This window comes from Enterobacter sp. BIDMC 30 (assembly GCF_000534355.1).
Classification (GTDB): Bacteria; Pseudomonadota; Gammaproteobacteria; order Enterobacterales; family Enterobacteriaceae; genus Enterobacter; species Enterobacter ludwigii.
In genome coordinates this window covers 2,117,436-2,578,808 of record NZ_KI973169.1, presented here as the reverse complement: position 1 = coordinate 2,578,808, position 461,373 = coordinate 2,117,436, and the positions used below count along the sequence as shown (strand labels likewise).

The 461,373-nt window shown below is 54.1% G+C and carries 441 protein-coding genes, 2 tRNA genes, 7 pseudogenes, 1 riboswitch and 1 other annotated feature (2 of these 452 running past the window's edge); of the genes and pseudogenes, 182 read left to right on the top strand and 268 right to left on the bottom strand.

Annotated elements, in window-relative coordinates:
• On the bottom strand, positions 1–12 hold the start of the coding sequence (locus L466_RS10115) for a diguanylate phosphodiesterase (protein WP_025204149.1). It extends 1,200 nt beyond the left edge of the window; the window shows 12 of its 1,212 coding nt (coding positions 1–12); the start codon lies at positions 10–12; its stop codon lies beyond the left edge, outside the window.
• 93 nt (positions 13–105) lie between these two features.
• Complete coding sequence (locus L466_RS10120; RefSeq protein ID WP_032680966.1) at positions 106–1,587, bottom strand: alpha/beta hydrolase; 1,482 nt, start codon at positions 1,585–1,587, stop codon at positions 106–108.
• A gap of 266 nt (positions 1,588–1,853) precedes the next feature.
• Between L466_RS10120 and L466_RS10125 the strand changes: the two genes are divergently transcribed.
• From L466_RS10125 to L466_RS10155, 7 genes are read left to right on the top strand one after another with little or no spacing between them, the layout of a single operon-like run.
• Complete coding sequence (locus L466_RS10125) at positions 1,854–2,708, top strand: MurR/RpiR family transcriptional regulator (RefSeq protein WP_025204147.1); 855 nt, start codon at positions 1,854–1,856, stop codon at positions 2,706–2,708.
• 12 nt (positions 2,709–2,720) lie between these two features.
• On the top strand, positions 2,721–3,296 hold the full coding sequence (gene ddpX / locus L466_RS10130; protein ID WP_014170160.1) for a D-alanyl-D-alanine dipeptidase: 576 nt from the start codon (positions 2,721–2,723) through the stop codon (positions 3,294–3,296).
• A 15-nt stretch (positions 3,297–3,311) separates the two neighbouring features.
• Positions 3,312–4,844: an ABC transporter substrate-binding protein gene (locus tag L466_RS10135; RefSeq protein ID WP_032680965.1), complete on the top strand. Its 1,533-nt coding sequence runs from the start codon at positions 3,312–3,314 to the stop codon at positions 4,842–4,844.
• A 23-nt stretch (positions 4,845–4,867) separates the two neighbouring features.
• Positions 4,868–5,890: an ABC transporter permease gene (locus tag L466_RS10140; protein WP_014170162.1), complete on the top strand. Its 1,023-nt coding sequence runs from the start codon at positions 4,868–4,870 to the stop codon at positions 5,888–5,890.
• Positions 5,887–6,783, top strand: a complete 897-nt coding sequence (ddpC, locus tag L466_RS10145) for a D,D-dipeptide ABC transporter permease (protein ID WP_020884090.1) — start codon at positions 5,887–5,889, stop codon at positions 6,781–6,783. The genes L466_RS10140 and ddpC overlap by 4 nt, the downstream gene beginning before the upstream one ends.
• Positions 6,780–7,766 carry an ABC transporter ATP-binding protein gene (locus tag L466_RS10150; protein ID WP_020884089.1) on the top strand — a complete coding sequence of 329 codons (987 nt, stop codon included), beginning with the start codon at positions 6,780–6,782 and terminating at the stop codon, positions 7,764–7,766. Before ddpC ends, L466_RS10150 begins: the two co-directional genes overlap by 4 nt.
• Positions 7,759–8,691, top strand: a complete 933-nt coding sequence (locus tag L466_RS10155; protein ID WP_032680964.1) for an oligopeptide/dipeptide ABC transporter ATP-binding protein — start codon at positions 7,759–7,761, stop codon at positions 8,689–8,691. The genes L466_RS10150 and L466_RS10155 overlap by 8 nt, the downstream gene beginning before the upstream one ends.
• Positions 8,692–8,717: 26 nt before the next feature.
• On the opposite strand, the gene L466_RS10160 is transcribed toward L466_RS10155, so the two are convergent.
• Entirely contained in the window at positions 8,718–9,467 is a 750-nt protein-coding gene (locus tag L466_RS10160) for an SDR family NAD(P)-dependent oxidoreductase (protein WP_020884087.1), read from the bottom strand.
• 153 nt (positions 9,468–9,620) lie between these two features.
• On the opposite strand from L466_RS10160, the gene L466_RS10165 reads away from it, so the two are divergent.
• The 3 genes from L466_RS10165 (at position 9,621) to L466_RS10175 (ending at position 11,463) form a co-directional block, all read left to right on the top strand.
• Positions 9,621–10,526, top strand: coding sequence for a LysR family transcriptional regulator (locus L466_RS10165; protein ID WP_032680963.1), 906 nt, complete (start codon positions 9,621–9,623; stop codon positions 10,524–10,526).
• Between the two features lie 147 nt (positions 10,527–10,673).
• Positions 10,674–11,066, top strand: coding sequence for a polymorphic toxin type 44 domain-containing protein (locus L466_RS10170; RefSeq protein WP_032680962.1), 393 nt, complete (start codon positions 10,674–10,676; stop codon positions 11,064–11,066).
• The gene (locus L466_RS10175; RefSeq protein WP_014170170.1) at positions 11,044–11,463 is read left to right on the top strand and encodes a hypothetical protein; all 420 of its coding nucleotides are present in this window, start codon (positions 11,044–11,046) and stop codon (positions 11,461–11,463) included. Before L466_RS10170 ends, L466_RS10175 begins: the two co-directional genes overlap by 23 nt.
• 78 nt (positions 11,464–11,541) lie before the next feature.
• On the opposite strand, the gene L466_RS10180 is transcribed toward L466_RS10175, so the two are convergent.
• Complete coding sequence (locus tag L466_RS10180; protein WP_014170171.1) at positions 11,542–11,970, bottom strand: OsmC family protein; 429 nt, start codon at positions 11,968–11,970, stop codon at positions 11,542–11,544.
• A gap of 127 nt (positions 11,971–12,097) precedes the next feature.
• On the opposite strand from L466_RS10180, the gene L466_RS10185 reads away from it, so the two are divergent.
• Positions 12,098–13,057, top strand: coding sequence for a hypothetical protein (locus L466_RS10185; RefSeq protein ID WP_032680961.1), 960 nt, complete (start codon positions 12,098–12,100; stop codon positions 13,055–13,057).
• 23 nt (positions 13,058–13,080) lie between these two features.
• Here L466_RS10185 and L466_RS10190 read toward each other — a convergent pair whose 3' ends face one another.
• On the bottom strand, positions 13,081–13,956 hold the full coding sequence (locus L466_RS10190) for a LysR family transcriptional regulator (RefSeq protein ID WP_071993105.1): 876 nt from the start codon (positions 13,954–13,956) through the stop codon (positions 13,081–13,083).
• A 111-nt stretch (positions 13,957–14,067) separates the two neighbouring features.
• Here L466_RS10190 and L466_RS10195 point away from each other — a divergent pair, with 111 nt between their 5' ends.
• The 6 genes from L466_RS10195 (at position 14,068) to adhP (ending at position 20,720) form a co-directional block, all read left to right on the top strand.
• Entirely contained in the window at positions 14,068–14,919 is an 852-nt protein-coding gene (locus tag L466_RS10195; RefSeq protein WP_025204138.1) for a Vmh family MBL fold metallo-hydrolase, read from the top strand.
• A gap of 231 nt (positions 14,920–15,150) precedes the next feature.
• On the top strand, positions 15,151–15,366 hold the full coding sequence (gene bdm / locus L466_RS10200) for a biofilm-dependent modulation protein (protein WP_020884080.1): 216 nt from the start codon (positions 15,151–15,153) through the stop codon (positions 15,364–15,366).
• Positions 15,367–15,461: 95 nt separating this feature from the next.
• Positions 15,462–15,599: a stationary-phase-induced ribosome-associated protein gene (gene sra, locus L466_RS10205; RefSeq protein WP_013096533.1), complete on the top strand. Its 138-nt coding sequence runs from the start codon at positions 15,462–15,464 to the stop codon at positions 15,597–15,599.
• Positions 15,600–15,775: 176 nt separating this feature from the next.
• Positions 15,776–17,473 (top strand): NAD-dependent malic enzyme, encoded by a 1,698-nt coding sequence (locus L466_RS10210; RefSeq protein WP_020884079.1) that lies wholly within the window; start codon positions 15,776–15,778, stop codon positions 17,471–17,473.
• 323 nt (positions 17,474–17,796) lie between these two features.
• On the top strand, positions 17,797–19,506 hold the full coding sequence (locus tag L466_RS10215; RefSeq protein WP_032680959.1) for an ABC-F family ATP-binding cassette domain-containing protein: 1,710 nt from the start codon (positions 17,797–17,799) through the stop codon (positions 19,504–19,506).
• A gap of 203 nt (positions 19,507–19,709) precedes the next feature.
• Positions 19,710–20,720, top strand: a complete 1,011-nt coding sequence (gene adhP / locus L466_RS10220) for an alcohol dehydrogenase AdhP (RefSeq protein ID WP_025204137.1) — start codon at positions 19,710–19,712, stop codon at positions 20,718–20,720.
• A 43-nt stretch (positions 20,721–20,763) separates the two neighbouring features.
• On the opposite strand, the gene L466_RS10225 is transcribed toward adhP, so the two are convergent.
• On the bottom strand, positions 20,764–21,270 hold the full coding sequence (locus L466_RS10225; RefSeq protein ID WP_032680958.1) for an RrF2 family transcriptional regulator: 507 nt from the start codon (positions 21,268–21,270) through the stop codon (positions 20,764–20,766).
• A gap of 199 nt (positions 21,271–21,469) precedes the next feature.
• Between L466_RS10225 and L466_RS10230 the strand changes: the two genes are divergently transcribed.
• Entirely contained in the window at positions 21,470–22,672 is a 1,203-nt protein-coding gene (locus L466_RS10230) for an NAD(P)/FAD-dependent oxidoreductase (protein ID WP_032680957.1), read from the top strand.
• A gap of 30 nt (positions 22,673–22,702) precedes the next feature.
• Here L466_RS10230 and araJ read toward each other — a convergent pair whose 3' ends face one another.
• Positions 22,703–23,881 carry an MFS transporter AraJ gene (gene araJ / locus L466_RS10235; RefSeq protein WP_032680956.1) on the bottom strand — a complete coding sequence of 393 codons (1,179 nt, stop codon included), beginning with the start codon at positions 23,879–23,881 and terminating at the stop codon, positions 22,703–22,705.
• Between the two features lie 166 nt (positions 23,882–24,047).
• On the opposite strand from araJ, the gene ppk2 reads away from it, so the two are divergent.
• The gene (gene ppk2, locus L466_RS10240; protein WP_025204134.1) at positions 24,048–24,866 is read left to right on the top strand and encodes a polyphosphate kinase 2; all 819 of its coding nucleotides are present in this window, start codon (positions 24,048–24,050) and stop codon (positions 24,864–24,866) included.
• Between the two features lie 43 nt (positions 24,867–24,909).
• On the opposite strand, the gene fdnI is transcribed toward ppk2, so the two are convergent.
• The 3 genes from fdnI to fdnG are packed head-to-tail and all read right to left on the bottom strand — an operon-like array spanning position 24,910 to position 29,499.
• Positions 24,910–25,563 (bottom strand): formate dehydrogenase-N subunit gamma, encoded by a 654-nt coding sequence (gene fdnI, locus L466_RS10245; protein ID WP_032680955.1) that lies wholly within the window; start codon positions 25,561–25,563, stop codon positions 24,910–24,912.
• The gene (fdxH, locus tag L466_RS10250) at positions 25,556–26,440 is read right to left on the bottom strand and encodes a formate dehydrogenase subunit beta (RefSeq protein ID WP_032680954.1); all 885 of its coding nucleotides are present in this window, start codon (positions 26,438–26,440) and stop codon (positions 25,556–25,558) included. Before fdxH ends, fdnI begins: the two co-directional genes overlap by 8 nt.
• Before the next feature lie 11 nt (positions 26,441–26,451).
• The gene (gene fdnG / locus L466_RS10255) at positions 26,452–29,499 is read right to left on the bottom strand and encodes a formate dehydrogenase-N subunit alpha (protein ID WP_150343157.1); all 3,048 of its coding nucleotides are present in this window, start codon (positions 29,497–29,499) and stop codon (positions 26,452–26,454) included.
• A 221-nt stretch (positions 29,500–29,720) separates the two neighbouring features.
• Here fdnG and yddG point away from each other — a divergent pair, with 221 nt between their 5' ends.
• The 3 genes from yddG (at position 29,721) to L466_RS10275 (ending at position 32,841) form a co-directional block, all read left to right on the top strand.
• Positions 29,721–30,599: an aromatic amino acid DMT transporter YddG gene (yddG, locus tag L466_RS10265; protein WP_032680952.1), complete on the top strand. Its 879-nt coding sequence runs from the start codon at positions 29,721–29,723 to the stop codon at positions 30,597–30,599.
• A gap of 630 nt (positions 30,600–31,229) precedes the next feature.
• Entirely contained in the window at positions 31,230–32,303 is a 1,074-nt protein-coding gene (gene ompC, locus L466_RS10270) for a porin OmpC (RefSeq protein ID WP_032678230.1), read from the top strand.
• A 79-nt stretch (positions 32,304–32,382) separates the two neighbouring features.
• Positions 32,383–32,841 carry a GFA family protein gene (locus L466_RS10275; protein ID WP_020884055.1) on the top strand — a complete coding sequence of 153 codons (459 nt, stop codon included), beginning with the start codon at positions 32,383–32,385 and terminating at the stop codon, positions 32,839–32,841.
• A gap of 38 nt (positions 32,842–32,879) precedes the next feature.
• On the opposite strand, the gene L466_RS10280 is transcribed toward L466_RS10275, so the two are convergent.
• Positions 32,880–34,367 (bottom strand): MFS transporter, encoded by a 1,488-nt coding sequence (locus L466_RS10280; protein ID WP_032680951.1) that lies wholly within the window; start codon positions 34,365–34,367, stop codon positions 32,880–32,882.
• Between the two features lie 116 nt (positions 34,368–34,483).
• Between L466_RS10280 and L466_RS10285 the strand changes: the two genes are divergently transcribed.
• The 6 genes from L466_RS10285 (at position 34,484) to narI (L466_RS10310) (ending at position 43,371) form a co-directional block, all read left to right on the top strand.
• Positions 34,484–35,059 carry a TetR family transcriptional regulator gene (locus L466_RS10285; protein ID WP_032680950.1) on the top strand — a complete coding sequence of 192 codons (576 nt, stop codon included), beginning with the start codon at positions 34,484–34,486 and terminating at the stop codon, positions 35,057–35,059.
• A gap of 206 nt (positions 35,060–35,265) precedes the next feature.
• On the top strand, positions 35,266–36,651 hold the full coding sequence (locus tag L466_RS10290) for a NarK family nitrate/nitrite MFS transporter (protein WP_032680949.1): 1,386 nt from the start codon (positions 35,266–35,268) through the stop codon (positions 36,649–36,651).
• A 66-nt stretch (positions 36,652–36,717) separates the two neighbouring features.
• Positions 36,718–40,458: a nitrate reductase subunit alpha gene (locus L466_RS10295; RefSeq protein WP_032680948.1), complete on the top strand. Its 3,741-nt coding sequence runs from the start codon at positions 36,718–36,720 to the stop codon at positions 40,456–40,458.
• The gene (gene narH, locus L466_RS10300) at positions 40,455–41,999 is read left to right on the top strand and encodes a nitrate reductase subunit beta (protein ID WP_032680947.1); all 1,545 of its coding nucleotides are present in this window, start codon (positions 40,455–40,457) and stop codon (positions 41,997–41,999) included. Before L466_RS10295 ends, narH (L466_RS10300) begins: the two co-directional genes overlap by 4 nt.
• Positions 41,999–42,694: a nitrate reductase molybdenum cofactor assembly chaperone gene (narW, locus tag L466_RS10305; RefSeq protein WP_020884049.1), complete on the top strand. Its 696-nt coding sequence runs from the start codon at positions 41,999–42,001 to the stop codon at positions 42,692–42,694. The genes narH (L466_RS10300) and narW overlap by 1 nt, the downstream gene beginning before the upstream one ends.
• The gene (gene narI / locus L466_RS10310) at positions 42,691–43,371 is read left to right on the top strand and encodes a respiratory nitrate reductase subunit gamma (protein ID WP_014170231.1); all 681 of its coding nucleotides are present in this window, start codon (positions 42,691–42,693) and stop codon (positions 43,369–43,371) included. The genes narW and narI (L466_RS10310) overlap by 4 nt, the downstream gene beginning before the upstream one ends.
• Positions 43,372–43,413: 42 nt before the next feature.
• Here narI (L466_RS10310) and nhoA read toward each other — a convergent pair whose 3' ends face one another.
• On the bottom strand, positions 43,414–44,259 hold the full coding sequence (nhoA, locus tag L466_RS10315; protein WP_020884048.1) for an N-hydroxyarylamine O-acetyltransferase: 846 nt from the start codon (positions 44,257–44,259) through the stop codon (positions 43,414–43,416).
• Positions 44,260–44,402: 143 nt separating this feature from the next.
• Between nhoA and L466_RS10320 the strand changes: the two genes are divergently transcribed.
• Positions 44,403–44,978 carry a flavin reductase family protein gene (locus L466_RS10320; protein WP_020884047.1) on the top strand — a complete coding sequence of 192 codons (576 nt, stop codon included), beginning with the start codon at positions 44,403–44,405 and terminating at the stop codon, positions 44,976–44,978.
• Positions 44,979–45,020: 42 nt separating this feature from the next.
• On the opposite strand, the gene fusA is transcribed toward L466_RS10320, so the two are convergent.
• Positions 45,021–47,120: an elongation factor G gene (gene fusA, locus L466_RS10325; RefSeq protein WP_032680946.1), complete on the bottom strand. Its 2,100-nt coding sequence runs from the start codon at positions 47,118–47,120 to the stop codon at positions 45,021–45,023.
• A gap of 160 nt (positions 47,121–47,280) precedes the next feature.
• Here fusA and L466_RS10330 point away from each other — a divergent pair, with 160 nt between their 5' ends.
• A complete protein-coding gene (locus tag L466_RS10330) occupies positions 47,281–47,580 on the top strand; it encodes an ArsR/SmtB family transcription factor (protein WP_014170235.1) in 300 nt (99 codons plus the stop codon).
• 43 nt (positions 47,581–47,623) lie between these two features.
• Here the strand turns inward: L466_RS10330 and pptA are convergent, their stop codons facing one another.
• The 10 genes and pseudogenes from pptA to L466_RS10385 all read right to left on the bottom strand — a co-directional run bounded on the left by pptA (position 47,624) and on the right by L466_RS10385 (position 56,708).
• Entirely contained in the window at positions 47,624–47,854 is a 231-nt protein-coding gene (pptA, locus tag L466_RS10335) for a tautomerase PptA (protein WP_020884045.1), read from the bottom strand.
• Positions 47,855–47,891: 37 nt separating this feature from the next.
• Positions 47,892–48,509: a glutathione S-transferase family protein gene (locus tag L466_RS10340; protein WP_014170237.1), complete on the bottom strand. Its 618-nt coding sequence runs from the start codon at positions 48,507–48,509 to the stop codon at positions 47,892–47,894.
• A 40-nt stretch (positions 48,510–48,549) separates the two neighbouring features.
• Positions 48,550–49,437 carry a transporter substrate-binding domain-containing protein gene (locus L466_RS10345; RefSeq protein ID WP_032680945.1) on the bottom strand — a complete coding sequence of 296 codons (888 nt, stop codon included), beginning with the start codon at positions 49,435–49,437 and terminating at the stop codon, positions 48,550–48,552.
• 9 nt (positions 49,438–49,446) lie between these two features.
• On the bottom strand, positions 49,447–50,220 hold the full coding sequence (locus L466_RS10350) for an amino acid ABC transporter ATP-binding protein (protein ID WP_014170239.1): 774 nt from the start codon (positions 50,218–50,220) through the stop codon (positions 49,447–49,449).
• Complete coding sequence (locus L466_RS10355) at positions 50,204–51,130, bottom strand: amino acid ABC transporter permease (RefSeq protein WP_020884042.1); 927 nt, start codon at positions 51,128–51,130, stop codon at positions 50,204–50,206. Before L466_RS10355 ends, L466_RS10350 begins: the two co-directional genes overlap by 17 nt.
• A 9-nt stretch (positions 51,131–51,139) precedes the next feature.
• Entirely contained in the window at positions 51,140–51,649 is a 510-nt protein-coding gene (locus L466_RS10360) for a GNAT family N-acetyltransferase (protein WP_014170241.1), read from the bottom strand.
• A gap of 9 nt (positions 51,650–51,658) precedes the next feature.
• Positions 51,659–53,922 (bottom strand): annotated as a pseudogene (locus L466_RS24010) (NtaA/DmoA family FMN-dependent monooxygenase).
• 16 nt (positions 53,923–53,938) lie between these two features.
• The gene (locus L466_RS10375; RefSeq protein ID WP_032680943.1) at positions 53,939–55,060 is read right to left on the bottom strand and encodes an amidohydrolase; all 1,122 of its coding nucleotides are present in this window, start codon (positions 55,058–55,060) and stop codon (positions 53,939–53,941) included.
• Positions 55,039–56,058, bottom strand: coding sequence for an LLM class flavin-dependent oxidoreductase (locus tag L466_RS10380; protein WP_032680942.1), 1,020 nt, complete (start codon positions 56,056–56,058; stop codon positions 55,039–55,041). Before L466_RS10380 ends, L466_RS10375 begins: the two co-directional genes overlap by 22 nt.
• A 110-nt stretch (positions 56,059–56,168) precedes the next feature.
• Positions 56,169–56,708 carry an AAA family ATPase gene (locus tag L466_RS10385; protein ID WP_025204120.1) on the bottom strand — a complete coding sequence of 180 codons (540 nt, stop codon included), beginning with the start codon at positions 56,706–56,708 and terminating at the stop codon, positions 56,169–56,171.
• Positions 56,709–57,050: 342 nt separating this feature from the next.
• Here L466_RS10385 and L466_RS10390 point away from each other — a divergent pair, with 342 nt between their 5' ends.
• Together L466_RS10390 and ansP are read left to right on the top strand one after the other, a co-directional pair.
• Complete coding sequence (locus L466_RS10390) at positions 57,051–58,586, top strand: methyl-accepting chemotaxis protein (protein WP_032680941.1); 1,536 nt, start codon at positions 57,051–57,053, stop codon at positions 58,584–58,586.
• 347 nt (positions 58,587–58,933) lie between these two features.
• Complete coding sequence (gene ansP / locus L466_RS10395; protein ID WP_020884034.1) at positions 58,934–60,430, top strand: L-asparagine permease; 1,497 nt, start codon at positions 58,934–58,936, stop codon at positions 60,428–60,430.
• 71 nt (positions 60,431–60,501) lie between these two features.
• Here ansP and L466_RS10400 read toward each other — a convergent pair whose 3' ends face one another.
• Positions 60,502–61,563 (bottom strand): 7-bladed beta-propeller protein YncE, encoded by a 1,062-nt coding sequence (locus L466_RS10400; protein WP_032680940.1) that lies wholly within the window; start codon positions 61,561–61,563, stop codon positions 60,502–60,504.
• Positions 61,564–61,804: 241 nt separating this feature from the next.
• Between L466_RS10400 and pqqU the strand changes: the two genes are divergently transcribed.
• Positions 61,805–63,919, top strand: coding sequence for a TonB-dependent receptor PqqU (pqqU, locus tag L466_RS10405; RefSeq protein WP_032680939.1), 2,115 nt, complete (start codon positions 61,805–61,807; stop codon positions 63,917–63,919).
• 133 nt (positions 63,920–64,052) lie between these two features.
• Here the strand turns inward: pqqU and L466_RS10410 are convergent, their stop codons facing one another.
• From L466_RS10410 to L466_RS10420, 3 genes are all read right to left on the bottom strand, one after another.
• Complete coding sequence (locus L466_RS10410) at positions 64,053–64,721, bottom strand: GntR family transcriptional regulator (protein WP_020884031.1); 669 nt, start codon at positions 64,719–64,721, stop codon at positions 64,053–64,055.
• A 253-nt stretch (positions 64,722–64,974) separates the two neighbouring features.
• A complete protein-coding gene (locus tag L466_RS10415; protein ID WP_032680938.1) occupies positions 64,975–66,015 on the bottom strand; it encodes an NADP-dependent oxidoreductase in 1,041 nt (346 codons plus the stop codon).
• Between the two features lie 65 nt (positions 66,016–66,080).
• Positions 66,081–66,656 carry a helix-turn-helix domain-containing protein gene (locus tag L466_RS10420; RefSeq protein WP_032680937.1) on the bottom strand — a complete coding sequence of 192 codons (576 nt, stop codon included), beginning with the start codon at positions 66,654–66,656 and terminating at the stop codon, positions 66,081–66,083.
• A gap of 150 nt (positions 66,657–66,806) precedes the next feature.
• On the opposite strand from L466_RS10420, the gene L466_RS10425 reads away from it, so the two are divergent.
• Together L466_RS10425 and L466_RS10430 are read left to right on the top strand one after the other, a co-directional pair.
• Positions 66,807–67,325 carry a GNAT family N-acetyltransferase gene (locus tag L466_RS10425; RefSeq protein WP_020884028.1) on the top strand — a complete coding sequence of 173 codons (519 nt, stop codon included), beginning with the start codon at positions 66,807–66,809 and terminating at the stop codon, positions 67,323–67,325.
• A complete protein-coding gene (locus L466_RS10430) occupies positions 67,322–67,771 on the top strand; it encodes a DMT family transporter (protein ID WP_014170257.1) in 450 nt (149 codons plus the stop codon). Before L466_RS10425 ends, L466_RS10430 begins: the two co-directional genes overlap by 4 nt.
• 14 nt (positions 67,772–67,785) lie before the next feature.
• On the opposite strand, the gene L466_RS10435 is transcribed toward L466_RS10430, so the two are convergent.
• A complete protein-coding gene (locus L466_RS10435; RefSeq protein ID WP_032680936.1) occupies positions 67,786–68,019 on the bottom strand; it encodes a YdcY family protein in 234 nt (77 codons plus the stop codon).
• A 51-nt stretch (positions 68,020–68,070) separates the two neighbouring features.
• Positions 68,071–69,669 carry an ABC transporter substrate-binding protein gene (locus L466_RS10440; RefSeq protein WP_032680935.1) on the bottom strand — a complete coding sequence of 533 codons (1,599 nt, stop codon included), beginning with the start codon at positions 69,667–69,669 and terminating at the stop codon, positions 68,071–68,073.
• 283 nt (positions 69,670–69,952) lie between these two features.
• On the opposite strand from L466_RS10440, the gene L466_RS10445 reads away from it, so the two are divergent.
• Genes L466_RS10445 through L466_RS10455 form a run of 3 tightly spaced genes read left to right on the top strand, consistent with a single transcriptional unit; the run spans position 69,953 to position 76,462 of the window.
• Positions 69,953–71,305: an SrfA family protein gene (locus tag L466_RS10445; RefSeq protein ID WP_032680933.1), complete on the top strand. Its 1,353-nt coding sequence runs from the start codon at positions 69,953–69,955 to the stop codon at positions 71,303–71,305.
• A 4-nt stretch (positions 71,306–71,309) separates the two neighbouring features.
• On the top strand, positions 71,310–74,291 hold the full coding sequence (locus L466_RS10450) for a virulence factor SrfB (protein ID WP_032680932.1): 2,982 nt from the start codon (positions 71,310–71,312) through the stop codon (positions 74,289–74,291).
• Positions 74,288–76,462: a virulence factor SrfC family protein gene (locus L466_RS10455; protein WP_032680930.1), complete on the top strand. Its 2,175-nt coding sequence runs from the start codon at positions 74,288–74,290 to the stop codon at positions 76,460–76,462. Before L466_RS10450 ends, L466_RS10455 begins: the two co-directional genes overlap by 4 nt.
• A gap of 33 nt (positions 76,463–76,495) precedes the next feature.
• Here the strand turns inward: L466_RS10455 and L466_RS10460 are convergent, their stop codons facing one another.
• The 9 genes from L466_RS10460 to L466_RS10495 form a co-directional block, all read right to left on the bottom strand.
• Positions 76,496–77,254, bottom strand: coding sequence for an alpha/beta fold hydrolase (locus L466_RS10460; protein ID WP_032680929.1), 759 nt, complete (start codon positions 77,252–77,254; stop codon positions 76,496–76,498).
• 86 nt (positions 77,255–77,340) lie between these two features.
• Positions 77,341–77,514: a GhoT/OrtT family toxin gene (locus L466_RS0122515; RefSeq protein WP_032670341.1), complete on the bottom strand. Its 174-nt coding sequence runs from the start codon at positions 77,512–77,514 to the stop codon at positions 77,341–77,343.
• A 155-nt stretch (positions 77,515–77,669) separates the two neighbouring features.
• The gene (patD, locus tag L466_RS10465; protein ID WP_032680928.1) at positions 77,670–79,094 is read right to left on the bottom strand and encodes an aminobutyraldehyde dehydrogenase; all 1,425 of its coding nucleotides are present in this window, start codon (positions 79,092–79,094) and stop codon (positions 77,670–77,672) included.
• Positions 79,095–79,118: 24 nt separating this feature from the next.
• Positions 79,119–79,925, bottom strand: a complete 807-nt coding sequence (locus tag L466_RS10470; protein ID WP_032680927.1) for an ABC transporter permease — start codon at positions 79,923–79,925, stop codon at positions 79,119–79,121.
• On the bottom strand, positions 79,915–80,817 hold the full coding sequence (locus tag L466_RS10475; RefSeq protein WP_175392646.1) for an ABC transporter permease: 903 nt from the start codon (positions 80,815–80,817) through the stop codon (positions 79,915–79,917). The genes L466_RS10470 and L466_RS10475 overlap by 11 nt, the downstream gene beginning before the upstream one ends.
• A gap of 43 nt (positions 80,818–80,860) precedes the next feature.
• On the bottom strand, positions 80,861–81,874 hold the full coding sequence (locus tag L466_RS10480; protein WP_020884017.1) for an ABC transporter ATP-binding protein: 1,014 nt from the start codon (positions 81,872–81,874) through the stop codon (positions 80,861–80,863).
• Between the two features lie 15 nt (positions 81,875–81,889).
• Positions 81,890–83,035: a putative ABC transporter substrate-binding protein YdcS gene (gene ydcS / locus L466_RS10485; protein ID WP_020884016.1), complete on the bottom strand. Its 1,146-nt coding sequence runs from the start codon at positions 83,033–83,035 to the stop codon at positions 81,890–81,892.
• A 273-nt stretch (positions 83,036–83,308) separates the two neighbouring features.
• Positions 83,309–84,718, bottom strand: coding sequence for an aminotransferase-like domain-containing protein (locus L466_RS10490; RefSeq protein WP_032680925.1), 1,410 nt, complete (start codon positions 84,716–84,718; stop codon positions 83,309–83,311).
• Positions 84,719–84,800: 82 nt separating this feature from the next.
• A complete protein-coding gene (locus L466_RS10495; RefSeq protein WP_020884014.1) occupies positions 84,801–84,989 on the bottom strand; it encodes a cold shock small protein YmcF in 189 nt (62 codons plus the stop codon).
• 394 nt (positions 84,990–85,383) lie between these two features.
• On the opposite strand from L466_RS10495, the gene L466_RS10500 reads away from it, so the two are divergent.
• From L466_RS10500 to hslJ, 4 genes are all read left to right on the top strand, one after another.
• A complete protein-coding gene (locus L466_RS10500) occupies positions 85,384–86,784 on the top strand; it encodes a cytochrome ubiquinol oxidase subunit I (protein WP_032680924.1) in 1,401 nt (466 codons plus the stop codon).
• The gene (gene cydB / locus L466_RS10505; protein WP_032680923.1) at positions 86,784–87,794 is read left to right on the top strand and encodes a cytochrome d ubiquinol oxidase subunit II; all 1,011 of its coding nucleotides are present in this window, start codon (positions 86,784–86,786) and stop codon (positions 87,792–87,794) included. Before L466_RS10500 ends, cydB begins: the two co-directional genes overlap by 1 nt.
• Positions 87,794–87,922, top strand: a complete 129-nt coding sequence (locus L466_RS10510) for a DUF2474 domain-containing protein (RefSeq protein WP_014170274.1) — start codon at positions 87,794–87,796, stop codon at positions 87,920–87,922. The genes cydB and L466_RS10510 overlap by 1 nt, the downstream gene beginning before the upstream one ends.
• Positions 87,923–88,048: 126 nt before the next feature.
• On the top strand, positions 88,049–88,486 hold the full coding sequence (hslJ, locus tag L466_RS10515; RefSeq protein ID WP_014170275.1) for a heat shock protein HslJ: 438 nt from the start codon (positions 88,049–88,051) through the stop codon (positions 88,484–88,486).
• On the opposite strand, the gene L466_RS10520 is transcribed toward hslJ, so the two are convergent.
• Positions 88,487–88,753 carry a putative hemolysin gene (locus tag L466_RS10520; protein ID WP_014170276.1) on the bottom strand — a complete coding sequence of 89 codons (267 nt, stop codon included), beginning with the start codon at positions 88,751–88,753 and terminating at the stop codon, positions 88,487–88,489.
• A gap of 275 nt (positions 88,754–89,028) precedes the next feature.
• Here L466_RS10520 and nifJ point away from each other — a divergent pair, with 275 nt between their 5' ends.
• The 3 genes from nifJ (at position 89,029) to L466_RS10535 (ending at position 94,405) form a co-directional block, all read left to right on the top strand.
• Positions 89,029–92,553: a pyruvate:ferredoxin (flavodoxin) oxidoreductase gene (nifJ, locus tag L466_RS10525; RefSeq protein WP_032680922.1), complete on the top strand. Its 3,525-nt coding sequence runs from the start codon at positions 89,029–89,031 to the stop codon at positions 92,551–92,553.
• Positions 92,554–92,945: 392 nt separating this feature from the next.
• Positions 92,946–94,055 carry a porin OmpC gene (ompC, locus tag L466_RS10530; RefSeq protein WP_032680921.1) on the top strand — a complete coding sequence of 370 codons (1,110 nt, stop codon included), beginning with the start codon at positions 92,946–92,948 and terminating at the stop codon, positions 94,053–94,055.
• 143 nt (positions 94,056–94,198) lie between these two features.
• On the top strand, positions 94,199–94,405 hold the full coding sequence (locus L466_RS10535) for a hypothetical protein (RefSeq protein ID WP_032680919.1): 207 nt from the start codon (positions 94,199–94,201) through the stop codon (positions 94,403–94,405).
• 58 nt (positions 94,406–94,463) lie between these two features.
• Here the strand turns inward: L466_RS10535 and L466_RS24005 are convergent, their stop codons facing one another.
• The 5 genes from L466_RS24005 to L466_RS10555 form a co-directional block, all read right to left on the bottom strand.
• A complete protein-coding gene (locus tag L466_RS24005) occupies positions 94,464–94,541 on the bottom strand; it encodes a hypothetical protein (protein WP_223862530.1) in 78 nt (25 codons plus the stop codon).
• Positions 94,542–94,610: 69 nt separating this feature from the next.
• Entirely contained in the window at positions 94,611–95,024 is a 414-nt protein-coding gene (locus tag L466_RS10540) for a GFA family protein (RefSeq protein ID WP_032680918.1), read from the bottom strand.
• A gap of 3 nt (positions 95,025–95,027) precedes the next feature.
• Complete coding sequence (locus L466_RS10545) at positions 95,028–95,225, bottom strand: hypothetical protein (protein ID WP_014170281.1); 198 nt, start codon at positions 95,223–95,225, stop codon at positions 95,028–95,030.
• 134 nt (positions 95,226–95,359) lie between these two features.
• Entirely contained in the window at positions 95,360–95,809 is a 450-nt protein-coding gene (locus L466_RS10550) for a hypothetical protein (RefSeq protein WP_032680917.1), read from the bottom strand.
• Positions 95,810–95,953: 144 nt separating this feature from the next.
• A complete protein-coding gene (locus L466_RS10555; RefSeq protein ID WP_032680915.1) occupies positions 95,954–96,298 on the bottom strand; it encodes a DUF1294 domain-containing protein in 345 nt (114 codons plus the stop codon).
• Between the two features lie 90 nt (positions 96,299–96,388).
• On the opposite strand from L466_RS10555, the pseudogene L466_RS23155 reads away from it, so the two are divergent.
• Positions 96,389–96,505 (top strand): annotated as a pseudogene (locus L466_RS23155) (site-specific integrase); the annotation flags it as partial.
• A 141-nt stretch (positions 96,506–96,646) separates the two neighbouring features.
• The gene (ttcA, locus tag L466_RS10560) at positions 96,647–97,582 is read left to right on the top strand and encodes a tRNA 2-thiocytidine(32) synthetase TtcA (protein WP_032678259.1); all 936 of its coding nucleotides are present in this window, start codon (positions 96,647–96,649) and stop codon (positions 97,580–97,582) included.
• A gap of 50 nt (positions 97,583–97,632) precedes the next feature.
• Here ttcA and dbpA read toward each other — a convergent pair whose 3' ends face one another.
• The 3 genes from dbpA to L466_RS10575 form a co-directional block, all read right to left on the bottom strand.
• Positions 97,633–99,006, bottom strand: a complete 1,374-nt coding sequence (gene dbpA, locus L466_RS10565; protein WP_032680914.1) for an ATP-dependent RNA helicase DbpA — start codon at positions 99,004–99,006, stop codon at positions 97,633–97,635.
• Positions 99,007–99,490: 484 nt separating this feature from the next.
• Positions 99,491–100,474, bottom strand: coding sequence for a zinc transporter ZntB (gene zntB, locus L466_RS10570; protein ID WP_032680913.1), 984 nt, complete (start codon positions 100,472–100,474; stop codon positions 99,491–99,493).
• Positions 100,475–100,673: 199 nt separating this feature from the next.
• Positions 100,674–101,825, bottom strand: a complete 1,152-nt coding sequence (locus L466_RS10575; RefSeq protein ID WP_071993104.1) for a methyl-accepting chemotaxis protein — start codon at positions 101,823–101,825, stop codon at positions 100,674–100,676.
• A gap of 457 nt (positions 101,826–102,282) precedes the next feature.
• Here L466_RS10575 and L466_RS10580 point away from each other — a divergent pair, with 457 nt between their 5' ends.
• The 4 genes from L466_RS10580 to L466_RS10590 all read left to right on the top strand — a co-directional run bounded on the left by L466_RS10580 (position 102,283) and on the right by L466_RS10590 (position 106,732).
• Entirely contained in the window at positions 102,283–104,412 is a 2,130-nt protein-coding gene (locus L466_RS10580; protein WP_032680911.1) for a putative bifunctional diguanylate cyclase/phosphodiesterase, read from the top strand.
• Between the two features lie 92 nt (positions 104,413–104,504).
• On the top strand, positions 104,505–105,737 hold the full coding sequence (locus L466_RS10585; RefSeq protein WP_032680910.1) for a sensor domain-containing diguanylate cyclase: 1,233 nt from the start codon (positions 104,505–104,507) through the stop codon (positions 105,735–105,737).
• Positions 105,661–105,951, top strand: coding sequence for an Ecr family regulatory small membrane protein (locus L466_RS24140; protein WP_369797154.1), 291 nt, complete (start codon positions 105,661–105,663; stop codon positions 105,949–105,951). The genes L466_RS10585 and L466_RS24140 overlap by 77 nt, the downstream gene beginning before the upstream one ends.
• A 217-nt stretch (positions 105,952–106,168) precedes the next feature.
• Positions 106,169–106,732 (top strand): DJ-1/PfpI family protein, encoded by a 564-nt coding sequence (locus tag L466_RS10590; protein WP_025204027.1) that lies wholly within the window; start codon positions 106,169–106,171, stop codon positions 106,730–106,732.
• A 69-nt stretch (positions 106,733–106,801) separates the two neighbouring features.
• Here L466_RS10590 and L466_RS10595 read toward each other — a convergent pair whose 3' ends face one another.
• Positions 106,802–107,560 (bottom strand): hypothetical protein, encoded by a 759-nt coding sequence (locus L466_RS10595; protein ID WP_032680909.1) that lies wholly within the window; start codon positions 107,558–107,560, stop codon positions 106,802–106,804.
• Between the two features lie 115 nt (positions 107,561–107,675).
• Entirely contained in the window at positions 107,676–109,292 is a 1,617-nt protein-coding gene (locus L466_RS10600; protein ID WP_032680908.1) for a peptide ABC transporter substrate-binding protein, read from the bottom strand.
• 185 nt (positions 109,293–109,477) lie between these two features.
• On the opposite strand from L466_RS10600, the gene mpaA reads away from it, so the two are divergent.
• A complete protein-coding gene (gene mpaA, locus L466_RS10605) occupies positions 109,478–110,191 on the top strand; it encodes a murein tripeptide amidase MpaA (protein WP_020882474.1) in 714 nt (237 codons plus the stop codon).
• Here the strand turns inward: mpaA and ycjG are convergent.
• Positions 110,182–111,147, bottom strand: a complete 966-nt coding sequence (gene ycjG / locus L466_RS10610) for an L-Ala-D/L-Glu epimerase (RefSeq protein ID WP_032678269.1) — start codon at positions 111,145–111,147, stop codon at positions 110,182–110,184. The genes mpaA and ycjG overlap by 10 nt on opposite strands.
• 107 nt (positions 111,148–111,254) lie before the next feature.
• Between ycjG and tpx the strand changes: the two genes are divergently transcribed.
• Both tpx and L466_RS10620 read left to right on the top strand, forming a co-directional pair.
• Positions 111,255–111,761, top strand: coding sequence for a thiol peroxidase (gene tpx, locus L466_RS10615; protein ID WP_020882472.1), 507 nt, complete (start codon positions 111,255–111,257; stop codon positions 111,759–111,761).
• A 332-nt stretch (positions 111,762–112,093) separates the two neighbouring features.
• On the top strand, positions 112,094–113,302 hold the full coding sequence (locus L466_RS10620; RefSeq protein WP_032680907.1) for an aldose 1-epimerase family protein: 1,209 nt from the start codon (positions 112,094–112,096) through the stop codon (positions 113,300–113,302).
• Between the two features lie 36 nt (positions 113,303–113,338).
• Here L466_RS10620 and tyrR read toward each other — a convergent pair whose 3' ends face one another.
• The 3 genes from tyrR to L466_RS10635 all read right to left on the bottom strand — a co-directional run bounded on the left by tyrR (position 113,339) and on the right by L466_RS10635 (position 117,440).
• Positions 113,339–114,880: a transcriptional regulator TyrR gene (tyrR, locus tag L466_RS10625; protein WP_014170325.1), complete on the bottom strand. Its 1,542-nt coding sequence runs from the start codon at positions 114,878–114,880 to the stop codon at positions 113,339–113,341.
• A gap of 113 nt (positions 114,881–114,993) precedes the next feature.
• Positions 114,994–116,046 carry a YcjF family protein gene (locus tag L466_RS10630; protein ID WP_020882470.1) on the bottom strand — a complete coding sequence of 351 codons (1,053 nt, stop codon included), beginning with the start codon at positions 116,044–116,046 and terminating at the stop codon, positions 114,994–114,996.
• A complete protein-coding gene (locus L466_RS10635; protein WP_032680906.1) occupies positions 116,043–117,440 on the bottom strand; it encodes a YcjX family GTP-binding protein in 1,398 nt (465 codons plus the stop codon). The genes L466_RS10630 and L466_RS10635 overlap by 4 nt, the downstream gene beginning before the upstream one ends.
• 155 nt (positions 117,441–117,595) lie before the next feature.
• Between L466_RS10635 and L466_RS10640 the strand changes: the two genes are divergently transcribed.
• Complete coding sequence (locus L466_RS10640) at positions 117,596–118,606, top strand: LacI family DNA-binding transcriptional regulator (RefSeq protein WP_032680905.1); 1,011 nt, start codon at positions 117,596–117,598, stop codon at positions 118,604–118,606.
• 34 nt (positions 118,607–118,640) lie between these two features.
• Here L466_RS10640 and L466_RS10645 read toward each other — a convergent pair whose 3' ends face one another.
• The 15 genes from L466_RS10645 to pspA form a co-directional block, all read right to left on the bottom strand.
• The gene (locus L466_RS10645) at positions 118,641–119,555 is read right to left on the bottom strand and encodes an OmpG family monomeric porin (RefSeq protein ID WP_032680904.1); all 915 of its coding nucleotides are present in this window, start codon (positions 119,553–119,555) and stop codon (positions 118,641–118,643) included.
• Positions 119,556–119,621: 66 nt separating this feature from the next.
• Positions 119,622–120,704, bottom strand: coding sequence for an ABC transporter ATP-binding protein (locus tag L466_RS10650; RefSeq protein WP_032680903.1), 1,083 nt, complete (start codon positions 120,702–120,704; stop codon positions 119,622–119,624).
• A 2-nt stretch (positions 120,705–120,706) separates the two neighbouring features.
• A complete protein-coding gene (pgmB, locus tag L466_RS10655) occupies positions 120,707–121,384 on the bottom strand; it encodes a beta-phosphoglucomutase (RefSeq protein WP_032680902.1) in 678 nt (225 codons plus the stop codon).
• Positions 121,374–123,653 carry a glycoside hydrolase family 65 protein gene (locus tag L466_RS10660; RefSeq protein WP_032680901.1) on the bottom strand — a complete coding sequence of 760 codons (2,280 nt, stop codon included), beginning with the start codon at positions 123,651–123,653 and terminating at the stop codon, positions 121,374–121,376. Before L466_RS10660 ends, pgmB begins: the two co-directional genes overlap by 11 nt.
• Positions 123,647–124,705 carry a Gfo/Idh/MocA family protein gene (locus L466_RS10665; protein WP_155962769.1) on the bottom strand — a complete coding sequence of 353 codons (1,059 nt, stop codon included), beginning with the start codon at positions 124,703–124,705 and terminating at the stop codon, positions 123,647–123,649. The genes L466_RS10660 and L466_RS10665 overlap by 7 nt, the downstream gene beginning before the upstream one ends.
• 11 nt (positions 124,706–124,716) lie before the next feature.
• A complete protein-coding gene (locus L466_RS10670) occupies positions 124,717–125,505 on the bottom strand; it encodes a sugar phosphate isomerase/epimerase family protein (RefSeq protein ID WP_032680900.1) in 789 nt (262 codons plus the stop codon).
• Between the two features lie 16 nt (positions 125,506–125,521).
• Entirely contained in the window at positions 125,522–126,574 is a 1,053-nt protein-coding gene (locus L466_RS10675) for a zinc-dependent alcohol dehydrogenase (RefSeq protein WP_032680899.1), read from the bottom strand.
• 28 nt (positions 126,575–126,602) lie between these two features.
• Positions 126,603–127,445, bottom strand: coding sequence for a carbohydrate ABC transporter permease (locus L466_RS10680; protein WP_025204015.1), 843 nt, complete (start codon positions 127,443–127,445; stop codon positions 126,603–126,605).
• Positions 127,432–128,313: a carbohydrate ABC transporter permease gene (locus L466_RS10685; protein WP_032680897.1), complete on the bottom strand. Its 882-nt coding sequence runs from the start codon at positions 128,311–128,313 to the stop codon at positions 127,432–127,434. The genes L466_RS10680 and L466_RS10685 overlap by 14 nt, the downstream gene beginning before the upstream one ends.
• 22 nt (positions 128,314–128,335) lie before the next feature.
• Positions 128,336–129,628, bottom strand: a complete 1,293-nt coding sequence (locus L466_RS10690) for an ABC transporter substrate-binding protein (RefSeq protein WP_032678282.1) — start codon at positions 129,626–129,628, stop codon at positions 128,336–128,338.
• A 15-nt stretch (positions 129,629–129,643) separates the two neighbouring features.
• Positions 129,644–131,341, bottom strand: a complete 1,698-nt coding sequence (locus L466_RS10695) for a sugar phosphorylase (RefSeq protein ID WP_032680896.1) — start codon at positions 131,339–131,341, stop codon at positions 129,644–129,646.
• 185 nt (positions 131,342–131,526) lie between these two features.
• On the bottom strand, positions 131,527–131,751 hold the full coding sequence (gene pspD / locus L466_RS10700; RefSeq protein ID WP_032680895.1) for a phage shock protein PspD: 225 nt from the start codon (positions 131,749–131,751) through the stop codon (positions 131,527–131,529).
• Positions 131,752–131,763: 12 nt separating this feature from the next.
• Positions 131,764–132,123, bottom strand: coding sequence for an envelope stress response membrane protein PspC (pspC, locus tag L466_RS10705; RefSeq protein ID WP_014170343.1), 360 nt, complete (start codon positions 132,121–132,123; stop codon positions 131,764–131,766).
• Complete coding sequence (gene pspB, locus L466_RS10710) at positions 132,123–132,347, bottom strand: envelope stress response membrane protein PspB (RefSeq protein ID WP_025204011.1); 225 nt, start codon at positions 132,345–132,347, stop codon at positions 132,123–132,125. Before pspB ends, pspC begins: the two co-directional genes overlap by 1 nt.
• Before the next feature lie 54 nt (positions 132,348–132,401).
• Positions 132,402–133,070: a phage shock protein PspA gene (gene pspA / locus L466_RS10715; RefSeq protein WP_014170345.1), complete on the bottom strand. Its 669-nt coding sequence runs from the start codon at positions 133,068–133,070 to the stop codon at positions 132,402–132,404.
• 166 nt (positions 133,071–133,236) lie between these two features.
• On the opposite strand from pspA, the gene pspF reads away from it, so the two are divergent.
• From pspF to sapF, 6 genes are all read left to right on the top strand, one after another.
• Positions 133,237–134,214, top strand: coding sequence for a phage shock protein operon transcriptional activator (gene pspF, locus L466_RS10720; RefSeq protein ID WP_032680894.1), 978 nt, complete (start codon positions 133,237–133,239; stop codon positions 134,212–134,214).
• A gap of 88 nt (positions 134,215–134,302) precedes the next feature.
• Positions 134,303–135,943, top strand: coding sequence for an ABC transporter substrate-binding protein SapA (gene sapA, locus L466_RS10725; RefSeq protein ID WP_020882454.1), 1,641 nt, complete (start codon positions 134,303–134,305; stop codon positions 135,941–135,943).
• A complete protein-coding gene (gene sapB / locus L466_RS10730) occupies positions 135,940–136,905 on the top strand; it encodes a putrescine export ABC transporter permease SapB (protein ID WP_014170348.1) in 966 nt (321 codons plus the stop codon). Before sapA ends, sapB begins: the two co-directional genes overlap by 4 nt.
• The gene (gene sapC / locus L466_RS10735; RefSeq protein ID WP_014170349.1) at positions 136,892–137,782 is read left to right on the top strand and encodes a putrescine export ABC transporter permease SapC; all 891 of its coding nucleotides are present in this window, start codon (positions 136,892–136,894) and stop codon (positions 137,780–137,782) included. Before sapB ends, sapC begins: the two co-directional genes overlap by 14 nt.
• Complete coding sequence (sapD, locus tag L466_RS10740) at positions 137,782–138,774, top strand: putrescine export ABC transporter ATP-binding protein SapD (RefSeq protein WP_014170350.1); 993 nt, start codon at positions 137,782–137,784, stop codon at positions 138,772–138,774. Before sapC ends, sapD begins: the two co-directional genes overlap by 1 nt.
• Position 138,775: 1 nt before the next feature.
• On the top strand, positions 138,776–139,582 hold the full coding sequence (sapF, locus tag L466_RS10745) for a putrescine export ABC transporter ATP-binding protein SapF (protein ID WP_014170351.1): 807 nt from the start codon (positions 138,776–138,778) through the stop codon (positions 139,580–139,582).
• A 147-nt stretch (positions 139,583–139,729) separates the two neighbouring features.
• Here sapF and L466_RS10750 read toward each other — a convergent pair whose 3' ends face one another.
• A complete protein-coding gene (locus L466_RS10750) occupies positions 139,730–140,320 on the bottom strand; it encodes a TetR/AcrR family transcriptional regulator (protein WP_032680893.1) in 591 nt (196 codons plus the stop codon).
• A 132-nt stretch (positions 140,321–140,452) separates the two neighbouring features.
• Between L466_RS10750 and L466_RS10755 the strand changes: the two genes are divergently transcribed.
• Together L466_RS10755 and L466_RS10760 are read left to right on the top strand one after the other, a co-directional pair.
• Positions 140,453–140,848 carry a RidA family protein gene (locus tag L466_RS10755; RefSeq protein ID WP_020882451.1) on the top strand — a complete coding sequence of 132 codons (396 nt, stop codon included), beginning with the start codon at positions 140,453–140,455 and terminating at the stop codon, positions 140,846–140,848.
• Between the two features lie 72 nt (positions 140,849–140,920).
• The gene (locus L466_RS10760) at positions 140,921–141,745 is read left to right on the top strand and encodes a helix-turn-helix domain-containing protein (protein WP_032680892.1); all 825 of its coding nucleotides are present in this window, start codon (positions 140,921–140,923) and stop codon (positions 141,743–141,745) included.
• A 52-nt stretch (positions 141,746–141,797) separates the two neighbouring features.
• Here L466_RS10760 and L466_RS10765 read toward each other — a convergent pair whose 3' ends face one another.
• The 4 genes from L466_RS10765 to L466_RS10775 form a co-directional block, all read right to left on the bottom strand.
• The gene (locus L466_RS10765) at positions 141,798–143,147 is read right to left on the bottom strand and encodes a sensor domain-containing diguanylate cyclase (protein WP_032679689.1); all 1,350 of its coding nucleotides are present in this window, start codon (positions 143,145–143,147) and stop codon (positions 141,798–141,800) included.
• 182 nt (positions 143,148–143,329) lie between these two features.
• The gene (locus L466_RS10770; protein WP_032678287.1) at positions 143,330–143,614 is read right to left on the bottom strand and encodes a hypothetical protein; all 285 of its coding nucleotides are present in this window, start codon (positions 143,612–143,614) and stop codon (positions 143,330–143,332) included.
• 190 nt (positions 143,615–143,804) lie between these two features.
• Positions 143,805–143,957: a hypothetical protein gene (locus L466_RS23875; protein WP_154816610.1), complete on the bottom strand. Its 153-nt coding sequence runs from the start codon at positions 143,955–143,957 to the stop codon at positions 143,805–143,807.
• A gap of 113 nt (positions 143,958–144,070) precedes the next feature.
• The gene (locus L466_RS10775) at positions 144,071–144,895 is read right to left on the bottom strand and encodes a helix-turn-helix transcriptional regulator (RefSeq protein ID WP_032680890.1); all 825 of its coding nucleotides are present in this window, start codon (positions 144,893–144,895) and stop codon (positions 144,071–144,073) included.
• Between the two features lie 317 nt (positions 144,896–145,212).
• Here L466_RS10775 and fabI point away from each other — a divergent pair, with 317 nt between their 5' ends.
• From fabI to pdeR, 4 genes are all read left to right on the top strand, one after another.
• Positions 145,213–146,001, top strand: coding sequence for an enoyl-ACP reductase FabI (fabI, locus tag L466_RS10780; protein ID WP_020882447.1), 789 nt, complete (start codon positions 145,213–145,215; stop codon positions 145,999–146,001).
• 156 nt (positions 146,002–146,157) lie between these two features.
• Positions 146,158–147,144, top strand: a complete 987-nt coding sequence (locus L466_RS10785; RefSeq protein WP_032680889.1) for a CMD domain-containing protein — start codon at positions 146,158–146,160, stop codon at positions 147,142–147,144.
• Between the two features lie 88 nt (positions 147,145–147,232).
• Entirely contained in the window at positions 147,233–149,167 is a 1,935-nt protein-coding gene (locus L466_RS10790) for an exoribonuclease II (protein ID WP_020882446.1), read from the top strand.
• Positions 149,168–149,491: 324 nt separating this feature from the next.
• Positions 149,492–151,483, top strand: coding sequence for a cyclic di-GMP phosphodiesterase (pdeR, locus tag L466_RS10795; RefSeq protein ID WP_032680888.1), 1,992 nt, complete (start codon positions 149,492–149,494; stop codon positions 151,481–151,483).
• Here the strand turns inward: pdeR and L466_RS10800 are convergent.
• Positions 151,480–152,346 (bottom strand): crotonase/enoyl-CoA hydratase family protein, encoded by an 867-nt coding sequence (locus L466_RS10800; RefSeq protein WP_014170362.1) that lies wholly within the window; start codon positions 152,344–152,346, stop codon positions 151,480–151,482. The two genes, pdeR and L466_RS10800, sit on opposite strands and share 4 nt — an antisense overlap.
• A 192-nt stretch (positions 152,347–152,538) precedes the next feature.
• Between L466_RS10800 and L466_RS0122505 the strand changes: the two genes are divergently transcribed.
• The 3 genes from L466_RS0122505 to osmB all read left to right on the top strand — a co-directional run bounded on the left by L466_RS0122505 (position 152,539) and on the right by osmB (position 153,999).
• Positions 152,539–152,721, top strand: a complete 183-nt coding sequence (locus tag L466_RS0122505; protein WP_025204000.1) for a YciZ family protein — start codon at positions 152,539–152,541, stop codon at positions 152,719–152,721.
• 43 nt (positions 152,722–152,764) lie between these two features.
• Positions 152,765–153,517 carry a DNA-binding transcriptional regulator YciT gene (locus tag L466_RS10805; RefSeq protein ID WP_032680886.1) on the top strand — a complete coding sequence of 251 codons (753 nt, stop codon included), beginning with the start codon at positions 152,765–152,767 and terminating at the stop codon, positions 153,515–153,517.
• A gap of 263 nt (positions 153,518–153,780) precedes the next feature.
• Complete coding sequence (gene osmB / locus L466_RS10810; protein ID WP_008501216.1) at positions 153,781–153,999, top strand: osmotically-inducible lipoprotein OsmB; 219 nt, start codon at positions 153,781–153,783, stop codon at positions 153,997–153,999.
• Positions 154,000–154,102: 103 nt separating this feature from the next.
• Here osmB and yciH read toward each other — a convergent pair whose 3' ends face one another.
• The 5 genes from yciH to pgpB all read right to left on the bottom strand — a co-directional run bounded on the left by yciH (position 154,103) and on the right by pgpB (position 157,752).
• Positions 154,103–154,429 (bottom strand): stress response translation initiation inhibitor YciH, encoded by a 327-nt coding sequence (gene yciH, locus L466_RS10815; RefSeq protein WP_014170365.1) that lies wholly within the window; start codon positions 154,427–154,429, stop codon positions 154,103–154,105.
• The gene (pyrF, locus tag L466_RS10820) at positions 154,429–155,166 is read right to left on the bottom strand and encodes an orotidine-5'-phosphate decarboxylase (RefSeq protein ID WP_032681993.1); all 738 of its coding nucleotides are present in this window, start codon (positions 155,164–155,166) and stop codon (positions 154,429–154,431) included. The genes yciH and pyrF overlap by 1 nt, the downstream gene beginning before the upstream one ends.
• A 185-nt stretch (positions 155,167–155,351) precedes the next feature.
• Entirely contained in the window at positions 155,352–156,521 is a 1,170-nt protein-coding gene (lapB, locus tag L466_RS10825) for a lipopolysaccharide assembly protein LapB (RefSeq protein ID WP_014170367.1), read from the bottom strand.
• A gap of 6 nt (positions 156,522–156,527) precedes the next feature.
• On the bottom strand, positions 156,528–156,836 hold the full coding sequence (locus tag L466_RS10830; protein ID WP_013096374.1) for a LapA family protein: 309 nt from the start codon (positions 156,834–156,836) through the stop codon (positions 156,528–156,530).
• A 148-nt stretch (positions 156,837–156,984) separates the two neighbouring features.
• The gene (gene pgpB, locus L466_RS10835; protein WP_020882442.1) at positions 156,985–157,752 is read right to left on the bottom strand and encodes a phosphatidylglycerophosphatase B; all 768 of its coding nucleotides are present in this window, start codon (positions 157,750–157,752) and stop codon (positions 156,985–156,987) included.
• Between the two features lie 197 nt (positions 157,753–157,949).
• Here pgpB and ribA point away from each other — a divergent pair, with 197 nt between their 5' ends.
• On the top strand, positions 157,950–158,540 hold the full coding sequence (gene ribA, locus L466_RS10840; protein ID WP_003856813.1) for a GTP cyclohydrolase II: 591 nt from the start codon (positions 157,950–157,952) through the stop codon (positions 158,538–158,540).
• A 43-nt stretch (positions 158,541–158,583) separates the two neighbouring features.
• On the opposite strand, the gene acnA is transcribed toward ribA, so the two are convergent.
• From acnA to topA, 6 genes are all read right to left on the bottom strand, one after another.
• Complete coding sequence (gene acnA, locus L466_RS10845; RefSeq protein WP_032678290.1) at positions 158,584–161,259, bottom strand: aconitate hydratase AcnA; 2,676 nt, start codon at positions 161,257–161,259, stop codon at positions 158,584–158,586.
• Positions 161,260–161,422: 163 nt separating this feature from the next.
• Positions 161,423–161,521, bottom strand: a complete 99-nt coding sequence (gene ymiC, locus L466_RS23995) for a small membrane protein YmiC (RefSeq protein ID WP_032669830.1) — start codon at positions 161,519–161,521, stop codon at positions 161,423–161,425.
• A 140-nt stretch (positions 161,522–161,661) separates the two neighbouring features.
• Complete coding sequence (locus tag L466_RS23820; RefSeq protein ID WP_032669764.1) at positions 161,662–161,832, bottom strand: hypothetical protein; 171 nt, start codon at positions 161,830–161,832, stop codon at positions 161,662–161,664.
• A gap of 2 nt (positions 161,833–161,834) precedes the next feature.
• Complete coding sequence (locus tag L466_RS10850; RefSeq protein ID WP_214579162.1) at positions 161,835–161,975, bottom strand: YmiA family putative membrane protein; 141 nt, start codon at positions 161,973–161,975, stop codon at positions 161,835–161,837.
• A 338-nt stretch (positions 161,976–162,313) separates the two neighbouring features.
• A complete protein-coding gene (gene cysB, locus L466_RS10855) occupies positions 162,314–163,288 on the bottom strand; it encodes an HTH-type transcriptional regulator CysB (protein ID WP_006175683.1) in 975 nt (324 codons plus the stop codon).
• Between the two features lie 187 nt (positions 163,289–163,475).
• The gene (topA, locus tag L466_RS10860; protein ID WP_020882439.1) at positions 163,476–166,073 is read right to left on the bottom strand and encodes a type I DNA topoisomerase; all 2,598 of its coding nucleotides are present in this window, start codon (positions 166,071–166,073) and stop codon (positions 163,476–163,478) included.
• A 399-nt stretch (positions 166,074–166,472) separates the two neighbouring features.
• Here topA and L466_RS10865 point away from each other — a divergent pair, with 399 nt between their 5' ends.
• Positions 166,473–166,724, top strand: a complete 252-nt coding sequence (locus L466_RS10865) for a YciN family protein (RefSeq protein ID WP_020882438.1) — start codon at positions 166,473–166,475, stop codon at positions 166,722–166,724.
• Positions 166,725–166,758: 34 nt separating this feature from the next.
• Here L466_RS10865 and sohB read toward each other — a convergent pair whose 3' ends face one another.
• A complete protein-coding gene (gene sohB / locus L466_RS10870; RefSeq protein ID WP_020882437.1) occupies positions 166,759–167,805 on the bottom strand; it encodes a protease SohB in 1,047 nt (348 codons plus the stop codon).
• Positions 167,806–168,055: 250 nt separating this feature from the next.
• On the opposite strand from sohB, the gene L466_RS10875 reads away from it, so the two are divergent.
• Entirely contained in the window at positions 168,056–168,817 is a 762-nt protein-coding gene (locus L466_RS10875; protein WP_020882436.1) for a YciK family oxidoreductase, read from the top strand.
• Complete coding sequence (gene cobO, locus L466_RS10880) at positions 168,814–169,404, top strand: cob(I)yrinic acid a,c-diamide adenosyltransferase (RefSeq protein ID WP_020882435.1); 591 nt, start codon at positions 168,814–168,816, stop codon at positions 169,402–169,404. Before L466_RS10875 ends, cobO begins: the two co-directional genes overlap by 4 nt.
• Before the next feature lie 35 nt (positions 169,405–169,439).
• Here the strand turns inward: cobO and rluB are convergent, their stop codons facing one another.
• The 3 genes from rluB to rnm all read right to left on the bottom strand — a co-directional run bounded on the left by rluB (position 169,440) and on the right by rnm (position 171,922).
• A complete protein-coding gene (rluB, locus tag L466_RS10885; RefSeq protein WP_008502809.1) occupies positions 169,440–170,315 on the bottom strand; it encodes a 23S rRNA pseudouridine(2605) synthase RluB in 876 nt (291 codons plus the stop codon).
• Between the two features lie 96 nt (positions 170,316–170,411).
• Positions 170,412–171,032 carry an L-threonylcarbamoyladenylate synthase gene (locus L466_RS10890; RefSeq protein WP_003856793.1) on the bottom strand — a complete coding sequence of 207 codons (621 nt, stop codon included), beginning with the start codon at positions 171,030–171,032 and terminating at the stop codon, positions 170,412–170,414.
• The gene (rnm, locus tag L466_RS10895; RefSeq protein WP_139108110.1) at positions 171,029–171,922 is read right to left on the bottom strand and encodes an RNase RNM; all 894 of its coding nucleotides are present in this window, start codon (positions 171,920–171,922) and stop codon (positions 171,029–171,031) included. The genes L466_RS10890 and rnm overlap by 4 nt, the downstream gene beginning before the upstream one ends.
• 127 nt (positions 171,923–172,049) lie before the next feature.
• Between rnm and trpL the strand changes: the two genes are divergently transcribed.
• The 6 genes from trpL (at position 172,050) to trpA (ending at position 178,723) form a co-directional block, all read left to right on the top strand.
• Positions 172,050–172,094, top strand: a complete 45-nt coding sequence (gene trpL / locus L466_RS24135; RefSeq protein WP_106993556.1) for a trp operon leader peptide — start codon at positions 172,050–172,052, stop codon at positions 172,092–172,094.
• Positions 172,071–172,165 (top strand) — a sequence feature (Trp leader region). Its footprint overlaps the gene before it by 24 nt.
• A 25-nt stretch (positions 172,166–172,190) precedes the next feature.
• Positions 172,191–173,753 carry an anthranilate synthase component 1 gene (locus L466_RS10900; RefSeq protein ID WP_025203978.1) on the top strand — a complete coding sequence of 521 codons (1,563 nt, stop codon included), beginning with the start codon at positions 172,191–172,193 and terminating at the stop codon, positions 173,751–173,753.
• Complete coding sequence (gene trpD / locus L466_RS10905) at positions 173,753–175,348, top strand: bifunctional anthranilate synthase glutamate amidotransferase component TrpG/anthranilate phosphoribosyltransferase TrpD (RefSeq protein ID WP_014170382.1); 1,596 nt, start codon at positions 173,753–173,755, stop codon at positions 175,346–175,348. The genes L466_RS10900 and trpD overlap by 1 nt, the downstream gene beginning before the upstream one ends.
• Before the next feature lie 3 nt (positions 175,349–175,351).
• Complete coding sequence (gene trpCF / locus L466_RS10910) at positions 175,352–176,710, top strand: bifunctional indole-3-glycerol-phosphate synthase TrpC/phosphoribosylanthranilate isomerase TrpF (RefSeq protein ID WP_032680884.1); 1,359 nt, start codon at positions 175,352–175,354, stop codon at positions 176,708–176,710.
• Positions 176,711–176,720: 10 nt separating this feature from the next.
• On the top strand, positions 176,721–177,914 hold the full coding sequence (gene trpB / locus L466_RS10915; protein WP_020882431.1) for a tryptophan synthase subunit beta: 1,194 nt from the start codon (positions 176,721–176,723) through the stop codon (positions 177,912–177,914).
• Complete coding sequence (gene trpA, locus L466_RS10920; protein WP_014170385.1) at positions 177,914–178,723, top strand: tryptophan synthase subunit alpha; 810 nt, start codon at positions 177,914–177,916, stop codon at positions 178,721–178,723. Before trpB ends, trpA begins: the two co-directional genes overlap by 1 nt.
• A gap of 43 nt (positions 178,724–178,766) precedes the next feature.
• On the opposite strand, the gene L466_RS10925 is transcribed toward trpA, so the two are convergent.
• Both L466_RS10925 and L466_RS10930 read right to left on the bottom strand, forming a co-directional pair.
• Positions 178,767–179,795 carry a zinc-binding dehydrogenase gene (locus L466_RS10925; protein ID WP_139108111.1) on the bottom strand — a complete coding sequence of 343 codons (1,029 nt, stop codon included), beginning with the start codon at positions 179,793–179,795 and terminating at the stop codon, positions 178,767–178,769.
• A gap of 25 nt (positions 179,796–179,820) precedes the next feature.
• On the bottom strand, positions 179,821–180,597 hold the full coding sequence (locus tag L466_RS10930) for an SDR family NAD(P)-dependent oxidoreductase (RefSeq protein WP_014170387.1): 777 nt from the start codon (positions 180,595–180,597) through the stop codon (positions 179,821–179,823).
• 176 nt (positions 180,598–180,773) lie between these two features.
• Here L466_RS10930 and L466_RS10935 point away from each other — a divergent pair, with 176 nt between their 5' ends.
• The 8 genes from L466_RS10935 (at position 180,774) to L466_RS10970 (ending at position 186,322) form a co-directional block, all read left to right on the top strand.
• Positions 180,774–181,688, top strand: a complete 915-nt coding sequence (locus L466_RS10935; protein WP_032680881.1) for a LysR substrate-binding domain-containing protein — start codon at positions 180,774–180,776, stop codon at positions 181,686–181,688.
• A gap of 215 nt (positions 181,689–181,903) precedes the next feature.
• A complete protein-coding gene (locus tag L466_RS10940) occupies positions 181,904–182,185 on the top strand; it encodes a hypothetical protein (protein WP_014170391.1) in 282 nt (93 codons plus the stop codon).
• Between the two features lie 38 nt (positions 182,186–182,223).
• Positions 182,224–182,568, top strand: coding sequence for a carboxymuconolactone decarboxylase family protein (locus tag L466_RS10945; RefSeq protein ID WP_014170390.1), 345 nt, complete (start codon positions 182,224–182,226; stop codon positions 182,566–182,568).
• Between the two features lie 43 nt (positions 182,569–182,611).
• Entirely contained in the window at positions 182,612–183,295 is a 684-nt protein-coding gene (locus tag L466_RS10950; protein ID WP_078774421.1) for a cupin domain-containing protein, read from the top strand.
• Entirely contained in the window at positions 183,292–184,395 is a 1,104-nt protein-coding gene (locus tag L466_RS10955; RefSeq protein ID WP_032680880.1) for a flavin monoamine oxidase family protein, read from the top strand. Before L466_RS10950 ends, L466_RS10955 begins: the two co-directional genes overlap by 4 nt.
• A 173-nt stretch (positions 184,396–184,568) precedes the next feature.
• Positions 184,569–184,925, top strand: a complete 357-nt coding sequence (locus L466_RS10960; RefSeq protein ID WP_032678298.1) for a cyclophilin-like fold protein — start codon at positions 184,569–184,571, stop codon at positions 184,923–184,925.
• Between the two features lie 108 nt (positions 184,926–185,033).
• Positions 185,034–185,531 (top strand): (R)-mandelonitrile lyase, encoded by a 498-nt coding sequence (locus L466_RS10965; RefSeq protein ID WP_240485692.1) that lies wholly within the window; start codon positions 185,034–185,036, stop codon positions 185,529–185,531.
• Positions 185,531–186,322 (top strand): carboxymuconolactone decarboxylase family protein, encoded by a 792-nt coding sequence (locus L466_RS10970; protein WP_081750646.1) that lies wholly within the window; start codon positions 185,531–185,533, stop codon positions 186,320–186,322. Before L466_RS10965 ends, L466_RS10970 begins: the two co-directional genes overlap by 1 nt.
• A 75-nt stretch (positions 186,323–186,397) precedes the next feature.
• Here the strand turns inward: L466_RS10970 and L466_RS10975 are convergent, their stop codons facing one another.
• The gene (locus L466_RS10975; protein WP_032680878.1) at positions 186,398–187,297 is read right to left on the bottom strand and encodes a LysR family transcriptional regulator; all 900 of its coding nucleotides are present in this window, start codon (positions 187,295–187,297) and stop codon (positions 186,398–186,400) included.
• A gap of 266 nt (positions 187,298–187,563) precedes the next feature.
• On the opposite strand from L466_RS10975, the gene L466_RS10980 reads away from it, so the two are divergent.
• From L466_RS10980 to L466_RS23985, 4 genes and pseudogenes are all read left to right on the top strand, one after another.
• On the top strand, positions 187,564–188,328 hold the full coding sequence (locus tag L466_RS10980; RefSeq protein WP_032680876.1) for an SDR family NAD(P)-dependent oxidoreductase: 765 nt from the start codon (positions 187,564–187,566) through the stop codon (positions 188,326–188,328).
• 143 nt (positions 188,329–188,471) lie between these two features.
• Positions 188,472–189,341 carry an aldo/keto reductase gene (locus tag L466_RS10985; RefSeq protein ID WP_032680875.1) on the top strand — a complete coding sequence of 290 codons (870 nt, stop codon included), beginning with the start codon at positions 188,472–188,474 and terminating at the stop codon, positions 189,339–189,341.
• A 314-nt stretch (positions 189,342–189,655) separates the two neighbouring features.
• Positions 189,656–190,076, top strand: a pseudogene (locus L466_RS23990) (hypothetical protein).
• Positions 189,998–190,912, top strand: coding sequence for a mechanosensitive ion channel family protein (locus tag L466_RS23985; RefSeq protein ID WP_226778040.1), 915 nt, complete (start codon positions 189,998–190,000; stop codon positions 190,910–190,912). The pseudogene L466_RS23990 and the gene L466_RS23985 overlap by 79 nt, the downstream one beginning before the upstream one ends.
• A 166-nt stretch (positions 190,913–191,078) precedes the next feature.
• Here the strand turns inward: L466_RS23985 and cspA are convergent, their stop codons facing one another.
• Entirely contained in the window at positions 191,079–191,291 is a 213-nt protein-coding gene (gene cspA / locus L466_RS10995) for a transcription antiterminator/RNA stability regulator CspE (RefSeq protein WP_014170400.1), read from the bottom strand.
• 589 nt (positions 191,292–191,880) lie between these two features.
• Between cspA and L466_RS11000 the strand changes: the two genes are divergently transcribed.
• A complete protein-coding gene (locus L466_RS11000; protein WP_032679692.1) occupies positions 191,881–192,486 on the top strand; it encodes a hypothetical protein in 606 nt (201 codons plus the stop codon).
• A gap of 77 nt (positions 192,487–192,563) precedes the next feature.
• Here the strand turns inward: L466_RS11000 and L466_RS11005 are convergent, their stop codons facing one another.
• Both L466_RS11005 and L466_RS11010 read right to left on the bottom strand, forming a co-directional pair.
• Positions 192,564–193,223, bottom strand: a complete 660-nt coding sequence (locus L466_RS11005; RefSeq protein WP_032680874.1) for a DsbA family protein — start codon at positions 193,221–193,223, stop codon at positions 192,564–192,566.
• 127 nt (positions 193,224–193,350) lie between these two features.
• Positions 193,351–193,830: a MarR family winged helix-turn-helix transcriptional regulator gene (locus L466_RS11010; RefSeq protein ID WP_025203961.1), complete on the bottom strand. Its 480-nt coding sequence runs from the start codon at positions 193,828–193,830 to the stop codon at positions 193,351–193,353.
• 140 nt (positions 193,831–193,970) lie between these two features.
• On the opposite strand from L466_RS11010, the gene L466_RS11015 reads away from it, so the two are divergent.
• Positions 193,971–194,792, top strand: a complete 822-nt coding sequence (locus L466_RS11015) for an alpha/beta fold hydrolase (RefSeq protein WP_014170403.1) — start codon at positions 193,971–193,973, stop codon at positions 194,790–194,792.
• A 75-nt stretch (positions 194,793–194,867) separates the two neighbouring features.
• Positions 194,868–195,635: an alpha/beta fold hydrolase gene (locus L466_RS11020; RefSeq protein ID WP_032680873.1), complete on the top strand. Its 768-nt coding sequence runs from the start codon at positions 194,868–194,870 to the stop codon at positions 195,633–195,635.
• Positions 195,636–195,741: 106 nt separating this feature from the next.
• On the opposite strand, the gene L466_RS11025 is transcribed toward L466_RS11020, so the two are convergent.
• Positions 195,742–196,683, bottom strand: coding sequence for an MBL fold metallo-hydrolase (locus L466_RS11025; protein WP_032680872.1), 942 nt, complete (start codon positions 196,681–196,683; stop codon positions 195,742–195,744).
• Positions 196,684–196,857: 174 nt separating this feature from the next.
• On the opposite strand from L466_RS11025, the gene L466_RS11030 reads away from it, so the two are divergent.
• A complete protein-coding gene (locus L466_RS11030) occupies positions 196,858–197,754 on the top strand; it encodes an AraC family transcriptional regulator (protein WP_032680871.1) in 897 nt (298 codons plus the stop codon).
• A gap of 39 nt (positions 197,755–197,793) precedes the next feature.
• Here the strand turns inward: L466_RS11030 and L466_RS11035 are convergent, their stop codons facing one another.
• From L466_RS11035 to L466_RS11045, 3 genes are all read right to left on the bottom strand, one after another.
• Entirely contained in the window at positions 197,794–198,999 is a 1,206-nt protein-coding gene (locus tag L466_RS11035) for an NAD(P)/FAD-dependent oxidoreductase (protein ID WP_032680870.1), read from the bottom strand.
• Positions 199,000–199,135: 136 nt separating this feature from the next.
• Positions 199,136–199,888, bottom strand: a complete 753-nt coding sequence (locus tag L466_RS11040; RefSeq protein ID WP_032680869.1) for an SDR family oxidoreductase — start codon at positions 199,886–199,888, stop codon at positions 199,136–199,138.
• Positions 199,889–199,925: 37 nt separating this feature from the next.
• Complete coding sequence (locus L466_RS11045) at positions 199,926–200,273, bottom strand: MerR family transcriptional regulator (RefSeq protein WP_020882407.1); 348 nt, start codon at positions 200,271–200,273, stop codon at positions 199,926–199,928.
• A 248-nt stretch (positions 200,274–200,521) separates the two neighbouring features.
• On the opposite strand from L466_RS11045, the gene L466_RS11050 reads away from it, so the two are divergent.
• Positions 200,522–201,412 carry a GNAT family protein gene (locus L466_RS11050; protein ID WP_032680868.1) on the top strand — a complete coding sequence of 297 codons (891 nt, stop codon included), beginning with the start codon at positions 200,522–200,524 and terminating at the stop codon, positions 201,410–201,412.
• 247 nt (positions 201,413–201,659) lie between these two features.
• Here the strand turns inward: L466_RS11050 and L466_RS11055 are convergent, their stop codons facing one another.
• Entirely contained in the window at positions 201,660–202,862 is a 1,203-nt protein-coding gene (locus tag L466_RS11055) for a sensor histidine kinase (RefSeq protein ID WP_050594873.1), read from the bottom strand.
• Positions 202,859–203,545 carry a response regulator gene (locus L466_RS11060; RefSeq protein WP_032680866.1) on the bottom strand — a complete coding sequence of 229 codons (687 nt, stop codon included), beginning with the start codon at positions 203,543–203,545 and terminating at the stop codon, positions 202,859–202,861. The genes L466_RS11055 and L466_RS11060 overlap by 4 nt, the downstream gene beginning before the upstream one ends.
• Before the next feature lie 105 nt (positions 203,546–203,650).
• Here L466_RS11060 and L466_RS11065 point away from each other — a divergent pair, with 105 nt between their 5' ends.
• Positions 203,651–204,427, top strand: a complete 777-nt coding sequence (locus tag L466_RS11065) for a MipA/OmpV family protein (protein ID WP_032680865.1) — start codon at positions 203,651–203,653, stop codon at positions 204,425–204,427.
• A 46-nt stretch (positions 204,428–204,473) separates the two neighbouring features.
• On the opposite strand, the gene L466_RS11070 is transcribed toward L466_RS11065, so the two are convergent.
• Positions 204,474–205,364, bottom strand: coding sequence for a LysR family transcriptional regulator (locus L466_RS11070; protein WP_032680864.1), 891 nt, complete (start codon positions 205,362–205,364; stop codon positions 204,474–204,476).
• Between the two features lie 75 nt (positions 205,365–205,439).
• On the opposite strand from L466_RS11070, the gene L466_RS11075 reads away from it, so the two are divergent.
• The 3 genes from L466_RS11075 to L466_RS11085 all read left to right on the top strand — a co-directional run bounded on the left by L466_RS11075 (position 205,440) and on the right by L466_RS11085 (position 207,854).
• The gene (locus L466_RS11075; RefSeq protein WP_071993103.1) at positions 205,440–206,105 is read left to right on the top strand and encodes an NADPH-dependent F420 reductase; all 666 of its coding nucleotides are present in this window, start codon (positions 205,440–205,442) and stop codon (positions 206,103–206,105) included.
• 18 nt (positions 206,106–206,123) lie between these two features.
• On the top strand, positions 206,124–207,005 hold the full coding sequence (locus L466_RS11080; RefSeq protein ID WP_032680862.1) for a helix-turn-helix domain-containing protein: 882 nt from the start codon (positions 206,124–206,126) through the stop codon (positions 207,003–207,005).
• Positions 207,006–207,107: 102 nt separating this feature from the next.
• Positions 207,108–207,854 (top strand): SDR family oxidoreductase, encoded by a 747-nt coding sequence (locus tag L466_RS11085; protein WP_020882399.1) that lies wholly within the window; start codon positions 207,108–207,110, stop codon positions 207,852–207,854.
• 142 nt (positions 207,855–207,996) lie between these two features.
• Here the strand turns inward: L466_RS11085 and L466_RS11090 are convergent, their stop codons facing one another.
• Positions 207,997–208,719 (bottom strand): SDR family oxidoreductase, encoded by a 723-nt coding sequence (locus L466_RS11090; protein WP_032680860.1) that lies wholly within the window; start codon positions 208,717–208,719, stop codon positions 207,997–207,999.
• Between the two features lie 98 nt (positions 208,720–208,817).
• Between L466_RS11090 and L466_RS11095 the strand changes: the two genes are divergently transcribed.
• On the top strand, positions 208,818–209,720 hold the full coding sequence (locus tag L466_RS11095) for a LysR family transcriptional regulator (RefSeq protein ID WP_032680859.1): 903 nt from the start codon (positions 208,818–208,820) through the stop codon (positions 209,718–209,720).
• Between the two features lie 160 nt (positions 209,721–209,880).
• Here the strand turns inward: L466_RS11095 and L466_RS11100 are convergent, their stop codons facing one another.
• A complete protein-coding gene (locus tag L466_RS11100) occupies positions 209,881–210,780 on the bottom strand; it encodes a LysR family transcriptional regulator (RefSeq protein WP_032680857.1) in 900 nt (299 codons plus the stop codon).
• Positions 210,781–210,941: 161 nt separating this feature from the next.
• Between L466_RS11100 and attM the strand changes: the two genes are divergently transcribed.
• Positions 210,942–211,733, top strand: a complete 792-nt coding sequence (attM, locus tag L466_RS11105; RefSeq protein ID WP_032680856.1) for an AttM family quorum-quenching N-acyl homoserine lactonase — start codon at positions 210,942–210,944, stop codon at positions 211,731–211,733.
• A gap of 87 nt (positions 211,734–211,820) precedes the next feature.
• Here the strand turns inward: attM and L466_RS11110 are convergent, their stop codons facing one another.
• From L466_RS11110 to L466_RS11125, 4 genes are all read right to left on the bottom strand, one after another.
• Positions 211,821–212,840 (bottom strand): NADP-dependent oxidoreductase, encoded by a 1,020-nt coding sequence (locus L466_RS11110; RefSeq protein ID WP_032680855.1) that lies wholly within the window; start codon positions 212,838–212,840, stop codon positions 211,821–211,823.
• On the bottom strand, positions 212,837–213,247 hold the full coding sequence (locus L466_RS11115) for a hypothetical protein (protein WP_032680854.1): 411 nt from the start codon (positions 213,245–213,247) through the stop codon (positions 212,837–212,839). The genes L466_RS11110 and L466_RS11115 overlap by 4 nt, the downstream gene beginning before the upstream one ends.
• Before the next feature lie 4 nt (positions 213,248–213,251).
• Entirely contained in the window at positions 213,252–214,070 is an 819-nt protein-coding gene (locus L466_RS11120) for an oxidoreductase (RefSeq protein WP_032680853.1), read from the bottom strand.
• A gap of 98 nt (positions 214,071–214,168) precedes the next feature.
• Positions 214,169–214,948, bottom strand: coding sequence for an SDR family NAD(P)-dependent oxidoreductase (locus L466_RS11125; protein WP_032680852.1), 780 nt, complete (start codon positions 214,946–214,948; stop codon positions 214,169–214,171).
• Positions 214,949–215,188: 240 nt separating this feature from the next.
• On the opposite strand from L466_RS11125, the gene L466_RS0122490 reads away from it, so the two are divergent.
• From L466_RS0122490 to uspF, 4 genes are all read left to right on the top strand, one after another.
• The gene (locus tag L466_RS0122490; RefSeq protein ID WP_032681991.1) at positions 215,189–215,737 is read left to right on the top strand and encodes a TetR/AcrR family transcriptional regulator; all 549 of its coding nucleotides are present in this window, start codon (positions 215,189–215,191) and stop codon (positions 215,735–215,737) included.
• A gap of 177 nt (positions 215,738–215,914) precedes the next feature.
• Positions 215,915–217,126: a selenium metabolism membrane protein YedE/FdhT gene (yedE, locus tag L466_RS11130; protein WP_032680851.1), complete on the top strand. Its 1,212-nt coding sequence runs from the start codon at positions 215,915–215,917 to the stop codon at positions 217,124–217,126.
• A complete protein-coding gene (gene yedF / locus L466_RS11135; protein ID WP_014170428.1) occupies positions 217,123–217,356 on the top strand; it encodes a sulfurtransferase-like selenium metabolism protein YedF in 234 nt (77 codons plus the stop codon). The genes yedE and yedF overlap by 4 nt, the downstream gene beginning before the upstream one ends.
• Positions 217,357–217,496: 140 nt before the next feature.
• Entirely contained in the window at positions 217,497–217,931 is a 435-nt protein-coding gene (gene uspF, locus L466_RS11140) for a universal stress protein UspF (RefSeq protein WP_014170429.1), read from the top strand.
• A gap of 29 nt (positions 217,932–217,960) precedes the next feature.
• Here uspF and L466_RS0122485 read toward each other — a convergent pair whose 3' ends face one another.
• The gene (locus tag L466_RS0122485; RefSeq protein WP_080471939.1) at positions 217,961–218,299 is read right to left on the bottom strand and encodes an energy transducer TonB; all 339 of its coding nucleotides are present in this window, start codon (positions 218,297–218,299) and stop codon (positions 217,961–217,963) included.
• 123 nt (positions 218,300–218,422) lie between these two features.
• On the opposite strand from L466_RS0122485, the gene L466_RS24130 reads away from it, so the two are divergent.
• Positions 218,423–218,629, top strand: coding sequence for a hypothetical protein (locus L466_RS24130; RefSeq protein ID WP_306461581.1), 207 nt, complete (start codon positions 218,423–218,425; stop codon positions 218,627–218,629).
• Between the two features lie 216 nt (positions 218,630–218,845).
• Here the strand turns inward: L466_RS24130 and ompW are convergent, their stop codons facing one another.
• Positions 218,846–219,478: an outer membrane protein OmpW gene (gene ompW / locus L466_RS11145; protein WP_014170432.1), complete on the bottom strand. Its 633-nt coding sequence runs from the start codon at positions 219,476–219,478 to the stop codon at positions 218,846–218,848.
• 282 nt (positions 219,479–219,760) lie between these two features.
• Between ompW and L466_RS0122475 the strand changes: the two genes are divergently transcribed.
• The 4 genes from L466_RS0122475 (at position 219,761) to yciA (ending at position 222,026) form a co-directional block, all read left to right on the top strand.
• On the top strand, positions 219,761–220,165 hold the full coding sequence (locus tag L466_RS0122475; RefSeq protein ID WP_032680849.1) for a YkgJ family cysteine cluster protein: 405 nt from the start codon (positions 219,761–219,763) through the stop codon (positions 220,163–220,165).
• 25 nt (positions 220,166–220,190) lie between these two features.
• Entirely contained in the window at positions 220,191–220,934 is a 744-nt protein-coding gene (locus tag L466_RS11150) for a YciC family protein (protein ID WP_020882388.1), read from the top strand.
• A 52-nt stretch (positions 220,935–220,986) separates the two neighbouring features.
• Positions 220,987–221,526, top strand: coding sequence for a septation protein A (locus L466_RS11155; protein WP_020882387.1), 540 nt, complete (start codon positions 220,987–220,989; stop codon positions 221,524–221,526).
• Between the two features lie 104 nt (positions 221,527–221,630).
• Entirely contained in the window at positions 221,631–222,026 is a 396-nt protein-coding gene (gene yciA / locus L466_RS11160; protein WP_014170435.1) for an acyl-CoA thioester hydrolase YciA, read from the top strand.
• Positions 222,027–222,063: 37 nt separating this feature from the next.
• On the opposite strand, the gene tonB is transcribed toward yciA, so the two are convergent.
• Positions 222,064–222,786 carry a TonB system transport protein TonB gene (gene tonB / locus L466_RS11165; RefSeq protein WP_025203933.1) on the bottom strand — a complete coding sequence of 241 codons (723 nt, stop codon included), beginning with the start codon at positions 222,784–222,786 and terminating at the stop codon, positions 222,064–222,066.
• A 221-nt stretch (positions 222,787–223,007) separates the two neighbouring features.
• Between tonB and L466_RS11170 the strand changes: the two genes are divergently transcribed.
• Positions 223,008–223,304, top strand: a complete 297-nt coding sequence (locus tag L466_RS11170; RefSeq protein ID WP_014170437.1) for a YciI family protein — start codon at positions 223,008–223,010, stop codon at positions 223,302–223,304.
• Positions 223,305–223,339: 35 nt separating this feature from the next.
• Here the strand turns inward: L466_RS11170 and leuE are convergent, their stop codons facing one another.
• From leuE to L466_RS23670, 4 genes are all read right to left on the bottom strand, one after another.
• Positions 223,340–223,975 (bottom strand): leucine efflux protein LeuE, encoded by a 636-nt coding sequence (gene leuE, locus L466_RS11175; protein ID WP_014170438.1) that lies wholly within the window; start codon positions 223,973–223,975, stop codon positions 223,340–223,342.
• 67 nt (positions 223,976–224,042) lie between these two features.
• On the bottom strand, positions 224,043–224,453 hold the full coding sequence (locus L466_RS11180; RefSeq protein ID WP_032680848.1) for an Exc2 family lipoprotein: 411 nt from the start codon (positions 224,451–224,453) through the stop codon (positions 224,043–224,045).
• A 12-nt stretch (positions 224,454–224,465) separates the two neighbouring features.
• Positions 224,466–224,594, bottom strand: a complete 129-nt coding sequence (locus L466_RS24125; protein WP_014170440.1) for a KPN_01571 family protein — start codon at positions 224,592–224,594, stop codon at positions 224,466–224,468.
• 116 nt (positions 224,595–224,710) lie between these two features.
• Entirely contained in the window at positions 224,711–224,884 is a 174-nt protein-coding gene (locus L466_RS23670) for a YciY family protein (RefSeq protein ID WP_086463573.1), read from the bottom strand.
• A 144-nt stretch (positions 224,885–225,028) separates the two neighbouring features.
• On the opposite strand from L466_RS23670, the gene cls reads away from it, so the two are divergent.
• Together cls and L466_RS11190 are read left to right on the top strand one after the other, a co-directional pair.
• Positions 225,029–226,489 carry a cardiolipin synthase gene (gene cls, locus L466_RS11185; protein WP_014170441.1) on the top strand — a complete coding sequence of 487 codons (1,461 nt, stop codon included), beginning with the start codon at positions 225,029–225,031 and terminating at the stop codon, positions 226,487–226,489.
• A 33-nt stretch (positions 226,490–226,522) separates the two neighbouring features.
• A complete protein-coding gene (locus L466_RS11190; protein ID WP_006810881.1) occupies positions 226,523–226,852 on the top strand; it encodes an HI1450 family dsDNA-mimic protein in 330 nt (109 codons plus the stop codon).
• A gap of 30 nt (positions 226,853–226,882) precedes the next feature.
• Here L466_RS11190 and L466_RS11195 read toward each other — a convergent pair whose 3' ends face one another.
• The 7 genes from L466_RS11195 to L466_RS11225 all read right to left on the bottom strand — a co-directional run bounded on the left by L466_RS11195 (position 226,883) and on the right by L466_RS11225 (position 234,771).
• Entirely contained in the window at positions 226,883–227,752 is an 870-nt protein-coding gene (locus tag L466_RS11195) for an ion transporter (protein ID WP_032680847.1), read from the bottom strand.
• 14 nt (positions 227,753–227,766) lie between these two features.
• Positions 227,767–228,771 (bottom strand): murein tripeptide/oligopeptide ABC transporter ATP-binding protein OppF, encoded by a 1,005-nt coding sequence (gene oppF, locus L466_RS11200; protein ID WP_014170444.1) that lies wholly within the window; start codon positions 228,769–228,771, stop codon positions 227,767–227,769.
• On the bottom strand, positions 228,768–229,781 hold the full coding sequence (locus L466_RS11205; protein WP_014170445.1) for an ABC transporter ATP-binding protein: 1,014 nt from the start codon (positions 229,779–229,781) through the stop codon (positions 228,768–228,770). The genes oppF and L466_RS11205 overlap by 4 nt, the downstream gene beginning before the upstream one ends.
• 11 nt (positions 229,782–229,792) lie before the next feature.
• The gene (gene oppC, locus L466_RS11210) at positions 229,793–230,701 is read right to left on the bottom strand and encodes an oligopeptide ABC transporter permease OppC (RefSeq protein ID WP_014170446.1); all 909 of its coding nucleotides are present in this window, start codon (positions 230,699–230,701) and stop codon (positions 229,793–229,795) included.
• A gap of 14 nt (positions 230,702–230,715) precedes the next feature.
• Positions 230,716–231,636 carry an oligopeptide ABC transporter permease OppB gene (gene oppB, locus L466_RS11215; RefSeq protein ID WP_014170447.1) on the bottom strand — a complete coding sequence of 307 codons (921 nt, stop codon included), beginning with the start codon at positions 231,634–231,636 and terminating at the stop codon, positions 230,716–230,718.
• 83 nt (positions 231,637–231,719) lie between these two features.
• Positions 231,720–233,351, bottom strand: a complete 1,632-nt coding sequence (oppA, locus tag L466_RS11220) for an oligopeptide ABC transporter substrate-binding protein OppA (RefSeq protein WP_020882381.1) — start codon at positions 233,349–233,351, stop codon at positions 231,720–231,722.
• A 772-nt stretch (positions 233,352–234,123) separates the two neighbouring features.
• Entirely contained in the window at positions 234,124–234,771 is a 648-nt protein-coding gene (locus L466_RS11225; RefSeq protein ID WP_014170449.1) for a YchE family NAAT transporter, read from the bottom strand.
• A 479-nt stretch (positions 234,772–235,250) separates the two neighbouring features.
• On the opposite strand from L466_RS11225, the gene adhE reads away from it, so the two are divergent.
• Positions 235,251–237,929, top strand: coding sequence for a bifunctional acetaldehyde-CoA/alcohol dehydrogenase (gene adhE, locus L466_RS11230; protein WP_020882380.1), 2,679 nt, complete (start codon positions 235,251–235,253; stop codon positions 237,927–237,929).
• A gap of 65 nt (positions 237,930–237,994) precedes the next feature.
• Here the strand turns inward: adhE and tdk are convergent, their stop codons facing one another.
• The gene (gene tdk, locus L466_RS11235) at positions 237,995–238,609 is read right to left on the bottom strand and encodes a thymidine kinase (protein WP_025203928.1); all 615 of its coding nucleotides are present in this window, start codon (positions 238,607–238,609) and stop codon (positions 237,995–237,997) included.
• Positions 238,610–239,158: 549 nt separating this feature from the next.
• Between tdk and hns the strand changes: the two genes are divergently transcribed.
• Complete coding sequence (gene hns, locus L466_RS11240) at positions 239,159–239,572, top strand: histone-like nucleoid-structuring protein H-NS (protein WP_008502781.1); 414 nt, start codon at positions 239,159–239,161, stop codon at positions 239,570–239,572.
• Between the two features lie 199 nt (positions 239,573–239,771).
• Here the strand turns inward: hns and galU are convergent, their stop codons facing one another.
• The 3 genes from galU to rssA form a co-directional block, all read right to left on the bottom strand.
• On the bottom strand, positions 239,772–240,680 hold the full coding sequence (gene galU, locus L466_RS11245; RefSeq protein WP_014170452.1) for a UTP--glucose-1-phosphate uridylyltransferase GalU: 909 nt from the start codon (positions 240,678–240,680) through the stop codon (positions 239,772–239,774).
• A gap of 200 nt (positions 240,681–240,880) precedes the next feature.
• The gene (gene rssB, locus L466_RS11250) at positions 240,881–241,894 is read right to left on the bottom strand and encodes a two-component system response regulator RssB (protein ID WP_014170453.1); all 1,014 of its coding nucleotides are present in this window, start codon (positions 241,892–241,894) and stop codon (positions 240,881–240,883) included.
• A 91-nt stretch (positions 241,895–241,985) separates the two neighbouring features.
• A complete protein-coding gene (rssA, locus tag L466_RS11255) occupies positions 241,986–242,888 on the bottom strand; it encodes a patatin-like phospholipase RssA (RefSeq protein ID WP_032669742.1) in 903 nt (300 codons plus the stop codon).
• Positions 242,889–243,002: 114 nt separating this feature from the next.
• On the opposite strand from rssA, the gene L466_RS11260 reads away from it, so the two are divergent.
• From L466_RS11260 to L466_RS11275, 4 genes are all read left to right on the top strand, one after another.
• Complete coding sequence (locus L466_RS11260; RefSeq protein ID WP_025203926.1) at positions 243,003–243,461, top strand: YchJ family protein; 459 nt, start codon at positions 243,003–243,005, stop codon at positions 243,459–243,461.
• Between the two features lie 48 nt (positions 243,462–243,509).
• Positions 243,510–244,352, top strand: coding sequence for a formyltetrahydrofolate deformylase (gene purU, locus L466_RS11265; RefSeq protein WP_014170456.1), 843 nt, complete (start codon positions 243,510–243,512; stop codon positions 244,350–244,352).
• A 157-nt stretch (positions 244,353–244,509) separates the two neighbouring features.
• A tRNA-Tyr gene (locus L466_RS11270) sits at positions 244,510–244,594 on the top strand.
• A gap of 35 nt (positions 244,595–244,629) precedes the next feature.
• A tRNA-Tyr gene (locus L466_RS11275) sits at positions 244,630–244,714 on the top strand.
• Between the two features lie 61 nt (positions 244,715–244,775).
• On the opposite strand, the gene L466_RS11280 is transcribed toward L466_RS11275, so the two are convergent.
• Positions 244,776–245,219: an Lrp/AsnC family transcriptional regulator gene (locus L466_RS11280; RefSeq protein WP_014170457.1), complete on the bottom strand. Its 444-nt coding sequence runs from the start codon at positions 245,217–245,219 to the stop codon at positions 244,776–244,778.
• 107 nt (positions 245,220–245,326) lie between these two features.
• Here L466_RS11280 and L466_RS11285 point away from each other — a divergent pair, with 107 nt between their 5' ends.
• Complete coding sequence (locus L466_RS11285; RefSeq protein ID WP_032680846.1) at positions 245,327–246,223, top strand: DMT family transporter; 897 nt, start codon at positions 245,327–245,329, stop codon at positions 246,221–246,223.
• A 17-nt stretch (positions 246,224–246,240) separates the two neighbouring features.
• Here the strand turns inward: L466_RS11285 and L466_RS11290 are convergent, their stop codons facing one another.
• The 16 genes from L466_RS11290 to L466_RS11360 form a co-directional block, all read right to left on the bottom strand.
• On the bottom strand, positions 246,241–247,431 hold the full coding sequence (locus L466_RS11290) for a nucleotide disphospho-sugar-binding domain-containing protein (RefSeq protein ID WP_032681989.1): 1,191 nt from the start codon (positions 247,429–247,431) through the stop codon (positions 246,241–246,243).
• 8 nt (positions 247,432–247,439) lie between these two features.
• Positions 247,440–248,000 carry a hypothetical protein gene (locus tag L466_RS23140; protein WP_104440056.1) on the bottom strand — a complete coding sequence of 187 codons (561 nt, stop codon included), beginning with the start codon at positions 247,998–248,000 and terminating at the stop codon, positions 247,440–247,442.
• Positions 247,997–249,121, bottom strand: coding sequence for a glycosyltransferase (locus L466_RS11295; protein WP_032680845.1), 1,125 nt, complete (start codon positions 249,119–249,121; stop codon positions 247,997–247,999). The genes L466_RS23140 and L466_RS11295 overlap by 4 nt, the downstream gene beginning before the upstream one ends.
• The gene (locus L466_RS11300; protein WP_032680844.1) at positions 249,115–250,089 is read right to left on the bottom strand and encodes an NAD-dependent epimerase/dehydratase family protein; all 975 of its coding nucleotides are present in this window, start codon (positions 250,087–250,089) and stop codon (positions 249,115–249,117) included. The genes L466_RS11295 and L466_RS11300 overlap by 7 nt, the downstream gene beginning before the upstream one ends.
• Positions 250,080–251,192, bottom strand: coding sequence for a fatty acid desaturase family protein (locus L466_RS11305; protein ID WP_032680842.1), 1,113 nt, complete (start codon positions 251,190–251,192; stop codon positions 250,080–250,082). The genes L466_RS11300 and L466_RS11305 overlap by 10 nt, the downstream gene beginning before the upstream one ends.
• Positions 251,179–252,306 (bottom strand): sterol desaturase family protein, encoded by a 1,128-nt coding sequence (locus L466_RS11310; protein WP_032680841.1) that lies wholly within the window; start codon positions 252,304–252,306, stop codon positions 251,179–251,181. Before L466_RS11310 ends, L466_RS11305 begins: the two co-directional genes overlap by 14 nt.
• Positions 252,299–252,916 carry a phosphatase PAP2 family protein gene (locus tag L466_RS11315; protein ID WP_032680839.1) on the bottom strand — a complete coding sequence of 206 codons (618 nt, stop codon included), beginning with the start codon at positions 252,914–252,916 and terminating at the stop codon, positions 252,299–252,301. The genes L466_RS11310 and L466_RS11315 overlap by 8 nt, the downstream gene beginning before the upstream one ends.
• On the bottom strand, positions 252,913–254,187 hold the full coding sequence (locus L466_RS11320; protein ID WP_032681988.1) for a F390 synthetase-related protein: 1,275 nt from the start codon (positions 254,185–254,187) through the stop codon (positions 252,913–252,915). Before L466_RS11320 ends, L466_RS11315 begins: the two co-directional genes overlap by 4 nt.
• 8 nt (positions 254,188–254,195) lie before the next feature.
• Positions 254,196–255,002: an MBL fold metallo-hydrolase gene (locus L466_RS11325; RefSeq protein ID WP_032680838.1), complete on the bottom strand. Its 807-nt coding sequence runs from the start codon at positions 255,000–255,002 to the stop codon at positions 254,196–254,198.
• On the bottom strand, positions 254,980–255,996 hold the full coding sequence (locus L466_RS11330; protein ID WP_032680837.1) for an NAD-dependent epimerase/dehydratase family protein: 1,017 nt from the start codon (positions 255,994–255,996) through the stop codon (positions 254,980–254,982). The genes L466_RS11325 and L466_RS11330 overlap by 23 nt, the downstream gene beginning before the upstream one ends.
• Positions 255,993–257,000, bottom strand: coding sequence for a 3-oxoacyl-[acyl-carrier-protein] synthase III C-terminal domain-containing protein (locus tag L466_RS11335; protein ID WP_050594872.1), 1,008 nt, complete (start codon positions 256,998–257,000; stop codon positions 255,993–255,995). Before L466_RS11335 ends, L466_RS11330 begins: the two co-directional genes overlap by 4 nt.
• Positions 257,001–257,110: 110 nt before the next feature.
• Entirely contained in the window at positions 257,111–257,788 is a 678-nt protein-coding gene (gene narI / locus L466_RS11340) for a respiratory nitrate reductase subunit gamma (RefSeq protein ID WP_014170469.1), read from the bottom strand.
• Complete coding sequence (narJ, locus tag L466_RS11345) at positions 257,788–258,498, bottom strand: nitrate reductase molybdenum cofactor assembly chaperone (RefSeq protein WP_032680836.1); 711 nt, start codon at positions 258,496–258,498, stop codon at positions 257,788–257,790. Before narJ ends, narI (L466_RS11340) begins: the two co-directional genes overlap by 1 nt.
• Positions 258,495–260,030 carry a nitrate reductase subunit beta gene (gene narH / locus L466_RS11350; RefSeq protein WP_032680835.1) on the bottom strand — a complete coding sequence of 512 codons (1,536 nt, stop codon included), beginning with the start codon at positions 260,028–260,030 and terminating at the stop codon, positions 258,495–258,497. Before narH (L466_RS11350) ends, narJ begins: the two co-directional genes overlap by 4 nt.
• Positions 260,027–263,770, bottom strand: a complete 3,744-nt coding sequence (locus L466_RS11355; protein WP_032680833.1) for a nitrate reductase subunit alpha — start codon at positions 263,768–263,770, stop codon at positions 260,027–260,029. Before L466_RS11355 ends, narH (L466_RS11350) begins: the two co-directional genes overlap by 4 nt.
• A 381-nt stretch (positions 263,771–264,151) precedes the next feature.
• A complete protein-coding gene (locus tag L466_RS11360) occupies positions 264,152–265,549 on the bottom strand; it encodes a NarK family nitrate/nitrite MFS transporter (RefSeq protein ID WP_020882361.1) in 1,398 nt (465 codons plus the stop codon).
• Between the two features lie 309 nt (positions 265,550–265,858).
• On the opposite strand from L466_RS11360, the gene narX reads away from it, so the two are divergent.
• On the top strand, positions 265,859–267,655 hold the full coding sequence (narX, locus tag L466_RS11365) for a nitrate/nitrite two-component system sensor histidine kinase NarX (RefSeq protein ID WP_025203922.1): 1,797 nt from the start codon (positions 265,859–265,861) through the stop codon (positions 267,653–267,655).
• A complete protein-coding gene (gene narL / locus L466_RS11370) occupies positions 267,648–268,298 on the top strand; it encodes a two-component system response regulator NarL (protein ID WP_003856701.1) in 651 nt (216 codons plus the stop codon). The genes narX and narL overlap by 8 nt, the downstream gene beginning before the upstream one ends.
• A gap of 3 nt (positions 268,299–268,301) precedes the next feature.
• Here the strand turns inward: narL and L466_RS11375 are convergent, their stop codons facing one another.
• The 7 genes from L466_RS11375 to nasR form a co-directional block, all read right to left on the bottom strand.
• The gene (locus L466_RS11375) at positions 268,302–269,708 is read right to left on the bottom strand and encodes a YchO/YchP family invasin (RefSeq protein WP_032669735.1); all 1,407 of its coding nucleotides are present in this window, start codon (positions 269,706–269,708) and stop codon (positions 268,302–268,304) included.
• Positions 269,709–269,783: 75 nt separating this feature from the next.
• Entirely contained in the window at positions 269,784–272,282 is a 2,499-nt protein-coding gene (locus L466_RS11380; protein WP_032680832.1) for a nitrate reductase, read from the bottom strand.
• The gene (gene nirB, locus L466_RS0122470; RefSeq protein WP_081750643.1) at positions 272,279–276,265 is read right to left on the bottom strand and encodes a nitrite reductase large subunit NirB; all 3,987 of its coding nucleotides are present in this window, start codon (positions 276,263–276,265) and stop codon (positions 272,279–272,281) included. Before nirB ends, L466_RS11380 begins: the two co-directional genes overlap by 4 nt.
• A gap of 11 nt (positions 276,266–276,276) precedes the next feature.
• Positions 276,277–277,065, bottom strand: a complete 789-nt coding sequence (locus L466_RS11385; RefSeq protein WP_032680831.1) for an ABC transporter ATP-binding protein — start codon at positions 277,063–277,065, stop codon at positions 276,277–276,279.
• A 9-nt stretch (positions 277,066–277,074) separates the two neighbouring features.
• Entirely contained in the window at positions 277,075–277,956 is an 882-nt protein-coding gene (ntrB, locus tag L466_RS11390) for a nitrate ABC transporter permease (RefSeq protein ID WP_014170482.1), read from the bottom strand.
• A gap of 2 nt (positions 277,957–277,958) precedes the next feature.
• Positions 277,959–279,206 (bottom strand): CmpA/NrtA family ABC transporter substrate-binding protein, encoded by a 1,248-nt coding sequence (locus L466_RS11395; protein WP_025203917.1) that lies wholly within the window; start codon positions 279,204–279,206, stop codon positions 277,959–277,961.
• A gap of 228 nt (positions 279,207–279,434) precedes the next feature.
• Complete coding sequence (gene nasR / locus L466_RS11400) at positions 279,435–280,619, bottom strand: nitrate regulatory protein NasR (protein WP_014170485.1); 1,185 nt, start codon at positions 280,617–280,619, stop codon at positions 279,435–279,437.
• Positions 280,620–280,691: 72 nt separating this feature from the next.
• Here nasR and L466_RS11405 point away from each other — a divergent pair, with 72 nt between their 5' ends.
• From L466_RS11405 to L466_RS11415, 3 genes are all read left to right on the top strand, one after another.
• Entirely contained in the window at positions 280,692–281,045 is a 354-nt protein-coding gene (locus tag L466_RS11405; RefSeq protein ID WP_020882353.1) for a DsrE/DsrF/TusD sulfur relay family protein, read from the top strand.
• A 106-nt stretch (positions 281,046–281,151) separates the two neighbouring features.
• Positions 281,152–282,936, top strand: a complete 1,785-nt coding sequence (locus L466_RS11410; RefSeq protein ID WP_032680830.1) for a methyl-accepting chemotaxis protein — start codon at positions 281,152–281,154, stop codon at positions 282,934–282,936.
• A gap of 211 nt (positions 282,937–283,147) precedes the next feature.
• Positions 283,148–283,387, top strand: a complete 240-nt coding sequence (locus L466_RS11415; RefSeq protein WP_014170489.1) for a DUF1883 domain-containing protein — start codon at positions 283,148–283,150, stop codon at positions 283,385–283,387.
• A gap of 40 nt (positions 283,388–283,427) precedes the next feature.
• On the opposite strand, the gene L466_RS11420 is transcribed toward L466_RS11415, so the two are convergent.
• Positions 283,428–284,123, bottom strand: a complete 696-nt coding sequence (locus L466_RS11420; protein WP_020882351.1) for a gamma-glutamylcyclotransferase — start codon at positions 284,121–284,123, stop codon at positions 283,428–283,430.
• Positions 284,124–284,300: 177 nt separating this feature from the next.
• Positions 284,301–284,531, bottom strand: coding sequence for a putative cation transport regulator ChaB (gene chaB, locus L466_RS11425; protein ID WP_032680829.1), 231 nt, complete (start codon positions 284,529–284,531; stop codon positions 284,301–284,303).
• 269 nt (positions 284,532–284,800) lie between these two features.
• Between chaB and chaA the strand changes: the two genes are divergently transcribed.
• Positions 284,801–285,895, top strand: a complete 1,095-nt coding sequence (gene chaA, locus L466_RS11430) for a sodium-potassium/proton antiporter ChaA (protein ID WP_020882349.1) — start codon at positions 284,801–284,803, stop codon at positions 285,893–285,895.
• A gap of 91 nt (positions 285,896–285,986) precedes the next feature.
• On the opposite strand, the gene kdsA is transcribed toward chaA, so the two are convergent.
• From kdsA to hemA, 6 genes are read right to left on the bottom strand one after another with little or no spacing between them, the layout of a single operon-like run.
• Positions 285,987–286,841, bottom strand: coding sequence for a 3-deoxy-8-phosphooctulonate synthase (kdsA, locus tag L466_RS11435; protein ID WP_014170494.1), 855 nt, complete (start codon positions 286,839–286,841; stop codon positions 285,987–285,989).
• Positions 286,842–286,877: 36 nt separating this feature from the next.
• On the bottom strand, positions 286,878–287,687 hold the full coding sequence (gene sirB1, locus L466_RS11440) for an invasion regulator SirB1 (RefSeq protein WP_014170496.1): 810 nt from the start codon (positions 287,685–287,687) through the stop codon (positions 286,878–286,880).
• Between the two features lie 3 nt (positions 287,688–287,690).
• Complete coding sequence (gene sirB2 / locus L466_RS11445) at positions 287,691–288,083, bottom strand: invasion regulator SirB2 (protein WP_020882348.1); 393 nt, start codon at positions 288,081–288,083, stop codon at positions 287,691–287,693.
• Positions 288,080–288,910 carry a peptide chain release factor N(5)-glutamine methyltransferase gene (prmC, locus tag L466_RS11450; RefSeq protein WP_032680827.1) on the bottom strand — a complete coding sequence of 277 codons (831 nt, stop codon included), beginning with the start codon at positions 288,908–288,910 and terminating at the stop codon, positions 288,080–288,082. Before prmC ends, sirB2 begins: the two co-directional genes overlap by 4 nt.
• Entirely contained in the window at positions 288,910–289,992 is a 1,083-nt protein-coding gene (gene prfA, locus L466_RS11455) for a peptide chain release factor 1 (protein WP_014170499.1), read from the bottom strand. The genes prmC and prfA overlap by 1 nt, the downstream gene beginning before the upstream one ends.
• A 41-nt stretch (positions 289,993–290,033) precedes the next feature.
• Positions 290,034–291,290 (bottom strand): glutamyl-tRNA reductase, encoded by a 1,257-nt coding sequence (gene hemA / locus L466_RS11460; protein WP_014170500.1) that lies wholly within the window; start codon positions 291,288–291,290, stop codon positions 290,034–290,036.
• A 201-nt stretch (positions 291,291–291,491) separates the two neighbouring features.
• On the opposite strand from hemA, the gene lolB reads away from it, so the two are divergent.
• The 4 genes from lolB to dauA all read left to right on the top strand — a co-directional run bounded on the left by lolB (position 291,492) and on the right by dauA (position 295,847).
• A complete protein-coding gene (lolB, locus tag L466_RS11465; protein WP_025203912.1) occupies positions 291,492–292,103 on the top strand; it encodes a lipoprotein insertase outer membrane protein LolB in 612 nt (203 codons plus the stop codon).
• A complete protein-coding gene (ispE, locus tag L466_RS11470; protein WP_032680826.1) occupies positions 292,100–292,969 on the top strand; it encodes a 4-(cytidine 5'-diphospho)-2-C-methyl-D-erythritol kinase in 870 nt (289 codons plus the stop codon). Before lolB ends, ispE begins: the two co-directional genes overlap by 4 nt.
• A gap of 126 nt (positions 292,970–293,095) precedes the next feature.
• Positions 293,096–294,043 (top strand): ribose-phosphate diphosphokinase, encoded by a 948-nt coding sequence (gene prs / locus L466_RS11475; RefSeq protein WP_003856663.1) that lies wholly within the window; start codon positions 293,096–293,098, stop codon positions 294,041–294,043.
• Between the two features lie 124 nt (positions 294,044–294,167).
• On the top strand, positions 294,168–295,847 hold the full coding sequence (gene dauA / locus L466_RS11480; RefSeq protein ID WP_014170504.1) for a C4-dicarboxylic acid transporter DauA: 1,680 nt from the start codon (positions 294,168–294,170) through the stop codon (positions 295,845–295,847).
• Here dauA and L466_RS11485 read toward each other — a convergent pair.
• Positions 295,833–296,891, bottom strand: coding sequence for a MerR family transcriptional regulator (locus tag L466_RS11485; RefSeq protein WP_032680824.1), 1,059 nt, complete (start codon positions 296,889–296,891; stop codon positions 295,833–295,835). The genes dauA and L466_RS11485 overlap by 15 nt on opposite strands.
• Positions 296,892–297,016: 125 nt before the next feature.
• Positions 297,017–297,292 (bottom strand): stress-induced protein YchH, encoded by a 276-nt coding sequence (gene ychH / locus L466_RS11490; RefSeq protein WP_014170506.1) that lies wholly within the window; start codon positions 297,290–297,292, stop codon positions 297,017–297,019.
• Between the two features lie 274 nt (positions 297,293–297,566).
• Between ychH and pth the strand changes: the two genes are divergently transcribed.
• Positions 297,567–298,151: an aminoacyl-tRNA hydrolase gene (pth, locus tag L466_RS11495; protein ID WP_006175913.1), complete on the top strand. Its 585-nt coding sequence runs from the start codon at positions 297,567–297,569 to the stop codon at positions 298,149–298,151.
• 126 nt (positions 298,152–298,277) lie between these two features.
• A complete protein-coding gene (gene ychF, locus L466_RS11500) occupies positions 298,278–299,372 on the top strand; it encodes a redox-regulated ATPase YchF (protein ID WP_006175915.1) in 1,095 nt (364 codons plus the stop codon).
• Between the two features lie 81 nt (positions 299,373–299,453).
• On the opposite strand, the gene L466_RS11505 is transcribed toward ychF, so the two are convergent.
• From L466_RS11505 to L466_RS23975, 3 genes are all read right to left on the bottom strand, one after another.
• Positions 299,454–299,810, bottom strand: coding sequence for a hypothetical protein (locus L466_RS11505; protein WP_032680822.1), 357 nt, complete (start codon positions 299,808–299,810; stop codon positions 299,454–299,456).
• Between the two features lie 65 nt (positions 299,811–299,875).
• Positions 299,876–299,947 carry a hypothetical protein gene (locus L466_RS23980; protein ID WP_071993120.1) on the bottom strand — a complete coding sequence of 24 codons (72 nt, stop codon included), beginning with the start codon at positions 299,945–299,947 and terminating at the stop codon, positions 299,876–299,878.
• Positions 299,940–300,107 carry a hypothetical protein gene (locus tag L466_RS23975; RefSeq protein WP_255344432.1) on the bottom strand — a complete coding sequence of 56 codons (168 nt, stop codon included), beginning with the start codon at positions 300,105–300,107 and terminating at the stop codon, positions 299,940–299,942. The genes L466_RS23980 and L466_RS23975 overlap by 8 nt, the downstream gene beginning before the upstream one ends.
• 638 nt (positions 300,108–300,745) lie before the next feature.
• Here L466_RS23975 and L466_RS24120 point away from each other — a divergent pair.
• Positions 300,746–300,845, top strand: a pseudogene (locus L466_RS24120) (DUF933 domain-containing protein); the annotation flags it as partial.
• Positions 300,846–300,899: 54 nt separating this feature from the next.
• Here the strand turns inward: L466_RS24120 and L466_RS11510 are convergent.
• The 5 genes from L466_RS11510 to L466_RS23655 form a co-directional block, all read right to left on the bottom strand.
• On the bottom strand, positions 300,900–301,193 hold the full coding sequence (locus L466_RS11510) for a YciI family protein (RefSeq protein WP_032680821.1): 294 nt from the start codon (positions 301,191–301,193) through the stop codon (positions 300,900–300,902).
• A 105-nt stretch (positions 301,194–301,298) separates the two neighbouring features.
• Positions 301,299–301,664, bottom strand: a complete 366-nt coding sequence (locus L466_RS23115) for a hypothetical protein (RefSeq protein ID WP_071993102.1) — start codon at positions 301,662–301,664, stop codon at positions 301,299–301,301.
• A gap of 16 nt (positions 301,665–301,680) precedes the next feature.
• Positions 301,681–302,061: a hypothetical protein gene (locus L466_RS0122460; protein ID WP_032629020.1), complete on the bottom strand. Its 381-nt coding sequence runs from the start codon at positions 302,059–302,061 to the stop codon at positions 301,681–301,683.
• A 101-nt stretch (positions 302,062–302,162) separates the two neighbouring features.
• Complete coding sequence (locus L466_RS11515; RefSeq protein ID WP_032680820.1) at positions 302,163–302,645, bottom strand: hypothetical protein; 483 nt, start codon at positions 302,643–302,645, stop codon at positions 302,163–302,165.
• A complete protein-coding gene (locus L466_RS23655; RefSeq protein WP_369797153.1) occupies positions 302,642–303,679 on the bottom strand; it encodes an RHS repeat domain-containing protein in 1,038 nt (345 codons plus the stop codon). Before L466_RS23655 ends, L466_RS11515 begins: the two co-directional genes overlap by 4 nt.
• 205 nt (positions 303,680–303,884) lie before the next feature.
• Here L466_RS23655 and L466_RS24115 point away from each other — a divergent pair.
• Positions 303,885–303,967, top strand: a pseudogene (locus L466_RS24115) (DUF933 domain-containing protein); the annotation flags it as partial.
• A gap of 213 nt (positions 303,968–304,180) precedes the next feature.
• Here the strand turns inward: L466_RS24115 and L466_RS23100 are convergent.
• From L466_RS23100 to L466_RS11690, 38 genes and pseudogenes are all read right to left on the bottom strand, one after another.
• Complete coding sequence (locus L466_RS23100; protein ID WP_071993101.1) at positions 304,181–304,546, bottom strand: hypothetical protein; 366 nt, start codon at positions 304,544–304,546, stop codon at positions 304,181–304,183.
• 842 nt (positions 304,547–305,388) lie between these two features.
• Positions 305,389–305,871, bottom strand: coding sequence for an SMI1/KNR4 family protein (locus L466_RS11525; RefSeq protein ID WP_081750641.1), 483 nt, complete (start codon positions 305,869–305,871; stop codon positions 305,389–305,391).
• A gap of 88 nt (positions 305,872–305,959) precedes the next feature.
• Positions 305,960–306,385, bottom strand: coding sequence for a hypothetical protein (locus L466_RS11530; protein WP_032680816.1), 426 nt, complete (start codon positions 306,383–306,385; stop codon positions 305,960–305,962).
• 126 nt (positions 306,386–306,511) lie between these two features.
• The gene (locus L466_RS11535; protein ID WP_255344413.1) at positions 306,512–307,078 is read right to left on the bottom strand and encodes a hypothetical protein; all 567 of its coding nucleotides are present in this window, start codon (positions 307,076–307,078) and stop codon (positions 306,512–306,514) included.
• Between the two features lie 307 nt (positions 307,079–307,385).
• Positions 307,386–307,718 carry an Imm43 family immunity protein gene (locus L466_RS23960; protein WP_255344431.1) on the bottom strand — a complete coding sequence of 111 codons (333 nt, stop codon included), beginning with the start codon at positions 307,716–307,718 and terminating at the stop codon, positions 307,386–307,388.
• A gap of 265 nt (positions 307,719–307,983) precedes the next feature.
• Entirely contained in the window at positions 307,984–308,325 is a 342-nt protein-coding gene (locus tag L466_RS0122445; RefSeq protein ID WP_155962764.1) for a hypothetical protein, read from the bottom strand.
• Positions 308,294–308,408 (bottom strand): annotated as a pseudogene (locus L466_RS24110) (RHS repeat-associated core domain-containing protein); the annotation flags it as partial. The gene L466_RS0122445 and the pseudogene L466_RS24110, both read right to left, overlap by 32 nt.
• Before the next feature lie 276 nt (positions 308,409–308,684).
• Positions 308,685–308,930, bottom strand: a complete 246-nt coding sequence (locus L466_RS11540) for a hypothetical protein (protein WP_032680813.1) — start codon at positions 308,928–308,930, stop codon at positions 308,685–308,687.
• Positions 308,930–313,405 carry an RHS repeat-associated core domain-containing protein gene (locus L466_RS11545; protein WP_032680812.1) on the bottom strand — a complete coding sequence of 1,492 codons (4,476 nt, stop codon included), beginning with the start codon at positions 313,403–313,405 and terminating at the stop codon, positions 308,930–308,932. Before L466_RS11545 ends, L466_RS11540 begins: the two co-directional genes overlap by 1 nt.
• A 3-nt stretch (positions 313,406–313,408) precedes the next feature.
• Entirely contained in the window at positions 313,409–313,849 is a 441-nt protein-coding gene (locus L466_RS11550) for a DcrB-related protein (RefSeq protein ID WP_032680811.1), read from the bottom strand.
• 75 nt (positions 313,850–313,924) lie between these two features.
• The gene (locus tag L466_RS11555) at positions 313,925–315,847 is read right to left on the bottom strand and encodes a type VI secretion system Vgr family protein (protein WP_032680810.1); all 1,923 of its coding nucleotides are present in this window, start codon (positions 315,845–315,847) and stop codon (positions 313,925–313,927) included.
• A gap of 505 nt (positions 315,848–316,352) precedes the next feature.
• Positions 316,353–316,799 carry a hypothetical protein gene (locus L466_RS11560; RefSeq protein ID WP_032680809.1) on the bottom strand — a complete coding sequence of 149 codons (447 nt, stop codon included), beginning with the start codon at positions 316,797–316,799 and terminating at the stop codon, positions 316,353–316,355.
• Positions 316,800–317,032: 233 nt separating this feature from the next.
• Entirely contained in the window at positions 317,033–317,482 is a 450-nt protein-coding gene (locus L466_RS11565; RefSeq protein WP_044857986.1) for a hypothetical protein, read from the bottom strand.
• Positions 317,483–317,812: 330 nt separating this feature from the next.
• Entirely contained in the window at positions 317,813–318,574 is a 762-nt protein-coding gene (locus tag L466_RS11570; protein ID WP_025203898.1) for an ankyrin repeat domain-containing protein, read from the bottom strand.
• Positions 318,571–320,037 (bottom strand): Tle-like phospholipase domain-containing protein, encoded by a 1,467-nt coding sequence (locus L466_RS11575; RefSeq protein WP_032680808.1) that lies wholly within the window; start codon positions 320,035–320,037, stop codon positions 318,571–318,573. Before L466_RS11575 ends, L466_RS11570 begins: the two co-directional genes overlap by 4 nt.
• Before the next feature lie 36 nt (positions 320,038–320,073).
• The gene (locus L466_RS11580) at positions 320,074–321,510 is read right to left on the bottom strand and encodes a serine/threonine protein kinase (RefSeq protein WP_032680807.1); all 1,437 of its coding nucleotides are present in this window, start codon (positions 321,508–321,510) and stop codon (positions 320,074–320,076) included.
• A 24-nt stretch (positions 321,511–321,534) separates the two neighbouring features.
• Complete coding sequence (tssH, locus tag L466_RS11585; protein ID WP_032680806.1) at positions 321,535–324,150, bottom strand: type VI secretion system ATPase TssH; 2,616 nt, start codon at positions 324,148–324,150, stop codon at positions 321,535–321,537.
• A gap of 34 nt (positions 324,151–324,184) precedes the next feature.
• Entirely contained in the window at positions 324,185–325,228 is a 1,044-nt protein-coding gene (gene tssG / locus L466_RS11590; protein ID WP_032680805.1) for a type VI secretion system baseplate subunit TssG, read from the bottom strand.
• Positions 325,225–327,096 carry a type VI secretion system baseplate subunit TssF gene (gene tssF, locus L466_RS11595; protein WP_020883467.1) on the bottom strand — a complete coding sequence of 624 codons (1,872 nt, stop codon included), beginning with the start codon at positions 327,094–327,096 and terminating at the stop codon, positions 325,225–325,227. Before tssF ends, tssG begins: the two co-directional genes overlap by 4 nt.
• 2 nt (positions 327,097–327,098) lie before the next feature.
• Positions 327,099–327,662, bottom strand: a complete 564-nt coding sequence (tssE, locus tag L466_RS11600; protein ID WP_010432861.1) for a type VI secretion system baseplate subunit TssE — start codon at positions 327,660–327,662, stop codon at positions 327,099–327,101.
• On the bottom strand, positions 327,655–328,467 hold the full coding sequence (locus L466_RS11605) for a type VI secretion system accessory protein TagJ (protein WP_032680804.1): 813 nt from the start codon (positions 328,465–328,467) through the stop codon (positions 327,655–327,657). Before L466_RS11605 ends, tssE begins: the two co-directional genes overlap by 8 nt.
• Before the next feature lie 9 nt (positions 328,468–328,476).
• Positions 328,477–329,463, bottom strand: coding sequence for a hypothetical protein (locus tag L466_RS11610; protein WP_020883465.1), 987 nt, complete (start codon positions 329,461–329,463; stop codon positions 328,477–328,479).
• Positions 329,464–329,479: 16 nt separating this feature from the next.
• Positions 329,480–330,277, bottom strand: coding sequence for a PP2C family protein-serine/threonine phosphatase (locus L466_RS11615; protein ID WP_014170545.1), 798 nt, complete (start codon positions 330,275–330,277; stop codon positions 329,480–329,482).
• Positions 330,274–332,058, bottom strand: a complete 1,785-nt coding sequence (tagH, locus tag L466_RS11620; protein WP_032680803.1) for a type VI secretion system-associated FHA domain protein TagH — start codon at positions 332,056–332,058, stop codon at positions 330,274–330,276. The genes L466_RS11615 and tagH overlap by 4 nt, the downstream gene beginning before the upstream one ends.
• An 89-nt stretch (positions 332,059–332,147) precedes the next feature.
• Entirely contained in the window at positions 332,148–332,564 is a 417-nt protein-coding gene (locus L466_RS11625; protein WP_032680802.1) for a hypothetical protein, read from the bottom strand.
• Positions 332,558–333,547, bottom strand: coding sequence for a hypothetical protein (locus L466_RS11630; RefSeq protein WP_032680801.1), 990 nt, complete (start codon positions 333,545–333,547; stop codon positions 332,558–332,560). The genes L466_RS11625 and L466_RS11630 overlap by 7 nt, the downstream gene beginning before the upstream one ends.
• A 71-nt stretch (positions 333,548–333,618) precedes the next feature.
• Positions 333,619–334,101 carry an Hcp family type VI secretion system effector gene (locus L466_RS11635; RefSeq protein ID WP_014884229.1) on the bottom strand — a complete coding sequence of 161 codons (483 nt, stop codon included), beginning with the start codon at positions 334,099–334,101 and terminating at the stop codon, positions 333,619–333,621.
• A gap of 180 nt (positions 334,102–334,281) precedes the next feature.
• Complete coding sequence (locus L466_RS11640; RefSeq protein ID WP_032678401.1) at positions 334,282–334,707, bottom strand: T6SS amidase immunity protein Tai4 family protein; 426 nt, start codon at positions 334,705–334,707, stop codon at positions 334,282–334,284.
• Positions 334,704–335,210 (bottom strand): type VI secretion system amidase effector protein Tae4, encoded by a 507-nt coding sequence (locus L466_RS11645; RefSeq protein WP_020883459.1) that lies wholly within the window; start codon positions 335,208–335,210, stop codon positions 334,704–334,706. Before L466_RS11645 ends, L466_RS11640 begins: the two co-directional genes overlap by 4 nt.
• A gap of 65 nt (positions 335,211–335,275) precedes the next feature.
• Entirely contained in the window at positions 335,276–336,775 is a 1,500-nt protein-coding gene (gene tssC / locus L466_RS11650) for a type VI secretion system contractile sheath large subunit (protein ID WP_014170549.1), read from the bottom strand.
• A 3-nt stretch (positions 336,776–336,778) separates the two neighbouring features.
• On the bottom strand, positions 336,779–337,303 hold the full coding sequence (tssB, locus tag L466_RS11655; RefSeq protein ID WP_008502644.1) for a type VI secretion system contractile sheath small subunit: 525 nt from the start codon (positions 337,301–337,303) through the stop codon (positions 336,779–336,781).
• Positions 337,304–337,378: 75 nt separating this feature from the next.
• Complete coding sequence (tssA, locus tag L466_RS11660) at positions 337,379–338,395, bottom strand: type VI secretion system protein TssA (protein ID WP_020883458.1); 1,017 nt, start codon at positions 338,393–338,395, stop codon at positions 337,379–337,381.
• Between the two features lie 11 nt (positions 338,396–338,406).
• Positions 338,407–339,123, bottom strand: coding sequence for a type VI secretion system-associated protein TagF (gene tagF, locus L466_RS11665; protein ID WP_020883457.1), 717 nt, complete (start codon positions 339,121–339,123; stop codon positions 338,407–338,409).
• A 16-nt stretch (positions 339,124–339,139) separates the two neighbouring features.
• Positions 339,140–342,760, bottom strand: coding sequence for a type VI secretion system membrane subunit TssM (gene tssM, locus L466_RS11670; RefSeq protein WP_032680800.1), 3,621 nt, complete (start codon positions 342,758–342,760; stop codon positions 339,140–339,142).
• A gap of 2 nt (positions 342,761–342,762) precedes the next feature.
• Entirely contained in the window at positions 342,763–344,001 is a 1,239-nt protein-coding gene (locus L466_RS11675; protein WP_020883455.1) for a DotU family type VI secretion system protein, read from the bottom strand.
• A 17-nt stretch (positions 344,002–344,018) separates the two neighbouring features.
• On the bottom strand, positions 344,019–345,362 hold the full coding sequence (tssK, locus tag L466_RS11680; RefSeq protein ID WP_020883454.1) for a type VI secretion system baseplate subunit TssK: 1,344 nt from the start codon (positions 345,360–345,362) through the stop codon (positions 344,019–344,021).
• A 28-nt stretch (positions 345,363–345,390) separates the two neighbouring features.
• On the bottom strand, positions 345,391–345,894 hold the full coding sequence (tssJ, locus tag L466_RS11685; RefSeq protein ID WP_014170556.1) for a type VI secretion system lipoprotein TssJ: 504 nt from the start codon (positions 345,892–345,894) through the stop codon (positions 345,391–345,393).
• A gap of 23 nt (positions 345,895–345,917) precedes the next feature.
• Positions 345,918–346,412, bottom strand: coding sequence for a hypothetical protein (locus tag L466_RS11690; protein ID WP_014170557.1), 495 nt, complete (start codon positions 346,410–346,412; stop codon positions 345,918–345,920).
• A 1,002-nt stretch (positions 346,413–347,414) separates the two neighbouring features.
• Here L466_RS11690 and L466_RS11695 point away from each other — a divergent pair.
• Together L466_RS11695 and L466_RS11700 are read left to right on the top strand one after the other, a co-directional pair.
• Positions 347,415–349,703, top strand: a complete 2,289-nt coding sequence (locus tag L466_RS11695) for an FdhF/YdeP family oxidoreductase (protein WP_032680799.1) — start codon at positions 347,415–347,417, stop codon at positions 349,701–349,703.
• A 23-nt stretch (positions 349,704–349,726) separates the two neighbouring features.
• Positions 349,727–350,629, top strand: a complete 903-nt coding sequence (locus tag L466_RS11700; protein ID WP_020883452.1) for a LysR family transcriptional regulator — start codon at positions 349,727–349,729, stop codon at positions 350,627–350,629.
• A gap of 17 nt (positions 350,630–350,646) precedes the next feature.
• Here the strand turns inward: L466_RS11700 and L466_RS11705 are convergent, their stop codons facing one another.
• Complete coding sequence (locus L466_RS11705; RefSeq protein WP_032680798.1) at positions 350,647–351,399, bottom strand: phosphate/phosphite/phosphonate ABC transporter substrate-binding protein; 753 nt, start codon at positions 351,397–351,399, stop codon at positions 350,647–350,649.
• Complete coding sequence (locus L466_RS11710) at positions 351,392–352,363, bottom strand: fatty acid desaturase (RefSeq protein WP_032680797.1); 972 nt, start codon at positions 352,361–352,363, stop codon at positions 351,392–351,394. Before L466_RS11710 ends, L466_RS11705 begins: the two co-directional genes overlap by 8 nt.
• Before the next feature lie 165 nt (positions 352,364–352,528).
• On the opposite strand from L466_RS11710, the gene L466_RS11715 reads away from it, so the two are divergent.
• Positions 352,529–353,509: a GlxA family transcriptional regulator gene (locus L466_RS11715; RefSeq protein ID WP_014170563.1), complete on the top strand. Its 981-nt coding sequence runs from the start codon at positions 352,529–352,531 to the stop codon at positions 353,507–353,509.
• Positions 353,510–353,587: 78 nt separating this feature from the next.
• Positions 353,588–354,598 carry a type I glyceraldehyde-3-phosphate dehydrogenase gene (gene gap / locus L466_RS11720; RefSeq protein ID WP_032680796.1) on the top strand — a complete coding sequence of 337 codons (1,011 nt, stop codon included), beginning with the start codon at positions 353,588–353,590 and terminating at the stop codon, positions 354,596–354,598.
• A 70-nt stretch (positions 354,599–354,668) separates the two neighbouring features.
• Here the strand turns inward: gap and L466_RS11725 are convergent, their stop codons facing one another.
• Positions 354,669–355,856 (bottom strand): MFS transporter, encoded by a 1,188-nt coding sequence (locus L466_RS11725; protein WP_032678410.1) that lies wholly within the window; start codon positions 355,854–355,856, stop codon positions 354,669–354,671.
• A gap of 115 nt (positions 355,857–355,971) precedes the next feature.
• Here L466_RS11725 and L466_RS11730 point away from each other — a divergent pair, with 115 nt between their 5' ends.
• Positions 355,972–356,928: an AraC family transcriptional regulator gene (locus L466_RS11730; RefSeq protein ID WP_032680795.1), complete on the top strand. Its 957-nt coding sequence runs from the start codon at positions 355,972–355,974 to the stop codon at positions 356,926–356,928.
• 362 nt (positions 356,929–357,290) lie between these two features.
• On the top strand, positions 357,291–358,976 hold the full coding sequence (locus L466_RS11735) for an alpha,alpha-trehalase (RefSeq protein ID WP_032680794.1): 1,686 nt from the start codon (positions 357,291–357,293) through the stop codon (positions 358,974–358,976).
• A gap of 72 nt (positions 358,977–359,048) precedes the next feature.
• Here L466_RS11735 and L466_RS11740 read toward each other — a convergent pair whose 3' ends face one another.
• The gene (locus L466_RS11740) at positions 359,049–361,151 is read right to left on the bottom strand and encodes a TonB-dependent siderophore receptor (RefSeq protein WP_032680792.1); all 2,103 of its coding nucleotides are present in this window, start codon (positions 361,149–361,151) and stop codon (positions 359,049–359,051) included.
• 111 nt (positions 361,152–361,262) lie between these two features.
• Positions 361,263–361,517: a GlsB/YeaQ/YmgE family stress response membrane protein gene (locus L466_RS11745; RefSeq protein ID WP_010432765.1), complete on the bottom strand. Its 255-nt coding sequence runs from the start codon at positions 361,515–361,517 to the stop codon at positions 361,263–361,265.
• A gap of 207 nt (positions 361,518–361,724) precedes the next feature.
• Between L466_RS11745 and L466_RS11750 the strand changes: the two genes are divergently transcribed.
• Positions 361,725–362,456, top strand: coding sequence for a flagellar brake protein YcgR (locus L466_RS11750; RefSeq protein ID WP_020883443.1), 732 nt, complete (start codon positions 361,725–361,727; stop codon positions 362,454–362,456).
• Positions 362,457–362,493: 37 nt separating this feature from the next.
• Here the strand turns inward: L466_RS11750 and emtA are convergent, their stop codons facing one another.
• Positions 362,494–363,105: a membrane-bound lytic murein transglycosylase EmtA gene (gene emtA, locus L466_RS11755; protein ID WP_014170571.1), complete on the bottom strand. Its 612-nt coding sequence runs from the start codon at positions 363,103–363,105 to the stop codon at positions 362,494–362,496.
• A gap of 107 nt (positions 363,106–363,212) precedes the next feature.
• Here emtA and ldcA point away from each other — a divergent pair, with 107 nt between their 5' ends.
• Together ldcA and L466_RS11765 are read left to right on the top strand one after the other, a co-directional pair.
• Positions 363,213–364,127: a muramoyltetrapeptide carboxypeptidase gene (ldcA, locus tag L466_RS11760; protein WP_014170572.1), complete on the top strand. Its 915-nt coding sequence runs from the start codon at positions 363,213–363,215 to the stop codon at positions 364,125–364,127.
• Positions 364,128–364,223: 96 nt separating this feature from the next.
• Positions 364,224–365,957, top strand: coding sequence for a potassium/proton antiporter (locus L466_RS11765; RefSeq protein ID WP_014170573.1), 1,734 nt, complete (start codon positions 364,224–364,226; stop codon positions 365,955–365,957).
• A gap of 60 nt (positions 365,958–366,017) precedes the next feature.
• On the opposite strand, the gene dadX is transcribed toward L466_RS11765, so the two are convergent.
• Positions 366,018–367,088: a catabolic alanine racemase DadX gene (gene dadX / locus L466_RS11770; RefSeq protein ID WP_025203876.1), complete on the bottom strand. Its 1,071-nt coding sequence runs from the start codon at positions 367,086–367,088 to the stop codon at positions 366,018–366,020.
• Positions 367,089–367,097: 9 nt separating this feature from the next.
• The gene (locus tag L466_RS11775) at positions 367,098–368,396 is read right to left on the bottom strand and encodes a D-amino acid dehydrogenase (RefSeq protein WP_020883441.1); all 1,299 of its coding nucleotides are present in this window, start codon (positions 368,394–368,396) and stop codon (positions 367,098–367,100) included.
• Positions 368,397–368,717: 321 nt separating this feature from the next.
• Between L466_RS11775 and L466_RS11780 the strand changes: the two genes are divergently transcribed.
• Positions 368,718–370,250 carry a SpoVR family protein gene (locus L466_RS11780; protein WP_020883440.1) on the top strand — a complete coding sequence of 511 codons (1,533 nt, stop codon included), beginning with the start codon at positions 368,718–368,720 and terminating at the stop codon, positions 370,248–370,250.
• 67 nt (positions 370,251–370,317) lie between these two features.
• Here the strand turns inward: L466_RS11780 and fadR are convergent, their stop codons facing one another.
• Positions 370,318–371,037, bottom strand: coding sequence for a fatty acid metabolism transcriptional regulator FadR (gene fadR, locus L466_RS11785; RefSeq protein WP_025203875.1), 720 nt, complete (start codon positions 371,035–371,037; stop codon positions 370,318–370,320).
• A gap of 201 nt (positions 371,038–371,238) precedes the next feature.
• Here fadR and nhaB point away from each other — a divergent pair, with 201 nt between their 5' ends.
• Positions 371,239–372,777, top strand: a complete 1,539-nt coding sequence (gene nhaB / locus L466_RS11790; RefSeq protein ID WP_032680791.1) for a Na(+)/H(+) antiporter NhaB — start codon at positions 371,239–371,241, stop codon at positions 372,775–372,777.
• Positions 372,778–372,920: 143 nt separating this feature from the next.
• Positions 372,921–373,451: a disulfide bond formation protein DsbB gene (dsbB, locus tag L466_RS11795; protein ID WP_020883437.1), complete on the top strand. Its 531-nt coding sequence runs from the start codon at positions 372,921–372,923 to the stop codon at positions 373,449–373,451.
• A gap of 27 nt (positions 373,452–373,478) precedes the next feature.
• Here the strand turns inward: dsbB and L466_RS11800 are convergent, their stop codons facing one another.
• From L466_RS11800 to L466_RS11810, 3 genes are all read right to left on the bottom strand, one after another.
• Positions 373,479–373,922, bottom strand: coding sequence for a YcgN family cysteine cluster protein (locus tag L466_RS11800; protein WP_020883436.1), 444 nt, complete (start codon positions 373,920–373,922; stop codon positions 373,479–373,481).
• A 93-nt stretch (positions 373,923–374,015) separates the two neighbouring features.
• A complete protein-coding gene (locus L466_RS11805; protein ID WP_020883435.1) occupies positions 374,016–374,675 on the bottom strand; it encodes a fumarylacetoacetate hydrolase family protein in 660 nt (219 codons plus the stop codon).
• A 47-nt stretch (positions 374,676–374,722) separates the two neighbouring features.
• Complete coding sequence (locus L466_RS11810) at positions 374,723–374,998, bottom strand: YcgL domain-containing protein (protein WP_020883434.1); 276 nt, start codon at positions 374,996–374,998, stop codon at positions 374,723–374,725.
• 124 nt (positions 374,999–375,122) lie between these two features.
• Between L466_RS11810 and minC the strand changes: the two genes are divergently transcribed.
• The 3 genes from minC to minE are packed head-to-tail and all read left to right on the top strand — an operon-like array spanning position 375,123 to position 376,939.
• The gene (gene minC / locus L466_RS11815; protein ID WP_020883433.1) at positions 375,123–375,830 is read left to right on the top strand and encodes a septum site-determining protein MinC; all 708 of its coding nucleotides are present in this window, start codon (positions 375,123–375,125) and stop codon (positions 375,828–375,830) included.
• 23 nt (positions 375,831–375,853) lie between these two features.
• A complete protein-coding gene (gene minD, locus L466_RS11820) occupies positions 375,854–376,666 on the top strand; it encodes a septum site-determining protein MinD (protein ID WP_014170584.1) in 813 nt (270 codons plus the stop codon).
• A 3-nt stretch (positions 376,667–376,669) separates the two neighbouring features.
• On the top strand, positions 376,670–376,939 hold the full coding sequence (gene minE / locus L466_RS11825) for a cell division topological specificity factor MinE (protein ID WP_008500504.1): 270 nt from the start codon (positions 376,670–376,672) through the stop codon (positions 376,937–376,939).
• A 78-nt stretch (positions 376,940–377,017) separates the two neighbouring features.
• On the opposite strand, the gene rnd is transcribed toward minE, so the two are convergent.
• The 5 genes from rnd to L466_RS11850 form a co-directional block, all read right to left on the bottom strand.
• A complete protein-coding gene (gene rnd, locus L466_RS11830) occupies positions 377,018–378,133 on the bottom strand; it encodes a ribonuclease D (RefSeq protein WP_123266851.1) in 1,116 nt (371 codons plus the stop codon).
• 83 nt (positions 378,134–378,216) lie between these two features.
• Positions 378,217–379,902, bottom strand: coding sequence for a long-chain-fatty-acid--CoA ligase FadD (gene fadD, locus L466_RS11835; protein WP_032669980.1), 1,686 nt, complete (start codon positions 379,900–379,902; stop codon positions 378,217–378,219).
• 202 nt (positions 379,903–380,104) lie between these two features.
• On the bottom strand, positions 380,105–380,686 hold the full coding sequence (locus L466_RS11840) for a Slp family lipoprotein (protein WP_020883430.1): 582 nt from the start codon (positions 380,684–380,686) through the stop codon (positions 380,105–380,107).
• 37 nt (positions 380,687–380,723) lie between these two features.
• Entirely contained in the window at positions 380,724–381,419 is a 696-nt protein-coding gene (tsaB, locus tag L466_RS11845) for a tRNA (adenosine(37)-N6)-threonylcarbamoyltransferase complex dimerization subunit type 1 TsaB (protein WP_014170589.1), read from the bottom strand.
• Between the two features lie 66 nt (positions 381,420–381,485).
• Entirely contained in the window at positions 381,486–383,396 is a 1,911-nt protein-coding gene (locus L466_RS11850; RefSeq protein WP_014170590.1) for an ATP-dependent DNA helicase, read from the bottom strand.
• 131 nt (positions 383,397–383,527) lie between these two features.
• Here L466_RS11850 and L466_RS11855 point away from each other — a divergent pair, with 131 nt between their 5' ends.
• Positions 383,528–383,872 (top strand): RidA family protein, encoded by a 345-nt coding sequence (locus tag L466_RS11855; protein WP_014170591.1) that lies wholly within the window; start codon positions 383,528–383,530, stop codon positions 383,870–383,872.
• Positions 383,873–383,878: 6 nt separating this feature from the next.
• Here the strand turns inward: L466_RS11855 and L466_RS11860 are convergent, their stop codons facing one another.
• On the bottom strand, positions 383,879–384,061 hold the full coding sequence (locus L466_RS11860; protein ID WP_020883426.1) for a YoaH family protein: 183 nt from the start codon (positions 384,059–384,061) through the stop codon (positions 383,879–383,881).
• Positions 384,062–384,122: 61 nt separating this feature from the next.
• Here L466_RS11860 and pabB point away from each other — a divergent pair, with 61 nt between their 5' ends.
• The 4 genes from pabB to L466_RS11880 all read left to right on the top strand — a co-directional run bounded on the left by pabB (position 384,123) and on the right by L466_RS11880 (position 389,343).
• Complete coding sequence (pabB, locus tag L466_RS11865) at positions 384,123–385,469, top strand: aminodeoxychorismate synthase component 1 (RefSeq protein WP_032680790.1); 1,347 nt, start codon at positions 384,123–384,125, stop codon at positions 385,467–385,469.
• A gap of 6 nt (positions 385,470–385,475) precedes the next feature.
• Complete coding sequence (locus L466_RS11870; protein ID WP_014170594.1) at positions 385,476–386,054, top strand: CoA pyrophosphatase; 579 nt, start codon at positions 385,476–385,478, stop codon at positions 386,052–386,054.
• A gap of 184 nt (positions 386,055–386,238) precedes the next feature.
• A complete protein-coding gene (gene sdaA / locus L466_RS11875; RefSeq protein ID WP_032680789.1) occupies positions 386,239–387,603 on the top strand; it encodes an L-serine ammonia-lyase in 1,365 nt (454 codons plus the stop codon).
• A 141-nt stretch (positions 387,604–387,744) separates the two neighbouring features.
• Positions 387,745–389,343, top strand: a complete 1,599-nt coding sequence (locus L466_RS11880; RefSeq protein ID WP_020883423.1) for an EAL domain-containing protein — start codon at positions 387,745–387,747, stop codon at positions 389,341–389,343.
• 6 nt (positions 389,344–389,349) lie between these two features.
• On the opposite strand, the gene yoaE is transcribed toward L466_RS11880, so the two are convergent.
• A complete protein-coding gene (gene yoaE / locus L466_RS11885) occupies positions 389,350–390,909 on the bottom strand; it encodes a CNNM family cation transport protein YoaE (protein WP_014170597.1) in 1,560 nt (519 codons plus the stop codon).
• Positions 390,910–391,371: 462 nt separating this feature from the next.
• On the opposite strand from yoaE, the gene manX reads away from it, so the two are divergent.
• The 5 genes from manX (at position 391,372) to mntP (ending at position 395,524) form a co-directional block, all read left to right on the top strand.
• Positions 391,372–392,334, top strand: a complete 963-nt coding sequence (gene manX, locus L466_RS11890) for a PTS mannose transporter subunit IIAB (RefSeq protein ID WP_014170598.1) — start codon at positions 391,372–391,374, stop codon at positions 392,332–392,334.
• Positions 392,335–392,381: 47 nt separating this feature from the next.
• On the top strand, positions 392,382–393,182 hold the full coding sequence (gene manY / locus L466_RS11895) for a PTS mannose transporter subunit IIC (protein ID WP_014170599.1): 801 nt from the start codon (positions 392,382–392,384) through the stop codon (positions 393,180–393,182).
• 12 nt (positions 393,183–393,194) lie between these two features.
• Complete coding sequence (locus L466_RS11900; RefSeq protein ID WP_006810994.1) at positions 393,195–394,046, top strand: PTS mannose transporter subunit IID; 852 nt, start codon at positions 393,195–393,197, stop codon at positions 394,044–394,046.
• Between the two features lie 54 nt (positions 394,047–394,100).
• On the top strand, positions 394,101–394,559 hold the full coding sequence (locus L466_RS11905; protein WP_014170600.1) for a DUF986 family protein: 459 nt from the start codon (positions 394,101–394,103) through the stop codon (positions 394,557–394,559).
• A 198-nt stretch (positions 394,560–394,757) separates the two neighbouring features.
• Positions 394,758–394,947: riboswitch (yybP-ykoY riboswitch) on the top strand.
• 10 nt (positions 394,948–394,957) lie between these two features.
• Positions 394,958–395,524: a manganese efflux pump MntP gene (mntP, locus tag L466_RS11910; protein ID WP_014170601.1), complete on the top strand. Its 567-nt coding sequence runs from the start codon at positions 394,958–394,960 to the stop codon at positions 395,522–395,524.
• Here the strand turns inward: mntP and rlmA are convergent.
• From rlmA to mgrB, 7 genes are all read right to left on the bottom strand, one after another.
• Entirely contained in the window at positions 395,521–396,336 is an 816-nt protein-coding gene (rlmA, locus tag L466_RS11915) for a 23S rRNA (guanine(745)-N(1))-methyltransferase (RefSeq protein WP_032680788.1), read from the bottom strand. The two genes, mntP and rlmA, sit on opposite strands and share 4 nt — an antisense overlap.
• 67 nt (positions 396,337–396,403) lie before the next feature.
• Entirely contained in the window at positions 396,404–398,110 is a 1,707-nt protein-coding gene (gene ftsI / locus L466_RS11920; protein WP_155962762.1) for a peptidoglycan glycosyltransferase FtsI, read from the bottom strand.
• Positions 398,111–398,341: 231 nt separating this feature from the next.
• The gene (cspE, locus tag L466_RS11925) at positions 398,342–398,551 is read right to left on the bottom strand and encodes a transcription antiterminator/RNA stability regulator CspE (protein WP_001062678.1); all 210 of its coding nucleotides are present in this window, start codon (positions 398,549–398,551) and stop codon (positions 398,342–398,344) included.
• Between the two features lie 39 nt (positions 398,552–398,590).
• Positions 398,591–398,707 carry a DUF2627 domain-containing protein gene (locus tag L466_RS0122435; RefSeq protein WP_032611517.1) on the bottom strand — a complete coding sequence of 39 codons (117 nt, stop codon included), beginning with the start codon at positions 398,705–398,707 and terminating at the stop codon, positions 398,591–398,593.
• 525 nt (positions 398,708–399,232) lie between these two features.
• Positions 399,233–400,222 carry an MBL fold metallo-hydrolase gene (locus L466_RS11930; protein WP_032680786.1) on the bottom strand — a complete coding sequence of 330 codons (990 nt, stop codon included), beginning with the start codon at positions 400,220–400,222 and terminating at the stop codon, positions 399,233–399,235.
• Positions 400,223–400,245: 23 nt separating this feature from the next.
• Positions 400,246–400,536, bottom strand: coding sequence for a YebO family protein (locus tag L466_RS11935; protein WP_032680785.1), 291 nt, complete (start codon positions 400,534–400,536; stop codon positions 400,246–400,248).
• A gap of 74 nt (positions 400,537–400,610) precedes the next feature.
• The gene (gene mgrB, locus L466_RS11940; RefSeq protein ID WP_014170606.1) at positions 400,611–400,754 is read right to left on the bottom strand and encodes a PhoP/PhoQ regulatory lipoprotein MgrB; all 144 of its coding nucleotides are present in this window, start codon (positions 400,752–400,754) and stop codon (positions 400,611–400,613) included.
• Between the two features lie 159 nt (positions 400,755–400,913).
• On the opposite strand from mgrB, the gene L466_RS11945 reads away from it, so the two are divergent.
• A complete protein-coding gene (locus tag L466_RS11945; protein WP_020883418.1) occupies positions 400,914–401,153 on the top strand; it encodes a YobH family protein in 240 nt (79 codons plus the stop codon).
• Positions 401,154–401,217: 64 nt separating this feature from the next.
• On the opposite strand, the gene kdgR is transcribed toward L466_RS11945, so the two are convergent.
• Positions 401,218–402,009: a DNA-binding transcriptional regulator KdgR gene (gene kdgR, locus L466_RS11950; protein WP_014170608.1), complete on the bottom strand. Its 792-nt coding sequence runs from the start codon at positions 402,007–402,009 to the stop codon at positions 401,218–401,220.
• A gap of 178 nt (positions 402,010–402,187) precedes the next feature.
• Here kdgR and L466_RS11955 point away from each other — a divergent pair, with 178 nt between their 5' ends.
• Positions 402,188–403,561, top strand: a complete 1,374-nt coding sequence (locus L466_RS11955) for an MFS transporter (RefSeq protein ID WP_020883417.1) — start codon at positions 402,188–402,190, stop codon at positions 403,559–403,561.
• Positions 403,562–403,609: 48 nt separating this feature from the next.
• Here the strand turns inward: L466_RS11955 and htpX are convergent, their stop codons facing one another.
• The 4 genes from htpX to L466_RS11975 form a co-directional block, all read right to left on the bottom strand.
• Positions 403,610–404,491, bottom strand: a complete 882-nt coding sequence (gene htpX / locus L466_RS11960) for a protease HtpX (protein WP_014170610.1) — start codon at positions 404,489–404,491, stop codon at positions 403,610–403,612.
• A gap of 193 nt (positions 404,492–404,684) precedes the next feature.
• On the bottom strand, positions 404,685–406,733 hold the full coding sequence (prc, locus tag L466_RS11965; RefSeq protein ID WP_020883416.1) for a carboxy terminal-processing peptidase: 2,049 nt from the start codon (positions 406,731–406,733) through the stop codon (positions 404,685–404,687).
• Between the two features lie 19 nt (positions 406,734–406,752).
• Positions 406,753–407,439, bottom strand: a complete 687-nt coding sequence (proQ, locus tag L466_RS11970; protein WP_032680784.1) for an RNA chaperone ProQ — start codon at positions 407,437–407,439, stop codon at positions 406,753–406,755.
• A gap of 96 nt (positions 407,440–407,535) precedes the next feature.
• Complete coding sequence (locus L466_RS11975) at positions 407,536–408,033, bottom strand: GAF domain-containing protein (RefSeq protein WP_032680783.1); 498 nt, start codon at positions 408,031–408,033, stop codon at positions 407,536–407,538.
• A 132-nt stretch (positions 408,034–408,165) separates the two neighbouring features.
• On the opposite strand from L466_RS11975, the gene yebS reads away from it, so the two are divergent.
• The 4 genes from yebS to L466_RS11995 all read left to right on the top strand — a co-directional run bounded on the left by yebS (position 408,166) and on the right by L466_RS11995 (position 413,915).
• Positions 408,166–409,449: a membrane integrity lipid transport subunit YebS gene (gene yebS, locus L466_RS11980; protein ID WP_020883415.1), complete on the top strand. Its 1,284-nt coding sequence runs from the start codon at positions 408,166–408,168 to the stop codon at positions 409,447–409,449.
• Positions 409,418–412,051 (top strand): PqiB family protein, encoded by a 2,634-nt coding sequence (locus L466_RS11985; protein ID WP_020883414.1) that lies wholly within the window; start codon positions 409,418–409,420, stop codon positions 412,049–412,051. The genes yebS and L466_RS11985 overlap by 32 nt, the downstream gene beginning before the upstream one ends.
• Positions 412,052–412,127: 76 nt before the next feature.
• Positions 412,128–413,570 (top strand): 16S rRNA (cytosine(1407)-C(5))-methyltransferase RsmF, encoded by a 1,443-nt coding sequence (rsmF, locus tag L466_RS11990; protein WP_032680782.1) that lies wholly within the window; start codon positions 412,128–412,130, stop codon positions 413,568–413,570.
• A gap of 105 nt (positions 413,571–413,675) precedes the next feature.
• Complete coding sequence (locus tag L466_RS11995) at positions 413,676–413,915, top strand: YebV family protein (protein WP_020883412.1); 240 nt, start codon at positions 413,676–413,678, stop codon at positions 413,913–413,915.
• Between the two features lie 34 nt (positions 413,916–413,949).
• Here L466_RS11995 and pphA read toward each other — a convergent pair whose 3' ends face one another.
• Complete coding sequence (pphA, locus tag L466_RS12000; RefSeq protein ID WP_032680781.1) at positions 413,950–414,594, bottom strand: protein-serine/threonine phosphatase; 645 nt, start codon at positions 414,592–414,594, stop codon at positions 413,950–413,952.
• Positions 414,595–414,761: 167 nt separating this feature from the next.
• Between pphA and L466_RS12005 the strand changes: the two genes are divergently transcribed.
• Positions 414,762–415,703, top strand: a complete 942-nt coding sequence (locus L466_RS12005) for a VirK/YbjX family protein (RefSeq protein ID WP_020883410.1) — start codon at positions 414,762–414,764, stop codon at positions 415,701–415,703.
• Positions 415,704–416,109: 406 nt separating this feature from the next.
• On the opposite strand, the gene L466_RS12010 is transcribed toward L466_RS12005, so the two are convergent.
• From L466_RS12010 to yobA, 3 genes are read right to left on the bottom strand one after another with little or no spacing between them, the layout of a single operon-like run.
• Entirely contained in the window at positions 416,110–416,448 is a 339-nt protein-coding gene (locus L466_RS12010; protein WP_014170622.1) for a YebY family protein, read from the bottom strand.
• A 16-nt stretch (positions 416,449–416,464) separates the two neighbouring features.
• Complete coding sequence (copD, locus tag L466_RS12015; RefSeq protein WP_032680780.1) at positions 416,465–417,334, bottom strand: copper homeostasis membrane protein CopD; 870 nt, start codon at positions 417,332–417,334, stop codon at positions 416,465–416,467.
• Between the two features lies 1 nt (position 417,335).
• Positions 417,336–417,707 (bottom strand): CopC domain-containing protein YobA, encoded by a 372-nt coding sequence (yobA, locus tag L466_RS12020; protein WP_020883407.1) that lies wholly within the window; start codon positions 417,705–417,707, stop codon positions 417,336–417,338.
• A 137-nt stretch (positions 417,708–417,844) separates the two neighbouring features.
• On the opposite strand from yobA, the gene L466_RS12025 reads away from it, so the two are divergent.
• From L466_RS12025 to exoX, 3 genes are all read left to right on the top strand, one after another.
• Positions 417,845–418,075 (top strand): DNA polymerase III subunit theta, encoded by a 231-nt coding sequence (locus L466_RS12025; RefSeq protein WP_013096102.1) that lies wholly within the window; start codon positions 417,845–417,847, stop codon positions 418,073–418,075.
• Positions 418,076–418,184: 109 nt separating this feature from the next.
• Complete coding sequence (locus tag L466_RS12030; RefSeq protein WP_032680779.1) at positions 418,185–418,835, top strand: carbon-nitrogen hydrolase family protein; 651 nt, start codon at positions 418,185–418,187, stop codon at positions 418,833–418,835.
• A 24-nt stretch (positions 418,836–418,859) separates the two neighbouring features.
• A complete protein-coding gene (gene exoX / locus L466_RS12035; protein WP_014170626.1) occupies positions 418,860–419,522 on the top strand; it encodes an exodeoxyribonuclease X in 663 nt (220 codons plus the stop codon).
• Here exoX and ptrB read toward each other — a convergent pair.
• Together ptrB and L466_RS12045 are read right to left on the bottom strand one after the other, a co-directional pair.
• Complete coding sequence (gene ptrB, locus L466_RS12040; protein WP_032678427.1) at positions 419,519–421,579, bottom strand: oligopeptidase B; 2,061 nt, start codon at positions 421,577–421,579, stop codon at positions 419,519–419,521. The genes exoX and ptrB overlap by 4 nt on opposite strands.
• Before the next feature lie 85 nt (positions 421,580–421,664).
• Entirely contained in the window at positions 421,665–422,315 is a 651-nt protein-coding gene (locus tag L466_RS12045; protein ID WP_014170628.1) for a tellurite resistance TerB family protein, read from the bottom strand.
• Positions 422,316–422,485: 170 nt separating this feature from the next.
• Between L466_RS12045 and purT the strand changes: the two genes are divergently transcribed.
• A complete protein-coding gene (gene purT, locus L466_RS12050) occupies positions 422,486–423,664 on the top strand; it encodes a formate-dependent phosphoribosylglycinamide formyltransferase (RefSeq protein WP_032680777.1) in 1,179 nt (392 codons plus the stop codon).
• 41 nt (positions 423,665–423,705) lie between these two features.
• On the opposite strand, the gene kdgA is transcribed toward purT, so the two are convergent.
• The 3 genes from kdgA to zwf all read right to left on the bottom strand — a co-directional run bounded on the left by kdgA (position 423,706) and on the right by zwf (position 427,908).
• Positions 423,706–424,347 carry a bifunctional 4-hydroxy-2-oxoglutarate aldolase/2-dehydro-3-deoxy-phosphogluconate aldolase gene (gene kdgA / locus L466_RS12055; protein WP_032680776.1) on the bottom strand — a complete coding sequence of 214 codons (642 nt, stop codon included), beginning with the start codon at positions 424,345–424,347 and terminating at the stop codon, positions 423,706–423,708.
• Positions 424,348–424,386: 39 nt separating this feature from the next.
• Positions 424,387–426,198, bottom strand: coding sequence for a phosphogluconate dehydratase (edd, locus tag L466_RS12060; protein WP_014170631.1), 1,812 nt, complete (start codon positions 426,196–426,198; stop codon positions 424,387–424,389).
• Positions 426,199–426,432: 234 nt separating this feature from the next.
• Entirely contained in the window at positions 426,433–427,908 is a 1,476-nt protein-coding gene (gene zwf, locus L466_RS12065; protein WP_020883401.1) for a glucose-6-phosphate dehydrogenase, read from the bottom strand.
• A gap of 357 nt (positions 427,909–428,265) precedes the next feature.
• Between zwf and L466_RS12070 the strand changes: the two genes are divergently transcribed.
• Both L466_RS12070 and pyk read left to right on the top strand, forming a co-directional pair.
• On the top strand, positions 428,266–429,135 hold the full coding sequence (locus tag L466_RS12070) for a MurR/RpiR family transcriptional regulator (protein WP_025203851.1): 870 nt from the start codon (positions 428,266–428,268) through the stop codon (positions 429,133–429,135).
• Between the two features lie 124 nt (positions 429,136–429,259).
• On the top strand, positions 429,260–430,702 hold the full coding sequence (gene pyk / locus L466_RS12075) for a pyruvate kinase (protein ID WP_020883399.1): 1,443 nt from the start codon (positions 429,260–429,262) through the stop codon (positions 430,700–430,702).
• Between the two features lie 51 nt (positions 430,703–430,753).
• On the opposite strand, the gene lpxM is transcribed toward pyk, so the two are convergent.
• From lpxM to znuA, 3 genes are all read right to left on the bottom strand, one after another.
• Positions 430,754–431,725: a lauroyl-Kdo(2)-lipid IV(A) myristoyltransferase gene (gene lpxM / locus L466_RS12080; protein ID WP_032678429.1), complete on the bottom strand. Its 972-nt coding sequence runs from the start codon at positions 431,723–431,725 to the stop codon at positions 430,754–430,756.
• A 119-nt stretch (positions 431,726–431,844) separates the two neighbouring features.
• Positions 431,845–433,164: a murein DD-endopeptidase MepM gene (gene mepM / locus L466_RS12085; RefSeq protein WP_014170636.1), complete on the bottom strand. Its 1,320-nt coding sequence runs from the start codon at positions 433,162–433,164 to the stop codon at positions 431,845–431,847.
• A 15-nt stretch (positions 433,165–433,179) separates the two neighbouring features.
• The gene (znuA, locus tag L466_RS0122430; RefSeq protein WP_025203849.1) at positions 433,180–434,124 is read right to left on the bottom strand and encodes a zinc ABC transporter substrate-binding protein ZnuA; all 945 of its coding nucleotides are present in this window, start codon (positions 434,122–434,124) and stop codon (positions 433,180–433,182) included.
• Positions 434,125–434,201: 77 nt separating this feature from the next.
• Between znuA and znuC the strand changes: the two genes are divergently transcribed.
• Positions 434,202–434,957: a zinc ABC transporter ATP-binding protein ZnuC gene (gene znuC / locus L466_RS12090; protein ID WP_014170638.1), complete on the top strand. Its 756-nt coding sequence runs from the start codon at positions 434,202–434,204 to the stop codon at positions 434,955–434,957.
• Positions 434,954–435,739 carry a zinc ABC transporter permease subunit ZnuB gene (znuB, locus tag L466_RS12095; protein WP_032680775.1) on the top strand — a complete coding sequence of 262 codons (786 nt, stop codon included), beginning with the start codon at positions 434,954–434,956 and terminating at the stop codon, positions 435,737–435,739. The genes znuC and znuB overlap by 4 nt, the downstream gene beginning before the upstream one ends.
• A 39-nt stretch (positions 435,740–435,778) precedes the next feature.
• Here znuB and ruvB read toward each other — a convergent pair whose 3' ends face one another.
• The 6 genes from ruvB to aspS all read right to left on the bottom strand — a co-directional run bounded on the left by ruvB (position 435,779) and on the right by aspS (position 441,046).
• Positions 435,779–436,789, bottom strand: a complete 1,011-nt coding sequence (gene ruvB / locus L466_RS12100) for a Holliday junction branch migration DNA helicase RuvB (RefSeq protein WP_014170640.1) — start codon at positions 436,787–436,789, stop codon at positions 435,779–435,781.
• Positions 436,790–436,797: 8 nt separating this feature from the next.
• On the bottom strand, positions 436,798–437,409 hold the full coding sequence (gene ruvA, locus L466_RS12105; protein ID WP_020883395.1) for a Holliday junction branch migration protein RuvA: 612 nt from the start codon (positions 437,407–437,409) through the stop codon (positions 436,798–436,800).
• Between the two features lie 80 nt (positions 437,410–437,489).
• Positions 437,490–438,011, bottom strand: a complete 522-nt coding sequence (ruvC, locus tag L466_RS12110; RefSeq protein WP_032680774.1) for a crossover junction endodeoxyribonuclease RuvC — start codon at positions 438,009–438,011, stop codon at positions 437,490–437,492.
• A 34-nt stretch (positions 438,012–438,045) separates the two neighbouring features.
• Complete coding sequence (locus L466_RS12115) at positions 438,046–438,786, bottom strand: YebC/PmpR family DNA-binding transcriptional regulator (RefSeq protein WP_014170643.1); 741 nt, start codon at positions 438,784–438,786, stop codon at positions 438,046–438,048.
• Between the two features lie 27 nt (positions 438,787–438,813).
• On the bottom strand, positions 438,814–439,257 hold the full coding sequence (nudB, locus tag L466_RS12120; protein ID WP_014170644.1) for a dihydroneopterin triphosphate diphosphatase: 444 nt from the start codon (positions 439,255–439,257) through the stop codon (positions 438,814–438,816).
• A gap of 1 nt (position 439,258) precedes the next feature.
• Positions 439,259–441,046, bottom strand: a complete 1,788-nt coding sequence (aspS, locus tag L466_RS12125) for an aspartate--tRNA ligase (protein ID WP_032678430.1) — start codon at positions 441,044–441,046, stop codon at positions 439,259–439,261.
• Between the two features lie 264 nt (positions 441,047–441,310).
• Here aspS and L466_RS12130 point away from each other — a divergent pair, with 264 nt between their 5' ends.
• From L466_RS12130 to cmoB, 5 genes are read left to right on the top strand one after another with little or no spacing between them, the layout of a single operon-like run.
• A complete protein-coding gene (locus tag L466_RS12130; protein WP_032678431.1) occupies positions 441,311–441,877 on the top strand; it encodes a hydrolase in 567 nt (188 codons plus the stop codon).
• Complete coding sequence (locus L466_RS12135; RefSeq protein ID WP_020883392.1) at positions 441,874–442,692, top strand: DUF72 domain-containing protein; 819 nt, start codon at positions 441,874–441,876, stop codon at positions 442,690–442,692. Before L466_RS12130 ends, L466_RS12135 begins: the two co-directional genes overlap by 4 nt.
• Positions 442,693–442,743: 51 nt before the next feature.
• Positions 442,744–443,139: an MAPEG family protein gene (locus L466_RS12140; RefSeq protein WP_020883391.1), complete on the top strand. Its 396-nt coding sequence runs from the start codon at positions 442,744–442,746 to the stop codon at positions 443,137–443,139.
• A gap of 40 nt (positions 443,140–443,179) precedes the next feature.
• The gene (gene cmoA, locus L466_RS12145) at positions 443,180–443,923 is read left to right on the top strand and encodes a carboxy-S-adenosyl-L-methionine synthase CmoA (protein WP_020883390.1); all 744 of its coding nucleotides are present in this window, start codon (positions 443,180–443,182) and stop codon (positions 443,921–443,923) included.
• On the top strand, positions 443,920–444,891 hold the full coding sequence (cmoB, locus tag L466_RS12150; protein WP_020883389.1) for a tRNA 5-methoxyuridine(34)/uridine 5-oxyacetic acid(34) synthase CmoB: 972 nt from the start codon (positions 443,920–443,922) through the stop codon (positions 444,889–444,891). The genes cmoA and cmoB overlap by 4 nt, the downstream gene beginning before the upstream one ends.
• Before the next feature lie 183 nt (positions 444,892–445,074).
• Here cmoB and cutC read toward each other — a convergent pair whose 3' ends face one another.
• Positions 445,075–445,818: a copper homeostasis protein CutC gene (cutC, locus tag L466_RS12155; RefSeq protein ID WP_032680773.1), complete on the bottom strand. Its 744-nt coding sequence runs from the start codon at positions 445,816–445,818 to the stop codon at positions 445,075–445,077.
• Between the two features lie 76 nt (positions 445,819–445,894).
• On the bottom strand, positions 445,895–446,455 hold the full coding sequence (locus L466_RS12160) for a VOC family protein (protein ID WP_014170652.1): 561 nt from the start codon (positions 446,453–446,455) through the stop codon (positions 445,895–445,897).
• A gap of 239 nt (positions 446,456–446,694) precedes the next feature.
• Between L466_RS12160 and argS the strand changes: the two genes are divergently transcribed.
• Positions 446,695–448,428, top strand: a complete 1,734-nt coding sequence (argS, locus tag L466_RS12165) for an arginine--tRNA ligase (RefSeq protein ID WP_014170653.1) — start codon at positions 446,695–446,697, stop codon at positions 448,426–448,428.
• Positions 448,429–448,462: 34 nt separating this feature from the next.
• Here argS and L466_RS12170 read toward each other — a convergent pair whose 3' ends face one another.
• The 11 genes and pseudogenes from L466_RS12170 to tar form a co-directional block, all read right to left on the bottom strand.
• On the bottom strand, positions 448,463–449,602 hold the full coding sequence (locus L466_RS12170; protein ID WP_032680772.1) for a beta-galactosidase BglB: 1,140 nt from the start codon (positions 449,600–449,602) through the stop codon (positions 448,463–448,465).
• A gap of 4 nt (positions 449,603–449,606) precedes the next feature.
• Positions 449,607–451,190 carry an MFS transporter gene (locus L466_RS12175; protein WP_025203842.1) on the bottom strand — a complete coding sequence of 528 codons (1,584 nt, stop codon included), beginning with the start codon at positions 451,188–451,190 and terminating at the stop codon, positions 449,607–449,609.
• Positions 451,191–451,454: 264 nt separating this feature from the next.
• Positions 451,455–451,847 (bottom strand): flagellar protein FlhE, encoded by a 393-nt coding sequence (locus L466_RS12180; RefSeq protein WP_032680771.1) that lies wholly within the window; start codon positions 451,845–451,847, stop codon positions 451,455–451,457.
• A pseudogene (gene flhA / locus L466_RS0122425) lies at positions 451,847–453,924 on the bottom strand (flagellar biosynthesis protein FlhA). Before flhA ends, L466_RS12180 begins: the two are co-directional and overlap by 1 nt.
• Positions 453,917–455,065, bottom strand: coding sequence for a flagellar biosynthesis protein FlhB (gene flhB / locus L466_RS12185; protein WP_014170659.1), 1,149 nt, complete (start codon positions 455,063–455,065; stop codon positions 453,917–453,919). Before flhB ends, flhA begins: the two are co-directional and overlap by 8 nt.
• 277 nt (positions 455,066–455,342) lie before the next feature.
• Positions 455,343–455,987: a protein phosphatase CheZ gene (gene cheZ / locus L466_RS12190; protein WP_013096065.1), complete on the bottom strand. Its 645-nt coding sequence runs from the start codon at positions 455,985–455,987 to the stop codon at positions 455,343–455,345.
• Positions 455,988–456,000: 13 nt separating this feature from the next.
• Positions 456,001–456,390 carry a chemotaxis response regulator CheY gene (cheY, locus tag L466_RS12195; protein WP_000763862.1) on the bottom strand — a complete coding sequence of 130 codons (390 nt, stop codon included), beginning with the start codon at positions 456,388–456,390 and terminating at the stop codon, positions 456,001–456,003.
• 17 nt (positions 456,391–456,407) lie between these two features.
• Entirely contained in the window at positions 456,408–457,457 is a 1,050-nt protein-coding gene (locus L466_RS12200; protein WP_014170663.1) for a protein-glutamate methylesterase/protein-glutamine glutaminase, read from the bottom strand.
• Positions 457,454–458,320 carry a protein-glutamate O-methyltransferase CheR gene (gene cheR / locus L466_RS12205; RefSeq protein ID WP_032680770.1) on the bottom strand — a complete coding sequence of 289 codons (867 nt, stop codon included), beginning with the start codon at positions 458,318–458,320 and terminating at the stop codon, positions 457,454–457,456. The genes L466_RS12200 and cheR overlap by 4 nt, the downstream gene beginning before the upstream one ends.
• Before the next feature lie 19 nt (positions 458,321–458,339).
• The gene (tap, locus tag L466_RS12210; protein WP_032680769.1) at positions 458,340–459,941 is read right to left on the bottom strand and encodes a methyl-accepting chemotaxis protein IV; all 1,602 of its coding nucleotides are present in this window, start codon (positions 459,939–459,941) and stop codon (positions 458,340–458,342) included.
• A gap of 44 nt (positions 459,942–459,985) precedes the next feature.
• Positions 459,986–461,373, bottom strand: partial view of a methyl-accepting chemotaxis protein II gene (gene tar, locus L466_RS12215; RefSeq protein WP_020883382.1) — the 3' portion only. The gene runs 277 nt beyond the window's last position; the window shows 1,388 of its 1,665 coding nt (coding positions 278–1,665); its start codon lies off the right edge, out of view; the stop codon is at positions 459,986–459,988.

Sequence of the window (461,373 nt, the reverse complement as noted above, 5' to 3'; positions counted from 1 at the left end):
AGTAGTCAGCACAAAAACGTGTTCCGATAAGAGGTATGCGTTGGACATTACTGTTTAACATACTTCATCTGCGCGACCTAACAGATTAACCCCTTGCGGGAAAGGCTACTTTTTCTCATCCCCGATGCGTCTGTCAATTCTCTCCTGCATGTAGGCATAAAACGGGTTCGACGTCACCCGCATTAACGCGTCTTTGCCTACGCTCAGCACGGAGGTTTCCCCCCACAGCGCAATCGTGCCGAGGCTAATGCCATACCGGTTTTTCTCCGCAGGATGTCGGCCATAAAGATCGTCATCAGGCGGGAACGGCACGGCGACATGCGACAGTGAATAGACCTCCTGCGGCCAGGACATCGCCAGCGGTACCGCGGTCTCATCGGTGCGTCCCGCCGGGGTTATTTTCGCCACCGCGGCAAAACTGTCCGCGCTGGCATTGGTAATAATCGTGACACCGTAACGCCTTTTCGCCACAGGCAGTAACTCAGAGGTCGCCGCCCACGACGACGGTTTAAAGAGAGGACGGAAGCTGGCGGCCTGATTGATATCAAATACAACCAGCTCGCTGCCGTTCGCCGGAAGCTGGTCAAATAATCCGGTGACCACGGCGCGGGTGCTGACCGTTGAATCCATCACCGACTGGAATGCGAGTACCGGTGGCAGCTGGTCCAGTCTGTGCTCCCGGGCATCCCGCCCCATCTGCTCCTGCAGGGCCTGGGTCAAGAGCCATGACTGGCGCGCCGCATTGACCGGGAAGGAGTTGTATTTATACGGGTTATATTCCGGCGAGATGTTTAACCATGCCGCTTTGGCAAACGGCGGTAACATCGCCGGCAATCCGGCCAATCCTGCAAACCGGGCGAACGCCGTGACGCCAATCATTGGCGAGAGCAGGATGAGCTGTTGCGGTTTGCGAAGCGCAGGCGTGTCCAGCGCATCAAGGGCATATTTCATCGCCAGCGCCCCACCGTTGGAGTAACCCACCAGATGCAGGGGAACATTGTCTCCCGCCAGCCGCGTGGCTTCGCGCACGGCGAGGCGCGTCGCCGCCAGCCACCTCTCCCAGTCAACGTCGGTCAGCGCGCCGGGCGCGGTGCCGTGACCGGGCAGGCGTGGAACCACCGCCACAAAACCGTGCTGCTGATAATCACGGGCAAGATGCCGGACACTGTAAGGCGAATCTGTTAGCCCGTGCAGCAACACCACCGCGCCGCGTGGCGTTCCGGCAGGCATCAGCACAAAGGAGCGGTTGGCATCGGGTGCAAATTTACCGGGCCAAACCAGGCTCTGACGGTAGTAGCGGTTTAACGGCGTGCGCTCCTCACCCTGGGTTTTGCGCGTTACTGCGTTATCCAGATCGGTGAAAATGGCGTTTTCCCGGGCGACATACTGGGCAAAATTCGCCTTATCGATCTCGCGTACGGACATCTCATCTGCCCGCCAGGTATGCCAGAGATGCAGTTCCGGTCCCTGCTGCGAGAGATAAACCCGAACCGCGAGCAGGACGATCAGTACCACTCCTGCGATCATCGCCATTTTCTTTGCGAGCGCCATCAGGCGCACGCTGATACGCCAGGGCAAGTTCGCCATGCCGGGATCCCTTTCATATTTACGTTGTCTCTATCTTATCAAAAATGTGAAGACGCTGACGTATTCACGAAATTCATACCTCCACGCTCAGCCAGTGCACCAAAAGTGAACTACGCTGCACAAATGTTGATCATTGGTTAACTAAATATTGCATGAAGTTTGCAGCACAGCGGCGTCCCGTCGCTCTGTGGACATGGCACGCGTCATGCATTGTTAATCAAATAACACAAATCTGATGACTGACAGCCTGTTAACAGCGAGGCGGTATGACGACAAAACCCGAGGTGTTGAGCCGTATTGAAGCCACGTTCAGCCAGCTGACCCCCAGCGAGAAGCGGGTGGCGAGCTGGCTGCTGGCGCATGCCGCACAGATCCCGTTTGAAACGGCTGAAAGCGTGGGACTGGCGACCGGCACCAGCGGGATTACCGTGGGACGCTTTCTGCGAAAACTCGGCTACCGCAATCTGGAAGATGCCAAAAAGAGCCTGCGCGACCCGCATCAGCCCTGGGGTATGAACGAGCGGCTGGACTCCTGGCAGCAGCAGTCCCCTCTGCCCAACCGCCTTCAGCACTCTCTGTCGCTGGAGGTGGATGCCATCACCCAGGTTTATCAGCTGGCGCACACCGACGCATTCCGCCAGGTGGTTCATCAGCTTGCCCACGCGGATGCGGTTTTTGTGCTGGGGATCCAGTCGACACGCGGGATAGCCAATGCCTTCTTCAGTCATCTTGAGTACCTTCGCCCGCGCGTCAGCTACGCCGAAGGCGCGTCCGGCAGCTGGGTTGAATCCCTGAACTCCGGTTTCGCCCACCCCTACGTGGTGCTGACCGATACCCGCACCTATTCCACCATTGCGCGGCAGTACTGTCGGGTCGCCAGCGAAAAAGGTATTTCGCTGGCCCTGATCACCGATATCTGGTGCCCGTGGGCGCGGGATTACCCGCTTGATTTACTGCAGGTGAAAACCGAAACCGGCCATTTCTGGGATTCGCTGGCACCTGTGAGCTGTCTGTTCAACCTGCTGCTGTCAGGTGTCGTGGAAGCGCTGGGTGATGCCCTTCCACAGCGGCTGGCGGTAAACCGGCAATTACAACAAGAGTTTGGTCAATTCGAACGCTAAAGGAGCGGAGCTATGCCCCCAGAGAGTGAACTGATTGATGTGGCGAAGACCTTCCCTGCGCTGCATATCGATCTGAAATACGCCACAGCCGACAACATCACGGGTCGTCCGATTTATCAGGAGGCGCTGTGCCTGCTGCATACCGATGCGGCCACCGCGCTGGCGAAAGCCATCAGCATCGCCGCACTGGCCGGGCTGAAGCTGGTGGTCTACGACGCTTATCGCCCGCAGGAAGCGCAGGCTCAGTTGTGGGATGCCTGCCCGAACCCGGAATACGTGGTTGATGTGGCGATTGGTTCCAACCACAGCCGCGGGACGGCCATCGACGTTACGCTGATGGACGAACAGAACACCGTGCTGGATATGGGGGCCGGTTTTGACGAAATGCACGACCGCTCGCACGCCTGGCACCCGTCCGTGCCGCCGCACGCGCAGCGCAATCGCCTGCTGCTTAACGCCATCATGTCCGGTGGCGGCTTTGTGGGGATCAGCAGCGAATGGTGGCACTTCGAGCTGCCGAACGCGGCCAGCTATCCCCTGCTTGACGATCGTTTTGCCTGTTTCCCGTTGACGCACACCCCTCTTTAAAACTGGAGCACTGCCATGAAAACAACGCTTCTTACTACCCTGATCGCCGCCTCGCTGGCACTCAGCGCCCCGGTTGCGCTGGCTGCCGTCCCGAAAGATATGCTGGTGATCGGGAAAGCGGCCGACCCGCAAACGCTCGACCCGGCGGTGACCATTGATAACAACGACTGGACGGTGACTTACCCCGCCTATCAGCGTCTGGTGAAGTACAAGCCAGGCTCCACCGAGGTGGAGGGCGACCTGTCAACGGGCTGGAAAGCGTCAGAGGATCAGAAAGAGTGGACCTTTACCCTTACCGATAACGCAAAATTCGCCGATGGCACGCCGGTTACTGCCGAGGCGGTAAAACTCTCCTTTGAACGTCTGCTGAAGCTTAGCCAGGGGCCATCTGAAGCGTTCCCGAAAGATCTCAAAATTGATGCGGTCGATCCGCACACGGTGAAATTCACCCTCAGCCAGCCGTTTGCCCCGTTCCTCTACACCCTGGCCAACGACGGTGCGTCGATCGTTAACCCGGCGGTGCTAAAAGCGAACGCTGCCGATGATGCACGCGGTTATTTAGCGCAAAACACCGCCGGGTCCGGGCCATTCATGCTGAAAAGCTGGCAGAAAGGTCAGCAGCTGGTACTCGTTCCGAATCCACACTGGGCGGGTGAGAAGCCGCATTTCAAGCGCGTTTCGGTGAAAATTATTGGTGAAAGCGCTTCACGCCGCCTGCAGCTTTCCCGTGGCGATCTGGATATCGCCGATTCACTGCCCGTCGATCAGCTTTCAGCCCTTAAGCAAGAAGGCAAAGTGGCGGTGGCGGAATATCCGTCCCTGCGCGTGACCTATCTTTATCTGAATAACAGCAAAGCCCCGCTCAATCAGGTGGATTTACGTCGGGCCGTCTCCTGGGCAACGGATTATCAGGGGATGGTGAAAGGCATCCTGAGCGGCAATGGTAAACAGATGCGCGGCCCGATACCGGACGGCATGTGGGGGTTTGACGCCACGGCAATGCAGTACAGCTTTGACGAGGCCAAAGCCAAAGCCGCGCTGGAGAAAGTTAAAGACAAGCCGGCAAGCCTGACATTCCTCTATTCAGACAACGACCCCAACTGGGAGCCGATCGCCCTGTCCACGCAGGCGAGCCTCGGCAAGATCGGCATCAACGTGAAGCTGGAAAAACTGGCTAACGCCACCATGCGCGATCGTGTCGGGAAAGGTGACTATGACATCGCCATTGGTAACTGGAGCCCGGACTTTGCCGACCCGTACATGTTCATGAACTACTGGTTTGAGTCGGACAAAAAAGGGTTGCCGGGTAACCGCTCGTTTTACGAGAACAAAGAGGTTGACGACCTGTTGAAGGCGGCCCTGAAAACCACCGATCAGGCGGAGCGTACCCACGATTACCAGCAGGCGCAGAAGGTGGTGATCGACGAGGCGGCCTACGTGTATCTGTTCCAGAAGAACTACCAGCTGGCGATGAACAAAGAGGTGAAAGGCTTCACCTTTAATCCAATGCTGGAGCAGGTCTTTAACATTGCCACCATGAGTAAATAACGGTTCTCGCCGGGGGAAAGTGTATGACGTTCTGGAGCATTGTGCGCCAGCGCTGCTGGGGGTTAATCCTGGTGGTGGCCGGTGTCTGTATCATCACCTTTATTATTTCACACCTGATCCCCGGCGATCCGGCCCGCCTGTTGGCCGGAGACCGCGCCAGCGACGACATTGTGCAAGGCATCCGCCAGCAGCTGGGGCTGGATCAACCGCTGTATATCCAGTTTGGTCGCTATGTGGATGCGCTGGCCCATGGCGATTTAGGCACCTCTATCCGCACCGGACGTCCGGTTGCGGAAGATTTGAAGGCCTTTTTTCCGGCCACCCTGGAGCTGGCTTTTTGTTCCCTGCTACTGGCGCTGGTTATCGGCGTGCCGCTGGGGATTTTATCGGCGGTCTACCGCGACCGCTGGCTGGATCATCTGGTGCGGTTAATGGCGATGACGGGCATTTCAACGCCCGCATTCTGGCTTGGGTTGGGGGTGATTGTCCTCTTCTACGGGCATCTGCAACTTCTGCCGGGCGGCGGAAGGCTTGACGACTGGCTCGATCCACCGACGCGCGTTACTGGCTTTTATCTGGTGGATGCGCTGCTGGAAGGCAACGGGGAGGTCTTTTTCAATGCCCTGCAGCATCTGATTTTACCTTCGATGACGCTGGCATTTGTTCATCTCGGCATTGTGGCGCGTCAGGTCCGCTCGGCCATGCTGGAGCAGCTCAGTGAAGATTACATACGAACCGCACGCGCCAGTGGATTGCCCGGCTGGTACATCGTGCTGCGCTATGCCCTGCCCAATGCGATGATCCCGTCGATTACCGTGCTCGGACTGGCACTGGGCGATCTGCTGTATGGCGCAGTCCTCACCGAAACCGTCTTTGCCTGGCCGGGAATGGGCGCCTGGGTCGTCACCTCTATTCAGGCGCTCGATTTCCCTGCCGTCATGGGCTTCGCGGTAGTGGTCTCACTGGCCTATGTGCTGGTTAATCTGGTGGTCGATCTGCTCTATCTGTGGGTTGACCCGCGAATCGGGCGCGGAGGTGCCGAATGATGTTGACTCAGGAAACGCCCGTCCCGGTTAAAACAGCGAAAGCAGGCATCAACTGGGCAAAACTGTTCTGGATGCTGCGTAAAAGCCCCCTCACGCTGATTGGCGCCGCGATCATGATCCTGATGCTCCTGCTGATGGTGACATCACCGTGGATTGTGCCGCATGACCCCAATGCGCTGGATTTGACCGCGCGTCTGCAGGCTCCGTCTGCCGAACACTGGTTTGGCACCGATGAGGTTGGCCGCGATCTGTTCAGCCGGGTGCTCGCCGGCAGCCAGCAGTCGATCAGCGCGGGGCTGGCCGTCGTGGTGATTGCGGGCGGTATTGGCTCGCTGCTGGGCTGTTTGTCTGGCGTACTGGGCGGGCGCGGCGACGCCATTATTATGCGCATTATGGACGTGATGCTCTCCATTCCCTCGCTGGTGCTGACCATGGCACTGGCGGCGGCGCTGGGGCCGAGCCTGTTTAACGCAATGCTCGCCATCGCGATTGTACGTATTCCGTTTTACGTGCGTCTGGCACGCGGGCAAACCCTTGTCGTGCGCCAGTTTACCTATGTTCAGGCGGCCCGCACCTTCGGCGCATCACGCTGGCATTTAATCAGCTGGCATATTCTGCGCAACGCCCTGCCGCCGCTGATTGTGCAGGCTTCGCTGGATATTGGCAGCGCCATTCTGATGGCCGCCACGCTGGGCTTTATCGGTCTGGGCGCACAGCAACCCACCGCCGAATGGGGCGCGATGGTTGCCGTAGGGCGCAACTATGTTCTCGACCAGTGGTGGTATTGCGCTTTTCCTGGTGCGGCCATTTTGATTACCGCCGTGGGCTTTAATCTTTTTGGTGACGGCATCCGCGACCTGCTGGATCCGAAATCAGGAGGGAAACAGTCATGACCGACTCGGTTTTAACCATCGAGGATTTACATCTGAGTTTCCCGATATACCGCGGTGAGGTTCATGCGCTGAACCACGTCTCGCTGGAGATTAAACGGGGTGAGATTGTCGGCGTAGTGGGCGAGTCGGGGTCGGGGAAGTCGGTTACCGCCATGCTCGCCATGCGCCTGTTGCCGGAAGGCAGCTACCGAATTCATCACGGTCAGGTGACATTGCTGGGAGAAGATGTTCTGACCGCATCGGAAAAACAGCTTCGCCAGTGGCGCGGGGCAAAAGTGGCGATGATTTTTCAGGAGCCCATGACCGCCCTGAACCCAACGCGACGGATTGGTAAGCAAATGGTGGAAGTGATCCGCCAGCATCAGCCGCTCGACCGTCGCGCGGCGCAGCAAAAAGCGATTGCCCTGCTGGAGGAGATGCAAATCCCGGACGCGAAAGCGGTGATGGCGCGTTATCCGTTTGAACTCTCCGGCGGCATGCGTCAGCGGGTGATGATCGCCCTTGCCTTCTCCTGCGAGCCTGAACTTATCATCGCCGACGAGCCGACCACGGCGCTGGATGTGACCGTGCAGCTGCAGGTCCTGCGTCTGCTGAAGCACAAGGCGCGGGCCAGCGGAACCTCGGTGCTGTTTATCAGCCACGATATGGCCGTGGTTTCCCAGCTCTGTGATCGGATGTATGTGATGTACGCAGGAAGCGTAATTGAGAGCGGTGCCACGCAAACGCTGATCCACCATCCCGTTCATCCCTACTCCATAGGTCTGCTGCAATGTGCACCTGAAAACGGTGCGCCGCGCGAGTTGCTTCCGGCCATTCCCGGCACGGTGCCTAATCTCAGCCAGCTTCCTCAAGGCTGCGCGTTCCGCGAGCGCTGCTTTGCCGCCGGGACGAAATGCGGTGAGGCACCGCGCCTGCTTCCCAATGGTGCAGAGGGCCAGATGGCTGCCTGCTGGTACCCGCAACGGGAGAAACACCATGTCTGACATTTTGCTTGAACTGGATAGCGTGCATGTCAACTTTCCCGCGCGCAAAAACTGGCTGGGCCGCGTCACGGAACAGGTGCATGCCCTCAATGGGCTGGACCTGCAGATCCGTCGCGGCGAAACGCTGGGCATTGTTGGGGAATCCGGCTGCGGGAAAAGCACGCTGGCACAGCTATTGATGGGCATGCTCAGGCCCAGCACCGGCGACTATCAGCGGACGCATCACGCGGGCGGCATGCAGATGGTTTTTCAGGATCCGCTCTCTTCCCTCGACCCGCGTTTACCGGTGTGGCGCATCATCACCGAGCCGGTGTGGGTGCAAAAACGCAGCAGTGAACGCGAACGGCGCCAGCTGGCAGAGACGCTGGCGATACAGGTGGGTATTCGTGCGGAATATCTTGACCGGCTACCGCATGCCTTTTCAGGCGGGCAGCGCCAGCGCATTGCTATCGCCCGGGCGCTGTCGTCCAATCCAGACATCATCGTGCTCGACGAACCCACCAGCGCGCTGGATATTTCCGTGCAGGCGCAAATCCTCAACCTGCTGGTAAAACTGCAGCAGGAACGGAACCTCACCTATGTGTTGATCTCACATAACGTCTCGGTAGTCAGACACATGAGCGATCGTGTGGCGGTGATGTATCTGGGCCAGATCGTGGAACTGGGAACTACCGATCAGGTGCTTGTCAGGCCGCGCCATCCCTACACCCGGCTGCTGCTTGATTCCGTTCCCAGAACCGGTGAACCGCTGGATGAAAACCTGGCGCTGCGTAAAACAGAGCTTCCTGGCAATCGCCACCTTCCCACCGGCTGTTATTTCCGGGACCGCTGTCCGCAGGCAGCGCAAGGATGCGAGCGCCCGCAGTCGCTACAGCCTTCAGTTGAGGGCTGTAGCGTGCGCTGCTGGCGCAATCTGAGCGAGTAGCCACGCAGGGTGGCGCTGTTTCACGTTTAAATTTGCGCCATTCCACCGTCGACAAACAGTTCGGTGGCGTTGATAAAGCTTGCTGCATCTGAGGCCAGAAACGCCACCGCTTTCCCCACTTCCCCCGGCGCGCCTAAGCGTCCCAGCGGCACCTGGGCGGCCAGCGCGTCATACAGCCCCTGACGATGTTCTTCCGGCACCAGGTCACCCAGCCCCGGGGTTTTGATGGGGCCCGGGCTCACCACGTTGACGCGAATACCGCGCCCCTGCAAATCCAGCGCCCACGAACGGGCAAAGTTGCGCACGGCGGCTTTACTGGCGCTGTATACGCTAAAGTTTGCGGTTCCTTTAATGGACACCGTGGATCCGGTCAGAATGATCGACGATCCGGCAGATAACAGCGGTAACGCTTTTTGCACGGTGAACAGTACACCGCGAACGTTGGTTGCAAAGATGCGGTCAAACTGCTCTTCAGTGATAGCGCCTAACGGCAGCATGTCGCCACCCCCCGCATTGGCGAACAGAATATCCAGACGCCCTTCGTCTTTTGCAATCTGCGCATAGACTTTATCGAGGTCGGAAAGTTGAGAGACGTCCGCACGGATGCCGACCGCCGCGGTGGCAATTTGTGCAACAGCAGCGTCCAGCTCCGCCTGACGACGTCCGGTGATATAAACCTTCGCGCCCTGAGCCGCCAGTTCCTGCGCGGTGGCGAGACCGATACCTGTGCTACCGCCCGTAACCAGGGCAATTTTACCTGCGAGAGATGTATTCATATTATTCACCTTTAATCATGTTTTCAGGATGCCCGCAAAAACGGTTGAAGAGGTTTTCGCTTGCGTTGAATAAACTCTATCGGTTGCAGGATTAATGAAAAACGGGCAAAAATGAAAATCACTATTCACAGGTGGAAATAATCCGGAGTACGAATGGACCAGCTCATGGCAATGCGCGCATTTACGCGGGTGGTGGAAACCGGAAGTTTTACGCGTGCGGCTGATTCTCTGAATATGCCTATCGCCACCCTGAGCAAATTGGTGAAATCGCTCGAAGCGCACCTGGAGATCCGGCTTTTACACCGCACGACACGACGGGTAGTCACCACACCAGAAGGTGCCGGGTACTATGAAAAAGCGCTCAGGGTGCTGATTGATATTGAAGATATTGATACGTCGTTTCGCGTTTCTCGCGCGACGCCGAAAGGCCATCTGCGGGTGGATGTGGGCGGTTCAACCGCGCGCGACGTGCTGATCCCCCTGCTCCCGGAATTTATGCAGCGTTATCCGGAAATACGCATCGATCTTGGCGTGGCCGACCGGCCCGTGGATTTGATCAGCGGTAACGTTGACTGCGTGATCCGCGGCGGCCCTCTGGACGACTCCTCCCTTATTGCCCGTCATCTGGGCGACGCTGAAATGGTCACCTGCGCGACGTCCGATTATTTAAAACATCATGGCGTACCGGCCTATCCGCGGGAGCTGTGCAATGGCCATAAGCTGATTAGCTACCTTTCTCCCGTCACCGGTCGGGCGTTCCCGTTTCGCTTCAGGGAAAAGGGAGAAAGGCTGGAAATAAGCATTCCGCACTTCCTTGGGGTCAATGAAAGCAATGCTCATCTGGCGGCGGCGGTGGCAGGTTTAGGCATTATTCAGACGTTTCAGTATTCGGCAAAAAGGCATTTACAGGCGGGGACGTTAACTGAAATTCTTAGTGACTGGCGACCTGACGCTTATCCGTTTCATGTGGTTTATCCGCAGAACCGGCATCTGACACATCGACTGAGAGTGTTTATCGCCTGGCTGGCAGAGGTGTTTCCTGCCGCGCTGAAGGGATAGCCGGAGCAAAGTACGGATAAACTTTATAGTCCATGAAAATCCGGTGCTAATGCATTTATTTCTATCCTTTAATTCAGCGTTTTTTATTGACCTGGTGCGGATAATGGGTTGATATCTACCCAAAAATCAAACTTTAAGGATGACGTTATGGCTGTATTGCCACAAATACCGAGTGGAGGCACAAGGTTAATTGATAGCAATATGCGTGAAGCTAGCACGCATGGCGCAGGGCGGAATATGGCGCTACCGCAAACCTATTACTGGTTCTATCAACAGGTCAAAAATCGTGGCCCGTGGGATTACAAACAGCAACGCCGTGACCTGGCTAATTTTGGTAATTTTAATTATGGGGCCACCGGGTTTGCAGCAGGGATACCAGAAGCAACCTTGTATATGGGCGCGGGTTTTGCACAAAGCCGGGCGGGAACGTCGAAGCCGCAATGGGGAACATGGTACGGTGAGTTACCTTATGGGGATGACCCTCATGACCAGTTTTGGATTAAACAGGGAATAGATTATGCCAAACAGCACGGTTATTAAGTGGCTGCACAGAGCGCTAACTGCCGCGCTGCTGGTTTTTGTAGGGTTTCAGTATTTTGCAAACCAGCCACCGGATGATGACCTTTACTCACAACAACAAATTACACCCGAGGTCTATTTGTACGTTACAAAGTACAAAGGCGGGGGTGCGACGGTTTCAGATGTTTATCGCTATTACCTGGACACAAAACTGCAGGGTAATCTGTTGAAGCACCTGAAGAAACGCTCACCCTTTATGGTAGCTGACACTGGCGACGCCAAAATCTCTGGCTACGGCTCTCACGTCAATGTAAACCTCACCGGGCGTGTTTATTCGTTTACGAATTCAGATCTCTTTTACGCAGGTAATGTGGCCATCATGCCCATTATCAGCCTTAACGCAACCGGCACGCGTTAAGATTCCTTTTGCTACCCACAAATACACCTATCCTCATGCGCACAGCTGCGCGCATGAGGGCTTTTAATGAGCTTTGGTTTAATTGAGCGTGTAATCCAGCGTGATTTCCGCGTTCAGCAGCTGTGAAACCGGGCAGCCGGCTTTCGCTTTCTGAATAACGCCATCGAACTGCTGAGGGTCAATGCCAGGGACAGTAACCTTGCTCTGCAGTGCGACCTTCGTAATGGCGAAACCGCCCTCTTTTTTATCCAGTGACACGTCGGCGGTGGTATCAATGGAATCGGCGGTATAGCCTGCTTCGCCCAGCATCAGCGACAGTGCCATCGAAAAACAGGCTGCGTGTGCGGCACCAATCAGTTCTTCCGGGTTGGTCCCTTTTTCGCCTTCAAAACGGGTGTTGAAGCCGTAAGGCTGTTGATTGAGAACGCCGCTCTCGGTAGAAACAGTTCCTTTTCCGCGTTTAATATCGCCAGACCAGTGTGCTGAACCGTGCTTATGAATTGTCATTCTTGCTCTCCTTTTGGCTTACAAAGGGTTAAGTATAGACCAGAGATCTGACGCGTCCTGGAACACAGAGTATTCTGGTTGGCACTGATGCGATACATCACTTCGAACCATCAAAAGGGAAAGGCCTATGATGCTAAACACCAGGATTGTCGTGGCACTGACCACGCTCGCCGTGACGCTCCCCCTCTTTGCCAGCACGCCGGAGAATTTTATCTATACCAGCTCGGGCGACCTTGATGCCGCCGCCGCGCTTATCGCCCGTCGTGATATCGGTGGCGCGCAGATCGTTTATAACTGGCGTGCACTGGAGCCTGAGAAAAACAGATATGACTTTTCATCCATAGAGCGAGACCTGGCGCGCCTGAAGGCCAGCAATAAAAAGCTGTTTATTCAAATTCAGGATCGCTTCTTCGAAAAAGATGCCCGGTATGTCCCTGATTATCTGATGGCAGACACAAAGTACAGCGGTGGTATTTCTCCGCAGTTTGACAATCCTGGTGAAGGGAAACCTACAGGTTCAGGCTGGGTAGCCCGGCAGTGGGATCCTGCCGTGCGTGAACGGTATCAAGCCTTACTGGCAGCCCTGGCGAAGCGTTTTGATGGCCAGGTTTACGGTGTGAACTTACCGGAAACCGCGATTGACCTTGATGAGAAAAAGCCGCCGACAGGATTTTCGTGCGACAACTATTTTGCCGGAGAAATGGAAAATCTCGCCTTTGCGCGAAAGGTTTTCACGCAATCCCATGTCGTACAATATGTGAACTTCTGGCCGTGTGAATGGAACAATGACCATAATTACATGGGGCGGCTGTTCGAATACGCCAGTGCCCATAATATCGGGCTTGGCGGACCGGATATTGTTCCCAACCGCAAGGCGCAAATGAAAAACGCCTATCCGTTCTTTAACCAGTATAAAAACAAACTGCCGCTGGTCGCCATGGCCGTTCAGGAGCCCACGCTCACCTACCGAAACCCGGCTACCGGCAAGCCCTTCACCAAAGATGAATTTGTTCAGTTCGCAGAAGCGTATCTCGGCGCAGATATTATTTTCTGGAGCACAACGTCGCCCTGGCTGACGACGAAATAAGCCACAGGCTCACTGCGCGGGCATCAGTTCAGATGCCCTGCAATTTCATCAAGAAAGACGCGGAGGGCCGCAGGCTGATATTCCCGCGACTGGTAAATCCCGTGAATGGCGAGCGGCTTAGGCACTAAGTCTGTTAGCACCGGGACCAGCAGTCCTTGCTCGAGCGCCCCTTGCGCTTCGTGCTCGGGCAGCATTGCAATACCGCAATGTTTAACCGCCGCGTCCATCAACAACGACGAGATGCTGGCGCTAAGATTGCCGCTCACCGCGACGCTCACGCTTTCGCCTTCCAGCGTCACAAAATGCCACGACTGACCCGCGAAGAAGCTGTAATGCAGGCAATTGTGCTGCGCCAAATCCTCAGGCGTCACGGGCGTGCCGTGCTGCGCAAGATAGTCCGGCGAGGCGCAAAGCACCGAACGGCACTCGCCCAGCCTACGGGCAATCATCCCCGGCTCCGGGTTATCGGTAATACGCACGGCTACGTCAATACGCTCGCCCACCAGACTCACGGGATGGTTATTCACATCCAGTTCAATTCTGAGCTGCGGATAACGCGCCAGCAGCCCGGGCAGTACCGGCGCAATCATGTGCATGGCGGTAAAGTGCGCGCAGGCTACCCGTAAGGTGCCGGAAGGTAAATCTTTCTCCGACTGGCCTTCAATCTCCTGCGACAGTTGCGAAAGGGTACGCGTTTTCAGCAGTACCTTTTCCCCTGCTGCGGTCAGCGTCAGCTTGCGCGTTGAGCGATTCACCAGCCGGGTCCCCGCCCACTTCTCCATCTGCTCAAGATAACGGCTTACCATGGGCCGGGAAATGCCCAGCGCACGGGCTGCGGCACTCAAACTTCCCAGCTCGCAAATCCGGTTATAGACCTGTGCGGCAATAACGCGATCCATATAACGCTCCATTTGCTCGATTTATGAAACTAAGCATGTCTTGTTTCAGGAATTCTGGCAAATGGAGAGTTCGGTACAATAGGGTCTTTCCTGATAAAAAGAGACATGATGATGAAGCTCACTCGCCTTGCACTGCTATGCACCCTCTTCACGCCGGCGGTCTTCGCCGCACCGTTGACCATTGATACCTGGAACCCGCAGGAGAAAGGCATCTTTGCGGTCTCGTCGACGCTGGTGTCTGGCCCGAAAGAGGCCGTCCTGTTTGACGCGCAGTTCAGCGTGAAAGACGGTGAAGCACTGGTGGAGAAAATTCGCCGCAGCGGTAAAACCCTGAACAAGATTGTGATCACCTCCGGCGATCCGGACTTCTACTTTGGTCTGCAACCGCTGGTTAAAGCATTCCCGAATGCGAAAGTCGTGGCGACTCAGCAGGTGGTTGACCATATCAAGGCCACCAAAGATGCCAAGCTGGCCTTCTGGGGCCCACAGATGAAAGACGGCGCGCCAACAACGCTGATCGTTCCCCAGGTGCTGACCTCCACCACGTTTATGGTTGATGGTGAGAAAATCGATATTGAACAGCCAGACAGCTACGCGGCCTATGTCTGGATCCCATCAGCGAAGACGATTCTTGGCGGCACGGGCGTTTCATGGGGCATCCATCTGTGGACGGCCGATACCCAGACCCGCGCACGTCGCCAGCAGTGGCAGGATACGCTGGAAAACATGGCGGCGCACAAACCTGAGCGCGTGATCCCGGGTCACTATCTGGGGACGCCACCGTCAGGTACCGGCGCTATCGATTTTACCCGTGAATATCTGCAGCGGTTCGAGCAGACGCTGGCTAATCACAAAGATTCTGCTGGCGTCATTAGCGCCATGAAAAAAGCGTATCCGGGCCTGGCCGAAGAGAGCTCGCTGGAATTAAGTGCGAAAGTGAATACCGGCGAAATGAAATGGTAAATTAATCTCTGCTCCTGCTATTTTCTCGGATAGCAGGAGCGGCATCAAAATATCCCCCCTCGTCCCCTGTCATTATTCCTCCATTTCTAAAAGTGTCTAAAAGCATGCACTTATGTCATTTTTATTTCTAAGATGAATCTTAGACACAGCAAGGAAAATATTTGCCATTCTGTTTGTGAATTACATTTTTTGCGAGCCGTACCATTACACAGACAACGACACGGAGGCAGCATGTTTACTTATTACCCGGCAAATACTGCAGCAGCACAACCTGAACTCGTTAACGCAATCGCACAAGGTCTTCACGCCGAACACGGTGCTGTGACTGAAGATGACATTTTGATGGAACTGACCAAATGGGTGGAATCCACAGACAATGACATCCTCAGTGACATCTACCAACAGACCATTAACTACGTGGTCAGTGGACAGAATGCCTCTTTGTAAAAACCTGCTAAGCTGGATCTGCAACCTAAGGGGTTACATTTCGTTTGCGTAAGCAAACTTGTCCTTAAAACTATCAACAGGATTGAGGAGTAAAGATGAAATCGAACCGTCAGGCACGCCATATTCTGGGACTGAACTACAAGCTTTCTAACCAACGTAAAGTGGTGATTGAGGGCGACAGTGAAACGCAAGTCACCCATGCCACCGGCAGAAAACGCCACGCTGGCAAGTAAGTTCCAGTAAGAGATCCTGAACACCATCGGCAAAACCGATGGTGTTTTTGTTTATGTGTTGCGGTAATTAACATTTAGCTCCTTTATAATACCGCCTGACCGCACCCCACCGCACAGGCCAGAAAGATGACAAACAGCAGTGTCAGGGACGGATCTTCAAAAAAAGAGTGAGTGACATGGACAACAAACTGAAAAAACATCGTTCCTTATATATCCCTTATGCCGGTCCAGTTTTACTGGAATTCCCCCTGCTCAACAAAGGCAGCGCCTTCAGCATGGAAGAGCGCAGCAGCTTCAACCTGCTTGGTCTGCTGCCCGAAGTGGTGGAAACTATTGAAGAACAGGCTGAACGTGCGTGGATCCAGTATCAAGGTTTCAAGACTGAAATCGACAAGCACATCTACCTGCGTAACATTCAGGACACCAATGAAACCCTCTTCTATCGCCTGGTTCAGAACCACCTCGAAGAGATGATGCCGGTGATCTACACCCCAACGGTGGGTGCGGCGTGTGAACGTTTCTCTGAGATCTACCGTCGCTCCCGCGGCGTATTCATCTCTTATCAGAACCGTCACAATATGGACGATATTCTGCAGAACGTGCCGAACCACAACATCAAGGTCATTGTTGTGACCGACGGGGAACGTATTCTCGGCCTCGGGGATCAGGGCATTGGCGGAATGGGGATCCCAATCGGTAAGCTCTCGCTGTACACCGCCTGTGGGGGTATCAGCCCGGCGTACACCCTGCCGGTAGTGCTGGATGTGGGTACCAACAACCAGCAGCTGCTCAACGATCCGCTGTACATGGGCTGGCGTCATCCGCGCATTACCGACGATGAGTATTATCAGTTTGTTGATGATTTTATCCAGGCCGTTAAGGCACGCTGGCCGAACGTGCTGCTGCAGTTTGAAGACTTTGCTCAGAAGAACGCCATGCCGCTGCTGAACCGCTACCGCGATGACATCTGTTCATTCAACGACGACATTCAGGGCACCGCCGCCGTGACCGTTGGGACGCTGATCGCCGCCAGCCGTGCGGCAGGCAGCCAGTTGAGCTACCAGAAAATCGTCTTCCTGGGGGCAGGCTCTGCGGGCTGCGGTATTGCCGAGCAGATTATTGCTCAGACGCAGCGCGAGGGCTTGAGTGAAGAACTGGCCCGTTCCCGCGTCTATATGGTTGACCGTTTCGGCCTGCTGACCGACGGTATGCCTAACCTCCTGCCGTTCCAGACCCGACTGGTTCAGAAACGTGAGAACCTGAAAAACTGGGATACCGACAACGAGGTGCTCTCCCTGCTGGACGTGGTGCGCAACGTGAAGCCAGACATTCTTATCGGCGTTTCCGGGCAAACCGGTCTCTTCACCGAAGAGATTATTCGCGAAATGCACAAGCACTGTGAACGCCCTATCGTGATGCCGCTCTCTAACCCGACTTCCCGTGTAGAAGCAACGCCGCAGGACATCATCGCCTGGACCGAAGGTAACGCACTGGTGGCAACCGGCAGTCCGTTCGACCCGGTGGTGTGGAAGGATAAAACCTATCCGATCGCGCAGTGCAACAACTCCTACATCTTCCCGGGGATTGGTCTGGGGGTTATCGCGTCCGGTGCATCACGCATTACCGACGAAATGCTGATGTCCGCCAGCGAAACCCTGGCGAAACACTCACCGCTGGTGAATAACGGTGAAGGCCTGGTGTTGCCAGAGCTGAAAGACATTCATAAGGTGTCCCGCGCGATCGCTTTCGCAGTAGGAAAAATGGCACAGCAGCAAGGCGTGGCGGTGAAAACCTCCGCCGATGCGCTGCAGCAGGCCATAGACGACAACTTCTGGATGCCGGAATACCGCAGCTATCGCAGAACGTCTATCTAAAGAACAGGCCGGGTCAGGCAATCATGCCTCCCGGCCTGCCATTCTGCCCGCGCTTGCCGGGCCGTAAAATCCCCGCTACACTGCCTTCATCCATTAACCTACTGAATATATAAGGAGGCCAATTATGCTGTACTGTGAAATTTTCAATGTTTCACATACATTTGGTGATCGCACCAGCTCAAGCGTTATCGGTATCGTGCTGCGATAACTTCTGCTTGAGCGAAGACACCAACCCCTGAAATCCCTTCTCTCGGGCTTACTGAGTTATCGTCAGCGATGTTTGACGAGGCATAAACATGCCTGTAACTCTTGGGTAAGCAACAATGAGCACTTTACTCACTGCACAATCTCTACGTGTTGATACGGCGTTTGGTACGCTCTTCGACTCGCTCTCCTTTACGCTGAAAAAAGGCGATCGCATCGGTCTGCTGGGCGACAACGGCTGCGGTAAAAGTACGTTGCTGAAGGTGCTGGACGGTACGGACACGCCTGCCGCCGGAACGGTCGCGCTGGCCGGGCACTGCATCATGGCGCGCGTAGAACAACATCTGCCGGACGGGATTTATCCCCTGAGCATGCTGGATGCCGTGCTGGCACAACTGCCTGCGGCTGAACGCGAGAGCCTGCGCTGGAAAGCGGAAACGCTGCTGGCGAGTATGGGCTTTACGCCGCAGGACTGGACATTAACCTCGGCAACGTTGAGCGGCGGGCAACATACGCGTCTGCTGCTGGCGCGGGCTTTAATTAATGCGCCGGACCTGCTGCTGCTGGATGAACCGAGTAACCACCTCGATTTACCCACCATGCTCTGGCTGGAGCAATTTTTACAGGCCTGGTCAGGCAGCTTTGTGCTGGTTTCACATGACAGGCAGCTGCTGGATGCCGTAACCAACGGCAGCTGGATCCTGCGCGATAAGATGCTGCATTACTTTGCCCTTCCCTGCACCGCCGCACGCAAAGCGCTGGATGCGAAAGACGAAAGTGATGCGCAGCGCCACAAGGCAGAACAAAAGGAGATCGACCGCGTCGCGGCCAGCGCAAAAAGACTGGCGACCTGGGGCAAAGTCTACGACAACGAAGACCTGGCCCGCAAAGCGAAACAGATGGAAAAGCAGGTTGAACGGCTGAAAGAGAGCCAGACGGAGGTCACGGCGGGAAGTCAGTGGACATTAACCCTGCGCGGCGACGCGCTACGGGCCGACCGTCTGCTGGAGCTGGAAAACCTCGCGGTGCCGCCGGCGCCCGGGCTGCCTGCGCTGTTTAACATTGACATCGCGCGTATCAAAAGCGGCGACCGCGTGGCCATCGTTGGACGTAACGGCTGCGGTAAATCATCCCTGATGAAGCTGATCTGGCGGAATTTTCGCGGCGAGCAGGCTGACGATGGGCTGAAACTCCATCCACGCGTATCGCCTGGCTATTATGACCAGACGCTGAACCAACTCCCGGACGATGCATCGCTGTTTGACGCACTGGAGCCGTTTGCACCCGATCCGCAGAATCGCAAGATGGCCCTGATCGGTGCCGGCTTTGCGTGGCCACGTCACGGTCAGAAAGTCAGTACGCTCAGCGGTGGAGAACGCTCTCGCCTGCTGTTTGTTGGCCTGACGTTAGCGCGCTATAGCCTGCTGATGCTGGATGAACCGACCAACCATCTGGACATGGAAGGCAAAGAGGCGCTAACGGAAACCCTGCAGCAATTTGAAGGTGGCGTGCTGCTGGTCAGCCATGACCGTCAATTAATCAGCCAAAGCTGCAACCGTTTCTGGCTGATTGAGGACGGCAGGTTGAGTGAATGGCATGACGCCGAAGCGGTCTTTGAACGGCTGCGTGAAAGTGCAGACCTGATAACATCGCCGTGTTCACCGAAACAACAGCACGATCGCCCTTCGCAGTTTGACGACCTGCTTGAACGGCTGATCGCGCTGGAGACATTGCTGGAGGAAGACCTGGCCCGCAAACCTAAGCACCAGAAGCCGCAGTTGCAGGCGCAATGGCGCCAGGAGATTGAGGCGATAGAAGCAAAACTGTAAGTCCGCGCCCGGCGAGTGTCTCGCCGGGCCGCTCTCCCCCTGAACCCCCCCTGATTATTAGAGGATCGCTGTATTCTTAATCCGAAATCGAATCAAATGATGACATTATGTTGCTGCCACCTTGCATTAACGCGCCTAAGTATTAATCCTTAAGAAGTAGTACACCTGCTATGCAGAATCTCATCATGAACAAGGAGAAACATATGAAGGCTGCTGTTGTCACTCAGGATCATCAGGTCAATGTCACCGAAAAATCATTACGTCCGCTTAAGCATGGAGAAGCCCTGCTGAAGATGGAATGCTGCGGCGTATGTCATACCGATCTTCACGTGAAGAACGGTGATTTCGGCGATAAGACCGGGGTGATCCTGGGTCACGAAGGAATAGGGATCGTTAAAGAGATTGGCCCAGGCGTCAACTCGCTGAAAATTGGCGACCGTGCGAGCGTGGCATGGTTTTTTGAAGGCTGTGGACACTGCGAATACTGTAATACCGGCAACGAAACCCTGTGCCGGGATGTGAAAAACGCGGGTTATTCCGTTGACGGTGGGATGGCTGAAGAGTGCATCGTGACCGCCGATTATGCGGTAAAAGTGCCGGACGGTCTGGAGTCCGCAGCGGCGAGCAGCATCACCTGCGCGGGGGTCACCACCTACAAAGCGGTAAAAGTGTCCCACATTAAGCCGGGCCAGTGGATTGCGATTTACGGTCTTGGTGGTCTGGGTAACCTTGCGCTGCAGTACGCTAAAAACGTATTCAACGCCAAGGTCATCGCCATTGATGTGAACGATGAACAGCTGAAACTGGCCGCCAGCATGGGGGCAGATTTAACCATTAACTCTCGCAGCGAAGATGCAGCGAAAATTGTTCAGGAGAAAACCGGAGGCGCACATGCCGCGGTGGTAACTGCCGTGGCAAAAGCAGCCTTCAACTCAGCGGTGGATGCCGTGCGTGCGGGTGGCCGCGTGGTCGCCGTTGGCCTGCCGCCGGAAGCGATGAGCCTGGATATTCCACGCCTGGTTCTGGACGGCATTCAGGTCGTCGGTTCGCTGGTGGGAACCCGTCAGGACCTGATGGAGGCATTCCAGTTTGCGGCAGAGGGCAAAGTGGTGCCAAAAGTGACAATGCGTCCGCTGGAAGATATCAATGCCATCTTTAAAGAGATGGAGCAGGGTCAAATCCGTGGTCGTATGGTGATTGATTTACGCTCTTAATCGCCGGTTGCCGGGGGGCGGTTTTGCCTTACCCGGCATTTCACTACGACGATCGCCGGTCAGAAATCCACTTCTGAACCTCAATCTGAAAGGTATCCGGCGCTTTGCGGTACATCTTGCGCGCCAGATCGAGAATGGTATGTCGCGCTAACTCCTCTTCCATCCGTTGCTGTGCGCTGTCCATGACCGAACGTACGCCACACGGGCCATTGCACACCCAGGCAGGAGGCGTTTCATTAAACACCGCCAGCCGCTGACGCACCTCGCGACACTCAAACATGTTCTTCTCACCGTCAATGGCGTGCGCCACATCCAGTACGGTGATCAACTCCGCCGGGCGCGCCAGTTTAAACCCGCCGCCCTTACCTTCCGTGCTGCTCACCAGCCCGGCACGTGACAAACGGGTGAAGATTTTTCCCAGGTAATCATACGGCACACCCTGCAGGGCGGCCATTTCCCGGACGCTCATCTCACGCTCATTGCCTTTTGCATCCACCATGCACATCAGGCTGTGAATGCCGTATTCCACACCGGAACTGTAAAACGCCATGGTTAACTCCGAAGTTATTTATCTGGGTCATTATAACGGCGTTATTGCCCACAATCACAACTACCCTCCCCTTTTTCATTAACATGCTGATTTTATGCAGCATTAAAATTTAACTCAGAAAGAAGTTGTCGTAGTTAACTGCGACAAGTATAGTTGCAGTTATGTCAGGTATACAGCGTGATGATCAAAAGGATCGAAGATGAAGAAGCAGATTTTAATTGTGGGCACCGGTTTTTCCGGCATGTGGGCTGCCGTCAGCGCCGCGCGTCTGAATGCGCTGGAGGGCAATAACAGCCTGAAGATCGCCGTACTGGCACCCGCCCCCGAGTTGCGTGTTCGCCCGCGCTTCTATGAAGAGAACGTGACGTCGCTGGTCTCTCCGCTGACCGGACTGTTCGCTGAACTGGGTATTGATTTTATCGCCGGCAAAGCAGAATTCATTGATATAAAAGGGAAAAGTGTTTCCTATCGTGATGCGAATGGCGTAACTGCCGCAGTGAGTTACGAGCGGTTAGTGCTGGCCACCGGCAGTCAGAGCAAGCGTCCCCCGATTGCCGGGCTGGCTGAGTACGCCTTTAATATCGATCAGCTTGAATCCGCACAGGCTTTTGAGCAGCATCTTGACTCCCTTGTCTCGCGCCCTTCCACCACTGTGCGCAATACCGTGGTTGTCTGTGGCGGCGGTTTTACCGGCATTGAACTGGCAACCGAGCTTCCTGCCCGACTGCGCGCTCGCTTCGGCGATGATACGGCGATAAGAGTTATCGTAGTTGAAAGAGGTCATGTCATTGGCGGACGATACAGTGAAGCATTGCGTAACACCATTAAAGACGCGAGCCAGGAACTGGGGATTGAGTGGCGTCTGAACAGTGAAATTGAGGCCATCGATGCGAACGGCGTAACGCTGAAAAACGGCGAACGTATCCCCGCTGCAACCGTAGTCTGGACGGCAGGCGTTGAAGCAAACCCGCTTGGACAACAGATTAACGGCGAACGCGATAACCAGGGGCGTCTGAAAGTGACAGAAACGCTGCAGGTTCCGGCTCATCCGGACGTGTACGCGACGGGAGATATGGCCTACGCCAGAACGGACGAGATGGGGAACACGGCGCTAATGACCTGCCAGCACGCGATCCAGTTGGGTAAATTTGCCGGCCACAACGCGGCAGCCAGCCTGTTGAATCGCACGCCTTATCCTTACCGCCAGGTTAACTACGTGACCTGTCTGGACCTGGGTGCCTGGGGTGCCGTTTACACTGAAGGGTGGGATCAGGCCGTCAAATCGGTGCGTGATGACGCAAAGAAAATCAAAATCGCCATCACCAATGAACTTATCTACCCGCCAGCAGCGGACAAAGCCGTGGCGTTTGCCGCTGCCGATCCGTTGGCGAAATTTGTCTAATGCCCTTCTACCGCGCCTTACCGGCGCGGTTCAACGTGCGGAAGCGAGCGAACCGGCGTCTGCCTTTCTGGCCCGAAGGTGTGCGTAGATCAGCAGTGAACTCATGGCTGAGAATGAGAGCACAGCCGCTGGCAGCGTGACATAGCTCCAGCTAAAGCCAAGCGTGATCATCATCCCGCCAAAATACGCCCCTATCGCACTGCCGAGGTTAAATGCCATTTGCCCGCCTGCGGCACCCAACATCTCACCGCCCCTGGCATTTTGCAGGAGAAGAATTTGCAGCGGCGCAGAGAGTGCAAACAGCCCGGCGCAGCAGATAAAGCCCATCACCAGCGACGCCGTTTTATGTTCCCCAAAGGCGAATAGCAACAGCAGTGACGCGACAATGACCATGTCGGTGGTGGCGGCAATACGCAGCGGACTGAAGCGACCCGATAATTTCCCGCTCAGGAGATTACCTAACACCATACCCAGCCCCATCAGCATCATGATGACCGTCATGACGCCTTCGGAGAAGCCAGAGACGTTGACCATAAACGGTTTGACGAAGCTGAACCACGCAAACACGCCAGCATTGCCAAACATGGTGGCAGCAAAAATCAGCCACGGCTCCGGTTTTTTCAGAAAGGAAAATTGCGCGGTCAATTTGATTTCGGAGCGATCATGGATGTGCGGCACCCAGACCAGTACCGAGATGATCACCAGAGCATCAAACAGGGCAATCAGGAAGAAGGTATAGCGCCAGCTGAATTCATGACCCAGCCAGGTACCCAGCGGTACGCCCACCAGATTGGCAACCGTCATGCCGGCTATCATGCCCGCCACAGCGACCGTCACCTTCCCCGGAGGCGCAATTCTCGAGAGAATAATCGCCCCGACGCCAAAAATGGCGCCGTGCGGAAAACCGGAAATCAGCCGCCCTATCGCCAGCCAGGCATACGACGTTGAAAAGGTAAAAATTGCATTACCGACGGCACACAGCACCACCAGAAACAACAGCGTGGATTTTAACGAAAATTTACCTGAGAACAGCGCCACAATCGGGGCACCAATCACCACACCAAAGGCGTAAAACGAAATCATATTCCCGGCGGCGGGAATTGAAATTCCGGTGTCATGGGCCAGTTCAGTTAATACGCCCATAATGCCAAATTCAGCCATTCCCAGGCCAAACGTGCCAAGTGCCAACGAAAAAATTGTCTTTTTCATACCACAACCACTGGTTAACAACGCGCGACAGGCATTATTGAACAATCTTGTATGGTGAGCCAGTTCAAATCAGCTGGCTGACACGTTAATCCATTAATTCAGGTGGATTACACTTCATAGTGCGGCCCCGCTTTTTCCCGCGCCGGACAACCTGAGGATGACAATCATGGGAAGCAAGAAGAAAACCAGTGTCGCAGTTGATGTCATAAAGCATGAGCCGTTAAAAACGAAAGAGTATGAAAAAGAGCTTCGTCGCCTCCACGTTGAACTGGTTAAGCTCCAGCAGTGGGTCGTCGCAAAGGGTTTAAAGGTCTGTATTGTCTTTGAAGGGCGCGACGGTGCCGGTAAAGGCGGAACCATTAAAGCCATCACTGAACGCGTTAGCCCACGCGTCTTCCGGGTTGTTGCGCTCCCCGCCCCGACGGAAAAAGAGAAGACCCAGCTCTATTTCCAGCGTTATGTCCCCCACCTGCCAGCCGCCGGCGAAATTGTCATTTTTGACCGCAGCTGGTACAACCGTGCGGGCGTTGAACGGGTGATGGGATTCTGCACACCGGAGCAGGTCGAGAAGTTTCTTGATGGCACGCCGGTGATGGAAAAAGCAATGGTGGATGCCGGGATCATCCTGCTCAAATACTGGCTGGAGGTCACGCCGAAAGAACAGGAGCGTCGTCTGCGCGATCGTATTAACGACGGGCGAAAGACCTGGAAATTATCGCCAATGGACATTAAGTCTTTCAATTTGTGGGATGAATATACCGTGGCGCGAGATGCGATGTTTGCAGCCACCGACACCGCCTGGGCACCGTGGTTTGTCGCCCGTTCGGAAGATAAAAAACGCGTGCGCCTGAACATTATTTCGCACCTGCTGGCGCAAATCCCGTACAAAGCCATTCACATCGAAGCGGTGAGTTTGCCGAAGCGTAAGATTGGTAAAGTGAAGCCGACCCAATACCCGTTCCGGTATGTTGAAGAGCGTTTTTGACTGAAGCGTTCGCGGGTCATTCGCTGACCCGCGAACGCGGGACTTACGGCATCCCTTTCGTACTGTCCTGTTTCGCTTCCAGCCGCTCAACGTCACGGTACCAGCGCGGGTGGTGTTTCTGCGCCCAGCGGCGGCTCACTTTCCCTTCAATCATGCCTTTAATCGACCCTTTGACCCAGAAGGCCATATACATGTGGATCAGGATGGCGTGGATCAGAATAATGGCTGACGTCGCGTGAATGAGCAGCGCGTAGCGAATCACCTGAATGGGGAAGTAGTGCGCAAAGTACGGCCGCCAGATAATGATGCCGGTGACCAGCAGCACAAAAATCATGCTCATGATGGTCCAGAACATCATCTTCTGCCCGGCGTTGTATTTGCCGACCTTCGCAACCTTATGCTCATTGCCCTTTAGAACCTCAATAATCCCCTTCAGCCATGGAATGTCATGCTTATCCGGAATATTGTGATGTACGAAGCGCGCAAACATAAACATCAGCACCACGAAAATCAGCACGCCGAAGAACGGATGCAAGATACGCCCCATCTGTGGCGTCCCGAAGGTTTCCGTCAGCCACTGCAGCGTCGGGAAGAAAAAGGAGATCCCCGAGACCGCCACCAGGAAGAAGCAGATCACTACCGTCCAGTGACAGGCGCGGTCGACAAACTTCGTGCGCACAATCCATGACTTACTCATGAGGTTCCTCCTCATCGTCATCCACCTCTTTGTTGGGTCCGATACCGATGTAGTGATAAATCAACCCGGAGAAAGTAGCGATAAAGCCCGCCGCAGAGAGCGGTTTGAGCGCCCCTTTCCACAGGTTGATCGAGGTATCGATCGCAGGATCTTTCGGCAGATTGTGGTACAGCTCCGGCTGGTCGTTATGGTGCAGAACATACATCACGTGCGTTCCCCCCACACCCTGCGGGTTATAAATGCCCGCACTGGCGTAACCGCGCGCTTTCAGTTTGTCCACGCGCTGCTGGGCTACCTCCAGCATCTCTCTTTTTGTCCCGAAGTGGATAGCCCCGGTCGGACAGGTTTTCACGCAGGCAGGCTCCTGCCCGACGCTCACGCGATCGACACACAGGGTGCATTTGTAGACCCGGTTATCCTCTTTACTGAGGCGCGGAATATTAAACGGACATCCCGCAATGCAGTAGCCGCAACCGATGCAGTTATCCTGCTGGAAATCGACAATTCCGTTGGCGTACTGGACGATGGCCCCGGCTGACGGACAGGCTTTCAGGCACCCCGGATCTTCGCAGTGCATACAGCCGTCTTTACGGATCAGCCACTCCAGCTTGCCGTTCTGATCGGTTTCGCTAAAACGCATTACCGTCCAGGATTTGGCACTCAGATCCGACGGATTATCGTAAACCCCGACGCAGTGTCCCACTTCATCGCGGATATCGTTCCACTCCGAGCAGGCCACCTGGCAGGCTTTACAGCCTACGCAGGAAGTGACATCGATAAGCTTGGCGACTTCTGCCTTATCATCCCGCGCACGAGGCGCGGGGGTGATGGAGTTGGTCGCGGAGCGTTTAATAATGTCCTGTGTTTCCATTGCCATGTATTCGCTCCTTACGCTTTCTCGATGTTGACCAGAAACGCTTTGTACTCCGGCGTTTGCGAGTTGGAATCGCCGACGTTTGGCGTCAGGGTATTGGCGAGGTAGCCTTTTTGCGCCACCCCTTCAAAGCCCCAGTGCAGCGGAATACCGACGGTTTCCACCTGCTGACCATGCACGCTCAGCGCCTGCAGACGACGCGTAACCACCGCAACCGCGCGAATAAAGCCGCGCTTGCTGCTCACCTTCACGCGGTCACCGTTGGCAATACCCTTCGCTTTCGCCAGCGTTTCGCTGATCTCCACAAACTGTTCCGGCTGGGCAATGGCGTTAAGCCGTGCATGCTTGGTCCAGGTATGGAAATGCTCGGTCAGGCGGTAGGTAGTCCCGACATACGGGAACCTGTCCTTCTTGCCTAAACGCAGGACGTCCTCTTCATAGATACGCACCACCGGACTGGATATGACGTTCGGGTGCAGCGGGTTGGTACCGAGCGGCGTTTCCATTGGCTCGTAGTGTTCCGGGAATGGCCCCTCCGCCAGCTTATCGAGGGCAAACAGGCGTCCCAGCCCTTCCGGCTGCATGATAAACGGCCCGGTCTCACTGCCCGGTGCGGCGGTGCTGAAGTCCGGAATATCGTTACCCGTCCATTTGCTGCCGTTCCATTCGATCAGCATCCGTTTCGGATCCCACGGTTTGCCGTTGATATCCGCAGAAGCACGGTTGTACAGCACGCGACGGTTCAGTGGCCATGCCCACGCCCAGCCCAGCGTATTGCCCAGCCCTGACGGGTCAGCGTTATCGCGGTTCGCCATCTGGTTACCCTGCTCCGTCCAGCAGCCGGTGTAGATCCAGCATGACGATGCGGTCGTGCCGTCATCCCGCAGCAGCGCGAAGCTGTTGAGCAACTGCCCTTTCTTCGCCAGCAGCGTGCCGTTCGCGTCATACAGATCCGCCAGCGCAACGCCGTTATTCTCTTTGGCGACCTCTTCGGATTCAGGATGGTCCGGCTGTTTGTAATTCCAGCTCATCCTCAGCAGCGGTTCAGCGCCTTTCCCCCCTTCGGTGCGATACATTTCACGTAGACGATGGTAAATCCCGGCGAGGATTTCGCCGTCGTTACGCGCTTCACCCGGTGCATCCTGGCCTTTCCAGTGCCACTGCAGCCAGCGGCCGGAGTTGGCAATCGACCCGTCTTCTTCTGCAAAACAGGTGGACGGCAGGCGGAACACTTCGGTCTGAATCGATGCAGGATCGACGTCGTTCATCTCGCCGTGGTTCTGCCAGAAGTTGGAGGTCTCGGTCACCAGCGGATCGATAACCACCATGTATTTCAGTTTGCTCAGGCTGCGAACGACCTTGTTTTTGTCCGGGAAAGACGCCACCGGGTTAAAGCCCTGGCAGATGTAGCCCGTAACGTTGCCCTTATCCATCATGTTGAAATACTTAATGACGTCATAGGCCTGGTCCCATTTCGGCAACCACTCGAAGCCCCAGTCGTTTTCCTTCTGCGCGGCATCGCCATAGAACGACTTCATCAGGCTGACGAAGAACTTCGGATAGTTACTCCAGTAGTTCACCTGATCGGCACGCGTCGCTTTTGGCGTGTTGGCCGCCAGATAGCTGTGCAAATCAGTCTGCTTTTCAGACGGCAGCGTCAGATAGCCTGACAGGCTGGTCGACAGCAGGCCCAGATCGGTCAAGCCCTGAATATTGGAGTGTCCGCGCAGGGCGTTCACGCCACCGCCGGCCATCCCCATGTTTCCGAGCAACAGCTGGATCATTGCCATGGTGCGGATGTTTTGCGCACCGACGGTATGCTGCGTCCAGCCGAGCGCATACAGGAACGTCGTGGTTCTGTCGGCGGCGCTGGTAGAGGCCAGTACATCACACACCTTGAGGAAATCTGCTTTTGGCGTACCGCAGATATTCTCCACGACGTCCGGCGTATAGCGGGAAACATGCTGTTTCAGCAAATTCCATACGCAGCGCGGATGGCTCAGGGTCTCATCGCGTCTGGCGTAGCCGTTTTCATCGAACTGGTAGTTCCAGGACGATTTATCGTACTGCCGTTTTTCCGCGTCATAACCGCTGAACAACCCCTCTTCAAAGGCAAAATCATCCCGTACCAGGAGGCTGGCATTGGTGTAATGCTTAACGTATTCAGCGTTAATTTTATTGTTTTCAATCAGGTACAGCAGAACGCCCGAGAGGAACGTAATGTCCGTACCGGAGCGAATAGGCGCATAGATATCCGCCACCGATGCCGTACGCGTAAAGCGCGGATCGACAACGATCAGCGTCGCATCGTTATTGTTTTTCGCTTCCATCGCCCAGCGGAAACCCACCGGATGGGCTTCAGCGGCATTACCGCCCATCACCATCACGACGTTGGCGTTTTTAATATCAACCCAGTGGTTGGTCATCGCACCGCGACCAAATGTTGGAGCAAGACTTGCTACCGTTGGTCCGTGTCAGACGCGCGCCTGGTTATCTACCGCCAGCATGCCGAGGGAACGCACAAATTTTTGCGTCAGCATGCCGGTTTCATTACTTGCCGCGGACGCGCACAGCATGCCGGTCGACAGCCAGCGGTTCACCGTAACGCCCTGCGCGTTCTTTTCGATAAAGTTGGCGTCGCGGTCAGCTTTCATCAGTTTTGCGATTCGGGAAAACGCCTCATCCCAGGAGATACGCTGCCATTTGTCAGATCCTGGCGCACGGTATTCCGGATAGCGCAGACGGTTTTCGCTGTGGACATAATCCAGCAGACCCGCCCCTTTCGGACAAAGTGCGCCACGGCTCACCGGATGATCCGGGTCCCCTTCAATATGATAAATCGCTTCTTTGGCGTTCTTCGCGCCATCGCCCAGGCTATACATTAAAAGCCCACAACCTACGGAACAGTATGTGCAGGTGTTACGGATCTCTTTAGCGCGCAGCAGTTTATAGTTGCGTGCCTGAGCCAGCGCCATTTTGGGTGCAAATCCCAGCATTGCGGCTGTTGTTCCGGCCATACCGCCCGCGCAGATTTTAAAAAATTGTCTGCGGCTGACGTCCATTGTTGTCCTCGTTTTCATTTAAGACTTCGCGCCGCAAACTAGCAGTAAAGCCCCTGTTTTTTTTGCGTCAAATCAAGGTCACTTGTCTTCACCCCCTTAATAGTCACCCCCACGGAGTTTAAATACCTCTTTTTGATTAAAGACTTAAGAGAATAATTCGCGATGGCAGGAGGATTAATGCTATAAATTTTTCCTTTGATTTTTATAGCGATGGCAGGGTTATGGACAGAAAGAGAGCAACGCTCACGGGACTGGCGGCGATACTGCTGTGGAGCACCATGGTTGGCCTCATTCGTAGCGTCAGTGAGGGGCTGGGACCGGTGGGAGGCGCAGCAATGATATACACCCTCAGCGGATTACTGTGCCTGGTGACGGTAGGATTTCCTGATATCAGACGGTTTTCACCCCGGTATCTTATTGCCGGCAGCGTGCTGTTTGTCAGCTATGAAATTTGCCTCGCCCTGTCGTTAGGCTATGCCGCAACGCGCTCCCAGGCTATCGAAGTGGGAATGGTCAATTATCTCTGGCCAAGCCTGACGATTGTGTTTGCCATTTTATTTAACGCCCAACGGTCCACCCTGTGGGTGATCCCGGGCTTAGCCGTCTCATTGCTGGGCGTCTGTTGGGTATTAGGCGGAGAACAAGGGCTACATCTTGATGACATCATGCGTAATGTCATCTCAAGCCCGCTCAGCTACGCGCTGGCGTTCGCCGGGGCTTTTATCTGGGCGGCTTACTGCACCGTCACCAGTAAGTTTGCCAACGGGCAAAACGGGATAACGCTTTTCGTGCTGCTCACCGCGCTCAGTCTGTGGGTGAAATATGCGTTCAGCGAACAGCCGCAAATGGTGTTTACTCTCCCGGTGGTCGTGAAGCTCATCATGTGCAGCGTCGCACTGGGGTTTGGCTATGCGGCATGGAATATCGGTATTCTTCATGGCAACGTCACGGTACTCGCAGCGGTATCCTATTTCACGCCTGTACTCTCAGCAGCACTTGCTGCCGTATTGCTGAATTCCCCCCTCTCGTTTTCTTTCTGGCAAGGCGCATTAATGGTTTGTGCCGGGTCATTGTTGTGCTGGTACGCCACGCGAAAATAATATCGCTCTTCTCTGCCGGGTCCATAATCGCCCGGCGGGAATTAACATAAATTTAATATGTGATCGCGCGTCAAAATAATGATCGGCGCGTTAGAAAAGCCGTTTAGATTCTGTTTATATTACCGCCCTTTCGTAAATCCCCGTCGTCTTTTATTGACATAACTTGACACCGTTACGTTATTAATCCCTTGCGAATATTAACAATGTATATAGCACAAAGTGCAATAGTGTGTTTCTGTGTGTTTCAGGTCCAACAAAGATTATCCCGTATAATGAAATAGTTAACCCACTGATTTTAAACAAATGACATTTATATCAAATGCGCAGAAAGACAGAAAATACCGACAATTAACAAAAGAAACTAAAACGGCTGAAAACTATATTTCTGCCAATGGTTTTGTTGAATAATTCATCAAAAAATGCACAAATCCCCACCATCTCATTCGTTACAGCCGCAATTTATCCGATCCGGATCACACTAATTGAAATTATTACTAATATTTTGAAACTTATTATTGAAACCCTACTACAAGATTCTTAAAAATAGCATGCCATTGATGATTAGCCTCGTTTAGAAATCGTTCAAAGTGGCTCAGGAAATACTGAAGAAAATTATAAGGAATATTTAAGATGAAACTTAAATTAGTTGCAGTGGCAGTGACTTCCATGTTGGCAGCAGGCGTTGTAAACGCGGCTGAAGTTTTTAACAAAGACGGTAACAAACTGGATCTGTACGGCAAAGTAACAGGTCTGCACTATTTCTCTGATGACGCTGGCAACGACGGCGACAAAACCTATGTTCGTCTGGGCTTCAAAGGTGAAACTCAGATCAACGACCAGATGACCGGTTACGGCCAGTGGGAATACGAGTTCAAAGGCAACCGCTCTGAATCTCAGGGTTCTGACGGCAACAAAACCCGTCTGGCATTCGCGGGCCTGAAATTCAACGAATTCGGTTCTTTCGACTACGGTCGTAACTACGGTGTTGCTTACGACATCGGCGCATGGACTGACGTTCTGCCAGAATTCGGTGGTGATACCTGGACTCAGACTGATGGCTTTATGACTGGCCGTACGACTGGCGTTGCAACTTACCGTAACACCGACTTCTTCGGTCTGGTTGATGGCCTGAACGTAGCTGCTCAGTACCAGGGTAAAAACGACCGTAACGACATCACCGAAGCGAACGGTGACGGCTGGGGTCTGTCTTCTACTTATGAATTCGAAGGCTTCGGTGTAGGTGCTACCTACGCGAAATCTGACCGTACTGACCGTCAGGTTGCTGCTGCAAGCAATCTGAATGCAGGTGGCGAAAACGCGGAAGTATGGGCTGCGGGTCTGAAGTACGATGCCAACAACATCTACCTGGCAACCACCTACTCTGAAACCCGTAACATGACCAACTTCGGTAGCGGTTTCATCGCTAACAAAGCGCAGAACTTCGAAGTGGTTGCTCAGTACCAGTTCGACTTCGGTCTGCGTCCATCCATTGCTTACCTGAAATCCAAAGGTAAAGACATTGGTACTTACGGCGACCAGGATCTGGTTGAATACGTTGACGTTGGCGCGAGCTACTACTTCAACAAAAACATGTCTACCTACGTTGATTACAAAATCAACCTGGTTGACGACAGCAGCTTCACTAAAGCAGCTGGCGTTGCTACCGACAACATCGTTGCTGTTGGTCTGACCTACCAGTTCTAAGATTTGTTAGTATAAAAAAGCCAGCCTTCGTGGCTGGCTTTTTTTATTCGGTTTGACTGGCGTAATAAAGGAGCACGCCATGCATATTTTCAAAGGACGCTGCCTGTGTGGGATGAGCCAATTCAGCGTTTCCCTCAACAATTTCGACGTCTATGCCTGCCACTGTACCCAGTGCCAGAAATGGTCGGGGGGAATGGCCATGTATCTGGAAGCGCAGGGTCAACCGCTTGTGGAAGAAGAGTCGATAGCCCCTTCTCATTTCACGTCATCTGCGCGCGGCGAACGCTGGTTTTGTCCCGGATGTGGTTGCCCGCTGTGGTTCACATTGACCGCACGCTCAACGACGCGCTATTTCATTCCCTGGACGCAGCTTGAGATGAGCGAAGACGAACGTCGCCGTCTGATACTTGCCGCTGAAATCTATACAGAAACGCAACCCGCATTCTTCGGCCTGACCGGGCAATACGCGCGCTTTAGCGGCACCGAAATTGAAGCACACGACAAGCGCTGCCTGCTGACTCCCCATGACGCACACTGAGGGTTGCACGGTTAGCATTGCACCACCGGGCCTGTTTTTTACTGTTTCGGTACGTTTGCCAGGCTAAACCAAATCCCGACCGCCAGCACCAGTAACATTGCGCCGGCACTGCCTAACGCCACGCTGTGTGACGTGATAAAGGCCGTTTTTGCCGCCGCAATTAACGACTCCGCCAGCCCTGGAGTCAGGCTCTGCGCCACGTTCACCGCTTCGCCAATCGATGACGAGGCCTTATCGGCCAGCGTCGCGCTCAGTCCCTGCGGCAGGACAATTGACGCCGAGAAGCTGCGGGTTAGCAGCAGACCAAAAATGGCAATGCCCAACCCTGCGCCCAGCTCATAGGACATGGTTTCAATCGCCCCTGCGGCAGCCGCTTTCTCTTTTGGCGCAGCCGCCATAATTGCCGAGGTTGAGGCCAGCAGCGCACTGGCGGCACTGAAGCCCAGCAGCACCATCAGACTCCATGCCTGCCAGTGCTGCGTGCTGAAGTCGAGCATCGACAGACCGATAAAGCTGACGGCACTCAACCCCATTCCGCCTGCTGCCACCAGGCGCAGCCCCAGACGACCGACCAGCACACCGGCAATCGGCCCGCTAAACCCGCTGGCGACCATCAGCGGCAGCATAAACATCCCCGCTTCAAACGGCGTAAAGCCATGCACAAACTGCAGCTCCTGGGCCATCAACAGCTCAAACCCCACGAGCGCGATCATGGCGGTCATCGCCATCACGACACCGCTTAAAATAATGCGATGACAGAACAGGCGCATGTCGATCATCGGCACGCGGGCGCGAAGCTGGATCCGCACAAAGATCATCAGCATCACCGCTCCGGTGAGCAGCGTCATTGCCACCAGCCACGGAGAAAGCACCCCTTTGAGCGCGGTTTTCGCGCTGTAGACCAGCAGCAATATCGCCACAATCAGCATGACTGCATGGGCAATATTCAGCGGCTGTTCCGGGCGTCCCTGTTGACGAGGCACCAGACGCGCGGCAAGGGAAACAACGATGACCACGATCGGCACGTTGATCAAAAAGACCGATCCCCAGTAAAAATGCTCCAGCAACATACCGCCAATCAACGGACCAAACGCCGCACCGCCTGAACCGACGGCGGCCCAGACCCCAAGCGCGATGTTGCGATCGCGCGCATTAACGAACAACGTGCGGATCCCCGCAAGCGTGGCCGGGATGATCATCGCCGCCCCAATCGCCAGCGAGGCGCGGGCAGCAATCAGCCATCCTGCTGAAGGCGCAAATGCAGCTGCCAGCGATGACAAGCCAAACAGCGTACTGCCAATTATCAACAACCGTTTAAAACCAATGCGGTCACCCAGCGCGCCCATCGGCAGCACCATCCCCGCCATCACCAGCGAGTATATATCGATGATCCACAATAATTCGTTACCGCTGGCACCCAGCGTCATACTCAACGTCGGCGCCGCTACGTGCAGTACCGTCGCGTCGATCGCCACCGGGATATACACCAGCACGATAATGACTAACGCTAACCACTGACGAAACATAAATTTCCTTTTCTTTTAAATCATGGACACATGTCCAGCTTGCGATCCTACGTAAAGTTGAACGAGTGTCCAGCTTTTTGTTACACTTGTTTCAGTCCCATTAAGAGTGAGTGAAAATGCGATATCTGAGCAAGGATGAAAGGCGGGAAGAGATTTTACAGGCCGCTATGCGCGTGGCGCTCTCTGACGGACTTTCCGCAATGACGGTACGGCGAATTGCCGCCGAAGCCGGCGTCGCCACCGGACAGGTCCACCACCATTTCACCTCTGGCGGGGAGCTAAAATCGCTGGCTTTTGTGCGGTTAATCCGTGAACTGCTGGATGCGGATGTGGTCGGCAAGCAGGCCAGCTGGCGACAGCAGCTGCATGCCATGCTCGGCAGCGATGATGGCCGGTTTGAGCCCTATATTCGCCTGTGGCGTGAGGCGCAGATCCTGGCAAGCCGGGATACGGACATCAGGGGCGCATATGTACTGACCATGGAGATGTGGCACCAGGAGACCGTCGCCCTTATCAAAGCAGGCACTGACGCGGGAGATTTTACCCCGGGCGATCGGCCAGAAAATATTGCCTGGCGTTTAATTGGTCTGGTGTGTGGCCTGGACGGCATTTATATATTAGATATCCCAGAGATGGACGACGATGCCTTTAATAACCATCTTGATAAATTAATCTCTCTGGAATTGTGTTAATACTCACTTATGAGTATTAACAGCCCTCACTTACAATTCGTAACACATTAAGCGAACCCTTATTTCCCCTCCCGGCTCAGGGATTCGCTTTTTTATCTATCCTTTCAGATGTATCCCAAACCATCCAATAATTCCAGAAACACACCGTCAGACATCCACCTGTTTTTACTCCATTTTTTCTTTTTATGGTTAAGCAAGAGGGCGACATGTCACAACAAAGTGAGAAGAATAATCCTTATATGCTGAGCAACTGGAAACCCGAAAACGCGCAATTCTGGGAAAATAAAGGAAAGCATATTGCCCGAAGAAATCTTTTAATTTCTGTGGCTTGCCTGTTATTAGCGTTTTGCGTATGGATGTTATTTAGTGCCATTGCGGTCAATCTGAATAAAGTTGGATTTAATTTTTCCACCGACCAGCTTTTTATGCTAACAGCCTTACCCTCCCTGTCCGGTGCGATATTGCGCGTCCCCTATTCGTTTATGGTTCCTCTCTTTGGTGGACGCTACTGGACGGTGTTAAGCACGGTGATCCTGATTGTTCCCTGCGTCTGGTTAGGGATCGCGATTCAGGACACTGCCACTCCCTACTGGATCTTTATCGTCATCGCGCTGCTGTGTGGTTTTGCCGGCGCTAACTTCGCCTCCAGCATGGGCAATATCAGCTTCTTCTTCCCGAAAACGAAACAGGGTAGCGCCCTGGGGATTAACGGCGGGCTGGGGAATCTGGGCGTGAGCGTAATGCAGCTGGTCGCGCCGCTGGTGATCTTCCTGCCCATGTTCACCTTTCTCGGCGTAAACGGCGTGCCGCAGGATGACGGCTCAACGATGTGGCTGGCCAATGCCGCGTGGATTTGGGCGCCCCTTCTCCTGCTGGCCACGATTGCGGCGTTTTTCGGCATGAATGACATCGCGAGCTCTAAGGCCACGATTGCCAGCCAGCTACCGGTGTTAAAGCGTTTTCACCTGTGGCTCCTGAGCCTCCTCTACCTGGCAACCTTCGGTTCGTTTATCGGTTTTTCAGCAGGCTTCGCCATGCTGTCGAAAACCCAGTTTCCTGACGTCAATATCCTCCATCTGGCTTTCTTTGGCCCACTGATTGGCGCGCTGGCCCGTTCTGCGGGCGGGATGATCTCAGACAAACTTGGCGGCGTACGCGTCACCCTGATTAACTTCGTCTTTATGGCGCTTTTCAGCGCCCTGCTTTTCCTGACGCTTCCCGGTTCCGGGTCGGGCAGTTTTCTCGCCTTCTATCTGGTCTTTATGGGCCTGTTCCTCACCGCCGGACTGGGCAGCGGATCAACGTTTCAGATGATTGCCATCATTTTCCGCCAAATCACCCTCACCCGCGTGAAGCAACAAGGGGGAAGTGACGAGCAGGCGCAGCATGAAGCAGTGACCGAAACCGCGGCAGCGCTGGGCTTTATCTCCGCCATCGGTGCCGTCGGCGGGTTCTTCATTCCGAAAGCCTTCGGCACGTCGCTGGCCATGACCGGCTCGCCTGTGGGTGCCATGAAAGTTTTCCTCGTGTTTTACATCGTCTGCGTCCTGGTGACCTGGCTGGTTTATGGCCGCAAATCTTCACAACAATAACAATTACACATTCGCCTGAGAGTGGGCAGCCCTCTCCGAAAAGGCTATCGAAGCAGGAGAAATGTCATGAGTAAACTGTTGGATCGCTTTCGCTATTTCAAACAAAAAGGCGACAGCTTCGCCAATGGACACGGGCAGGTGTACAACACCAACCGTGACTGGGAGGACAGCTACCGACAGCGATGGCAGTTCGACAAGATTGTGCGGTCCACCCACGGCGTGAACTGCACGGGCTCCTGTAGCTGGAAAATCTACGTCAAAAACGGCCTGGTTACCTGGGAAACCCAGCAGACCGACTACCCGCGTACCCGCCCCGACCTGCCTAACCACGAGCCGCGCGGCTGCCCGCGCGGTGCAAGTTATTCCTGGTACCTTTACAGCGCCAACCGGCTGAAATACCCGCTGGTGCGCCGCACGCTGATCGAACTGTGGCGTGACGCGCTGGCGCAACACAGCGATCCGGTGCTGGCCTGGGATGCCATTCAGAACGATCCGCAGAAGAGCCGGAGCTACAAGCAGGCACGCGGACACGGCGGATTTATCCGCTCCAGCTGGAAAGAGCTAAACCAGCTGATTGCTGCCGCCAACGTCTGGACCATTAAACATTACGGCCCCGATCGCGTGGCCGGTTTTTCACCGATTCCGGCGATGTCGATGGTCTCGTATGCCGCCGGGACGCGTTATCTCTCTCTGCTGGGCGGCACCTGTCTCAGCTTTTATGACTGGTATTGTGATTTGCCGCCCGCCTCGCCCATGACGTGGGGCGAGCAGACCGACGTGCCGGAATCCGCAGACTGGTATAACTCCAGCTATATCATTGCCTGGGGGTCTAACGTTCCGCAGACGCGTACGCCAGATGCCCACTTCTTTACCGAGGTCCGCTACAAAGGCACCAAAACCGTGGCCATCACCCCGGACTTCTCCGAGGTCGCCAAACTGAGCGATCAGTGGCTGGCACCCAAGCAAGGCACCGACAGCGCGCTGGCGATGGCCATGGGCCACGTGATCCTTAAAGAGTTCCATCTCGACAACCCCAGCGAGTACTTCCTCAACTACTGCCGCCGCTACACCGACATGCCGATGCTGGTGCTGCTGGATGAACAGGCCGATGGCCGCGTGGTGCCGGGGCGGATGCTGCGGGCCTCTGATCTCACGGATGGGCTGGGAGAAGCCAATAATGCTGAGTGGAAAACCGTCGCCTTTGATATCGCCGGCGATCTGGTGGTGCCGAACGGGTCCATTGGTTTCCGCTGGGGCGAAAAAGGCAAATGGAACCTGGCGCCGCTGGCGGCAGATCATGAAACTGAGCTCACCCTCTCGCTGCTGATTACCCACGACAGCGTGGCAGAGGTGGCATTCCCCTATTTTGGCGGCAATGAAAATCCACACTTCCGTAGCGTCAAGCAGGAGCCGGTCCTGACGCGCCGTGTACCGAGTAAAACGCTGACGCTGGCCGATGGCAGCCAGAAACAGGTGGTCAGCGTCTACGATCTGATTCTCGCTAACTACGGCCTCGATCGTGGTCTGGAAGACAGCAACGCGGCGGGCAGCTATGACCAGATCAAAGCTTACACTCCCGCCTGGGGCGAACAGATCACCGGCGTCCCGGCTTACCTGATAGAGAAAATTGCCCGTGAGTTTGCCGACACGGCGCACAAAACGCACGGCCGGTCGATGATTATCCTCGGTGCCGGGGTGAACCACTGGTACCACATGGACATGAACTACCGTGGGATGATCAACATGCTGGTGTTCTGCGGCTGCGTGGGTCAAAGCGGCGGCGGCTGGTCACACTATGTGGGTCAGGAGAAGTTGCGTCCGCAAACCGGCTGGCTGCCGCTGGCGTTTGCGCTGGACTGGAACCGTCCCCCGCGCCAGATGAACAGTACGTCGTACTTCTACAACCACGCCTGCCAGTGGCGTTATGAGAAGCTGACCGCGCAGGAGTTACTCTCTCCGCTGGCGGACGCGACAAAATTCACCGGTCACCTGATCGATTTTAACGTCCGGGCAGAGCGTATGGGCTGGCTGCCCTCGGCACCGCAGTTAAACCTCAATCCGTTGCACATTAAAGCCAGGGCCGACGCCGCCGGCATGACCCCGCAGGAGTACACCGTGCAGGCATTAAAATCGGGCGATATACGTTTCGCCTGCGAACAGCCTGACAACGGTAAAAACCACCCGCGCAATCTGTTTGTCTGGCGGTCTAACCTGCTTGGTTCTTCGGGGAAAGGTCACGAGTACATGCTCAAATACCTGCTCGGTACCGAAAGCGGCATCCAGGGCGAGGATTTAGGGTCGACGGATGACGTTAAGCCCGAAGAGGTGGAGTGGCAAACTCAGGCCATTGAGGGCAAGCTTGACCTGCTGGTGACGCTCGATTTCCGCATGTCCAGCACCTGCCTGTTCTCCGATATCGTGCTGCCCACTGCGACATGGTATGAAAAAGACGACATGAATACGTCGGATATGCATCCGTTTATTCATCCGCTTTCAGCTGCCGTCGACCCGGCCTGGGAATCCCGCAGCGACTGGGAGATCTACAAAGGTATTGCCAGCGTTTTCTCAGAGGTGTGCATCGGCCATCTTGGCACCGAAACGGACGTGGTACTGCAGCCGCTGCAGCACGACTCCCCGGGGGAACTGTCACAGCCGTTTGATATTCAGGACTGGCGCAAAGGCGAATGCGATCTCATTCCGGGTAAAACGGCGCCGACGATTGCGGTGGTCGAACGGCATTATCCGGAAACCTACGAGCGCTTTACTTCACTCGGCCCGCTGATGGACAAACTCGGCAACGGCGGGAAAGGCATTTCATGGAATACCCAGAGCGAGGTCGATTTCCTTGGCAAGCTGAACTACGTCAAGCTCGATGGCCCGGCAAAAGGACGCCCGCGTATTGAAACGGCGATTGACGCCTCTGAAGTGATTCTCGCCCTCGCCCCTGAAACGAATGGCCAGGTGGCAGTGCGAGCCTGGCAAGCGCTGGGCGAACTGACCGGTCGCGATCACACCCATCTGGCGCTGAACAAAGAAGATGAGAAAATCCGCTTCCGCGATATTCAGGCCCAGCCGCGGAAAATTATCTCCAGCCCCACCTGGTCGGGCCTTGAGAGTGAGCATGTCTCCTATAACGCCGGTTATACCAACGTTCACGAGCTTATTCCCTGGCGCACCCTTTCCGGTCGTCAGCAGCTGTATCAGGACCATCCGTGGATGCGCGCGTTCGGGGAGAGTCTGGTGGCCTATCGCCCACCGATTGATACCCGAAGCGTTAGCCATATGCGCGAAATCCCGCCGAACGGTTTCCCGGAGAAGGCGCTGAACTTCCTGACGCCACACCAGAAATGGGGCATTCACTCGACCTACAGTGAAAACCTGCTGATGCAGACGCTGTCACGCGGGGGGCCTATCGTCTGGATCAGCGAAACCGATGCCAGAGAGTTAGGCATTGAAGACAACGACTGGATCGAAGCCTTCAACGCCAACGGTGCCCTGACCGCCCGGGCAGTGGTGAGCCAGCGCGTCCCGCCGGGCATGACCATGATGTACCACGCGCAGGAACGTATCCTGAATATTCCGGGTTCAGAAGTCACCGGCCGTCGCGGCGGGATCCATAACTCGGTGACGCGCGTCTGTCCCAAACCGACACACATGATTGGCGGCTACGCCCAGCTGGCGTACAGCTTCAACTATTACGGCACCGTCGGCTCTAACCGCGACGAGTTCATCATGATCCGCAAAATGAAAAACATTAACTGGCTGGATGGCGAAGGTCGGGATCAGGTACAGGAGGCGAAAAAATGAAAATACGCTCACAGGTTGGAATGGTGCTGAATCTCGACAAATGCATTGGCTGTCACACCTGCTCGGTCACCTGTAAAAACGTCTGGACCGGGCGTGAAGGTATGGAATATGCGTGGTTCAACAACGTTGAAACCAAACCGGGGATTGGCTACCCGAAAAACTGGGAAGATCAGGAGGAGTGGCAAGGCGGCTGGGTACGCGGGATCACCGGCAAGCTGACACCGCGTCTCGGCGGGCGCGTGGGCGTGCTGTCAAAAATCTTTGCCAACCCGTCCCTGCCCGGCATTGATGATTACTACGAGCCCTTCACGTTTGATTACCAGGATCTGCACCGTGCACCACAAGGCGATCACCTCCCGACGGCCCGCCCGCGGTCGCTGATTAGCGGCAAACGGATGGACAAAATTGTTGGCGGCCCGAACTGGGAAGAACTGCTTGGCGGCGAGTTCGAAAAACGCGCCCGCGACCGCAACTTCGACAAGATCCAGAAGGAGATGTACGGCCAGTTTGAAAACACCTTCATGATGTACCTGCCGCGCCTGTGTGAACACTGCCTGAACCCGAGCTGCGTGGCCACCTGCCCGAGCGGTGCCATCTACAAGCGTGAAGAAGACGGCATTGTGCTGATTGACCAGGACAAATGCCGTGGCTGGCGCATGTGCATCAGCGGTTGCCCGTACAAGAAAATCTACTTCAACTGGAAAAGCGGAAAGTCGGAGAAATGCATCTTCTGCTACCCACGCATTGAGTCTGGCCAGCCAACCGTCTGTTCTGAGACCTGCGTCGGGCGTATTCGCTATCTGGGCGTGCTGCTGTATGACGCGGATCGCATTGAAGAAGCAGCCAGCACCGAACATGAAACCGACCTCTATGAACGCCAGTGTGACGTGTTCCTTGATCCGCATGACCCGGCGGTCATTGAAGAAGCCTTCAAGCAAGGTATTCCGCAGAACGTGATTGACGCCGCCCAGCGTTCCCCGGTTTACAAGATGGCGATGGACTGGAAGCTGGCGCTGCCGCTGCATCCGGAATACCGCACCCTGCCGATGGTCTGGTACGTTCCGCCGCTGTCACCGATCCAGTCTTACGCAGACGCGGGTGGCCTGCCGCTCAACGACGGCGTGTTACCGGCGGTCGAAAGCCTGCGCATACCGGTGCAGTATCTGGCCAACATGCTCAGCGCGGGCGATCCTGGTCCGGTGCTACGCGCCCTCAAACGCATGATGGCCATGCGTCATTACAAACGCTCTCAGACCGTTGAAGGCGTGACCGATACGCGCGCCATCGAAGAAGTGGGCCTTAGCGTCGAGCAGGTCGAAGAGATGTACCGCTATCTGGCGATTGCCAACTACGAAGATCGTTTCGTGATCCCCACCAGCCACCGCGAAATGGCGCGCGACGCCTTCCCGGAACGCAACGGCTGCGGCTTCTCCTTTGGCGACGGGTGCCACGGTTCCGACACCAAATTCAACCTCTTTAACAGCAGCCGCATTGATGCCATCAACATCACCGAAGTGCGCGACCACGGGGAGGGAGAGTGATGCAGATCCTCAAAATCATCGCCCTGCTGATTGAGTATCCCGATGAAACATTATGGGAAAATCGCGAGGAAGCACTTTCCCTGATAGAACAGGATCTCCCTGCGTTACTGCCCTTTGCCCGCCAGCATCTGGATGCCGCGCTGCTGGATAAGCAGGCCGAATGGTGCGAGGTGTTTGAGCGGGGTCGTGCGACCTCGCTGCTGCTGTTTGAGCACGTTCATGCTGAATCCCGCGATCGCGGCCAGGCGATGGTCGACCTGATGAGCCAGTACGAAAAAGCCGGCCTGCAGCTGGACTGTCGCGAGCTGCCGGACTATCTGCCGCTCTACCTGGAGTATCTCAGCCTCGTCACCGACGACGAGGCCCGCGAAGGGCTACAAAACGTTGCGCCGATCCTGGCGCTGATTGGCGGTCGCCTGAAGCAGCGCGGCGTGGCGCATTATCAGCTGTTCGATGCGCTCCTGACGCTCGCAGGCACGCGTCTGACCAGCGACAGCGTGGCGAAACAGGTTTCCACCGAGAAACGGGATGATACCCGCCAGGCGCTGGACGCCGTCTGGGAAGAGGAACAGGTCAAGTTTATCGAGGACAACGCCACATCGTGTGATACCTCACCGATGCAGCAATATCAACGACGCTTTAGCCAGGACGTTGCCCCGCAGTATGTCGACGTCAGTGCGGGAGGCCCAAAATGATCCAGTTTCTGAACGTCTTTTTCTACGATATTTACCCCTACCTGTGCGGCACGGTTTTTCTGGTGGGAAGCTGGCTGCGTTACGACTACGGGCAGTATACCTGGCGCGCCTCCTCCAGCCAGATGCTGGATAAGCGCGGCATGGTGCTGTGGTCAAATCTGTTCCATATCGGGATCCTGGGGATCTTCTTCGGACATCTTTTCGGGATGCTGACGCCGCACTGGGTTTATTCGTGGTTTCTGCCGATGTCGCAGAAACAGCTGATGGCGATGATTCTGGGCGGCGTTTGCGGCGTGCTCACGCTGGTGGGCGGTGCGGGATTATTGATTCGCCGGCTGACGAACCCGCGTATCCGGGCAACCTCCTCCACGGCTGATATCCTGATCCTCTGCATTTTGCTGGTGCAGTGTATTCTTGGGCTCACCACCATTCCGTTCTCCGCGAAATATCCCGACGGCAGCGAGATGCTCAAGCTGGTGGACTGGGCGCAGTCGGTAGTGACCTTCCGCGGTGGCTCGTCCGAACATCTGGCGGGCGTGGCGTTTATCTTCCGTGTCCATCTGGTGCTGGGCATGACCATTTTCCTGATCTTCCCCTTCACCCGACTGGTGCACGTCTGGAGCGCACCGGTGGAGTATTTAACACGCAGGTATCAGGTGGTGAGATCGCGCCGCTGAGTGTTGCCGGGTGGCGCTACGCCTGAGCGCAGCGCCACCGGTCTATTTCCCGGCCTGAGGATGTGTATCAAACCCGGCCATCACCGCCGTCAGCGCGTCCAGCGAAAACCCGTGTTTGGGATCGTCAACGCCCAGTCCAAACCGTGACTGCATCACCTGATACAGCGCGTTCGCGTCGGGAAGATGGACCTGCTCTTCCGCATGCCCCTTCTGCCAGTGGGTAAAGTTAAAGTTGGTCAGGGTCAGCTTTCCGCCGTCAGGCAGATGGCGACACATCAACAGATGGTGGCGAAAATGGGATTGCGGCCAGTGCGCCGACCAGAAGTTGCCCATCACGTAATCGCTGAAATACTGTGTTGTCAGATCAAAATGGTACATCGACTGCCAGTGATCGTGGTGGCTGAACTGCAGGATCCAGTCGTTGCCCTCGCTCAGCAAACGGTACAGCCCGTGCGGTGTCTCCTGCTCCTCGTTGGCGAGCAAACGAATCGGCGCCGTCAGCGTCTGTCCGCCAAAACCGACGTCGGCAATCCAGCGCTCGCCGTTGAGTTCAACCAGCAGCAGACGATGCGTACGCGGCGGCATCTGTGGCGGACTGGCTAAGACCACGCGGCCCAGCACGCTGCGAACCGTAAAGCCCACTTCACGCAAAACGCGTTCAAAGAGGCCGTTCTGCTCAAAGCAATAGCCTCCACGACGCGCCGTCACCAGTTTGTCGACCAGGCACTGATCTTCCAGATGGATTTCGCGCGGCATCACGACGTCAATATTCTCGAAAGGGATCGCGCAGTTGTGGTGTAGATGCAGCGCCCGCAGGGTGTCGATGTCAACCTGAACAGGCTGTTGCCAGCCCGTACGGGCAAAATAAGCACTCAGAAATGGGGACATGATTCGCTTCCATGATGTGATGTTCCCTGTTTATAAACTATTTTCCGGCCTCCATATGCGCAAAAGTGCTTTTTGCGGGTGCATCTTGATTTCGGCTCCCCATCAGACGTTTAATGCCAGAATACCTGCTGAGAGGAATGTTCATGAGCGCGTTTCGTCCCGTTGAATTAAAGCATGCCAGCCGTCTGCTGAACCATGGCCCTACGGTGCTGATTACCAGCCGCGATGAGTCTATCGACCGTCGTAACGTCATGGCTGCGGCCTGGTCGATGCCGGTGGAGTTTGAGCCACCGCGTATCGCAATTGTGGTGGACAAAAGCACCTGGTCGCGCGAACTGATTGAGCGCAGCGGAAAGTTCGGCATCGTCATCCCCGGCGTGGCAGCGGCTAACTGGGCTTATGCCGTCGGCAGCGTGAGCGGGCGCGACGAAGACAAGTTCAACTGCTACGGGATCCCGGTTGTGCAAGGTCCGGTACTCGGCCTGCCGGTGATTGAAGAGAAATGCCTGGCGTGGATGGAGTGTCGTTTACTCCCGGTTACCGCAGCTGCAGAAAAATACGATACGCTGTTTGGTGAGGTTGTTTCGGCAGCCGCAGATGAACGCGCGTTTGTCGCCGGACGCTGGCAGTTTGACGGCGATAAGCTGAACACCCTGCATCATCTGGGGGCCGGGACGTTTGTGACCAGTGGGAAAATGGTAAAGGCGCTGGAAAAATAGCCTATAAAAAAAGCCCTCTCCGCGAGGGAAAGGGCTTTTAAATTACTTCACGCGCCGTGCAATAATTTCATCCGCAACATTACGCGGTGCTTCCGCGAAATGATGGAATTCCATCGTGTAGGTCGCGCGGCCTTGCGACATCGAACGCAGCGTCGTGGCATAGCCAAACATCTCCGCCAGCGGCACATCCGCGCGAATAATCTGACTACCGTACTGCTCTTCCATTCCCTGCACCATGCCGCGGCGGGAAGAGAGATCGCCCATGATGTTGCCGGCGTACTCTTCCGGTGTTTCCACCTCGACATGCATGACCGGTTCAAGAATCACCGGGTCCGCTTTACGAGCGCCCTCTTTAAAGCCGAGGATCGCCGCCATGCGGAACGCCATTTCCGAGGAGTCGACCTCGTGATAGGAGCCAAACGTCAGGGTCGCTTTCACATCGACAACCGGATACCCCGCCAGGACACCGCTGTTCATGGCTTCGCGCAGGCCTTTCTCCACAGACGGAATATACTCGCGCGGGACAACGCCGCCCTTGGTGGCATCTTCAAATACAAAACCACTGCCGGGCTCTAACGGCGCCAGACTGAGCACCACATGGCCGTACTGCCCTTTACCGCCGGACTGTCGGACAAATTTCCCTTCGATATCCTTCACCGCTTTACGCAGGGTTTCACGGTACGTGACCTGTGGGCGACCAATGTTCGCCTCAACGCCGAACTCACGCCTCATGCGGTCAACGATAATCTCAAGATGTAACTCACCCATCCCGGAGATAATTGTCTGGCCGGACTCTTCATCGGTGTGCAGACGAAACGAAGGGTCTTCCGCTGCCAGGCGCTGCAATGCAATGCCCATTTTCTCCTGATCGCCTTTGGTTTTCGGCTCTATCGCAAGCGAGATAACCGGGTCCGGAAACTCCATCCGTTCCAGCGTGATGACGGCATTCGGGTCGGTGAGCGTGTCACCGGTTGTCACATCTTTCAACCCAACGCAGGCCGCGATATCGCCCGCGCGCAGCTCATCCACTTCGTGGCGATCGTTAGCATGCATCAGCACGATGCGCCCAATGCGCTCTTTCTTCCCTTTCACCGGGTTGTACACCGCGTCGCCTTTGCGCAGCACGCCAGAGTAAACGCGGATAAAGGTCAGCTGTCCGACGTACGGGTCGCTCATCAGTTTAAAGGCCAGCGCGGAGAACGGCTCGTTGTCGTCTGGATGACGCTCGGCATGCTGCCCATTCTCATCCACACCATCAATGGCGGGCACGTCCAGAGGCGACGGCATCAGTTCAATGACCGCATCGAGCATGCGTTGCACGCCTTTATTTTTAAACGCACTGCCGCACAGCATCGGCTGGATTTCACCGGAGATGGTCCGCATACGCAGCCCCCTGATGATTTCCGCTTCCTCTAAATCACCCGTTTCCAGGTATTTATCCATCAGCTCATCGCTGGCTTCCGCCGCCGCAGAGACCATTTTTTCCCGCCATTCCTGCGCAGTACTCACTACGTCATCCGGCACAGGAGCATAGGTAAACACCATGCCCTGGGTAGCATCGTCCCACAAAATGGTACGCATTTTGATGAGATCCACCACGCCGGTGAAGTGTTCTTCTGCCCCCACCGGAATAACAATCGGGACTGGATTCGCTTTCAGACGCTCCTGCATCATTCGCACGACGCGGAAGAAGTCCGCACCCGGGCGGTCCATTTTATTGACGAAGGCCAGCCGCGGGACATGATATTTGTTCGCCTGACGCCAGACGGTTTCCGACTGCGGCTGCACGCCACCGACGGAGTCATACACCATGACAGCGCCGTCGAGTACACGCATGGAACGTTCCACCTCAATGGTGAAATCCACGTGGCCCGGGGTGTCGATAATGTTGATCCGGTGCGGTTCAAAGCCCCGGTCCATACCTGGCCAGAAACAGCTGACTGCCGCAGAGGTAATGGTTATTCCGCGCTCTTGCTCCTGTGCCATCCAGTCGGTAGTTGCCGCGCCATCGTGTACTTCACCCAGTTTGTGGCTCATACCGGTATAAAACAGGATGCGCTCGGTGGTGGTCGTTTTACCGGCATCGATATGCGCGGAGATACCGATGTTGCGATAACGTTCGAGAGGGATGGGTCGGGGCATAATATTTCCTTAGTCATTAAGACTGCGTTGTGACGACCGGGATGGTCGCGTGTTCGTTCGTTTGCTATAATAGTCCCATTGTACGAGTATTATCGAACTATTTTTTTACGGTTGACCTATTGTTGATATAGCTCAATCTGACACCAGACGCAGGAAAACGATGATCCCGAACCACCCTGAAACTGAACAAATACTGCTGGAAAATGTGCTTTTTGCCCTCGGTAACCCGCTACGGCTGTCGATTATCCGCAGGCTGGCCGATGGCAGCGAACTGAGCTGTAACGCACTGCGCCCGGACGAGGTGGTGAAATCGACGATGACCCATCACTGGCGCGTCTTGCGCGACAGCGGCGTGATTTGGCAGCGCCCGCAGGGACGAGAAAATATGATTTCACTGCGCAGGGACGATCTTGATGCCCGCTTTCCGGGGCTGATGGCAATATTGCTGCAGACGAAGTAACGCGTGTGTCGTGTCGGGCGACTCCGCGCCGCCCGACCCTCTCTCACATTGAATAGCCGGGTTTCTTAATTAAGTGATCCAGGTTGGGTTCAATTTCGGTATCCCAGACCTGCGCTTTCCAGTCGGCTTCCTGCACTTCATTCAGGGCGACCGAAATAGAGCGATCTTTACTGTTCAGATGACGGGTAATCACCTCGGCAATATCCGCCGCCAGCGCGGTTTTTTGGTCGTCGTTCAAATCACGGGGAAAACATTTGATATCTACGTGTGGCATATGCAGGCTTCCAGTTATGAATGTGAGTTCCACGTTATCAGATTATCTCGTTTGCCTTTAACACCTTGTGCAGTTCCGGCAGCTGGCACACGGTATCCGCAATCGCCGTTATCTTCGGCGTATTCGCCGCAAACCATGCATGGCGAGGCCCCCAGGTGCGTGCAACCGTGATGTAGACGTCAAGCAGCGTCAGCCGTTCCCCGAGCGCAAAAGGGGTGGCACTGAGCTGGCTGTCGAACCACAAATAGAGTGATTTTCGGTATTCAATACAGCTGTTTTTCAACTGCTCCGGCGCATCCGGCACCCAGCGTTCAGGGTAGTCGGCGTAGGTAAAGGTGGGATAAACGTTCGCAACAAACCAGATGAGCAACCGCTGAAACTGCTGCCGCTCAGCCTGCCCGACGGCAGGCGCAAGATCGGGACATCTGTCCAGCACCATCAGGGCAATCGCCGCCGTTTCGGTCATGATCGCTCCGTTTTCCAGTTCCAGCGTGGGTACCTGACACAGCGGATTGCGTGCTTTCAGCAACTCACGCTGCGGGCCGGGCTGGTCGAACCCGTCCACGTTGATAAATTGATAAGGGATGTCTGCCAGAGTCAGCATCACTTCACTGATTGCCGATCCCCAGCCGGGTACGCCATAGAGTTTAATCATGTTGCCCCCTCCGGGATGAAAACCCTAAGTGTAGACATGACTAATAGGTTATCCCAGGCGGGTTCACGTCGGATTGCGTCACCGCTTCGCCCTCTTCTCCCCAGCGTGCCAGCACCCGCTGGTACTCTCCACGCGTAATAGCGCCCTCCAGCGCAGCCTGCAAAGCATAAACCAGCCCATTGCCCTTTTTGGTCGTCGTGGCGACATAGGCTCTCTTCGGCCCGAGACCCACTACGCGCGTTTTGCCGGTCAACGCCGCTTTATAGGCGGATACGGATTGAGGCCCGAAGAACACATCCGCCCTGCCGGACTGAATATAGAGGTTGCCGGAAGCATCATCGGTCAGATAGACCGGCAGCGCAGGCGCACGACCGGCTTTTTTGTTCTCTTCATTCCAGCCCAGCAGAATGCGCTCCTGATTGGTCCCGGAACCGACAATCACCTTTTTGCCTGCCAGATCTTTTGCGCTGTTAATCGCCTGGACTGCGCTGGTGGATTTCACGGAAAACGCCAGCGAGTCGACGCGATAGGTCGCAAAATCAAATTTCTCTTTTCGCTGTTCGGTCACCGCAATATTCACCAGTGCCACGTCATAGCGTCCGGAGCTGATCCCCAGCGGCCAGTCTTCCCAGGCCGTGGGAACCAGCTTCAGCTTTAACCCCAGACTGCCCGCCAGCAAGCGGGCAATATCCGGATCGCTGCCAATCCGCGTCCGGTTATCGCTGGCAAGCAGCGCCAGCGGTGGAGAGTTGAGCGCTGAGATCGCTACCGTTTGCGTGCCCGGCTCAACAAATTTATAGTTCGCGGGGATCTTCGCGACGGCCTGCCGATCTACCGTCACCGGCAGCGGCTGCTCGTTGGCGTGTAAATCGATACCCGCATGGCTCGCGGCCGTAAAAGCCAGACCGGCCAGAAAAGCATATTTCATCTGCGCTCCTTACAGCACTTTTGACAGGAACTGGCGCGTTCGCGGGTGCGACGGACGGGTTAATACGTCGTCACTGCTGCCCTGCTCCACAATTTTGCCGTCGACCATAAAGACCACCTGATCCGCCACTTCCCGGGCAAAGCCGATCTCGTGGGTGACCACCACCAGCGTGGTACCCGAGCGGGCGAGCTTTTTAATCACATCCAGCACTTCGCCAACCAGTTCCGGGTCGAGCGCTGAAGTGGGCTCATCAAACAGCATTACCCGAGGACGTAACGCCAGCGCGCGGGCAATGGCAATACGCTGCTGTTGGCCACCGGAGAGATGGCGCGACCAGGCGTCGGCTTTATCGCGCAGCCCGACCACATCCAGCAGGCTGTATGCCCTTTCAACGGCTTCTTTCTTACTCAGTTTTTTATGGGCGATGGGCGCTTCAATCAGGTTTTCCAGCACTGTGAGATGCGGAAAGAGATTAAAGTTCTGGAAGACATAGCCCACATTGACGCGCTGTTTGAGGATCTCTTTCTCTTTCAGCTCGTAGAGTTTGTCACCCTGACGGCGGTAACCGATGTAGTCACCGTCAATCTGGATAAACCCTTCGTCGACGCGTTCCAGATGGTTAATGGTACGCAGAAGCGTCGATTTACCCGATCCGGAAGGCCCGAGGATCACCGTTACCGATCCGGGCGGGATCTCCAGCGAGACGTTATCAAGCGCTTTATGGCGACCAAAAAACTTACTGACGCCGGTAATCGAAATATGCCCTTCAGGAGAGGTTTGCATGGACGGGCTCCTGTACTGATGCGGTGGATACGGAACGGACGCGACTGGCTACCCGGTTTTGATTAACGGCTGAACGGCGTTCGCTGCGGGCAAGCCCGCGCTCCACAACATGCTGAATGGCAGACAACACGGTAGTAATCACCAGATACCAGACCGCACCGACCATCAACAGCGGGATCACCTCCTGCGTGCGGTTATAGATCATCTGAATGGTATAGAAGAGTTCCGGCATCGCCAGGACATACACCATCGCCGTGCCTTTCGCGAGACTGATAATTTCATTAAATCCGGACGGCAGAATCGTGCGTAGCGCCTGCGGCAAAATGATACGCACCGTGCGACGCCAGGCTGGCAGACCGAGCGCCGCCGCCGCTTCATACTGACCATGATCCACCCCCAGAAAACCGCCGCGAATGATCTCGGCGGTATACGCGCTCTGAACCAGCGTCAGCCCCACCACGGCGGTGGAAAACTGTCCCAGCACGTTGATGGTTTCGAAGCGACCCCAGGTAATGGCGGTGAAGGGTACGCCGAGCGAGAGCGTGTCGTAGAGATAGGAAAAGTTATAGAGAATGATCAGAACCACAATCAGGGGCAACGAACGAAACAGCCAGATATACCCCCAGGCCAGGCTGCTCAGCAGCCAGGATGAAGAGAGTCTCGCCAGCGCCAGCAGGCCGCCGATGACCACGCTCAGCGCAGTGCCGATCAGGGTCAACAGCAATGTCTGCCCTACGCCTTCGAGGATAACCGGATCAAAGAACCAGCGGGCAAAGACAGACCACTCCCAGCGCGGGTTAAAGGCCACGGACTGAATGACCACCGCAAGCACAAACAGCGCCACCACGGCACCGACAGTCCGCAGCGGATAACGCGCCGGGACCACCTTAATGGTTTCAACGTTGCTCATCGTCATTCCTCATGCTGTTTTACTGAACGCTTCACTGATCAGCGTTTTGGTGAAACGCAGCCGGCCATCGAACGGCGGCTGGCTGTACTCTTCCGGATCGCGGTTCAGATCGAACTGCGGCTGATAGCCCTGGCTGATATAGAGCCTGACCGCCTCCGGCTGACGAAAACCGGTGGTGAGGTAGATCTGGCTGTAACCGGCCTGTACCGCCCGACGCTCCAGCTCCTGGACGACGCGGGCCGCCAGCCCCTGTTGACGCAGCGCCTTGTGCGTCCAGATTCGTTTGATTTCAGCGGTGCGTTCATCAAACGGTTTATACGCGCCGGTGGCGATGATGTCGCCGTCACGCTCAAGGACAATAAACAGCCCCTGCGGGGCCAGGTACCACTCAGTGAGCTCCACTTCCGCGTCTTTAGAGAAGTAGTCGCCATAGCGGGCGGCATATTCACCGAATAATCCGTCGATAATGGGCTGAAGATCGGCGTCTTCCGGTGACACGTCCCGAAAATGCTCGCGCATAGCGCCTCCTTAGTCACCCAGTCCTGCCGGGTTCACTTCTGATTGAGGGATACGTTCTACCCCTTCCCCCCAGCGGTTCAGCACTTTGTCGTAATCGCCGTTTTTGATGACCCCGTTAAGTGCAGTCTGTACCGGCTCGACCAGGCCGCTGCCTTTTTTCAGCGTCACCGCAATGTGCGCCGCCTTCGGCCAGCCGCCGTCGACAATCCCAACCCGTTTCGTTTTCCCGGTCAGCGCCGCTTTCCATGCGCCAGTCACGTTCGGGCCAAAGAACGCATCTGCGCGGCCTGACTGGAGAGACAGGGTCTGTGATGCATCGTCTTTGGTGTAGATCGGGGTAAACGGCTTCAGGCCTTTCTTCACGTTCTGCGCATTCCACGCCAGCAGGATAGCCTCCTGGTTGGTCCCGGAACCTACGATGATGCGCAGCCCGGCGATGTCCTCCGCCTTCTGCAGCGAGGTAATCGGACTGGTCGATTTCACATAGAAGCCGAGGGAATCTTTACGGTAAGTGGCAAAATCAAACTTCTCTTTGCGTTCTCTGGTCACGGTGATATTGCTGATCGCCGCATCGTATTTCCCGGAGGCGACACCCAGAGGCCAGTCCTCCCAGGAGGTTGGCACCACGTTGAGCTCCAGCCCAAGGCTGTCGGCCACCAGACGGGCAACGTCCACCTCGCTTCCGAGCAGCGTTTTATTGTCGTCGGAAAAAACGGTCAGCGGCGGTGAGTTAAGCGCGGCAACCGCCACGGTGAATTTGCCCGGCACGGCGAAGCGATAATCTTTCGGCAGTTGCGCGATGGCGTCGCTGTTTTTGGCGGTGTTGACGGGCGTTTTGTTGGCTTCCAGGCTCACGCCAGTACCGTTAATATTCACATTCTCTGCCCAGACGGCAGGGGAAAAGGCCAGCGCAAGCGCCAGAATAAGCGATGATTTCTGCATAGCGAGGTTCTCTATTATTGTTGTGTGAACTGGTTTTGCGGTTCGTCTAAACCCAGACTGTCGCGCAGCGTAGTGCCGGGATAGTCGGTGCGGAATAACCCGCGGGCCTGTAACACCGGGACAACCTGGTCAACAAAACGCGGGAACGTGTCCGGCGTTCCACCCTGAATAATGAAGCCGTCCGCGGCGAATGCCTCAAACCAGCCCTGCAGACCGTCTGCCACCTCCTCCGGCGTACCGGAAAAGCGCGGGCGCGGGGATGCCGCTTCGAGTGCAACCTGACGCAGGGTTAAGTTGCGTTCGCGAGCATTACGCTTAATTTCATCGGTCGTGCTGCGAAAACTGTTTTTACCCAGTTCACCAATGTCCGGGAACGGCTCGTCAAGCGGATACTGGCTGAAATCGTGATGTTCGAAATAACGGCCGAGGTAATTCAGGGCATCGTTAATCGACACCAGAGCCGCGGTTGTCTGATACTGGTTCTCCACGTCCTCCGCGTCTTTGCCAACAATTACGCTGACGCCCTGAAAAATATGTAAGTCCGATGCCCTGCGGCCATTGGATTCAAGCTGGTGTTTCACGTCGCGATAAAACGCTTTGGCTTCCTCTAACGTTTCATGATGGGTAAAAATGGCGTCAGCATGTTTCGCAGCCAGTTTTTTTCCGTCATCCGATGCACCTGCCTGAAAGACAATCGGGCGTCCCTGCGGCGTGCGGCCAATATTGAGCGGACCGGCCACCTGGAAGAAATCGCCGTGGTGATCAAGCGTATGCAGTTTTGCCGGGTCAAAGAACTGCCCGCTCTCTTTGTTGCGCACAAAGGCATCCCCCTCCCAGGAATCCCAGAGTCCTTTCACCACGTCGAGGTATTCATCCGCTATCCGGTAGCGCAGCGCATGTTCAGGGTGTTTCTCGCGCGAGAAGTTTTTCGCCGACCCCTCGAGCGGTGAGGTCACCACGTTCCAGCCTGCGCGTCCGTTGCTCAAATGATCCAGGCTGGCAAACTGGCGCGCCACGGTAAACGGTTCGCTGTAGGAGGTCGATAAGGTACCGACCAGACCGAGGCGCGAGGTCAGACTTGCCAGTGCGGACAAGACCGTTAACGGCTCAAACCGGTTTAAGAAATGCGGGATGGATTTCTCGTTAATATAGAGGCCGTCGGCGACGAATAAAAAATCAAGCTTCCCCTCTTCGGCTTTTAACGCCGTGGCTTTTACAAAATCAAAATTAATGCTGGCATCGGCGACCGCCGCCGGATGACGCCAGGCAGACATGTTCCCGGAAGCACCATGCAAAATGGTTCCCAGCCGCAATTGTCGGGTTGCAGACATATTCACCTCTTCAGAATTAAACGTGTTGCAGGGCTTTTTCCGCAAGCTGTGCAAAATAGCGGGCAGCGGGCTCAATTAATGCTTCATCCGGGTTGAAGGCCGGGTGATGTAAACCGAACGGACTGGCGCTACCGATGCTGACAAACGCCCCGGGGATCTGCTGCAGATACACTGCGAAATCTTCCCCACCCATATGCAGCTCGGCGTGCTGCGTTTCATACCCAGATTCTCTGGCAACGGCGGTGGCAAATTCGGCCCAGTGCACGTCATTGACCAGCGCGGTAGGCCCGGCGTACCAGGTAATGTCGATCTGCGCGCTAAACGCGCTGGCAAACCCGGCGGCAATTTCGCCGACGCGTGCTTTCACATTCTGCTGCACTTCCACGCGGTGGGTGCGAAGCGTGCCTTCCAGCTCAACGCTTTCCGGCAGGACGTTCCAGGTATTGCCCCCGGTAATGCGCGTGACGCTCAGCACCACGGAATCAAGCGTGTTGACGTTGCGGCTGGCAACGCTCTGCAACGCCGTTACCAGCTGGCTCGCCAGCACGATGGCGTCGTTACCTTCATGCGGACGTGCAGCATGCGCGCCTTTACCGGTAATTCGGATAACAAACCGGTCGACGTTGGCGTAGAACGGTCCACCGCGGGTGGCAAATTCCCCGACCGGCAGCCCCGGCTCGTTATGCATCCCGAAAATGGCACTGACATCACGTAAGGCACCGGCCCGCACCATACTTTTCGCGCCGCCAAAGTTCTCTTCAGCCGGCTGAAAAAGGATCCGCACACGCCCGTTTAAAGACGCTTCACGCTCTTTAAGTTTTAACGCCGCCCCGAGGATCACACTGGTATGAATATCGTGTCCGCAGGCATGCATCACACCCGCACGCTGTGAACTAAACGGCACGCCGCTGCGCTCTTCAATGGGCAAGGCATCAATATCGGCCCGCAGCGCAATCAGCTTTTTCCCCGTGCCGATTTCGGCCACCACGCCGGTCTGAAGCGCATAAGGCAGCGGCGTAATACCAGCCGTCGTCAGCCACTGACGCAGGCGAGCGGTCGTTTCGACCTCCTGGCCGGACAGCTCCGGGTTCTGGTGCAGCTCCCGGCGCCAGGCAATCAGTTGTTCGTCAAAACGCATACGGCGACCTCCTTGTTAAGCTTCGCCTGCGCCAGCAGACGCAGGGACTGTAGTCGCGTTACGCCATCCGCAACGGGGGTATCAATAATGAATTCATCAATGCCCCATTTTTCGTGCAGGGCGTTCAACTGTTCCAGCACCAATTCAGCTGTTCCCGCCAGCAGCGACTGTGCCCGACGGGCAATGCGCACCGGCTCGCTGCCCGCCTGTCGGGCAAAGGCATAGGCCTGCTCTTCGCTGGCCACGGTGACGCGCTGCCCATTTGCCAGTTCGACGCCCCAGACTTCAACCTGTTGTGCCAGTGCCTCCGCCTCAGCCTGCGACTGAGCGACGATGACCTGAACCGCCACAATCGCATCCCGGGCGCTGTGGTTACGCCAGGTGGTGATGACTTCACGCAGCAGCGCCGGATCCCCATTCAGGTGAGCAGCAAAGACAAAATGCCAGTCAAGTTTCGCGGCCAGCAGCGCGCTTTCGGTACTGGCCCCCAGGAGGAACCCCAGCGCCGGAACCGGCGGCAGCGGCGTCGCGCGAACGGCCTCGTCCACCGACTGATTTTCCGGCTGGATCCAATGATGAAGCTGTGTCAGCTGTTCGGCAAAACTGCCTTTTTGCTGTTGATCGAGGCCCTGCTGCAGCGCCCGGGTGGAGAGCGGCAGGCCGCCTGGGGCTTTCCCGACGCCCAGATCCACGCGTCCGGGAGCAAGCGCGGCCAGGAGGTTGAAATTTTCTGCGACTTTGTAAGGGCTGTAGTGCTGGAGCATGACGCCACCAGAGCCCACGCGGATACGCCGGGTTTGCCCGAGGATCCAGGCGATTAACAGTTCGGGTGAAGGGCTGGCCAGCTGGGGCGTGTTGTGGTGTTCGGCAATCCAGAAACGGTGATAGCCCAGATTTTCTGCCTGCTGTGCCAGCGCCAGGGTTCGCGCCAGTGCATCGGCAGCCGTTTCGTTTTCAGCGATGGGGCTTTTATCCAGAATACTGATTCGCCAGGACATGTTGCGTTCTCGTTTGACTTAACATGTCGTCATTATTAAAGGCGTATTTCACCTCTGAGAAACAATTAATTTACATTTGGTTTGCCGGAAATCAGATATATAAATCCATGCTACGCGTGTGACTTAAGCGATGAAATGAGGTTTTCCACCTCACTGCGGCGGGTAATGCGGACAAAATGAATATGGGCGTATTGCGGGTCTACCATATCGCGTGCATAACGTGCGCGGTTGCTGCGCCAGGTTTTGATTGTCCAGATAATAATGGACTCACGGCTCAAGAATGAGCGACGAAAACTCTCACAGTTTCCCGTACCGGGCCACAGTTCCTGTTTGTGCCAGGCGCGCGTGAACGCTCGGGTGACAGCCTGATACAAAGTTCGGGCGAACCCATAATCCACCCACACCACCCGATCCACGTCTCGCCATTTCACAGGACGCGTACGGTTATAGTTGCCATCAAGCACCCACTCCGCTGACGCCTTTAGCGTCGTCTCCAGTTTTTCCAGCAAGATAGCGTCCGGTGTGCCCTGCCAGTCCGGACACCAGTAAAGTCGGTCCATTTCAATGTAAGGAATATCCAGTTCTGCGGCGATACGCTTCGCCAGGGTGCTTTTTCCACTCCCGCTGGTGCCAATCACATTTACTTTCAACCTGCTGCCCCCTGTTGAAGAAAAACCCTTAAAGCATAGCGTTTTCATCTTGTTAACGAAACGCTATTTCGGCGGGTCAGTTTACGTCGAAGAGTGATCTCCCGCTTTTAATTTGCCTTATGGCGTTTATTTGCAGGGCGCCACAAAAACGCATCGATAAATATTTTCATTTTTATTACATCGGTCGCATTTTAAAAATAAAAAATACTAAATACAGGGTATTCCGGAACGCATAACTTTCGTAGAGAATATGCCGACAGTAAAAATAAAAACAAACCTTACAAACTTGCCTGAATGTTTAACGGGCTCTTTTTTTATTGATATATGACCATGGGGTTACTGATGCGGAATAACACTCCCGTTACACAAAACGAGTATTTACTTAACGAAGGTTCGACGCTTATGTCGACCACCAATACGCACAGCCATATTACCTATGCGAACTCTGCCTTTATTGACGCCAGCGGCTATAAAGAAGAGAGTCTTCTCGGTGAGCCGCATAATCTTATTCGCCACCCCGACATGCCTGCCGAGGCGTTTGGCGACATGTGGTTTACCCTGCAACAGGGTGAGACCTGGACGGGGCTGGTCAAGAACCGCCGCCAGAACGGCGATCACTACTGGGTGCGCGCCAACGTCACCCCGGTTTATCAGAATGAAACGTTAACCGGCTATATTTCTGTGCGGAATATTCCTTCGCGTGAAGAGATTGCTGTCAGTGAAAAACGGTATGAGAAAGTGCGCAATAATGAATTAAAACATCATCGCTTTTATAAAGGCCTGTTTGTTCGCCACGGTCTGTTCTCTTTTGCGTCGCTGTTTAAACGCCTCAGCACCAGTAAAAGGATCCATCTTGGTATTGCGATAACCGCCCTGTTCGCCTGCCTGCAGCTGTTTATATTTGCCGATCGTATTGTTGAGTCTGTAGGTCTGGCTCTGCTATTTATTGCCCTGGCCGTATATCTTCATGCGCAAATTGCGAAGCCGGTTAAATCCATTGTCCAGCAAATGCAGCGGGTGGTTTCAGGACGTAAAGCGGACTATTACCATTTTGACCGCGTCGATGAAATCGGCCTGATGATGCGCATGGTGAATCAGTCGGGTCTGAACCTCCATTCGCTGGTGGACGATGTCGGTGCGCAAATCAGCGGTATAAGTACAATCAGCCAGCAGGTGGCGAAAGAAGGTATGGCATTACAAACGCGTACCGAAGAAACCGCAGACTTTCTGCAGCAAACGGCCTCAGCCGTGGAAGAAATTGCCAGCGCGGTTCAGCAGACGGCTGAAACGGCGAAAGACGCGATCCTGATGGCAGATCGCACCCGCACCAGCGCTCACCGCGGTGAAGCAATGATGAAAGAGACTATCGGCATGATGCAGTCCGTGTCGCAGGATAACAGCCAGATCGTCGACATCATCAGCGTCATCGATCGTATCGCCTTCCAGACCAATATTCTGGCGCTGAACGCGGCCGTTGAAGCGGCGCGTGCGGGTGATGCCGGACGCGGTTTTGCGGTCGTGGCGGCCGAAGTCCGCAACCTTGCCCAGCACTCTGCCACCGCGGCCAAAGAGATCAAAACGCTTATAGAGAAAAACGTTTCCAGCGTGAACGCCGGCGTGGAGAAGGTCGAGCAAACTGAATCGCAGCTCACGGTGATGATTGGCAATGTCATGGAGATGTCTTCTCTGATTAAGGAGATAGGCCACGCCACGCAGGAGCAAACACAGGCGCTGACCCTGATTAACGCGTCCATCTCCCGCATCGGTACAATGACCCAAAACAATACCGGTATGGTGGATAACGTGACGGACGCCGCACACCATCTGACGCAGCGCACGACCCGCCTGCAACAGGCGATTGCCGTTTTTGGCGGTTGAGCAAAGGCGCCGTTATGCGCTGGTTGCTTTGCGCAATCATTAAGCGAAACTGATGATTAAAGCACCACTTCATTAATGGATTTGTCTAAAAACTCACCGCTATTCAGCGTGTTGTGATCCCCGTCTGCTCTGACCACACGATTTCCTTCGACGTGCATCACTTTCGGCACGGTTATATTTTGCGTCGCTTATGAATTGCAGGTAGGATGCCTCGCCATGTTTCGCCTTATCCATACGCAGAATGACTGGGAAGGCAACATGTGTTTGCGCAGAAGCAATCGTTTGTATTGCACTCTGCCAGGCAGGACTATCACGATAATGGTTCAGACAGGCAAACAGGTAACTCAATGAAAACAAGCAATAAAAGCGCAGCCGATCATCACGCTGCTAAACGTCGCTGGTTAAACTCCCATGAAGAGGGCTACCACAAAGCGATGGGCAACCGTCAGGTTCAAATGATCGCCATCGGCGGCGCTATCGGAACGGGTCTGTTTTTAGGTGCTGGCGCTCGTCTGCAGATGGCTGGCCCGGCTCTCGCCCTGGTCTATCTGGTGTGCGGGATCTTCTCTTTCTTCATTCTTCGTGCATTGGGCGAACTGGTACTGCATCGCCCTTCCAGCGGCAGTTTTGTCTCTTACGCCCGTGAATTCCTCGGTGAAAAAGCGGCCTACGTTGCTGGATGGATGTACTTCGTCAACTGGGCAATGACCGGTATTGTCGATATCACCGCCGTCGCGCTTTACATGCACTACTGGGGCGCGTTTGGTGATGTGCCACAATGGGTGTTTGCGCTGGGCGCACTGGCCATTGTCGGCACCATGAACATGATCGGCGTGAAGTGGTTCGCGGAGATGGAGTTCTGGTTCGCGCTGGTAAAAGTGCTGGCCATCGTGGTGTTCCTGGTCGTAGGTACGGTGTTCCTCGGTAGCGGTAAACCGCTTGATGGCAATGCCACCGGTTTCCACCTGATCACTGATAACGGCGGTTTCTTCCCGCATGGCCTGCTGCCTGCGCTGGTGCTGGTTCAGGGTGTGGTGTTCGCGTTCGCGTCCATTGAGCTGGTCGGCACCGCGGCGGGTGAATGTAAAGACCCACAGACCATGGTCCCTAAAGCCATTAACAGCGTTATCTGGCGTATCGGTCTCTTTTATGTTGGTTCCGTGGTGCTGCTGGTTCTGCTGCTGCCGTGGAACGCCTATCAGGCGGGTCAAAGCCCGTTTGTGACCTTCTTCTCTAAACTGGGCGTGCCTTATGTTGGCAGCATCATGAATATCGTGGTGCTGACGGCAGCACTCTCCAGTCTGAACTCGGGTCTTTACTCCACCGGTCGTATCCTGCGCTCCATGTCGATGGGCGGCTCGGCGCCGAAATTCATGTCGAAGATGAGCCGTCAGCATGTGCCTTACGCGGGCATTCTGGCGACGCTGGTGGTATATGTCTTCGGCGTGTTCCTGAACTACCTGGTACCGTCTCAGGTATTCGAAATCGTGCTGAACGTTGCCGCGCTCGGCATCATCGCCTCCTGGGCCTTTATCGTGGTCTGCCAGATGCGTCTGCGCAAAGCGATCAAAGAAGGCAAAGCCGCTGAAGTCAGCTTTAAGCTGCCGGGCGCACCGGTGACCTCCTGGCTCACTCTGCTGTTCCTGTTCAGCGTGCTGGTGCTGATGGCGTTTGATTACCCGAACGGTACCTACACGATCGCCACCATTCCTCTGCTGGCCGTATTGCTGATTGCCGGCTGGTTTGGCGTGCGTAAACGCGTACAAGAAATTCACAGCACGGCGCCGGTTCATCCTGATGATGCCAAACACGACGCCCCGCTGGTTGAAGAGACGTCGCGTTAATATCGACCTGCTGGTTAATACAAAGGGAAGGCATTGCGCCTTCCCTTTTTCTTTGTGTTGAGGAGCGAAACTTAGAGCGTGATACGAATCACGTCATCAGGCTGGGTGGCTTCCTGCTGACGGGTCGATTTTTGTTTTACCGTCACATACAGGGTTTTGCCATCCGCTGAGAGCGCCAGACTGTTCGGGTAGACCGGGGTGTCGAAGGTTTTGGTAACGTTGTAGGTTTTCGCGTCGATTACGCTCACCTTACCCGCTTCACGGTGCGTCACATACGCTTCGTTGCGCGCCGGGTTAAACAGAACGGCCAGCGATTCAGGCACGGCAATTTTCTTGATGACGCTGCCGTCCTTCAGATTCACCACCAGCACTTCCGGCTGCTTTGAGTCGGTTAAGAACGCACGCTGTCCGGCGGTATCCAGGCTCAGATTCAGGTAGAAGTGCTCCTTACCGTCGTCCTGCACTTTTTTACGGCTGAGGATTTTGTGGGTTGCCGTATCAATCGTCACCAGTTCGCCATCAGCATTGGTGGTGTAAAGACGTTTTGCCTTCGCATCCAGCGCCAGGCCGGTGCTGAATTTACCGGTACTGCCGATGGTCTCTTTCAGCTTCAGCGTTGCACCATCCACCACCCAAATCGCGCTCTCCTGGCCTACGCCGGTGATGTAAACCGTGTTTGTGCTGTCATCGGCCACCAGCTGGCGCGGCTGCAGCGGTTTGACGGTTTCACTGCGCTGACGGTTATCCAGCACCAGTCGCCCTTTCACGTCACCTGTTTTGGCATCAATCGCGGTTACCGCGCCGTTGATGGTGTTACCAAACCACAGTGTCTGTGTGGCATTATCAAGGGTGGCACCGAACGGTTTGAGATCGTTATGAATGACCTGCGTCACGTCCAGCGTGACCGGGTCAAGGCGATAGACAATCCCGCCTTTGTCCGTTTTGCGGCTCTGCGATGTCGCGACCCACAGCGCATTCTCCTGCTGGCTCACGGCCATTTCATATGCGCCTTTCCCGACCGCTTTGCGCAACATCTCTTCGGCAGCATGAACCTGGAAGGTTCCGGCAAACAGTAACGCCCCTGACAGCAGAGACATACTCAGGCGCGGCGAGCACAGATGACGTAAAGACATAACAATTCCTTTTTTGAACACTGGGTTTACTGCTGACATCACTTCCGGCAGGCAACGTAATGGCATTGCCGTCTTGATAATGAGAATAGTAATCATTTATGAGTTAAATGTGGAGTTTTTCTTTCCTCCCTGGCCTTTCATTAACGCAATGTGCGGTTATAGTTTTCAAAAGATTTACAAAAGATTTAACATATATGGACATGTTCCATTTGGTACGTTTTTTCCATAACCGGTCTATTTCATGAAAATCATTTCTGCCCGTAAGGCAACGCTTCCACTGCTGCTGGTTCCTGTTATCTCTGCGCCTCTCACTGCGATGAGTGCTGATGAACAGACCATGATCGTCAGCGCCACGCCGCAAACCGTCTCGGAGCTCGATACCCCGGCGGCGGTCAGCGTCGTGAATGGCGATGATATGCGTCATGCTGCGCCACGCATTAACCTGTCTGAATCTCTTGGCAGCGTGCCGGGACTGCAGATCCAGAACCGCCAGAATTACGCTCAGGATCTCCAGCTTTCGATGCGTGGGTTTGGTGCCCGCTCAACCTTCGGCGTGCGCGGTATCCGTATGTATGTCGACGGTATTCCGGCAACCATGCCGGATGGACAGGGACAAACCTCCAATATCGATCTCTCCAGCGTGGACAGCGTAGAAGTGCTGCGCGGCCCCTTCTCTGCCCTTTATGGCAACGCCTCTGGCGGCGTGATCAACATGAAGACCCAGACCGGGCAGCAACCGCCGACCATCGAGGCCAGCAGCTATTACGGCAGTTACGGTACCTGGCGCTATGGAATGAAAGCCACCGGCGCGATGGGTGACGGGACGCATGCCGGGGATGTGGACTACACCGTGTCCACTACCCGTTTCACGACTAAAGGTTATCGCGACCACAGCGGCGCGCGGAAGAATCTCGCCAACGCTAAACTGGGTGTTCGTATTGATGACGTGAGCAAGCTGACGCTGATTTTCAACAGCGTGGACATGAAAGCCAACGATCCGGGTGGACTGAGTGCCCAGGAGTGGCATGACAACCCTCGCCAGTCTCCGCGTGGCGATCAATACAATACGCGCAAGACCATCAAGCAGACCCAGGCTGGCCTGCGCTACGATCGTCAGCTCAGCACCCAGGACGATCTCAGCGTCATGATGTACGCCGGCGAACGTGAAATGACGCAGTACCAGTCAATTCCTTATCAGCCTCAGCTGAGACCTTCCCACTCCGGCGGCGTGATTGATATGCAGCGCCATTACCAGGGGATTGATACCCGCTGGACGCACCGTGGCGAACTGCTGGTTCCGGTCACCTTTACCACCGGTCTGAACTACGAAAACATGAGCGAAGATCGTCGCGGATACGAGAACTTCGTCATGAACAACGGCGTGCCGGAGTACGGCGTCAAGGGCGACAAACGTCGTAACGAACGTAACCTGATGTGGAACGTCGACCCGTACCTGCAAACCAGCTGGCAGTTAACGCAGAAACTCTCCGTGGATGCCGGCGTCCGTTACAGCTCGGTCTGGTTTGACTCCAACGACCATTACGTGACCCCGGGCAACGGAGACGACAGCGGTGACGCAAGCTATCATAAGTGGCTCCCGGCCGGTTCGGTGAAATATGCCGTGACCGATGCGTGGAATCTCTATGCTGCGGCAGGTCGCGGGTTTGAAACGCCAACCATCAATGAGCTCTCTTATCGTGCGGATAACCAGGGCGGCCTCAACATTGGCCTGAAACCTTCCACGAACAATACCTATGAAGTGGGCAGCAAAACCCGTATCGGTAATGGTCTGCTGACGGCAGCGCTGTTCCGCACCGATACGGATGATGAGATTGTCGTCGATGCCAGCGCTGGTGGTCGTACCAGCTATAAAAACGCCGGTAAAACCCGTCGTCAGGGGGTTGAAGTTTCCCTGGATCAGCAGTTTGCTGAGAACTGGAAGCTGAAAATGGCGTGGACCTATCTGGACGCCACCTATCGAACCAACGTGTGCAGCACCGGCGACTGTAACGGCAACCGTATGCCGGGCATTGCCCGCAACATGGGTTATGCCTCGTTTGGCTGGCAGCCGGAAGAAGGCTGGTATGCGGGATCGGATGTGCGCTACATGAGCGATATCATGGCGGATGACGAGAACACGGCGAAAGCCCCGTCCTACACGGTGGTTGGGCTGAATACCGGGTATAAATTCAACTACGGTAACTGGGGAATGGACGTCTTTGGTCGCGTCGATAACCTGTTCGATAAAGAGTATGTCGGATCGGTTATCGTGAATGAATCCAACGGGCGTTATTACGAACCTGCACCGGGCCGTAACTACGGCGTAGGTCTGTCGGTCTCTTATCGCTTCGAGTAAGCAAAAAGCATTCTTTTTTGCTGAATATTATTTTTATAAATGGAATAACGCTCCTGATGGCAATAAGCCATCAGGAGTATTTAACCAGGAATATAATTCGCGGCAGGATATAGTCGCTCTGCTAAATAATCTCTCAGTTAAAATATTGTCGCTGTAAAAGCGTGTTCGCTTCGTCAATCAACGTCTCTATCGCCTTCTGACTGCCATCAACATCTCTTCGCTCAAGCGCGGACAGGAGCTCGGCGTAGTGATAAGTCGACACCTTGATGTCGTTAAGCTCCTGATGCAGATAGTTCATGCAAGGTCCAATACGCACCCATAGCTGCTCAATTAAGGCGCTGAGTGTCGGCATTTCCGCGTACTGATAAAGCGTAAACCGAAAGATGCGGTTAGCATGCAGCGCCTGCTGAACGTGCCCGTTGCGCATGGCTTCATGGAATGTCTCTGATAGCTTGCGCAACACCTCCAGCTTATTTTCCGTCATATGCTGACAGGCGGCAGCTACCGCCATAGGCTCAAGCTGTTTTCTGATGGCGTTAATCTCGTTATAACGCTCAAGCGTGACCTCAGGAACCAGAAACGCCTGGGCCGGCGTGGCGTGCAATGCCCCAGACGACACCAGACGCAAAAGCGCCTCGCGAACCGGGGTAATACTGGTTCCTAATTTATCAGCAATTTCTTTGGTAATCAGTCGAGCGCCAGGTTTCAGTGAGCCTGTAATTAACGCGCCTTTCAAACTGAGTTCGACTTGCATGGTAAGACTGATCCTTTGCGCTTTTTCTAAATGGTCCAAATCAAGCATGTTCAATTCCTGTAGCTAATACTTAATGCTATTTTTAAACGCCGTTTTTTATAAACGACGCTGTTCCGATATATCCTGTATCGTCATGCCTGGTGATGGGAAATCTGTAAAAATGTCAAGAAATGCAAAATTTATTTTTTTCGTTTTCGTGCTCATCTGAACGGAAGGCGCGAAAAGCCATGTCCAGTTAATTAAAGACAATATATCGTATCTTCACAAATAAATATGGCGGGAAACCCCGCCATATTTTAGATTATTTATTGTCACCCGCGACGCGAATCACGACTTTGCCGAAGTTTTTTCCTTCAAGAAGGCCAATCAGCGCCTCAGGCGCATTCTCCAGGCCCTCTGTAACCTGCTCACGGTAGTGAATTTTGCCTTCCTGCACCCAGCGCCCCATCTCATCCTGGAACTCCTTGATGCGATGGCCGTAGTCCTGAGCGATGATAAACCCCTGCATACGAATACGTTTCTTCAGAATCGTCGCCATCAATAACGGCAAACGATCCGGCCCTTCCGGCAGACCCGTCGCATTGTAACCGCTCACCAGACCACATACCGGTACGCGCGCCGAGGTGTTCAGTAAGGGCAACACGGCGTCAAAGACTTTCCCGCCGACGTTTTCATAATAGACATCAATCCCTTTCGGGCAGGCCTTTTCCAGCTGGGCCGCGAAGTCATCGGCATGATGATCCAGGCACTGGTCAAACCCGAGCACCTCGACGGCATGGCGGCATTTTTCTGCACCACCGGCAACGCCGATCACCCGGCAACCTTTGATTTTACCGATCTGCCCGACCGTCGCACCAACCGGCCCCGTCGCCGCCGCAACCACCAGCGTTTCACCGGCTTTAGGCTGGCCGATGTCCAGTAGCCCCATATAGGCGGTAAACCCTGGCATACCCAGAATGCCCAGCGCCCACGAGGGGTGAGAAATATTATCGCCCAGTTTCACCAGGCCGCTGCCGTCTGAAATTTCATACTCCTGCCAGCCGCTGTAGCCCAGCACCCACTCACCCGGCGTATAGTCCGGATGGTTTGACTGCTCCACGCGGCTGACCGTTCCCCCCACCATGACCGCCCCAATTTCCACTGGCGGTGAATAGGAAGGTGCATCACTCATGCGGCCACGCATGTAAGGATCAAGCGACAGCCAGACCGTGCGCAGCAAAAGCTGTCCTGCCTGAGGTTCAGGAACAGGCTGCTCTTCCAGACGAAAATTCTCCGCGACCGGCGCACCGTGCGGACGAGAAGCCAGAACCCAGCGGCGATTTTGCGAAACAGATTGATTCATCAGGAACTCCTTCTGGTACAAATGTCATTAGAGCCTGGCTCATGATCGGCGTAAACGCTTTAACTTTACGAGCCAGACTGGTTATGCCGCACAACCAGATAGATACAGGTTTCATTCGTCTCATTAATGAACCGGCAGTCGTTAGGCGGCCCCAGTTCCAGGCAATCACCGGCGTGCATTTCATGACGGGTATCGCCCTCCTGGAAAACCAGTTCGCCAGACTGCAGCCAGATAAGCTGGCGCGCCAGCGCATACGACGAAGCGGGCATAGGGACATCGCTTCCCGCCGGCAGCTCAACCTGAACAAGATCGATGGGCAGATCGGTGCGGGGTGAAACGTGGCGGCGGAGGTAGTGTGTCTGAGGGTCACGCCAGACGGGCTGGTTTTCCAGACGCAGCAGCTTTCCTTCCTGCATTTCGGCCCTGGCGATCAGCGTTGACATGCTGATGCCAAACGCGCCGGATAACCGCGCGAGCAAGGTCGCCGTCGGGCTGCTGTCCCCGCGCTCTATCTTGTGGATCATGGCGCGCGAGACGCCGGCCCGGTCAGCAAGCTCGCTTAATGACCATCCTCGCGACTCGCGTTCAAGGCGAATTCGCGCGCTAATCCTTTGATTCATTGTGTCTGTCATAGTATTCATGACGTCATACTATAGTGTATGAACGGCATTTCAACGCGGTTTTGATAACAAAAAAATCTGGCTTATGTCATAGCCATCCGTCTGTACAGTTGTGTAATATCGTACTCACAACGTAACACTATAGTGAACAACACACTCAGAGGTTCAAACATGATCGTTCGTCATGCCTGCAAAGAAGACTGCGCCGCTATTGGGGAGATTTACAACCACGCGGTGCTGCATACTGCCGCGATCTGGAATGATAAAACCGTCGATACGGATAACCGCATTGCCTGGTTTGAGGCGCGTGCCCTCGCAGGCTACCCGGTGCTGGTGAGTGAAGAGAATGGCGTTATCACCGGCTACGCCTCGTTTGGCGACTGGCGCGCCTTTGACGGTTTCCGGCATACGGTAGAGCATTCTGTCTACGTTCATCCGGATCATCAGGGCAAAGGTATTGGCCGCACGCTGATGAACGCGCTGATTATTGAAGCGCGGACCCTCGGCAAACACGTCATGGTGGCGGGCATTGAGGCGCAAAACCAGGCCTCTATTCATCTTCATGAGACGCTCGGTTTTGTGACCACCGGTCAGATGCCGCAGGTGGGCACGAAGTTTGGCCGCTGGCTGGATCTGACCTTTATGCAGTTGCAGCTTGATGAGCGCAGCGATCCGGACGCTATCTCATGAATCAGTCTCTGACGCTGGCTTTTCTGGTGGCGGCGGGAATTGGCCTGGTGGTGCAAAACACCTTAATGGTGCGCATCACTCAGTCCTCCTCGACCATTCTTATCGCGATGCTGCTGAATTCTCTGGTTGGCATTGTGCTGTTTGTCAGCATTCTGCTGCTAAAACAGGGCTTCGCCGGATTTAGCGAGTTGGCTTCAACGATCCGCTGGTGGACGTTGATCCCGGGGCTGTTAGGGTCGTTTTTTGTTTTTGCCAGTATCAGCGGCTATCAAAATGTTGGCGCAGCGACAACCATCGCCGTGCTGGTGGCAAGCCAGTTGATTGGCGGGCTGGTAATGGATGTACTCAGAAGCAATGGCATCCCCTTGCGCGCGCTGATTGGCCCGGTGTGCGGTGCCGTAATGCTGGTGGTCGGGGCGTGGCTGGTTGCGAGACGCCAGTTCTGACCCCCGGCTCACCGCTACAGAATCGTACCGCCTTTGGTCAGCAATTCCTGACGGGCGTCCATCTCTTCTTTATGTTGCTTACCGTGATGTGCAATCGCGGTACGCAGACGCTGCTGCTGACTGTAGCGATCTTCACGACTTAACGCTGCGTCATCGCTCAGTTCGATCAGCAGTTCATTCATTCGGCTAATCACTCCCGCTTCGATGGCGGTATCGACACGGGCGATAACTTCATTTAAATGTGACATTGTCACTCCTTGCCAGATGCCCGGCAGGCGCGGTGCCTGCCGGGAAAAATGTCAGTTCAGTTTCGCTTTGGAGAAATCGCTGCCCATCAGGCTCACGCTGTACCCCGTTACGTTGCTGCGGGTGGCGTAGAACGTTTTGCCGTTCGCCAGCGCAATCCACGGTGCCTGAGCATAGAAGATCTCCTGCGCCTGGCTGTAGAGTTTCGCACGCTCACCCGGGTTGCTGGTCAGTTTGGCTTTCTTGACCAGATCATCATACCCCTTATCGCACCAGCGCGCGGCGTTCGATCCGGTTTTGATGCTGTCGCATCCCAGCAGTACATCAGCAAAGTTATCCGGGTCGCCGTTATCGGACATCCAGCCAAACAGCGCGGAATCATGCTCCCCTTTACGCATACCGGAGAGATACTCGCCCCACTCGTAAGAGACAATTTTGGCCTTCACGCCGACTTTTGCCCAGTCGCTCTGGATCATCTCCGCAATACGCTTCGAGTTAGGGTTATACGGACGCTGCACAGGCATTGACCACAGCGTCACGTCCGCGCCCTTCTCCAGACCGGCCTGTTTCAACAAAGCTTTCGCTTTTTCAGGATCGTAGCTGTAGTCCTTCAGATCGTTATTAAAGCCCAGCATATTCGGCGGAATGGGTGATTTCGCCACCGTACCGGAACCCATAAAGACCGCATTCACGATGGCTTTTTTGTCCGTCGCATAGTTCAGGGCCTGACGCACCAGCACGTTATCAACCGGTTTTTTCTCGGTATTGAACGCCAGATACCCCACGTTCAACGCCTCCACGGCGTGCAGCTTCAGGTCTTTATTTTTGTTAATAACATCAAACTGAACCGGTGACGGCGCAGGAATAATCTGGCATTCGTTGGTCTGCAGCTTCGCCAGACGCGTTTCTACGTTTGGCGTGATGGAGAAAATAAGGTGTTTCGTCGGAACCGCACCTTCCCAGTAGTTCGGGTTAGCGACGTAGCGGATCAGCGAATCCACTTTGTACTGCTGCAGAACGTACGGCCCGGTACCAATCGGCCAGGTATCGACATTCTCAGGCGTCCCTTTTTTCAGCATCGCGTCAGCGTATTCAGCGGAAAGAATAGAGGCGAAATCCATCCCCCAGTCAGCAAGGAATGCGGCGTTTGGTTCGCTCAGCGTAAACTGCACGTGATAATCATCAACCTTTTTGACGTCCTGAATCAGCTTGTCCAGACCTACGTCATTAAAGTATTCATAATTACCCTGCGAGACATTGTGATAAGGATGCTTAGGGTCTTTCTGACGCATGACGGAAAAAATAACGTCATCCGCATTAAAATCACGGGTCGGCTTGAAGTATTTATTGCTGTTGAACTTGACCCCTTTACGCAGCGTAAAGGTATAAGTCTTACCGTCCGGGGAAATTGTCCAGGACTCTGCCAGCGACGGTACCGGGGTGTTTTTCACCGGGTCGAAATTGATCAGGCGGTTATACAGGACCTGAGAACTGGCCACGAATGACGGGCCTGAGCTGGCGATCTGCGGGTTGAAAGACTCGGGTGATGCTTCAGAGCAATAAATGATGGTGTCATTATTCGCCGCCCATGCGGCACCTGCTGGTAAGAGAGTGCTCAGCGCGAGGGCGAGCAGCGTTTTCCCTGTAGACATGGTTATAACCCTGGCAGTTTTATTATATTGGACTGTAATAACAGCACAGCCGCTATAACCTGGCAAATAACGAATCACTATCAGGTTATTCTAAAGCAACGTTTTCCGCTGGTTTTACAGCCAGTGCGCCAGAGGTTGATTTGCCTTAAGTGCCATTATTCGTCAAGCACAACCGCACCTTTCTATGCCACAAGAAATCGTCCCTTTTGGCGTCTCTTCCTCCGTTTGGTTGCTTCCCGATTTCGTTAAAGTAACGGTGTGAAGAAGTATATGGGATCAAATCGTGGCAAAAACTCTTTTACGCAGCGGTAATTTGGATGACTTTCAGGCCGTTGGCGGCGGCGGACAAGCCGTTTTTGAATCAGCGTTACAAATCCGGGAAGCGCTCCGGTTACGCAAACAACAGGCGATTGTCGACTGTCTGGCTATTCCGCAGGTCAATGATGGTGGCGACCGTGTCGACTGGTATTCGCCGGTCGACGGTAGTGTAACCAGCTGGAAAGCGGCGAACGAAGACGATCGTTATCGCGCCCTTCGCTATCTGGAAAATACGCTGGCCAGCGTTGAATCGCTCAGTAAGAAGTGCCTGCAGTCGCCAAAAACAGCGCAACAGCTTTTCGGCTCCCTGCTGTCGAAAGCATTTCAGTTTCCCGGCGAAAATTTCCTTTTCCTGGTTGATGGAAAGCCGGTCATAAGCTTCTGGGGGTTTGTAAACCTCAATGAGAATGCGCGTGACGACGTACTCGACTGTTTACGTGAATCGCTGATCCCTGAGCCAGCCCCGATTGTCATTGAAGACCCTGAACCCGAGCCGGAACCGACCCCAGTCCTGACCTTTGAACAGGCCGATGAGCCGCTGATCGCCCCGGCCACGGTGGTGCGCATCACGCCGGACGAACTGTATACGCCTGAGCCTGCGCCGGTCATTGTGCCGCCTGTGGAAGAACCCGAGCCAGAGCCTGCGATCGTAGCCAAAAAACGCCGCGTTCCCCTGTGGACGCTTCCGGTTGCCGCCGTGATCGTTGCCGCGATTGCCACCCCGTTGCTGTGGCCAAAACAGGCCCCTTCTGCCGAGCCAGTGGCTGTCGTTGCCCCTGAACCTGTCGCCATTGCGCCAAAGCCGATTAAAGCCGTTGAGCCACTGCCGATGAAATTACCGCTGCATCAGGCAGAGGTGGTCGCAAGCAAAGAAAAAGAGCCGGCTCCCGTTGCTACCCCAGCGCCTGCGCCGGTTGTGATTGCGGCGATCCCGAAAGACGCCATGGTCATGGAAGCAAACCAGGTGAAAGCGGGGTCGACGCGTTTTCTGAACGGAACATGGCGTGCGATCCTCGACGTGAAAGATCCGATTACCGGCAAACCACCGTCGCTGCGCTATCAGATCCAGAACAATAAAGGCTTCGCTCGTGTTGTTCACGGTGACAATGTTGTCTGCCGCGTGGAGGTTTTCTCCGGGCTGCACAGCAATGGCGAACTGATGATTAAGAGTCGCGGTAATGCCCGCTGCACAGACGGTTCACGCTACCCGATGCCGGAAGTTGCCTGTAAAGCAGGTACCAGCGATGTCGCTGAATGTAATGCCCGTTATGATGCCAAAACCGTCGTTCCACTGACGTTCAAGAAAGCAGGTGCCTGACCCTATGCTGGTAAATCTTTGCGACTATAAACAGAGCGTCACGCTTATTGCCAACAGCGGCGTGCAATTCCTCGATTTTGGCCTGACTCCGCAGGACACCGCCAGCAACGGGCGCTTCGTACGTAAAACCGCCAACGGTCCGCTTCTGCGTCTCGATTTCGATCTCGTCAACGGGCGTTACACGCTGCCGGGATTGAACGGCGGACAGCCTGAAGTGGTGAAACCGGAAACCACGATCCCACTGCATCAGTCCCTGACGGTGCTGGATGGTGTCTGGCTCCCCATTCCCTTCCTGCGCTTCAATCCGCCACGTACCTTTGTTGACGGGCCGGATAACTGGGCGCGTGTCCAGGTGCGTAAACTTGAAACGCCTGATGCGGCAGGTAATACACACCGCGTCACGCTCGCTCTCGACAGCCAGATTGCAGCGCATGCTACTGCCGCGCTGTCCCCGGTTGAAAATGACATTCTCAACGGCACCCGTTTCGGACTGGCATGGCGTGACGATGAGGTGGAAAGCTTCCTCGACCAGACCTGGATTGATGGCTGGCTGCGCGAGGCGTTTACCCACTATGCGACCGACGTTGAAAACCGCGCGGAACGCGACCTGCAACAGGCAATGCGCAGCTTTGAGTACCAGGCACACTGGCTCAACCTGCTGTCCATGCTCGGTGAACAGCTTACCGTACCGGAAGTGAAATTTGTCACCCATACCCTCAGTACGCCGGCTATTCCGGTCGACCTGATCCTCGACGTCGGGAATACCCATACCTGCGGCGTTATTATTGAAGATCACGGTGATGCGAACGACGGTCTGCGCCAGACGGCCGAACTGCAGGTGCGCTCGTTAAGCGAACCACAGTTCCTCAATGAGCCGCTGTTTACCAGTCGTCTGGAGTTTTCAGAAGCGCGTTTTGGCAAGCAGCACTTCTCGGTGGAAAGTGGGCGTGAAGATGCCTTTGTCTGGCCGTCTATTGTCCGCGTGGGCGACGAAGCCCGCAAACTGGCTACGCGCCGTCTGGGCACGGAAGGTAACAGCGGTATCTCCAGCCCGCGTCGCTACCTGTGGGATGAAACCCCGGTGGTCCAGGACTGGCGCTTTAGCCAGATGAACAGCAAAACCCAGCGCGAACCGCTGGCGACCGCGTTCCCGCTGATGAACCTGATGAACGATGACGGTGAACCGCTCTTTACGCTGCCGCAGGACGAGCGACTGCCGGTTTTCTCCCCGCAGTACAGCCGCAGCACGCTGATGACGCATATGCTGTGCGAACTGCTGGCACAGGCGCTGGGGCAGATCAACAGCGTTGCCACGCGCCTGCGTCTGGGCTTTCCGGCCTCGCCACGCCAGCTGCGTACGCTGATCCTGACCCTGCCCTCGGCGATGCCGAAGCAGGAACGCGAGATCTTCCGTCGCCGCATGTTCGAAGCGATCGCTATCGTCTGGAAAGCGATGGGCTGGCACCCGCAGGACGACGATTTTGCCACCCGTAAGCACCAGGAAAAAAGCGTGGTGCCGGTACCTGCAATCCAGATGGAGTGGGACGAGGCCAGCTGTGGTCAACTGGTGTGGCTGTACAACGAAGCGATCTCACATTTTGGTGGTCAGACGGAAGCGTTCTTCGCCTCCCTCGCCCGCCCGGATCGTGAACCTGAACCAGGCGTTCAGCCGGGGCGCTCGCTGCGTGTCGCCTCTATCGACATTGGCGGTGGCACAACCGACATGGCGATCACCCATTATCAGCTGGATGACGGCTCCGGTAACAACGTCAAAATCACGCCGCAGCTGCTGTTCCGTGAAGGGTTTAAAGTGGCCGGTGACGACACCCTGCTGGACGTCATCCAGCGCTATGTGTTACCCGCCCTGCAAACCCAGCTGCAGAAGTCCGGCATCGCCGATGCCTCTCTGCTGATGGCCTCGCTGTTTGGTGACTCAGGACGTATCGATACTCAGGCGGTATTGCGCCAGCAAACGGCGCTTCAGCTCTTTATGCCGATTGGTCACGCCATCCTTGCCGCGTGGGAATCCAGCGACATCGACGATCCGCTGGCAGGCTTGCATGCCACCTTTGGCGATCTGCTGTCGCAGAAACCGACCCGCAACGTGATGAATTATCTGCAACAGGCCGTCGATCATGCCTTGCCGGCAGGTTCAGACGCCTTCGATCTGTTTGCCGTTCCGCTGCACGTGAATTTCCGTGAAATGCAGGATGCGATGCTGGCAGGCCAGTTCACGCTGGCGTCACCCCTGCATGCGGTGTGCGAGGCCATTTCACATTACAGCTGCGATATTCTGCTGATCACGGGGCGTCCGGGCTGCCTGCCTGGCGTTCAGGCGCTTATTCGCCACCTGCAGCCGGTGCCGGTTAATCGCATCGTCTGGCTGGATAAATACCAGGTTCATGAATGGTACCCGTTCAGCCAGCAAGGACGCATTGGTAATCCAAAATCGACCGCCGCCGTCGGCGCGATGCTTTGCAGCCTGGCGCTTGACCTGCGACTGCCGCGCTTTAACTTTAAAGCCGCGGATATCGGTGCATATTCAACGGTTCGCTATCTGGGCGTACTGGATAACACCGTAAACACCCTGCGTGAAGAAAACGTCTGGTATCAGGATATCGACCTGGATAAACCGGGTGCGAAACTCGACGCTCGTCTGCACTTCCCGCTGCGCGGAAATGTGACGCTCGGTTTCCGCCAGCTGGCGAACGCGCGCTGGCCGGCAACGCCGCTCTATACGCTTAGCATCAACTCGGCCGAACTGGCCAAAGCGATTGCGGGTGACGGCGTGCTGAACGTGCGGCTCAAACTTTGTGGCGGCAATAAGCATGAAGGGCCTGAATCCTTCGCGCTGAGCGATGCCTGGTTGCAGGACGGGACGCCGGTTCCGCCTGATGCTTTAACCTTCAAACTGAATACTCTGGCCGATCGCCGTCATAGCGGCAGCCACTACTGGATCGACAGCGGGAGCGTATACCTGAAATGACTGCGACGATGACCACCACTCAGGCCTTAATCGGGTGGATAAATGAGACGCGCCTGAACGCCCCTGTGCTGGATAACGAGGCCGATGCCCTTCTTGCGCGCATCAACGCGACGCAGGCACGGGAGCAGGCCATTGACCGCGCCCTGTCACGCCCGGGCAGTATTGGACTTTACGGTCATTCTCAGAGTGCAAAAGCGCATCTGCTTTTATCGCTGTGCGGCAGCGGTAATGGCCGCCTGAACGTTACGCCAGGCCAGCGTACATTTGACTATTTTTCGCACATTAATCCGGGACATGCCCTGACCAACATGGCCGTGCGGTTCACCCGCGGAAATACAGAGGTGATGGATGAGGCGTTCCCGCTGCGCCTGAGCCTGGTGACAGAGGCAGAGCTGGTGCAGCTGTTTATCGCCCGCACCACGCTGCAGCCGGACATCCGCGCCGTGGATAAAGCGGTCATTGAGACGCGCCTGGAGAAGTGGCGTGGCCTGCGCCAGCCGCAGGGCGTTCCTGGTATTACAGCTCAGGACGTGGGTGCCATCGCCCGCTTCTGGCAAAGCTCAGTACCTGCCGCGAAACAGCAAATTGATGATGCCCTGTGGCATCAGTTTGCACAGCTGGTCCCTTCGCTCGATCTCAGCACGCGAGCCAGCGTCTGGTCGCTGCTGTGGGGTGAGCAACAGGAGTTGACCCAGCAGTGGTTAAAGCTCGCTCATGTCCTGCATCAGACCAGCCATGCCGGAGCACTCGCCGCCCCGCTCAGCCTGCTGGTCGATAACTTCGGGCTGCCGGGCGAAGGGTTCCTGACTCACGGCACCTTTACCCTTCCGGAGGCCCAGGAGACGCTGCTTCATCCGCTGAACAACGGCGAGATGCTTAACGCCATCAGTATCCCTGTCGATACGCTCGCCTTCCTGACGCGTGAGCTGGTCTTGCCGGTCGAAAGCAGCGCCCTGGATAATGTCGATATTATTGATATTCCTGTCTTTTCAGATAACAGCGCCGATACACTGAACCAGGCTAAATGCCAGTGGTTGCTGGAGCATTATCGCCAGCAGCTGCAACCGGACGTGCTTGTTATCTGCAATGCGACAGCCCAGCACGAGCAAACGGCTAAAAAAGCCCGGGTGCTGATGAACTGGGTCAAAGAGACTCAGCCGGTTGAAGAATCCGCCCTGCCGGGGCTGGTGTGGGCGATTACGCCTCACGACGCACGTTTTACCACCCGTCAGAACCTCGATGAAACGGTACAGCACCTGTTGGGCAAACCGGGTGTGCGCTGGGGGACACTGCAGGCGCTGGACAGCCACAGCATGCAGCGCGTGATCGAGTGGTTGTCTCAGGCCACGTTACCCGCTCAGCGGCAGAAGCGTCTTAGCACGCTGAAAGCAATGCTGCGCCAGGAACTCTCGGCCCTGATGAAGGGGTATCTGGCACCGCTGGTTGAGGAACCCGGCGCCAGACGAACTCAGGCCGAAAACATGGTGCGCGTTCTGCAAAGCTCCGCCGCCCGCCACGGTGAACTGCTTGAAGGTCTTCTGCCGCCGCTTAAAGCCTTTGAAACCCTGCTGGCCGTTCAGCAGCCCCGCGAGGAGCAGGTGAACGGACTGTTTACGGATACCATTGACCTGTTTGCCGAGCATGCCCAGGAGAACGCCAGTCCATTCCAGACCAAAGACAAAGCTCGCCTGGCGCATAAAGTCTGGATAAACCATCTGCGCCAGTGGAGCCGCAACGATGCCACTGCCGCGCGCCTTGGGCTGGAACCCGCTGTTTTGCAGCAAATTGCTGACGTTCTGGTGGTGGCCAGCTACCGACTGAACCTGCCGCAGCAGCTGCAGAACATCGTTGAAACCGACAAGTGCAGCGCAGCCCAACTGCATGCCGTAATGGGCAACTTCATTGGCTGGCTGGGCTACGATCGGACACCCGCAGAGGCACGCCCGGCGAGCCGCATCCGTAAAGGCCAGGCAATCTTTGTCACGCCGGTGGTCAACAGTACCGCGCCGCGCCTGACGCGTCTGGGAGAACAACCCGTACATGCGGCAACGGTGTATGTCTATGACTGGCTGGTCGCCCTCTATAGCCGGGCAATAGAGAACATCGATTTCCGCCACCCGCACGATGTACAGCCTGCCGCACGCCAGGCCTTACAAGCCCTGTTACGTTAGCGCTCCTGGCCCGCAGAGATGCGGGCTATCCTTTCAGGTCGTGGTCATACACTCTGCTAACGTCTGCGCCAGTGCCGACGGATTTTCCCAGGACATGGAGTGTCCGGCCGCTGGGATGATTTTCACCTCAACGCCCCGCTTTTGCAGAGAGTCCGCATCATCATCAGGCAGGGACCACTCGCCGAAAATCAACGTCACCGGGCAGCGCAGAGACAAAAACTGAACCTCCCATTCCGGCTCTACCCCTTCCACCAGGCTGGACGCGCCACGCCACACGGCATACGGCGCATTGCTTTGCAGACTGCCCGCCCAGGGTGAGGTTTCTGCACTGAGCAGCGCATCATACCCCTGCGCCAGGAACTGTTGTTCCGTCTGTGCAGCAATAGAGCGGCTGAACATGCCACCTCCGGCGTGAAAATTGGGTTCCGACACCATCAACCCTTTTACGCGTGGCGCCATCAGTCCTGCTGCCTCGATAGCAATGCTGCCACCCATACTATGACCATATAGCCAGAAGCTATTGAGTTTGAGATGGTCCAACAGTTCAGCCACCACTCGCGCCTGCTCGCTGGTGCGATAACGATACTGCACGGGTTTGTCGCTGTAACCGCTGCCGGGGAGATCGATAAGAATGGCTCTGCGCGCACCAAACCGGGCGTCAGAAACGATACGAGGATATTCATAAGAAGAGGCGCAGCCTAACCCGTGAATAAACACCACAGGATCGCCAGAGCCGGGAAGATCGTGCCAGCGCACAACGCAGCCGGCCTGCTGCGAGTAAAAACTGTTCATAAGCACTCCTTTAACGATTTACTGTGTATTTATACAGTCTTCGTGTCTGGAATGCTATGTTCATCTTTTAAAACGGGAAGCGTGCTTCAGAAAAGCGAGATCAACAGCGCAACGGGAAAGCTCATTGGCCAGGTTGACCCCACCAGAAAAGCACTGAGCAGTCGGATACGTTTGCGGTCTTTAGAGAGGAACCAGGTAATTAATGCACAGACAGAAGCCATGATTGCGTAAAAAACCAACATCTTTTGATACAACGTCATTCTGTTTACCAGAGCCGAAAAAATAACCGCACGCAATATGCGTCATATGTTGATACAGATCAAGTTTTTTCGTTACAGAATAACCATTTGAATACTATGGATAATGTACTGAAAGGAGAGAATGCCCGGCGCTGAATGCGACCGGGCATGGGGGCTTAGTGCTTTATCATCACGTGGCGAACAACGGTATAATCTTCAAGGCCGTACACCGACATATCTTTGCCGTAGCCGGATAACTTCATCCCGCCGTGCGGCATTTCGCTCACCAGCATAAAATGGGTATTAACCCAGGTGCAGCCGTACTGCAGACGCGCGCTCATCCGGTGGGCACGCCCTACATCGCGGGTCCAGACCGATGACGCCAGGCCGTACTGCGAATCGTTCGCCCATGCCAGCACCTGCGCTTCGTCATCAAACTCGGTGACACTTACAACCGGGCCAAACACTTCACGCTGAACGATAGCATCGTCCTGTTTTGCCCCTGCCAGAAGGGTTGGCTGGAAATAGTAGCCTGCCCCCTCTTTTTTGCTGCCGCCGGTCACCACGCGAATATGGCTCAGGGCTTTAGCCTCATCAACCGCCTTACAGACGCGTGAAAGATGGGCTTCGGAACTGAGCGGGCCCAGCTCGGTGGTTTCCTCCTCCGGCGCGCCCATCTTCAGGCTCGCCACCGCGGCACCCAGTTTTTCCACCAGCGCGGCATAAACGCCTTTCTGCGCATAAATACGACAGGCTGCCGTACAATCCTGCCCCGCATTGTAGAAACCGAAAGTACGTACCCCTTCAACAACCGCATCAAGATCGGCGTCGTCGAAAACGATAACCGGAGCTTTGCCGCCCAGCTCCATATGGGTGCGTTTAATCGAGGACGCCGTGTGTCCAATAATATGTTCGCCGGTGGCAATAGAACCGGTGAGCGACACCATACGCACCTTTTCGTGGCCGGTCAGCGGATCGCCGACCGTTTTTCCGCGGCCAAACAGAACGTTCAGAACGCCTGCCGGGAAGATGTTTTTCGCCAGTTCCGCCAGCTTGAGGGCCGTCAGTGGGGTAATCTCCGAAGGTTTGATCACCACACAGTTACCCGCGGCCAGCGCGGGTGCCAGCTTCCATGCCGCCATCATCAGCGGATAGTTCCATGGCGCAATGGAGGCGACCACGCCCACCGGATCGCGGCGTATCATCGATGTGTGACCGTCAAGATATTCGCCGGCGGCCAGCCCGTTCAGGCAGCGGGCGGCGCCGGCAAAGAAGCGGAAAACGTCGACCACAGCCGGAATTTCATCTCCCAACGCACAGTGCAGTGGCTTACCGCAATTGAGCGATTCGAGACGGGCAAATTCTTCGCCGTGGGCTTCAATCACGTCAGCCAGCTTCAGCAGACACTCGGCACGCGTTTTAGGCGTGGTTTGTCCCCATTCAATGAATGCGCGATCGGCGGCCTGGACCGCCGCGTCGACCTGCGCTTCTGACGCTTCAGCAATCTCCAGAAGTACCTCTCCGGTGGCAGGGTTATAGACCGGCTGTTTTTCCCCGTCCCCGGCGACCAGTTCACCATTTATCAGCAGTTGTGTTTGCATAGCATTGTCCTGTTGAAATCAATGTTATTTCCCGCTTCCGGCACTGTTTTCGCCGTCGCGGGTTAGCCACCAGGCTCCCAGAATGGGTAGGGTTGTGACCAGCATCACCAGCAGTGCAACGACGTTGGTGACCGGCACGTCGCGCGGACGCCCGAGCTGATTAAGCAACCACAGCGGTAACGTGCGCTCGTGTCCCGCGGTAAATGTTGTGACGATGATTTCGTCAAACGAGAGTGCAAACGCCAGCATCCCCCCGGCCAGCAACGCCGAACCGAGATTCGGCAGGACCACGTAACGGAAGGTTTGCCAGCCGTCGGCCCCCAAATCCATTGACGCCTCGACCAGACTCCAGGAGGTGCGTCTGAAACGGGCAATCACGTTGTTAAACACCACCACCACGCAGAACGTGGCGTGACCGACCACGATGGTGAAAAAACCCGGCTCAAGGTCAATGGTTTTAAATGCCGTCAACAGCGCCAGACCGGTGATAATCCCCGGTAACGCAATCGGCAACAGCAGCAACAGCGAGATCGCATTTTTGCCAAAAAACGCGCTTCGCCACAGCGCTGCTGCAGCAAGCGTGCCAAGCACCAGCGCGATAGCCGTCGACAGCGCAGCGATTTGAAGTGACAACGTCACTGATTCAATGATATCGCCACGCCCTGCTGCCACGGTGAACCACTTCAAGGTCAACCCCTGTGGCGGAAAACTGAACGCGGCGTCTTCGGTGTTAAAGGCGTAGGTCGCAATAATCAGCAGCGGGAAATGAAGGAAGATAACGCCTCCCCAGGCTGCCACTTTCAGGAACAACGGTGCGCGTTCAGAGTGCATCGAATGCTCCCAGACGTTTCACGAACGCCAGATAAAGCGAGATGAGGACAATTGGTACCAGGGTGAAGGCCGCGGCCATGGGCATATTGCCGATAGCGCCCTGCTGGGAATAGACCATATTGCCAATAAAGTACCCCGGCGGCCCCACCAGCTGTGGAACAATGAAATCGCCCAGCGTCAGGGAAAAAGTGAAGATTGACCCTGCGGCAATGCCCGGGATTGCCAGCGGCAAAACGACGTAACGAAAAGTCTGGCGTGGTCGCGCGCCGAGATCGGCTGAAGCCTGCAGTAACGACGCGGGCAGTCGCTCCAGCGCCGCCTGTACCGGCAGGATCATAAACGGCAGCCAGATATAGACGAACACCAGAAAACGCCCCAGCCCGGAGGTGGAAAGCGTGTTTCCGCCAATGGCCGGAAGCGTAAGGATCGCGGTCAGGATCGGCTCCAGCCCCAGGTGGCTCAGAAACCACTGAGCTACCCCGTCTTTCGCCAGCAGCAGCGTCCAGGCATAGGCTTTAACAATATAGCTGGCCCACATTGGCAGCATCACGGCGATATAGAAGAACGCCTTCCACTTGCCGCGGGTGTAACGTGCCATGTACCACGCCATCGGAAACGCGAGGATAGCGCTGGCGATGGTCACCGCAATGGCCATCATCAGCGTACGCAGGATGATGTCATAGTTTGCCGGATTAAAAAGCGCCAGGATATTGGCAAACGTCAGGTCCGGCGTGACCGCCATGGTGAAATCGTCAAAGGTATAAAACCCTTGCCATAAAAGGGTGAGAAGCGATCCCAGATAAACGATGCCAAACCACATTAGCGGCGCGAGCAGCAGCAGGAACAGCCCAAGCGATGGCTTACGCCAGAACAGTGCGGTAAGGCGGCTCATGCGGCTACGGTGGGCGGGAGGCGGCGCGACATGCGTGTTCATGTCACCTCTCCTCTTGCAGGCGAACCATGGCATCACGTGACCACGACGCCATCACCGCCTGCCCCGGCGTCACGCCGCTCAGCGTTGCGGCATCGCTAAAATTGGCCTGGCTGACCAGCAGTTTTGCACCGTCAGCGAGTTTTAGCTCAAGACGCGTTGCCGCCCCCTGATACTGTACTGCCTGCACCACGCCCTCAACCTGAACCTCACCGCTCTCATTGAGGCGAATATGTTCCGGCCGTAAAGAATAGATGCCTTCCATCCCGCACACGTTGTGTGCCATACCGGCGTCAAACACGTTCGAGGTCCCGACAAAGCTCGCCACGAATGGCGTTCCTGGACGCATATAGAGATCGCGCGGGGTGTCGACTTGCTCAATGCGGCCATTATTGAAAACCGCGACCCGGTCAGACATCGACAGGGCTTCCCCCTGATCGTGAGTGACGAAAATAAAGGTGATGCCGAGCTCCTGTTGCAGCTTTTTCAGCTCGAACTGCATCTGCTCACGCAGTTTAAGATCGAGCGCGCCGAGCGGTTCATCCAGCAGTAATACCCGGGGTTCATTGACCAGCGCCCGCGCGATGGCGACACGTTGACGTTGCCCGCCGGAAAGCTGCGAAGGCTTACGCGTGACAGCAAAGCTTAGCCCCACTTTTTCCAGCGCTTGACGCGCCTGCGCATGGCGCGTTTTCTTGTCGATACCTTTGACCATGAGCCCGTACGCGACGTTATCGAGGATCGACATATGCGGGAACAACGCATAATCCTGGAACACGGTATTCACATCGCGTTCCCAGGGGGGAAGTGCGCTCGCCTCTTTACCGAAGATTTTGATTGCGCCGCCTGACAGCTGCTCAAAACCGGCTATCAGACGCAGGCAGGTAGTTTTGCCGGAGCCCGAAGGCCCCAGCATGGAGAAAAACTCTCCGTCATGAATAGCAATGGTGACCCCATCCACCGCCCGCACGTCACCGTACAGACGGGAAACGTCATTAAACTCTACTGCGTACGTCATGTTCTGCTCCTGCGATTAACGGCCGCCCATGATGGCGATGTAATCCTGTGTCCAGCGGCTGTAAGGAACGAATTTGCCGCCTTCTGCAATCGGGGTTTTCCAGAACATGATTTTGTCGAAATAGTTGTAGCCGTTCGTTTCGCAGCCTTTATCGCCGAGCAATGTGCTGGCTTTACACCCTTCCGGCACTACGGGCAGCGAGCCAAACCAGGCCGCCAGATCGCCCTGCACTTTAGGCGTCAGCGACCAGTTCATCCATTTGTAGGCGCACATTGGGTGCTTGGCCTGCGCGTGCAGCATGGTGGTGTCCGCCCAGCCGGTTACCCCTTCTTTCGGGAAAACAGTGGCGACAGGCTGGTTCTCCGCTTTCAGGGCATTGGCCTGATAGGGCCAGGCGCTGGAGGCCACTACGCCTTCATTTTTAAAGTCGCTCATCTGAACGGTGGTGTCATGCCAGTAGCGGTGGATCAGCGCATGCTGGTCACGCAATACCTTCAGTACGGCGGCATACTGTTTTTCTGTTAGCTGGTACGGGTCAGTGATACCCAGTTGCGGCTGCGTGGCTTTGACAAACAGCGCCGCATCGGCGATGTAAATCGGGCCATCATAGGCCTGCACGCGGCCCTGATTGGTTTTACCGTCAGGTAAATTCTGTTTCGTAAAGACGACGCTCCAGCTGTCCGGCGGCGTCGGGAACGTTTTGCTGTTGTACATCAGCAGGTTTGGCCCCCACTGATACGGCGTGCCGTAGACGTTGCCGCCGACGTTAAACCATTCACCTTTGACGATCCGCGGGTCGAGAGTTTTCCAGTTTGGGATAAGGTCGGGGTTAATCGGCTGAACGCGTTTCCCCATGATCAGGCGCAGTGAGGCATCGCCCGAGGCAGTGACCAGATCGTATCCGCCTTTCGCCATCAGGCTAACCATTTCATCCGAGGTGGCCGCGGTTTTAACGTTCACCGCGCAGCCAGTCTCTTTTTCGAACTGCGTGACCCAGTCATAATTTTTATCGGTTTGTCCCCGTTCGATGTACCCGGGCCAGGCAATAATATCCAGTCGTCCTTCCCCGTCGCCGATTGCCTTCGGTGGCTCTGCGGCGTGCGCTGTCATGAGGGTCATGCCGAGCGCGCACAGGCTGCTGCGGGCAAATTTTTTGCTCATAAGAATTACTCCTGTCGCAATGAAATTTAGCGGCAGCCGTGCCGTAAAAATATCTCCCTTATTAAACGTAGACCGCGCAAATGCGCCGCACCGTGCGGCTTAAAGAAATTTCATCAAGGTGTGACCGAGGGCGCATTCCCCGTTAACTGGATTATAGACAAGGAGTTAGCGTTGAGAGGCGGTATGCAGATTTCCTATGATGCGGTACTGCGGAATATTCGCCGTACCGCCATCAGGATAAGGAATGATTATTTTAGAAAGGTGCGGAGATTATTATTCGAGCATGCTGCTAATTAATTTCCCTAACTGAATCACAGCCTGTTCTTCCCGCTCCCCCCACGCCCAGGAGGTATTAAACCGGAAGAACGGTGTCCAGGCGTCAGAGGTCGAAAACATCTTACCGGGGGCAATACTAATGTGGTGCATTAGCGCTCTCTCACTCAGCAGCCCGGCGTCCAGCTGCGCCGGGAGTTCCAGCCACAAAAAATAGCCGCTGTCGTTATGATGAATTTTGACGCCTGCCGGCATATGGCGCAAAAGCGACTGCCACGCCTGCTGTTTGCGTTCGGCCAGCGTGCGGCGCAGGCGGCGAAGATGGGCGTCATAGCGTTTTGTCGCCAGGTAATCCACCAGCGCCAGCTGCATGGGTGAACTGGTCGATAAGGTGCTCATCAGCTGTAGCTGCTGAATGCGTCGCGCATGTTTACCTGCCGCCACCCAGCCGATGCGAAACCCCGCCACCAGACATTTCGAGAAGGACGAGCAGTGCAGCGTCATATCGTCACGATCCCAGGCTTTCGCTGGCAGAGGTTTCTCCCGGCCAAAATAGAGTTCGCTGTAGACATCATCTTCGATCAGGGTGACGTTGTGCCTGGCGAGAAGCGCGACCAGGTGCGCTTTTTTCTCTGCGCTGAGCGTGAAGCCGAGGGGATTTTGACTGTTGGTCATGAGCCAGCAGGCTTTGACCGGATACTCATTGAGCGCCTGCTCAAGCGCATTCAGATCGATCCCTTCGCGGACGTCCGTCGCCACCGACAGCGCTTTAAGTTTCAGGCGTTCAAGCGCCTGCAGTGCACCATAGAAACAGGGGTTTTCGACAATCACCCAGTCACCAGGCTCGGTAACGGCCTGCAGGCTAAGATTCAGGGCTTCGAGTGCCCCTGCGGTAATGACAATCTCATCCGGTGAGATATTCATTCCCTGCTGCGCATAGCGGCGGGCAATGGCGTGGCGAAGGTCAACGTTACCCGGAGGCAGGTTTTCAATTACGCTCATTGCTGTGGCGGTTTTACTGACATTGGCCAGCGAACGGTTAAGTTGCTGCAGCGGGAAAAGCCGGGGGTCGGGGAAGGCAGAAGCGAAAGGAACCACCGACGGGTCGCGGCTGGCCTGTAATACGTCGAAGATATAGGTATTGATATCTACCACTTCGTCCCGCATCACCTGGGCAGGCGGCGCAGGTTGGTGTGCGGTCGGGCGCGAGGCAACGTAATAGCCCGACTGCGGCCTGGCGACGATACGCCCCTGGCTTTCCAGCATCTGATACGCGTGGCCAACGGTCATAAAACTCATGCCGCTGCTCGCGACCTGCTCTCGCAGAGAAGGCAGCTTATCGCCCGGCAACCATACGCCAAGCTCGATCTGCGAGATAATTTGTTGCGCCAGACGCTGGTATTTTTTCATCAGATTCTCCTTATGACCGACAGTGTATATCAGCAGGAGAAAAAGAGAAGATTTTGCTAACTGTTATAGTTAGCCAGATGCATTACTTACGCAGTTCGGTGACGTTACGCTGAGCGTGGCGGGCAGCGGCCAGATGATCGAGGGTAATCATCGACGATTTGCAAAAAATGCATTTTGCACCGAACGGGTTTTTCTCAGACACATCAAAAGCTGAGGTACGGTACTGCGAACCATGGCAGCATGGGCAGCGGAAATGGATATAAGAAGTCATAGGATTCTCCTGTAAACGTAAAAACGTTAATTGCTTAATGGGCCCTTCAGGCGATAGTGGTTTGAAACAAAAACTAATCGGAGTGTAGAAAAAGACCCAAGAGAGGCTGCGGAGAGGCACAACGTGATGAGAACTGCTTTATAAAACTACGTCAGATGTTTATTTGGACTCAAACCCAGAGGGCCATTAACGCATGTTGTTGATAACAAGGCAAGCTGTTTAATGCATAAATTTCATAAAAATAATTTTTTTATTCTTTCACGCAAGCTATATCAGATGTGCAAAGCGTGATGTTTTCATGAACTGTTATAGGTAAATTTCGCTTTTCTGCGTCTGATACTGGTTATTTCGCCCCTATACCATAACAGCACACCGTTTGACATTGAGGTTGTGCATGTTTGGTTTAGATGCTTTTCACCTTGCACGGATACAGTTTGCCTTTACCGTATCCTTCCACATTATTTTCCCGGCTATTACCATCGGTCTGGCGAGTTATCTCGCAGTGCTAGAAGGCCTGTGGCTGAAAACCAAAAACCCGGTCTGGCGTTCGCTGTACCATTTCTGGTCGAAGATTTTTGCCGTTAACTTCGGTATGGGCGTGGTCTCCGGGCTGGTCATGGCCTACCAGTTTGGGACCAACTGGAGTGGGTTTTCACAATTTGCCGGCAGTATTACCGGCCCGCTCCTGACCTACGAAGTGCTTACTGCCTTCTTCCTCGAGGCAGGATTCCTCGGCGTTATGCTGTTCGGCTGGAATAAAGTCGGGCCGGGTCTGCATTTCTTTGCAACCTGTATGGTGGCACTGGGGACCATTATCTCAACCTTCTGGATCCTCTCATCAAACAGCTGGATGCAGACGCCACAGGGCTTTGAAATCGTCAACGGACAGGTGGTGCCGGTAGACTGGTTTGCCGTGGTGTTTAACCCCTCCTTCCCGTATCGCCTGCTGCATATGTCGATAGCGGCCTTCCTGAGTAGCGCCCTGTTTGTCGGCGCATCCGCAGCCTGGCATTTGCTGCGCGGAAACAACACCCCCGCCATCCGCGCGATGTTTTCCATGGCGCTGTGGATGACCCTGATTGTGGCTCCCCTTCAGGCGATGGTGGGTGATATGCACGGGTTGAACACCCTGAAGCATCAGCCCGCTAAAATAGCAGCCATTGAAGGCCACTGGGAGAACCCACCGGGTGAACCCACCCCGCTGCTGCTGTTTGGCTGGCCGGATATGGAACAGGAGCGCACCCGCTTTGGGCTGGAGATCCCGGCGCTTGGCAGCCTTATTCTGACGCACAGCCTCGACAAACAGGTTCCGGCACTGAAAGAATTTCCAAAGGAAGACCGGCCAAATTCCACCATCGTCTTCTGGTCATTCCGCATTATGGCGGGCTTAGGCATGCTGATGCTGTTGCTTGGGGTAACGGCGCTCTGGTTACGTTATAAAAAGCGCGTGTACGCTTCGCGTCCCTTCCTGTGGTTTGCCCTCCTGATGGGACCCACCGGGCTGATTGCCATCCTGGCCGGATGGGTCACTACCGAAGTGGGCCGCCAGCCGTGGGTCGTCTACGGGCTTCAGCGAACAAAGGATGCGGTTTCTGCGCATGGTGACTTGCATATGAGCGTGAGTCTGCTGGCCTTCTTCGTCGTCTACACCTCCGTATTTGGCGTGGGTTACAGCTATATGGTCCGCCTGATTAAAAAAGGACCTCAGCCTCATGAATCGTTTGCCACCGAGTCCGATGGACGTCCCGCACGCCCGCTTTCTGCCGTTACTACTGAACATAAGGAGCAACCATAATGGGTATCGATCTTTCCATTATCTGGTTTGTTATCATCGTCTTTGCCACGCTGATGTATATCGTGATGGATGGTTTTGATCTGGGGATAGGTATCCTGTTCCCGGCTACGCCTGATGCCGACGATCGCGATGTGATGGTGAACAGCGTTGCGCCGGTCTGGGACGGCAATGAAACCTGGCTGGTGCTCGGCGGTGCAGCGCTGTTTGGCGCGTTTCCGCTGGCCTATGCGGTCATTATTGATGCCCTCACTATTCCGCTGACGTTAATGCTGATCGGACTTATTTTCCGGGGCGTGGCATTTGAGTTTCGTTTTAAAGCCACGCCGGCACACCGCCCTTTCTGGGATAAAGCGTTTATCGGCGGTTCGATCCTGGCGACCTTTACCCAGGGCATGACGGTGGGCGCGGTGATTAACGGCTTTAGCGTCACCGGGCGTGCCTACAGTGGCGGACCGTTCGACTGGTTGACCGTTTTTAACCTGTTCTGCGGCGCAGGTCTGGTGGTGGCCTACGCGCTGTTAGGCTCGACATGGCTGGTGTTGAAAAGCGAAAACGCGCTGCAACAGCGAATGCGACGGGTATCCAGAACGCTCCTGATCCTGCTTCTGGTATTCATTGCAGTAATCAGCCTCTGGACCCCACTGGCGCAGCCGGCCATCGCCGCGCGCTGGTTTACCCTGCCGAATCTCTTCTTCCTGCTGCCCGTGCCGGTGCTGGTGGTGATCCTGAGCCTGTGTCAGTGGCGTTGCCTGAATAACCCAGAGAGCCATCATCTGCCGTTTATCCTGACGTTAGGGCTGATTTTTCTCGGCTTTAGCGGACTTGGGATCAGCATCTGGCCGCACATTATTCCCCCGTCAATCACGCTCTGGCAGGCGGCGGCTCCGACACAAAGTCAGGGCTTTATGCTGGTGGGCGCGTTGTTGATCATTCCCGTGATTCTGGTCTACACCTTCTGGAGTTACTACGTGTTTCGCGGAAAAGTACAGCATGGAGAGGGTTATCACTGATGCAACAACCTTTCTGGAAAAGAGTCATGTGGCTGGCCATTATCTGGGGCGGCAGCGTACTGGCACTGGCGGCGGTCAGTATGCTCTTTCGCATGTTAATGACGGCCGCAGGGTTTAAGTCGCACTGATCGTATTGCGGGCAACGCCAACGTTGCCCGGTACCCGCCCGCACTTTCAGATAAACCCCATTAACGCACGGCAGAGTATCGTTACACTGAAAAAAGATTCACAGTATCTATCGTCTGAGAAGAAAAATGAAAAAGCTCATTGCGTTAAGTGTTATCAGTCTTGTCCTCACCGGGTGCGTTAATCCTGGTAAAGCCTCCGTTCAGCCGGACCAACTTAAGAGCCACCGTTTTGTGCTGGAGAATGTGGACGGGAAAGCCGTTAAGGCCACGACAACGCAACCAGAGATCAGCTTCAAAGCCCTGTCTGATATCAGTCTGGTTAATAACATTAGCGTTTCCGGCGTGATGTGTAACACGTTTAACGGACAGGGGAAATTGTCCGAAGGTGAGCTCAAGGTCAAAACGCTCGCCATGACGCGCAAGCTCTGTACCGAACCACAGTTGAACGAACTGGATCAGGCCATTGGCGACATGCTGCGCAAAGGGGCGCAGGTCGACCTGACTGAAGACCAGTTAACGCTGGCGACAGCCGATAAAACGCTGATGTTTAAGCGTGCGGAGTAATCAGTAGTTTCCGCAGGATCCTACGGCAAGCGACTGTTCACTGCAGCGTTTGCCGTTTGGCAATGCGCACATCCCGATAGCTGAGCCGTCAAGCTGGCGGGCAACAGACAGCGAGCCGCCAATCATCGCGCAGTTGGCTTGTCCGGAGCTGGACATCGCCGCTTTCATTCCCGGCGTTACGTGTGCCGCCGTTGCCTGCTGAACAGGTTCACTGCTGCATGCCGATAATAATAACGCGGCACACCCGACCCAAAATGCTGAACGCATGCTCTCTCTCCCCCATTAATAATGCGAAACCTATGCATAATAGGCATCACATGCCGTGTCGTCGAGAGCGAAAGTGCGTATTTATGCGCTCCTGAAACAATTTCTCGCAATTTTTTCGCCAAAAGATTGATCTACTCATTGATGGCGAGAATACCGAGGACACAAAAGCGAAAATCGTAAAATCCGACCTTTGCTAAACTAAGGGAATAATATTCAAAGCCCGTTGTGTTTTTTTTCGGGCTCCTTTTTTTTGCGCAATGTAAGGGTGTTGTCCTATGCAAACTATTGACGGTAATGGTGCAGTCGCGTCCGTCGCGTTTCGCACCAGTGAAGTTATCGCCATCTACCCAATTACGCCAAGTTCTACGATGGCCGAACAGGCCGATGCCTGGGCGGGCAACGGACTGAAAAACGTCTGGGGCGACGTCCCAAGAGTCGTGGAAATGCAGTCTGAGGCTGGCGCTATCGCGACCGTCCACGGGGCGCTGCAGACCGGTGCTTTGTCGACGTCATTCACCTCGTCGCAGGGATTATTGTTGATGATCCCGACGCTCTATAAACTGGCAGGACAACTCACCCCGTTTGTGCTTCACGTTGCCGCACGAACCGTTGCGACACACGCCCTCTCCATCTTTGGCGATCACTCAGACGTAATGGCCGTCCGCCAGACCGGTTGCGCCATGCTGTGCGCCAGCAGCGTTCAGGAAGCACAGGACTTCGCGTTAATTTCGCATATGGCGACGCTGAAGAGTCGCGTGCCCTTTATTCATTTCTTTGATGGTTTTCGTACCTCTCACGAAATCAATAAAATTGTTCCGCTGGCTGACGACACCCTCCTCAATCTTCTGCCGCAGGCGGATATCGACGCGCATCGTGCCCGTGCGCTGAACCCGGAACACCCGGTGATCCGCGGGACATCGGCCAACCCGGATACCTATTTCCAGTCCCGGGAAGCAACAAACCCGTGGTACAACGCCGTTTATGATCACGTTGAGCAGGCGATGGATGATTTTGCCGCGGCCACCGGACGGCAATACAAACCGTTTGAATACTACGGTCATCCGCAGGCGGAACGGGTCATTGTGCTCATGGGGTCAGCCATTGGCACCTGTGAAGAGGTGGTGGATGAACTGCTGACCCATGGTGAAAAAATCGGTGTGCTCAAAGTGCGGCTCTACCGACCGTTTTCCGCGCGACATTTGCTCTCCGCCCTGCCGGAAAGCGCGCGCACCGTGGCGGTGCTCGATCGCACTAAAGAGCCTGGCGCCCACGCAGAACCTCTGTATCTGGACGTCATGTCCGCGCTGGCTGAAGCGTTTAATTGCGGTGAGCGCGAAACACTGCCGCGCGTGATCGGGGGTCGCTATGGGTTGTCCTCCAAAGAGTTTGGCCCGGACTGTGTGCTGGCGGTGTTTAATGAGCTGAGCGAGGCTAAACCAAAACCGCGCTTTACCGTCGGTATTTATGATGACGTGACCAACCTCTCTCTGCCCCTGCCGGAAAACACGCTGCCTTCCACCGCAAAACTTGAGGTGCTGTTTTATGGACTGGGCAGCGACGGTAGCGTCTCCGCGACCAAGAACAACATTAAGATCATCGGGAACTCCACGTCGTGGTATGCCCAGGGGTATTTTGTCTACGACTCCAAAAAAGCAGGCGGGCTGACCGTTTCCCATCTGCGCGTCAGCGAGCACCCTATCCGCTCGGCGTACCTTATCTCGCAGGCTGATTTTGTGGGCTGTCACCAGCTGCAGTTCATCGATAAGTACCAGATGGCAGAGCGCCTGAAACCGGGCGGTATTTTCCTGCTCAATACGCCATACAGCGTGGATGAAGTCTGGTCGCGGCTGCCACAGGAAGTGCAGGCGGTGCTGAACCAGAAAAAAGCCCGCTTCTACGTCATTAACGCTGCAAAAATTGCCCGCGAGTGTGGCCTTGCCGCGCGAATCAACACCGTGATGCAAATGGCCTTCTTCCACCTGACGCAGATCCTGCCGGGAGACAGCGCGCTAATGGAACTGCAGGGGGCGATTGCCAAAAGCTACAGCAGTAAAGGTCAGGAGCTGGTCGAGCGTAACTGGCAGGCGCTGGCGCTGGCGCGCGAGTCTTTATTTGAAGTACCGCTGCAAGCGGTTGATCCGTCCAGCCCGAACCGTCCACCGGTGGTTTCTGACGCGGCACCGGATTTCGTGAAAACCGTGACGGCAGCCATGCTGGCCGGGCTGGGTGATGCCCTTCCCGTCTCCGCGCTGCCACCCGATGGCACCTGGCCGATGGGCACCACGCGCTGGGAAAAACGCAACATCGCCGAAGAAATCCCCATCTGGAAAGAGGAGCTGTGTACCCAGTGCAACCACTGCGTAGCAGCCTGCCCGCACTCGGCCATTCGTGCCAAAGTGGTCTCCCCGGAAGCGATGGAAGACGCCCCGGCCAGCCTGCATTCACTTGATGTGAAATCCCGTGATATGCGCGGACGGAAGTATGTTCTGCAGGTCGCTCCGGAAGATTGCACCGGATGTAATCTGTGCGTTGAGGTCTGTCCGGCGAAAGATCGTCAGGATCCGGACATCAAAGCCATCAATATGATGTCGCGCCTCGAGCATGTCGAAGAAGAGAAGGTAAATTATGACTTCTTCCTGAACCTGCCGGAGATCGACCGCAGCACGCTGGAGCGTATTGATATTCGTACCTCGCAGCTCATTACTCCGCTGTTCGAATATTCAGGCGCCTGCTCCGGCTGCGGTGAAACGCCGTATATCAAGCTGCTCACGCAACTGTACGGCGACAGAATGTTGATCGCTAACGCCACGGGCTGTTCATCAATCTATGGCGGTAATCTGCCTTCCACGCCGTACACCACCGATGCCCATGGCCGCGGTCCGGCATGGGCGAACTCGTTGTTTGAGGATAACGCCGAGTTTGGTCTGGGCTTCCGTCTGACCGTTGACCAGCACCGCGCACGCGTGATGCGGTTACTGGAACAGTTTGTCGGCCACATCCCGGCGGAGCTGAATGAGGCGTTGCACGCCGATGCAACGCCAGAACGTCGTCGTGAGCAGGTTGCGGAACTGCGCAACGCTCTGCAGGGCGTAGAAGGTGCCGGGCAGCTGTTGACCGACGCTGACGCGCTGGTGGAAAAATCAATCTGGCTGATTGGCGGTGACGGCTGGGCGTATGACATCGGCTTTGGCGGGCTGGATCACGTGTTAAGCCTTACCGAAAACGTCAACATTCTGGTTCTGGATACGCAGTGCTATTCCAACACCGGTGGCCAGGCGTCAAAAGCTACTCCGCTTGGCGCAGTAACTAAATTTGGTGAACACGGCAAGCGCAAGGCGCGTAAAGATCTCGGCGTCAGCATGATGATGTACGGCCACGTGTATGTCGCGCAAATCTCGCTGGGCGCGCAGCTGAACCAGACGGTGAAAGCCATTCAGGAAGCGGAAGCCTACCCGGGTCCGTCGCTGATCATTGCCTACAGTCCGTGTGAAGAGCATGGCTACGACCTGGCACTCAGCCACGATCAGATGCGCCAGCTGACCGCAACCGGCTTCTGGCCGCTCTACCGGTTCGACCCGCGCCGCGCCGATGAAGGTAAATTGCCTCTGGCGCTGGATTCACGCCCGCCTTCCGATGCGCTGGCCGAAACGTTAATGCAGGAACAGCGCTTCCGTCGCCTCAACGCACAACAACCAGAGGTGGCCGAGCAGTTGTGGAAAGATGCCGCCGCCGATCTGCAAAAACGGTATGATTTCCTGGCGCAAATGGCCGGAAAAGCGGAAAAACCCACCCGCGACTGACTCTCCCTCTGCCCGGCTTGTCCGGGCATTTTTTTGCCATAAAAAAAGCCCGATGTATTCACACCGGGCGAGTCCAGATAATTAATGAATATCACGTTAATTCACTAAATGACATTCACATAAATTATGGATGAAAAATCTTAAAGGCATATAACGCCGCTGAGGTTATCTGATTTAATGGGCAATTAATAATTTTTATTTAATATGATTAGCTTTAAATCATTCATAAAACCAATGACTATTTCCGCCGCATAATCCGGTTAAGAATTAACTTAACTCGTAACAATTATATTTTATTGTTCTTGGCCAGGAGTGATTTAGCATGAGACAGCTTTCTCGTGCGGAAAGTTCAATACGTAATTAAATAAAAACAACTGCAAAGGAATTCCAAAATGCAAAGAAAAGTACTGGCCCTGATGATTCCAGCGCTGTTAATGGCTGGCGCTGCGCATGCTGCAGAAATTTATAATAAAGACGGCAACAAATTAGATCTGTACGGAAAAGTAGATGGTCTGCATTACTTCTCCGACGATGCCTCTAAAGATGGCGATCAAACTTACATGCGTCTGGGCTTCAAGGGTGAAACCCAGATCAACAACATGATGACCGGTTATGCCCAGTGGGAATACAATATCCAGGCCAATAACACTGAAGGGTCTGATAACCAGTCATGGACGCGTCTGGCCTTCGCCGGTATTAAAGTCGGTGACTATGGCTCCTTCGATTACGGTCGTAACTACGGCGTTCTGTACGACGTGGAAGGCTGGACCGATATGTTGCCTGAATTCGGTGGTGACTCTTACACCAATGCAGACAACTTTATGACTGGCCGTGCCAACGGGGTCGCAACCTACCGTAACACTGACTTCTATGGTCTGGTACAGGGTCTGAACTTTGCCCTGCAGTATCAGGGTAAGAACGAAGATGCCAGCAACAACCAGGAAGGCACCAACAATGGTCGCGACACGCGCCATGAAAACGGTGACGGCTTCGGTATCTCCACCACCTATGACTTTGGCATGGGTATCAGCGCGGGTGCTGCCTATACCTCTTCTGACCGTACCAACGAGCAGGTGATGAATACCACTGCCGGTGGCGATAAAGCGGATGCCTGGACTGCAGGCCTGAAATATGACGCCAACAATATTTATCTGGCGGCAATGTATTCTGAAACCCGCAATATGACCCCTTATGGCGATAATACGGATGCCGTGGCCAATAAAACGCAAAACATTGAAGTGACCGCGCAATATCAGTTCGACTTCGGCCTGCGCCCGGCAATTTCTTATCTGCAGTCTAAAGGTAAAGACCTGGCCAACGGTCAGGGCGATCAGGATCTGGTTAAATATGCTGACGTAGGTGCAACCTACTACTTCAACAAAAACATGTCCACCTACGTTGATTATAAAATCAACCTGTTGGATGAAGATGACAGTTTCTACAAAAATAACGGCATTAGCACGGATGATGTCGTTGCATTAGGTCTGGTTTACCAGTTCTGATCCCAAGAGCCCGCATCGTGATGCGGGCTCGTTATTTTCGTTGCGACGCCTGAAGCCAGCCCTCCTCTTCTCTCCCATCATATTTCCCTCTCTTCGCGCCTGTCGGCTCAGTGAACGTGTGAATCATCTCAAAAGGAAAATTTATGGCGGTGTCGTTAAGGGTAAGTTTAAAGAAACCCGTGTACACTCACATGATAGACTTTGCTTCATTAAGGATAACTGCATTGTTTGGTCGTGTATCAGTTGCCGTACTTACCCTTCTGGCGATTATATGGATGGCGTTAATTTTTGATTTTGGTGGTGTCGTTGGGCATCTCGGCGCGCTGTTGAACCATCTGGATGGCAGTTAAGGTTTCCCCCAAACAATACGCCACCAGCAGGGCCGGTGGCGGGAAACGTATCAACGGACTATTTTTTGAGCGGCTGAGGCTTTTTATCACCTGACTCAGGCGCCTCACGCGGATCGTCTTTCTCAACATACAGCATATTTCTCTCCTGTTTCGGATACCCACTCCCTACTATAGGCCGCATTGTTAAAATCTGGCCAGGCGGCAGTTACGTTTCTATTTGACGAAAAGAGAGGTAGCCGAAAACCCCGCTGTCGCCATCCGCGGGATGATTAACGCCGTCCATCACCGCCACTTCGGCAAAATCAAAGGGGGTCACATTTTCAAAACAGGCCACATTCACGCCGTATTCGTTGGGATTTGAACGCCGCTGATGGAAGGTATAAATCCCACAGACCGAGCAGAAGAAATGGTGTGCTGTTCCTGTGTTAAAACGATATTCCGTGAGCTTATCCGCCCCTTTCGTTACGGTAATGCCCGACAGCGGTGCCGAGACCACCACGGCGCCCCGCATCCGGCAAAAAGAGCAGCTGCAGCGCCGGGCGGTATTTAATCCGTCTGAGAGTTCAACGGTAAACGTCACCGCGCCACAATGGCACTGTGCATGACGAATATCAACCATCGGTTACACCCCCTTTCTCACGAGCTCGGCAGCCTTAACGAAAACCTCATCTTCAACGCCATCGCCTTTCTGTCTGCCGAGTCTGACCAGTTCACTCACAATACTGTCGCGATGGATGGGTTGCTGTGCTGAAACAAGACCGATAACGGCGGCACCAATTGCCAGTCCCACTAATCCCGTTTGTTCATCTTTGTTCTTCATGTTTGTGCTCCCTTGTACAACACAAAAAGCGTAGCAGGATTGTGGTAAAACGTGGCGTTGTCACGGATGCTATTTATGCTGTGATACAGGGCGTAACCCCTCCGCTAACAGACGATGATGTCGAGGTGTACGTGTCAGAATCGCGGCGCGAGGCCGTATTTGGGCGCATTAATGTTCGCGGCCCAGACCTTGATGTCGTTTTGAAGAAGTAAGGTAAAATCCGATTTCAGATGGTTAACCATGCCGTTAACGCTCTGTGCATCTTTCACCGAAAAATGCTCTATCCGGTTCTGCCCGACCTGAACACAATAATACGTGGCCGGAAGCACTTTGCCATTCACGTTAAGTTCTTGTCGGGTCCCGCCACAGCGCCCTTCGGTGATATAGGAGACCAGCAAATTTGCTGATTTCCGCTCAGGCTGGGAGATGCTCAACATGACCGGGAAACCGTCTGAAGTCTGGGTCATATCGTAAAGAACAGCATTTTTTATATACCAGGTATTATATTCCCGCGCCTGAAAAGCTGACCTCGAAGGCGCAGAAACGATCACCAGCATTGCCAGTGTAATAGTTTGAATTTTCATGAGATGTTGTCATCCGTGTCGTTGCACACATTATTCAGATCGTGCAAAAAACAGCAACACCTTAAGAATATTCCTACTACTATTGGCAGTCGTTTTTAGTTATCTACCGTGGTCAGCGCGTTATTGCATTCCGTTTGTACACGCTCAGTACGTTAAAACAGGAAAGAGTTGGTACACCGCCACCATCGCTGAAATACTGACGATGACACTGACAATGAAGTAGGTTTTGAAGGGCTGCTTTTGCGTTTTATGGCGAAACAGTTGCTGACCTATAATCGCCCCGGGCCATCCGCCGATAAGGCCAAATACCAGCAGTGTGGCTTCCGGCACTCTGCGCATGGCCCTTCGCGCCGCCATTTTGTCGGCGCCATACGTCGCTAACGTCAGTACGTTGATAAGCAGGAGCCACAGGATAAACGGATGCGAGGTGAATAGACTTCCGATTGCGGCGATCAACAGAAGCAAATAACAAAAGCGATTGAGGGTCATAGCACAAGCCACTGGAATGTTCAGAGTATGTCGAAGCCGCATTATACGCGATATCACAAAGCAAGGTTGCTGCCGTCCACAATTCAAAATCCTGTAAAACGTGCTGGCATTCGGCGCAACAATCCGTACCATACACGGCACACTTTCGCATGCTGGTGGTTAACCGCAGGCGCTGACCCGTCTTTTATTGCCAGTCAGATGGGGCACTAAAATGCGCAGAGGGTGTTTGAAATCTAAGCTTCATAGAGTGAAGAGATGAACAGCAAAGAGAGGGCAATGCGGAAAGAAGCTGCCCCTCTAAACCGTTTGCCCCACTGGTGCCCCATTTGAAATTTGAGTACAGATTAAATGCAACAAAATCAAGATATTAATAAGAAAGAGCAATACAACCTGAACAAACTGCAAAAGCGTCTGCGCCGTAACGTTGGTGAAGCCATTGCAGACTTCAATATGATTGAAGAAGGCGACCGCATTATGGTCTGCCTGTCAGGGGGTAAAGACAGTTACACCATGCTGGAGATCCTGCGTAATCTTCAGCAAAGCGCGCCGGTGAAGTTTTCCCTGGTGGCGGTTAACCTCGATCAAAAGCAGCCTGGTTTCCCGGAGCACATTCTGCCGGAATACCTCGAAAAACTGGGCGTTGAGTACAAAATCGTAGAAGAAAATACCTACGGGATTGTGAAAGAGAAGATCCCGGAAGGCAAAACCACCTGCTCACTCTGCTCTCGTCTTCGCCGCGGCATCCTGTACCGTACCGCGACAGAACTGGGTGCAACCAAAATCGCACTCGGCCATCACCGCGACGATATTCTGCAGACGCTGTTCCTGAACATGTTCTACGGCGGCAAGATGAAAGGCATGCCGCCAAAACTGATGAGCGATGACGGCAAACACATTGTGATCCGCCCGCTTGCCTACTGCCGCGAGAAAGATATCGAACGGTTCTCTCAGGCCAAAGGGTTCCCGATCATTCCATGTAACCTGTGCGGCTCTCAGCCGAACCTGCAGCGTCAGGTGATTGGTGACATGCTGCGTGACTGGGACAAACGCTACCCGGGCCGTATCGAAACCATGTTCAGCGCGATGCAGAACGTGGTGCCTTCTCATCTCGCGGACGTTGAGCTTTTCGATTTCAAAGGTATCAACCATGAGTCGGAAGTCGTGAATGGCGGCGATCTGGCGTTTGACCGGGAAGAGATCCCCGTGAAACCTGCTGGCTGGCAGCCAGAAGAAGATGACAATCAGTTTGAAGAACTGCGCCTGAATGTCGTAGAAGTGAAATAGTGAAATAACGCAAACGCGTCTCAGACCACCGTCTGAGACGCGTTTAAATCTTATTTCAGCAGACGAACGCGACAGGTTTTACCCTTGATTTTCCCGTTCTGCAGCTGTTTCCAGGCCTTATGGGCAACCGACTGGCGAACAGCAACATAAACATGTGCAGGATGTACCGCAATCTTGCCGATATCAGCCCCATCCAGCCCCACGTCTCCGGTCAGCGCACCGAGCACATCACCCGGACGCATCTTGGCTTTTTTACCGCCATCAATACACAGCGTTGCCATTTCTGCTTCCAGCGGAACGAGACTGACGTTGCCCGGTGCATTCACCCAGTTAAGCTTAATCTGCAGCATTTCAGACAGAATATTGGCGCGCTGCGCCTCTTCCGGTGCGCAGAAACTGATGGCCAGACCGCTGTTTCCGGCACGTGCAGTACGGCCGATACGGTGAACGTGTACTTCAGGATCCCATGCCAGCTCGTAGTTCACGACCAGCTCAAGCGATTTAATATCCAGACCGCGCGCCGCCACGTCGGTGGCAACCAGCACGCGGGCGCTGCCGTTAGCGAAACGGACCAGCGTCTGATCGCGATCGCGCTGTTCCAGATCGCCATGCAACGATAACGCGCTCTGCCCTGCGGCGTTCAGGGCGTCACTGACCGCCTGACAATCTTTTTTGGTGTTACAGAACACCACGCAGGAAGCGGGCTGATGCTGACTGAGCACCTTCTGCAGGAGCGCGATTTTTCCGTGCTGGGACGTTTCATAAAACTGCTGCTCGATAGCAGGCAGCGCATCAACACTGTCAATTTCGATGGTGAGCGGATTTTTCTGCACGCGGCCACTGATTGCGGCGATCGCTTCAGGCCAGGTCGCTGAAAATAACAGCGTCTGACGGTCTGCAGGCGCGAAACGGATCACTTCATCGATAGCATCGCTGAAGCCCATATCCAGCATCCGGTCTGCCTCATCCATGACCAGCGTGTGTAATGCATCCAGCGAGACCGTACCTTTTTGCAGGTGGTCGAGCAGTCGGCCAGGCGTCGCCACAATGATGTGAGGTGGATGCTGAAGCGAATCACGCTGCGCGCCAAACGGTTGTCCGCCACAGAGGGTTAAAATCTTGGTATTAGGCAGGAATCGCGCCAGACGACGCAGCTCGCCCGCGACCTGGTCCGCCAGTTCGCGGGTTGGGCACAGCACCAGAGACTGCGTCTGAAACAGCGCAGCATCAATATGCTGTAGCAGACCCAGACCGAAAGCCGCCGTTTTTCCGCTCCCTGTTTTAGCCTGAACGCGTACATCACGCCCCTCAAGAATGGCGGGCAATGCGGCCGCCTGAACAGGCGTCATGGTGAGGTATCCCAACTCGTTGAGGTTATCGAGTTGGGCGGCGGGCAGTACATTCAGGGTTGAAAAAGCGGTCACAATAGTCTCTCGTGGTCATCTTTGCGGTCAGATGGCGCGTATCCTCGCAGATCTCGGGGTTCGATGCGACAATTTAATCGGTTCTTCATCGGGCGGCGGGTCAGGCATGGGTTGCGGACGCGGAACAGGATCGGGCATCGGCGTCGGATCGGTGGGGATCGGATCGGACTGACGTGAATACTGCAGTTGCAGAGCGAGTAAGATGCTCATCATTCCCTCCAGGTTTTACTGACGTCCCTTTTAGGGTAGACGCTGGGGAACAGGAGGCAAAAAAAAGCCGACTAGTTAAGTCGGCGTCGTACGAATCAATTGTGCTATGCAGTAATTCAAAAAAGGAAGTAAGACAATATGGAGCGCAACGCCCATCGCTTGACGTTGCATTCACCTGCGGGAGTAATATTGCACCTTACGGGGTCATTGTTTATTGACTTCGCTCAATTAAAAGAGCGTTTTGATCTCCGTAAAAGCTGAAAAAAGCGTAAATTTACAGCCATTTACTACGATGCAACCACCATGCAACACCACCGATCAAAACAACTAACATGACGCAAAATGTGGTAAAGCCATAATGGGCCGCGCCGCCGGGAATTCCGCCCAGGTTCACGCCAAACAATCCCGTCAGGAATGTGCTCGGCAGAAAGACCATTGCCATCAGCGACATCGTATAGGTTCTTCTTGCCAGTGACTCCTGCATCACCTGCGCGATTTCATCCGCCATGACGCCCGTGCGGGCAATACAGGAATCGATTTCATCAAGTCCGCGGCCCAGCCTGTCGGCAATATCCTGCATTCGGCGTCGCTGATCGTCATTCATCCAGTTGAGCCTTTCGCTGGACAAACGCGCGTATACGTCCCGCTGTGGCGTCATATAACGGCGCATGACAATTAACTGCTTACGCAGAAGCGCCAGAAAACCGCGCGGCGGGATCTGCTGATCGAGAAGGTTATCTTCGAGGTCGATGATTTTATCGTGCAGCTCTTCGATAAACTCACTCGCATGGTCAGTCAGCGCGTCGCAGACGTCCACCAGCCAGCTTCCGCAATCGGTCGGCCCGGTGCCCTCTTTCAGATCGTTCACGATATCATCCAGCGCCAGAACTTTACGCTGACGGGTGGAGACAATCAGACCATCGTCCATATAAACACGCATCGCGACCAGCTGGTCAGGACGTTCATCGGTGCTGCCGTTAATGCAACGCAAAGTGATGAGCGTGCCGTCCCCCATTCTGCTCACACGTGGCCGCAGGCTTTCACCCGCCAGCGCATCACGCACGTTGTTCGGCAGGAGCGGCGTCGTGGCCAGCCAGTCGGCACTGTCCGGATGGGTATAGTTAAGGTGTAGCCAGCAGGGATGCTCATTATCAATAACATCGTTGTCTTCCAGCGGTCGGGCACCGCCACGACCATCCAGCACCCAGGCAAAAACTGCATCAGGAACGTTTAGTTCTGATCCTTTTATACTCTCCACCGCGCCTCCCCCTTTTCAGCTCTTTCGTTGTCAGTCTAGCTTTCATCAGGGGTTAAGCAACAACTATGTTTCGCATCGCGCTGAATTCGCTCAGGAAATAACCGTATTCCGCCAGGCGCCTTTTCAGACCGCACGGGAGGATAATTCAGCGGCGAGAAGTCGGGATAAAAGAGCCCGGTGACCAGGCTCTTTTCGCGCATCAGAGGGAGTGACCGGGACGCGAGTGGAATGACAGCGGGGCAGCATGCGAAGGCGTGGATTCAACCTGATACCCCTTTTCGAGCCGGAAGTTACGCGTCCGCGCCTGCAGTTCACTTACCTGATTACGCAGTACATCAGAGGATCCGTTGAGTTCTTCTGCCATCGTAACGTTACTTTGCGTGACCCGTTCCAGCTCAGATAAGGCCAGCGTAATCTGGGAAATGCCTTTCTCCTGCTCTGACGTCGAGGTGAAAATGTCATCCATCAACTGGCTGACATTGCCGGAGCCGGTCACAATTTCTTGCATATTCTTTTCAGCTTCGGACACAACGGTCACGCCCTGAGTGACGTTATTGCTGGTCACCTCAATCAGCGTTTTGATGTTTTTGGCGGCATCCGCACTGCGGTGGGCCAGGTTTCGCACCTCTTCTGCCACCACCGAAAACCCTTTTCCGTGGTCACCGGCTCTGGCCGCCTCAACGGCCGCGTTTAGCGCCAGGATATTCGTCTGGAAGGCAATGCCGTCGATCATTGAGATAATCTCCGTCATTTGCTGTGCACATTCGGTAATGGATTGCATATTGGTGGCCACCTGCCCCATCAACTCGCCACCTTTACGCGCCTGCAGTGTCGCCCTGTTTGCCTGCTCGCTGGCCAGTCGGGTGTTATCGGCATTATTTCGGGTACTTGCTGCCATCTGCTCCATGCTGGCAGCCGTTTGCACCAGCGATGCAGACTGCTGCTCTGTTTTCACCGAAAGCTGCGCGCTACGCGCAGAGAGTTGATCGGACAAGGTCATGGCGGTTTGCGACGAGGCCCTGATCTCGCGTACCAGGGTCGCGATGTTGCTGGAGAGGCTATTAATCCCTGGGATTAAACGCCCTGCACAGTTATTGCCAAATTCAGGGATAGTCACGCCAAGATTGCCTGCAGTCACTTCTTCAATACTTTTTTTCACCGTATTGATCGGCGTCACAAGATACTTTGTCATGTAGCCCCAGAGCAAAAATAGCGCAACGAAATTAATGATATTGAGTGAAATAAAGAGAGAGGATTTGCTGGAAAATAGAACAATGACACCTGCATCAACCAGGAAAAGACATAAAAGGAACCCGGCAATGAAGGTTCTGACACTAATATTTCTTAGCATGATTATATCCACGATTTTATATTTAGGTCGGCATTAAGATTTATAGCATTCGTGTTGTTGTTTGTCCTGATGAACAACGCTGGTTTCACCTTTCGCCGTTAGCCACCTGAGATTTAACTTAAGTCAGATAAAAACAGGGTATTAGTGAAAATGTTATATGCAGCATCCTGTGATACTGGTTTCCTGCCACTTTAAGCGATACCATCGCCTGCGATGAGACAATATGGCCGCGCTCATATTTAAGGAGCTTTGCTGCAATTATTCGCCTTTGTTTAGCAATGCTTAATAGGTGCCGGAAAGAATATATTTTATATTCACCGCCAGCCTTAACGTTTTAATATGACCGGTCGTTTTGCACGATACCTAACTCATATTATTTGAATGCGCATGTACGTTGCCAGTAAAAGACGTGCCCGGCAGGCGAAATCGGTAACCCTCTTTGGCGTGGGATTGCATAATGCTCAATATATCGTGGGACCCTGTGTTAATAGCCCTCTCGTATCTGGTGGCCTTTATCGCCTCATTTGTGGCCCTGGACAGCGCCGGAAAAATCCCGCTTTCCAGCCGTAAAACGGCGATGTTCTGGCGTATCGCCGGAGGCGTCACGCTTGGGATCGGGATCTGGTCAATGCACTTCATCGGCATGCTGTCGATGCAAATGCCGATGATAATGAGCTATAACCTCTGGTTAACCCTCGCCTCACTGGGCGTGGCGGTGGTTGCATCCACGGTCGCCATCAATATTGCCGTAACGGGTAAAAACCTTTCCCCTTTTCGATTGATCGTTGCCACGGTGCTCCTGAGTGCTGGCGTGGTCTGTATGCACTTTATCGGTATGGCCGCACTGATGCTGGACAGCCATATTCTCTGGGATCGACGCATTGTTGCCGTGTCCGTGTTGATTGCCGTTATGGCCTCCGGCGCGGCGCTGTGGCTGGCATTTCGCCTGCGGGATATGCGCAAAGGGGTGTTTATCAATCGTATTCTCGCGGCCTGCGTGCTGGGTGTCGCCATCTGCGCGATGCACTACACCGGCATGCGTGCCGCCCATTTTCAGGAAATGACGCATACCCTGCCCGGCGGTATCAGCGAGTTGGGGTTATCGGTCTGGGTTTCTGTCACCACACTGTGCCTGCTCGGCGGTATGTTAATGATTTCGCTCATTGACTCGCACCGGCGGACGAACCGACTGACCGACAACCTACGCCAGCTTAATCGTCAGCTTGAACTGCAGGCGCGGTTTGATGCGCTCACCGGTCTCGCTAATCGCCATCAGATGGACATTCGGATGCAGGATTGCCTGCGCAGCGCATTGCTCAGCAAGAAGTCATTCGCCGTGATTTTCCTCAACGTCGATCATTTCAAACGCATCAACGATACCTGGGGCCACAACACCGGGGATGAGTTGTTAATCTCTCTCGCGCAGCGCATTACCGCTCGCCTTACCCGCGAGATGACCCTCGCCAGGCTTGGCGGCGACGCATTTATCCTGCTGGTTCCCGAGTGTGACGACGATAAACTCAACCCGCTGCTCACGACATTGCTGGAGGATATGCGCCGCCCGTTTTCACTTTGTGGGCACACGCTGAGCACAACAATCAGCGCGGGGGTCAGCCTCTACCCGCAGGATGGCGAGACGCTGCATGAGCTGAAGCTTAAAGCCGATGCGGCCCTGAATCGCGTCAAAGAGGATGGACGAAACGGCTGGGCCGTCTACCGAAACGAGATGTCAACGGCTATTCCGGCTAACCCCGGCTTCCTGCAGGAGTTAACTCAGGCGCTGGAACGCGATCAGTTTGAACTGTGGTATCAGCCCACCTGGCATGCAAAAGACACCACTATTCACGGTTTTGAAGCCCTTCTGCGCTGGCGGCACCCTGAGCAAGGGGTGTTGCTACCTAATCTGTTTTTACCGTCGCTGGAACAAACGGGGCTGATCATCCCGGTGGGGAACTGGGCGATTGAAGCGGCATGCCGTCAGCTTCATTTCTGGACAGAACAAGGTTTCAGCCAGTGGACATTGTCCTTTAACCTCTCCCCCGTCCAGTTCGAACAGCCGGATATCTTCCACATCATTTCGTCGATGTTGCATAAATATAATCTGTCGCCCTCCCGGCTTATCCTTGAGGTGACAGAAAGTACCGCACTGAAAAATCTCGACCGCAGTATTGAATTACTCAATGCGTTCAATCAAGCCGGGATTACCGTCTCGATTGATGATTTTGGCACCGGCTATTCCAACCTGTTGATGTTGAGCGTTCTGCCCGCTAAAGAGCTAAAAATCGACAAAAGCTTTGTGCACTCGATGCTGGTAAATGAAAAAAGCCGCAAGCTGGTGGAAACCATTATTAATATCGCCAGGACCATGGAAATGAATGTGGTTGCGGAAGGGATCGAGACGCAAGAACAACAGGTGGTGCTGACGGACCTCGGCTGTGATTACCTGCAGGGGTTCCTTTTCTCCCGTCCTTTACCTGCCGAACAGGTTCCCTGGCTGCTGCTGCAAAAAAACTCAGACAAACAAATTATACCCCTTGGTAAAATTCACGCGGAACCCGCATATATTTCACAAAAAAATCATGCCTGACCGGGTTAAGTAGAGTATGTTTCAAAGGAGTCCACTCCCGTTAATTCTGTCATGATCCTCAGGCACATGGTGCCGATGTACAGGAATACGCTATGTCGCAAAATTGTTTTGATGCGCTGAATTTAATTAAAACCCCCGTGTGGCTCATTTCACCTGCTTCAGAACAGATCATTTTTGCAAATGTGGCCGCCGCTCAGATCATGGGCGATAAAACCCTGGATGACCTACGCAAAGGTACCTATTCCGCCAATGCGCATCACGTGCTGTCGATGTATGTGCCTGAACTGAAGAGTGAGCAGGAGATCGTCGAAATCTGGACCATCTCCCGCGATGGACATGAAACCGCGTTGAGCTGCCGTCTTTCACTTGCCCATTTCGTGCCCCAGGGGAATGTTATTGTTTTTGAAGGGCTGACGCAGCAGGTTCTCTCCGGGCTTAAGGCCAGCCGCTCCGCGACCTACCAGCGCAAAAAACAGGGATTTTACGCGCGCTTTTTCCTGACCAACAGCGCGCCAATGCTGCTTATCGATCCGTCCCGGGATGGCCAGATTGTGGATGCCAATCTGGCGGCGCTGACTTTTTACGGTTATGCGCATGATGAAATGTGCAGAAAACATACCTGGGAAATCAATACTCTGGGGCGGGATGTGATCCCCGTGATGACGGAGATTGCCGCGTTGCCGGGCGGCCATAAGCCCCTCAACTTTATCCACCGTCTGGCCGATGGCTCCACTCGCCATGTTCAGACCTATGCCGGGCCGATTGAAATTTACGGTGACAAATTGATGTTGTGCATTATCCACGATATCACCGAGCAAAAAAGGCTGGAGCAGGAGCTGGAACACGCAGCACTGCGTGATTCCATGACGGGCCTGCTCAACCGGCGTCAGTTCTATATCATCACCGACCAGGCCAACACCCATCATCTTCCCGCGCAGCAGCAATTTAGCCTGCTGCTGGTGGATACCGATCACTTCAAAAATATCAACGACCTCTTCGGCCACCTGAAAGGTGATGAGGTACTGATCTCGCTCTCGCGCACGCTGGAAGCCTGTAGCCGCAAAGAGGACCTGGTCTTCCGCTGGGGCGGTGAGGAGTTCGTCATCCTGCTGCCGCGCACCTCGCTCGACACCGCCCTGCAAATCGCCGAAACTGTGCGCGATGCGGTCGCCCGCATCACGATCCCGGGTTTACCTCGCTTCACCGTCAGCATTGGCGTGGCGCGACATAATCCGGGCGAGAGTATGGATGAGCTGTTTAAACGTGTGGACGATGCGCTTTATCGCGCCAAAAGTGATGGGCGCAATAAAGTCCTGGCGGCATGAAACTGGTGTATCTTCGTCAGCCCCGTTACAATGCCCCTCTCGAATAAATGGACCACAGGTGGGTAGATGTGCAATGGGAAAAACAGAAATAATACTCACCATAATTATTTTATTCGTTATTATATTCGGCTTCTGGTTTATTTTCAGCGGTGAGATCTGGTTTCTGGTGGAATACCTTGAGAACAGTATCTACCCCACCTTCGATGCGCTATGACGCATGTTTAATTCCTTGTTTCACCTACCGAATTTGTCAGGTATCAGCACCGGTAAGAGGTGCGTAAAATACGCAACGTTATCCTCCAACAAGTTGATAACGAATCATTAAATCATTTGCTTATTTCGCCCGTTCTCTGACGGGCTTTTTTTATTTCCGGCAATTCAGCTGTGCCAGGCTATATCTTAAACATCGTTAAACCTAAAGGTGAGAAATGATGAGCAAGAAAATCCTGATGTTGGTCGGCGATTACGCCGAAGATTATGAAACAATGGTGCCCTTTCAGGCTTTACAGATGATTGGCCATCAGGTGGACGCCGTCTGCCCGGACAAATCCCGTGGCGACTACATCATGACGGCGATCCATGATTTCGACGGCGCCCAGACCTACAGTGAAAAGCCGGGCCACCGTTTTATCCTCAATGCCGATTTTTCCGCCGTAAAAGAGCAGGATTATGACGCGCTGCTAATCCCGGGCGGACGAGCCCCTGAATATCTCCGGCTAAATGATGACGTGCTGAAACTGGTGCAGGCCTTCGACGCCGCGCGCAAACCGATTGCTGCGGTTTGCCACGGACCGCAACTGCTCGCTGCTGCCGGCATATTAAAAGGACGAACCTGTAGCGCCTATCCCGCCTGTGCGCCTGAAGTCCGCCTCGGCGGCGGGCACTATGCCAATATCGGTATCGATCAGGCGCACGTAGACGGTAATCTGGTCACTGCCCCCGCCTGGCCTGCGCATCCGCAATGGCTGGCGAAATTCAGTGCATTGCTAGAATAACTTTGCCCTGCTCCCGCCAGCAGCGCCTGGCGGGAGCAATCTGCTGGGAATAATGTGTCGCCCGGCGATTTAGCGATCCTGCCGCTCCCACTGCGCTTCCCGCTCACGCGCTTTTCTGCGGGCTTCCTCTTTTTCACGATACAGTGGCGGATAGTAGATGTTCCCCCAGTCCCATTTACCGAACCAGAGACTCATCAGCGTACTAAAGATGAGTATAAGCACGGTATAAAACAGAACGGTTCCGCTTTCACCACCGTGACTGAACAGATCGATGACCAGCGAATGCTGCTCATCGCTAAACCACTGCGGATGGTCATCAAGCATCATGAAAAACAGGATCCCAAAGAGTAAATCCCCGACTTTAAATCGTTCATGAAATTTCGTGCGCCAGTTTGCATTATGTTTTTCATAATAATTCAGCAGGAACTGGTTGTTTTCCTTCAACGCTAAATCAAGTACTTCGCCTGAAGGAACTTCACCCGACCTCTTCTGATAATCACTCTGCGCGCGCAAGAAATCCGGGAAGATACTGCTGTAGATGAGCTCATTGAGTAATAGCCTGACGATATTGGCTATAAAAGGCATCAGGGTAGTGGCAATCAAACCTAAGGCGGCGAGTGCCACGCAGAAAAAACCCAGATGTTCGGTCCAGTTAAGTGTCTGAACAGGCCAGGTCAATATTCCTTGCCCGCTGTATACCAGCAGCGCCAGATCGGCGAAAAGGACAATATAGATGAAGCGGATAATCCATTGCCATTCCCAGATTTTATCCATAATCCCTAACCCTGCCGGGAAAGACGCTTTCTCTTTCTTTTCATCCGTCATCATTTACCTCCCCTTTGACTCACGGAACAAACATCCCTCGTTCAATAAAGAAAAACTGGCGCAAATGCGCCAGCTCTTAATTTAACGTTCACAACGAAGACCGGCGGTTCCCGGCTTGTCAGTGTTTCTCAATATACATCGTCCGGCTATAAGCCACGTCTTCCGGGTTATTAATGGGGTAACCTTTCACCCATGGTTTGATCAGGCGGCCGTTGGTGTACTGGTAAATAGGTGCGATCGGCGCTTTTTCCGTGAGGATTTTCTCCGCCATGTTGTAGTCTGCGTTGCGGGCTTTCGCCGTGTTTTCAAGCGTCGCCTGATGGATAATTTTATCGTACGCCGGATCGTTGAAACGCGAGATATTGCCGCTGTGGGTTGAGGTCAATAACGACAGGAAGGTCGATGGCTCATTGTAATCCCCGACCCATGACGCGCGGATCACATCGAAATTACCGGTATTACGGCTATCGATGTAGGTTTTCCACTCCTGGTTTTGCAGTTTGACGTCAACGCCGAGGTTTTTCTTCCACATCGAGGCCACCGCAATCGCGATTTTCTGATGGTTTTCTGACGTGTTGTACAACAGGTTCAGCTTCAGCGGGCGCTGAGGGCCATAGCCCGCGGCCTGAAGCAGCGTTTTCGCCTGGGCATTAAGTTCCTGCTGTGACATCTGCTCAAACGGCGAGGTTTCTGGCGTAAACCCTGCCGTCACGTCTGGCGTGAAATGCCAGGCGGGCTTCTCACCGGTTCCTAACACTTTGTCCGCCATGATGCGGCGATCGATGGTCATGCTCAGGGCGAGGCGTACACGGGCATCGGCCGTGGGTCCTTTTTGCGTATTAAACGCATAGTAATAGGTGCCCAGCTGAGGCGGTGTATACACCTGTCCCGGAATGTCCTTGAGCAGCTTCTGATACATGTTTTTCGGGAACGATTCGGTGATATCAATATCATCCGCCAGATAGCGTTTAGTGGCCGAGGATTCCTGGTTAATCGGTATGAACGTCACTTTTTGCAGGACGGTTTTGGCGTTATCCCAGTAGTGTGTATTCGGCACCACAACCAGTTTTTCATTCACCACGCGATCTTTCAGAACGTAGGCGCCATTTCCGACCAGAGCCCCCGGACGCGTCCACTCTTTGCCGCTCTCCACATTGGCCTTTTGCACCGGATAGAAGGCAAAGTTTGCCGTCAGATTGCTAAACCACGGCAGCGGTTTATCCAGCTGCACACGTAAGGTTTTTGCATCTACGGCCGTCACGCCCAGCGTATCTGGCGCGGCTTTACCATCAATTATCGCCTGTGCGTTATGGATACCCGCCAGCGCCGCAAACCAGGCAAACGGAGACGTGGTTTTCGGATCAACCAGACGCTGCCAGCTGTAGACAAAATCCTGAGCGGTAACCGGCGAACCGTCAGACCATTTCGCGTTATCACGTAAGGAGAAGGTCCAGATACGGTTATCGTTACTCTGCCAGCGCGTCGCCACGCCTGGGGTCAGTTCACCTTTCTCATTCTGATTAACCAGCCCTTCAAAAAGGTCGCGAATGACCTGTATCTCGGGTAATCCCACGGCTTTTGCCGGATCAAGGGAAGCCGGCTCATCTTTAATGTGTCTGACCAGCTCCTGTTTTTGCGCCAGTACCGTGCCCTGTGGCACATCAGCGGCGTACGAAAGTGAAGAGAGTCCGCACAGCAACAGTGCAGCACAGAGACGCGAAACAGGATGCTTCATAAGATCCCCTTTTATGAATTCAGGTAATAAGCAGATGCGTAATTATTTGTTTCGACAATGAGAATTGCAAATACCTTCCTCCGGAAAGTTGATATCCGGCAATTTTCCCGCCATACGGAAACTATTTGATTAACCGCGAGTTTTGCACAACACTGCCAGTAGAGACTTCTTTATCAGGATTTCCTATGGCAATCACCCGACCCAGAGCGGAACGCGGCGCCTTCCCGCCAGGTGCAGAGCAGTATGGCCGTTCATTTTTAGGCGCATCGCTGATTTGGTTTCCGGCCCCCGATGCCGATCGCAACAGCGGTTTGATCATTGCCGGCACGCACGGCGACGAGAACTCTTCTGTCGTCACGCTCTCGTGCGCGCTGCGCACGTTGACGCCCAGCTTACGACGTCATCACGTGATTCTGGCCGTCAACCCGGATGGGTGTCAGCTTGGGTTGCGCGCCAATGCGCGGGGCATCGATTTAAACCGTAATTTCCCTGCAGCAAACTGGCGCGCCGGTGAAACGGTTTATCGCTGGAACAGCTCCGCCGAAGAGCGTGACGTTGTCTTACTGACCGGCGACACGCCGGGCTCGGAGCCGGAAACACAGGCGCTGTGCCAGTTAATCCATAAGATCCACCCGGCCTGGGTTGTCACCTTTCACGATCCGCTGGCCTGCATCGAAGATCCGCGGCACACCGAGCTGGGCGAATGGCTGGCGAATGCTTTCGCCCTGCCGCTTGTCTCCAGCGTGGGCTATGAAACCCCTGGCTCATTCGGCAGCTGGTGTGCCGACCTGGGATTACCTTGCATCACCGCGGAATTCCCGCCGATATCGTCAGATGAAGCCAGCGAAAAATATTTAAAAGCCATGGTGGAGCTTCTGCGCTGGCAACCTCAAAAATGAAGGACGCCGCTGGTAAACGTGAGTGCCGGTGAAACGTCAACCGCCAGCCATGTCGGGCCATCAAGATCGGCAAAACTGACATGATTTACCAGCGGCAGCGCCGCGTTGATCGCCCGGGATGTACACAGCATACATCCCAGCATGATTGAAAACCCCTGAGCTTGCGCCTGTTCTGCCAGCGCCAGCGCCTCTGTCAGCCCACCGGTCTTGTCGAGTTTGATATTGACCATCTCGTAACGGCCCTGCAGTTCAACCAGGCTATCGCGCGTATGGCAGCTTTCATCCGCGCAGATGGGCAGCGGGTGGATAAAATTCTTCAGCGCCGCATCATCCTGTGCCGGCAGAGGCTGTTCCAGCATGGCTACGCCCAGGTCGGCCAGCAGCTGACATCGTGCGGCAAGGCCTTCGGGATGCCATGACTCATTCGCATCCACAATTAACGTGGCTGTCGGGACTGCCGAGCGGATAGCGACCATACGCTCGCTGATCAGACGATCGTCAAGCTTCACCTTTAACAGCGTCGCCCCCGCATCAAAGAGTGCTTTTGCGCTGGCGGCCATGTGTTCAGGCTCGCCAATCACCACCGTTTGCGCCGTGACAACCGATGTCGGCAACGTGACGCCTAGCAGCGTCGTCAGCGAGGTTTGCTGTTTGGCAGCCTCCAGGCTCCAGAGTGCGCAGTCAATCGCATTACGTGCCGCGCCGGCGGGTATACGCTGCTGTAACGCCTCGCGGGTGAGCCCTTTTTCCAGATCGGGAACGAGCGTCATGATAAGTGCCATTACCGACGCCAGACTTTCGCCATAGCGCGGGTACGGCGTGCATTCGCCGACGCCCTTAATGCCGTCCTCTTCTATCTCCACCACGACCACACTGGCTTCGCTTCGACTGCCGCGGGAGATCACAAACGGGGTATGCAATGGCCAGGCTTCTTCATAGACCTTAACGCTTCTCATCACTGACTCCTTGCGGCCCGGAAAGGCGAAAAAATTGGTTTGCCGTGTTATCCGCTGATGGCATACACTAGCCCCGACGTTAACTATATGTAAACAGGAAGATATCTATGTCACAACTCGTTCATTTCCAGGGCAACCCGGTTACTGTTGCAGGTTCCATTCCACAGGCTGGCAGCAAAGCACAGGCTTTTACTCTGGTGGCTAAAGATCTGTCTGACGTCACACTGTCTCAGTTTGCTGGCAAACGCAAAGTCCTGAACATTTTCCCAAGCATCGACACCGGCGTCTGTGCTGCATCCGTGCGCAAATTCAACCAGCTGGCGACGGAAATGGATAACACCGTTGTGCTGTGTATTTCTGCCGACCTGCCGTTCGCCCAGTCCCGTTTCTGCGGTGCTGAAGGCCTGAGCAACGTCATTACCCTCTCCACCCTGCGCAGCCCGGATTTCCTGGAAAACTACGGCGTGAGCATCGCGGAAGGCCCACTGAAAGGCCTGGCAGCGCGCGCTGTACTGGTTATCGATGAAAATGACAACGTCGTGTTCAGCGAACTGGTTAACGAAATCACCACCGAGCCGGATTACACTGCCGCGCTGGACGTGTTGAAAGCATAATGAATGCTTAGCATTCTATATAGCTTAGCAATCTAATGAAATAACAGGGTTTATTTCTCTTTGCAGGCTCTGGAAGACGACACATGACAAACCTCGCACTGGCGGGGTTTTTTATTCCCTTTAAGCTGAATCGTTAAAGCTAAACCCTTCACCGTTCACATTTACTGTGCAATTAATTGTATTGAAGTTAACTTAATTGCGATCTTATTCTCATATTAGACCTTAAATAATCATATTTTCTTCCCCAGTGAAGCACATCACATTTCCCTTCAGGTCAAAACATTAGATTTGCTGACGAAAGCAAATAATCGTTTCAGCAAAAAGGAAAGGATATGAAAATTAAACTGGCTATTACGCTCCTTGCGGCTTTGATTTCGGGTCATGCTGCGGCGAAAACCTGGGTGCTGACAAGCGCTGAAAGCGGCGTGGAGAAAGGAAACTGGAAAATAACGAGCGATGAGCTGAAGGTAAAAGATCAGGCGTTCAGCATTGAACAAAAAGTGTTGCATGGCGGCAAACAGGAAGGCAGCAAAATCCTTATTATCAGCAGTAAAAGTGGCCTGACCATTACCTTAAGCCCCTCTCGCGGCATGAACCTGCTCCATGTGGAAGGCTTCGGCACCAGAATGGGCTGGGATTCCCCGGTAAAAGAGGTCGTGAACCCGGCATATATTAATCTGGAAAGTCGCAACGGGCTTGGCTGGCTGGAAGGTTTCAACGAGATGATGGTGCGCTGTGGCTATGAGTGGACGGGCCACCCGGTCACGGCTGACGGCCAAATCTACACGCTTCACGGCAAGGCGGGCAATACGCCTGTATCGCAGGTTGAAGTGGAGGTGGCTGACGCCGCCCCCCATGAAATTCGAATTCGCGGTTTGATCAAAGAGAGCACGTTCAAAAAAGCAGATTTGCAGACCATGACCGAACTGCGTTACGTCCCAGGAACCAACCAGTTCAGTTTGCATGATGTTCTGACAAACCATGCCGATTACCCGCATGATTATCAAATCATCTACCACAGCAACTTTGGTACCCCGATCCTCGAAGAAGGTGCACGCTTCCTTGCCCCGGTCGCGAGCGTCAGTCCATTCAATGACTACGCGAAAGCCGGTGTCAACGACTGGCAGACCTATGCCGGGCCAACGAAAGGCTTTGATGAGATGGTGTTTAACCTCAAACCCCTTGCGGATAACAACCACGAAACCCTCGCGGCCGTGGTGAATAAAGCCGGTGATAAAGGGGCGTCCATTCAGTTTGATACCCGCCAGTTGCCGGTGCTGACCTTATGGAAAAATACCGACACCCTGAAGCAAGGTTATGTGACCGGTATTGAGCCGGGTACCAGCTACGCCTATCCGGTCACCATTGAGCGCGAACAAAAACGCGTTAAGCAATTGCAACCGGGAGCCAGCACACAGTTTGATCTGACCTATACCCTGCTCCATAACCCGCAACAGGTGAAAGACGTGGAGAACCGAATTGCATCGATTCAGGGAGAGACAAAGGTCGACATTAATAGCACCCCTATCGCAAAAGAATGAGTAAAAAAAAAGCCTCTTTACAGAGGCTTTTTACCGTTATTCGTCACCCTTCTTTTGATTTAAACCATACTCTCGCAACTTATTGGCAATCGCCGTGTGTGAAACGCCAAGGCGTTTTGCCAGCTTACGGGTGCTTGGATAGCTACGGTACAGTTGCGTCAGCACGGAGCGCTCAAAACGGCTGGTAATGTCATCCAGCGAACCTTCCATCGCCTCTTCACCTACTGACACCGTCCCGGCATCGTAATCCGGTAACAGAATATCCTGCGGGCGCAGTTCATAACCTTCCAGCTGCGTCAGTGCGCGGTAAACGGCGTTCTTGAGCTGGCGAATGTTACCCGGCCAGCCGTAGCGCATGAGCACCGTGCCGAGATCGGCTGAAAGCTTCGGACGCGGTACCCCCTGCTCGTCGGCAAAGCGCGCCACAAAGAGTTCGGTCAGCGGCATGATATCCTGCGGGCAATCGCGCAGCGGTGGGATATTCAGGGTCAGGACATTCAGGCGGTAGTAGAGATCCTCGCGGAATACCCCTTTTTGCACCAGTTCGACCAGGTTTTTCTGCGTCGCACAAATCACACGCACATCCACATGAACTTCGTGATCCTCGCCTACGCGGCGGAACGTGCCATCATTGAGGAAGCGCAGCAGCTTGGCCTGCATGCGTGGCGACATTTCACCAATCTCGTCCAGCAGCACGGAACCGCCGTTAGCCTGCTCGAAGAACCCTTTTTTACCTTCCGGCGCGTGACCAAATAATTCGCTTTCGACGGCATCTTCCGGAATCGAGGCGCAGTTCAGGGCCAGATACGGTTTTGCCGCTCGCGGGCTGGCCAGGTGCACAGCGTGCGCCAGCAGGTCCTTCCCGGTACCGGTATCGCCGGTAATCAGCAGTGGCGCGGTCAGACTCGCGAGTTTGCGCGCCTGATCCACCACATGCCGCATTTTCGGGCTGACGGCAATAATCTGGCTGAATGCCCCCACATCCTGACTGGAGATATTTTGCAGCTGACGGCCCATGCGCACGGTGGAACGCAGCATGATCACGGCACCGGTCAGAACGCGCGTGTCGGCCTCGCCTTTCAGATAGACCGGCGTTATCTCCATTAAGAAATTCTGTCCGTGGATAACCACATGCTCGCTGTGGGTGTTCTGCGGATTGCTGTCCAGCCAGCGCTGGAAGTTAAAGCCGGGAATCAACTGTGCTGCGTTGTGGTTGCTGAGTTTTTCCTGACTCTGCGCGAACAGCTGGCAGCTGGCATGGTTAACACGCTCAACCTTACTTTTTAAATCCAGGGAGAGGAAAGGCTCTGGCATGGCTTCAAGCAATGCGCTCAATGCCAGATGCTCACGCTCCGACGGCATCCAGGGGATGGTGCGTACATCCGTAACGCCAGCGATACGGCGTATTTCTGCCATCAGGCTACTGAACGTATTAAATTCAATTTCGGCAAAATTGAGGTAAATTCGCCCGACAGGATCGATCTCAATGCCACGTAAATCAATGCTACGTAAAACAAGAAGATCGAGTAATTCGCGGGTCAGACCGAGACGGTCTTCACAGAAGACTTCAAGACGCATGGGAAATTCACCGTTTTAAGCCAATAACATTAAAATGATATGTCAGAACACGGTGATCGGGAAGATGGCTGTCAACAAATATTGACAGCCAGCACGATTAATGACCAAACCGGCTACTGAACCGGTTTTTTATTGAGCGTCTCTTTGAGCTGACCGATTAACTCACGTCGGAAATCCCCCAATCGCGGCTTATCGCCATCAATCCACGGCAGTGGACGGCACACTTCCATCGCTTTGATGCCCAGACGGGCGGTCAACAAACCGGCGCCAATACCCTGCGCGGCACGGGCAGAGAGACGCGCCGCCAGATCCTGCGACATCCAGTCCATCCCCACTTCCCGCACCAGCTCACTTGCTCCGGCAAAGGCGATGTTGAGCAATACCAGACGGAACAAGCGAAGGCGGCTGTAGTACCCCAACTCAATGCCGTATAAAGCAGCAATCCGGTTAATCAGACGCAGGTTACGCCAGGCGATAAACGCCATATCCACCAGCGCCAGCGGGCTGACGGCAATCATCAGGGTTGATTCCGCAGCAGAGCGGCTGATTTCGCGCCGCGCCTGGGCATCCAGCACCGGCTGCACCATGTGGGAATACAGCGTCACCACTTCACGATCGTTCTGGGTTTCATGGATAGCGGCATACCAGCGCTGAAGCGCCGGGTGTGACTGGTCAATACCCGCCTGACTGGCCAGCTTTTCACAAAACGCGCGGCCTTTGCCGGTTCCGTGACTGTGGAGCAGATCCCGCGCTTCATCACGCTCATGGGCGCGCTGTCGCAGGCGCCACAGGCGACGCCACTCGGTCGCAACAGACCCGACACCCGCCCCCACAATCAGAGCACCGGCAGCGCAGCCGCCCAACGCGACCCAGTCCTGGGTTTGCCAGGCGTTGACCGCCCACTGGACGCCTTGCCCAACCACGCTAACGCCAAACAATGCCAGCCCGGCAGTCACCATCTTTCGCCACAGGCTGCGTTTTGGGCGAAGCGCGGCTTCCACGACCGCTTCAGCCGGCCCCTCTTCAACAAGCAGCTCTTCGGTCAGCGCCGGGGCAAAGTTATCTGCCTGCGGGCCATTAAACGTCTGCGCGGTTTTAAACGCCTCCGGATGCTCTTGCTCAAGCGTTCCGGTAAAATCAATGCGCGGTTTTAACGGTTCCGTCATCGCAATTTATCTCCAATCAAAAACTCCAGCGCCGCATCCAGACGGATATGCGGTAACGGCTGATCGACCGTCATGACCTGCGGGCGGAAGGCTTCAAACTGGAAGCCCTGGTTCTGCCAGAAGGCCGGCCCCGGAAGGCGTGCGGGCACTTCGCCCGGATAGACAGTAAGCGGTTCGCCGTCGCTGAGACGGTTCCCGCGCAATGCCGGTATTTTCTCGCCATTAAGGTCAATCAACCCACTCTGTGTCGCCTGTACGGAAGCCAGTCCAAGGCAATCCATGCTGATCCCTTCGAACGCGGCATTCTGCCAGGCGTCCTGCACCAGTTGCTGCAGCAGCGACACCATATTGGCATGCTGATCGACCGTCACGTGATCGGCTTTTGTGGCCGCAAACAGCAGCTTGTCGATAACGGGTGAGAAGAGACGGCGAAACAGCGTGCGCTGCCCGTAGTGAAAACTTTGCATTAACTGTGTCAGCGCCAGGCGCATATCGTTGAAGGCCTGCGGCCCGCTGTTCAGCGGTTGCAGACAATCCACCAGCACAATCTGGCGATCAAAACGTAAAAAGTGGTTTTTATAAAAACCTTTCACCACTTTTTCACAGTAGTAATTGTAACGCTCGCGCAGCATTCCGGCGTTAGTGTGTTTGTCCGCCTGGGCCAGTTTTGACTCCCCGATGCCATCCACGTCCGGCCACGGGAAAAACTGCAGCGCAGGTGCGCCCGCCAAATCTCCCGGCAGAACAAAACGGCCCGGCTGGATGAAATGCAGCCCTTCCTGCTTACACTGATGCAGATACTCCGTCCAGGCCTCGGCAATCGCCGCCAGCCGGTTTTCATCGGCAGGCGCCAGCGGATCCAGGCCTTCGCACAGTTTTCGCCATTTCGTCGACCACTCGGCGCGGTTGCCCTGCAACAGCCCCGTCATCTGCCGTGACCAGCTGAGATAATCCTGTGCCAGCATAGGTAAATCGAGCAACCACTCACCGGGATAATCCACAATTTCCAGATACAGGGTGGAGGTATCTTTGAAGTGGCGCATCAGGGATTCATTAGAGCGAAAACGCAGCGCAAGGCGAATTTCACTCACCCCGCGCGTCGGCGTCGGCCAGGTGGGCGGTTCACCATAAAGCTGAGCCAGCCCTTCATCATAGGTAAAGCGGGGAATGCCAAAATCGCGCTGAGGCACACGTTTAACCCCCAGCAGGCGCTCTTCCCGCACGGCGCTCAGCAGCGGCAGCCGCGCCCCACTGTGCAGGTTAAGCAGCTGGTTCACCATCGCGGTGATAAACGCCGTCTTGCCGCTGCGGCTCAGCCCCGTCACCGCCAGACGCAGATGACGGTCAACGCCACGGTTCACCAGTGAATTGAGTTCGTTCTTAAGTCGCTTCATCGCCGTCCTTCATTGCCCGGAAGCCTCAAATACATTGCTTCAGAATACAATAAATGGGGGCAGATCGTTGATTATCAATTCTTATTTATTGCTATTGCCGTTTTCTCTCCAGTAAGATGAACGACATTGCTGTTAGTCAGGAGTGAGTAAGGTGTATGTCACCCACCATCTATGATATCGCACGGGTTGCCGGCGTTTCGAAATCAACCGTCTCCCGCGTTCTGAATAAACAAACGAATATTTCTCCTGAAGCGCGTGAAAAAGTGTTGAAGGCGATTGACGAATTAAATTATCAACCCAATAAACTCGCCCGCGCCCTGACCTCTTCTGGCTTCGACGCCATTATGGTTATTTCGACACGCTCGACGAAAACCACCGCCGGCAACCCTTTTTTCTCTGATGTTCTGCATGCCATTACAGCCAAAGCTGAAGAGGAAGGTTTTGACGTTATTTTGCAAACCTCGAAAAGCAGTGAAGACGATCTGCTGAAATGCGAAAGTAAAATAAAACAAAAAATGATTAAAGGGATCATCATGCTGAGCTCACCGGCAAATGAATCCTTTTTCACAACGCTGGATGCTTATGGCGTACCGGTGGTCGTCATCGGGAAAGTCGAAGGTGATTTTAAGAATATTTACTCGGTCGACACGGATAATTTCCAGGACAGCGCCACGCTAACAGAAACCTTTATTAAAAATGGCCGACGTAACATTGCCTGTCTGCACGCGCCGCTCAATTATCATGTTTCGATTGATCGTCTTGCCGGTTATAAATCCAGCCTGGAAAAGCACGGCATCGCCATTAACCCGGCGTGGATCATCGACGGCGGATATACCCATGAAAGCGCGCTTGCCGCGGCCACAGAATTGCTTTCCTCGGCCACGCCACCTGATGCGGTATTTGCCACCGACAGCATGAAGTTACTCAGCCTTTATCGCGCGGCGGATACTCTGGAACTGAGGATCCCCGAGCAGGTGGTGATTGCAGGATACAGTGACCCGATGCTCTCTCTCATTTTAACACCAGCACCCGGGGGCTTTGATATCCCAACCCGCAAGCTGGGTGAAGAGAGCTGCAATCTTCTTTTCAGGCGTATCGCCGGTCAGCCTGCGCCACAAAAAGTGCTTGTCGATACCCATTTTACGTTAGCGCCCTCTCTTCGTTAAAACCAGGGGCTGAAAGCCCCTGGCATCCGGTCTGTCAGAACGCGTAATTAACGCCAACACCCGCGTAGTGGAAACGGTCGCTGTCGCCTTCGTCATGGTTTTCCCATTCGTAGGCGTATTCCAGCGTCATGGATAATCCATTGTTGAAGTCATACGCGTACAGAAGACCCAGTCGGTTGAAATCGTGTCCTTCACGATCGGGATCGTCCTGCCAGTCCCAGTTCGACCAGCGATCCAGCCCCAGACGGGTATATGGCGTGAGCGTCGTCTGGCCTAATGAAACAGGCAGATACGCGCGAATTTCCTGCGTTGAAAATTCGCCGTTATTACGTGAACTGTCCATATTGAAACCGCGCTCAAGATAATAGTTCACTTTAGCAGAGAAGGTTTCATTAATGGTCCAGGTAAAACCCGTTTCCGTTTCTACACGGCTGTCGGCATAACCGGTTTTTTCCAGGTCATTCGCAAACTGATACATGGCAAACCAGCCACCAAAACGCCAGTCGTCGGACAATTTAATATTCCAGTCCGGTTGAATTTTGTAACGCTGCATATTTGCGCTACCGTCTTTGGCACCGTGTTCATCTTTAAAGTGATAACCGTAATTACGGAAACCGCCGGTCAACCCGAGTGTAAAATCATCGGTGCCAATAAAGCGATAGCGTAATTCAAATTCCGGGCGGTCAAAATAGGTCCCACGGGTCATGCTGCTGTAATCAACCGGTCCTTCCTGATACATTGCCAGCGAAAGGGTCCAGGCATCCCATGTGGCATTAAACCATACAGAGGGTTCATATAATCCATCTTTATCGTCGCCCTGACCTTCGACGTTTTCAATTTCATACATGGCACCGATATTAAATTCCCAGTGTTTTGCTGATTCCGTTGCGTGCGCGCAGCTAACCCCTGCGCACAGAACGAGCGCAGCACGTCTTAGTAGAGTACTCATTTAAATGTTCCCTTTATAATTAACTCAAAAAAAACCGGAAATTTGCATTTCCGGCGAACGCCTTTCTTATCTAATAGCCACTTCAGTATCAGCGTCGAAGAAATGACATTTATTCATATCGAACTGGATGCCGATATTATCCCCCGCCGCATAATCATTTACCGCTCCTGCACGAACGACCAGCTCATGCCCGCCCACGGTGGCATAGAGCATGAACTCAGCCCCGGTCAGTTCGGCCACGCTGACTTTTGCCGCAATATCATCGCTACGGCTTTGCAGCGTCAGAATATCTTCCGGCCGGATCCCAAAGACCACGGCTTTACGCTGATATCCGGCGGCATTCACCGCCGCCAGCGTGTCTTCAGGTATCTCCAGACGCAGCGTTTCCGTCACGAAATAGCGATCGTCTATCGCGCCCCGAATAAAATTCATTGCCGGTGATCCGATGAAGCCCGCCACAAACATATTCGCCGGTTCGTTGTAGACCTGCTTAGGTGCCCCCACCTGCTGAATAACGCCATCCTTGAGGATCACAATGCGGGTTGCCATCGTCATCGCTTCCGTCTGATCGTGGGTCACGTAAATCATTGTGGTATTGAGCTTCTGATGCAGCTTGCTGATTTCAGCACGCATTTGCACACGCAGCTTGGCGTCGAGGTTAGAAAGCGGTTCATCCATCAGAAAGACGCCGGCTTCGCGCACAATCGCCCGTCCTAACGCCACGCGCTGACGTTGCCCACCCGACAATGCGCCAGGTTTACGCGTGAGGTAATCACGCAACCCCAGGATTTGTGCCGCCCAGTTCACACGCTCTTCAATGACCGCGGGGGGAATTTTCTGCATCTTCAGGCCAAACGCCATGTTGTCGTAAACCGTCATATGCGGATAAAGCGCATAGTTCTGGAAAACCATCGCAATGTCGCGGGACTTGGCGGGCACATCGTTCATGCAGACACCGTCAATCACCAGCTCACCGGCGGAGATCTCCTCCAGCCCGGCAATCATGCGGAGCGTCGTCGATTTACCGCACCCCGAGGGACCCACAAAGACGATAAACTCCTTGTCCTCAATTTCGAGGTTAAAATCCTTAACCACATGGACCTGGTTATCGTAGATTTTCTGAATATGTTTCAGAGACAGTTGAGCCATTTTTAATTCCTTATCATTACCGTTCGGGATGCCCAGAAATCCGTCAGGCATTTCCAGGTCAGTTCCTGCGTTGAATGAAGTTGTAATCCCGCATGGTTCAGGCCAGGCCCAATCCCGACCGAGAGCATTCCCGCCGCGTTGATTGCCTCAACGCCGGCTGCAGCATCTTCGATTCCAATAGCCTGCTCGGGGCGCACGTTCAGCCCGGCGCAGGCCGCAAGAAAGATCTCCGGGTCCGGTTTTGAGCGGGCAATGCGCGAGGCATCGGCGCAGAAATCAAAAGCCCTCTCAATGCCCAGCGCCTGCAAAATACCGGGGGCGTTAAGGGACACAGAGGCCAGCCCGATTTTGACGTTCGCCGCACGAATTTCCGCCAGCACCTCGCGGATGCCCGGAAGCAGAGAATCCTGCGTCAACGACGCCAGAGACCCGACGTAGCGCGCGTTCTTTTTATCCGCGAGCGCCTGCCGCTGCTGGTCGTTAAACTCCCCCTCTTTTCCGCCATGGCGCAGGATCCGCTGCAGCGATTCCATACGGCTTATCCCTTTCAGCTCGTCGTTGAACACCACGTCGAACGAGATGCCAATTTCCTGCGCCACGGCACGCCAGGCCAGAAAATGCAGATGCGCGGTATCGGTGATCACACCATCAAGATCGAAGACAACGGCCTCAGGCTTCATGATTTGCTCCTGTGGTAGCGGTCCCACCAAGAGATGTGAAAAAATCCCTGAAAGAACAGACCTGCCGATCCGTTATGCACAGGGTTTTACCCCACAGCGTTAAGGTCACCGGTGCAGTGGTTTCAATCGTTAAAACATCATTTTCAAACGTGAAGTGCATGCGCGCGTTTCTCCATCGCAGCGGGAAAGCCAGTTTTCGCCAGTGGGCAGGCAGCTTCGGGGCAAGATGCAATTCCCCCTGGACGATCTGCATGCCAGCAAATCCCTGAATAACGCCGGACCAGATAGCCCCGGTGGCGGCAGCATGAATCCCGTCATCGCAGCTGTGCGGATCGTCGCCCAGATCGATGGCAACACCCTCGCGCCAGAAGGCGTAGGCCCTTTCCGTATCGCCACACCGGGCAGCAACAATTCCGTGAATCGCTTTGCTCAGCGAAGAGTCGTGTATGGTACGCGGCTCGTAGTACGCCAGGTTGGCAGCACACTGCTGTGGGGTAAACCGTTCCGGCAGCAGGTAGTTGAGCATCACCACATCGGCCTGTTTAAGGATCTGCATCTCGTTCACTTCCGCGCGGGAGTAATCGAGCAGAATGGTCTGTTTACCCGCTTTCGCCTTATAGCGGCTCAGATCGATTGCCGGTTTCGCCATGAAGGTGTCATCCTGAGGAAGGACCCCTTCTGCGTTGGCTTGCGGTAACCACAAACGGGACATAAACCGGCTGGCATTCTCCATGAAGCCGGCATCTTCACGATTGAACATCGCCATAAACTGGCGCGCACAGGCGACATTGTGCCAGGCCAGATAGTTGGTGTAGGCATTGTTATTGACGTGCTCCGTGTACTCATCCGGCCCGATCACATCGTGGATTTCCAGGCGACCATTGACTTCCGTCGCCCGCCCCATCCAGAACGTTGCCGTCTCTATCAGTAGCGTCAGCCCTTCGTTACGCATAAAAGCGTCATCATGTGTCGCCTGCCAGTAGGCCACGACAGCCCAGGCAATGTCCGCCACAATGTGATGTTCTGCCAGCGCAGAGGCCACTTTCTGGCGCGTGCCCGTGCGGATGTTGATTGCCGCATATTCCGGCGTTTCCTCCTGACCGCTCGCGGCACTCTCCCAGGGGAAAAGTGCGCCAGGCCAGCCGTTGCGACGCGCTTTTTCACGAGCCCCGGCCAGGTTGAGCCAGCGATAACGCAGCAGACTGCGGGCGACCTGCGGACGCGTAAAGAGATGGAAAGGCAGCAGGAAAATTTCGGTATCCCAGAAGACGTGGCCTTTATACCCTTCGCCGGTCAATCCTTTCGCGGCGATACTGCAGCGCTCATTGTCGGCAGGCGTCATGGCGGTCAGATGCCAGATGGTATAATCCAGCGCGAGCTGATCCTGCGGTTCCGCAGACGTTACCGCCACCCGCGCATCTCGCCAGACGTCTTCCCAGGCGCAGGCAGAGCTCTCCAGCAACGATGCGTAGCCTCGCGCTGCGCACACCTTGAGTTCGGCCAGTGCGTTACGCGCAAACGACGCCTGCGAAAGTGCTTTGTCACTGCGGTGGGCGACCCAGACGATCTTTTCAAGCGTGACAGTGTCACCCTGCGAAACGTTCAGGGAATAATGCGCACTGATGCGACGATTTTTAGCGGTAAAGCAGTTTTCACTACCCGCTGAAAGCCGGCAGAACGCGGATATAACGACATCAGAAACCCGGTCCTGCGTTTCATACACGCCCTGCATACAGTTCTGGTCGAATACCCGGACTGAAATCTCATCCAGATGCTGCCTGCCGCTGTTGGTTTGCGTCGCATCGATTCCGGTTTTCAACACCACCTGCGAGGGTCCATCAAGGGGAGTGATGGCGAGTTGCATTGCCACTAACGGCAACTGAGCGAGAGAAACGAAACGACGGCTCTCCAGGCGGTAGCGTTTCCCGTCGGGCGAGCGCCAGAGCACGCTGCGACGCAGTTCACCATTGGCAAACGCCAGCTCGCGCTGCCACTCAAGAAGCGCCCCGGAAAGCAGGGTAAAATTCACACCATCCAGTTCAACCTCAATACCGGTAATATCCGGCAGGTTGATTAACTCCGTGGTCTCATTGCGACCTGCGCGATGATAAAGCCCGGCGAGATACATGCCTCTGGTTTGCTGGGTGTAATCCTCTTCGTGTGCCGCGCGAATGCCCATGTAGCCATTGCCGCAAGCCATGATGGAGGCGTATTTATTCAGACTGTGGGGAGAGAAGCCCGGTTCGGTTAAAACAGACACATTCAGCATAACGTCACGCTTTCCCCTGTATCTGCCGATTCATAAAGCGCGGCAACAAGTTGCTGGATAACCAGCCCCTGTTCCGCATCTGCGATCATAACCGGCTCTCCCAGCACATGGCGTACAAACGCCTCCATGCTGCGCAGGTGACGCTGGTCGTCTGCCTCAACACGCTGCATGAGGGTCTGTAAAACGCCTGCCTCATCGTGGTATATGTGTGCCGGGAAGAGCGTGGCCCCCGCCTTTTCGCCACAGAATGAAACATTCATGATCGACTGCTCACGGATATTCAGCGCAAACGACGTATCCAGGCGCAGAACGCCGCCATTGCAGAATTCAATTGTGCCAAACAGAGCATCTTCAACGGCAAACCGGGCGGGATCCCACTCGCCAAACTGTCCACTGTTTTTACGGTTCCCCAGCTTCTGGAAGCTGTGGGCGGTCACCCTTTTTACCGCCGGAAAACCCAGCACATACATCGCGGCATCCAGCATATGAATACCGATATCGATCAGCGGTCCGCCACCCTGTAGCGATTTGTTCGTAAAGACGCCCCAGCCCGGCACGCCGCAACGTCGCAGCGCCTGTGCCGACGTAAAGTAGATCTCACCTAACGCCCCATTTGTGACAGCGTCACGGAGCAGCTGCGTGTCGAGCGCAAACCGATGGTGAAAATCATACGCCAGCACTTTTCCCGCTTTACGGGCCGCCATGCGCATCTGGTCAGCCTGTTGCGGCGTCATGGCAGGCGGTTTTTCGCACATCACATGACATCCGGCCTCCAGTGCCGCCATGACATGTTCAAAATGGAACCGGTTTGGGGAGCAGACGCTGACCACATCAGGTTTTACCGCCTGCAGCATTTCAGATGCATTCTGCCAGACCGAAGGAATTGCATGACGTTCCGCAAACGCCTGTGCCTGTTCAAGGCCGCTGTCCATGACAGCGACCATTTGAACATCACTGCGTGTGGCGTAATACGAGGCATGCACTTTGTCCGCGACCTGCCCGGCGCCAATAATGGCGACGCGCAGAAGCGAAGGTGTTGAAGCACTCATCACGCTCGTCATCCTTAGCATTCACGCAGATACGTGAGTGAATCCTGGTAAGCCTGGGCCGGATCGTCGGCGCGGACACGGCACTCATACACCACGTAGCCTTGATAGTTGTCCGCACGAAGCTGCCCGAACAACGTGGCAAAATCCAGCGTCCCGCTGCCAGGCTGATAGCGATGGTTATCGGCGATATGCACATGACCCAGCAGATCCCGGTTGCGATGCAGCGCCTCTGTTAGCGAATCTTCTTCGATATTCATGTGGTAAAAGTCGCCGATGATCTGCACATGCCTGAGCGCGTTCTCTTCGATATAGCGACGCGCATCCGCGAGCGTGTTGATCATGTGATCCTGGTAGCGGTTGAGCGGCTCAAGGTAAACGGTGGTCCCGGTACGCGCCGCCACCTCATCCAGATAACGCAGCGAAGCACTCACCGCTTCGCGGTCACCCGCCAGGCTGCGTGGAGAGGTCATCGGCGGCAAACGGAAGGTAAACATTCCCCAGGCAGCGGGCACAATAATCCCCTTTCCACCCACTTCAGCCAGTGCTTCCAGGATGCGTTCGATCTGTTTTAATCCGTTCAGACGACGTTCTTCAATGAAGTCACCAATCCAGCCGTCATATCCCCCGCAGGCGGTGGTCACCGGCAGGCCCGTGGCGGTGATTGCGGCTTTCACTTCATCGAGATTGTCCACCAGCAGTTTGCCGTCAATTTCAAAGCCATCAAAACCCATCGCTTTGATGTACTGGAATTTCTCCAGAATAGAAGTCGGGAAAAAGGCCTGGTTTTGCGTTGCGATTTTCATTGATGCTCTCCTTAGCTTAAAAAGTGACGCCCATCTTGATGCTCAGTTCCGGATGCTGATCGACATACTTCATGTAGCTCTCAGCGCTGGTGGTAAAGGTGACAACCGGGTCAATCAGATCTTCGCAGTTCAGATAACCGTTCATCAGCAGTTCCCAGCAGGTCTCTTCAATACGCTTGCGGCTCCAGCGCGGGTAATCCGGGTTGGGTTCGCTGCAGGCGCGCGAGAAAACGATTTTCGCGTTATTGAAGTGGGCTTCACGCCCCAGATTGAACCCTTCTGCGAACGGTTTCGCGAAAGCCACGTAGGCGATCGTTCCACCGTAGGCGAGCCCGCGCAGCGCAGACTGCAATGCATCGGCAAAACCGCTGGTTTCGATAATCACGTCAGCGCCCTGCTTTCCGGTCAGTTTTTTAATCTCCAGACCGACATCGGTGCCAAACGGATTGAGGCAGTAATCAGCCCCGTGACGGCGGGCAATTTCGCAGCGATGCGCGATAGGATCGACACCGATGACGATGGATGCACCGGCTTTTTTCGCCAGCTGAATCGCAATCTGCCCAATGGCACCCAGTCCGACTACAACGACAAAATCCCCTACCCGCACGTTAGCATCACGCACGCCGCTCATGGCGAACTGCGCAGGGTCGTAACAGACGGCATTTTTCCAGGAAGACCCTTGCGGCATTTTGCGCAGCTTGTAGTTATTAACGGCATTCACGATGACCGTCTCCTGCAGCGGCCCATAGCAGCAGACACGGTCGCCCGTCTGGTACTCCGTCACGTCATCGCCGCATTCGATAATGTCGCCAACGATCATGTTGCCCAGCTGGAACTTACCAAACTCAATGCCCCGCGCCGCGCCCTCTTCACGCGGGGTAAACATCTGCCACTCCGCGTTAAACTCCTCATCAATGAAGGGACTTGCCGCACGGAAATCTACCACTTCGGTGCCGTGTTTTGGCGCGCCGAAGCGCGCACGAATTTTCACTTCATGGACGGCAACAGGACGATCTTCATATTCCACCAGCGCCGCTACACGAGGCGCTGTCGCAACTAACTTTTTCATGACTGACTCCTAGTTAAAACTGGCCGCCTCAGCCCTTAACGCCACCGGCGGTCAAACCACTTTTGATAAAACGTTCAGACAGTGCGTACATGATGACCACCGGAAGCGCTGTCACCAGCGATGCCGCCATCATGCGACCCCAGATATAATCTGGCGTGCTAAAGAGCGTGTTCAGCCCAACCGGCAAGGTGAAATTGCTGGCGCTGGACAGGAAAATGGATGCAAACAGGTAGTCGTTCCATGCCACCATGAAGCAGTAGACGAACACCGACACGAGGCCGGAAATCGCCAGCGGAACGGTAATGCGGAAGATAATTTGCAGGCGGTTAAGCCCGTCCATCATCGCGGCTTCTTCTATTTCATCCGGAATGGTGTCGAAATAGCTGCGCAGCATAAAGACGGCTGTCGGCAGCGTCTGGGTCACCATGGTGATAATCAGCGCCAGCTCTGTGTCATAGATCCCCAGCGCGGTGATGATTTTGAACAGCGGCACCACCAGCAAAATCCCCGAGAACATATAGACGGTGTAAAAACTCGCATTGATCGTCGTGCGTCCTTTAAAACGCAGTTTGGATAACGCGTAAGCCCCCAGCGTGCCGAGAAAAACGGCAATCACCGACGAGGTCAGCGAGACCACCATGCTGTTTCTGAAGTAGTCCACAAACGGGAAGATCAGCGGATTAAAGATGTCGATGTAATGCTGCAGCGTCCACGCCTGCGGCAGGATGGTCGGATGGAGCGATATCGCCTCTTTCGCGCTCTTAAGCGAGGTCATTAACATCACAAAGAACGGGAACAGCGTGATGATCAGAAACACCGCCAGTCCCAGATAAAAACCGAGACGACCCAGTACGCGTTTATTTGTTGCCATTGAGGTTTACCCTTTTTCTGGTCAGCAGAATGACGGCGAAGATGATCACGAACAGCACCACGGAGATGGCAGCGGCTTTCCCGAGGTCATTGAAGGCAAATGCGGTCTTGTAGAGATAGATGCCCAAAATATCGACCTTGGTGGTCAGGAGATAAACATCAGCGAACATATAGAACATCCAGATGGTTCGCAGTGTAATCACCGTGGCCAGCACCGGCATAATGGCGGGCAGTGTGACGATACGAAAACGCTGCCAGGCATTTGCCCCATCCATTTCCGCGGCTTCGTACAGCGACTTATCAATGGTCTGCAATATCGCGAGGAACGAGATAAACGCGTAGGGGAAGTAACGCCAGATGGCGAACAGCACCACCAGCACAAAACTGCTGCCCGGGTTGTCGAACCACAGCGGCGCCTGGTCATACAGGTGCAACAGATCGACACCCAGATAGTTCACAATGCCGTAGCCGTTGTTGAACATGTATTTCCATGCAAACACCAGCGAGATGGATGGTGTGACGTAGGACAAAATCACCAGTGAACGCGCCGTTTTCCGCAGGCGAAATTCCCGGTTAAAAAAGAGGGCAACGGCCAGCCCCAGCGCCGTGCTGCCCATCACCACCAGGGCGGTGTACCAGAACGTCATCCACAGGGAGTGCCAGAATGCGCCATCGCTGAGGATACGAACATAGTTATCCAGCCCGACAAACACGGCGCTAATGCGCGGGTTAAGCGGCAAACGTAAAAAGCTGATTTCAATATTGGAAATCATCGGCCAGGCCACCAGGCCCCCCAGCAAAATCAGGCTGGGGGCCAACAGCAGCATGGCGAAAGGCATATCTGAACGACCAGAAAACAACGTCTTCATAATTTCCTTCCGCAGAGCGCTCCTATCGTTGTGAAATCAGGTCAGTCAGTCGCTTTTGGCTGTTGCTTAACGTTGCAGTGAGATCCTGTTGACCTACTGTGACGTTATGCACCATGGAACTGATGATGCCGGACCCCGTTACATCACCCATGCGGGTAAAGTTTTTGTCGCCCACGGCGCCAAATACCTGCACATTCGGGAACTGGGCGATAAGCTCGTAGGGAAGTTGACCAAACGCTTTAATGACCTCGTTGTCTTTCCAGGAGTCCGTGCCGACGACCAGTTTGTTCACCGGCAGCGCGGCACCCGGGGACATCATCACCCAGTCAGACGCGTTCTGTGCCTGCTCCATCCAGGTGACAAACTTCTGTGCAGCCTGGGTTTCATCTTCTGTTTGACCGGAGGTGATCGTCAGCGATGTGACCATGCCGTAGACCGCTGAAGACGTTTCAGTCGGAACGACAAAGCCCAGGTTGGCTGGGTTGCCGTCTTTATAGACCGCCGGCAGGATATAGGTGGAATACACCGCCATCGGTGCCGAACCATTCATAAAGGCATCTTTAATCTCCATGACATCGTTCGAGCCCGGCATGGTGGTCGCGGCCAGTGCTTTATAGAACGCCAGCGCGTTCACCATTTCCGGGGTATCGATGTTGATTTTCCCGTTGGCGTCAAAAACGTTCGCGCCACCGGAAAGCGCAAACTGAGAAAACGCCTGCTCGGTCATCACGCTTTCCGCCGTGGGTAGCGCAATGCCATAGCGTTTTTTAGCCGGATCGCTGAGGCGTTGGCTGGCTTTCAGCAGCTGTTCCCAGTTATGCGGCTCCTCAATACCCGCCGCAGCAAGCACATCTTTGTGATACCAGACACCAGACAGCCAGGCGCTGATTGGCACCCCCGTCCAGGCTGAGCCGTCTTCCGTGCGAACGACACGTAAAATTCCGTCATAGAAGGTGTTTTCGCCCACCGCTTTGATGGCGGCGTTGATCGCATCCCGGTCCAGCAGCTGCTCTTTATCCATGACTTTTGCGTAGTCATGGCTGACCTCAATGACCTCGGGCAGCGCACCGGTGCGGGCCAACGTAATCACTTTGGTGTTGTAGGCATCCTCTTCTACCGGTACCTGTTTCACCGTAATCGTCGGGTTCTCTTTCTCGAATTTTTCAATCAGTTTTGTAATTACCGCCTGACGCTCCTGTTCAACTGAGGAGTGCATAAACTCAATGGTGACAGCAGAGGGTTTGTCATCCTTACAGCCTGACAACAAGGCGCACGAAACCAGTGCTGATATCAGCACAATTTTGGGCATATTCATGTTTAAGGTCCTTTTTTAGTTTTCTTTAATCCACAACACCTGCCATGGATTAAGGGTCAGAGTCGTACCAGTAATATCTTTCCCGGCGATCAATTCCCTGCCGGATGGAATATTCGACTCAAGCGTTTGAACGCGATCGCTGAAATTAAATAACGCGGTAACTTTTTCGCCACTTTGCGCAATACGCATTATTTTTAATACATGCTCGCCTGCCGTACTAAAACAAGCCTGACTGTCAGGGTGGAATGCTTTTTCTGCACGCCTCAGGGCGATTAATTCACGCAATCTATAATAGACTTTCTGCCGCAGGCTATTTTCGTTCTCAAGCTCACTGTCGATTGCACCGGCGAGGTATTTTTTGCGGTTAATCGCACGGTTATATCCCAGGCGCTCCACGCCCTCATAATCATTACGCGAGCCAAGAATACTTTGAATATAGACGGCAGGCACACCGGGGAAACTCAGGAGTACAGCATGAGCCAGAATAAACCGGGCAATACGGTGATTGTCATCGCAGTCCCTTGTGCTTAACGCATCAAGATAAGTGACATTGATTTCATACGGGCTTCGCGTTCCATCCGGATTGTTTTTCCAGTTGACCAGCGCCCCCTCGGCCTGAAGTTTCTCAACCAGCGAGAGGATCTCAGACTCGGGTAAAATTCCGCGTAACGGATTGAGGCCAATCCCGTCATGCGAGGCCAAAAAGTTAAACCAGGTGGTTTTCGTGGAAGGAAGCGTCAACGACGACGCCCACTGACACAGCGCCCGGACATCCTGACGGTGTACCGCATGCAGCACAAGCGGCGGCAAGGAGAACTGATACACCATCTGCGCTTCATTGTTGCCGTCACCAAAGTAGGCAACGTTGTCTTTATGCGGGACATTGGTCTCAGTGATTATCACCGTACCCGGCGCGACAGCCTCGGTAATGGCACGGAAAAGCTGGATAAGCTGATGGGTTTGTTCCAGATGGATACAGCTCGTTCCGGGTATCTTCCACATAAACCCAACGGCATCCAAACGAATGTAGCGCGCCCCTTCAGTCAGGTAGTGCAGCAGCACGTCTACCATCGCAATCAGAACCTGAGGAGAGGCAAAATTGAGATCGACCTGGTCGCTGCTGAAGGTGGTCCACAGGTGGCGTACGCTGCCATCGTGAAGCGTAAACGGCGTGAGGAGGGGCAAAGCACGCGGTCGCGTGACGGCCGACAGATCCGTTTCAGGGTCAACAGAAATGAAGAAATCGTTATACCCCGGCATTTGCTTAAGGTAATTCGCGAACCATTGACTTTGCGCCGACATGTGATTGCAGACGAAATCAAACATCAAACTGGCTGATTGTTTTAATTCGGCGATGTCCTGCCACGTTCCTGTTTCTGGTGCGACGTCGTGGTAATCAATAACAGAAAAACCGTCGTCAGAAGACCACGGATAAAAAGGTAAAAGATGAACATGTGAAAAGGAGTGAGAGAGCCACTTATTATAAAACCGTGTGAAAACCGGCAGGGCTTTCTCCCCTTCTGCCGAAAACTGATCGGCATACGTAATCAGGACAACATCTTTTTCATCCCACCCCACCTTACGCTTATCTGTAATAACAGAAATCGCGTTATCAATCTTTTCCAGCAACACCGAAAAATGGGTATCGGAAAATGATTCCCCGTAAACAAGATTAATGATTTCTTTAATTTTAGCCTGCATTTTATTTTCCATGGTAGCGGTCCCACGGAACGCAATCTACTCCCATGAAAAATATCTGTCAACGGACCGGGACGCAGAAAAAGGCGATTGCAAAGCAGCTCAACGCAGTATTGTGAGCTGCCGCAAAGAAAGAAAGGGAAAGCGAAGAAGTATCGCTAGCCTGCCCCGAAAACGAGAAAGGCTAACGTACGCAGGAATTATTGGGGAAAGTAGCGGCGTGAAAGCTGTTTTGCCACTTTTTGCAGCAGAGGTTCGAGCGCCACAGCCAGCAACATTCTTACCGGCTTGCGGGCAACAGATTTTATCGCCCAACCCGCCACACCTGCCGGGCCGAAACGTAATGCCGTCAGCAGGACCAGTTTACCTGCGATTTTCAGGCCGGGTTTTACCTTCTGACCGGCCTGTTGCCAGTTTTGCTTCATGTATATTCTCTCTTAAAGCTGACGAAAACGGCTTCTCAGCGTGAAGGTGTCAGACGTGACATAGCGCTCCATCTCACGTAACCGCTTCTCCCCAGCGGCGAGTTGATCGTCAACCGCGTTCAGGAGATCGTTGCTGGTCGGTGCGCCTTCTGCGGCCAGTTCACCTTCCGGCATCGGGTCGAGTACAAACGACAGCACGATGTACGCCACCAGGGTGATAAACGCCAGACCGAAGAAGATCGACAGCACTGTTACCACGCGAACCAGTTTGACCGGGACATCAAGATAATGGGCCAGTCCGGCACAGACGCCGCGTACCATTCCCTGCTGCGGAATGCGCCACAATTTTTTGTTCAGGTTCAGTCCAGCCATTAACGGTCCCTCCAGTTTGGATGTTCTGCATCGAGGATATCTTCCAGCGCCTGAATGCGTTCGCGCATTTTATTCGCCTGTTCGGTCAGCTGTACGAGACGCTGTTGTTCACTCTGGGAAAGTTCACCACGTGAAGAACGGTTGCTGTAGTGCAGCCATAACCAAATCGGCAGAACAAACAGCACGAAAATGGTCAGGGGAATAGCCAGAAAAAGCGCGCTCATGTGTACTCCTTGTCTTACGATGCGTGGCGGCACGCTCAGGTGCCGCACAAATTATTATTGGTTGTCTTGCTTCATTTTGGCTTTCAGCGCAGCAAGTTGCTCGCTGATTTCATCGTCCGCTTTCAGGTCAGCAAACTGCTGATCCAGTGACTTTTGTTTACCAATGCTGTGACTTTCCGCTTCCGCTTCCATATGGTCGATACGGCGTTCAAATGACTCAAAACGTGCCATTGCTTCATCCAGCTTACCGCTATCCAGCTGGCGACGTACATCGCGGGATGAGCTTGCCGCCTGGTGGCGCAATGCCAGCGCCTGCTGACGCGCACGCGTTTCGTTCAGTTTGTTCTCAAGCTCACCAATTTCTTTCTTCATACGCGAAAGGGTATCATCGACCAGTGTGACTTCATGCTCGAGCGTCGCGACCATGTCTGCCAGCTTCTGTTTTTCAATCAGCGCGGCGCGGGCCAGGTCTTCTTTATCTTTACGCAGCGCAAGTTCTGCTTTTTCCTGCCATTCGTTAAGCTGAGCGGTCGCCTGCTCAATGCGGCGCGTTAACTGTTTTTTCTCAGCCAGCGCACGGGCGGAGGTAGAACGCACTTCAACCAGCGTATCTTCCATTTCCTGAATCATCAGGCGCACCAGCTTCTGCGGATCTTCCGCTTTCTCAAGCAGTGAGTTGATATTGGCGTTCACGATGTCGGCGAAACGAGAAAAAATACCCATAATGTGATCCTCATAGTTCTGTTATCGGGCGATGCCCTGCTACATAGCTAATACAAATACCGTGCCAAGTTTTTATCTTGTTGATTTTACTTGATGTGGTTGATTTCCAGGCATCGGCACACTATGCTCACCTGGTGAATATCACTAAGGAGTGGTTAATTTCATCATGGCTGGATACAAAGACAATTTACTCGGCGAAGCCAACAGTTTTCTGGAAGTCCTCGAACAGGTCTCCCGTCTCGCGCCGCTCAACAAGCCGGTGCTTATTATCGGTGAGCGCGGCACGGGCAAGGAACTGATTGCTAACCGTCTACATTATTTATCCGGACGCTGGGATGGCCCCTTCATTTCGCTTAACTGCGCGGCGTTGAATGAAAATCTGCTCGACACGGAGCTTTTCGGTCATGAAGCCGGTGCTTTTACCGGTGCCCAAAAACGCCATCCGGGTCGTTTTGAACGCGCCGACGGCGGCACGCTGTTTCTTGATGAACTGGCCACCGCGCCCATGCTGGTACAGGAAAAGCTGCTGCGCGTGATTGAGTATGGCGAGCTGGAGCGTGTCGGCGGTAGCCAGCCGTTGCAGGTCAACGTGCGTCTGGTGTGCGCGACCAATGCCAACCTCCCGCAAATGGTGGCAGAGGATAAATTCCGTGCCGACCTGCTCGACCGGCTGGCCTTTGACGTCGTTCAGCTCCCGCCGCTGCGCGAGCGAAGAAGCGACATCATGCTGCTGGCAGAGCAGTTTGCGATTCAGATGTGTCGCGAGCTCGGTCTGCCGCTTTTTCCGGGGTTCAGCGAGTATGCAAAGGAAACACTCCTCGCTTACCACTGGCCGGGAAATATCCGTGAGTTAAAAAACGTCGTGGAGCGTTCTGTCTATCGCCACGGCAGCAGTGAGACCGAGCTGGATAACATTATTCTCGATCCTTTTCAGCGTAGCCCGCAGCCAGCTTCCGCCCCGCCCGCGTCCGGAGCTTCCCCTGCACTTCCCCTGGATTTGCGGCAGTTCCAGCATGAACAGGAACAACAGCTGCTTGAGCAGAGCCTGAAGATGGCGAAATATAACCAGAAACGGGCGGCTGAACTCCTGGGTCTGACCTACCATCAATTAAGGGCATTGCTCAAAAAGCATCAAATGCGCTGACAATATCAGCACTTACCCGCAGACATTTTTACGAAGCAGGCGTAAGTGCGATACACTTTGCAGATCGAACCTAAAAACCTTAAAAATTATGCGTCTGGTTTTATCGTCCTTCTTTGCACTTGGTCTGTTCAGCAGCCTGGCGTTTGCTGCGCCCGAACCCGCTACGCAACCTGATATTCGCGACAGCGGCTTCGTCTATTGCGTAAGCGGTCAGGTTGATACATTTAACCCGCAAAAAGCGGGCAGCGGCCTGATTGTGGATACCCTTGCCGCGCAACTCTATGACCGTCTGCTTGATGTGGATCCCTACACCTACCGTCTGGTGCCAGAGCTTGCCGAAAGCTGGGAAGTCCTGGATAACGGCGCGACCTACCGTTTCCACCTGCGCGATGATGTCGCATTTCAGCACACGCCATGGTTTACCCCAACGCGCAAACTGAACGCGGATGACGTGGTCTTTACGTTCCAGCGTATCTTTAACCGTAATCACCCGTGGCATAACGTTAACGGCAGCAACTTCCCCTACTTCGACAGCCTGCAGTTTGCCGATACCGTTAAAAGCGTTCGCAAGCTGGATAACCGCACGGTGGAGTTTTCGCTGAAGCGCCCGGATGCCTCTTTCCTCTGGCACCTGGCCACCCACTATGCGTCCGTCATGTCTGCTGAATACGCCGCGAACCTGAGCAAAATCGATCGGCAGGAGTTAATCGATCGTCAGCCAGTCGGTACCGGTCCGTTCCAGCTGGCCGAATATCGCTCCGGACAATATATCCGCCTGCAGCGCCATGCGCATTTCTGGCGCGGCACGCCGCTGATGCCACAGGTAGTGGTCGATCTTGGCTCTGGCGGGACGGGGCGTTTATCAAAACTGCTGACCGGGGAGTGCGACGTGCTGGCGTGGCCTGCTGCCAGCCAGCTCACCATTTTGCGCGACGATCCGCGTTTGCGCCTGACGTTACGCCCCGGCATGAACATCGCCTATCTGGCGTTTAATACCGATAAGCCGCCGCTGAACAACCCTGCCGTACGCCATGCGCTGGCGCTGGCCATCAACAACCAGCGTCTGATGCAGTCGATCTATTACGGTACGGCAGAAACCGCCGCCTCTATTTTGCCGCGAGCCTCGTGGGCCTATGACAGTGAAGCTAAAATTACGGAATACAACCCGGCAAAAGCGCGTGAACAGCTGAAAGCGCTGGGGGCAGAAAACCTGACGCTGCAACTCTGGGTACCGACCAGCTCTCAGGCCTGGAACCCAAGCCCGCTGAAGACCGCCGAGCTGTTGCAGGCAGATATGGCGCAGGTGGGTGTGAAAGTGATCATCGTGCCGGTTGAGGGTCGTTTCCAGGAGGCGCGCCTGATGGACATGAACCATGATTTAACCCTGACAGGCTGGGCGACCGACAGTAATGATCCGGACAGCTTCTTCCGTCCGTTGCTGAGCTGTGCGGCGATTAACTCCCAGACCAACTACGCCCACTGGTGCAACCGGGAATTTGACGGCGTGCTGCAAAAAGCGCTGGCGTCCCAACAGCTGGCGTCACGCATAGACGCCTATGATGAAGCGCAGAAGATCCTTGCCGAAGAGCTGCCCGTGCTGCCGCTGGCCTCGTCCCTGCGCCTGCAGGCCTATCGCTATGATATTAAAGGCCTGGTGTTGAGTCCGTTCGGCAACGCCTCCTTCGCCGGCGTGTCTCGCGAAAAAGAACAAGAGGTGAAAAAACCATGATCATTTTTACCTTGCGCCGCCTTCTGCTGTTGCTGGTGACGCTCTTTTTCCTGACCTTTGTTGGTTTCAGTCTGAGCTATTTCACCCCGCACGCCCCGCTCCAGGGGTCGTCGCTGTGGGATGCGTGGCTCTTCTGGTTTAACGGTCTGCTGCACTGGGATTTCGGTGTTTCAAGCATCAACGGACAGCTCATCTCCGAGCAGCTGAAAGAGGTTTTCCCGGCGACAATGGAGCTGTGCATTCTGGCATTCGGTTTTGCCTTAATGGTTGGTATTCCGGTAGGGATGCTGGCAGGGATTTATCGCAACAAATGGCAGGATAAATTTATCAGCGCCCTCGCCCTGCTCGGCTTCTCGATCCCGATCTTCTGGCTGGCGCTGCTGCTGACGCTTTTCTTTTCCCTCAACCTGGGCTGGCTGCCGGTTTCTGGCCGTTTTGACCTGTTGTATACGGTAAAAACGGTGACCGGGTTTGCTATCGTTGACGCCTGGCTGTCTGATTCAGCCTGGCGACATGAGATGATCGTCAGCGCCGTACGCCATATGGTCTTGCCGGTACTGACGCTGGCGGTGGCACCGACAACCGAAGTGATCCGCCTGATGCGCCTGAGTACCATCGAGGTGTTCGATCAGAACTATGTCAAAGCGGCCGCCACGCGCGGCTTATCGCGCCTGACTATCTTGCGCCGTAATGTGCTGCATAATGCCCTGCCGCCTGTGATCCCGCGACTGGGGCTCCAGTTTTCCACCATGCTCACCCTGGCGATGATTACCGAAATGGTCTTCAGCTGGCCGGGGCTGGGACGATGGTTGATCAATGCTATCCGCCAGCAGGACTACGCCGCCATTTCGGCGGGCGTCATGGTGATTGGCTCTCTGGTGATTATTGTTAACGTGATTTCCGATATTTTGGGTGCTATGGCCAACCCGTTGAAGCATAAGGAATGGTATGCCCTACGATAACGTATACAGTGAAAAGCGCACGCCCGGTGCGCTGCGTACCGTGTGGCGTAAATTCTATGGTGACACCACGGCAATGATTGGCCTTTATGGCTTCGCCGGGCTGGTGTTGCTCTGCGTTTTTGGCTCCTGGTTTGCGCCCTACGGTATTGATCAGCAGTTCCTTGGCTATCAGTTGCTGCCCCCATCCTGGTCGCGCTACGGTGAGGTCTCTTTCTTCCTCGGTACGGACGACCTCGGGCGTGACGTATTGAGCCGCCTGTTGAGCGGCGCGGCGCCGACGGTCGGCGGTGCATTTGTGGTGACGTTTGCTGCCACCATCTGCGGTCTGGCGCTCGGCATCTTTGCCGGGTCGACGCATGGCCTGCGCTCGGCGGCACTGAACCACATTCTCGACACCCTGCTCTCTATTCCGTCCCTGCTGCTGGCCATCATTGTGGTGGCGTTTGTCGGGCCACACCTGTCGCATGCCATGTTCGCGGTCTGGCTGGCGATCCTCCCCCGCATCGTGCGTTCGGTATACAGCATGGTGCATGACGAGCTGGAAAAAGAGTATGTCGTCGCAGCTCGCCTGGACGGTGCGACAACCTTAAACATCCTCTGGTTTGCCGTACTGCCGAACATCGCTGCCGGGCTGGTCACGGAGATCACCCGCGCCCTGTCGATGGCGATTCTGGACATCGCGGCGCTTGGCTTTCTCGATCTCGGTGCGCAGCTGCCGTCGCCTGAATGGGGCGCGATGCTCGGTGACGCGCTTGAGCTTATCTACGTTGCGCCGTGGACGGTCATGTTACCGGGCGCAGCCATTATGGTGAGTGTGCTGCTTGTTAACCTGCTGGGCGATGGTATACGCCGTGCAATTAATGCGGGGGTGCAATAATGCCGCTTCTTGATATTCGCAACCTGACCATCGAGTTCAAAACCGGTGAAGGCTGGGTGAAAGCCGTCGATCGCATCAGTATCACCCTTGCTGAGGGTGAAATTCGCGGGCTGGTGGGTGAATCCGGTTCAGGGAAAAGCCTGATCGCCAAAGCCATCTGTGGCGTGGCGAAGGATAACTGGCGCGTCACCGCTGACCGTATGCGTTTTGATGATATCGACCTGCAACGCCTCTCTCCCCGCGAGCGTCGCAAGCTGGTCGGCCATAACGTATCAATGATTTTCCAGGAGCCGCAATCCTGTCTTGACCCTTCCGAGCGCGTGGGCAAACAGCTGATGCAGAACATTCCCGGATGGACCTATAAAGGCCGCTGGTGGCAACGGTTTGGCTGGCGTAAGCGTCGTGCTATTGAGCTGTTGCACCGCGTCGGGATCAAAGATCATAAAGATGCCATGCGCAGTTTTCCGTACGAACTGACCGACGGTGAATGTCAGAAAGTGATGATTGCCATCGCGCTGGCCAATCAGCCGCGTCTGCTGATTGCGGATGAACCGACCAACGCGATGGAACCGACCACGCAGGCGCAGATTTTCCGCCTGCTGACGCGTCTGAACCAGAACAACAACACCACCATTTTGTTAATCAGTCACGACCTGCAAATGCTCAGCAAATGGGCTGATAAGATTGATGTGATGTACTGCGGGCAGACGGTCGAAACCGCCCCGAGTGAAGACCTCATCACCGCGCCGCATCATCCGTATACGCAGGCGCTGATCCGCGCCATTCCAGATTTTGGCAGCGCCATGCCGCACAAGAGTCGCCTGAATACCCTGCCCGGGGCTATCCCGCTGCTGGAGTCCTTGCCGATTGGCTGTCGTCTGGGGCCGCGGTGCCCGTATGCGCAGCGTAAATGTATTGAGACGCCACGCCTGACAGGGGCCAAAAATCATCTATATGCCTGTCATTTCCCGCTGAACATGGAGAGAGAGTGAAATGGTCGAAACCTTACTGGAAGTCCGTAACCTGAGTAAGACCTTTCGCTACCGTACCGGACTGTTCCATCGTCAGACCGTTGAAGCCGTGAAGCCGCTCAGCTTTACCCTGCGCGAAAAACAGACGCTGGCGATCATCGGTGAGAACGGTTCCGGTAAATCCACGCTGGCGAAGATGCTGGCAGGCATGGTTGAACCCTCCGGCGGCGAAGTGCTGATAGATGACCATCCGCTGGAATTCGGCGATTACTCTTTCCGCAGCCAGCGTATCCGCATGATCTTCCAGGATCCGTCGACATCGCTCAACCCGCGTCAGCGTATTTCGCAAATCCTCGATTTTCCGCTGCGTCTGAATACCGATCTCGAGCCAGAAGCGCGACGCAAACGCGTTTTTGAAACCCTGCGGATGGTTGGGCTGCTGCCCGATCACGAGAGCTATTACCCGCACATGCTCGCCCCCGGCCAGAAACAGCGTCTTGGGCTCGCGCGTGCGCTGATATTGCGCCCGAAAGTGATCATCGCCGACGAAGCGCTCGCCTCGCTGGATATGTCGATGCGGTCGCAGTTAATTAACCTGATGCTCGAATTACAGGAAAAACAGGGTATCTCGTATATCTACGTGACCCAACATCTGGGGATGATGAAACATATCAGCGACCAGGTGATGGTCATGCATCAGGGTGAGGTTGTTGAACGTGGCAGTACCGCGGATGTTATGGCCTCTCCGCTTCATGAACTGACTAAGCGATTGATTGCCGGCCATTTCGGTGAAGCATTAACCGCGGATGCGTGGAGAAAAGATCGCTAGCGCGTTGGTGCAAGGGGCGGATTAACAACGCTCACCACGCGCGAAATCCTCGCGGCGTTTTAACGCCCCTTATCCGACAAAAATGCCCCCGGCACACCCATTCCTTTAAGGGTTAAATGGCAGCTCGCGCGCGTTAACCCTTTCCTTTCACTGATGGCGTAACCCGCTTGCAAGCAGGACAAACACCTCAATCGCATGTGGCAACGTCTTCTGTGGATCGTCACTGGCGGCTATCAACAGTGCAGCATTGAGCGCAGCGCCATTTAACAGCTGTGCAGCGACGTTTGCATCCATGTCTTTCAGGACCTTGCGTTCAATCATTTTTTCTATGGTCTCACGGGTAGATTCCAGACAGCTATTCTGGCTGGGCCAGTGGGCCGGGTCACCCAGAACAGCCGGACCATCACGCAGTACAATACGCTGCACTTCCGGATCGAGCGCCATGTTGATGTAAGCGACGCCTTCCGCCAGCAGTCGCTCCCAGTCATTCTCGGCGCTGGCGGCAATTTCCTTCGCCTTTCGTGCCATTTCGCTGTCTATCTGGGCGACCACCGCAGCCAGCAAGCCTTTCTTGTCAGTGAAATTATGGTATAGCGCTCCACGTGTTAACCCCACGCTTGCGGTCAGTTCATCCATGGAGGCTGCGGCATAGCCTTTCTCGGCAAAAGCTTTGCGCCCTGCCTGAATCATTTTTTCGCGATTTTCCTGGGCCGTTTCGGCACGGCTTTTTGCAGCCATAAGACGTCCTTGGTTACGTTGTGTTTTTACGTTTGACATACGTGGCGTATGTGGTTTAGATTTTGACATACGCCGCGTATGTTAATACGACCGCGTGATCTCAACAATACCCCCAATCGAAAAGGAAATGCCATGCACCCACGTGAACCTGTATTTCCCGCTAATCGTCATGCCCTCTATGAAGAACATGGCTATTCTGCTGCCATTCGCTCTGGCGATCTGTTATTTGTCTCAGGCCAGGTTGGAAGCCGCAGCGACGGCACACCTGAAACGGATTTCGGCGCTCAGGTACAACTGGCTTTTGATAATCTCCAGGCTACGCTTTCTGCTGCGGGATGTACGTTTGATGATGTGATCGACGTGACGACGTTTCATACCGATCCAGAAAATCAGTTTTCAACCATCATGGAAGCCAAAAAATTAGCGTTCCCCCGCCCCCCTTATCCGAACTGGACGGCCGTGGGGGTAAACTGGCTTGCGGGCTTTGATTTTGAAATTAAGGTCATTGCCAGAATCCCACCGCAATAAAGCAAGTATTTGGCATAAGCCCCACCGGCAATTTATTAATTACGTCATGACGCCACACGCTGTAGATATCGAATGAAAGAAAGTATTAGTAAATATATTCTCACCTGGGTAGAGGAAAATAATTTTTCTATTTTACATATTGATCAATTGGTTAAAGATACCGGGTATAGCAGAAGAACCATGGAAACATGGTTTAAAGAGAAATATCACCTCTCTTTAGGTGAGTACATCCTAAGGAGAAGGCTGAGCCTTGCAGCCATCATGCTCAGAATGACGTCGCTTCCCGTTACGGACATTGCTTATTTATTTCACTACCAAAGCAGCCAGGGGTTTTCAAGAGCCTTTAAAAAGATGTCGGGACTCACCCCTTCTGAATACAGAAATGCAAAAGAGTGGGATTTTGATATCCTTCAGCCCTCATTTTTATTAGACGATCTTAAAACACCCGAAATAACACTCTGTGAACTCAATGAGATTTTTCCGTATACCCATGAGATTATAGAGCACGATCATCTTTTTGATACTGCGGTGCACGATGTCACTAAAAAAATCAAAAAACTCCTGCTTGAGAATCGCGATCGGATCCAACAGCTTGCCATAGTGCCGCGCCGACCAGAACGTCTGGGTAAAAGCCGTTCCTATCTGGTAGAAGTCTTAATTTCATATTGTTTAGACAGCACTAAAACAACAAAGAAAGACACACTTTTACTTACCGGAAAATATGCAAAAATGTCCTTTGAAGGCAGCTGGGAATGTTATAGCGCCTATAACAAAATTGCGTTTGTTAAGGCAATGGTGACGAACCGCCTGACGTTGCGCGATGGCATTCATTTAATGCGTTTTAACGCCTGCAGCGATGAGCGCGTTAACTTTGATATTTACATCCCTGTGTTATAACCCCGTTTTTTCTTGCGCGTAAATCACACCGCGGGAGGCGCGCAACGCCGGTTCAGACCGACCCTGCGGCCTGTCTGCACACGGTTCTGTTTTTACCACCGTGCTTGGCCTCATACAGTGCTTCATCCACATCACGAATGATATCGCTACTGTTGACGTTTTCCTGAATGGCTGAGCACACGCCAATACTTAACGTTACCGTCAGGGGCACCGCGTACAGATTACCCTGCCCGGTGCGTTGCTCAACATTCTTGCGAATACGTTCTGCGACGACTACGGCCATACTCCTGTCCGTGTCGGGCAACAGCAGGCCAAACTCTTCACCTCCCAGTCTGGCAAAGACGTCATTATCACGAATACTGTCTTTAATAATATCCACGACCGCCAGAATGACGCGGTCCCCCACAGGATGTCCCCAGGTGTCATTAATGGTCTTAAAGTTATCGATATCCAGCATCATAATGCTGGTGCCCTTTTCTGTTCTGAGCATGCGGAGCCGCTGAAGTGCCTCAAAAAAATACTTGCGGTTGAAGATCTGCGTAAGGGGATCGCGGTTAACCCGATCGCCAAAAAATCTCAGCAAGCTGAAGACATGTAACAGTAAGGTACAGATAACAAATAGTTTACTGAACACTTCTACCGCCCGGCTGATATACCAGAGCGACAGGTTATACGTATCGAGTAAGAGCAGGAAAAAGTTATAGGTGATCGCAGAAAGGCACACCACGATGATGCTGTTCCAGACGCCAGATGAAAAGCGTGTCACGTAAGTCATGTAGCAGGCCAGGGCCGACCAGAGAACTATCAGAGCGTTAACGTAGCGGACATCCCAGACAGGATGATACTGATCGGGGCGATACGCGGCTATCGTTAATGTCCAGGTTGGATTGTAGCTGCTCAACGCATGGGCCAGCACCGGGAACATAACCAGGGGGATTAACGATATTAGCGCCAGCCAGACCTTATTCCGTAATGTGAACCGTCGTCGTGCCGTGTGTTTCTCCACCCATACAGCAAGCCCCAGCAAAAAAATAAAACTTAACTGGCGGAAAAAATAAAATACCGCCGTATCGTTAGTTTTTAGCGTATGGGTTAACCCTGCGTCTTCAGGAAGCTGAATGACGATAATCGTTTCTATGAAATAGATGAGACCGCTCAGAAACGCCATGCTCAGGATTAACAGGGATAAATGAGATCGGTCAGACGCATACTGCATCTGGATAAAAATAGAGATAATGGTATCCAGAAAAAATAGCGCAATCATGACGATCAAATAGGTTGTCATGGGTACCCTGAAACCTGGATTATCATTAACAAAAAAGGAGTTCACCGCGATCATCAGTGCAAACAGCAGCGCACCGGACAGCACGATCATTTTCTCAGCCAACGTAATGTTATTCATGTTCATTAATACCGCATAAATAAAAGACGTGAAACGGCAGAGCGATTTACACCATTCTCTGCTTAACATCGAGGGGCAAACCGGTCAGGCTTGCCACCCTCTTTTCAGATGCTTCAGTTAACCGACCTCAGTCTGTTGAAGTGGATTATCCCGGTCGATGTCGTACCGAACCGGGATATTCCCTACTGCGCTTTACTCACCAGTGAGATCACTCTTACCTGCTTGTTGCGATAGGCTATCGCCAGCGCTGAATAGGCCCTCGCCGGTAACGTATGATGTTTGTATTGTGAATAGACGTTGATAACCTCATTATCTTTACCGGCCCACAGGGCGATTTGCATCCAGTCGGCGACCTGAGACTCATCAAGCCGATGGTGGCCTGAAAACCAGGACAAGGCTGGTTCCGTATTGCCTTTTCTCGCCTCGATAATCAGAGCGTCATACTGACTATGTTCCGCTGGTGTCATGGCCGACACCGTCGCGTAAGGAAAAGAAACCGTTCCGACAATTAACGTCTTAACTAATAACTGTGCAATCCTCATGCATGCATTCCATATATCCGTATATGTTAAACTTAGTGATGCGTTTTATTCTGTAAAAGAAAATGTGAAAAATACTACTCCCCTGAAGCATATTGAAAGAAATGGCGAAACTCCTCTAACTTTCGCTCATATTCCCCCTGTCCTCCTCCGAAATTCTTGTCAGGGCACAATCCTGCAGATTATCGATACCGAGCCATTCGCTAAATGCGACGGAATAGGCAATTGAGTCGATATCATCATCATCGAATCGATACAATTCTTCTTTCATCGTTCACAACTCCATTTGTAAAACATCTGTTTTGCGAGGAATATATAGCGTCAGGGCTCACAGATGAGAGCCCGTACTGACTGATTCGTTTTAATTACGAGACGGTGCCAGACTCAGACTATGGGTATATAAATATCAAATACGACCTTATCTTCGGAGCAGGAATGGAACGTCATTAAATGGGTTTCATTACGCAGCCTGAATTGATGATAAGACATTATCCACAAATAGTTCTTTTTGCTGAGCTTACCGTAGGCGCTCCAGCTACCGTCATACCGCATAACGGCATATTTACCGGAAAAATGATATTCCTGTTTTTGGTGCGATGTATTATCCGGTGACAGATAATCAATTATGACTTCAGCCATGTTTTCCCGGCTTTTATCCAGGCCTTCTGGACGCCGTCCCCTGATGGCGATTTCTTTTACCTCCCCACGATGATCAAGCAAAAGTTTTCTCAGTCTTTTGGTCACATCCTGTATCGCAGGATTAAAAATATGATCATATACCGTCAGGGTATCGTTATAGGAAAACGTCCGCGCCAGCCGACAAATCTTCACGTCAGGTTTACGGAGCCCTTCTAATAACAGTGAAGGATGGTAACGCTGGAAGTCCCATATTTCATCGCTTCGATATTGAGACGGTGTTTTCCCGGTCAATTTCTTAAACGCGCGGGCAAAACCCTGTCCACTATGATACTGAAAAATGTGAGCGATTTCGGTGACCGGCAGCGACGTCATCCTTAATAAAGACGCGGCATAGCTCATTCGTCTCCTGAGCATATACTCACCCAGCGACTGGTGGAATTGGTGTTTAAACCAGATTTCGAGCGTCCTTCTGCTGTAACCCGTTTTTACGACCAGCCGATCGATATGCTCCAGAGATAAAATATTATCTTCAACCCAGTCTATAACGTGTTTGTTAATGATTTCTTTCATGTTTTGACTCTAACTGGATTGTAATACGTAAAATCCACTGAACGGATCATTTTGCGCAAAAACGCCCGCCTCTGGTTGGATGAGGCGAACCGGCCGCGCAGTGATATAATGGACGGATGCCTGTGAAACAGCGTGATAACGCGTTCGCTCACCCCCTTCCATGACATACGTCACGGGCTTTGAGCGAGAAATAGCGTGACACAAGGGGCACTGAGTGGGATATAATTTCGAGCTAATTTCGAATGACTTTGAAATGTTGCCTGTAATGCTATGATTTACAAGGCAAAAAATAAGCAATGAATATAAGGATTAAATCTATGGGTTTTCTTTCCGGTAAGCGCATTCTGGTAACTGGCGTTGCCAGCAAACTGTCCATCGCATACGGCATCGCACAGGCTATGCATCGCGAAGGCGCTGAGCTGGCGTTCACCTACCAGAACGACAAGCTGAAAGGCCGTGTAGAAGAGTTTGCCGCGCAGCTGGGTTCCAGCCTTGTTCTGGAATGCGACGTTGCACAAGACGAAAGCATCGATGGCATGTTTGCTGAACTGGCAAAAGCATGGCCGAAATTCGACGGTTTCGTTCACTCCATCGGCTTCGCTCCTGGCGATCAGCTGGACGGCGACTACGTGAACGCGGTAACCCGTGATGGCTTCAAAATCGCTCACGACATCAGCTCCTACAGCTTCGTGGCAATGGCTAAATCTTGCCGTGCGATGCTGAACCCAGGCGCAGCTCTGCTGACCCTGTCCTATCTGGGCGCAGAACGTGCTATCCCTAACTACAACGTTATGGGTCTGGCTAAAGCGTCTCTGGAAGCAAACGTCCGCTACATGGCGAACGCGATGGGTCCAGAAGGTGTGCGTGTGAACGCTATCTCTGCGGGTCCAATCCGTACCCTGGCAGCTTCCGGTATCAAAGATTTCCGTAAAATGCTGGCGCACTGCGAAGCGGTTACGCCGATTCGTCGTACCGTTACCATTGAAGATGTGGGTAACTCTGCAGCGTTCCTGTGCTCTGACCTTTCCGCGGGTATCTCCGGTGAAGTGGTTCACGTTGACGGCGGCTTCAACATCGCTGCAATGAACGAGCTGGAAATTAAATAAGCTGTGACTCTCTTCCCTCACGGGAAGAGAGTTTTCCTTCCTCCGCCCGACCCCTTCGTTATTCCGTTCAGCTATTTGTTATCACCTAACAATATTTTTCCCCACATCTGCCTTACGCCAGGATATTGATCGCCATTTTGAGATCAAGGAACGCCCATGGAACAACGCCGTTTTTCCGGCAAAGGCCACTGGTACCACGAAACCCAGTCAAACCACGCGCAGACGGATGTTCTGCCTCTGGTGCCCGAAGCCGCTAACGTCGACGATCGTTTTTTGCTCGATTTAGCCCTGCCTGACGAGATTGTCGCCGCCTGTACTGGCTGGCTCACCCCTGCCAGAACCTTATGCCACCTGTTGTTTCCGCTCTCAATCTCCGTTAACCGGCTGCATACGCTCAGCGCCTACGACAGATTGAGTACTGCATTAACGGTCGCGCAGGCCTGTGGCGTCCAACGGTTGTGTAACCACTATGCCGCCCTCCTCGCCCCGCTTCCCGGCCCTGACTCCTCACGCGAAAGTAACCGCCGCCTGGCACAAATCACCCAGTACGCCCGTCAGCTCGCCAGCTCACCTGATGTCATCGATGATAAAGCACTGCAGCAGCTTGATGAGGTGGGCCTGACAACCTACGACATGGTGCTTATTAATCAGATTATCGGCTTTATCGGTTTTCAGGCACGCGTGGTGGCCGTCTTTCAGGCCCTGCTGGGGCATCCTGTACGCTGGCTGCCCGGCCATCATATTCAGCCGCACACGCTGCCAGCCGCTCCTGAGTCCTGGGTGGCGCTTTTACCTGTCGTTGAACTGCGTTATGCCAGCGCGCATCAGCTTGAATCGCTTTCCCGCTGGCAGGCCGAACCCGCCCTTGAAGCGCTGACGCCGGTACTCAGCCATGAGCCCATCCTGCTCGACCTGACGGGTGAGATCCTGGTAAACAGCCATGATGATATTTCTCTTGATTCGCCGGCGCTTTCGGCGGCAATCGACTTGTTGACGCGTTCTCCGGACCGCTTCAGTGCCGCACAGTTCACCCCGCTCACTGAACAAGGACTGCCTGCGGTACGGGCGATAAAACTGCTCACCCGGAGCGCGATGGATGGCTGGCTTGAACGCCTGAAAGTCGCGTTTGGCAAAGGGGAATAACCATACTAATTACCCAAAGACCGCTTGCTGTGACAGTGAGAATCGCGTAAAACTGTCAGCCGCTCAATGGCTACGAAAATAGAACATTATGTTTCAGGACAACCCGCTGCTAGCGCAGCTTAAACAGCAACTGCATTCCCAGACGCCGCGTGCAGAAGGGGTCGTAAAAGCCACGGAAAAGGGCTTTGGCTTCCTTGAAGTTGATGCGCAGAAAAGCTACTTCATTCCGCCACCGCAAATGAAGAAAGTGATGCATGGCGACCGCATTACGGCCGTCATTCATACCGAAAAGGAACGAGAGTCCGCCGAGCCGGAAGAACTGATCGAACCGTTCCTGACCCGCTTCGTGGGCAAGGTCCAGCGAAAAGACGATCGTCTTTCTATCGTGCCGGATCATCCCCTGCTGAAAGATGCCATTCCTTGCCGCGCCGCCCGTGGTGTTGAGCATGATTTCAAAGAAGGTGACTGGGCCGTAGCTGAAATGCGCCGTCATCCTCTGAAAGGCGATCGTGGCTTTTATGCTGAACTGACCCAGTTCATCACCTTTGGCGACGACCATTTCGTGCCATGGTGGGTGACGCTTGCACGCCATAATCTTGAGAAAGAAGCGCCAGACGGCGTAGCGACTGAAATGCAGGACGAAGGCCTGACGCGTCGCGACCTCACTGCCCTGGAGTTTGTCACTATCGACAGCGCCAGCACAGAAGATATGGATGATGCGCTGTATGCGGAAGAGAGCGCTGATGGCAAATTGCATTTGACCGTCGCCATTGCCGATCCCACCGCCTGGATCGTTGAAGGCAGCAAGCTGGACGATATGGCAAAAGTCCGATCGTTCACTAACTACCTGCCGGGCTTCAACATCCCCATGTTGCCGCGCGAACTGTCTGATGACCTCTGCTCACTGCGTCCAAATGAAGTGCGACCGGTCCTTGCCTGCCGCATGACCATCGCCGCCGATGGCGCGATCGAAGACGATATTGAATTTTTTGCCGCAACCATCGAATCGAAAGCCAAGCTGGCCTACGACAATGTTTCCGACTGGCTTGAGAATACCGGCACCTGGAAACCGGAATCAGACGCGATTGCCGCACAGATCCGTCTGCTGCACCGCATTTGTCTGAACCGCGGCGAGTGGCGTAAAACCCATGCGCTGGTCTTTAAGGATCGTCCGGACTATCGCTTTGTGCTGGGTGAGAAAGGCGAAGTGCTGAATATCGTGGCCGAACCGCGTCGCATTGCGAACCGCATTGTTGAAGAAGCGATGATTTCTGCCAACATTTGTGCCGCTCGCGTCCTGCGTGACAAGCTGGGCTTTGGTATTTACAACGTCCACACCGGTTTTGATCCGGCCAATACCGAAGCGCTGGCGGCCCTGCTGAAGAACCACGATGTGCACGTTGACCCTGAAGAAGTGCTGACGCTGCAGGGCTTCTGTAAGCTGCGCCGCGAGCTGGATGCACAGCCATCCGGTTTCCTCGACAGCCGCATCCGTCGTTTCCAGTCCTTTGCTGAAATCAGCACCGAGCCGGGTCCACACTTTGGCCTCGGCCTGGAAGCCTACGCGACCTGGACGTCACCTATTCGTAAGTATGGCGACATGGTCAACCACCGTCTGCTGAAGGCGATCATTAAGGGTGAGTCCATTGCGCGTCCGCAAAATGACACCACCCTGCAGATGGCCGAACGACGTCGCCTGAACCGTATGGCGGAACGTGACGTGGGAGACTGGCTGTACGCACGCTACCTGCAGGATAAAGCGGGTACAGATACTCGCTTCGCCGCAGAAATCATTGATATCAGCCGGGGCGGTATGCGCGTTCGCCTGGTGGATAACGGCGCCGTCGCCTTTATCCCTGCCCCGTTCCTGCATGCCGTCCGTGACGAACTGGTCTGCAGTCAGGAGAATGGTACTGTGCAAATCAAAGGTGAAACAGTTTACAAAGTCACAGACGTGATTGACGTAAACATCGCTGAAGTTCGCATGGAAACCCGCAGCGTTATCGCGCGCCCGGTCGCCTGATAACCGCTTAAATTGTCGGCCGTTTCCCTTCGGGAAGCGCCGACAATTTTTCTTTTGAACCCCCGCCGCAAAATCATTATTTTTTCGTACTATTTTCAGCGTCTTCCCGCCCAAAATTGCCATAATTATCTACAGTAAAAGAGTGCCGTTATATTCGGTTACATGAATTTTTATACAATAAATACCCTTTTTCGCCAGACGCGTTTTTTATAAGAAAACCGGGAAAAAACACGACGTTCATTTTGGGGTTGCCGCTGTTTCACAACGGAAAAGTCGACGGCAAATGAATAATTTGTGCGCTAATGAGCAGCTGCGGGAGAAAACATGATGGACGATCTGGAGCAGAATTTGCTGTTTCGTTACATGGGTACGCATAGCCCCTGGTGGCGAATGACAGCTGACAGCAATGCTCTGCACCTTGCCGCCAGCGAAAATGCCGATGTGACTGAGGTGGTGGCGCTGGATGATGAACAAGCCGAACTCATCCGCCAGTTAACCGTCATTACCTCCAGCATCTCCATGACGCTCTCGTTGTACGGGGAAGATGTCCCGGTTCATCTTGTGGGGCGCAAAATAACCCGAAATGAATGGGCCGGCACCGCGTCAGCGTGGAACGATACGCCCTCCGTAGCTCGTGACCTGGCTCAGGGCCTCTCTTTTGCTGAACAGGTTGTCTCTGAAGCCAACTCCGTCATCGTTATTCTCGATCATAACGGCAATATTCAACGTTTTAACCGGCTGAGTGAAGAATATACCGGTCTGAAAGAACAAGAAGTTATTGGTCAGAACGTGTTCAAGCTGTTTATGAGCCGCAGCGAAGCGGCAGCTTCGAAGCGCAATATTACCGGTTTTTTTCGCAACGGCAGCTCCTACGAGGTCGAACGCTGGATCAAAACGCGTAAAGGGCAGCGGCTGTTTTTGTTCAGAAACAAGTTTGTTCATAGCGGCAGCGGCAAAAATGAAATTTTCCTTATCTGTTCCGGCACCGACATTACTGAAGAGCGCCGCGCCCAGGAGCGTCTGCGCGTGCTGGCCAATACCGACACCATTACCGGTTTACCAAACCGTAACGCGATCCACGAACAGATTTCAGATGCCATCGCCAGCCGCGGTGAAACGCAGGTCGGCGTGGTGTATCTCGACCTGGATAACTTTAAAAAGGTCAACGATGCCTACGGGCATATGTTTGGCGACCAGCTGTTGCAGGCTGTCGCTCTGGCCATTCTGAGCTGTCTGGATGACGGTCAGGTGCTGGCGCGACTTGGCGGCGATGAGTTTATTGTCATGGCCACAGATACCTCTCAGGGCGCTCTGGAAGCCATGGCGTCGCGGATCTTAACCCGTCTGCGCCAGCCGTTCAGAATCGGCCTGATAGAAATCTACACCGGTTGCTCGCTCGGCATCGCCCTCGCCCCGCAGCACGGTAACGACAGGGAAAGCGTCATCCGTAATGCCGATACCGCCATGTACACGGCGAAAGAGAATGGCCGGGGCAAGTTCTGCGTCTTCTCACCTGAGATGAACCAGCGCGTATTTGAATATCTCTGGCTGGATACCAACCTGCGTAAAGCGCTGGATAACGATCAACTTCTGATTCACTACCAGCCTAAAATTACCTGGAGGGGTGAAATCCGAAGTCTGGAAGCGCTGGTGCGCTGGCAGTCGCCGGAGCGCGGTTTGATCCCTCCGCTGGAGTTTATCTCTTATGCGGAAGAGTCGGGATTGATTGTCCCGCTGGGCCGCTGGGTGATGCTTGATGTGGTGCGCCAGGTGGCTAAATGGCGCGATAAGGGAATTAACCTGCGCGTGGCGGTCAACGTCTCCGCACGTCAGCTGGCCGACCAGACCATTTTCAGCGATTTAAAGCAGGCGCTGAAGGATCTGGATTTTGAATACTGCCCTATCGACGTTGAACTCACGGAAAGCTGCCTTATCGAAAACGAAGAGCTGGCGCTCTCTGTGATCCAGCAGTTCAGCAAACTTGGCGCGCAAATTCATCTTGATGATTTCGGCACCGGCTACTCGTCTCTGTCGCAGCTGGCGCGGTTCCCTATCGACGCCATTAAACTCGATCAATCCTTCGTCAGGGATATACATAAACAATCGATCTCCCAGTCTCTGGTGCGGGCCATCGTCGCGGTGGCACAGGCATTAAACCTGCAGGTCATTGCTGAAGGGGTCGAGAGCGCGAAAGAAGACGCCTTTCTGACCAAGAACGGCGTCAACGAACGGCAGGGCTTTCTCTTCGCTAAGCCGATGCCCGCTGCCGCATTCGAGCGATGGCTAAAGCGATATCAGTCGCGAAAACAACGTTAACTGGCTTTGCGTAACGCCCCATGATGGCGGTTTTGCAGCATCACCAGACGCTCCATATAGGCGATATCTTTTGGCTCGAGGCAAAACGCCGCATCAACCCAGTCTTCCGTGATATCCATCAGTTCACTGCGCGGCAGTTGCAGTACCCGGGTTCGGGCGCGCAACATCGCCCTTACCCCGTTCAGCTTCGGCCGCAGCGTGTCGATGAAGGTTCTGACGGAGACGTAGCTCTGCCCGGGCTCAAACAGCACATCGACCAATCCATGTTGTTCGTACCATTCTGCCGTATGCGACTCCCCCTTGTAGATGAGTTCTTCCGCCAGTTTCATCCCTGCCCGACGTGCGACCAGCGAATATGCCCCCATGCCCGGGAACAGGTTGAAGGCAATTTCCGGGAAGCCCAGACGGGCATCGCGCTGAGAGAGAACAAAATGGTGTGCCAGCGCAGCCTCAAACCCACCGCCTAGCGCGCTGCCTTCAACCATTGCCAGAGAGACCGCGCCCGTATCAAACCCCCGCGACGCTGCGTGCACACAGTCGACGCAGGCACGTGCATACGCGCGTAACGCTTCACGCCGTCCATTTTGAATGCACTCTACGAAGAACTGTAAATCGCCTCCCGCATTATACATTTCAGGAACCAGTGACCCGGTTACCCAAAAATCGACCAGATACCCGGACTGGCGAACCAGCCAGGAGAGGTTCATGATCTCCTCAATTAACGCATGATTAAAACAAGGACGAGGTTGCGCCCGCAGCATCATCCAGATGGTGTGCCGCTCTTCCTCGTAGTAGGCTGACAACTGTGTGAAACGTTCAGTATCGGTAAACAGGGTGCAGGTAGGCTGGTTGATAACTGTCATAGTCTAATTCCTCACAGAAAAAGCGCCTTGCGCGCAGTTTTAGACTAATCCACTCATTAAGCCCGCAGCATGTGGGGGAATAAATTTATCACACTCATTTATGTGATTTAGTTATTGCATTTTTTCCCTTCTCTTTTGATCCCATTTTCTGCATCATTGAAAATATTACCTTTTCACACCTGGGGTGAGATTATGTCTACTATTGATGCACAAGCTGTAGCACAACGTATTGATACCGTGCTGGATATCCTGGTGGCAGGCGATTATCACTCGGCGATCCGTAATCTTGAGATCCTGAAGTCTGAACTTCTTGCTCAGAAGGGTGCTGAAAACGCGCCTGAGAACGGACAGCCAAAAGCGCCGTGGGAAGTTTGATCCTGCTGTTTTCGAACCTGTTTCGCTTTATTAATTGGATGCTATGAATTCCCGACAACAAATCATTTTGCAGATGGTCATTGACCAGGGACGCGTCAGCGTAGTCGATCTCGCTAAAACCACCGGCGTTTCAGAAGTCACCATCCGCCAGGATCTTAACCTGCTGGAGAAACAGAGCTACCTGCGTCGTGCGCATGGGTATGCGGTCCCGCTCGATAGCGAGGACGTTGAGACGCGCATGATGAACAACTACGCCCTGAAGCGTGAGCTGGCGGAGTTTGCCGCGTCTTTAGTCAACAATGGTGAGACGGTGTTTATCGAAAACGGCAGTAGCAATGCCTTACTGGCGCGCACGCTTGCCGAACAGAAAGACGTTACTATCATCACGGTCAGTAGCTATATCGCGCATCTGCTCAAAGAGACCCGCTGCGAGGTGATCCTGCTGGGCGGCATTTACCAGAAAAAAAGCGAAAGCATGGTTGGCCCCCTGACCCGCCAGTATGTTCAGCAGGTCCATTTCAGTAAGGCCTTTATTGGTATTGATGGCTGGCAGCCAGAAACGGGCTTCACCGGCCGCGATATGATGCGTTCTGATGTGGTGAATGCGGTGCTGGAAAAAGAGTGTGAGGCCATTGTGCTGACTGATAGCTCAAAATTTGGCGCCGTTCACCCTTATACCATGGGGCCAGTCTCTCGCTTTAGCCGTGTAATTACCGACGAACGTTTGAGCGATGAGCATCGTATTAAACTGGAAGATGACGGTCTTATCGTCAATATTATTAAAAAGTCGCCCTGAGTCCTTTAAGCGCCCGAATGCCGGGCGCCTATGTCCCTACTGTCTGAGATGATTCCTAACCCTCCTTTAAGAGTTTTTACCTGTTTAACCCGCCTTAAAGTCGTAAAATTAATGTTAGCGATATAACAGGAAGTGACTATCACCTGCGTGATTACGTAACGCCTGCGCGACCAGCTTTCACGGAAAACAGTTTTTAAGTATTCAATTCGTCTATACTTAAAGCGTAGCTCTTTCCGTGAATCGATAATTCAGGAGAAAGTATTATGACCTTAACCAGCAAAAAATTAGCCGCCGCTGTTCTGGCAATCACTGTAGCAATGTCCCTGAGCGCTTGCTCTAACTGGTCTAAACGTGACCGCAACACCGCAATTGGTGCCGGTGCTGGTGCTCTGGGCGGTGCGGTATTAACAGATGGTAGTACGCTGGGTACATTAGGTGGCGCTGCTGTCGGTGGTATTATCGGTCACCAGGTCGGCAAATAATTATTAAATAAGCCTCCACCGGTACTGCGATATTAGAACGCATTTCAGGTCTGACTTACGCACGTAAAAAAAGAGCCACGGCAAATGCCGTGGCTCATCTATTTTAGCCGCCCGCCAGTTTCACTTTCATGCCTTTGGCTTCGAGCAGGGATTTAATTAAATCACGTTTATCGCCCTGGATTTCGATAATGCCGTCTTTCACGGCACCACCGCAACCACATTTCTTTTTCAGATCGGCGGCCAGCTTAACCAGTTCCGCGTCGTCAAGATCAATGCCGGAGATAAGGCATACGCCCTTACCTTTGCGTCCACTGGTTTGACGCTGGATACGAACAATACCGTCCCCCTTCGGGCGCTCGGCTTTCGCTTTTGGTTCGTCTATACGCCCACTTTCTGTTGAGTAGACCAGACGACTGTTTGAATCAGTCATTATGCCCCCTTTTTCAGTGATGCGTTGATCGCCTTGAGCGTCTCTGACGGGTTAGCAGACTGCGTCACAGGACGCCCGATGACCATATAGTCTACCCCTGCCGCCAGCGCCTGTTCAGGCGTCATAATACGACGCTGATCGCCTGCCTCGCTGCCGGCCGGGCGGATACCTGGGGTAACAAGTTTGAAAGCCTGGCCCAGTTCTGATTTGAAACGCACGGCTTCCTGCGCGGAACAGACGACACCATCAAGCCCGCAATTTTGCGTCAGGCGCGCGAGACGCTCTGCATGCTGAGCAGGTGACAACGTCACGCCGAGATCGCGTAAATCACTCTCATCCATACTGGTCAGCACGGTAACCGCAATCAGCAACGGTGCGTCGCTGCCGAACGGCAGGAGCGCTTCACGGGCCGCGGTCATCATTCTTGCCCCACCCGATGCATGCACATTGACCATCCACACCCCCAGTTCTGCAGCAGCAGCCACGGCGTGCGCGGTGGTATTCGGGATATCATGGAATTTAAGGTCGAGGAAAACGTCAAAACCGCGCTGTTGCAGGTCGCGTACGATTTGCGGTCCAAACAGCGTGAACATCTCTTTGCCAACTTTCAGACGGCAGTCGCGAGGGTCTATACCGTCGACAAAGGCCAGTGCCGCGTCACGTTTATTGTAATCAAGCGCAACAACAACAGGAGAATCAGTAATTACGCGGGAAGCGGAGGAAGTAACAGACGTCATGACCAGCCCTTTTCGTCTATGGGCGCGCAGCGGCGCGGAACAGATAAACGGCGAGCATTCTACCTGCCAGCGCTGCAAATTGACAGGATCGATTTACTCTCCTGCGTGGCCGGCAAACCGCACGGGCTCAACGGGTTCTAAAAACCCATCAGTATGTTGTAACTAAAATAGATCGTTTTTAAAAATTACTGCCCATCAAGGCCTCGGATTGGCTTGATGGTCGACCATGCCCGGCATGAAGGACAGTGCCAGTACAGCGTATACGCCGTAAACCCACACTTCTGGCAACGATAGCGCGGTTTGCTTCGTACCTGCTCGCCTACCATGTCGCGCAGTACCATCAGGCTCTCTTTGGCGCGCCCTTCCTCTGCATCGTTGAGGTGGTAGTCCATCAGCTTATGGAATACTCGCATGGTCGGATGACGCTGCAGCTGACGCGTAATATAGACCTGCGCGGTATCACTGCCCTCATACTGTTCAACCACGTCCGAGAGCATCAGTTCGGCAGTCGCGCCAGTGTTCTCTTCCACGCAACGACGCAGGAAGGCTACCCATTCATCCTGCTTATCCAGTTGTTGATAGCAGGTTTGCAGCATGTCGAGGGTTTCACTGACCAGCTCTTTATCCTGGTCGATAACCCGCAACAGGCTCTCTACAGCTTTGGCATAGTCGCCGTTCGCCATAAAGACGCGCCCCATCATGATGGAGATACGCGCGCTGTTACGGTCAGCGGCGGCACCCTTTTTAAGCAACGCCATGGCTTTGTCCATGTCGTCGTTGCCCATTTGCTGAAGGGCCAGTTCACAGTAGAAGTGGGCTATCTCAACTCGCTGCTTATCTTTGCCCAGCTTCACCAGACGCTCGGCCGTATCAATGGCTTTCTGCCAGTCACTGGTGGCCTGATAAATCTGCAGCAGTTGCTGCAAGGCACTGACGCGGAAATCCGTTTCATCCACCAGCTGCGAGAACATGTCTTCTGCACGGTCGTACAGCCCCGCCGCCATGTAATCACGGCCCAGCTGTTGTACCGCCAGCAGGCGTTGATCGTAGGTCAACGAGGCGCTTTCCATAAGGGTCTGGTGAATACGAATGGCGCGGTCAACCTCGCCGCGCGAGCGGAACAGGTTTCCCAGGGTGAGATGCGCTTCAACGGTGCCCGTATCCTCTTTGAGCATATCGAGGAACAGGTCTACTGCTTTGTCCTGTTGATTGCTCAGGAGGAAGTTCACCCCAGCAACGTAGTCGCGGGAGAGTCGGTTAGCCTCATCCTGTTTTGTTTGTTGCGCACTTCTGCGGCCCATATACCAGCCATAGGCTGCGGCTACAGGCAAAAGCAGAAACAACAACTCCAGCATAGTCGATTATTCCTTGACGACCGGTACACCAGAGCTTTCCGGAATGTCGGACGCAGGCGCAATTTGATGTTCGAGTCGTTTAATTTTACGTTCAGCGCGCGCAAGTGAAACACGAACTTTCAACCAGAAAAGACCGCATACCAGCCAGCCAATCGCAAAGCCCGCGGCGAATAAAACCGCCAGAAGGCTCGATACACGATACTCGCCCTGCGCCAGCAGATAGTTAAACGTCACCTGTTGATCGTTTTGTGCACCCAATGTGACTGAAATGACAAAAATCGCCAATACCAGTAAGAAAATGAGTAAATATTTCACATTACTTCCCGTTATGTGGTTCAAGCGAATAAAGTGTGTTCAACTCACCGCAATCAGCCTTATAAACTACCATTTTAGTGACGGGCGCGAAACGGAAAAAGTGACGCGCCAGTCATGGATTTATGGGCAAAACACGGAATATCAACCGTCAGGCGTCGCTTTGGTCCCTTTCGGCGATCTCTTCTTCCTCGACAGGCGGTGGCGTTAACGGACCGCAGATGCGTTCAGCAAGCCATGTTGCCAGCGTCACAAGCAGCCATGAGATCAGCGTAGCCACCACCAAATCCCGCGGCCAGTGCATCCCCAGCAGCAAACGACTGCCCATCACCCCTGTGGCCCAGACCAGTAAAATCGCGATCGTGACCGTACGTCGCCGTGGCCAAAGCAGCCCTACTCCCAGTAACGCCCAGCTGGCGGCAAACATGGTATGGCCGGAAGGAAAAGCAAACCCGGTCTCTTTTTGCCAGTGTTTACGTAAGAACTTCGGGATATCCTGCTGTTCCGCAAGCTGTTCTTTGACCAGCGCACCACGATCTTTACGTTTTAAATTGTAGAACTCATCCACCGGAACATGGTGCGCTTTTTCCAGCCAGACGACAAAAGGACGCGGCTCCTGGACATGATCTTTAACCCAGGACTTCACGCCCTGACCGATGAGGATCGCCCCACCCAGTATCGCAAAGAGCATCAGCGCCGCACGCAGACGAAAGCGCAAACACCACAGAAACCAGGCGCAAAGGATCACATGCGTGATAATTCCCCACGGCTGGGTGACCGTCTCCGTTATCCAGTATAATGTTTTCAGCCATGTGGCGTTCTGACCAGGCTGCCACATCCAGCCTGAGACCCATACGGCCAGCGGCATAATAAGTAGAATGGCCGCACCTGCTGCCGTACGTCTGGCGATTGAAAGCATGTCTTCTCCTTTTTCGCTAAGCACCACAATCATAACTGAAATTCATCTGTTGGGTGGATATGTCGGATCGTGCGTTTAACGTCCATATAGCATGGCGCCCATTAGGCGAACGTGCTGAGCTTGTGGCAAAATGAACAGATACAGAAAGCCAAACAGGCGAAAGGCACGAAACGTGTCAGCCTACTCTGGAGAATCACATGCAGCTTAAACGTGTGGCAGAAGCCAAACTGCCAACCCCATGGGGCGATTTCCTGATGGTGGGATTTGAAGAACTGGCAACCGGACAGGATCATGTCGCGCTGGTGTTCGGTGACATTTCAGGACAGACGCCGGTACTCTCTCGCGTACATTCGGAGTGTCTGACTGGCGATGCCTTGTTCAGCCTGCGCTGTGATTGCGGTTTCCAGCTTGAAGCAGCTCTTTCTCACATCGCTGAAGAAGGTCGTGGGGTGCTGCTGTATCACCGTCAGGAAGGTCGTAATATTGGCCTGCTGAATAAAATCCGCGCCTACGCGCTGCAGGATCAGGGATACGATACGGTTGAAGCGAACCACCAGCTCGGGTTTGCTGCCGATGAGCGCGACTTTACCCTGTGCGCCGATATGTTCAAGCTTCTGGGGGTAGATGAGGTCCGTCTGCTGACCAATAACCCGAAAAAGGTGGAAATCCTGACCGAAGCGGGGATCAATATCGTCGAACGTGTTCCGCTGATTGTCGGCCGTAACCCGAAAAATGCCCACTATCTTGATACCAAAGCCGCCAAAATGGGTCACCTCCTGAGCGAGTGATCGCGAGATGCCCGGCATCGCCATCGCGAGCCGGGCGAGCGCGTCAATCCAGCATTTTACGAATCACGTAATGTAATATGCCGTCGTTCTGGTAGTAGGTCAGCTCGGTTGCCGTATCAATGCGACACCGGCATTCAAGCACTTCCGTTTTACCGTCTGCTCGCGTTAACGTCACCGGAACCGTTTTACCCGGCTGCAGGTTTTGCAGACCACTAATATCAATCTGCTCTTCCCCGGTGAGTCCCAGCGTTTTGCGGGTGACGCCTTGCGGGAACTCTAGCGGCAGGATCCCCATCCCGATAAGATTCGAACGGTGAATACGCTCGAAAGATTCGGCAATCACCACGCGAACCCCAAGCAGGCGCGGACCTTTCGCTGCCCAGTCTCGACTGGAGCCGGAGCCGTACTCTTTACCGGCAATCACCGCCAGCGGCGTGCCTTCCTGCTGGTATTTAACGGCGGCATCATAAATCGAAACCACTTCCGTGCCAGGTAAATGACGCGTCATGCCCCCTTCCACGCCCGGAACCATTTCGTTGCGGATGCGGATGTTGGCAAACGTCCCGCGCATCATCACTTCGTGGTTACCACGACGCGATCCGTAGGAGTTGAAGTCCCGGCGTTCCACCCCACGGCTTTGCAGATAGCGGCCTGCCGGGCTGTCGGCTTTGATACTGCCCGCCGGCGAGATGTGGTCCGTGGTAACGGAATCGCCAAGCATCGCCAGAATACGCGCCCCGTGGATATCCTTAAGCGGAGCAGGTTCAGCCAGCATGTCATCGAAGAACGGTGACAGACGAATATAGGTCGAATCATCCTGCCAGCCATAGGTATCCGAGCCCACGACGTTAATTGTTTTCCATTCCGGCGTGCCTTCAAACACTTCCGCATATTCTTTGCGGAACATTTCGGTTGAGACCTTTTCAACGGCTCGCGCGATGTCGCGTGAAGACGGCCAGATATCTTTCAGGTAAACAGGCTCGTTCTTGCGATCGTGACCAATCGGGTCTGTCGTGAGATTGATGTTCATGTTTCCCGCCAGCGCGTAAGCCACAACCAGCGGCGGCGAGGCCAGCCAGTTGGTTTTCACCAGCGGATGAATGCGCCCTTCAAAGTTGCGGTTACCGGAAAGAACCGCACCCACGGTAAGATCGCCCTGCTTGATCGCCGTTTCAATCGGCTCAGGCAGCGGACCGGAGTTACCGATACAGGTAGTACATCCGTAACCCACGAGATTAAATCCCAGCTCGTCAAGGTACGGGGTGAGTTTTGCCTGCGCCAGGTAATCTGAAACCACTTTAGAGCCCGGGGCCAGCGAAGCCTTAACCCACGGCTGCGGTTTCAGTCCAAGCTCAACGGCTTTTTTGGCCAACAGTCCCGCGGCCATCAAAACGCTTGGGTTCGAGGTGTTGGTACAGGAGGTGATAGCGGCAATAACCACCGCGCCATCCGGAAGTTGATACTGATGTCCGTTCAGGACATAGTCTATTGGACGGTGATCTTTTTTCGCGACATTGACTTCCAGTTCATTGCTGGCGGCAAAAGCTTTCGGCACGTCCGGTAACGCGACCCGATCCTGCGGGCGTTTTGGCCCGGCAAGGCTCGCCTCGACGCTTCCCATATCCAGCTCAAGCGTGCTGGTAAATACCGGCTCATCACCCGGGTTTCGCCACATCCCCTGCGCTTTAGTGTAGGCCTCGACCAGCGCGACCTGCTCTTCACTGCGACCACTCAGGCGCATATATTCCAGCGTGACGTCATCGATGGGGAAGAAGCCACAGGTCGCGCCATATTCCGGCGCCATATTGGCGATCGTGGCGCGATCGGCCAGCGGCAGCGAATCCAGCCCGTCACCGTAGAATTCAACAAATTTACCCACCACGCCATGCTTACGCAGCATCTGGGTGACGGTCAACACCAGGTCGGTGGCGGTAATGCCTTCCGACAGCTTACCGGTGAGTTTGAAGCCCACCACATCAGGAATGAGCATCGACACCGGCTGACCAAGCATAGCCGCTTCCGCTTCAATACCCCCGACGCCCCACCCCAGCACACCGAGGCCGTTAATCATGGTGGTATGTGAATCCGTCCCGACCAGCGTATCCGGATAAGCCACCCACTCTTTATCCTGCAATTCACTCCAGACGGCTTTGCCCAGATATTCGAGGTTAACCTGATGGCAAATACCGGTTCCAGGCGGAACCACGCTAAAGCGGCTGAACGCCTGTTGCCCCCATTTCAGGAAGACATAGCGCTCGTGGTTACGTTCCATCTCCAGACGTACGTTTTCGCCAAAAGCATCATCATCACCGAAGTGGTCAACGGTCACGGAGTGGTCAATCACGAGGTCAACGGGAGAAAGCGGATTCACTTTTGCCGTATCGCCACCGAGGCGCTTAACGGCTTCGCGCATGGCGGCTAAATCAACCACGGCGGGAACACCGGTAAAGTCCTGCATCAGGACCCTCGCCGGGCGATAGGCTATTTCTCTGTCGGCATGGGCACTCTTCAGCCACCCCGCCAGCGCCTGGATATCCTCGAGGGTGACGGAATCGCCATCCTGCCAGCGTAAGAGGTTTTCCAGCAAAACTTTCAAGGACTTGGGTAAACGCGAAATGTCCCCAAGCGTTCTGGCAGCCAGTGGCAGGCTATAGTAATGCCAGGTTTTGTTTTCTGCCTGTAATGTGTCCTTACTGGCTTCGCGTAGGGTTAACGACATAAGCTCCTCCTTAATTACAGAGATGTCCTGACAATCATCAGGGCTGTAATTAAAGATAACACAAAGATGTCGTAACGTTTTGATAACAACCCGAATTGATAAATTTAGGAATGGTCCAGTGAAGTGCGAAAACAAAAAACCCCGCCGCAGCGAGGTTTTGGATTTACAGGAAGGCCAGCCAGATGAGCTGAGACCAGAACAGGATCGACACAGAAAAAACGCCGAGCCATGACCAGTATTTGTGAGACATCATGTTATTCATCATAGGGTACACCAGGCATTATTTTTAAAAAGGCTCCGAGGTTTGCCCTCAGTTCTATATTGCTGATGTGTATTTATTAAAGAGTACAAAGGTGCAGAGTCTTTATTCAGACTATTTGCATCATTACGCAATTAACTAAATTATTGTTTTTTGGGTTCGTCTTCTGCGAACACATCAATAAAGGCTTGCTGCTGTGGCGTCAGTTTCCAGGACGCGGGGACAACGGTCGCAGGTGCTTTGCGTCCTTTGTGACCACTGTCACGATGCTGACACATCTGTTTTACCGTTTCTGTACGTACCGTCACTGCCATATTCAACCCCAATATTTCCAGGCAAGGAGAGCAACCACTACCCAAAACAGGGCGGAGACGAGAAAGACCGCCAGCCAGGCTTTACGCTTGAGCGCAGGATCCCTTTGCGGTTCTTCACTTCCTGAAGGCATTGCTAACCTCATACAATCGATATCGCTTATCATTTAGGACCAAACAATTGGTACAATTAATCATCTGTTGAGATAAATCCTAAAGAAACTTTAGCCGAAAAGCCAGTGAATTTACGCATCAATTGGTGGGAAATATTCAATCTTTTGACCAGAAATAAATAATTGAAAAGAAATATTTGCGTAGCCGTAAATTACTTTCTACTTTTGTCGCCAATTCACGACATTAAAACCATACAGATTAAATGGGTAATGACATTATATGGCAGGGAAAATGTAGATGATGATAATTATGATTTAGCTTTGAGGAGTTAATTCGGTATCTTTCCGTGAGGGAAAGATACCGGGAGTGATTATTTTGCCGGAAGTTTGATGTCTTTAAACATCTCTTCAATATCTTCATTTGAGCGTAATGCAACCGCCGTATCGACCACGTCACGCGTTAAATGCGGGGCAAAGCGTTGAATAAAATCATACATATAGCTGCGCAGGAAGGTGCTGCGACGGAAACCAATTTTGGTCGTACTGTGGCTGAAAATATCGTGCGCATCAAGACGAACCAAATCCGGGTCTGAAACCGGGTCGACGGCCATGCTGGCAATCACCCCAACGCCCAGGCCAAGCCGCACATAGGTTTTAATGACATCAGCATCCGTGGCGGTAAAGACAATGCGCGGCGTTAATCCCGCCCGGTTAAAGGCCGTATCAAGCTCAGAGCGTCCGGTGAAGCCGAAGGTGTATGTCACTAAAGGATATTGCGCCAGCTCTTCAATAGTCACCGACCCTTTCCCCGCCAGCGGATGATCCGGGGTCACTACAATAGAACGGTTCCAGTGGTAGCACGGTAGCATAACCAGATCGTCATACAGGTGAAGCGCTTCTGTCGCGATGGCAAAGTCCGCGTTGCCCTTTGAAACCGCTTCAGCGATTTGCGTGGGCGAGCCCTGATGCATATGCAAAGAGACGCGCGGATAACGTTCTATAAAGCCCTTAATAACGCCTGGCAGCGCATAACGCGCCTGAGTATGCGTTGTGGCAATATAAAGCGAGCCTTTATCCGGCCAGGTATGTTCACCCGCCACGGACTTAATAGCGTCAACTTTGGAGAGGACTTCCCGGGCAATACGAATGATTTCCTGCCCGGCGGGTGTCACCTGCGTGAGGTGCTTACCGCTGCGAGCGAAAATCTGGATACCTAATTCGTCCTCCAGCATACGAACCTGTTTGCTGATGCCCGGTTGCGAGGTATATAACCCCTCAGCGGTAGAAGAGACGTTAAGGTTGTGATTCACCACCTCAACGATATAACGAAGCTGCTGTAATTTCATGCCAGACCATCCGATTTAGCGCACGCGGTCAATCGCTTAAGACGATTTGATAATAAGAAAAGGGTTAACTATAACCACTATATCATTTATAGCCTGACTGTATAGTACGGAACAAAAAATAATAACAAGGTAATAAAAAAGGGCCGGAAGTCCGGCCCTTTTACAGGTAAGTTACGGTAAGGGAAGATTATTTCTTGCCTTCAACCCATTTTCCGTCGACAAAGAAGGCGGACCAGCCGGTCGCTTTCCCCTCTTTCTCAGCCGCAACGTACTGCTGTTTTGTTTTACGGCTAAAACGTACCACCGTTTTATTCCCTTCAGGATCCTGCTGTGGCGCATCGGCCAGATAACGCAATTTCTCAGGCAGACGGTCGCGGAAGCGATGCAGCTCTTCCACCAGCGGCGCGCGGGTTTCACGCGATTTCGGGAAGGTGTTGGCCGCGAGGAAGACCCCGGCAGCACCGTCACGCAGCACGAAATAGGCGTCAGACTTCTCACACGGCAATTCTGGCAGCGGAACCGGATCTTCCTTCGGCGGCGCGACTTCACCGTTACGCAGAATCTTACGGGTGTTCTTACACTCGTCGTTGGTGCACGCCATGTATTTCCCGAAACGCCCCATTTTCAGGTGCATTTCCGAGCCACACTTCTCACACTCAACGATAGGGCCGTCATAGCCTTTGATGCGGAACTCACCCTCTTCGATCTCATAACCATCACACGTTGGGTTATTCCCGCAAACGTGCAATTTGCGTTTCGGATCGATCAGGTAGCTGTCCATCGCCGTGCCACATTTCTTACAACGACGTTTGGCACGCAGGGCATTGGTTTCTGCATCGTCACCCTCCAGCACGTTAAGAACTTCGTTCTCAGGTACCAGGTTGATGGTGGTTTTGCAGCGCTCTTTCGGCGATAACGCATAGCCGGAGCAACCGAGGAAGACGCCTGTTGTCGCAGTACGGATCCCCATCTTACGGCCACAGGTTGGGCAATCGATGCTGGTCAGTACCATCTGGTTAGGCAGCATGCCGCCCTCTTCAGGATCTTTCTCCGCTTTTTCAAGCTGGTTGGTAAAGTCGCTGAAGAAGCTGTCGAGCACTTTCTTCCATTCCGCCTGATGGCTGGCAACCTGGTCAAGGCTGTCTTCCATCTGTGCGGTAAAGTCGTAGTTCATCAACTCGCGGAAGTTAGCTTCCAGACGGTCGGTTACGATCTCACCCATTTTTTCAGCGTAGAAACGGCGATTTTCAACACGCACATAGCCACGATCCTGAATGGTCGAAATGATTGACGCATAGGTTGACGGACGACCAATACCGCGTTTTTCCAGCTCTTTTACCAGCGATGCTTCGCTAAAGCGCGCAGGCGGCTTGGTAAAGTGCTGAGCTGGCACGAGGTCAACCAGAGAGAGTTCATCCCCTTTGTTCACCGCCGGCAGCGTTCGGTCTTCGTCGCCTTTACGCAGTGCAGGCATGACTTTCGTCCAGCCGTCGAAACGCAGGATACGGCCACGCGCTTTCAGACGGAAATCACCCGCACCAACGGTAAGCGTAGTGGAATCGTACTGCGCGGGTGTCATTTGACACGCGACGAACTGGCGCCAGATAAGCTGGTACAGCTTCTGGGCGTCGGCTTCCATATCCTTCAGCGATTCCGCTAACACAGAGACGTCAGAAGGACGAATGGCTTCGTGCGCTTCCTGTGAGTTCTCTTTGCTGGCGTACTGGTTAGCGCTTTCCGGCAGGTATTTCTTACCGAAATTGTCACCGATATAGCCGCGCACCATGTTAACCGCATCCTGACTCAGGTTAGTCGAATCGGTACGCATGTAGGTGATGTAACCCGCTTCATACAAGCGCTGGGCCATCATCATGGTTTTCTTCACGCCATAACCCAGACGCGTGCTTGCGGCCTGTTGCAGCGTAGAGGTAATAAACGGTGCGCCAGGCTTACTGCTGGTCGGTTTGTCTTCACGCTCCAGAACCTGATAGCGTGCTTTTTCCAGCAACGCCACCGCGGCCATGGTCTGGTCACGGTTTTCAGGACGGAAAGGCTTGTCGTTCTGATGGCTCACCTGCAGCGGCAGAGCATCCCCGCCCGGCGTGGTGACATTCGCGTCGACTTCCCAGAACTCTTCTGGCACAAACGCTTTAATTTCGCGTTCACGTTCAACGACAAGACGCACGGCAACGGATTGCACACGGCCTGCGGACAGACCACGGGCAATCTTTTTCCACAGCAGTGGAGACACCATGTAGCCCACAACACGGTCCATAAAGCGACGTGCCTGCTGCGCGTTTACACGGTCAATGTTCAGTTCGCCCGGCTTTTCAAACGCCTGGCGAATCGCATTCTTCGTAATTTCGTTAAACACTACACGGCTGTAGCGTTTGTCATCACCACCGATCACTTCCCGCAGGTGCCACGCAATGGCTTCCCCTTCGCGGTCAAGGTCGGTTGCGAGATAGATGTGGTCTGCTTTTTCAGCAAGCTGTTTCAGCTCATTAACAACTTTTTCTTTCCCGGGCAGCACTTCGTATTGTGCATCCCAGTTGTGCCATGGGTTAACACCCATGCGGTTGACAAGCGCGCTACGTTCATCCTTTTTAGGCTTTTTAGCCCCTTTGGTGGAGGTAGAGTCTGCGCTCTTTTTGCTGGCTGAGCCACTGGTCGGCAAATCGCGGATATGACCCACGCTGGACTTAACCACGTAGTCATTACCCAGATACTTATTGATCGTTTTGGCTTTTGCCGGGGACTCAACGATGACGAGAGCTTTACCCATATTCACCTTTACCTAATTTAATTCTTCCAGGAATACGCCGCACGTTGATTTCCCTTCCACTGACGACGCGTCATTGATATTGCGACTGCGTCAGGGGATATCAACCCCTTTGTCTTACCGAACGTCAGAGAAATGACGCCCAGGTGATTGAGTTTTCGGGTATTTTTCTCACGCCTCATATGATTCGTGACGAATTACCGGTCGAATGTCAAGCAATTCTGTTGCCAGAATGACGAAAGCGCACACTCTACCTGATAAAATCCGTTACGCAACTTTATTAGCATGCAAAAGCAAATCACGCCAGCCAGGCTCCTGCGCCTTATCCCCTCAGATTACAGGGAAAATTTGCCCCCAAAGCGCCCTCGGCGTAGACTATTGTCACTGTTTAAGGAGTGGATTATGCACAATACGACCCAACCAATTGACCGAGTCTCTCTGCTTATCGAAGCAAACAAGCTTATCCGTGATCATGAAGATACTCTGGCGGGCATTGAAGCCACCGGCGTAGAACAGCGTAATGGCGTGCTGGTTTTCAGCGGCGAATACTTCCTTGACGAACAGGGGCTACCTACCCCGAAAAGCACCGCCGTGTTTAACATGTTTAAATACCTGGCGCATACGCTTTCAGAGAAATATCACCTGGTTGATTAATGCAAAACGCGAGGCCTGAGCCTCGCGTTTTTGTTTACAGCAACGGTTTTTGTCCGCGCTGTAGCCAGCGGAGCAACAGCCGATCGGCACTTTCTGCCGCACTGTTGGTAAAGCGATCGAGCAGACGCTTGCGCTGCGTAAAGCGCACGCCCACCAGCTCACGGCCATCCATCAGGTTCAGCAGCAGGTCATCGCTGGTGCCCACTTCATCTACCAGTCCTTTCTCCTGGGCCTGGATCCCGTACCAGTGCTCCCCCGTCGCGACCTGCTCAATATCGAGCGATGGGCGCATGCGGTGCACAAAGTCTTTAAAGAGGTGGTGCGTTTCATTGAGATCTTCACGGAATTTCTGACGCCCCTCTTCCGTGTTTTCCCCCAGCAGCGTCAGAGTGCGTTTGTACTGCCCGGCCGTGTGCAGTTCAATGTCGATCTCTTTGTTTTTGAGGAAGCGGTTAAAGTTAGGGATTTGCGCAACCACACCGATTGAACCAATAATAGAAAACGGTGCCGCCACAATTTTATCCGCGACGCAGGCCATCATGTAGCCACCGCTCGCTGCGACTTTATCCACCGCAACGGTCAGCGGGATCTGTTTTTCACGCAGGCGCTGCAGCTGTGACGCAGCCAGTCCATAACCGTGTACCACACCGCCCGGGCTTTCAAGACGCACCACCACCTGATCCTGCGGTTTTGCCACGGCAAGAACGGCAGTGACCTCTTCGCGCAGAGAAGAAACTTCATGCGCATCCATGCTGCCTTTAAAGTCGAGCACATAGACGCGTGGCTTTGCCTCATCCTGCGGTGCATTGAGCTTTGCTTTCGCTTTTGCCGCTTTGGCTTCCTGTTTATGCTTTTTCTTCTGCGCTTTAAGCCACTGCTTCTGTTGATGGCTATCGAGCAGCGACAGAGACATATCTTCCTGCATCTCTTTATACTGCTCACTCAGGCGGGTAATGCGTAACTCCCCACGCTGACGCTTACGCTGCGTCAGGTTTACAATCAGAACGGCAATCACCGCAATGGCAATCACCACCGTTGCGATTTTGGCCAAAAACAACCCATACTGAGAAAGTAATTCCACGCGTTCCACCTTGTTTAACCACGATTCTTTCACGGCAGTGTACAACAGCCCTGCCCATGCGTCTCGCTCGTGACATTACCTCTGCGAGCCTGCTTCAGGAATCCCCTCATGGGGGTTTAAATATTTGCAAATTGTTAATTTTACAGTAATGCCTCCTGTAGACTGATTGAATTCTCATGCTAATTCGGGCATAAAGCCGAAAAGTCATAAAGAAGGCGTCATTGCGTCACTGCGCGCCAGAGGAGTCCCCGTGCATTATCAACCGCAAAAAAATCTGCTGCAAAATCGCATCATTCTGGTCACCGGTGCCAGTGACGGAATTGGTCGCGAGGCGGCCCTGACCTACGCTGACTATGGCGCGAGCGTTATTCTTATTGGTCGTAACGAAGAGAAACTGAAAAGCGTCGCGCAGGAAATAGAAGCGGCAGGCGGCATTCCGGCCCCGTGGTATACCCTCGATTTACTCACCTGCACGCCAGCAGTGTGCCAGGAGCTTGCTCACCGTATTAGCGCCCACTACCCGCGGCTGGACGGTGTCCTGCACAATGCGGGTTTGCTGGGAGAAGTCCGTCCTATGGATGAACAGGATCCCGATATCTGGCAGCAGGTGATGCAGGTCAACGTCAACGGCACGTTTTTCCTGACGCAGGCATTGCTTCCTTTATTACTTAAATCTGAGTCCGGCTCGCTGGTCTTTACCTCCTCAAGCGTAGGCCGCGAAGGTCGAGCCAACTGGGGGGCATATGCCGTCTCGAAATTCGCGACTGAAGGGATGATGCAGGTGCTGGCGGAGGAGTATCAAAGCCGCCATCTGCGCGTAAATTGCATTAACCCGGGTGGAACGCGCACCAAAATGCGCGCCAGCGCCTTCCCGTCGGAAGACCCGCAGAAACTGAAAACACCCGCAGACATTATGCCGCTCTATCTCTGGCTGATGGGCGACGACAGTCGTCGTAAAACGGGGATGACCTTCGATGCCCAGCCGGGCCGTAAACCAGGGATTTCGCAATGAGTGAAGAACGTCATCAACAACGCCAGCAGCGTCTGAAGGAACAGGTCGATGCGCGCGTTGCGGCCGCACAGGACGAGCGCGGGATTATTATCGTCTTTACCGGTAACGGCAAAGGTAAAACTACCGCGGCATTTGGCACCGCCACGCGTGCTGTCGGTCACGGGCAGAAAGTGGGCGTCATTCAATTCATCAAAGGCGAATGGCCCAACGGCGAACGTAATCTGCTTGAACCGCATGGCGTTGAATTTCAGGTGATGGCGACAGGTTTTACATGGGATACGCAGAACCGGGAAACCGATACTGCAGCTTGTCTTGCAGTCTGGGAGCACGCCAAAAGAATGCTGGCAGACCCCGCCCTGAATATGGTTCTGCTGGATGAGATAACCTATATGGTGGCCTACGACTATCTCCCGCTGGATGCGGTACTGGAGGCGTTACAACAACGCCCGGCGCACCAGACGGTTATCGTCACGGGGCGTGGCTGTCATCGGGAAATACTGGAGCTTGCGGATACCGTCAGCGAACTGCGTCCGGTCAAACACGCATTTGACGCGGGAATCAAAGCGCAAATCGGTATTGATTACTAAGAAAAAAGCCCGGTGATCTTCACCGGGCTTTTATGTTAACCGTTGTTGTTACGGCTGCCAGAGCGGCGGTTGCTGCTCACCTGGCTATGGCGTTTCACCGCACGACGGATCTGATTCGCCTTCATACGACGACGATCTTTTTCCACCGCCACTTTAGAGGTGGTTTCTGGCGTCAGGCCAACCAGTTCACGCAGGTAGTTAGTCTGTGTCAGATCCAGCTCGGTATAACCACCCCGTGGCAGACCTTTTGGCAGCAGGATGTCGCCATAACGGACACGGATCAGACGGCTCACCTGAACGCCTACCGCTTCCCAAAGACGACGCACTTCACGGTTACGGCCTTCAGTCAGGGTAACGTTGTACCACTGGTTAATGCCTTCGCCACCGGTAAATTTGATGGTTTTAAATGCCGCAGGACCGTCTTCCAGCTGAACGCCGCGTGACAGATCGCGCAGTTTATTCTCATCAACCTGGCCGAAGACACGCACGGCGTATTCGCGTTCCACTTCACGGCTAGGGTGCATCAGACGGTTTGCCAGTTCACCATCAGTGGTAAACAGCAGCAGGCCGCAGGTATTCACGTCCAGACGACCCACGGCAATCCAGCGAGCGCCGCGCAGTTTAGGCAGACGGTCAAACACCGTCGGGCGACCTTCAGGGTCGTTGCGCGTGCACAGCTCGCCTTCTGGCTTGTAATACGCCAGCACGCGGCAGATCTGCTCAGCGGACTCTTTCACGGAGATAAGATGACCGTCGATGCGGATCTTCAATCCCGGTACGATTTCTACGCGGTCACCCAGCGTGGCGATTTTACCGTCCACACTCACGCGACCCGCTTCAATAATGGCTTCGATTTCACGGCGTGAACCGTGGCCGGCACGCGCCAGCACTTTCTGTAACTTCTCGCTCATTGAGCTTCCTCAGGTGTCGCCTTCACAGGCGTCGAATCAGGTCAAAAGAGGGCTCAGCCCTGCTTTGATGGCCGCGTAGTATATCTGCTTACACCCTTACAAGAAAGGCTTAACATCACCCACGCCTTCACGAATCACTTCTGGCGCATCTTCGGTTAAGTCAACAACGGTGGTTGGCTGCTGACCAAGGTAGCCGCCATGAATAATCAACTCGACCACCTTTTCCAGACGGTCTTTAATCTCTTCGGGATCGGATTCGGTGAACTCGCTGCCAGGCAACATTAAAGAGGTCGAAAGCATCGGCTCGCCGAGGGTTTCCAGCAGCGCCTGCGCAATCGGGTTGGACGGTACGCGCATCCCGATGGTTTTACGCTTTTCCTGTAACAGTCGGCGCGGCACTTCCTTGGTTCCTTTAAGAATAAAGGTGTAGTTGCCCGGTGTGTTATTTTTGATCAGACGAAACGCCACGTTATCGACATACGCGTAGGTCGACAGTTCAGAAAGATCGCGGCACATCAGGGTAAAGTTATGGCCGTCCGGCAGCTGACGAATGCGGCAAATGCGCTCCATCGCCCCTTTGTCTTCAATTTTACAGCCCAGCGCGTAGCCAGAATCGGTCGGGTAGACAATCACGCCGCCTTTGCGAACGATCTCCACGGCCTGATTAATTAAGCGTGGCTGCGGGTTATCCGGATGAATATAGAAAAACTGACTCATACTTCCCTCTCTTCAATTTTCTGCGGCTGTTCCCAGAGCTGCCAGACAGGCTCAACGCCTGCGGGCAACCAGAGCTTGCGTCCCAGCTCGATCCACGCACAGGGCTGATGGAAATCCGACCCCTGCGAACCCAGCAGACCGAACTGACGCGCGTAGGTCGCGAGCTGTGCACGCTCATTGGGCGCCTGCTGACACTGGGCGACTTCCATCGCCTCACCGCCACATTCGGCAAAGTGTGCCAGCAGTCTTTTCAGCCACTTAGCAGAAAGATTATACCGCCCCGGATGGGCGAGCACGGCCTTACCGCCAGAATGATGAATGACATCAATAGCTTGTTTTATTGTACACCACTGTGGCGGAACGTAACCGGTTTTCCCGCGTGCCAGATATTTTTTAAACACGTCCGCCATCGTCGTGGCTTTGCCCGCCTCAACCAGAAAACGGGCAAAATGGCCGCGCGTCACCGCCCCACCGTTTGCCAGTTTCTGTGCACCTTCCAGCGCTCCGGGAATATGCGCTTTTTCCAGTCGCTCACCAATCATTTCGGCGCGTTCGTTGCGGCGCGATTTTTGTTCTTGCAAAAACGCACGCATTGCCGGATGTTCAATATCGATATTGAGGCCAACAATGTGAATTTCGTGATTTTCCCAGACTGTCGAAATTTCGACGCCGGGCACCAGATTCAGCGCCAGTCCGCTGCGGGCAATTTCGGCGCGCGCCGCGGGAATAGCATCTGTCGTATCGTGATCGGTTATCGCCAGCGTGCCGACACGCATTTCAACGGCGCGATGAACCAGGGATTCGGGTGTCAGCAGGCCATCAGAGGCCTGAGTATGGCTGTGTAAATCATAAATTACGGCGTAGGTGGTATCGCTCAAAGCACTTCCCATAGCAGGTTAAAGACATCCGAAACCCCTATGATAACGGCTTGGCGCGAAATTCTGAAATCAAGGGTTGACAACTTGCCATCGAACTAGTTAACTAGTACGCAAGTTCACACGAGAAAGGTATCTGAAAATGACAGCACATTTCACTCTGCACGGTTGGTGGCGCACATCCTGATTATCGGGCAGTGTCACACGTCTGCAAAATGCAAACAGATACCCAGCCCGCGACTAAGCGGGCTTTTTTTTGAACAGAATAAATGAGAACAACATAATGCAAACAGCCAAACCACACCTCGAATTGCTGACCTGCGAGGCGGTCTATCGCCACAACCCAACCGCGCTGTTTCATCAGGTCTGCGGTGCGCGTCCGGCAACGTTGCTGCTGGAATCCGCAGATATTGACAGTAAAGACGATCTTAAGAGCCTGCTGCTGGTCGACAGCGCATTGCGCATTACCGCGCTGGGTGACACTGTCACGATTAAGGCGCTCTCTGAGAACGGTGCCGCGCTGCTGCCACTGCTGGACGCCTCCCTCCCAGCGGGCATCGAGAATGAACGTCACCCGGAAGTGCGGGTACTGCATTTCCCGCCGGTCAGCCAACTGCTGGACGAAGATGCACGCCTCTGTTCTTTGTCAGTCTTCGATGCCTTCCGCCTGCTGCAAAACCTGGTCTCGGTACCAGAAGATGAACGCGAAGCGATGTTCTTTGGCGGGCTGTTTGCTTACGATCTGGTCGCCGGTTTCGAAGACCTGCCGGAAACCGAACAGGGCAACCGCTGCCCTGACTACTGCTTCTACCTGGCCGAAACCCTGCTGGTGATCGACCATCAGAAAAAATACACCCGTATTCAGGCGAGCCTGTTCACGCCATCCGTGACCGAGAAAACACGTCTTGAGCAGCGCATTGCTCAGCTGCAACAGCAAATGACCGAAGCGCCACCCGCACTGCCGGTTCAGCATGTAGAGAAGATGACCTGTGAGGTTAACCAGACCGACGATCAGTACGGTGCCGTGGTGCGTCAGATGCAAAAGGCGATTCGCGCCGGGGAAATTTTCCAGGTCGTCCCGTCCCGTCGTTTCTCACTGCCCTGCCCCTCGCCGCTGGCGGCCTATGACGTGCTGAAAAAGAGCAACCCAAGCCCGTATATGTTCTTTATGCAGGACAACGAGTTCACCCTGTTTGGTGCGTCACCGGAAAGCTCCCTGAAATACGACGCCACCAGCCGCCAGATCGAGATCTACCCGATTGCCGGTACACGTCCGCGCGGGCGTCGCGCCGATGGATCTCTGGATCGCGATCTCGACAGCCGTATCGAACTGGAAATGCGCACCGACCACAAAGAGCTCTCCGAGCACCTGATGCTGGTTGACCTGGCGCGTAACGATCTGGCCCGTATTTGTACTCCCGGCAGCCGCTATGTGGCTGACTTAACGAAAGTCGACCGTTACTCCTTCGTGATGCACCTGGTCTCCCGCGTGGTGGGTGAACTGCGCAACGACCTCGACGTGCTGCACGCCTATCGTGCCTGCATGAATATGGGCACCCTGAGCGGTGCGCCGAAAGTCCGTGCGATGCAGCTTATCGCCGCCGCCGAAGGGCGTCGTCGTGGCAGCTATGGCGGTGCGGTGGGTTATTTCACCGCGCACGGTGACCTTGATACCTGCATCGTTATCCGCTCTGCCTATGTTGAAGACGGCATCGCCACCGTCCAGGCGGGCGCCGGGGTGGTTCTTGATTCTGTTCCGCAGTCTGAAGCTGACGAAACGCGCAATAAAGCTCGCGCGGTATTGCGCGCCATCGCTACCGCACACCATGCACAGGAGATTTTCTGATGGCTGACATTCTGCTGCTCGATAACATCGACTCCTTTACCTATAACCTGGCAGATCAGCTGCGTGCGAATGGTCACAACGTCGTTATCTATCGTAACCACGTGCCGGCGCAAACCCTGATTGAGCGTCTGGCAACCATGCAAAACCCGGTGCTGATGCTCTCTCCTGGCCCCGGTGCCCCCAGTGAAGCGGGCTGTATGCCTGAACTGCTGACCCGTATGCGCGGCAAGTTGCCTATTATCGGCATCTGCCTGGGGCATCAGGCGATTGTTGAAGCCTATGGCGGATACGTCGGCCAGGCGGGTGAAATCCTGCACGGTAAAGCCTCCAGCATTGAACATGACGGTCAGGCGATGTTTGCCGGGCTGCCGAATCCGCTGCCGGTGGCGCGCTACCACTCGCTGGTCGGCAGCAACATCCCGGCAGGCCTGACCATTAACGCCTCGTTCGAAGGCATGGTGATGGCCGTACGGCACGATACCGATCGTGTCTGTGGGATGCAGTTCCATCCGGAGTCAATCCTCACCTCTCACGGCGCGCGTCTGCTGGAACAGACCCTGGACTGGGCCCTGCAGAAACTGGAACAGACCAACACCCTGCAACCTGTTCTGGAAAAATTGTATCAGGCACAGACCCTGAGCCAGCAGGAGAGCCACCAGCTCTTCTCCGCTGTGGTTCGCGGTGAACTGAAGCCTGAACAACTGGCGGCCGCGCTGGTGAGCATGAAAGTTCGCGGTGAAAGCCCGCAGGAAATTGCCGGTGCGGCAACGGCGCTGCTGGAAAATGCCGCCCCGTTCCCGCGCCCGGACTACATGTTTGCGGATATCGTCGGTACCGGTGGTGACGGCAGCAACAGCATCAATATCTCCACCGCCAGCGCCTTCGTGGCGGCTGCCTGTGGTTTGAAAGTGGCGAAGCACGGTAACCGCAGCGTCTCCAGCCGGTCGGGATCGTCAGACCTGCTGGCCGCATTCGGCATCAATCTCGAGATGAACGCCGAACGTTCGCGTGAAGCCCTGGACGACCTGGGCGTCTGCTTCCTGTTTGCGCCGAAATATCACACCGGTTTCCGCCATGCGATGCCGGTTCGCCAGCAGCTTAAAACCCGCACGCTGTTTAACGTGCTCGGCCCGCTGATCAACCCGGCCCATCCGCCGCTGGCGCTGATTGGCGTCTACAGCCCGGAGCTGGTTCTGCCGATTGCGGAGACCCTGCGCGTGCTGGGTTATCAACGTGCCGCGGTGGTTCACAGCGGGGGAATGGATGAAGTGTCGCTGCATGCGCCAACGCTGGTGGCCGAACTGCGCGACGGTGAAATCCTGAGCTATCAGCTGGAGGCGAGCGACTTTGGTTTAACGCCTTACCATCAGGAAGCGCTGGCGGGCGGCACGCCTGAAGAAAACCGTGACATTCTGACGCGCTTATTACAAGGTAAAGGTGAGGTCGCCCACGAGGCCGCCGTCGCTGCCAACGTCGCGATGCTGATGCGTTTACACGGCGAGGAAGATCTCAAAGCCAACGCACAAAAAGTTCTGAACGTACTGCGCTCAGGTGCAGCTTACGATCGCGTTACCGCACTTGCGGCAAGAGGGTAAAGAATGCAGACCGTTTTAGCGAAAATCGTTGCCGATAAGGCCATCTGGGTGGAAGCACGTAAAGCACAGCAGCCGCTGGCCAGCTTCCAGAATGACGTTGTCCCGAGCAGCCGTCGTTTCTATGATGCTCTGCAGGGCGCACGCACCGCGTTTATTCTTGAGTGCAAAAAAGCGTCTCCGTCGAAAGGCGTTATCCGTGACGATTTCGATCCGGCGCGAATTGCCGGTATCTACAAACATCATGCGTCAGCTATCTCCGTGCTGACGGATGAGAAGTATTTCCAGGGCAGCTTCGATTTCCTGCCCGTTGTCAGCGGGATCGCGCCACAACCGATCCTGTGCAAAGACTTTATTATCGACCCGTATCAGATCTGGCTGGCTCGCTTTTACCAGGCCGATGCCTGCCTGCTGATGCTCTCAGTGCTGGATGACGAACAGTATCGCCAGCTCGCTGCGGTCGCGCACAGTCTGAACATGGGCGTGCTGACCGAAGTGAGCAACGAAGAGGAGATGGAACGCGCCATTGCGCTGAAAGCCAAAGTGGTCGGCATCAACAACCGCGATCTGCGTGACCTGTCGATTGACCTGAACCGCACGCGCCAGCTGGCGCCGCGTCTGGGCTCTGGCGTCACCGTGATCAGTGAATCCGGTATTAACAGCTACGCTCAGGTCCGCGAGCTGAGCCATTTCGCCAACGGTTTCCTGATTGGTTCTGCAATGATGGAACATGACGATCTCAATGCCGCGGTGCGCCGCGTACTCTTGGGTGAAAACAAAGTGTGCGGCTTAACCCGTGAAGAGGATGCCCTGGCTGCGTATGACGCAGGTGCGATTTACGGCGGGCTGATTTTTGTCGCCTCTTCCCCGCGCGTGGTGACCGAAGCGCAGGCGCGTCAGGTGATGACGGCAGCGCCACTCAGCTATGTGGGGGTCTTTCGCAACGCGGATATCGCCGACGTGGTAGCAAAAGCCGAAGCGTTATCTCTGCGTGCGGTACAGCTTCATGGCAACGAAGATCAGGCCTATATCGATTCCCTGCGAAGCGCGCTGGCACCTCAGGTGCAAATCTGGAAAGCGCAGAGCGTGGGCGACAGGTTGCCTGAGCGTAACCTGAATCATGTTGATAAATACGTACTCGATAACGGCCAGGGCGGCACGGGACAGCGTTTTGACTGGTCCCTGTTGCACGGCGAAGTGCTGGACAATGTTTTGCTGGCGGGTGGACTTAGCCCGGATAACTGCGTGGAAGCCGCCAAAGCGGGCTGCGCGGGCCTCGATTTCAATTCAGGCGTAGAGTCGCAACCGGGCATCAAAGATGCCAGTAAGCTGGCCTCGGTATTTAAAACTCTGCGTGCATATTAAGGAAGAGAAGATGACGACATTACTAAACCCCTATTTTGGTGAGTTCGGCGGGATGTACGTCCCGCAAATCCTGATGCCCGCCCTGCGCCAGCTGGAAGAAGCGTTCGTGAGCGCGCAGAAAGATCCGGCGTTTCAGGCTGAGTTTACCGACCTGCTGAAAAACTACGCTGGCCGTCCAACGGCCCTGACGAAATGCCGTAACCTGACCGAAGGCACCAAAACCACGCTGTATCTTAAGCGTGAAGATTTGCTGCACGGCGGCGCGCATAAAACCAACCAGGTGTTGGGTCAGGCGCTGCTTGCAAAACGGATGGGTAAAACCGAAATCATCGCTGAAACTGGCGCAGGCCAGCACGGGGTGGCATCAGCCCTTGCCAGCGCCCTTCTCGGTCTGAAATGCCGCATTTACATGGGCGCAAAAGACGTTGAGCGCCAGTCACCTAACGTATTCCGTATGCGTCTGATGGGCGCTGAAGTGATCCCGGTGCACAGCGGCTCCGCGACGCTGAAGGATGCGTGTAACGAAGCGCTGCGCGACTGGTCTGGCAGCTATGAAACCGCGCACTATATGCTCGGCACCGCTGCAGGCCCGCACCCGTTCCCGACGATTGTGCGTGAATTCCAGCGCATGATTGGCGAAGAGACCAAAGCGCAGATCCTGGAAAAAGAGGGTCGCCTGCCGGATGCGGTGATCGCCTGCGTTGGCGGTGGCTCTAACGCTATCGGCATGTTCGCTGATTTCATCGACGAAACCAGCGTCGGGCTGATTGGCGTTGAACCTGCAGGCCACGGGATTGAAACCGGTGAGCACGGCGCACCGTTGAAACATGGTCGTGTCGGGATCTACTTCGGTATGAAAGCGCCGATGATGCAGACCGATGACGGCCAGATTGAAGAGTCATACTCTATCTCGGCAGGCCTGGATTTCCCTTCCGTTGGGCCTCAGCATGCCTTCCTGAACAGCACCGGTCGTGCGGACTACGTTTCCATTACCGATGACGAAGCCCTGGAGGCGTTTAAAACGCTCTGTCGCCACGAAGGGATCATTCCTGCTCTGGAGTCCTCTCACGCCCTGGCGCATGCGCTGAAAATGATGAAAGAGAACCCGGAAAAAGAGCAACTGCTGGTGGTTAACCTTTCCGGTCGCGGTGATAAAGACATCTTCACCGTTCACGATATTTTGAAAGCACGAGGGGAAATCTGATGGAACGCTACGATAACGCATTTGCAGCACTGAAATCTCGCCAGGAAGGCGCGTTCGTTCCCTTCGTGACGCTGGGTGATCCGGGTCCTGAGCAGTCGCTGAAAATTATCGACACCCTGATTGAAGCCGGTGCCGACGCGCTGGAGCTGGGTATTCCGTTTTCCGATCCTCTGGCCGATGGCCCGACTATCCAGAACGCAACGCTGCGGGCATTCGCGGCCGGTGTCACTCCGGGGCAATGTTTCGAGATGCTGGCCGCTATCCGCCAGAAGCACCCGACCATTCCGATTGGCCTGTTAATGTATGCCAACCTGGTCTTCAGTCGCGGTATTGATACCTTTTATGCAGAATGCGCGCGCGTGGGCGTTGACTCGGTGCTGGTGGCAGACGTACCGGTTGAAGAATCTGCGCCGTTCCGCCAGGCGGCGATGCGCCATAACGTGGCACCTATCTTCATCTGCCCGCCAAACGCCGATGATGAACTGCTGCGCCAGATTGCCTCTTATGGTCGCGGGTATACCTACCTGCTCTCCCGTGCGGGTGTAACCGGCGCGGAGAACAAAGCGGCGCTGCCTCTGCATCATCTGGTCGAGAAGCTGGCTGAATACCACGCGGCCCCTCCGCTGCAGGGCTTTGGGATTTCATCTCCCGATCAGGTTACGGCGGCAATTGACGCTAACGCAGCCGGTGCAATCTCAGGCTCCGCTATCGTTAAAATCATTGAGAAGAACGTGGACAAGCCAGAGCAAATGCTGGCTGAGCTGAAAACGTTTGTGAGCGCAATGAAAGCGGCAACGCGTAAAGCGTAACCTCTCCACCGTCTGGCTCCCCGCCAGACGGTGTTTCTGCCGATCAGTTATCCGGGTTCATCGTAAGCACTATCCGGTAGCGCGCCTTTCCCTGCCGTAACCTGTCGAGCGCCTCATTTGCCTGTTCAAAGGGCATCAGCTCTGTGACTGGCAGCGTCTGAAAGAGGTGGCTGAAACGCAGTGCGCGTTCGGTTTGCGACGGGGTGCTGACAAATGAACCAGTCAGGGTGCGTTCCGCGCCAATCATCATACCCGGCATGACCTGCAACGGTGTGCGTCCGGCACCCAACAGGATCGCTTTTCCTCTGGGGGCCAGGGCTGGCAATAACGCTGAAACCGCGTCTGCATCCGGGGCAGTGGCCACAATAATCTCGACACCGCCTTCCGCTCTCAGCCGTTCCGCCGCGTTTTCCGTCTGCGCATCGATATAGTGATGAGCGCCCAGCTGTAAAGCGTCATGCGCCTTTTCACTGCCGCGCGCAATCACGATAACCTCAAACCCCATCCTACGGGCGTACTGAATCGCCATATGGCCTAAGCCACCAATACCGAGAATAACCACCCTGTCTCCCGCGCTGGCACCGGATTGACGCAACGCGTTAAAGGTTGCCATACCGGCGCACAAGATCGGGGCCGCGTGAACGGAAGTGAGCGCTGAAGGAATGGCAATCAGCGCGGTATGGCGGATAACAACATACTCGGCGTAACCTCCGTCACAGCTCAGCCCCGGCGTTAGCTGATTTTCACACAGGTGAAAAAGCCCGTTACGGCAAGGCGGGCAATGCTGGCAATATCCCCCAAGACGTCCGACGCCCACGCGCTGACCGGTGTGCCAGATCCCGGGAACTGCATCTCCTATCCGGGTAATGTGGCCCACAATTTCATGGCCCGGAATGCGCCCGGGCTGCCCCGCTTCCGGTACCTTCTCCGCGTCCTGAAGATCGGCACCGCAAACGCCGCATACCTCAATTTTGATCAGTACGTCCTCGGGCCCCGGCTCGGGCAACGGTCTGACGACCATTTCAAGCATGCCCGGCGAGGAAACCTGCATAGCACGAAAAGTTTTATTCACGGTATCACCTGTGATGAGCGGTGTATTAGGCGTTACGGCCAGCCATGACGCCGCCGTCAATGTCCCAGATTGCGCCGGTGACCCAGCCTGTCTTGTCAGAAAGCAGGAAGGCAACCGTTTCAGCCACATCGCCCGGTGTACCCACGCGGCCAATCGGATGGAAGCTGTCGAAGCTGTTCATCACCTCTTTTACATCGTCTTTCGGGATGAAGCCTTCATAAATTGGCGTGTGAACAACGGCCGGAGACACGGCATTGACGCGAATGCCTTTCCCGCCCAGCTCAATAGCCAGGTTTTTGGTCCATGCATGCAGGCCGGCTTTCGCCATGGAATATGCGGAAGACGGCGTGGCCCCGATGGCCTGCTGTGCCCACATAGAGCCGATATTGACGATGGAGCCTTTAATACCGGCATCAACCATATTGCGCACCACATCACGGGTGATGAAGAAGGTCGCGCGGTTGATGCTCATGTACATGTCGTAATCTGACGCTTCATGTTCAGTAAACGGTTTCGGGAAGAACACGCCAGCGGCATTGACCAGCAGGCTGATGTCTTTGTGTTCAGCATTGAGGGTATTCATCACGTGCTGCATACCCTCTTCTTTCATCAGGTCAGCCACGATGATGGATACCGGCCCGTCGACCGCCAGCGCCTGACGAGCCTGCTCCGCTTTGTCCTTGCGGTTCCCCACCAGCACCACGCTGCCACCGTTTTTCAGAACCCGCTTCGCCGTTTCGAAGCCCATACCGCTTGTACCACCGACCACTAACAGCTTTTTACCGGCAAAAGATGCGTTCATCGCTAACCTCTTTTAGAACATTTGGTTGTCATTGATGAAAAGCCTCGCTCCTCATCGTGTGCATCCAGAATGCCACCCTGCATCAGGGTTGACGACTGAGAAGAAATTGCGACACAGGAAAGAAAATCTTCTTCGCTCAGGTATACTGAAAGAAAGAATAAATCGGAGTACCTGTAATGCGTTCCCTGAACAGACTTAAATGGCTACATGCTTTTGAAGCGACCGCCCGTCACGGTAGCTTTACCGGTGCGGCACAAGAGCTTGGCGTGACGCCTGCCGCAGTGGGCCAGCTTGTTCGTTCGCTCGAAGACTGGGTTGGCCACCCGCTGCTTCGCCGTACGCGGTCGGGTAAGGAGCGCCTGACGCTGGTGGATGAGGCTCAGGATGCGCTGCAGGACATTACGCAGGGCCTGGACAAGCTGGAAAGCGGGTTAAACAAACTGCGCGGACGTCGCGCACGTTCTGTCGTGGTCGTCACCGCCTCTCAGGTATTGATGATGAACTGGCTGATGGAGCGTCTTAACCGCTTCTCAGAAACGCATGACACAATCGATCTGCGGCTTAACGTCACGGAAAAGCTGATGGACGTATCGCACGGCGAGGCGGATATCGGCATTCGCTGCGGACAGGGAGACTGGCCCGGCGTGAATAAAACCTGGCTGATGGATGAAGAGGCGGTGCTGGTCTGTAGCCCCCGCCTGGTGCCTCCGGAGAAAATTGCCTGTGGTGACTGGCTCGCCACGCAGAAGCTGATCCACGATGACACGCCGCACCCGGGCGCGAATTTTCCCTCATGGGACGACGTTCTCCGTACCGTCAATGCCCCTGGCGCGCTGGAAAGCAGGCTGCATATTAACTCCACCTCCGCCGTGATTCTCTCGGCCCTGAGCGGCCGGGGGGTGGCGATTGTGCGTCACGCGCTGGTGAAACAGCTGATTGAAACCGGGCAACTGGTTCAATTGCACCCAGACCATCGCTGGCCGTTAACATGGTCTTACTACCTGGTGACCCCGCAGCACACCGCCATGCGTGAAGAAGTAAAAATATTTCACGACTGGCTTCTTCATGACGTGATCTCTGACAATCCATAACCCGCCTTTTTTAAGCATCATGCGGCAAGGGTCATCGCGTACCGGCATGATGCTTCTCTCTTCAGACGTCCGACATAGTTTTTCTTTTCTGCAACGCAAGATTAACTGATTTGTTGAAGATAACCGGCTTTCTCATAATCGCCCTCAACGAACGGTAAAGCAGGCCGGTACCTTATCCGGCCGCCTTGCCTTAACCCTGAGCGAAGGAGAGAACGATGGCTTATCTGCAAATCAGCCTTGATATCAGTAATGAAAACCGTGCGGCAGCCGCCGGGGTCTACCAGCAATACAAAACCCCGTTCCTGACCACCATCGACGGTGCCACCTCTAAAGAACTGCTCGTTCGTGACGAGGACGTACAGGTCCTGCACGGATTTAAAACCGTGTCCCAGGCACAGGCGTATCTCAGCAGTCCGCTTTTCACCCAGGACGTCGTTGAAGCACTGAAACCGTATCTGAACAGCGCGCCTGAAATCCGTATTTACGACGTCCTGTAACGGGCATTTTCTGAAACCTACACGTACCGGAGCTATGAATGTTTTTAAACTGGAATGAATATCGCACCAGCCTGCTGGCCACCGTCGGGAAATTTGCCAGACTGCAGCCTGAATTTATGAAAGGCTTACAGCAGATGGATAAAGGGGCTTCTGAAAATCAGCACCTTGATCCCAAGACCCACGAACTGATTGCGCTGGCTGTTGCCGTTACCACTCGCTGTGATGGTTGCCTGGCGGTACATGTGGAAGCTGCGGTTAAGAAAGGCGCAACGCGTGAAGAGATAGCTGAAGCGCTTTCCGTTGCCATCAGTCTGAACGCCGGTGCTGCGTTAACCTATACCGCCCGGGCTCTGGATGTTTTTGACAACCTGCCAACAAAATAAACCTGCATACGGCACCGCCTGCGGTGCCGTTTAATGACTGACTATGATGTTACTGAATTCTGATTTTTCACAGCGAGCCATCATTACTCCTGATGACTACCGCTGGGTGCCCTCCCCGCAACCTGGTGTGGAGCGCGTCATGCTTGATCGCATTGGCCGCGAGCAGGCCCGCGCAACCAGCCTTGTCAGGTATGCCCCTGATTCTGTGTTTCCTGAGCACACCCACCCCGGCGGAGAAGAGATTCTGGTGCTGAGCGGCACCTTTACGGAAAACGGAACCGATTATCCGGCTGGCTGGTATCTACGCAGCCCGGACGGCTCGTCGCATCGACCGTCCAGTCGTGACGGCACCACCCTTTTCGTTAAGCTGCGCCAGTTCGCCGCCGAAGAACTGGAACCGGTCAGGATCAATACCAACGAGGCGAGTCGCTGGCACGGCCAGCCGCACAGACTCATTTGTCCCCTGTTCGCAAGCGTAGCGGAAACCACCCAGCTTCAGAGGATCGCACCGGGTGAACGACTCTTCTGCGCTCCGCTCGCCGGAGGAGCCGAGCTCCTGCTTCTCGAAGGGGAAATCAGCGCACCGGAAGGTCGTTACCCGAAAGGAAGCTGGCTCAGATTTCCTGAAGGCGATTTGCCGGCGCTGACGGCCGCCGCCTCTGGGGCACTTTTTTATCTTAAAACGGGACATCTCAGCCCGACCACACTGACCGGAGCGATACCATGAAAGGCAGCGTTATTATCATTGGTGCGGGTGTCAGCGGCCTGTATGCGGGCACACTGCTTGAAAAAGCGGGAGTGGATTACGTGATACTGGAAGCGAGGAAAAGAACCGGCGGTCGCGTGCTTTCAGGTCAGGCGTTAGCAAACACGCCTGATGGGGTTCATGTGGACATGGGCGCGACCTGGTTCTGGCCGGAAATTCAGCCTGACTTCGCACACCTGGTTCATCAACTTGGATTAACGCCTCTCCCTCAGGGGCGACCGGGGGATATGCTTTATGAACGCCAGACGACGTCCCCCGCGCAACGTTATCCTGCCTATGTGACATCACCGGAGTCGTTCAGGCTTCAGGGTGGAATGCAGTCGCTGACGAGCGCATTAACACGCCAGATCCCGGCGCAGAAGATTAAGTCAGACCATCAGGTGGTTTCCATTTCCCGTCTCGGCGAGGGTGTGCAGGTCGCGACGCAGTCCGAAACGGGCGAAGGCTCACTTTTCACCGGTGAACACGTTTTCCTCGCCCTGCCTCCCGCGCTGGCAGCAAAAATGACGTTCGAGCCGGCATTGCCGGAGCAGGTACTTTCACACTGGCGTAAAACGCCAACCTGGATGGCGCCTCACGCAAAATATGTCGCCCTGTACCAGACCGACTTTTTGCAGGCACAGTATCTCTGCGGTGATGTAAGCAGCCGTGTGGGTCCGATGGTTGAAATTCACGATGTGTCAGAGCCCGATACCGGCAAAACGGCTATCTTTGGTTTTATTGGCGTACCGGCAAAATCGCGATGGACGGTGAGCGAGGCCGAACTCAAGCGACTCTGCCGGGAGCAACTGGTGCGACTCTTCGGAGAAGACGCGGCAGAGCCTGAAGCCGAGTGGATAAAAGACTGGGCCGCCGATCCGTTTACGACGACAGAATTTGACCTGCAGCAGGACGTCGGGCACGCACAGCCTCAACAGATTCCGGCGCAGGAAGAATGGGCTGATAAATTAACCGGGATTGCCAGCGAATGGTCACCGCAATTTTCGGGTTATCTGGCCGGCGCAATTGACGCTGCTGCTGAAGGCGTTGGGCACTGGTTACGCCATGTTGCCAGACCCTGAGGCCTGTATCTGCCGATAACAAACATTTTGCTTCCCGGACCGGATTAATGAAATTTATTCATTTTTCTATTCTGATAACGCCTATTAACACGCGGTTTATTTCTGTTAAGAATAGTTGCCAATGACTGCAGACGAATGCCGGCTGGCGCAACGAACTCATACAGGAAAACCCGATGAAGATAAAAATTATACTCAACGACAAGACGCTGACCGCAACGTTGAATAGCAGCCAAACCAGTCGTGACTTTATCGCACTGTTGCCCCTTACGCTGCAGCTGAAAGATTATGCCGGGGAAGAGAAAATCAGCGATCTTCCTCGCCGCCTGTCCACGGCCGGCGCACCTGCGGGTACCGCGGCCGCTAAGGGTGATATCACGCTATATGCCCCATGGGGAAATCTGGCGATTTTCTATAAAGCACACGGATATGCGTCGGGATTAATTACGCTGGGGCAATTAGACGAACCGGATGCCTTGCCCGTATCACCTGCTGAATATACTGCCCGATTTGAGCTACTGACGGATAAGTAGCCGCCCGAATATGTATTTCCGGCACAGCCGGCAAATCTCATCACAACACATTTATTCCCTTCTCTTTTCCCGGTACCGGGTTTGCCGTTTCATTCACAACAGGAGAGTATGATGATCCGTTTCACCTCTGTAGCAGCATCACTATTGTTATTTGCAGGTATGTCCGCACACAGCGAAACCACCCCTTCAGCTCAAATGACCGTGTCTGAAACGGGCAGTCGCGCGACGATTGCCGAACCCGCTGACCACTTTACCGGACGTGCTTACATTGACCCCCTCTTCTCACCTGTCGCCCCGCAAAGAGCTGGCGCCGCGTATGTCACCTTCGTGCCCGGCGCACGTTCCGACTGGCATACCCATCCGCTTGGGCAAACACTGGTGGTCACGTCCGGGACGGGCTGGGTGCAGGAGTGGGGGCAGGAGCGAAAAACCGTGCACGCCGGGGATGTCATTCAATGCCCGCCAGGGGTTAAACACTGGCACGGCGCAACGGATAAAACCACGATGGTGCATATGGCCATTCAGGAATCGAATGAGCAGGGGCAAAACGTGAACTGGCTTGAAAAAGTCAGCGATGCGCAGTACCTGCAGGCGGGAGGGCATTAATGCTGAAAAGAACCGCCCTGCTTATCGTTTCACTCTTATTGATTAACGGATGTGTCTCCCAGACTACTCAAAACAGGAGTTCGACAATGAAACCGGAAGACTCACGGGACGCTGTAGCCCAGGTCGCGCCAGCAATGGCTGCCTATTCAGAACAGTTTATTGAAAAAGATCTCTGGAATCGCCCGGAACTGTCGCGACGCGATCGAAGCCTGGTGACGGTTGCAGCGCTGATCAGCCGCAATGATACGGCGGAACTTCCCCACTACCTCAACGTGGCGCTGGACAGCGGCGTAAAACCTGCGGAAATCTCAGAGACAATCACCCACCTGGCTTTTTACGCCGGCTGGCCGAACGCCACCTCTGCGGCGCTGATCGCGCGTCAGCTGTTTGCGCAACGCCATATCGATACCGCTTCCTTGCCAGGCGGAAAGGTGAATTTCCTGCCGCTGGATGAAGAGTCGGAAAACAAGCGTGCCACGCTGGTTGAATCAAACTTTGGCAAGGTCTCGCCGGGCGTAGTGAAATACACGACCGACGCGCTATTCCAGAACCTGTGGCTCAGGCCCGGACTGGCGCCACGGGACAGAAGTCTGATCACGGTCAGCGCGTTGGTCACTGCCGGCCAGGTGGCCCAGGTTCCTTACCATCTCAACCGCGCCATGGACAATGGTTTAACCCGGACCCAGGCGTCCGAAGTCCTGACGCAACTGGCCTTTGTTGCGGGCTGGCCCAATGTTTTCTCGGCGATGCCGGTCTTTAAAGAGGTGTTTGCCGGCAGGGATAATGCCTGACATTTAGCCACGCAACTGTAAACGCCAGGCACCAGATGAGGGGCCTGGCTTTGCGTTGCTGACAAACGTCTCTCTTCAGGGATGTTTGTAATGGCGTAGCGCGTCGACCACCAGCTGGAATGCTTTCGAAAGATTTCGGTTCTCGGGATAGTAAATATAATAGCCATCCCAGTAGGGGCACCAGTCGTCGAGCACGCTAATAAGCTCCCCACGGGCGATATGCTTTTCTGCGATATCACGCGGAACATGCGCCAGGCCGTACCCTTCCACTGCAGCCTGAAGGCACTGATAGATCCGGCTAAAGACCAGCTGGCCAGTGACTTTCACGTTCAGGCTTTTACCCTCTTTTTCAAATTCCCAGACGTATAAATTGCCATGCGTAGGAAACCGCAGGTTGATGCAGTTGTAATCAATCAGATCGTTAGGGTGCTGCGGCTGAGGATTGTGGGAAAAATAATCAGGTGAGCCGACCACGGCAAAACGGACATCCGGGCCAATACGCACGGAAATCATGCCGTTGGAGATCTGTTCCCCCAGACGGGTTCCTGCATCAAACCGCCCGGAAACAATATCCGTCAAGGCATAGTCATCAATCAGCTCCAGACTAATGTCAGGATATTCTTTAAGCAGCGGTTCTAGCTTCGGCCAGATAACAGACCCGATAGCATAATCTGACGTTGATATGCGCACCGTACCCGCGGGTTTGCTGTTGAGATCTTTCAGGGACTGCAAACGACCCTGAATACCATCGATGTAAGGCCCCAGGTCATCCAGCATGGACTGACCAATATCGGTTAACGCAATACTGCGCGTGGTGCGAGTCAGCAGTTTCATCCCCAGACGAGATTCGAGGGTACGCATAGTATGGCTCAGGGCTGACTGCGACACGCCTAATTGGGCCGCAGCTTTGGTGAAGCTTTTTTCGCGCGCAACGGCAATAAAAGCCATTAAGTCATTAAGATTTTCTCGTGCCAATCTGGGCCTCTGATATCCGGAAAAAAGGGGTGGCTGATTCATCCCAATACACTGTCTCTTCAGACGAAAAGCGTTCTGGCGGTATGGCGTTCATTATAAATGACGGCCGCCTGCGCTGTACGAGAAGCAGTCTATCTAATTTATGAAAATTCCTCATTACTGCATTTTGATTTAGTCAGTTTTAACAACATCACATTTCCCGCAGAATACTTTTACACAACGTGAGACGTCTGCATTGCACGTGATTCCACGGTAAGAGGTATCAAATGGCTAAGTATGATTTTAGTGGCAAGGTGGCGCTGGTCACCGGCGCGGCTTCCGGTATGGGGCTCGCGACCGTCAGGGCATTTTGCGAATCTGGCGCAACGGTGGTGATGGCGGATATTCGCGAGGATGCGTTATCTCGCGAAGCGGATGCGCTACTGGCTGAAGGGTATACCGTGAAACCCGTTGTCTGCGACGTGACTGACGAAGAGCAGGTCAGACGCATGATTGAGAACGCAGTACAGGCGTTTGGTCAGCTCGACGCCGCCTATAACAACGCCGGTATTCAGAGCCCCATTGCAGAAACCGCAGATGCCAGCGGCGAAGAGTTTGATCGCGTCAACGCGATTAACCTGCGGGGTATCTGGAACTGCATGAAATATGAGCTGCAACAAATGCGCCGTCAGAAAAGTGGCGCTATCGTTAACTGTTCGTCTCTGGGCGGGCTGGTCGGCATTGCCGGGCGCGGCGTTTATCATGCGACAAAGCATGGCGTCCTCGGGCTGACCAAAAGCGCAGCGCTGGAATATGCCGCACGTGGAATACAGATCAACGCCGTTTGTCCCGGCATTATCCGCACGCCAATGGTCGAAAATATGCTGAACAGCGAGCCTGACGCAATGGCCGAGCTCATGAAACTGCAGCCAATTGGTCGCCTGGGCGAGCCCGAAGAGATCGCGCGCGCCGTCTTATGGTTGTGCAGTTCCGATGCCAGTTTCGTCACCGGACAGGCTCTGGCAATTGATGGCGGTTATACGGTTCAGTAATCAGATGTCATTCTGGTTTATTCCCGACAGGGTGTAGACCAGCGTATTCAGCGATTTGAAAGAATAAATACGATTACCACGGGTTCGTCGTGGTTCTGTTTATACTTTTGAATGGTGTCTATACAGGGTGGAGGGACTCTTCAGTGGAATATACAGTATTAAGCAACAACCTCAGAATGCCGATGGCGGGTTTTGGTGTGTTTCAGGTCACCGATAAAGAAGAATGTAAACAGTCAGTGCTGAGCGCCATTCGTACAGGCTATCGCCTCATTGATACCGCAGCAGTGTACGGCAATGAAGACGCCGTGGGCGATGCCGTTCGTGAAGCCATCGCTGAAGGTCTGTGTACCCGCGAGGAGTTATTTATTACCTCTAAGCTGTGGGTGCAGGACATGGCAAGCTACGAGACCGCCAAAGCCGGTATTGAGGCCTCGTTAAAAAAATCGGGATTAGGCTATTTCGATCTCTACTTATTGCATCAGGCAATGCGTGATTATTTCAGCGCGTGGCGGGCTTTGGAAGATGAGTATGATGCCGGAAAGCTAAAAGCGATTGGCGTGTCTAATTTCTACGCCCACGTGCTCACCAACTTCTGTGAAACGGTCAGAATTAAGCCCATGGTAAATCAGGTGGAATTACACCCTTACTTTGCGCAATCTGACGCACTCGAGACCATGAAATATTACAACGTTCAGCCAGAAGCCTGGGCACCACTTGGCGGCGGAAGGCACAAACCGTACGAAAATGAAATGCTCAAGGGGATTGCCGAAGCGCATCAAAAAACCATCGCTCAGATCATTCTGCGCTGGAATGTGCAACGTGGCGTTACCGTCATTCCTAAATCCACGCATCAGAACCGGATTGAAGAGAACCTGGCTATCTGGGACTTCTCCCTGAGCGATGCCGAAATGGCGCAAATCAGTTCGCTCGACTTAGGCTATGTTGGCGATGCGGTTAAACACTTTAACCCTGAGTTTGTTCGCGGGTGTCTGGGTGTAAAAATCCACGACTAAGCGCGACGCGGCGTGCCACCCTCTTCCACTTCTGCAGAGAATGTTACGCCCCTCTCCCTGCTTCGGTACCGAACAGGGAGAGGATATATGTTTTAGCGATCCAGATGCTGAAGGTGGGCATCGTCTGCTTTTATTGCCTGGAACGGTTCTGGAAATAAAGTTACCGACCGAAACAAAATAGGTCTGTGCGACTTAGGATTCAGGCCGTGGACTTGTCTGTACCGGATATGCCATTATATGATTTGGTTAAATCTTTGTATTTATCTTTTGAATAAGGTTAATACAAAATGGCATACTTATTCAGGCGATAAGCGATGGTGTACTTGGATTATTTATTAACATTTATAGAAAGCAATCCGGCTCTGGCCATTGGATTTAATCTTATTCTGTTGGTCATCTCAGGTTTCTTTGCGCACCTGATGTGCAAATTCCTGCTCATAAAAATCGTTCGTAAGGTCTTCTTTGCCAGCCATAAACAGGATGTCCCGCTGGAAAAAGATCGCCGCATAGCCGAAAAGCTGTCGAATTTCATTCCGGTTATTATCGTTTATTACGTCCTGCAGTTTATGCCCAATATGCCAGCATCGCTGGTGACGGCAATAAATACCATTTGTGGGATTCTATTCTTTATTTTTCTGTCGGTTTTCTTCAATGAGATGCTGGATATTGTCAACAGCTCATATTTACGCAAGACGAAGCGTAAAAATCACTCTATCAAAGGCTATATCCAGATAGGGAAAATATTTATTCACGTCATCGCCGCGATCATGATCCTTGCCGTCATGTCGAATAAATCCCCCGCGATTATTATTTCCAGCCTCGGGGCCGTGGCGGCCGTGCTGATGTTAGTCTTTCAGCATACCCTGCTTTCGCTCGTTGCCAACATCCAGCTTTCGTCAAATGACGTCCTGCAGTTGGGGGACTGGATTGAAATGCCCGATAAAAACCTGAGTGGCGAAGTGACCGACATTGCGCTGCACACCATTACTATCCGTAACTGGGATAATACGATCTCGCGTATCCCGACCAAAAACTTTCTGACCGAAACGTATACCAACTGGCAGGCCATGTTTTCGTCAGGCGCGCGCCGGATTATGCGCAGCACCACGATCGATCAGCACTCCGTTACATTTCTCACGCAGGAAACGCTGGCCCCGATGCTGGCCCTGCGCGGCACGAATGAACCGCTGGCAAAACTCATCGACGGGCGTGATCCCATGGGCGTACCGGACAGTTGGTTTATGGATAATGGCCTGACAAATTTAACGCTCTTTCGGCACTACCTGATGGCCTGGCTCGCCGATCGGCCTGATATTATCAAAGATATGTATATTGTGGTGAGAACGCTGAAGCCTACGCCGTCGGGTATTCCCCTGGAAATTTATTGCTTTACCTCTTCCGTACTGTGGATGGAGTATGAAAATACTCAGTCAGCGATATTTGAATACATCACCGCTGTCGCTGGTCAGTTCTCGCTCCGCTTATATCAGTATCCGGCAGGACATGATTTCTGGCGCTTATCACAGGAACACAGCCTTCGGGACCGCACCCCACCTCCGGGTGAAGGTTAAGCTTTTTTGAAAACAGGCCTGTCAAACGGAATAATAGACAGCCTATCACCATTCTGAAGCCATAAAAAAACCCGCACTCGGCGGGTTTTTTTATTATCGGTGAAGCTTAACTGCTCAGACTCGCGTCTTCATCGCTATCGTAAGGCTTACCGACAATGTGCGCGACTTACAGCGGAGAAACGTTACCCGCTGCTGGGCCTTTAGCGCCATTTTCAATGGTGAAGGACACTTTCTGGCCTTCATCAAGAGATTTGTAGCTGTCGCTCTGAATAGCAGAGAAGTGTACGAATACATCTTTGCTGCCGTCGTCAGGAGTGATAAAGCCAAAACCTTTATCAGAGTTAAACCATTTTACTAAACCAGTCATTTTATTAGACATAGATAATTCCTTATTTTTTGAGCCACTAAGCGCGGCGATGATGGCCTGTATTTAGAGAGTAACTTATTTGGCACTTAGGAGGAGGCTCACGAAGAAGAGTATCTATTGATAACACCTGAACTGAGGACTGCTTTACTAAACTGCTTTAATAAGGTCTGTATTCCAAACCGATGACGCTATTTAGGCACAGAAAATTTTTTTAAGCAAAGTTTTTATTTTTTATTATAACCACTTAAACACCCGGACGGCTGAATGGCTATGAAAATTAAGGCGCTGGAGCAGCGTATTCACGCCCTGTTTAGCTAAAGCATACCGCCCCTTTTGAGGGTGGATACCCGTCTGACAATGGGTCATCGTATGCGCGTGACTGCTCAACCAGAGGCTGAACTCGTGTGGCATGGGATTACATCGCTCAGGCGACTTTCCACCTGGATTTCTGATGCAAGGCTGAAGTCTGAGGTGGAAAGCTAATGCGCCCTCGCTAAGTAGCTCAAAATGCTTAAAATTCATGCCTATAGCGCACAAAGTGAAATAGATTTACGTTCGAAGCCACTTATCATAGGTGTTTTGAATGAAAGTGGTGGTGTTAATGTCTGTGCTCAAAAGCTTTTTCTTCTTTCTCTTCGCGTCAGCAGCCTGCACTGTGCCCGTGCTTTGCCTGTGGGCGGATATCTATTTATTTAACCTGGATATACCGGAGATATCGCTGACCGAAATTGTGCAGGAATCAGTTTTAGGGGGCATCGTATTTATACACTTCCTGCTGGCGAAGAAATGGGCATTCATGCGCTATTGCAACATCCTGATTGGCGGCTTTTTCCTCTCCATGCTGATTCGAGAACTGGATGCATTTTTCGATCTTCTGGCTCACGGAAGTTGGGTATGGTTTGCACTGCTTTCCGCCGTTTGTGCTTTGCTTTATCCCGTTATCCATTATCGTCTTACCCTTACACAACTCGCACACTATACCCGTACCCCGTGGTACGGCGTGATGCTCAGTGGTCTGTTGGCAGTCCTGGTCTTCTCCCGACTGTTTGGAATGCACGGGTTATGGTACGCGATACTTGATCAAAGCTACGTCAGGGTGGTCAAAAATGTCGTGGAGGAAGGCAGCGAGTCATTCGGGTATATGCTCTGCCTTATAGCATCTGTAGGGTACTACTGCTCTTTCCGGTCGCTCCCCCGCCAGAAATGATTCTGGTATTCGGAGGAGAGATAAACACCACTGGTAAACGAAGCACCGGGGTGTAAAACCGGAAACCTCGATGTGGGCTATGCAAGCTTTGCCAGCGCCTCGCTGATGCTTTTTGCTCCGCCGTAAAGATCGTGGCCGCTAATAATGTGCTCAGTGCTGTCAACCGTAACCAACAGCAGTGGAACCCCTCTGAAACCTTTTTGATTCATAAGACGCTTTACGTCAGCGATCCTGTCGTCTGTCAGGCTGCGAAGCCCGTCATCGGCATCAAGCCGCCCGACAAAGTCGTTAGGGTTAAGGTCAAGGTGATTTTCCCGAGCCCAGGCAATGCCGACCTCTTCCACTACGTTACTTTGCGCGGTATCACGCCCCAGTACATAGCGGGCATGTTGCAGTGCACGAAGCAGCCCTGCTTCTGCCGCCGGGCTGATTTCATGGAAAGCCGTGAGTGCCCGGTTCATAAACGTCGAATCAAAGCGCGCACCTGAGTTCAGGAGCTGGTGATAACGCTCACTGAATGGCTGGCCGGTCAGCGAAGCAATCCGCTGATCGTTTGTCCACGCATATTCTGCCCATTGGGCGGTGATGTCCCTGGCTCCCTCATCACAAAATAGACCACTGGGCATTAACGTGAGTTTTTCGCTGTAATGTTGCGCCAGGTAGTTCAGGGCAGGCGAGCTGGCATAGCACCAGCCGCAAAGTGGGTCAAAAAAATACTGTAGATTGTCAATGCGCATGCGGTATCCCCTGGTAAGCATCAGCACTCATCATAATGAGATTCCTCAATGCGAAAAACAGCCCTCCAGTAAATTCAGTGTTTCATGGAGCGGACGAATGGACAGAATGTCCCTGCCCGCCTCTCAATCAGGATAGGTCATCGGCGTCCGGTTTTTGCGCACGGTGGATCTTGTCACGGATCTTATCAACTGATGCTTTGATGTCAGCAATGATGTCGGCGTCCATCCCAAGGGTATCCACAATACAGCGCGTGATAGTGCTGGTCTCGCTTTTCAGCGCCTCACCCTTCTCCGTTAGGTGGATAAGCACTTCGCGCTCATCCTTCGGATTGCGTGTCCGGGTGATCAACCCCGCAGTCTCCAGCCGCTTCAGTAAAGGGGTCAGCGTGCTGGACTCAAGAAAAAGAATTCCACTCAGTTCCTTCACTGTTCGCCCATCCTGATTCCACAAGGTGACCATTACCAGATACTGGGGATAGGTCAGGCCAAGCTTATCGAGCATGGGACGATAGAGCTGGGTAAAAGCATGTCCCGCTGAGTAAAGAGAGAAACAGAGCATACCGTGCACATCGGGCAGGGAATCCTCGGAAGTAGTGTGTTTAGTCATATGTCCTCCAGTCCCCCTAAAATAATTTGCATACGATTTAATTGCAAGCGATTGACAAAGGCAAAAAGGGCTGCCATATTCATTTGCACACAAACATATCGTACACAAACTAATAGCACAACACATGACAGGAGAACGAAATGACAACTTTCACCACCACAGACGGAACAGGCATTTTCTACAAAGACTGGGGTTCAGGTCAGCCTATCCTCTTCGCTCATGGATGGCCGTTATCGTCTGATGCCTGGGATCAGCAGATGCTGTTTTTCAGCCAGAAGGGTTTCCGGGTCATCGCACACGACCGTCGCAGCCACGGGCGTTCGGACCAGACTTTCCACGGCAACAATATGGATCAGTATGCGGACGATCTCGCTGAGCTGATTGAGGCGCTGGATCTGAAGGATCTGATTTTAGTGGGTCACTCAACAGGGGGCGGCGAAGTTGCACATTATATCGGTCGTCATGGTACCTCACGTGTGGCTAAAGTCGTTCTGGTCGGCGCTGTCCCTCCTCTGATGCTCCGGACGGATGCCAATCCTGACGGCACCCCGATGGAGGTGTTTGATGCCATCCGCGAAGGCACGGCCAAAAACCGCTCACAGTTTTACTTCGACCTGACGGTTCCGTTCTATGGCTTCAACCGTGACCATGTCCCCACCAATGACGGGTTGCGGGAAAACTTCCGCAGAATCGGCCTGCAGGGCGGTATTAAGGGGCAATATGACTGCATCCATGAGTTCTCTGAAGTCGATTACACACACGACCTGCAACAGATTGATCGCCCTACCCTGATTATTCATGGCGACGACGACCAGATTGTCCCCATTAAGGCATCCGCACACCGCGCCGCTGAGATCGTCGCGAATGCGACGCTGACGATATATGCCGGCGGTTCACATGGACTGGCGGAGACAGAAGCCGATCGCTTTAACGCTGACGTACTGGCCTTTATTCGCAGCTAACAAGGTGGCCTGTTCCAGACAGGCCGCAACCATCATACGCATAGCCTTTAAACTGAATTGAAAAGAGGAACGATCATGTCCAAATTTGCTGCCTCCCTTGCCGTTGCCACCGTTTTGCTGTCTGCCAGTGCTATCGCAGCAACCGCTAAGCCGACTGTTGTCCTGGTTCATGGTGCCTTTGCCGACTCTTCTAGCTGGAATGGCGTTACCCAAATCATGCAAAAGGACGGGTATAACGTCGTCGCTGCGGCGAATCCGCTGCGCAGTGTTTCGACTGATGCGGCTTACGTCTCTTCCGTGGTGAACAATATTAAGGGGCCGGTCGTCCTTGTTGGCCATTCCTATGGTGGCCAGGTCATTACGAACGCGGCCCGTGATACAAACAATGTGAAATCGCTGGTGTATGTCGCCGCATTTGCTCCGGATGCCGGTGAAGCGGCGGCCGACCTGGCCGGAAAATTCCCTGGCGGCACGCTTGGCCAGGCGCTCGCCGCACCGGTGAAGCTGGCTGATGGTAGCGTCGATCTCTCCATCGACCAGGCGAAGTTCCACCAGCAATTCGCACATGACGTTTCAGCTAAAGAGGCGGCGCTGATGGCCGCAGGGCAAAGACCGATTACCGAAGCGGCTTTAACTGAAAAGTCAGGGGCGCCTGCCTGGAAAAAACTGCCCTCTTACTTTATTTACGGTGACGGCGACAAGAATATCCCCGCCCAGGGTTTGCGATTCATGGCTGAACGCGCGGGATCAAAACATACCGTGGTGATCAAGGGCGCATCCCATGTCGTGATGGTTTCTCATCCGCAGGACGTTGCCACACTTATTGAGGAAGCGGCGAAGTAAACATCTCTCTCCCCCCTGAACGCCATCCCTCGCTTGAGGGATGGCCGTATAAGTAATGCCTCTTATGTTCCTGCCGGTATCCGTGAAAATGACGTCAGCGGTATTCTTAATAATCCCAGGGACCCGGAATGCAACGGAACGTATCGCCGTCGACAGCAACATGACAGACAGACGGGAATGAGAGATGAGTAGCGATCAATGACTCCCTGTTATCTGCCAGTTCCTGCAGCAGACGAATGCGAATCTGTGCCGCTTCTTCGGGATAATGGTCGAAACCATTGAACCAGTCAGGATGTTCAAACCCAACCTGGAAAATAGCATCGCCGGCAAAGGTGAGTCGTTCCCCCTCAGAGGCCAGCCTTACCACGCTGTGTCCGGGAGTATGCCCGCCTGTACGAACGACACGCACGCCGGGAGCAACCTCGTATTCCTCTTCGAATGTGTGCAGTTGAGTCTGGTACGCTTGCAAAAATTGGGTAGCGGTTTGGCGCAATGCTTCCGGGAAACCAGGCGGCATGGAAACCTGTGAAAAATCGGGGTCACGCCAAAATTCCACCTCAGCAGCAGCGACATGAATGCGAAGGTCTGACCGCATGCGCGCTTTCACACCCTCAATAAGCAGCCCACCAACGTGATCCATATGCAAATGCGTGATAATCACATCCGTGACGCTGGCAAGATCTATCCCCGCTGACGCCAGGCGGTTAACCGTTCGACCGGCGCGGGGTAAATCAGGGAAAGCCTCCCCCATCCCTGCATCAACCAGGATCGTCCGGTCACCGCTATGCACGAGAACCACATTTAATGCCCAGTCGAGAAAATCGGCAGGCAGAAACTTATCTTCAAACCAGTGGGTACGTTCGGAGGCCTCCGCGTTATGACCCAACATGGGTCCAGGTAATGACAACACGCCGTCACTGATCACCAGAACATCAATCTTACCGACCTGTAGTGCATAACGTGATGGCACCTTTTCATAAACGGCTTCCACATGCGAGGTACCATTAACAGGTGCTAACGACGCTGCATCATTCTTAGATATCGCCATATTTCCTCCAGACAACATAATTAATCGATTTAAGGGTATACACACCGTAGAAATGACTTTTTCCCCTCTGTTATTTCCCATCATCAAAAATAAACATGCAAACAGAACACAATGAAACAGGGTTAAAACATCGCTATACTCTTATGATGCCCACTGTTATTAACAGGTATACTCATGAAAAATCATGACATTCCTCTTGACGATGCCGTTCATAAAATGGCTCAGGTATTAAAGAACCGACCTGAATTAGGCATAGACAGTGGAGATGCGCTGCAAATTCGCTGTTATCACTGGCCGCATGGGCCATTGCATGAAACTATCCCGCCACTCGATCAACATGTGATTATTGCTCACGTTGGACATATGCAGCGTGTTGAGCGAAAAACAGAAAATAAAATCGTTAAAAACACGATCCGGAAAGGCGCCATCACGACAATTCCTCAGGGAAGTACGTCTCGCTGGGATATTGCTGGTCTTGTAGATGTTATGCATTTATATATTCCTGATAATATTTTCGCCGATCTTCTGAATCAAATGGAGATACCCACTGCTGAGTTACTCTTACGCACAGCGCATTTTGATGAGACGGCATCAAAAATTACGCTGGCCGTTGCGGAAATCATTTCGGACAATAACAAAATTAACCAACTGCTCTGCGAGCACTTAACACTGTCATTAATATTACAGTTAATAAAAAACCACCCCAACACGCTGACAGCCGCAGGTCAGTCGCAAGGAGTATTGTCTTCGCGCGCATTAAAAATGGCGCTGGAAAAACTGGATAACAGCCCCATAGGTGATGTCACAATTAAATCACTGGCTTTTGAGCTGGGAGTTTCCTCAGCTCATTTCTGCCGTGCCTTTAAAAACAGTACCGGCTTAACCCCGTACGGGTGGCTTAAGCAGCGCGTAATGGAACGCGCTTTCCACGAGTTACAACACACCGATAAACTGATTACAGAAATTGCCATTGAAAGCGGCTATGGCTCGCAAAATGCATTTACCCAGGCCTTCAGAAAAATAACAGGCTTGACCCCCGGTCAATGGCGTGAAAAAAAGAACACGCGTTGATGCTGCCAGCCGTCAGGCAGCATCAATAGAGATACCCTGTTACGGAACAATAATATAATCAGGGTTAGCAACAGAAAACATTTTCTCTCTGTCGGGTTCTGGCGGATAAATCCACTGAGTATTAATTTCCTGCTTTATTTTTTTCGCTTCCATGCCCTGGTACATAACCTGATGATCCCAGCCTTCCGTGTAGACCGCCCCCCATTTGCCCAGATCAAGACAGGTAACATATTTTGGCTGGCTGTAAGGATGCAGCGGTAATCCCAGTATTTCTGCTGCCGCGTTATGACCGGCGACGCGCCCCAGGCTCATCGCATGCTGGCAGGACATGACGTTATAATTACCTTCATCATCCGTAGGGACTTTTACGGTATCGCCGGTAACGAAGATACCCCTGGCGGCAGGTGCCCGCAGATACGCATCCCCAATAACACGGCCCAGATTATCGTGGTCGCCCGGGATGAGCCCGGCTAACGCGCTGGCCCGCATTCCCGCCGTCCATATCACCGTTTTGCTGGGGATAAATTCATCGTCCGAAAGCATTACCCCCTCAGCATTGATTGCGCACACTCTGACGCCCGTTCGAACAGTCACGCCATTACTGGCCAGCGCCTGATTGATGATCTCACAGGCATCCTCGCCCATCGCCTGACCAATTTTGTTCGAACTATCCACAATAATAACCTGCAAATGGTGCTCCGAACCCAAGAGGTCTCTGAGGCGTTCCGGCATTTCAGTAGCGGTCTCAAGCCCGGTCAGGCCCCCACCGGCGACAACAACAGTATTTCGTGCGGCAGAATCAGGCTCTGAAGCTAACGACATGAGGTGTTGCTCCAGTTCATGAGCAGCATTCAATGAGTTCACGTCAAAACTGTATTCCGTGATCCCCGGCAGTTCAGGGTGAAATGCCTGGCTTCCGGTGGCCAGCACAAAACTGTCAAAATTAACTGAGGTTTCGCCACTCTCTTTTTTTACCGAGATAGTTTTATTTTCTGCATCAATATCGGTGACATAACCGGCAATATAGTGCACACCCGCAGCCTCAAGAACATGCAGAATAGAGGGTGCCATATTTTCCAGTACGGCTTCATACAATCTTGGACGAATGGTTAATGCGGGTTCCGGAGAAACCAAAAAAATCTCAATCCGATCATTTGCCTTTTCCATATGTACCAGCCTTGCTGCTGAAATGGCGGCCCACATACCTGCAAAACCCGAACCGGCAATAATAATACGTTTTTTCATAGCGATACCTGTTAACAGCGGATGATGAAAATGTCGTTACCGCACCAAGAGTAGTGAAAGTCAAACCCGCCTGCTCTAGCAAAATTGATGTGCTTTAATCAAATTTGATGTTTTTTTATCAGCGCTGCGCGCGCCGCTAAATTTGCCCCATCCCGCCATCGACAGACAGGTCGATACCCGAAATAAAACTGCTTTCATCCGATGCAAGAAACAGCGCTGCCGCGGCAACCTCGTCAGGCTTGCCTAATCGACCTAACGGAATACGACTTGCGATGCTGGCGTCAAAAACCTCGCGATCGCTCTGGGAAACGCCCATTTTACTGATAATCGGTGTGGCGACGGGTCCTGGGCTCAGACAATTCACGCGGATCCCACGGCCTTTAAGGTCGGTCGTCCAGCTGCGGGCAAAAGATCGCAGCGCGGCTTTTGAGGCGGCATAGATATTGTGTCCATCGAACCCTTTATAATGCGCAATGGAGGACGTTAATATTATCGAGCCACCGTCGGACATTAACGGGAGGGCCTGTTGCACGGCGAAAAACGTCCCTTTTACGTTGATATCAAACTGCGTATTAAAATCATCTTCGGTGGAGGCCGGGAAATCGGAAAGCACAATAACGCCGGCATTTGCAAACATCACATCCAGCTTGCCGTACTTTTCGTTAATAATGCGAAACAGGTTTTCATGGCTTCGTATGTCACCGATATCATGTTTTATTGACAGTGCATTATCGTCACCGAGCTCATTCATCGCCTGCTGCAGGGTTTCTGCATTCCTGCCAGTGATAATCACCTTTGCACCTTCTTCACTAAACCGTTTAGCCGTGGCCAGCCCGATACCGCTACTGCCTCCGGTAATTAACGCGACTTTATTGTCTAACTGTTTCATGATGATATTTCCTGTTATTACTGCTCAGACAGAGCGATCACTCGTAGGCGTGAATACGCGTGGCAAGTGTATTTCTGCGTTCATTAAGTAATTCGATAAGCGTGTCCAGTGCCCGAAGTTTTTCTCTGTGCTGCGCCAGACACTGGATAAAACGCGCATCATCCATGTCGCTTACCTGAGAAAACTTTTCCAGCTCTGCAATCTGTCGGGTACTGAACCCACATTTTAAAAGCGAGATTATCCATCTCACTTTCTCGACGTCTTTCGCGTCGTAATTCCGATAACCGTTGTCCAACCGCTGAGAAACAATCAGTCCTTTAGCTTCATAATGTCTTAGCACTCGGGTGCTGACGCCAGTGAGCGCCGCCAGTTCAGATGGTCGCATACCTTTCTCCTCGTCATAGATGCACTCTACAACATTGACACTAGTGTCAATGTAAAGAGCATAGCGTTAGCTGGAATGTAAGCAGATATTTCCTGAGACAGGCAAAATTAACTCCGCCAACGAAGATTGCAGCAATCTTGATTTTGCCTTGACCGTTTATTGATTAACGGTCGGGATAATCAGCCTGTTCAGACAGAACTGCCCGGCGCTGACAGCGCCCTCTGATGAGATTGCAAGGAGAAACAATAATGGGCTTCAGACATTCGCTTTTTGGATGGGAACGTTCACACTTCACGCATTACCAGGCGGCTTATTATAAGTACGGCGGCAGTGTTAATACTCACCCCGACATTATCAATTTCTTTATGCAGAAGAAGGAAAAAGAATTCGCATTCTGGCATTACCGACGCGATGGCGAGGTCACCGCAGCGTACTTTACCAGTGATGAAAATACCTTCGGCCTGAATGTCTGGCGCGATTACCCGGTATCTTATGATGAAATTATTATCCCCATGGCTGCCGATCAAAAAATCGTTCTGCCAGTAAAAACAAACCGGCTGTCTTCATCGCTGCGTGGGAATATAATAAATGCCACCTATGCTTTTCGTGAAAAACGTAAGGTTTGCCTGATTAAAACGTCTTTCTCAGGTAAAACGGTGAAAAAAAGAAACGGCGAGCTAAAAAAAATGCTGGCTGCGGGCGGAGAATGCATACCGCTCAGAGAGATGTCACCGGCGGATATTGCTGATATTTACGTGCATCTTTTCAGGCTGCGTTTTGCTGACAGCGTCAGATGCTATAACAGGAAAAACATCACTGAACTGTTAACCGCCCTGCCACATATGGTCACCGGCAATGTACTTTTCTTTGAAGGTGCTCCCGTTGCGATAGATCTCGTACTGTGTGCCCGTAGTGAAAAAAGCCTGTATTTTGATGTTCCTAACGGAGGGATTGATCCGTCGATCACCGCATTCAGCCCAGGAAGTCTGCTCATGTGGAAAAATATTGTTGATGCACGAGAAGTGTGTCGCAATGAAAATAAGGCAATGCAATTTTCAATCGGATTGTATGATAAAAAATGGGACTATAAACTGCTTTGGGCCGAAACCCGGCCTACAGGTAAATCACTGGTTCTTTGAACTGTATTCGCCGCCCTGCCCTTAACAATTATTTATCTCCTTTCGGCGCATCCAATAAAACAATAATGATAACCTGAAATATGACAATCACCGGTGCGATGTACAGTAAAAAACATCCACATCGTACCATTTTACGAAAGGCAGAAAGCAGTGAGAGAAGTAATTCAGGTGACATGGTAAACCCCCGTTTACCATGTATTTAAACTCAATTTTTACAAGATTCAGTTCACCCTTTGTTAAGGAACCGTCAATGCTGTTCCTTTTCGCTTAGCGGTATCGTCATCGTGAACGATAGCCCTCCGCTGGCATTCCGTTCTGCAAAGATAGTACCGCGATGCGCCTCGCATATCGCTCGGGCAATAGAGAGCCCAAGCCCGGACCCACCGGTATGTCGTGAACGGGACTGCTCCTCACGCACAAACGGTGAAAATATGCTTTCAAGCAGTGCGTCCGGGACTGCCGGACCGTTGTCGCGGAAAATAACGGATACCTTTTTATCGCTGACATGATAACGAATATCCAGGATGCCCCCTTCCGCAGCGTAACGCAGAGCATTGTCCATCAGGATCAAAAAGACCTGGCCTATCCGGTACGGATCAACCCGACAGGTCACAGATTCCCCCTCATGGTAGATAATGTTCACTCCAACCCTTTGGGCTGAAGGCATCGTCCATGCCACTTTCTCACGGATTATCTGGTCCAGGCTGGTTGATACCAGGCTCAAATTCAGCTGGTTGGCATCAGCCAGTTTTAACAGATGCAGATCGTCAACCAGTCTGTTTAAATCATTCATCTGCTGCATAATCATGTTCAACTGGGCCTGACTGGGTTCAAATACGCCGTCCATAATGCCCTGCAGGCGACCGATGGCAGCCGTCAGCGGCGAGCGCAATTCATGTGCCATGATCACATGCGATTTTTTCAAATCTTTCTCGTAGCGTTCCAGCTGCATCGACATCCCGTTAAAGTTCTCGCTGAGGCTACGCAATTCAAGCGGCAGATTGTCCGGCACGGGCACGCGGGTCCCAAACCCGCCTTCAGCAACAGACCGTGCCGCACCGGCAAGCCGGCTAATATGATGGGAAATGGGTCGCGCTGTTTTCAGCGTAAGCATAAAAATAATCGGTATGAATATCAGAACCAGGATGCCAAGAATCACCCAGTCCTTAATCCCCATCGTCGGATCTGAGTAGGACAGCCCATACCAGGTGTCGATAATTTCATGATAGCGGTTGATGTTCTGTTCAGGGTGCTTGCTCAGAACTGAGAGTTCAGCCCTGACGGCCTCTGGCATCCGGTAGGCGTGCCATTTGTTTTCAACAAAAAATCGCACCCACATAAAAAAGGCGATAAGAATAATACTTCCGACTGCCAGAGATATCAGCCGCTTGCATATCCAGTTCCACAGCGTACTTGGTTCGCCTCGTGGAGATAACGTAAACTTTTTCATGCATTTGCAAATCGGTAACCGATCCCTCTTACGTTTATCAGCAAATCAGTCTGCCCCACTGACTCGAGTTTTTTTCGCAAGTTATAGATATGCGTGTCCACAACGCGCTCCAGGGCTTCACTTTCTGGGAGACACGCTTCAAGAAGCGCCTGACGGGTGAAAGCCTTATTCGGTGACTTAAGAAATGTCATCAGCAGCAGCAGTTCCGTCGGCGTTAAATCCAGCGCTGTCCGTTGCCCGTTCTCGCTCTCAACGCTTACCGTCATGGACTCTGTATCTGCCTGCAGTCCCCGGTACTCAATAAGCGTGCTGCTGCGCTCGCCAGAATAACGACGGAGTACAGCATGGACTCTGGCGACCACCTCACCCGGGTTATAGGGCTTCACCACATAGTCATCCGCGCCAAATCGCAGGGCACTGATTTTGTCGCTGCCGTCGCGGATGGCGGTGATCATAATCACGGGAATATCACTGCGCCGGCGCAGGGCCAGCAGAACATCGTTCCCGCTCATGCCGGGCAACATCACATCCAGTAAAATAATGTCGGGCTTCCAGTTGAATGCCAGTTCGAGCCCCCGGTTACCGCTGCTGGCCGAAGAGGTCTGAAACTGATCGCGCTTAAGGTAAGCCTCAAGCACATTCGCGGCATCCAAATCGTCTTCAATAATTAAAACACGTTTCACATTCGCACCTTGATGGAATCTTGATTAAATCTTGCAGGAATATTGATTGACCGCCCGCATACTCCGCAATTCATAGATATAAGCATAATTCATTCAGGAAGTTTTATGAAGGAAATAAAAATCGCCTTAGTAACACTCATCGCAGCATCGTTCGCTTCACAGGCATCATCAGATAAAAAAGCATCTTATGTCACGATTGGCGTGGGTTCACAATATGCGCCTGAATATACCGGCTCGAATAAATATGATGTCAATACGCTGCCGTATTTCGGATGGACTTACGATGACTGGTCCGTCAATACTGACAAAGGTATCGTCTATTCCCATCAGTTCAGTAATGGCGTTTACCTGGGGCAAGCTCTGGGGTATTCCCTTGGCCGCACGGATAGCGGAAACGCCTGGCTTCAGGAAGGCTCTGATAAACTTAAAGATATGGGTAAGATTAATACCGTAATGAATACCACCACCACGGCAGGATGGTGGATGGCACCCTGGATAGGCTTTGAGGGAAATATTACGGCACCGCTGACTGAAAGCCAGGGAATGCAATATAAAATTAAACTTAATGTCGTTCTTTTTGCTAACGACACAGATAATCTGCTAATCAGTACCGAAAGAAAATACGGCGACGCACGGTATAATAATACCTGGTTTGGGGTGAATGAAAATCAAAGTACCCATTCCGGATATAGGCCTTTCAACGCGGGTAGCGGATTAAACAGTGTGAATTACGATATTAACTGGCAACACACATTTAATGATAACTGGTCCGGCTATGCGGATTTAGGGTATATCACGCTTGCAGAGCGTGTAAGCAGCAGCCCCATTGTGCAAAAGGATGAATATCTTCTCTTTACCGTCGGGGCATTTTATACATTCTGATGCAGGATATCGGTTATCTGGTGCTCTGACCGCCAGATAACCTGGTTTATTGCGTTTTAAGTTTATTAATAAACCAGCGTCCGGCTGGCCCTGGAGGATATTGCGTCATATGTACCGCATGCATGGAAAAACCAGGGCCAACATCGGGCTGCATCTCCAGGTTCAGGATAACCAGTCTGCCATTAGCAAGATCGTCCTCAACCATAGGCAAAGGCATATAACCCCAACCGAGGCCCGCACGCAAGAATGCATGTTTTGCCCCCATGTCACCCAAACGCCACGTCTTAGCCGACATCACACCAAAGTTGCGACCCGCCGTGAGTGATGAGCGGTCAGCCAATACAAGCTGCACAGCGTTCTCCATAACCGGCCGAAGAATTGGGCCAGCCATTTTAGCCAAAGGATGATCGGGTGAGACCACAGCCACGGCAGGAACACTGAGCAGGAACTCAGAGGCACACCCGGTCGGAACATCCGGTAGCGAGCCGATAATCGCGACCCGACAGTTGCCGGCCAGCAATGGCTGAAGTACCGCGCCCAGCGCCTCAACATAAAGACGCAACGGTGTGCCGGGAAAGGCCAGATGAAATTCCTTCACGACTGCGGTCAGGATCTCTATCGGAAACATCACATCCACAGACACGGCGAGTTCGGGTTCCAGGCCTTCTGCCAGGATACGCGCCTTAGCCTTAAACGCGTCCATTCCGGCAAGCGTATGGCGTGCGGCCTCCAGTAAGGCTGCCCCCGCCTCCGTCAGTTTCGGGTAACGTCCCGTTCGCTCAAATAAAGGAAAACCTACCTGAGATTCCAGATTTGCCAGCGTAGCGCTAACGACGGACTGCGCCCGGCGAAGTTTGCGACCTGCGGCCGAGAAACTGCCTTCATCAACCGCAGCAATGAAAGTACGCAGTTGATCAATCGACATACCATCCAGCATGTATCGCCCCTTTAGATGTATACCATCTAATTATATAGGCTACACAGATAGATCGGTGAGCACTATTCTCCTTTCATGTTCTCAAGCAACGTCGCCAAACACATCAACGCATCTGTTCATTTAAGGAAACAAACTATGAAAACAAATACTGTCGGCATTATTGGTGCAGGCGCCATCGGACAAGCTTTTGCCCACCAGCTGGTCAACGCAGGCGTGAATGTCATCCTCAGTAACAGTCGTGGCCCGGACAGCCTGGCTGAAGTGATTGAGGCATTAGGCGACAGAGCTCGCGCCGGAACGGTACAACAGGCTGCCGAAGCCGAAATCGTTTTTATAAGTACCAACTGGAACAGAACCGAGGCCGCATTAAGTGGGGTGAACTGGGAGGGTCGTATTCTGATTGACGCGACTAACCCGGTACTTTTGCCGGGCTACACCCTTGCAGATCTGGGGGGTAAAAACTCATCCCAGCGCGTTTCAGAATGGGCAGCGGGAGCCCGGGTCGTCAAAGCCTTCAACACGCTTCTGGCAAACGTTCTTGCGCAAGACCCGTCCCAATCTGGCGGGCGCCGCGTGGTCTTTATGTCCGGCGACCACGCTGATGCAAAAGCGGACGTTGAGGAATTAGCCACCCGAATGGGCTTCGCCAGTATAGACTTAGGGAGTCTTGAGATGGGGGGATATCTGCAACAATTCCCGGGTGGTCCCCTTCCCGCGCTAAACCTTGTGAAACTGGCTTAAGAGACGTTATTGACGAATATGGCTCAACGTACTTCCGCTGAATCATTCGAAGCGTACATTCCGGGCGAATTGCTCAAGGAACATCGGGCACAATCTTCCCGGGATGTCTTCATTCAAATTCTGGCGCGTCGGCAGAGGCAGGACAACGTTATTATCCCGGCCGTGCCAGAGCCTTTTATTGTCTGGATACTCTCTGGGCGGGCCGTCGTTGAAGAACGGCCTCTGGGCGGAGAGTGGTCAGAAAACCACGTTGCCGAAGGTGATTTTTTTCTCACGACCGACACCTCTCCGACAGAGATGAGATGGCAAGCCGAGCCAGACTGCCCTTTCATCGTTATGCACGTCTATATTGGTGTGTCCATAATGCAGGACATTGAGCTGCGGGAAGTGTCGGGCGAACGCGATGAAACACTGTCAGCCCTGCTGGAACTTATGCGCGCAGAGCTTTATTTTCAACACCCACCCAGTGGACCTTACATCCAGGGTATCGCTCAAGCCCTTGCCGTACATCTCTCCCGTGCTTACCGGACATCGGCAAAGCGACACCACGGCGGGTTGCAGGCATATAAATTACACCGGGTGTTTAAGGCGATGCATGAAGAGCTGGCTCTCCCCTTCGACTTAGCACGTCTGGCTGGCCTTGCCGAGCTTAGTGAATTCCATTTCAGCCGGGTCTTTAAACAGTCTACCGGGCTTTCGCCTTCCCATTATTTTATCCGCTTGCGAATGGAAGCGGCGCGCCGCCTGTTGTCCGAGACAGAGGATTCGATGATCAGCATTGCCCTGACCGTGGGCTACAACAGCCCCAGCCATTTTGCTGCCATATTCCGCAAGCACACCGGTATTTCGCCCTCCCAATATCGCCACGAAAATATGCGTAGCAAAACACCGACAGTGTGAGCAAACCACCGCGCGAAGAGAGTGCCTTTTGCAGACATGATTGACCCGAACTTCAGATGTTCTTTGCTGAAGCGCTGAAACAAACGCATAAGAGGATCAATCATGGAACTCAACGGTAAATCAGCCATCGTGACCGGTGCATCAAGCGGAATCGGCGCGGCCACCGCCATTAAATTGGCGAGAGAGGGGGTCAAAGTGGGACTCGCGGCCCGCCGCCGGGATCGTCTCCAGGCGCTGGTGTCAGAAATCAAGGCCTTCGGCGGAGAAGCCATTGCGCTGGAAATGGATGTGACTGACCAGGCGTCAGTCTTCGACGGCGTGAAGAAACTGCACGACGCCTATGGCCACATTGATATCGCCTTCAACAATGCCGGACTCATGCCCATTTCAGACATCGCCAGTCTCAAACTGGAGGAGTGGCATCGTATGGTTGATGTCAATATTAAGGGCTTAATGAACACGGTTGCCGCGGTACTCCCTGTGATGCAAGCGCAAAAGTCAGGGCATATCATCAATACGTCCTCGATTGCGGGCAGAAAAACGTTCGCTGGACTCGGGGTATATTGCGCGACGAAACATGCGGTAGCCGCATTTTCAGATGTATTACGCATGGAGCTTTCGTCTCAATACAATATTCGCGTAACCTCACTTCAGCCAGGCGCGGTTGAAAGTGAATTATTCGAGCACATTACTGACGAAAACTACCGTGCACAGATGGAAAACCTGAAGGAACACATGACGTTCCTGAAGTCAGAGGATATTGCTGATTCCATCCTTTATGTGCTGCGCGCGCCGGACCATGTCGACGTGGCAGAATTGTTCATCATGCCCACAGAGCAGCAGTGGTAAGTTTGTCATGCGGGCCAAACCGGTTGTCTGGCCCGCGTTATGACCTTTTCAATACACATACAATTTTCACCCTGCACCCTGTGACGCGACAAAAAAAAGCTGCCTTACAGGCAGCTTTCGTGGTGAATATGCGTTAGCCAGTTCAGTTCGCAGACGCGGTAGGTCGAATCGTGATTTCTGTTGTATCAACATTTTCTGGTGCTTCAATCACTTGCCGAACAGCGCGGGCAATATCAGCCGGCTGGAGTGCAATGGAACGGTATACCTCCATTGCCGCCTGCGTTTCCGGATGAGTAATGGTCGAGGCAAGTTCGCTTTCCACCACACCGGGGTTGACGCAGGTGACACGGATGCTGGCGCTTTCCTGTCGCAAGCCATCTGAAATCGCCCGAACGGCGAACTTTGTGGCGCAATAGACGGCGGCTGTCGGCACCACAGAAAGAGCACCGATAGAGCCAATATTGATTATCTGACCGGAGCCCTGCGCTTCCATGGTGGGAAGCACGGCGCCAATCCCCCATAGTACGCCCTTGATATTCACATCAATGGTACGTTCCCATTCATCATATCTACCCGCTGCCAGCGGAGAAAGGGGCATTATTCCCGCGTTGTTGATCAGAACGTCAATACGCCCCCACGTAGTCAGTGCCGCCTGCACGAAATCAGACATCGACTGGCGATTTGTGACATCCAGCTCGCAGGCTTCAGCATGCCCGCCTGTACTGCGGATTTCTGCAGCGATAGCTTCTATACGATCTTTCCTGCGTGCCCCAAGTAATAACTTCGCGCCTGCATTGCCAAGCTCTCGTGCAATACCCTCTCCGATACCGCTGGATGCACCGGTGATCAAGATGACTTTATCCATGATTTACTCCTTCAGTTGAGTTCAGAGGGATAATAGAACGAGGGTATTGTTTCGTGTATCCTGCCACTGGTGTACACACTGGTTAGCAAACCTAAACAATGAAAATTGACCTTAATCTTTTACCTCTGTTTCTGGCTGTCGCGGAGGAACGTAGCTTCAGCGCTGCCGCCGAACGTCTTGGCGTGACGCGATCGGCGGTCAGCCAGGGGATCAGACGCCTGGAGGATACGTTCGGGACCCTGCTTGTCATGCGCACCACGCGTTCGGTAAACCTGACTGAAGCGGGAGAACGGCTGCGAAAATCGTTGTCCGTACCGCTATCAACGATTGACGCGGCGTGCGAAGAGGTTCTCTCTGACAACGGGCCGCGAGGGCATCTGAAAATTGCTGTCACCTCAATTGCAGAAGAATTTCTTTCAGGCCCTCTGCTCGCGTCCTTTGCAGCCGCTAACCCTGCAGTCACCATCGATATCGTCGTGTCGGATGACGAATTTGATATTGTGGCAGCGGGCTATGATGCCGGCGTAAGGCTCGGTGACGTGATCGAAAAAGACATGATTGCTGTCCCTCTGACGGGACAGCAACGGGAAGTGGTGGTGGCATCACCAACGTATCTGGCGGCCCACAGCGCACCGCGCCATCCGCGAGAGCTTATCCGCCATCGCTGTATCGGCTGGCGCCCATCGCCAGACGTCGCGCCCTATCGCTGGGAATTTGAGGAAGCGGGAATACCTTTCGACGTGGCGGTTGAACCGCATATCACCACCAACGATCTCCGTCTCATGCTCAGGCTCGCGCTTGCGGGGGGAGGAATTACCTTTGCAACCTATGAAACATTCAGGCCATTTATTGAAAAAGGACAGCTTGTTTCATTACTGGATGATTTTCTTCCGCCTTTTCCTGGGTTTTATCTGTACTTCCCGCAACGTCGAAATATGGCCCCCAAGCTGCGGGCTCTGATTGAACACGTCAGGCAGTGGGGGAAGACGTCACTGCAGTAGTTTCAAACCCGCGCAGAATATTTAGCTTCCGGAGAGTTGCCGCGCCGTAGCAGCGAATGACGCATGCTCGACTGGGCAAGCCATTAACCGGGGTGTACCTCAGGCAGGCAAGAAATTTTGTTCAACCTTCATTTAACAGCCTCGTATTCCAGTTTGAGAACTATGGCTGCCCTTTTGTTACCGAGCGCGTAAGGCTTGTGCGAAGTTCGTTCTCAAGGAAAGCGACACATGCTCGTGTTTCAGCGGAGATGATATTAGTCGGGGGATAAAGTAGATATGCAGGGAATGAAGGAACAATGTAGTCGGGTAACACAGGTACGAGATGCCCGTCGGCAATCTCCTGTAGGCAAACCGGAGACTGCACTACCCCGATTGCCCTTCCTGCCAGAAGCACAGTACGTAACGGCCGCCAGTGGCTGGAAGTGAATGTTATTCTCACAGGGACGGTGAGTAACGCGTTGTCAGGCGCGATCAGCGTCACATGGTTATTCATAAACAGGCCCGAAACACGAGCAAACGCATGTCGGGCGAGCTCGCCCGGTGTACGGGGCATATCATAACGCTGCAAATATTCGGGAGAGGCCACCAGCAACCGCTCTATTTTCCCCAACGGGCGGGCAACATAATATCCTTCCCCCGCCTCACCAAGACGTAGCGAGATATCCACACCTTCGGTGACCGGGTCCGTCACTCTGTCACTGAGCACCAGATCTATGTTTATGCCCGGATAGGCCAATTGCAGTTTAAGCAGGGCGGGCATAAGTAACTCTTCCCCGGCACCATAGGGTGCGGCAATGCGCAGGGTTCCATTAATTGCCTCACCATTATCCGCGATTGCCAGCGCATGGTCAGCCGCTGCAACGGCGCTTTTGCTCCGTTCATAGAACAGCGTCCCGCTATTGGTGAGAGACATTCGGCGCGTGTGACGTCGCAGCAGGCGGGTATTAAGATGAGCTTCCAGACGCTCTATCCTTTCACTGACCGCCGGCTGTCCGATGCCGAGATCGCGCGCAGCGGCAGACATGCTTCCGCGCTCAACCACCCGAATGAAAATACGCATTGCCGTAAGTAAATCCATTCGCCGATTATATTGGTAAAACCGATAAATGAAAGTGGTCCCGCCCCTCTACTGCCAGGCCCTTCTGTTAATGAAAATCTGTGCGTCCACGGCTGTTCTAGCTATGGCGTACAGAAGATTTCATTTTTTACGGGAAAAGAAGCATGTCAGATATCAGGCTTTATATGTTCCAGTCGGGCTATCAGCGTTGTAAATATCACGATATCAGGATGAATCAGGGTGAAGGCTCCGACTACATTATACCTGTCCCCTGGTTTTTACTGACGCATCCGCAGGGGAATGTTGTTATTGACGGTGGTCTTGCGGTGGAAGGGCTGAAGGATCCCCGCGCCTACTGGGGACCGACTGTTGACCAGTATCACCCCATCATGGATACAAACCAGGGCTGTAGAAGACAACTGGCGAAGCTCGGAATAAGGCCAGAATCGGTGCGTTATGTTTTACTCTCCCACCTCCATTCTGACCATACCGGTGCGATTGGCCGCTTTCCTGAAGCCACTCATCTTGTGCAGCGTGCTGAGTACGACTATGCCTTTTCACCGGACTGGTTTACCGCCGGGGCCTACTGTCGGAAAGATTTTCATCGCGAAGGTCTCAAATGGCAGTTTCTGGCAGGAGATGCCGATGACGGTTTTGATCTGTATCGCGACGGCGTTCTGAAAATCATTTACACGCCAGGCCACTCCCCGGGTCATCAATCTTTTGTCGTCTCCCTGCCGAGTGGAAAATCGTTCACCCTGGCGATAGATGCTGCCTATACGCTTGACCATTTTCAGGATAAAGCCCTGCCTGGCTTGATGACATCGGCCAGTGAGGTGGCACGATCGGTGGCAAAACTAAGAGTGGTTACCCAGATGCATAATGCGGAAATTATTCCCGGGCACGATCCTGATATCTGGCCGCATTATGCGATGAAGACGGAAGGCTATAACTGATACGAACGGTGATAGTGACTATACCTCTTCCCTGAGGCGATAACCCTGGTCATTTATGCTTAGCGCAGAGGCAAGCCTTCGTTGCTATCACTCATGAATTTTAACCACCACTTTCCCCTTTGCATGCCCGCGAGCCAGATAGGCGAAGGCGTCGCCAGTTTCGTCAAAGGGGAAAACGTTGTCGATAACAGGCTTGATGCGTTGAGCGTCCATGAGTTCAGCGATTTGGCTAAGCTGGCTGCCATCAGGGCGGACAAAGAGAAACGAATAGGTTAAACCTCGTTTTTTGGACAGTCGCATGATTTTGCGGCTCAACAGTCCTAATACAAAACGCAGGAAAACATTGAGGTGTCTTTCCCGTGCGAAAGCCGTATCTAACGGCCCGATCAGGGAAACTATCTTCCCTCCCGGTTTAAGGATTTGGGTGGATTTCTCAATCGCGTCACCTCTGATAGTCCCGAGGACAATATCGTAGCCGCTCAGCACTTTTTCGAATTCCTGCTTTTTATAGTCAACCACCTCATCTGCACCAAGGCGGCTCACCCAGTCAATGTTGGCGGTGCTGGTTGTCGTCCCTACCGTTGCGCCAAGGTGTTTTGCCAGTTGGATAGCAAAACTGCCAATTCCACCGGAGCCGGCCGGGATAAATACTTTCTGCCCCGCTCGCAGCTTCGCGCGTTCCGTCAGCGCTTGCCAGGAGGTGAGACCGACCATCGGAAGCGACGCTGCCTGTACGAAATCCAGAGTGGCGGGTTTTAACGCTGCAAGGTTTTCTGGCACCCGCACAAATTCAGCAAGCGAACCCGTTCCCCTGTCAAAAATACTGGCAAACACCTCATCGCCTGCTTTGAAACGCGTCACGCGACGTCCTGTGGCAACGACAACGCCGGACACGTCACTGCCCAACGTCGCGGGGAGACTGAAATGCAGAACACGTTTGAACATGCCGGTCGGGATCATGTTATCGATCGGGTTCAGACCTACTGCATACACTTTGACCAGAATTTCATCATCACCAGGGGAGGGAAAATCGACGTCGTCGAATCCCAGTTCAGGGGATTTACCATAGCGTTTGAACGTAAATGCTTTCATCGTCTTCTTATTCATTTGTCTTTTACTCTGCCGGGTTTGCCGGTGGCGTGTTTCTTACCAACGCTGTTGCTGAGTAAAAAAGCGATACCCAGGAATAGCTCGATAAATACTGCAATAACGATCTGCCCATTAACGTGTCCTGCATACCACTCAACAACGCCGGACACGGCTAAAATCAAACATAACGTACCGATCCCTGCTGCCAGGGCATAGCGGGCCAGCGAGGGCTCTGCGTGCCTGGCGAATAAACACATCACCCCCAGGCCCGCGTACAGGGCGGCAGAGCGATGGCCGAGCACATCAGTTCCCGGTGTTGGCGTGATTCCCCACTGCGTTAACAGCAGTTGCGGGCAGAACATCCATATCGCCGCCAGGATGAAAAACAACCCGGCAGTCAGAATAGCCAGTTGAGAAAATTTCATATTCTTATTCTTTCGCGTCGAGCTGAAGACTGTTGCGTACCACCTTGTCCAGAAGTGAAGCAGGCGCAAAGCGGCGAATGAAATTCAGTTTCCCCGCCAGCGTGCCCGCCGTATAACGCACCTTAGGCCGTAAAGCCTGGGCAGCCTTTACCACCACATCAGCCACCACTTCCGGACGTTCCGCCTCGTCCATTGCCTTGCTGACGACGTTGTTCAGCTTAGCCCGGAGCGGTTCATATTCTTCTAGCTTCGCGTCAGGTTCTATATTGTTTACGTCGAACTGTGTCTTTGTATAGGCCGGCTCGATCACGGAAACCCTGATACCCTGTGTGCGCAGTTCATGGTCCAGCGCGCCCGTATACCCTTCAACCGCATGCTTACTGGCTGCATACAGTGCCACGTAAGGTAGCGGGACAATCCCTAATATCGAACCAATGTTGATGATGCGCCCACTGCCCTGACGGCGCATGTGCGGGATCACTGCCCGCGTCATTCTGACCAGGCCAAGAAAGTTGGTGTCGAAAATACGCCTGGCCTGATCAATCGAACTTTCTTCCGCGGCCGCAGGAGCAACCCCAAAGCCCGCATTATTCACCAGCAAATCTATCCGCCCTTCCAGGTGCAGTAACGCCTCAATGGCGGCGCTCACGGACGCATCGTCCGTCACATCAAGCGTTAATAACGCAAAGGGATGTGTGCCTGCCTGCACAGCGCGCCGGCTGGTGCCATAGACCGTATACCCCGCGGCCAGCAGTTTTTTAGCCGACGCCTCACCGATCCCCGAAGAAGCTCCGGTCACCAGTGCTACACGTTTTTTTGTCATTCTCACTACGCTCTCTTGATGGAGTCCTGCTCACCCTGCAGCGCAACAACACGCTGCAGGGAAACAACGCGGCATAGGGTTATGCCGAATCCCCGTGGCTACACTGTGTACCGTTCTGCCGCTTTAGCCTGATTGATATCCGCCAGCAGAGCCTGACGCGCCGTCTCCAGGTCATCCCAGTGGGCAGCATTTTGTAAAGGAGGGATGGTGACGAGTTCGCGACGATCAAAGCCGGCCAGGGCTGCGTCAACTAACTGACCCACTTCCATCATCTCGGGCGCCTTACTGATATCAATACCTGCACGTTCCCAGATTTCGGTGTAAGTGCCAGCCGGAAGTACCACCTGGACGTAAACGCCCGCGGAGGACAGCTCAAGATGCAATCCCTGCGACAGGAAAAGCACAAAGGCTTTGGTTGCACCGTAAACCGTCATGGCAAATTCCGGGGCGAGCCCAACGACGGAGCTGATATTGACGATTGCGCCTTCTCCGGTTTTGACAAACCGTGGCGCCGCGGCACGAGCAAGCCTCGTCAGCGCAGTGACGTTCAGGGCGATAAGACGCTCAATTGCCTCAGGCGTCTGGCCGGCAAAATTGCCCGACTGTGCCATGCCCGCGTTGTTAATCAGCACCCCTATTTTTTCGTCTTCACGAAGACGAGCTTCCACCGTCGCTAAATCCGCTGCCTGAGTGAGGTCGGCTGGCAGAACATCAACAGAAACGCCCTTCTCCTGTCGCAGACGCTCGGCGAGCGCGTCTAATTTTGTTTTATCGCGGGCAACCAGAACCAGGTCATGTCCACGGCTCGCAAATCTTTGCGCATAAACAGCACCAATACCCGTCGATGCACCTGTAATGAGAACTGAAGTTTTCGTCATATGTGATCTTCTTTATTAAATGTTGAACAGAATCTGCACTGTTCGATGCAGGTAAATCCGGGGATATGTCCGGCTCTCTTTGCTGATCTCAGTCAGACTGACGGAGCGCGCATACCTCTGCGAAGCGCCGTCGGGAACATGGATTTAATGATGATGATCATAATCTATAAAGTCAACTGGTTTGATTATGATCATCATCAATGTATAATTGAGCCTTGTTTTGTATGGGGGCGGGAAAGCATGAAAGTGTCAAAAGAGCAGGTTCGGGAAAACCGGATGCGCATTGTTGAAACGGCATCAGAACTTTTTCGTGAGCGCGGCTATGACGGCGTGGGCGTGGCGGAGCTGATGTCTGCGGCGGGTTTAACCCACGGCGGGTTTTATAAGCACTTTGGTTCAAAGGCTGACCTGATGTCAGAAGCCATGAACTGTGGTTTTGTACACGCCGCGGAAAACCTGGCGGGTGTTGACCGAGAAAAATTCATTGAATATTACCTCTCCCGACAGCATCGCGATGATATGGCCAGGGGTTGTGTGATGTCAGCCCTGGGCACCGACACCGCCCGTCAGTCCGAGTCCATCAAAGAGACATTTGCAGCCGGGGTTGAACGTCAGCTGGCAATGTTAAGTGACGAAAATGTCTCACGTGCTGACCTGATAGACACCTTTGCACATCTTGTCGGGGCTCTGGTGTTGTCCCGTGCCTGCCCGGATAATTCTGCGCTCGCTGACGAAATTCTGGATGTCTGCCGCTCGCGTATTCTGCGTGAGGAGCCGCGAAAAGAGTGAATATTTTGCAGCCGGGTGAGTGATTGCCAGGAGATATCAGGAAGATTTGATGACGGAGGTCATAAAAAAGGTAGGTATTTTTGAGAAAAGTTTTGGAGAGGTTTTGGAGAAAGAAAAAAAGTTATATATTCCAGCCCGTTAAATCCAAATATACCTTCTGAGTTCAGAGGCTTACTCATGTCATGGCAATACTTCAAACAGACTTACCTGGTTAAGTTCTGGTCACCTGTACCCGCGGTTATCGCAGCGGGGATCCTGTCTACTTACTACTTCGGCATTACCGGTACGTTCTGGGCTGTAACCGGCGAGTTTACCCGTTGGGGTGGACAGCTGCTGCAGCTTGCGGGCGTGCATGCTGAAGAGTGGGGTTACTTTAAGCTCATTCATCTGGAAGGCACTCCGCTGACCCGCATCGACGGGATGATGATCATCGGCATGTTCGGCGGCTGTTTTGCCGCCGCGCTGTGGGCAAACAACGTTAAGCTGAGAATGCCAAAAAGTCGGATCCGTATCGTACAGGCGGTCATCGGCGGCATGATTGCCGGTTTCGGTGCGCGCCTGGCGATGGGCTGTAACCTTGCCGCCTTCTTTACCGGTATCCCACAGTTTTCGCTACATGCCTGGTTCTTTGCCGTCGCTACCGCCATCGGTTCTTACTTTGGCGCAAAATTTACCCTTTTGCCGCTATTCCGTATTCCCGTCAGGATGGTCAAGGTCAGCGCCGCATCGCCGCTGACGCAAAAACCGGCTCAGGCACACCGTCGTTTCCGCCTGGGGATGCTGGTCTTTTTCGCCATGGTGGCATGGGCACTGTGTACAGCGCTCAATCAACCTAAACTGGGTCTGGCAATGCTGTTTGGCGTGGGCTTTGGTTTGCTTATTGAACGCGCGCAGATCTGCTTTACTTCAGCGTTTCGCGATATGTGGATCACCGGGCGAACAATGATGGCAAAAGCGATTATTGCCGGAATGGCGGTGAGTGCTATCGGCATCTTCAGCTATGTTCAGTTAGGTGTTGAACCGAAAATCATGTGGGCTGGCCCGAATGCGGTGATTGGCGGCCTGCTGTTTGGCTTCGGGATTGTGCTGGCTGGCGGTTGTGAAACCGGCTGGATGTACCGCGCCGTTGAAGGTCAGGTGCATTACTGGTGGGTTGGTCTGGGGAACGTGCTCGGGTCAACTCTCCTCGCGTACTACTGGGATTCCCTTTCTCCTGTCCTCGCGACGAACTGGGATAAGGTCAACCTGCTCAGCACGTTCGGCCCACTCGGTGGCCTGTTGGTGACGTACGCCCTGCTGCTGGCCGCTTTTTTACTGGTGATTGCGCAGGAGAAACGATTCTTCCGCCGTGCCGCTGTCAAAAATGAAACGCAGGAGAATGCCGCATGAAAGAGATCGTGCCTGACTATCGTCTGGATATGGTGGGAGAACCCTGCCCTTATCCCGCTGTCGCTACGCTGGAAGCCCTGCCTCAGCTCAGGAAAGGGGAAATTCTGGAGGTGGTGAGCGACTGCCCGCAGTCTATCAACAATATTCCTCTGGATGCTAAAAACCACGGTTACACCGTGCTGGACATTCAACAGGATGGGCCAACCATTCGTTATTTGATACAGAAATAATCCCGCCACAGACGCTCCTTAACCGGGGCGTCTCCTGCCCCAAAAATCCGCCTTACGTCCCACTTTGGCGGTAAATACAGTCCCCTGTTCTCCCTCGGAACTACACTTAAAGTGGATAAAAAACAAACAGGAGGTGTGGCATGTTTGCGTCAATTCTCGTTCCTGTCGATATTTCAGAGCGTCGCCTGACCGAACAGGTGATTCCCTATGTTCAGGCGAACGCAGCAATCAGTAACGGCAAAGTGCATTTTCTGACTGTCGTTCCTTCTTTCCCCTACTATTCCTCTCTTGGTCTGGCCTATTCCGTTGAGATGCCAAAACTGGAAGAAATGCAGCAGGAGGCGCTGGCGAAATTGAATGAGATCGTTACGCAGTTCAATTTACCGGCCGACCGCATTCAGACCCACGCCATTTCTGGCACGCCTAAAGATCAGATCCTGAAACTGGCTGAGAGTATCAATGCAGACCTGATAATTATTGCGTCTCATCGACCTGATATTTCGACCTATCTGTTAGGCTCTAACGCTGCGGTCGTCGTGCGCCACGCAAAATGCCCGGTGCTGGTGGTGCGTTAGCGTGCCTGCGAGGAAAGATAAGCCCCGGACTATCGGGGCTTATTTACTGTGAAAGTGACCGTTTCTGTTTGACGGCTTTTATTCGGTGATAAACACCATATTTGCACGGCACGCACCGTTTCGCGTTCAAACACCCCTTCAGGCTGTGCAGAGACAATACGTATATCGTGTGGATGACCATCGTCGCCCACAGAAAAAGAGACAACAACGTTACCCTCAATGCCCAGCGCCTGTGCCTTTACGGGCATGGCAGGGAAAGGCTTATTCGTTATTCCATTGCACGGTTTCTGCGCCGGTTCAGGTTGCATGGGCTGTTGATGGCAGCCAGAAATGAGCGTAACCGCAGTCGCAATAATTATTCTTTTCAATATTATGTCCTGTAAAATTTAACATCTCGCTTTTCGAGAACAGTATATTGCGGCATCTGGCATTAATCTCCTCCCAACCCCGATAGCCTGCTTGCGGAATAACTTTCATAAATGGACTTTCTCATGAATCAAATTCTTCCGTCAGTGTGTATTACTGCTGTGCTTGCCGGATGTGTTCCCCTTCCCCCTAAACGCTGTCACAAACAACGTGCCCCCGATGCCTGTACTTATAAGCATTCCGGTAAAGTCTCGGATAACAATATCCACGGGCTACAGGCCTGCGCCATTGAGCAATCACTGGACGCCGCACTGACCGATCCTCACGCATGAAGCGGTAAGCGGTGCAACCTGCACCTCGACTTAGGAATGGTGTGAATAGGTTATGGTCAGGCGTTGGCTGACGGGGCTAAACGGGCAGTATTTCCGCCGTTTACGGTTCAGCATGTATTTGATGAGATGAGTACAGCACGCTGGAATATGGAGGGGCAACCTTAATCGCCCCCCGAAGCAAGACTGGCCATAACCAGGCCAGTCTCAGGGGATAAATCAGAAACGATAACCCGCGGAGAACATAAACACCCACGGATCGAGGCGAGTGCTGATACTTTGCTGTTCACCGCCCGCTTTAAAGCGAACGTCGGTATCAATGTCCATGTACCAGACCGAGGCGTTAATTAACCAGTCACGGTTAATCAGATAATCCAGCCCCACCTGCCCCGCAACACCCCACGAGTCTTTCAGGCTGAGATCGGTAAGCCCGGCTTCTTTACCGGTATCGTTAAATTTCTCGTCGAAGAAGGTGGTGTAGTTCACCCCTGCGCCAATATACGGACGCACCTTACTGTTAGCATCACCAAAGTACCACTGCGCCATCAGTGTTGGCGGTAAATGGTGCACCGTCGCGATATCCCCGGTTGGCCCTAAACCGACGCGATGACGGAATGGCGTTGCTGCCAGAAGCTCAACACCAATGTTCTCCGTCGCCATATACGTAAAGGTCAAACCGAGCTGGGTATTGTTGCTGACGTTAAAACCGCCCATACCCAGAACGCTATCAGAGCCTTCTGTTGGACGCACCGTTGCCGAACCGGCACGAATAAAGAATTCACCTGCTTCATGCGCATACGCGCCGCCAGAGAGACTGCTTAATACAAGGGCTGCCACCGCTAATTTTTTCATATCCGCTCCATCGTTGTGGTTTTAGTCGCGGAGGAGAATATACTCACAAATGAGTAATAAGTGATCTGCTACAGATCACATTAAAACCAGTAAGTTAACATTCATTGATCTGGGTTAATTTTTGGTGACACACCGTAAAGCAATAAGTTGTCGTCAGGTCAATTTCTGGCATTTCGGCGTTACAAAATTTTCTCTTTTCACCCTCTTGCTCTTCCTCTCGCGGCTGGATAATTTAGCGCTCTCACAAGTTGATTTGATGCGTTCTTCTTTTGCAGGTGTGCCATGAGTGATGTTAACCCGTGCATGACGTGCGGAGCCTGTTGTGCGTATTTTCGAGTCTCTTTCTACTGGGCCGAAGCCAGCGATGGCGGCGGTACCGTTCCGGTTCATCTCACTGAACCGTTAACGCCTTTTCTGCGCTGCATGAGCGGCACCAACCAAAAACCGTGCCGATGCGCTGCGCTTCAAGGTGAACCTGGGGTGTCCACCCGGTGCTCTATCTACGAGCACCGCCCCAGCCCGTGCCGGGAATTTTCCATGTCAGGTGAGGATGGGCAGGTCAATGAAGCCTGTAATCGTGCCCGTGCGCGCTTTGGATTACCGCCGCTTTACAAAGATATGCTTTTCCATACAAGCCTTGATGCTGCCACGACAGTGTTATCCGGTGTACAATTGCCGGCTAATTAACACCTGCAATACTCAAGGAGAGTGCATGTCTATCACGGCGAAGTCTGTCTACCGTGACACGGGAAACTTTTTCCGCAATCAGTTCTTAACCTTTTTATTGATCGCGTTGCTATGCGCCTTCATTACAGTGGTGCTTGGCCATGCGTTCTCGCCAAGTGACGAACAGATTGCCAGCCTGAGCCAGGGCGACAACCTTGCAGATAGCGTGGGGTTGTTTGAACTGGTACAAAACATGACGCCGGAGCAGCAACAAATCCTGCTGCGGGCTTCCGCTGCTTCGACATTCTCTGGTCTTATCGGCAATGCGATTCTGGCAGGTGGCGTTCTGCTGATGATTCAGCTGGTTTCCGCCGGTCAGCGCGTCAGCGCCCTGCGGGCGATTGGTGCCAGCGCGCCGGTATTACCGAAGCTGTTTATCCTCATCTTTTTAACCACCATGCTGGTGCAAATGGGGATTATGCTGGTCGTCGTGCCGGGTGTATTACTGGCTATCGTGCTCTCTTTCGCGCCGGTAATGGTCGTGCAGGATAAACTGGGGATCTTTACCGCGATGCGCAGCAGCATCCGGCTCGCCTGGGCAAATATACGCCTGGTGGCACCGGCTGTTATCGGCTGGCTGTTAGCGAAAACGCTCCTGCTGCTGTTTGCCCCGAATTTTGCGGTACTCACGCCAAATGTTGGCGCGGTGGTGGCAAATACGCTGAGCAACCTCATTTCAGCGGTACTGCTGGTCTATCTGTTCCGCCTGTATATGTTAATTCGTCAGTAATCCTGTGGCCGGAAACGTCAGCCCGGCCCTACACAGAAGATGGAATCACAGAATGAAGCAGTTTCTTGATTTTTTACCGCTCGTGGTCTTTTTCGCTTTCTACAAGCTGTATGACATTTATGCCGCCACGACTGCACTGATCGTGGCCACAGCGGTTGTGCTGATCTATAGCTGGGTTCGCTACCGTAAAGTTGAAAAAATGGCGCTGGTGACCTTCGTCCTGGTCGCGGTGTTTGGTGGACTCACTCTGTTCTTCCACAACGATGAATTCATCAAATGGAAAGTCACGGTGATTTACGCTCTGTTTGCGGGTGCGTTACTGATTAGCCAGTGGGTGATGAAGAAGCCGCTGATCCAGCGCATGCTGGGCAAAGAGCTGACGCTGCCTCAGGAAGTGTGGTCCCGACTGAATATCGCCTGGGCGATCTTCTTTATTCTCTGTGGTCTTGCCAATATCTATATTGCTTTCTGGCTGCCGCAGAATATCTGGGTCAACTTCAAGGTCTTTGGCCTGACGGCTCTGACGCTCATCTTCACGCTGTTAAGTGGCGTTTATATCTATCGCCACATGCCACAGGACGACCAGCACTGATCGTTCACCGACCAGAACGTGTGCAGCAGGCGTTCTGGTCTATTCTCTCCAGCCTGAAATCATAGTAGCATCCCGCCTGAAGTCTTCAGTTACGAGTTAAAACAATGACAACAAATAACGCCCCTCAGGGCGAACTGGTTTTACGCACACTGGCAATGCCCGCTGACACCAATGCCAATGGCGATATTTTTGGCGGCTGGCTGATGTCGCAAATGGATATGGGCGGCGCTATTCTGGCAAAAGAGATTGCACATGGCCGGGTAGTGACGGTGAGAGTGGATGGCATGACCTTCCTGCGCCCGGTTGCAGTGGGTGATGTGGTTTGCTGCTACGCGCGTTGCGTAAAACGTGGCAATACCTCCATCTCCATTAACATCGAAGTGTGGGTGAAAAAGGTCTCGTCCGAACCCATTGGACAGCGTTATAAAGCGACAGAAGCGCTGTTTATTTATGTGGCCGTGGACAACGAAGGTAAACCCCGACCGCTTCCTCAGGCCTGATTGCCCGGTAAAAAAAGCCTCCTTGCGGAGGCTTTTTTTATTCCATCTGTGCCCCGCCATTCAGGCGGAATACAATATTCACGATCAGTCCGTTGCCCGGTTTACCGGCTTCATAACGCCATCTGCGCATCGCCGTTTTCACTTCTCTCTCGAACATATTAGACGGCTGCGCGGACAGTATTTCCACGTTCTCAACACGCCCTTCCGGCGTAACATCGAATTTCACCCGTACACGGCCCTCAATACGTAATGCCTGAGCACGAGCCGGATACTGCGGCTGATTACGGCTGACCGCACGCGGTCCCGCAGGTGCGGTGACTGTCGGTTTGGCTGTCGTCGTGGTGTTATTCATCACCGGACGCGAAGGTGCTGCGTTTTCTACCGTCTGCGTGGCGCGGGGTTCAACCGGACGCGTTTCGCGTTTTGGACGTTCTTCTACCTTCTTCACCGGTTTTGGCTTCGGCTTAGGTTTCGGCTTCGGCTCGGGTTTGTGGATCACCACCGGAGCTTCTTTTGGCGGTTCCGGCACAGGTTCAGGTTCGGGTTCCGGTTCGGCGACGGGCTGTGGCGGCGGAGGCGCAACCTGCGGCGGTTCGAGATCCGCTGGCGAGACCATCGTCACAGAAATAGGCTGTGCGGGCGCTGGCATTTCAACAACCTGATGAACCGAGGTATAAAGCAAACCCGCCACAACAGCACCGTGAATAACGACAGAAAGCAGCGTCGGCCAGGGAAAGCGGCGAGGTAAATCAAGGGTCATCGAAGTCATAATCATCAACGTTAAAAAACCGAACACTGATTTTAAATGCAAATAGCAATCATATTCAATAAGACACTTTGTCCTGGCGCAATTTAAGCGCAAGAGAGGCCAAAAAAGGCGCATTCAGATCAGGGTTTTAACATTGTTTTTATCTTTACATTGCAGTCAGTTGCCCTTTCACATAACGTTACTGACACTTTTAATGGTTAAGGAGCTTCACCGTGCTTTACGTGATTTACTCTGAAGATGTCGCTGATTCCCTCGAAAAACGCCAGTCCGTTCGCCCTGCCCATCTGGCGCGTTTACAACTGCTCCAGGATGAAGGTCGATTACTGACCGCGGGTCCAATGCCTGCGGTAGACAGCAATGACCCTGGCGCTGCCGGTTTCGCGGGCTCCACGGTGATTGCCGAGTTTGAATCCCTGGAAGCGGCTCAGGCCTGGGCTGATGCAGACCCGTACGTTGCCGCAGGTGTCTATGCGAAGGTGACGGTTCGCCCGTACAAGAAAGTGTTTTGATACAAAAGTGGCTCCGAAAGGAGCCACTCATCTCTTCAGTGCAGTGACGCTAAGCGCGCCGCAAATCCGACAAACAGCAGCCCAATCAGCCCGTTCCCTAGCTTTGCCAGTTTCTTTTTGGTTTTCAGATAACGCGTGACAAACGCACCAGAGAAGATCAGGAAGCTCATATACATAAAGCTAATCAGCTCCAGCGTGGTCGCGAGGATCAGGAAAGACGTGCCCGTGTTTTTCGCATTCACATCGATGAATTGCACAAAGAACGAGACATAGAACAAAATAGCCTTCGGATTCGTCAGGCTCAGCACCAGCGAGCGTTTCATGATCATGCTCGCAGGCTCGGTTCCGCTCTCATGGCTATTCTTCTGACGGGTGATGACTGACCAGAGCATTTTGCCGCCGAGCCACAGGAGATAGAAAGCACCGAGGTAGCGCACAATATTAAACAGAACCGGGGTCGTCTGGATTAATGCTGCGACGCCCGCCCAGGCCAGAAACATCAGCACTGCATCGCCGATAAATACGCCAGTGGCGGCGAGATACCCTTTTTTAACACCGTGCCCAATACCGGTTTTCAGTACAAACAATGTGTTCGGTCCAGGCACCAGCACGATAAAAAATGCCCCTACAACATAGGTCCAGAAATTAAGTACACCAAACTCCGCAAACACCTCTCCCTCCTTTTGCTAAAAAACGACGGGAATATCGCTGCAAATACGATATCCTCAAAATCAGACGCTATTGTACGCCGTTATAGCCATCAAGATAAGTCGCAGACAGTTCGTTACCAAATAAAACAGCGTCCTTCTCTTCCATTTGAGACGTCCATTTATCCGCGGTATTACCGTCGAAAGCATGCTCCGTTTTCGCCTGATTCTTCAGTTGATCGCGAATGCTTTGGGCGTACTGGTTTGCCTCAGACAGTGTGCGTCCTGCAGCGCGATCGGTTTTCCCCTGCTCATACAGCTCACGGAACTGAGGGACATTCAGACGATAATTTTGCGATACACTTGACGTAAAATTGCCGCCAGTAAAATTGGTTTTATGCGACACGAAATAATAAGCATGCCTTTCCGGTGACGTTTTACTGCTGGCACAACCGCTCAACACGGCAATCCCAAGAAGGGCAGCAACCACTTTTCCGTTCATCTCTTTTCCTTTTTAGTTTATCCAGTGCGATATCCCGCTGAGCAGTAAATTAATCAACGCGGATAATGACGATAATCCTGCGTTTTCCCTGATCGCATCCAGCGCAAGCAGCACAATAAATACCCAGAGATAAGGATTCATCTTTGAAATGCATAAGATTAAGAGGGCGGAGTATATCGCGGAATGAATCGGGGCAGAGACTGCGAAAAATGATAGCCTGAAAATCAGTGGGCACCTTAACGGTGCCCTGATGGTTCTCAGATAACCTGTGTAGCGAACAGCAACGCGTTACGGTGTCTGGTCATTCCACATTTTCTGATGGCGTGTATACGCATATTGCGGCGGGATTGTGCTTCCAGCCAACGAGCCTTGCGACGACTCACCTGTCGCAACATGCGCCAGCGCCCTACTTCTGTTCTACTGCGCTTCATGTTTACAACTCTTTCTCTAACAGAATCCCCATTATAAACCCAACCCCGCAGCAAACCAGCGCTTTTAACTGGCGTTTTTATTTGCCAGATGATTCCTGATGCGTACACTCATAACAATACGCTTTCAAAAGGATTTTTTTACCTATGACAACCTTCTACACCGTGGTGAGTTGGCTGGTCATTCTGGGATACTGGCTGTTAATCGCGGGTGTGACTTTGCGCATCCTGATGAAGCGCAGAGCCGTACCCTCTGCCATGGCCTGGCTGCTGATAATCTACATCCTGCCGCTGGTGGGGATTATTGCCTATCTCTCTTTCGGTGAGCTTCATCTGGGTAAACGCCGTGCCGAGCGTGCCCGTGCCATGTGGCCTTCAACCGCCAAATGGCTCAACGATCTCAAAGCCTGCAAACATATCTTTGCCGAGGAGAACAGCAGTGTTGCCTCCTCGCTGTTTAAGCTGTGCGAACTCCGTCAGGGTATTGGCGGCGTTAAGGGCAACCAGCTCCAGTTGCTGACCTCCTCGGATGACGTCATGCAGGCCCTCATCCGCGATATTCAACTGGCTCGCCATAATATCGAGATGGTGTTCTATATCTGGCAGCCTGGCGGCATGGCCGATCAGGTTGCTGAATCGCTGATGGCCGCTGCGCGTCGGGGCATTCATTGCCGCCTGTTGCTGGACTCCGCTGGCAGCGTCGCCTTCTTCCGTAGCCCCTGGGCGGGCATGATGCGTAATGCCGGTATTGAAGTGGTTGAGGCGCTGAAGGTCAATCTCTTGCGTGTGTTTCTGCGCCGGATGGACCTTCGCCAGCACCGTAAAATGATCATGATCGACAACTATATTGCCTATACCGGCAGCATGAACATGGTTGACCCGCGGTTCTTCAAGCAGGACTCGGGTGTCGGGCAATGGGTAGACCTGATGGCGAGAATGGAGGGGCCCATTGCCACCTCGATGGGCATCGTTTATTCCTGCGACTGGGAGATAGAAACCGGGAAACGTATCCTGCCGCCACCACCGGATGGCAATATCATGCCATTTGAAGAGGCCAGCGGGCACACCATCCATACTATCGCTTCCGGACCGGGCTTCCCGGAGGACCTGATCCATCAGGCGTTGCTGACGGCCACTTACGCAGCGCGTGAATATTTGATCATGACCACCCCCTACTTTGTTCCCAGCGATGACCTGCTGCACGCCATCTGTACCGCGGCACAGCGCGGTGTCGATGTGAGTATCATCTTGCCACGCAAAAATGACTCGCTTCTGGTGGGCTGGGCCAGCCGGGCATTCTTCAGTGAACTGCTGGCAGCGGGGGTAAAAATCTACCAGTTTGAAGGCGGATTACTCCACACCAAGAGCGTGCTTGTCGACGGCGAGTTAAGTCTGGTGGGTACGGTTAACCTGGATATGCGCAGTCTGTGGCTGAACTTTGAAATCACGCTGGTGATCGATGATGCCGGCTTTGGCGGCGATCTGGCCGCGGTCCAGGATGATTATATCTCCCGCTCGCGACTGCTGGATGCCAGACTGTGGGTTAAACGCCCGCTGTGGCAGAGAATTACCGAACGACTGTTTTACTTCTTTAGTCCGTTGCTGTAAAACGTGCCCAACGATGTTAAACAGGTAGTCATCATGGAAATGGATCTGAACAATCGCCTGACCGAAGACGAAACGCTCGAACAGGCCTATGACATTTTTCTCGAACTGGCGGTTGATAACCTCGATCCCGCAGACGTGATCCTCTTTAATCTCCAGTTTGAAGAGCGCGGGGGCGCCGAGTTGTTCGACCCTTCTGAAGACTGGGCTGAACATGTGGATTTCGACCTTAATCCTGACTTCTTTGCCGAAGTGGTGATTGGCCTGGCCGATGAAGATGGCGGTGAAATTAACGACATCTTCGCCCGCGTCCTGCTGTGTCGCGAGAAAGACCACAAGCTGTGTCATATTCTCTGGCGCGAATAATAAAAAGGCTGCGATTGCAGCCTTTTTTATTTAATCCGGTAACTCACTTCCGCACTGATTACAAAACCGCGCGCTGTGTTCATGTTCACCCTTGTGACATTTCGGGCATTTTCGTTGCGCCTTACGGTCCTGAAAGGCGCTGCTCATGTGCGTAGTAATGAGCCCTGTCGGGACCGCAATCACCGAATAACCAATCAGAATCAGTACCGAGGCGACAATCCGTCCCAGCGGAGTGTGAGGGGCTATATCACCATAGCCAACGGTTGTGACGGTCACAATCGCCCAATAAACAGAAGCATTCAGCGTTGAGAAGCCATTCTTCGGCCCTTCTATCAAATACATCAACGCGCCGAATATCACCATGACGATGGCAATAAATGAGTAGAACAGGATCAGTTGATGCCGCGCGCTGACGATGGCACTCCAGAATATCCGCAATGACGGCATAAACCGCAGCAGTTTAAGAATGCGTAACACCCGAATAACGCGCATCGCTCGCCAGGCAAAAACATAGCTCAGACTGATTTCCGGCCATAGCCACATGACATAGAGCGGCAGGATCGTGGCTAAATCAATAAATCCCCAGAAGCTGAAGACATATTTGGCCGGGTCAGGCCAACAGAATACCCGCAGGAAATATTCAGCGGTAAAGACCAGCGTAATGACCAGCTCCAGCCAGACAAAAAGATGCCATTCTTCCAGCGTCAGGTGATACTGCGTTCCGACGCCCGATTCGATAAAAATGATCACCACGCTGAGCAGCGCAAACAGGGCGCAGAGGGCTTCAAAACGCCGTCCGGTTACCGTTTCAGGATCGAATAAAAGATGATAGAGCCGCCGACGGACGGAGGTGAATAATCGCGACACATTAACCTCGCAAATAATAAGGGCTGACATCATGTCAGCCCTTGCGATTATAACGGGTCTACTTTCAGGCAGGAAACCGCATGTCGGAAACTGCCCTCCAGAACCGGACGTGTTTTTGCACATTCCGGCCCGGCCATCGGGCATCGCGTACGGAATACACAACCGGACGGTGGGTTAATCGGGGACGGTAATTCTCCTTCCAGAAGCTGGATGGTTTTATTTTTTTCCAGATCCGGATCGGGAATCGGTACCGCAGACATCAGTGCCCGGGTATAGGGATGCAGTGGGTTATGGTACACCTCATCGTAAGTCCCTAATTCCACCGCATGGCCCAGATACATCACCAGTACGCGGTCAGAAATGTGTTTCACCACCGCGAGATCATGCGCAATGAAGATCAGCGACAACCCCATTTCACGCTGCAGTTTCTGCAGCAGGTTAACCACCTGCGCCTGAATAGAGACGTCCAGCGCCGAGACGGGCTCGTCACAGATAATCAGCTTCGGCTCAAGGATCAAGGCGCGGGCGATACCGATACGCTGGCACTGACCACCGGAGAATTCGTGCGGGTAACGGTTGACGAGGTTAGGCAACAAGCCCACTTTCATCATCATTGCCTTCACACGGTCGCGTACTTCCTGACGCGGCATCTTTGGATGATAGGTCCGCAGTGGCTCAGCAATGATCTCCCCGATGGTCATACGCGGGTTCAATGAGGCCAGCGGATCCTGGAAAATCATCTGGATGTCGCTACGCACATCGCGCCACTCGTCTGGCTTCATGCCCAGCAGATCTTTACCCAGCCAGGCAACTTTGCCGTCGGTGGCTTTCACGAGGCCTATGATGGCACGCGCAAATGTGGATTTACCGCAACCGGACTCACCCACCACACCCAGGGTTTCCCCTTCATACAGACGAAGCGTTACGCCATCGACCGCTTTCAGGGTTTTCGGCGGCTGCCAGAACCACTGTTTTCCGTCTTTAATGTCGAAATGCACCTTAAGGTCAGCAATTTCGAGCAGGACATTTCTTTTTTCATCTAATGCGTTCATACCAGATCCTCCTGCGGCTTAAAGCAGGCGCGCAGACGGCCTGGTGCAAACTCTTCCAGCGGCGGCGCGGTATTGCAGATTTCCATCGCGTGCGGGCAGCGTGGCTGGAACGGACAGCCTTTCGGCAGACGCAGCAGGTTTGGCGGGTTGCCAGGGATGGTCAGCAGGGATTCCCCTTCTGCATCGAGGCGCGGCACCGCATTCAGCAGACCAATGGAGTAAGGGTGTGCAGGCTGGTAGAACACGTCGCGCGCCTTACCATATTCCATGGTGCGACCGGCATACATCACCAGTACCTTGTCACAGATACCGGCCACTACGCCCAGATCGTGAGTGATCATGATAATCGCGGTGTTGAACTCACGCTTAAGCTCGTTCAGCAGCGTCATGATCTGTGCCTGGACGGTCACATCAAGCGCGGTGGTCGGTTCATCGGCAATCAGCAGTTTTGGCCGGCACATCAGCGCCATCGCAATCATGACACGCTGACGCATACCGCCGGAGAACTCATGCGGGAACATGCGCATACGCTTGCGCGCTTCCGGCATTTTCACCGCGTCGAGCATTTTGACGGACTCCTCAAAGGCTTCTGCTTTGCCCAGGCCTTTGTGCAGCATCAGCACTTCCATCAGCTGCTCGCCGACACGCATATACGGGTTCAGCGAGGTCATCGGGTCCTGGAATATCATCGAAATCTGCTCAGCGCGCAGCTTGTTCAGCTCGTATTCCGGCAGGTTGAGGATCTCACGCCCGTTGAATTTGGCGGAACCGCCAATGACACCGTTAGACGCCAGCAGCCCCATCAACGCAAAGGCGGTTTGGGATTTACCGGAACCCGACTCGCCCACGATCCCCAGCGTTTCACCCGCACGCAGGTTGAAGTTGAGATCGTTCACGGCGGTCACATCGCCATCCGGCGTTTTAAAGGTCACGCGGAGGTCTTTTACGTCCAGCAGAAGGTTACCCTGCTGTTGCGCCTGTGGCGCAGTGGCCGTTTCAATAATCGTCATGACGGCGCTCCTTAACGGTCTTTCGGGTCGAGGGCATCACGCAGGCCATCGCCGATAAAGTTGAAACAAAACAGGGTGACGACCAGGAAGCCCGCCGGGTACAGAAGCAACCACGGTGAGACTTCCATTGAGTTTGCACCATCACTCAGAAGCGCGCCCCAGCTGCTCAGTGGCTCTTGTGTACCCAGACCCAGGAAGCTCAGGAAAGATTCAAACAGGATCATGCTTGGTACCAGCAGCGAGGCATATACCACCACCACGCCGAGCACGTTAGGAACGATATGGCGAACCACAATATTACCGGTGGAGACACCGCCCACCTGCGCCGCTTCGATAAACTCTTTACGCTTAAGACTCAGCGTCTGACCACGAACGATTCGCGCCATATCCAGCCAGGACACCATCCCGATTGCCACGAAGATCAACAGGATATTCTGGCCAAAGAAGGTCACCAGCAGGATAACGAAGAACATGAACGGGAAGGAGTTTAAGATTTCCAGCATACGCATCATGACGGAGTCCACTTTACCGCCAAGGTAGCCTGAGAGTGAGCCGTAAAGCGTACCCACGATCACCGCCACCAGGGCGGCAGCAATACCGACCATCAGCGAAATGCGGCCACCGATAGCGACACGCACCAGCAGGTCGCGCCCTGAGGAATCCGTACCAAAATAGTGCCCGGACGTCATATCGGGTGCGCTGGACATCATGCCCCAGTCGGTGTCGAAATAGGTAAATTGCGACAGAATCGGCGCCAGGGTGACAAACAGCGCGATGAGCACCAGAACAACCAGGCTGGCGACCGCGGCGCGGTTATGCATAAAGCGACGACGGGCGTCTTGCCAGAGGCTACGACCTTCTACTTCCAGTTTTTCACTGAAGTTTTCCAGCGCCTCGCTGTTTTTCTTACTCAACATCATGGCGTGCTCCAGTATCAGTAACGGATTTTCGGGTCGATAACGGCATACAGCACATCGACGATAGCGTTAAACAAAATGGTCAGTGCGCCGACAAGGATTGTCAGGCTCAGTACCAGTGAATAGTCGCGGTTCAGCGCGCCATTAACGAACAGCTGACCAATGCCCGGCAGACCGTAGATGGTTTCGATAACCATTGAGCCGGTGATGATCCCAACGAATGCCGGCCCCAGGTAGGAGAGCACGGGCAGGAGCGCAGGCTTGAGCGCATGGCGGAATATAATCCGGCGCATCGGCAGCCCTTTCGCACGCGCGGTACGGATGAAGTTCGAGTGCAGGACTTCAATCATGGAACCGCGGGTGATACGCGCGATACTGGCGATATAAGCCAGGGAGAGAGCCACCATTGGCAAAATCATGAACTTCAGCGCCCCACCGTTCCAGCCGCCCCCGGGCAGCCATTTCAGCGTAATGGCAAATATCATCACCAGTAATGGCGCGACAACGAAGCTGGGTATAACCACCCCGGTCATCGCCACCCCCATTACGGTATAATCCCATTTGGTGTTTTGTTTGAGCGCGGCAATAACGCCCGCGGTGACGCCGAGAACGACGGCAAGGATGAATGCCGCAGCACCCAGTTTCGCCGATACAGGGAAGCTGGACGCCACCAGGTCGTTAACGGAATAGTCTTTGTATTTGAATGACGGCCCAAAATCACCGTGCGCCAGTTGCTTCAGATAGTTGAAGTACTGCGTGGAGATAGGATCGTTTAAATGATACTTCGCTTCGATATTGGCCATCACTTCCGGTGGCAGCGTACGTTCACCGGTAAATGGACTTCCCGGCGCGAGACGCATCATAAAGAAGGAAATCGTAATTAGAATAAATAACGTTGGTATCGCTTCTAAGCAGCGACGCAGGATAAATTTCAACATTGCCCGTACCTTCTGGCGTGTGCCTGATGAATGTTACAAAGTAGACACAGTGGGGCAAGCCAGGCCTGCCCCACGTATTGCCATTAATGCTTGATAATATAAAGATTCTTAACGGAAATATTATCCAACGGGTCTTTACCGGTATAACCCCCTACCCACGGTTTCACCAGGCGGGCGTTAACGTAGTAATAGACCGGTACAATTGCAGAGTCTTTATCGAGCTGCTCTTCTGATTTCGCGTACAGATCAGCGCGCTGCGCATCGTCTGTGACTTTCAGCGTATCAGTAATGATCTTATCGAATGCCGGGCTCTTATAGTGCGCGGTGTTATTCGAACTGTCACTCAGCATGGTGTTCAGGAAGGATGTTGGTTCGTTATAGTCCGCACACCAGCCGGCACGCGCCACGTCGAACGTCCCCTGATGGCGGGTATCCAGGAAGGTTTTCCATTCCTGGTTTTCCAGCTTCACGTTCACGCCCAGGTTTTTCTTCCAGATAGACGCGACGGCGATAGCCAGTTTTTTATGCAGGTCAGACGTGTTGTACAGCAGGTTAAACGTCAGCGGCTTGTCAGCAGTATAACCGGCTTCAGCCAACAGTTTTTTCGCTTCTTCGTTACGTTTTTCCTGTGACCACTTGAACCACTCAGGCTCAACCAGTTTCATACCGTCGGTATAAGGAGGGGTATAGCTGTATGCCGGCAGGTCGCCCTGGTTTTTCACTTTGTTCACGATAATATCGCGATCCAGTGCCAGCTTCAGCGCTGTACGCACGCGCACATCGGTGAAAGGTGCTTTCTGGTTGTTGATTTCGTAGTAATAAGTGCAGAGATACGGATCAACATGCACTTCTTTCGGGATCTCTTTTTTCAGCTTCTGGAACAGTTCAATCGGCATGTTGTTATAGGTCATGTCGATTTCGCCGCTGCGGTAACGGTTAACGTCAGTAACTTCAGAAGAGATTGGCAGGTAGGTTACCTGATTAATGACGGTTTTCGCGTTATCCCAGTACTGCGGGTTACGCTCCAGAACCATACGTTCGTTGACCACCCAGTCTTTCAGTTTATAAGCACCGTTGGTCACGATATTGGCAGGCTGGGTCCATTTTTCACCAAATTTTTCCACCGCGGATTTTGGTACCGGGGAAACGGACGGGTGAACCAGTAATTTGTAGAAGTACGGAACAGGCTCGCTCAACGTCACTTCAAAGGTATTGGCATCAATCGCTTTTACACCCAGGTCGGTGACCGGTTTTTTACCGGCGATGATGTCATCAATATTGGCGATGTGGCCATATTGCAGGTAGCTCGCATACGGAGAGGCGGTGGTTGGATTCGCCAGACGCTGCCAGCTATACACGAAATCTTCGGCGGTAACCGGCGTACCGTCGGACCATTTCGCATCTTTACGCAGATGGAAGGTCCAGACTTTGAAATCTTTATTTTCCCATTTTTCCGCCACACCCGGTGCCGGGTGGCCGTCTACGTCGGTCACCAGCAAGCCTTCGAACAGGTCGCGGTTGACGTTAGACTCCGGAACACCTTCAATTTTGTGCGGGTCAAGTGACTGAACTTCCGCACCGTTGTTACGAACCAGCGTCTGTTTCTCAGCCAGTTGAACGCCTGCAGGAACGTCCGCAGCCATTGCAGCGTTGCCCGCGATTAGCGCAGTTAAAATCCCCGCCGCTACCAGATTTTTTTTTGTGATGATGGACATTGTGTTGGTACTCCACTCATTATAATTACTGGCCTTCGCCAGCTGTGTAATCCCCTGTTGGGGCCTGTACAGCGCAGGAGTTTTTTTTGCTGCTGTCAGGTTCTTCTTTTTACTTCTTGCTATCACCGACTTTTTTATTACTGACCGCTCGTATGGCCGTCTTGCGTCGATTCTTCACAGGTCTCCCCTGTCTGAGGCCTGTGCTGGATATCTGAGAAGAGGACTATATGAAAATAATTCTCATCTGCTTGTTTTATGCTGCAAAATATTAGGCCGGAAAGTATCAAATGGCGTAAACGCGCGCCAATACATTTTGCAAATTTGTTAAGCAATTCTCTTTTACGGTGAGTGCCGTATCTCGGGGGGCAGCCCTGCCTGACATCAAATACCGCATAAACACATTGGTATTCAATATGATAGAGAAAACATTCTCTACAAGCGCGTCGCTGCGCTATCATCGAGTGGTTTTGTACAAAAATTTAACAACTGATTATTATTTAGCACATTCCTCTAGGGGAACGTTGAAATTACTAATATCATTTCGGTTATGACTCAGCAAGCCCCAGAGTATCATGTGAGTAAAATAACAGATCGATTGAAGGTTTTATGCGCAGAGAGGCACGAGGTAAATTGATAACTTATTGAAATATAAGAAAAGCGGATTATTAGTAGAATTTATTATGATATGTGAGCATTTCAACTTTAGTTATATGATTTGCTGATAATCACGTAAAAAAACGGAGCCTCAGGCCCCGTTCTTTCATTTGAAATATTAGTGCAGTAAGCCGGGGAAAATGCTTTTAATACCGGTGACAATAAATTCGATGCCTAACGCCATCAACAACAGGCCCATAATACGCGTAATGACGTTGATGCCCGTTTGCCCCAGCCAGCGCACCAGCCAGGGTGCCATGCGGAAAACACCCCAACAACACAGTGCGAAGATAGCGATGGCGACAGAAAAGCCAATCAGGTGCATCAGGCTATGGTAACGTGTCCCCCAGACAATGGTGGAACTGATCGCCCCTGGCCCTGCCATTAAAGGCAACGCAAGCGGGACCACGCCGATACTTTCGCGAATGGCGGTTTCTGATTTCTCCTGTTTGTTCTGCTTATCCTCACCCAGCTTACCGCTGATCATCGACATGGCAATGGTCACCACCAGGATGCCACCCGCGATGCGGAAAGAATCAATTGAAATGCCGAACAGCTGGAGAATGGCATCACCCAGGAAAAGCGAGGTGAGCAAGATAATGGCCACTGACAGGTTAGCGGTGAGGTTGGTTTTGTTCCTGGCCGCCGCCGTCTGGTAACTGGTCATACTAATGAAGACAGGGATGATCCCTACCGGGTTGACCAGGGCAAACAGACCAATAAAAAATTTAAAATACGTTGGAAAATCAAAGAGCGTTTGGATCACGTTTTGCTCCGCTTATGCACATGCCCGGGACTGACACTTTGTCATGAAAAATCGCGCTGAAGATACGCTTTTTATGAGCATACTTCACCAGAAATCTGTGCCTAAACGTTATCCTTTCAGGATGTTAAACAGATGTAGAATCAGTGATAGCATCACTTCCAATAGTTACTTAATTATTTAACACTGGAAATATCTACAATAAATAACCCTGCTGAAAGGTATCAGCTTGGGGAAAAATTGACGCAGATCATGATTTTCGTACTCAGAAGTGAGTAATCTTGATTACGCCCCCCAGGAAGGTCACCTGTCACAAAGGGATGATGTTAAGGTAAGGCTCTTTTAGTAAGTTAGCGCGCCAGAGCATAAAGTAACTCTTTGTTTTACTTTATCTAACGCAAGTCGTAGTGGCTCTGTCTATACTGTCAGACGTATCGAGCGCTGGTTTACTAAAAGAGTTTAAACATTATCAGGAGAGCATTATGGCTGTTACTAATATCGCTGAACTGAACGCACTCGTCGAGCGCGTGAAAAAAGCCCAGCGTGAATACGCCAATTTCACCCAAGAACAGGTTGATAAAATCTTCCGCGCGGCCGCTCTGGCTGCTGCAGATGCTCGAATCCCTCTCGCTAAAATGGCCGTTGCTGAATCCGGCATGGGTATCGTTGAAGATAAAGTGATCAAAAACCACTTTGCTTCAGAGTATATCTATAACGCCTATAAAGATGAGAAGACTTGCGGCGTCCTGGCTGAAGATCATACCTTCGGTACCATCACCATTGCTGAACCTATCGGTATTATTTGCGGTATCGTTCCAACGACTAACCCAACGTCTACTGCCATCTTCAAATCGCTGATCAGTCTGAAGACCCGTAACGCAATCATCTTCTCCCCTCACCCACGTGCTAAAGATGCCACCAACAAAGCAGCGGATATCGTGCTGCAGGCTGCTATCGCTGCGGGTGCGCCAAAAGATCTGATCGGCTGGATCGACCAACCGTCTGTTGAACTGTCTAACGCCCTGATGCACCACCCGGACATTAACCTGATCCTGGCAACCGGTGGTCCTGGCATGGTTAAAGCAGCATACAGCTCCGGTAAACCGGCTATTGGTGTAGGTGCGGGTAACACGCCTGTTGTTATCGACGAAACGGCCGATATTAAACGTGCTGTTGCATCTGTACTGATGTCTAAAACCTTCGACAACGGTGTTATCTGTGCGTCTGAACAGTCCGTTGTTGTTGTAGATTCCGTCTATGATGCGGTTCGCGAACGTTTCGCCAGCCACGGCGGCTACATGCTGCAGGGCAAAGAGCTGAAAGCCGTTCAGGATATCATTCTGAAAAACGGCGCGCTGAACGCCGCCATCGTTGGTCAGCCAGCCTATAAAATCGCTGAACTCGCCGGCTTTACCGTTCCGGCAACCACCAAGATTCTGATCGGCGAAGTTAAAGTTGTCGACGAAAGCGAACCGTTCGCTCACGAAAAACTCTCGCCTACGCTTGCTATGTACCGTGCGAAAGATTTCGAAGACGCGGTAGTAAAAGCGGAGAAACTGGTTGCAATGGGGGGTATCGGTCATACCTCTTGCCTGTACACCGACCAGGATAACCAGCCAGAGCGCGTTGCTCACTTCGGTCAGATGATGAAAACTGCGCGCATCCTGATTAACACCCCGGCTTCTCAGGGTGGTATCGGTGACCTGTACAACTTCAAACTCGCACCTTCCCTGACTCTGGGTTGTGGTTCCTGGGGTGGTAACTCCATCTCTGAAAACGTTGGTCCAAAACACCTGATCAACAAGAAAACCGTTGCTAAGCGAGCTGAAAACATGTTGTGGCACAAACTTCCGAAATCTATCTACTTCCGCCGTGGCTCTCTGCCAATCGCGCTGGATGAAGTGATTACTGATGGCCACAAACGTGCGCTCATCGTGACTGACCGTTTCCTGTTCAACAACGGCTACGCAGACCAGATCACTTCTGTTCTGAAAGCGGCTGGCGTTGAAACTGAAGTGTTCTTTGAAGTTGAAGCTGACCCAACCCTGACCGTAGTACGTAAAGGTGCTGAACTGGCGAACTCCTTCAAACCCGATGTGATCATCGCACTGGGTGGTGGTTCCCCAATGGACGCCGCGAAAATCATGTGGGTTATGTACGAGCACCCAGAAACACACTTCGAAGAACTGGCGCTGCGCTTTATGGACATCCGTAAACGTATCTACAAGTTCCCGAAAATGGGCGTAAAAGCGAAAATGATCGCCGTTACCACCACTTCCGGTACAGGTTCAGAAGTCACGCCGTTTGCTGTTGTAACCGACGATGCAACCGGTCAGAAATACCCACTGGCTGACTACGCGCTGACGCCAGATATGGCTATCGTTGATGCCAACCTGGTCATGGAAATGCCGAAATCACTCTGTGCGTTCGGTGGTCTGGATGCAGTGACTCACGCCCTGGAAGCTTACGTTTCCGTACTGGCCTCTGAGTTCTCTGACGGTCAGGCTCTGCAGGCTCTGAAACTGCTGAAAGAAAACCTGCCAGCGTCTTATAATGAAGGGTCTAAAAACCCGGTTGCCCGTGAACGTGTTCACAGTGCAGCAACCATCGCCGGTATCGCGTTTGCTAACGCCTTCCTGGGTGTTTGCCACTCAATGGCACACAAACTGGGTTCACAGTTCCACATTCCTCACGGTCTGGCGAACGCCCTGTTGATCAGCAACGTTATCCGTTATAACGCGAACGACAACCCAACCAAGCAGACTGCTTTCAGCCAGTACGACCGTCCACAGGCACGTCGTCGTTACGCTGAAATCGCAGACCACCTGGGTCTGAGCGCACCGGGCGACCGTACTGCGGCGAAGATTGAGAAACTGCTGGCATGGCTGGAAAGCCTTAAAGCTGAGCTGGGTATTCCTAAATCGATCCGTGAAGCGGGCGTTCAGGAAGCTGACTTCCTTGCGCATGTTGATAAGCTGTCTGAAGATGCATTCGATGACCAGTGTACCGGTGCTAACCCGCGCTACCCGCTGATCTCTGAGCTGAAACAGATCCTGCTGGATACCTTCTACGGCCGCGAGTTCAAAGAAAATGACACTGTTGCTGTGAAAGCCGACGCACCTGTCATTAAAGCTGACAAGAAAGCGAAGAAAAACGCGTAACTGACAGCCTGATAAAAAACCCGCCTCTGGCGGGTTTTTTTATGTCTGCATTTTACTGTGAAGGATTATTTGCGGTTGTCAGGCTGAAGCGCCGTCAGTGAGCCGACAATCAACGCTTCCTTATAATGCTTACGGCACACTGATACGTAGCGCTCATTGCCACCTATCACCACCTGCTCGCCATCAGCATAGGGTTTTCCGGCCTGGTCGAGGCGAAGCACCATGCTGGCTTTACGGCCGCAAAAACAGATGGTTTTAAGTTCAACGAGTTTATCCGACCACGCAAGTAAATACTGGCTGCCGGCAAAAAGCTCGCCGCGAAAGTCAGTGCGCAGTCCATAGCACAGAACGGGAATATCAAGCTCATCGACAACCTCTGAAAGCGCATGAACTTGCTCACGCGTCAGAAACTGGCTTTCATCAACCAGAACACAATGGATGGGCTGTGAAGCATGCGCTGTGCGGATATCCTCCAGCAGGTCAGTTTGCGGGTTAAACAGCCTTGCAGGCGATGAGAGGCCTATTCTGGAACTCACCTTCCCTGCACCAAAGCGGTCGTCAATTTCAGCCGTATAAACAACGGTACGCATCCCACGTTCCTGGTAATTGTATGAGGATTGCAGTAGCGCTGTCGATTTCCCGGCATTCATTGCCGAATAGTAGAAATAAAGTTGTGCCATTGGCCGTAAAACCCTAATCAATGTGTAATATTACCGATGATTCATTGTACCATATTTTGTCTGGTTATCAGCGATACGACGCACAGACTATGCGGTTCAGCGCGAGGTTTACCGCCGGCATTTTGCAAAAATAATGCGTTAAAACATGAAGTAAACGCATCCACCCCAGCCAATATGTTATAGGGTCAGCCAAACATAACACTTCATTTTATAGTGGAATCATCGTTCATTAAAATTCACTATTTATTAACTATTTCTGCCTTAACATACCCGGTGTAAACTAATACAAAAGGCTGATATTTATCCGCCGCAACTATAATTCCTGAGGCAAATGTCACAAAAAAAAGATGCAATCGACTGCGTTAAGCCACTTTACGTGATAACAAGCGAGACTGGCGGGTTATGAAATTTAAGTTAGCGTAATTAATAATAGCGGCAATATTCACTATTTTTTGAATTCCTTACATTCCCAGCTATTGCACAACTGAATTTATCGCTCTATTATTAGGACAACAAACCACCCCCCATTATAAGTTTGAGATTACTACAATGAGCGAAGCACTTAAAATTCTGAACAACATCCGTACTCTTCGTGCGCAGGCAAGAGAATGTACCCTCGAAACGCTTGAAGAAATGCTGGAAAAATTAGAAGTTGTAGTTAATGAACGTCGCGAAGAAGAAAGCGCTGCTGCTGCTGAAATCGAAGAGCGTACTCGTAAACTGCAGCAATATCGTGAAATGCTGATTGCTGATGGTATCGATCCAAATGAATTGCTGAACAGCATGGCTGCAGCTAAAACCGGTACCAAAGCAAAACGCGCTGCTCGTCCTGCTAAATATAGCTATGTTGACGAGAACGGCGAAACTAAAACCTGGACCGGCCAGGGTCGTACTCCTGCTGTTATCAAGAAAGCAATGGACGAGCAAGGTAAACAGCTGGATGACTTCCTGATCAAGGATTAATCATCTCGCTTCCAGAAAAATCCCGCGTAATGCGGGATTTTTTTACCCGCAATTTACCTAAAACATCCCCTTACACTCTGTCATAAAGCGTTATTTGGCTATTTAGCTTGCCTTACAATCGGACGTGATGACGGCGTGTTATGGGCATAAAAAAACCGGTGGGCAGAGCCTCACCGGTTCAGATCAAATGAAGCCTGAGTTATTTCTTAATACCCGCGCTCTCTTTGAGCCAGGCTTTAAATTCTTCACCGAGCGTATTGTGGCGAATGCCATATTCTACAAACGCCTGCATATAACCGAGCTTATTACCGCAGTCATGGCTCTTACCTTTCATATGGTAAGCTTCAACGGTCTCTTTCTCGATCAGCATATCAATGGCATCGGTAAGCTGGATTTCATCACCCGCTCCTGGAGGCGTTTTCGCCAGCAGAGGCCAGATTTCAGCACTCAGGACATAACGACCTACAACCGCCAGATTAGAAGGCGCTACGTCGGCCTTAGGCTTCTCAACCACGCCAATCATCGGCACGCTCTCACCCGGTTCAAGGTTAACGCCTTTGCAGTCAACAACACCGTAAGCGGTAACATCATCCACAGGTTCAACCATGATCTGGCTGCTGCCTGTTTCATCGAAGCGTTTGATCATCTCAGCCAGATTGTCCTGAGAAAGATCTGATTCATATTCGTCCAGAATAACGTCAGGCAGGATCACCGCAACAGGCTCATCGCCTACAACGGGATGCGCACACATGACTGCGTGGCCCAGACCTTTAGCCAGACCCTGACGCACCTGCATAATGGTGACGTGTGGCGGGCAAATAGACTGAACTTCTTCCAGCAGCTGGCGCTTAACACGTTTTTCCAGCATGGCTTCGAGTTCAAAACTTGTATCGAAATGGTTTTCGATAGAGTTTTTTGATGAATGTGTAACCAGCACAATTTCAGTAATGCCGGCCGCGATACATTCGTTAACGACATACTGAATTAATGGCTTATCAACCAGAGGCAGCATCTCTTTAGGAATCGCCTTAGTTGCTGGTAACATCCTGGTCCCCAATCCCGCTACCGGGATGACGGCCTTTCTGACTTTCGAATTTAGGGCAGCCATTCAAATTCTCCTGAGCTGTTCAAGTTTTGAACTTTTATGCAATAAATAACGCGTTAAGTATATCAGCCTCATCCCGCAGTCCGGGTCTGAAAAGAACGCGTTGCCGATCAATTAGGACAAATACGCATGATTCCGGGCAGCGATAGTAGCACTCCCCGTAAATCACAGGTAAAGCAATCTTAAAATTAAGATCCAACTGCTTATTCCGTGGACAACATTAAGCGTAGCCGTCCCCCGGCACCCCAAATTTGGCACTGCCAGGAGGAACAGCGATGGCTAATTTGATTAAGATAAGCCGTACCCAATGTTCCAAGCGGGACACCGTTACTGACCTGAATATGATGTTCCCCGGTATTCAGCGAGGCATTAAGCCCCGCGGAAACGAGGATAAGATTTTTCAAACCGCTGTGGTAATAACCTACCAACAGCGGAAACTGTCCGGGTAAATTGGCCTGACGGAAAAGCTGGTTTACCTGTTTGAGTAAACTGCCTAACTCGGGAAGCCGCTGTCCCTGATGGGAGAGTTGTTCCTGCAGCAACCCGTTAAATAGCGCACGAAGTAATAACGCGGCTAATACACCATTATCCCCTGCCCGGGTGACATCAAGACAATAAAATGCAAGGTCTGAATCCGATAATGGCGCAATATCGAGCACCAGCCCTGGCTGGTCAGCGGCCACCAGCTGGCGATAATTCACACGACAGTGAGAAATATTTTGTTGTACCGGCGGTTGAAGTTCTTGCAACAGTTTCGCCGCCGCAGGGGGATTACTCACTAAGGCGTCCCAGTCCTGGAAAAGGCGTTCCTCTTCCTCAACCCGGGAATTAAACATATTGGGATAAAGACAGGCTAAGACGGTTTCACGAAGTCGGTTAAGATCTTTAACCGGTTTAAGCAGAATATCCTGAACCCCCAGACGCAAGGCTTTGGCTATATCCGCCATGTTCTCTGTGGCGGAAATCACCAGTATCGGCATCTGGTTGGCTTCATTGCGCAGATGTTCGACCAGCTTCAGTCCATTCATCCGTGGCATCTCAAGGTCACAAATCATCAGATCAGGCGTGATATTGACCATTTTTTCCAGCGCGTCGATGCCATCGTCAGCCAGTGAAGTGTTTGCCCCCAGTGATGATAACCACGAATCCAGTAGCGATCGGAAAACGGGCTCGTCTTCAACAATCAAAATGTGTTTTCCGGCCAATGGCTTCGTCATGGTTCCTCCCCTGGCTGACAGTAACTACATAGTGGCATGCTATCGGCACTGTCGCCTGTCAGATTTTGCTGAAGTAGTCAAAAAAAGGTGCTTAACGTGCTGTTCGCACAAAAGGCAGCAACTCATCTATTTTCTTTTCGACGGCTAACGAGCCCGCTGCGATGGCGGCCTCAGCCCGATGGAAATCAAGGGTAGAAATTTGCGGACAATACGGCTGAAGCAGAATATCCGGCGGGTCGCCAGCCATGCGGTTGCGCTTGAGGCGGTTCTCCAGGACCTGGATTGAGGTCGTCATAATTTCAATCGCCGTGGGTGCAGTTACCGCACGCCGGGCGGCCATCCGCCCGAGACGTCCGCGCAGACGCTCATGCCAGGCCAGTTTTTCGCCCTCGGCATCTTCACTCTGAAGATTGACTGGCATCAGGTCTTGTTGCATCAGATGAGCGTCGTGCTGTAAATCCACAGCAATAACGATATCGGCACCCATAGCGCGGGTCAGGGAAATGGGGACCGGGTTAACGACGCCTCCGTCGACAAGCCAGTAACCGTTGTGCGGAACAGGGGCCATTAAGCCCGGCATGCTGCAGGACGCGCGAACGGCAAGATGGATATCCCCTTCGGTAAGCCAGAGTTCGCGGCCGGTACTGAGGTTCGTCGCAACGGCACCGAAGGGTAACTGACAATGACTGAAGTCATCGAGAGGCATAATCTGACGGAACTGGTTAAAGACCCGTTCACCGCGCAGCAACCCACCGCGCTGCCACGAGAGATCCATCAGGCGCAATACGTCCCAGTAACTGAAGGAGCGTACCCAGGTTTCAAGTTCCGGAAGCTTTCCACACGCGTATGCGGACCCCACAAGCGATCCGATTGAACACCCTGCAACAATATCAACGTCAATGCCCATCTGCTTTAAGGCATTTATCACGCCGATGTGCGACCATCCCCGGGCTGCACCTGAGCCCAGCGCCAGTCCAATTTTAACCTTTCTCATTAGCCCTGTTTTACGTCCCCTGGATTCCTGACATAGCATCAACGCAACTGCTCAGTTAACATGGTGCTACCCGAAGCGTTTAACGCCCTTATTTTTTGTTCCAGGAAGAGAATCGTGTCTCAACTCTGCCCTTGTGGTAGCGCTCTGGAGTATAGCCTATGTTGCCAGCGATATCTGTCTGGCGATCAGGTTGCACCAGACCCGTCACACCTCATGCGTTCACGGTATACTGCTTTTGTGATCAAAGACGCAGACTACCTGATTAAAACCTGGCACCCATCCTGCCACGCTGCCGATTTCAGACAGGATATTGAAGCCGGGTTTGCTAATACCCAATGGCTCGGCCTTACCGTCTATGAATCGTCAACGGGAAGTGATGCTGATGAAGGTTATGTCAGCTTCGTTGCCCGCTTTATCGAACGCAATAAGCCCGGTGCCATTATCGAACGTTCCCGGTTCTTAAAGGAAAGCGGGCAATGGTATTATATTGACGGAACGCGCCCACAGTTTGGTCGTAACGATCCCTGCCCTTGTGGTTCAGGTAAAAAATTTAAAAAGTGTTGCGGGCAGTAATGCCTGACAACCCAGACTTCGCAAATACTCAAACAGGATTTCCCGGCGATGCAATCACTACAACGTAAAGTTCTGCGCACCATCTGTCCCGATCAAAAAGGGCTGATCGCACGAATTACCAACATTTGTTATAAGCATGAACTGAATATCGTGCAGAACAACGAGTTCGTTGACCACCGTACCGGACGCTTCTTTATGCGTACCGAACTCGAAGGGATTTTCAACGACACCACCCTGCTTGCCGATCTCGACAGCGCGCTGCCTGAAGGCTCAGTGCGTGAACTGACACCCGCTGGCCGTCGTCGCGTTGTTATTCTTGTGACGAAAGAAGCCCACTGTCTTGGCGATCTGTTGATGAAAGCAAACTACGGTGGCCTCGATGTTGAAATCGCTGCCGTTATCGGTAACCACGAGACGCTGCGCACGCTGGTTGAACGTTTTGATATTCCGTTTGAGCTGGTCAGCCATGAAGGCCATACCCGTGAAGAACATGACAACCTGATGGCCAATGCTATCGAAGCGCATAACCCGGATTACGTGGTACTGGCGAAATACATGCGTGTGCTGACCCCATCCTTCGTGGCGCGTTTCCCGAACAAGATCATCAACATCCATCACTCATTCCTGCCAGCCTTTATCGGTGCACGTCCTTATCACCAGGCGTACGAACGCGGTGTGAAAATCATCGGCGCCACCGCGCACTACGTGAATGACAACCTGGACGAAGGCCCAATCATTATGCAGGACGTGATTCACGTGGATCACACCTATACCGCAGAAGATATGATGCGCGCCGGGCGTGACGTAGAGAAGAACGTACTCAGTCGTGCGCTCTATCAGGTGCTTGCGCAACGTGTGTTCGTTTACGGTAACAGAACGATTATTCTTTAATCGACAAGAAAATGAACTGGTTAGCTTTACAGCTTAACGCGTAAAATTCAGGCAACCAGTTTATTTTTATTGTGGTAACGCTTTACAGGGGCGTCTCATTTGATATGATGCGCCCCGCTTCCAGCAGGAAGCAGGCCAGTAAATAGCATTACCCCGTGGTGGGGTTCCCGAGCGGCCAAAGGGAGCAGACTGTAAATCTGCCGTCATCGACTTCGAAGGTTCGAATCCTTCCCCCACCACCATCTCTCAGCATTACCTCAAAATTTGAATTACCCCTGGTGGGGTTCCCGAGCGGCCAAAGGGAGCAGACTGTAAATCTGCCGTCATCGACTTCGAAGGTTCGAATCCTTCCCCCACCACCATCATCTCAAAGCCAATCCAGTGATGTATTTCAAACGATGTGTCATGCATAGCAACAGACGATCACATTGGTGGCAACCGGCGCTTCACCGGTGAACTTTTCACGATCGACGTATTACACTGAGCATGTTCCGCCAGACCATCAAGCAACGCATCCAGTTGCTCAATCGACCGCACGACCAGCCTGATAACAAAGCAGTCTTCACCGGTGACTTTATCGCTCTCAATACATTCCGGCATAGCCTGAATGTACTTATCTACTTTTTGCAGCAACCCCGGTAAAGGACGAACCCGCACCAGCGCCTGCAACGTATACCCCAACGCCGTCAGATTGACGCGCGCGCCATACCCTTCAATCACCCCACGCTCTTCCAGTCTTTTCAGACGCTCTGCTGTACTGGGAGATGTCAGTCCAATACGTCCGCTGAGTACCTTTAGCGACATGCGCGCATCCTCAACCAGACAGGCCAGGATTTGGCGATCGATGTCATCGAGAAGGTTTTCCATCGTTTTTACCTAATTTAAAAAAGTCATCACTGTCTTTCACCTTATATCAGCCATGTTATTCCCGACAGCGGTATTCGACAATATCGTCATTAATCAGGAGGTGAATAATGGGTGATGTACAAAAAGGCGTCTGGCAGATGAGCCTGGCGATGTTAATTTCCGGCTCGATTGGCGCGTTTGTTCTGCTTTCCGGCCTGCCGGTGACGGAAGTGGTTTTCTGGCGATGCCTGATCGGGGCGATGGCCCTTTTTATTTTCATCCGAATAAGTCGAAAACCATTTAGTCCGCTCACCCGTGTCACGCTGTTGCTGGCAATTCTGGGCGGTGTTGCGTTAGTGGTGAACTGGTTGCTGCTATTCGCGGCTTATGAACGTATTTCAATCGGCCTTTCTACCGTGGTTTATAACACTCAGCCGTTTATGCTGGTGTTGATGGGGATGTTTTTAGGTGAACGCGTGAGCCTGGTGAAATGGGGTTGGCTCGTTCTCGCCTTTGGCGGCGTGATCATCCTGCTCTCCAGTGAGCTGAATGGCGCACAGGGCAAAGGCTGGCTCGCAGGAATCGGTCTGGCGATGGGGGCCGCTTTCTTCTACGCACTGACAGCCATAATCGCCCGCAGACTTAAATCAGTTGCGCCCCAGCATATCGCCTTTATTCAGGTACTGACCGGCGTGGTCATGCTGTTGCCCTTAGCCCACCAGCCGGCATTTTCAGCTGATTTCCCCTGGCCGATTTTACTGACGTTAGGTGTCGTCCATACCGGGATCATGTATCAGTTGCTGTATAGTGCGATCCAAAAGCTCCCGACGCCCGTTACCGGTTCTCTGTCTTTTATCTATCCCGTGGTGGCCATAATTGTCGATAACGTGGTGTTCGGACACTCGCTGAATATTACGCAACTGGCAGGTGGTGCATTGATACTGTTTGCGGCGGCAGGTAATAACCTGGGCTGGGGCGAGAAAAAACCCCGCGAGTGCGGGGTTGGGATCAAATCAGCACATTAGCGACGGGGGCGAACAGGCTAATCCTTGCGGATTAACGTGAGGAGTTGTTCACGAGCCTGTTCAAGTTGCCTGAGTCCGCCGCGCAGCCAGATACCTTTGCTGAAAAACTCGACCCGGGCGGCATGATCGAACTGATCGTAGTCAACCGGGTACACCAGGGCCGGGATCCCTTTTTGAATACAGTGCCACATAATCCCCGCCCCGCCGTGGTGTATCACGGCATCGTAACGAGATAACCAGGCATCATAATCAACCCAATGCATACGTAAGAAATTCCCTGCCCGCTCACATTCCGCACTTTCCAGGCTGCCATCCGTGAAATGGAACACCCAGTCTGGCATCGTTTTCGCCAGAGCTGTTGCCGCTTTCGCTACGTCATCTTTATGCCAGTCCAGATGTGTACCCAGCGTAATCAGGACATGCCGCTTTCCTTCAATGAAGGTCGGTTTCTCTCCATCTGCAGGCGGTGTGTACAGCGCAGGTCCAATAAAGGCTACCGATTCAGGCCAGGTCCGCTCAAATTCCATCTCTTTTTCGCCCAGAGCAAGAATGCGCAAGGGTGAATATGCCGTTTCACTGCCGTCAGGCCGATATAGCCGGGTTATGCCCGTCTGACGAATCACACCGCGAAAAAACCAGAAAACAAGACTCTTGAACAACCTGACTTTTTTCCTGTGGAGCAGGTGGCTTATCCGTTCCCACGCGGTGATGGCCGGCATCAGCCCACCACAATAAGCGGGTGGGCCGTCCGGTGCTTCAAGAACGCAGGGCGACGGCAAGCTACTCCACCAGAGAACATTCATCCGGGTACAGACAGGCCCCACGACGGGAAGTGTAAAGTCGGCGATGGCCAAATCCGGCACGCCTTCCCGATGCCACGCCCTCTCCAGTTCGTCAGCAAAACCCTTAAGCAGGCCTACGACTGAACGAAACTGACGATAAAGCCTCACAGGATGCGTCTTTACGGCATATTTTGGATTGGCGATAGACACTAACGGTGTATCGAAATCGCCGTCAAGAATGAGCCCTTGCAGTCCGGACGCCGCAATCCGCGCGCTGGCACCGCGAGTACTGATAATCCGGACCTGATAATGCGCTGAAAGCGCCCTCCCCATTGCCAGCACGGGATGCAAATGTCCGGAAAATGGCGGGGCCAACAAATCAATTCGCGTGACGTTGTCAGGAATCAGATCAAACAAGCGTTGCATATCAGACTCTATTTCCGTATTTGATTTATAAATCGCTGACATAAACAGACCAGCTCCGGCTGCGAGAGATAGTCCATATGACCGCAGGGTATGCGCTCGTCCGCCTGGTGAAACCAAAGGCGAGAAATCCAGTCTTGCTGCCCCTGAACCAAAAGATGATGGCAGTCAGGACGCTGACGAGCCACGGGGCCGTAAGCAAAAATACTCACGCGAGACAGGACTGAGGACGGCAGGTGAAGATTATTAAAGAGTTCCAGTCCACAGCTTCCGGAAAGTAACAGCGTGTGATCCGCCGATTCCAGCAACGCGATCGCAATGTTTCGATAGCGCTCGGCAAACGCTGCCCTGCGAGAAGTGAGGTAGTCCCGCGCATTGCTGCAACTTGCACGCAATAAACCCGTATCACACCATGGCTGGGTTTGAGGTATCCAGGGGAAATTTTCAGTGACAGGCATGGCCCCCTCCGTCAGCAAAGACTGGAGGAACAAACTCTGCACCGGGCTGAGCGCAAGGTTGCCGGGACGGCTTCTTCCCGTGATAAAAGCGATGTTAAGTCGCATGCCGGTCACAATGAGCTGAAGCGGTCATTACTGAAAACGCGATAGCGACGTGAACGCCAGTGGATATTCCGGTTGAACAAGGCATGAATTAAATGCACAGGCTGCAACAGCTCTGATAACACCGACATCACCGGCCTTGCGGAAATAGTCTCTGACACTAAGCGCTGTATACGGCGCAAGGCAACGTGGCGAACGAGAAGGACCACCGCCAGTAACACGCAATTTATCCCCCCACTGAATGCGAGCACCACCATTGCCCAAAGCAGTAACGGATGTAAACCCTGAAGAAGAAAGATTGCCAGATTCGTACCAGCAGGCTTCTCACGCATCAACAATGTGGCGAACAAAAACCAGCGGTGCATCTGACGAAAATACCGTCTGACGTCAGGTACGCTGGTTTGTACGCTCACAGGCGCGACAGACTGTACGATGCTTACCCCTTGCTGAGTAAGAAGCGTTGCCAGCGCGAGATCATCGGTCAGATGTCGAAGGATGGGCGAAAATCCCCCCACGCTTTCCAGCACACGTAAAGGTAACAGGTAGCACATGCCATTTAGCGTTAACGGTCTGACAAAAGGCAGCAACGGCAGATACGTCAGCGCTGAGTTATCATTAACAAATTGTGCCAGCAGTCGCGACGGTAAGTTGTCGGTAGCCACATACCAGGGTAGCGCGGTGACAAGCGAATGATCATCAAGCGCGGCAAGCATCGTGTTCAGCGATGTCGCCGTCAGTACCGCATCGTCATCTAAAATCAGGACCGTCAGGGTCTTAACCTGCTTTCTTCCTTGCTCAAGCTTATATAACTTTGGATTTATCCCTTCCGGCGCTTCAGGGTATGCGCAGATATGAATAGCGCTCTGAGGGTAACGCGCCTGCAACCGCTGCGTTACCCTCGCGGCCTCCGCGTCGTCCACGTCAGTCAGCCAAAGAAACGTTGCGCCAGGCAAATTTTGAAGACTCGCGGCCAACACCGTCTCTAACGCAGGATCACCGCTGAGTATGGGTTGCATGACCGTAATGTCGCTGAAAGAGCGAGAGATGTTATCCCTTGTGGCTGTAAGCATTTTCTGCGTGATACAGACTTTGAAAAGCAGAATGGCCAGCCATGCTATTGCGATAATTAACACAGGCGCTCTTCCTTGAGTTGTTGTAAAAACGTACGCAGGCTGACGTCAAAATCCATTGATGGTGGACCAAAGTCATCCAGCATACGCGTAACATTCAGGGTGTTAGTGTAGCCAAAGACGGCAACGCCAAAACGGGTAATCGGCGGTTCTCCCGGCAACGGCAGCCAGTGCCACAGCCTCTCAAGTATGCCAGCAAAACACATCGCAGTTCCCAGGCGCACGGTTTTATGCGGTTGAGGCAAACCCAACTGCTGCAAGACGTCACATAACAGCCGATGGATTTCGACAGATTGACTGGCGGAGATGTTATAACACGGGCGGAGATGACTGCGTTTCACGGCACGCATCAGGTAATCCCCTAGCACATCGACGTGCATAATGTCGGCCTGCACTTTTACACCGCGGCTAAGGATAGTGGGCAGCTTTCCTTTTTTAGCCGCAGCCAACAGAGGCGGTAAGAGCAAGCGATCGCCCTCACCAAATACGGCACAAGGGCGAAAAATGGTTTTCTCACCCTGATACGTCTCAACAAGGCACTCTGCCTGACGTTTTGTGCGCCCATATTGGCTGCTAAATTCGGGGCCGATAGCATCACATTCACGCAGTCCTGGCTGGTGTGCAAAACGGTAATAAACCGCCGCGCTTGAAATAAATATGAGTCGTGGAAAGCCACGATGACGGCAAAAATCGATAACATGCCGGGTCGTCTCAACGTTATCCCGGTAATAATCGTGCTCACTACCCCAGGGCGAAGTCCTTCCTGCCGCGTGAATAACCACATCGGGTACGACATCAAGCGTATGAAGCTGGTCTAACTCAAGTGCGTAATACTCAACTGATGCGGGCAACTCGACATGTTCACGGCGCCCGACGCCGCACAGCGAAACGCCGTCAGTATTGGCAAAACGCCGGATAAAAGCCCCGCCAATGAAACCCGATGCTCCGGTTACCATAATCTTCACGGCCATTCTCCGTGTCGCTCAGGGCGTTCACCCATGCGCCTGAGAAAACGCTGCTGGAGAGACATTAAATCGGCGAGGGTGAGTCGACGATAATCCAGCCCTTCTCGCGCGGCGACATCCTCGATGATTCGGCTCAACTGAGGATAATGGCGATGACTCCAGTGCGGGAAAAGATGGTGAGTCAGATGAAGATTGAGGCCACCCAGCCAGTAACCCATGAACGCGGGCCGTGTCGACCAGTCAAAGGTCGTTGCAAAGGTATGGGAAAGCCTGCCTTGAGCCATTTTGCCCCCGTCAGGGGGGAGCTGAGCGCTGCCCTTTGCCCAGTGCGTCCCGATGACGAGCATGACGAATATCAGAGAAGAGATCATCTGACAGAGCATATAGGTCAGCAAAATTGAACCGGCGCTAAATCTGTCGGCCAATAACCACATGGGTAACACGAGGCTGAACGCTGCGTGCAAGGCTTTACCCGTCAAAAAAAACGTCCAGCCGATAATACCCTGCTGCGCCAGATGAGGCGTCACCGGTGTATATCCCCCTCTGTCGAGCCAGTCAACAATCCAGATATACCAGGGGAAGGTTAATGCGGCGACCAACGGCCAGTAGTAGCGCTGCGCCCGCATAAAGGGGCGCCAGCGCTGCCAGGGCGTCTGGCGCATAAGACCATTTTCTGCGGTGTCCGGATCGTAACATTCTATGTTGGTGAATCCATGATGAAATCTGACATGGCGAACGCGCCAGCAATCGGGATCCAGGCCGAGAGGGATAGCGACAATACGGTTTACCCACGCGTTAGCTTTTTTACTTTTCAGAAAGGCATTATGAGACGCATCATGCACGACGTTCACGGTCAGCAACATCGCGAAAACGATGGCGGCAAAATACCAGGAAAAATACAGGGGCAGGTCACTCTGATGAAGCGCTAACGCATAACTTCCAATACAGCCGCCAGCCAGCATCACTGTTTTAACCAGCATTCGGCCATCTGCATAGCGATGATCGCCTCGTTCTGTTAACAACGCGCGTGTTTCGCTGTGAAGTGCTGCAACCAGCCCGGGGGGATCGGCGGGAAAGGTCAACCGCTTGTCAGGATTAAACTGGTTCACTTATCCCCCTTTTTGATCTGCGCCCAAGACCATAGGTGAGTGCAATACCGTGTGCGCCCAGTGCCGCCATAACTGCAACCCAATAGAGGTGATTCCAGCCCCAATAACCCAAGAAAAGCAGCGGTAAAGAGAGCGTGACCAGACACCACATCATCACTCCCCAGCGCTGCCCCTCGCTGATCCCACCCAATGCGACAGAGCCAGCTGCCAGCAATATAAACAACAGGGACTGCGCAGCACCCACGTTATCTATGCTGTATCCGTAGCGCTGGATGTAGCCCAGAACGAGCGCAAACAACAGAATAGCCCCGACACCTGTCATTAATATCGAACAGTCAAACTGGCGATGTCGGAGGCGAACCGTTTTCAAAATACCTGCCATTTGCAAAAAAGGAAGATTACTTTCCTGCATCGGGTTTAACGATGGCTTCCTGCCTTTTACCCCATAGGTCAACTTCTCCTGCGAGGGCATCTCGCAGAACGTACCGAATAATTTATCCCAGAAAATAAAGGTGCCACCGTAGTTGGTATCGGCATAGCGCTTATTATTAAGGTGATGAACGCGATGATGTGTCGGGGTAACAAATACCTTTTCTAGCCATCCCAGCGTTGGCGTTAATGCGTTATGGTTAAAAAACTGAATGCTGTAATGCACGATGGAAACCGCCAGAAAGACACTCAGCGGTACGCCAGCCAGCGCTAACACCAAAAAGAAAGGGATTGACGTTAATGACGAGTACCAGGAATTTCGCACCCCCAACGACAGGTTATAGTTCTCCCCCTGATGGTGAACAACGTGAACAGCCCACAGTAGCCGAAGCTGGTGATGGAGACGATGCAGCCAGTAGAAACCAACGTCCCATGCTAACAATGTAAAGAGCCATACCCCGACGGCAGACCATCCCTCAAAAAGATTCAGGCTAAAGTGTTCCAGCACAAATCCGTAGCAAAGCACCTCCAGGCACCGGAAAAACCACAGCATAATGTGCCCGGAATTGAGATTGAAAATGATATCGAGCCAGTCAATATTCTGCCGCCGTGTGAACTGAAGAATACAGGCCTCAGCACACACGAAAAACAGCATAAAAAGAACGGGAAACAGGAGTTCACTCACCGGGTATTCCTTTATATTTTTGTCTGCGCACGTCCAGATGCCCTGCCAGCCATACACTGGCCCCTGCCAGCAAAACACCCGCCATTAAATCAATAAACAGATGTCTTCTCAGCTGAAGGATAGAGTAGGCAATAGCACACGCCCAGATGACGCTTGCAACCGTCATCCAGCGTAAACGCCCTGCCGCTATCGCCCAGACGGCGAGTGCCGTCAGCGCAGCGTGCAAAGAGGGAAAGCAATTTTGACGGGAATCGACAGAGACCAGCCATCCCAATACTCTGGAAGAAACACCCTCTCCTGCCAGCGTGGGATACACCATGGTGGTCGGCCATAACAGATATATGATGCCCGCCCCCAGCGCCGAAAATTGCATGGACCGGGCAAGCCACCGCACTCGGTCATACGGCGTTAATAAATATCCCAACGGGACAATTAAGAAAAAGGACAAGTAGAGCCACACTGCATCAGGCGAAAAGGGAATTAACGCGTCAACCCGTAGTGGGGTTAAACGATAACCTTCACCCTGTAACCTGTCGCAAAGCGAATAAACGACCCCGACCGACCCCCACCCCAATAGCATCTGCTTGAGGCGTTGCAGAAACTCACTCATTCCTTTCCCCATTCACGGACTATGCGCCGTCGTTTTGCGTCAAAGTTCGGTGATACGCTTCGGGACTGCAGCACCCATACCAGCCGGGAAGTGTCTATTCCCTGTAACGTAAACAGCTCATTCAGCGCGTCGCGGCAGTGAGGAAGTATTGCTGCGTCACAATCCGCGGTAAGACACAGTCTCTCTGCTTCTGTTTGTACCAGGCGATAGTCTGCGGTAAGTGGGAGCGTGACGGCCAGCACGCGGCTGCAGGGGTCGGCAAAAATAACCTGCGGTTTGCCCGTGCTATCCGGGAGAAGGAGTTGATCGTCCTGTCGACCCTCAATACGCTCAATCGCGCGCGCCGCACTTCCACACGGGCACCGCGCCTCGCGGGCAACCAGTATGTCATCAAGGCGGTAACGGACGATGGGCTGCGTGCTGCGGGTGAAATCGGTGATAACAGGCGTAAAGCGCTTCTCATCCAGCCAGTGGGGCTCGACGTGAATAAACTCCTCGTTCAGATGTAACGTCCCAAAAGAACAGGTTGAAGCTAAAAAACCCTCTGTTGCCTGATAGATTTCACCCACGCTACCAAATACCTGGTGGATAAGTGCCCTGTCCTGTTCCTCCAGAACTTCGGCGACAGAAATCACCTTTTTGACATTCAGCTGCAGCGTTCCGTCCAGAACCGCCAGCGCCAGCGCACGTAATACCTGTGCGGGGGCAACAATGATCGTCGGGGAAAACTGTTCTACATGGCGCAATTGCGGCTGAAACGGCGCCAGTAAATCGTAAAATTCCAGGCTCAACCAGCTGCTGCTCACACTCTGGTAAAGGTTATTATTTGCCCTCAGAAACAGTGCAACCCGTTCCCGGGCAAAAAGACCGTCCGGTAAGGCCCTGGCAAGCATACCTGCAGCCCAAATTTGCTGCTCCTTCGGACTGACAACAAATAACCCGCGTCTGCCGGAAGTACCTGATGACAGGCCCACGCTAAATCGGCCTATTTTCGGACTGAAGTCCCGGCTCTGTTCACTTTTCAGCGCGCAGGCCATCAGCGCGTCACGCTTAAGACCTTCAGTGTTCATCTCATCGAAATGCGTCATCATCAGCGCCTTGTCCATCAGCGGCCACTGTCCGAACGGCACCGCGAGAAATCGTTGAAACCATGGGCTTTTCGATAACACGTTCCGCCTGAAGCGATGCAGTTTTTTTTCCTGCCATCTCTCCAGTTTTTCACGTTCGGTAAAACGCCGTCTGCGGGTGCAGAAATAGCGCCACATCAACATAATGAGGTTCACAAATCGCCCTCATGACACAGACGAATATCCACTTTACCGTTTTTCCAGAGTTGATTGAGTTGCCGGAGCGTCTGGTAATAAGCAGAGGGATCGGACATCACCAGACTGGCAAGCCGTGAAGGACCGCGCATCTCCCGGTAATTGTCAGGAGACCATGCCGCATCTGCGGCCAAAAGTGTCCAGCCGTCCTCTGTCAGGACGAATGCGCCGAAGTGTCCGGCTGCATGGCCTGCAAGCGGGATCAAAATAATTTCGCCCTGACTGTCCGGCAAAACATAGCCCCGCTCAAACGGAGCAAGCGCCTCGGGCAGCCTCAGGGTTTCGAAACCTTCAATGAAGCGCAATGACGACTCAAACTCGGAGGGGAAAAGTCCTGGCACAAATGCCTGACGCAGGGCGGCAAATCCTCTCAGCGCTCTCACCTGCTGCCAGCCCTCACCAGAACAAATACAGCTAACATCGGGGAAATCACGTAGCCCTGCGACGTGATCGGCATGGAAGTGCGACAAGATAATCGCATCGATATCGCCCCCGACCAGGCCTTGTGCGTAAAGCTGTTGAGCCAGGGACTGTTTGGGGTCGAAATAAACCGGCGTGACTTGCCGGTAAATGCGAAAAATGCCCGAGCGCGTGTAGTGTTCAAACCAGGAGGAATAGCCGGTATCCCATAGCCATCGGTGTGAACCGACCTCCAGGAGCCAGGCTCGAGAGGGAAATTTGCACACCCTGAGACCAGCGCCTTTTAGAGCCATGCAGCCGATATGGGTGCAATATCCTGTTTCAAACGCGGTAATCTTTGCCATTCGTCCTCAGCCATTCTCCCGTTAGCGCGATGCCTTCTGCCATTGAAAAGCGAGGGGTATAGCCCAACTCCTCTACGGCTTTTTTAGCGCTCAGCGTCATATCGAAACAAACCGTTCCCGCACTGTAACGGGTGACGGGAGGTTCCTTATTGATGCACTTTCCGACTAATTCCATGCCACGCGCGGCCAGTGACACCACCGGCCAGGGAATTGACCGGATCTGATAGCGTAACCCCAGCTGCTGACGCAGCAACGCGTCAAGCATATCAACCAGCCGCTGCGGCTGGTGATTGGTCACGTTATAGATGCTGCCGGAATAAAGAGGCTGGCCCAAGGTTGCACGTTCCATAGCAAAGACCACGTTTTGTACGAAGGTCAAATCCAGAAGCGCTTCTCCTCCCCTGGGCAGACGCAGTATCCCTCCGTCCTGATGGAGCTGACGCAGCAGGCGAGGAACGATCACCTTATCATGGGGACCGAAAAGCCCACGCGGGCGCAAAATGATGAACGTAGTCGCGCTGAAGCTTGCCACCGCATCTTCAATGATGCGTTCGGCTGCCCGTTTGCTGCTGGCGTAGTGGCTGGAAAATGTGTTCGCCAGGTAGGTTTCCGGAAGATCGTAGTGATGCTGAAAATCGAAGTAGACCGCAGGGGTAGAAATGTGGACAAAACGCGGAATGCCCGCGGTGCCCGCAGCCATCGCCAGTTTTTGTGTTGCAATGACGTTAGCCTGCCAGAAAGCGTCCCTCCCTCCCCAGGGAGAAGATTTCGCTGCGCAGTGCCACACGGCATCGCACCCCTCCATGAGCCTGGCGCATTGGTCCAGAGACGCCAGGGACAAGTCGAGTGGGATAAACGTCGCGCCCACATGCTTTAAATGTGCACCTTCGACCGGATTACGGCCCGTCGCCACTACGCTAAAGCCACGTTCCAGCAAATAGTGGACAGCGTTACGCCCCAGCCCGCTGGTTGCCCCTGTCACCAGGATCTTCATGGCATAAGTACCATGCCAGCCAGCGTCAGGCCTGCTGCAGTACCAATAAGCATCGCGGGTTTTCCCGGCGTGAAACGACCATGGGTTACCGCTTCATGCAGCGCCGTAGGGATGGAGGCGGCCACCTGGTTACCGTAGTGACGGTAAACATCAATTAAGATGGATTCAGGGACGCCCAGCCGCTTACGCATGTGTTCAAGAGAAAGATGGCTGGCCTGATGCGGAATGACGGTACCGATATCCGACAGTTGCAGACCACATTTTCCCAGCAGCCGCGCGAAGTAGTCATCAATCAGCGAAGAGGCATACCGGAACAGCGCCTTACCCTGCATATGGAACATAAAATCACTGTCGCTCATGCCTGCTCTTGGGTTGCGACGCGTTCCTCCCGCACGGATTTCACAGAGTTCGCTGCCATCCGGGTACATCTCGATCAGGCTGGTGATAATCCCACTGTTGCCGTCACCACGCTCCACGATCGCACACGCCGCACCATCACCGAAAATCAACGAAGACTCTTCGTGACTCCAGTCAATGCCGCGCGATGCTAAATCAGCTGAAACAATGGCGATGCGACGATATGCGCCTGTATTCAATAAACCTGCGGCAACTTCTAAAGCGGAAATAAAGCTGACACAGCTGCTGTTAATATCAAACCCCGCCAAACCCGCGGGCATACCCGCCGCCTTGATAATATGAACCGCACTGCAGGGAAGCGCTTGTATGGCAATAGCCGATGCACAAATTAACAGGTCTATGGAAGCAGGTGATATCGTTCCGGCATGTAGCGCGTTATGTAGCGCCTGTGCGGCCAGCCCGGCCTGGCTGGCGGTGTGAGAAGCGTGGTAGCGGGTAAGTATACCGGACCGTTTTTCAACGTAGCCAGGCGGTTTTCCTAACCACGAATCCAGATCGCTGGATGTCAGTCTTTCAGCAGGCAAGGCAATGCCTGTTGAGATAATTTTTATTGCGGCCGAAATTTCCGGCTCTGTTGATTGACCCACACCAGTGCTCCCTTCACTAGCTAATCCAACCGCTAATAATATAGGAGCCCCTTCTTTACACAATCTGAAATTAACGGGAGCGTCCTGCTCCCGTGTCGGTTTTCAGTGAATTAGCGACGGGCGCGAACAATCTGATATTTGCGCGTCAGATACTCCACCGGTGCACTCCAGATATGCACCAGACGAGAGAACGGGAACAGCACAAACAGCGTCATCCCGAGCACCAGGTGCACGCGGAAGATAAACGCCACACCGTCAAGGTGCTCAGACGCACCACCGTGGAAAGTCACCACAGACTGCGCCCAGCCGACCAGCTTCATCATTTCGCTGCCATCCATATGCTGAGCCGAGAACGGAATGGTCAGCAGACCCAGCGCACACTGCACCATCAGCAGGGACAAAATCAAAATGTCCGCGCCGGTGGTGGTCGCGCGAACGCGCGGGCTGAACAGACGGCGTTTGAGCAGCAGTAAACCGCCCACCAGCGTCATCACGCCGCAGGCACCGCCGGCAATCATCGCCATTTTCTGCTTCACCTCAATCGGCAGGAATGACTCATACATCCAGTGCGGCGTCAGCATTCCGAGGAAGTGACCCGCAAAAATCCCCAGGATCCCGATGTGGAACAGGTTAGAAGCCAGGTTCATCCCTTTGCGATCGAGCATCTGGCTGGAGGCAGCACGCCAGGTGTACTGGCCGTAGTCATAACGCAGCCAGCTTCCCACCAGGAACACGGTGCCCGCGATATACGGGTAAATGTCAAAGAAGAACATATTCAGGAAGTGCATTATTGCTGTCCTCCGTTAGAGATATTCAAATATTGCGGGGCAACGGCTCCGGCAAAACGACGTTGGTGAGCGGAGATTTCAGACTCACCGCAGTTCTGGTCAGCCATGAATTTCACCTGCTCTTCCTCCCAGACCGCATCCAGCGCCTGTGGCGTATCATCTCGGGCTTCATCGGCGATCTTCTCCGCAACTTTTTCACTGTCGACCGATGCGTTGGCGAGCTTCACCAGCAGGTCGAACAGCACCGCGTAACGGCTCTCGCGCTGCTGAAGTCGTGCGCCGAGCAGCGCCAGGATCGGCGCGATGTCCTGCAGACCACCCAGCGCCTCCTCATTAGGCAACTGCGCCAGATACTCAAGATAGAGCGGCAGGTGGTCCGGCAGCTCGCGGCTGTCGAGCTGCAGGCCGTGTTGCTCGTACTGTCCCATCAGGTCAACCATCGCCTGACCGCGGTCACGTGACTCACCGTGAACATGTTCGAACAGCAGCAGCGACGTCGCGCGTCCGCGGTCAAACAGCTGGCTGTAATCCGCCTGCGCATCCAGTAAATCGCGCGCTAACAGGTCCCGGAGGAAAACGGCCAGTGTCTGGGCATCCTCTTTCTCAAGATTTTCAGATGACGCGAGTGCATCAAAGAGCTCCTGCTGATGCTGCGCAAGCGCAGCATCCGGGTACTCGAGCAGACGCGAAACAATGACAAGTTCAATCATTGGTGCGGCTCCGTTTTGCTCGTCACATCCAGGGCATCGATGCGGCGGCTGTTGAAGAGATTGAATTTCGTGTCTGAACCGTGGCAACCGTCGCCAAAGGTAAAGCCACAGCCATTTTTCTCCGGGAAGGCTTCGCGAGCCAGTTCACGGTGGCTGCTCGGCACCACGAAACGGTCTTCGTAATTGGCAATCGCCAGGTAACGGTACATCTCCTGCGCCTGGGCTTCGGTCAGACCTACCGCTTCCAGTGCACGGGTATCGTTAACACCGTCAACGGTTTCAGCGCGTTTGAAGTGGCGCATCGCCAGCATACGTTTCAGCGCCAGCAGGACCGGCTGGGTATCCCCTGCGGTTAACAGGTTTGCCAGATACTGAACCGGGATACGCAGGCTTTCCACGTCTGGCAGAATGCCGTTGCTGCCCAGCTCACCCGCATCCGCAGCAGACTGGATCGGAGACAGCGGCGGCACGTACCAGACCATCGGCAGCGTGCGGTATTCCGGATGCAGCGGCAGCGCCAACTTCCAGTCCATCGCCATTTTGTACACCGGAGACTGCTGCGCCGCGTCAATCACGCTCTGCGGAACGCCGTCTTTCAGCGCCTGCTCAATCACTTTCGGATCGTTAGGATCAAGGAAAACGTCCAGCTGACGCTGATAGAGATCTTTCTCGTTCTCGGTGCTGGCTGCATTTTCAATCGCGTCCGCGTCGTACAGCAGCACGCCGAGGTAACGAATACGGCCCACGCAGCTCTCAGAGCAGACGGTTGGCATACCGGCTTCAATACGTGGATAGCAGAAGATGCACTTCTCAGACTTGCCGCTCTTCCAGTTGAAGTAGATTTTTTTGTACGGGCAACCGGTAATACACATACGCCAGCCGCGGCACTTGTCCTGGTCGATCAGCACAATGCCATCTTCTTCACGCTTATAGATGGCTCCGCTCGGACAGGTCGCCACGCACGCCGGGTTAAGGCAGTGCTCGCACAGACGCGGCAGATACATCATGAAGGTGTTTTCGAACTGGCCGTACATCGCCTTCTGCATGTTCTCGAAGTTCTGGTCTTTGGCGCGTTTTTCGAACTCGCCGCCCAGAATCTCTTCCCAGTTTGGACCGCTGGTGATCTTATCCATACGCTGCCCGGTAATGAGCGAGCGTGGACGTGCGATCGGCTGATGTTTGCTTTCCGGCGCGTTGTGCAGGTTCTGGTAGTCGTAATCAAACGGCTCGTAGTAATCATCGATGCCCGGCAGATGCGGGTTGGCGAAGATTTTACCGAGCAGCATCGCACGGTTACCCATGCGCGGCTGCAGTTTACCGTTGATTTTACGGATCCAGCCGCCCTTCCATTTCTCCTGGTTTTCCCAGTCGATTGGAAAGCCTGTGCCGGGTTTACTTTCCACGTTATTGAACCACGCGTACTCCATCCCTTCGCGGCTGGTCCAGACGTTTTTACAGGTGACTGAGCAGGTATGACAGCCGATGCATTTATCCAGATTCAGCACCATGCCGACTTGTGAACGAATTTTCATTTTACGCTCTCCTGTACCTGGTCATTACCTTCGCCGTCTAACCAGTTAATATTCTTCATCTTACGTACCACCACGAACTCATCGCGGTTAGATCCTACCGTGCCGTAGTAGTTAAAGCCGTAGGCCAGCTGCGCATAGCCGCCGATCATGTGCGTCGGTTTTGGCGTAATACGGGTCACGGAGTTGTGAATGCCGCCGCGCTGCTCGGTGATTTCAGAACCCGGCAGGTTAACGATACGTTCCTGCGCGTGGTACATCATGGTCATCCCGGCCGGGACACGCTGGCTGACAACCGCACGCGCCGTCAGCGCACCGTTGCTGTTGAACACTTCAATCCAGTCGTTATCTTCAATGCCCAGATCTTTGGCGTCCGTCTCGCTCATCCACACAATCGGGCCACCGCGGGACAACGTCAGCATCAGCAGGTTGTCGCTGTAGGTGGAGTGAATGCCCCACTTCTGGTGCGGCGTCAGGAAGTTCAGCGCCTTCTCCGGGTTACCGTTCGATTTCGTACCCATTACCGCTTTCACGGAGCGGGTATCGATTGGCGGACGATAAACCAGCAGGCTCTCACCGAAGTCGCGCATCCACTGGTGATCCTGATACAGGGACTGACGACCGGACAGGGTACGCCATGGGATCAGCTCGTGAACGTTGGTGTAGCCAGCGTTGTAGGAGACGTGTTCATCTTCCAGGCCAGACCAGGTCGGGCTGGAGATAATTTTGCGCGGCTGAGCCTGAATATCGCGGAAGCGGATCTTCTCTTCCTCTTTATTCGTCGCCAGATGGGTATGATCGCGACCGGTAAACTCACTCAGTGCCGCCCATGCTTTCACCGCCACGTGACCGTTGGTTTCCGGTGCCAGAGTCAGGATCATTTCTGCAGCATCAATGGCCGTGTTCAGCATTGGCTGGCCTTTGGCCGGGCCGTCTGCTTTGGTGTAATTGAGCTTACGCAGCAGGTCCATTTCGCTCTGGGTATTCCACGCAATCCCTTTACCCCCGTTACCGATTTTTTCCATCAGCGGGCCGATAGAGGTAAAGCGTTCGTACGTTGCCGGGTAGTCACGTTCAACGGGAATAATGTGCGGCGCAGTCACACCCGGGATCAGGTCGCACTCGCCTTTTTTCCAGTCCTTCACGTCCAGCGGCTGCGCCAGTTCGGCTGCAGAGTCGTGCTGAATCGGCAGGGTCACCACATCGGTCTCTTTGCCCAGATGTCCTACGCACACTTCGGAGAATTTCTTCGCGATATCTTTGTAGATATCCCAGTCGCTTTTGGATTCCCACGCCGGGTCAACGGCTGCAGACAGCGGATGAATAAACGGATGCATATCCGAGGTATTCATGTCGTCTTTTTCATACCAGGTAGCGGTTGGCAGCACGATATCGGAATACAGGCAGGTACTGGACAGACGGAAGTCCAGCGTCACAACCAGATCCAGCTTGCCGTCCAGACCGTTGTCTTTCCACTCCACTTCTTCTGGTTTCACGCCGCCCTGCTTGCCAAGATCTTTCCCCTGAATACCGTTTTCAGTACCCAGCAGATATTTCAGCATGTACTCGTGGCCTTTACCGGAGGAGCCCAGCAGGTTAGAGCGCCAGATAAACAGGTTACGCGGATGGTTTTTGCCGTTTTCAGGCTGCTCGGCCGCAAAGCGAATGGTGCCTTCTTTCAGTGCCTTGACGGTGTAATCCGCCGGGGTCATGCCCGCTTTCTTCGCCTCGTCAGCAATGCGCAGCGGGTTAGTCCCTAACTGAGGTGCAGACGGCAGCCAGCCCATGCGTTCAGCGCGGACGTTAAAGTCGATCAGGTGGCCGCTGTAGCGGGATTTATCCGCCATTGGCGACAGCAGTTCCTGGGCCGTTACCGTCTCGTAGCGCCACTGGCTGGAGTGGTTGTAGAAGTAAGACGTACTGTTCATATGACGCGCCGGACGCTGCCAGTCGAGGGCAAACGCCAGTGGCTGCCAGCCCGTCTGCGGACGCAGTTTTTCCTGGCCGACATAGTGCGCCCAGCCGCCGCCGCTTTGACCCACACAACCGCAGAAGATCAGCATGTTGATCAGGCCACGATAGTTCATATCAAGGTGATACCAGTGGTTCAGACCGGCACCAACAATGATCATTGAACGGCCATGCGTCTTGTCAGCATTTTCAGCGAATTCACGGGCGATACGGGTGATGTGTGCACGCGGCACGCCAGTGATCTGCTCTGCCCAGGCCGGGGTATACGCTTTGATGTCGTCGTAGCTGGTTGCGCAGTTTTCATCATTCAGGCCGCGCTCCAGGCCGTAGTTGGCCAGCGTCAGGTCATACACGGTGGTCACCAGCGCCGTCGACCCATCCGCCAGCTGCAGACGTTTGACCGGCAGCTTATGCATCAGGATGTTCTGCAGCTCAACTTTGTTGAAATGCTCGGACCCTTCGCCGCCGAAGTACGGGAAGCCCACATCAGCAATTTCGTCCTGGCTACCCAACATGCTCAGACGCAGTTCAGTCTCTTCACCGGTGGTACCGTTACGCTGCTCGAGGTTCCACTTGCCCTTCTCGCCCCAGCGGAAACCGATAGAGCCGTTGGGTGCCACCAGCTCGCCGTTATTGTTATAGGCGACCGTTTTCCACTCAGGATTGTTTTCCTGACCCAGCGCATCCACCAGATCGGCGGCACGCAGCGTGCGGCCCGCTGCATAGTAGCCATCACGCTCTTCCAGCATGACCAGCATCGGCATGTCGGTATAGCGACGGACATAGTCAGTAAAGTACTGGCTGGGTTTATCGAGGTGGAACTCACGCAGCATCACGTGGCCCATCGCCAGCGCCATCGCGGAGTCGGTACCCTGTTTAGGTGCCAGCCACAGGTCGCACAGCTTGGCAATTTCCGCATAGTCCGGGGTTACCGCAACGGTTTTGGTGCCTTTGTAACGCACTTCCGTGAAGAAGTGGGCATCCGGCGTACGGGTCTGCGGAACGTTAGAGCCCCAGGCAATAATGTAGCTGGAGTTGTACCAGTCAGCAGATTCCGGCACGTCGGTCTGCTCGCCCCAGGTCTGCGGAGAGGCTGGCGGCAGGTCGCAGTACCAGTCGTAGAAGCTCAGACAGGTTCCGCCGATAAGCGACAGATAACGAGCACCTGAGGCGTAAGAGACCATCGACATCGCCGGGATAGGCGAGAAGCCCGCGACGCGGTCCGGTCCGTAGGTTTTGACGGTATAAACGTTAGAGGCAGCAATCAGTTCGTTGACCTCTTTCCAGGAAGAACGAACAAAGCCACCGCGACCGCGCGCCTGCTTAAAGCTTTTTGCTTTGTCGGCATCTTCGATAATGGATGCCCAGGCATCAACCGGATCGCTGTGCAGCACTTTCGCTTCACGCCACATTTTCATCAGGCGTTTGCGCATCAGAGGGTATTTCAGACGGTTGGCGCTGTACAGATACCAGGAGTAGCTTGCACCACGCGGGCAGCCACGAGGTTCGTGGTTTGGCATATCCGGACGGGTACGTGGATAGTCGGTCTGCTGCATTTCCCATGTCACCAGGCCGTTTTTAACGAAAATCTTCCAGCTACATGAGCCAGTGCAGTTCACGCCGTGGGTCGAACGGACGACTTTGTCATGCTGCCAGCGCTGACGGTAACCGTCTTCCCAGTCCCGGTTGGTCTCCAGAACCTGGCCGTGCCCATCGGCAAAAGTTTCACCCTTCTGTTTGAAGTAGCGAAACCGGTCCAAAAATTTGCTCATCGGGTATCTCCTGTGTGGAGCCTGTGGCTCTCTAAATCGACATTGCTGATTTGCAGCGAAGGTAACGCTCTGATAGATGGCGAGAATTGATAACGATCAAGGCGGAGAGGGAGTTTCAGGTGGGGTATTAGATCGGATACCACCAAAGCGGTAGATTTTTAATTTCTATAAGCCATTAATTTATAATGATATTTATAATTTATCGTACAAAAAGCAGGGCTAAATTTAACATCTCAGGTATTAAGGGGTAGAACGCCCTGTAAAGCGATGGCGATCACAGTGTTACCCGCAGGCATTGTTCCTCAAACGCCATCAGTATGTTGTAACTACTGTAATAATAAAAAAACGCGGCCCGAAGGCCGCGCAAACGGATAATCACACTTACTTATTTTTCTTGGTATTACGGCCATATACCAGCCACGTAATCACTACGCAGGCGATATAGAAAACGAGGAAGACTTTCATTGCCCCTGCCGGAGAGCCGGTCAGGTCCAGAGAGATACCGAACGCTTTCGGAATAAAGAAGCCGCCAATTGCGCCGATGGCAGAGATAAAGCCCAGTGCAGCAGCCGTATCCGTCGCGGCTTCACGCATGGCCTGCTCTTCGCTTCCGCCCTGCGCTTTAACGCGATCCATCGTCAGTTTACGGAAGATAACGGAAATCATCTGGAAGGTCGATGCGCTACCCAGACCGGCCGTCAGGAACAGCACCATAAACACGCCGAAGAAGGCGGTAAAGTTGCCACCCTGGCCATTGGCGGGCAGCGTCAGGAACAGCAGCGCACAGAAAACAGCCATGATCACAAAGTTCACCAGCGTCACGCGTGTTCCGCCCAGACGGTCAGACACCATCCCGCCCAGTGAACGCGCCAGGGCACCGATGAACGGACCAAAGAAGGCAAACTGCAGGATCTGCACTTCCGGGAACTGTGTTTTGGACAGCATGGCAAAGCCTGCGGAGAAACCGATAAACGACCCGAAGGTTGCCAGATAAAGCAGCGCCATGACCCACAGGTGCCCGCGTTTCAGCACCGGCAACTGCTCGCTCAGCGAAGCCTTAGATGCCGACAGATCGTTCATAAAGAACCATGCCGCCAGGGTGAAGACCACCAGGAACGGAACCCAAATCCACGCCGCATTCTGCAGGTACAGGGAAGAACCATCCGCCTGCTCGACGCCACCGCCACCAAAGGCTGCAAAAATGGAGACAGAGATTGCCAGCGGTGCAATTAACTGCATCACGCTTACGCCCATGTTTCCCAGACCGCCGTTAATACCCAGCGCACCGCCCTGCTTCGCTTTCGGGAAGAAGAAGCTGATGTTCGCCATACTGGAGGCGAAGTTAGCGCCAGCAAAACCGCACAGCAGGGAGATAATCACGAACACGCTGAAAGGCGTGGAGGTATCCTGCACCGCAAAACCCAGCCACACGCAAGGTACGATCATGATGCCCGTACTGAACGCCGTCCAGCGACGACCGCCAAACACCGGCACCATAAACGCGTAAGGGACGCGCAGCAGCGCGCCGGACAGCGACGGCAACGCAGTCAGCATAAACAGCTGATCGGTCGTAAAGGTAAAACCCACTTTTGGCAGATTGACTGCCACTGCACTAAACAACATCCATACGCAAAACGCTAACAGCAAACACGGAACGGAAATCCACAGATTCCGGCTCGCTATACGATGGCCGCGCTGTTGCCAGAACGCCGGATCCTCTGGACGCCATTCAGTAATAACGGCACCATTTTCCCTTTCGGGAGCGGATGAGTGACTCATAGACACCTCTGATTCTCGAATGATGCTGCAAACATTAGGGTTTTAGGGCGGCGGTAAGTTGATATAAATCAAAGGAAAAGTGGGAGGTTTTACAGCGCGAAAAAAGCCCTTATCCTTAGTGAGTAGGCTATTTCAGTAAAAAAGACGTGGTTTTTCACGGCACTGAAGCGTCTCCGATACTGCCTCCTCCTGCCGCTTACTCCGTTGGCAATTTAGGGGTAATCCTTTATTGGTATGGGTATACTCCTGGGTATGCACCAGAATAGCGCCATTCCTGCAAGCAGGCCACGTCAGGAGCCCGGCAACTCTATGTTAAAAAGATGTTTATCTCCGCTAACACTGGTTAACCAGTTGGCACTGATCGTTATGCTGTCCACCGCCCTCGGTGTGACCGGTATGGCGATTTCTGGCTGGCTGGTACAGGGCGTACAGGGTAATGCGCATGCCATCAACGAGGCAGGCTCTCTACGCATGCAGAGTTATCGCCTGCTGGCGTCGGTACCGCTGACGGAAGACGATCAGCCTCTGATCGACGAAATGGAGCGTACCGCGTTCAGCCCGGAGCTGGAACGCGCCGCCATCCGTGACGGGCAGGAATCACAGCTTAAATCCCTGCAAAACTACTGGCACACCCAGCTTCAGCCTGGTCTGAAACAGGCGCGCAATACTGAGACCGTGGCAAGGGACGTCGCGGGCTTTGTGTCGCGCATTGACGCGCTGGTCTCCTCTTTCGATCAGACCACAGAATTGCGTATCGACCGGGTGCTGATGGTTCACCGTGCCATGGCGTTGTTTATGGGGCTGCTGCTGATTTTCACCATCCTCTGGCTGCGCGCCCGGCTGTTGAACCCCTGGAAACAGCTGCTGGCGATGGCCCGCGCGGTGACCGCACGTGATTTTACTCAGCGCACGCATATCAGCGGGCGGAATGAAATGGCGATGCTGGGCCAGGCGCTGAATACCATGTCCGAAGAACTCTCCGAAAGCTACGCCGTGCTGGAAAAACGCGTGCAGGAGAAAACGGCAGGGCTGGAGCAGAAAAACGAAATCCTCTCCTTCCTGTGGCAGGCCAACCGTCGTCTGCATATGCAGGTACCGTTATGTGAACGCCTCTCGCCGGTGCTGAATGGCCTGCAAAATCTGACCTTGCTGCATGACCTGGAGCTGCGGGTCTACGATGTTGAAGATGAAGATAATCATCAGGAATTTACCTGTCAGTCCGACATGTCCTGCGATGACAAAGGCTGTCATCTTTGCCCGCGAGGCTTGCCGCCCCTCACCTCCGGCGGTACGACACTGAAGTGGCGACTGACGGACAGCCATACCCAGTACGGTATCCTGCTGGCCACGCTGCCCGCCGGGCGGCATCTGAGCCACGATCAGCAGCAGCTGGTCGATACGCTGGTCGAGCAGCTGACCGCTACGCTGGCGCTCGACCGCCATCAGGAAAAGCAACAGCAGCTGATCGTCATGGAAGAGCGTGCGACTATCGCGCGCGAACTGCATGACTCCATCGCCCAGTCGCTCTCCTGTATGAAAATGCAGGTCAGCTGTCTGCAGATGCAGGATGCGGAGATGCCGGAAAGCAACAAACAGCTGCTGAGCCAGATCCGCAACGAACTCAATACCTCATGGATTCAGCTTCGCGAGCTATTAACCACCTTCCGCCTGCAGCTGACCGAGCCTGGCCTGCGCCCCGCGCTGGAGTCCAGTTGCCATGAATTTAGCGCCCGACTGGGGTTCCCGGTGAAGCTTGATTATCAGCTGCCGCCGCGGTTTGTCCCCTCCCATCAGGCGATTCATCTACTGCAGATCGCCCGTGAAGCCCTGAGCAACGTGCTCAAACATGCTGACGCGACGGCGGTCACCGTTACCGTCAGCCAGCACGATAATCAGGTCAGGCTCACGGTTCATGACAACGGCTGCGGCGTGCCGGAAAATGCCGAAAGAACTAACCATTATGGTTTAATTATCATGCGAGACCGCGCCCAAAGCCTGCGCGGTGATTGCCAGGTTCGCCGGCGAGAGACAGGTGGCACGGAAGTCGTGGTCACCTTTATTCCCGAAAAACCGCTCACAACTGCTCAAGGAGAAACCCATGACTAATCAGGAACCGGCATCCATCCTGTTGATCGACGACCATCCGATGCTGCGTACTGGCGTTAAACAGCTGGTCAGCATGGCACCCGATATCACCGTCGTTGGCGAAGCCAGCAATGGCGAACAGGGCATTGAGCTTGCCGAATCGCTTGATCCCGATCTGATTCTGCTCGATCTCAACATGCCGGGCATGAACGGTCTGGAAACGCTCGACAAGCTGCGGGAAAAATCGCTCTCCGGACGCGTAGTGGTCTTTAGCGTCTCGAACCATGAAGAGGATGTGGTGACGGCGCTCAAGCGTGGCGCGGACGGCTACCTGCTGAAAGATATGGAGCCGGAAGATCTGCTCAAGGCCCTGCAACAGGCCGCCGCAGGTGAGATGGTACTGAGCGAAGCCTTAACGCCGGTGCTGGCCGCCAGCCTGCGGGCAAACCGCGCCACCTCGGATCGCGATGTCAGCCAGCTAACGCCGCGTGAGCGCGATATTCTGAAGCTGATTGCCCAGGGCCTGCCGAATAAAATGATTGCGCGTCGCCTGGATATCACCGAAAGCACGGTCAAAGTGCATGTGAAACATATGCTGAAGAAAATGAAGTTAAAATCCCGGGTTGAAGCCGCGGTATGGGTACACCAGGAACGTATTTTTTAAGCATTACTCATCCGGCAGCAGCTTCCAGCGCGGATCGTCGGTGGGTAATGCCACAAGCGGTTGCGCCACAGCCAGCGTGATCTCATTGGACGAGACGCGCTTGCCATCATTATCTTCGACCACCACCGAAAGCCGCCAGCGGTTGCTCGCGCCTTCACTGTCATCCCAGGCAGGCATAATCACGCTCCAGCCGTCTTCGCTGGTATTGTTGGCCGGCGATGTCAGACTCAGCGCCTGCGTATCTCCCTGCCAGTGCAGCTGGCGAATCCCGTGCTTACTGCGGATCTGCAGCTTAAGCATCACGGTTTCGCCCCCTTTAAGATCCCACGGCGGTGTCGCCAGGTAGACGGACAACGTTTTGCTCTGGCGGAACTCCATCACCGGCAGGTTATCCCGCTCTGGCGAATCATAGCGACTGCCGCGCAGAGAACGGGTGGCGGCGACTTCACTGGCAGAAAGTTGCTTCACCAGCGGCACGCCAAAGCGGTAGTTGAGCTTGAGGCCAAGATTATTCTGGCTCACCCCACTCTCCCCTTGCTTATGCCCGGCGGTGAGGGTTACCAGCGGAACGGGGGTATAATTCAGCCCCAGATTGACCGCCACCGGGTTGTGATAACCGGTACCGCTGTTGAACAGGTCAACGTTATCACCAAAATATTGCTCAAAACTGACGCTGGTATTCAGGTGATGGAACCACGGCAACCACGCTTTAGCGGTCACGTCGTACCCCCGGGCCATGCGTTGTTCCTGAATGTCGGAGCGATCGCGCCAGCCGGCAAAGGGCTGATAATAGTTCGCAGACAGACGCAGGTTTTCACCCCACACTTCCGCACCTAACCCGGCACGCTGCAGGTTTTCATCCAGCAGATTGTCGTAAAAGGTGTTGTAGCCGAGCAACCATTTTCCGGCAACCCAGCGCTGCCCAATGCCGGCATTGCTCACCAGACCGTCAGTCTGCTGCGTCAGGCCAAGCTGGCTCCAGCTCAGATAACGGTTGTTATCGTTCCACGGAATAAACCAGCTGCCGCTGCTGCCGTTAAATTTGCCGTCGTCATCCACCAGCAAGTTCACGCTGGCGTTCCCCCACGGTGAAAGCCAGGATTCAATATGCTGGTTCACTTCGCCGCTCACCGCGTCACGCACCTTGCCAAAGGCAAACTGACGCGCCTGCTCGCCTGTCGTCAGGCCGTTATCGGTCATACTGGCTTCGCCAAACGCTTTCGCCATTTCTGCCAGATGTTTTTCGCCCTCGGTCGTGGGCGCCGCCATGCCGAGATCGGGCAGATTATCCCCGTTGTTATCAAAGGGGTTCTGTGCCTGTTGCACAAAGGAATTCGGCGCACCGTGAACGGCTCCGACCGGAATGAGGGGGAGTAAAGCAAGTAAACGAAGATGAGATGAAACAGCCATTAACGTCGTAAGAAATACCCGATGCTTACGTGAGAACACCGGGTACCTTACCGTTATTCCTCACGTTTTGCAGCCTTAAGAGGAATTTTCCGGAATATCCTGAAACATTGTTTTTAGTTCAGGCACACAGGAGCCGCAGTTCGTTCCGCAGCGCAGCCTGGCACCCAGCGCCGCGACGGAATCACACCCTCCCCCAATCGCCTCGCGTATGACGGTTTCCCCCACGCTGAAACAGCTGCAGATGATCCGGCCCGGATCGACACTGTCCCCTGTTCCCTGTCCATTCAACAACGCGTGGCGCTCAGCAAGCGTCACGGGAGGTGAACGAAACGCGGCTTCAATTACCGCGTGCGCCAGTGTCGGTAACGCAGTGCCTTCCCAGAACCCGAGCATCAGTTGTCCGTCATGCCAGGCCAGCACGCTGCTGCGCTCGCTGGTCTGCGCGACCTGCAGCTGCCAGCCCCGTTCACTGGCATACTGCATAACCCACGCCAGCAACGGCTTATCCCCCGCCACCGTCAGACGTGAGACTTTACGCCACCAGCAGACCGAGGGTGGAAGCTCCGGCAGTTCACGGGCATAAAGCTCACCCTGCCAGCCCGGCTGCCAGGGCATAATCCTGACGGCTGTCTGTTTACTCTCGGGCTGACCGGACAGCGGGTCACAGCGCCCTTCCACCAGCGCATTCACCTTCCCCTGGCGGGCAAACTGGGCATTCCAGTGCATTGGCACAAACAGCTCACCTTCTCGCTGCCCGTCAGCGATACGCACTCTTGCCAGCATCACCCCACGCGGAGAACTGATGCGCGCCAGCTGTCCGTCGTACAGTGAGAAGCGCATGGCATCGGCGGCGCCGATCTCAACACACGGCTCAGCACTATGCTGCATCAGTTTCGGGACGTACCCCGTCCGGGTCATGGTGTGCCACTGATCGCGGATACGTCCGGTATTGAGAATCAGCGGGTATAGCGCGTTTATTGCCGCACCGTGTGGTTGAGGCTCTACCGGCACAATTTCCCGGCGCGCAAAGGCCCCCGCTGGCCACTGATAAGGCTCAAGCCGGTCCCATTCCTCACGGGTAAGTGACGTCAGTTCATGAAGGTTAAACGCCCGCGCGCCGTCATTTTCAAAGGCCGAGAGCGCAGCATGCTCACAAAAAATTTGCTGCGGATGTTCCCAGGCGAAGGCTTCACCAAAGCCCAGCGCCTGTGCCACCCGGGCGATGACCCACCAGTCCGGTTTGGTCTCGCCTGGCGCCGGCAGAAAGGCGCGCTGGCGCGAAATACGCCGCTCGGAATTGGTTACCGAACCGTCTTTCTCCCCCCACGCCTGCACCGGGAAGCGGATATGGGCATAGCGGCTGGTGTCGGTCTCCTGCATCACCTCGGAGACAATCACCAGCGGGCAATTTTCCAGCGCCTGGCACACTGCGTGGCTGTCCGGCAGCGAGACGGCAGGATTGGTGCCCATGATCCACACCGCTTTCACTTCGCCGCGGGCGATCGCATCAAACAACTCCACCGCCATCAGGCCCGGCGTCTGGGCCAGTCTTTCCGTACCCCAGAAACGCGCCACCCGCGAAAGAGACTCCGGCTCGAAATTCATGTGAGCGGCAAGCTGGTTCGCCAGCCCACCCACCTCCCGCCCCCCCATCGCGTTAGGCTGTCCGGTCAGCGAAAACGGTCCGCAGCCCTGACGGGCGAATTTTCCGCTGGCCAGATGAACGTTGATGATGGCATTACACTTGTCGCTGCCGCTTGAGGACTGATTAATGCCCATGGTGTAGAGCGTGATGGCCCGCGGCGCAGTCACAAACCAGTCGTAGAAGGTCCCCACGTCCTCGGTTGAGAGCCCACAAAACTCAGCCACCCGGGCGATGGGCCACGCGTCGGTTCCCTGAATCAGATTGAGTAAACCGACAAACAGCCCGGCGTCACTGCCGGGCGTAAGCACCAGATGCAGGTCAGCGATATCGCAGGTGGCCGTTTTGCGCGGATCGATAACCACAACTTTCATCGCAGGGTTGTTCTGGCGCGCCTGTACCAGCCGCTGATACAGCACCGGATGGGTCCATGCCGCATTTGACCCGACCAGCACCACCAGATCGCTGTTTTCCACATCCTCATAGCTGCACGGCACCACATCTTCACCAAACGCGCGCTTGTAGCCTGCCACCGCGGACGACATACAGAGCCGCGAGTTGGTATCTATGTTTGCCGCACCGATAAACCCTTTCATCAGCTTATTGGCGGCGTAATAGTCCTCAGTCAGCAGCTGGCCGGAGGCGTAAAACGCCACCGCCTGTGGTCCCCAGGTGTCGATGATGGTCTTCAGCCGTTCACCTGCCGCCGCCAGCGCCCGGGACCATTCAACCTCCTGCCCGTCGACCACCGGGTGCAGCAGTCGACCCTGCAGACCGGTCGTTTCGCCTAATGCCGAGCCTTTAACGCACAGGCGTCCAAAACTGGCGGGATGGCGTTCATCTCCGCGCACGGTAACCTTCTCACCCTCTACCGTTGCGATCACGCCGCAACCCACCCCGCAGTAGGGGCACGTCGTTCGGGTTTCATTCATGACGCCTCCGCACGCAAGATCTGTGCGTCGTTCCCGACCCACACCTGACCGTTTTCTATTTTCACCGGCCAGGCGCGCACCGCAGGTTCCCCGTTATCGACCTGACAGCCGTCGCGCAGACGGATACGCTGCTTATAGATCGGAGAGATGACCACCGGCTCGCCGGCAGCATCGCCCAGAATACCGCGTGAAAGCACGTTTGCTGTGCTGCCCGGCTCGAGGTCGTCGAGGGCATAGACAGATTGACCAAAGCGGAAAAGCGCAATCGGTTTTCGCCCCAGCCGGGCGCCGATCCCCGCCTGCTCAGGGATCTCATCGATAGCGCAGACCGCTTGCCAGCGTTTATTCTCTTCTACCGGCTGACGGTTCACTTCGGTACGGAACAACGCCAGACGGCTCGGATCGTTAAGCGTGGTCTGCCATTCACACTGGTAGGTTTCCACCACGCGGGCCATCTCCTGTTCCAGCTCGTGCGCAATGCCCAGGCTGTCGTGAAGAATCACCTCGCGCAGGTAGTCGATCCCCCCTTCCAGATTGTCCATCCACGTACTGGTACGCTGCAGGCGATCCGCCGTGCGGATGTAGAACATCAGGAAGCGGTCGACGGTGCGGATCAGCGTCTCGTCATCCAGATCGCTGGCAAAGAGATCCGCATGGCGCGGTTTCATGCCGCCGTTACCGCAGAGATAAAGGTTCCAGCCTTTGTCGGTCGCAATGACGCCCACGTCCTTGCTCTGAGCCTCCGCACATTCACGGGTACAACCGGACACGGCCATTTTAATTTTGTGCGGCGCGCGTAAGCCTTTATAGCGGTGCTCAAGCGTGACCGCGAGACGCGTGGAATCTTGCACGCCATAGCGGCACCAGGTCGACCCGACGCAGGATTTCACCGTGCGCAGGGATTTACCGTACGCGTGACCGGTCTCAAATCCGGCCTCCACCAGCGCCTGCCAGATCGCCGGCAGCTGGTCGAGCGTGGCGCCAAAGAGGTCGATACGCTGTCCGCCCGTGATTTTGCTGTACAGCTGGTAGCGTTTGGCGATCTGGCCGATAGCTATCAAGCCGTCGGCCGACACTTCCCCTGCAGGCATCCGGGGCACGATGGAGTACGTCCCGTCTTTCTGAATATTGGCAAAATAACGGTCGTTGGTGTCCTGCAGCGGCAGATGTGCCGGTTTCAGCAGGTACTCATTCCAGCAGGAGGCGAGCACTGACCCCACCAGCGGTTTACAGATTTCGCAACCGTGCCCCTGCCCGTAACGGTTGATAAGCTGGTCGAAGGTACGAATATGATTGACGCGCACCAGGTGATAGATTTCCTGACGCGACCACGGGAAGTGTTCGCAGATGTCCTTTTTCACCTCCACGCCCTGCTCCGCAAGCTGGTACTCCATCACCTGTTTCACCAGCGCGCTGCATCCTCCGCAACCGGTCGCGGCTTTGGTGCACTGTTTTATGGCTCCAATATCCGCGGCACCGGCACTTACCGCCTGACAGATATCACCTTTGCTGACGTTATGGCAGGAGCAGATCTGCGCACTGTCAGGCAGTGCCGCCACGCCGAGGGCTTTTGGCGCGCTTCCGGCGAAGGAAGGTAAAATCAGCGTTTCAGGCTCTTTGGGCAACGCTATGCCGTTGAGCATCATCTGCACCAGGGTCGCATATTCGCTGGCATCCCCCACCAGTACGCCGCCCAACAGGGTTTTATTGTCCTCACTGACCACGATCTTTTTATAGATTTGCTGCGGACCATGCGTCCATTGATAGCTTAGCGCGCCGGGCGTTCTTCCATGGGCATCGCCAAACGAGGCCACATCTACCCCCAGCAGCTTCAGTTTGGTGCTCATGTCAGCCCCGGTAAAGGCGCTCGCCTCTCCCGCCAGCGTGGCCGATGCCACCCGCGCCATCTGATAACCCGGGGCGACCAGACCAAAAATTTTACCCTCCCAAAGCGCACATTCACCGATAGCGAACACGTCTTTATCGGAAGTCTGGCACTGGTTATCAATGCAAATCCCGCCGCGCTCTCCGGTCGCCAGGCCACTGCTGCGCCCCAGTGCATCCTGCGGGCGAATACCTGCAGAGAAGACCACGATGTCAGTTTCCAGCTGTTCACCGTCCGCAAAGCGCATCACCAGCCCGCCGTTCGCAGAGACGATGTCGGTGGTGGCTTTGCTGGTGTGAACGCCCACGCCGAGCGCTTCGATTTTTTTGCGCAGCATGGCCGCGCCGTCGTTGTCGAGTTGTACCGCCATCAGGTGTGGCGCAAACTCCACGACGTGCGTTTCCAGGCCCAGCTGTTTCAGGGCATTCGCGGCTTCCAGTCCCAGCAGGCCACCGCCAATGACCACCCCGCGACGGGATTGCTTTGCCTGCGCGGCGATGTTATCCAGGTCGTCCAGCGTACGGTAAACAAAGCAGCCCGGCAGCGTGCTGCCCGGTACCGGAGGCACAAACGGGTACGAGCCGGTCGCCAGCACCAGTTTGTCCCAGTGGGTTTCATGCCCACTGGCGGTACGCACGACGTGTGCGTCGCGATCGATACTCACAATTTGCTGCGAGAGGCGAAGCTCAATGCCGTGTTCAGCAAAGAAATCACCGTCCACCAGCGAGAGCGATTCTGCGCTTCGTCCGCCAAAATACTCTGACAAATGCACACGATCGTAGGCGGCATAGCGCTCTTCGCCAAAAACGATAATCTGGTACTGTCGGTGCAAATTGCGCTTCACATAGTCTTCGAGAAAATGATGGCCGACCATACCGTGTCCAACCACCACCAGCGTAGGTTTTGTCATAGCGTTTTGTCCTGCAACCTGCGGTTGCGTAGTGAATCGATTGAACAGCCAGTCCGCGTGGGCGGGCGCAGCCGTTGCCAGTAAATCGGTGAATGTTGCCGCGTTGCGGCAATCCCCCATCAGCAGCACGCCAGCAAGCGCACCGCGATGCAGTAACAAACGGCGATAGTGACGGGTCAGCGGATCCCAGGCGCTCCAGACCACATCGTCCGGCAGAACCTCTGCTCGCCCGGCGCTGAACAGCTCCACACCGGGTACTTTGAGGCGCATGCCGCTGTCGGTCAGGGCAAATGGCGTGCTAGCCTCCCCAGCCAGCCGGGCGGCGAGGATATCTGCCTGCGCCAGGCAAGGTGCGACCAGGCCGAACGTCTGGCCGTCGATTTCACAGCACTCACCAATGGCGCTGATCGCCGGGACTGAGGTCTGCATCTGGTGGTTAACCACAATGCCGCGGGCACAGTGAATGCCGCTGGCTTTTGCCAGTGCGACATTGGGCTGCACGCCGGTCGCCAGCACCACGCGACAGGCGTTAATCTTGCGTCCGTTGTGTAACGTCACGGCATCCGCCGCAATGGCGGTCATTCCCGATGACAGTTCGCAGCGAACGCCGCGCTCCGCCAGCGCCTCTTCTAGCAAAACGCCTGCCTGCCCATCGAGCTGCTGTTCCATCAGCCACGCACCACGATGCACCAGCGTGACGTTGTCACAAGACCGGGCCAGTGCCGCTGCGACCTCGACGCCGAGCACCCCACCGCCCAGCACTACAGCTGGCCCCGGGTTCTCCTGAATCGCGCGGATATCGGCCAGCGTACGAAAGGTGAAGACATGCGGAGCGTCACCGCCCGGAATGGGGGGTACAAAAGGCGTCGACCCGGTGGCAAAGACCAGTTCGTCCCAGGCCAGCGTGGTTGCTGTGGTACGGACCTCGCGTTTCTCAACATCCACGGAGAGCACCTTTTCGCCTCGTCGTACCGTCACACCCCGTGCGTGATACCAGGCGTCATCCTGCAGGCGGATCTGCTGCGCCTGTTTTTCCCCGCCCAGTACCGGCGAGAGCATGATGCGGTTGTAGGCGTGTTCCGACTCCTCGCCAAACACGGTGATCGTGAAGCGACCAGGCGCACGCTCGGTCAGCGAGGCAATCAGCCGTGTTGCGGCCATCCCATTACCGATAACGATCAGTCGCATCACCGCCTCCGTTACGCCGCTTTAGGCTGTTTTTCATAGAGGAAATGGAGGATCTGCTGACGCATATGGTGATAGCGGCTATCGTCCGCCAGCTGAACCCGATTGCGCGGGCGAAGCAGGTCAACGTGCAGCACCTCGCCGACGGTGGCCGCCGGGCCGTTAGTCATCATCAGTACCCGGTCAGAAAGCAGCACAGCCTCGTCCACATCGTGGGTGATAAGCACGATGGTGGTGTTCAGCGCCTGCTGGATTTGCATCACCGAGTCCTGCAAATGCGCGCGCGTGAGCGCATCCAGCGCGCCAAACGGTTCATCCATCAGCAGGACCTTCGGCTTCATCGCCAGCGCACGGGCAATGCCAACGCGCTGTTTCATGCCGCCGGAGATTTCCGAAGGCCGTTTGTGCAGGGCATGCCCCATCTGGACGCGATCGAGGTTGTGTTCAATCCACTCCTTGCGCTCCGCCTTGTTCATGGTGCGGCGAAAGACCTGATCCACCGCCAGCGCAACGTTGTCGAAGCAGGTGAGCCACGGCAGCAGAGAATGGTTCTGAAACACCACCGCACGCTCCGGTCCTGGCCCGGCGATTTCGCGGTTATCGCAAATCAGCCCACCTTCGGTCGGCAGGGTGATCCCGGCAATCAGGTTGAGCAACGTCGATTTGCCGCACCCGGAGTGGCCAATCAGGCTCACGGTTTCGCCTTCGTGAATATCAAAAGAGACGTTCTGCAGCGCCAGAAACTCGCCGCTGGCGGTAGAAAAACGCTGGCTCACGGCCTGGACCTGAATTAATGGTTTCATCTTCGCTCCTTATTTTTCCTGCCAGCTAAAGCGACGGGCGATCAGCATCAGCCCCTGCTCCAGCAGCAACCCGACCACGCCAATGATGACGATGGCGATGAGAATGTTTTCGACGTTGAGGTTGTTCCACTCATTCCAGATCCAGAAGCCGATCCCCAGCCCACCGGTGAGCATCTCGGCGGCGACAATGACCAGCCAGGCGATGCCAATCGAGAGGCGAACCCCGGTCAGCACCGCGGGCAGCACGGCCGGGAAGAGGATCCGCCGCATGATGGTCCACTCGGAGAGCTGCAGCACGCGGGCAACGTTGAGGTAATCCTGCGGAATACGACGTACCCCTTCGGCGGTGTTAATCACCATTGGCCATATTGAACAGATAAAAATGGTCCAGCTGGAGGCGGGTTCCGCTTTCTGGAACAGCAGCAGGCCGATAGGCAGCCAGGCTAAAGGACTGACCGGGCGTAACAGTGCAATCAACGGGCTGAACATGCGCGAGCAAAAGGTGAAGCGACCGATCAGGAAACCGAGCGGGATCCCCGCGAGCGCCGCCAGACCAAAGCCCACCGCCACGCGCTGCAGCGAAGCGAGCACGTTCCAGCCGATACCCATATCGTTTGGCCCGTCGCGGTAAAACGGGTCAGCGAAGAGCGTTAATGCGGAATCCAGCGTGCTGAGCGGCGTCGGGAACCCTTTGCTGTTGATCGCGGCCAGCTGCCAGAGCAACACCAGTAACCCGAGCCCCAGCAGCGCCGGGATCACGCGCTGCAGAAGGTCATTCATCCGTCGCGTGAACGTCGGTGCGCGGCGGCGAACCTGTACCGGAGGGAGGGTAATCACTTCCCCGCTCGCCGGCGTCTCGTCTTTCGATTTCGTGCTGTGCAGATGCTGCATAATCAGGCCCCTTTACGGTGAATAGCGAAGCGGTTGGCGTAACCGTCCGGATCGGTACCGTTCCAGACGGTACCGTCCATCAGGGTGCTGCTGCGATACGGTGATGACGGGGTGGATATGCCTCCCACCGCCGTGGCGGCATCCTGCCAGACCGAGGTCTGGTTAATGCGCTGCGCGATGGCGGCATAATCCGGCGCCGATTTGAGCAAGCCCCAGCGGCGGAACTGGGTTAAAAACCACATCCCGTCGGAGAGGTACGGATAGCTGACGGCACCCTCGTTGAAGAAACGGATCGGATGCGCATCCTGCCAGCGCTGGCCAAGCCCGTTGTCGTACTCTCCCAGCATCCGTCCGGTGAGATACTGCTCTTTGGTGTTCAGCCACGCCCGGCGAGAGAGGATTTGGGCGGTCTCACGTTTGTTGTCTGGTGATGCATCGATCCAGCGTGCGGCTTCCAGTACCGCACTCACCAGCGCCCGCGCGGTGTTCGGGTTTTTCTCCACCCAGTCGCGGCGTGTGCCAAGAATTTTTTCCGGATGATCGGCCCAGATCGACTGGGACGTTGCGGCGGTAAACCCGATGCGGTCGTTAATGGCGCGCGCATTCCACGGCTCACCAACGCAAAAGCCGACCATGTTGCCAATCCGCATGTTCATCACCATTTGCGGCGGCGGCACAACCACGGTCCGGACGTCATCGAACGGATTAATGCCCGCGCTGGCCAGCCAGTAGTACAGCCACATCGCATGCGTACCGGTCGGGAAAGTGTGTGCGAAGGTGTAAGTGCCGGGTGCCTGCTGCCCAATCAGCGTTTTCAGCCCGTCAAGATCGCGAACGCCCTTCTCTGCCAGATCGCTGGAGAGCGTGATGGCCTGACCGTTCTGGTTCAGGGTCATCAGGTTTGCCATCTGCTGTGGCTTACCGGCAAGCCCCAGCTCCAGCCCGTACAGCAGGCCGTAAAGAATGTGGGCGGCGTCCAGTTCGCCGGCCACCAGCTTATCGCGCACGGCTGCCCAGCTTGCCTCTTTGGTTGGCACGATGGTGATGCCATATTTTTTATCAAACCCCTTCAGCGCCGCGATAACCACCGGCGCGCAGTCGGTTAACGGTATAAACCCGATGCGCACCGTCTCCTGCTCCGGTTTATCCGAGCCTGCCGCCCACGCGGCCTGCATGACGCCCGGTAACAACATGGCGCCGCTCGCCAGCATGCTGGCCTGTAAAAACCGCCGTCTCGACAAATCCGCCATGACCACTCCTGAAAAAAAGACAAAAAAAAGCGCCCACCCGTGCCGAAGCACCGCTGGACGCCTTTATCCCGAAGACAGATGCACCGCCGTTGGCGCACCGTCAAAAATGGTTAATCAGATAATGCAAAGGGAATGCCAGGTTTTACTGCCCTGTTTTCCGGGCGTTTACCGGGATTTCTCCACGACCGCGCACCTCAATCAGGCACTAAATGCCCACTGATTGTGCAGCTACTCCTTAGGGGTTACCTGCCACAAGCTCTTCACGGTGAGCAGCGCGCGGGCGATATCCACCATGCGCTGGTTTTTGTCCATCGCCATTTTACGCAGCGCCGTCCATGCCTGTTCCTCACTCATCTTTTGATGGGTCATCAGTACGCTTTTCGCTTTATCGATGGTTTTGCGCTCTTCGAGCGTATCGCGCAGTGACGCGAGCTGACGGGAAAGCTGTTCTATCTCGCGCGCCTGCTGGCGAACCAGGGTTAACAAGGGCTTATCCGGATAAGAGGCCAGCGGATCGTCCTGCTCCTCAGCCGGTAGCGTGTACTCCTCCTGGCGATGGATACGCTCGTCCACCGCGATCATCAGATCGGCGATAACCATCTCCTCCAGGGTGCGCAGATGCTCAAGGCGTGCCGTTTGCAGAGCAAACCAGGCCAGTGCGGTATGGCCATTGTCAGCGGCTGGCTGGCGGGTACAGGCCACGCGCCTCAGTTGCTCCGTCTCACGGTCAGGCTGGCAATTCTGGGAAAAGGTGGTTTGCACATCCGCCGTGCTGTGGGTCATGAAAATCTCGAAGCAGGCCTGCTGTCCGTCAATCCGGTCCACCAGCCGCTGACGGATGCCATCGTCAAAATAGCCCTGCGTGAAGCCAATGGCGCCCAGCGCCCGCTCTTGTCCCGCCAGCTCTTTACCCTGCATCAGGCTATAAAGCGCGACAAAACGGCCTGCGATTTGCGGATCGTCAATGCTGTCATTAAGCTGCGGTACGATACTGAGCAGATGACGCAGGATGCGACAATAGTGATCCATCGCCTGCGGGGCCGTGATGGTTTGCTGAATAACGCCGTCACGAAGGGCTGACAGGTTATCCAGACTGAGCAGCGCGCCGGCTATACGTTCGCACACGCCGCTGCCCTGGAACGGGGAGTGATTATCCAGAACGTCATAAAGCGCAGTGAGGTTCTCATTCACCAGCGCCCGGCTCGCTTTGCATTCGGCAGCGTACAGCTTACCCTGTGAGCAGAGCCAGACGTTAGAGGCTCCACGCTCGCACTGCAGCATATGCACCAGCAGGCTGATGGCGTTAACCAGCACGCCAAGCTGTGCCAGCCTGCTCAGTTGCTCTCGGCGCATCGACCTTGCACGCTGGAGCCATTCGGTCGCACCTGGCGAAATGCCAGCCATAAATGTCATGCTTACTCTCCCGGACAGCGAAACCCTGGATAGCTAAGCAATATTCGTGCCTTTAAAAGAACAGGAGTCAACATGCAAAAGATTGTTATCGTCGCCAACGGTGCGGCTTACGGCAGCGAATCCCTTTTTAACAGCCTGCGTCTGGCGATCGCGCTACGTGATAAAGAGAGTGAACTGGAGTTACGGCTCTTTTTAATGTCGGATGCGGTCACCGCCGGGCTGAAGGGACAAAAACCGGCAGAAGGTTACAACATCCAGCAGATGCTGGAGATCCTGACCGCGCAAAACGTTCCGGTCAAACTGTGCAAGACCTGCACCGACGGGCGCGGCATCACCGGATTACCGCTGATTGAAGGTGTGGAAATCGGCACGCTCGTTGAACTGGCCGAGTGGACTCTGCGCGCCGATAAAGTATTAACTTTTTAATAATAAACCCGTAAAAATATTATTTTCTTATGGACGCGGTTTCAGCATCAAGTTTACCTGCAGGGTTGCCGATAGGCATGGAAACAACACAGCAGGTATTTCACTTATGTTCAGATCCATTCGTGCACGCATCATTGCCGCGACGACAGGTTGTCTGGTCGTCGCCCTTCTTCTTAATACTGTCATCAATTTTCAGGTCACACGCCAGGATAACCAGCAGTCACAGCGCGACATCCTGACCAGCACCAGCGCCAGCCATAACATGGCGATTGCGGACTGGGTGAAGAGCAAAATGACGGTTATCGCCTCCGCACAAACCGTTGCGCTCAGCGACGATCCGGTTCCGGTCTTTAAACAGCTTGCCCAGGCGGGTGGGTTCACTAACGTCTATGTTGGCTATGCCAGCAAAACGGCGAAATTCTCTGAACCAGCGGGCGTACCGGCGGATTATGACCCCACGATCCGTCCCTGGTATCAGCAGGTCGTAAGCCAGGATAGCCCGGTCGTGACCGCGCCATATGTTGACGCCGGTAGCGGAAAACTGGTGGTGACGTTTGCCGTGCCGGTGAAAGAAAACGGTACCCTGAAAGCCGTGGTGGCTGGGGATGTGGCGATGGACAGCGTGGTTGCTAATGTGCGCGGGATCCACCCAACCCCGGCAAGCAGCGGGCTGCTGCTGAATAGCGATGGCACCGTCATTGCCGCCAGCGACCCTGCCCTGACGCTTAAACCGTTCGCCGAAACCCTCAAAGGCATCGACTTTGCGGCGCTGAAAAGCGGAAACCCGTTAAACGGGACCTTCAATGGCGCCGAAAAAACCTTCGTGGCAACCGCCGTGCCGGGCACGAACTGGATGCTGGTTGTTGCCCTGGACACAGGCGATGCCACCTCCGGAATGCGCTCGCTGCTGAAAGCCTCGGCCATCTCGCTGGTGATCCTGGCCTTACTCAGCGGCGCCATTGTTCACTTCCTGATTGCGCGTCTGCTGAAGCGCCTGTCTGACATTCGCGATGCGATGCATAACATTGCGAACGGCACTAACGATCTGTCGCAACGCCTGCCGGACAGCGGCGATGACGAAGTGGCGCAGATAGCGCAGGCGTTTAACGCCTTCAGCGACAAGCTCTCGGTGGTGATGGTACAACTGCGGGATGCCAGCGCATCGGTGAAAAACGCCGCGCGGGAAATTGCGGCAGGTAACCAGGACCTCTCAGGGCGTACCGAGCAGGCCGCCTCCAGCCTTCGCGAAACGGCCAGCGCCGTGGAAGAGATCACCGCATCGGTAACCCAGTCGAACGAGTCTGCGGCTGAAGCCAATGACCAGGCGAGTAAGGCCTCTGCAGCGGCGGCTCGCGGCGGCGAGGTGGTATCGCAGGCCATCAGCACCATGCAGTCCATTGAAGTGGCTTCCGCGAAGATTGGCGACATCACCAGCGTGATTGACGGGATTGCCTTCCAGACCAATATCCTGGCGCTGAATGCCTCGGTGGAAGCCGCACGCGCCGGAGAGCAAGGCCGTGGGTTTGCCGTGGTGGCCGGCGAAGTGCGTAATCTGGCCAGCCGCAGCGCGCAGGCGGCGAAAGAGATTAAAACGCTTATCGATTCCACCACCAACAGCGTGGCCACCGGCTCCCGCTACGTTCATCTGGCAGGGGAAAGCATGAACGAAATCCGCTCCAGCATCGGTAGCGTGTCGGGCATCATGCGTGAAATATCCATCGCCACCAGCGAGCAGATGAAAGGTATCCAGGAGATTAACCATGCGGTGACCCATCTGGACAGAATGGTTCAGCAGAACGCCGAACTGGTGGTGCAATCTGCGGCTGCGGCCGGCGCGCTGCAGAGTCAGGCGGGCGACCTTGCTGAAACTGCCGGACATTTCCGCATTTAATTTTAGGGTGGCGCGCGTTCACCGGGCAAAACGCGCGCCAGAGTAAATTTTCAGGAATTTTGTCATTTTTGTTTAATCGTTACGCCATTTTTTGATCAAAGTCAGCATCCTCACCCTCCCCCTTTGGTGTTATGCCATGAGTGAATTGTGAACAATATCACGCTCGGATATGGCAGCAGGGAGAGCGTTGTTTAAGACTACGGGGTAAAAAATGGCACTGGTAAAAACAAGTTTGAAATTGTTTGGCGGGGATACGGTCGTGGTGCGGTGTTCTGAGCGCTGCCGCATTCATTTGATGAGTTCGAAAGCACAACAACACTCGCAGGCGGATATCCTGACCGTGCAGGATGACAAGGCATGGCTTACCGTGCCGTACACCGGCACGTGGGATGTCCTGATTGACAGCCATAGCCAGTCACTGGAGCATTCCGTAAGCTACGTTGCTGCATAAGAGACAAACGCCCGGTCTGCTCACGCAGCCGGGCGCATTCTCAGGCAAAACCGGGACGCAGCGTATTATTCAGCGGGTTCCCTTCCAGCAGCGCTTTCACTTTCACCACCAGCTCATTCAGACAATCGTCCTTCATGCCGAGGCGCGTCAGCTCCTGGTCGAGCGAAAAGAGATACTGCGCGTTGGTGCCCAGCGGTCCACTGGCGGCAGCGATCAACGGGGCAATGACCTGCGTGCGGGTATCCGCTTCATACAGCGGATGGCGCGGATCCATAATAAACACCAGCGCGTTAACGGTACGTCCGTCATCGAGTTCCAGCTTGCACCAGCTCGGCATATAGCAGCCGGTGATCATCTCGCGCTTCCACAGCAGCGTCAGTTCGTCTTCCAGCGTTGCATCCGGCAGACGGTAGGCCACCCCCGTGGTGCGTCCGCCTTCTTTTAGTGCAAGCATGCGTCCAGGCTGACACGCGCTACCTCGACCGGCCGTCAGGCGCAAACAAAATGCGCGATGCCAGCCAGGAAGTGTACCTGTTGCCGATTCGACAAATTCGAGAGCCGGGTTCCACATCAGCGAACCGTAGCCAAAAATCCATACCGGGCCATCATCCGGGCGGCACGCCAGCGTGGCAGCGAGCGACGCCGCACGTTGTTCAGCTGACCAGAGAAGCGATTCCTCAATAGCACCAAATGCCGTCTTACAATCTGCCTTCATTAAGAAATCACGCGTTAACACTTTCCACCTCCGCCACTGCATGCTTCCTTGCGACATCTGTAATCCGCCTTCCCGGCATTGTGTGCTGGTCATTTTGCCAGCAGTTGAGTAACGATAAGCAATTCACGGGCCAGTTGCAATACAACGGAAGTTCAACCGCCTGAAAAGTCAAAACGAAGGCAGCGAATGATTTCACGGCTATTTCTTTTTATGCCATTTATCGTCGTCTCCTTTCTCATATTCATGTTTTACTGCGGCCCAGGCGACTTTGTGCGCGGTCTCTTCACGGCTGGCATCATCACGTCGATCTTCTTTATCTTTGTACTGATCCCAGGCGCTATTAAAGGCCTCTTTGTAGATATCCTGCGCGTGCGCGGGCAATACGTGTTGCACGCTGTCTGGTAATTCGCGTTTCGTTTTATATGGCATCGCTAACCCCTCTTTTGGTTAAAGAGGTAAGTGTGGACGACGATACGGCAGGGTGCCAGTCAATTAAGAATTATGCGTAAATGATAATTTTAATATTATGTTATTAAAGGATTAATTATAGAACACACCATATTATCGACCCCACACAGCCAAAAAATTACAAACAGTAAAATTGAGTAAAAAATCAAGGGTATTTAACAGAGATCTGTTAAGTTAATGACCGAAAATTCTATCTATAATTACAAGCACCTGCATTGATGGAGAAGCACATGACAGCAGCACACGAGGCGGTGAAGACCCGCCACAAGGAGACATCACTCATTTTCCCGGTCCTGGCACTGGCTGTGCTGCTCTTCTGGGGAAGCAGTCAGTCACTGCCAGTGGTAGTTGGTATCAATATTCTTGCTCTGGTGGGTATCTTAACCAGCGCCTTTAGCGTTGTTCGCCATGCGGACGTATTAGCCCATCGCCTGGGTGAGCCTTACGGCTCGCTAATTCTCAGCCTTTCGGTGGTTATCCTCGAAGTCAGTCTGATTTCCGCGCTGATGGCGACCGGTGACGCCGCACCGACCCTGATGCGTGACACCCTCTACTCCATCATTATGATTGTGACAGGTGGTCTGGTGGGCTTTTCACTGTTACTGGGCGGCCGCAAATTTGCGACCCAGTACATGAATCTGTTCGGCATAAAACAGTATCTGATTGCCCTTTTCCCGCTGGCAATTATTGTGCTGGTCTTCCCGATGGCATTGCCGGGGGCCAATTTCTCAACCGGTCAGGCGCTGCTGGTTGCGCTGATTTCCGCAGCCATGTACGGTGTATTCCTGCTGATTCAGACCAAAACGCACCAGAGCCTGTTCGTCTATGAACATGAAGATGATGGCGACGACCCGCATCACGGTAAGCCGTCGGCTCACAGCAGCGCGTGGCATACGGTTTGGCTGATCGTACATCTGATTGCGGTTATCGCCGTGACCAAAATGAACGCCAACCCGCTGGAGACGCTGTTAACCGAGCTGAATGCTCCGGTCGCGTTTACCGGTTTCCTGGTGGCGCTGCTTATCCTGTCGCCTGAGGGTCTGGGGGCGCTGAGAGCGGTGCTGAACAATCAGGTGCAACGCGCAATGAATCTGTTCTTTGGCTCGGTCCTGGCGACAATCTCACTCACCGTGCCGGTAGTGACGCTGATTGCCTTTATGACCGGTAACGAGTTGCAGTTCGCGCTGGGTGCGCCAGAGATGATTGTGATGGTGGCTTCACTGCTGCTGTGTCAGATATCCTTCTCGACCGGGCGCACCAACGTGCTGAACGGCGCGGCGCACATGGCGCTGTTTGTGGCCTATCTGATGACGATATTTGCCTAAGCGTTGTTCGGTGAGGCTCTGAGGCCACACCCGACACCTCTTCCATCGGGAGAGGAATAGCCAAAAAAACCCGCCGAAGCGGGTTTTTTTATTAGTGGCTGGTATCCAGCTCGTCGAAACTCTTCACCAGATCGTCAATCGCTTTGATCTGTTTCAGGAACGGCTCCAGTTTAGCCAGCGGCAATGCGGACGGGCCGTCGCACTTCGCGTTGTCCGGGTCCGGGTGCGCTTCAATGAACAGACCGGCCAGGCCAGTCGCCATACCGGCGCGCGCCAGCTCGGTGACCTGCGCACGGCGGCCGCCAGAAGCTGCACCAAACGGGTCGCGGCACTGCAGCGCATGGGTCACATCGAAGATGACCGGAGACTGGTTAGACACGTTCTTCATCACGCTGAAGCCGAGCATATCAACGACCAGGTTGTCATAACCGAAGTTTGCGCCACGGTCACACAGGATCACTTTATCGTTGCCGCCTTCGATAAATTTATCGACGATGTTACCCATCTGGCCAGGGCTCACGAACTGAGGTTTCTTCACGTTGATGACTGCGCCAGTTTTCGCCATCGCTTCCACGAGGTCCGTCTGACGCGCCAGGAACGCCGGCAGCTGGATAACGTCGACAACGTCCGCAACAGGCTGCGCCTGAGAAGCTTCGTGCACGTCGGTGATCACTTTCACGCCAAAGGTCTGTTTCAGTTCCTGGAAAATTTTCATCCCCTCTTCCAGGCCCGGGCCACGGTAAGAGTGAATGGAGGAACGGTTGGCTTTGTCAAAAGAGGCCTTAAACACGTACGGGATACCCAGTTTCTGGGTCACGGTCACGTAGTGCTCGCAGATACGCATCGCGAGATCACGGGATTCCAGCACGTTCATACCGCCAAACAGCACGAACGGCAGGTCGTTTGCCACGTTGATATCACCAATGCTAACCACTTTTTGTTTCATAGGATCGCCTTATTCAGGTGTGAATCGGAATTAAGATTAATGCAGTGTAATTTGTTTGTGCGAGATCGCGTTGATCTGCGCACGAATCATTTCGCTGATCGGGTCTTCCGGGCATTGCTCAACGAAATAATTCAGATCGTTCAGCGCCACATGCTCGCAATCAAGCTGGGCATAAATCAGCCCACGATCGCGGATTTCGTACGGATCTTCAGGATTAAACTGCAGCAGCACTTCACTGGCACGTAATGCCAGCTCCATCTGACGCTCTTCCATCAGCGCAGATTTCAGCGTATCCAGCAGTTTACGGATCACCTCGGCGTTATCCGCTTCATCGAGATCTTCATTAAAGAGCTCGGCAACCGGGCTGATATTGCCTTTTAACCAGACGTCCAGCGTATGCTCATCCAGCGTATCGCCGTTAAACGGATTGATGAGCCACATCTCACCGTCCAGCCACTCCGCTCGCAGGATCATCTGCGTCGGGAAAATGACCGGCACCAGTGGAATATCCAGACGATGCGCGACCCACAGCAAAATGGAACCCAGCGCAACCGCGCTGCCCTGACGATTTTTTAAGACCTGATCCAGCCATAGTGCGTCAGACAGACGATACACGCCACGCGTGTCGCAGAAACCCCATTCGCCGTAGAAAAGCTCAAGCAGCTTCTCTAATTGCCAGTCCTGCGGGCGCGCCTGATTGATCTCTTCACGCGCCAGGCTGACCAGATTCTCCAACTCTTCGTAGACGTACTGCGACGTAAAATCGTCGCGGATCATCTCCGAAATCAGGATCATGCCATCGCAAAGCGGCACTTTATTAAATTCGAAATCGGCTAAGGACCTCATGACTTACCCCAGTAACGGTATTCTTGTGGTGGCGAGTTTAATGATGATGTACAGCACCACCAGCCCCAGCAAAAAGGCGATAAAACCGGTCTGCTGGCTGCGCGGACGACGACGCCCAAGCGCGATAAAACCCAAAACGATGTAGATGATAACGCCAAACAGCTTTTCAGTCAGCCATGCGCCTTTATCAGTAAATGGCAGATAGCCGGTCTTCCACATTAATCCGGCCCCTGAGAGAAACAGCACCGTGTCAATACAGTGCGGCGCAATCCGCACCCAGCGGGCGTCAATCAGCGGATTATTGCTGTAACGCCACCCGTAACGGACGATGAAAAAGCTGATGGTCAGGGCAACGGCTATCAGGTGGGCCGTGATCAGCACGGTAAAGAGACTCATGCCCATTGTCCCAGCGTCAGACGGTCGTTGCCGCCATAGTCGCGACAGGTTTCCACCGCACGATAACCTGCAGCGATGAACACGTCACGCACCGCGTCCCCTTGCGTCCAGCCGTGCTCGACCAGCAGCCAGCCGCCGGGGAGCAAATGCTGTCGTGACGTTGTCACAATATGCACAATATCCGCCAGCCCTTCATTGGCAGCGACCAGCGCCGTCAGCGGTTCGAAACGCACGTCCCCCTGCGTCAGGTGCGGGTCATGCTCGTCGATATAGGGAGGGTTGCTGACAATCATCCCGAACGTGCGGTTATCCAGCGCGCTAAACCAGCTGCTTTGCAGAACGGTGACGTTCGGGAAGCCCAGACGCGCCACGTTACGCTGCGCCAGCGCTACTGCATTGGGCATCACGTCAACCGCCGTCACCTCGCAGTCCGGACGCTCGCTGGCCAGCGCCAGGGCAATTGCACCAGTGCCGGTTCCAAGATCGAGAATTCGGCAGGCTTGTGCGGGTAAACGCGACAGCGCCTGCTCCACCAGACACTCGGTGTCCGGACGTGGGATCAGGGTCGCTGGGGAGACGTACAACGGCAGTGACCAGAACTCGCGCTCCCCGACCAGATGCGCCACCGGCTCACCGGTTTTGCGTCGGGCAAGCAGCGTAGCGAGCTGCGCTTCCTGCTCAGCGCTCAGCTGGGTCTCGCCGAAAGCCAGCAGGTAAGTGCGGGCTTTCCCCGTCACAAACTCAAGCAAAATTTCGGCGTCACGTTTAGGGCTTTCGCTCGCGGAAAGCTCACTGGCGGCCTGCCGTAACCAGTGCTGAAACTCCATTATTCCTGCTCGGACAGTGCTGCCAGCTGGTCGGCCTGGTATTCCTGCACGATAGGCTCAATCAGCATATCCAGCTTTCCTTCCATCACTTCGTCCAGACGGTACAGGGTCAGGTTGATTCGGTGGTCGGTAACACGGCCCTGCGGGAAGTTATAGGTACGGTTACGGTCGCTGCGATCGCCGCTGCCCAGCAGGTTACGACGCGTGGAGGCTTCCGCCTGCTGACGTTTTGCCATTTCAGCCGCGTGGATACGCGCGCCCAGCACGGATAAGGCTTTGGCTTTGTTCTTGTGCTGTGAACGTTCGTCCTGGCACTCCACCACGATGCCGGTCGGCAGGTGGGTAATACGGATAGCGGAATCGGTGGTGTTAACGTGCTGACCACCTGCCCCGGAGGAGCGGAAGGTATCGATACGCAGGTCCGCCGGGTTGATGTCCGGCAATTCTGCTTCAGGCAGCTCTGGCATCACCGCAACCGTACAGGCAGAAGTGTGAATTCGCCCCTGAGATTCGGTGGCAGGTACGCGCTGCACGCGATGACCGCCGGATTCAAACTTCAGACGACCGTACACGCCGTCACCGCTGATTTTAGCGATAACCTCTTTGTAGCCGCCATGTTCACCGTCGTTGGCGCTCATAATCTCAACGCGCCAGCGACGCGCTTCGGCGTAGCGGCTGTACATACGGAACAGATCGCCGGCAAACAGTGCCGCTTCGTCACCGCCGGTCCCGGCGCGGACTTCGACAAAGGCGTTACGCTCATCGTCCGGATCTTTTGGCAGCAGAAGCACCTGCAACTGTTGCTCCATCTCTTCAGAACGCGCTTTTGCGTCCAGCAACTCTTCCTGCGCCATCTCGCGCATTTCAGGGTCATCGAGCATCATCTGCGCGGTTTCAATATCTTCCTGGACCTGTCGCCAGTCGGTAAAGCATTTTGATACATCACTCAACTGCGCGTATTCACGCGAGAGCGCGCGAAAACGTTCCTGGTCAGCAATGGTCCCGGCATCGCCGAGCAGCGCCTGTACTTCTTCATGGCGCTCGTGCAGAGCTTCCAGTTTAGCGACGATAGAAGGCTTCATAGGCGTAAATGCACCTTGTAATAGAAAATGGGTATAGGGCGCTATTCCAGCCCGAGGCTGTTGCGCAGAATAGTCAGGCGTTCATCATCCCCGTCACGGGCGGCCTGCTGAAGAGATTTGGTTGGTGCATGGATCAGGCGGTTGGTCAGTTTCCAGGCCAGATCCTGCATAATGGCTTCTGCGTCGCCGCCCTGCTGAAGGGCGGCCAGCGCTTTGGCGGTCAGGTCATCACGCACCTGCTCCGCCTGACCGCGGTACTCGCGGATAGTCTCGCTGACGCTTTGCGCGCGCAGCCAGGCCATAAACTCACTTGTTTCCTGCTCTACAATGGTTTCCGCCTGAACCGCCGCCGCTTTACGCTGGGCAAGGTTATGCGAAATGATGCTTTGCAGGTCGTCCACGCTGTAAAGGTAGGCGTTCGCCAGTTTACCGACTTCCGGTTCGACATCGCGCGGGACGGCAATATCCACCAGCAGCATCGGTTGATTACGGCGGGATTTCAGCGCTCGCTCGACCATCCCTTTACCGATAATCGGCAGCGGGCTGGCGGTAGAGCTGATGATAATATCTGCCTCTTTCAGGCGCTCATCAATGTCGCTCAGCGCAACCACCTCGGCACCCACTTCGTCCGCCAGTACCTGTGCACGTTCGCGGGTACGGTTAGCGATAATCATCTTTTTAACTTTGTGTTCGCGCAGATGGCGCGCCACAAGTTCGATGGTTTCGCCCGCCCCGACCAGCATCACAGTGACGGTCGACAGGGATTCAAAGATTTGACGGGCCAGGGTACAGGCCGCGAAAGCAACAGAAACCGCACTGGCACCAATGTCGGTTTCGGTTCGCACACGCTTCGCCACGGAGAATGACTTCTGGAACATACGCTCCAGTTCACTGGCTTTCAGATGCCCTTTTTGCGAATCTGCAAACGCCTTTTTCACCTGACCGAGAATTTGCGGCTCGCCGAGCACCAGCGAGTCCAGGCCGCTGGCCACACGCATCAGATGGCTGACTGCATCGTTATCCTGATGCCAGTAGAGGCTATTACGCAGCTCTTCTTCGTTGAGGTTGTGGTAATCACATAACCAGCGGATCAGCGCTTCATGCAGGTTGTCCTGCTCTTCAACGCTTAGGTAGAGTTCAGTACGGTTGCACGTCGAGAGCACCACGCCACCCTGCACCATCGGCTGTGCAAGCAGGCTGTCCAGCGCCAGGTCAAGCGTATCCGGCGAAAACGTGACGCGTTCTCGCAGCGAAACCGGGGCTGTTTTGTGGTTAATACCGAGTGCTAATAGGGTCATGTTGAGCGGGAGTAGTACCAGCGTTAATAAGGTTAGCAGAACGCATCATACAGGATGCGCGAGATCAATAAAAGAGACTGCCCCCTTTCGGAGTAATAGCTTATACAATGCTTTGAGATAATTTGAACGTAGACGGTGGCACCCTTCGACGCTAGCATTAACAGTTATAACTGCAACGTATCTCAAGGATTTGTCCTCATTATGACCCGACTGATTCGCCTGCTGCCCCTGGCGGCACTGGTTCTGACCGCATGTACCGTCACCCAACCTAAAGGCCCGGGCAAAAGCCCTGATTCACCGCAGTGGCGTCAGCACCAGCAGGACGTCCGCAATTTGAGCCAGTACCAGACCCGTGGTGCCTTCGCTTATCTCTCTGATGAACAAAAAGTGTATGCGCGTTTCTTCTGGCAGCAAACCGGGCAGGACAACTATCGCCTGCTGCTGTTAAACCCGCTGGGCAGCACCGAACTGGAGCTTATTGCCAAACCGGGTGAAGCGCAGATCACCGATAACAAAGGCCAGCACTATACCGCCACCGACGCCGAAGAGATGATCGGCAAGCTGACCGGAATGCCTATTCCGCTGAACAGCCTGCGCCAGTGGATCCTGGGCCTGCCGGGTGACGCGACCGACTACCAGCTTGACGACCAGTACCGTCTGAGCCAGGTGAACTACACCCAGAACGGCAAAACCTGGAAAGTGGTGTACAGCGCCTATGACAGCAACACCAGGCCTTCCCTGCCATCCAACATGGAACTGACCCAGGGTAGCCAGCGCATCAAGCTGAAAATGGACAACTGGATCGTTAAATGATGACCCACTGGCCTTCTCCGGCAAAACTGAACCTGTTTTTATACATCACCGGACAGCGTGCTGACGGGTACCATACCCTGCAGACGCTGTTTCAGTTCCTTGATTACGGCGACACGATCGCGATTGGCCCGCGTCAGGACGGCGAGGTTTGCCTGCTGACGCCGGTTGATGGCGTGGCGCATGAAGATAACCTGATCGTGCGCGCTGCACGTCTGCTGATGAAAACGGCGTCGGACACCGGTCGTCTGCCGGCAGGAAGCGGCGCGGATATCCGTATTGAGAAGCGTCTGCCGATGGGCGGTGGACTGGGCGGTGGCTCATCAAATGCCGCCACCGTGTTGGTTGCCCTGAATCACCTCTGGGGCTGCAGATTATCTCAGGATGAGCTGGCAGCGTTAGGCTTAACGCTGGGGGCGGACGTCCCGGTCTTTGTGCGCGGTCATGCGGCGTTTGCTGAAGGGGTGGGCGAAATACTTTCCCCGGTCGAGCCGCCGGAAAAATGGTACCTGGTGGCCCACCCGGGCGTCAGCATTCCGACCCCGGTCATCTTCAACGATCCTGACCTGCCACGGAATACCCCGGTGCGGTCAATAGAAACGTTATTAAATTGTGAATTCAGCAACGATTGCGAGGTTATCGCAAGAAAACGTTTTCGCGAGGTTGATGCGGTGCTTTCCTGGCTGTTAGAATACGCGCCGTCGCGCCTGACTGGCACAGGGGCCTGTGTCTTTGCTGAATTTGACACCGAATCCGCCGCTCGTCAGGTGCTTGAGCAAGCGCCGGTTTGGCTGCATGGTTTTGTAGCACGTGGGATGAACATCTCCCCCCTACAGCAAGCCATTCTGGCGCAGACTGAGTTTCGGTGACAACGTCACCCTGTTCCAGACGTTGCATCGCGCTCTTTAATACACCGCCTGGATAGCATTTCGCCTGGCCCGCACAGTTTGCGGCGAACGCTATCCACCACTGGACGCATGCCTGAGGTTCTTCTCGTGCCTGATATGAAGCTTTTTGCTGGTAACGCCACCCCGGAACTAGCACAACGTATTGCCAACCGCCTGTACACTTCCCTCGGCGACGCCGCTGTAGGTCGCTTTAGCGACGGCGAAGTCAGCGTACAAATCAATGAAAATGTACGCGGTGGTGATATTTTCATCATCCAGTCCACCTGTGCTCCAACAAATGACAACCTGATGGAACTGGTTGTTATGGTCGACGCCCTGCGTCGCGCTTCAGCAGGCCGTATCACTGCTGTTATTCCTTACTTCGGCTATGCTCGTCAGGACCGTCGTGTCCGTTCCGCGCGTGTGCCCATCACTGCCAAAGTTGTCGCTGATTTCCTCTCCAGCGTTGGCGTTGACCGTGTTCTGACCGTTGACCTGCATGCAGAACAGATCCAGGGCTTCTTCGACGTTCCGGTTGATAACGTATTCGGTAGCCCAATCCTGCTGGAAGACATGCTGCAGCTGAATCTGGATAACCCAATCGTGGTTTCTCCGGACATCGGCGGCGTGGTACGTGCTCGTGCTATCGCTAAGCTGCTGAACGATACCGACATGGCAATCATCGACAAACGCCGTCCACGCGCTAACGTTTCTCAGGTGATGCACATCATCGGTGACGTTGCTGGCCGTGACTGCGTGCTGGTTGACGACATGATCGATACCGGTGGTACGCTGTGTAAAGCAGCAGAAGCGCTGAAAGAGCGTGGTGCCAAGCGCGTATTCGCCTACGCGACTCACCCGATCTTCTCCGGCAATGCAGTAAACAACCTCCGCAACTCCGTTATCGACGAAGTAGTGGTGTGCGATACCATCCCACTGAGTGACGAGATCAAAGCGCTGCCAAACGTGCGCACCTTGACCCTGTCCGGGATGCTGGCCGAAGCGATTCGTCGTATCAGCAACGAAGAATCTATCTCAGCAATGTTCGAACACTAATCGAACACGGCCGAAAAACCCGCTGCGGCGGGTTTTTTTGTCTCTGATATTTATTTGTATGATCAATGCCTCCTTCACCTGCCATTCACATGACAGATGATGCGCACACGGATGAGAGATAATTGTGAAACACGTAACCTCCTCACATGTTCTTCCCTTTCGCGCCCTCATCGACGCTTGCTGGAAAGAGAAATACACCGCTTCACGTTTTATGCGTGACCTTATTGCCGGTATCACCGTCGGGATTATTGCCATTCCGCTCGCCATGGCACTGGCAATTGGCAGCGGCGTAGCACCGCAGTATGGGCTTTACACGGCGGCCGTCGCCGGGATTGTGATTGCGCTAACGGGCGGGTCTCGCTTCAGCGTTTCCGGCCCGACAGCCGCATTTGTGGTGATCCTCTATCCCGTTTCTCAGCAGTTTGGCCTGGCAGGCCTGCTGGTCGCCACCCTGATGTCCGGCGTCTTTTTGATCCTGTTTGGTCTGGCCCGTTTTGGCCGGCTGATTGAATACATTCCCCTTTCCGTGACGCTGGGGTTCACCTCCGGGATTGGCATTACCATCGGGACAATGCAGATCAAGGACTTCCTCGGCCTGCAGATAGCCCACGTCCCTGAACATTACCTGCAAAAAGTCGGGGCGCTGTTTATGGCGCTCCCCACCGCCAACCCGGGCGATGCCGCCATCGGGATTGTTACCCTGGGCACGCTGATTATCTGGCCTCGTTTAGGCATTCGTCTGCCTGGCCACCTGCCCGCCCTGCTGCTGGGCTGTGCCGTGATGGCCATCGTTAATCTCTTTGGTGGCCACGTCGCGACCATTGGATCTCAGTTCCACTATGTTCTGGCTGACGGTTCACAGGGAAGCGGTATTCCTCAACTGCTACCGCAACTGGTACTGCCATGGGATATGCCGGGTTCCAGCTTCACCTTAAGCTGGGACTCCCTGCGCGCCCTTCTGCCCGCAGCCTTCTCAATGGCGATGCTGGGGGCCATTGAATCCCTGCTCTGTGCCGTCGTGCTGGACGGCATGACCGGCACCAAGCATAAAGCCAACAGCGAACTGGTTGGGCAGGGTCTGGGCAACATCATCGCCCCGTTCTTTGGCGGTATTACGGCAACAGCGGCCATCGCCCGCTCTGCGGCAAACGTACGTGCCGGGGCGACGTCGCCGGTATCGGCAGTTATCCACTCCGTGCTGGTGATCCTCGCCCTGCTGGTCCTCGCCCCGCTGCTCTCCTGGCTGCCGCTTTCAGCCATGGCAGCCCTGCTGCTGATGGTGGCGTGGAACATGAGCGAAGCACATAAGGTGGTCAATCTGCTGCGTCGCGCACCGAAAGACGACATCATCGTGATGCTGATGTGTATGTCGCTGACCGTGCTGTTCGATATGGTTATCGCCATCAGCGTCGGGATCGTGCTGGCCTCCCTGCTGTTTATGCGCCGTATAGCGCAGATGACGCGCCTTTCCCCGGTTAACGTAGAGGTACCTGACGATGTGCTGGTGCTGCGTGTGATTGGCCCGTTGTTCTTTGCTGCCGCGGAAGGTCTGTTCAGCGAACTGGAAACCCGTATCGTGGGCAAACGCATTGTGGTGCTGAAATGGGATGCCGTGCCGGTGCTGGATGCGGGTGGTCTGGATGCCTTTCAGCGCTTCGTTTCGCGTCTGCCGGAAGGCTGCGAACTGCGGGTGAGTAATCTCGAATTCCAGCCGCTGCGCACCATGGCGCGCGCTGGCGTGCAGCCGATCCCTGGCCGCCTGGCCTTTTATCCCAACCGTGAAGCCGCGTTAGCGGATCTGTGAATGCCCTGATGCAGAGAAACGTCTCTGCATCATCACGGCTATCGCCTGCTGGAGCCATGCAAGCACGGCAGGCGTCATCCATGTTCCTTTCATCAGATGCGCCTCCTGCTGCATGGCAACGCGAAACTTTTGCTGGGTTTCAGGATTCGTTCCCGCGTATGACTGGAACAATATCCGCCAGTGTTCAGCGAGCATTTGCGCCTCACCGGAAGACGGGTCAAGGTTTTCCCGCTGCGCCTGATGCAATTTCGCTACCAGTGGCGGCCACTCCATCATGCGATCAAAATAGTGCGCGCGGGTAAAGGCCATCTCTTCTGCAGAGAGATACTTTTCCCAGATGGCAAGCTTCGATTCGGCAAACGCCCGCGTAATATAGTCAGTCATTTCCGCCGTAATACCCGTCTGCTCACGCATCTGCGGCTCGAGGCTGTGCATCTCGTTCAGCCGGGTGAGAAATTCCGGCTTACCTGCCGTATCCTGCTCCAGGCGTGACATCCAGCGCGTCGCCAGATCCCTGGCACGGGGATCCGAAACGTCGATATTATGCTTCAGCAGGTTATTTGCCTCAGCAACCAGACCTGACCAGATATCCGCAAGTGCCTCCTTCTGTACGGCAAACGGCAACTGCTGTAACTCCTCTTTGCTAAACCAGCGTTCGTACATATTCATTAACTCCAGAGTCTGTAGCCAGGATTCCAGATTGGGTGCCGCATCGTCGTTAAGCCCGGTACGCAATTCCACCAGCCTCTCGCGCAGTGTCAGCATGCTGCGAAGTTGCTTATCCAGCAAACTGATTTGCGCATCGAGTAATTCGGTTAACGACAGCGACTCCTGTTTCAGAAAATCCCTGATTTCAGCAAGTTCCAGCCCGGCTTTTGCCAGCACCTGAATCATATGCAGACGTTGCACATCCGCCAGATTATACAGCCGGTAACCTGCCGCACTTCTGGCAGAAGGCTGTAACAACCCTGTTTGCTCATAGTGATGCAATGTTCGCACGGTGATCCCGGCACGTTTCGCGAGTTCACCCACCTGAATCAACATAACTGCTCCTTTTACTTTGCCAGTGGCACCACTCTGAAGCCTTACGTTACGTGAGGGTCAACCTTTCATGCAAAAAAAAAACGACTCCATGAGGAGCCGTTTCGGTGTTCTTTCGTCGTAGCACGTTAGCTGTGTTTGTGCTGGTCCCTGCGGCAGCGCTTATCGTAATGGCGCACCCACCAGTATTTGTCGCAGACTTCTTCATGTCCACTCACGCGTGCACCGGCAAGCCATAGCACTGCACCAAGGAAGATACTCAATACCGCGCCATGCGCGAAGTATTGCGGAAGGTCAAGCTGCGGCAATTGGTTTAAAATTGAATAACCCACGCCAGCGACCATCACAAACAGTCCCAACCCCATCAGCACATTACCGAGTATCGAAGCGTTTTTGCGTTTCATATGTCACCTCCGGAACTTTGGGTTGTAAGGGGAAAAGCCCCTGATCCTTGTGTGTAAAGTATAGACAACGGCTCTTTTATGAGTTGCGTGAATGATCACATTTACAGATAACTCCCAGACAAAAGTTTACAAATAAGACATTGAACAGCTTGAAATTCTAATTGTTCAGATAAGTAATTATTCATATCTCGCGGTTCGGGCAGCAGAATTTTGTCAAGCGGCGCGTCAGACAGTAAACTACGCGTCAGATCTGGAACCCATTAGGAATTGAATCGTGACGATTAAACTGATTGTCGGCCTCGCGAACCCAGGCGCAGAGTACGCGGCGACCCGCCACAATGCCGGTGCCTGGTACGTTGATCTGCTGGCCGAACGGTTACGTGCTCCCCTGCGTGAAGAACCAAAATTCTACGGGTATACCTCACGTATCAATCTTGCTGGCGCAGATGTCCGTCTGCTGGTGCCCACCACCTTTATGAACCTGAGCGGCAAAGCTGTTGCAGCCATGGCGACGTTTTATCGCATTAACCCGGATGAAATTCTGGTGGCCCACGATGAACTGGACCTGCCCCCCGGTGTGGCAAAATTCAAACTGGGCGGTGGTCATGGCGGTCACAATGGTCTGAAAGACATTATCAGCAAGCTGGGCAATAACCCCAATTTCCACCGTTTGCGCGTGGGAATCGGCCATCCGGGCGATAAAAACAAAGTTGTCGGTTTTGTGTTAGGTAAACCGCCGGTTTCTGAGCAGAAACTGATTGACGAAGCGGTTGACGAAGCGGTGCGCTGCACCGAAATCTGGCTGCAGGATGGCCTAACCAAAGCGACAAACCGCTTACACGCTTTCAAAGCGCAATAATCCGCCCGATACGGCTTTTTTACCGCGCGTGGTGCGGGTTACGTGTATAATAGGCGTAGTTATTTACTTTTCATCAATCGGTTATCGTTAACGGATTGATTATCAAGATATTAAGGTGATTTAGAAATGGGATTCAAATGCGGTATCGTCGGTCTGCCAAACGTGGGCAAATCCACCCTGTTCAACGCGCTCACCAAAGCAGGTATTGAAGCGGCGAACTTCCCGTTCTGTACCATCGAACCGAACACCGGCGTTGTGCCAATGCCCGATCCGCGTCTGGACCAGCTCGCGGAAATCGTGAAGCCGCAGCGCATTCTGCCGACCACCATGGAGTTCGTGGACATCGCGGGCCTGGTGAAAGGTGCATCCAAAGGCGAAGGCCTCGGTAACCAGTTCCTGACCAACATCCGTGAAACGGAAGCAATTGGTCACGTTGTCCGTTGCTTCGAGAACGACAACATCATCCACGTCAACAACAAAGTGGATCCGGCTGACGACATCGACGTCATCAACACCGAGCTGGCACTGTCTGACCTCGACACCTGTGAACGCGCTATTCACCGCGTGCAGAAGAAAGCCAAAGGTGGCGACAAAGACGCGAAAGCAGAACTGGCTGCGCTGGAAAAATGTCTGCCACAGCTGGAAAACGCGGGCATGCTGCGCGCGCTGAAAAACCTGACGGAAGAAGACAAGGCGGCAATCAAATACCTGAGCTTCCTGACTCTGAAGCCAACTATGTACATTGCCAACGTTAACGAAGACGGTTTCGAGAACAACCCATACCTGGACAAAGTGCGTGAAATCGCGGCGGCTGAAGGTTCAGTGGTTGTAGCGGTTTGCGCTGCCGTTGAATCCGACATCGCAGAGCTGGACGACGCTGACCGTGACGAATTCATGGCCGAGCTGGGTCTGGAAGAGCCGGGCCTGAACCGCGTGATCCGCGCAGGCTATGAGCTGCTGAACCTGCAGACCTACTTCACCGCTGGCGTGAAAGAAGTGCGTGCGTGGACCATTCCTGTCGGTGCGACTGCGCCTCAGGCGGCCGGTAAGATCCACACCGACTTCGAGAAAGGCTTCATTCGTGCGCAAACTATCGCGTTTGAAGACTTCATCACCTACAAGGGTGAGCAAGGCGCGAAAGAAGCAGGCAAGATGCGTGCGGAAGGGAAAGATTACATCGTTAAAGATGGCGACGTGATGAACTTCCTGTTTAACGTTTGATTTATTTTGAATGAAAAAAATCCACGCTTTGGCGTGGATTTTTTAAATATACTGCATTAGTTGTTTAATAAATACGGAATATTATAGCATAAATATGCTATTGCTTTCTTTATCCATGTCAAGGCTTCCTAACGCTCCAAGATCTAAAGAATAAATCTCATCAGTACCTTTGCTCAAATTCAAAAAGTATCCCAGATCACCATCCTGACCGATCAATAAAAAGTCAGGCTCAACCTCTTGAATTGTGTATGTATTATTTATTTCTAATACATCGGAACAATTGAATATATAAAGTGAATCACCATTTGCTCTGTGAATTTCATAAAGATCAATATCTTTTACGTTCTCTATCATAAATCGCTTATATTCAACAGGTAAAGATTTGTGCACAACTTGTTCAAGCTTATCCAACTGATCAATTAAATCCTGTTTTTTCATAATGGTTTATCTATAAAAATAAGTTATATATCAAATTGAATATTATTAAGATTAGACTCTTTCAATTAATCAAAATATTTATAAGAATCACTAATCGCTTTTCTTGCCTGCTGCTTCGGAACACCCGCATCAATCATTTCTTTGTAACTGATATGAAACTCTTGTTTCAATGTTATTTCCCCAACCTCCAGGAAAAACTCTACGCGTTCGTTGAGCAGAACTTATATTAATGTGTGGACTGCCTGATGCGGATTTAAGTAACGTAGCAGGTGCAGTATTTCTTTGGTAACCGTTTATTCTTTTCTTAGCCCAGGCATCTTAAATTGGATGGTGGCTTTGTAAAAATCCATCATTTTTACTATTTGTATGTCCCGACGCTCTATTTACACCTGGAGAAAGATTACCATGCGGATCGACATCACCAATTTTATATCCATTCGGTGCTTTACATTTCGACACCCCCCACGGATCCACCCACCCCAGCGCATACTGGTAAAGGTTTACCCCCCGCCAACCCTATCGGGTCCTGCTGCGTAAACCGCCCTCAGTCCGGGTCGTAATACCGGAACAGATTGTGGAAGTGACTGGCTTGCCAGTTGGCTGTCCACCCAGTTGCGTCTGGCGATTATTAATGACCTACTCAGCAGAATCTTCGAATAGGTTACCGGCGGCATCCCAGCGCCATTTCTCCTGGCCAGGCAGCGTACCATCCTGAACCAGCAGACTCCCGGCGATGTCGTACTGCCAGCGATGCCAGCTAGCGGGTTATCGTCCTGCTCTTCCGGCACCAGATTATTGCAGTAGTCGTAATCCCAGCGGTGATGCAGTCGACCAAGACGGTCATATTCGCTGCGGGTGGTCAGCACCTTGGATGCGGCTGATCTTACGGTGAAGTTCGTCGCGGCTAAAATCTGATACCGACAGCTTATTGAGAGCAGGGTGAACAAGGCGCGAAGAAGCAGGCAAGATGCGTGCGGAAGGAAAGATTACATAGTTAAAGATGGCGATGTGATGAACTTCCTGTTTAACGTCTGATTTGTTTTGAATGAAAAAAATCCACGCTTTGGCGTGGATTTTTTATTGCGGGGGTCAAAACACATTTTCCAAGAGTTCTGTCTTCATACTGGGTTCAAAAGGAATGATTTCGGCAGTCGCAAGTTTTAACCTCTGAAAAGGATCCTCGCGTAAGAGCTCTTCAAGAGAGGCAAGACTCTCGCACTTAGCGAGAATGACACCACCGTTTCTTGGGATCCGTCGACCGGACATCAGGAAAATCCCCTCTGCATATCCCTTTTTAAGCCACTCAACATGAGCAGGTATCGCTGCGTCAATATCTTCGAGTGGTTTTATATAGGTTAAAATAACTATGTAAACCGTGCTCATCCTTTGCCTCTTAACTCTGTTTTTTTAAACCGCTTGTTGGAACTGCTGATACAGTCCCTGTTTTGCCACCGGTTATAGTTATCATTTTTTTTAGCGCTTTTGATCTTAATATGCAGGGCCCGATTGAGACAACGCGTTACGCTTCATATCCCAGGAATAAAACCGATCATGCCAGCCATTGTTCTTTGCTGGATAGCTACAGACAACGACCACTTCCTTTGACAGGTTGAATGTTAAGTAATAGAAAGTCGCACCTTCAGGAGGTGCAGACCAAAATAGTTTTTCGCCCTGAGCATTGAAGATGGTCAAAACGGTTGGTAATGGCTTTGGTTCGCTTAACGCAAAGACTAACTGGCGTGTTGAGTCGACCATTGCATGGTCTAAAAATGGCATACTAACCACTCTGTTACTTTCACCACTAGCCCAATGAAGCAGGTTATTTTCTTTAAAATAAATGAGATTTTCAATCATTGGTAAACCTCAACCTTTAAAGGTTGATCTTTTTCAAATCACCTTCAAAAAGCCCCACAAGATATACCCGGTATCGTGCTGGTTGCACTTCTTTATACGTTAATACACTAGAAAAATCTTTCAAACACTTTGAACATGTATTTTTCGAAACATCTAATTGGCTATCGTCGTAGCTATATTTCTTATGTTCACTAACAAGCTTCACACCTCTCATTTTCTTAACCAAAAAGCTTTTTACCTCTTCAGTAAGCGTGTCAAACTCATATGAGTTTACGATAGAGTAGACTATTACCCCGTCACACTCAGGGCATGATATTTCCTTTCCATACTCTATGAAATCATTGTCAATGCCATCGAGGACTAATAACTTCTTTTTAAGTCGATTAGTTATTTTCATTTTCTCTATAACTTTTAACTCCAATAATAACAAGTAAGATTAAAAGTAAATGGATGATGTTATTAGTCAATAACTTAATTTAGGCAAGCCTTAGTTATTGATTATATTGAATTCCAAACTATATGTATACCATGGTTGAATGACTTTGTCTCATACGAGACAGAAATTCGGCCCCATTCATAATCCCATCTAATCATTTCTGTTTTCGTAATATCAGGAACCCCTAAATTCAGAGAAAGGCTTAGCCAATCAGACAAGCTTTTCACTGAGTTATTTAGCATGTTAATATTAGTTCTCGCATCCCAGTCCTTTAGGGATTTATAATATTCACTATCTTTATCGACAAGATGAACCATAAAAGGAAAACCAAAACATATTGGCCGTATGTTAATTTCAAATTCTTTATCGCAAAAAAACACCGGATCAATAAGATAGTGATAAGGCATGTATTTCTTTACAGCATTAAACGTATTTAGTTTGTGATAAAGTTTACTGTTGCAAAATCCTTCTTCAGTATCAATCTCTAAAGTTAGACCATCGAAAATTAGCTTTCCCGTTTTCGCATTAAAATTTAAGTTTATCATATATCTAAAATCTTTCCTGGGGTTAAAAGATGTCTCGATTCCTCTGGGATAAAGAACTGAAGTCCTCCCCCATCTCCATACAACTTATTGGCTGCAGCTCTACCGTAAGCAACATCTATGTCTTCGCTTACATAGAAAGCCCTTAATTTCGTACGTACAGACCATCGAGGATCTAATTTTACCTGTAGCGCTTGATGATAACCCAAAGGATCGCCTCTATATTGATTGACTGTTGGGAATGTCACAGTATATGAGGGTTGTTGATTCCCATTCGGGTAAAGAGCATAAAGAATTGTACCTTTTTTCAGCTTCCTATTCTTATAAACATCAATACCGGGATAATCATCATTTCCAGGGCCTTGCCACTTCGTTGCTTCTTTAGATGGATCCTTACATTTACGACTCAACCCCCACGGATCCACCCACCCCAGCGCATTAGGCGCATACTGGTAAAGGTTTATCCCCCCCGCCAGCCCTATCGGGTCCTGCTGCGTAAACCGCCCGCAGTCCGGGTCATAATACCGGAACAGATTGTAGTGCAGCCCTGTCTCACGGTCCAGGTATTGCCCCTGCATCCGCAGGTTCTGGGAATATCCTGATAACTGCGTCTCGCTTTCCCGCAACAGCTTGCCCCAGGCGCTGTTCACCGCTTCCCAGTGCACCTGCCCTTCGCTATCCGTCATCCGCTCCGGCTTGCCGGTCGGCTGTCCGCCCAGCATCTGGCGTCGCGTTTTGCTGATGCGTCGCCCAAGCGGATCGTAGCGGAAGCTGACCTGCGTCTGAGGTTTGTTGCGGTCCCGCGGCTGGCTGATGACTTCCGTCAGACGGTGCTCACCGTCGTAGCGGTAGTGCCAGCGGGTCTGGCCGTTATCCTTCTCCACGGTGCGGCCGTGGACGTCATAACGCCAGCGAATACCGTTCAGCTGCGTCAGACGGTTGTGCGTGACTTTCTTAGTAGAACCTTCCAGCGTGTTACCGGCAGCATCCCAGCGCCACTGCTCCTGGCCAGGCAACGTGCCGTCCTGAACAAGCAAACGGCCCGGCGCTGCCGTATTGCCAGCGGTACCAGCTGAACGGATTATCGTCCCTCTCTTCCCGTACCAGGTTATTACGGTAATCGTAATCCCAGCGGCGATGCAGTCGGCCAAGACGGACAGGTGGTCAGCAGCCCCTGGGTGCGGCTGGTCTCACGGTGAAGTTCGTCGCGGCTAAAATCTGAGACCGACAGCTTATTGAGAGCAGGGTGAACAAGGCGCGAAGAAGCAGGCAAGATGCGTGCGGAAGGCAAAGATTACATCGTTAAAGATGGCGATGTGATGAACTCTTGTTTGACGTTTGATTTCCTTACGGGGTCAAAACACATTTTCCAGGAGTTCTGTCTTCATACTGGGTTCAAAAGGTATGATTTCAGCAGTCGCAAGCTTTAGCGCCTGAAAAGGATCCTCGCTTAAGCACTCTTCAAGCGAGGCAAGACTCTCACATTAAGCAAGAATGACCCCACCGGTTATTGTTATTATTTATTGGCACTTTCGAGCTTAATACGCAGGGCCCGATCGAGACAACGCGTTATGCTTCATATCGTAGGAATAAAACCAATCATACCAGCCATTCTGTTGTACTCCATAGCTACAGACGACAACCACTTCCTTTGAGAGATTGAATGTTAAGTAGTAGAAAATAGCGTCTTCAGGAGGTGCAGACGACAATAGCTTTTCGCCCCGAGCATTGAAAATTGTCAAAACGGTTGGTAATGGCTTTGGTTCGCTTAACGCAAAGACTAATTGGCGTGTTGAATCTATCATTGCAAAGTCTAAAAATGGCATAGTAATCAGTACGTTACTTTCACCACGTGTCCATTCAAGCAGATCATTTTCTTTAATACAATTGAGATTTTCAATCATAGGTAAATCTAAAATTACAATATTTGATCTGTTTCAAGTCACCTTCAAAAAACCCCACAAGATATACACGGTACCGGGCTGGCTGAACTTCTTTATACGTAAAGACAGTTGAAAAGTCTTTTAAACAGTTTTGACATGTGTTTTTCGAAACATACAATTGGCTTTCATCATAGCTATATTTATTATCTTCACTAAGATACTTCACACCTCTCATTTTCTTAACAAGAAAGCATTTTACCTCTTCGGTGAGCGAGTCAAAACCATATGAATTTACTATGGAATATATTATTACACCTTCGCATTCAGGGCATGCTAGTTCCTTTCCATACTCTATGAAATCATTGTCATTGCCATCTAGGACTAATAACTTCTTTTTCAGTCGATTTGTTATTTTCACTTTATCTAAACCTTTAACTCCATTAATAGACAGGTTAGGTGATAAGCAAATGGGGGGATTTTATTAATTGATAATTTCATTTAGTCAAACATTCCATTCGATATAAATTCCACAGTCGAAGTTTTTTTCATTAGACTGTACAACAATTCTTCCCCATTCATGATCCCATTGAATTCCATATTGAGGATTGTTAATTTCAAGCTTAGGGTTTGAGGTTATTTCATTCTCAACCTATTTTTCGTTTGAACACTAATTGGTCCTAAAGGGTAGTTACTATTTCTGAGAAATAACAAATTCATGACCAAAGATGGTAATTGTTAATTAAAGGGAAAAATACGTTGCATTTTTAGTTTTTAACTAGAAATTTATGGCTTGCTACAGAGTTTCATAAAAATAGACTTCACAGCAGCAGAATTAAATAAGTCGCAAACTTATTAATTATTCTTTAAGGAAGACTCTCTTCTGTTACCAATCCATCAACAAAGTTGGAAAATGAATTTGTCAGATATCTTTGAAGTTTTATATGATTCTCTTGCATAGTCAAATCTTCATCAAAAGAATCTGTAGCAAAATATACAATTGAATAATTATCTAAATTCAGACAAAAGAAATTCCCTCCCCAATCATTTGCGAAAGGAAGCAGGTTCCCAGGAATCACTTCCCTATCCAACATGCTAATATAGCAACCGTCAATTAAAGACCTAGGATCATCATTTGTCTGAGTATTATAAACAAACGGTTTAAATCCTGCTACCTCTACTGGCTCAAAACCTTCATCACCGTCCCACCAACTTTTCTCAGGAATGCCACCATTAAATTGCAGATAATGTGATACGAAATCATCCGGAAGGGTAATAGATAATTTACTTTCCGTTTTATAAATATCTGCACGTCCAATCTTTTTTTCACATTTCTTGAAGTTATTCATCAGATTATAACGTAGTAATTACACTCCGTAAGCAATTATATGGAACATATTTATTCAAGCCACCTTAAAAAGGTAAATAGCGATGTACTCATGTTCCTTTGCGCAAATAAAATTCAATGTATTTTATAGGTCTATCCTGAAACGCACGCTCTTTGCCATAGTTATAAGCATCGTTAAAATATTTATACGCTTCCTCAAATTGATTCAGCTCATAACAGACCATGCCGAGATCGATTAAGGGTGCAGTGTCTATATCCGATCCACATGTCCGTAATGTCGTCTCACCCCATGTCTTTGCCTCAGCATAATCCGCCAGATCAAAATATGCGCTGTACATGCATGCAGAGATCCAGCTGGCAATATCCCATTCGAGCTTCGGCTCAGGAAGAGCTTGCCAGGCTTTGTGGTATTGCTCTAACGCCTCAGTATATTTTTTATCATCATGAAACTCATTTCCTTTTTCTATAAGAGATGCAACTCTTTTTTCATCAAATTTATCGTAACCGATTTTCATGTGTTTATTGATTGTGAATCGCAAAGAAACCTCCTCACCAATATAAAAGCTGACATGAGCCATAAATATTTTTTGAAGCAAAATGGTCTCTAAAAAATGCGTCTTTTAATATTAAAAAATTAAAACTTAACCAAAAAAGAATTGCTTAAACCCTTCTGCCTCAACATCCTTTAATTTGCTTTTAAGCATAAAATCGATATCTTCCAGAAAATCCTCTCTGAAATTAAAATCATCATCTGTACCATCACCATTATATTTACTTTGCTCTATCTCAATGGCAGAACAAAAAACATCCAAAAAGTCAGCTAAGGAACCGGAAATGATAAAGTTTTGTTTTTGAATACTACCATAAACAGGAGATGTTATATTTCGGGTGTCACAAAAAAGAACGTTTCCATTTCTTTCAGCAAAGATTATATACTCATCGTGCCAGGTCGTATCATTTTGAACTCGCCAACCTGATAATATTTCATTGAGATCTTGAGACTCAACAATTTGTATAAAGAAAGTACCATAAAATGTTGGATGGCCATTTAAAATCAAATGGCTATAAAAAAATCGAATTTCGCCATTTAAATTCACAGGGAGAGAACTTTCATTTTCTTCTGCTGTAAAGTCTATCTCTCCCATATTTAAATCATTCGTTTTGAATTTGATAACAAAGTCTTGAATAGTATTTTTTATATACATCATTCCTCTTTAAGAGTTAACATTATTGATTACTCGTAAAACTACTATGATCTATAGTTGAAAAATGGACTCATCATCCAAAGAACTTTTTCGCGCCATTAAAAAAGAAAAATAAAGAATCAGTAATAGCACGACACCATTCAATATTAAGGTAGTTTATTGCCCTTTCTCTTACGATTTGAGTCTATTTCGTAGAAATAATCTTCACAGAAAACGTCTAAAGCATTTTCCAGTTGAACAAGTTTCAAACCCCGGAAGCCTTTACTTTCAATTACTTCCTTAACCTCTTGTTTAATAATGACAAACCCTCCTAATAATGTGCCGCTAAACGAAAAATATCATATTCAATCGCATCATTCTTTAATTCAATTTTAAAAGGTATGATATCTCCGAATTTATCATCTTCAAGAATAGATTTTTCTTCATCTATAACATCCACGCCTGGAAAATATACATATTTAAAATCATCTCGAGGAACTTGTCCATTCCCAATCGAAACTGGTGTTATATCTCGGTCAAAAAAAATATTGTGCTTATAATTTTCTAAAATTGAAAATAAAGACTTATCCATCAAGTGCCCAAAGTCTTTTTTATAATAGTCAAATTTCAAAGCCCCAACATTTTTATTGCACAACAAATAAATACGATCTGGACATGCATCGTCTGTTATTCGATAAGGGAAGGAAAATGCTGAGCCTTCTATTTACCAGTTTTCATCGATCTGTAATCTTTCATCAACCATGCCCTGTAAATTTCTAGGCATGAGTGATGATTCAAAGTCATTCATGATCACATAATAGGACATTAATTCATTCCCCTGCATTTTGTTGTGGGAACATGACCCATCCAAATTTTATTCTTCATATCAATCTGGGTCCGCCTTATAGCTATCCTCGTCCCTTTAGCATCTAATATCCCAGAATTATATCGTTGCTCAACACGAGCAATTCGCTGGCGGACAATACCACTATAGTTATGATGATTACTGCTATGGAAAACATCCATTCCTTTCCTGCATCTTGTTTCATTGCTGTTGCGCTGCCTGGCAAATAAATACCATTAAATGCAGAGTCCATGTCTTTACCGATGCCAATATTATTGAAGAATGATTGGTTCTCTTTCCACACCTCAGCGGGTATAACATGGTAAGCAGAGAGTCGATCTCCAACTTTGCCAGACATATCTTTAACTAATATACCACTATTAAATAACCCCCTACGGATCCCCCCATCCCAGCGCATTCGGCGCATACTGGTAAAGGTTTATCCCCCGCCAGCCCTATCGGGTCCTGATGCGTAAACCGCCCACAGTCCGGGTCGTAATCTAAATTATACCATCCAGGTTTAGCTCACCGGTAATCGGGTTTAAACTTAATTCAGTTATATTGCCTTGCTCCAATTCCCCCCCCAAAAAAAGATAATGGCAATATAATTACCGTCTAAATCATAGCACCTATATAAAAAGCATTTTTCCATGCGTGCAAATCACATACTTTATACACAAGGCGCATGCTGGAATTTTCACCATGGCACCAAAATTCACTTACATCAATTTATTCACGCTGGTTTGTAAGAACCATTTCCAATGGAATCTTTGTGACAATAAAACCTTATTGCCAATGGTTCAATAAATTAATCCACATTTCTTTTTCTCCAGCGATGACTTTTATATTATCTCTATTTTCTTTTACATACTGCATGTACGTTTCATAAATAGCTCTTATTGTTACAGTTTTTTCAGAGCGAGAAGCTTCAATCAAAGTTATTAGTTTTTCTAAATAACGAGCTGACTCTACTCTTGACTTAAAAAAATCCTTGAGATAGTCGAGCACCTCATTGTATGAATCGTAATTCATTATTCCTCCGGAAGAATATCAATTTTGTCGAAAGTAATTTCCCGTTTTTCTGCGTGCATTTGTTCTACGCCCCCTTTCCCATACTGCGGATAAGCATTTGTAAATTGTTCTAATGGTGCACCAACTTCATCCCCAAACATTCTTGGATGCCTCACTTGAGGAGTACCATTTTCATAAAGTTGCAATGTATCAAATGTTCCTCTAATTCTTGCATCACTCCAAGAAACATCCGCTGGTAAAGTCGGATCAACTTTATCAGGACCTTTTATCTGAAACGCATCACGAGCCGCTTTACCCGTATCAAATTTTTCGAATCCAAAATACGTTACAGGCGCTTTTTTAGTTTCGAGAAGACCAGGAACCCATTTATCTAAACTGCCATCGTCATTCAAATATCGGACATAACGATAAGCAGTTGAAGGCATTGTAGCGCTTGGACCAGCAGGCCCAACATAGAAATCAGGTTTTGTTTTACCGCTACACTCACGACTCAACCCCCACGGATCCACCCACCCCAGCGCATTCGGCGCATACTGGTAAAGGTTTATCCCCCCCGCCAGCCCTATCGGGTCCTGCTGCGTAAACCGCCCGCAGTCCGGGTCGTAATACCGGAACAGATTGTAGTGCAGCCCTGTCTCACGGTCCAGGTATTGCCCCTGCATGCGCAGGTTCTGAGAATATCCTGATACCTGCGTCTCACTTTCCCGTAGCAGCTTGCCCCAGGCGCTGTTCACCCCTTCCCAGCGCACCTGCCCTTCGATATCCGTCATCCGCTCCGGCGTGCCGTTGGGCTGACAGTGGAACCAGAAGATCTCCGGGGCATCTACTCCGTCAATACGCGCCAGCGGGTCGTAGCTGTCCTGATCGCTGTAGACGTAGGTCAGCGGCACGTCCCCGTGCACTTCCTGCAGCAGACGGAACCCTTCCCAGACAAACCGGGTGGTGATCGGCTTGCCGGTTGGCTGTCCGCCCAGCATCTGGCGTCGTGTTTTGCTGATGCGTCGCCCAAGCGGATCGTAGCGGAAGCTGACCTGCGTCTGCGGTTTGTTACGGTCCCGCGGCTGGCTGATGACTTCCGTCAGACGGTGCTCACCGTCGTAGCGGTAGTGCCAGCGGGTCTGGCCGTTATCTTTCTCCACGGTGCGGCCGTGGATGTCATAGCGCCAGCGAATGCCGTTCAGTTGCGTCAGGCGGTTGTGCGTGACCTTCTCAGCAGATCCTTCGAGCGGGTTACCGGCAGCGTCCCAGCGCCACTGCTCCTGGCCGGGCAGCGTGCCGTCCTGAATCAGCAGACGCCCGGCGCTGTCGTACTGCCAGCGGTACCAGCTGAACGGGTTATCGTCCCGCTCTTCCCGCACCAGGTTATTGCGGTAGTCATAATCCCAGCGGCGGGACCAGCGGCGCGGCGACGGGCGCTGCGCATTGCCGGTAAAGACGTCCCGGCGATGCAGTCGCCCGAGGCGGTCGTACTCGCTGCGGGTGGTCAGCAGCCCCTGGGTGCGGCTGGTCTCACGGTGGAGTTCGTCACGGGTAAAATCAGAGACCGACAGCTTATCGAGGGCAATGCTGAGCAGATGCCCGCTGCCGTAGTAGAACTGTTTCAGCTCGCGGCCATCGGGCAGCGTGACGGAGGTGCGGTTGCCGAGAGCATCATACTCCCATGCCAGCTCACCGTGCTCGCCCACTTCACGCGTGACACGCCCCAGGGCGTCATACTCAAAGGCAAGTTCCTGTTCTGCCTCTGCACTCCAGGCGTCAACGGAAAGTGCCGGATGAAGTCCAATACGACTCAACAAACCTGACGGTGTGTAGTGATAACGGGTCTGCCCTTCCGGCGTGGTGCGGGCAACCAGCTGGCCACTCGCGCTCCAGGCGAAGGCATGGGTGATGGCTTCCGGATGACCGGCGGCAAACGTGCGCGCTATCGTACGCCCGCAGGCGTCATAGCGATACTGTGAGGCCACACCATCGAGCCCCACCTCTTCCAGCAGCAGCGAGTCGGGCCCCCAGCGGAACTGATAGGCTTCGCCATTTTCATTTTCCAGGGCAATCAGTCGCCCTCGGCTGTCCCAGCGGCGACGGACCTCTTCACCCTGAGTATTACGCGTAGCGGTTAATCGTCCTGCCTCGTCGTATTTAAACTCACTTTCTTTGCCATCAGCGCCCGCATGCGTCACCGGCAGACCGCGTTCGTTCCATGCAAGTGACTCTGTCCAGCCTTCCGGTCGATCGAGTTGCACCGGACGCCCTGCGGCATCGTAGCGATAGCGCGTCTCTTCGCCGTCAGCGCCGATCTCAGTCGTTAACCAGCCCAGCGGATGATAGGTATAGCGGGTTATTCGTCCTGAACAGTCTGTGGCACGAATGACCTGCCCGGCCTCGTTGTACTCCTGGTAACGACTGTTTCCCGCGGCATCAACTTCTTCAACGACCTGACCAAACTCGTCCCGGCGCAGCAGTGTTGTCTGCCCCATCGGGTCCACCACACGCTTCAGCCCGTGATGTTCGTCGTACCAGAAACGGGTCGCACTGCCGTCGGCTTCAATGATGGCTGATGGCAGCGCGCGGTGCTCCAGCCAGGTGGTGGTGCGGGTATTGCCGTCGGCGTCGATTTCCTGCACCCGGTTGCCCATTTCGTCGTAGACGAAGGTGACGGCGTTCCCGAGGGGATCGACGCGACGGGTCAGAAGTTCGTTTTCATCCCACTCGTAGCACCAGTTTTCACCGCGCTCGTCAACGTAGCGGACAATCAGATTTTGCGCGTTCCAGTAGTGCTTACGCGTCTGGCCATCGTAGTGCTCGACGGTCGTCAGCCCGGCGGCTAAATCGTAGGTGAAGCGGCAGCCGTCGCCGGTGCTGGTGCGGTTTTCTACCACGCGCCAGTGGTCGAATTTTTGCCAGCGGTATTCGCTCTCCAGCCCGCCCGGCAGGCGGTGCCAGACCATCAGGCCGTGGTCGTTATAGCGGTATTCGCGCGTCACTACGCCAGAGGCATCCGTCACGCTCGCCAGCTGGCCGCGCGCATCGTAACCCCACTGCATCAGCGGCCAGGTACGGTTGCCGTCAAAATGGCTGGCAGAGGTGGCGCGCTGCGGGAAACGCTCATCTTCATAGCGCAGGGTGACATCAATCGCCCGTGGCTCATCGTGAAGATTGACCAGCCTGCCGTGTTCATCCCACTCCGTCAGCAGCGCGTTGCCATATTCATCGCTGAGGGAGGCCAGACGCAGGATGGTGGGATTCGCCCGGGTCGGTTTATACAGACGCCATACCGCGCCGTCATCGTCGGCAATCGCCACGTCGCCGCTCTCATTGCGGCGGATGATGATGCCTTCGCTGATGCTGTAAAACGCGCGATCGACGGGCGGCAGCTCAAAGCTCAGCTCACGGCCGGTTTCGTCGAACCAGATCGCGTTGTTCTCTTCGAGCGTCAGATAGCTGTCAAAGGTTGTCGCCCAACCCAGACCAAACAGCCCTTCACGGGTGGTCAGGCTGTTGTAACTGCGCTGCCAGCGCAGCGGGAAGCGCCCCGGCAGCGAGAAATCGAGTTCATCGTCATCATTCAGCACCTTCACGCCGGTTGCAGCATGTACCGGATGCGATGAGCCAAACACAGCATTAACGGCCATATCGGCCAGCATGCCACCGCCGGCTGCCGCCAGCGCACAGGGCATATTTTTCAGGATTTTACCCGGACGCCCGCGCAGCAGGGAGAGCGCAATCATCCCCAGCGCCAGACCCGGCGTTTTACCGCTTTTGATATCGCGGACCGTGAGCGTGTCCCCGCCGATGATCACATTCGGGGACACATCATCAGAGACAGTGCCTTCGCAGGTGGTGCGATCTTTTGCACGTACCGCGGGCTGCCCGTTAATGAAGACGCTTTTAGAGCCTTCCGCCAGATACTGCGGCCCGGAGTGCTTTTCGCACGCCACCTTGTCTTCTTCCAGCGGCGAGGTTCCCGCGGCGGCAGAGGCCACGCTCGGCTGCCACATCTCGCTGCCAAACTGTCCGGCGGCGGAAAGCAGCATGCCGGCGTAATCGGCAAAGCTGCCCGGAGACTGTGGCTCAGGTGACGGTGTGTCAGCGGGCGTCAGCGTCCCGGCCGCTCGCGCAGCGGGAATCGCGTTCGTCAGAACGTTATCAGACCCGGTGGTGATTTTGCCCGCTGGCGACGGTGGGAACAGCGCGTTGCCTAAGCCTTCGGCGGCGTTGCTGATATCGTCAGTTATACCTGCCACGTTTGCCAGTACGCCGCCAATGATCCCACTTAACAGACAGCTGGATCCAATAGCCGCCACGCCCGCAGCGGCGGCACCCGCCCCCAGCAGCGGAGCAGCAACGGTTGCCGCCGCGCCCACGGCAGCGCCGATAACGGCATAGGCCGCACCTTCCGCCACAATACTGGTGATATCCGCAAAAATGCTGGAGTGAATGATCTCGTCGCCCTGACGGGCCGCGTTGTTATCGCTCATGCCTTACACATTCCGGTTGTCGTTTAGCGTCAGACTCTGCTTAAGCGCGCTCCAGCGCCCCTCATCCTCTCCGGTGAATGCTCTGAGCGCCGAGAGGGTAAAAATCATCAACACCGGCTTGCCCGGCGTTTGTACGGCCAGCTGTTTTTGCCAAATGCGCTGTCCGTTACTGTCAAAGGTCGTCTCGACTTCCAGCGCGTTAATTTTTCCGTCAGGCCCGACCTTTACGCTCTGGAATGCACTTTGGGCAATCTCGCCCATCTGCGGACGTAGTAGTTCCCACTGGCGGTGAAACTCTTTCTCATAGTCGCTGCCATCCGGAATAACGCCGCGACTGACCACCACGGACAATCCGCTTTCGTCGTCGCGAATAATGTTCATACTGTTATCCTGCCAGGCGGCAGGAAAAAGGGAGAAGGAACCTTCCTGGAGGGTATATTTCATCGCTGAACTCGTGTCTCAAATTGCTGAAGGGATTTACATGCCGCCATAGACAACCCGGCGGCAGACTGAAAACGGTTACTCTTCCGGCGTCGTAAATTTCTCCTGCACCGCCGCATCAATATCCCCTTTATGCCCGGAACCCGGCGCCGTGGTGCCCGGTTGTGTGCCAGACGTATTCAGGTGCAGCTTACCGCCGGTGGTGATATGACCATCCCCTTCAACGAAGAAATTAAACTCTTTGCCGATGAGGTTAATCTTGCCGTTAGCGTTCAGCTCAATTGCGCTTTCACCAGAGACCAGCCGTAGCTTCGTACCGGAAGCAATGACATATTGCTCCACCGCCGCATCCAGCTTGCCTTTGCCCGTCAGGATCTCTGTTCCGCCTTTCACCGCCTGGATCTGATTCGCTTCCACCCGATGCAGCTCATTTTTCTTCACATAATGGCTGCGCTCGCCACCGACGCTGTGCGTTTCATCGTTCTTAATGCTGGTGTCCATGTTGCGCTCAGCCTGGATCCACACCTGCTCTGCGCCCGCCTTGTCCTCAAAGCGCAGGGCATTGGCATTATCCACGGAGCCATCCTTCGTGCGGCTCATAAAACCCATCTGCGTGGCCGCCGCCGGCAGCGCCCACGGCGGCATGCTCGCCTCGTTGTACACGCGACCAGTAATAATCGGACGGTCCGGATCGCCGTTGATAAAGTCCACCACCACCTCATCGCCGACCCGCGGAATTTGCACCCCGCCGTACCCCTGACCCGCCCAGGCGCTCGACACACGCACCCAGCAGGAGCTGGTGTCATCCCCCTTCGCCAGACGGTCCCAGTGGAATTTCACCTTCACGCGGCCATATTTGTCCGTCCAGATACTCTCCCCATTTGGCCCCACAACCTTTGCCGTCTGCGGGCCGTAGGTGCGCGGCCACGCCGTGCTCTGCGCCGGACGGTATGACACCGACGCCGGGATGACGCTGAAATCAGTGCGGTGGATGGTTTCCCCCTCGCCGCTCGCGTAGCGGTTCTCCTCGAAATGGTAACCCGCCGCCGTGACCAGATAGTCACCGTTATCACTGAAGAACGGGGCGTTAGTCAGGGTGAAGGTGTGTCCCGGTGCAATACCCGCGGCCGTGGCCGTCGCCTGAATCTGCTGGTGCTCCACCTGCCAGCGCTCCTGACGAATACGGGCGTAGAACTCCGCATGCCCGGTCTCAACAAACCGTCCCGGCCAGTCGTACACGTCGATACTGCCCGGTTTCGGTGACGCCGGATTCTGCTGCGCCTGGAACAGCCACGCGTTCGGCTTGCGGAAGTCGTAGTCATCGAGGCTGTAAATCCCCGGGGTGACGCTGTCCTCCAGCGCCCACTGGCTGATACCCTCTTCATCCGTACTGCCGCCTGACGGCGTCTGGTGGTAAGGAATGACTTCGTAGCCGCTGAATGGCTGATACTGCGTCGCGGCGTCGGTGAGCACCAGGGTGTGCCTGTCGGCGTCGTGGCTGAAGTGATACGCAATCCCCTCCAGCTCCATCAGACGGCTGATGAAGTCCAGGCTCGACTCCTGATACTGCACGCAGTAGTCCCACACCCGGTAGCTCCCGGTGAGTTTATCCTCCACGTTGACCTGATGTTCAGCCAGCAGGGTTTTCACAATCTGCGGTACCGTCTGACCCTGGAAGATACGCAGGTTACGGTCGCGCTTCATCGGCCACAGGTCCGGCTCCACCGTCAGCTGGTACACCGCATAGCGGGTGCCCGTCAGCTCGACGGCACTCACCGCCACGCGGGTGATTTTTCCATTGATATAGCGGGGCGTCAGCAGGCTCTGCGTCGGGATGGTCACCGTGACCGGCTGACCCAGCAGTTTGCTGCGGTCAATGCGCGCATCCGTGCCAAGCAGGGTCAGCGTCAGGGCGAACGACTCGGACATCGCCTCGCGGCCCGTCAGTTTCCAGAACAGAAGCCCCTCCACCGGGAGCTGAACGGTAATTCGGTTGAGCATAATCTTTATTCCGTAATGGTTTTATGCTGGAGAAGATAATAAAAAACGGATAAATGAAAAAAGTCATTTACTATTACATGTAACCAGACAGATGAAAAATCACCTGAGGGAAATCAACGAGGAATCTATCATTTAATATGGAACACTTAATTAACTAATTAAAAATACACCCTCCGCATGGCACCATACTTTTCCCATGCTAAAAATAAAGCATTGGTATAAAGCACACATTTCTTCCGCAGCGATGAAATTTCCCCAGCACGTCCACAGTGTTACTCCCGGAGATGGATACCCCCTCTCATTCGTCAAGCCGACTTCAGTAATGTGTGGTGGAGTCAAACCTGCTGGCTTAACACGCATGGGCAATATCACCTGGTAATGAAGTATTTCCTTGTCAGTTGAGGTGTACAGCCATTTCCAATCGTTCGCCTCAAGGTCTTCGTTACTGGTAGCGGAGGCTATGGGAAACGGATAGTTGTTCTAAGTGTTTATAATGTCTCTTCACTTAGGCCGCGGAGGCTAGCCAGATACCATAGAATATAAGAATGCATCCAAATGATGCCAGGCATTTCGCCAGCAAAAGCAACCTGGGGCCATATCTATTTGCCAGCGATGACAAAATCGAATAATTTTTCACCGTGTTATATCGCTGATGAAAACGCATTATAGTTTCAAATATTGTGCAAAGCATAATGACGAAAAACTTAGCCAATAACAGTGTAACAAACGAAGGCGGAATAACGATTAGCACCAACTCACCATCTTCTTTTGTCATCGAGGGGAAAATTTCCCGCAATCCGATCAACACGAAAACCAGAATAAAAGTGCCGACTAATATAAAAGATAATTTTACGAAAAAAACCACCCATTCTTTTTTGTTAAAATTATCTTTGCCATTCCAGATATAGGCAAGAGCGACCAATGAAAAAATAATAAACCCGAGAAACTTCATTGAATCCGCTGCTCCTTATTCGCTCGCCCGACTATGACAGTCACACCCCCCCAGTATTAACAATTGGCGCATGGCGGGTTGCGTGAGGATGATCACCGCAACCAGTTGACCGAGCTGCCTGCTGCGGTCGATGCACGCATCCGGGTCGGGTCAAGGGCATGACGCAAAGCGGAGACGTGGTTGCGGTAACAGTAGAAACAAAGGTATCCGTTATGCAACCTTAATCATTGTGCTTACTTTAGCCAAAGACCCGAAAACATAAGGACGCTTCCAAGGGAAATTAAGCTTTTAGCAACGATAAGTAAGCCAGGCGCGACGATGCGTGATATAGACGATATTTTTTCATAATTTTCCACATTGTAGCTTTTGTGCCCCCTCAGAATCCCCGAGAAAACAGTACAGAGCAGCACAACTGTGACCTTTAAACCCCATACGCACAGAAAAGACATAGAAAAAATGATCGAATATTGTTTGGCCGTTGCGATAGAAAACAATGACATCGACTGAGAAAGCCATTTAAGCGTAAAGCCAATGACAACTGTGGCTACTAACACCAGAACCAACATCATCCCCGCCAGGAGCCACTTTTTCTTGTTAAAAAAATCTTTTCCATTCCAGATAAGCGCTAGTGTCCAAATCATAAAGAAAATAAAGAAAAACCAATGCATTACAATATTTCCCATTTATCCTCTTTAATCTTTTGTCAAAAGGGCAACACACTCAGCAATAACCATTAATCCCGCCATCTGCCTGAGCGGAAATTACGGCCAGCTCAAACCCTCACTATCCAAATATGAAAACAATTACAAGAAAGTATCTTCAGGAGCCCTGTCGAATAATTCACCTGCCATTCTGGCGATACGTTCGTGTTGTACCTAAATCAGAGTGCAGATCAATCATTATAATTCCTTATACGTAAGCGCAGTTTTACTACCAGAATCAACACGCTCAGTAACCTCAAATTTGGTCCCTGGCTCGAAAAGCACTCTGTTGTTTTAATGGAGATTAAATAATTATTTAGAGGGTTGAGGAGGCCATTTACCCCCCTTCTGGATGAGTTTCTCTTTTATCTCGTTTAATTTTTCGTATTGCTCACTGCCTTGTTCAAGCCCACTCAGCGCATCCGCAAGCGCATTGCTCATCGACCAGCCATTTTTAGCCTTAATTGACGGATCCGCGCCACGATCGAGCAGTAATAAAACATGATCGTATGACTGATTATCCAACGCATCAAACACCAGCGTTTTACCCAGTGAATTGGTTGAATTGACGTCAGCACCACGATTGAGCATTGCTTCCAGCGTCTCTGTATTTTTCGCTTTAATCGACTGGAAGATGATTGGTTCGTGGAAAACTTTATCTTTCACATTGGGTGAAAGACCACCGTCCAGCATCGCGTTGATCCAGTCAGCACTGTCCCCCTTCAGGGCGAATTCAGCAGGACTGCTTTTTCCCTGGGGTCGAGGCTGGAGCGGATCTGCGCCAGCCTTAACAAGCAACGTAATGATCTGCAAATGGGGTAATGTTTTTTTATCATTAATTGCGTTGCCCAGGGCCCAGAAAAGCAGGGTCATATCCTGCTTTCCGGGTTTGTTAAGGTCGCTGTCTGGTGCAAGCGTCTTCACCACATCGACATTGCCTTCTTCAATCGATTTCGCCAGTTCAAGCTGCTGACCGCTGAAGTAATCCTGTGGATTGAGTTCCATATCCTGCTTACACCCCTGAATCATGATTAAAAAACATAACGCCACGAAAGCCATCAAACGTTTTTTCACAACCGACTCCCGATTATCGAAATATCCTCATCCTTCTGTTGCTCAATGCAATCAATCGCCTGATTAATCCCATGGCGATCCAGCGCGCTTCCGGTTCCACCAGCAAGATCGTGGGGTATTCCCGCAGCATTAGGACTCAGCGCAGATATTTCCTCTTTGAGGATCCACGAAGGGACATGCCCTTTCATCATTTTCAGATCTTCCCAAGGGTTAACTTCCTGAATCCTGGTCAGCAGTTCACCATCAACACGATACGCCTGGATATTATCCGTACTGCCTAATATCTTGCCGCCGTATTTTTCTACCGTACCGGCGTTAAGGCCCGAGGCATTGAATGTCCATCCCGCTTTCCCACTAGCCATGGAGGTTGCAGAGGCCAGCCCGCCGCCCAGCGAATGTCCGGCAATATCAATATTCTGACCTGACCTTGCCAGCTCCTTACCGATACTCACAGCCTTTTTATAATACTCTGAAGCCATCCCCATACCCTGGGAAAAGTTATTCGACCAGTCGGCACCGTTTTGTACCGGAGCCAGTTCCCCTTTTGTCACCAAGGAGTAAACATTATCAGAGAATGATGCAAAGCCCGGCTCACGCGACCCACGGAACACCACAGTAGGATTCATATCAGTACCGAACACTTCCGGCTTCGGTTGATAGACACGCGCCAGAAAATTGGGAGAAGTGTCATCGTCAAAGAGCATCGATTTGTTCAAACCATACTTGCCCAGTAGCGCGTCATCATTACTGATATCCTTCCAGCCCTCTGGCACCCCCGGCGTTGTCTCCAGCGGATTCACTGTCTTATAAACATTCTCAGCAAGCTTCGCTTTCTCCACCGCAATATTATTCGCCGCCAGTCGTTTAGCGGCGATCTGCGCATCCGGGTAAAGGCTGTTGCTGCCCTTCGCGATCAGATCCTTACGCGCCTGCCAGCGTTCCGCCTTGGTCATCTGCTGTAGCTGCGAAGCATAGGTTTTACCGTCTTTGCCCGGCGTGGCCTCATCCGGCACCTGTGCCGCTTTGGATTTCACCACCTGCTTCGGCAGTACCGTCGGCGCAGGACGGGCACCGTAGGCTCGCACCATGGTTTCGTAGCGATCGACAATTGTGCTTACCGGATACCAGCCCAGACCGGTAAGCGAGGCCGCCTGCAGTCGGCCATCGGCATTGATATAAAATATCTCCGTTACCGATGACCAGTTACGGAAACTCTCGTCGATGGCAACGATCCTGCCGATATCGAGATCCTGCACGATCAACTTACGGGTATCGCGTCCTGACTGATAGGGATTCGCCCCGGTGATGGAATGCAGCAAATCGTAACGCGTAAACAGCGAGCGCAGCGAATTGTCGGGAACTGACATTATCCACTGCCCGGCTACGGACGGGCGGATAATTTTCGCGAAAAGCGCTGGCGAGACATTCTCGCTGAAAAGATAGACAAACTTGAGGTTATACATTCGCTCCGTCCTGTTACCAGTCCCTGCTTACCTTACTTACGGATTCACCAGCCAGGTGCCAGGCTTCGCAATATCCAGCGTCTGGGTACGCGTTTTCCCGTTGCCCTGCAGTTCAATTCTGGCCTCGCCCGCAGGTAGCTTGAGCGATGCATAACCGTTATTCGCCGGACGCAGTGTTTTTGGCTCACCGTTCACTTTCAGGGTCTCACCGTCAAGAATACGGATATAGACCAGTGCCACCGGGCTGGTATCCACCGGCGGGGTGGCCGGTTGCGCTGTCGCAGTCGGTGCAGTCTGTTCACTGGCTTTCGCCGTTTCCGGTTTCACTTCCGGCGCGTTCGATGCGGTTTCAACGGGGCGCGTCTCAGCGGGGGCCTGCGCCGCCTGCTCTGGCGCATCATGGTCGCCACCGCTAAACAGCATCGCTCCGGCGACGACGCCAACCAGCACGCCCGCAGCAACCATTGCCGGGATTTTATACCGGTGCCAGTCCAGTGCAGAAGCCGGTGCTTCTTCCTCTACCGGTACCAGCATCGTGCCCGGTTTTTTCGCGCTCAGTACATCGTCGATACCCGCTACCGGCATCTCAATCAGCGCCGCGAATTCATCGATGGATTGCGGTCGGTCTTCCATGTGCAACGCCAGCGCCCGGTCGATGGCCTGCAGCAGCGAGAGGGAATAGCCCTGTGGCTGCAGTTCCACCAGCGGTTTGCAGGTGTCCTGGATTGAGCGCACCACGCTGACCGGCGGCGGTGAGCCGACAATCAGGGTACGCAGTACGGCGCCGAGGGCATAAATATCCGTCCACGGGCCCTGCTCGCTTTCGTTGTCGTCAGTGTACTGCTCGATCGGCGCAAAGCCCGGGCGCAGCATGGTTTCCGTCTCATCAGAGAGATTACCAATGGTGCGGCGCGCAGAGCCGAAATCGAGCAGAACCGGCAGGCCGTTGTCCTGAATCTGGATGTTATCCAGAGAGATGTCGCGGTGCAGATAGCCTTCGTCATGGATTGTCTTAATGGCACCGAACAGCATGGGCAGCATACGACGGATCCAGGCTTCGTTAATCAGCTCCGGTTTTTGTTCGCGCAGGCGGGAAAGCGTGGTACCGCTATAGAACAGCGTTCCCATATAGGCCGTATCGTTTTGCACCCAGAAACGCAGCACGTGAAGCAGGTTCGGGTGGTTGAAGCGCGCCAGCAGGCGGGCTTCCTGAATGAAGCTGTTCAGGCCGGCGGAAAACGCTTTGCCAAAACGTTCACTGCGCAGTACCAGCGTCATATCGTCGCCGCGCACGGCGAGCGAGGCAGGCATGAATTCTTTGATAGCGATAGTGCGTTCGAGCTGATGATCCCACGCGCGATAGACGATGCCGAACCCGCCGCCGCCGATCACCTCTTTAATTTCAAACTCGTTGAAGCGATACCCGACCGGGAGCGCGTTTGGGACAGTCCGATTGTTATCATTATCCGTCATCTTTTACAGTTCTCTTGATGATTATTACGCGGCAAACTGACAGTGAAACTCGCCCTGCTCACAGGTGACGTGCAGACGTCGGTACTGCTCATCGCTGCGGCTGGCGGTAAGTAATATCTGGCTCATCTGAGGCAGCAAGGTGTTTGTCAGAATAGCGTCCACCATGCGGCCGCCAGACTCCACCTCGGTACAGCGCTGAACAATTTGTTCCACCACGCTGTCATCAAACTCGGAAATAATATTGTGATTCTCTTGCAGACGACGCTGAATGCGTTTGAGCTGCAGGCGGACAATCTGCCCCAGCATCTCGTCGCTCAGTGGATAATACGGCACCACCAGCAGACGGCCCAGCAGCGCTGGCGGGAAGACCTCCAGCAGCGGCTGACGCAACGCGCCGCTTAACGCCTCAGGCTCAGGCATCAGTTCCGGATCGGCACACATGGCGCTGATCAGATCGGTGCCGACGTTGGACGTCAGAATAATGATGGTGTTACGGAAATCAATATGGCGGCCCTCGCCATCTTCCATCCAGCCTTTATCGAAGACCTGGAAGAAGATTTCATGTACATCCGGGTGCGCTTTTTCAATTTCGTCCAGCAAGACCACGCTGTACGGGCGACGGCGAACGGCCTCGGTTAACACCCCGCCTTCACCATAACCCACGTATCCCGGAGGCGCACCTTTTAAGGTGGAAACGGTGTGGGCTTCCTGGAATTCACTCATGTTGATGGTGATAACGTTCTGCTCACCACCATAAAGCGACTCCGCCAACGCCAGTGCGGTTTCCGTTTTCCCCACGCCGGACGGGCCACAGAGCATAAATACGCCAACAGGTTTGTTCGGATCGTCGAGTTTCGCCCGCGAGGTTTTCACGCGGCGGGCAATCAGATCCAGGCCGTGACGCTGGCCGATGACGCGCTGGTTGAGGGTATCAGCCAGGTTGAGCACCGCATCAATCTCGTTTTTCACCATCCGGCCCAGCGGGATACCGGTCCAGTCAGAGACCACCGCCGCCACCACGTTTTCATCCACCGCCGCAAACAGCAGCGGCTCGTCGCCCTGTAAAGCGTTGAGCGCCTGCTGCTGCGCGTTAAGCTCGCTGCGCAGTTCGCCGGTCTCGTCATCACCCGCGGCAAACAGCGCGGCACGCAGGCGGATGATTTCAGTCACAAGAGCACGTTCCTCTTCCCAGCGCTGGGTCAGGGCTTCGCGCTTTGTTTCGTATATATCGCGCTCGGCGGTCAAGGCTGCGACGCGCTCCGGATCGCCGGCACCCACGCGCGCTTCGCGTCCGGCAATCTCGATCTCCACATCCAGGGCCGCGAGATGGCGCAGGCAATCTTCCAGCTGTACCGGTGGCGCGCTCTGGCTGACCGCCACGCGGGCACACGCAGTATCAAGCAGCGCAACGGCTTTATCCGGCAACTGACGCGCCGGAATATAACGATGTGACAGCTTGACCGCTGCGCTGACCGCTTCGTCGAGAAGCAGTACCTGGTGATGCGTCTCCAGCGGTGACACGGTGCTACGCAGCATCAGAATGGCTTTGGCTTCGTCCGGCTCGTGAACCTGTACCGTCTGGAAACGACGGGTCAGCGCCGGGTCTTTCTCGATGTATTTTTTGTATTCCGCCCACGTGGTGGCACCGATGGTGCGCAGTTGCCCGCGCGCCAGGGCCGGCTTTAACAGGTTAGCGGCATCACCGGTACCCTGCTGGCCGCCTGCGCCAATCAGGGTGTGGATCTCATCGATAAACAGAATGACTGGCGTAGCGCTGGACTGCACTTCATTAATCAGGGCCTGTAGACGCGCTTCGAACTCGCCTTTCATGCCTGCGCCGGCCTGCAGCATGCCGATATCCAGCAGCCAAAGCTGAATATTCTGCAGCGGTGCCGGCACGTCGCCTTCGGCGATACGCAGCGCCAGCCCTTCCACCACCGCCGTTTTGCCAACGCCAGCTTCCCCAGTCAGCAGCGGGTTATTCTGGCGACGGCGCATCAGAATATCGACCATCTGGCGGATCTCTTCATCGCGCCCGACAACCGGGTCAATCTTCCCTTCACGGGCGCGCGCGGTCAGGTCCTGACCATACTGGGCCAACGTCCCCTGTGCGGCAGGCACCGTACCGGCTGGCGTATCCGCGGCAGCGGCCGCCTGCTGCGTCTCTTTGCTCTGAGCGCAAATCGCATCAAACTGCTCGATCAGCACGTCGACGTTAAGGCGGGTGAACTGCGCCGAGATGCTTTTCAGCACGTTAGCCAGATTCCAGGTTTTCAGGATGCCAATCAGTAAATGTCCGCCGCGAATACGGCTGACGCCATACTTCAGCGAGCCAAACACCCACGCGCGCTCCACGGCGCTGTCGATATGTTCTGACAGATCGGAAACAGAACTCGCGCCACGTGGCAGCGCATCCAGTGCGGCCACGATATCGCGCGTCAGCTGCTGTTCATCGAGGGCAAAATGACGAATCACCTGTTGCAGATCGCCATCCTGCTGCTGCATCAGCTGATGCAGCCAGTGCACCAGCTCAACATAGGGGTTGCCGCGCAGCTTGCAGAACGCGGTGGCGCTTTCCAGTGAGGTAAATAACAGCGTATCCAGTTTGCCGAAAAGCACGGCACGGCTGATTTCTGACATGTTCGGTTCCGTTGATAACAATGCGTTAGAAAAATTATCGCTCTGCGCGATACACCAGATCGCCACGTGGGACAGGCTGAGGCTGAAGGCCCAGCCAGGTGTTGTAACCTAACCGCCCGGCGCTACCGAGCGAGGCACCCTGCACCGCGTCGGCGCGCAGAATAACCCGAGTTTCCCATTCAAATTCTACCCCTGCGTACTGGCGTACCCAGTCGCGCAGTTCAGTGACCCACGCTTCGCCTGGCAGGAAGCGGTTGTACTCTTCCGCGCTCAGTGGGCCGATTTCGATACGAAACTTGTGCTGCACGTCGCGCACCGCAACGCCGAGAAAAGCGGATTCTCCCATCCGCGGCAGACGACGCCCTTCACCCAACTGCGCCTGTTCCCGCGGCGAAAGCGGCATCCACTGCGCCACGTTCGTGACCAGTTTTACCGGGGCGTTAAAATAGTTGCGCAGGATCTTCTCCAGCCCTTCCGGATCCCGGGCGTGACGGGTCAGGTGTCCGGCGTGAGTAAAACGGGCATGTGCGCTCAGGCTGCCTTTGGTCATCTGCCCCGGCTGGCCCATGCCGATCAAGGATGCCAGATACCCCTCAAAGCGTTTATTGTCCGCGCGGTCAAGAGAGACGGCGGGCTGCGCATCAGCCCAGGCACGGTAAAACAACAGCGTCAGGCGATGATGGAACAGATCGGCAAACGCGCTCAGGCTGGTGTCCTGATGATGATGAATACGCTCCCGGGCGTACTCTGTCATATGGACAGGCAGCGGGCCATTTGGACCAAACAGACCGAAGCTGAGGATAGACACCTCGTGCAGCCCGTTCTCGTCACGCTGGCGCACCTGCGCGAGGGTCGACGGCGCAAAGCTCATCGATGGCTGCTGACCGATACGTAACGGCTCAAATTTCGGCAGCGGCGCGCGCCCCAGCGGATAACGTTCACCGCCCTGGGCATCAATGCGTCTTAATAGCTGGAACAGATCGTAGCGCCACGGCGTCTCGCGAACGCCGCGCCAGAAAGCGTCCGGCAACGGCGTCAGGCGATGGACACGCAGCGGCGCGGAGGCGACTTCGCTCATAGTAGTGCCCTTTTCCCCATACGCGGTGCCCAGTAGCCAATCTCACCGCGCTGCTGACTCTTCAGCGTGAATTCAGTAAAGCTGTTGATGGACACCAGACGGGCAAACAGGCGTTCCAGCACGCTGCCGAAAAGCCAGGGGCTGGCGCCGGAAAACGCACGCTCATCCACCGTCAGAGTAATGCCGATCCCGCGCGCAAAGACCACCGGACCCGGCTCCGGGACGCGACGGTGAACCGGCTCCAGCACGCAGTGGCGAACGCCCTCAACCTGACGTGCAACCGGCGTCTCCGCCAGGTTAGCATACAGCCCCAACAGCTGACGCAGGGCGGCGGCGCCCTCTTCGTTTTCGCTGTCCATCAGGCTGAGATAGTTCATCTGCAGCTGGCTGATCAATCGCCAGGTGCTAAACCCTTCGGCCAGAGCCGGACGCGGCGGCGTTGGGCCTTTTCGCAGGGTCAGGGATTTCACCGGCATGGAATCGGCCATGATGAACTGTCCGAGTTCCTGCTGAAGCATCAGCGGCAGGTCGCGGCTGGTGCACAATACTTCCGCGGAGATATAGCGCAGATTTTCCTGCCAGGGTGCATGCTGTTCATCCACCAGCGAAACAAAGACTTCGGAGCCGATATAACCGGTGCGGGTGCCGTAGCGCAGGGCATGTTCAGAGAGCACTCGCTGCTCGCGGCGCAGGGAAAAATAGGCGCCATAGTTGCCCGCATCACCGCTCCAGGTGCTCCAGAAAGGACGAAACGTCTGGTCGTCACGCTGGCCGTCGGCACTGCCGAAGATTTTGTTTACCGCATAAATTTCATAATCCAGGGGACGGATGTTATCCACCACCAGATGATATTCATGCTGGCTCTCACTCAGCTTCTGCCGCGCCGCCACTTTCGGAAAAAGGTTGATCACCGGCGTGCAATGCATCGCCAGATGGCTGGCATCAACCACCCGCTCCAGTTGCTCATCGCTTTTATCCAGCAGGATGAAAATATCGAACGCTTTTTCATTTTCACAGTGCTGGATAAGCTTGCCCAGACCGCTGAGGCTGATAAAGCGGAACCGTGCCGGAAACGCAAAGTATTCCTGCAGCAGACGATAGCCGTCAAAGTTGCGCAGGTCGTCCGGAAGCAGCGCCTGGTCCGGCTCAAACCCTTCCTGTCGTAAGGCATCCGCAGAGAGCAGCTGTCGCTGCGGGTGCTTGCTGACGGTCTGGCAGACAATCCCGGCGTGGTGCTCCATGACCAGCTCAAGCAGCTTGAGCGCTTCAATATCCGGGCCGCTAAGGAAAAACTCCAGACGGTCAAAATCCAGATGCCCAAGATGCTGCGGGCCATCACAGGCAATGCGGATCCGTAACGCGCTGTTGATCCCCCGCTGGCTCAGGCCCAGCTGCGCCAGCGGCAGATCGGCAGGCACACCGCCCAGCTCGACCTTATCGATTTTCAGCGGCAACAGATTAACTTCATGCGCCGTGGTGTAACTGCAGGTGACCCCGGTCTTTTTCAGCGCCAGGCTGTCCATCATGGTGCCGCGCGGCACCTTAAAACCGTTGCTCAGATCGCCACGCGTGCTGTCGGGCTGGATTTCAGCAATCGCCATTGAGGGGGTTGGCGCGAGATAGTTTGGCGCAATCATTTCCAGCAAACGCTGGGAGAAGCGCGGGAACTCCGCATCCATTTTCATTTGCACGCGGGAGGTCAGGAACGCGAACCCCTCCATCAGGCGTTCTGTATACGGATCCGCCACTTCGATGCCGCGCATGCCCAGTCGACCCGCAACTTTGGGATAGCGCTCGGCAAATTCAGCGCCCATTTCACGCAGATAGGCCAGTTCACGGTTGTAATATTCGAGCAGTTTACTTTCCATGATCACCCCGCATCTTTCAGTTCAAAATGGCCGTTTTCCAGATCGACATCGGTGCGAAACAGAAACTCCAGCGGGTACGGCACACACCACAGACGCCCTTTTATCTCAATGGACAACACGTTGTGCAGATCCAGTGACGAGGTGTCTGACACGCAGCGGACCTGCAGTCCCTGCGGCAAAATACGCGGTTCAAAGTTAATGATGGCCTCGGTAAGCTTGCGCTGAATGTCGTGCCATTCAATGTCTGACATTCTTTTCCCGGCCAGCGGCGCGACGCCAAAATTAACCACCGAGCGGTTCACATGCGGCAACGCGCTCAGGTCACCGGATGCGTCATGGTTGATGGTGTTAAACAACCACTGCAGATCCCGCAGCACGTTACGGCGCAGGGCGGCGTGGGTAATCAGATTACTGTTGGCGGACTCGCGTTTTTTTTCCGGATCGTTATCGGTGAGGCGATCCAGCAGCGAGGGCTGCATTTTATCGCGCGCCCCCACCTTCTCCTGCTTGCTGCGGGCTTGCCAGCCGCTGCGCAGCAGATCGCCTTCGCCAGCGGGATTACTCATGGGCTCCATCCGCAGCAAACGTCACCAGGTTCAACGACAGCAATGGGCTTTCGCTTTGCTCGCTAAGCCAGGCTTTCTGCCCCATGCCTTCATACAGCGTGCCGTCATTGTCGAGCGGCAGCCACTCGGTGGTGCGCGCGAGCTTAACCGCGTCAGACGCATCCGGTGCGAAAGGATAGCGCGCCGGGATCTGGCAAACCTGTTCGGTACCGTCCGTCAGGCGCACCAGCGCATGACGCCACACCAGGTCAGTCACGCTGGCAGGGGCCTGGAAACGGATCTCGGCGATGGCGTTAAACGGCAGCCAGAAATAACGGCCGTTGACGATGGTTTCACACACGGGCCCCAGACGAGCATCGCCGTCCATCAGCCATGCGAATGCCTGCGTCTCGTCATTCTCAAGTGTGATTTGACCCGCCGTTGCCTGCGCCTGCTCAAGGGCTTCCAGACGCAGCGCCTGAGCACGCTCTCCCGCGTCATTAAGCGCGGCGGCAAGCGTGGTAAGCCACGGCCACTGCGTTTCAGGCATGGCAGGACGAGCCTGCCCCGCCATCACCTGCGCGCGCTGCAGCTCGCCCTGGATGGACTGCTCCAGCAGGGTAACGGTTGGTTTAGCCTGGGGCTTAAGTGCCAGCCAGCTTTTCAGCTGAGTCAGGGCACGCGTCCAGTTACCACTGAGGGTCAAAAACTGCACAAACGCGGCGCGGAGATCGGCATCGGCCGGACGGGCTTTGATCTCAGCTTCAAGACGCACCAGCGCGTCACTCAGCGATTCACCCGCCAGGTGTTGATAGAGCGTATTCATAGCCATTCCTTAGTTTGCCGCGCGCCAGGCGCCGACTGCCGGATCGCGCAGCTGAGGGCGCAGGGTGTCAATCAGGACGATATTGAGCGTTGTACCAGGGGTAACCCAGGCGCCCCAGATTTTTTTCACCGCGGCGATACGCGCCTGCAGTTTTGCATCGTCGCTGGCGGTCTCACGTGAAATCTCCACGGCCACCGTGCCGTTGCTTTTCCAGCCGTTGAGGCTGCTGTCGTAAGGCAGGATCATCCAGCTCTGGTCGCTGTTGGAGGTGCTGAAAACCATGCGCTCTTTGTTGACGGAGGTGATCAGCGCGTTTTCCGGGTCGGCACTTTGATTCAGTCCCATGACCGGGAAGCCGTGAATGTAGGTCACCGGTATCTCTTTTTGTCCACCATTACGGGACTGGGAGATAACCGTGTGACCACTCAGCCAGCTCCCGTTTCCGCAGCGGGTGGTGTCTGAATCCGGAATAAAGAGCGCCGGAGCAGATGAGCCCCCTTCCCAGAAGGTACGCAGATGGCAGCCGTCCTGAAGGGTAAATTCCTGCCACGGCGTGCGATCGGCAGCAACCGTGTGGGTTTCCGCGTTTTGGTCCGGCGGCAGCAACGCACCGCTGGCCGGAGTACTCACTGGCGCAGTCTGCTGCTGTTTTACCACCAGCGCCCAGTCCTGCGCTTTGCCTGCTGTCCCCTGCGCCAGCGTCGTTCCGGACGGATCGTTCAGCGTCCAGCTCAGTTTACTGACTTTGCTGCACTGGTGTTCCAGCAGCGAGCCCAGACGCGGGACAAAGTTCTCCAGAACCGAGACGTCTTTGTTGCCGTTCGCCACGATACGCAGCGCAATCTCTGACTTACACCAGCTCTGTGGGGTGTTGTCTTTGATGTTATCAATCCAGATATCCAGCTTCTGCGCAGGAGACTGCACAATGCGGAAATTCTCAGCCTGCGCGGTGGACGCCACCGCCAGAAGTGCTAAACCCGATAGCCAAAGTTTCATATCGTTCCTTGTGTGTCTAATCAGTTCCGCAGGGAAGAAATTGTGCTGCGTCAGAAAGCGTATGCAGCAAAGTGGTGTCCTGAGGGTTACCCATCCATACCGCCAGGGCGGTATAGTTATCCTGAGCATTCCCCTCCTGTTCGCCATTCTTTTGGATGATTTGGTTCATTAAGGTCAGCCACTCTTGTGGCGTGTTAACCATGTGCAGCGACTGTTTCATCTGTTCTTCGCTGACGCCGTGCCAGAAACCGTCTGTACAGAGTAGAAATGCATCTCCGTCTTCGACCTGCACCACATCGCTGTAGCTCGCTTCCGGCCCACCGTTTTCAATACCCAGCGCCAGATAGAGCAGATTGCTGTTGAGGTTATCGGTGTCGTGCCCTGCATCTTTCATCTGCTGAACCAGGCTGTGATCGGTGGTGACATGCCACAGCCAGCCCCGGCGAAACAGATACAGGCGGCTGTCCCCGGCATGTGCCCAGTAGGCCAGTCGGTAATCTCTGTCGATAAACAGACTGACCAGCGTGGTGCCCATCCGACGATAATCCTGAACCGCCTGCTGTTCGCTGAGAATAGTGCGATTCGCCGTTTGCACATAGTCGCGAATATGCTGCGCGTTCAGGTGCTTGTCGCCATCGAAGCGGGAGATAATACTGTTGCGGGCCAGTTCAGCGGCCACCTCACCGCCCGGCAGACCAGCGATACCATCACAGACGACAAAGCAGGCTGAACGTTCCCCTATGGTTTCTCCCGTCTGATCCTGGTTGCTGGCGCGCGTCCCCTGGCGGGAGAGAGAAGCCGTTGCGATATTCATTTTTCTTCCGATCCGCTCTGTGAGTCTTTGTACTGATTTACCTCCATGTCATAAGCATGGAGGAAGGCTTCGCCAAACAGGGTATGGAAGTCATCCTCAATCTCGCCTGCCGTTTCACCATAGCTGCGGACAAAGTAGTCCCACAGTGCGGCTTTGCGGCTGCCCGGCAGCGCCAGTCGGGAGGTCATCCCGTTCTGCTTCGCCTGCTCTTCCAGCTGTTCCGGGTTGAAGGATTGCAGCATGGCGGCAATGATGGCGCGGATACCGGAGATCATACCCAGCTGATGCGCCTGCAGATCGATCAGCGCGTCACGCACGGATTTTGTCGGCGGCATAAAGCCCGGCATTGGCGTACCGAACATCTGGATCAGAACGGTTTTCCCGGTCGGCAACAGTTTGAACGGGTTGTTGGCATCATCAAGTACCATGGTCATATCGGCTTTTACGCCGCGCTTAAGAATGGAGCGCGAAGAAAGCAGCGCCACGGTGCCCTGAGAGAACATGCCCAGAATTTGCCCCAGCTGACGCATATTTTCGCGGTCAAACTGCGGGACGGGCTGCATTTCGCTGAGCCCCATCCCTTCCAGCAGTGCCTCAAGTAATTCGCCCTGCAATACTTCACCCTTTTCGCCATTATGGGCTGCTGGCGACGCCGCGTTTTTGACCGGGTCAATACGCAAACGCCCTTTAGGTGCCTGGGCATTACTGCGCGCTACGGCCTGCGGAGTTGGCATGGTGAAGCCGGCATAATCCGGTCGCGCCGGCTCTTCTTCTTCCACGCGCGGCGGCACCTGCGGCTCAGGAGCAAACAGCGGAGAAGCGGCAAGGACGTCCTCTTCCTGTTCTGCTTCCGGCTCTGGCGTCAGGTCTGGCTCAACGACGGTCTCTGGCTTATCGCCGACAATCTCATCCGGATGGGTTAACGGCGCCCCGCCCATCAACCCGAGGGGGTCATCATTTCGTGCAGCAGGTGCGCTGGCACTACCGCCAAACAGTGCCAGCGGATCGAGTTCATCCGTCTGCTCTTCTTGTGGCTGCGCAGGTTTAGCTTCATTGGGCGGCACCAGCGTAGACGGGGTGACGTCGTCAAAAATGCTCTCTTTTTTGAACAATGCTTCGTCACTGAACAGCGTATCCGGATCCACGTTCTTACGCTCAAGCTTCGGATCGCTGTCATTGAACATCGCCAGCGGATCTTCAGCGTTACGCTCAGGTGCGACAGGCTGGGAGAACGGATCGTGCGACGCTGCCGGCTGCGGCTTCGCCCGAGAACTGGAAATGCTGTCGGAGATAGAGAACTCCTGCATCAGGCTATCCCAGATTTCCGACGGCACAGCAGTCGGTTCCGCCTTCCCGCGCGGGGCGGCGCTCGCAGGCTTTGGCTGCGGGGCTGCCGCAGGGGCCGCGGCTGGACGCGCCTGCTGCTGCATGGTCGCCGCCATGCGGCTGACTGGCTGCGTATCATGAATCAGTTCGGTCACTTCGATACGGTAATCATCAATACCGAGAATGTCCCCATCCTGCAGCTCAACCTGACGCCCGCGCTCAAGCGGAATGTCATTCAATACCACGCGGGTGACGCTGCCACGGTTAGTGACGCGGCATTCGCCCTGGGCGTCAACGTGAACAATGGCCTGCAAACGCGAGATGGTGCGGTCATTGTCCGGCAATACCAGATTGTTATCCGTACCGCGCCCAATGGTGCCGCCCGGGGCATAAAAATCACAGCTGCTCTGCGGCGGCTGATGACCGGGTTTTGTAGAAATAATCGTGAATCGCATGGCGTATTCCTGCTGGTATGATTAGCGCTCAAACGCTGCCGCTCTCGGGGCGAGAACGGCGGCGTTTGAGGAAGAGAATATCAACAAAACTATTTAATGAAATTTACAAAAAATAATCCAACAATGAGCCATAGAGTGAATATTAATGCCTGCACTTTATAACGACGATGCAGTTTTAGCATCCAGGCAATTTTTTCATCTGGTAATGATTGAATATATTTATAAGCTTCTTCCTGCACCAGCCTGTCGCGAGTAAACTTCATCTTCACGCCCTTATGAAGACGAATAAACCAGATTATTTTTTGATAGTTTGCCAGTGATCCAAAAAAAGAAGCGTAATTTGTTACCAGATCGAGATCATAACCTTTGCGTCTGTAGTCAGAAAGGAGCTGATTATAGTCAGCCTCGTGTTTTTTAAAATAACGAGAACTAAACAGATCCATAATTACAACAACGAGAAACAAACCCACAGTAAGCAATAAAAGTAAATTCTCGAGATTTACCATAATTTATCCATCATATACTCTGTTGCTCCACCTGCTATTTCGCTACCAGCGTATCCACCCGCAGCCGCACCGACAATAGAGCATGCGAGCAATCCTACACCGCCAGTTGCAACTCCCAGCGCAACGCAAACTCCCGCCCCGGCTATGGCACCATATTTGCCACCGTAAATGCCACCAGTAAGACCTGCACCAAAGCTACTGTATTTTTTTACAGCAACTTTTGAGCAATTCTGCTCTCGTCCAACGGTACACGCATTGTAAACTTCATTGGTCGTATTTGCACCTGCAAAGCCTATTGCAAGCCATCCCCCCATTTTAAGAAAACGAGCGGCCTTTGAAGCATTATCAATGTATGTTGAATAACCCCGAATAGAACCAACACCGGCAGTGCTCCATTCATGCACAATTGATCTGCTCGATAAACCTAATGCATGTCTGAGTTCATTATAAGGTTTCATTTTAAGAGTTAATCTGGAAAGTTTATTTAATAAAACATCTAACTCAGAGAACAATCGTTGACGCTCAACAAAAAACTGTTGCCCTATTAATGTCCCTTGCGTTCTGTACTGATTTTGATAGGCCAACTCAATGGATTTTAATTTTTTTTCGATTTCACTGAAGTATTTGTCACCCGCATCAGAAACCACACCAAGGGACTTATCCATAAAGTTTGTGACTGCGGCAATTGTGCCATAGTGCTGAGAGAGGAAATTAGCCTCACCTGAATTAAGATCCGCCAGAGAACTATTAACTTTCTGTTTTGCGATTTGCAGTTGTTTAAGTTGCACTGCATTATTGTTTCCTGGATCATTGACAATTAACATTTGACCAGGTTTGGACCATTGAGTATCGCTATTAATTTGCATAAAATGACGCGCTGCATCGCTATTAGGATTATTAAACAGAAGCCTCGCCTGAAAATCCAACGTCCCGGGCTGCTGAACAATACAATACCCAGGTGCAACCATTGATTTTACGCTCATTACTCGATCTCTTTGCAAAGTTTTGACTAATACGTAGGGCCAGGGAAAAACTCCCCTGGCCACGTACGCAATTACGCTTCTTTGTTTTCTTTAATGTTCCAGCCAGCGCTGCTTTCAGCACCTTTACCACCAGCAGTGGTCTGCTCCCAGTACTGCTGTTTCACTTTCGCAGCCTGGAATGCATAGGTCACACCAACGGTGTCGCCGTTGTCCGCACCGGTGTACTGAACAGAAGTTACCAGCACATCTTCCAGTGTGATGCGGGTATATTCAACTTGCTGACCACCCGCTTTGCACACGGACAGTTCAACTTTAGTCAGGTGCTTACCGCTTGCGCAGTGTTTGAGAATTGCTGTAGTGGATTTGTCGATCAGAGCGTTAACGTGCAGATCGTTAAAGTTAACTTTACCGGCACCGCCGCCGCCACCAACACTCATATTACCTGGCTGGGAAGCGCCCCAGGAGAAGGAGGTAATATCAGTCCAGCCGGTGTGGTTAGAATCTTTAGATTCGCCCGTAACACCCTCGACCTTCAGAAACATATCAATAGCCATAATATCTACTCTTCGTGGATGAACAATATTGCTTTCGAAAAAGCACTTATATGGCAAACAGGAAAGCATGGGGCTGAATAAAACCGTCCATATTTTACCTCTGCCTCATATCAAATGACCCGTGTCATTTGACAGTCTTGACATTCCCCCTGAATGAAAGGAAAGAATGTAAAGTCTTTACTACTGCGGATTATCCTGAAGCCAGGTACGGTCAGGATTGCCTATAATTAATTGAGGTACAAGTTTATTAAGTTCGTCACTATGATAAAGACGTAGACAGTTTAACGTTACGCCTTTGACATCGGGTTTTATCTCAGAATGAAAGGCATTGGTTGCGCCTTTATATTTATCAATAAGGGCATTAATTTTGTCATTGCCATTTTCAATATCGAAAGGCACCCATTCCAGTAATGCACTACTGCTACGGGCTGCATCCAGAGAAAACTGGCTTTTATCATCTGAAACTTGTGCCAGACAGCGAGAAAAAACAACGTCTTTAACAACTTGCTTATAAGGCATTTTTTTGACAAACAACACCGGATCGTCAGTTGCATAAACAGAGGCGGAACTGGTAAGCAACAGTAGACTGGCAATTATTTTTTTCATGGCAACTCCCAAAAATTGGCTTTGGTCGTCGTGTAATTCGTCTCCGGTGCATTGAAATAACAATGATCCGAACAGGTTAAACCATTCCAGAATGTGGCATGACCTGCGGCGTCACTCCAGCCTTGTACCTCAAACAGAATTACGCCCTTTTTGTTGGCTAATTGTTGAACGGGTAAGGAAGGATAACTCACGACCATGTCAGGTTTACCCCACTGACGCGTCAACCAAGCAATAACATCCTTTACCCGATAGAAGTACCATTTATTATCAGCACCGGATACCGTGAGATTTGCAATACGCGGGACGGGATGCCCGGTATAGTTCAGAACATAACTCATGCGTACGGCACAACTATTTGACCACCCACCCTGATCTTGCGGTATTTCGAAGTTGTGCTTAACCTTGCCGCCGATAATTTGCTTAACTTTGCCGATAGAATCATTTGCATCGTAAATACGTGTTGCCGCCGCCCAGGCAGCAACAAACGAAGGTCTCGCGGTCATATTTCCTCTCACATTTCCATGCTATAAAGCAGGTGCCGGGTATGGCCTCCCGGCGGCAATCATCATCACGCGTCTTTCGTCTTCAGTGACGGCAGTTTAGAAACCAGACGCAGAGAAACGGTCAGACCTTCCAGCTGGTAGTGTGGACGCAGGAAGAATTTCGCGGCGTAGTAGCCCGGGTTATCTTCAATTTCCTGCACCTGCACTTCGGCAGCCGCCAGCGGTTTACGGGACTTGGTCTCCTGTGAGGAGTTAGCCGGGTCGCCGTCCACATAGTTCATCACCCAGTCGTTCAGCCAGCGTTCCATCTCTTCACGTTCACGGAAGGAGCCAATTTTGTCGCGCACGATGCACTTCAGGTAGTGGGCAAAGCGGCAGCAGGCGAACAGGTACGGCAGACGGGATGCCAGACGCGCGTTAGCGGTCGCATCCGGGTCGTGGTACTCAGCCGGTTTCTGCAGAGACTGCGCGCCGATGAAGGCGGCAAAGTCAGAGTTTTTGCGGTGAACCAGCGGCATAAAGCCGTTCTTCGCCAGCTCGGCTTCACGACGATCGCTGATGGCGATTTCGGTCGGGCATTTCATGTCCACGCCGCCGTCGTCGCTCGGGAAGGTATGACACGGCAGGTTTTCAACCGCCCCGCCGGACTCCACGCCGCGGATTGAGGTACACCAGCCGTACTCTTTAAAGGAGCGGTTGATGTTGGCAGCCATGGCATACGCGGCGTTCGCCCAGGAGTAGCTGTTGTGGTTCGCGCCATCGGTCTGCTCTTCGAAATCGAAGCTGTCGACCGGGTTAGTGCGAATACCGTACGGCAGGCGCGACAGGAAGCGCGGCATCACCAGGCCAAGGTAGCGTGCATCTTCGGATTCACGCAGTGAACGCCACGCGGCATACTCGGTGTTCTGGAAGATTTTGGTCAGGTCGCGCGGGTTCGCGAGTTCCTGCCAGGACTCCATCTGCATCACGCCCGGTGCGGTACCGGTGATAAACGGACAGTGGGCCGCCGAGCCGATACGTGCCATCTCGCCCAGCAGTTCAACGTCCTGCGGACTGTGGTCGAAGTAGTAGTCGCCAACGATGCAGCCAAACGGCTCGCCACCAAACTGACCGTACTCCTGCTCGTAGATTTTCTTGAAGATTGGGCTCTGGTCCCAGCCCACGCCCTTAAAGCGTTTCAGGGTACGACCCAGCTCCTGCTTGGAGATGCTCATAAAGCGGATCTTCAGCATCTCGTCGGTTTCAGTGTTGTTCACCAGGTAGCTCAGACCGCGCCAGGCGCTCTCCAGCTTCTGGAACTCTTCATGGTGAATAATCTGGTTCACCTGCTGAGACAGCTGCTCGTCGATACCGGCAATCAGGTTCTGAATGGTGCGGTAGGTGTCACTGGAGAAGGTAACGGTATTTTCCAGCGCCTGCTGCGCCAGCGTTTTTACCGCACTTTCCACCGCGGAGCGCGCCTGATCGGTTTTCGGGCGGAACTCTTTGTTCAGCAGCGCGCTGAATTCATCCTGGCTGAACGCCTGACCACTCTGCTGCTCGTGTTGTTGAGTCTGGTTGCTCATCGATTATTCCTCGCTACCTTTCGCACTTTCGTCATTTTTCGGCAACTGGCTCAGAGATTTGAGCAGCGTCGGATCCTGCAGAATTTTAGCGATCAGCTCTTCCGCGCCGTTTTTGCCATCCATATAGGTCAGCAGGTTGGAAAGTTGAGTACGTGCTTCCAGCAGCTTGTTCAACGGCTCAACCTTGCGGGCTACCGCGTCCGGCAGGAAATCGTCCATGCTGTCGAATGTCAGATCAACGTTGAGCTTACCTTCGCCGGTCAGCGTGTTATCCACCTGGAACGCCACGCGAGGTTTCAGCGCTTTCATGCGCTCGTCAAAGTTATCAATGTCGATTTCGAGGAATTTACGCTCATCGACTGCCGGCAGGTTTTCCACCGGTTTGCCGACCAGATCGGCCATGACGCCCATCACAAACGGCAGCTGAATTTTACGTTCTGCACCGTAGATCTCTACGTCGTACTCGATCTGCACGCGGGGGGCACGGTTACGTGCGATAAATTTCTGCCCACTGTTACTCATTGCCATGATGTTCTCCATCAAAGATGCGCGGTGAAGGTGAAACGGCAGGCTCCATGCCTGTCGTCATAATGCCAGGACGCGTTATTCGCGGCGTCCAAAGATGTTTTCCAGTTGGTTAACGCCGTCTGGCGCCAGGTCGCGAATAATGTCCATAAAGTTAAGTTCTGACAGCCGCTGCACCCGTTCAATCATCAACGGTGCGGGGTGGCTCGGTTCGTACTGCGCAAAATACTGTTTGGCTTTCTCCAGCATCAGCTGTGCATCGGCGCGGCTGGTGACCTGCACGCTGCGCCAGTCTGTAACCTGCTGAACGGGTTGTGCGACCGCCGGTTGAGGTTCAGCGCTGAGCTCAGCCTGTGCCTCCCGGTTGGGCAGCAGCTTGCTGATGTCGGTCACCTGACAGGCGCTGGCGACCAGCCCGACGGTTTTCAGCAGCTGTTCCATCTCCGGAACGCCGCTTTCACCAAGGTGGCCGGTGAGCAACTCACGAATGGCCAGCAGCCGTTCGTTAATCACTATCACCGCCGATGTGCCCGGCTGATCGCCGCGGGCCAGCTCGTCAATCAGTCTTGGGCGGCCACCGGGGTAATCCGGACATTCGGTTTTACTGCCATCAAGCAGTGCCTGAGCGTCGCGAAGTGAAATTTCATCGCCATTTGATCGCAGCAGCGAGGCGTTACGCACGGCGACGGTCAGGTCAGACTTATCACTCAGCCCGGCCAGGGCGTTAATGCGGTAAAACGGGTCGGTTTCGCCATACTCTTCCAGCAGCGGATAGAGCGGCTCCCAGTAACGCGTGATCGCCTCCTGCACCAGTAACAGCCCGTCGGCGTAGCCCGCAAGGCCGCGGCGACGTGTCCATGCATGCGTTAACGCCAGCATGACGCGCAGATCTTTGGTGCGGCTCAGCAGGCTGGTGGCGAATTTTTCCACCGTATTCCAGTCAGCAGGTTCTGCCGGAATGATGGTGTCGCCAAACTGCTGCTCTGCTTTGCCCTGGCTGGCCTGATTCATCAGCTGGAAATCAGCGTCATACTCCAGGTTTTCGCCACAGGGCTTGTCGGGGCTTATTGGCGCGAGAAATTCTTCGATATTCATAAGATCCCTGCTTATTCAAACATAGGCGGATAGAGACCGTGACGGCCCGGGCGGGCGCCACCTGCCGGGTCGAACAGCAGCGTAAAGAGCTGCCCGGTAAAGTTCCCGCTGTGAACATGGGTGTAGAGCGGGTAGCCGTCGCAGCGGTTGGTCCACCAGTAGCTGGTCTGGCGAAGCGGGTCAAAGCACTCTGCTGCCTGAGGCCAGCCCAGCGTGCTTTGGCCGTCTTCGTCATAACCAATCACATCGAGAATATCTGAGCGCTTTTGCGGCTCGACGGGCTGCGGTGCCGGAATGGACATCAGCATGTCATCGAGCTGTGAGGCAGAAAAACTGTTACGTACCGCATGCAGGCCCAGACGGCCAATCTGCTGATACCAGCTTTCAGCCTGACTGAGCAGACGTGATGACCAGTCCGCGGGGGCAAAGCTGAGCTGAATGCAGACCGGATATTGTCGACCAACGCTGTCACGTCCTGGTAGCAGGCAGCCCATCTGAATCATCTGGCTACCCAGCATCGGTGGTACGACAAAATTCCAGACCGGCGCTTTGTTAAACGGGCGCTCACCGCTGCGCTGCTCTTCCTGCTGCCAGGCCAGCAGGCCGACCTGGAACCAGTGTGACCACTGGCGTTGCAGGGTGTCAGGAAAGCGACGCTGCAAAAAATCTCCGGCGCTGGGCAGTTTGCCATACCAGCTGTAGCGGTTCATCGCAGGGGTATTCGTCATACGGCTGTCCTTGCGGTTATGGGCATGAGAAACGGGGAAGCTGGAACGGGTTACGAATACTGTTTGGCGCAAATTCCAGCGTAACCTGATGTCCGTCTACGTTGAAGGTCGCCTGGCGACTCAGACTTCCCGCCCCCGGGCTGGTACGCGCTTTATCGAAAAAGCGGTTCAGCGCCCAGGAACCGTTCGTCACCAGCGTAGCCGTGCTGCCGTTAGCCAGACCCAGCTGCATACGCACCTGGTTAGTCCCGCCCGGCCCCGGCCAGTTCATGATCTGCACAGCCTGTGGACCGTGGCTGTAGCGCAGCAGTTGACCGTCAACATCCAGCGTCAGGTTAAGGATTGTGTTATCCATTCTGACGGTGCGCACCGTCACTTTGTAAGATGGCGTGGTGGCACCGTTAGCAAAGAAAGCATCGCGAATGGACTGCGCCTGCTGGAACGGTCTCAGGAGCCCTTCACTTCCCGGCAGCGTTTTTCCATCAATGCCCGGCATAAAGCGCCAGTTCGCCTGCGTGGTATCAACTTTATTGGTCAGGTTGTCACGAAAGAAGGTGTCCATCAGCCCGGTGCCTGGCGCAAACATGCGCGCGAGATCGTCCGGCGTGACCTCCGTACTGGCGCTGCGCACCAGCGGGTAACGGCCAGCGATTGCCTGACGGCAGAAACCACCGACTTCGACGTTAATCCGCTTACGCACGTTTTCGAGGTCGCGACGCTGGGTATCACTGCTGGCCCCCACCGCCATATTGCTGAACATGGTTTGCAGACCGCCCGGCAGACGACCGGCACTGGCCTGCAGACGGCTAATCGCCTCGCCTCCCGGAGCAGGCATGCCGCTGTTGGCCGCGTCCTGAACGGCAGTCAGGTAGCGGTAAAGTTCATCAACCTGCTTGAGAAAATCATCAAAGACGATGGTCTTCCCGCCTTTCTCCAGCGGCTGCGCCAGCTCAATCATTGGAGCATAGTGATCGGTTACCAGCTGTTCAGGTGCCTGAGTGACCACCGCGGCCTGCGTCGGGGCATTGTCATTATTACTGAATAACGCTTCGAGCGTGCGGGTGGCACGGTTGCTTTGCGCTTGCGCTTTACCGGCATCATCCGGGGTTGGCGCATTGCGTGAAAGCGTCAGGACCTGGCTCAGGTTCAGCACCAGACGGCGCAGCGGCGAGTTTGCCCCGGAGAGCAGACGCGCGGTATTGATGCGCTGAGAGAGATCGGCGCTGTTATTAAGCTGAATGTCGGCGAGGAAGCGATCCCAGTTGGCGATAAAGTCGCGCATGTAGAGCTGACGCACGGCGTTATCGATCTGCTGTTTATCTTCCTGGGCTGAGGTCGCCCCCAGCACCCACGCATCGTCTTCATGCAGAGCAGTGGTGACGCTGTCAATCTGGCCGTTGAAGCTTTTCCAGTAACCGTCCGGAGTATAAAGACCCGGTACGCCTTCACTCACCGGCTTGCCGCTTTTGCGTGAAAACACCAGCTCGCTCTGCGGACCGCCCAGGTCGGAGAGCGATACCGGTTTCAGGTTTTCATCATGCTCCAGCAGACGCTTCAGACGACCATACACCCGGGTGGAAAGTGGCTGCTGGTTGATTAGCGCCCTTTCACGCGCGACCAGGGATTCATCCTGCGCGTACGGCGAGGCCTGAATTTTCGGCTCAAGCAGCTGAGTCAGGTGCCACTCAAGCTGCTGAAGCTGCGCCTGAGTCACGTTCTGCGGCAGGTTGCGCTGCAGATTGAGCATTACCCAGGAGTGCAGGAATTTGCCGTCATAGTGCTTCGGCTGATAGAGCATCTGGTAGGCCTTCAGCGCTTCATAGCTGTATTCCACATCGCTGCCGTTATCGTTGCGCAGCCAGGTAGTGATATGCATCGCCACGGCAGGGAGCAGCATCTGGTCCAGCGCTTTCTGGTACAGAGACTGCGATGCATCGCTGACGTCATCCCCACGATAGAGCCCCATACGGCGTGAGACAGGCGGATCGTTAACATCAAACGCGTCACTTTTCGGCAGATCGACCAGGCCATTCAGCAAGGGCAGAAGGTCAAACAGATCGCGCTGAGGCTGATTCTGCAGCGCCTTGCTCTGCTGATCCAGCAGCGGCACCTTTGCGTCCACCTCTTCCAGATAAGCCTTGTTCCTGGCATAGCTGGTCAGCCACAGTCCACCGAGGATCACCAGCAGGGCCAGCAGCGCCGCATAGCCGGACCAAATGACGGCGCGGTTACGCAGTTCCCACCAGCGGTTTTCCCCGGCGATGCCGGCCTCCTGGAAAATAACGTTTTGCAGCAGGTTCTTGATGAAGAAGCTCTGCCCTTTCGCCCCTGGAATCGGGGCCTCTTTGCTGACGGAATCCCAGCGATTTCCCTCTTCACCTTCCGGCAAGGAGAGCGCACGGTTAAGTTCGCCCATCACCCGGTCAAACGGCATACCTTCCTGGGTACCACTGGCGAAATAGATCCCGCGCGGGGAGAATTCGGTTTCAAAGTTAGAGCGGGCAAAGACCGTGCTCAGGTAGTCAGCCAGCAGCGGACGCAGTGCGGCAAACTCCTGCGGGAAGAGATACGCTTCCGCGCGCGCTTTTGCGTCATGCTCCTGCAGCAGAGTTTCCGGCAGTCCGGCATCCAGGCGCTGCTGTAAGAGGGAAAATTCCTGCTGGAAGTTACCCATCAGGTCGTAATCAGCGTGTTTGGTTTGCTCCCACGGCAGCGTGAAGCCCCAGATCTGGTCGCGCTGCGCTTTGTCGTAATCGGCAAACCAGGCACGGAAGCCTTTAAGCAGGTCAGCTTTGGTCACCATGACATACACCGGGAAGCGAATACCCAGCTGCTCATGCAGCTCAGAGAGACGCTGGCGCAGGTTGACCGCCTGCTGGCGTGACGCTTCAGGCGAGAGCGTCAGCAGATCAGAAATGCTGATGGTAATAATCACACCGTTGATCGGCTGGCGACGGCGATACTTACGCAGTAACCCCATAAACTCAAGCCATTCACCGGCGTCCTGAACCTGTTCGCTCTCCTGGGTGGTATAGCGACCCGCGGTGTCCAGCAGTACGGCCTCGTTGGTGAACCACCAGTCGCAGTTACGCGTGCCGCCGATCCCGCGCAGCGCGGTCTTACCGAAGCGGTCGGCCAGCGGGAATTGCAGTCCGGAATTGACCAGCGCCGTGGTTTTACCGCTGCCCGGCGCGCCGATGATGACGTACCACGGCAGTTGATACAGATATTGCGTGCTAAAGCGCTGCGTCCACTGGGCACCCTGTCCCGCTTTGCTGAAGTGCGCTTTTTTCAGCATCTGTGCGGCTTCGTCAAAACGGCTGGCGAGGATCTGCTCCTCGTTGTTCAGTCGCTTCTGCGGATCCGCTGCTTCCGGGCTGGTGGTGTTCTCATTGAGTTTGTCCATCAGCTTGCGGTTCAGCCAGGCATTGTACAGCCGCGGCAGAATGTGGCCCTGCGCCCAGAGCAGATAAACCACCGCAATACTGATGATGCGGTTCTGTTCAGATTCGAGCGGTCGGGTGTCCACGATGGACAACAATGGGCCAATCATCCAGATAACCGCCGCAAGCGCAGTGACGCCCAGGAAGCTCCACAGAATGCGATTGGTCAAAATGGAAAGAAGAGTAGTCAGCATCCTTAGTTTCCTTGCGGCAATCCGTTCAGCTCAGCCTGGGTATTTTCAGGCGACACCAGCAGAGTAATTTCCACCCGGCGGTTACGGGCACGGTTTTCCGGCGTATTGTTAGGTGCCACTGGATTAATCTCGCCGCGGCCTTCCGCTTTTACACGTTCAGGTTGAGAGAGGCTTCCCTGCAGCATTTTCTGAACTGACCGGGCACGTTCCAGCGACAGTTCATAGTTAGAGGCAAAGCGCGCGCTGCGAATTGGCACGTTATCGCTGTAGCCCACCACCAGAATTTTACCGCTGACGTTATTCATGGCCTGTGCAATACGGTTTATTACAGGCTCATAACGGTCACGTACCACGGTTGAGGCGGAAGCAAACAGGCCGTCCCCTTTCAGGATCACCACGCTACGGTCCGCTTCATCTTTTACCGCAACCAGACCGGCTTCTATTTCCGGCTTCAGGAAACCACGCAGGTTCAGCACCGCAGGCAGCTGGCGGGCAGGTTGCTGGATAGTCGTTTCGGGAAGCTGTGACTGATAAATTTTTGCTAATACCGGGTTGGTGTTATCGCCAAGCCGCCAGTTAAGCACGATATAGAACAGGCAGGCGATAAACCCGGCCAGCGCCACGCAGGCCCACAGAGGTACCATGGGTCGCCATAGCTTGCGCAGTACCGGACGATCTTCCGGATGCGGAGAGAGCTGTGGCGGGTAACTGCCACGCACGCCGCGAATCATCTGCCACAGCCGTTGCTTGATGGTTTCAAGCTGGGTGCGGCCATTATCCAGCACCCGATAGCGCCCCTCGAAGCCGAGCAGCAGACAGTAGTTGATCATCTCCAGCAGCAGAATATGTTCGCGCGGGTTTTGCGACAGACGCGCCAGCAGCTGGAAGAACTTTTCGCCGCCCCAGGTTTCATTATGAAACGTCACCAGCAGACCATTGCTGGACCAGACGCCGCTGCTGCCCCAGGGGGTGAGCGCGGCGGCCTCATCAAGTGCCGTACACAGGCAGTAACGTGCCCCGACGATCACCTCATAGGCCAGACCGGCCTGCTGACAGCGCACTTCGAACCGGCGGATCTCATCGATCAGGCGCTGGCGCAACGCCACCTGATCGTCATGTGATACCGAATGACGGATTTGCGGAATCGCATTGAGCAGCGGATTGGCGGCCGCCACCAGCTGATTGTTGCTACTGGCTCCGGTAAACGCGGCATCACTGCCGGTATCCTGTCGTTCCTGCATATTAAGCGCTCGCTTTATTATTCAGTCGGGCTACGGATGGCCCAAAACTCCATATCAAGTCCCGGGAACTCGCCTGCGAGATGCAGGGCGAAAGCGCCGGACTTATCCATCTCGTGCCACAGCTCGCTCCCCTTCTCCAGCTCGAAGTAGCTGTAGCCTGCATGCCAGGGGATCTGCGGCGGTGCGACCGGCATGGCGCGCAGCATAATACCAGGCAGTTGCAGCTGAACCAGATCGCGAATTTTCGAGACCGGCGCCACTTTCATCTGGGCAGGGAAATGGGTTTGCAGGTGTTCGCCCGGCACGTTGGCTTTGACCGCCAGCACGAAGCCGAACTCACGCACCATGCTGGTTTCCGGCACGGTCGCGATGTTCAGACCGTGGGAACGCTCGTTAAGCGGCAGCTGAATGGCATGGTCTTCCATCACCAGAGACAGCCCCTGACGCAGCAGCATCATCAGTTTGCTGAAGCAACCCGCGAGGTCGTCGTGATCGTAAATTGGCAGCACGCTTTCAGCGGTACGCTGAGACGCCCAGGTGGCGAGCTCGGTCGCAAACGGCAGCCAGCTGCGCCAGAGTGTTTCCGGATGCAGCAGCGGAAGCGTTTTTAAATGCGAAACCTCGCCCAGATGGCGGTTCACCAGTGAGAGCAGCGTGAATTCAATCAGTTCCGAGGTATTAAAGCGGCCAGGCTGGCGCAGACGACCGCCAATTTGCTGGCTGCGCTGCACCAGTAAGCCGTGCAGATCGTTAATCATGCTGTAGATCTGCGGGCTGTTATTGGCGTTCAGCATCGGCGGAATGTAGCTGCTATCGAGACGCACGTGGTTATCGTTGCGTTTCTCGGTCACAAACGCCACGCCGATAGCGGTCCACTCTGCCGTTACATCTTTTTCCAGCATCAGGGTCAGACGCAGGCGGCCAAACTGTACGGTGGCATCGCCTACCGACATAGCGTTGTCGTCTTCCACCTCTTGCTCAAAGGCGATGAAGCGCGCCAGCGAGGCCGGCTCTTCACTGAAGATCACCTCTTCTCTCTCTCCACGGCGAACCGGCAGTGCGAGCACCACCTTTTCATTGGTGAGATTGTCAGGGATTTTCAGCGGCACCGGACCATTGCGGCCGTTGCGCACCTGGAAAAAGGTTCCGTCAGGCAGCAGTCCACTGCAGTAGCTCAGGGCAATGCATCCCTGGCGCAGCATCGCTTCGTCCAGCTCAACGTCGAGAAAGCCCCAAAGGTATGAACGCTGCAGCGCACCCCATTCACGAACGTGGTTGAGCAGATAGCTTTCAGTCCGCTGAAAATGGTGTGGGCGCAGGAACATGCCTTCGGTCCAGACGACCTTTTCTGCTTTCGTCATGATGATGTAATTCCTGTTATGAAGCGCGTTACTGGCTGATGACCCGGATGCCATTCACGTCGAGAAACACGTTGGCCTGGAGTTCATCCGCTGACCATTTCCAGAACTGGTAGATATGGTTTTCGCCTGGCACAGGCAGAGGGAGTGAAACGCGCCATTTTTTGCCATCCAGCATCTGATATTCCGCCATCACACCAATGTAGCGGGCGTCGGGAGAGCTCTGTCCACTCAGGGTTTTCGAGAGCTGACCCGGCATCAGGAAGAAAACATCGCTGTTCAGCAGATTCGCGCCAAGCGTGGCTGACGCGTTGTTCTGCAGGGAATAGAAGTCGCTGGACATGAAATCCGCATCGGATTTCAGCAACAGCACTCTGACTTTTAGCGGCGCAGATTCATTGATTTGTGGATGAGCCTGAAACTGCAGATTGTAGCGGGAAGGGTCGCTGTGTGAAGACGACGTACAACCACTGACAAGGGCGAAAATCGCCGCGTAAAAGACGGACCACAACCAATGAAAATTTTTATTATTCATAAAAATACGCTCAGGGACGCGGTTTAGTTCAGGATCCAGGTACCGTTAGCGCTGTCTTTGCAGGCTTTGCTGTTACCGTCCACATCAACACAGGTTGCCTTCTTACGCACTTTCGCACGCTGGGCCTGCTTACGGACGGTCGCTTCGTACTGATCGGCTTTGATCACTGCACGCATCGGGACGTAGCCAATCAGTTGATCATTTCCCTCATCGGCAAGCGCCATCCAGTAGTGCTCAACCTGACCCAGGACCACATACGTTTTACCGGTTTCCAGGGTACGGATAACCTTTCCGCCGAAGTCAGGACGGCTCATCAGCGAGGCCGGATACATGGCACGATACGGCTCATTGAGCTGAGTAAACTCTGCTGGAGGTAAAACAGCATGACGGTGGGTTAACGTGACGCCATTGACCTGGCTGGTCACGATCGTGTCGTCGTTGATCACAGGTTTCTGCGGCGCTTTACAGCCCGCCACCGCCATTACAAACAGAAGTGAAAACAGTACGCGCATTTTCATATGCTTTTCCGTAGCGATATTTCGATGATGGAGATAAAGGGGATGAAGTTTGACTTAGGTGCTATTGTTAAAATAGTCAGTATATTTTCGGGGCGTTACTATTTAAGGGCATAGCTACCGCACGAGCCCTTCAGAATAAGGCCCAGCGTCTTCCTGACATATTTTGACAAACGGTAAGCAAGTTTACATGAGCTTGCCACCAATTCAATATTTACCGCTTCATAACTGATGGTTAATGAAGCACTCGAGACATTATAGGATTAATCTGAGAAAAAAATACGATTTAGCTAAAATCGTCTATTCCCCTCAAGCCAAAATCACATATCCATCTGATTTAAAATGAAATTCCACAAAAGAGAATCACTTTCATTAACGCAATAACCCTATTACTGCTACTACCATAATTAGTAGAATCTGGCTTTATGGGGGGCGAAGAAAATATATCCAATATGAATTATTTGTTGCATTATCGAGGTAACTTTCAATTTCAGCCAGACCTGTCTCAATATATGAAATTGTTTCAGGGAAACTGAGAAAAGTTAATTTTACACCTCAAAATAAGTTTGTCTTTTAATCTCCCTTTCGGATTTAATCTGGTAATTCTCCGATATTAACAATTAAGCACAGCTACATATTCCTGGTTAAAGCGACGATTAATTTGCACCGATTCCTCCTGCCTGCAGGGGTCTTCGTCGCCCTGCCCTTCAGCCACCTTCATCTGAAATTTAACGCTGACTTCATCATCGCTTCGCTTTCGCCATAGCGCAGAGTGAACAGGTGATAGATAAGATTTATTATAAAAATGATAAAATTTCGTTATAATTTCTTTAAAAGTTTACACCGATTAGCATGTAATCCACTGTAAAATATCGCCATTCAATTCAATGCATTTAACTTTGCTCTGGCCTCTGGTAACAGACGCCATCATTGTTTTCGCTTATTGGCAAACCCGGTGGTTTATAGGCGCAGGTGATGTCATGACCGCACAAGTCAGGAGTTGGTATGAATAAGAAAAGACGCTCAGTTCCCGGTATCAGGCACTATGACGGCCCAGCCGGTGGCTGGGGGGCGTTAAAGGCGACGGCCATTGCGGTACGTACCCAAATGGATACGCTGGATGCCCCCGCAACCCTGCTGCGCACAAACCAGCCTGACGGTTTTGACTGCCCTGGCTGTGCGTGGCCCGATAAAGAACACAAATCCACGTTCCAGTTCTGTGAGAACGGGGCGAAAGCCGTCACCTGGGAAGCCACCAATAAACGCGTCACCACGGATTTTCTCGCCAAAAACAGCGTGTCCTCGCTGCTGGCTAAATCTGACTTTGAGCTGGAAGGTTACGGTCGTCTCACCCATCCCCTGCGCTATGACCGGGCAAGTGATACCTTCCAGCCAGTGGAATGGGACGACGCTTTCCAGCGTATCGGTGAGGTGCTGCGCGGTCTTGAGCCTGACCAGGTCGAATTTTATACCTCCGGCAGAGCCTCGAACGAAGCAGCGTATCTGTTCCAGCTGTTCGCCCGCGAGTACGGTACCAATAACTTCCCCGACTGCTCGAATATGTGCCATGAAGCCACCAGCGTCGGTTTACCCCGTTCCATTGGTATCGGGAAAGGGACCGTCTCACTTGATGACTTCGATAAAACGGAGCTGGTTATCTCCATTGGTCATAACCCTGGGACCAACCATCCGCGGATGATGGGCACGCTGCATGAGCTGGCTCGCCGCAAGGTACCGATTATCGTCTTTAATCCCCTGCGCGAGCGCGCGCTGGAACGTTTCGCGGATCCGCAAAGCGTTATTGAGATGGCAACCTACAGCTCTACCGATATCGCCTCCACCTATTTCCAGGTGAAAGCCGGGGGCGATGCCGCTGCGTTAAAAGGGATCGCAAAACACCTGCTGGAGATGGAGAACGAACGCGGAAACGTGCTCGATCGCGCCTTTATTGCTGAACACACCTTGGGCGTTGAGGCGTTTGCTGCGGATATTGCGCAAACCGACTGGGAGGCCATTGAGCGTGAATCCGGGTTGAGCCGGGCAGCGCTCAAATCCGTGGCCGAGGCCTACGCAAAATCGAATGCCACCATCATCACCTACGGGATGGGCATCACCCAGCATAATAAAGGCACCGCGAATGTCCGCCTGATCGCTGATCTGTTGCTGCTGCGCGGTAACATTGGCAAACCCGGCGCGGGGATATGCCCACTGCGCGGCCACTCGAACGTTCAGGGTAACCGCACCGTGGGCATAAGCGAGAAACCGACACCGGCATTTCTCAACCGCCTGAAGGAGGTATTCGGTTTTGAGCCCCCTGCTCACCACGGCCATGATGCGGTGCAGGCAACACAGGCCATGATCGACGGACGTGCAAAAGCGCTGATCTGTCTGGGTGGAAATTTTGCAGTGGCGATGCCCGATCACGAGAACGGTTTTCCGGCAATGAATACGCTGGATTTGAGCGTTCACATCGGTACCAAGCTCAACCGCACCCATTTGCTGGTGGGGAAAGAGACCTTTATTTTGCCGTGCCTCGGTCGTACCGAGCTGGATGTCCAGGCCACCGGACGCCAGTCCATTACCGTGGAGGACTCGATGTCGATGGTGCATGCCTCTTCCGGCAAGCTGAAACCCGCCTCTCCGCGCCTGCGCGCTGAGCCGGCCATTGTCGCCGGAATGGCGCAAGCCACCCTGCGGGAGACCCGCGTGGACTGGATGACGCTGGTTGAGGATTATGACCGTATCCGCAACCTGATTGAGCAGACCATTCCGGGCTTCGAGAATTACAATGAACGGATCCGCATTCCTGGTGGTTTTCGCATGCCGCTGCCGCCCACAGAACGTATCTGGCCAACGGCGACGGGCAAAGCGATGTTTTCGGTTTTCGACGGCGTCAATGAGAACGCCAGTGGTGAAGGCGATAATGTGCTGCGCCTGATCACGCTGCGCAGCCACGACCAGTACAACACCACCATTTACGCCCTTGATGACCGTTACCGCGGCGTCTTTGGCCGTCGCGATGTGCTGTTTATGAATGAAGACGATATGGCGCAGTCAGGCCTGGAGCATGGCGATCGCGTGGATATCGAAACCGCCCTGCCGGGGAGCGTTCAGCGTCTGGAAGACATTACCGTTGTGGCCTACAGCATTGCGCCGGGTTCCGTCGGAGCTTACTACCCGGAGGCCAACGTACTGGTTCCGCTTGATTATCTGGATAAGGACAGCGGTACGCCGTCTTATAAATCGGTTCCGGTCCGCCTCATCCTGCGTTCGAAAGAGATCCGCATGCTGTAAGGCTTTCAACGCAGAGAAATACGATGGATATAAAACAGCTAAAGTACTTAATCGCACTCGATCAGACCCGGCATTTTGGTAAAGCAGCCTCGCAGTGCAACATCACCCAGCCGACCCTCTCCATGCGTATTCGCAGCCTGGAAGAGGAGCTGGGGCTGGTGCTGATTACTCGCGGGCAACGTTTTGAAGGCTTTACGCCCGAAGGCGAACGCATTCTGGCATGGGCGCGCGCGGTACTGGCCGCTCACGACGGCCTGCAGGCCGAAGCCTCGCTGTGCAAAGGGCAAGTGGTGGGTGAATTGCGTCTGGGAATGGTGCCGCTGGCAAGCGTAGATCCGATGATCTTTATCCGCCAACTGACGCAAAAATACCCGGAGCTGACCTACAGCCTCTACTCAATGTCCTCACAACAAATTGCCGACGGCGTCAGCCGGAATCAGCTTGAACTGGGGATTTGCTACCTGAACAGCATCGACACCCGTCCGTTTGACATTATCCAGCTGCCAAAAACCGAAATGGGATTGCTGCACGATATCCGCCACTTCCAGCTGGATCAGGAGACGCTGACCTGGCAGGAACTGATGGCATTTCCGCTGGGGTTTCTGACCAAGGGGATGCATTATCGTGAGCATATGGAGGTGAGCTTTAAATCTGCGGGCATTAATCCCGAGTCTGTCTTCGAAAGCGATTCCACTTTCCAGATCATTCAGGCGGTACAAAGCGGCGTCTGCTGTGCCGTGATGCCGCTGAACAACGGGCTAGAGAACCTGAACAGCCACTTCCGGATAACCCCCATAACCGACTCGAACATCGAAGCCCCGATCGGCCTGATCATGCGGCGACAGGCCCCCGTCTCCTCACTGGCACTGCGCTGTTTCACCGACGCGCAGGCGCTTTATCTTGCAGAGAACAACGGCATTGAGTGAGGTCATGTGATAACGCGTCAGTCGAGCAACACCGAATAAGACTGACGCGTCACCACATTGAACCCGCCGATCAGCACCGCCTTGCAAACGTCCCGGTATTGCGGGGCATTCACCAGCGTGTTCAGCGCATCACGGATAGCGTTAAGCGTTTCAGGGGATGTGTTGTGCGCGGTAATCAGCGGTAACCCGGGTGTCAGGGGAGTACTGTCGATCGCCGCCAGCCCGTCGAGCAACGCCGGTTCATGACGCTGCAGTAGCGCGTACGTCACGCAGTCGATAGCGGCGATATCGCCCTTACCCTCTTTTAGATCAATCAGCGACTGGCGATGGCTGCCGCTAAAGGTCGTCCGGGCAAAATAATGGCCATCGGGTGCAAGTGGCGCCACTTTTTTTCGCAGCGCGTGATAACCGGACTGCGAATCCGCAGAATTGCATACCGCCCATCGGCCGCGAAAATCAGCCAGTGTCCGGGTACGCTTCTGGGCGCGCGTCACCAGAAGGCTACGGTAATAAAACGCTTCGCAGCCCGGCGCCTGGTAGTGAAAACAGCCCACGACCTGTACGTCCGGCAATTGCGTCATCAGCGGGTAGCCGCAGGTCTGGCTGAGGACAAGCCCGGGCTGCTGCCAGTGGGCCAGCAGAGAATCATCGGGTACGCCCTCGCTCACCGGCACGCCGCGTTCAGCAAGCAGGTGCTGTACCGCTCGCCAGAGGGCATCCGTGTCGGCGCGATTGATGGCATACATCGGAAACGCCAGCGGGTTACTCATGACTTCCCTCGTGTTGACGCCCTGGGTGAGCGGTGACGTTGACCGCCCGCCCCCAAAACTGTCGCATCCATTCACTATAACCCCTGACCAGGAAACCGTGGTTACGCCGCTGGTACGCCGCCCGGTTTTGCAGATAGACGCTTTTTAGCCCATACCACGGAACACCCGGTAAATCGTGATGGACTGAATGGTAGTTAAGATTTAAAAACAGCACCCGCCAGAACAGCCCTGCTTCGTTGATGACAGAACGCGCCAGCGGATCATCCGCCGCGCGATGTTCATAAAAGGAGCGCACTTTGGTCAGCGCCAGCGCCGGATAACTTACCGCCAGCACAAACCAGACGGGCGAGAAACCGTTGTGCATCATCCAGGCAAACAGCGCTGCCAGCAGCGACGCGTGGACGAGCCACATTGCCATTGCGCGCAGGTGAAGATGGCGAAACGCCGTCACGGCGCTGGCCAGCGTCTGCAGGATATCCAGCAGCGGTGCCAGCAACAGCCGGCCGCAGAAGGTATTCCGTGCATGGATCACGCGCTTGTGCCAGGGCGAAAAGCGTGCCCAGCTCTCCTCGGTAAAATAGTACGACTCCGGGTCATCCACCGGGATCGTCAGGCTATCGTGGCGATGATGGGCAAGATGAGAGTCCCGGTACAGACCATACGGATACCACACCGCCAGCGGAAGCGTGCCAAACAGCGCGTTAAGCCAGGCAAACCGCGTGGGATGGCCGTGGATCAGTTCATGCTGGAGTGACATATACCAGGTGGTAAATCCGATGAGCAGCAGCGTGGCGGGCAGCAATCCCAGCGTTTTCCAGTACGCCAGCGTGGCAAACCAGCCACTGTAAAGGGTGATGATGACGATCCACGTGGGCAGTTCGCTTCGCCACAAAAACCCCGAGGCGAGGTGGTGAATTTGATCGCGTTGTTGCGGATGTAAATAGAGGGAGCTTCGTTTACCCATGCCTTCAGACGCCGTTTCGCCAGAGAGAATGCCCTGACGATCGGGGAAAACGCCTGAAATAACAAAGAACTTATATCGCTTTGCTTTGCCAGAAACGCGGGCAGCGCGAGATCTCCCTCTCGTTCGCAGCTTGACTTATTTTGCAATAAAGGTACTTTTCAGGACATGAAGAAGATCCTGATTATCGTCCCTGACGGCGGCATGCTGTTTGAAGCCGCCGGTATCGCAGACATTCTGATGCAGGCGAACCGGCTGCATCCGGAAGGCCTAGCCCATCCCTGTTACCGCATTATCATCGCCACCACCCAGCCTCACCAGGTGATCCACGGCCAGTCCGGCCTGAATCTGCTGGCGGATTATCGCCTGCCGGAGCTGGATCCGCGTGAACCGCTTGATACGATTATTATCACCGGCCGCGGAATGAACGAGCAGGAGAGCACGGCGGTGGTGGACTGGCTGCACCTGGCTGCGCCACACGCGCGGCGGATAGCCTCCATTTGCGGCGGCGCGATGCTGCTGGCCCAGACCGGCCTGCTTGATGGACGCCGGGCGACCACCCACTGGCGGCTGCTGGAGACCCTGCAAACCCAGTACCCGGCCATCCATGTGGAAGGTGGCCCGCTGTATATTCAGGACGGTCCCATCTGGACCTCCGGTGGGGTTAGCTCCGGGTTTGATTTGACCCTGGCGCTGGTGGAAGACGATTACGGTTTTACCCTCGCTCGCGAGGTGGCGCAGGATATGGTGATGTATCTGCGCCGCCCCGGCGGGCAGCTGCAGTTCAGTCGCTATAATCTTCAGCAGCCCGGCACCTCCGGCCCGATAAGCGACCTGCAAACCTGGATCCTGGAGAACCTGACCGCTGACCTGTGCGTGGAAAATCTGGCGCAAAAAGCGGCGATGAGCCCGCGCAATTTCACCCGCGTGTTCACCCGTGAAACAGGCGCCTCTCCGGCGCGTTATGTCACCGAAGCACGCCTTGCCGCCGCCCGGCAACTGCTTGAACAGACCAGCGACCCTCTCGAGCGCATTGCTGAGCAGAGCGGATTTGGCAGCAGCATCAATTTGCGTCGTGTCTTTGAGAAACAACTCCACCTCACGCCTGGCGAGTATCGTCAGCGCTTCCACTGTCGCAAAATGGCATAATGTGATCCTTTTTTGTCGTTTACGCCATCCGGCCTGACGCCTACAGTGACTCCAGACAACAGAGATAAGGAGTGCACTATGGTTAAGGTCGGCATTAACGGTTTCGGTCGTATCGGACGTAATTTCCTGCGCGCGGCGCTGGGTAACCCGGATGTGCAGATTGTGGCAATTAACGATCTGACGGACAGCAGAACCCTCGCCCATCTGCTCAAACATGATTCCCTTCTCGGCACGCTGCCGGCTCCCGTTGAAGCCGCGGACGGGGCACTGCAGGTCGATGGCCAGCGGATCGTCGTCTTTAGCGAACGCGATCCGGCGAATATCGCGTGGCGTGACGCCGGCGTTGACGTGGTTATTGAAGCCACTGGCTTCTTTACGGAGCGGGAAAAAGCAGCCGTGCATATCACGCACGGTGGGGCTAAGCGCGTCATCATCTCCGCCCCCGGCAAAAACGATGACCTGACGGTGGTCATGGGTGTCAACCATGAACAGTACGATCCGGCTCAGCATTACGTAGTGAGTAACGGCAGTTGTACGACCAATGGCCTGGCCCCCGCCGCTCAGGTTCTGCATCAGCAGTTCGGTATTGAGCATGGCCTGATGAACACCACGCACGCTTATACCAACAGTCAGGCACTGCACGATCAGCCAGAGAAGGATCTGCGCGGTGCACGTGCGGCAGCGCTGTCGATTGTGCCTTACTCCAGCGGTGCGGCGAAAGCGCTGGGGAAAGTGATCCCCTCACTTGACGGTAAACTGACCGGGTATTCCCTGCGCGTGCCGGTTCCGGTGGTGTCGATTGTGGATTTGACGGTAACCCTGAGCCGTGACGTTACCGCCGAGGAGGTGAATGACGCCTTCCGGAAAGCCGCTGCCAGTGGCCCCCTGAAAGGCATTCTGGGTTACAGCGATGAACCGCTGGTTTCCAGTGATTATCAGGGCGACCCGCGCTCGTCAATTATCGACGGGCTCTCCACCCTCGTGATTGGCGGCAAAATGGTGAAGATCCTGGCGTGGTATGACAACGAATGGGGATTCTCAAACCGTCTGGTGGATCTGGCGGTGCTGATGGATAAGAAAGGGTTGTAATCTTCCCCCTGCACCCACTCTGAGTGGGTGTCGCTGCCCGGTAGCCTTTCGCTGACCGGGCACGCGCTCGTCACTCTGCTTTGACTTTCACGCCCATAAATACAATTACCATGGCCGTCACCAGCAGGAAACCGCTGCCCGCGAAGACGCCGCTGGCACCGTTGAGGTCGAATACCGCCCCGCCCACTGCCGCACCGGCGCTTATCGCCAGCTGGATAGAGGCCACCAGCAGACCACCCGCACTTTCGGCTTCATCCGGCACGGTGGTGGCAAGCCACGTTGACCAGCCCACCGGTACCAGACCAAACGCAAATCCCCACAGCGCGACCAGTAACCCGTCCAGCATCGCCAGATGACCAAACGCCACCATGGTGAGAGCAAGCACGCCCATCGCGAACGGTACCAGTGCCAGCGTCAGGCGCAGATTACGCGCCAGCAGATGCCCGGCGACGGAGGTGCCGATGAAGTTGGCAATCCCAAAGCCCAGCAGGATCAGCGAGATGCTCTCCACGCTCGCCTGCCCCACCGTTTCAAGGAACGGACGCAGGTAGGTAAAGAAGGCAAAGTGGCCGCTGAAGATAAGAATGGTCGCCAGCATGCCGCCAATCATCCCCGGACGACGCAGCACGCGGAACAGCGTACTCAGGCTGCCGCTGCTTTCTGGCTTCATGGACGGCAGTACCCAGAGCTGCCACAGCAGCGCCAGCATGCTCGGCAGAATGCAGAGAATAAAGACGTTACGCCAGCCAATCAGGCTACCCAGATAGCTTCCCAGCGGCGCCGCTACCACCGTCGCAATCGAGACGCTGGAGAAGATCACCGCCAGCGCTTTCGGCACTTTATCGGCGGGCACCAGGCGCATCGCCGTGGCGGTCGACATCGCCCAGAATCCCCCGATCGCCACACCCAACAACAGCCGGCCCATCAGCAGGACGTGCAGCGTGGGCGCAAAAGCCACCAGCAGGCTGGAGATGATCTGCAGCACCGAGAAGAACATCAATACCCAGCGACGGTCGATATTTTTGGTGGCCGGCGTGATGAGCAACCCGGTGACCAGCGCCACCAGCGCCGTGGCCGTCACCGCTTGTCCGGCCATCCCCTCGGACACCCCCAGGCTCGCGGCCATCGGCGTCAGCAAACTGGCGGGCAGGAATTCTGCTGTGATCAGGCCGAATACGCCGAGCCCCAGTGAGTAGACGGCTCGCCAGGCGGGTTTTGCAGGCGTGACCGCCTCTCTCGCCACGACACATGAATTCATCTGTTGTTCTCCCGTTATAAAAATGTGACTACTGTCGCAAAAGCATAGTGGGTTCACCCTGGACGATCTATGACATATAATCTCCACTTATTGATTATTCGTCCGGAGTTGCGTCATGACCGTACAGTCACCCGATTTGATCAGCGAACTTTTGCACGGCATGCGCCTGTCGGGCGTGAAATACCGTCGAATTGAGGCCAGCGCGCCGTTTGGCGTGGCGTTTCACCAGGCGCCCGGCAAAGCCCAGTTCCATTTTGTCAGCCACGGCAGCGCCCTTTTGCGTATGGAGAGTGGCGCCACCTTCACGCTGAATGGCGGCGACGCCCTTTTTATCCCGAACGGCAACGCCCATGCCCTGCTCTCTGACGAGCACGCCAGCATTACCCCGGTCAGTGCATTCCCCAGCGAGCCTATCTGCGGTTCGGTCTGCGCGATCACCTGTGAGCCGTGTCCGGAAAGCGAGAACACCATCATCTTCAGTGGATGCATGGATTTTGAACTGGGTGGGATGCAGCCGCTGATCAAGGCGATGCCGGAAGTGATGATGGTGAGCCGGCTGATGTCCACATGGCCGGAAATTCATCCGCTGCTGGCAGCGATGGAGCGGGAATCAATGACCCGCCAGGCCGGATTCGCCGGGATCCTCGCGCGACTTGCCGACGTGGTGGCCGCGTTGATCGTGCGTGGCTGGGTTGAAGGAGGCTGCGGCAAAGCTACCGGCTGGGTGCAGGTATTGCGCGACCCGCGTTTGAGCCGGGCCATTTACGCCATGCATCAGCAGCCAGGCCTGAACTGGAGCGTGGCGGATCTGGCGAAAGAAGCGGGCACTTCCCGCTCCGTGTTTGCTGAACGTTTTCTGGCGGCCACGGGAACCACACCGGCAAAATATCTCAGCGAACTGAGGATGCGGCTGGCCATTCAGTACATCCGCCACGAAAATCAGCCCATTGAAACCGTCGCGTTGCGTCTGGGGTACGGTTCACTGGCCGCGTTCAGTCGGGCATTTAAGCGCATTATTGGGCATGCACCGGGCACGTTGCGCGAGACCAGCCAGACCCCGGAAGAGGTCTGAGCCAGGCGTTAGCGATACGTATTTTTTGCCAGTCGCCTTTCGCGATTTAATTATGGGGCGTGCTAAGGGAGCACCTTGCGCTATTCCGGAATAAAAGAGCATTCCGCGCATATTATTATCGCGCCATGATTTGCGCCCATTGATTAAATTAAAAGCAATATAATTATTTATCATAAAAAAGAATTATCTTTCATCAAGATAGCAAATTCTCCCAATCCCTTCCAGCGCATAACCAGACGGTAAATTGTCTGGTTATGCGCAAAATGGGATATTCGACACGCGAAGCGGCCAATATTCGTCTAAGGTTTTCAGGTGATTGATAACAGCGGCAACGCTGCTCAGCGAATACAGGAGATGAACCGATGATAAGACCTCGTACACTACGCCCTGCTCTTTTGCACCTGGCTTTGGGCGGCGCGTTACTCGGTGTGACAACATGGGGTTATGCGGAAGAACACCTCACCACCCAGACAAGCTCCCCCGATATTTTACTTGGTCCTCTCTTTAATGATGTGCAAAGTGCCAAACTGTTTCCCGATCAAAAGACCTTTGCTGACGCCGTGCCGAAAAGCGATCCGCTGATGATTCTGGCGGATTATCGGATGCAGCGCACCCAGTCTGGCTTCGATCTGAAGCACTTTGTGGAAATGAACTTTACGCTGCCAGCGGAGGGTGAAAAATACGTCCCGCCTGCCGGGCAAACTTTACGTGCACACATTGATGACCTCTGGCCCGTACTGACCCGCACCACCGATAAAGCGAGTAATAAGTGGGATTCCCTTCTGCCGCTGCCTAAACCCTATGTCGTGCCTGGCGGACGTTTTCGCGAGGTCTACTACTGGGACAGTTATTTCACCATGTTAGGGCTGGCTGAGAGTGGCCACTGGGACAAAATCAGCGATATGGTCGACAACTTCGCTTACGAGCTGGACAGCTGGGGACATATCCCGAACGGCAACCGCAGCTACTACCTGAGCCGCTCCCAGCCTCCGTTCTTCGCGCTGATGGTCGAGTTGCTGGCGACCCATGACAGCGATGCGCTGAAGAAATACCGTCCGCAAATGGAGAAAGAGTACGCCTACTGGATGGAGGGGGCCGACACGCTGCAGGCCGGACAAGCCAACAAACGTGTGGTGAAGCTGGACGATGGCTCAGTGCTCAACCGCTACTGGGATGACCGCGATACGCCGCGTCCTGAATCCTGGCTCGATGATATTACCACCGCTAAAAGCAATCCTAACCGACCGGCCACGGAGATCTACCGCGATTTACGCTCAGCGGCCGCCTCGGGGTGGGACTTTAGCTCCCGCTGGATGGACGATCCGCAAAAACTGGGCACGATCCGCACCACCAGCATTGTGCCTGTCGATCTTAACGCCCTGATGTTTAAGATGGAAAAATTGCTGGCCAGGGCAAGCCAGGCATCCGGCGATACCTCCGCTGCCAGCAAGTATGACGCGCTGGCGACCGCGCGTCAGAAAGCGATCGAGAGCCATCTGTGGAATGATAAAGAGGGCTGGTACGCGGATTACGATCTTAAGAGTAAAAAGGTGCGTAATCAGCTTACGGCAGCCGCACTTTATCCGCTCTATGTGAAGGCGGCTTCGCAGGATCGCGCTGATAAGGTCGCTGCAGCGGCATCGTCACGCCTGCTCAAACCGGGCGGCATTTCCACCACCACCATCAACAGCGGCCAGCAGTGGGATGCACCTAACGGCTGGGCACCGCTGCAATGGGTGGCGACGGAGGGGTTGCAGAATTACGGGCAGGATAAGGTGGCAATGGATGTGACCTGGCGCTTCCTGAAAAATGTTCAGCATACCTATGACCGCGAACAGAAGCTGGTAGAGAAGTATGACGTTTCGAGTACCGGTACAGGGGGCGGTGGCGGTGAATATCCGCTGCAGGATGGCTTCGGCTGGAGCAACGGCGTGACGCTGAAAATGCTGGATCTGGTCTGTCCGAAAGAGAAACCGTGCGACAGCGTGCCGGAGAATCAGCCGGCGGCAAACGATGCTGCCGCGCCGGCGAAAAGTACGGCGCAATAAAGCGGCCTCATTCCCTCGCCCTCTCCCACCGGGAGAGGGCGAATGGGCCGTCTTACGGGGTTTAACAGGGCGTCAGAAGCTGTAGCTCGCGCCTAACTGATAGGTTCGGTCACGTCCAATCCAGCAGTTGGTCGCATCGTAACAGGTCAACGTCTCTTTATTGGTGATGTTCTGCGCGCTCGCTTTCAGGGTCAGCCCTTCAAGCGAAGGCAGAATTTCGCCCATCCGATAGGATGCCGCCAGATCGTACTGCGTGGTGCCACCGAGTTTACCCGCGTCGTTCGCCGGTGAAATCTCCATCGGCCCGGTGTAGCGCGCCCCGGCTCCCAGCATCAATCCTTTCAGTGCCGTATTCTCAAAGGTGTAATCCCCCCACAGATTGAATGCATTTTCCGGCACCTGCGTAGGGCGTTTGCCCTGATACTTATCGTCCTGCGTATTGATGGCGTGCGTGTATGCGTAGTTGGCAATCAGGTTCAGATTGTCTGTCGGACGGCCAATCACAGACAACTCCGCCCCTTTAGACTCCACTTCGCCGGTCTGACGATAGTTCAGGAAGCCGGGATCGGAGGTGACGACATTCTTCTGGCGAATAGTAAACACTGAGGCGGTAAAGGTGGTGGCGTACTCTGCCAGCAGATATTTCACCCCGCCCTCCACCTGCTTGCTGGTGGTCGGCTTGACCTCTTTCGCCGTCAGGGTTCCCTGCGGCGAGACCGGGGCAAACCCTTCTGAATAGCTGATAAACGGAGAGAGACCGTTGTCGAAGGCGTAGAGCGCGCCCAGTCGTTTGGTAACGCGATCCTGCGATACCCACGCCTTGTCGCCGTTATGCAGATAATCGGTGGTGACGGAGCGATAATCATCATAGCGCAGGCTGCCCAACAGATTTAAGCCGCCAAACTCCACCTGATCCTGCAGGTAATACCCATTCTGCTGATAGCTCAGACGGTTTTTCTGCGCGGTATACAGCCCCAGCGCATCCTCATGGACCTGTGAATAGTCCGGATTGCGCATATCAATCCCCGGTGTTGTCGAGGCATAGCGGTAGTGGAAGTGGGAATTCAACTTCTGGTAGTCAAACCCGGCCAGCAGATGGTGTTTCCACTCACCCAGCGCAACGGTTTTGGTCACCTGATTATCAATGTTGAAGCTCCGGAGATCTTCATCCGTGGTGTAGGCAAAGCGGTTAAGCTGATTGACTTCACTGCCCGGCCCGGTTGCATAAATACTGCGCTGGTGGGTATCAATGTCAAAATAGCGCGCCTTCTGGTTAAAGCCCCAGCCGCTGTCAAACTCATGTTCAAAGCTGTAACCCAGCATCCACTGGCGCTGTTTAAACCCGCTCCATTCGTCGCCGGCATAATCCCGCTTGCCCGCATATTTCGAACGCAGCCAGGCGAGCGGCAGCGGGTTAGACGGCGTCAGGCTTGGGGAGTTTTGCGCCAGCGCATCAAGGGTGAGACGCGTTTTGTTGTCCGGTTGCCAGGTGACAGACGGCGCAACCAGGTAGTTTTCATACCGGGAGGTGTGCGGCTGATCGTCACTTTCCGTCGCTTTCCCCAGCAGACGGTAGTTCCAGTCGCTATCGGCAATTTGCCCGGTCGAATCCAGATACCCCTCTTTCAGGTTACGGGTGCCGGTGTTAAAACCCAGTTCGGTCCGGGCGGCTTGTTGCGGTTTTTTACTCTGAATATTCACCAGCCCACCCGGCGAGGCTCCGCCGTACAGTACCGATGAGGGACCTTTGAGAATATCAACGCTTTCAACCAACAGCGGATCGATGCGGGCTTTGGTATTGCCGGTGACGTTATAGGGTAACTGCAGCCCGTTGTAGAACTCCTGATCGACGGTAAATCCACGAATTTTATATTCGCTCATGTAGGAGGTGTTTCCGCGCACCTCGGTCGACACACCCGGTGCATAGCGCAGGATCTCATTCACGGAGTTCGCGTGACGTTTATCGATTTCCTGCGCCGACAGGGTATTGATCACCTGCGGGGTTTTACTCTCGGCAACGGCTGATTTGGTTGCGCTGTTCGTCCAGGAGGGCAGTACGCTGCCCTGCTCTGAGCCCGTGACTACGATGGTTGATTCTTCGGCAAACGCCTGTACCTGCAATGCCAGCGTCACGGCTCCTGCCAACGCGCATAACGTGAAACGAGAGGGGTTCATAAAGTCGTCTTGTGATTAAATGTAATCAGGAACGACAATTATTATCATTTCGATTAGCAAATCAATATGCACGTAAAAAAACGGCCCTCCTTGAGAGCCGTTTTAGTGAAGTTATGCCCGTCGCAGTAACCTGAAAATGCCCAGCACCACAATGGCACCCACGACAGCCACCAGGAAACTGTGCAGGTCAAAACCGCTGATGCTGCCACCAAAGCCAAACATCGTCGCCAGCCAGCCGCCTACAACCGCCCCCACGACACCGAGCACACACGTCAGTATGAAGCCGCCGCCATCATTTCCCGGCATGATAAGTTTAGCGATAGCGCCAGCAATTAGACCAAAGATAATCCAGGCGATAATACCCATAGCGATGCCCTCTTGCAGGTTTAATGCATGCGCAGAAAACCTTCTGCGCAGGTAACTTAAGTATAGGTCATCCCTGGAAAACTAATTTCATCTCACCGACTTATCTTCTCTGCAATCTGAAAAAAAACTCATCGGTTTGTATTAAGTTTCATTGTGCAGTGCCGATAACGCAAAGACAGTCTGTCATCTATCAAGGAGCCATCCGGCGTGAGTAATTACAGTGAGCAGTTCCTCAAGCAAAATCCGCTGGCTGTATTAGGGGTATTGCGTGACCTGCAAAAAGGTGAAGTGCCGCTGCGCATCAGCTGGTCAAACAATCAGTTCATCAGCAAGATCCTCGACGTCTCGCAGGAGCGACTGGTTATCGATCTGGGCAGTCAGGAGTATGAAAACCGCGCCGCACTGAAAGCAGAGAAACTCGCGGTGATGGCAGAGACCCACGGTGCAAAAGTGGAATTTGTGCTTCCGCGCCTTGAGATGAGCGAATACCAGGGTCTTCCCGCGTTTGTCACACCGCTGCCTGCCAACCTGTGGTTTGTGCAGCGCCGGGAATATTTCCGCATCAGCGCCCCCCTTCACCCTGCCTATTTTTGTAAGGCTAAAATGCCGGACAAAAAAGAGCTCCGCTTCCGCCTCTTCGACCTGTCGCTGGGCGGTATGGGCGCGCTGATGGATACGCCGAAACCTGACGGACTGGTCGAAGGCATGCGATTCTCGCAAATTGAACTGGATATGGCCGGCTGGGGACGGTTTTATTTTGATGCCCAGTTGATTGCCATCAGCGAGCGGAAGGTGGTGGACAGCAAAAACGAAACGATTACCACGCCACGTTTGAGTTTCCGCTTCCTGAACGTTGGACCCGGTTCAGAGCGCGAACTGCAGCGCATTATCTTTGCACTGGAGCGCGAAGCACGGGAACGTGCGAATAAAGTTCTGTGAGGAAAACGGGCAGCGTGACCGCCGCCCGCCTGCGGCATTACATGGCATCCATCGCTTTCTGTACTTTCCAGATGTAACGCGGAGCCTGTGGTGCCGGATGATTTTTCGCCACATGTTCAACGAATTCATCTTTGTCCATGCCGTTAATCTCTTCTATCGCCTCTTTACGGTCAGAGGAGAAGGTTCGCAACAGCGCCCCGGCCCCGTTGACGTAAGAGACCACCAGCGCGTATTGCATCACTTCCGGGTCGTCGATGCCCTTCAGTACGCCATGCTCCAGAATGCTGAGATAGGCTGTCCCCATGGAGATATTACGCTCCGGGTTCTTCAGCTCGCTGGTCGACGGCTGACCGCTCCAGCCCATGTAGCGGTAGACCTCTTTACCTGCGGTAGACGCTTTAAGCTGCATCAGCCCCACTGCGTTTGATTTGCTGACAAGCGTGGGATTACCGCCGGATTCAACGGCAATGATCGCGGTGATAAGACGCGGACTGACGCCCCATGCCTTCCCGGCTTGCTCGCTGATCGGCATCCACTGCATGGCCCGTTTCACCGGCACTTCCGGGTTCCAGGGCGGATTTTGATAGTCATGTCTGGAACTACAGCCCGCAAGCAACACAATCAAAAAAGCAAACCATCTCAATTTCACGTCATCTATCCTTATAGCCGGTCATCGCAGTGCGCCACCCCTTGAAGCGGGCAGCGTATAAGCGGCATGATATAGACAATTAGTTTCTCATTCAGCAAGGAATTGCCATGTCTCAGTTTCATCTTATCGCACCGTCGGGCTACTGCATCAATCAGGACGCGGCACAACGGGGCGTTCAGCGCTTACTGGGCTTCGGCCACCAGGTAGAAAATCAGACGATTATCCCTCGCCGCCAGCAGCGTTTTGCCGGAACCGAGGCCCAGAGACTGAATGATATCAACAGCCTGGTGAACCTGAAGGGTGAGGATCGGATCGTGCTTGCGGTGCGGGGGGGCTACGGCGCGAGCCGGTTACTGGAGAGCATTGACTGGCAAGGTCTGGCGCAGCGTCAACAGCAGGACCCGCTGCTGATATGCGGCCACAGCGACTTCACGGTGATCCAGCTTGGGCTGCTGGCGCTGCATAACGTCATTACCTTCAGCGGCCCGATGCTGGCCGGAAATTTTGGTGCGCCGGCGCTCGATGCGTTTACCCTTGAGCATTTCTGGCGCGCCCTGCGAAACCCAACCTACAGTATAACGTGGCAAGGCCAGGGGCCGCACTGGGCCTGTGAAGGCCAACTCTGGGGGGGTAACCTGGCAATGCTGGTCTCGCTCATCGGTACGCCGTGGTTGCCGGACATCGAAGACGGCATTCTGGTGCTGGAAGATATTAACGAACATCCGTTCCGCGTCGAGCGCATGTTATTGCAGCTTTATCATGCCGGGATCCTTGAACGTCAGTCAGCAATCGTGCTGGGCAGTTTTAGCGGTGCGGCACCCAATGATTACGACGCCGGTTACTCCCTTGAAACGATGGTTGATTTCATCCGTTCCCGTCTCGATATCCCGGTTATCACCGGTCTGGATTTTGGCCATGAGCAACAAACCGTAACCCTTGCGCTGGGGGCACATGCGTCCCTGATACATGATGATTCAGGCAGTCGGTTAACAATAAGCGGTCATCCGGTCATAAAGGCATAAAAAAGCCGTTAAACCCCTTAATAAAACGCTGTTGCCGTGGTTAATATGTTAGGGTTTTAGTAACAGCGTTAACATTGAGGTGGGAGTAAGACAACATTGGATGCCGCAGCGATAATCAGCCTTTTCATTCTGGGTTCTGTGCTTGTAACCTGTAGTATATTATTAAGTTCATTTTCATCGCGTCTCGGCATACCTATTCTCGTTATTTTCCTTGCTATCGGCATGCTGGCTGGCATCGATGGCATCGGCGGTATTCCTTTCGATAACTACCCTTTCGCCTACATGGTGAGTAACCTCGCGCTGGCAGTGATCCTGCTGGACGGCGGGATGCGCACTCAGGCGAGCTCGTTCCGCGTCGCCTTAGGGCCGGCGCTGTCGCTCGCGACCGTAGGCGTATTAATCACATCCGGCCTGACCGGGATGATGGCCGCCTGGCTGTTCCATCTCAATATCATGGAAGGCTTGCTGATTGGCGCTATTGTCGGTTCAACCGATGCGGCGGCGGTCTTTTCCCTGCTTGGCGGTAAAGGGCTTAACGAACGTGTTGGCTCCACGCTTGAGATTGAATCCGGCAGTAACGATCCCATGGCGGTGTTTCTCACCATCACGCTGATTGAGATGATCCAGCAGCACGAAAGCGGGCTGAGCTGGATGTTTGCCTGGCATATCCTGCAGCAGTTTGGTCTGGGGATTATTCTTGGCCTCGGCGGCGGCTATCTGCTGCAGCAGATGATCAACCGGATTTCACTTCCCGCCGGGCTTTACCCTCTGCTGGCGCTGAGCGGCGGCATTCTGATTTTTGCCGTCACCACCGCGCTGGATGGCAGCGGCATTCTTGCCGTCTACCTCTGCGGCTTCCTGATGGGTAACCGCCCTATTCGCAACCGTCACGCCATTTTGCAGAACTTCGACGGACTGGCCTGGCTGGCGCAGATTGGCATGTTCCTGGTGCTTGGCCTGCTGGTTACCCCTTCAGACCTGCTGCCTATCGCCGTGCCGGCGCTGATGCTGTCGGCGTGGATGATCTTCTTCGCCCGTCCACTGTCGGTGTTTGCAGGCCTGCTGCCGTTTCGCGGCTTTAACCTGCGCGAGCGTATCTTTATCAGTTGGGTGGGTTTGCGCGGCGCGGTGCCGATTATCCTTGCCGTGTTCCCGATGATGGCGGGTCTGGATAACGCCCGACTGTTCTTCAACGTCGCATTCTTCGTTGTTTTGATTTCACTCCTGTTCCAGGGCACGTCACTCGGCTGGGCGGCGAAAAAGGCAAAAGTGGTGATCCCCCCCGTTGGCTGGCCCGTCTCCCGCGTCGGATTGGATATTCATCCGGAAAACCCGTGGGAACAGTTTGTGTATCAGCTTAGCGAAGACAAATGGTGCGTGGGCGCGTCGCTGCGCGATCTGCATATGCCCGCCGAAACGCGGATTGCCGCGTTGTTCCGCGACAATGTTCTGCTTCACCCTACCGGCAGCACCCGTCTGCGTGAAGGGGATATTTTGTGCGTAATTGGCCGCGAGCGCGACCTGCCCGCACTGGGTAAATTGTTCAGCCAGTCGCCACCGGTGGCGCTGGATCAGCGTTTCTTCGGCGATTTTATTCTGGAAGCGAGCGCCAAATTTGCAGATGTTGCCTTGATTTACGGTCTGGATGAAGGGCTGGAGTATCGCGATAAGCAGCAAACGCTGGGGGAAATTATCCAGCAACTGCTTGGCGCAGCACCCGTTGTCGGTGACCAGGTCGAGTTTGCCGGGATGATCTGGACGGTGGCCGAGAAAGAAGATAACGCGGTACGCAAAGTCGGCGTAAGGCCGATGGAAGAAGAGTCAGAATAGTTTAGGTTTCGTGTCTTACTGGCCGGGGAAGGCGTTATCGCCCCCCGGCACATCGCATAGTTACACCGTCACAACCGGTACGCGCGGCGCCAGAGCGCACATCAGCTCATAGCCAACGGTCCCTGCAGCAGCGGCCACATCGTCAATTTTAATTTCATTTCCCCACAGCTCAACCGGTGAACCAATCCCCGCCTGCGGGCACGGCGTGAGGTCTACCGCCAGCATATCCATTGAGACCGTCCCCACGGTACCCGTGCGAACACCATCCACCCACACCGGCGTGCCGGTCGGAGCGATACGCGGGTAGCCGTCGGCATAGCCTCCCGCCACAATGCCAATTCGCTGTTCGCCTGTCGCCCGGTAACGGCTGCCGTAGCCCACCGTGGAACCGGCCTTCAGCGTTTGTACGCCGATGATTTCGCTGCGTAGGGTCATCACCGGTTTCAGGCCGCTGTTAGCAATATCCTGCCACTGCCCTGACGGTGACGCGCCGTACAGAATGATCCCCGGGCGTACCCAGCTGTAGTGCGCCTCCGGGTGCCACAGCGTGGCCGCCGAGTTAGAGAGCGAGCGCGAACACGCCAGACCTTCAGCCGCCTGCTCAATCCGCACCATCGCCTCGGCGATGCCATCGGGTTTTTCCGCGTCGGCAAAGTGCGCCATCAGCGTCATTTCGCCCACATTCTTGATGCCGCGCAGCTGTTGCCATACCGTATGTACCCGCTCGGGCTGGAAGCCCAGGCGGTTCATGCCGCTGTTCACCTTGAGATAAATGTCGAGCGGGGCATGCAGTCTGGCGTCCTGCAGGGCTTTAACCTGCCAGTTGCTGTGAATGCTGGTGGTCAGCCGGTACTTATCCAGCAACGGCAGATCGTCGGCATGGAAGAACCCTTCCAGCAATAAGATAGGGCCTTTCCAGCCGCGCTCGCGCAGCAAAATGGCCTCTTCCAGATTCAGTAACGCAAAACCGTCGGTCGCGCTGAGCGCGCTCCAGATGCGGTCAATACCGTGGCCGTAGGCGTTCGCTTTCACCACCGACCAGACGCGTGAACCTGGCGCAGCACGGCGAACAATCTGCAGGTTATCCTTCAGGGCCTGCAAGTCCAGCTGAGCCAGAACAGGACGGGACATGACAACTCCTTAGTTATGCGCGCCGTGCAGGTGCTGTGGACGCGAGGGGGTGAACCCAGATTGATAGCGCGCGGCACTTAAATCGTCAAACGGAATTGCCGGGGTGCGCCCGGAAATCAAGTCGCTCAACAGCTGACCTGAGCCACAGGCCATTGTCCAGCCGAGGGTGCCGTGTCCGGTATTCGTCCACAGGTTTTTGAACGGGGTGCGGCCCACAATCGGCGTGCCGTCTGGCGTCATTGGACGCAGACCGGTCCAGAACGTGGCCTGCTCGACAAAACCGCCGCGTGGGAAGAGATCGCCCACGACCATCTCCAGCGTTTCACGACGCGGCTGCAGCAGCTCGGTGTTGAAGCCGACAATCTCCGCCATGCCGCCTACGCGGATACGGTTGTCGAAGCGGGTAATGGCGATTTTATAGGTTTCATCCAGAATGGTGGAGACGGGTGCACCGCTGTCCTCTTTCACCGGGATGGTCAGGGAGTACCCCTTCAGCGGATAGACCGGAATGTCCAGAATACCCTTCAGCATGGCGGTGGAGTAAGAGCCAAAGGCCATGACGTAGGCATCCGCTTTGATCACCTCTTCGCCGCACTTCACGCCGTAAATATTACCGCCTTCCGACAGCAATTTATCGACGGGCGTGTTAAAGCGGAATGTTACCCCTGCCTGCTCGCACATCTGCGCCAGACGCTGGGTAAAGAGCTGACAGTCGCCGGTTTCATCGTTGGGTAAACGCAGGCCGCCCGTCAGTTTGTGGGACACCTCCGCCAGCGCCGGTTCAACCTGCCCCAGCTGACTGGCCTCGAGGAGTTGATACGGAACACCGGCATCTTCCAGCACGGCGATATCGCGGGTGGCGTTTTCGTACTGTTGCGCCGTGCGGAACAACTGCAGCGTACCGCCCTGACGGCCTTCGTACTCGATGCCTGTGGTGGCGCGCAAGGTTTTCAGGCAGTCACGGCTGTATTCCGCCAGACGCACCATACGCCCTTTGTTTTCCATGTAATGGCGGGTGTCGCAGTTGCGCAGCATCTGCCACATCCACTTAAGCTGGAACTGCGTGCCGTCGAGGCTAATGGCCAGCGGCGCATGGCGCTGGAACATCCATTTAATCGCCTTCAGTGGCACACCGGGAGCCGCCCACGGTGCCGCATAGCCCGGAGAGATTTGCCCGGCATTCGCCGCGCTGGTTTCCAGCGCAGGGCCTGGCTCACGATCGATAACGGTAACGTCATGCCCCGCCTGACTTAAATACCAGGCGCTGGTTACGCCAACCACACCACTTCCCAGTATGACAACACGCATAGCCACTCCATAATGTGCAAAAGAACAATCTTCTAATTACAGATTGATAACCTAGTTGAAAATATTATTCAACATACGACTTTTTTATGGTGACTTATCTCACATCTTCCCCTACTGGCGGGGAAAGGACTTATTTGGGATCTCCTGCTGCGCGTTATTTTTAACCAGCATAAAACTCTGCATGAACCGCTTTATTTACCGTATTGAAAACGGGAAATCGTAAAGAAAAAATTTCTGCTCCAGCACGCTTTTTAACACGTTGATCTATGCTTGAAAGGAGGCTCTCCAGACAGAGAGAGCACCCACAACGAGGGCGCGCTAATGGCTACTATTGATTCCCTGAACAAGGACAACACACGTCTCAGCGATGGACCCGACTGGACCTTTGAGTTGCTGGATGTCTACCTCGCTGAAATCGACCGGGTAGCAAAACTCTATCGCCTGGATACCTATCCTCACCAGATTGAAGTCATAACCTCCGAACAGATGATGGATGCCTATTCCAGCGTCGGGATGCCGATCAATTATCCGCACTGGTCGTTTGGTAAAAAATTTATTGAAACGGAACGGCTGTATAAACACGGCCAGCAGGGGCTGGCGTATGAAATCGTCATCAACTCCAACCCGTGTATCGCTTACCTGATGGAAGAGAACACCATTACCATGCAGGCGCTGGTGATGGCGCATGCCTGCTACGGGCACAACTCTTTCTTCAAGAATAACTATCTTTTCCGCAGCTGGACGGACGCCAGCTCGATCGTCGATTACCTGATCTTCGCCCGTAAATACATTACCGACTGCGAAGAGCGCTACGGCGTCGATGAAGTGGAGAAACTGCTCGACTCCTGCCATGCGCTGATGAACTACGGCGTAGACCGCTACAAACGACCGCAGAAAATTTCCCTGCAGGAGGAGAAAGCCCGGCAGAAAAGCCGCGAGGAGTATCTGCAAAGCCAGGTGAATATGCTGTGGCGCACCTTGCCTAAGCGTGAAGAAGAGAAAGCTGTCGCTGAGGCGCGCCGCTACCCGTCTGAGCCACAGGAAAACCTGCTCTACTTTATGGAGAAGAACGCGCCGCTGCTGGAGTCATGGCAGCGTGAGATCCTGCGCATTGTGCGTAAGGTCAGCCAGTACTTCTATCCGCAAAAACAGACGCAGGTGATGAACGAAGGCTGGGCGACATTCTGGCATTACACCATCCTCAACCATCTGTATGACGAGGGGAAAGTCACCGAGCGGTTTATGATGGAATTCCTCCACAGCCATACCAACGTGGTGTTCCAGCCGCCTTACAACAGCCCGTGGTACAGCGGCATTAACCCGTATGCCCTCGGCTTTGCGATGTTCCAGGACATCAAACGTATCTGCCAGTCGCCAACGGAAGAGGACAAATACTGGTTCCCGGATATTGCCGGTTCGGACTGGCTGGAAACGCTGCATTTTGCGATGCGCGATTTCAAGGATGAGAGCTTTATTAGCCAGTTTATGTCGCCGAAGATCATGCGCGATTTCCGCTTCTTCACCGTGCTGGATGATGACCGTAACAACTTCCTGGAAATTTCAGCGATTCATAACGAAGAGGGATACCGGGAGATCCGCTCTCGCCTCTCTTCCCAGTACAACCTGAGCAATCTTGAACCCAATATTCAGGTATGGAACGTGGATCTCCGCGGTGACCGCTCTCTGACGCTGCGCTACATCCCGCACAACCGTGCCCCGCTGGATAAAGGGCGCAAAGAGGTGCTGAAGCATGTGCATCGCCTGTGGGGCTTTGACGTGTTGCTGGAGCAGCAGAATGAAGACGGTAGCGTGGAGCTGCTGGAGCGCTGCCCGACGCGGATGAATACGCTGTAGTGCCTGCCTGAACCGAAACGCCCGCGTCAGGGCGAAAAAAAACCTCTCAGCTGAGAGGTTTTTTCTTTTAGCGGGTCTGGATGGCCAGGTCACCCGGCAGCGTTTTTTGCATCCGGTGCCAGATTTCACCTGAGTCGCGGCCGTAGCGGCGCACGGTTTCATACACCTGATCGTGCTGACCGGTGGAGCAGAGCTCGCTCAGCTTGTGGTAAAAGCCCAGCGCCAGACTGCGGGCTTCCGGATTGGCAAAGTAGTGACGACCGATACGGGTATAGAGCCCTTTCATGCCGTTAAGGATGAGGCCGTAAATCGGGTTACCGGAGGCAAACGCCAGGCCGCGGAAGATGTTGTAATCAAGGGTAGCAAACGCATCCGCATGGTCTTCCACCTGGTTGGCACTGGCCAGAACCTGGAGCGCATCTTCCGGGTGCTGACGGAAAGCCGTACGAATAAAGATGGTGGCGATATTGGTACGCACGGAGAGCAGATTATCAATCAGCTGCGGCACGCTTTCATGATCGAGGCGCGCCAGCGTTTCAAGAATATTCAGCCCGGAGGTTTCCCAGAAATTGTTTACTTTTGTTGGCTTGCCATGCTGAATCGTCAACCACCCATCACGCGCCAGTCGCTGGAGCACTTCCCGAAGCGTGGTGCGAGTGACGCCAATCAGTTCAGAGAGTTCGCGTTCAGCCGGAAGAATGGACCCTGCAGGGAAACGATTATTCCAGATGCTTTCAATGATGTACTCTTCCGCGAAACCCGCCGGGCTCTGCGCCTTAATGACCATAGTGAGATTTCCATTACACAGCTTTAGCAAATTGCACTCATCATACCAGAGGCTCGCAGAGGCAGATAGCGCAGCAGTGAGAGAAAAGAGGGATCGTCGTTTCATTTTTATGAAATTTACATTGCAGCCGAATCCCCCTCCAGACCGTGATTTTTGCGTATACTGATGTTTTGTTTTACTTCACGGGGAAGAACGTCTGTCGTGGAAATTTCTTTTGGGCGCGCGTTATGGCGCAATTTTTTAGGCCAGTCTCCCGACTGGTACAAGCTGATACTTCTGGTGTTCCTGGTTGTTAATCCTCTCATCTTTATTATGCACCCGTTTATTGCCGGGTGGCTGCTGGTTGCGGAGTTTATCTTCACCCTGGCCATGGCGCTGAAGTGCTATCCCCTGCTGCCTGGCGGTTTGCTGGCCATTGAAGCGGTTGTCATTGGCATGACCAGCGCCGAGCATGTAAAGGCAGAACTGGCCTCAAACCTTGAAGTGCTTCTGCTGCTGATGTTTATGGTGGCCGGCATCTACTTTATGAAACAGCTGCTGCTGTTTATTTTTACCCGCCTGCTGCTGAGCATTCCTTCAAAAACGCTTTTGTCGCTGGCTTTCTGCGTGGCTGCAGCATTTCTTTCAGCCTTCCTGGATGCGCTGACGGTGGTCGCCGTGGTGATAAGCGTCGCGGTCGGGTTTTATGGTATTTATCACCGGGTGGCCTCTTCACGTCCCGGCGATGACCTGCTTGATGACAGCCAGGTCGATAATGACCACCGCGAGGTACTGGAACAGTTCCGCGCCTTCCTGCGCAGCCTGATGATGCATGCCGGCGTCGGGACTGCCCTGGGCGGCGTGATGACGATGGTGGGTGAACCGCAAAACCTGATTATTGCTAAAGCTGCGGGCTGGCATTTTGGTGATTTCTTCCTGCGAATGGCACCGGTGAGCATACCGGTTCTGGTGTGCGGTCTGGCGACCTGTGTGGTGGTGGAGAAATTCAGCCTCTTTGGCTATGGCGCGCATATTCCGGCGCCCGTGCGTCAGGAGCTGCAGAAATTCGACCAGCAAAGCCGTAGCCAGCGGACACGGCAGGAGACGCTGCGTCTTATTGCACAGGGCGTCATCGGCGTCTGGCTTATCGCCGCACTGGCGTTTCATCTTGCCGAAGTCGGTTTAATTGGCCTGTCGGTGATTATTCTCGCCACCAGTTTTACTGGCGTGACGGATGAGCATGCGATTGGCAAAGCCTTTACGGAAGCCCTGCCCTTTACCGCCCTGCTGGCCGTCTTTTTTGCGGTCGTCGCGGTGATCATCGACCAGAAGCTTTTCGCGCCGATCATTACCTTTGTCTTGCAGGCGGCACCGGATGCTCAGCTTTCGCTGTTTTATCTGTTTAACGGGCTGCTGTCGTCTATCTCGGATAACGTGTTTGTTGGCACGGTCTACATCAACGAGGCCAAAACGGCCATGGAGCAAGGCGTCATCAGCGCCGGACAGTTCGAACTGCTGGCGGTGGCAATTAACACCGGGACCAACCTGCCGTCGGTGGCGACGCCCAACGGTCAGGCGGCGTTCTTGTTCCTGCTGACCTCTGCGCTGGCTCCACTCATACGTCTTTCTTATGGGCGAATGGTCTGGATGGCGCTTCCCTATACGCTGGTGCTCACGCTTGTAGGATTGCTTTGCGTCAAAATTACCCTTATTCCCTGTACGCAATGGTTGATACAAGCGGGTATACTTGCCGCGCAGTAAACCTGATATATCGGGCAGCTTGCTGCCCGTTTACCTTTTCGCACGATAAACATCCAATTACGTTTTATTTCGTCAGGTACAGGTGGCGCGAAAAACGAATTCGTTTACACTGCGCTTTCTAAGCATGTTCCAGGGAAATGATTATGTTGAGATTTTTAAACCAGTGCTCTCGCGGTCGCGGAGCGTGGTTGTTAATGGCCCTGACCGCCTTTGCGCTGGAAATGGTCGCGCTGTGGTTCCAGCATGTGATGGGACTTCAGCCTTGCGTACTCTGTATTTACGAACGCTGTGCATTGTTCGGCATTATGGGTGCGGGTCTGGTGGGCGCGATTGCCCCTAAATCGCCGTTACGCTATGCCGCAATTGCCATCTGGCTGTACAGCGCCTGGAAAGGTATTGAGCTCTCCTGGCAGCACACCATGATGCAGCTGCATCCGTCACCTTTTATGACCTGTGATTTCGCCGCCCGCTTCCCGAGCTGGCTGCCGCTTGATAAATGGCTGCCGCAGGTGTTTGTTGCTTCCGGTGACTGCTCTGTGCGCCAGTGGGAATTCCTGAGCCTTGAGATGCCGCAGTGGCTGGTGGGGATTTTTGTGGCCTACTTCATTGTGGCGCTACTGGTGCTCATCGCACAGCCGTTCAAACCCAAGAAACGCGACCTGTTTGGCAGGTAAAAAAAACCCGCCTCGGCGGGTTTTTTCTTATCCACGGTTGGGATGATTCATGATGTGATCTTCCCAGTCCTGTACCTCAGACTCTTTCACCGCAATATGACGTACAGAGATGCGTTCACCGTGCATCGCTGCTTTGGAGCCCGTCAGCAGCGGGTGCCATTTTGGCAGGTCTTTGCCTTCCGCCAGCAGACGATAGGCGCAGGTATGCGGCAGCCATTCGAAGGTGGGCAGGTTCTCACGGGTTAGCTTGATGCAATCCGGCTCGTACTCGAAGCGACGCTCATAGTTGCGACACTGGCAGGTTTTGATGTTCAGCTGCTTGCAGGCAACGTTGGTGAAATAGATTTCGTCCGAATCTTCATCCATCAGTTTATGCAGGCAGCACTGCCCGCAACCGTCACACAACGATTCCCACTCCACGTCTGTCATTTGGTCGAGAGTTTTGCTTTGCCAGAAAGGAATGTTGTTCATCAGGATGTCCACACGTCAAAAGAGAGCGCACCTTATAACGAGTCTGGCACGTTGTTGCAAGTTTTGCCGCCCTCTTCAGGCGGCAAGATGCTTTTACAGCACGCGAGTTTTCAGTGACAGACCGTTAAAACTGACGTCCAGTTCGTCACCGGCCTGCAGCGGGCCGACACCTTCTGGCGTACCGGTGAGGATCACATCGCCCGGTTTCAGGGTAAAGAAGCGGCTCATGTAGGCAATCAGCGGCACAATTTTATGGATCATATCTGCCGTGGTGCCCTGCTGGCGGATCTCGCCGTTAACCTTCAGGCTGAGCGGGGTGTTCTGCGGATCGTCGGTAAATTCACTTACCGGAATAAAACCGGAGATCGGGCAAGCGTTATCAAACCCTTTGGCCTTTTCCCACGGCTGCCCCGCTTTCTTCATTTTGCCCTGAACATCACGCAGGGTCAGGTCGAGCGCGACACCGTATCCGGCAATCGCCTTTTGCACATGCTCTTCGGAGGCCTGACGCAGCGTCGCGCCAATCAGCACGGCCAGTTCCACTTCATGATGCACCGACCCCAACCCCTGCGGCAGCGCCAGCGGCTGGCGAATGTCGCACAGCGCGGTTTCTGGCTTGATGAACAGGACCGGCTCGTCTGGCGTCGCGCTGCCCATCTCCTGAATATGTTTGGCATAGTTACTGCCTACGCAGACCACTTTGCTGACGGGATAATCCAGTAATGCACCTTGCCAGTTATGATGTTGATACATGTACGACCCCTAAACGGTTGATGTGTTAACCCCGAAAACAGCCGGGACTATTTTTTCCCGTTCACCTCAAGATGCTGTTTTAATAAATTCTCGGGTGGTGGCGGGAGTTGTAAATAATAGCCTTGCTCCGCTAATGCGGTTTTCACTTTTTCCAGATCGGCGTTGACCAGTTTCTTACGGCCATCCAGCGGCAGCAGCATCGCCAGCTGAGGTCGGCCAAAGTTCTTCATTAATTCTTCAGGTACGCGCGAAAAATCGTCTTTCTTTTCGACATAAAGATAGGTCTGGTCACGACTTGTACTTCTGTAGATCACACAAAACATGTTTTTACTCTGAATTAATGGGTGGTTGCTTGCCTCAATATACTCCTGACTATAACATGCCTGATACTCTTCGGAATATCGCAACGGCGGTGTTGCGGTTAATAGCAAATTGAGTAAGGCCAGGATGTCAAACACGCCAATCGAGCTTAAAGGCAGTAGCTTCACCTTATCAGTGGTACATTTGCATGATGCAAAACCCGAGGTTATTCGTCAGGCGTTAGAAGACAAAATTGCGCAGGCTCCCGCTTTTCTGAAACATGCCCCCGTCGTCGTGAATGTCAGTGGTCTGGATGCACCGGTTAACTGGAAACTTCTCCAGCAAGCCGTGGCCGCGACCGGGTTGCGTATCGTCGGTATCAGCGGCTGCAAAGATGCTGAGCTAAAAGCAGAAATTGACCGTGCGGGTCTGCCCATTCTGACCGAAGGCAAAGAAAAAGCCGCGCGTCCTGCCCCTGCGGCAGTCCAAACGCCCCCTCCTCCGGTGCAAAACGTTACACCTGTCACAAAAACGCGATTGATTGATGTGCCGGTTCGTTCCGGTCAGCGCATTTATGCACCAAACTGTGATCTGATTGTTACAAGCCACGTCAGCGCTGGCGCAGAGCTGATTGCAGATGGCAATATTCACGTATACGGTATGATGCGTGGGCGTGCGCTCGCGGGTGCAAGTGGTGACAGGGATGCACAAATATTTTGTACTCATCTGACGGCGGAACTGGTGTCCATCGCAGGTGAATATTGGCTGAGCGACAAGATCCCAGCCGAATTTTATGGCAAAGCGGCTCGTCTGCGACTGGCAGACGACGCGTTGACCGTTCAACCGTTGAATTGATCCCTTTTTAACAAGGAATTTCTATGGCACGCATTATTGTTGTTACTTCGGGTAAAGGAGGCGTTGGCAAGACCACCTCCAGCGCGGCCATCGCTACTGGTTTGGCCCAGAAGGGAAAGAAAACCGTCGTTATCGATTTCGATATCGGTCTGCGTAACCTCGACCTGATCATGGGATGTGAACGTCGCGTGGTCTATGACTTCGTGAACGTCATTCAGGGCGACGCCACACTGAACCAGGCGCTGATTAAAGACAAGCGCACCGAAAACCTCTACATCCTTCCGGCTTCTCAGACGCGTGATAAAGACGCCCTGACCCGTGAAGGCGTGGAAAAGGTGCTCGACGAGCTGAAAAAAATGGAGTTTGACTTCGTTGTCTGTGACTCCCCTGCCGGCATCGAAACGGGCGCCCTGATGGCACTCTACTTCGCTGATGAAGCCATCATCACCACCAACCCTGAAGTCTCATCCGTGCGTGACTCGGACCGTATTCTGGGGATCCTCGCCTCCAAATCGCGTCGTGCGGAAAATGGCGAAGAACCCATTAAAGAGCACCTGCTGCTGACCCGCTATAACCCGGGTCGCGTGAACAAAGGTGACATGCTTAGCATGGAAGACGTGCTGGAGATCCTGCGCATCAAACTGGTCGGCGTGATCCCGGAAGATCAATCCGTATTGCGCGCCTCTAACCAGGGCGAGCCAGTGATCCTGGATACAATGGCAGATGCAGGTAAAGCGTACGCGGATACCGTTGACCGTCTGCTGGGAGAAGAACGTCCTTTCCGCTTCATTGAAGAAGAGAAGAAAGGTTTCCTCAAACGCCTGTTCGGAGGATAAGTTATGGCATTACTGGACTTTTTTCTCTCGCGGAAAAAGAACACCGCCAACATCGCAAAAGAACGACTGCAAATCATCGTTGCGGAGCGTCGTCGTAGTGACGCCGAGCCACACTACCTGCCGCAGCTGCGTAAGGACATCCTGGAAGTGATCTGTAAGTATGTGCAGATTGACCCGGAGATGGTCACGGTGCAGCTGGAGCAAAAAGACGGGGATATTTCGATTCTGGAGCTGAACGTTACGCTCCCGGAAGCCGAAGAGTCACGTCCGTAGTTCGGGATTGTGTATCCCCGGTAAGCGTATGCCGCCGGGGAAATGTGCCGGGCATGTCAGCATGACCCGGCATTTTCATTATCGCGGATAACCTTCCAGCACAGTATTCAGGCGATCGGCCATCAATTCCCCGCGCCAGCCCGCCATCATTTCCGGCAAACCATTCTGAGGTTTCAGCTTCCAGTGCCAGTTCAGCAGCTGGTTAATCTGACGGCGTGACGCCAGCAGTTCCGCGCCCAGTTTGCTTTGCGTCGCGACGTCCTGCACCAGCGCTTTGATATCCTTGAACGCCTTGCGATAGCCTGGCATATCCATCAGATTCAGCAGTGGCTCCGGCAGTGCTTCGTCCGGCATTTCCTGCGCTTTTGCCACCAGCGCAAGCAGGGTTTTACCGTGGAAACGGATCTCGCTGCCGGAAAGCCCGATGCTGTCCAGTTCGCCCATGCTGCCCGGCATATACCGCGCGACCGCCCAGAGGTGTTCTTCGCGTACCACAAAGTTAACGGCCAGATCGCGCTCGCGTGCTTTACGCAAACGCCAGTCCGCTAACAGCTGCAGACACGCCAGCTGACGCGTACGCAGCTGCCAGGCGTTACTGATATCGCGCCAGGCCTCTTTCGGATCAACCACTTCCTGACGACGCTGCTGCGTCATTCGGCACTCATCCAGCGCGGCGGGCAACCAGCCTGACGCTTCCGCCTCTTTCATCAGCTGGCCGGCAATCGGCAGGAGGTAAAACACGTCTGCCGCCGCGTATTCCAGTTGACGCTCGGTTAATGGGCGTGCCAGCCAGTCGGTGCGGGATTCGCTTTTATCCAGCGTCAGGCCAGTATACTCCTCAACCATGGCGGCAAAGCCCCATGAGAGCGGTCGATTACTGAAGGCCGCGAGGATCTGCGTATCAATCAACGGTTGTGGCATGACGCCAAAAGTATTCAGAAAGACTTCCAGATCTTCACTGCCTGCGTGCAGGTATTTCGTTACCGCAGTATCGAGCAGCAGGTCACGCATCGGCGTCCAGTCGGTAATGCCGAGCGGGTCGATCAGCGACACGTGTTTACCGTCGTACATCTGAATCAACCCCAGCTGCGGATAGTAGGTCCGGGTGCGGACAAACTCGGTATCCAGGGCAATGGCAGGAAAGTCGCGCGTCACTTCGCACAGCGAAGCCAGCTCGTCGTTGGTCGTGATCATCTGGTAATTCAAAACGGATTCTCTTTTGTTTGCGCCCATAAAAAACGCCGGCTTAACCGGCGTCTGGGCGATTAGCGTGAAGCTCAGGCCTTATTGTCTACTTTGCCACGGGCTTCGTCACGTAATTCTCGTCGTAATATCTTTCCGACATTCGATTTCGGCAGTTCCTCGCGAAACTCAACCAGCTTCGGCACCTTGTAGCCGGTCAGCTGACGACGACAGAAGGTGATCAGCGCCTCCTCCGTAAGAGAAGGGTCTTTTTTGACCACAAAAATCTTCACCGCCTCGCCGCTGCTCCCGGAAGGGACGCCTACGGCAGCCACTTCGAGCACGCCGCTGTGCTGCATCACCACATCTTCGATTTCATTCGGGTAGACGTTGAAACCGGAAACCAGAATCATGTCTTTCTTACGATCGACGATACGCAGGAAGCCCTCTTCATCCATCACGGCGATATCACCGGTGTGCAGCCAGCCGTCTTTGATAATTTCATCGGTCGCGTCAGGACGTTGCCAGTAGCCCAGCATCACCTGCGGCCCTTTGACACAGAGTTCGCCCGGTTCACCTGGCGCCACTTCGTTATCGTCATCATCAACCAGTTTGGCTTCCGTCGACGGAACCGGCAAGCCAATGCTTCCGCTGTGATAGTCGATATCGTGCGGGTTCACACTGACCAGCGGGGCGCACTCCGTCAGGCCATAGCCTTCCAGTAAATACTGACCCGTCAGTTTCATCCAGCGTTCGGCAACGGCCTGTTGAACCGGCATACCGCCACCCGCAGAGAGGTGCAGCGTGGAGAAATCGAGCTTCTGGAACTCTTTGTTGTTGAGCAGCGCGTTAAACAGCGTATTCACCCCGGTCATGGCGGTGAACGGATATTTCGCCAGCTCTTTCACCAGCCCCGGAATATCGCGCGGGTTTGTGATCAATACGTTTTGACCACCCAGCTCAATAAACAGCAGACAGTTCATGGTCAGCGCGAAGATGTGATAAAGCGGAAGCGCGGTGATCACCAGCTCTTTTCCGTGGTGCAGCAACGGTCCGTAGGTGGCATTCACCTGTTCAAGGTTTGCCAGCATGTTACGGTGGGTCAGCATGGCGCCTTTAGCCACACCCGTTGTGCCGCCGGTGTACTGCAGAAACGCGAGGTCTTCTGATACCACTTCCGGTTTAACGTATTGCATGCGGTAGCCCGCCTGCAGCGCACTGCGGAAGGAGATCGCGTCCGGCAGGTGGTATTTCGGCACCAGACGTTTGATGTATTTGACGACAAAGTTAACCAGTGTCCCTTTGGCGGTTGAGAGTTGATCCCCCATACGCGTCAGGATGACGTGTTTGACCTGGGTTTTGTCGACCACTTTTTCCAGCGTGTGGGCAAAGTTAGAGACAATCACAATGGCGGCGGCACCGCTGTCGTTTAGCTGATGCTCCAGCTCCCGCGGCGTATACAGCGGGTTAACGTTGACAACAATCATCCCGGCACGCAGGACACCGAACAGCGCCACCGGGTATTGCAGCAGGTTCGGCATCATCAGCGCGACGCGGTCCCCTTTTTGCAGCCCCAGCCCTTCCTGCAGATAGGCGGCGAACGCCCGACTACGCTCCTCAAGTTTACGGAACGTCATGACCTCGCCCATATTCACAAAAGCAGGCTGGTCTGCGTAACGCCTCACCGAGTGTTCAAACAATTCAACCAGGGATTGATAACGGTCAGGATTGATCTCGGCAGGAACATCTGCGGGATAACGGTTAAGCCAAACCTTCTTCAATGCATCACCTCTGAAATGAGTGTTCGTCGTCATCACAACCCCAATAATAAACAGTTTGTTAACATTATATTAACTCAGCGTACCAGTTTATTAATTGTTCAGATTTAAGGTTGCGAAGCGCGTCACTCTTTTTTTTCGTTTTATTCGTAAAAAACAGAGACAGCGGCTGAGCCGCTGTCTCTTTTCTAACAATTACAGGGAGTTACTCAGTAACGATTGTCTGAACCTGTGCAGGTCCCGGGTTATACCAGCCCCAGCCCGGGTAGCCATACCGATAAGGATGTGGACCCCACATCCACGGATCCATCGGCTGAGGTGGCATGATGACCTGCTGTGTCAGCCGCCAGCGCTTATACCCGTTGACCTGCATGGTCATAAATTTATACGGTGTGTTGCCGACTTTGCCCTCTACCGAACCGGTAATCGGGCCGACGACGGTGACCAGCTGTCCGCGAAAATCGACCGGGTCGAGAAAACCGCCAACGTCGGCATAAATACGCCCGCGGGAAGGTTCGCCAAGGATCGGCCGCGCACCGCTATCCAGCGGAACGGTGGCAATCTCCAGACGGGTTTTCCCCTGCTGGTTTTGCACCTCGATAACCTTGCCGCCAAAGCGCGCTTCCTGGCCGACGTAAAGCTCAGGCGCATTCATCACGCGAACCAGATCCTGCTGTGGCGTGGGGCTGCTGCCCTTAATCGCATCAGGAACGGAAACGCATCCGCTCAGTGCTATGGCCACTGCGCCTGCCATAAAAAGGCGTACAACTTTAGTCTGAACCGCCATGATGCGACTCCTTTTTCTCAGTTCCTGTTACTGAGATTCATTCCCGGCCTGGAAGTTTCTTCCACGCGACGGTGTTTCGCAAATAAACCGGCTCCGCATGTTCAACGGCCACGGTTTTGCCCGCCTCAAGCAGTTGACAGGCGATGGGAAGCATATCCTCTGCGGCGGGCAGAAGCATGTTTCCGTCTGTCAGCGTGATCCCGGTGCCGTTAGCCATCTCTGGCCATGCCGGCCAGCCGGTGCCTACTGTCGCCCACTCGCCGGACAGCTGTTTCAGCCGCTCGGTCACCGCTTCCGGCTTGAGGACAGCCTCGGTCTCTTCACCGTGCCAGATGCCGTTTTCATCGCGGGTGTATTCTGCCCAGTAAACTTCTCCCATTCGGGCGTCAATGGCCGCCAGAACGCGCGTTGCACCGGTCATGCGCCATGCGCCCTGCGCCATGGTTGCCAGCGTGGAAACACCGATCATCGGCAGTTCTGCGCCCAGCGCCAGCCCCTGCGCAATGCCAATTCCAATGCGTACGCCCGTAAAGCTGCCGGGGCCACGGCCAAAGGCCAGTGCGTCGAGGTCGGTTAAGGTGGTGTTGCCCCGGGTTAAAATCTCTTTAACCAGAGGCAGAATGCGTTGGGTGTGTTCTCGTGGGCACTCTTCGAAATGAGCAGAGATAGCACCGTCGTTCAACAGAGCAACAGAACAGGCCTCTGTCGCGGTATCAATAGCCAGAATTCGCATCAGTCGTCGCGCTCTCGCAATGGTCAGTCACAAAATGGCGCGCATCTTAGCATACTCACGGGCAAATTACTCCGCCGTTGGGTTTGCCAGGAAGCGAACCGCGCGTTTAATGTCCCGCGTGCGCGGCGCGGGCGGCAAGCTGGCAAGGAAGGTCGCACCGTAAGGGCGCATCACCAGCCGGTTATCGCATATGACCAGCACGCCGCGGTCGTCTGTGTCGCGAATCAGGCGCCCTACCCCTTGTTTAAGGGTGATCACCGCGTCCGGTAGCTGGACCTCATCAAAAGGATCGCCGCCGCGCAAACGGCAGTCTTCCATACGTGCCTTCAGCAGCGGATCGTCCGGCGAAGTAAACGGCAGTTTATCGATGATCACCAGCGACAGGGTATCTCCCCGCACGTCCACCCCTTCCCAGAAGCTGCTGGTGGCTACCAGCAGGGCGTTACCGGCACTGACAAACTGCTGTAACAGTTGCCCTTTGCTGGTCTCACCCTGAAGCAGAACCGGCAAAGTCATGGTGGCGCGGAACTGTTCCGCCAGATCGCGCATCATCGCGTGGGAGGTGCAGAGCATAAAACAGCGGCCGTTGTTGGCCTCGATCATCGGCCTGAGCATTGCCGCCAGCAGGCGCGCCGCACCGGGCTGGTTAGGCAGAGGCAGATTACGCGGAACGCAGAGCAACGCCTGTTTTTCATAATCAAACGGGCTGGGCAGCAGCAGCGACTCCGCCTCCTCAATCCCCAGACGCCCGGTAAAGTGGTGTAGATCGTCATTCACCGAAAGGGTTGCCGACGTGAAGATCCAGCTTCCCGGTTTTTGCGCCATCACCTCTTTGAATTTATCCGCCACCGTCAGCGGCGTCAGGGCCAGCGTGAAATGGCGGGAGGTGCATTCATACCAGTAGCTGAACCCCGGCTGATTTATCTCTTTCAGCCGTTTGAGACGTGCCCGATAGAGCGTGGCGCGCTCGAAGGCGGCATCCAGCAGTGCGGAACGGCCGAGCGATAGTTTCGCCACGTCGTAACAAAGCTCAAGGGCATCATCGAGCAGCAACAGCGCGCGCTGGATATTTTTGTCTGCCAGCAGCTCACGCAGATTACCGCGATAGCCCGGCTCACCCAGTTGCAGGCGAAAATCCTGCGCACTTTGCGCCAGGCGGTCAGCACACTTCTGCAGCTGTTGGGTATCTTTTAACTCAGTGCGGTAGGCAATGGTGAAATCTTTCGCTAAGTCCTGCAGCTGGCGGCTGGAGAGCGACTGGCCAAAATACTGGCTGGCGATGTCAGGAAGCTGGTGGGCTTCATCGAAGATCATCACGTCCGCTTCCGGGATCAGTTCGCCAAAGCCGCTATCTTTAACCACCATATCGGCAAGGAAGAGATGGTGGTTGACCACCACGACATCCGCATCCATGGCGGTTTTACGCGCTTTCACCACAAAACAATCTTTATACAGCGGGCAGTCGCTCCCCAGGCAGTTGTCGTTAGTACTGGTGACCAGCGGCCAGGCGGGAGAGTCTTCCGGCACGCTCGCGCAGGTGCTGATATCCCCCTCCTCCGTCTGATTGGCCCAGGCGCGAAGAATAATGACATCGCTGAGCGTCTGCACCGGCAGATCACCGCCCGCCAGCGCCTGCTGCTCAAGCCGTTCCAGGCAGAGGTAGTTGGAGCGGCCTTTCAGCAACGCCAGGCGGCCTTTATACTTCAGGGCGTTGGCGACCGTGGGCAGATCGCGGCTGTAAAGCTGGTCCTGCAGCGCTTTAGACCCGGTGGAGATGATCACTTTCTTTTTAGCCCGCAGCGCTGGCGCCAGGTAGGCATAGGTTTTGCCCGTGCCGGTACCGGCTTCCACCACCAGCGGCTGCGCGGTGTCGATTGCGCGGGCCACGGCATGCGCCATCTGCCGCTGGGGTTCACGCGGTTTAAAACCGGGAATCGCCTGTGCTAACTGACCTTCTGGGGAAAAATCGTCTGCCACGTTGCTCTCTCACTGTATTTTTGCACAGGGATTATGTCAGCCCATCCTCTCCAGTGCCACCCCAAATAGTGACGAGGGGAACACAATATGGCAGTCTTGGCGACTGACATGAAAATAACGAGGAAACGTTTATGACAATTGTGCGCATTGATGCCGAAGCACGCTGGTCTGATGTGGTCATCCATAACCAGACGCTCTACTACACCGGTGTACCGGAAAATCTCGACGCAGATGCCTTCGAACAGACGGCGAATACGCTGGCGCAGATTGACGCCGTGCTGGAAAAGCAAGGCAGCGACAAATCACGCATTCTGGATGCGACCATTTTTCTTGCCAGTAAAGACGATTTTGCGGCGATGAATAAAGCCTGGGATGCCTGGGTTGTGGCGGGACATGCGCCCGTACGGTGTACCGTACAGGCGACGCTGATGAAGCCGGAATACAAAGTCGAAATTAAGATTATCGCGGCGGTTTAAGCCGGATTACTCCTCTTCATCATCCTCAAAACGCGCCACGATCCGCTCGCCGGTGTGGGTGGCGCGAAGTTCATTAGCAACTTGCGTGATCGCCTGTCCGCTGCTCATCCCCTGGGACATCAGTTCCTGAATACGCTCAACCGCTTTCTGCTGCTGGTCATGGCTCAGAGAAGGTAAACCTGCAAACATTGTCAACTCCTGCTAAATTATCCGCGCTAATTATTTCACGCTGCCCGGTAGTATGCCACACATGAACCCGTTACCCCCTACAGTCATTTCATTACCCTGGCGTTCAGACGCCGCGGAATTCTGGTTTGCCCGCCTCAGCCATCTTCCTTTTGCGATGTTGCTGCACTCCGGTTATGCGGATCATCCCTATAGCCGCTTTGATATTCTGGTTGCCGACCCTCTGCAGACCCTGATAACACAAGGGAATGTGACTACGACGGGCGAAACGCAGTCAACGGACGATCCGCTGTCATTACTTCAGCAGGCGCTGGACGCGCTGGGCTTAACCGTTCCGCAAAATCCCGACCTTCCCTTCCAGGGGGGTGCGCTGGGCTTGTTCGGCTATGATTTAGGTCGCCGTTTCGAAACCTTGCCGGAGACTGCGCAGGACGACATTCCGCTGCCGGATATGGCGGTGGGGCTTTACGACTGGGCAATAATCGTCGATCACCACAAGCAGGCGGTCTCTCTGCTCAGCCATCAGGATGTGTCCGCCCGGCTTGCCTGGCTTGAGGCACAGGTCCCCGTCGCAACAGCGGATTTCCACCTGACCTCTGCGTGGCGCGCCAACATGACCGCGCGGGAGTACGCCGCGAAGTTTGAGCGGGTTCAGGGGTATCTGCAGAGCGGTGATTGCTATCAGGTCAACCTTGCCCAGCGTTTTCAGGCAACCTGTGAAGGCGATGAGTGGCAGGCATTTACCCGCCTCAACGCCAGTAACCGGGCACCGTTCAGTGCATTTCTGCGCCTGGAACAGGGCGCTATCCTGAGCCTCTCGCCCGAGCGTTTTATTCATCTTGCCGATGGCACTATTCAGACGCGACCGATTAAAGGCACGCTTCCCCGCCTGGCCGATCCTGTTGCCGACCGCCAGCAGGCGGAAAAACTGGCGGCCTCGTTAAAAGATCGCGCTGAAAACCTGATGATTGTCGACCTCATGCGTAACGACATTGGCCGGGTCGCCGTACCGGGAAGCGTGCGTGTCCCTGAACTGTTTGTCGTCGAGCCGTTCCCCGCGGTGCATCACCTGGTCAGCACCATTACCGCGCAACTGCCCGCCTCGCGCACGGCCTGCGATCTGCTTCGCGCCGCGTTCCCGGGGGGCTCGATAACCGGCGCGCCTAAAGTGCGGGCAATGCAAATAATCGATGAGCTGGAACCGCATCGTCGAAACGCCTGGTGCGGCAGCATTGGCTATATCAGTCTCTGCGGTACGCTGGATACCAGCATCACCATTCGAACGCTGACCGCCTGTAATGGGAATCTGTACTGTTCCGCAGGGGGCGGAATTGTTGCGGATAGCCAGGTCGATGCGGAATATCAGGAAACCTTTGATAAAGTTAACCGTATCCTGAAACAACTGGAGTAATGACGGGTGGAAAAAGAGAACCTGACGCTGGATGATTTTCTGTCGCGCTTTCAGCTTTTGCGGCCCAACGTGAGCCGCGAAGCCCTCAATCAACGTCAGGCAGCGGTGTTGATCCCGGTGGTCCGTCGTGAGCAGCCGGGCCTGCTGCTCACCCAGCGTTCGCCACATTTACGTAAGCACGCCGGTCAGGTCGCCTTTCCGGGCGGCGCCGTGGACAGTTCTGACGCCTCGCTGATTGCTGCCGCGCTGCGCGAAGCCCAGGAAGAGGTCGCCATTCCGCCTGAAGCGGTTGAGATCATTGGCGTGCTGCCGCCGGTCGACAGCGTGACCGGTTTTCAGGTCACACCGGTGGTCGGCATTATCCCGCCGGATCTGCAATATCACGCCAGCGTCGATGAAGTGTCTGCGGTGTTTGAGATGCCGCTGGAAGAGGCTCTTCGGCTCGGGCGTTATCATCCGCTGGATATCCAGCGTCGGGGTCATGCGCACCGGGTGTGGTTGTCCTGGTATCAGCATTATTTTGTCTGGGGCATGACGGCGGGCATCATTCGTGAACTGGCGCTGCAAATCGGCCTGAAGCCTTGACTATACTTTACATTCCACCCTCTTCTGCCAGGTTTGCGATCGGCGTCGCGCTATTAGCAAAACCATCGTTAACCATTAGTTTAATTCATGTGAATAGTTAAGCCGAGGTCGGTCTTCCCTCTTACACTATGCGCAGTTATAACATCGTTACTGGAACCCCGGTAACCCTGTCAGGAGTGTGAAAGTGATTAGTATATTCGACATGTTCAAAGTGGGAATTGGCCCTTCGTCTTCCCATACTGTTGGCCCGATGAAGGCCGGTAAACAGTTCGTCGATGATCTGGTCGAAAAAGGATTACTGGAAAGCGTTACCCGTGTTGCCGTAGATGTTTACGGCTCACTGTCATTAACGGGTAAAGGCCACCACACCGATATCGCCATTATTATGGGTCTGGCGGGCAATATGCCGGATACCGTAGATATTGATGCCATTCCGGCATTTATCCGCGACGTGGAAACGCGCGGCCGCCTGCTGCTGGCAAACGGTCAACATGAAGTGGATTTCCCGCATGATGACGGCATGCGTTTTCGTAGCGATAACCTCTCCCTGCATGAAAACGGTATGCAGATCCACGCCTTTAGCGGCGACAAAGTGATCTACAGCAAAACCTATTACTCCATTGGCGGTGGTTTTATCGTTGATGAGGAACACTTCGGCAAAGATACAACGGGTGATGTGAACGTACCTTACCCGTTCAAGTCCGCCAAAGAGATGCTGGACTACTGCCATGAAACCGGTCTGTCACTTTCCGGCATGGTGATGCAGAACGAACTGGCGCTGCACAGCAAAAAAGAAATTGAAGACTATTTTGCGAACGTGTGGCAAACCATGCAGGCCTGTATCGATCGCGGCATGAACACCGAAGGCGTACTGCCTGGGCCACTGCGCGTACCGCGTCGCGCCTCTGCGCTGCGCCGTATGCTGGTCACCACAGACAAATTCTCTAACGACCCGATGAACGTGGTCGACTGGGTGAACATGTTTGCGCTGGCGGTGAACGAAGAAAACGCCGCGGGTGGCCGGGTGGTGACTGCACCAACGAACGGAGCGTGCGGTATCGTTCCGGCGGTACTGGCCTACTACGATCACTTTATTGAACCCGTAACGCCTGATATCTACATTCGCTACTTCCTGGCAGCAGGGGCGATTGGTGCGCTGTACAAGATGAATGCGTCTATCTCTGGCGCTGAAGTGGGCTGTCAGGGTGAAGTGGGCGTGGCCTGTTCTATGGCCGCGGCCGGTCTTGCAGAGCTGCTGGGCGCCAGCCCGGAGCAGGTCTGTGTGGCGGCTGAAATCGGTATGGAACATAACCTCGGTCTCACCTGTGATCCGGTTGCGGGTCAGGTGCAAGTACCGTGCATTGAACGTAACGCTATCGCGTCGGTAAAAGCGATCAACGCCACGCGTATGGCCATGCGCCGTACCAGCGAGCCACGCGTTTCGCTGGACAAGGTTATCGAGACCATGTACGAAACCGGTAAAGACATGAACGCCAAATATCGTGAGACCTCCCGCGGCGGTCTGGCGATAAAGGTGCAGTGCGACTAACCGTTTCACCTCAACGCCTCTCTCGCCCATCTTCCACGGATGGGCGAATTTTTATCCCTTTCTCGTCGACTTAATATTTCCCCACTACACTTGCTGTGTTGCCTCGGCTTTTGGTGCTGAAGGCGTATTGGGCGGCCTCCCATGCAAACAGCACAGAGGATCATAAAAAAGTATCGCCGAAAACGCGTCATCGTCTGCGTGATGGTTGCGCTTCTCACGCTCATCATTACGCTGGGTATACGCTTTATTTCACAGCGTAACGTAAATCAGCAAAACACCCTGAACTTTGCGGCGCACTCCGTCAACGTGCTGGATAACGTCTTATTGCCGCTGGAAAAAGGGCGCAACCCGCTGCTGGCACTGGTCGGAGCGCCCTGCTCTCAGGCGCATTTAGTGTTACGAAAACAGGCGGCCTCACTGCAAACGGTGCGCTCAATTGCACTGGTCAAAGACGGTATCCTTTACTGTTCAAGTATTTTCGGCAATCGCGACGTCCCGTTGCGAGAGATTCAGCCTGCCCTGCCGTCCGCCGAAACAAAGCTGGTGCTCTCCACCGACAAATCCTTGCTTAAGGGAAGCCCGATCCTGATCCAGTGGTATCCGGTTTCTGATAGCGGAGAAGATGGGGTGATGCAGATTGTGAATATCGATCTCATCACTCGCCTGATGCTGGAGCCACAGCGCCCACTTATCACCGACGTGGCCCTGACCGTGGGGGATAAATACCTGCGCTACGGTGAAAATGTCTCCGACTCGCTGACAATAAACGATGATGAGAGGGTTCTGCGCCAGCAATCCAGCCATTTCCCGTTCACCATTACCGTCAGTGGCCCGGGAGCCAGCGAACTGGCGTTGATATATTTGCCCTCTCAGCTGCCGCTGGCGCTGATGCTCAGTCTGCTGATGGGTTACGTCGCCTGGCTTGCGACCGCGAACCGCATGAGCTTTACCTGGGAAATTAACCTTGGCCTGGCCGCACGTGAATTCGAGCTGTTTTGCCAGCCGCTGCTGAATGCCCGCACGCAGAAATGCGTGGGGGTGGAGATCCTGCTGCGCTGGAACAACCCCCGTCAGGGATGGATTTCCCCGGACGTTTTTATTCCGCTCGCCGAAGAGCACAACCTGATTATCCCTCTCACACGTTACGTCATTAACGAGACGGTGAGTCAGATTGGCTATTTTCCGGCAACGCCCGGCTTCCACATTGGCATTAACGCCGCCGCCAGCCATTTCCGGCATGGAACGCTCATTCAGGACCTGAACCGCTACTGGTTCAGCGCGCATCCCACCCAGCAGCTGATTGTGGAGCTGACGGAGCGTGACGCGCTGCAGGACGTGGATTATCGCATTGTAAGAGAGTTACACCGTCAGGGCGTGAAGCTGGCCATAGATGATTTTGGCACCGGCAATAGCTCTCTCTCGTGGCTGGAAAAGCTGCATCCGGACGTGCTGAAAATTGATAAGTCCTTTACCAGCGCTATCGGCACTGATGCCGTGAACTCCACGGTGACGGACATCATCATTGCGCTCGGACAACGGCTTAGCATTGAGCTGGTGGCTGAAGGGGTAGAAACGCCCGAGCAGGCGCGGTATTTGCGTCATCACGGGGTAGAGGTACTGCAGGGATTTTTGTTTGCGCAGCCTATGCCGCTGAGGGAATTTCCGCAATGGCTGGCGGAGAGTTCGTCTCCGCCAGCACCGCGTAACGGGCATATCGTTCCGCTGATGCCGTTACGCTAGGCTCAGTTACTCTTCTTCGTCGTGGGCCGACTGCTCTTTAACAATGCGCACCATATCGACGCGATAGTCATTCGCTTCGATTATCGTGATCTGCAGCGGAGGCAGTTCGATGATATCGCCGGTCCGCGGGATTTGTCCGTTGACGGCAATAACCAGCCCAGCCACGGTCGCAATGTCCTCTTCATCGTTGATGATGTTTTCCAGACCCAGCGTGTGCTGTAGCGCGTGCAGATCGGTGGTGCCTTTCACCAGCCAGCCGTCACCGTCGGAGACAATTTCCGGGGTTTCATCCGCATCCGGGAATTCACCGGCAATGGCTTCAAGCACGTCGAGCGGCGTCACCAGACCCTGCACCACACCAAATTCATTGGTGACGATAACAAAGCTACCGCGTGCGCGGCGCAGGACGCCAAGCAGGTTGATAGGATCCAGTGTTTCCGGCACCACAATCGCCGGTGATGCGGCGGCGACGGCTTCGACGTTAATCCCCTCTTCCAGCGCCACCAGCATCTCTTTCGCACGCACCACGCCGATGATCTCGTCCAGTTCACCCCGGCATACCGGGAACAGGCTATGCGGTGAAGAGAGCAACTGCTGGCGAATCTCATCAACGCTCAGACGGGAATCGACCCAGCTGATTTCACCGCGCGGGGTCATGATGCCGCGCAGCGAGCGGGAGGCCAGGGAGAGCACGCCGTTAATCATATAGCGCTCTTCTTCCACAAATGCCCCTTCCGGGACGGGAACCGGGTTACGGCTTTCATTGTCATTCTGCACGTTGACCTGACGGCGACCGCCCATCAGACGCAGAATCGCATCAGCCGTACGCGCACGCAGCGGCTGGGTAGACTGCTGCTTGATAAAGTTATGTCGTGCAATCTGGTTAAACAGCTCGATGAGGATCGAGAAGCCAATGGCGGCGTACAGGTAGCCTTTTGGTATATGGAAGCCAAAACCTTCCGCCACCAGGCTCAGACCAATCATCAACAGGAAGCTAAGGCAGAGCACCACGACCGTCGGATGCTGATTCACAAAGCGCGTCAGTGGCTTAGACGCCAGCAGCATCACCGCCATCGCGATAACCACCGCAGCCATCATCACCGGGAGGTGGTTCACCATGCCAACAGCCGTGATCACCGCATCCAGCGAGAAGACCGCATCAAGCACCACGATCTGCAGTACCACGACCCAAAAGCTGGCATAGCCTTTACCGTGTCCATCATCGTGCTGGCGATTTTCCAGCCGCTCGTGAAGCTCTGTCGTCGCTTTGAAAAGCAGGAATATCCCCCCGAGCAGCATGATCAAATCACGGCCGGAGAAAGTGAAATCCATGACGGAAAAAAGCGGCTTCGTCAGCGTAACCATCCACGAGATCACGGACAGCAGTGCCAGACGCATGACCAGTGCCAGAGAGAGGCCGATCAGACGCGCTTTATCACGTTGTTTTGGCGGCAGTTTGTCCGCAAGGATGGCAATAAACACCAGGTTATCAATGCCGAGAACAATCTCAAGCACGACCAGCGTGAGCAATCCCACCCAGATTGACGGGTCCATTAAGAATTCCATGAAACGCTCCTGCTAACGGAATGACCAAACGGTGCCCCACTCAACGTGGGCAAAACAGAGGCAGACAGAGTCGATACGTGGCGAGGATCGCCGGTGAAACAGGCGCGGAATGGCCTGGAGGATGACTGACGTCGGTGACGGTCCATATAGTGGGCTGTAGCCCTATACTCCTGAACAATTAAACGGAGGCTAAACATATCAGAGACAATGCGTTTTTAGCAAAGATTTACGTTCCTTTGCAAAGATCTGTAACACAGCTGCTTTACCTTACAGATAATTCTGTAACCCATAGCTAAATTACGGATCTTCATCACATAAATTATTTTTTCACTATCTAAAATAATTCGCGGAAGTCTTAGTTTTTTAACTCTAACCCTTTTCTGAATCGATTCGGTTGGCCAGATACGATTCACAGTGCGACTGCCTGGCAGGCGTATTAATGATAATAAAAGGAGGTAGCAAGTGACCATTGCTATTGTCATAGGCACACATGGTTGGGCTGCAGAGCAGTTACTCAAAACAGCAGAGATGCTGTTGGGTGAGCAGGAAAACGTCGGCTGGATCGATTTCGTTCCCGGTGAAAACGCTGAAACGCTGATTGAGAAGTACACTGCTCAACTGCAGAAACTGGATACCAGCAAAGGCGTGCTGTTTCTCGTTGATACATGGGGAGGCAGTCCGTTCAATGCTGCCAGCCGCATTGTCGTCGATAAAGAGCATTATGAAGTTGTCGCCGGGGTGAATATCCCCATGTTGGTGGAAACCTTCATGGCACGCGACGACAATCCGAGTTTCGATGAACTGGTCGCTCTGGCAGTTGAAACCGGTCGCGAAGGCGTGAAAGCGCTGAAAGCACAACCGGTTGAGAAGCCTGCTCCAGTGGCCGCGGCGCCAAAAGCCGCAGCCCCGGCGAAGCCCATGGGCCCGAATGATTACATGGTGATCGGCCTTGCCCGTATCGATGACCGTTTAATCCACGGCCAGGTGGCAACGCGCTGGACCAAAGAGACCAACGTTCGACGCATTATTGTCGTCAGCGACGAAGTTGCTGCTGATACCGTACGTAAAACCCTTCTGACACAGGTTGCTCCTCCTGGCGTTACCGCGCACGTGGTGGATGTCGCCAAAATGATCCGCGTTTATAACAACCCGAAATATGCGGGCGAGCGCGTGATGCTGCTGTTCACAAACCCGACAGACGTTGAACGCCTGGTTGAAGGCGGCGTGAAAATTACCTCCGTAAACATTGGTGGTATGGCATTCCGTCAGGGCAAAACGCAGGTCAACAACGCCATTTCAGTCGATGCGAAAGATATCGAGGCATTCAACAAGCTGAATGCACGCGGTATCGAACTGGAAGCCCGTAAGGTTTCCACGGATCAGAAACTGAAAATGATGGATCTGATCGGTAAAGTTGGGAAATAAGCCCGCGCCGGTTTTTCACATAAAGCTTATGTAATAGGAGAAGTACAATGGAGATTACCACTCTTCAGATTGTGCTGGTGTTCATCGTCGCGTGTATTGCGGGTATGGAATCCGTACTTGATGAATTTCAGTTCCACCGCCCTCTGGTGGCCTGTACGTTGATTGGTGCCGTTCTGGGTGATATGAAAACCGGGATCATCATCGGTGGTACCCTGGAAATGATTGCCCTGGGCTGGATGAACATCGGTGCGGCAGTTGCGCCTGATGCCGCGCTGGCATCCATCATTTCTACGGTTCTGGTTATTGCCGGTCACCAGAGTATCGGTGCAGGTATTGCCCTGGCCATCCCGCTGGCAGCAGCAGGTCAGGTACTGACCATCATCGTACGTACTATCACCGTGGCCTTCCAGCACGCGGCGGATAAGGCGGCCGAAAATGGCAACCTGACGGCGCTCTCCTGGATCCACGTCTCGTCCCTGTTCCTGCAGGCGATGCGTATCGCGATCCCGGCCGTTATCGTTGCGATCTCCGTCGGTACCAGTGAAGTACAGAGCATGCTGAACGCCATTCCAGAAGTGGTCACCGGCGGTCTGAACATCGCAGGCGGTATGATTGTGGTGGTTGGTTATGCGATGGTTATCAATATGATGCGCGCAGGCTACCTGATGCCGTTCTTCTACCTCGGCTTCGTTACTGCTGCGTTCACCAACTTCAACCTGGTTGCGCTGGGTGTGATTGGTGCAGTGATGGCGATTCTCTACATCCAGCTCAGCCCGAAATATAACCGCGTTGCGGGTGCCCCAGCGCAGGCTGCTGGTAATAACGATCTCGATAACGAACTGGACTAGCAGGTGAGCGAAATGGTTGATATGACAAAAACTACCACTGAGAAAAAACTCACTCCGGGTGATATTCGTGGCGTGTTCATCCGTTCTAACCTGTTTCAGGGTTCATGGAACTTCGAACGTATGCAGGCGCTGGGCTTCTGTTTCTCCATGGTACCGGCTATCAAACGCCTGTATCCGGAAAACAACGAAGCGCGCCGTCAGGCGATTAAGCGTCACCTGGAATTCTTTAACACCCATCCCTATGTGGCGGCTCCGGTTCTGGGCGTGACGTTGGCGATGGAAGAGCAGCGTGCAAACGGCGCAGAGATTGACGATGGTGCCATCAACGGTATCAAAGTCGGTCTGATGGGTCCGCTGGCAGGCGTCGGTGACCCGATCTTCTGGGGTACCGTGCGTCCGGTCTTCGCGGCGCTGGGTGCCGGTATCGCCATGAGCGGAAGCCTGCTTGGTCCACTGCTGTTCTTCATCCTGTTCAATGCGGTGCGTCTGCTGACCCGTTACTACGGTGTGGCTTACGGTTACCGTAAAGGGGTGGACATCGTTAAGGATATGGGCGGCGGCTTCCTGCAGAAACTGACTGAGGGGGCGTCAATCCTCGGCCTGTTTGTCATGGGGGCACTGGTTAACAAGTGGACGCACGTGAACATCCCGCTGGTGGTGTCCACCATCACCGGTCAGGATGGTCAGACCCGTGTTACCACCGTGCAGACGATTCTGGACCAGCTGATGCCGGGTCTGGTACCGCTGCTGCTGACCTTCGCCTGTATGTGGCTGCTGCGTAAGAAAGTTAACCCGCTGTGGATCATTGTTGGCTTCTTCGTCATCGGTATCGCGGGCTACGCTGTCGGTCTGCTGGGCCTGTAAGACATCACGTAATACGCCGGGGGCTTGCCCCCGGTTTTTTTATCTGGAGGATGAATGACTGTCACGGACATCGTACTGGTTTTGTTTATTGTGGCCCTTCTGGCATATGCGATCTATGACGAGTTCATCATGCCCCGCCGCCACGGCGAAACGCTGCTCTCCCTGCCCCTTCTGCGACGCGGCCGCGTGGATGCATTTATCTTCGCCGGTCTCATCGTCATTCTTATATACAACAACGTGACCGGTCATGGTGCAATATTAACCACATGGTTATTATGTGCGCTGGCATTAATGGCGATTTATCTGTTCTGGATCCGTGTTCCGAAAATTATTTTTAAAAGCCGCGGGTTTTTCTTTGCCAATGTATGGATAGAATATAACCGTATTAAAGAGATGAATTTATCGGAAGACGGTGTACTGGTGATGCAATTAGAGCAACGCCGGCTGCTTATTCGGGTCAAGAATATTGACGACTTGGAAAGAATATACAAACTTATGCTTAAAACTCAGTAAGTTAACCACATAGCTTTGGCTATATTCTGCGTTTATTTTGCGCACCTGATATAGCCAAAGCTATATTCCATTCTGTCATTTCTCTTATATTTATTAACGTTATTTTCACGCATAAATCTAAATGAAAATCGTTATCAACACCTTAACGAAATAATGCCGTTCCATTGTTGTTTTATATTCTCAAAATATGTTAAGGTTGCGCCCGTCGTTGGGGAGTAGCTGATTTCCTGTTCGCAGGAAATGTACGTGTCAACATACTCGTTGAAAAACGTGGCACGTACGGACCGTTTGCCGCACAGATTTGTGCAAGGCGGTCAGGCGAGACCATAGATACATCAACTGCTGTTTACTGGGGGCAGTGATGTGTCATATGGATATCTCCCGGTCTGGACGCTTTAATGAATATCTCCGCAACCCTTCTTCTTGCTTTCGGTATGTCCATGGACGCTTTTGCCGCTTCCATCGGTAAAGGTGCCTCGCTGCACAAACCCAAATTCTCTGAAGCGCTACGCACAGGCCTTATCTTTGGTGCTATCGAAACGCTGACACCGCTCATCGGCTGGGGTCTTGGTATGCTGGCAAGCCAGTTCATACTGGAGTGGAACCACTGGATCGCTTTCGTGCTGCTCGTATTTCTGGGGGGGCGAATGGTGATTGAAGGTTTTCGTGGCAATGGCGATGAGGAAGACGAGCCGCAGCACCGCCACGGTTTCTGGCTGCTGGTGACCACTGCCATCGCCACCAGTCTCGACGCCATGGCCGTCGGCGTGGGCCTGGCATTCCTGCAGGTCAATATTATTGCGACCGCGCTGGCCATTGGTTGTGCCACGCTGATTATGTCGACGCTGGGAATGATGGTTGGCCGGTTTATTGGCCCTCTGCTGGGCAAACGCGCCGAGATCCTGGGCGGTATCGTGCTGATTGGCATTGGTGCCCAGATCCTCTGGGCACACTTTGCCGGTTAATCTTCGCGCTGCCAGCAGTGGATACTGAAATCCGTCTGGCAGCGAAACGTTGTTTGCTTCGCTAAGGTTTCCCACACGTTCGGTTTCGCCCGCCATGCAAATGGCGTCATCTGCAACAACGCTACAGCCTCTTCCCCTGCCAGCTTCATCTCGTAGGCCAGCGTCTGCTCCTGCTTCAGCGTAAAGCCCGCCAGTTGCTCAGAATGTGGCGCATGCAACCGAACCTCATCATAGATAAGCCCTTTAAGCTCCATCAGATGTCGGGGACCAGGCGTGACGGTAATGACCCATCCGCCCGGTTTGATAACGCGTGCCAGCTCCTGCGCCTTACAGGGCGCATAGATGCGGATAACCGCATCCATGCTGGCATCGTCAAACGGCAGCCGGTGGCTCGATGCCACGCAGAACGTCACGCCGGAGTAGCGTTTTGCCGCCGCGCGGATAGCCACTTTGGAAACATCCAGACCAAATGTCTGCGCGCCCTTCTCTTGTGCAACCTCAGCAAACCGCGCGGTGTAATACCCTTCCCCGCAGCCAATATCCAGCACGCCTGCTGCACTGTCAGTCAGATTATCTTCCAGCAATTGCGCGACGGCCTCTCTGAGTGGCTGATAGTGCCCGGCGTCGAGAAATGCCCGGCGTGCCTGCATCATCTCAGCACTGTCACCCGGATCGCGCGAGCGCTTATGCTGCACCGGCAGAAGATTCACGTAGCCTTCTTTCGCCATATCAAACTGGTGTCCCTGCGGACAGGCATAACTTTTTTCTGATCGCGTCAGACGCGCGTGGCAAAGGGGACAACTGAAGGACATGGCAGCTCCGGGGCGTAAATCAAAGGGCGAAGTGTACCGCTATTCGCCCCGGTATAAAACGCCTGGGTTAACGCATGACGATTAGGTGCGAGGAATCAGGCGCCAGACCATCGGGTTTGACGTTCTCAAGACGCAATACGTTACCCATAATCTCGCTGAATACCGGTGCGGAGACGGCACCGCCATAGTACGCCCCGTTTTGAGGATCGTTAATCACGACCACCAGCGCAAAACACGGATCGCTGGCAGGCGCGACGCCCGCGGTATAGGCAACGTATTTATCGACATATTTGCCGCTGTCATCGATTTTCTTCGCCGTACCGGTTTTCACCGCCACACGGTAATCACGTACCGCAGCCTTAACGCCGCCCCCGCCCGGCAGCGCAACGCTCTCCATCATATGCTCGACCTGATGAGCAATCTCTTCCGGCATGACTCTGTGCCCGATAACGGGCGGATCGATACGGGTAATTGAGAGGGGTCGTTCCAGCCCGAAGCCGCCGATGGTGGCATAGACGTGCGCCAGCTGGAGAGGGGTAACCATCAGACCATAGCCAAAGGCGAAGGTCGCCCTGTCGAGCTGGCTCCAGAATTTACGCTGGGGTAACAGACCGGCGCTCTCGCCGGTTAAGCCAAGCCCGGTGTTTGTACCAAAACCAAAGTTCCGGTAGGTATCAATCAGGTGCTGAACAGGCATCGCCAGCGAGAGGCGCGATACGCCGGTGTCGCTCGATTTTTGCAGGATCCCGGTCATCGAGAGTTCAGGGTAGTAACCCACATCCCGAATGCGGTGCCCGTCAAGCATATACGGATGGGTGTCAATGACGCTGTCAGGCTGCACCAGCCCCTGTTGCAATGCCGTCATCAGCACAAGCGGCTTCACAGTTGAACCTGGCTCGAACGTATCGCTGATGGCACGGTTACGAAAATCGTCTATTGTCGCGCCCTGGCGGTTATTGGGGTTGAAATCGGGATAGCTCGCCATCGCGAGGATTTCACCGGTGGGGATATTAATGAGCACTGATGCCCCCGACTCCGCCTTGTTCCAGGCCACTGCGTTATCTAGCGCATCTTCGGTGATGGTTTGCAGGCGCTCATCAATACTGAGCTGAATATTGTGCGCAGGCACCGGCGCGACTTCCGTCAGATTCTCCACCACGCGACCGTAACGGTCTTCTCTGACCTGGCGGACGCCCGGCTTGCCTGTTAGCTGGGTGTTGAAACTTTTCTCTACCCCCTCAATACCCTGACCGTCAATATTGGTGAAACCAATCAGGTTTGCCGCCACATGCCCGGCAGGATAAAAACGGCGTGATTCATCGCGTAAATTGATACCCGGCAAATTCAGCTTATCGATCCATTTTGCCTGAGCAGGATCCACCTGCCGGGCAAGGTAGATGAACCTCCCCTGTGGATTCGCGTTAATCCGTGATGACAGGGTGTTCAGGGAGAGATGTAACGCATTCGCCAGCGCCTGCCAGCGATCGTCAAAGCCCACGCCCCCTTTTGCCAGCACCGTTTTTGGGTCGGCCCACACGGCCCTGACCGGGACACTGACCGCCAGCGGCCGGCCCTCACGATCCATGATCATTCCGCGGGGAGCATCAATCGGCAGTTCGCGCAGCGATCGCATATCCTCCTGCTTGACCAGGTTGTCAGGTTTAATAATTTGCAGCCAGGCAACGCGGCCCAGCAAAAACGCCAGACTGCAAAAAATGGCTAAACAGAGCAGCGCAAAACGCGCCGGCGTGAAATTGCCGGCGGTCGTTATCATTTTCTTCTTCACCTGAACCCCAGGACTGTTAAACAACGCCCTGATTTAACGGGAAAAGACGGCCGGAGGGAGGGAAAACAGTGCTACTAACCTCGTAGCTTTGCAACAAGTTACTAACAAGAGCGGGGATGGTAATATTTTGAAAGATAAGGCACATAAAAAAGCCCCGCTATATGCGAGGCTTTATGTCTGAGAGTGAAGTACTACGTGCTTCAGTCAGCAGTGGTTCGATCAGATAGCAGTTACGTTAACTGCAGCTGGGCCTTTCTGGCCGTCCTGAATTTCGAACTCAACGTTCTGGCCTTCAGCCAGAGTTTTGAAGCCGTTACCCTGGATTGCAGAAAAGTGTACGAACACATCTTTGCTGCCGTCAGCAGGAGTAATGAAACCAAAACCTTTAGACTCGTTGAACCACTTAACTTGACCTTTAATCTTTGCCATTTGCAAAATTCCTTAGAGTGTTTTCTTAGCCCGCAGGCATTACTGAGATAAAACTGAGACATTACTGCATGAGGCACTAATATAAGGTTCGGCAGAGAAGCGGTATTCAACGACAACGTGTTTACTCAGGACTTCTTTACTGAAAATGCCACACATAAACAGAACTGTACCTCGTTTGACCCAAAACGTGTTATCACACACTATGTTTAATATGGCAAGCCATTTTTAAACATGTCTCGATCCGCCGCACAAATTCGAACTGTGCCGGTATGCTTTTGCACAATTATGCGCATGACATATGGACAGCCCTGCTCACTTACACAGACTCGCCGTTGCTTTCACAACCGCTGTTATCTAAGACTTTTTTAACATAGCTCAATCATTCCAGTGCGTCCAGCAACCCGCTAAGAAAAACCCCTACATTGATTGAGTTAGAACAATTTGTGAAAACTTATGCTTAAATCATTGTAACGCCCCTGTATTGTTACAGTGGAAATACAATGTTAATCCTTCACGCTAAACTGTATTAAAAAGCACCAGCTAATAAAGAATGTTATGCACCAAAATAATGAAATTTTTATGACTCTGCATCAAAACAAGGCAAGCAAAACGTTTCGATAAAAATAAAACATTCTTTAGACCTTAGACATACAGAATATATGCAACAATCCAGCGCTTCGTTTATAAGGATAAATATTCACCAATTTTCAGTATCCTGAAGGAATTATTAACCGGTGCTAAATTATCGAGGACTGCAGTTAACTCTCGCACGGGGTCATCAAGCGATTCATCAGCCAGTTCAAACACGCCCCAGTGAATGGGAAACGCCAGTGGGCATCCCAACTGTTGCCACAACGCAACAGCAGATTGCGGATCCATATGATGTACTGCCATGAACCACCGTGGTGCATAAGCGCCAACGGGCAACGCCGCGGCGTCAATTTTACCCAGCCTTTCCGGTATTCGCAGCAGTTCAGGTGAATAGCCCGTGTCGCCGCTAAACCAGAAACGATGATGCCGCCCTTCAAACACCCAGCCACACCACAGGGAGCGATTGCGGTTCCAGAGCGTGCGCATACTCCAGTGCTGCGCCGGTACGGCGGACAGCGTTATCCCCTGCCAGGTGAAACTCTGCCACCAGTCGAGCTCAACAATGCGTCTTGCCCCCCGGCGGCGAAACCAGACTGCCAGACCTAGGGGAACAAACAGAGTGACGTCGGGGAAGCGGTTAAGGATCCGGCGAATGGTCGCGTCATCCAGATGATCGTAATGATTATGGGAGATAACCACTGCATCGAGCTGCTGGAGCTGTTCGACAGACAGAGCGGGAGGCGTTTTACGTTGTGGTCCGAGGAAAGGTAAGGGAGAGGCGCGGCGAGAAAAAACGGGGTCGGTCAGCAGGGTGTTGCCATCAATGTGCAACAACAGGCTTGCGTGTCCGAGCCACCATACCCCATTTTCCTGCGGCTGCTTAAGCGTTGCCGGCTGCCACCACTGGCGGATAAAGTCCTCATATCCGTTTGCCGGGGGGCGGGGTAAGCCAGCTTCTTTGCGCGCTTTTCGCCAGCGATCAACGTCACCGGGCTGATGCCCGACGGGGTCAGTATTACGAAAACCGTTCGGTGTGTGATGTTTCAGGGAGGGGTCATACCAGGGATTTTTCCAGACCACAGCCACCTCCCGGATAAGACAAATTAACGCTCAGCCACCAGGCGGATAAAGTCATCCTGCTCAGTGTTGTCTTCAGCAACCGCGTCTTTCGCCGACGCTTTCTCTTCTGGTTCGTTAGCCTCGCACAGACGACGTAACAGCGCATTCTGACGTTTTTGTTGGTCAAGCAGCGCTTCCAGCAGTTCGATCTGCTCGTTTGTACGGGAACTGGCACGGTTTACGAAAAACCAAATGACAAGCCCCACCAGCAGAACAACCAACGAGATAATCAGGGATGCCATATTTAGCAGCCCTGAATTCAGTAACTCACCCATTTCACCACCTCAATAAAAACGTCTATCTTACCACTGGTGCGAAGGAAGGAAATCACCTTGAGAAAAAATGCGTGTTACCACGGAATAAACTTATTGATTGCGCAAACGCCGCTAAAAAACTGTACATCCTGATCGCACATCACATTGATAGTCTGCGTCCACAACACCACACAGGCTACCAGCACAATAATCAGAATCACCCAGCGTATTTTTTTCACTCCACACTCCGTCTAAAGGCCCGATATAACCAGGTTATCACGGCTATCTTAAACAAGGACTAACTGTACCGCCATCTGGTCGTTTTCAGAATCATGCACTTGTTTCATAGAGTAAACCGTTTAGGCTTACTGCATGACAACAAAGATAAAGAGGCAATGATGCATTTAATCATTCGTACAATTATTGCACTGGCCGTAGTATGGGTTGGCCTTCTGTTAACCGGCTATGGCGTGCTTGTGGGAAGCACCGAAAACGCCGCTGGATTAGGGATTCAATGCAAATACATGACCGCGCAGGGCATGAGCACGGCACAATATATTCATTCAGACAGCGGGATCATTGGTTTAACCAACTGCCCGGTTCTGCGTAAAACATCCGTCGTCATTGATAACGGCTAATCACCCCGATTGATACTGATAGAAAACGCCGCACTGTGTGCGGCGTTTTTTGTGCCCGTAAGGATCAGAACGGGTAGTCGTTATAGCCCATTTGTTCAGAAATCTTGCGTGCGGCTGTATGGAGAATCGCCACATACTCATGCAGACGTTCTTCAGAAAAGCGCAGGGTCGGGAAAGAGATACTCAGCCCGGCAATGACAACGCCAAAGCGGTCAAATACCGGCACACCGATACAGCGCAGCCCTTCTTCCTGCTCTTCGTTATCTTCGCCATACCCCTGCTCACGTACTTTGTCGAGCACGGCCAATAACTCGTCAGTGCTGGTAATAGTGCGTTCAGTGCTGCGCTTATATTCCACGCCTTCGAGGATCTGCTTCACTTCTTCGCGATCGCGCCACGCCAGCAGCACTTTGCCAATCGCGGTACTGTAAAGCGGATTACGACGACCGATGCGTGAATACATGCGCAGGTTGTACATGGAGTCGATTTTATGGATGTAGACAATGCTGTCTTCATCCAGTGCCCCCAGGTGGATAGTCTCTTTGGTCAGGCGAGAGATCTCACGCATCTGGATATCTGCGCTGCGGATCAAATCCACGTTTTGCAGCGCACGGGCCCCGAGCTCGAACAGTTTCAGCGTCAGAGAATACTTTTCAGACTCGCCTTCCTGTGCGACGTAACCCAGTGACTTCATGGTTTGCAAAAAGCGATAAACGGTGCTTTTCGACATCATCACACGCTGCGACAACTCTGTAATACCAATTTCACGCTCTTCTCCGAGCGCCTGTAAGATGCCAAACACCTTCAGCACGGAAGAAACAGAATCTGGCTGTTTATCCAAATCTGCAATTGCCATTTACCACCTCATAGAGAGTGTTTTATAAAAATCAGAACCGGTTTTTATTATAAATTCCCGTCATGTTACCTGCAATCGATCCTCGTTTACTTCGTTACAAATCTGCGACATAAAACTGAAATAACGATGCTAAAATAGTTACCCTGAGAATAATTTCACACTGAGCTTTTCATCCCTAATGGAAAAAAACCTGTCCGATGGCCTGCCTTTGCCCCAGCGGTATGGCGCTATCGCCACGATTGTTATCGGTATTTCAATGGCCGTCCTTGACGGTGCAATCGCTAACGTTGCCCTGCCAACCATTGCCAGCGACCTGCATGCCTCCCCTGCCAGTTCTATATGGATAGTCAATGCCTACCAGATAGCGATCGTGGTTTCACTGCTCTCGTTCTCTTTCCTGGGCGATATGTTCGGTTACCGACGGGTGTATCAATGTGGCCTGCTGGTGTTCACCTTTACTTCTCTTTTCTGTGCCCTTTCTGATTCGCTGCATACTCTGACGCTTGCGCGCATAGCGCAGGGTTTTGGGGGGGCGGCACTGATGAGCGTCAACACGGCGTTGATCCGCTTAATCTATCCGCAGCGTCATCTGGGACGCGGTATGGGGATAAACTCGTTTATTGTCGCCGTCTCGTCTGCGGCCGGGCCAACCCTTGCGGCGGCCATACTCTCTGTCGCGTCCTGGCAGTGGTTATTCGCCATTAACGTACCGCTGGGTATTGTGGCCCTCTTCTTTGCTCTGCGCTATCTTCCCGCGAACGGTCCCAAAAGCACGATGCCGCGCTTTGACCTCATCAGCGCAGTGATGAATGCCCTGACCTTTGGCCTGCTGATTACTGCCCTGAGCGGCTTTGCACAAGGTCAGTCCCTTTTACTTACCGCCGCGGAGCTCATTGCGTTGCTGGTGATTGGCTTCTTCTTTGTACGCCGCCAGCTCGCGCTCCCTGTCCCTTTATTGCCTGTCGACCTGCTGCGTATTCCTCTTTTTTCTCTCTCGATTTGTACCTCTGTTTGCTCATTCTGCGCTCAGATGCTGGCCCTGGTCTCTCTGCCCTTCTTCCTGCAAAGTGTGGTGGGACGTACTGAAGTCGAGACCGGACTGCTGTTAACGCCATGGCCACTGGCGACGATGGTAATGGCGCCGCTGGCAGGGTATTTGATTGAGCGCGTCCACGCCGGATTGCTTGGCGCGCTGGGGCTTGCCGTCATGGCCACGGGGCTGTTCGCACTCGCACTACTCCCCTCATCACCCACCGATCTGGATATCATCTGGCGCATGATCCTGTGCGGTGCAGGGTTCGGTCTGTTCCAGTCGCCTAACAACCACACCATCATCACCTCAGCGCCGCGCCATCGCAGCGGTGGTGCCAGCGGTATGTTGGGCACCGCACGTCTGCTGGGACAAAGCACCGGCGCGGCCCTGGTCGCGCTGATGTTTAATCTTGCCGGGCAAAATGGCAACCACGTTGCACTTTTCACCGCAGGCGCCCTTGCCACCCTCGCCGCCATCATCAGCGGGCTGCGCATTACCCAGCCCAGAGTACAGGCATAAAAAAAGCCGGGCGGATATCACCAGCCCGGCTCATTGCTCTTCTTAGCGTTACTTCAGGTATTCACCACTGCGCAGCGCTTCGATACGTTTATCCAGCGGCGGGTGACTCATAAACAGCTCGCTCAGCGATTTTGATTTACCGTTAATGCAGAATGCCATAATGCTGGTCGCTTCCTGCGGTTCATAGCTGGTTTTCAGACGCTGCAGCGCGGCAATCATCTTCTCACGACCAACCAGTTTCGCCGAGCCGGCATCCGCATGGAACTCACGGTGACGGGAGAACCACATGGTGATGATGCTGGCCAGAATACCGAATACCAGCTCCAGCACCGTCGCAACCGCGAAGTAGATCAGCGGGTTGCCGTTGCTCTCTTCCCCTTCATCGCGGTTCCCGCCCATAAAGCCTGCGGCGATCTGCGCCAGAATACGGGAGATGAAGATAACAAAGGTGTTCACTACGCCCTGGATCAGGGTCATGGTGACCATGTCGCCGTTCGCGATATGGCTGATTTCGTGAGCGATAACCGCTTCGGCTTCGTCACGGCTCATGTTCTGCAACAACCCGGTGCTGACGGCAACCAGCGACGCATCACGACGGGCACCTGTAGCAAAGGCGTTAATATCTGGCGCGTGGTAAATGGCCACCTGCGGCATGGCGATACCCGCCTGCTGCGATTGCTGAGCCACGGTATTCATCAGCCACTGTTCCATATCGTTACGCGGTTGCTCAATGACTTCACCACCTACCGATTTCAGTGCCATCCATTTCGACATCAGGAGCGAAACGAATGAGCCACCAAAACCAAACAGCAGCGCCATAATCAACAGACCCTGAACGCTGCTCGACTGAATTCCTGTCAGGCTTAGCACGAGCCCGAAAACCACCATCACCGCAAGGTTGGTGAGCAGGAAGAGCGCGATTCGCATCATAATTTTCTTTTAACCTCAGTTTAACAAAGCGCACTATGCGATTACCCACATCGTATGGGTATTACGGCTATTTTCAAGCATCCATCGGGCGTAAGTCACCAGAAAGACACAACTTTACACAATTGGAAATTTGCCTGACGGGAGAATGCGGAACAAAAAGAAACAGGCACAATTTCTTGTGCCTGTTGGGGGATTATTTTGCCGGTGCGGGTTGCACGGCGGGCTTCGCCTTTTCCTGATTCGCCAGGTCAAGAGCGATATGCACCGTCTCGTCGAGGTAAGGATCCGGCTCCTGGTAATCTTTTGGCAGATCGTCCAGTTTCTTAAGCAGAGGCTTACCTTCACGCTTGAAGCGATCGTTGATACGCGCCAGACGCGTTGCATCATCTTCGTTGTTCTCTTTCTCACGCTGAGCGTAGTTGAGAGAAACAATATTCCGCTTATCTTTCAGGGCATTGAAACGGGCAATGTCCTTCATGATGTACTGGAATTCCGGATCTTTGGCGATGCGATCGTTGTGCGCTTTCAGCAGTTCAGGACCAAACTGCGTCATATCACCCGCTTTCACGTAGGTCGCGGCGTTAATGCTATCCCACGGCAATGCGTTATCTTCAAACTTCTCGCCGGTTTCAGTCTCTTCCGTGCCTGTCGGCATCATGATATCCGGCGTCACGCCTTTACGCTGCGTACTGCCACCGTTTACACGATAGAATTTCTGAATGGTGTACTGAACCGAACCCAGTGCAGGCCATTCCGGACGCAGCATCTGATCGTAGATACGATTCAGAGAACGATACTGCTGTACGGTGCCTTTACCAAATGTCGGCTCACCGACAATCAGCGCACGGCCATAGTCCTGCATAGCGGCGGCAAAGATTTCAGACGCGGAAGCACTGAAGCGATCGACTAAGACCACCAGCGGGCCTTTGTAATAGACCACACCATCGTTGTCGGCATCTTCACGTACTTTACCGTTGTTATCGCGCACCTGAACCACCGGACCAGACGGGATAAACAGCCCGGACAGTGAAACCGCTTCGGTCAGCGCCCCACCACCGTTGCTGCGCAAGTCGATGATGACGCTGCTCACGTTCTGCTTTTCAAGCTTCTGCAGCTGGACTTTTACATCATCAGTCAGCCCGACATAGAAGCCCGGGATATCCAGAACACCCACCTTCTCTTTACCCACGGTCTTCACCGACATTTTCACCGCGCGGTCTTCCAGGCGGATACGCTCACGCGTCAGGGTAACGATACGGGTTTTGGTGCCTTTACCGGCTGGCAGAATTTCAAGGCGAACTTTGCTGCCTTTCGGACCTTTGATCAGCGCAACCACATCATCCAGACGCCAGCCGATCACATCGACCATGTTCTGTCCGGTTTGACCCACACCAACAATGCGATCGCCTACGCTTATCGCTTTGCTTTTCGACGCCGGGCCACCGGCGACCATTGAGTTGATCACGGTGTAATCATCGTCCATCTGCAGCACCGCACCGATACCTTCCAGAGACAGGCTCATTTCGGTATTAAACTGTTCGGTATTGCGAGGCGAGAGATAATTGGTATGTGGATCGATTTCGTGAGCGAAAGCGGTCATCGCCAGTGAGAAAACATCTTCACTATTGGTCTGAGCCAGACGACGAATAGCGAATTTGTAACGACGCGTCAGCGTGTCACGGATCTCTTTTTCATCTTTGCCGGTCAGCTTCAGGCTCAGCTCGTCGTATTTTACTTTTCCATCCCACAGCGCATTCAGCTCGGCTTCGTCTTTCGGCCAGGGCGCTTTGCTGCGGTCCAGATTAAAGGTGTCGTTGCCGGTGAAGTCCATCGGACGTTCCAGCACTTTCAGCGCATACTGATAGCGTTCAAAGCGGCGCTTTTGCGACAGGTTATAGAGATCGTAGAACAGATCCAGCTTGCCTGAACGCAACTCGTCACCCACCCCGGATTTACGCTTAGCGAACTGCTCGACATCGCTGGCGAGCAGTACGTTATGGCTGTAATCCAGCAAGTTCAGATAGCGGTCAAAGATTTTGGCCGAAAAGGCCTGATCGAGATCGAACTGACGATAGTGCGAACGGGTGAAGCGTGAGGTCACACGCTCGCTCACCGTCGCGTGCTGCGTCTCTTCCTTGAGGACCGGAATTTGATCAACACGCGTGATATCGTCCACTGCGAAAGCATGGCCCGTTATAGCAAACAGGCCCGCCAACGCGGTGAGCTTAAAAAAAGTGTTCATGCCAGGCTTGGCCTCCGTTTCAGAACAACAAGTGTTCTGCGCGTACAATCATTGACATACCAGAAGTCAGCTGTACACGAACGCCATCTTTGGTGATTTCCAGTACGGTGGCGTCCATTGCGTTGTTACCCGCTTTCACCTTCAGTGCCTGACCCACGCTCAGGGCGTTAATGTCAGAAACCGGCGTATGGCGCGGCTCTTCACGAGGGGCGCGCGTGGCTTTAGCTGCTGGTTTGTCAGCACGCGGTTTGCGATCGTTATTATCGTTACGACGCGGCGCTGGGCGTGGTTTACGCTCACGACGAGGCGCTTCTTCCTGGCCGTTTGCCGCTGCGGCTTCGCGTTTTTTCGCTTGCTGTTCTGCACGTTGTGCCTGAACGCGTGCTTTGGCTTCTTCCAGCTGTTTACGTGCGTGCTCAACGTGCTGCTCGTCCAGCTCACCACAAGGGTTGCCGTCAAGATCAACACGCGTCGCGCCCGCTTTGATACCGTACAGGTAACGCCAGCTCGAAGTATAAAGACGTAAGGCGGAACGAAGCTGAGTTTTGCTGAGGTTCATTTCCCCCTCAACGCGTGCCACCAGATCCTGAAAAATACCGACTTTCAGGGGACGAGCTTCACCTTCAGCACTGAAGCACTGTGGGAAACGCTCGGCCAGAAATGCGATAACTTCTTTACTGCTATTCAACTTAGGTTGATTTTCCATGAAATTTCCTGATTACAACGGACGTTGCCAACAAGCGCAGGCATGAACAGGCGTCATTATAATGACGCTATCAGTAAATGCTACGTTATCCGTTGATTATCCTGCTACGCTCGCAAAGAATTTTTGATAATCGGTTGCGGCGAGAACGTTTTCGAGGTTCGCCACCAGCTCGCGCAGCCCTTGTTCGTCCTCGGTTGTGAAGCGACTGAAGACCGTGCTGTCGATATCCAGAACGCCAATAATCTGATTTTTTACCACCAGAGGCAGAACGATTTCAGAATTACTGGCTGCGTCACAGGCAATGTGTCCGTCAAACGCATGGACGTCTTCGACGCGCTGTACCTGATTAGTCGCGACCGCTGTACCACAAACGCCACGTCCTAAGGGAATACGCACGCAGGCAATTTTCCCCTGGAACGGGCCAAGCACCAGCGTTTCACCTTCCAGAAGGTAAAAGCCGGCCCAGTTAACGTCTGATAGCCGTTCAAACAGCAATGCGCTAGTATTTGCCAGAGTGGCTAAGAAGCTGGTCTCACCCGCCATCAATGCCTTAAAATCGCGGTTAAGATCCGCGTAGAATTCTGTTTTGTTCATTATTCAATCACTTAGTTGTCTTACAAAATTACCGCATAGCCTATTAAAATAAGCATTAAATGCGCTCATGCTCAAGATGAATCCGTTCATGAGTTAATATAACGTTCAACAATACTTATTTGTGCGCAGCTGATGGCCTTAAAAACAACCAAAATTACGCCGACAAAAAAGATAACTGTCCATACGGTAAGCGAAGCTTTGCCTCGTGCACATTATCAGCGTTGCCCGCAGTGCGATACGCTTTTTATGTTGCCGAAGATGAAATCGCATGAAAGTGCTTTTTGCCCCCGCTGCGACGCTAAAATTCGCGACGGACGCGACTGGTCGCTGACCCGTCTCGCCGCGATGGCCATCACCATGCTGCTTCTTATGCCGTTTGCCTGGGGCGAACCGCTGCTGAAGCTATACCTGCTTGGTGTGCGTATTGATGCCAACGTACTGCAGGGGATCTGGCAGATGACGCGCCAGGGCGACCCGCTCACTGCCGCCATGGTGCTTTTCTGTACGGTCGGCGCGCCGCTGGTGCTGGTCGCCGCCATTGCCTATCTTTGGTTTGGTAACATTCTGGGGATGAATCTCCGCCCCGTGTTGCTGATGCTGGACAAGCTGAAAGAGTGGGTCATGCTGGATATCTACCTGGTGGGCGTCGGCGTGGCGTCCATAAAAGTCCAGGACTATGCATTCTTGCAGCCCGGGGTCGGACTCTTTGCATTTATTTGTCTGGTCTTGCTGAGCATCCTCACACTCATTCATCTGAACGTCGAACAGCTCTGGGAGCGCTTTTACCCTCAGCGCCCGGCCACGCGACCGGATGAAAGTCTCCGGGTCTGTCTGGGGTGTCACTATACTGGCTTGCCCGACCCACGTGGCCGTTGCCCGCGGTGTCATATTCCCCTGAGACTGCGGCGCAACAACAGTCTGCAAAAATGCTGGGCCGCGCTGATTGCCTCGCTGGTCTTTTTGATCCCGGCCAATATGCTGCCGATTTCCATCATTTACGTGAATGGTGGGCGCCAGGAGGATACCATCCTCTCCGGGATCATCTCCCTCGCCCACAGCAACGTGGGGGTGGCGGCAATTGTGTTTATCGCCAGTATTCTGGTGCCGTTTACCAAAGTGGTGGTGATGTTTACCCTGCTCCTGAGTATTCACTTCAAATGTGAGCAAGGTTTACGTACCCGAATTCTGCTTTTGCGATTCGTCACCTGGATTGGCCGCTGGTCGATGTTGGATCTGTTCGTGATTTCGTTGATGATGTCGCTGATCAATCGCGACCAGTTATTGGCTTTTACAATGGGACCCGCAGCTTTTTATTTCGGCTCCGCGGTGATATTGACTATTCTTGCTGTGGAATGGCTGGATAGCCGCTTACTTTGGGATGCACATGAGTCAGGAAACGCCCGCTTCGCCGACTGAAGCGAGAATTAAAACAAAACGCCGCATTTCTCCATTCTGGTTGCTGCCTGTCATCGCCCTGATGATTGCAGGCTGGCTTATCTGGACGAGCTATGAAGATCGCGGAAGCACCATCACCATTGACTTCCAGTCTGCCGACGGCATTGTGGCCGGGCGAACCCCTGTCCGCTTCCAGGGGGTTGAGGTAGGTACCGTTCAGGACATCAGCCTGGGAAAAGGGCTGAATAAAATTCAGGTCCGCGCCAGCATTAAGTCCGATATGCAGGATGCGCTGCGCAGCGAAACGCAGTTCTGGCTGGTAACGCCTAAGGCCTCTCTGGCGGGTGTTTCAGGGCTGGATGCACTGGTTGGCGGTAACTACATCGGCATGATGCCGGGTAAAGGTGAACCGCAGGATCACTTTGTTGCGCTGGATACCCAACCCAAATACCGACTGAATAACGGCGATCTGATGATCCATCTGCAGGCACCAGATTTGGGTTCCCTCAACAGTGGCTCACTGGTTTATTACCGTAAAATTCCGGTAGGTCGCGTTTATGATTACGCCATCAACCCGAATAAACAGGGCGTGACGATTGATGTGTTAATCGATCGCCGCTTCACTAACCTGGTAAAAAAAGGCAGCCGTTTCTGGAACGTCTCCGGCGTGGATGCTGACCTCAGCCTGAGCGGTGCCAAAGTAAAGCTCGAGAGCCTGGCCGCACTGGTCAACGGAGCCGTTGCCTTCGACTCTCCGGAAAACTCCAGCCCGGCCACGGCAGATGATACCTTCGGATTGTATGCTGACCTGGCGCACAGCCAGCGCGGCGTGATCGTCAAACTCGCCCTGCCCGATGCTAAAGGGCTGAAAGCGGGTTCCACACCGCTTATGTATCAGGGATTGCAGGTTGGGCAGCTCACCAAAATGACGCTCAATCCAGGCGGTTCCGTGACCGGTGAGATGACCGTCGACCCGAGCGTAGTTGATCTCCTGCGTGAAAAAACGCGTATCGAGATGCGCAGCCCAAAACTGTCTCTGAACGATACCAGCCTGAGCAATCTTCTGACCGGCAATACGTTTGAACTGATCCCCGGTGAAGGTCAACCCAGCAACAGTTTCGTTGTTGCGCCGGCAGATAAAGCGCTACTTCAAAAACCGGGCGTCGTAACGGTAAAACTGACCGCGCCTGAAAGTTACGGTATCGAAGCCGGCCAGCCGCTGATTCTGCATGGCGTCCAGGTGGGCCAGGTGCTGGAGCGTACGCTCTCTGAAAACGGCGTGAGCTTCTCGGTGGCTATCGATCCGCAATACAGCGACCTTGTCCATGGCGACAGTAAATTTGTGGTGAACAGCCGCGTCGACGTGAAGGTTGGCCTCGACGGCGTTGAGTTCCTCGGTGCCAGCGCCAGCGAATGGGTTAACGGCGGGATCCGCATTTTACCGGGCAATAAAGGCCCGGTGCGCGACAGTTATCCGCTGTATGCCAACCTGGACAAAGCGATTGAAAACAGCATGAGCGATCTCCCAACCACGACACTGACGTTAAGCGCCGAGACGCTTCCTGATGTCCAGGCTGGCTCCGTCGTGCTGTACCGGAAGTTTGAGGTCGGGGAAGTGATTGCCGTACGCCCTCATGCGGACGCGTTTGATATCGAACTGCATATCAAACCGGAGTATCGCAAGTTGCTGACCCCGAATAGCGTGTTCTGGGCCGAAGGTGGTGCGAAAGTGCAGCTTAACGGTAACGGGCTGACCGTGCAGGCCTCCCCGCTTTCACGTGCGCTGCGCGGAGCGATCAGCTTCGATAACCTCAGCGGTGCGGGTGCAAACCTGCGTAAAGGCGATAAGCGTATTCTCTTCCCGTCTGAAACCGCTGCCCGTGCCGTTGGCGGACAGATTACCCTGCATGCTTTTGATGCAGGGAAGCTGGCGGAAGGGATGCCTATCCGTTATCTGGGTATTGATATCGGGCAGATCCAGAAGCTGACGCTTATCACCGCGCGTAACGAGGTGCAGGCCACCGCCGTGCTCTACCCGGAATATGTTCAAACCTTCGCCCGCTCAGGCTCCCGCTTCTCGGTGGTGACGCCACAGATTTCGGCCGCTGGCGTTGAGCACCTCGACACTATCCTGCAGCCTTATATCAACGTCGAACCCGGTAAGGGGAATGCTCGCCGTGACTTTGAACTGCAGGAAGCCACGATCACTGACTCTCGCTATCTGGATGGCCTGAGCATTGTGGTGGAAGTGCCGGAAGCAGGCTCGCTGAACATCGGCACACCGGTGCTGTTCCGTGGGATTGAAGTGGGTACAGTGACGGGCCTGACGCTCGGTACGCTCTCTGACCGCGTGATGGTGGCATTACGCATCAGCGATCGTTACCAGCACCTGGTGCGTAATAACTCGGTGTTCTGGCTGGCCTCCGGCTATTCACTGGACTTCGGTCTGACGGGCGGGGTGGTGAAAACCGGCACCTTCAACCAGTTCATTCGTGGCGGTATTGCTTTCGCTACACCACCGGGGACGCCGCTGGCGCCGAAAGCGCAACCGGGCAAACACTTCCTGCTGCTCGAAAGCGAGCCGAAAGAGTGGCGTGAATGGGGCACTGCCCTGCCGCGTTAATCTCAGGGCTCCGGTGTCAACGCACCGGAGCCTTTATGTTACACTGCGCCCCTGAACTTTTCCCTGTGGTGTGCACGTGGCTCAAAACTCCGTATTTCTTCCTGAACAATTCCTGGCGCAGATGCGCGAGGCGCTTCCTTCTCACCTCTCGTTAGACGATTTTATCGCCGCCTGTCAGCGGCCGTTGCGCCGGAGTATTCGCGTCAACACGCTGAAAATAAGCGTCGCCGATTTTCTGGCGCTGGTCTCGCCGTATAACTGGCAACTGACGCCAGTACCATGGTGTGCAGAGGGTTTTTGGATTGAACGGGATGACGAACCGTCGTTGCCATTGGGCAGTACCGCAGAACATCTGAGTGGTCTGTTTTATATCCAGGAAGCCAGCTCGATGCTGCCGGTTGCCGCCCTGTTTGCGGATGATAATGCGCCGGAACGCGTCATGGATGTCGCTGCCGCGCCGGGCTCCAAAACCACGCAGATTGCCGCCAGGATGGGGAATCGCGGGGCCATTCTCGCCAACGAGTTTTCAGCCAGTCGCGTTAAAGTTCTGCACGCTAACATCAGCCGCTGCGGGATCCATAACGTTGCCCTGACGCACTTCGATGGCCGCGTATTTGGCGCAGCCCTGCCAGAAGCGTTTGATGCCATCCTGCTGGACGCGCCCTGCTCCGGCGAAGGGGTGGTGCGTAAAGATCCTGATGCGTTAAAAAACTGGTCTGTGGAGAGTAACCTTGAGATTGCCGCCACCCAGCGCGAACTGATCGACAGCGCCTTCCATGCCCTGCGTCCCGGTGGCACATTGGTTTATTCGACCTGCACCTTAAACCGTGACGAGAACGAGGACGTCTGTCTGTGGCTCAAGGCGCAATACCCTGATGCCGTCGAGTTCCTGCCGTTAAACGGCTTGTTCGCTTCAGCCAATGAAGCCGTCACGCCTGAAGGATTTCTGCACGTTTTCCCCCAGATTTATGACTGCGAAGGTTTTTTTGTCGCACGGTTGCGTAAAACGCAGGCGGTTGAGCCACTGCCAGCCCCGACGTTTAAGGTCGGCAATTTCCCCTTCGCCCCCATGAAAAGGCGTGAGGCGGAGCAAGTCACTACCGCCGCCGCTAAGGTCGGGCTGGCCTGGGATGACACATGCCATCTTTGGATTCGCGATAAAGAGATTTGGCTTTTCCCGGCAAATATTGAGCCGCTTATCGGCAAGGTACGTTTTTCCCGCATCGGGATCCGTCTGGCGGAAGTGCACAATAAAGGCTATCGCTGGCAGCATGAGGCTGTTATCGCCCTCGCCCGCAGCGAGAATACGTTCGCCCTGACGCACCAGGAAGCCGAAGAGTGGTACCGGGGCCGTGATGTATATCCGGACAACACGCCATCGCATGATGAAGTGGTGGTGACCTATCAGGGTTATCCGTTAGGGCTGGCGAAAAAGGTGGGCTCGCGATTGAAAAACAGCTATCCGCGAGAGCTGGTTCGTGATGGGCGATTGTTTACCGGTAACGATCGCACCGGCTGAAAAAAGCGCATTTTTTTACTGGCGATTTTGCTCTCCTTGTCTACGATCAAAAATGGATGCCCATACTGGTCATACCAGATTTTGATAACACACCCGGAGAGCAATATGACGAAAACCAGCGTGCGTATTGGCGCTTTCGAAATCGACGACGCAGAATTGCGCGGCGAAGCACAGGGCGAACGAACGTTAAGTATTCCCTGCAAATCCGACCCGGATTTGTGCATGCAACTGGATGCCTGGGATGCCGATACCAGCGTACCGGCAATACTTGATGGCGAACACTCAGTCCTTTACCGTGAGCATTACGATAGTCAATCCGATGCCTGGGTCATGCGTCTTGCCTGACCTAAAGAGAACCCGCCCGAAGGCGGGTTATTTATTACTGAAGCTGCGCCAGCGTAAAGTAACCATCGAAAACGGCGCCCGTATCAATGTAGTGCAGGTTATTAAAATCATACCGCCGGTCAAGTGGCGTATGTCCGAACCAGAAATGGTCCGCACCACCGATCCCCTGCCCTTTCCCGACCATAAACCCCATCAGCCGGTCGCGATCCCATAGTACGTGCTGGGCGCTTACGGGTTTTTGCCAGCGGTATTCCGCTGCGGGATAGTCAGCGTGAGCAATCACATTCAAACCGTTTGCACAGGTTATCTCGATAATGTGCGGCAGTTCCCGACACGCATTAAGTAACGTCAGCGCCAGCTGCTGCTGTGTGTGCTCAAGGCGGGTAAACCAAATTCCGCCATTCATTGACCAGAGTGCAAAATCATTATTATCAAGGTTGTCGATAGCCATTTGTTCATGGTTGCCCCGTACTGCACGAAACCATTTTTCATTCATGAGCTGTAAACATTTAATACTGTCAGGGCCACGGTCAATTACATCCCCTACGGAAATAAGCAAATCCTCATAAGGATTAAAATGCCGGCGTTTCAGTTCATCCATGAGCCACTGATAACAACCATGTATGTCGCTGACAACCCAGACGTGCCGCCACTTCCCACCATCGATTCGCTGATACATAAAACCTCCTTGCTTAAGTATAGACGCAGCAGAAATTGCAGCTGACACGCGCAGCATTCACAAAGCCAAACGAACGGTAAACCAAATGGAAATAAAGATCCGCGCGCTATTAATCCCTTTTTGCTGACTCTTTAGAATAAGGCATGAATTAAACGAGAGGTCTTAACGTGTCTAATATGCACCTGCACAACGATGTGTTCTATCCGCATCGCACAAATATCATTTCCGAGCTGGTGAAAGGAAAACGCGTTCCGGGTCCAATCTGGCAGAAGCGCGAGTATCGTCTGAAGTTCCTGCTGCGCTCGCTCCTGTTCTGGTCTTCCACCCATCGCGTGCTGGAAACGCTCTCAGGACGTGATGATTTTGACCGTCTGCTGGCCTCTCAAATTACCTTACCGAGTAAAACCCATCGGCAGTATCTGATGCGTGGCCTGACGGCCGGCGATCGGGCTGACGCTATCATCAGCCATTATCACTGGGTCGATAGCCTGAAAAATATCACCCTCGCCAACGCGCTGACCAGCCCGCAAGAGCAGACGATAGTGCAATTTCAGGCAAAAAACGACGCGACGTATACCGTGAGTGCCTCCTCTGCCGGCAAAGCCGAGCGGGAAGGTGAAAGCACGCTGTGGTTGCGCGACAGCGAGAATACCGTGCTCGCAAGCCTGACGTTTAGCGTCGCCCGCAGTAACGGGCAGCGAGTGCTGGTGATTGGTGGGCTTCAGGGGCCACGTCGCAACGTCTCGCATGACGCCATTAAACTGGCGACCCGCGCCTGCCATGGCCTGTTTCCAAAACGCGTGCTGATGGAAGTGGTTTTCCAGCTGGCCGCACATTCATCCGTCCGGGCAATTTTTGCTGTTGGTGATGAGGGACACGTTTTCCGCGCACTGCGTTACCGCCTGAGCAAAGGCCGTCATTTCCATGCCAGCTATGACGAATTCTGGGCGAGTCTGGACGGTAAAAAAATCTCCTCTTTCTGCTGGCAACTGCCGTTACAGATGGAGCGTAAATCGCTGGAAGATATCGCCAGTAAAAAACGGGCGGAATATCGCCGTCGCTTTGAACTGCTTGACTGCATTGAGGCTGAGGTGAAATCACGCTTTTAAGCGCGCTGAGAGCTTTCTTCAACTCTGCACAAAAATTTAACAAAACCGGCAAAAAGGGCTGGACTTACGCCTGCCGTTTTGTGATATGGTTGAAGGCGGATCACTGAACGTGTCCCTTCTGAGAGAGCCGGTGAAAGGAATAAATCGTTTGCTTTCAATCAGATAAAAAGAGACCGAATACGATTCCTGTATTCGGTCCAGGGAAATGGCTCTTGGGAGAGAGCCGTGCGCTAAAAGTTGGCATTAATGCAGGCTAAGTCGCCTTGCCTTTTAAGAATAGATGACGACGCCAGGTTTTCCAGTCCTCAGTTAAAGCGGCCGGAAAAAAAGCGTATGAGCATCATTAAAAGTGAAAAACCGCAGTGCTTTCGCAAGCATCTGCGGTTTTTTATTGGAAACCCGAAGATTAACAAAGCGTGTCTGCACGCTCGATAAACGGTGCCAGGCTCATCTTCTGCCCTGGATGCGCGGGATCATCAATCTGAATAACGCTGATTGGCTGTCCACTGCTTTTGCCGCTGGCGACCTGCTGCTCTGCGACATCATTTAAAGGGTATTGCACCAGCGTGCTTGGGTTAATCGCATACAAGGCGTGCCCCGGACGGCAGGTCAGCATCACCTCTTCACGATTAAACGCCCATTTGTCCTTACCCACTTCAAAACGGCTGACGGTAATGACCTGTGGTGCGGCCAAGGCACTCCCCGTGCAGGCCAGCAAGATGAGAGAAAGTAATGTCTTTTTCATAGGATAGTTAACCTTGTCAGAAGGGTTCCCAGGTCGCGAACAGACTGACTGTAGCCAGCACCAGCGCACCCAGCACCACTTCTGCTTGTGTCATTCTGATAAATATTTGTTGTTCTCGCCCGCTTTGCGCACGAAACCGTGGCACCAGAAAATACCGATTTGCCAGCGCAATTACCACCATCAAAGCCACCAGCGCACATTTGAACAACAAAAATTGCACGTAACGGGCCTGCCAGGGAATATCGATACCCAGGATAAACAGCGCATTGAAAACGCCGGTAAGCACCACGCCTGCTACGGCGTAATGCCCCACGCGTGAGAAGCGCATCATGGTGTAGATTGCGGCAGGCTGCCACTGCCCTTTCGCCAGACGCATGCAAAACAGCAGCGGCAGTAATCCCCCAAGCCAGGTTGCGGCACATAACACATGAAGAGCGTGATTAAGGCGCTGTAATGCGCCCACCGCGCCTTCGTTCATTGTTGCATGCCCCACTCCCGCCAGCAGGACGAACTGTCCCATGGCGAGCAGTAACAGCCGTGAGCCTTTATGCGGAGCCAGCCATGCTGTACCGGCAGTAAGGGCCGCGAGAATGATTTGCCACAGCCAGACACTTCCAAACTGCGTCCCCAGCACGCTATGCCAGATGTCGGGGTTGACGACATCGCCCCAGCCATTCCCCATTAACCCGCCCTGAAGCGTAAACATCAGGAGCGCTGTCACCAGGCTGATTAACGCCGCCATTCTCTGCTGCAACTGAAAACGCCGGGACATGAGCCGTTGCAGAGAGGAAGGAGCAAACCAGACGCTATACAGCGCATTGCCAAAAATAAGCATTAACGCGCCGAAATGGAGAAAGCGCAGCCCTACGTAGCACATCGCCAGCATGCTATTTCACGCTAAAGTGATAACTGCCTTTTGTCTTGTGGCCGTCTACCGACACCACATGCCAGTCAACCTGGTAGGTTCCGGGCGTCAACTCGCGATCCAGCGGCACATTCAGCTGCGTCTTGTCTTTCTCGTCGCGTTTAACGGCACCGGTCCTGATGGTCTGCTTTTGTGCATCCGTCACCACCACACCGCTAAAACCGGGCTCAATACCTTCTGAAAACGTCAGCGTCAGCGTACGCGGTGCCGTCACGAGGCTATCTGCTGCCGGAGTCTGTTGTTTAAGGTGAGCGTGCGCCAGCACGGAGGGTGACATCACGCAGGAGGCCAAAAAGACCAGTGCGCCTGCCGCGCGGGAAGAGGATAAACCCATCGCAATCATTCCTTTTTGTTATGCCTGTATGGCAAAGAATAACTCTGTATAATAAGCGAGTCGAGGAACATCCCACCTCTGCTTGTCATCGTCGAGCAATCGCGGTAACGTTGCCGCCGTCTAAAAAGGAGAAGGTAATGAAGATCAATCTGGCCGCCCTTCCTCAGGACGAGATGGATAAAGTGAATGTCGATCTCGCTGCCGCTGGCGTCGCATTTAAAGAGCGTTACAACATGCCCATCGTGGCTGAAGTGGTTGAACGTGAGCAACCTGCTCATCTGCGCGACTGGTTTCGCGAACGCTTAATTGCGCATCGTCTCGCCTCAGTTAACCTTTCTCGTTTACCGTACGAACCTAAAGTTAAATAAGCTTAACGAGTCGTTACACTTCCTTACGCGGAATATGGCAGGATAAGAAAACCCTGATTAAATTAGGTGTATTCTTAAATCACTGCGACTCTGTGTAAAGGAAGTCACGATGTCACAATGGAATATTGCTGCGGCCCAGTATGCCGGGCTGCACCACAGTGTAGATGAACATGTCGCGCACCATCTCCGTTTCATTGCCGAAGCGGCACGACAGCAGTGCGATTTGCTGGTATTCCCGGAGCTCTCATTAACTGGCCCAGGGACAACGACGCTCCCTGCCCCTCCCCATGATAAACAGCTGGCCCCGTTGCTAAACGCCGCGAAATTATACCGGATCACTATTATTGCCGGGCTTCCGCTCGACGTGAATGGCCGTCGTCAGAAAGGCCTTGCCCTGTTTACCCCTTCTCGCCATAGCATCCTGCGCTACCCTCAGGGTCGCGGTGCAAGCCTGATCCCGGGAGATAAACAGCTGACGATCATCGATGCACATGCTGATTCGCCAAATCTCGACCCACAGGCGACGCTGTTTACCAGCTGCCAGTCAGTGGGAGATAGCCGCTGGCGGCAATCCATCAGTACCCTGCAGCGATTCGCACACAAATATGCCATTGCGGTGTTAATGGCGAACGCGCGCGGCGGCAGCGCGTTATGGGATGAAAAAGGTCAGCTGATCGTCCGCGCGGACAAAGGTGAACTGCTATTGACCGGATCTCTTGGCAGACAGGGTTGGCAAGGCGATATCATTCCTTTAGGCTAGGCGTTTTAGGCTCAGGAGAGTTCAATGCTGCGCGTCATCGATACCGAAACCTGCGATCTTCAGGGCGGAATAGTGGAAGTGGCTTCTGTCGACGTGATTGATGGAAAAATAGTCAACCCAATGAGCCATCTGGTACGTCCCGACCGCCCGATCAGCCCGCAGGCAATGGCTATTCATCGTATTACAGAATCGATGGTGGCGGACAAACCGTGGATAGAAGAGGTGATACCCCATTATTACGGTAGCCCGTGGTACGTCGCGCACAACGCCAGTTTTGACCGCCGGGTGCTCCCCGACATGCCCGGAGAATGGATTTGCACGATGAAACTGGCGCGTCGTCTCTGGCCCGGGATTAAGTACAGCAATATGGCGTTGTACAAATCCCGTAAGCTGAGCGTCAGAACGCCGGAGGGTCTGCACCATCACCGCGCCCTGTATGACTGCTACATCACCGCCGCGTTACTCATTGATATTATGAATAACTCCGGCTGGACCCCAGATGATATGGCGACCATTACCGGGCGTCCGGCGTTGCTGACTACCTTCACCTTTGGCAAATACCGCGGTCGGGCGGTTTCCGATATTGCGGATAAAGATCCGGGCTATCTGCGCTGGCTCTATAACAACCTCGATAAGATGAGCCCGGAACTGCGTTTAACGCTTAAGCACTATCTTGGCGAAGCTTAACGCTCCGCACGGCCTGGCAGCGTCTCCTGTGCCAGGCCAATCAAAAACGCATACTCCAGAGCCACGCCTTCGTAAGATTTAAATCGTCCCGATTTCCCGCCGTGACCGGAGTCCATATCCGTGCACAGCAGCAGCAGGTTGTCGTCGGTTTTCAGTTCCCGCAGTTTCGCCACCCATTTTGCAGGCTCCCAGTATTGCACCTGTGAATCGTGCAATCCGGTGGTTACCAGCATGTGCGGATACGCTTTCGCTTCCACATTGTCGTACGGGCTGTACTCTTTCATGTAGCGATAGTAGATCTCATCCTGCGGGTTGCCCCACTCTTCAAACTCTCCGGTCGTCAGCGGGATGGATTCATCCAGCATGGTCGTTACCACATCGACAAACGGCACCTGCGCAATAATCCCTTTAAAGCGTTCGGGACGCTGATTGATGACGGCCCCCATCAATAATCCTCCCGCGCTGCCGCCCATACCAAAGCAAAGCCCAGGATCGCCATAGCCCTGCTCAATCAACGCATCGCAGACGTCGAGATAATCATTGAAGGTATTTTTCTTTTTCAGGAATTTCCCGTCTTCATACCAGTGCTGACCCAACTCCCCGCCGCCGCGAACATGCGCAATGGCGAACACAAAACCGCGATCCAGCAGACTTAACCGGCTGCTGCTGAAATCAGCGTCCATGCTTGAGCCGTAGGAGCCGTAGCCGTAAACCAGAATCGGATTCTTACCTTTCTGGAAATGCGCCCGATGATAAACAAGCGAGACCGGCACCTCGACGCCATCGCGGGCGGTAACCCACAGGTGTTCGCTTCGGTAGTTGTCGGAATCGAACCCTTTCACTTCGGACTGTTTAAGCACCTGACGTTGCCCGGTGTCCATATCCAGCTCAAAGAGCGTATCGGGCGTGGTCATAGACGAGTAGCCGTAGCGCAGACGCGACGATTCCGGCTCAGGATTAAACCCTATCCACGTAACATAGGCCGGGTCGTCAAACGCAATCCCGATCACTTCCCGCGTTTTGCGGTTAATTTGCCGAAGGCTGGTCAGCCCCCGCTGGCGCTCCTCAACCACCAGCCAGTCGGTGAACAGCGTAAACCCTTCGAGCATTACCTGCTCCCGGGCGGGGATTAACACTTCCCACTTCCGTTCATCGCGTACTTTGGTTTTGTAGAGGCCAAAGTTTTTACCCTCCCGATTAGAGCGCAGGTAAAAGCTGTGCTGGAAGTGATCGAGGCTGTATTCATGATCTTTACGTCGCGGCAGGAAGCACAGCGGCTGCGCATCAGGTAGCTCGGCGTCCAGAAGCAGAACTTCAGAGGTTGTGGCGCTGGCCAGGAAGATAATCACATAGTGGCGAGACGAGGTTTTGTGCAGGCTGACATAAAACGTTTCGTCTTTCTCTTCGTAAACCAGTTCGTCGTCAGCAGAATCCGTCCCAACGGTGTGGCGCCACACCTGGTAAGGCAACAACGTGGAGGCATGCTTTTTGACGTAGTAGACCGTTTCGGAATCATTCGCCCAGACAAAGTCCGGCGAAACATTATCCAGCATTTCCGGATACCAGTTACCGGTTTCCAGATTGCGAAAACGCAAACCGTACTGACGACGGGAGAGGTAATCCTCCGCCAGCGCCATAATGGTGTTATCGGGGGAAATAGACATGCCGCCGAGGGTATAAAACTCGCTATGGGCGGCGCGCTGGTTGGCATCCAGCAAGATATCCCACTCATCCCATTCGGCGCATAACACCGACTGTCGCTGGTAGATGGGATACTCGTTGCCAGGTTCGTAGATATGGCGATATCGATAGCCATTTTTGGTCCATGGCGCGGAAATATCGCGCTGGGGGATACGCTGCACCATTTCATTTAACAGCTGGTCCTGCAACGCCTGCTGGCTGGACATGACCTTGCGGCCATAGTCGTTTTCCTCGTGCAGGTAGTCGAGCACTTCTGGCCGGGAACGGGAGTCGTCCCGCAGCCAGTAATAATTGTCTATACGCGTATCGCCATGCGTGGTGATCGCATAAGGAGTACGTCGGGCTTTCGGTGGCATGTCATCATTCTTTTGAGTTTTACACCCTATAAGGTTGGCAAAACCCACGCATGATGCAAGCGAAACATGGCTGCGACGGCGGCAGTTAGCCCTGTAACGCCCGTTTTTGCTCCTGAATATCCTTCTCGATCCCGTCCCGGACATCTTGTGGGATCTTCAGGGCATCACCCAGCGCATTGAGATAGCTGCGCTCCATAAAGTGATCGATATCGATGGCGGCACAGCTCAGAAAATAGAGCTCAAGCGCCTCTTCCTCATTTTTCACGCTTTGCGCCAGACGCTGCGGTTCGAGTGGCTGTTCGATGGCCTGCGCCACCAGCGCTCTGCCCTTTTCTTCGACACCGGCTTCGCGCAGTTGCTGCTCAATCGCCGATCGTTCCTGGTCATCAATGTGCCCGTCGCTTTTCGCCGCGAACACCAGCGCCAGGATGAGCCGTTCGGTACGCAGATCCAGCGGCGAGGTCTGCTCACCAAAGTGGGGTTCGTCGCTGTGCGCGGTCCGCACTCTGTCCTTGTATTTGTTCCACAGTACGGTACCCGCAATAGCGCCGCCGCCCGCCAGCAGCGCGCCGGTACCATACTTTGCCAGTAACTTACGCGAGGATTTATTGGCAACCAGCAGTCCAGCCAGCCCGCCAAGCGCCCCCGGCACCAGGAGTTTGCTCAGCCCCTGCTCGCCGGATGACGACGTTTTCTGTCCCAACATGGATTGCAATTGATTTAGCCAGCCTGACATGGTTTCCCTCACTTAACGGTGAATATGTCTCCCAGCGTAAGCGAGCAGGCGTCAGGAAATGTCTGCCACGGCTAAAGAAGCGCAAATTTCTTAACCGCTCTCGGGCCCTGAACAAGACAGACGCAAACGTTTACGTTTATAATGCGCGCAACTTTTTCAGGGGGATTGTTATGACTCGTTTAGGAACCGCGCTGCGACCTGCGGCGACGCGTGTGATGCTGTTAGGATCGGGCGAACTGGGTAAAGAGGTCGCCATTGAGTGCCAGCGTTTGGGCGTGGAAGTCATTGCAGTGGATCGTTACGCTGACGCACCTGCCATGCATGTCGCCCACCGTTCTTATGTGATCAATATGCTGGATGGCGATGCCCTGCGTACGCTCATTACGCAGGAGAAACCGGATTTCGTGGTACCCGAAATTGAAGCCATTGCTACCGATACGCTGATCGCCCTTGAGCAGGAAGGCCAGCGCGTGGTGCCCTGCGCAAAAGCGGCCAAACTCACCATGAACCGCGAAGGCATTCGTCGTCTGGCGGCTGAAGAGCTGGCCTTACCTACCTCAGGCTACCGTTTTGCCGGCGATAAAGCCGCTTTCCTGCAGGCTGTCGACGAAATTGGCTACCCGTGCATCATTAAGCCCGTCATGAGTTCCTCCGGTAAAGGACAGAGCTTTATCCGCGACAGCAGCACTCTGGATAAGGCGTGGGAGTATGCCCAGCAGGGAGGACGTGCCGGTGCCGGTCGCGTGATTATCGAAGGCGTCGTAAAGTTTGATTTCGAAATCACGCTGCTGACGGTCAGCGCCGTTGATGGCGTCCATTTCTGCGATCCGATTGGCCACCGCCAGGAAGATGGCGACTATCGTGAATCCTGGCAGCCGCAGCAGATGAGCGACCTGGCGCTGGCACGTGCGCAGGAAATTGCCCGTAAAGTGGTTCTGGCGCTGGGCGGTTACGGATTGTTTGGCGTGGAACTGTTTGTCTGCGGCGACGAGGTAATTTTCAGTGAAGTCTCCCCTCGCCCGCACGATACCGGGATGGTCACGCTGATTTCACAGGACCTTTCTGAATTCGCCCTGCATGTGCGCGCCTTCCTAGGCCTGCCCGTTGGCGGCATTCGTCAGTACGGCCCGGCGGCTTCGGCGGTGATCCTGCCACAATTAACCAGCCAGAACGTCACCTTTGATAACGTCGAAGGGGCTATGGGTGCAGGCTTGCAGGTTCGTCTGTTCGGGAAACCGGAGATTGACGGCACGCGCCGCCTTGGCGTGGCGCTAGCGACCGGTGAAAACGTGGATGAGGCTGTGGCAAGAGCCAAAACAGCCGCCGCGAACGTGAAGGTTGCAGGATAAAAAAAACGGGCCAGCAGGCCCGTTTTTCATACTGTCTTCGCTTACTGCTTCGCGCCTTCAACCGCTTCGCGAGCCAGTTTAGTGATGCGTTCCCAGTCGCCTGCTTCCAGCGCATCCGCAGGAACCAGCCATGAACCGCCGATGCACAGGACACTTTTCAGCGCCAGGTAGTCACGGTAGTTTGCCGGAGAGATACCACCCGTCGGGCAGAAGCGAACCTGAGAGAACGGACCCGCAATAGCCTGCAGCGCTTTGGTGCCGCCGTTAGCTTCAGCCGGGAAGAATTTGAACTCTTTCAGGCCGTAATCCATACCCATCATCAGTTCAGATACGGTGCTGATACCCGGGATCAGAGGGATCGTGCCTTCGGTTGCAGCTTTCAGCAGCGGCTCGGTCAGGCCAGGGCTGATAGCGAACTGCGCGCCCGCTTCGGTCACGTCAGCCAGCTGCTGTGCGTTCAGTACAGTACCCGCACCGATGATCGCGTCCGGCACTTCTTTGGCGATAGCGCGAATAGCGTCCATCGCGCAGGCGGTACGCAGGGTCACTTCCAGAACACGAACACCACCCGCGACCAGGGCTTTCGCCATCGGGACAGCATGCTCCAGCTTGTTCACCACGATTACCGGCACGACAGGGCCAGTGGTCAGGATTGCTTCTGCACTTGTTTTCCAGTTTTTCATCAGAGTTTTCTCTCGCCAGATCGATAAAATCAAGTCGTCTTAAAACGTAATACAGGTTGCGCCCTGCTCCGCACCGGAGAGTTTCTCACGCAGCGCGCCAAACATTTCGCGTCCGGTTCCCACGCGCGATGCGCTCAGGTCAGGAATATGTGGCTTACGTGCCGCCAGTTCAGCGTCATCCACCAGCAGGGTTAACTCACCTGTCTGACCGTTGACGCGGATCATGTCTCCATCACGAACTTTCGCCAGCAAACCGCCGTCGTAAGCTTCCGGGGTCACGTGGATGGCAGAAGGCACTTTACCTGATGCGCCAGAGAGGCGTCCATCGGTCACTAACGCAATTTTGAAACGGCGGTCCAATAATACACCAAGTGGCGGCATAAGTTTATGTAATTCTGGCATCCCGTTCGCTTTTGGCCCCTGATGGCGCACCACAACGACGCAATCTTTGTCGAGCAGACCGGCATCAAACGCAGGCAAAACGTCATGCTGGCTTTCAAACACCACGGCCGGCGCTTCGATAATCTGGTTCTCTTCCGGTACGGCGGAGGTTTTCATCACCGCACGCCCCAGGTTACCGCTGAGCACTTTGGTGCCGCCGTGACGAGAGAACGGTTGTTCAAAGGTGGCGATAACCTGTGCGTCAAGCGAGGCGGTGGCGCCTTCACGCCAGTCAAGCTCACCGTTATTGAGCCACGGCTCATGGGTATAACGCTGCAGACCAAAGCCCGCCACGGTGTTCACATCTTCATGCAGCAGACCGCCTTTCAGCAGCTCGCGCATCAGCACCGGCACGCCACCGGCAGCCTGGAAGTGGTTGATGTCAGCCGGGCCGTTCGGGTACAGGCGCGCCATCAGTGGCACCACAGACGAGATATCCGAGAAATCATCCCAGTTAATCAGGATGCCCGCCGCGCGCGCCATCGCCACCAGATGCATGGTGTGGTTGGTTGAGCCGCCGGTTGCCAGCAGCGCAACGATACCGTTGACGATCACTTTCTCGTCGACCATTTTACCCAGCGGCATCCACGCGTTGCCGTTACCGGTCAGACGCGTTACCTGGCGGGCAGCTGCTTCAGTCAGGGCCTTACGCAGTGGCGCATCCGGCTGAATGAAAGAGGACCCAGGAAGCTGCATCCCCATAAATTCCACCACCATCTGGTTGGTGTTGGCCGTACCGTAGAAAGTACAGGTGCCCGGCGCATGGTAGGAGGCGGCTTCCGCTTCCAGCAGTGCCTGACGGTCTGCTTTACCTTCCGCATACAGCTGACGGATACGCACTTTTTCTTTGTTTGGCAGGCCGCTTGCCATCGGACCTGACGGCACGAAGATCGCAGGCAGATGACCAAACGACAGCGCTGCCATGGCCAGCCCCGGGACGATTTTATCGCACACGCCGAGGTACAGCGCGCCATCAAACATATTGTGAGACAGGCCCACTGCGGCCGACATCGCAATCACTTCGCGGCTCAGCAGAGAGAGCTCCATCCCATCCTGACCCTGCGTCACGCCGTCGCACATGGCTGGCACGCCGCCCGCGACCTGGCCTACCGCATTGACGCTGTGCAGCGCTTTACGGATGATCTCCGGATACACTTCGTACGGCTGATGCGCAGAAAGCATGTCGTTGTAGGAGGTAATGATGGCGATATTGTTACGCAGCATGCTTTTCAGCGAGGCTTTATCGTCGGGCTGGCAGGCGGCGAAACCGTGCGCCAGGTTACCGCAGGCGAGTTGTGAGCGATGAACGGTATTACTTTTAGCCTGTTCAATCCGGGCGAGGTAGGCAGAACGGGTCTCTTTCGAGCGCTCAATAATGCGTTGTGTTACGCGTAACAATGTCGGATTCATAAAAGCTCCTCTAATTTATCTGTCCGGGCTCGGGAGTTTACAAAGTCGCTGGCGATTATTAACAACGCTGAAACGCTTGCTGTCCGGAGCTCAGGGGCAAAATCACTTCCGGCAGTGTAATAAAAAAAGCTCCGCGGGTGAATCCACGCGGAGCTTAAAAGTTTATAAATTGTGCCACGAACTGTGTTAGATCATGTTACCGGTAAAATAACACCTAAGAGGCAGCTGATAATTTTACTCAAACTCATTCCAGGAGCGGCCATCACGGGTGATCATCGCGACGGACGCGACAGGCCCCCAGGTGCCCGCCTGATACGGTTTCGGCGCATCCTGATCCGCAGCCCAGGCTTCAGTGATGGAGTCGACCCATTTCCACGCCTCTTCCACTTCATCACGACGCACGAACAGCGCCTGGATACCGCGCATGGTTTCCAGCAGCAGACGCTCGTAAGCATCTGCAAGGTGCGTCTGATTGAACGTTTCGGAGTAGCTCAGGTCCAGCTTGGTGGTCTGCAGGTTATGTTTATGATCCAGGCCCGGCACTTTGTTCAGGATCTGGATGTCCACCCCTTCGTCTGGCTGCAGACGAATGGTCAGTTTGTTCTGCGGCAGCTCCTGCCAGGACTCTTTGAACAGGTTGAGTTCAGGGTTTTTGAAGTAAACGACCACTTCAGAGCATTTGGTCGGCAGACGTTTACCGGTACGCAGGTAGAACGGAACGCCCGCCCAGCGCCAGTCATCGATATCCACGCGGATCGCCACAAACGTCTCGGTATTGCTCGCCTTGTTGGCACCCTCTTCTTCCAGGTAGCCCGGCACTTTTTTACCCTGAGCAAACCCTGCGGTGTACTGGCCGCGTACCGTTTTCTCACGCACGTTTGAGCGATCGATGCGACGCAGTGACTTCAGCACTTTCACTTTAGCATCACGGATGCTGTCCGCCGTCAGGTCAGACGGTGGAGACATGGCAATCATGCAAAGGATTTGCAGCAGGTGGTTCTGGATCATGTCGCGCATCTGACCGGCCTGGTCAAAGTAACCCCAGCGGCCTTCGATACCTACCTCTTCGGCCACGGTGATTTCCACATGGTCGATGGTACGGTTGTCCCAGTTATTCACAAACAGGGAGTTGGCAAAACGCAGCGCCAGCAGGTTCAGTACCGTCTCTTTACCGAGATAGTGGTCGATACGGTAGACCTGGCACTCTTCGAAGTACTCGCCGACCTGGTCGTTAATTTCACGTGAGGTTGAAAGAGAGGTCCCCAGCGGTTTCTCCATCACCACGCGTGCCGGTTTAGCGTTCAGCTTCGCTTCGCCCAGGCCTTTGCAGATTGCACCGAAAGTGCTTGGCGGCATGGCGAAGTAGTTAATGGTGACACGGTTTTTCTGATCCAGCATCGCGCCTAAACGGTTAAACGCGCTGACGTCGTTCACGTCCAGGTTACAGAAATCAAGACGTCCGCTGAGGGTATCCCACAAACTTTCATCAATCTTTTCCTTCATGAAAGTTTCGAGCGCCTCGCGTACGACCTTGGTATAAGCTTCCTTGTCCCAGTCGGCGCGCCCAACGCCCAGGATACGCGTATCCGGATGAATTTGGCCCGCTTTCTCCAGTTGATACAGGGAAGGCAGCAATTTCCGGCGTGCAAGATCGCCTTTCGCGCCGAAAATGACCAGGTCACATGCCTGGGCTGTTTGCGTTACCGCCATGTCATTCTCCTCAGTTGGATCACCTGGTACTTCTGCCAGGTATCGTTGTAATTTTATTACGTTGCACTGTACTGCTTTTACGTCATTCCCGAAACCATTAGCGCTTAACCTCGCGTGCGATACCGCGATTTTTTCGCCGTCAGACGCGTGTGGTGGCGGAATCACGTAAAAAGCGTTGATTCTTTGAACTACAGGGTCATAACAAAACCCGACACCGATCAAGTAATGAAAAAAAACAACAACATTATCTTGTCGACTGTTACCCTTTATGGAAGCCGCAGGGGTAATATCGGCTAAATCGAATCATGATTTCATGAATTAATGAAATCGTTTCCACCCATGAGCGCCCTGTTAACAATGAACATGCTGGAAAAAATCCAGTTCCAACTGGAACACCTTAGCAAATCCGAGCGAAAAGTGGCCGAAGTCATTCTTGCCGCTCCTGCTCAGGCGATTCATTCAAGCATCGCCGCTCTGGCGCAGGAGGCAGGCGTCAGCGAACCGACGGTTAACCGCTTCTGCCGTAGCCTTGAAACGCGCGGCTTTCCTGATTTTAAACTGCATCTTGCACAAAGTCTGGCAAACGGCACGCCTTATGTTAATCGCAATGTGGATGAAGACGACAGTGTTGATGCCTATACGGCAAAAATATTTGAGTCGGCCATGGCTACGCTGGACCACGTTCGCCAGTCCCTGGATATGAATTCCGTGAACCGCGCGGTGGATTTACTGACCCAGGCCAAGCGCATTGCGTTCTTTGGCCTCGGCTCGTCGGCGGCCGTGGCGCATGACGCCATGAATAAATTCTTCCGCTTTAACGTCCCGGTCATTTATTCCGATGACATTGTCCTGCAACGCATGAGCTGTATGAATTGCAGTGAAGATGATGTCGTGGTACTCATTTCGCACACTGGGCGCACCAAAAGCCAGGTGGAGCTGGCGCAACTGGCGCGTGAAAACGATGCCATGGTTATTGCCCTCACGACGGCGGGCACGCCGCTGGCAAGAGAAGCGACGCTCGCCATCACCCTTGACGTCCCGGAAGACACCGACATGTATATGCCGATGGTCTCCCGTCTGGCGCAGCTCACGGTGATTGACGTGCTGGCAACCGGTTTCACCCTGCGCCGTGGCGCAAAATTCAGAGATAACTTGAAGCGTGTCAAGGAAGCGCTTAAGGAATCGCGTTTTGATAAAGAATTGCTTATGAAAAGCGATGTTCCCTAAATAGTTTAATAACTACGATGTAACGATTTACGGCATTCGGTCCTCTCTCTGTTGCCTTGCAGCAGATGAAGGCCGATTTAATGTTCACGCAACACCAAAGTTGTTTCAGTCAACGGAGTATTACATGTCCAGAAGGCTTCGCAGAACCAAGATCGTAACCACCTTAGGCCCGGCCACTGACCGCGATAACAATCTCGAGAAAATTATCGCCGCGGGTGCCAACGTGGTGCGTATGAACTTCTCTCACGGTACGCCAGAAGACCATAAATTACGTGCCGACAAAGTGCGTGAAATTGCGGCCAAACTTGGCCGTCATGTTGCTATCCTCGGGGACCTGCAGGGTCCAAAAATTCGTGTTTCAACCTTCAAAGAAGGTAAAGTCTTCCTCAATATCGGCGACAAATTCCTGCTTGATGCCAACCTGGGTAAAGGCGAAGGCGATAAAGAAAAAGTTGGGATCGACTATAAAGGTCTGCCGGCTGATGTTGTGCCTGGCGATATCCTGCTGCTCGACGACGGTCGCGTTCAGCTGAAAGTGCTGGAAGTTCAGGGGATGAAGGTATTCACCGAAGTCACCGTCGGGGGCCCGCTCTCAAACAACAAAGGCATTAACAAACTCGGCGGTGGCCTCTCAGCCGAGGCGCTGACCGATAAAGATAAAGCAGATATCGTGACCGCTGCGCTGATTGGCGTTGACTACCTGGCCGTCTCCTTCCCACGCTGTGGCGAAGACCTGAACTACGCGCGCCGTCTGGCACGTGATGCGGGCTGTGATGCCAAAATCGTTGCTAAAGTGGAACGTGCGGAAGCCGTTTGCGATCAGGACGCGATGGATGACGTGATTCTGGCGTCTGACGTGGTGATGGTTGCCCGTGGCGATCTGGGCGTGGAAATTGGCGACCCTGAACTGGTGGGGATCCAGAAAGCCCTGATCCGCCGTGCACGTCAGCTTAACCGCGCCGTGATCACCGCAACCCAGATGATGGAATCCATGATCACCAACCCAATGCCGACCCGTGCAGAGGTGATGGACGTGGCTAACGCCGTGCTGGACGGTACCGATGCCGTAATGCTTTCTGCAGAAACCGCAGCCGGCCAGTACCCTGCTGAAACCGTAGCCGCGATGGCACGCGTTTGCCTGGGTGCTGAAAAGATCCCAAGCATCAACGTCTCTAAACACCGTCTGGACGTGCAGTTCGACAACGTGGAAGAAGCGATTGCGATGTCTGCCATGTACGCCGCTAACCACCTGAAAGGCGTAACGGCGATTATCACCATGACCGAATCTGGCCGTACCGCGCTGATGACCTCCCGTATCAGCTCCGGTCTGCCCATCTTCGCCATGTCCCGTCACGAGCGTACGCTGAACCTGACGGCGCTGTATCGCGGTGTCACGCCGGTGCACTTCGACAGCACCAACGACGGTGTCGCGGCTGCCCACGACGCCGTGAACCTGCTGCGCGACAAAGGCTATCTGGTCTCCGGTGATATCGTGATTGTGACTCAGGGTGACGTGATGAGCACCATCGGCTCGACCAATACCACTCGCGTATTGACCGTCGAGTAAGTACGCCCCTGTTAAAAAGCCCGCTCTTTTCGGAGCGGGCTTTTTTTCTGCTTATTTCTTCGGGAAAAGCTCTTTGCGTTTGTACGGCTCTGTTTCACCGGGCTTACGCGTTTTGAGCAACTTCAGTATCCACGTGTATTGCTCAGCATGCGGTCCCACCAGAATCTCGACCTCTTCGTTCATTCGACGCGCAATGGTGTGATCGTCCGCAGTCAGTAAATCATCCATCGGTGGACGCACTTCAATGCTCAGGCGATGGGTTTTCCCGTCGTATACCGGAAACAGCGGAATGACGCGCGCACGGCAGACTTTCATCAGGCGGCCAATCGCCGGCAACGTGGCTTTATACGTCGCGAAGAAATCCACAAACTCACTGTGCTCGGGGCCGTGGTCCTGATCCGGCAGATAGTAACCCCAGTAGCCCTGACGCACGGACTGTATAAACGGTTTAATGCCATCATTACGCGCATGCAGACGGCCACCAAAACGGCGCCGCACGGTGTTCCAGACGTAATCAAAGATCTTATTGCCCTGGTTATGGAACATTGCCGCCATTTTCTGCCCCTGTGACGCCATCAGCATCGCAGGAATATCCACGCCCCAGCCGTGAGGAACGAGGAAGATCACCTTCTCGTTGTTGCGGCGCATCTCTTCGATGATTTCCAGCCCTTTCCAGTCAACTCGCGTCTGAACTTTCTCCGGCCCTTTGAGCGCCAGTTCGGCCATCATCGCCATGGCCTGCGGCGCGGTCGTGTACATGTCGTCAATCAGCGCTTCACGCTCGGCGTCACTCTTCTCCGGGAAACAGTACAGGAGGTTAATCTGCGCACGGCGACGGGCACTTTTACCAAACCGGCCCGCCAGGCGGCCTATTTTTCCCAGTACCGGATCGCGAACCGAGGCAGGTAACATCGCAATCCCCGCAAATGCGTAAACGCCAAGCCAGGCACTCCAGTTGCGCGGGTGGCGAAAAGATTTTTCAAACTCAGGAATGTACTCAATATTGTTTTTTTGGGTTTCCATGCTGGTTCCAGGGTCTGGTGACGCAAAATTTCATTCAGATAGTGTAGCGAGGCAGCCGCTCGCGCACAAAACAAAAAGCCGGCACATACTGAGGCCGGCTTTTTCACAAAACAGAGGGCTTAATCAAAGCGCAGCTGCGGAATCACCTCTTTCACCTGCGCCAGGTAATCGGAACGATCTTTACCTGTCAGGCCTTCGGTACGCGGCAGTTTCGCCGTAAGCGGGTTCACTGCCTGTTGGTTAATCCATACCTCATAGTGCAAATGCGGCCCGGTAGAGCGCCCGGTATTCCCGGAGAGCGCGATACGGTCGCCACGTTTCACTTTCTGTCCCGGCTTAACCAGTAGCTTACGCAGGTGCATATAGCGGGTGGTGTAGGTACGACCATGACGCACCGCGACATAATACCCGGCTGCACCGCTGCGTTTTGCAATCACCACTTCGCCATCACCCACAGCCAGCACAGGTGTCCCCTGTGGCATGGCAAAGTCAACGCCACGGTGCGGCGCAACACGCCCGGTGACCGGGTTAAGACGGCGCGGGTTAAAGTTGGATGAAACACGGAATTGTTTAGCCGTCGGGAAGCGCAGGAAGCCCTTCGCAAGCCCGGTACCGCTGCGGTCGTAGAACTTACCGTCTTCGGCACGAATGGCGTAGTAATCTTTGCCATCAGAGCGCAGACGCACGCCCACCAGCTGGCTCTGCTCACGCTTGCCGTCAAGCATTTCACGGGACATGAGGACAGAGAATTCATCGCCTTTCTTCAGTTTGCGGAAGTCCATTTGCCACTGCATGGCTTTGATTACCGAGCTTATTTCGGCGCTGGTCAGCCCCGCATCGCGCGCGCTGGAGACGAAGCTTGCGCCTACGGTCCCTTTCATCACGCTGTTCACCCAGTCGCCTTTCTGCATTTCACTGGTCATTTTGAAACCGTTTGCAGTGCGATCGTAGGTGCGAGTTTCGCGACGGGACATTTCCCAGGTCAGGCGTTGAAGATCGCCATCAGCGGTTAACGTCCAGGAGAGCTGTTGACCAATTTTCAGATTACGAAGATCTTTATCCGCCGCCGCCAGCTGGCTGATGTTTCCCATGTCGATACCGTACTGGTTCAGAACGCTGCTTAACGTATCACCCGTCGAAACGACATATTCGTGGATCCCCGCTTCATTCTCGGTTTTATCGTCCAGCTCATCCTGCGGGATGGCTTCATCTTCCTGAGCCGCCTGGTCGATAGGTTCACTGGCCTCAGGGAGGAGAGAGCGGATCTCGCTCTTCTCAAGCTCGATGGTTTTGATGATTGGGGCAGAACTCGGATGGTAAACATAGGGCCGCCAGACGGCGACCGCTAACGTGAGAACTGTAAGAGACCCCAGCATAACGCGATGGGGTCGAGGCAGATTGTTAAATGCCAGGGCGACAGAGCGGGCTATCTGTTGCACGTATTCACTTCCTCGTTAATCTCCTTTCAGGCAGCTCGCATACTGGTTCGCCAGTTGGCTGAGAAACTGCGAATAGCTCGCTTTGCTCAACTGGATATTCGTTCCTAGCGGGTCAAGGGTTCCCATGCGCACGGATGTTCCCCTGGCCACGGCTTCTACGACCGCTGGCCTGAACTGTGGCTCAGCAAAAACGCATGTCGCTTTCTGCTCAACCAACTGTGTTCTGATTTCATGTAAACGCTGCGCACCAGGTTGAATTTCAGGGTTGACGGTAAAGTGCCCCAGCGGGGTCAGGCCGTAGTGTTTCTCGTAATAGCCATAGGCGTCATGAAAAACGAAATACCCTTTTCCTTTCAACGGTGCGAGCTCATTACCCACCTGCTTATCGGTTGCGGCTAATTGTGCCTCAAAATCCTTCAGGTTGGCGTCTAGTTTGGCTCGACTTTGCGGCATAAGTTCCACTAATTTGTCATGGATTGCAACCGCCGAAAGCCGCGCTATCTCTGGGGATAGCCAAAGGTGCATGTTGTACTCGCCGTGATGGTGATCCCCATCACCTTTTTCGCCGTCGGCGTGTCCGGCATCATGTTCATCACCGTCGTCGTCAGCCCCTTTCATGAGCAACGGTTTCACGCCCGGGAGTTCGGCAATGGCGACCTGTTTTTCGCCCGGTACCTGTTTTGCCGACTTCTGCATAAACGCTTCCATCTCTGGACCAATCCATACAACTAAGTCCGCGTTTTGTAAGCGTTTTACATCAGATGGACGCAGGGAATAATCATGCTCGGAAGCCCCATCAGGGAGCAGAACCTGGGTGTCAGTGACCCCATCTGCAATCGCGGAAGCAATGAAACCGAGCGGTTTAAGCGAAGCGACAACAGCAGCGTTAACATCTTGTGCTGTTGAACCCCAAAGGGCAGCGGATAATGCTGCGAAAAGAAGCGTATTTTTATGTAACATAATGCGACTAATCATCGTAATGAATGCGTAGGATGTGATATTATAACATTCGTTGACTTCTGCAAGCTTAAATTGACATGACAACTTTGGTTTCTCTCGACAATATTTCGGTCTCATTTGGCCAACGCCGCGTCCTCTCTGACGTGTCGCTGGATCTGAAACCCGGCAAAATTCTGACGCTGCTCGGCCCCAATGGCGCAGGGAAATCCACCCTGGTGCGCGTGGTGCTGGGTCTGGTAACACCTGACGAAGGGGTTATCCGCCGTGAGGAAAAATTACGCATCGGCTATGTGCCGCAAAAACTCCACCTCGACGCTACACTGCCGCTGACGGTTAGCCGTTTCCTGCGTCTGCGCCCCGGGACACATAAAGCCGATATTCTTCCGGCGCTGAAACGCGTGCAGGCAGGCCATCTGATTGATGCCCCGCTGCAGAAACTGTCCGGCGGTGAAACCCAGCGCGTATTGCTTGCCCGCGCCCTGTTGAGCAGCCCACAGCTTCTGGTGCTGGATGAGCCGACGCAGGGTGTGGACGTCAATGGTCAGGTCGCACTTTATGATTTAATCGACCAGCTACGTCGCGAACTCAACTGTGCGGTGCTGATGGTTTCCCACGATCTCCATCTGGTGATGGCCAAGACCGACGAAGTGCTGTGCCTTAATCATCACATCTGCTGTTCCGGCACGCCGGAAGTGGTGTCAATGCACCCTGAATTCATCTCCATGTTCGGCCCTCGCGGCGCTGAGCAGCTGGGAATTTATCGCCATCATCACAATCACCGCCATGATTTACAGGGACGAATTGTCCTGCGCCGGGGAAATGGACACTCATGATTGAACTGTTACTGCCCGGCTGGCTGGCCGGGATTATGCTTGCCTGCGCCGCGGGCCCGCTGGGCTCGTTTGTGGTGTGGCGCAGAATGTCCTATTTTGGCGATACGCTGGCACACGCGTCTCTGCTGGGCGTTGCCTTTGGCCTGTTACTGGACGTGAATCCCTTCTACGCGGTGATTGTGGTTACGCTGCTGCTGGCCGCAGGGCTGGTATGGCTGGAAAAACGCCCTCACCTCGCCATCGATACGCTGCTTGGTATTATGGCCCACAGCGCCCTGTCGCTGGGTCTGGTGGTCGTGAGCCTGATGTCGAACATTCGTGTTGATCTGATGGCCTACCTGTTCGGTGACCTGCTGGCCGTGACGCCTGAAGATCTGATCTCCATCGCCGGTGGTGTGGTGGTTGTGCTGGGTATTCTGCTCTGGCAGTGGCGTAATTTGCTGGCAATGACCGTCAGCCCGGATCTGGCGTTTGTCGACGGCGTGAAGCTGCAGCGCGTGAAGCTGTTGCTGATGCTGGTGACGGCGTTAACGATTGGTGTGGCGATGAAATTCGTCGGCGCGCTGATCATCACTTCCCTGCTGATTATCCCCGCGGCCACTGCGCGTCGTTTTGCCCGTACACCGGAGCAAATGGCCGGTGTGGCGGTTATCATCGGGATGATTGCGGTAACGGGAGGGTTAACCTTCTCGGCGTTCTACGATACCCCTGCCGGCCCGTCTGTGGTGCTGTGTGCGGCGCTGCTGTTTATCTTCAGTATGATGAAGAAGCCTGCAAGCTGATCGACTCTCCCCTCTCCCCCCCGGGAGAGGGAACCTCTGCTACGGCATCGCTGGCGGGGTAATACCAAAATGGTTCCACGCCCGCACCGTTGCCATACGACCGCGCGGGGTACGTTGCAAGAAACCCTGCTGGATCAGATACGGCTCAAGCACATCTTCAATTGTCTCGCGTTCTTCACCAATCGCTGCCGCCAGGTTATCCAGTCCGACCGGACCGCCAAAGAACTTATCCAGTACCGCCAGCAACAGCTTACGGTCCATGTAGTCAAAGCCTTCGGCATCCACATTCAGCATATCCAGCGCCTGCGCTGCAATCTCAGCCGAGATCGTGCCATCGTGCTTTACTTCGGAAAAGTCACGTACGCGACGCAACAGGCGGTTCGCAATACGCGGCGTCCCCCGCGAGCGCTTCGCTACCTCAAACGCCCCTTCCTCGCTCATCTCCAGCCCCATATAGCGGGCACTGCGGCCAACGATATGCTGAAGATCCGCAACCTGATAGAACTCCAGACGCTGAACGATACCAAAACGATCGCGAAGCGGAGAGGTCAATGACCCGGCACGCGTCGTCGCGCCAATCAGGGTAAACGGAGGCAGATCGATTTTGATGGAACGTGCTGCCGGACCTTCCCCGATCATGATGTCCAGCTGGTAATCTTCCATTGCCGGATAGAGCACCTCTTCCACGACCGGCGACAGACGGTGGATCTCATCGATAAACAGCACGTCATGCGGTTCAAGGTTGGTCAACATTGCCGCCAGATCGCCCGCTTTTTCCAGCACCGGGCCAGAAGTTGTGCGCAGGTTAACGCCCATTTCATTGGCGACAATGTTCGCCAGCGTGGTTTTCCCCAGACCGGGAGGGCCAAAAATCAGCAGGTGATCGAGTGCATCGCCGCGCAGTTTTGCCGCCTGGATGAAGATCTCCATCTGAGAACGAACCTGCGGCTGGCCAATATACTCATCAAGCAGTTTCGGGCGGATGGCGCGATCCACCACGTCTTCTGCCTGAAGGGTGCCTGCCGATACCAGGCGATCTGCTTCAATCATCCTTTACCTCACAATGCCGCGCGTAGCGCTTCACGAATCAGGGTTTCACTGCTGGCATCCGGTTTGGCAATTTTGCTCACCATCCGGCTGGCCTCCTGAGGTTTATATCCCAGCGCCACCAGCGCAGCAACCGCTTCCTGTTCTGCATCATCAGAGGCTTGTGCGCCCGGCGAGGTAAGCACCAGATCAGCGGCTGGCGTAAACAGATCGCCATGCAGACCTTTAAAGCGGTCTTTCATCTCGACAATCAGACGCTCCGCGGTTTTCTTGCCGATACCCGGGAGTTTAATCAACGCAGCAGGATCTTCGCGCTCAACGGCATTGACGAACTGCGGAGCGGACATGCCGGACAAAATAGCCAGCGCCAGCTTCGGCCCGACGCCGTTGGTTTTGATCAGCTCGCGAAACAGCATCCGTTCCTGTTTGTTGTTGAAGCCATACAGCAACTGGGCATCTTCACGCACCACAAACTGGGTAAAGACAATCGCCTCTTTGCCCGCATCCGGCAACTCATAGAAGCAGGTCATCGGCATATGGACTTCATAGCCCACGCCACCGACTTCCAGCAGCACTAACGGGGGTTGTTTTTCAATGATGATGCCTCTGAGTCTGCCTATCACGTGACGCTCCTGCGTTCTGGAAGAAATTAACTGCCGACATAATAAAAAAAGGCTGGATAAACATCCAGCCTGATTTGTCATTATCGTAACCTGCCTCGCGCCAGATTAAGCCGCGATTCGCTCATCTGACCCGCGTTCTGGCTTATATGACAGTGGGTAATGGCTATCGCCAGCGCATCGGCGGCGTCTGCCTGCGGGTTCGCGGGAAGCTTCAGGAGCGTGCGCACCATATGCTGCACCTGACTTTTCTCCGCGCTACCAATCCCCACGACGGTCTGTTTGACCTGTCTGGCTGCGTATTCGAACACCGGAAGATCCTGATTCACCGCCGCCACAATGGCAACGCCCCGTGCCTGACCCAGTTTTAACGCTGAATCGGCGTTTTTCGCCATAAAGACCTGCTCGATGGCAAAAAAGTCGGGCTGAAACTGGGTGATGATCTCCGACACGCCAGCATAGATTAGCTTCAGGCGCGACGGCAGATCGTCCACTTTGGTCCGAATACAGCCGCTGCCAAGGTAGGTTAACTGGCGCCCTACCTGCCGGATGACGCCATAACCGGTGACGCGCGAGCCGGGGTCAATCCCGAGGATAATCGACATCACGCGTCTCCCGTAAACGGTTTATACGCTCTCATCAGAGAGTCGCTGCAACCTCATCAGAGATTTCACCGTTATGATACACTTCCTGCACGTCGTCGCAGTCTTCGAGCATGTCGATCAGACGCAGCAGTTTAGGTGCCGTTTCCGCATCCATGTCCGCTTTGGTTGACGGGATCATGGAAACTTCAGCGTTGTCTGCTTTCAGACCCGCCGCTTCCAGCGCGTCACGTACTGCGCCCATCTCTTCCCACGCGGTGTAGACGTCGATTGCGCCATCATCATAGGTCACAACGTCTTCTGCACCGGCTTCCAGCGCCGCTTCCATGATTACGTCTTCGTCGCCTTTCTCGAAGGAGATGACGCCTTTTTTGCTGAACAGATAGGCCACGGAGCCGTCAGTGCCCAGGTTACCACCGCATTTGCTGAAGGCATGACGCACTTCCGCTACGGTACGGTTACGGTTGTCGGACAGACATTCAACCATCACCGCCGTACCGCCCGGACCGTAACCTTCATAAATGATGGTTTCCATGTTCGCGTCTTCATCACCGCCTACGCCACGTGCGATAGCACGGTTCAGGGTGTCACGCGTCATGTTGTTGGACAGGGCTTTATCCACTGCCGCGCGCAGACGCGGGTTAGACGCCGCATCGCCGCCGCCCAGACGTGCCGCTGTAACCAGCTCACGAATAATTTTGGTGAAGATCTTACCGCGCTTGGCATCCTGTGCCGCTTTGCGGTGTTTGGTGTTGGCCCACTTACTATGACCTGCCATAAAAATTTCCTCAAAGAGCGCGCCTTTTCAGGCTACGTTAATTACAAATTCTTCAATCGCCTGCCGGTTGCTCCACGATTTGGTCAGTGCAGCGGCATCCGCCGCATCCACCCAGCGGTAGGTCAGGTGTTCGGTAAACACGATCTCCCGTTCATGGGGGAGCGCGAGACAGAACCACGATTCCGTATTGCGCTCAATACCCGGCGCATAGCGATGACGTAAATGGCTAAAAATTTCAAACTCCACCGTGCGCTGACAGTCCTTCAGGGTCAGTTGCTCGCAAGCAACGTCAATGGTGACCTCTTCCTTTACTTCGCGCGCGGCGGCCTGCGACGCGGTCTCCCCCTCTTCCAGGCTGCCGGTAACCGACTGCCAGAAATCAGGGTCATCGCGCCGCTGCAACATCAGCACCCGTTTCGTATCTTCTGCATAAATGACAACCAGAACCGAAACGGGACGCTTATACTGCATATTATTCGTTCTCCGAAATCTCTTTTGAAGCTTTCGGAAGCACCTGAATGCCCAGCTCAGCCAGCGCGGCCGGGTTGGCAAAGCTTGGGGCTTCCGTCATCAGACAGGCCGCAGCCGTGGTTTTCGGGAAGGCGATAACATCACGAATGTTGTCGGTGCCGGTCAGCAGCATGGTCAAACGGTCAAGACCGAATGCCAGACCCGCGTGTGGCGGCGTACCGTATTTCAGGGCGTCCAGCAGGAAGCCGAATTTCTCGCGCTGTTCGTGCTCGTTGATTCCCAGAATACCAAACACGGTTTGCTGCATTTCGCCGCTGTGAATACGCACGGAACCGCCACCCACTTCGTAGCCGTTGATAACCATGTCATACGCGTTTGCTACCGCATCTTCCGGTGCCGCTTTCAGCTCTGCCGCCGTCATGTCTTTTGGCGAGGTGAACGGGTGGTGCATTGCGGTCAGGCCGCCTTCACCGTCGTCTTCGAACATTGGGAAGTCGATTACCCACAGCGGAGCCCATTTGCTCTCGTCCGTCAGGCTCAGGTCTTTACCCAGCTTCAGACGCAGCGCGCCCATCGCGTCAGCAACGATTTTCTTGTTGTCTGCGCCAAAGAAGATCATGTCGCCATCCTGTGCGCCGGTGCGCTCGAGGATCGCTTCCACGATTTCCGCGTTCAGGAATTTCGCCACCGGGCTGGTAATGCCTTCCAGACCTTTCGCACGTTCGGTCACTTTAATATAGGCCAGACCTTTCGCGCCGTAGATCTTGATGAAGTTGCCGTAATCGTCAATCTGCTTACGGCTCAGCGCCGCACCGCCCGGTACACGCAGGGCAGCCACGCGACCTTTTGGATCGTTAGCCGGGCCGGCAAATACCGCGAACTCAACGGATTTCACCAGGTCTGCAACGTCCACCAGCTCCATCGGGTTACGCAGGTCTGGTTTGTCAGAACCGTAGCGACGTTCAGCTTCAGCGAAGGTCATGATGGGGAAATCACCCAGTTCCACGCCTTTCACGTCATTCCACAGACTGCGCACCAGGGCTTCCATCACTTCACGCACCTGCTCGGCCGTCATGAAGGAGGTTTCCACATCGATCTGGGTAAATTCTGGCTGACGATCAGCACGCAGGTCTTCGTCGCGGAAGCATTTTACAATCTGATAGTAGCGATCGAAGCCGGACATCATCAGCAGCTGTTTAAACAGCTGAGGAGACTGTGGCAGCGCGTAGAATTTGCCTTTGTGTACACGGGATGGAACCAGGTAGTCGCGCGCGCCTTCCGGTGTGGCTTTGGTCAGCATCGGGGTTTCGATGTCGAGGAAACCGTGGTCATCCATAAAGCGACGCACCAGGCTGGTGATTTTCGCACGGGTTTTCAGGCGCTGAGCCATTTCCGGACGACGCAGGTCCAGATAGCGGTATTTCAGACGCGCTTCTTCAGTGTTGACGTGGTTGGAGTCCAGCGGCAGCGCTTCAGCACGGTTGATGATAACCAGATCCGACGCCAGCACTTCAATTGCGCCGGTCGCCATGTCTGCGTTAACGTTTTTCTCGTCACGCGCACGTACGGTGCCGGTGACCTGAATGCAGAACTCATTACGCAGCTCAGAAGCCAGCTTCAACGCATCTGCGCGATCTGGGTCGAAGAACACCTGAACGATACCTTCGCGGTCGCGCATATCGATGAAGATAAGGCTCCCAAGATCACGACGACGATTGACCCAACCACACAGGGTTACCTGCTGTCCAACGTGGGACTGACGCAGCTGCCCGCAATATTCTGTACGCATGAGATATCCCTTAATTAGCCGCAGGCTAAATGTCGCCTGGAATGCAGGCTACTATGTCGCAGCTTTCTGTATGTCACAACTGGATGAAAAAAGGCGGCTATTATACTGGAAATTCCGCCGGACGATAAGAGCGAACCACGGCCAGACGGTCGTTTGCTGCGCGCTTATTGCGTATTCTCACAAAAATTAACAAAATTATCCGACCGATAACAGGTCATTACGTCGTAAGGTGTAGCGGAAGCGACTCATTTCACTGGAGTTACCATGTTAACACTTAATGCCCGCAAAACCGCGCTTGTGGTGATTGATTTACAGGAAGGGATCCTGCCGTTTGCCGGAGGCCCGCACAGCGCCGAAGATGTTGTCAGCCGCGCCGCGCGTCTGGCAGAAAAATGCCGTGCCAGCGGTGCCCCTGTGATCATGGTGCGCGTTGGCTGGTCAGCGGATTTCGCTGAGGCCTTAAAACAGCCTGTCGATGCTCAGGTTGCAGCACATTCACTACCTGAAAACTGGTGGACCTATCCGGTTTCGCTCGGCAAACGGGACAGCGATATCGAAGTGACCAAACGCCAGTGGGGCGCATTCTACGGCACCGATCTTGAGCTGCAGCTGCGTCGGCGCGGTATCGACACCCTGATTCTCTGTGGGATCTCCACCAACATTGGCGTGGAATCCACCGCCCGGAACGCCTGGGAGCTGGGCTTTAACCTGGTGATTGCTGAAGATGCATGCAGCGCAGCGTCTGCGGAGCAGCACCAGGGCAGTATGACCCACATCTTCCCGCGCATTGGCCGCGTGCGTAGCACGGACGACATTATAAGCGCCCTATGATCTACCTTGGCCTGCCCCAGTGGTCGCACCCGAAATGGGTGCGCCTGGGTATTACCAGCCTTGAAGAATATGCCCGTCATTTCAACTGTGTCGAGGGCAATACCACCCTCTACGCGTTGCCCAGAGCAGAGATTGTTGAGCGCTGGCGCGACCAGACGACCGATGATTTCCGCTTCTGCTTCAAGTTTCCGGCGACGATCTCCCACACCGCTGCGCTGCGAAACTGCGGTGATTTGACCGACGAGTTCTTTGGCCGGATGTCACCGCTGGCGAACCGCATCGGTCAGTACTGGTTGCAGCTTCCGGCCACCTTTAGCCCACGTGACCTACCTGCGCTATGGCAGTTCCTTGATACCCTGCCCAAGGACTTTACCTATGGCGTTGAGGTGAGACATGCGGCGTTTTTTGCCAAGGGAGAGGCTGAAACGGCGCTTAACCGTGGCTTACATGCGCGCGGGGTGAACCGGGTGATTCTCGACAGCCGCCCCGTGCACAGCGCCATCCCGCATAACGAGGCCATCATTGATGCCCAGCGTAAAAAGCCCAGAGTGCCTGTTCACGCCGTGGTCACCGCGCAAAACCCGATGGTCAGGTTTATCGGCAGCGATAATATGCAGCAAAACCAGGAGATGTTCGCCGTCTGGCTGCAAAAATTAGCAAAATGGGAGCAAACCACCACGCCGTATCTCTTTCTCCATACGCCGGATATCGCTCACGCCCCCGAACTGGTCGATGTTCTCTGGCAGGCCTTGCAGGCTGCGGTTCCGTCTGTAGGCAGCGCCCCTTCTATCCCACAACAATCTTCTCTTTTCTGATATCAGCCCCTATCATAGGAAGGTGCCATCTGCCAAAAACAGGGAGTTAGTATGGTCAGCGCGCTGTATGCGGTGTTAGGTGCATTACTGCTGATTAAGTTTTCATTTGATGTTGTGCGCCTGCGGATGCAGTACCGTGTTTCTTACGGTGACGGCGGTTTTTCTGAGTTACAAAGCGCTATCCGCATTCACGGTAACGCGGTTGAGTACATCCCCGTTGCGTTAATTTTGCTGCTGTTTATGGAAATGAACGGCGCGGAAACCTGGATGGTGCACGTCTGCGGCCTGCTTCTGATTGCAGGCCGGTTAATGCATTATTACGGCTTTCACCACCGCTTGTTCCGCTGGCGTCGTTCCGGCATGAGCGCGACCTGGTGTTCGCTTTTGCTGATGGTGCTGGCTAACCTTTGGTATATGCCGTGGGAGTTGGTTTTCTCCTTCCATTAGCGCACAATACGCCACTTTATTTTTCCCGGATTTTTACGTTATGTCAGATCGCGACACGCTTTTTTCCGCGCCTATCGCCAGCCTGGGCGACTGGACCTTCGATGAACGGGTAGCCGAAGTCTTCCCGGATATGATCCAGCGCTCTGTTCCCGGTTATTCTAATATCATCTCTATGATCGGCATGCTGGCTGAGCGTTTCGTTCAACCCGGCACGCAGGTATATGATCTGGGCTGCTCGCTCGGCGCGGCAACGCTGTCTGTTCGTCGTAACGTTCACCATGAAGGCTGCAAAATCATTGCCGTCGATAACTCCCCGGCCATGGTGGAACGCTGCCGTCGCCACATCGACGCGTATAAAGCCCCGACGCCAGTCGAGGTTGTGGAAGGTGATATCCGTGATATCGACATCAATAACGCGTCGCTGGTGGTTCTGAATTTTACTCTGCAGTTCCTGGTGCCTGAAGACCGTCAGCTGTTGCTGGACAAAATCTATAAAGGCCTGAAGCCCGGTGGCGCGCTGGTGCTGTCCGAGAAATTCAGCTTTGAAGATGCCGAAGTGGGTGAGCTGCTGTTCAATATGCACCACGACTTCAAACGGGCCAACGGCTATAGCGAACTGGAAATTAGCCAGAAACGTAGCATGCTCGAAAACGTGATGCTGACGGACTCCGTCGAAACCCATAAAGCACGCCTGCGTCAGGCAGGCTTCGAGCACAGCGAACTGTGGTTCCAGTGCTTCAACTTCGGCTCGCTGGTGGCGCTGAAAGGTGGGGACATCGCATGATCGAGTTCAGTAATTTCTATCAGCTGATTGCCAAAAACCACCTCTCCCACTGGCTGGAGACACTGCCTGCACAAATTGCTGCCTGGCAGCGGGATCAGCAGCATGGTCTGTTAAAGCAGTGGTCCAACGCGGTGGAGTTTCTGCCGGAACTGACTCCGCACCGTCTGGATCTGCTCCACAGCGTTACCGCGCAAAGCGAAACGCCGCTTCCGCCCGGGCAGATAAACCGCATTGAAACGCTGATGCGTAACCTGATGCCGTGGCGCAAAGGTCCGTTCTCACTCTACGGCGTTAACATTAATACTGAATGGCGTTCTGACTGGAAATGGGATCGCGTGCTGCCTCACCTTTCCGACCTCACCGGGCGAACCATTCTGGATGTTGGCTGCGGCAGCGGGTACCACATGTGGCGCATGATTGGCGCAGGGGCACATCTGGCAGTGGGGATTGACCCTATGCAGCTGTTCCTGTGCCAGTTTGAAGCGGTGCGTAAATTGCTGGGTAACGACCAGCGCGCGCACCTGCTGCCGTTGGGTATTGAGCAGCTCCCTGCCCTGAAGGCGTTTGACACCGTGTTTTCGATGGGTGTCCTGTACCACCGCCGCTCCCCACTCGAACATCTGTGGCAGCTGAAAGATCAGCTGGTCAGCGGCGGCGAGCTGGTGCTGGAAACGCTGGTGGTAGAGGGTGATGAGAATACCGTTCTGGTGCCGGGCGATCGCTATGCGCAGATGCGGAACGTTTACTTTATCCCTTCCGCGCCAGCGCTGAAAAACTGGCTGGAGAAGTGCGGTTTTGTGGATGTCCGTATTGCCGATGTTTGCGTAACGTCAACTGAAGAACAGCGTCGCACCGACTGGATGATCACGGAATCACTGGCGGAATTCCTCGACCCGGCAGACCACAGCAAGACTGTCGAAGGGTATCCTGCGCCAATGCGCGCGGTGTTGATCGCGACGAAACCGTAGATTCCCCCGGTCCTCTTCCCAAAGGGGCGAGGGAGAAAAGACCGCACCGTACTGTCCCTCTCCTCTTTGGGGAGAGGGTTAGGGTGAGGGGCATAAAAAAAGGCCCCTGTTGAAATTGCAGGGGCCTGGTACAAGCAAGCATCATATTGGGCGACATGATGCGCGGTAAAAATCGGTACGTTGCTACACGTGATGACGTTCAATCATCGATTTCATTACCGCAACCGACTCTCCCTCTACACCGTAGCGTGAATACTCATCCGCTTCAGCATCCGTCGACATTGACAACCCTGTGTTGCGATAACGCATGGGCGATGGCATCCATTTGCCTGCAGAGCTGTGAAGCTCCTCTACCCCGGCGTTTAAAAACAGTTCCATATTGCTGGCACGTACTCCCGCACCCGCCATTATTATTGGAACACCGGAATGTGCTTTTAGTTCCGTAATTAATTGCAGTCCTTTTTCAGCAGAGGACTGCTGACCCGATGTCAGGACCCGCGCCACGCCAAGTTCAGCAAGAATATCAAAGGATTGCAGGGGATCTTTACACATATCAAACGCGCGATGAAAAGTGACCGCCATCCCTTTTGCCGCGTTCATGACCTGACGCATGCGCGGCAGATCGACATTGCCGTCTTCATCAAGCAACCCAATAACCAGGCCGGGGAATCCCAGATCGCGAACGAGAGTAATATCTTCAAGCATGGCACTGAACTCGCCCGGCGTGTAACAGAAATCGCCGCCGCGAGGACGAATAATCGGGTGTACCGGAACGGTGACAGCCTGACGGGCAGACTTCAGCATCCCGTATGAAGGCGTTAACCCACCCTCTTTGGGTGCGGCGCACAGTTCAATGCGGTCAGCCCCGTGCTGTTGCGCGGTGACGGCACACTCCACGCTGTAACAACAAATCTCCAGCAGCGCCATTACATCCTCCTTAATATCCACTTAACGCACCATCATGACACGCAGGCTACGCCCGGTCTCAGCGTACGGTCACATCTTATGCTTCGCTGGCAACAATCTGTTCAATCGTCCAGGGATGGAACTTCACGGTAACCTGTCCGTCAGTGACGGCCAGAGTAGGATTAGGCAGACGCTCACGTTCGCCTTTCGGGGAACTTGTTTTCACAAAAATGCCAGGCTTGCTCAGACCCTCGTCAGACAACAGCGCCAGTGCACGGGCATTCAGCGTTTCGGGCTCACCCGGCAGGACAATTTCGATATGCTCCCATCCTTCATGCGGATAGCGTTTCTCGCCCGGCCAGGGCAATTCGACCACACTGAACTGCCAGTGAGCCACGCACACCGGTTCATGCAGTTTGAACAGGCAGATGGGGCGACCGTTGATGATGTTCTCGGAGAGTAACTCGCCACACTGTTCAAACCCGCGACGCCAGCGCTCGGCGGTTGCGTTCTGATGGCAGCGCAAGGAGATGTGATCGGCCTCAAGCGGCGCAATATCCAGACCAAGGCGGGTGGCAAGTTCTGTGAACGCCTGGGTGAAGCGCGGTAAATCTGCGGAAATATCATGCAGTTCGTCAATGGAGTGCCAGTTCGCCATACGTCAGTCTCTTATCGTGTCGCAAAGCCGCTAATTTACTCTGTTGCCCTCTTTCGACCAACCTCTGAATAGCGGTTTTTACGACTGCATGTTTATGCATGCTTTCTTAGCCTGGATTCTGAGCAATCTTCGGCCCCCGCAATGCTGACGCCAGAAGGCATTTGCAGTATACTCCCGCCCTAAATTCTTTAACTGGCGCGGGCGGTTATTTGCCCGCATCAAAAATGTAAGGTATCCAGGTGAATATTCAGGCTCTTCTCTCCGAAAAAGTCAGTCAGGCACTGATTGCCGCAGGTGCGCCTGCGGATTGCGAACCGCAGGTTCGTCAGTCAGCAAAAGTACAGTTTGGCGACTATCAGGCTAATGGCGTGATGGCAGTGGCTAAAAAACTGGGTATGCCGCCGCGACAACTCGCCGAGCAGGTGCTGACTCATCTGGATCTCACCGGTATTGCCAGCAAAACTGAAATCGCCGGCCCTGGATTTATCAACATCTTCCTTGAGCCTGCTTTCCTGGCACGCCACGTTGACGCGGCGCTGAAATCTGACCGTCTGGGTGTCTCCCAGCCAGAAGCGCAGACCGTGGTGATTGACTACTCAGCGCCAAACGTGGCGAAAGAGATGCACGTAGGGCACCTGCGTTCCACCATTATCGGTGACGCGGCCGTGCGTACCCTGGAATTCCTCGGTCACAAAGTGATCCGCGCGAACCACGTGGGCGACTGGGGTACCCAGTTCGGGATGCTGATTGCTTACCTGGAAAAACAGCAGCAGGAAAATGCAGGTGAGATGGCCCTGGCAGACCTGGAAGGGTTCTACCGCGAAGCTAAAAAACACTACGACGAAGACGACGCTTTTGCCGAGCGCGCGCGCAGTTACGTGGTAAAACTGCAGGGCGGCGACCCGTACTTCCTCGAGATGTGGCGTAAACTGGTTGACATCACCATGTCCCAGAACCAGCTCACCTATAATCGTCTGAACGTTACCCTGACCCGTGACGATGTGATGGGTGAAAGCCTCTATAACCCGATGCTGCCTGGCATTGTGGCCGACCTGAAAGCCAAAAACCTGGCGGTTGAGAGCGAAGGCGCGACGGTCGTGTTCCTTGATGAGTATAAAAACAAGGAAGGTGAACCGATGGGCGTGATCATCCAGAAAAAGGATGGCGGCTATCTCTACACCACCACCGATATCGCCTGTGCGAAATACCGTTACGAAACGCTGCATGCGGACCGCGTGCTGTACTACATCGACTCCCGTCAGCACCAGCACCTGATGCAGGCGTGGACTATCGTGCGCAAAGCAGGCTACGTGCCGGATTCCGTGCCGCTTGAACACCATATGTTCGGCATGATGCTGGGTAAAGACGGTAAGCCGTTCAAAACCCGTGCAGGCGGTACCGTGAAGCTGTCCGACCTGCTGGACGAAGCGCTGGAACGCGCCCGCCGTCTGGTGGCCGAGAAGAATCCGGATATGCCTGCCGATGAGCTGGAAAAACTCGCCAACGCCGTGGGTATCGGTGCAGTGAAGTACGCGGATCTCTCCAAGAACCGTACCACCGACTATATCTTCGACTGGGATAACATGCTGGCCTTTGAAGGTAATACTGCGCCGTATATGCAGTACGCCTACACCCGCGTGCTCTCCGTGTTCCGTAAAGCCAGTATCGATGAAAGCGCGCTGGCCAATGCTGAGGTAATCATTTCCGAAGATCGCGAAGCCCAGCTGGCGGCACGTCTGCTGCAGTTTGAAGAGACGCTGGCCGTTGTCGCACGTGACGGTACCCCGCATGTGATGTGCTCTTACCTGTACGATCTGGCGGGTCTGTTCTCCGGTTTCTACGAACACTGCCCTATCCTGTCTGCGGAAAGCGAAGCGGTCCGCAACAGCCGCCTGAAGCTGGCTCAGCTGACGGCGAAGACCCTGAAGCTGGGTCTGGATACCCTGGGTATCGAAACCGTAGAGCGCATGTAATAAACAAACCCGGCCATCGCCGGGTTTTTTATGTTCAAAAATATTTGCGCAGGTATTCCGTTAAACACAGGATTGCCATGGCCTGTCCATAGGGCATCGACGTGAGTGGGATCTGGCGATAGAACGCCAGATCGCTGCCCATCCCCGTACCGAACGACGTCTGCAGTAACTCTCCTTCTGGCGAAATATTTTCCACAATGCCGCGAATCGCTTTCTCCGCCACCTCAGCATATTCAGCGCCGACATAGCGTTTACGCACCGCTTTCAGAATACCGTAGGCAAAGCCTGCCGTGGCTGACGCCTCAAGGTAGGCGTGCGGATCGTCGAGCAGCGTATGCCACAGGCCGCTATCGTCCTGACATTTGGCGAGGGCCGCAATCTGTGCGTTCAGCACCTGCACAAGGTAGCGACGAACGGCGTTATGTTCAGGCAAATCCACCAGCTCAAGGAAATCCGGGATCACGATGGTCAGCCAGCTGTTGCCTCGTGCCCAGCGTGCCTTCGCAAAGTTATGGTGGCCTTCGTAATTCCAGCCGTGGAACCACAGGCCGGTCTCGCGATCCATCAGGTTTTGCACGTGCAGCAGAAACTGATACACCGCCTCTTCAACGTACTCCGGTTTATTAAGGAGCTTGCCGATTTTCGCCAGCGGCAGAACCGTCATCATCAGCGTGTCATCCCACATCTGCTGAGAATTCTCTTCCGCCAGGGTGATGTGCTGCATGCCGCCATGGTCGGTGCGCGGCATCTCATTCATGGCCCACTCCGCCCAACTTTCCAGCCACGGCAGCCAGGCCGGGTTTCTGGTCTCTTCGTAACGATATGCCAGCGTCAGGAACGGTGACATGGTATTCACGTTTTTGGTGGTCGCCCCTTCCCTGAAACGATCGGCAAACCAGCGGTCAATGATGTCACGCATCGCTTCGTCGCCCGTCTGGCAGTAATACTGCCAGATACCGTATAACCCCACGCCGTGGGTCCACTCCCAGCCTGCCCATCCTTTGGTGTCAATGACCCGCCCGTCGTCCAGGCGCAGTAAAAACTCACCTGTTGTATCGTGGATATTAACGAGGTTATGCGTCACCTTTTCAATCAGCGATTTCAGCTCGTCCCGGGCGATGAAATGCGCAGGCTGACGCAGGAGTGGACTGTGTTTGACCGGCCAAACTTTCATTATCTTAACCTCTGTTGTATGTCGAATTCAGTACCGCGCGCCCCTTCAGCGAAGGTGCCGCTGGCTTATTACGATTCAGATAACCGATGTTGTTATTGCCCCACAGCGACGCATAAGGCATACCGGCCAGCATCTCCACGGTGGCGCGGGCTTCTGGTGTCGCACTCTCAGGAATGGCGCGGCCAGACGCGCGCATTTTGGCGGTCTCTTCACGCAGCGTGGTGTGGGTGTGCAAATTGAGTTTGAAACGCAGCGAGACCAGGAAGCCGCAGAACAGAACCAGAAGCGTTCCCACGCTCAGGATCAGCAGAATGGTGTGGCTCACTTCCGCGGGCTGGGTCTTCTGTCCGCTAACAAAGCCGGACATCTGCATCACAATGCCCACCAGCATTACCGCCCCCGCCTGCGAGGCTTTACGGGTCAGCGTCATGATGCCGGCGAAAATCCCTTCGCGGCGCTGGCCGGTGATCACTTCATCGACATCAGCAATGTAGGTGTAGGTATTCCACGGCACATAGTTGATCCCACCGCGTCCCAGTCCGGCAACTGCAGAGACCAGCAATAACAGAGAGTAGATATCACTCAGGCCCGCGTAATACAGCACGGCGTAGGAAAGCGATGCCAGGCCAAACAGCACCACGACCATCCGATAGGACGGCGCGGGTCCGAAACGAATGCACAGCGGGATCATGGCGATAACCGCAATAAACTGGAAGATGGCCATCGTGCCCAGCAGGCTGGAGGCCATGGATGCTTCCTGCATCAGCACGAAAACCACGTAGTAGGTAAACACGGCATTAAAGACGTCCTGGGCGATATACCCGCCAAGGTACATCCCCAGATGCTGACGAAAAATTCTCACGCGCAGCGTAGAGCTCAACTCCACAAACAGGCGGTTGAGGCTCTGCCCGAGCGACAGTTTCTTCTTCTCTTCTTCGGCACGCAGGGCGGCTTCGCTCCACTCTTCCCGCGGTCGCTCCCAGGTGAAGAACCAGACGAGCATCAGCATCAGCGCGCACAGCACGGAGAAGACCAGGCTTGCATAGAAAAAGGAGACCGCGTTGTCTTTGCCGAAATGCGTGAGCAGGATCCCCGGCAGGAATGAGGCCAGGATGGCAGACATTTGCGCCATCGAGATACGGGCACCTGAGAAGCGGGTTTTCTGTTTGAAGTCATCGGTCATTTCCGGCACCAGCGTTTCGTACGGCACCAGAATCATGGTGTAGACGATATCGAACACCAGATAGGTCAGCAGGTAATACCAGAAACTCATCTCCCCCACCCACATCAGGGAGTAGCTGAACACGCACGGGATCCCCAGCAGAATAAAGAACTTACGCCGACCGAAGCGCTTGCCGAGCCAGGTCGTGCCAAAGTTATCGGTCAAAAAGCCCATCAAAGGGCTGACGACGGCATCCAGTACCCTTGCGGCAGCAAAGATGAAGGTTGCTTCAATCGGGGAGAGTCCACAGAACGTTGTATAAAAATACAAAAGCCAGGCCGCCGTCAGGGCGGTGGTTCCCGCCCCGAGGAAATCGCCTGACCCGTAAGCAAGATAATTTGCGAGTCCAATTTTTCGTGTTTTCATTGCCGTCAACCCTACTCAGTTTTGGGAGACTCCCTGTAAGCAAAATCTGATCCGGGAGTTATTACACGGCTACAGTAAGAGTATCGACCTGGTGATACCTTTCTGTTTTTGCCATCACCGGCAAGCGGCTGGCAAAAATGCAAAGAGTGTCGTTACGCGTGTCACTGATTTATAAAACAGCGTTTCTTTTACATCAAAAGAGGAGGTCATTTTTTGCGAGCCAGCCATCAGAAATGGCTGATGGCTGACGCAGAAGGCGGGGTATTAGCGGTAGTTGACGATGACGGAATTACGCTGAACTTTCAGCGCAGGGATCAGGCGTCCGCCGCCCGGCACTTCCCAGATAAAGCGCAAAGGTTCGACAGCAGGCACGCCGTTGAAGGCCTGAGTGGTGCCATTCTCTCCGTCAATTTCCGTACAGCGTGTCTGGGAGCACAGCCGTACCTGAAGCCCGGCAGGCGTTGGACCAATAAGCGTGTAGTTCCAGACTACCAGGGTCATCAGACCGGACACCGGCTCAGTCGGTGATAGTGGTCGCGAAGACATGGCGACACCGCGGTTGCTGAGGGTCACGCCAATGCTGCTGGCCTGCCAGGTCCCTTCCCCGGCGGCCTGGGCCACCAGCGGAAAAAGTAAAATCCATAACCACTTACGCATTATTTTCCTCCGATCGTCGCCGTCATACGGATATGACGGTTATCCGACAACTCCATATTCGACAGCACGACCAGCTGGTTCAGGCTACGGCGCAGGAAGCGCGACAGCAGCGGACGCAGCGCATGGTTCACCAGCAGAACCGGTGGCGCACCCAGCATCTCCTGACGCGCCAGCGCCTCTTGTGTTTGCTCCAGCAGACGGTCGGCCAGGCCAGGTTCCAGCCCTCCACCGCCCTGCAGAGCCTGCAGCAGCAGACGTTCAAGCGGCGTATCGAGGCCAATAACCTGCACTTCCCCGGTGCCCGGGAACCACTGCTGCGTGATCGCCCGTCCCAGTGCCACGCGCACCACCGCCGTTAGCTCGTGTGGATCGCTTTGCAACGGTGCATGCTCGGCGAGGGTTTCCAGAATGGTACGCATATCGCGGATCGGCACTTTTTCCTCGAGCAGGTTTTGCAGCACCTTGTGCAGCGTGGTCAGCGTCACGACGCCTGGCACGAGATCTTCCGTCAGCTTCGGCATCTCCTGCGTGACGCGATCGAGCAGTTGCTGGGCTTCCTGACGACCAAACAGCTCTGCCGAGAATTGTCCAATCAGATGGTTCAGGTGGGTCGCCACCACGGTACTCGCCTCCACCACGGTGTAGCCCTGAATTTGCGCCTGCTCTTTCAGCGCGCTTTCAATCCAGATGGCAGCCGGCCAAAGGCCGGGTCGATGGTTTGCTCGCCTGGCAGCGTACCCGCCGCGGTGCCCGGGTTAATGGCCAGCCAGCGGCCTGGATAAGCATCACCGCTGCCAATCTCTACGCCTTTCATCAGAATACGATAGCGCGCAGGCGGCAGATCCATATTGTCGCGGATGTGAACCACCGGCGGCAGGAAGCCCATGTCCTGGGCGAATTTTTTACGGATGCTGCGGATTCGGCCCAACAGTTCGCCATCCTGCTGGAAATCGACCATCGGGATGAGGCGATACCCCACTTCCATTCCCAGCGAATCTTCCAGTTGAACGTCGTTCCAGGTCGCTTCCACGGCCTGCGTGTTCTCCGGCATTTTTACCGGAGCAGGTTCCGCAGCCGGGGTCATCTCACGGCCACGCATCCACCAGGCAAGGCCCAGCAATGCCGCAGTGAACAGCAGGAACACCAGGTTTGGCATTCCCGGCACCAGACCGAGCAGGCCCAACACCGCGGCGGCCAGCAGCATCACGCGCGGGTTACTGAAGAGCTGCCCGACCATCTGCTCGCCAACATCCTGATCGGTACTGACGCGGGTCACGATAACCCCCGCCGCCGTTGAGATGACCAGCGCCGGGATCTGAGCCACCAGACCGTCACCAATGGTCAGCAGCGTATAGCTTTCCGCCGCGTGGCCCATGTCCATGCCGTGCTGCAGCACGCCCACCAGCAGGCCGCCGACCACGTTAATCACCATGATCAGGATGCCCGCAATGGCATCACCGCGAACAAACTTACTCGCACCGTCCATTGAGCCATAGAAGTCAGCTTCCTGCGTCACTTCCGAGCGGCGCTTTTTGGCTTCATCTTCGGCAATAAGCCCGGCGTTCAGATCCGCGTCGATGGCCATCTGCTTGCCCGGCATCCCGTCAAGCACAAAACGCGCGCCCACTTCCGCGATACGTCCGGCACCTTTGGTGATAACCATAAAGTTAATGATGACGAGAATGACGAACACCACGATACCGATGGCAAAGTTACCGCCGACCAGGAAGTGGCCGAATGCCTCAACCACTTTACCCGCCGCGGCAGCACCGGTGTGGCCTTCCATCAGAATGATACGGGTTGACGCCACGTTCAGCGCCAGCCTTAACAAGGTGGTAAACAGCAGAATGGTCGGGAATGCGGCGAACTCAAGGGTGCGCTGGGTGAACATCGCCACCAGCAAAACCATAATGGACAACGCAATGTTGAATGTGAAAAGCAGGTCGAGGATGAACGCCGGAAGCGGCAAAACCATCATCGACAGAATTAGCAGGATGAGAATCGGTCCGGCAAGGATCTGCCATTGCGTCGATTTCAGGTTGCCGGGCAGGCGCAACATTGCCACCAGATTAGCCATCAGTGTCCTTCTCGTTCATAAAATCCAGCGCGTCAGGCACCGGAAGGTTCTCAGGTTTCACAGGCCGTTGACCGCCAGCCAGACGCCAGCGTTTCAACTGCCATACCCAGGCCAGCACTTCCGCCACCGCGGCGTAGAGTTGTCCTGGGATCTGTTGTCCAATTTCCGCATGGCGATACAGCGCGCGCGCCAGCGGAGGCGCTTCGAGTATGGGCACCCGGTTTTCGGTACCAATTTCACGAATACGCAGGGCGATGAGCCCCGCCCCTTTCGCCACCACTTTCGGCGCGCTCATTTTGTTTTCGTCGTACTGCAGCGCAACGGAATAGTGTGTCGGGTTAGTCACAATGACGTCGGCTTTTGGCACATCTTCCATCATCCGCCGACGGGCGGCAGCACGCTGCATCTGGCGGATACGCCCTTTCACGTGCGGGTCACCTTCCATCTGCTTATATTCATCCCGAATATCCTGACGAGACATGCGCAGTTTCTTGAAGTGGCTGTAAAGCTGGAAGATAACGTCAAAACCCACCATGGGAATAATGCTGAGCACCACCAGCAGGGCACAGAGCCCGGCCAGGTTCAGCGCATTGCTCATCGCGGTTAACGGCGATTCGCTAATAAGGCGCATCATTTCCGGCCAGTGGTGCCACAGAAAAAAACCGCCGGTACTGCCCATCAGGACCGATTTCAGAATCGCTTTAAGCAACTCCGCACCGGTTTGCGCCGAGAACATTTTCGCAATCCCCGGCAGCGGGTTCAGTTTCGAAAACTTGGGTTGCAGCGATTTCCCGCTAAACACCAGACCGCCCAGCATCACGGGCGAGACCAGCGCCACCAGCACGACGCCGGTAATCAGGGGCAACAGCGCAAGCATGGCATCTTTAACGAGCAGGATTATCTGGCTGAGGATCAGGTTAGGGTCGTTGACCATACTGTGGTCAAAACGCAGGCCAGCCGAGAGCATTCCCGCCAGTTTGCGGGCGAGCGCCTCCCCACCCCACCAGATAATGCACACGCCTACGATGAGGATCAGCAGGGATGTCAGTTCTCGGGATCGGGGGACCTGCCCTTCCTCACGCGCTTTTTCTAGTCGGTGGGGTGTGGGGGCTTCCGTTTTGTCGTCGTTCTCTTCTGCCACAGTGCCTGCTCGCAGCCCATTTAGTCACGGGTATCATGCCAGCCTGACCTTTCATCAATGGGTTGAAAAAACCCAATAACCGGGTTCTTTTAGCCAGTTCAGCGTCGGAGCAATCGGGTGATGAGTAAAAAACGGCAAAAAAAAAATTTGAGATAGCGTTTGGCAACACTGTCAGCAAGCAGTGCGTGAGCAAGGGCCAGCCACCCCAGTGTTATGCACTCAAAATTAAGCGGCATACCCTCAGGTTGCGCGCGCAACCTGAGGGTCATCACCTCAATCAGAAACCAAGGCTGTCCAGCAGGTCGTCTACCTGATCCTGGCTTGCCACAACGCCCGCTTTGGTGGCGTCGAGCTGTGGACCGTTGAGCAGGCTTTCGTTCTCGCGTTTTGGACGAGCGGCCGGTTCCGGAATGTTCTCCAGCAGCACCATCAGCAGCTGACGTTCAATTTCCTGAATCACATCCATCATGCGTTTGATAACCTGGCCCGTGAGGTCCTGGAAATCCTGCGCCATCATGATGTCCAGCAGCTGCGCGTTGGTAAAGCTGGTGTGGCCCGGCACATCGCCCAGGAACTGACGGGTATCCGTGACCAGCTCGCGGGCATCCGCCAGCTCGATTGGATTCTCAAACCACTCATCCCAGCGTTTGGTCAGCGCTTTCGCGCCTTTCTCCATCGCATCCTGATGCGGTTGTGACGCTTCAACGCTGTTCAGCGCACGTTCAGCCGCCTGAGCGGTCATCTGCACAACGTAGTCCAGACGATCGCGGGCATCCGGAATGGCTTCCGCCGCTTCAGCAATTGCCTGGTCCAGCCCCAGTTCACGCAGGCTGTCACGCAGCATGCGTGTCAGGCTGCCGATGCGGGCAATGATATCGCTGGGCGAGTGTTCTTCAACGGGTTTCATAGCAGGTTGCATCATCATAACCAACACCTCACATGCCGAGTTTCTCGAAGATCTTACCGAGCTTCTCTTCCAGGGTGGCCGCAGTGAACGGCTTCACAACATAGCCACTAGCGCCCGCCTGTGCTGCGGCAATAATGTTCTCTTTTTTCGCTTCTGCGGTCACCATCAGAACCGGCAATGACGCCATTCCCGCGTCCGCACGGATGGTTTTCAGCAGTTCCAGACCGTCCATGTTTGGCATGTTCCAGTCGGAGATAACAAAACCAAACCCGCCCGCCTGCAGTTTGTTCAGCGCATCAACGCCGTCTTCTGCTTCTTCAACGTTGTTGAAGCCCAGCTCTTTCAGCAGGTTGCGTACGATACGACGCATGGTGGAAAAGTCATCCACAACCAAAAACTTAAGCTCTTTATCCGCCATAAAATAATACTCCTGAGTCAAATACGTATTGCCTGTCCGGCACTGATTTTCGCCAGCATCTGCTGGCTTACCTGGCTAAGATCGACCACTTCGCTCACGCCACCCATATTGATGGCCTCGCGCGGCATGCCGAACACCACACAACTTGCTTCATTCTGCGCAATCGTCCAGGCGCCAGCCTGGTGCATTGCAAGCATTCCGGCGGCACCGTCGTTACCCATCCCCGTCAGGATCACCCCAACGGCGTTGCGCCCCGCATGTTTCGCCACCGAATGAAACAGCACATCCACCGACGGACGGTGCCGGTTTACCGGCGGCCCGTCATGAATTTTGATTTGATAGTTAGCGCCACTGCGCGCCAGCTCCATATGCTTGTCACCCGGTGCGATATACGCATGGCCGGGGAGTACGCGCTCACCGTCTTCCGCCTCTTTCACGCTGATCTGACACAGCTTGTTCAGACGCTCGGCGAACGAGCGGGTAAAGCCTGGCGGCATATGCTGCGTGATCAGAATACCCGGACTTGAAAGCGGCAATGGCTGGAGTACATGACGAATTGCCTCTGTTCCCCCGGTTGACGCCCCAATCACCAGCAGTTTTTCCGAACTGAGTAAAGGACCGGCCTTCAGCGTTACCGGTGCATCCATCGGTTTGTGCGCGGCAAGCTTCGCACGTGACGCGGTGCGGATCTTCTCGGCGATCATTTCGCTGTACGCCAGCATCCCTTCACGAATGCCAAGCTGAGGTTTGGTGACAAAATCCACCGCCCCTAACTCCAGCGCACGCAGGGTAATTTCAGATCCTTTTCCGGTCAGGGATGAGACCATCACCACCGGCATGGGCCGCAGGCGCATCAATTTTTCCAGGAAATCAATGCCATCCATGCGCGGCATTTCGACATCCAGCGTTAACACATCGGGGTTATATTTTTTAATTAAATCCCGCGCTACCAGCGGATCAGGCGCTGTCGCCACCATCTCCATGTCGCTGTGGCTATTGATAATTTCAGTCATGATCTGGCGCATCAGCGCAGAATCGTCGACAGACAACACCCTGATTTTACTCATGCTTTTTCCTTACTCAGCGCATATACCGTTTGCCCACGCAGGCTAAACTCACGCACGAGGTTGCTGAAGTTTTCCGAGTGCCCGGCAAACAGTAAACCGTCAGGCTTGAGCAACGGAACAAACCGACGCAGAATGTCCTGTTGCGTCGTTTTATCAAAATAGATCATGACGTTACGGCAAAAAATAGCGTCGAATGGCCCCGGCACGTTGTACTGCTTATCCAGCAGGTTAACGGGCGCGAATTCGACACAGTTCGCCAGCTCCTGGCGCACGCGCACCAGGCCTTCATGCGGGCCGGTTCCGCGCATGAAGTAACGCTGCAACTGCTGAGGTGACAGCGTTTTCAGTTCATCCTGGCGATACACGCCGTTGCGTGCCTTTCCCAGCACTTCGGTATCAATATCACTGGCGTAGACTTTCCAGCGTCCAGGCGCCATGCCCAGCGTGTCGGCAAGGGTGATCGCCAGCGAGTACGGCTCTTCCCCGGTTGAGGCGGCCGCACTCCAGACGCGATACTCCCCGCTGCGGCGACGCGCGTGCTCCGCCAGGACCGGGAAGTGGTGAGCTTCACGGAAAAATGCGGTCAGGTTGGTGGTTAACGAGTTAATAAAAGCCTGCCACTCTGCGCTATTCTGGTTCGCTTCGAGCATGCTCAGATAGCGACCAAAATCGTCCAGCCCCAGCGTACGCAAGCGCCGCACCAGACGGTTGTAGACCATGTCTCGCTTATGATCGGCAAGCACAATCCCCGCACGCTGGTAGATTAACTGACATATCCGACGAAAATGCGCGTCGGACAGCGCGAGGCGCTGTGTCATCTGCAACAGTAATGACGTTTGCCCTGGGGGCATTGGTGATGTCATAGCGCCTTCTTAATTACATTCAGGATACAACTGGCACGGCCTGCGACCGCCCGACTTCTGTTACTGCTTCAACGTGCTCTTTCACATTAAATACCGCGACCAGCCCGGTCAGATGATCCGCCTGGCTGGCCAGCTGATCGGTTGCCGCTGCCGCTTCCTCCACTAACGAGGCGTTTTGTTGCGTGACCTGATCCATCTGGCTTACCGCCTGGGCCACCTGCTCAATTCCGCGACGCTGTTCATCGGACGCAGAAGCAATCTCGCCCATGATGTCGTTAACCCGCGTAACGGAGGTGACGATTTCGTGCATGGTTTTCGCCGCCGTGTCCACCAGGGCAGAGCCTTGCTGGACGCGTGAGACGGACTCTTCAATCAGTCCTTTAATTTCTTTCGCGGCGTTGGCGCTGCGGCTCGCCAGATTACGGACTTCACCGGCCACAACCGCAAAACCACGCCCCTGCTCACCGGCTCGTGCCGCTTCAACGGCCGCGTTCAGCGCCAGAATGTTGGTCTGGAACGCAATACCGTCAATCACGCTGATGATGTCGCCAATTTTCTGTGAACTGGCGGCAATGTCCTGCATGGTACTGGCCACGTGAGAGGCCTGATCGCCCCCTTTCTTCGCCGTCATCGCCGCCTGTCTGGACAGGTCAGACGCCTGACGCGCGTTATCCGCGTTCTGGCTTACCGTCGCGGTGAGCTGCTCCATGCTGGCAGCCGTTTGCGCCAGCGAAGCTGCCTGCTGCTCGGTGCGCGATGAGAGATCGTTATTGCCTGCCGCAATCTCCGAGATCCCGGTGTGCATGGCATAACTGCCCTGTCGCACATCGGAGACCGTTTCCCGCAGGGCGCCCTGCATCGCCTTCAGGCTGGCAAAAATCGCCGAAATTTCGTTCTTGCCGTACACCGCCACCGGACGCGCCAGGTTACCCTTCGCAATACTGTCGAAGTGGCTGCTGACGATCGCCAGCGGTTGCACAATCATTCTGCGCGACCAGTACAGGGCACCGCCGGTCAGCAGCACCGCCAGAATCACCACCACGGCAAAAATCACGCCTGACATATGGTAGTTTTTACGGCTGTCATTCCCGGCGCGTTGGACAAACTGGTTAATGTTCTGCTGCCAGGCATTAAAGCTCGCATCAAACGCCGCCTGGGACGCCTGGACCGGCGCGGTCATAAAGTCCGAGAGCTGGTTGTTCTCAAGCCAGGTCGCCTGGTGATCCAGGTCGCTGTGCCACTGATCAAAACGCTTCTTCATCGCGACTTTCAGCGCTTTCACTTCCGCGCTGCCGGCGTCCTGTGCCGCGAAGGCGTTAAACTGCGCGTCAGCCAGCTTCAGGCTGTCGCGCGCGGTCACCATCAACGCCTTGATGTCATCCGGCGGATAACTCAGGGCGGTTAAGGTTCCCGCTTTGTTCAGCGCCGTGCTTGCCTGCAACAGTACGGCGCGCGTCTGTGCCACGGCGGCGCGCTGCTGGTTACTCGCCTCAACTTCCTGCAAATTCTGATAGCCATCGCGAAACGCCCAAAAAGACAACCCGTTACTGCCAACCTGCAACACACCGCAAAGGATCAGAATCAAAAACAGTGTGGTCGAGATACGAATACGATTTAACATCCACGCTCCCATCATGCGGCAAGCAGCCGCGGTTTAAATGTCAGTCAAAATGTTTCCCAGTTTTCATGTCCGGTCGTCGCTGCAGGTTTACGGGTCGCTGCCGCTGCTGCGGCAGGCGCGAGATACGTTGCTTGCGGGGTGACCGTGTTTCCAGCGAGTGAAGCGAGACGAAACGCCGAGACGGCCATCTTCAGACGGCTTGCCTGGTCTTCCAGCGCAGCGGCCGCCGCAGCGGACTCCTGCACCAGCGCGGCGTTTTGTTGTGTCACGCGATCCATTTCCGATACCGCCAGAGCGACCTGATCGATACCACGACTCTGCTCATCAGACGCAGAGGCGATTTCACCCATGATGTCCGTTACGCGGGTAACGGCATTCACGATGTCATTCATGGTTTCCCCTGCGCTTTCTACCAGCACGGAGCCGGTATCGACGCGGGAAACGGAGTCTTCAATCAGGGCCTTGATCTCTTTCGCCGCGTTGGCACTGCGGCTGGCAAGGTTGCGCACTTCCCCGGCCACCACGGCAAACCCGCGCCCCTGCTCGCCCGCACGTGCGGCTTCAACGGCGGCGTTGAGGGCGAGGATATTGGTCTGGAAAGCGATGCCGTCGATAACGCTAATGATGTCGGCGATTTTCTTCGAACTGTCGGCGATTTCGTGCATGGTTTTCACCACGCCGTCCACCACACGACCGCCTCGCTGCGCCGTTTCGGACGCGCTTTCCGCCAGCTGTGAGGCCTGACGGGCGTTGTCCGCGTTCTGCTTCACGGTCGCGGTAAGCTGCTCCATGCTGGCGGCGGTCTCTTCGAGCGCCGACGCCTGCTGTTCGGTGCGCGACGACAGATCGTTGTTGCCCATCGCAATTTCGCTGGTACCGGTATAAATGGCTTCCGATCCGTTACGCACGTTGGCGACGGTCTCAATTAGCGAGCGCTGCATATGATCAACGCTGTTTGCCAGCTCGGTAATTTCATTGCGCCCGGAGACGGTCAGCGTTTTGGTCAGGTCACCACCGGCAATCTCGCGAATGTGGGCAATGACGCGACCGAGAGGATTAAGCAGGATGTGGCGAATGCCGTACCACACGCCCACCAGCACGATGACCAGCGCCAGCGCCATGACGGCCATCTGCCATTTGGCAAAGCGGTAATCATTCTGGCTTTGCGTAAAGGCCGAGTGATACAGGTCGCCACTGGCTTTGGCATATTCCCCGAGTGCCGCACCGAGGGCGTTTTGCATCCCCTGGGTAGGCTGCGCGAAATACGCGTCCATGTTGCCGCTTTCCAGGAACTGAATAAGCTCTGTCAGACCGGCATAGTAGGCGTTGTACTTTTCATCGATATTCTGGCTCACCTGCGCCATGGCAGGCTGTGGTGTGATTTTCTTAAAGGCGTCGTAGTGTTTCGCGGCGTCAGCAAGGGTCGCCCGCG

What these genes read in the sequence shown, in the direction of transcription:
- L466_RS10120 (WP_032680966.1), bottom strand. Translation starts at nt 1,587, where the DNA reads ATGGCGAACTTGCCCTGGCGTATCAGCGTGCGCCTGATGGCGCTCGCA.
- L466_RS10125 (WP_025204147.1), top strand. Translation starts at nt 1,854, where the DNA reads ATGACGACAAAACCCGAGGTGTTGAGCCGTATTGAAGCCACGTTCAGC.
- ddpX (WP_014170160.1), top strand. Translation starts at nt 2,721, where the DNA reads ATGCCCCCAGAGAGTGAACTGATTGATGTGGCGAAGACCTTCCCTGCG.
- L466_RS10135 (WP_032680965.1), top strand. Translation starts at nt 3,312, where the DNA reads ATGAAAACAACGCTTCTTACTACCCTGATCGCCGCCTCGCTGGCACTC.
- L466_RS10140 (WP_014170162.1), top strand. Translation starts at nt 4,868, where the DNA reads ATGACGTTCTGGAGCATTGTGCGCCAGCGCTGCTGGGGGTTAATCCTG.
- ddpC (WP_020884090.1), top strand. Translation starts at nt 5,887, where the DNA reads ATGATGTTGACTCAGGAAACGCCCGTCCCGGTTAAAACAGCGAAAGCA.
- L466_RS10150 (WP_020884089.1), top strand. Translation starts at nt 6,780, where the DNA reads ATGACCGACTCGGTTTTAACCATCGAGGATTTACATCTGAGTTTCCCG.
- L466_RS10155 (WP_032680964.1), top strand. Translation starts at nt 7,759, where the DNA reads ATGTCTGACATTTTGCTTGAACTGGATAGCGTGCATGTCAACTTTCCC.
- L466_RS10160 (WP_020884087.1), bottom strand. Translation starts at nt 9,467, where the DNA reads ATGAATACATCTCTCGCAGGTAAAATTGCCCTGGTTACGGGCGGTAGC.
- L466_RS10165 (WP_032680963.1), top strand. Translation starts at nt 9,621, where the DNA reads ATGGACCAGCTCATGGCAATGCGCGCATTTACGCGGGTGGTGGAAACC.
- L466_RS10170 (WP_032680962.1), top strand. Translation starts at nt 10,674, where the DNA reads ATGGCTGTATTGCCACAAATACCGAGTGGAGGCACAAGGTTAATTGAT.
- L466_RS10175 (WP_014170170.1), top strand. Translation starts at nt 11,044, where the DNA reads ATGCCAAACAGCACGGTTATTAAGTGGCTGCACAGAGCGCTAACTGCC.
- L466_RS10180 (WP_014170171.1), bottom strand. Translation starts at nt 11,970, where the DNA reads ATGACAATTCATAAGCACGGTTCAGCACACTGGTCTGGCGATATTAAA.
- L466_RS10185 (WP_032680961.1), top strand. Translation starts at nt 12,098, where the DNA reads ATGATGCTAAACACCAGGATTGTCGTGGCACTGACCACGCTCGCCGTG.
- L466_RS10190 (WP_071993105.1), bottom strand. Translation starts at nt 13,956, where the DNA reads ATGGATCGCGTTATTGCCGCACAGGTCTATAACCGGATTTGCGAGCTG.
- L466_RS10195 (WP_025204138.1), top strand. Translation starts at nt 14,068, where the DNA reads ATGAAGCTCACTCGCCTTGCACTGCTATGCACCCTCTTCACGCCGGCG.
- bdm (WP_020884080.1), top strand. Translation starts at nt 15,151, where the DNA reads ATGTTTACTTATTACCCGGCAAATACTGCAGCAGCACAACCTGAACTC.
- sra (WP_013096533.1), top strand. Translation starts at nt 15,462, where the DNA reads ATGAAATCGAACCGTCAGGCACGCCATATTCTGGGACTGAACTACAAG.
- L466_RS10210 (WP_020884079.1), top strand. Translation starts at nt 15,776, where the DNA reads ATGGACAACAAACTGAAAAAACATCGTTCCTTATATATCCCTTATGCC.
- L466_RS10215 (WP_032680959.1), top strand. Translation starts at nt 17,797, where the DNA reads ATGAGCACTTTACTCACTGCACAATCTCTACGTGTTGATACGGCGTTT.
- adhP (WP_025204137.1), top strand. Translation starts at nt 19,710, where the DNA reads ATGAAGGCTGCTGTTGTCACTCAGGATCATCAGGTCAATGTCACCGAA.
- L466_RS10225 (WP_032680958.1), bottom strand. Translation starts at nt 21,270, where the DNA reads ATGGCGTTTTACAGTTCCGGTGTGGAATACGGCATTCACAGCCTGATG.
- L466_RS10230 (WP_032680957.1), top strand. Translation starts at nt 21,470, where the DNA reads ATGAAGAAGCAGATTTTAATTGTGGGCACCGGTTTTTCCGGCATGTGG.
- araJ (WP_032680956.1), bottom strand. Translation starts at nt 23,881, where the DNA reads ATGAAAAAGACAATTTTTTCGTTGGCACTTGGCACGTTTGGCCTGGGA.
- ppk2 (WP_025204134.1), top strand. Translation starts at nt 24,048, where the DNA reads ATGGGAAGCAAGAAGAAAACCAGTGTCGCAGTTGATGTCATAAAGCAT.
- fdnI (WP_032680955.1), bottom strand. Translation starts at nt 25,563, where the DNA reads ATGAGTAAGTCATGGATTGTGCGCACGAAGTTTGTCGACCGCGCCTGT.
- fdxH (WP_032680954.1), bottom strand. Translation starts at nt 26,440, where the DNA reads ATGGCAATGGAAACACAGGACATTATTAAACGCTCCGCGACCAACTCC.
- yddG (WP_032680952.1), top strand. Translation starts at nt 29,721, where the DNA reads ATGGACAGAAAGAGAGCAACGCTCACGGGACTGGCGGCGATACTGCTG.
- ompC (WP_032678230.1), top strand. Translation starts at nt 31,230, where the DNA reads ATGAAACTTAAATTAGTTGCAGTGGCAGTGACTTCCATGTTGGCAGCA.
- L466_RS10275 (WP_020884055.1), top strand. Translation starts at nt 32,383, where the DNA reads ATGCATATTTTCAAAGGACGCTGCCTGTGTGGGATGAGCCAATTCAGC.
- L466_RS10280 (WP_032680951.1), bottom strand. Translation starts at nt 34,367, where the DNA reads ATGTTTCGTCAGTGGTTAGCGTTAGTCATTATCGTGCTGGTGTATATC.
- L466_RS10285 (WP_032680950.1), top strand. Translation starts at nt 34,484, where the DNA reads ATGCGATATCTGAGCAAGGATGAAAGGCGGGAAGAGATTTTACAGGCC.
- L466_RS10290 (WP_032680949.1), top strand. Translation starts at nt 35,266, where the DNA reads ATGTCACAACAAAGTGAGAAGAATAATCCTTATATGCTGAGCAACTGG.
- L466_RS10295 (WP_032680948.1), top strand. Translation starts at nt 36,718, where the DNA reads ATGAGTAAACTGTTGGATCGCTTTCGCTATTTCAAACAAAAAGGCGAC.
- narH (WP_032680947.1), top strand. Translation starts at nt 40,455, where the DNA reads ATGAAAATACGCTCACAGGTTGGAATGGTGCTGAATCTCGACAAATGC.
- narW (WP_020884049.1), top strand. Translation starts at nt 41,999, where the DNA reads ATGCAGATCCTCAAAATCATCGCCCTGCTGATTGAGTATCCCGATGAA.
- narI (WP_014170231.1), top strand. Translation starts at nt 42,691, where the DNA reads ATGATCCAGTTTCTGAACGTCTTTTTCTACGATATTTACCCCTACCTG.
- nhoA (WP_020884048.1), bottom strand. Translation starts at nt 44,259, where the DNA reads ATGTCCCCATTTCTGAGTGCTTATTTTGCCCGTACGGGCTGGCAACAG.
- L466_RS10320 (WP_020884047.1), top strand. Translation starts at nt 44,403, where the DNA reads ATGAGCGCGTTTCGTCCCGTTGAATTAAAGCATGCCAGCCGTCTGCTG.
- fusA (WP_032680946.1), bottom strand. Translation starts at nt 47,120, where the DNA reads ATGCCCCGACCCATCCCTCTCGAACGTTATCGCAACATCGGTATCTCC.
- L466_RS10330 (WP_014170235.1), top strand. Translation starts at nt 47,281, where the DNA reads ATGATCCCGAACCACCCTGAAACTGAACAAATACTGCTGGAAAATGTG.
- pptA (WP_020884045.1), bottom strand. Translation starts at nt 47,854, where the DNA reads ATGCCACACGTAGATATCAAATGTTTTCCCCGTGATTTGAACGACGAC.
- L466_RS10340 (WP_014170237.1), bottom strand. Translation starts at nt 48,509, where the DNA reads ATGATTAAACTCTATGGCGTACCCGGCTGGGGATCGGCAATCAGTGAA.
- L466_RS10345 (WP_032680945.1), bottom strand. Translation starts at nt 49,437, where the DNA reads ATGAAATATGCTTTTCTGGCCGGTCTGGCTTTTACGGCCGCGAGCCAT.
- L466_RS10350 (WP_014170239.1), bottom strand. Translation starts at nt 50,220, where the DNA reads ATGCAAACCTCTCCTGAAGGGCATATTTCGATTACCGGCGTCAGTAAG.
- L466_RS10355 (WP_020884042.1), bottom strand. Translation starts at nt 51,130, where the DNA reads ATGAGCAACGTTGAAACCATTAAGGTGGTCCCGGCGCGTTATCCGCTG.
- L466_RS10360 (WP_014170241.1), bottom strand. Translation starts at nt 51,649, where the DNA reads ATGCGCGAGCATTTTCGGGACGTGTCACCGGAAGACGCCGATCTTCAG.
- L466_RS10375 (WP_032680943.1), bottom strand. Translation starts at nt 55,060, where the DNA reads ATGCGTTTTGACGAACAACTGATTGCCTGGCGCCGGGAGCTGCACCAG.
- L466_RS10380 (WP_032680942.1), bottom strand. Translation starts at nt 56,058, where the DNA reads ATGTCCTGGCGAATCAGTATTCTGGATAAAAGCCCCATCGCTGAAAAC.
- L466_RS10390 (WP_032680941.1), top strand. Translation starts at nt 57,051, where the DNA reads ATGCGGAATAACACTCCCGTTACACAAAACGAGTATTTACTTAACGAA.
- ansP (WP_020884034.1), top strand. Translation starts at nt 58,934, where the DNA reads ATGAAAACAAGCAATAAAAGCGCAGCCGATCATCACGCTGCTAAACGT.
- L466_RS10400 (WP_032680940.1), bottom strand. Translation starts at nt 61,563, where the DNA reads ATGTCTTTACGTCATCTGTGCTCGCCGCGCCTGAGTATGTCTCTGCTG.
- pqqU (WP_032680939.1), top strand. Translation starts at nt 61,805, where the DNA reads ATGAAAATCATTTCTGCCCGTAAGGCAACGCTTCCACTGCTGCTGGTT.
- L466_RS10410 (WP_020884031.1), bottom strand. Translation starts at nt 64,721, where the DNA reads ATGCTTGATTTGGACCATTTAGAAAAAGCGCAAAGGATCAGTCTTACC.
- L466_RS10415 (WP_032680938.1), bottom strand. Translation starts at nt 66,015, where the DNA reads ATGAATCAATCTGTTTCGCAAAATCGCCGCTGGGTTCTGGCTTCTCGT.
- L466_RS10420 (WP_032680937.1), bottom strand. Translation starts at nt 66,656, where the DNA reads ATGAATACTATGACAGACACAATGAATCAAAGGATTAGCGCGCGAATT.
- L466_RS10425 (WP_020884028.1), top strand. Translation starts at nt 66,807, where the DNA reads ATGATCGTTCGTCATGCCTGCAAAGAAGACTGCGCCGCTATTGGGGAG.
- L466_RS10430 (WP_014170257.1), top strand. Translation starts at nt 67,322, where the DNA reads ATGAATCAGTCTCTGACGCTGGCTTTTCTGGTGGCGGCGGGAATTGGC.
- L466_RS10435 (WP_032680936.1), bottom strand. Translation starts at nt 68,019, where the DNA reads ATGTCACATTTAAATGAAGTTATCGCCCGTGTCGATACCGCCATCGAA.
- L466_RS10440 (WP_032680935.1), bottom strand. Translation starts at nt 69,669, where the DNA reads ATGTCTACAGGGAAAACGCTGCTCGCCCTCGCGCTGAGCACTCTCTTA.
- L466_RS10450 (WP_032680932.1), top strand. Translation starts at nt 71,310, where the DNA reads ATGCTGGTAAATCTTTGCGACTATAAACAGAGCGTCACGCTTATTGCC.
- L466_RS10455 (WP_032680930.1), top strand. Translation starts at nt 74,288, where the DNA reads ATGACTGCGACGATGACCACCACTCAGGCCTTAATCGGGTGGATAAAT.
- L466_RS10460 (WP_032680929.1), bottom strand. Translation starts at nt 77,254, where the DNA reads ATGAACAGTTTTTACTCGCAGCAGGCCGGCTGCGTTGTGCGCTGGCAC.
- L466_RS0122515 (WP_032670341.1), bottom strand. Translation starts at nt 77,514, where the DNA reads ATGACGTTGTATCAAAAGATGTTGGTTTTTTACGCAATCATGGCTTCT.
- patD (WP_032680928.1), bottom strand. Translation starts at nt 79,094, where the DNA reads ATGCAAACACAACTGCTGATAAATGGTGAACTGGTCGCCGGGGACGGG.
- L466_RS10470 (WP_032680927.1), bottom strand. Translation starts at nt 79,925, where the DNA reads ATGCACTCTGAACGCGCACCGTTGTTCCTGAAAGTGGCAGCCTGGGGA.
- L466_RS10475 (WP_175392646.1), bottom strand. Translation starts at nt 80,817, where the DNA reads ATGAGCCGCCTTACCGCACTGTTCTGGCGTAAGCCATCGCTTGGGCTG.
- L466_RS10480 (WP_020884017.1), bottom strand. Translation starts at nt 81,874, where the DNA reads ATGACGTACGCAGTAGAGTTTAATGACGTTTCCCGTCTGTACGGTGAC.
- ydcS (WP_020884016.1), bottom strand. Translation starts at nt 83,035, where the DNA reads ATGAGCAAAAAATTTGCCCGCAGCAGCCTGTGCGCGCTCGGCATGACC.
- L466_RS10490 (WP_032680925.1), bottom strand. Translation starts at nt 84,718, where the DNA reads ATGAAAAAATACCAGCGTCTGGCGCAACAAATTATCTCGCAGATCGAG.
- L466_RS10495 (WP_020884014.1), bottom strand. Translation starts at nt 84,989, where the DNA reads ATGACTTCTTATATCCATTTCCGCTGCCCATGCTGCCATGGTTCGCAG.
- L466_RS10500 (WP_032680924.1), top strand. Translation starts at nt 85,384, where the DNA reads ATGTTTGGTTTAGATGCTTTTCACCTTGCACGGATACAGTTTGCCTTT.
- cydB (WP_032680923.1), top strand. Translation starts at nt 86,784, where the DNA reads ATGGGTATCGATCTTTCCATTATCTGGTTTGTTATCATCGTCTTTGCC.
- L466_RS10510 (WP_014170274.1), top strand. Translation starts at nt 87,794, where the DNA reads ATGCAACAACCTTTCTGGAAAAGAGTCATGTGGCTGGCCATTATCTGG.
- hslJ (WP_014170275.1), top strand. Translation starts at nt 88,049, where the DNA reads ATGAAAAAGCTCATTGCGTTAAGTGTTATCAGTCTTGTCCTCACCGGG.
- L466_RS10520 (WP_014170276.1), bottom strand. Translation starts at nt 88,753, where the DNA reads ATGCGTTCAGCATTTTGGGTCGGGTGTGCCGCGTTATTATTATCGGCA.
- nifJ (WP_032680922.1), top strand. Translation starts at nt 89,029, where the DNA reads ATGCAAACTATTGACGGTAATGGTGCAGTCGCGTCCGTCGCGTTTCGC.
- ompC (WP_032680921.1), top strand. Translation starts at nt 92,946, where the DNA reads ATGCAAAGAAAAGTACTGGCCCTGATGATTCCAGCGCTGTTAATGGCT.
- L466_RS10535 (WP_032680919.1), top strand. Translation starts at nt 94,199, where the DNA reads ATGGCGGTGTCGTTAAGGGTAAGTTTAAAGAAACCCGTGTACACTCAC.
- L466_RS24005 (WP_223862530.1), bottom strand. Translation starts at nt 94,541, where the DNA reads ATGCTGTATGTTGAGAAAGACGATCCGCGTGAGGCGCCTGAGTCAGGT.
- L466_RS10540 (WP_032680918.1), bottom strand. Translation starts at nt 95,024, where the DNA reads ATGGTTGATATTCGTCATGCACAGTGCCATTGTGGCGCGGTGACGTTT.
- L466_RS10545 (WP_014170281.1), bottom strand. Translation starts at nt 95,225, where the DNA reads ATGAAGAACAAAGATGAACAAACGGGATTAGTGGGACTGGCAATTGGT.
- L466_RS10550 (WP_032680917.1), bottom strand. Translation starts at nt 95,809, where the DNA reads ATGAAAATTCAAACTATTACACTGGCAATGCTGGTGATCGTTTCTGCG.
- L466_RS10555 (WP_032680915.1), bottom strand. Translation starts at nt 96,298, where the DNA reads ATGACCCTCAATCGCTTTTGTTATTTGCTTCTGTTGATCGCCGCAATC.
- ttcA (WP_032678259.1), top strand. Translation starts at nt 96,647, where the DNA reads ATGCAACAAAATCAAGATATTAATAAGAAAGAGCAATACAACCTGAAC.
- L466_RS10575 (WP_071993104.1), bottom strand. Translation starts at nt 101,825, where the DNA reads ATGCTAAGAAATATTAGTGTCAGAACCTTCATTGCCGGGTTCCTTTTA.
- L466_RS10580 (WP_032680911.1), top strand. Translation starts at nt 102,283, where the DNA reads ATGCTCAATATATCGTGGGACCCTGTGTTAATAGCCCTCTCGTATCTG.
- L466_RS10585 (WP_032680910.1), top strand. Translation starts at nt 104,505, where the DNA reads ATGTCGCAAAATTGTTTTGATGCGCTGAATTTAATTAAAACCCCCGTG.
- L466_RS24140 (WP_369797154.1), top strand. Translation starts at nt 105,661, where the DNA reads ATGAGCTGTTTAAACGTGTGGACGATGCGCTTTATCGCGCCAAAAGTG.
- L466_RS10590 (WP_025204027.1), top strand. Translation starts at nt 106,169, where the DNA reads ATGAGCAAGAAAATCCTGATGTTGGTCGGCGATTACGCCGAAGATTAT.
- L466_RS10595 (WP_032680909.1), bottom strand. Translation starts at nt 107,560, where the DNA reads ATGATGACGGATGAAAAGAAAGAGAAAGCGTCTTTCCCGGCAGGGTTA.
- L466_RS10600 (WP_032680908.1), bottom strand. Translation starts at nt 109,292, where the DNA reads ATGAAGCATCCTGTTTCGCGTCTCTGTGCTGCACTGTTGCTGTGCGGA.
- mpaA (WP_020882474.1), top strand. Translation starts at nt 109,478, where the DNA reads ATGGCAATCACCCGACCCAGAGCGGAACGCGGCGCCTTCCCGCCAGGT.
- ycjG (WP_032678269.1), bottom strand. Translation starts at nt 111,147, where the DNA reads ATGAGAAGCGTTAAGGTCTATGAAGAAGCCTGGCCATTGCATACCCCG.
- tpx (WP_020882472.1), top strand. Translation starts at nt 111,255, where the DNA reads ATGTCACAACTCGTTCATTTCCAGGGCAACCCGGTTACTGTTGCAGGT.
- L466_RS10620 (WP_032680907.1), top strand. Translation starts at nt 112,094, where the DNA reads ATGAAAATTAAACTGGCTATTACGCTCCTTGCGGCTTTGATTTCGGGT.
- tyrR (WP_014170325.1), bottom strand. Translation starts at nt 114,880, where the DNA reads ATGCGTCTTGAAGTCTTCTGTGAAGACCGTCTCGGTCTGACCCGCGAA.
- L466_RS10630 (WP_020882470.1), bottom strand. Translation starts at nt 116,046, where the DNA reads ATGACGGAACCGTTAAAACCGCGCATTGATTTTACCGGAACGCTTGAG.
- L466_RS10635 (WP_032680906.1), bottom strand. Translation starts at nt 117,440, where the DNA reads ATGAAGCGACTTAAGAACGAACTCAATTCACTGGTGAACCGTGGCGTT.
- L466_RS10640 (WP_032680905.1), top strand. Translation starts at nt 117,596, where the DNA reads ATGTCACCCACCATCTATGATATCGCACGGGTTGCCGGCGTTTCGAAA.
- L466_RS10645 (WP_032680904.1), bottom strand. Translation starts at nt 119,555, where the DNA reads ATGAGTACTCTACTAAGACGTGCTGCGCTCGTTCTGTGCGCAGGGGTT.
- L466_RS10650 (WP_032680903.1), bottom strand. Translation starts at nt 120,704, where the DNA reads ATGGCTCAACTGTCTCTGAAACATATTCAGAAAATCTACGATAACCAG.
- pgmB (WP_032680902.1), bottom strand. Translation starts at nt 121,384, where the DNA reads ATGAAGCCTGAGGCCGTTGTCTTCGATCTTGATGGTGTGATCACCGAT.
- L466_RS10660 (WP_032680901.1), bottom strand. Translation starts at nt 123,653, where the DNA reads ATGCTGAATGTGTCTGTTTTAACCGAACCGGGCTTCTCTCCCCACAGT.
- L466_RS10670 (WP_032680900.1), bottom strand. Translation starts at nt 125,505, where the DNA reads ATGAAAATCGCAACGCAAAACCAGGCCTTTTTCCCGACTTCTATTCTG.
- L466_RS10675 (WP_032680899.1), bottom strand. Translation starts at nt 126,574, where the DNA reads ATGAAAAAGTTAGTTGCGACAGCGCCTCGTGTAGCGGCGCTGGTGGAA.
- L466_RS10680 (WP_025204015.1), bottom strand. Translation starts at nt 127,445, where the DNA reads ATGGCAACAAATAAACGCGTACTGGGTCGTCTCGGTTTTTATCTGGGA.
- L466_RS10685 (WP_032680897.1), bottom strand. Translation starts at nt 128,313, where the DNA reads ATGAAGACGTTGTTTTCTGGTCGTTCAGATATGCCTTTCGCCATGCTG.
- L466_RS10690 (WP_032678282.1), bottom strand. Translation starts at nt 129,628, where the DNA reads ATGAATATGCCCAAAATTGTGCTGATATCAGCACTGGTTTCGTGCGCC.
- L466_RS10695 (WP_032680896.1), bottom strand. Translation starts at nt 131,341, where the DNA reads ATGGAAAATAAAATGCAGGCTAAAATTAAAGAAATCATTAATCTTGTT.
- pspD (WP_032680895.1), bottom strand. Translation starts at nt 131,751, where the DNA reads ATGAAGCAAAACTGGCAACAGGCCGGTCAGAAGGTAAAACCCGGCCTG.
- pspC (WP_014170343.1), bottom strand. Translation starts at nt 132,123, where the DNA reads ATGGCTGGACTGAACCTGAACAAAAAATTGTGGCGCATTCCGCAGCAG.
- pspB (WP_025204011.1), bottom strand. Translation starts at nt 132,347, where the DNA reads ATGAGCGCGCTTTTTCTGGCTATTCCCCTGACCATTTTCGTGCTGTTT.
- pspA (WP_014170345.1), bottom strand. Translation starts at nt 133,070, where the DNA reads ATGGGTATTTTTTCTCGTTTCGCCGACATCGTGAACGCCAATATCAAC.
- pspF (WP_032680894.1), top strand. Translation starts at nt 133,237, where the DNA reads ATGGCTGGATACAAAGACAATTTACTCGGCGAAGCCAACAGTTTTCTG.
- sapA (WP_020882454.1), top strand. Translation starts at nt 134,303, where the DNA reads ATGCGTCTGGTTTTATCGTCCTTCTTTGCACTTGGTCTGTTCAGCAGC.
- sapB (WP_014170348.1), top strand. Translation starts at nt 135,940, where the DNA reads ATGATCATTTTTACCTTGCGCCGCCTTCTGCTGTTGCTGGTGACGCTC.
- sapC (WP_014170349.1), top strand. Translation starts at nt 136,892, where the DNA reads ATGCCCTACGATAACGTATACAGTGAAAAGCGCACGCCCGGTGCGCTG.
- sapD (WP_014170350.1), top strand. Translation starts at nt 137,782, where the DNA reads ATGCCGCTTCTTGATATTCGCAACCTGACCATCGAGTTCAAAACCGGT.
- sapF (WP_014170351.1), top strand. Translation starts at nt 138,776, where the DNA reads ATGGTCGAAACCTTACTGGAAGTCCGTAACCTGAGTAAGACCTTTCGC.
- L466_RS10750 (WP_032680893.1), bottom strand. Translation starts at nt 140,320, where the DNA reads ATGGCTGCAAAAAGCCGTGCCGAAACGGCCCAGGAAAATCGCGAAAAA.
- L466_RS10755 (WP_020882451.1), top strand. Translation starts at nt 140,453, where the DNA reads ATGCACCCACGTGAACCTGTATTTCCCGCTAATCGTCATGCCCTCTAT.
- L466_RS10760 (WP_032680892.1), top strand. Translation starts at nt 140,921, where the DNA reads ATGAAAGAAAGTATTAGTAAATATATTCTCACCTGGGTAGAGGAAAAT.
- L466_RS10765 (WP_032679689.1), bottom strand. Translation starts at nt 143,147, where the DNA reads ATGAATAACATTACGTTGGCTGAGAAAATGATCGTGCTGTCCGGTGCG.
- L466_RS10770 (WP_032678287.1), bottom strand. Translation starts at nt 143,614, where the DNA reads ATGACACCAGCGGAACATAGTCAGTATGACGCTCTGATTATCGAGGCG.
- L466_RS23875 (WP_154816610.1), bottom strand. Translation starts at nt 143,957, where the DNA reads ATGAAAGAAGAATTGTATCGATTCGATGATGATGATATCGACTCAATT.
- L466_RS10775 (WP_032680890.1), bottom strand. Translation starts at nt 144,895, where the DNA reads ATGAAAGAAATCATTAACAAACACGTTATAGACTGGGTTGAAGATAAT.
- fabI (WP_020882447.1), top strand. Translation starts at nt 145,213, where the DNA reads ATGGGTTTTCTTTCCGGTAAGCGCATTCTGGTAACTGGCGTTGCCAGC.
- L466_RS10785 (WP_032680889.1), top strand. Translation starts at nt 146,158, where the DNA reads ATGGAACAACGCCGTTTTTCCGGCAAAGGCCACTGGTACCACGAAACC.
- L466_RS10790 (WP_020882446.1), top strand. Translation starts at nt 147,233, where the DNA reads ATGTTTCAGGACAACCCGCTGCTAGCGCAGCTTAAACAGCAACTGCAT.
- pdeR (WP_032680888.1), top strand. Translation starts at nt 149,492, where the DNA reads ATGATGGACGATCTGGAGCAGAATTTGCTGTTTCGTTACATGGGTACG.
- L466_RS10800 (WP_014170362.1), bottom strand. Translation starts at nt 152,346, where the DNA reads ATGACAGTTATCAACCAGCCTACCTGCACCCTGTTTACCGATACTGAA.
- L466_RS0122505 (WP_025204000.1), top strand. Translation starts at nt 152,539, where the DNA reads ATGTCTACTATTGATGCACAAGCTGTAGCACAACGTATTGATACCGTG.
- L466_RS10805 (WP_032680886.1), top strand. Translation starts at nt 152,765, where the DNA reads ATGAATTCCCGACAACAAATCATTTTGCAGATGGTCATTGACCAGGGA.
- osmB (WP_008501216.1), top strand. Translation starts at nt 153,781, where the DNA reads ATGACCTTAACCAGCAAAAAATTAGCCGCCGCTGTTCTGGCAATCACT.
- yciH (WP_014170365.1), bottom strand. Translation starts at nt 154,429, where the DNA reads ATGACTGATTCAAACAGTCGTCTGGTCTACTCAACAGAAAGTGGGCGT.
- pyrF (WP_032681993.1), bottom strand. Translation starts at nt 155,166, where the DNA reads ATGACGTCTGTTACTTCCTCCGCTTCCCGCGTAATTACTGATTCTCCT.
- lapB (WP_014170367.1), bottom strand. Translation starts at nt 156,521, where the DNA reads ATGCTGGAGTTGTTGTTTCTGCTTTTGCCTGTAGCCGCAGCCTATGGC.
- pgpB (WP_020882442.1), bottom strand. Translation starts at nt 157,752, where the DNA reads ATGCTTTCAATCGCCAGACGTACGGCAGCAGGTGCGGCCATTCTACTT.
- ribA (WP_003856813.1), top strand. Translation starts at nt 157,950, where the DNA reads ATGCAGCTTAAACGTGTGGCAGAAGCCAAACTGCCAACCCCATGGGGC.
- acnA (WP_032678290.1), bottom strand. Translation starts at nt 161,259, where the DNA reads ATGTCGTTAACCCTACGCGAAGCCAGTAAGGACACATTACAGGCAGAA.
- ymiC (WP_032669830.1), bottom strand. Translation starts at nt 161,521, where the DNA reads ATGAATAACATGATGTCTCACAAATACTGGTCATGGCTCGGCGTTTTT.
- L466_RS23820 (WP_032669764.1), bottom strand. Translation starts at nt 161,832, where the DNA reads ATGGCAGTGACGGTACGTACAGAAACGGTAAAACAGATGTGTCAGCAT.
- L466_RS10850 (WP_214579162.1), bottom strand. Translation starts at nt 161,975, where the DNA reads ATGAGGTTAGCAATGCCTTCAGGAAGTGAAGAACCGCAAAGGGATCCT.
- cysB (WP_006175683.1), bottom strand. Translation starts at nt 163,288, where the DNA reads ATGAAATTACAGCAGCTTCGTTATATCGTTGAGGTGGTGAATCACAAC.
- topA (WP_020882439.1), bottom strand. Translation starts at nt 166,073, where the DNA reads ATGGGTAAAGCTCTCGTCATCGTTGAGTCCCCGGCAAAAGCCAAAACG.
- L466_RS10865 (WP_020882438.1), top strand. Translation starts at nt 166,473, where the DNA reads ATGCACAATACGACCCAACCAATTGACCGAGTCTCTCTGCTTATCGAA.
- cobO (WP_020882435.1), top strand. Translation starts at nt 168,814, where the DNA reads ATGAGTGAAGAACGTCATCAACAACGCCAGCAGCGTCTGAAGGAACAG.
- rluB (WP_008502809.1), bottom strand. Translation starts at nt 170,315, where the DNA reads ATGAGCGAGAAGTTACAGAAAGTGCTGGCGCGTGCCGGCCACGGTTCA.
- L466_RS10890 (WP_003856793.1), bottom strand. Translation starts at nt 171,032, where the DNA reads ATGAGTCAGTTTTTCTATATTCATCCGGATAACCCGCAGCCACGCTTA.
- rnm (WP_139108110.1), bottom strand. Translation starts at nt 171,922, where the DNA reads ATGGGAAGTGCTTTGAGCGATACCACCTACGCCGTAATTTATGATTTA.
- L466_RS10900 (WP_025203978.1), top strand. Translation starts at nt 172,191, where the DNA reads ATGCAAACAGCCAAACCACACCTCGAATTGCTGACCTGCGAGGCGGTC.
- trpD (WP_014170382.1), top strand. Translation starts at nt 173,753, where the DNA reads ATGGCTGACATTCTGCTGCTCGATAACATCGACTCCTTTACCTATAAC.
- trpCF (WP_032680884.1), top strand. Translation starts at nt 175,352, where the DNA reads ATGCAGACCGTTTTAGCGAAAATCGTTGCCGATAAGGCCATCTGGGTG.
- trpB (WP_020882431.1), top strand. Translation starts at nt 176,721, where the DNA reads ATGACGACATTACTAAACCCCTATTTTGGTGAGTTCGGCGGGATGTAC.
- trpA (WP_014170385.1), top strand. Translation starts at nt 177,914, where the DNA reads ATGGAACGCTACGATAACGCATTTGCAGCACTGAAATCTCGCCAGGAA.
- L466_RS10930 (WP_014170387.1), bottom strand. Translation starts at nt 180,597, where the DNA reads ATGAACGCATCTTTTGCCGGTAAAAAGCTGTTAGTGGTCGGTGGTACA.
- L466_RS10935 (WP_032680881.1), top strand. Translation starts at nt 180,774, where the DNA reads ATGCGTTCCCTGAACAGACTTAAATGGCTACATGCTTTTGAAGCGACC.
- L466_RS10940 (WP_014170391.1), top strand. Translation starts at nt 181,904, where the DNA reads ATGGCTTATCTGCAAATCAGCCTTGATATCAGTAATGAAAACCGTGCG.
- L466_RS10945 (WP_014170390.1), top strand. Translation starts at nt 182,224, where the DNA reads ATGTTTTTAAACTGGAATGAATATCGCACCAGCCTGCTGGCCACCGTC.
- L466_RS10950 (WP_078774421.1), top strand. Translation starts at nt 182,612, where the DNA reads ATGATGTTACTGAATTCTGATTTTTCACAGCGAGCCATCATTACTCCT.
- L466_RS10955 (WP_032680880.1), top strand. Translation starts at nt 183,292, where the DNA reads ATGAAAGGCAGCGTTATTATCATTGGTGCGGGTGTCAGCGGCCTGTAT.
- L466_RS10960 (WP_032678298.1), top strand. Translation starts at nt 184,569, where the DNA reads ATGAAGATAAAAATTATACTCAACGACAAGACGCTGACCGCAACGTTG.
- L466_RS10965 (WP_240485692.1), top strand. Translation starts at nt 185,034, where the DNA reads ATGATGATCCGTTTCACCTCTGTAGCAGCATCACTATTGTTATTTGCA.
- L466_RS10970 (WP_081750646.1), top strand. Translation starts at nt 185,531, where the DNA reads ATGCTGAAAAGAACCGCCCTGCTTATCGTTTCACTCTTATTGATTAAC.
- L466_RS10980 (WP_032680876.1), top strand. Translation starts at nt 187,564, where the DNA reads ATGGCTAAGTATGATTTTAGTGGCAAGGTGGCGCTGGTCACCGGCGCG.
- L466_RS23985 (WP_226778040.1), top strand. Translation starts at nt 189,998, where the DNA reads ATGCTGGATATTGTCAACAGCTCATATTTACGCAAGACGAAGCGTAAA.
- cspA (WP_014170400.1), bottom strand. Translation starts at nt 191,291, where the DNA reads ATGTCTAATAAAATGACTGGTTTAGTAAAATGGTTTAACTCTGATAAA.
- L466_RS11000 (WP_032679692.1), top strand. Translation starts at nt 191,881, where the DNA reads ATGTCTGTGCTCAAAAGCTTTTTCTTCTTTCTCTTCGCGTCAGCAGCC.
- L466_RS11005 (WP_032680874.1), bottom strand. Translation starts at nt 193,223, where the DNA reads ATGCGCATTGACAATCTACAGTATTTTTTTGACCCACTTTGCGGCTGG.
- L466_RS11010 (WP_025203961.1), bottom strand. Translation starts at nt 193,830, where the DNA reads ATGACTAAACACACTACTTCCGAGGATTCCCTGCCCGATGTGCACGGT.
- L466_RS11015 (WP_014170403.1), top strand. Translation starts at nt 193,971, where the DNA reads ATGACAACTTTCACCACCACAGACGGAACAGGCATTTTCTACAAAGAC.
- L466_RS11020 (WP_032680873.1), top strand. Translation starts at nt 194,868, where the DNA reads ATGTCCAAATTTGCTGCCTCCCTTGCCGTTGCCACCGTTTTGCTGTCT.
- L466_RS11025 (WP_032680872.1), bottom strand. Translation starts at nt 196,683, where the DNA reads ATGGCGATATCTAAGAATGATGCAGCGTCGTTAGCACCTGTTAATGGT.
- L466_RS11030 (WP_032680871.1), top strand. Translation starts at nt 196,858, where the DNA reads ATGAAAAATCATGACATTCCTCTTGACGATGCCGTTCATAAAATGGCT.
- L466_RS11035 (WP_032680870.1), bottom strand. Translation starts at nt 198,999, where the DNA reads ATGAAAAAACGTATTATTATTGCCGGTTCGGGTTTTGCAGGTATGTGG.
- L466_RS11040 (WP_032680869.1), bottom strand. Translation starts at nt 199,888, where the DNA reads ATGAAACAGTTAGACAATAAAGTCGCGTTAATTACCGGAGGCAGTAGC.
- L466_RS11045 (WP_020882407.1), bottom strand. Translation starts at nt 200,273, where the DNA reads ATGCGACCATCTGAACTGGCGGCGCTCACTGGCGTCAGCACCCGAGTG.
- L466_RS11050 (WP_032680868.1), top strand. Translation starts at nt 200,522, where the DNA reads ATGGGCTTCAGACATTCGCTTTTTGGATGGGAACGTTCACACTTCACG.
- L466_RS11055 (WP_050594873.1), bottom strand. Translation starts at nt 202,862, where the DNA reads ATGAAAAAGTTTACGTTATCTCCACGAGGCGAACCAAGTACGCTGTGG.
- L466_RS11065 (WP_032680865.1), top strand. Translation starts at nt 203,651, where the DNA reads ATGAAGGAAATAAAAATCGCCTTAGTAACACTCATCGCAGCATCGTTC.
- L466_RS11070 (WP_032680864.1), bottom strand. Translation starts at nt 205,364, where the DNA reads ATGCTGGATGGTATGTCGATTGATCAACTGCGTACTTTCATTGCTGCG.
- L466_RS11075 (WP_071993103.1), top strand. Translation starts at nt 205,440, where the DNA reads ATGTTCTCAAGCAACGTCGCCAAACACATCAACGCATCTGTTCATTTA.
- L466_RS11080 (WP_032680862.1), top strand. Translation starts at nt 206,124, where the DNA reads ATGGCTCAACGTACTTCCGCTGAATCATTCGAAGCGTACATTCCGGGC.
- L466_RS11085 (WP_020882399.1), top strand. Translation starts at nt 207,108, where the DNA reads ATGGAACTCAACGGTAAATCAGCCATCGTGACCGGTGCATCAAGCGGA.
- L466_RS11090 (WP_032680860.1), bottom strand. Translation starts at nt 208,719, where the DNA reads ATGGATAAAGTCATCTTGATCACCGGTGCATCCAGCGGTATCGGAGAG.
- L466_RS11095 (WP_032680859.1), top strand. Translation starts at nt 208,818, where the DNA reads ATGAAAATTGACCTTAATCTTTTACCTCTGTTTCTGGCTGTCGCGGAG.
- L466_RS11100 (WP_032680857.1), bottom strand. Translation starts at nt 210,780, where the DNA reads ATGCGTATTTTCATTCGGGTGGTTGAGCGCGGAAGCATGTCTGCCGCT.
- attM (WP_032680856.1), top strand. Translation starts at nt 210,942, where the DNA reads ATGTCAGATATCAGGCTTTATATGTTCCAGTCGGGCTATCAGCGTTGT.
- L466_RS11110 (WP_032680855.1), bottom strand. Translation starts at nt 212,840, where the DNA reads ATGAATAAGAAGACGATGAAAGCATTTACGTTCAAACGCTATGGTAAA.
- L466_RS11115 (WP_032680854.1), bottom strand. Translation starts at nt 213,247, where the DNA reads ATGAAATTTTCTCAACTGGCTATTCTGACTGCCGGGTTGTTTTTCATC.
- L466_RS11120 (WP_032680853.1), bottom strand. Translation starts at nt 214,070, where the DNA reads ATGACAAAAAAACGTGTAGCACTGGTGACCGGAGCTTCTTCGGGGATC.
- L466_RS11125 (WP_032680852.1), bottom strand. Translation starts at nt 214,948, where the DNA reads ATGACGAAAACTTCAGTTCTCATTACAGGTGCATCGACGGGTATTGGT.
- L466_RS0122490 (WP_032681991.1), top strand. Translation starts at nt 215,189, where the DNA reads ATGAAAGTGTCAAAAGAGCAGGTTCGGGAAAACCGGATGCGCATTGTT.
- yedE (WP_032680851.1), top strand. Translation starts at nt 215,915, where the DNA reads ATGTCATGGCAATACTTCAAACAGACTTACCTGGTTAAGTTCTGGTCA.
- yedF (WP_014170428.1), top strand. Translation starts at nt 217,123, where the DNA reads ATGAAAGAGATCGTGCCTGACTATCGTCTGGATATGGTGGGAGAACCC.
- uspF (WP_014170429.1), top strand. Translation starts at nt 217,497, where the DNA reads ATGTTTGCGTCAATTCTCGTTCCTGTCGATATTTCAGAGCGTCGCCTG.
- L466_RS24130 (WP_306461581.1), top strand. Translation starts at nt 218,423, where the DNA reads ATGAATCAAATTCTTCCGTCAGTGTGTATTACTGCTGTGCTTGCCGGA.
- ompW (WP_014170432.1), bottom strand. Translation starts at nt 219,478, where the DNA reads ATGAAAAAATTAGCGGTGGCAGCCCTTGTATTAAGCAGTCTCTCTGGC.
- L466_RS0122475 (WP_032680849.1), top strand. Translation starts at nt 219,761, where the DNA reads ATGAGTGATGTTAACCCGTGCATGACGTGCGGAGCCTGTTGTGCGTAT.
- L466_RS11150 (WP_020882388.1), top strand. Translation starts at nt 220,191, where the DNA reads ATGTCTATCACGGCGAAGTCTGTCTACCGTGACACGGGAAACTTTTTC.
- L466_RS11155 (WP_020882387.1), top strand. Translation starts at nt 220,987, where the DNA reads ATGAAGCAGTTTCTTGATTTTTTACCGCTCGTGGTCTTTTTCGCTTTC.
- yciA (WP_014170435.1), top strand. Translation starts at nt 221,631, where the DNA reads ATGACAACAAATAACGCCCCTCAGGGCGAACTGGTTTTACGCACACTG.
- tonB (WP_025203933.1), bottom strand. Translation starts at nt 222,786, where the DNA reads ATGACCCTTGATTTACCTCGCCGCTTTCCCTGGCCGACGCTGCTTTCT.
- L466_RS11180 (WP_032680848.1), bottom strand. Translation starts at nt 224,453, where the DNA reads ATGAACGGAAAAGTGGTTGCTGCCCTTCTTGGGATTGCCGTGTTGAGC.
- L466_RS24125 (WP_014170440.1), bottom strand. Translation starts at nt 224,594, where the DNA reads ATGAATCCTTATCTCTGGGTATTTATTGTGCTGCTTGCGCTGGATGCG.
- L466_RS23670 (WP_086463573.1), bottom strand. Translation starts at nt 224,884, where the DNA reads ATGAAGCGCAGTAGAACAGAAGTAGGGCGCTGGCGCATGTTGCGACAG.
- cls (WP_014170441.1), top strand. Translation starts at nt 225,029, where the DNA reads ATGACAACCTTCTACACCGTGGTGAGTTGGCTGGTCATTCTGGGATAC.
- L466_RS11190 (WP_006810881.1), top strand. Translation starts at nt 226,523, where the DNA reads ATGGAAATGGATCTGAACAATCGCCTGACCGAAGACGAAACGCTCGAA.
- L466_RS11195 (WP_032680847.1), bottom strand. Translation starts at nt 227,752, where the DNA reads ATGATGTCAGCCCTTATTATTTGCGAGGTTAATGTGTCGCGATTATTC.
- oppF (WP_014170444.1), bottom strand. Translation starts at nt 228,771, where the DNA reads ATGAACGCATTAGATGAAAAAAGAAATGTCCTGCTCGAAATTGCTGAC.
- L466_RS11205 (WP_014170445.1), bottom strand. Translation starts at nt 229,781, where the DNA reads ATGACGATTATTGAAACGGCCACTGCGCCACAGGCGCAACAGCAGGGT.
- oppC (WP_014170446.1), bottom strand. Translation starts at nt 230,701, where the DNA reads ATGATGTTGAGTAAGAAAAACAGCGAGGCGCTGGAAAACTTCAGTGAA.
- oppB (WP_014170447.1), bottom strand. Translation starts at nt 231,636, where the DNA reads ATGTTGAAATTTATCCTGCGTCGCTGCTTAGAAGCGATACCAACGTTA.
- oppA (WP_020882381.1), bottom strand. Translation starts at nt 233,351, where the DNA reads ATGTCCATCATCACAAAAAAAAATCTGGTAGCGGCGGGGATTTTAACT.
- adhE (WP_020882380.1), top strand. Translation starts at nt 235,251, where the DNA reads ATGGCTGTTACTAATATCGCTGAACTGAACGCACTCGTCGAGCGCGTG.
- tdk (WP_025203928.1), bottom strand. Translation starts at nt 238,609, where the DNA reads ATGGCACAACTTTATTTCTACTATTCGGCAATGAATGCCGGGAAATCG.
- hns (WP_008502781.1), top strand. Translation starts at nt 239,159, where the DNA reads ATGAGCGAAGCACTTAAAATTCTGAACAACATCCGTACTCTTCGTGCG.
- galU (WP_014170452.1), bottom strand. Translation starts at nt 240,680, where the DNA reads ATGGCTGCCCTAAATTCGAAAGTCAGAAAGGCCGTCATCCCGGTAGCG.
- rssB (WP_014170453.1), bottom strand. Translation starts at nt 241,894, where the DNA reads ATGACGAAGCCATTGGCCGGAAAACACATTTTGATTGTTGAAGACGAG.
- rssA (WP_032669742.1), bottom strand. Translation starts at nt 242,888, where the DNA reads ATGAGAAAGGTTAAAATTGGACTGGCGCTGGGCTCAGGTGCAGCCCGG.
- purU (WP_014170456.1), top strand. Translation starts at nt 243,510, where the DNA reads ATGCAATCACTACAACGTAAAGTTCTGCGCACCATCTGTCCCGATCAA.
- L466_RS11280 (WP_014170457.1), bottom strand. Translation starts at nt 245,219, where the DNA reads ATGGAAAACCTTCTCGATGACATCGATCGCCAAATCCTGGCCTGTCTG.
- L466_RS11285 (WP_032680846.1), top strand. Translation starts at nt 245,327, where the DNA reads ATGGGTGATGTACAAAAAGGCGTCTGGCAGATGAGCCTGGCGATGTTA.
- L466_RS11290 (WP_032681989.1), bottom strand. Translation starts at nt 247,431, where the DNA reads ATGCAACGCTTGTTTGATCTGATTCCTGACAACGTCACGCGAATTGAT.
- L466_RS11300 (WP_032680844.1), bottom strand. Translation starts at nt 250,089, where the DNA reads ATGGCCGTGAAGATTATGGTAACCGGAGCATCGGGTTTCATTGGCGGG.
- L466_RS11315 (WP_032680839.1), bottom strand. Translation starts at nt 252,916, where the DNA reads ATGAGTGAGTTTCTGCAACGCCTCAAGCAGATGCTATTGGGGTGGGGG.
- L466_RS11320 (WP_032681988.1), bottom strand. Translation starts at nt 254,187, where the DNA reads ATGTTGATGTGGCGCTATTTCTGCACCCGCAGACGGCGTTTTACCGAA.
- L466_RS11325 (WP_032680838.1), bottom strand. Translation starts at nt 255,002, where the DNA reads ATGGCAAAGATTACCGCGTTTGAAACAGGATATTGCACCCATATCGGC.
- L466_RS11330 (WP_032680837.1), bottom strand. Translation starts at nt 255,996, where the DNA reads ATGAAGATCCTGGTGACAGGGGCAACCAGCGGGCTGGGGCGTAACGCT.
- narI (WP_014170469.1), bottom strand. Translation starts at nt 257,788, where the DNA reads ATGCACTTCCTGAATATGTTCTTCTTTGACATTTACCCGTATATCGCG.
- narJ (WP_032680836.1), bottom strand. Translation starts at nt 258,498, where the DNA reads ATGATTGAACTTGTCATTGTTTCGCGTCTGCTCGAGTACCCGGATGCT.
- narH (WP_032680835.1), bottom strand. Translation starts at nt 260,030, where the DNA reads ATGAAAATTCGTTCACAAGTCGGCATGGTGCTGAATCTGGATAAATGC.
- L466_RS11355 (WP_032680833.1), bottom strand. Translation starts at nt 263,770, where the DNA reads ATGAGCAAATTTTTGGACCGGTTTCGCTACTTCAAACAGAAGGGTGAA.
- L466_RS11360 (WP_020882361.1), bottom strand. Translation starts at nt 265,549, where the DNA reads ATGAGTCACTCATCCGCTCCCGAAAGGGAAAATGGTGCCGTTATTACT.
- narX (WP_025203922.1), top strand. Translation starts at nt 265,859, where the DNA reads ATGTTAAAAAGATGTTTATCTCCGCTAACACTGGTTAACCAGTTGGCA.
- narL (WP_003856701.1), top strand. Translation starts at nt 267,648, where the DNA reads ATGACTAATCAGGAACCGGCATCCATCCTGTTGATCGACGACCATCCG.
- L466_RS11375 (WP_032669735.1), bottom strand. Translation starts at nt 269,708, where the DNA reads ATGGCTGTTTCATCTCATCTTCGTTTACTTGCTTTACTCCCCCTCATT.
- L466_RS11380 (WP_032680832.1), bottom strand. Translation starts at nt 272,282, where the DNA reads ATGAATGAAACCCGAACGACGTGCCCCTACTGCGGGGTGGGTTGCGGC.
- nirB (WP_081750643.1), bottom strand. Translation starts at nt 276,265, where the DNA reads ATGCGACTGATCGTTATCGGTAATGGGATGGCCGCAACACGGCTGATT.
- L466_RS11385 (WP_032680831.1), bottom strand. Translation starts at nt 277,065, where the DNA reads ATGAAACCATTAATTCAGGTCCAGGCCGTGAGCCAGCGTTTTTCTACC.
- ntrB (WP_014170482.1), bottom strand. Translation starts at nt 277,956, where the DNA reads ATGCAGCATCTGCACAGCACGAAATCGAAAGACGAGACGCCGGCGAGC.
- L466_RS11395 (WP_025203917.1), bottom strand. Translation starts at nt 279,206, where the DNA reads ATGGCGGATTTGTCGAGACGGCGGTTTTTACAGGCCAGCATGCTGGCG.
- nasR (WP_014170485.1), bottom strand. Translation starts at nt 280,619, where the DNA reads ATGACATTTATGGCTGGCATTTCGCCAGGTGCGACCGAATGGCTCCAG.
- L466_RS11405 (WP_020882353.1), top strand. Translation starts at nt 280,692, where the DNA reads ATGCAAAAGATTGTTATCGTCGCCAACGGTGCGGCTTACGGCAGCGAA.
- L466_RS11410 (WP_032680830.1), top strand. Translation starts at nt 281,152, where the DNA reads ATGTTCAGATCCATTCGTGCACGCATCATTGCCGCGACGACAGGTTGT.
- L466_RS11415 (WP_014170489.1), top strand. Translation starts at nt 283,148, where the DNA reads ATGGCACTGGTAAAAACAAGTTTGAAATTGTTTGGCGGGGATACGGTC.
- chaB (WP_032680829.1), bottom strand. Translation starts at nt 284,531, where the DNA reads ATGCCATATAAAACGAAACGCGAATTACCAGACAGCGTGCAACACGTA.
- chaA (WP_020882349.1), top strand. Translation starts at nt 284,801, where the DNA reads ATGACAGCAGCACACGAGGCGGTGAAGACCCGCCACAAGGAGACATCA.
- kdsA (WP_014170494.1), bottom strand. Translation starts at nt 286,841, where the DNA reads ATGAAACAAAAAGTGGTTAGCATTGGTGATATCAACGTGGCAAACGAC.
- sirB1 (WP_014170496.1), bottom strand. Translation starts at nt 287,687, where the DNA reads ATGAGGTCCTTAGCCGATTTCGAATTTAATAAAGTGCCGCTTTGCGAT.
- sirB2 (WP_020882348.1), bottom strand. Translation starts at nt 288,083, where the DNA reads ATGAGTCTCTTTACCGTGCTGATCACGGCCCACCTGATAGCCGTTGCC.
- prmC (WP_032680827.1), bottom strand. Translation starts at nt 288,910, where the DNA reads ATGGAGTTTCAGCACTGGTTACGGCAGGCCGCCAGTGAGCTTTCCGCG.
- prfA (WP_014170499.1), bottom strand. Translation starts at nt 289,992, where the DNA reads ATGAAGCCTTCTATCGTCGCTAAACTGGAAGCTCTGCACGAGCGCCAT.
- hemA (WP_014170500.1), bottom strand. Translation starts at nt 291,290, where the DNA reads ATGACCCTATTAGCACTCGGTATTAACCACAAAACAGCCCCGGTTTCG.
- lolB (WP_025203912.1), top strand. Translation starts at nt 291,492, where the DNA reads ATGACCCGACTGATTCGCCTGCTGCCCCTGGCGGCACTGGTTCTGACC.
- ispE (WP_032680826.1), top strand. Translation starts at nt 292,100, where the DNA reads ATGATGACCCACTGGCCTTCTCCGGCAAAACTGAACCTGTTTTTATAC.
- L466_RS11485 (WP_032680824.1), bottom strand. Translation starts at nt 296,891, where the DNA reads ATGTTGATTCAGGTGGGTGAACTCGCGAAACGTGCCGGGATCACCGTG.
- ychH (WP_014170506.1), bottom strand. Translation starts at nt 297,292, where the DNA reads ATGAAACGCAAAAACGCTTCGATACTCGGTAATGTGCTGATGGGGTTG.
- ychF (WP_006175915.1), top strand. Translation starts at nt 298,278, where the DNA reads ATGGGATTCAAATGCGGTATCGTCGGTCTGCCAAACGTGGGCAAATCC.
- L466_RS11505 (WP_032680822.1), bottom strand. Translation starts at nt 299,810, where the DNA reads ATGAAAAAACAGGATTTAATTGATCAGTTGGATAAGCTTGAACAAGTT.
- L466_RS11510 (WP_032680821.1), bottom strand. Translation starts at nt 301,193, where the DNA reads ATGAGCACGGTTTACATAGTTATTTTAACCTATATAAAACCACTCGAA.
- L466_RS23115 (WP_071993102.1), bottom strand. Translation starts at nt 301,664, where the DNA reads ATGATTGAAAATCTCATTTATTTTAAAGAAAATAACCTGCTTCATTGG.
- L466_RS0122460 (WP_032629020.1), bottom strand. Translation starts at nt 302,061, where the DNA reads ATGAAAATAACTAATCGACTTAAAAAGAAGTTATTAGTCCTCGATGGC.
- L466_RS11515 (WP_032680820.1), bottom strand. Translation starts at nt 302,645, where the DNA reads ATGATAAACTTAAATTTTAATGCGAAAACGGGAAAGCTAATTTTCGAT.
- L466_RS23100 (WP_071993101.1), bottom strand. Translation starts at nt 304,546, where the DNA reads ATGATTGAAAATCTCAATTGTATTAAAGAAAATGATCTGCTTGAATGG.
- L466_RS11525 (WP_081750641.1), bottom strand. Translation starts at nt 305,871, where the DNA reads ATGAATAACTTCAAGAAATGTGAAAAAAAGATTGGACGTGCAGATATT.
- L466_RS11530 (WP_032680816.1), bottom strand. Translation starts at nt 306,385, where the DNA reads ATGAAAATCGGTTACGATAAATTTGATGAAAAAAGAGTTGCATCTCTT.
- L466_RS11535 (WP_255344413.1), bottom strand. Translation starts at nt 307,078, where the DNA reads ATGATGTATATAAAAAATACTATTCAAGACTTTGTTATCAAATTCAAA.
- L466_RS0122445 (WP_155962764.1), bottom strand. Translation starts at nt 308,325, where the DNA reads ATGCGCCGAATGCGCTGGGATGGGGGGATCCGTAGGGGGTTATTTAAT.
- L466_RS11540 (WP_032680813.1), bottom strand. Translation starts at nt 308,930, where the DNA reads ATGAATTACGATTCATACAATGAGGTGCTCGACTATCTCAAGGATTTT.
- L466_RS11545 (WP_032680812.1), bottom strand. Translation starts at nt 313,405, where the DNA reads ATGAGCGATAACAACGCGGCCCGTCAGGGCGACGAGATCATTCACTCC.
- L466_RS11550 (WP_032680811.1), bottom strand. Translation starts at nt 313,849, where the DNA reads ATGAAATATACCCTCCAGGAAGGTTCCTTCTCCCTTTTTCCTGCCGCC.
- L466_RS11555 (WP_032680810.1), bottom strand. Translation starts at nt 315,847, where the DNA reads ATGCTCAACCGAATTACCGTTCAGCTCCCGGTGGAGGGGCTTCTGTTC.
- L466_RS11560 (WP_032680809.1), bottom strand. Translation starts at nt 316,799, where the DNA reads ATGAAGTTTCTCGGGTTTATTATTTTTTCATTGGTCGCTCTTGCCTAT.
- L466_RS11565 (WP_044857986.1), bottom strand. Translation starts at nt 317,482, where the DNA reads ATGGGAAATATTGTAATGCATTGGTTTTTCTTTATTTTCTTTATGATT.
- L466_RS11575 (WP_032680808.1), bottom strand. Translation starts at nt 320,037, where the DNA reads ATGTATAACCTCAAGTTTGTCTATCTTTTCAGCGAGAATGTCTCGCCA.
- L466_RS11580 (WP_032680807.1), bottom strand. Translation starts at nt 321,510, where the DNA reads ATGACGGATAATGATAACAATCGGACTGTCCCAAACGCGCTCCCGGTC.
- tssH (WP_032680806.1), bottom strand. Translation starts at nt 324,150, where the DNA reads ATGTCAGAAATCAGCCGTGCCGTGCTTTTCGGCAAACTGGATACGCTG.
- tssG (WP_032680805.1), bottom strand. Translation starts at nt 325,228, where the DNA reads ATGAGCGAAGTCGCCTCCGCGCCGCTGCGTGTCCATCGCCTGACGCCG.
- tssF (WP_020883467.1), bottom strand. Translation starts at nt 327,096, where the DNA reads ATGGAAAGTAAACTGCTCGAATATTACAACCGTGAACTGGCCTATCTG.
- tssE (WP_010432861.1), bottom strand. Translation starts at nt 327,662, where the DNA reads ATGAGTAATCCCGCTGGCGAAGGCGATCTGCTGCGCAGCGGCTGGCAA.
- L466_RS11605 (WP_032680804.1), bottom strand. Translation starts at nt 328,467, where the DNA reads ATGAATACGCTCTATCAACACCTGGCGGGTGAATCGCTGAGTGACGCG.
- L466_RS11610 (WP_020883465.1), bottom strand. Translation starts at nt 329,463, where the DNA reads ATGAAACTTTGGCTATCGGGTTTAGCACTTCTGGCGGTGGCGTCCACC.
- L466_RS11615 (WP_014170545.1), bottom strand. Translation starts at nt 330,277, where the DNA reads ATGAATATCGCAACGGCTTCTCTCTCCCGCCAGGGGACGCGCGCCAGC.
- tagH (WP_032680803.1), bottom strand. Translation starts at nt 332,058, where the DNA reads ATGCGATTCACGATTATTTCTACAAAACCCGGTCATCAGCCGCCGCAG.
- L466_RS11625 (WP_032680802.1), bottom strand. Translation starts at nt 332,564, where the DNA reads ATGGTAAATCTCGAGAATTTACTTTTATTGCTTACTGTGGGTTTGTTT.
- L466_RS11630 (WP_032680801.1), bottom strand. Translation starts at nt 333,547, where the DNA reads ATGAGCGTAAAATCAATGGTTGCACCTGGGTATTGTATTGTTCAGCAG.
- L466_RS11635 (WP_014884229.1), bottom strand. Translation starts at nt 334,101, where the DNA reads ATGGCTATTGATATGTTTCTGAAGGTCGAGGGTGTTACGGGCGAATCT.
- L466_RS11640 (WP_032678401.1), bottom strand. Translation starts at nt 334,707, where the DNA reads ATGAAAAAAATAATTGCCAGTCTACTGTTGCTTACCAGTTCCGCCTCT.
- L466_RS11645 (WP_020883459.1), bottom strand. Translation starts at nt 335,210, where the DNA reads ATGACCGCGAGACCTTCGTTTGTTGCTGCCTGGGCGGCGGCAACACGT.
- tssC (WP_014170549.1), bottom strand. Translation starts at nt 336,775, where the DNA reads ATGAGCAACCAGACTCAACAACACGAGCAGCAGAGTGGTCAGGCGTTC.
- tssB (WP_008502644.1), bottom strand. Translation starts at nt 337,303, where the DNA reads ATGGCAATGAGTAACAGTGGGCAGAAATTTATCGCACGTAACCGTGCC.
- tssA (WP_020883458.1), bottom strand. Translation starts at nt 338,395, where the DNA reads ATGAATATCGAAGAATTTCTCGCGCCAATAAGCCCCGACAAGCCCTGT.
- tagF (WP_020883457.1), bottom strand. Translation starts at nt 339,123, where the DNA reads ATGACGAATACCCCTGCGATGAACCGCTACAGCTGGTATGGCAAACTG.
- tssM (WP_032680800.1), bottom strand. Translation starts at nt 342,760, where the DNA reads ATGCTGACTACTCTTCTTTCCATTTTGACCAATCGCATTCTGTGGAGC.
- L466_RS11675 (WP_020883455.1), bottom strand. Translation starts at nt 344,001, where the DNA reads ATGCAGGAACGACAGGATACCGGCAGTGATGCCGCGTTTACCGGAGCC.
- tssK (WP_020883454.1), bottom strand. Translation starts at nt 345,362, where the DNA reads ATGACGAAAGCAGAAAAGGTCGTCTGGACCGAAGGCATGTTCCTGCGC.
- tssJ (WP_014170556.1), bottom strand. Translation starts at nt 345,894, where the DNA reads ATGAATAATAAAAATTTTCATTGGTTGTGGTCCGTCTTTTACGCGGCG.
- L466_RS11690 (WP_014170557.1), bottom strand. Translation starts at nt 346,412, where the DNA reads ATGAAAATGCGCGTACTGTTTTCACTTCTGTTTGTAATGGCGGTGGCG.
- L466_RS11695 (WP_032680799.1), top strand. Translation starts at nt 347,415, where the DNA reads ATGAATAAGAAAAGACGCTCAGTTCCCGGTATCAGGCACTATGACGGC.
- L466_RS11700 (WP_020883452.1), top strand. Translation starts at nt 349,727, where the DNA reads ATGGATATAAAACAGCTAAAGTACTTAATCGCACTCGATCAGACCCGG.
- L466_RS11705 (WP_032680798.1), bottom strand. Translation starts at nt 351,399, where the DNA reads ATGAGTAACCCGCTGGCGTTTCCGATGTATGCCATCAATCGCGCCGAC.
- L466_RS11710 (WP_032680797.1), bottom strand. Translation starts at nt 352,363, where the DNA reads ATGGGTAAACGAAGCTCCCTCTATTTACATCCGCAACAACGCGATCAA.
- L466_RS11715 (WP_014170563.1), top strand. Translation starts at nt 352,529, where the DNA reads ATGAAGAAGATCCTGATTATCGTCCCTGACGGCGGCATGCTGTTTGAA.
- gap (WP_032680796.1), top strand. Translation starts at nt 353,588, where the DNA reads ATGGTTAAGGTCGGCATTAACGGTTTCGGTCGTATCGGACGTAATTTC.
- L466_RS11725 (WP_032678410.1), bottom strand. Translation starts at nt 355,856, where the DNA reads ATGAATTCATGTGTCGTGGCGAGAGAGGCGGTCACGCCTGCAAAACCC.
- L466_RS11730 (WP_032680795.1), top strand. Translation starts at nt 355,972, where the DNA reads ATGACCGTACAGTCACCCGATTTGATCAGCGAACTTTTGCACGGCATG.
- L466_RS11735 (WP_032680794.1), top strand. Translation starts at nt 357,291, where the DNA reads ATGATAAGACCTCGTACACTACGCCCTGCTCTTTTGCACCTGGCTTTG.
- L466_RS11740 (WP_032680792.1), bottom strand. Translation starts at nt 361,151, where the DNA reads ATGAACCCCTCTCGTTTCACGTTATGCGCGTTGGCAGGAGCCGTGACG.
- L466_RS11745 (WP_010432765.1), bottom strand. Translation starts at nt 361,517, where the DNA reads ATGGGTATTATCGCCTGGATTATCTTTGGTCTAATTGCTGGCGCTATC.
- ldcA (WP_014170572.1), top strand. Translation starts at nt 363,213, where the DNA reads ATGTCTCAGTTTCATCTTATCGCACCGTCGGGCTACTGCATCAATCAG.
- dadX (WP_025203876.1), bottom strand. Translation starts at nt 367,088, where the DNA reads ATGTCCCGTCCTGTTCTGGCTCAGCTGGACTTGCAGGCCCTGAAGGAT.
- L466_RS11775 (WP_020883441.1), bottom strand. Translation starts at nt 368,396, where the DNA reads ATGCGTGTTGTCATACTGGGAAGTGGTGTGGTTGGCGTAACCAGCGCC.
- L466_RS11780 (WP_020883440.1), top strand. Translation starts at nt 368,718, where the DNA reads ATGGCTACTATTGATTCCCTGAACAAGGACAACACACGTCTCAGCGAT.
- fadR (WP_025203875.1), bottom strand. Translation starts at nt 371,037, where the DNA reads ATGGTCATTAAGGCGCAGAGCCCGGCGGGTTTCGCGGAAGAGTACATC.
- dsbB (WP_020883437.1), top strand. Translation starts at nt 372,921, where the DNA reads ATGTTGAGATTTTTAAACCAGTGCTCTCGCGGTCGCGGAGCGTGGTTG.
- L466_RS11800 (WP_020883436.1), bottom strand. Translation starts at nt 373,922, where the DNA reads ATGAACAACATTCCTTTCTGGCAAAGCAAAACTCTCGACCAAATGACA.
- L466_RS11805 (WP_020883435.1), bottom strand. Translation starts at nt 374,675, where the DNA reads ATGTATCAACATCATAACTGGCAAGGTGCATTACTGGATTATCCCGTC.
- L466_RS11810 (WP_020883434.1), bottom strand. Translation starts at nt 374,998, where the DNA reads ATGTTTTGTGTGATCTACAGAAGTACAAGTCGTGACCAGACCTATCTT.
- minC (WP_020883433.1), top strand. Translation starts at nt 375,123, where the DNA reads ATGTCAAACACGCCAATCGAGCTTAAAGGCAGTAGCTTCACCTTATCA.
- minD (WP_014170584.1), top strand. Translation starts at nt 375,854, where the DNA reads ATGGCACGCATTATTGTTGTTACTTCGGGTAAAGGAGGCGTTGGCAAG.
- minE (WP_008500504.1), top strand. Translation starts at nt 376,670, where the DNA reads ATGGCATTACTGGACTTTTTTCTCTCGCGGAAAAAGAACACCGCCAAC.
- rnd (WP_123266851.1), bottom strand. Translation starts at nt 378,133, where the DNA reads ATGATCACGACCAACGACGAGCTGGCTTCGCTGTGCGAAGTGACGCGC.
- L466_RS11840 (WP_020883430.1), bottom strand. Translation starts at nt 380,686, where the DNA reads ATGGCGGTTCAGACTAAAGTTGTACGCCTTTTTATGGCAGGCGCAGTG.
- tsaB (WP_014170589.1), bottom strand. Translation starts at nt 381,419, where the DNA reads ATGCGAATTCTGGCTATTGATACCGCGACAGAGGCCTGTTCTGTTGCT.
- L466_RS11855 (WP_014170591.1), top strand. Translation starts at nt 383,528, where the DNA reads ATGACAATTGTGCGCATTGATGCCGAAGCACGCTGGTCTGATGTGGTC.
- L466_RS11860 (WP_020883426.1), bottom strand. Translation starts at nt 384,061, where the DNA reads ATGTTTGCAGGTTTACCTTCTCTGAGCCATGACCAGCAGCAGAAAGCG.
- pabB (WP_032680790.1), top strand. Translation starts at nt 384,123, where the DNA reads ATGAACCCGTTACCCCCTACAGTCATTTCATTACCCTGGCGTTCAGAC.
- L466_RS11880 (WP_020883423.1), top strand. Translation starts at nt 387,745, where the DNA reads ATGCAAACAGCACAGAGGATCATAAAAAAGTATCGCCGAAAACGCGTC.
- yoaE (WP_014170597.1), bottom strand. Translation starts at nt 390,909, where the DNA reads ATGGAATTCTTAATGGACCCGTCAATCTGGGTGGGATTGCTCACGCTG.
- manY (WP_014170599.1), top strand. Translation starts at nt 392,382, where the DNA reads ATGGAGATTACCACTCTTCAGATTGTGCTGGTGTTCATCGTCGCGTGT.
- L466_RS11900 (WP_006810994.1), top strand. Translation starts at nt 393,195, where the DNA reads ATGGTTGATATGACAAAAACTACCACTGAGAAAAAACTCACTCCGGGT.
- L466_RS11905 (WP_014170600.1), top strand. Translation starts at nt 394,101, where the DNA reads ATGACTGTCACGGACATCGTACTGGTTTTGTTTATTGTGGCCCTTCTG.
- mntP (WP_014170601.1), top strand. Translation starts at nt 394,958, where the DNA reads ATGAATATCTCCGCAACCCTTCTTCTTGCTTTCGGTATGTCCATGGAC.
- rlmA (WP_032680788.1), bottom strand. Translation starts at nt 396,336, where the DNA reads ATGTCCTTCAGTTGTCCCCTTTGCCACGCGCGTCTGACGCGATCAGAA.
- ftsI (WP_155962762.1), bottom strand. Translation starts at nt 398,110, where the DNA reads ATGATAACGACCGCCGGCAATTTCACGCCGGCGCGTTTTGCGCTGCTC.
- cspE (WP_001062678.1), bottom strand. Translation starts at nt 398,551, where the DNA reads ATGGCAAAGATTAAAGGTCAAGTTAAGTGGTTCAACGAGTCTAAAGGT.
- L466_RS0122435 (WP_032611517.1), bottom strand. Translation starts at nt 398,707, where the DNA reads ATGTGTGGCATTTTCAGTAAAGAAGTCCTGAGTAAACACGTTGTCGTT.
- L466_RS11935 (WP_032680785.1), bottom strand. Translation starts at nt 400,536, where the DNA reads ATGGGTGAGTTACTGAATTCAGGGCTGCTAAATATGGCATCCCTGATT.
- L466_RS11945 (WP_020883418.1), top strand. Translation starts at nt 400,914, where the DNA reads ATGCATTTAATCATTCGTACAATTATTGCACTGGCCGTAGTATGGGTT.
- kdgR (WP_014170608.1), bottom strand. Translation starts at nt 402,009, where the DNA reads ATGGCAATTGCAGATTTGGATAAACAGCCAGATTCTGTTTCTTCCGTG.
- L466_RS11955 (WP_020883417.1), top strand. Translation starts at nt 402,188, where the DNA reads ATGGAAAAAAACCTGTCCGATGGCCTGCCTTTGCCCCAGCGGTATGGC.
- htpX (WP_014170610.1), bottom strand. Translation starts at nt 404,491, where the DNA reads ATGATGCGAATCGCGCTCTTCCTGCTCACCAACCTTGCGGTGATGGTG.
- prc (WP_020883416.1), bottom strand. Translation starts at nt 406,733, where the DNA reads ATGAACACTTTTTTTAAGCTCACCGCGTTGGCGGGCCTGTTTGCTATA.
- proQ (WP_032680784.1), bottom strand. Translation starts at nt 407,439, where the DNA reads ATGGAAAATCAACCTAAGTTGAATAGCAGTAAAGAAGTTATCGCATTT.
- L466_RS11975 (WP_032680783.1), bottom strand. Translation starts at nt 408,033, where the DNA reads ATGAACAAAACAGAATTCTACGCGGATCTTAACCGCGATTTTAAGGCA.
- yebS (WP_020883415.1), top strand. Translation starts at nt 408,166, where the DNA reads ATGGCCTTAAAAACAACCAAAATTACGCCGACAAAAAAGATAACTGTC.
- L466_RS11985 (WP_020883414.1), top strand. Translation starts at nt 409,418, where the DNA reads ATGAGTCAGGAAACGCCCGCTTCGCCGACTGAAGCGAGAATTAAAACA.
- L466_RS11995 (WP_020883412.1), top strand. Translation starts at nt 413,676, where the DNA reads ATGACGAAAACCAGCGTGCGTATTGGCGCTTTCGAAATCGACGACGCA.
- pphA (WP_032680781.1), bottom strand. Translation starts at nt 414,594, where the DNA reads ATGTATCAGCGAATCGATGGTGGGAAGTGGCGGCACGTCTGGGTTGTC.
- L466_RS12010 (WP_014170622.1), bottom strand. Translation starts at nt 416,448, where the DNA reads ATGAAAAAGACATTACTTTCTCTCATCTTGCTGGCCTGCACGGGGAGT.
- copD (WP_032680780.1), bottom strand. Translation starts at nt 417,334, where the DNA reads ATGCTGGCGATGTGCTACGTAGGGCTGCGCTTTCTCCATTTCGGCGCG.
- yobA (WP_020883407.1), bottom strand. Translation starts at nt 417,707, where the DNA reads ATGGGTTTATCCTCTTCCCGCGCGGCAGGCGCACTGGTCTTTTTGGCC.
- L466_RS12025 (WP_013096102.1), top strand. Translation starts at nt 417,845, where the DNA reads ATGAAGATCAATCTGGCCGCCCTTCCTCAGGACGAGATGGATAAAGTG.
- L466_RS12030 (WP_032680779.1), top strand. Translation starts at nt 418,185, where the DNA reads ATGTCACAATGGAATATTGCTGCGGCCCAGTATGCCGGGCTGCACCAC.
- exoX (WP_014170626.1), top strand. Translation starts at nt 418,860, where the DNA reads ATGCTGCGCGTCATCGATACCGAAACCTGCGATCTTCAGGGCGGAATA.
- ptrB (WP_032678427.1), bottom strand. Translation starts at nt 421,579, where the DNA reads ATGCCACCGAAAGCCCGACGTACTCCTTATGCGATCACCACGCATGGC.
- L466_RS12045 (WP_014170628.1), bottom strand. Translation starts at nt 422,315, where the DNA reads ATGTCAGGCTGGCTAAATCAATTGCAATCCATGTTGGGACAGAAAACG.
- purT (WP_032680777.1), top strand. Translation starts at nt 422,486, where the DNA reads ATGACTCGTTTAGGAACCGCGCTGCGACCTGCGGCGACGCGTGTGATG.
- kdgA (WP_032680776.1), bottom strand. Translation starts at nt 424,347, where the DNA reads ATGAAAAACTGGAAAACAAGTGCAGAAGCAATCCTGACCACTGGCCCT.
- edd (WP_014170631.1), bottom strand. Translation starts at nt 426,198, where the DNA reads ATGAATCCGACATTGTTACGCGTAACACAACGCATTATTGAGCGCTCG.
- zwf (WP_020883401.1), bottom strand. Translation starts at nt 427,908, where the DNA reads ATGGCGGTAACGCAAACAGCCCAGGCATGTGACCTGGTCATTTTCGGC.
- L466_RS12070 (WP_025203851.1), top strand. Translation starts at nt 428,266, where the DNA reads ATGAACATGCTGGAAAAAATCCAGTTCCAACTGGAACACCTTAGCAAA.
- pyk (WP_020883399.1), top strand. Translation starts at nt 429,260, where the DNA reads ATGTCCAGAAGGCTTCGCAGAACCAAGATCGTAACCACCTTAGGCCCG.
- lpxM (WP_032678429.1), bottom strand. Translation starts at nt 431,725, where the DNA reads ATGGAAACCCAAAAAAACAATATTGAGTACATTCCTGAGTTTGAAAAA.
- znuA (WP_025203849.1), bottom strand. Translation starts at nt 434,124, where the DNA reads ATGTTACATAAAAATACGCTTCTTTTCGCAGCATTATCCGCTGCCCTT.
- znuC (WP_014170638.1), top strand. Translation starts at nt 434,202, where the DNA reads ATGACAACTTTGGTTTCTCTCGACAATATTTCGGTCTCATTTGGCCAA.
- znuB (WP_032680775.1), top strand. Translation starts at nt 434,954, where the DNA reads ATGATTGAACTGTTACTGCCCGGCTGGCTGGCCGGGATTATGCTTGCC.
- ruvB (WP_014170640.1), bottom strand. Translation starts at nt 436,789, where the DNA reads ATGATTGAAGCAGATCGCCTGGTATCGGCAGGCACCCTTCAGGCAGAA.
- ruvC (WP_032680774.1), bottom strand. Translation starts at nt 438,011, where the DNA reads ATGTCGATTATCCTCGGGATTGACCCCGGCTCGCGCGTCACCGGTTAT.
- L466_RS12115 (WP_014170643.1), bottom strand. Translation starts at nt 438,786, where the DNA reads ATGGCAGGTCATAGTAAGTGGGCCAACACCAAACACCGCAAAGCGGCA.
- nudB (WP_014170644.1), bottom strand. Translation starts at nt 439,257, where the DNA reads ATGCAGTATAAGCGTCCCGTTTCGGTTCTGGTTGTCATTTATGCAGAA.
- aspS (WP_032678430.1), bottom strand. Translation starts at nt 441,046, where the DNA reads ATGCGTACAGAATATTGCGGGCAGCTGCGTCAGTCCCACGTTGGACAG.
- L466_RS12130 (WP_032678431.1), top strand. Translation starts at nt 441,311, where the DNA reads ATGTTAACACTTAATGCCCGCAAAACCGCGCTTGTGGTGATTGATTTA.
- L466_RS12135 (WP_020883392.1), top strand. Translation starts at nt 441,874, where the DNA reads ATGATCTACCTTGGCCTGCCCCAGTGGTCGCACCCGAAATGGGTGCGC.
- L466_RS12140 (WP_020883391.1), top strand. Translation starts at nt 442,744, where the DNA reads ATGGTCAGCGCGCTGTATGCGGTGTTAGGTGCATTACTGCTGATTAAG.
- cmoA (WP_020883390.1), top strand. Translation starts at nt 443,180, where the DNA reads ATGTCAGATCGCGACACGCTTTTTTCCGCGCCTATCGCCAGCCTGGGC.
- cmoB (WP_020883389.1), top strand. Translation starts at nt 443,920, where the DNA reads ATGATCGAGTTCAGTAATTTCTATCAGCTGATTGCCAAAAACCACCTC.
- cutC (WP_032680773.1), bottom strand. Translation starts at nt 445,818, where the DNA reads ATGGCGCTGCTGGAGATTTGTTGTTACAGCGTGGAGTGTGCCGTCACC.
- L466_RS12160 (WP_014170652.1), bottom strand. Translation starts at nt 446,455, where the DNA reads ATGGCGAACTGGCACTCCATTGACGAACTGCATGATATTTCCGCAGAT.
- L466_RS12170 (WP_032680772.1), bottom strand. Translation starts at nt 449,602, where the DNA reads ATGAAAGTTTGGCCGGTCAAACACAGTCCACTCCTGCGTCAGCCTGCG.
- L466_RS12175 (WP_025203842.1), bottom strand. Translation starts at nt 451,190, where the DNA reads ATGAAAACACGAAAAATTGGACTCGCAAATTATCTTGCTTACGGGTCA.
- L466_RS12180 (WP_032680771.1), bottom strand. Translation starts at nt 451,847, where the DNA reads ATGCGTAAGTGGTTATGGATTTTACTTTTTCCGCTGGTGGCCCAGGCC.
- cheZ (WP_013096065.1), bottom strand. Translation starts at nt 455,987, where the DNA reads ATGATGCAACCTGCTATGAAACCCGTTGAAGAACACTCGCCCAGCGAT.
- cheY (WP_000763862.1), bottom strand. Translation starts at nt 456,390, where the DNA reads ATGGCGGATAAAGAGCTTAAGTTTTTGGTTGTGGATGACTTTTCCACC.
- L466_RS12200 (WP_014170663.1), bottom strand. Translation starts at nt 457,457, where the DNA reads ATGAGTAAAATCAGGGTGTTGTCTGTCGACGATTCTGCGCTGATGCGC.
- cheR (WP_032680770.1), bottom strand. Translation starts at nt 458,320, where the DNA reads ATGACATCACCAATGCCCCCAGGGCAAACGTCATTACTGTTGCAGATG.
- tap (WP_032680769.1), bottom strand. Translation starts at nt 459,941, where the DNA reads ATGTTAAATCGTATTCGTATCTCGACCACACTGTTTTTGATTCTGATC.